The 461,373-nt window shown below is 34.4% G+C and carries 401 protein-coding genes, 5 tRNA genes and 2 riboswitches (2 of these 408 cut by a window edge); of the genes, 263 read left to right on the top strand and 143 right to left on the bottom strand.

The window, feature by feature from the left end; genetic code table 11:
- On the top strand, nt 1–205 hold the 3' portion of the coding sequence (locus CDH49_RS03280; RefSeq protein ID WP_239970562.1) for a YtxH domain-containing protein. The gene continues 182 nt to the left of window position 1, outside the view; 205 of the gene's 387 nt are visible here — the last part of the coding sequence; the start codon falls outside the window, past its left edge; its stop codon occupies nt 203–205.
- A 39-nt stretch (nt 206–244) separates the two neighbouring features.
- Here CDH49_RS03280 and CDH49_RS03285 read toward each other — a convergent pair whose 3' ends face one another.
- The 4 genes from CDH49_RS03285 to CDH49_RS03300 all read right to left on the bottom strand — a co-directional run bounded on the left by CDH49_RS03285 (nt 245) and on the right by CDH49_RS03300 (nt 5,015).
- A complete protein-coding gene (locus tag CDH49_RS03285; protein WP_100613898.1) occupies nt 245–1,264 on the bottom strand; it encodes a carboxypeptidase-like regulatory domain-containing protein in 1,020 nt (339 codons plus the stop codon).
- A gap of 79 nt (nt 1,265–1,343) precedes the next feature.
- The gene (locus tag CDH49_RS03290; protein WP_162296708.1) at nt 1,344–3,173 is read right to left on the bottom strand and encodes a GNAT family N-acyltransferase; all 1,830 of its coding nucleotides are present in this window, start codon (nt 3,171–3,173) and stop codon (nt 1,344–1,346) included.
- Between the two features lie 110 nt (nt 3,174–3,283).
- Nucleotides 3,284–4,534, bottom strand: a complete 1,251-nt coding sequence (locus tag CDH49_RS03295; protein WP_100613900.1) for an aspartate kinase — start codon at nt 4,532–4,534, stop codon at nt 3,284–3,286.
- Nucleotide 4,535: 1 nt separating this feature from the next.
- Entirely contained in the window at nt 4,536–5,015 is a 480-nt protein-coding gene (locus CDH49_RS03300; RefSeq protein WP_100613902.1) for a GNAT family N-acetyltransferase, read from the bottom strand.
- 120 nt (nt 5,016–5,135) lie between these two features.
- Between CDH49_RS03300 and fbp the strand changes: the two genes are divergently transcribed.
- On the top strand, nt 5,136–6,143 hold the full coding sequence (fbp, locus tag CDH49_RS03305) for a class 1 fructose-bisphosphatase (RefSeq protein ID WP_100613904.1): 1,008 nt from the start codon (nt 5,136–5,138) through the stop codon (nt 6,141–6,143).
- Between the two features lie 37 nt (nt 6,144–6,180).
- Here the strand turns inward: fbp and CDH49_RS03310 are convergent, their stop codons facing one another.
- The 6 genes from CDH49_RS03310 to gltB form a co-directional block, all read right to left on the bottom strand.
- Nucleotides 6,181–6,837 (bottom strand): DUF2490 domain-containing protein, encoded by a 657-nt coding sequence (locus tag CDH49_RS03310; RefSeq protein WP_239970563.1) that lies wholly within the window; start codon nt 6,835–6,837, stop codon nt 6,181–6,183.
- Nucleotides 6,838–6,858: 21 nt separating this feature from the next.
- Entirely contained in the window at nt 6,859–7,488 is a 630-nt protein-coding gene (locus CDH49_RS03315) for a carbonic anhydrase family protein (RefSeq protein ID WP_100613906.1), read from the bottom strand.
- Between the two features lie 6 nt (nt 7,489–7,494).
- Complete coding sequence (locus tag CDH49_RS03320) at nt 7,495–9,093, bottom strand: SulP family inorganic anion transporter (protein WP_100613908.1); 1,599 nt, start codon at nt 9,091–9,093, stop codon at nt 7,495–7,497.
- Nucleotides 9,094–9,179: 86 nt separating this feature from the next.
- Nucleotides 9,180–9,422, bottom strand: a complete 243-nt coding sequence (locus CDH49_RS03325) for a hypothetical protein (RefSeq protein ID WP_157805270.1) — start codon at nt 9,420–9,422, stop codon at nt 9,180–9,182.
- Nucleotides 9,423–9,579: 157 nt separating this feature from the next.
- Nucleotides 9,580–11,046 carry a glutamate synthase subunit beta gene (locus CDH49_RS03330; protein ID WP_100613911.1) on the bottom strand — a complete coding sequence of 489 codons (1,467 nt, stop codon included), beginning with the start codon at nt 11,044–11,046 and terminating at the stop codon, nt 9,580–9,582.
- A 5-nt stretch (nt 11,047–11,051) separates the two neighbouring features.
- On the bottom strand, nt 11,052–15,551 hold the full coding sequence (gene gltB, locus CDH49_RS03335; protein ID WP_204524797.1) for a glutamate synthase large subunit: 4,500 nt from the start codon (nt 15,549–15,551) through the stop codon (nt 11,052–11,054).
- A 473-nt stretch (nt 15,552–16,024) separates the two neighbouring features.
- Between gltB and CDH49_RS03340 the strand changes: the two genes are divergently transcribed.
- The 4 genes from CDH49_RS03340 (at nt 16,025) to CDH49_RS03355 (ending at nt 19,422) form a co-directional block, all read left to right on the top strand.
- The gene (locus CDH49_RS03340) at nt 16,025–17,044 is read left to right on the top strand and encodes a porin (RefSeq protein WP_100613913.1); all 1,020 of its coding nucleotides are present in this window, start codon (nt 16,025–16,027) and stop codon (nt 17,042–17,044) included.
- A gap of 298 nt (nt 17,045–17,342) precedes the next feature.
- Nucleotides 17,343–17,681, top strand: a complete 339-nt coding sequence (locus CDH49_RS03345) for a P-II family nitrogen regulator (protein ID WP_100613915.1) — start codon at nt 17,343–17,345, stop codon at nt 17,679–17,681.
- Nucleotides 17,682–17,704: 23 nt separating this feature from the next.
- Nucleotides 17,705–18,937: an ammonium transporter gene (locus CDH49_RS03350; protein WP_100613916.1), complete on the top strand. Its 1,233-nt coding sequence runs from the start codon at nt 17,705–17,707 to the stop codon at nt 18,935–18,937.
- 146 nt (nt 18,938–19,083) lie between these two features.
- On the top strand, nt 19,084–19,422 hold the full coding sequence (locus CDH49_RS03355; protein WP_100613918.1) for a P-II family nitrogen regulator: 339 nt from the start codon (nt 19,084–19,086) through the stop codon (nt 19,420–19,422).
- A 154-nt stretch (nt 19,423–19,576) separates the two neighbouring features.
- On the opposite strand, the gene CDH49_RS03360 is transcribed toward CDH49_RS03355, so the two are convergent.
- Entirely contained in the window at nt 19,577–22,168 is a 2,592-nt protein-coding gene (locus CDH49_RS03360; protein ID WP_100613920.1) for a phosphoenolpyruvate carboxylase, read from the bottom strand.
- 301 nt (nt 22,169–22,469) lie between these two features.
- Here CDH49_RS03360 and CDH49_RS03365 point away from each other — a divergent pair, with 301 nt between their 5' ends.
- The 3 genes from CDH49_RS03365 to nadB all read left to right on the top strand — a co-directional run bounded on the left by CDH49_RS03365 (nt 22,470) and on the right by nadB (nt 26,973).
- Nucleotides 22,470–24,275 (top strand): hypothetical protein, encoded by a 1,806-nt coding sequence (locus tag CDH49_RS03365; RefSeq protein WP_100613922.1) that lies wholly within the window; start codon nt 22,470–22,472, stop codon nt 24,273–24,275.
- A 189-nt stretch (nt 24,276–24,464) separates the two neighbouring features.
- Nucleotides 24,465–25,391, top strand: a complete 927-nt coding sequence (gene nadA, locus CDH49_RS03370) for a quinolinate synthase NadA (RefSeq protein WP_100613923.1) — start codon at nt 24,465–24,467, stop codon at nt 25,389–25,391.
- Nucleotide 25,392: 1 nt separating this feature from the next.
- The gene (gene nadB / locus CDH49_RS03375) at nt 25,393–26,973 is read left to right on the top strand and encodes an L-aspartate oxidase (RefSeq protein WP_100613925.1); all 1,581 of its coding nucleotides are present in this window, start codon (nt 25,393–25,395) and stop codon (nt 26,971–26,973) included.
- Nucleotides 26,974–27,006: 33 nt separating this feature from the next.
- Here nadB and CDH49_RS03380 read toward each other — a convergent pair whose 3' ends face one another.
- On the bottom strand, nt 27,007–27,339 hold the full coding sequence (locus CDH49_RS03380) for a single-stranded DNA-binding protein (protein WP_100613927.1): 333 nt from the start codon (nt 27,337–27,339) through the stop codon (nt 27,007–27,009).
- A gap of 180 nt (nt 27,340–27,519) precedes the next feature.
- On the opposite strand from CDH49_RS03380, the gene CDH49_RS03385 reads away from it, so the two are divergent.
- Nucleotides 27,520–27,870 (top strand): hypothetical protein, encoded by a 351-nt coding sequence (locus tag CDH49_RS03385; RefSeq protein WP_100613929.1) that lies wholly within the window; start codon nt 27,520–27,522, stop codon nt 27,868–27,870.
- 4 nt (nt 27,871–27,874) lie between these two features.
- Here the strand turns inward: CDH49_RS03385 and CDH49_RS03390 are convergent, their stop codons facing one another.
- Nucleotides 27,875–28,342 carry a CBS domain-containing protein gene (locus tag CDH49_RS03390; RefSeq protein ID WP_100613930.1) on the bottom strand — a complete coding sequence of 156 codons (468 nt, stop codon included), beginning with the start codon at nt 28,340–28,342 and terminating at the stop codon, nt 27,875–27,877.
- A 276-nt stretch (nt 28,343–28,618) separates the two neighbouring features.
- On the opposite strand from CDH49_RS03390, the gene CDH49_RS03395 reads away from it, so the two are divergent.
- On the top strand, nt 28,619–29,329 hold the full coding sequence (locus CDH49_RS03395; RefSeq protein WP_100613932.1) for a tetratricopeptide repeat protein: 711 nt from the start codon (nt 28,619–28,621) through the stop codon (nt 29,327–29,329).
- 69 nt (nt 29,330–29,398) lie between these two features.
- Here CDH49_RS03395 and CDH49_RS03400 read toward each other — a convergent pair whose 3' ends face one another.
- Nucleotides 29,399–29,923, bottom strand: coding sequence for a hypothetical protein (locus tag CDH49_RS03400; RefSeq protein WP_100613933.1), 525 nt, complete (start codon nt 29,921–29,923; stop codon nt 29,399–29,401).
- A gap of 105 nt (nt 29,924–30,028) precedes the next feature.
- Here CDH49_RS03400 and CDH49_RS03405 point away from each other — a divergent pair, with 105 nt between their 5' ends.
- The 3 genes from CDH49_RS03405 (at nt 30,029) to CDH49_RS03415 (ending at nt 32,755) form a co-directional block, all read left to right on the top strand.
- The gene (locus tag CDH49_RS03405; RefSeq protein ID WP_100613934.1) at nt 30,029–30,619 is read left to right on the top strand and encodes a HupE/UreJ family protein; all 591 of its coding nucleotides are present in this window, start codon (nt 30,029–30,031) and stop codon (nt 30,617–30,619) included.
- Nucleotides 30,620–30,734: 115 nt separating this feature from the next.
- Nucleotides 30,735–31,166: a deoxycytidylate deaminase gene (locus CDH49_RS03410; RefSeq protein WP_100613936.1), complete on the top strand. Its 432-nt coding sequence runs from the start codon at nt 30,735–30,737 to the stop codon at nt 31,164–31,166.
- Complete coding sequence (locus CDH49_RS03415; protein WP_100613937.1) at nt 31,166–32,755, top strand: S41 family peptidase; 1,590 nt, start codon at nt 31,166–31,168, stop codon at nt 32,753–32,755. Before CDH49_RS03410 ends, CDH49_RS03415 begins: the two co-directional genes overlap by 1 nt.
- Nucleotides 32,756–32,819: 64 nt before the next feature.
- Here CDH49_RS03415 and CDH49_RS03420 read toward each other — a convergent pair whose 3' ends face one another.
- Nucleotides 32,820–33,023, bottom strand: coding sequence for a hypothetical protein (locus CDH49_RS03420; RefSeq protein WP_100613939.1), 204 nt, complete (start codon nt 33,021–33,023; stop codon nt 32,820–32,822).
- Nucleotides 33,024–33,043: 20 nt separating this feature from the next.
- Nucleotides 33,044–33,631 carry a MarC family protein gene (locus CDH49_RS03425; protein WP_100613941.1) on the bottom strand — a complete coding sequence of 196 codons (588 nt, stop codon included), beginning with the start codon at nt 33,629–33,631 and terminating at the stop codon, nt 33,044–33,046.
- A gap of 108 nt (nt 33,632–33,739) precedes the next feature.
- Here CDH49_RS03425 and CDH49_RS03430 point away from each other — a divergent pair, with 108 nt between their 5' ends.
- The 4 genes from CDH49_RS03430 (at nt 33,740) to CDH49_RS03445 (ending at nt 38,955) form a co-directional block, all read left to right on the top strand.
- The gene (locus CDH49_RS03430; protein WP_100613943.1) at nt 33,740–34,306 is read left to right on the top strand and encodes a DUF3109 family protein; all 567 of its coding nucleotides are present in this window, start codon (nt 33,740–33,742) and stop codon (nt 34,304–34,306) included.
- A gap of 304 nt (nt 34,307–34,610) precedes the next feature.
- Nucleotides 34,611–35,591, top strand: a complete 981-nt coding sequence (locus CDH49_RS03435; protein WP_100613945.1) for a ribonucleotide-diphosphate reductase subunit beta — start codon at nt 34,611–34,613, stop codon at nt 35,589–35,591.
- Nucleotides 35,592–35,859: 268 nt separating this feature from the next.
- Entirely contained in the window at nt 35,860–38,331 is a 2,472-nt protein-coding gene (locus tag CDH49_RS03440) for a ribonucleoside-diphosphate reductase subunit alpha (protein ID WP_100613947.1), read from the top strand.
- A 96-nt stretch (nt 38,332–38,427) separates the two neighbouring features.
- Nucleotides 38,428–38,955, top strand: coding sequence for an RDD family protein (locus tag CDH49_RS03445; protein ID WP_157805271.1), 528 nt, complete (start codon nt 38,428–38,430; stop codon nt 38,953–38,955).
- Between the two features lie 11 nt (nt 38,956–38,966).
- Here CDH49_RS03445 and ppnP read toward each other — a convergent pair whose 3' ends face one another.
- The 4 genes from ppnP to CDH49_RS03465 form a co-directional block, all read right to left on the bottom strand.
- A complete protein-coding gene (gene ppnP, locus CDH49_RS03450) occupies nt 38,967–39,248 on the bottom strand; it encodes a pyrimidine/purine nucleoside phosphorylase (RefSeq protein ID WP_100613951.1) in 282 nt (93 codons plus the stop codon).
- Between the two features lie 136 nt (nt 39,249–39,384).
- Entirely contained in the window at nt 39,385–40,218 is an 834-nt protein-coding gene (locus CDH49_RS03455; RefSeq protein ID WP_100613953.1) for an OmpA/MotB family protein, read from the bottom strand.
- A gap of 271 nt (nt 40,219–40,489) precedes the next feature.
- A complete protein-coding gene (gene odhB, locus CDH49_RS03460; protein ID WP_100613955.1) occupies nt 40,490–41,698 on the bottom strand; it encodes a 2-oxoglutarate dehydrogenase complex dihydrolipoyllysine-residue succinyltransferase in 1,209 nt (402 codons plus the stop codon).
- 19 nt (nt 41,699–41,717) lie between these two features.
- Nucleotides 41,718–44,459: a 2-oxoglutarate dehydrogenase E1 component gene (locus tag CDH49_RS03465; RefSeq protein WP_100613956.1), complete on the bottom strand. Its 2,742-nt coding sequence runs from the start codon at nt 44,457–44,459 to the stop codon at nt 41,718–41,720.
- 156 nt (nt 44,460–44,615) lie between these two features.
- Between CDH49_RS03465 and CDH49_RS03470 the strand changes: the two genes are divergently transcribed.
- The 4 genes from CDH49_RS03470 to CDH49_RS03485 all read left to right on the top strand — a co-directional run bounded on the left by CDH49_RS03470 (nt 44,616) and on the right by CDH49_RS03485 (nt 48,267).
- Nucleotides 44,616–45,143, top strand: a complete 528-nt coding sequence (locus CDH49_RS03470; protein WP_100613958.1) for an alpha-ketoglutarate decarboxylase — start codon at nt 44,616–44,618, stop codon at nt 45,141–45,143.
- Nucleotides 45,144–45,327: 184 nt separating this feature from the next.
- The gene (gene nirK, locus CDH49_RS03475) at nt 45,328–46,776 is read left to right on the top strand and encodes a copper-containing nitrite reductase (protein WP_100613960.1); all 1,449 of its coding nucleotides are present in this window, start codon (nt 45,328–45,330) and stop codon (nt 46,774–46,776) included.
- 1 nt (nt 46,777) lies between these two features.
- Entirely contained in the window at nt 46,778–47,557 is a 780-nt protein-coding gene (locus CDH49_RS03480) for a formylglycine-generating enzyme family protein (RefSeq protein WP_100613961.1), read from the top strand.
- Nucleotides 47,554–48,267: an SCO family protein gene (locus CDH49_RS03485; protein WP_100613963.1), complete on the top strand. Its 714-nt coding sequence runs from the start codon at nt 47,554–47,556 to the stop codon at nt 48,265–48,267. Before CDH49_RS03480 ends, CDH49_RS03485 begins: the two co-directional genes overlap by 4 nt.
- A gap of 5 nt (nt 48,268–48,272) precedes the next feature.
- Here CDH49_RS03485 and CDH49_RS03490 read toward each other — a convergent pair whose 3' ends face one another.
- The 6 genes from CDH49_RS03490 to CDH49_RS03515 form a co-directional block, all read right to left on the bottom strand.
- Nucleotides 48,273–48,731 carry a hemerythrin domain-containing protein gene (locus CDH49_RS03490; protein ID WP_100613964.1) on the bottom strand — a complete coding sequence of 153 codons (459 nt, stop codon included), beginning with the start codon at nt 48,729–48,731 and terminating at the stop codon, nt 48,273–48,275.
- Entirely contained in the window at nt 48,712–49,914 is a 1,203-nt protein-coding gene (locus tag CDH49_RS03495; protein WP_100613966.1) for a hypothetical protein, read from the bottom strand. The genes CDH49_RS03490 and CDH49_RS03495 overlap by 20 nt, the downstream gene beginning before the upstream one ends.
- A 116-nt stretch (nt 49,915–50,030) precedes the next feature.
- Nucleotides 50,031–50,762: an iron-sulfur cluster repair di-iron protein gene (gene ric / locus CDH49_RS03500; RefSeq protein WP_100613968.1), complete on the bottom strand. Its 732-nt coding sequence runs from the start codon at nt 50,760–50,762 to the stop codon at nt 50,031–50,033.
- A 47-nt stretch (nt 50,763–50,809) separates the two neighbouring features.
- The gene (locus CDH49_RS03505) at nt 50,810–51,244 is read right to left on the bottom strand and encodes an RrF2 family transcriptional regulator (protein WP_100613969.1); all 435 of its coding nucleotides are present in this window, start codon (nt 51,242–51,244) and stop codon (nt 50,810–50,812) included.
- A gap of 67 nt (nt 51,245–51,311) precedes the next feature.
- A complete protein-coding gene (locus CDH49_RS03510; protein ID WP_100613971.1) occupies nt 51,312–51,662 on the bottom strand; it encodes a hypothetical protein in 351 nt (116 codons plus the stop codon).
- Nucleotides 51,662–52,636, bottom strand: coding sequence for a polyprenyl synthetase family protein (locus tag CDH49_RS03515; protein ID WP_100613973.1), 975 nt, complete (start codon nt 52,634–52,636; stop codon nt 51,662–51,664). The genes CDH49_RS03510 and CDH49_RS03515 overlap by 1 nt, the downstream gene beginning before the upstream one ends.
- Nucleotides 52,637–52,791: 155 nt before the next feature.
- On the opposite strand from CDH49_RS03515, the gene CDH49_RS03520 reads away from it, so the two are divergent.
- The 9 genes from CDH49_RS03520 (at nt 52,792) to CDH49_RS03560 (ending at nt 64,403) form a co-directional block, all read left to right on the top strand.
- Nucleotides 52,792–53,346 (top strand): RNA polymerase sigma factor, encoded by a 555-nt coding sequence (locus CDH49_RS03520; RefSeq protein WP_100614477.1) that lies wholly within the window; start codon nt 52,792–52,794, stop codon nt 53,344–53,346.
- A 10-nt stretch (nt 53,347–53,356) separates the two neighbouring features.
- A complete protein-coding gene (locus tag CDH49_RS03525; protein ID WP_100613975.1) occupies nt 53,357–53,680 on the top strand; it encodes a hypothetical protein in 324 nt (107 codons plus the stop codon).
- Nucleotides 53,681–53,813: 133 nt separating this feature from the next.
- Entirely contained in the window at nt 53,814–54,419 is a 606-nt protein-coding gene (locus tag CDH49_RS03530) for a TetR/AcrR family transcriptional regulator (protein ID WP_100613977.1), read from the top strand.
- Between the two features lie 39 nt (nt 54,420–54,458).
- Nucleotides 54,459–55,766 carry a TolC family protein gene (locus tag CDH49_RS03535; protein ID WP_239970564.1) on the top strand — a complete coding sequence of 436 codons (1,308 nt, stop codon included), beginning with the start codon at nt 54,459–54,461 and terminating at the stop codon, nt 55,764–55,766.
- 20 nt (nt 55,767–55,786) lie between these two features.
- The gene (locus tag CDH49_RS03540; protein WP_100613980.1) at nt 55,787–56,947 is read left to right on the top strand and encodes an efflux RND transporter periplasmic adaptor subunit; all 1,161 of its coding nucleotides are present in this window, start codon (nt 55,787–55,789) and stop codon (nt 56,945–56,947) included.
- 9 nt (nt 56,948–56,956) lie between these two features.
- Entirely contained in the window at nt 56,957–60,469 is a 3,513-nt protein-coding gene (locus tag CDH49_RS03545; RefSeq protein ID WP_100613982.1) for an efflux RND transporter permease subunit, read from the top strand.
- Nucleotides 60,470–60,571: 102 nt separating this feature from the next.
- On the top strand, nt 60,572–62,335 hold the full coding sequence (gene aspS / locus CDH49_RS03550) for an aspartate--tRNA ligase (protein WP_100613984.1): 1,764 nt from the start codon (nt 60,572–60,574) through the stop codon (nt 62,333–62,335).
- 16 nt (nt 62,336–62,351) lie between these two features.
- A complete protein-coding gene (locus tag CDH49_RS03555; RefSeq protein WP_394344560.1) occupies nt 62,352–64,166 on the top strand; it encodes a chloride channel protein in 1,815 nt (604 codons plus the stop codon).
- Between the two features lie 3 nt (nt 64,167–64,169).
- Nucleotides 64,170–64,403, top strand: coding sequence for a hypothetical protein (locus CDH49_RS03560; RefSeq protein WP_100613985.1), 234 nt, complete (start codon nt 64,170–64,172; stop codon nt 64,401–64,403).
- A 94-nt stretch (nt 64,404–64,497) separates the two neighbouring features.
- On the opposite strand, the gene CDH49_RS03565 is transcribed toward CDH49_RS03560, so the two are convergent.
- Nucleotides 64,498–64,947, bottom strand: a complete 450-nt coding sequence (locus CDH49_RS03565; protein WP_100613987.1) for a nucleoside deaminase — start codon at nt 64,945–64,947, stop codon at nt 64,498–64,500.
- 39 nt (nt 64,948–64,986) lie between these two features.
- Between CDH49_RS03565 and dxs the strand changes: the two genes are divergently transcribed.
- A complete protein-coding gene (gene dxs / locus CDH49_RS03570; RefSeq protein WP_100613989.1) occupies nt 64,987–66,756 on the top strand; it encodes a 1-deoxy-D-xylulose-5-phosphate synthase in 1,770 nt (589 codons plus the stop codon).
- Here the strand turns inward: dxs and dgt are convergent.
- Complete coding sequence (gene dgt, locus CDH49_RS03575) at nt 66,753–68,093, bottom strand: dGTP triphosphohydrolase (protein WP_100613991.1); 1,341 nt, start codon at nt 68,091–68,093, stop codon at nt 66,753–66,755. The genes dxs and dgt overlap by 4 nt on opposite strands.
- A gap of 246 nt (nt 68,094–68,339) precedes the next feature.
- Between dgt and CDH49_RS03580 the strand changes: the two genes are divergently transcribed.
- The 4 genes from CDH49_RS03580 (at nt 68,340) to CDH49_RS03595 (ending at nt 73,913) form a co-directional block, all read left to right on the top strand.
- A complete protein-coding gene (locus CDH49_RS03580) occupies nt 68,340–68,729 on the top strand; it encodes a carboxypeptidase-like regulatory domain-containing protein (RefSeq protein WP_100613993.1) in 390 nt (129 codons plus the stop codon).
- A 255-nt stretch (nt 68,730–68,984) separates the two neighbouring features.
- Nucleotides 68,985–71,798 carry a TonB-dependent receptor gene (locus CDH49_RS03585; RefSeq protein ID WP_100613995.1) on the top strand — a complete coding sequence of 938 codons (2,814 nt, stop codon included), beginning with the start codon at nt 68,985–68,987 and terminating at the stop codon, nt 71,796–71,798.
- A 41-nt stretch (nt 71,799–71,839) separates the two neighbouring features.
- Nucleotides 71,840–73,252 (top strand): hypothetical protein, encoded by a 1,413-nt coding sequence (locus CDH49_RS03590; protein ID WP_100613996.1) that lies wholly within the window; start codon nt 71,840–71,842, stop codon nt 73,250–73,252.
- A gap of 67 nt (nt 73,253–73,319) precedes the next feature.
- Nucleotides 73,320–73,913, top strand: a complete 594-nt coding sequence (locus tag CDH49_RS03595) for a hypothetical protein (RefSeq protein ID WP_100613998.1) — start codon at nt 73,320–73,322, stop codon at nt 73,911–73,913.
- Nucleotides 73,914–73,995: 82 nt separating this feature from the next.
- On the opposite strand, the gene CDH49_RS03600 is transcribed toward CDH49_RS03595, so the two are convergent.
- Nucleotides 73,996–74,346 (bottom strand): toxin-antitoxin system YwqK family antitoxin, encoded by a 351-nt coding sequence (locus CDH49_RS03600; RefSeq protein WP_100614479.1) that lies wholly within the window; start codon nt 74,344–74,346, stop codon nt 73,996–73,998.
- A gap of 386 nt (nt 74,347–74,732) precedes the next feature.
- Here CDH49_RS03600 and CDH49_RS03605 point away from each other — a divergent pair, with 386 nt between their 5' ends.
- The 3 genes from CDH49_RS03605 to CDH49_RS03615 all read left to right on the top strand — a co-directional run bounded on the left by CDH49_RS03605 (nt 74,733) and on the right by CDH49_RS03615 (nt 79,369).
- Nucleotides 74,733–75,935 carry a porin gene (locus CDH49_RS03605; RefSeq protein ID WP_100614000.1) on the top strand — a complete coding sequence of 401 codons (1,203 nt, stop codon included), beginning with the start codon at nt 74,733–74,735 and terminating at the stop codon, nt 75,933–75,935.
- A 154-nt stretch (nt 75,936–76,089) separates the two neighbouring features.
- The gene (locus CDH49_RS03610) at nt 76,090–78,375 is read left to right on the top strand and encodes an inorganic phosphate transporter (RefSeq protein WP_100614002.1); all 2,286 of its coding nucleotides are present in this window, start codon (nt 76,090–76,092) and stop codon (nt 78,373–78,375) included.
- An 85-nt stretch (nt 78,376–78,460) separates the two neighbouring features.
- The gene (locus tag CDH49_RS03615; RefSeq protein WP_100614004.1) at nt 78,461–79,369 is read left to right on the top strand and encodes a M28 family peptidase; all 909 of its coding nucleotides are present in this window, start codon (nt 78,461–78,463) and stop codon (nt 79,367–79,369) included.
- A 12-nt stretch (nt 79,370–79,381) separates the two neighbouring features.
- Here CDH49_RS03615 and CDH49_RS03620 read toward each other — a convergent pair whose 3' ends face one another.
- From CDH49_RS03620 to CDH49_RS03635, 4 genes are all read right to left on the bottom strand, one after another.
- Nucleotides 79,382–80,518, bottom strand: coding sequence for an efflux RND transporter periplasmic adaptor subunit (locus CDH49_RS03620; protein ID WP_100614006.1), 1,137 nt, complete (start codon nt 80,516–80,518; stop codon nt 79,382–79,384).
- Nucleotides 80,519–80,521: 3 nt separating this feature from the next.
- On the bottom strand, nt 80,522–84,835 hold the full coding sequence (locus CDH49_RS03625) for a CusA/CzcA family heavy metal efflux RND transporter (RefSeq protein WP_100614008.1): 4,314 nt from the start codon (nt 84,833–84,835) through the stop codon (nt 80,522–80,524).
- 76 nt (nt 84,836–84,911) lie between these two features.
- Nucleotides 84,912–85,304, bottom strand: a complete 393-nt coding sequence (locus CDH49_RS03630; RefSeq protein WP_100614010.1) for a hypothetical protein — start codon at nt 85,302–85,304, stop codon at nt 84,912–84,914.
- A gap of 49 nt (nt 85,305–85,353) precedes the next feature.
- Nucleotides 85,354–88,764: a hypothetical protein gene (locus CDH49_RS03635; RefSeq protein ID WP_100614011.1), complete on the bottom strand. Its 3,411-nt coding sequence runs from the start codon at nt 88,762–88,764 to the stop codon at nt 85,354–85,356.
- A 120-nt stretch (nt 88,765–88,884) separates the two neighbouring features.
- On the opposite strand from CDH49_RS03635, the gene CDH49_RS03640 reads away from it, so the two are divergent.
- The 3 genes from CDH49_RS03640 to CDH49_RS03650 all read left to right on the top strand — a co-directional run bounded on the left by CDH49_RS03640 (nt 88,885) and on the right by CDH49_RS03650 (nt 91,878).
- Nucleotides 88,885–89,649, top strand: coding sequence for an exodeoxyribonuclease III (locus CDH49_RS03640; RefSeq protein WP_100614013.1), 765 nt, complete (start codon nt 88,885–88,887; stop codon nt 89,647–89,649).
- An 81-nt stretch (nt 89,650–89,730) separates the two neighbouring features.
- Nucleotides 89,731–90,690, top strand: coding sequence for an OmpA family protein (locus CDH49_RS03645; RefSeq protein WP_100614480.1), 960 nt, complete (start codon nt 89,731–89,733; stop codon nt 90,688–90,690).
- Between the two features lie 147 nt (nt 90,691–90,837).
- A complete protein-coding gene (locus CDH49_RS03650) occupies nt 90,838–91,878 on the top strand; it encodes an NADP(H)-dependent aldo-keto reductase (RefSeq protein WP_100614014.1) in 1,041 nt (346 codons plus the stop codon).
- Nucleotides 91,879–91,937: 59 nt separating this feature from the next.
- On the opposite strand, the gene CDH49_RS03655 is transcribed toward CDH49_RS03650, so the two are convergent.
- Both CDH49_RS03655 and CDH49_RS03660 read right to left on the bottom strand, forming a co-directional pair.
- Complete coding sequence (locus tag CDH49_RS03655; RefSeq protein WP_100614017.1) at nt 91,938–93,485, bottom strand: Rne/Rng family ribonuclease; 1,548 nt, start codon at nt 93,483–93,485, stop codon at nt 91,938–91,940.
- Nucleotides 93,486–93,880: 395 nt separating this feature from the next.
- Nucleotides 93,881–94,171: an HU family DNA-binding protein gene (locus CDH49_RS03660; RefSeq protein ID WP_100610248.1), complete on the bottom strand. Its 291-nt coding sequence runs from the start codon at nt 94,169–94,171 to the stop codon at nt 93,881–93,883.
- A gap of 137 nt (nt 94,172–94,308) precedes the next feature.
- Between CDH49_RS03660 and mutY the strand changes: the two genes are divergently transcribed.
- The 4 genes from mutY (at nt 94,309) to gldD (ending at nt 97,824) form a co-directional block, all read left to right on the top strand.
- On the top strand, nt 94,309–95,349 hold the full coding sequence (mutY, locus tag CDH49_RS03665) for an A/G-specific adenine glycosylase (RefSeq protein ID WP_100614019.1): 1,041 nt from the start codon (nt 94,309–94,311) through the stop codon (nt 95,347–95,349).
- Nucleotides 95,350–95,439: 90 nt separating this feature from the next.
- Nucleotides 95,440–95,892, top strand: coding sequence for a single-stranded DNA-binding protein (locus CDH49_RS03670; protein WP_100614020.1), 453 nt, complete (start codon nt 95,440–95,442; stop codon nt 95,890–95,892).
- A 44-nt stretch (nt 95,893–95,936) separates the two neighbouring features.
- A complete protein-coding gene (locus tag CDH49_RS03675; RefSeq protein ID WP_100614022.1) occupies nt 95,937–97,247 on the top strand; it encodes a gliding motility-associated protein GldE in 1,311 nt (436 codons plus the stop codon).
- Nucleotides 97,240–97,824, top strand: coding sequence for a gliding motility lipoprotein GldD (gene gldD / locus CDH49_RS03680; RefSeq protein ID WP_100614024.1), 585 nt, complete (start codon nt 97,240–97,242; stop codon nt 97,822–97,824). The genes CDH49_RS03675 and gldD overlap by 8 nt, the downstream gene beginning before the upstream one ends.
- Before the next feature lie 9 nt (nt 97,825–97,833).
- Here gldD and CDH49_RS03685 read toward each other — a convergent pair whose 3' ends face one another.
- Nucleotides 97,834–98,259, bottom strand: a complete 426-nt coding sequence (locus CDH49_RS03685) for a hypothetical protein (RefSeq protein WP_100614026.1) — start codon at nt 98,257–98,259, stop codon at nt 97,834–97,836.
- Nucleotides 98,260–98,442: 183 nt separating this feature from the next.
- Between CDH49_RS03685 and CDH49_RS03690 the strand changes: the two genes are divergently transcribed.
- The 5 genes from CDH49_RS03690 (at nt 98,443) to CDH49_RS03710 (ending at nt 104,131) form a co-directional block, all read left to right on the top strand.
- Complete coding sequence (locus tag CDH49_RS03690; RefSeq protein ID WP_100614028.1) at nt 98,443–98,898, top strand: DUF4199 domain-containing protein; 456 nt, start codon at nt 98,443–98,445, stop codon at nt 98,896–98,898.
- A 98-nt stretch (nt 98,899–98,996) separates the two neighbouring features.
- Nucleotides 98,997–99,662 (top strand): 50S ribosomal protein L21, encoded by a 666-nt coding sequence (gene rplU / locus CDH49_RS03695; RefSeq protein ID WP_100614030.1) that lies wholly within the window; start codon nt 98,997–98,999, stop codon nt 99,660–99,662.
- Between the two features lie 38 nt (nt 99,663–99,700).
- Nucleotides 99,701–99,961, top strand: a complete 261-nt coding sequence (gene rpmA / locus CDH49_RS03700; RefSeq protein WP_100614031.1) for a 50S ribosomal protein L27 — start codon at nt 99,701–99,703, stop codon at nt 99,959–99,961.
- 213 nt (nt 99,962–100,174) lie between these two features.
- Nucleotides 100,175–103,018, top strand: a complete 2,844-nt coding sequence (locus CDH49_RS03705) for a TonB-dependent receptor (protein WP_100614033.1) — start codon at nt 100,175–100,177, stop codon at nt 103,016–103,018.
- An 84-nt stretch (nt 103,019–103,102) separates the two neighbouring features.
- Entirely contained in the window at nt 103,103–104,131 is a 1,029-nt protein-coding gene (locus tag CDH49_RS03710; RefSeq protein ID WP_100614035.1) for a phytase, read from the top strand.
- Here the strand turns inward: CDH49_RS03710 and CDH49_RS03715 are convergent.
- Together CDH49_RS03715 and CDH49_RS03720 are read right to left on the bottom strand one after the other, a co-directional pair.
- Nucleotides 104,098–104,931, bottom strand: a complete 834-nt coding sequence (locus tag CDH49_RS03715; RefSeq protein ID WP_157805272.1) for a hypothetical protein — start codon at nt 104,929–104,931, stop codon at nt 104,098–104,100. The two genes, CDH49_RS03710 and CDH49_RS03715, sit on opposite strands and share 34 nt — an antisense overlap.
- A complete protein-coding gene (locus CDH49_RS03720; protein ID WP_100614039.1) occupies nt 104,912–106,219 on the bottom strand; it encodes a purple acid phosphatase family protein in 1,308 nt (435 codons plus the stop codon). The genes CDH49_RS03715 and CDH49_RS03720 overlap by 20 nt, the downstream gene beginning before the upstream one ends.
- Before the next feature lie 263 nt (nt 106,220–106,482).
- Between CDH49_RS03720 and CDH49_RS03725 the strand changes: the two genes are divergently transcribed.
- A complete protein-coding gene (locus CDH49_RS03725) occupies nt 106,483–106,881 on the top strand; it encodes a Dabb family protein (RefSeq protein WP_100614041.1) in 399 nt (132 codons plus the stop codon).
- 107 nt (nt 106,882–106,988) lie between these two features.
- Nucleotides 106,989–107,258, top strand: a complete 270-nt coding sequence (locus CDH49_RS03730) for a hypothetical protein (RefSeq protein ID WP_100614043.1) — start codon at nt 106,989–106,991, stop codon at nt 107,256–107,258.
- 25 nt (nt 107,259–107,283) lie between these two features.
- On the opposite strand, the gene CDH49_RS03735 is transcribed toward CDH49_RS03730, so the two are convergent.
- Complete coding sequence (locus CDH49_RS03735) at nt 107,284–107,754, bottom strand: very short patch repair endonuclease (protein ID WP_100614045.1); 471 nt, start codon at nt 107,752–107,754, stop codon at nt 107,284–107,286.
- Nucleotides 107,755–107,849: 95 nt separating this feature from the next.
- The gene (gene ahcY / locus CDH49_RS03740) at nt 107,850–109,166 is read right to left on the bottom strand and encodes an adenosylhomocysteinase (protein WP_100614481.1); all 1,317 of its coding nucleotides are present in this window, start codon (nt 109,164–109,166) and stop codon (nt 107,850–107,852) included.
- 128 nt (nt 109,167–109,294) lie between these two features.
- Between ahcY and CDH49_RS03745 the strand changes: the two genes are divergently transcribed.
- From CDH49_RS03745 to CDH49_RS03780, 8 genes are all read left to right on the top strand, one after another.
- On the top strand, nt 109,295–109,921 hold the full coding sequence (locus CDH49_RS03745) for a 4'-phosphopantetheinyl transferase family protein (RefSeq protein WP_100614047.1): 627 nt from the start codon (nt 109,295–109,297) through the stop codon (nt 109,919–109,921).
- A complete protein-coding gene (locus CDH49_RS03750) occupies nt 109,922–110,647 on the top strand; it encodes a geranylgeranylglyceryl/heptaprenylglyceryl phosphate synthase (RefSeq protein WP_100614049.1) in 726 nt (241 codons plus the stop codon).
- A 59-nt stretch (nt 110,648–110,706) separates the two neighbouring features.
- Nucleotides 110,707–110,967, top strand: a complete 261-nt coding sequence (locus tag CDH49_RS03755; protein WP_100614051.1) for a thiamine-binding protein — start codon at nt 110,707–110,709, stop codon at nt 110,965–110,967.
- Nucleotides 110,951–111,583, top strand: coding sequence for a nicotinamide riboside transporter PnuC (pnuC, locus tag CDH49_RS03760; RefSeq protein WP_193434709.1), 633 nt, complete (start codon nt 110,951–110,953; stop codon nt 111,581–111,583). The genes CDH49_RS03755 and pnuC overlap by 17 nt, the downstream gene beginning before the upstream one ends.
- Nucleotides 111,544–112,107, top strand: coding sequence for an AAA family ATPase (locus tag CDH49_RS03765; RefSeq protein WP_100614053.1), 564 nt, complete (start codon nt 111,544–111,546; stop codon nt 112,105–112,107). Before pnuC ends, CDH49_RS03765 begins: the two co-directional genes overlap by 40 nt.
- Nucleotides 112,108–112,113: 6 nt before the next feature.
- The gene (locus tag CDH49_RS03770) at nt 112,114–113,652 is read left to right on the top strand and encodes a DUF4301 family protein (protein ID WP_100614054.1); all 1,539 of its coding nucleotides are present in this window, start codon (nt 112,114–112,116) and stop codon (nt 113,650–113,652) included.
- Between the two features lie 2 nt (nt 113,653–113,654).
- Nucleotides 113,655–114,062: an alternative ribosome rescue aminoacyl-tRNA hydrolase ArfB gene (gene arfB / locus CDH49_RS03775; RefSeq protein ID WP_100614055.1), complete on the top strand. Its 408-nt coding sequence runs from the start codon at nt 113,655–113,657 to the stop codon at nt 114,060–114,062.
- A gap of 268 nt (nt 114,063–114,330) precedes the next feature.
- Nucleotides 114,331–116,580 carry a TonB-dependent receptor gene (locus CDH49_RS03780; protein ID WP_100614056.1) on the top strand — a complete coding sequence of 750 codons (2,250 nt, stop codon included), beginning with the start codon at nt 114,331–114,333 and terminating at the stop codon, nt 116,578–116,580.
- Between the two features lie 41 nt (nt 116,581–116,621).
- Here CDH49_RS03780 and CDH49_RS03785 read toward each other — a convergent pair whose 3' ends face one another.
- Nucleotides 116,622–117,050 carry a Rieske (2Fe-2S) protein gene (locus CDH49_RS03785; protein WP_100614057.1) on the bottom strand — a complete coding sequence of 143 codons (429 nt, stop codon included), beginning with the start codon at nt 117,048–117,050 and terminating at the stop codon, nt 116,622–116,624.
- Nucleotides 117,051–117,303: 253 nt separating this feature from the next.
- Here CDH49_RS03785 and greA point away from each other — a divergent pair, with 253 nt between their 5' ends.
- Together greA and CDH49_RS03795 are read left to right on the top strand one after the other, a co-directional pair.
- A complete protein-coding gene (greA, locus tag CDH49_RS03790; protein WP_100614058.1) occupies nt 117,304–117,777 on the top strand; it encodes a transcription elongation factor GreA in 474 nt (157 codons plus the stop codon).
- A 92-nt stretch (nt 117,778–117,869) separates the two neighbouring features.
- The gene (locus CDH49_RS03795; protein ID WP_100614059.1) at nt 117,870–118,277 is read left to right on the top strand and encodes an HIT family protein; all 408 of its coding nucleotides are present in this window, start codon (nt 117,870–117,872) and stop codon (nt 118,275–118,277) included.
- Here the strand turns inward: CDH49_RS03795 and CDH49_RS03800 are convergent.
- Together CDH49_RS03800 and CDH49_RS03805 are read right to left on the bottom strand one after the other, a co-directional pair.
- Nucleotides 118,260–118,604 (bottom strand): hypothetical protein, encoded by a 345-nt coding sequence (locus CDH49_RS03800; protein ID WP_100614060.1) that lies wholly within the window; start codon nt 118,602–118,604, stop codon nt 118,260–118,262. The two genes, CDH49_RS03795 and CDH49_RS03800, sit on opposite strands and share 18 nt — an antisense overlap.
- A complete protein-coding gene (locus CDH49_RS03805; protein WP_100614061.1) occupies nt 118,597–119,757 on the bottom strand; it encodes a sensor histidine kinase in 1,161 nt (386 codons plus the stop codon). Before CDH49_RS03805 ends, CDH49_RS03800 begins: the two co-directional genes overlap by 8 nt.
- 145 nt (nt 119,758–119,902) lie before the next feature.
- Here CDH49_RS03805 and CDH49_RS03810 point away from each other — a divergent pair, with 145 nt between their 5' ends.
- From CDH49_RS03810 to CDH49_RS03825, 4 genes are all read left to right on the top strand, one after another.
- Entirely contained in the window at nt 119,903–120,280 is a 378-nt protein-coding gene (locus CDH49_RS03810) for a DUF3127 domain-containing protein (RefSeq protein WP_100610221.1), read from the top strand.
- 108 nt (nt 120,281–120,388) lie between these two features.
- The gene (gene aat, locus CDH49_RS03815; RefSeq protein WP_100614062.1) at nt 120,389–121,018 is read left to right on the top strand and encodes a leucyl/phenylalanyl-tRNA--protein transferase; all 630 of its coding nucleotides are present in this window, start codon (nt 120,389–120,391) and stop codon (nt 121,016–121,018) included.
- A 78-nt stretch (nt 121,019–121,096) separates the two neighbouring features.
- Nucleotides 121,097–122,902 (top strand): glycoside hydrolase family 2 protein, encoded by a 1,806-nt coding sequence (locus tag CDH49_RS03820; RefSeq protein ID WP_100614063.1) that lies wholly within the window; start codon nt 121,097–121,099, stop codon nt 122,900–122,902.
- Nucleotides 122,903–123,080: 178 nt separating this feature from the next.
- Nucleotides 123,081–123,716, top strand: coding sequence for an STING domain-containing protein (locus tag CDH49_RS03825; RefSeq protein ID WP_100614064.1), 636 nt, complete (start codon nt 123,081–123,083; stop codon nt 123,714–123,716).
- A 61-nt stretch (nt 123,717–123,777) separates the two neighbouring features.
- Here CDH49_RS03825 and CDH49_RS03830 read toward each other — a convergent pair whose 3' ends face one another.
- A complete protein-coding gene (locus CDH49_RS03830) occupies nt 123,778–124,344 on the bottom strand; it encodes a DNA-3-methyladenine glycosylase I (RefSeq protein WP_100614065.1) in 567 nt (188 codons plus the stop codon).
- A gap of 83 nt (nt 124,345–124,427) precedes the next feature.
- Here CDH49_RS03830 and CDH49_RS03835 point away from each other — a divergent pair, with 83 nt between their 5' ends.
- Nucleotides 124,428–125,057, top strand: coding sequence for a thioredoxin family protein (locus tag CDH49_RS03835; protein ID WP_239970565.1), 630 nt, complete (start codon nt 124,428–124,430; stop codon nt 125,055–125,057).
- On the opposite strand, the gene CDH49_RS03840 is transcribed toward CDH49_RS03835, so the two are convergent.
- From CDH49_RS03840 to CDH49_RS03865, 6 genes are all read right to left on the bottom strand, one after another.
- Nucleotides 125,041–125,769 (bottom strand): hypothetical protein, encoded by a 729-nt coding sequence (locus tag CDH49_RS03840; RefSeq protein ID WP_239970567.1) that lies wholly within the window; start codon nt 125,767–125,769, stop codon nt 125,041–125,043. The two genes, CDH49_RS03835 and CDH49_RS03840, sit on opposite strands and share 17 nt — an antisense overlap.
- A gap of 42 nt (nt 125,770–125,811) precedes the next feature.
- A complete protein-coding gene (gene truB / locus CDH49_RS03845; RefSeq protein WP_100614067.1) occupies nt 125,812–126,501 on the bottom strand; it encodes a tRNA pseudouridine(55) synthase TruB in 690 nt (229 codons plus the stop codon).
- A 1-nt stretch (nt 126,502) separates the two neighbouring features.
- Nucleotides 126,503–127,300: an undecaprenyl-diphosphate phosphatase gene (locus CDH49_RS03850; protein WP_100614068.1), complete on the bottom strand. Its 798-nt coding sequence runs from the start codon at nt 127,298–127,300 to the stop codon at nt 126,503–126,505.
- A gap of 3 nt (nt 127,301–127,303) precedes the next feature.
- The gene (locus CDH49_RS03855) at nt 127,304–127,558 is read right to left on the bottom strand and encodes a DUF3098 domain-containing protein (RefSeq protein ID WP_100614069.1); all 255 of its coding nucleotides are present in this window, start codon (nt 127,556–127,558) and stop codon (nt 127,304–127,306) included.
- Between the two features lie 147 nt (nt 127,559–127,705).
- Nucleotides 127,706–128,584 (bottom strand): cell division protein FtsX, encoded by an 879-nt coding sequence (locus CDH49_RS03860; RefSeq protein WP_100614070.1) that lies wholly within the window; start codon nt 128,582–128,584, stop codon nt 127,706–127,708.
- Between the two features lie 104 nt (nt 128,585–128,688).
- On the bottom strand, nt 128,689–129,594 hold the full coding sequence (locus tag CDH49_RS03865; RefSeq protein WP_100614071.1) for a DMT family transporter: 906 nt from the start codon (nt 129,592–129,594) through the stop codon (nt 128,689–128,691).
- Nucleotides 129,595–129,835: 241 nt separating this feature from the next.
- Between CDH49_RS03865 and CDH49_RS03870 the strand changes: the two genes are divergently transcribed.
- From CDH49_RS03870 to CDH49_RS03895, 6 genes are all read left to right on the top strand, one after another.
- Nucleotides 129,836–132,907: a leucine--tRNA ligase gene (locus CDH49_RS03870; RefSeq protein WP_100614072.1), complete on the top strand. Its 3,072-nt coding sequence runs from the start codon at nt 129,836–129,838 to the stop codon at nt 132,905–132,907.
- Nucleotides 132,908–133,041: 134 nt separating this feature from the next.
- Nucleotides 133,042–133,305, top strand: a complete 264-nt coding sequence (locus CDH49_RS03875) for a SemiSWEET family sugar transporter (protein ID WP_100614073.1) — start codon at nt 133,042–133,044, stop codon at nt 133,303–133,305.
- Nucleotides 133,306–133,452: 147 nt separating this feature from the next.
- Nucleotides 133,453–134,553 (top strand): alanine dehydrogenase, encoded by a 1,101-nt coding sequence (gene ald / locus CDH49_RS03880; protein ID WP_100614074.1) that lies wholly within the window; start codon nt 133,453–133,455, stop codon nt 134,551–134,553.
- Between the two features lie 91 nt (nt 134,554–134,644).
- On the top strand, nt 134,645–135,343 hold the full coding sequence (locus tag CDH49_RS03885; RefSeq protein WP_100614075.1) for a zinc metallopeptidase: 699 nt from the start codon (nt 134,645–134,647) through the stop codon (nt 135,341–135,343).
- Nucleotides 135,344–135,417: 74 nt separating this feature from the next.
- The gene (locus CDH49_RS03890) at nt 135,418–137,190 is read left to right on the top strand and encodes a MutS-related protein (RefSeq protein ID WP_100614076.1); all 1,773 of its coding nucleotides are present in this window, start codon (nt 135,418–135,420) and stop codon (nt 137,188–137,190) included.
- Between the two features lie 24 nt (nt 137,191–137,214).
- Nucleotides 137,215–137,991 (top strand): amidohydrolase, encoded by a 777-nt coding sequence (locus CDH49_RS03895; protein ID WP_100614077.1) that lies wholly within the window; start codon nt 137,215–137,217, stop codon nt 137,989–137,991.
- On the opposite strand, the gene CDH49_RS03900 is transcribed toward CDH49_RS03895, so the two are convergent.
- The gene (locus CDH49_RS03900; protein ID WP_100614078.1) at nt 137,981–139,591 is read right to left on the bottom strand and encodes an Ig-like domain-containing domain; all 1,611 of its coding nucleotides are present in this window, start codon (nt 139,589–139,591) and stop codon (nt 137,981–137,983) included. The genes CDH49_RS03895 and CDH49_RS03900 overlap by 11 nt on opposite strands.
- Before the next feature lie 97 nt (nt 139,592–139,688).
- A complete protein-coding gene (locus tag CDH49_RS03905) occupies nt 139,689–141,830 on the bottom strand; it encodes a CRTAC1 family protein (protein ID WP_162296709.1) in 2,142 nt (713 codons plus the stop codon).
- A gap of 323 nt (nt 141,831–142,153) precedes the next feature.
- Between CDH49_RS03905 and CDH49_RS03910 the strand changes: the two genes are divergently transcribed.
- The 3 genes from CDH49_RS03910 (at nt 142,154) to CDH49_RS03920 (ending at nt 143,329) form a co-directional block, all read left to right on the top strand.
- Nucleotides 142,154–142,492 carry a hypothetical protein gene (locus CDH49_RS03910; RefSeq protein ID WP_100614080.1) on the top strand — a complete coding sequence of 113 codons (339 nt, stop codon included), beginning with the start codon at nt 142,154–142,156 and terminating at the stop codon, nt 142,490–142,492.
- An 88-nt stretch (nt 142,493–142,580) separates the two neighbouring features.
- A complete protein-coding gene (locus CDH49_RS03915; protein WP_100614081.1) occupies nt 142,581–142,916 on the top strand; it encodes a hypothetical protein in 336 nt (111 codons plus the stop codon).
- Nucleotides 142,917–142,984: 68 nt separating this feature from the next.
- Nucleotides 142,985–143,329 carry a hypothetical protein gene (locus tag CDH49_RS03920; protein WP_100614082.1) on the top strand — a complete coding sequence of 115 codons (345 nt, stop codon included), beginning with the start codon at nt 142,985–142,987 and terminating at the stop codon, nt 143,327–143,329.
- A gap of 70 nt (nt 143,330–143,399) precedes the next feature.
- Here CDH49_RS03920 and CDH49_RS03925 read toward each other — a convergent pair whose 3' ends face one another.
- Complete coding sequence (locus tag CDH49_RS03925; RefSeq protein ID WP_100614083.1) at nt 143,400–144,077, bottom strand: ComF family protein; 678 nt, start codon at nt 144,075–144,077, stop codon at nt 143,400–143,402.
- Nucleotides 144,078–144,190: 113 nt separating this feature from the next.
- Between CDH49_RS03925 and CDH49_RS03930 the strand changes: the two genes are divergently transcribed.
- Nucleotides 144,191–145,732 carry a glycine--tRNA ligase gene (locus CDH49_RS03930; RefSeq protein ID WP_100614084.1) on the top strand — a complete coding sequence of 514 codons (1,542 nt, stop codon included), beginning with the start codon at nt 144,191–144,193 and terminating at the stop codon, nt 145,730–145,732.
- A gap of 92 nt (nt 145,733–145,824) precedes the next feature.
- Here CDH49_RS03930 and CDH49_RS03935 read toward each other — a convergent pair whose 3' ends face one another.
- Entirely contained in the window at nt 145,825–146,295 is a 471-nt protein-coding gene (locus CDH49_RS03935; RefSeq protein WP_100614085.1) for an Lrp/AsnC family transcriptional regulator, read from the bottom strand.
- A 146-nt stretch (nt 146,296–146,441) separates the two neighbouring features.
- On the opposite strand from CDH49_RS03935, the gene CDH49_RS03940 reads away from it, so the two are divergent.
- Nucleotides 146,442–146,834 carry a DUF423 domain-containing protein gene (locus CDH49_RS03940; RefSeq protein WP_100614086.1) on the top strand — a complete coding sequence of 131 codons (393 nt, stop codon included), beginning with the start codon at nt 146,442–146,444 and terminating at the stop codon, nt 146,832–146,834.
- A 69-nt stretch (nt 146,835–146,903) separates the two neighbouring features.
- Nucleotides 146,904–148,520: a phosphoenolpyruvate carboxykinase (ATP) gene (gene pckA / locus CDH49_RS03945; RefSeq protein WP_100614087.1), complete on the top strand. Its 1,617-nt coding sequence runs from the start codon at nt 146,904–146,906 to the stop codon at nt 148,518–148,520.
- Nucleotides 148,521–148,593: 73 nt separating this feature from the next.
- Here the strand turns inward: pckA and CDH49_RS03950 are convergent, their stop codons facing one another.
- Together CDH49_RS03950 and CDH49_RS03955 are read right to left on the bottom strand one after the other, a co-directional pair.
- Nucleotides 148,594–149,346, bottom strand: coding sequence for a uroporphyrinogen-III synthase (locus CDH49_RS03950; protein WP_100614088.1), 753 nt, complete (start codon nt 149,344–149,346; stop codon nt 148,594–148,596).
- A 15-nt stretch (nt 149,347–149,361) separates the two neighbouring features.
- Nucleotides 149,362–150,006 carry a DUF4271 domain-containing protein gene (locus CDH49_RS03955; RefSeq protein ID WP_100614089.1) on the bottom strand — a complete coding sequence of 215 codons (645 nt, stop codon included), beginning with the start codon at nt 150,004–150,006 and terminating at the stop codon, nt 149,362–149,364.
- 119 nt (nt 150,007–150,125) lie between these two features.
- Between CDH49_RS03955 and CDH49_RS03960 the strand changes: the two genes are divergently transcribed.
- Genes CDH49_RS03960 through CDH49_RS03970 form a run of 3 tightly spaced genes read left to right on the top strand, consistent with a single transcriptional unit; the run spans nt 150,126 to nt 152,690 of the window.
- Nucleotides 150,126–150,851 carry a polyprenol monophosphomannose synthase gene (locus CDH49_RS03960; RefSeq protein WP_100614090.1) on the top strand — a complete coding sequence of 242 codons (726 nt, stop codon included), beginning with the start codon at nt 150,126–150,128 and terminating at the stop codon, nt 150,849–150,851.
- Between the two features lie 10 nt (nt 150,852–150,861).
- The gene (locus CDH49_RS03965) at nt 150,862–152,202 is read left to right on the top strand and encodes a dihydroorotase (RefSeq protein WP_100614091.1); all 1,341 of its coding nucleotides are present in this window, start codon (nt 150,862–150,864) and stop codon (nt 152,200–152,202) included.
- A complete protein-coding gene (locus CDH49_RS03970) occupies nt 152,202–152,690 on the top strand; it encodes a DUF4296 domain-containing protein (protein WP_100614092.1) in 489 nt (162 codons plus the stop codon). Before CDH49_RS03965 ends, CDH49_RS03970 begins: the two co-directional genes overlap by 1 nt.
- Here CDH49_RS03970 and CDH49_RS03975 read toward each other — a convergent pair.
- The gene (locus tag CDH49_RS03975) at nt 152,662–153,663 is read right to left on the bottom strand and encodes an NAD-dependent epimerase/dehydratase family protein (RefSeq protein WP_100614093.1); all 1,002 of its coding nucleotides are present in this window, start codon (nt 153,661–153,663) and stop codon (nt 152,662–152,664) included. The genes CDH49_RS03970 and CDH49_RS03975 overlap by 29 nt on opposite strands.
- An 87-nt stretch (nt 153,664–153,750) precedes the next feature.
- Between CDH49_RS03975 and tyrS the strand changes: the two genes are divergently transcribed.
- Nucleotides 153,751–155,046: a tyrosine--tRNA ligase gene (tyrS, locus tag CDH49_RS03980; protein ID WP_100614484.1), complete on the top strand. Its 1,296-nt coding sequence runs from the start codon at nt 153,751–153,753 to the stop codon at nt 155,044–155,046.
- Between the two features lie 159 nt (nt 155,047–155,205).
- Here the strand turns inward: tyrS and CDH49_RS03985 are convergent, their stop codons facing one another.
- From CDH49_RS03985 to polA, 4 genes are all read right to left on the bottom strand, one after another.
- Nucleotides 155,206–156,186 (bottom strand): LuxE/PaaK family acyltransferase, encoded by a 981-nt coding sequence (locus CDH49_RS03985; RefSeq protein WP_100614094.1) that lies wholly within the window; start codon nt 156,184–156,186, stop codon nt 155,206–155,208.
- A gap of 194 nt (nt 156,187–156,380) precedes the next feature.
- Nucleotides 156,381–157,277 (bottom strand): alpha/beta hydrolase family protein, encoded by an 897-nt coding sequence (locus CDH49_RS03990; RefSeq protein ID WP_100614095.1) that lies wholly within the window; start codon nt 157,275–157,277, stop codon nt 156,381–156,383.
- Nucleotides 157,278–157,371: 94 nt separating this feature from the next.
- Entirely contained in the window at nt 157,372–158,217 is an 846-nt protein-coding gene (locus tag CDH49_RS03995; protein WP_100614096.1) for a hypothetical protein, read from the bottom strand.
- A 15-nt stretch (nt 158,218–158,232) separates the two neighbouring features.
- A complete protein-coding gene (gene polA / locus CDH49_RS04000; protein ID WP_100614097.1) occupies nt 158,233–161,085 on the bottom strand; it encodes a DNA polymerase I in 2,853 nt (950 codons plus the stop codon).
- A gap of 187 nt (nt 161,086–161,272) precedes the next feature.
- Here polA and CDH49_RS04005 point away from each other — a divergent pair, with 187 nt between their 5' ends.
- Nucleotides 161,273–162,508 carry a metallophosphoesterase gene (locus tag CDH49_RS04005; RefSeq protein WP_100614098.1) on the top strand — a complete coding sequence of 412 codons (1,236 nt, stop codon included), beginning with the start codon at nt 161,273–161,275 and terminating at the stop codon, nt 162,506–162,508.
- Between the two features lie 149 nt (nt 162,509–162,657).
- Entirely contained in the window at nt 162,658–162,954 is a 297-nt protein-coding gene (locus CDH49_RS04010) for a thioredoxin family protein (RefSeq protein ID WP_100610177.1), read from the top strand.
- Here CDH49_RS04010 and CDH49_RS04015 read toward each other — a convergent pair.
- Nucleotides 162,951–163,604 (bottom strand): polysaccharide deacetylase family protein, encoded by a 654-nt coding sequence (locus CDH49_RS04015; RefSeq protein WP_100614099.1) that lies wholly within the window; start codon nt 163,602–163,604, stop codon nt 162,951–162,953. The genes CDH49_RS04010 and CDH49_RS04015 overlap by 4 nt on opposite strands.
- A gap of 13 nt (nt 163,605–163,617) precedes the next feature.
- Nucleotides 163,618–167,043: a glycosyltransferase family 117 protein gene (locus CDH49_RS04020; protein WP_100614100.1), complete on the bottom strand. Its 3,426-nt coding sequence runs from the start codon at nt 167,041–167,043 to the stop codon at nt 163,618–163,620.
- Nucleotides 167,044–167,193: 150 nt separating this feature from the next.
- Here CDH49_RS04020 and CDH49_RS04025 point away from each other — a divergent pair.
- Nucleotides 167,194–167,266 (top strand) — tRNA-Gln (locus CDH49_RS04025).
- 59 nt (nt 167,267–167,325) lie between these two features.
- On the opposite strand, the gene CDH49_RS04030 is transcribed toward CDH49_RS04025, so the two are convergent.
- The gene (locus CDH49_RS04030; protein ID WP_100614101.1) at nt 167,326–168,150 is read right to left on the bottom strand and encodes a universal stress protein; all 825 of its coding nucleotides are present in this window, start codon (nt 168,148–168,150) and stop codon (nt 167,326–167,328) included.
- Between the two features lie 134 nt (nt 168,151–168,284).
- On the opposite strand from CDH49_RS04030, the gene rimP reads away from it, so the two are divergent.
- From rimP to infB, 3 genes are read left to right on the top strand one after another with little or no spacing between them, the layout of a single operon-like run.
- The gene (gene rimP, locus CDH49_RS04035; protein ID WP_100614485.1) at nt 168,285–168,746 is read left to right on the top strand and encodes a ribosome assembly cofactor RimP; all 462 of its coding nucleotides are present in this window, start codon (nt 168,285–168,287) and stop codon (nt 168,744–168,746) included.
- A gap of 12 nt (nt 168,747–168,758) precedes the next feature.
- Nucleotides 168,759–169,991 (top strand): transcription termination factor NusA, encoded by a 1,233-nt coding sequence (gene nusA, locus CDH49_RS04040; protein ID WP_100614102.1) that lies wholly within the window; start codon nt 168,759–168,761, stop codon nt 169,989–169,991.
- Between the two features lie 29 nt (nt 169,992–170,020).
- On the top strand, nt 170,021–172,828 hold the full coding sequence (infB, locus tag CDH49_RS04045) for a translation initiation factor IF-2 (RefSeq protein WP_100614103.1): 2,808 nt from the start codon (nt 170,021–170,023) through the stop codon (nt 172,826–172,828).
- Nucleotides 172,829–172,894: 66 nt separating this feature from the next.
- Here infB and CDH49_RS04050 read toward each other — a convergent pair whose 3' ends face one another.
- On the bottom strand, nt 172,895–173,284 hold the full coding sequence (locus tag CDH49_RS04050) for an SPOR domain-containing protein (RefSeq protein WP_100614104.1): 390 nt from the start codon (nt 173,282–173,284) through the stop codon (nt 172,895–172,897).
- A 210-nt stretch (nt 173,285–173,494) separates the two neighbouring features.
- On the opposite strand from CDH49_RS04050, the gene CDH49_RS04055 reads away from it, so the two are divergent.
- From CDH49_RS04055 to CDH49_RS04155, 21 genes are all read left to right on the top strand, one after another.
- Nucleotides 173,495–174,793: a cytochrome c3 family protein gene (locus CDH49_RS04055; protein WP_100614105.1), complete on the top strand. Its 1,299-nt coding sequence runs from the start codon at nt 173,495–173,497 to the stop codon at nt 174,791–174,793.
- Nucleotides 174,794–174,823: 30 nt separating this feature from the next.
- Nucleotides 174,824–177,940: a TAT-variant-translocated molybdopterin oxidoreductase gene (locus CDH49_RS04060; RefSeq protein WP_100614106.1), complete on the top strand. Its 3,117-nt coding sequence runs from the start codon at nt 174,824–174,826 to the stop codon at nt 177,938–177,940.
- Nucleotides 177,941–177,969: 29 nt separating this feature from the next.
- A complete protein-coding gene (gene nrfD / locus CDH49_RS04065; protein ID WP_100614107.1) occupies nt 177,970–179,427 on the top strand; it encodes an NrfD/PsrC family molybdoenzyme membrane anchor subunit in 1,458 nt (485 codons plus the stop codon).
- Between the two features lie 3 nt (nt 179,428–179,430).
- The gene (locus CDH49_RS04070; RefSeq protein ID WP_100614108.1) at nt 179,431–179,961 is read left to right on the top strand and encodes a DUF3341 domain-containing protein; all 531 of its coding nucleotides are present in this window, start codon (nt 179,431–179,433) and stop codon (nt 179,959–179,961) included.
- 8 nt (nt 179,962–179,969) lie between these two features.
- Entirely contained in the window at nt 179,970–180,527 is a 558-nt protein-coding gene (locus tag CDH49_RS04075) for a c-type cytochrome (RefSeq protein WP_239970568.1), read from the top strand.
- 13 nt (nt 180,528–180,540) lie between these two features.
- Nucleotides 180,541–181,893, top strand: coding sequence for a quinol:cytochrome C oxidoreductase (locus CDH49_RS04080; RefSeq protein ID WP_100614109.1), 1,353 nt, complete (start codon nt 180,541–180,543; stop codon nt 181,891–181,893).
- Nucleotides 181,894–181,921: 28 nt separating this feature from the next.
- On the top strand, nt 181,922–183,052 hold the full coding sequence (locus CDH49_RS04085) for a cytochrome c oxidase subunit II (RefSeq protein WP_100614110.1): 1,131 nt from the start codon (nt 181,922–181,924) through the stop codon (nt 183,050–183,052).
- Nucleotides 183,053–183,086: 34 nt separating this feature from the next.
- Nucleotides 183,087–184,886, top strand: coding sequence for a cytochrome c oxidase subunit I (locus tag CDH49_RS04090; RefSeq protein WP_100614111.1), 1,800 nt, complete (start codon nt 183,087–183,089; stop codon nt 184,884–184,886).
- Nucleotides 184,887–185,118: 232 nt separating this feature from the next.
- Nucleotides 185,119–189,267, top strand: a complete 4,149-nt coding sequence (locus CDH49_RS04095) for a gliding motility-associated C-terminal domain-containing protein (RefSeq protein WP_100614112.1) — start codon at nt 185,119–185,121, stop codon at nt 189,265–189,267.
- 29 nt (nt 189,268–189,296) lie between these two features.
- Nucleotides 189,297–190,253, top strand: a complete 957-nt coding sequence (locus tag CDH49_RS04100) for a PorP/SprF family type IX secretion system membrane protein (protein WP_100614113.1) — start codon at nt 189,297–189,299, stop codon at nt 190,251–190,253.
- Between the two features lie 17 nt (nt 190,254–190,270).
- Nucleotides 190,271–192,157 carry an OmpA family protein gene (locus CDH49_RS04105; RefSeq protein WP_100614114.1) on the top strand — a complete coding sequence of 629 codons (1,887 nt, stop codon included), beginning with the start codon at nt 190,271–190,273 and terminating at the stop codon, nt 192,155–192,157.
- A 141-nt stretch (nt 192,158–192,298) separates the two neighbouring features.
- The gene (ruvB, locus tag CDH49_RS04110; RefSeq protein ID WP_100614115.1) at nt 192,299–193,321 is read left to right on the top strand and encodes a Holliday junction branch migration DNA helicase RuvB; all 1,023 of its coding nucleotides are present in this window, start codon (nt 192,299–192,301) and stop codon (nt 193,319–193,321) included.
- A gap of 80 nt (nt 193,322–193,401) precedes the next feature.
- Nucleotides 193,402–194,499, top strand: coding sequence for a nickel-binding protein (locus tag CDH49_RS04115; RefSeq protein ID WP_100614116.1), 1,098 nt, complete (start codon nt 193,402–193,404; stop codon nt 194,497–194,499).
- 102 nt (nt 194,500–194,601) lie between these two features.
- Nucleotides 194,602–194,976 carry a DUF4242 domain-containing protein gene (locus CDH49_RS04120; RefSeq protein ID WP_100614117.1) on the top strand — a complete coding sequence of 125 codons (375 nt, stop codon included), beginning with the start codon at nt 194,602–194,604 and terminating at the stop codon, nt 194,974–194,976.
- A gap of 66 nt (nt 194,977–195,042) precedes the next feature.
- Nucleotides 195,043–195,966 carry a tRNA epoxyqueuosine(34) reductase QueG gene (gene queG, locus CDH49_RS04125; RefSeq protein ID WP_100614118.1) on the top strand — a complete coding sequence of 308 codons (924 nt, stop codon included), beginning with the start codon at nt 195,043–195,045 and terminating at the stop codon, nt 195,964–195,966.
- A 145-nt stretch (nt 195,967–196,111) separates the two neighbouring features.
- On the top strand, nt 196,112–198,853 hold the full coding sequence (locus CDH49_RS04130) for a substrate-binding domain-containing protein (protein WP_100614119.1): 2,742 nt from the start codon (nt 196,112–196,114) through the stop codon (nt 198,851–198,853).
- Nucleotides 198,854–199,195: 342 nt separating this feature from the next.
- Nucleotides 199,196–200,512 carry a sugar porter family MFS transporter gene (locus tag CDH49_RS04135; protein WP_100614120.1) on the top strand — a complete coding sequence of 439 codons (1,317 nt, stop codon included), beginning with the start codon at nt 199,196–199,198 and terminating at the stop codon, nt 200,510–200,512.
- Nucleotides 200,513–200,522: 10 nt separating this feature from the next.
- The gene (locus CDH49_RS04140; RefSeq protein WP_100614121.1) at nt 200,523–202,139 is read left to right on the top strand and encodes a glycoside hydrolase family 32 protein; all 1,617 of its coding nucleotides are present in this window, start codon (nt 200,523–200,525) and stop codon (nt 202,137–202,139) included.
- Between the two features lie 11 nt (nt 202,140–202,150).
- Nucleotides 202,151–205,306 carry a SusC/RagA family TonB-linked outer membrane protein gene (locus CDH49_RS04145; protein WP_100614122.1) on the top strand — a complete coding sequence of 1,052 codons (3,156 nt, stop codon included), beginning with the start codon at nt 202,151–202,153 and terminating at the stop codon, nt 205,304–205,306.
- A 12-nt stretch (nt 205,307–205,318) separates the two neighbouring features.
- Complete coding sequence (locus CDH49_RS04150; RefSeq protein WP_100614123.1) at nt 205,319–207,067, top strand: RagB/SusD family nutrient uptake outer membrane protein; 1,749 nt, start codon at nt 205,319–205,321, stop codon at nt 207,065–207,067.
- Nucleotides 207,068–207,254: 187 nt separating this feature from the next.
- A complete protein-coding gene (locus CDH49_RS04155; RefSeq protein ID WP_100614124.1) occupies nt 207,255–208,145 on the top strand; it encodes a carbohydrate kinase family protein in 891 nt (296 codons plus the stop codon).
- Between the two features lie 141 nt (nt 208,146–208,286).
- On the opposite strand, the gene CDH49_RS04160 is transcribed toward CDH49_RS04155, so the two are convergent.
- Nucleotides 208,287–210,104, bottom strand: coding sequence for a hypothetical protein (locus CDH49_RS04160; RefSeq protein ID WP_239970569.1), 1,818 nt, complete (start codon nt 210,102–210,104; stop codon nt 208,287–208,289).
- A 363-nt stretch (nt 210,105–210,467) separates the two neighbouring features.
- On the opposite strand from CDH49_RS04160, the gene CDH49_RS04165 reads away from it, so the two are divergent.
- The 22 genes from CDH49_RS04165 (at nt 210,468) to tsaB (ending at nt 237,307) form a co-directional block, all read left to right on the top strand.
- Nucleotides 210,468–212,765, top strand: coding sequence for an NADP-dependent malic enzyme (locus CDH49_RS04165; protein ID WP_100614125.1), 2,298 nt, complete (start codon nt 210,468–210,470; stop codon nt 212,763–212,765).
- 48 nt (nt 212,766–212,813) lie between these two features.
- Nucleotides 212,814–213,395 carry a Holliday junction branch migration protein RuvA gene (ruvA, locus tag CDH49_RS04170; protein ID WP_100614126.1) on the top strand — a complete coding sequence of 194 codons (582 nt, stop codon included), beginning with the start codon at nt 212,814–212,816 and terminating at the stop codon, nt 213,393–213,395.
- 5 nt (nt 213,396–213,400) lie between these two features.
- Nucleotides 213,401–220,597 carry a T9SS outer membrane translocon Sov/SprA gene (gene sov / locus CDH49_RS04175; protein WP_100614127.1) on the top strand — a complete coding sequence of 2,399 codons (7,197 nt, stop codon included), beginning with the start codon at nt 213,401–213,403 and terminating at the stop codon, nt 220,595–220,597.
- Nucleotides 220,598–220,664: 67 nt separating this feature from the next.
- Nucleotides 220,665–221,045 carry a glycine cleavage system protein GcvH gene (gene gcvH / locus CDH49_RS04180; RefSeq protein WP_100614128.1) on the top strand — a complete coding sequence of 127 codons (381 nt, stop codon included), beginning with the start codon at nt 220,665–220,667 and terminating at the stop codon, nt 221,043–221,045.
- A gap of 82 nt (nt 221,046–221,127) precedes the next feature.
- Nucleotides 221,128–221,415 (top strand): VanZ family protein, encoded by a 288-nt coding sequence (locus CDH49_RS04185; protein WP_100614129.1) that lies wholly within the window; start codon nt 221,128–221,130, stop codon nt 221,413–221,415.
- A 61-nt stretch (nt 221,416–221,476) separates the two neighbouring features.
- A complete protein-coding gene (locus CDH49_RS04190; RefSeq protein WP_100614130.1) occupies nt 221,477–222,196 on the top strand; it encodes an energy transducer TonB in 720 nt (239 codons plus the stop codon).
- Nucleotides 222,197–222,309: 113 nt separating this feature from the next.
- Entirely contained in the window at nt 222,310–223,092 is a 783-nt protein-coding gene (locus tag CDH49_RS04195; protein WP_100614131.1) for an energy transducer TonB, read from the top strand.
- Between the two features lie 115 nt (nt 223,093–223,207).
- The gene (locus tag CDH49_RS04200; RefSeq protein ID WP_100614132.1) at nt 223,208–225,304 is read left to right on the top strand and encodes a gliding motility protein RemB; all 2,097 of its coding nucleotides are present in this window, start codon (nt 223,208–223,210) and stop codon (nt 225,302–225,304) included.
- A 103-nt stretch (nt 225,305–225,407) separates the two neighbouring features.
- Nucleotides 225,408–226,301, top strand: a complete 894-nt coding sequence (cyoE, locus tag CDH49_RS04205) for a heme o synthase (RefSeq protein WP_100614133.1) — start codon at nt 225,408–225,410, stop codon at nt 226,299–226,301.
- Nucleotides 226,302–226,303: 2 nt separating this feature from the next.
- Nucleotides 226,304–226,885 (top strand): cytochrome c oxidase subunit 3, encoded by a 582-nt coding sequence (locus CDH49_RS04210; RefSeq protein WP_100614134.1) that lies wholly within the window; start codon nt 226,304–226,306, stop codon nt 226,883–226,885.
- A 49-nt stretch (nt 226,886–226,934) separates the two neighbouring features.
- The gene (locus CDH49_RS04215; protein ID WP_100614135.1) at nt 226,935–227,915 is read left to right on the top strand and encodes a cytochrome c oxidase subunit 3; all 981 of its coding nucleotides are present in this window, start codon (nt 226,935–226,937) and stop codon (nt 227,913–227,915) included.
- Nucleotides 227,916–227,971: 56 nt separating this feature from the next.
- Nucleotides 227,972–228,352 carry a cytochrome C oxidase subunit IV family protein gene (locus tag CDH49_RS04220; RefSeq protein ID WP_100614136.1) on the top strand — a complete coding sequence of 127 codons (381 nt, stop codon included), beginning with the start codon at nt 227,972–227,974 and terminating at the stop codon, nt 228,350–228,352.
- A 93-nt stretch (nt 228,353–228,445) separates the two neighbouring features.
- Nucleotides 228,446–229,168, top strand: coding sequence for a hypothetical protein (locus CDH49_RS04225; RefSeq protein WP_100614137.1), 723 nt, complete (start codon nt 228,446–228,448; stop codon nt 229,166–229,168).
- Nucleotides 229,152–229,895 carry an SCO family protein gene (locus CDH49_RS04230; protein ID WP_100614138.1) on the top strand — a complete coding sequence of 248 codons (744 nt, stop codon included), beginning with the start codon at nt 229,152–229,154 and terminating at the stop codon, nt 229,893–229,895. The genes CDH49_RS04225 and CDH49_RS04230 overlap by 17 nt, the downstream gene beginning before the upstream one ends.
- Entirely contained in the window at nt 229,888–230,424 is a 537-nt protein-coding gene (locus CDH49_RS04235) for a DUF420 domain-containing protein (protein WP_100614139.1), read from the top strand. The genes CDH49_RS04230 and CDH49_RS04235 overlap by 8 nt, the downstream gene beginning before the upstream one ends.
- Nucleotides 230,425–230,455: 31 nt before the next feature.
- Nucleotides 230,456–230,686: a hypothetical protein gene (locus tag CDH49_RS04240; RefSeq protein WP_100614488.1), complete on the top strand. Its 231-nt coding sequence runs from the start codon at nt 230,456–230,458 to the stop codon at nt 230,684–230,686.
- 82 nt (nt 230,687–230,768) lie between these two features.
- Complete coding sequence (locus CDH49_RS04245; RefSeq protein ID WP_100614140.1) at nt 230,769–231,470, top strand: ABC transporter ATP-binding protein; 702 nt, start codon at nt 230,769–230,771, stop codon at nt 231,468–231,470.
- Entirely contained in the window at nt 231,463–232,692 is a 1,230-nt protein-coding gene (locus tag CDH49_RS04250) for an ABC transporter permease (RefSeq protein WP_100614141.1), read from the top strand. Before CDH49_RS04245 ends, CDH49_RS04250 begins: the two co-directional genes overlap by 8 nt.
- 2 nt (nt 232,693–232,694) lie before the next feature.
- Entirely contained in the window at nt 232,695–233,939 is a 1,245-nt protein-coding gene (locus CDH49_RS04255; protein ID WP_100614142.1) for an ABC transporter permease, read from the top strand.
- A gap of 78 nt (nt 233,940–234,017) precedes the next feature.
- Nucleotides 234,018–235,148, top strand: coding sequence for an efflux RND transporter periplasmic adaptor subunit (locus CDH49_RS04260; RefSeq protein WP_100614143.1), 1,131 nt, complete (start codon nt 234,018–234,020; stop codon nt 235,146–235,148).
- A 6-nt stretch (nt 235,149–235,154) separates the two neighbouring features.
- The gene (locus CDH49_RS04265; RefSeq protein WP_100614144.1) at nt 235,155–236,489 is read left to right on the top strand and encodes a TolC family protein; all 1,335 of its coding nucleotides are present in this window, start codon (nt 235,155–235,157) and stop codon (nt 236,487–236,489) included.
- 146 nt (nt 236,490–236,635) lie between these two features.
- The gene (gene tsaB / locus CDH49_RS04270; protein WP_100614145.1) at nt 236,636–237,307 is read left to right on the top strand and encodes a tRNA (adenosine(37)-N6)-threonylcarbamoyltransferase complex dimerization subunit type 1 TsaB; all 672 of its coding nucleotides are present in this window, start codon (nt 236,636–236,638) and stop codon (nt 237,305–237,307) included.
- Here tsaB and CDH49_RS04275 read toward each other — a convergent pair.
- The 5 genes from CDH49_RS04275 to CDH49_RS04295 form a co-directional block, all read right to left on the bottom strand.
- Nucleotides 237,297–238,118 carry a mechanosensitive ion channel family protein gene (locus CDH49_RS04275; protein ID WP_100614489.1) on the bottom strand — a complete coding sequence of 274 codons (822 nt, stop codon included), beginning with the start codon at nt 238,116–238,118 and terminating at the stop codon, nt 237,297–237,299. The genes tsaB and CDH49_RS04275 overlap by 11 nt on opposite strands.
- Nucleotides 238,119–238,185: 67 nt before the next feature.
- Complete coding sequence (locus CDH49_RS04280; protein WP_100614146.1) at nt 238,186–238,548, bottom strand: DUF1304 domain-containing protein; 363 nt, start codon at nt 238,546–238,548, stop codon at nt 238,186–238,188.
- Nucleotides 238,545–240,656: a thioredoxin domain-containing protein gene (locus CDH49_RS04285; protein WP_317044368.1), complete on the bottom strand. Its 2,112-nt coding sequence runs from the start codon at nt 240,654–240,656 to the stop codon at nt 238,545–238,547. The genes CDH49_RS04280 and CDH49_RS04285 overlap by 4 nt, the downstream gene beginning before the upstream one ends.
- Nucleotides 240,657–240,728: 72 nt before the next feature.
- A complete protein-coding gene (locus CDH49_RS04290; RefSeq protein ID WP_100614148.1) occupies nt 240,729–240,929 on the bottom strand; it encodes a dodecin family protein in 201 nt (66 codons plus the stop codon).
- Between the two features lie 52 nt (nt 240,930–240,981).
- On the bottom strand, nt 240,982–241,884 hold the full coding sequence (locus CDH49_RS04295; RefSeq protein ID WP_100614490.1) for a NifU family protein: 903 nt from the start codon (nt 241,882–241,884) through the stop codon (nt 240,982–240,984).
- A gap of 162 nt (nt 241,885–242,046) precedes the next feature.
- Here CDH49_RS04295 and CDH49_RS04300 point away from each other — a divergent pair, with 162 nt between their 5' ends.
- A complete protein-coding gene (locus CDH49_RS04300; protein WP_100614149.1) occupies nt 242,047–243,051 on the top strand; it encodes a PorP/SprF family type IX secretion system membrane protein in 1,005 nt (334 codons plus the stop codon).
- Nucleotides 243,052–243,055: 4 nt separating this feature from the next.
- Here CDH49_RS04300 and CDH49_RS04305 read toward each other — a convergent pair whose 3' ends face one another.
- Nucleotides 243,056–243,484 carry a YybH family protein gene (locus CDH49_RS04305; RefSeq protein ID WP_100614150.1) on the bottom strand — a complete coding sequence of 143 codons (429 nt, stop codon included), beginning with the start codon at nt 243,482–243,484 and terminating at the stop codon, nt 243,056–243,058.
- Between the two features lie 209 nt (nt 243,485–243,693).
- Between CDH49_RS04305 and CDH49_RS04310 the strand changes: the two genes are divergently transcribed.
- Nucleotides 243,694–243,972, top strand: a complete 279-nt coding sequence (locus CDH49_RS04310; protein ID WP_100614491.1) for an STAS domain-containing protein — start codon at nt 243,694–243,696, stop codon at nt 243,970–243,972.
- Here CDH49_RS04310 and CDH49_RS04315 read toward each other — a convergent pair whose 3' ends face one another.
- The 5 genes from CDH49_RS04315 to CDH49_RS04335 form a co-directional block, all read right to left on the bottom strand.
- Entirely contained in the window at nt 243,973–245,073 is a 1,101-nt protein-coding gene (locus tag CDH49_RS04315) for a DUF4407 domain-containing protein (RefSeq protein ID WP_100614151.1), read from the bottom strand. It abuts the gene before it with no gap.
- 119 nt (nt 245,074–245,192) lie between these two features.
- Complete coding sequence (locus tag CDH49_RS04320) at nt 245,193–247,688, bottom strand: M56 family metallopeptidase (protein ID WP_100614152.1); 2,496 nt, start codon at nt 247,686–247,688, stop codon at nt 245,193–245,195.
- 2 nt (nt 247,689–247,690) lie between these two features.
- Complete coding sequence (locus CDH49_RS04325; RefSeq protein WP_100614153.1) at nt 247,691–248,056, bottom strand: BlaI/MecI/CopY family transcriptional regulator; 366 nt, start codon at nt 248,054–248,056, stop codon at nt 247,691–247,693.
- A 241-nt stretch (nt 248,057–248,297) separates the two neighbouring features.
- Nucleotides 248,298–249,161: a DMT family transporter gene (locus tag CDH49_RS04330; protein ID WP_100614154.1), complete on the bottom strand. Its 864-nt coding sequence runs from the start codon at nt 249,159–249,161 to the stop codon at nt 248,298–248,300.
- A 26-nt stretch (nt 249,162–249,187) separates the two neighbouring features.
- A complete protein-coding gene (locus tag CDH49_RS04335) occupies nt 249,188–250,576 on the bottom strand; it encodes a dipeptidase (protein WP_100614155.1) in 1,389 nt (462 codons plus the stop codon).
- A 118-nt stretch (nt 250,577–250,694) separates the two neighbouring features.
- Between CDH49_RS04335 and CDH49_RS04340 the strand changes: the two genes are divergently transcribed.
- From CDH49_RS04340 to CDH49_RS04405, 14 genes are all read left to right on the top strand, one after another.
- A tRNA-Leu gene (locus tag CDH49_RS04340) sits at nt 250,695–250,776 on the top strand.
- Between the two features lie 353 nt (nt 250,777–251,129).
- Nucleotides 251,130–252,299 carry an endo-1,4-beta-xylanase gene (locus tag CDH49_RS04345; protein WP_100614156.1) on the top strand — a complete coding sequence of 390 codons (1,170 nt, stop codon included), beginning with the start codon at nt 251,130–251,132 and terminating at the stop codon, nt 252,297–252,299.
- Nucleotides 252,300–252,319: 20 nt separating this feature from the next.
- Nucleotides 252,320–254,041, top strand: a complete 1,722-nt coding sequence (locus CDH49_RS04350; RefSeq protein ID WP_100614157.1) for an IlvD/Edd family dehydratase — start codon at nt 252,320–252,322, stop codon at nt 254,039–254,041.
- A gap of 40 nt (nt 254,042–254,081) precedes the next feature.
- Nucleotides 254,082–255,431, top strand: coding sequence for a GntP family permease (locus CDH49_RS04355; RefSeq protein WP_100614158.1), 1,350 nt, complete (start codon nt 254,082–254,084; stop codon nt 255,429–255,431).
- Entirely contained in the window at nt 255,432–256,265 is an 834-nt protein-coding gene (locus tag CDH49_RS04360) for a fumarylacetoacetate hydrolase family protein (protein WP_100614159.1), read from the top strand.
- Nucleotides 256,262–257,140, top strand: a complete 879-nt coding sequence (locus CDH49_RS04365) for an alpha/beta hydrolase (protein ID WP_100614160.1) — start codon at nt 256,262–256,264, stop codon at nt 257,138–257,140. The genes CDH49_RS04360 and CDH49_RS04365 overlap by 4 nt, the downstream gene beginning before the upstream one ends.
- A gap of 21 nt (nt 257,141–257,161) precedes the next feature.
- Nucleotides 257,162–258,742 carry an aldehyde dehydrogenase (NADP(+)) gene (locus tag CDH49_RS04370; RefSeq protein WP_100614161.1) on the top strand — a complete coding sequence of 527 codons (1,581 nt, stop codon included), beginning with the start codon at nt 257,162–257,164 and terminating at the stop codon, nt 258,740–258,742.
- Nucleotides 258,743–258,937: 195 nt separating this feature from the next.
- Nucleotides 258,938–259,951, top strand: a complete 1,014-nt coding sequence (locus CDH49_RS04375; protein ID WP_100614162.1) for a zinc-binding alcohol dehydrogenase family protein — start codon at nt 258,938–258,940, stop codon at nt 259,949–259,951.
- A 48-nt stretch (nt 259,952–259,999) separates the two neighbouring features.
- Complete coding sequence (locus CDH49_RS04380) at nt 260,000–260,773, top strand: SDR family NAD(P)-dependent oxidoreductase (protein ID WP_100614163.1); 774 nt, start codon at nt 260,000–260,002, stop codon at nt 260,771–260,773.
- Between the two features lie 54 nt (nt 260,774–260,827).
- The gene (locus CDH49_RS04385) at nt 260,828–261,688 is read left to right on the top strand and encodes a fumarylacetoacetate hydrolase family protein (RefSeq protein WP_100614164.1); all 861 of its coding nucleotides are present in this window, start codon (nt 260,828–260,830) and stop codon (nt 261,686–261,688) included.
- Nucleotides 261,685–262,512 carry an amidohydrolase family protein gene (locus CDH49_RS04390; RefSeq protein WP_100614165.1) on the top strand — a complete coding sequence of 276 codons (828 nt, stop codon included), beginning with the start codon at nt 261,685–261,687 and terminating at the stop codon, nt 262,510–262,512. The genes CDH49_RS04385 and CDH49_RS04390 overlap by 4 nt, the downstream gene beginning before the upstream one ends.
- Nucleotides 262,513–262,517: 5 nt before the next feature.
- Nucleotides 262,518–263,309, top strand: a complete 792-nt coding sequence (locus CDH49_RS04395; RefSeq protein WP_100614166.1) for an SDR family oxidoreductase — start codon at nt 262,518–262,520, stop codon at nt 263,307–263,309.
- A 49-nt stretch (nt 263,310–263,358) separates the two neighbouring features.
- Entirely contained in the window at nt 263,359–264,690 is a 1,332-nt protein-coding gene (fucP, locus tag CDH49_RS04400) for an L-fucose:H+ symporter permease (RefSeq protein WP_100614167.1), read from the top strand.
- Nucleotides 264,680–265,015, top strand: coding sequence for an L-rhamnose mutarotase (locus tag CDH49_RS04405; RefSeq protein ID WP_100614168.1), 336 nt, complete (start codon nt 264,680–264,682; stop codon nt 265,013–265,015). The genes fucP and CDH49_RS04405 overlap by 11 nt, the downstream gene beginning before the upstream one ends.
- Nucleotides 265,016–265,098: 83 nt before the next feature.
- On the opposite strand, the gene CDH49_RS04410 is transcribed toward CDH49_RS04405, so the two are convergent.
- From CDH49_RS04410 to CDH49_RS04430, 5 genes are read right to left on the bottom strand one after another with little or no spacing between them, the layout of a single operon-like run.
- A complete protein-coding gene (locus CDH49_RS04410) occupies nt 265,099–266,664 on the bottom strand; it encodes a solute:sodium symporter family transporter (protein WP_100614169.1) in 1,566 nt (521 codons plus the stop codon).
- Nucleotides 266,665–266,722: 58 nt separating this feature from the next.
- Nucleotides 266,723–267,910 carry an aldose epimerase family protein gene (locus tag CDH49_RS04415; RefSeq protein ID WP_100614170.1) on the bottom strand — a complete coding sequence of 396 codons (1,188 nt, stop codon included), beginning with the start codon at nt 267,908–267,910 and terminating at the stop codon, nt 266,723–266,725.
- A gap of 26 nt (nt 267,911–267,936) precedes the next feature.
- Entirely contained in the window at nt 267,937–269,445 is a 1,509-nt protein-coding gene (gene araA, locus CDH49_RS04420) for an L-arabinose isomerase (protein WP_100614171.1), read from the bottom strand.
- 24 nt (nt 269,446–269,469) lie between these two features.
- A complete protein-coding gene (locus tag CDH49_RS04425) occupies nt 269,470–270,171 on the bottom strand; it encodes an L-ribulose-5-phosphate 4-epimerase (RefSeq protein ID WP_100614172.1) in 702 nt (233 codons plus the stop codon).
- 8 nt (nt 270,172–270,179) lie between these two features.
- Nucleotides 270,180–271,844, bottom strand: coding sequence for a ribulokinase (locus CDH49_RS04430; RefSeq protein ID WP_100614173.1), 1,665 nt, complete (start codon nt 271,842–271,844; stop codon nt 270,180–270,182).
- A gap of 126 nt (nt 271,845–271,970) precedes the next feature.
- Between CDH49_RS04430 and CDH49_RS04435 the strand changes: the two genes are divergently transcribed.
- Nucleotides 271,971–272,660, top strand: coding sequence for an NUDIX hydrolase (locus CDH49_RS04435; RefSeq protein ID WP_100614174.1), 690 nt, complete (start codon nt 271,971–271,973; stop codon nt 272,658–272,660).
- Here the strand turns inward: CDH49_RS04435 and CDH49_RS04440 are convergent, their stop codons facing one another.
- Nucleotides 272,661–274,250: a 4Fe-4S binding protein gene (locus tag CDH49_RS04440; RefSeq protein WP_100614175.1), complete on the bottom strand. Its 1,590-nt coding sequence runs from the start codon at nt 274,248–274,250 to the stop codon at nt 272,661–272,663. It lies immediately after the preceding gene.
- Nucleotides 274,247–275,551 (bottom strand): NAD(P)/FAD-dependent oxidoreductase, encoded by a 1,305-nt coding sequence (locus CDH49_RS04445; RefSeq protein WP_100614176.1) that lies wholly within the window; start codon nt 275,549–275,551, stop codon nt 274,247–274,249. Before CDH49_RS04445 ends, CDH49_RS04440 begins: the two co-directional genes overlap by 4 nt.
- A gap of 92 nt (nt 275,552–275,643) precedes the next feature.
- Here CDH49_RS04445 and CDH49_RS04450 point away from each other — a divergent pair, with 92 nt between their 5' ends.
- Nucleotides 275,644–276,651 carry a glycoside hydrolase family 113 gene (locus CDH49_RS04450; RefSeq protein WP_239970571.1) on the top strand — a complete coding sequence of 336 codons (1,008 nt, stop codon included), beginning with the start codon at nt 275,644–275,646 and terminating at the stop codon, nt 276,649–276,651.
- Between the two features lie 87 nt (nt 276,652–276,738).
- A complete protein-coding gene (locus CDH49_RS04455) occupies nt 276,739–277,470 on the top strand; it encodes a metallophosphoesterase family protein (RefSeq protein WP_100614177.1) in 732 nt (243 codons plus the stop codon).
- On the opposite strand, the gene CDH49_RS04460 is transcribed toward CDH49_RS04455, so the two are convergent.
- The 5 genes from CDH49_RS04460 to CDH49_RS04480 all read right to left on the bottom strand — a co-directional run bounded on the left by CDH49_RS04460 (nt 277,467) and on the right by CDH49_RS04480 (nt 281,437).
- Nucleotides 277,467–278,360, bottom strand: a complete 894-nt coding sequence (locus CDH49_RS04460; RefSeq protein WP_100614178.1) for a sterol desaturase family protein — start codon at nt 278,358–278,360, stop codon at nt 277,467–277,469. The genes CDH49_RS04455 and CDH49_RS04460 overlap by 4 nt on opposite strands.
- A 108-nt stretch (nt 278,361–278,468) precedes the next feature.
- Nucleotides 278,469–279,281 (bottom strand): purine-nucleoside phosphorylase, encoded by an 813-nt coding sequence (locus CDH49_RS04465; protein WP_100614179.1) that lies wholly within the window; start codon nt 279,279–279,281, stop codon nt 278,469–278,471.
- A 3-nt stretch (nt 279,282–279,284) separates the two neighbouring features.
- The gene (locus CDH49_RS04470) at nt 279,285–279,953 is read right to left on the bottom strand and encodes a TIGR04282 family arsenosugar biosynthesis glycosyltransferase (RefSeq protein WP_100614180.1); all 669 of its coding nucleotides are present in this window, start codon (nt 279,951–279,953) and stop codon (nt 279,285–279,287) included.
- Between the two features lie 19 nt (nt 279,954–279,972).
- A complete protein-coding gene (gene arsS, locus CDH49_RS04475) occupies nt 279,973–281,025 on the bottom strand; it encodes an arsenosugar biosynthesis radical SAM (seleno)protein ArsS (protein WP_100614181.1) in 1,053 nt (350 codons plus the stop codon).
- Between the two features lie 76 nt (nt 281,026–281,101).
- The gene (locus tag CDH49_RS04480; protein WP_100614182.1) at nt 281,102–281,437 is read right to left on the bottom strand and encodes an arsenosugar biosynthesis-associated peroxidase-like protein; all 336 of its coding nucleotides are present in this window, start codon (nt 281,435–281,437) and stop codon (nt 281,102–281,104) included.
- Between the two features lie 160 nt (nt 281,438–281,597).
- On the opposite strand from CDH49_RS04480, the gene CDH49_RS04485 reads away from it, so the two are divergent.
- Nucleotides 281,598–282,587 carry a type I phosphomannose isomerase catalytic subunit gene (locus tag CDH49_RS04485; RefSeq protein ID WP_100614183.1) on the top strand — a complete coding sequence of 330 codons (990 nt, stop codon included), beginning with the start codon at nt 281,598–281,600 and terminating at the stop codon, nt 282,585–282,587.
- 37 nt (nt 282,588–282,624) lie between these two features.
- Here CDH49_RS04485 and CDH49_RS04490 read toward each other — a convergent pair.
- Nucleotides 282,625–282,697 (bottom strand) — tRNA-Phe (locus tag CDH49_RS04490).
- Between the two features lie 176 nt (nt 282,698–282,873).
- Between CDH49_RS04490 and CDH49_RS04495 the strand changes: the two genes are divergently transcribed.
- The 7 genes from CDH49_RS04495 (at nt 282,874) to CDH49_RS04525 (ending at nt 290,776) form a co-directional block, all read left to right on the top strand.
- Nucleotides 282,874–283,602 (top strand): type III pantothenate kinase, encoded by a 729-nt coding sequence (locus CDH49_RS04495; RefSeq protein WP_100614493.1) that lies wholly within the window; start codon nt 282,874–282,876, stop codon nt 283,600–283,602.
- Nucleotides 283,602–284,921 carry a hypothetical protein gene (locus tag CDH49_RS04500; RefSeq protein WP_100614184.1) on the top strand — a complete coding sequence of 440 codons (1,320 nt, stop codon included), beginning with the start codon at nt 283,602–283,604 and terminating at the stop codon, nt 284,919–284,921. The genes CDH49_RS04495 and CDH49_RS04500 overlap by 1 nt, the downstream gene beginning before the upstream one ends.
- Before the next feature lie 27 nt (nt 284,922–284,948).
- Complete coding sequence (locus CDH49_RS04505; protein ID WP_100614185.1) at nt 284,949–286,325, top strand: hypothetical protein; 1,377 nt, start codon at nt 284,949–284,951, stop codon at nt 286,323–286,325.
- Nucleotides 286,326–286,880 carry an LPS export ABC transporter periplasmic protein LptC gene (gene lptC, locus CDH49_RS04510; RefSeq protein WP_100614186.1) on the top strand — a complete coding sequence of 185 codons (555 nt, stop codon included), beginning with the start codon at nt 286,326–286,328 and terminating at the stop codon, nt 286,878–286,880.
- A 70-nt stretch (nt 286,881–286,950) separates the two neighbouring features.
- On the top strand, nt 286,951–287,139 hold the full coding sequence (locus CDH49_RS04515; RefSeq protein WP_100614187.1) for a hypothetical protein: 189 nt from the start codon (nt 286,951–286,953) through the stop codon (nt 287,137–287,139).
- On the top strand, nt 287,140–288,432 hold the full coding sequence (locus CDH49_RS04520) for a hemolysin family protein (protein ID WP_100614188.1): 1,293 nt from the start codon (nt 287,140–287,142) through the stop codon (nt 288,430–288,432). It abuts the gene before it with no gap.
- 184 nt (nt 288,433–288,616) lie between these two features.
- Nucleotides 288,617–290,776, top strand: coding sequence for a peptidylprolyl isomerase (locus CDH49_RS04525; RefSeq protein WP_100614189.1), 2,160 nt, complete (start codon nt 288,617–288,619; stop codon nt 290,774–290,776).
- A 49-nt stretch (nt 290,777–290,825) separates the two neighbouring features.
- Here the strand turns inward: CDH49_RS04525 and CDH49_RS04530 are convergent, their stop codons facing one another.
- Entirely contained in the window at nt 290,826–291,749 is a 924-nt protein-coding gene (locus CDH49_RS04530; RefSeq protein ID WP_100614190.1) for a GYDIA family GHMP kinase, read from the bottom strand.
- An 8-nt stretch (nt 291,750–291,757) separates the two neighbouring features.
- Nucleotides 291,758–293,086: a hydroxymethylglutaryl-CoA reductase, degradative gene (locus CDH49_RS04535; RefSeq protein ID WP_100614191.1), complete on the bottom strand. Its 1,329-nt coding sequence runs from the start codon at nt 293,084–293,086 to the stop codon at nt 291,758–291,760.
- Nucleotides 293,087–293,318: 232 nt separating this feature from the next.
- Here CDH49_RS04535 and CDH49_RS04540 point away from each other — a divergent pair, with 232 nt between their 5' ends.
- The 3 genes from CDH49_RS04540 (at nt 293,319) to CDH49_RS04550 (ending at nt 297,717) form a co-directional block, all read left to right on the top strand.
- Nucleotides 293,319–294,857, top strand: coding sequence for a peptide MFS transporter (locus CDH49_RS04540; protein ID WP_100614192.1), 1,539 nt, complete (start codon nt 293,319–293,321; stop codon nt 294,855–294,857).
- 4 nt (nt 294,858–294,861) lie between these two features.
- Nucleotides 294,862–297,075: an oligopeptide:H+ symporter gene (locus tag CDH49_RS04545; protein WP_100614193.1), complete on the top strand. Its 2,214-nt coding sequence runs from the start codon at nt 294,862–294,864 to the stop codon at nt 297,073–297,075.
- An 87-nt stretch (nt 297,076–297,162) separates the two neighbouring features.
- Nucleotides 297,163–297,717, top strand: a complete 555-nt coding sequence (locus CDH49_RS04550; RefSeq protein WP_100614194.1) for a thioredoxin family protein — start codon at nt 297,163–297,165, stop codon at nt 297,715–297,717.
- A 3-nt stretch (nt 297,718–297,720) separates the two neighbouring features.
- Here CDH49_RS04550 and CDH49_RS04555 read toward each other — a convergent pair whose 3' ends face one another.
- From CDH49_RS04555 to surE, 5 genes are read right to left on the bottom strand one after another with little or no spacing between them, the layout of a single operon-like run.
- A complete protein-coding gene (locus CDH49_RS04555) occupies nt 297,721–299,757 on the bottom strand; it encodes a ComEC/Rec2 family competence protein (protein WP_100614195.1) in 2,037 nt (678 codons plus the stop codon).
- A 23-nt stretch (nt 299,758–299,780) separates the two neighbouring features.
- Complete coding sequence (locus CDH49_RS04560) at nt 299,781–300,362, bottom strand: C40 family peptidase (protein WP_100614196.1); 582 nt, start codon at nt 300,360–300,362, stop codon at nt 299,781–299,783.
- Nucleotides 300,363–300,369: 7 nt separating this feature from the next.
- Entirely contained in the window at nt 300,370–301,482 is a 1,113-nt protein-coding gene (gene lpxB / locus CDH49_RS04565) for a lipid-A-disaccharide synthase (protein WP_100614197.1), read from the bottom strand.
- A gap of 11 nt (nt 301,483–301,493) precedes the next feature.
- Entirely contained in the window at nt 301,494–301,778 is a 285-nt protein-coding gene (locus CDH49_RS04570) for a hypothetical protein (protein WP_100614198.1), read from the bottom strand.
- Entirely contained in the window at nt 301,771–302,547 is a 777-nt protein-coding gene (gene surE / locus CDH49_RS04575) for a 5'/3'-nucleotidase SurE (RefSeq protein WP_100614199.1), read from the bottom strand. The genes CDH49_RS04570 and surE overlap by 8 nt, the downstream gene beginning before the upstream one ends.
- 213 nt (nt 302,548–302,760) lie before the next feature.
- Here surE and CDH49_RS04580 point away from each other — a divergent pair, with 213 nt between their 5' ends.
- The 3 genes from CDH49_RS04580 (at nt 302,761) to CDH49_RS04590 (ending at nt 307,538) form a co-directional block, all read left to right on the top strand.
- Nucleotides 302,761–304,917 carry a carboxy terminal-processing peptidase gene (locus CDH49_RS04580; RefSeq protein ID WP_239970573.1) on the top strand — a complete coding sequence of 719 codons (2,157 nt, stop codon included), beginning with the start codon at nt 302,761–302,763 and terminating at the stop codon, nt 304,915–304,917.
- 7 nt (nt 304,918–304,924) lie between these two features.
- Entirely contained in the window at nt 304,925–306,019 is a 1,095-nt protein-coding gene (locus tag CDH49_RS04585; protein WP_100614200.1) for an ABC transporter permease, read from the top strand.
- A 94-nt stretch (nt 306,020–306,113) separates the two neighbouring features.
- On the top strand, nt 306,114–307,538 hold the full coding sequence (locus CDH49_RS04590; RefSeq protein WP_100614201.1) for a carboxylesterase/lipase family protein: 1,425 nt from the start codon (nt 306,114–306,116) through the stop codon (nt 307,536–307,538).
- Nucleotides 307,539–307,614: 76 nt separating this feature from the next.
- Here the strand turns inward: CDH49_RS04590 and yihA are convergent, their stop codons facing one another.
- Nucleotides 307,615–308,220, bottom strand: coding sequence for a ribosome biogenesis GTP-binding protein YihA/YsxC (yihA, locus tag CDH49_RS04595; RefSeq protein WP_100614202.1), 606 nt, complete (start codon nt 308,218–308,220; stop codon nt 307,615–307,617).
- Nucleotides 308,221–308,270: 50 nt separating this feature from the next.
- Nucleotides 308,271–309,035 (bottom strand): alpha/beta fold hydrolase, encoded by a 765-nt coding sequence (locus CDH49_RS04600; RefSeq protein WP_100614203.1) that lies wholly within the window; start codon nt 309,033–309,035, stop codon nt 308,271–308,273.
- A gap of 292 nt (nt 309,036–309,327) precedes the next feature.
- On the opposite strand from CDH49_RS04600, the gene mraZ reads away from it, so the two are divergent.
- From mraZ to CDH49_RS04675, 15 genes are all read left to right on the top strand, one after another.
- A complete protein-coding gene (gene mraZ / locus CDH49_RS04605) occupies nt 309,328–309,798 on the top strand; it encodes a division/cell wall cluster transcriptional repressor MraZ (protein WP_100610063.1) in 471 nt (156 codons plus the stop codon).
- Nucleotides 309,785–310,681 (top strand): 16S rRNA (cytosine(1402)-N(4))-methyltransferase RsmH, encoded by an 897-nt coding sequence (gene rsmH / locus CDH49_RS04610; protein WP_100614204.1) that lies wholly within the window; start codon nt 309,785–309,787, stop codon nt 310,679–310,681. Before mraZ ends, rsmH begins: the two co-directional genes overlap by 14 nt.
- Before the next feature lie 23 nt (nt 310,682–310,704).
- Nucleotides 310,705–311,022 (top strand): FtsL-like putative cell division protein, encoded by a 318-nt coding sequence (locus CDH49_RS04615; RefSeq protein WP_100614205.1) that lies wholly within the window; start codon nt 310,705–310,707, stop codon nt 311,020–311,022.
- Between the two features lie 64 nt (nt 311,023–311,086).
- Nucleotides 311,087–313,042, top strand: a complete 1,956-nt coding sequence (locus CDH49_RS04620; protein WP_100614206.1) for a penicillin-binding protein — start codon at nt 311,087–311,089, stop codon at nt 313,040–313,042.
- Complete coding sequence (locus tag CDH49_RS04625; protein ID WP_100614207.1) at nt 313,039–314,502, top strand: UDP-N-acetylmuramoyl-L-alanyl-D-glutamate--2,6-diaminopimelate ligase; 1,464 nt, start codon at nt 313,039–313,041, stop codon at nt 314,500–314,502. The genes CDH49_RS04620 and CDH49_RS04625 overlap by 4 nt, the downstream gene beginning before the upstream one ends.
- Entirely contained in the window at nt 314,503–315,744 is a 1,242-nt protein-coding gene (gene mraY, locus CDH49_RS04630) for a phospho-N-acetylmuramoyl-pentapeptide-transferase (protein WP_100614208.1), read from the top strand.
- A 63-nt stretch (nt 315,745–315,807) separates the two neighbouring features.
- Nucleotides 315,808–317,145 (top strand): UDP-N-acetylmuramoyl-L-alanine--D-glutamate ligase, encoded by a 1,338-nt coding sequence (gene murD / locus CDH49_RS04635; RefSeq protein WP_100614209.1) that lies wholly within the window; start codon nt 315,808–315,810, stop codon nt 317,143–317,145.
- 3 nt (nt 317,146–317,148) lie between these two features.
- Nucleotides 317,149–318,345, top strand: a complete 1,197-nt coding sequence (locus CDH49_RS04640; protein WP_100614210.1) for an FtsW/RodA/SpoVE family cell cycle protein — start codon at nt 317,149–317,151, stop codon at nt 318,343–318,345.
- 6 nt (nt 318,346–318,351) lie between these two features.
- Nucleotides 318,352–319,461 (top strand): undecaprenyldiphospho-muramoylpentapeptide beta-N-acetylglucosaminyltransferase, encoded by a 1,110-nt coding sequence (gene murG, locus CDH49_RS04645; RefSeq protein WP_100614211.1) that lies wholly within the window; start codon nt 318,352–318,354, stop codon nt 319,459–319,461.
- Nucleotides 319,458–320,810, top strand: a complete 1,353-nt coding sequence (gene murC / locus CDH49_RS04650; protein ID WP_100614212.1) for a UDP-N-acetylmuramate--L-alanine ligase — start codon at nt 319,458–319,460, stop codon at nt 320,808–320,810. Before murG ends, murC begins: the two co-directional genes overlap by 4 nt.
- Before the next feature lie 16 nt (nt 320,811–320,826).
- Nucleotides 320,827–321,519 carry a cell division protein FtsQ/DivIB gene (locus CDH49_RS04655; protein WP_317044370.1) on the top strand — a complete coding sequence of 231 codons (693 nt, stop codon included), beginning with the start codon at nt 320,827–320,829 and terminating at the stop codon, nt 321,517–321,519.
- A gap of 3 nt (nt 321,520–321,522) precedes the next feature.
- Nucleotides 321,523–322,839, top strand: coding sequence for a cell division protein FtsA (ftsA, locus tag CDH49_RS04660; RefSeq protein WP_100614214.1), 1,317 nt, complete (start codon nt 321,523–321,525; stop codon nt 322,837–322,839).
- 55 nt (nt 322,840–322,894) lie between these two features.
- Entirely contained in the window at nt 322,895–324,850 is a 1,956-nt protein-coding gene (gene ftsZ, locus CDH49_RS04665; protein WP_100614215.1) for a cell division protein FtsZ, read from the top strand.
- A gap of 170 nt (nt 324,851–325,020) precedes the next feature.
- A complete protein-coding gene (locus CDH49_RS04670; RefSeq protein WP_100614216.1) occupies nt 325,021–325,470 on the top strand; it encodes a GatB/YqeY domain-containing protein in 450 nt (149 codons plus the stop codon).
- 34 nt (nt 325,471–325,504) lie between these two features.
- Nucleotides 325,505–325,578 (top strand) — tRNA-Arg (locus CDH49_RS04675).
- A 153-nt stretch (nt 325,579–325,731) separates the two neighbouring features.
- On the opposite strand, the gene dgoD is transcribed toward CDH49_RS04675, so the two are convergent.
- Together dgoD and CDH49_RS04685 are read right to left on the bottom strand one after the other, a co-directional pair.
- Nucleotides 325,732–327,030: a galactonate dehydratase gene (gene dgoD, locus CDH49_RS04680; RefSeq protein WP_204524798.1), complete on the bottom strand. Its 1,299-nt coding sequence runs from the start codon at nt 327,028–327,030 to the stop codon at nt 325,732–325,734.
- 44 nt (nt 327,031–327,074) lie between these two features.
- Entirely contained in the window at nt 327,075–328,628 is a 1,554-nt protein-coding gene (locus CDH49_RS04685) for a carboxylesterase/lipase family protein (protein WP_100614217.1), read from the bottom strand.
- Between the two features lie 350 nt (nt 328,629–328,978).
- Between CDH49_RS04685 and CDH49_RS04690 the strand changes: the two genes are divergently transcribed.
- The 3 genes from CDH49_RS04690 to CDH49_RS04700 all read left to right on the top strand — a co-directional run bounded on the left by CDH49_RS04690 (nt 328,979) and on the right by CDH49_RS04700 (nt 330,837).
- Nucleotides 328,979–329,797: a zinc-dependent peptidase gene (locus CDH49_RS04690; protein ID WP_100614218.1), complete on the top strand. Its 819-nt coding sequence runs from the start codon at nt 328,979–328,981 to the stop codon at nt 329,795–329,797.
- A 130-nt stretch (nt 329,798–329,927) separates the two neighbouring features.
- The gene (locus tag CDH49_RS04695) at nt 329,928–330,314 is read left to right on the top strand and encodes a CBS domain-containing protein (RefSeq protein WP_317044378.1); all 387 of its coding nucleotides are present in this window, start codon (nt 329,928–329,930) and stop codon (nt 330,312–330,314) included.
- Nucleotides 330,315–330,414: 100 nt separating this feature from the next.
- Nucleotides 330,415–330,837 (top strand): CBS domain-containing protein, encoded by a 423-nt coding sequence (locus CDH49_RS04700; RefSeq protein WP_100614220.1) that lies wholly within the window; start codon nt 330,415–330,417, stop codon nt 330,835–330,837.
- Here the strand turns inward: CDH49_RS04700 and rpe are convergent.
- From rpe to CDH49_RS04715, 3 genes are all read right to left on the bottom strand, one after another.
- Nucleotides 330,834–331,496 (bottom strand): ribulose-phosphate 3-epimerase, encoded by a 663-nt coding sequence (rpe, locus tag CDH49_RS04705; protein WP_100614221.1) that lies wholly within the window; start codon nt 331,494–331,496, stop codon nt 330,834–330,836. The two genes, CDH49_RS04700 and rpe, sit on opposite strands and share 4 nt — an antisense overlap.
- A gap of 194 nt (nt 331,497–331,690) precedes the next feature.
- Complete coding sequence (locus tag CDH49_RS04710; RefSeq protein WP_100610046.1) at nt 331,691–332,554, bottom strand: sigma-70 family RNA polymerase sigma factor; 864 nt, start codon at nt 332,552–332,554, stop codon at nt 331,691–331,693.
- Between the two features lie 116 nt (nt 332,555–332,670).
- A complete protein-coding gene (locus tag CDH49_RS04715) occupies nt 332,671–333,672 on the bottom strand; it encodes a hypothetical protein (RefSeq protein ID WP_100614222.1) in 1,002 nt (333 codons plus the stop codon).
- Between the two features lie 144 nt (nt 333,673–333,816).
- On the opposite strand from CDH49_RS04715, the gene CDH49_RS04720 reads away from it, so the two are divergent.
- Complete coding sequence (locus CDH49_RS04720) at nt 333,817–334,341, top strand: hypothetical protein (RefSeq protein WP_100614223.1); 525 nt, start codon at nt 333,817–333,819, stop codon at nt 334,339–334,341.
- 164 nt (nt 334,342–334,505) lie between these two features.
- Nucleotides 334,506–334,892 carry an ankyrin repeat domain-containing protein gene (locus CDH49_RS04725; protein WP_100614224.1) on the top strand — a complete coding sequence of 129 codons (387 nt, stop codon included), beginning with the start codon at nt 334,506–334,508 and terminating at the stop codon, nt 334,890–334,892.
- A 45-nt stretch (nt 334,893–334,937) separates the two neighbouring features.
- On the opposite strand, the gene CDH49_RS04730 is transcribed toward CDH49_RS04725, so the two are convergent.
- Complete coding sequence (locus CDH49_RS04730) at nt 334,938–335,723, bottom strand: M48 family metalloprotease (protein ID WP_100614225.1); 786 nt, start codon at nt 335,721–335,723, stop codon at nt 334,938–334,940.
- Nucleotides 335,724–335,753: 30 nt separating this feature from the next.
- Entirely contained in the window at nt 335,754–336,206 is a 453-nt protein-coding gene (locus CDH49_RS04735; RefSeq protein WP_100614226.1) for a GNAT family N-acetyltransferase, read from the bottom strand.
- 163 nt (nt 336,207–336,369) lie between these two features.
- On the opposite strand from CDH49_RS04735, the gene CDH49_RS04740 reads away from it, so the two are divergent.
- A tRNA-Gly gene (locus CDH49_RS04740) sits at nt 336,370–336,442 on the top strand.
- 191 nt (nt 336,443–336,633) lie between these two features.
- On the opposite strand, the gene pepE is transcribed toward CDH49_RS04740, so the two are convergent.
- Nucleotides 336,634–337,341 (bottom strand): dipeptidase PepE, encoded by a 708-nt coding sequence (gene pepE, locus CDH49_RS04745; protein ID WP_100614227.1) that lies wholly within the window; start codon nt 337,339–337,341, stop codon nt 336,634–336,636.
- Nucleotides 337,342–337,461: 120 nt separating this feature from the next.
- Between pepE and CDH49_RS04750 the strand changes: the two genes are divergently transcribed.
- From CDH49_RS04750 to CDH49_RS04780, 7 genes are all read left to right on the top strand, one after another.
- On the top strand, nt 337,462–338,259 hold the full coding sequence (locus tag CDH49_RS04750; RefSeq protein ID WP_100614228.1) for a peptidase associated/transthyretin-like domain-containing protein: 798 nt from the start codon (nt 337,462–337,464) through the stop codon (nt 338,257–338,259).
- Nucleotides 338,246–339,052 (top strand): peptidase associated/transthyretin-like domain-containing protein, encoded by an 807-nt coding sequence (locus CDH49_RS04755; protein WP_100614229.1) that lies wholly within the window; start codon nt 338,246–338,248, stop codon nt 339,050–339,052. Before CDH49_RS04750 ends, CDH49_RS04755 begins: the two co-directional genes overlap by 14 nt.
- 50 nt (nt 339,053–339,102) lie before the next feature.
- Complete coding sequence (locus tag CDH49_RS04760) at nt 339,103–339,912, top strand: peptidase associated/transthyretin-like domain-containing protein (RefSeq protein ID WP_100614230.1); 810 nt, start codon at nt 339,103–339,105, stop codon at nt 339,910–339,912.
- A gap of 60 nt (nt 339,913–339,972) precedes the next feature.
- Nucleotides 339,973–340,476 (top strand): DUF6702 family protein, encoded by a 504-nt coding sequence (locus CDH49_RS04765; protein WP_100614231.1) that lies wholly within the window; start codon nt 339,973–339,975, stop codon nt 340,474–340,476.
- Between the two features lie 110 nt (nt 340,477–340,586).
- The gene (locus tag CDH49_RS04770; RefSeq protein ID WP_100614232.1) at nt 340,587–342,899 is read left to right on the top strand and encodes a M1 family metallopeptidase; all 2,313 of its coding nucleotides are present in this window, start codon (nt 340,587–340,589) and stop codon (nt 342,897–342,899) included.
- Between the two features lie 102 nt (nt 342,900–343,001).
- Complete coding sequence (locus tag CDH49_RS04775; protein WP_100614496.1) at nt 343,002–343,289, top strand: Sec-independent protein translocase subunit TatA/TatB; 288 nt, start codon at nt 343,002–343,004, stop codon at nt 343,287–343,289.
- 135 nt (nt 343,290–343,424) lie between these two features.
- Nucleotides 343,425–345,674 carry a tetratricopeptide repeat-containing hybrid sensor histidine kinase/response regulator gene (locus CDH49_RS04780; protein WP_100614233.1) on the top strand — a complete coding sequence of 750 codons (2,250 nt, stop codon included), beginning with the start codon at nt 343,425–343,427 and terminating at the stop codon, nt 345,672–345,674.
- A gap of 6 nt (nt 345,675–345,680) precedes the next feature.
- On the opposite strand, the gene CDH49_RS04785 is transcribed toward CDH49_RS04780, so the two are convergent.
- Both CDH49_RS04785 and CDH49_RS04790 read right to left on the bottom strand, forming a co-directional pair.
- Nucleotides 345,681–346,328, bottom strand: coding sequence for an O-methyltransferase (locus tag CDH49_RS04785; RefSeq protein ID WP_100614234.1), 648 nt, complete (start codon nt 346,326–346,328; stop codon nt 345,681–345,683).
- Nucleotides 346,329–346,331: 3 nt separating this feature from the next.
- Nucleotides 346,332–347,114 carry an SDR family oxidoreductase gene (locus tag CDH49_RS04790; RefSeq protein WP_100614235.1) on the bottom strand — a complete coding sequence of 261 codons (783 nt, stop codon included), beginning with the start codon at nt 347,112–347,114 and terminating at the stop codon, nt 346,332–346,334.
- A gap of 91 nt (nt 347,115–347,205) precedes the next feature.
- Here CDH49_RS04790 and CDH49_RS04795 point away from each other — a divergent pair, with 91 nt between their 5' ends.
- On the top strand, nt 347,206–347,448 hold the full coding sequence (locus CDH49_RS04795) for a (4Fe-4S)-binding protein (RefSeq protein WP_100614236.1): 243 nt from the start codon (nt 347,206–347,208) through the stop codon (nt 347,446–347,448).
- 172 nt (nt 347,449–347,620) lie between these two features.
- Here CDH49_RS04795 and CDH49_RS04800 read toward each other — a convergent pair whose 3' ends face one another.
- The 4 genes from CDH49_RS04800 to CDH49_RS04815 all read right to left on the bottom strand — a co-directional run bounded on the left by CDH49_RS04800 (nt 347,621) and on the right by CDH49_RS04815 (nt 350,949).
- Nucleotides 347,621–348,289, bottom strand: a complete 669-nt coding sequence (locus tag CDH49_RS04800) for a hypothetical protein (RefSeq protein ID WP_100614237.1) — start codon at nt 348,287–348,289, stop codon at nt 347,621–347,623.
- Between the two features lie 4 nt (nt 348,290–348,293).
- Nucleotides 348,294–348,950 (bottom strand): peptide-methionine (S)-S-oxide reductase MsrA, encoded by a 657-nt coding sequence (gene msrA / locus CDH49_RS04805; RefSeq protein ID WP_100614238.1) that lies wholly within the window; start codon nt 348,948–348,950, stop codon nt 348,294–348,296.
- 124 nt (nt 348,951–349,074) lie between these two features.
- A complete protein-coding gene (locus CDH49_RS04810; RefSeq protein ID WP_100614239.1) occupies nt 349,075–349,851 on the bottom strand; it encodes a zinc ribbon domain-containing protein in 777 nt (258 codons plus the stop codon).
- Nucleotides 349,852–349,854: 3 nt separating this feature from the next.
- Nucleotides 349,855–350,949 (bottom strand): Nif3-like dinuclear metal center hexameric protein, encoded by a 1,095-nt coding sequence (locus CDH49_RS04815; protein WP_100614240.1) that lies wholly within the window; start codon nt 350,947–350,949, stop codon nt 349,855–349,857.
- A 52-nt stretch (nt 350,950–351,001) separates the two neighbouring features.
- On the opposite strand from CDH49_RS04815, the gene lpxK reads away from it, so the two are divergent.
- Nucleotides 351,002–352,015: a tetraacyldisaccharide 4'-kinase gene (gene lpxK, locus CDH49_RS04820; RefSeq protein ID WP_100614241.1), complete on the top strand. Its 1,014-nt coding sequence runs from the start codon at nt 351,002–351,004 to the stop codon at nt 352,013–352,015.
- Here lpxK and CDH49_RS04825 read toward each other — a convergent pair.
- From CDH49_RS04825 to CDH49_RS04855, 7 genes are read right to left on the bottom strand one after another with little or no spacing between them, the layout of a single operon-like run.
- Nucleotides 352,005–354,245, bottom strand: coding sequence for an ATP-binding protein (locus CDH49_RS04825; protein WP_100614242.1), 2,241 nt, complete (start codon nt 354,243–354,245; stop codon nt 352,005–352,007). The genes lpxK and CDH49_RS04825 overlap by 11 nt on opposite strands.
- Nucleotides 354,246–354,273: 28 nt before the next feature.
- Nucleotides 354,274–355,290, bottom strand: a complete 1,017-nt coding sequence (gene gap / locus CDH49_RS04830) for a type I glyceraldehyde-3-phosphate dehydrogenase (protein WP_100614243.1) — start codon at nt 355,288–355,290, stop codon at nt 354,274–354,276.
- 2 nt (nt 355,291–355,292) lie between these two features.
- Nucleotides 355,293–356,174 carry a lipoyl synthase gene (gene lipA, locus CDH49_RS04835; protein WP_100614244.1) on the bottom strand — a complete coding sequence of 294 codons (882 nt, stop codon included), beginning with the start codon at nt 356,172–356,174 and terminating at the stop codon, nt 355,293–355,295.
- 48 nt (nt 356,175–356,222) lie between these two features.
- Nucleotides 356,223–357,437 carry an Nramp family divalent metal transporter gene (locus CDH49_RS04840; protein WP_100614245.1) on the bottom strand — a complete coding sequence of 405 codons (1,215 nt, stop codon included), beginning with the start codon at nt 357,435–357,437 and terminating at the stop codon, nt 356,223–356,225.
- Complete coding sequence (locus CDH49_RS04845; protein WP_100614246.1) at nt 357,434–357,982, bottom strand: RNA polymerase sigma factor; 549 nt, start codon at nt 357,980–357,982, stop codon at nt 357,434–357,436. Before CDH49_RS04845 ends, CDH49_RS04840 begins: the two co-directional genes overlap by 4 nt.
- The gene (locus CDH49_RS04850; RefSeq protein WP_100614247.1) at nt 357,973–359,085 is read right to left on the bottom strand and encodes a glycosyltransferase; all 1,113 of its coding nucleotides are present in this window, start codon (nt 359,083–359,085) and stop codon (nt 357,973–357,975) included. Before CDH49_RS04850 ends, CDH49_RS04845 begins: the two co-directional genes overlap by 10 nt.
- A 3-nt stretch (nt 359,086–359,088) precedes the next feature.
- Nucleotides 359,089–359,295, bottom strand: a complete 207-nt coding sequence (locus CDH49_RS04855; RefSeq protein WP_100614248.1) for a membrane or secreted protein — start codon at nt 359,293–359,295, stop codon at nt 359,089–359,091.
- A gap of 141 nt (nt 359,296–359,436) precedes the next feature.
- On the opposite strand from CDH49_RS04855, the gene aqpZ reads away from it, so the two are divergent.
- The gene (gene aqpZ / locus CDH49_RS04860; protein WP_100614249.1) at nt 359,437–360,123 is read left to right on the top strand and encodes an aquaporin Z; all 687 of its coding nucleotides are present in this window, start codon (nt 359,437–359,439) and stop codon (nt 360,121–360,123) included.
- A 76-nt stretch (nt 360,124–360,199) separates the two neighbouring features.
- On the opposite strand, the gene CDH49_RS04865 is transcribed toward aqpZ, so the two are convergent.
- The 4 genes from CDH49_RS04865 to CDH49_RS04880 all read right to left on the bottom strand — a co-directional run bounded on the left by CDH49_RS04865 (nt 360,200) and on the right by CDH49_RS04880 (nt 363,799).
- On the bottom strand, nt 360,200–360,988 hold the full coding sequence (locus tag CDH49_RS04865; protein WP_100614250.1) for an anti-sigma factor: 789 nt from the start codon (nt 360,986–360,988) through the stop codon (nt 360,200–360,202).
- Between the two features lie 11 nt (nt 360,989–360,999).
- Nucleotides 361,000–361,530, bottom strand: coding sequence for an RNA polymerase sigma factor (locus tag CDH49_RS04870; RefSeq protein ID WP_100614251.1), 531 nt, complete (start codon nt 361,528–361,530; stop codon nt 361,000–361,002).
- Between the two features lie 65 nt (nt 361,531–361,595).
- The gene (murB, locus tag CDH49_RS04875; protein ID WP_100614252.1) at nt 361,596–362,609 is read right to left on the bottom strand and encodes a UDP-N-acetylmuramate dehydrogenase; all 1,014 of its coding nucleotides are present in this window, start codon (nt 362,607–362,609) and stop codon (nt 361,596–361,598) included.
- Entirely contained in the window at nt 362,609–363,799 is a 1,191-nt protein-coding gene (locus CDH49_RS04880) for a pyridoxal phosphate-dependent aminotransferase (protein WP_100614253.1), read from the bottom strand. The genes murB and CDH49_RS04880 overlap by 1 nt, the downstream gene beginning before the upstream one ends.
- 124 nt (nt 363,800–363,923) lie before the next feature.
- Here CDH49_RS04880 and CDH49_RS04885 point away from each other — a divergent pair, with 124 nt between their 5' ends.
- On the top strand, nt 363,924–365,252 hold the full coding sequence (locus CDH49_RS04885; protein WP_100614254.1) for an aspartyl protease family protein: 1,329 nt from the start codon (nt 363,924–363,926) through the stop codon (nt 365,250–365,252).
- A 50-nt stretch (nt 365,253–365,302) separates the two neighbouring features.
- On the opposite strand, the gene CDH49_RS04890 is transcribed toward CDH49_RS04885, so the two are convergent.
- Nucleotides 365,303–365,728 (bottom strand): DUF1573 domain-containing protein, encoded by a 426-nt coding sequence (locus tag CDH49_RS04890; protein WP_100614255.1) that lies wholly within the window; start codon nt 365,726–365,728, stop codon nt 365,303–365,305.
- Nucleotides 365,729–366,016: 288 nt separating this feature from the next.
- Here CDH49_RS04890 and CDH49_RS04895 point away from each other — a divergent pair, with 288 nt between their 5' ends.
- Nucleotides 366,017–368,650, top strand: coding sequence for a valine--tRNA ligase (locus tag CDH49_RS04895; RefSeq protein WP_100614256.1), 2,634 nt, complete (start codon nt 366,017–366,019; stop codon nt 368,648–368,650).
- 21 nt (nt 368,651–368,671) lie between these two features.
- On the opposite strand, the gene CDH49_RS04900 is transcribed toward CDH49_RS04895, so the two are convergent.
- The 7 genes from CDH49_RS04900 to metK form a co-directional block, all read right to left on the bottom strand.
- Nucleotides 368,672–369,067, bottom strand: coding sequence for a hypothetical protein (locus CDH49_RS04900; protein ID WP_100614257.1), 396 nt, complete (start codon nt 369,065–369,067; stop codon nt 368,672–368,674).
- Between the two features lie 311 nt (nt 369,068–369,378).
- Nucleotides 369,379–369,777: a response regulator gene (locus tag CDH49_RS04905; RefSeq protein WP_100614258.1), complete on the bottom strand. Its 399-nt coding sequence runs from the start codon at nt 369,775–369,777 to the stop codon at nt 369,379–369,381.
- On the bottom strand, nt 369,774–371,261 hold the full coding sequence (locus tag CDH49_RS04910; protein ID WP_100614259.1) for a PAS domain-containing sensor histidine kinase: 1,488 nt from the start codon (nt 371,259–371,261) through the stop codon (nt 369,774–369,776). Before CDH49_RS04910 ends, CDH49_RS04905 begins: the two co-directional genes overlap by 4 nt.
- A gap of 537 nt (nt 371,262–371,798) precedes the next feature.
- Nucleotides 371,799–372,593, bottom strand: coding sequence for a tRNA 2-thiocytidine(32) synthetase TtcA (gene ttcA / locus CDH49_RS04915; RefSeq protein ID WP_100614260.1), 795 nt, complete (start codon nt 372,591–372,593; stop codon nt 371,799–371,801).
- A 34-nt stretch (nt 372,594–372,627) separates the two neighbouring features.
- Entirely contained in the window at nt 372,628–373,110 is a 483-nt protein-coding gene (locus CDH49_RS04920) for a CIA30 family protein (RefSeq protein ID WP_100614261.1), read from the bottom strand.
- 37 nt (nt 373,111–373,147) lie between these two features.
- Entirely contained in the window at nt 373,148–375,799 is a 2,652-nt protein-coding gene (locus CDH49_RS04925; RefSeq protein ID WP_100614262.1) for a beta-mannosidase, read from the bottom strand.
- A gap of 147 nt (nt 375,800–375,946) precedes the next feature.
- Nucleotides 375,947–377,200: a methionine adenosyltransferase gene (gene metK / locus CDH49_RS04930; RefSeq protein ID WP_100614263.1), complete on the bottom strand. Its 1,254-nt coding sequence runs from the start codon at nt 377,198–377,200 to the stop codon at nt 375,947–375,949.
- Nucleotides 377,201–377,821: 621 nt separating this feature from the next.
- Between metK and ilvD the strand changes: the two genes are divergently transcribed.
- The 26 genes from ilvD (at nt 377,822) to CDH49_RS05060 (ending at nt 408,103) form a co-directional block, all read left to right on the top strand.
- Entirely contained in the window at nt 377,822–379,507 is a 1,686-nt protein-coding gene (gene ilvD, locus CDH49_RS04935; protein WP_100614497.1) for a dihydroxy-acid dehydratase, read from the top strand.
- A 49-nt stretch (nt 379,508–379,556) separates the two neighbouring features.
- Complete coding sequence (ilvB, locus tag CDH49_RS04940; protein WP_100614264.1) at nt 379,557–381,290, top strand: biosynthetic-type acetolactate synthase large subunit; 1,734 nt, start codon at nt 379,557–379,559, stop codon at nt 381,288–381,290.
- Nucleotides 381,291–381,403: 113 nt separating this feature from the next.
- Nucleotides 381,404–381,940, top strand: a complete 537-nt coding sequence (gene ilvN / locus CDH49_RS04945; RefSeq protein ID WP_100614265.1) for an acetolactate synthase small subunit — start codon at nt 381,404–381,406, stop codon at nt 381,938–381,940.
- Between the two features lie 20 nt (nt 381,941–381,960).
- Complete coding sequence (gene ilvC / locus CDH49_RS04950) at nt 381,961–383,436, top strand: ketol-acid reductoisomerase (RefSeq protein WP_100614266.1); 1,476 nt, start codon at nt 381,961–381,963, stop codon at nt 383,434–383,436.
- Nucleotides 383,437–383,446: 10 nt separating this feature from the next.
- Nucleotides 383,447–384,712, top strand: a complete 1,266-nt coding sequence (ilvA, locus tag CDH49_RS04955; protein ID WP_100614267.1) for a threonine ammonia-lyase IlvA — start codon at nt 383,447–383,449, stop codon at nt 384,710–384,712.
- A gap of 168 nt (nt 384,713–384,880) precedes the next feature.
- Nucleotides 384,881–386,473, top strand: a complete 1,593-nt coding sequence (locus CDH49_RS04960) for an NADP-dependent glyceraldehyde-3-phosphate dehydrogenase (protein ID WP_100614268.1) — start codon at nt 384,881–384,883, stop codon at nt 386,471–386,473.
- 21 nt (nt 386,474–386,494) lie between these two features.
- Nucleotides 386,495–387,028: an azurin gene (azu, locus tag CDH49_RS04965; RefSeq protein ID WP_100614269.1), complete on the top strand. Its 534-nt coding sequence runs from the start codon at nt 386,495–386,497 to the stop codon at nt 387,026–387,028.
- 219 nt (nt 387,029–387,247) lie between these two features.
- Nucleotides 387,248–388,471, top strand: a complete 1,224-nt coding sequence (locus CDH49_RS04970; RefSeq protein ID WP_100614270.1) for an MFS transporter — start codon at nt 387,248–387,250, stop codon at nt 388,469–388,471.
- Between the two features lie 22 nt (nt 388,472–388,493).
- Nucleotides 388,494–389,642: a Gfo/Idh/MocA family protein gene (locus tag CDH49_RS04975; RefSeq protein ID WP_193434710.1), complete on the top strand. Its 1,149-nt coding sequence runs from the start codon at nt 388,494–388,496 to the stop codon at nt 389,640–389,642.
- A 12-nt stretch (nt 389,643–389,654) separates the two neighbouring features.
- The gene (locus tag CDH49_RS04980) at nt 389,655–390,707 is read left to right on the top strand and encodes a sugar phosphate isomerase/epimerase family protein (RefSeq protein ID WP_100614271.1); all 1,053 of its coding nucleotides are present in this window, start codon (nt 389,655–389,657) and stop codon (nt 390,705–390,707) included.
- Nucleotides 390,704–391,474 carry a 3-keto-disaccharide hydrolase gene (locus CDH49_RS04985; protein WP_100614272.1) on the top strand — a complete coding sequence of 257 codons (771 nt, stop codon included), beginning with the start codon at nt 390,704–390,706 and terminating at the stop codon, nt 391,472–391,474. Before CDH49_RS04980 ends, CDH49_RS04985 begins: the two co-directional genes overlap by 4 nt.
- Before the next feature lie 498 nt (nt 391,475–391,972).
- On the top strand, nt 391,973–392,587 hold the full coding sequence (locus CDH49_RS04990) for a GNAT family N-acetyltransferase (RefSeq protein WP_100614499.1): 615 nt from the start codon (nt 391,973–391,975) through the stop codon (nt 392,585–392,587).
- Between the two features lie 94 nt (nt 392,588–392,681).
- Nucleotides 392,682–393,248 carry a GNAT family N-acetyltransferase gene (locus tag CDH49_RS04995; protein ID WP_100614273.1) on the top strand — a complete coding sequence of 189 codons (567 nt, stop codon included), beginning with the start codon at nt 392,682–392,684 and terminating at the stop codon, nt 393,246–393,248.
- A gap of 116 nt (nt 393,249–393,364) precedes the next feature.
- Nucleotides 393,365–394,546, top strand: coding sequence for an argininosuccinate synthase (locus CDH49_RS05000; protein ID WP_100614274.1), 1,182 nt, complete (start codon nt 393,365–393,367; stop codon nt 394,544–394,546).
- Nucleotides 394,543–395,520, top strand: a complete 978-nt coding sequence (argC, locus tag CDH49_RS05005) for an N-acetyl-gamma-glutamyl-phosphate reductase (protein WP_100614275.1) — start codon at nt 394,543–394,545, stop codon at nt 395,518–395,520. Before CDH49_RS05000 ends, argC begins: the two co-directional genes overlap by 4 nt.
- A 147-nt stretch (nt 395,521–395,667) precedes the next feature.
- Complete coding sequence (gene proC, locus CDH49_RS05010) at nt 395,668–396,462, top strand: pyrroline-5-carboxylate reductase (protein WP_100614276.1); 795 nt, start codon at nt 395,668–395,670, stop codon at nt 396,460–396,462.
- 1 nt (nt 396,463) lies between these two features.
- A complete protein-coding gene (locus CDH49_RS05015) occupies nt 396,464–397,624 on the top strand; it encodes an aspartate aminotransferase family protein (RefSeq protein WP_100614500.1) in 1,161 nt (386 codons plus the stop codon).
- Between the two features lie 56 nt (nt 397,625–397,680).
- Nucleotides 397,681–398,877, top strand: coding sequence for a glutamate-5-semialdehyde dehydrogenase (locus CDH49_RS05020; protein ID WP_100614501.1), 1,197 nt, complete (start codon nt 397,681–397,683; stop codon nt 398,875–398,877).
- On the top strand, nt 398,877–399,641 hold the full coding sequence (proB, locus tag CDH49_RS05025; protein ID WP_100614502.1) for a glutamate 5-kinase: 765 nt from the start codon (nt 398,877–398,879) through the stop codon (nt 399,639–399,641). Before CDH49_RS05020 ends, proB begins: the two co-directional genes overlap by 1 nt.
- A gap of 6 nt (nt 399,642–399,647) precedes the next feature.
- Nucleotides 399,648–400,586 carry an N-acetylornithine carbamoyltransferase gene (locus CDH49_RS05030; protein ID WP_100614277.1) on the top strand — a complete coding sequence of 313 codons (939 nt, stop codon included), beginning with the start codon at nt 399,648–399,650 and terminating at the stop codon, nt 400,584–400,586.
- A gap of 48 nt (nt 400,587–400,634) precedes the next feature.
- Nucleotides 400,635–401,411: an acetylglutamate kinase gene (gene argB, locus CDH49_RS05035; protein ID WP_100614278.1), complete on the top strand. Its 777-nt coding sequence runs from the start codon at nt 400,635–400,637 to the stop codon at nt 401,409–401,411.
- Nucleotide 401,412: 1 nt separating this feature from the next.
- Entirely contained in the window at nt 401,413–402,480 is a 1,068-nt protein-coding gene (locus CDH49_RS05040) for a M20 family metallo-hydrolase (RefSeq protein ID WP_100614279.1), read from the top strand.
- Between the two features lie 139 nt (nt 402,481–402,619).
- On the top strand, nt 402,620–403,894 hold the full coding sequence (argH, locus tag CDH49_RS05045; RefSeq protein WP_100614280.1) for an argininosuccinate lyase: 1,275 nt from the start codon (nt 402,620–402,622) through the stop codon (nt 403,892–403,894).
- A 17-nt stretch (nt 403,895–403,911) separates the two neighbouring features.
- Nucleotides 403,912–404,880: a bile acid:sodium symporter family protein gene (locus CDH49_RS05050; RefSeq protein ID WP_100614281.1), complete on the top strand. Its 969-nt coding sequence runs from the start codon at nt 403,912–403,914 to the stop codon at nt 404,878–404,880.
- 97 nt (nt 404,881–404,977) lie between these two features.
- Nucleotides 404,978–407,722: a beta-galactosidase GalB gene (galB, locus tag CDH49_RS05055; protein WP_100614282.1), complete on the top strand. Its 2,745-nt coding sequence runs from the start codon at nt 404,978–404,980 to the stop codon at nt 407,720–407,722.
- A 21-nt stretch (nt 407,723–407,743) separates the two neighbouring features.
- Nucleotides 407,744–408,103 (top strand): SET domain-containing protein, encoded by a 360-nt coding sequence (locus CDH49_RS05060; protein WP_100614283.1) that lies wholly within the window; start codon nt 407,744–407,746, stop codon nt 408,101–408,103.
- A 172-nt stretch (nt 408,104–408,275) separates the two neighbouring features.
- Here CDH49_RS05060 and leuB read toward each other — a convergent pair whose 3' ends face one another.
- Together leuB and CDH49_RS05070 are read right to left on the bottom strand one after the other, a co-directional pair.
- Complete coding sequence (gene leuB, locus CDH49_RS05065; protein ID WP_100614284.1) at nt 408,276–409,394, bottom strand: 3-isopropylmalate dehydrogenase; 1,119 nt, start codon at nt 409,392–409,394, stop codon at nt 408,276–408,278.
- A gap of 89 nt (nt 409,395–409,483) precedes the next feature.
- Nucleotides 409,484–410,656, bottom strand: coding sequence for a 2-isopropylmalate synthase (locus CDH49_RS05070; protein WP_100614285.1), 1,173 nt, complete (start codon nt 410,654–410,656; stop codon nt 409,484–409,486).
- Between the two features lie 149 nt (nt 410,657–410,805).
- Between CDH49_RS05070 and CDH49_RS05075 the strand changes: the two genes are divergently transcribed.
- The 7 genes from CDH49_RS05075 to CDH49_RS05105 all read left to right on the top strand — a co-directional run bounded on the left by CDH49_RS05075 (nt 410,806) and on the right by CDH49_RS05105 (nt 420,058).
- The gene (locus CDH49_RS05075; protein WP_100614286.1) at nt 410,806–412,365 is read left to right on the top strand and encodes a hypothetical protein; all 1,560 of its coding nucleotides are present in this window, start codon (nt 410,806–410,808) and stop codon (nt 412,363–412,365) included.
- Nucleotides 412,366–412,444: 79 nt separating this feature from the next.
- Nucleotides 412,445–412,567: riboswitch (SAM riboswitch) on the top strand.
- A 115-nt stretch (nt 412,568–412,682) separates the two neighbouring features.
- Nucleotides 412,683–413,960, top strand: coding sequence for an O-acetylhomoserine aminocarboxypropyltransferase/cysteine synthase family protein (locus CDH49_RS05080; RefSeq protein WP_100614287.1), 1,278 nt, complete (start codon nt 412,683–412,685; stop codon nt 413,958–413,960).
- An 8-nt stretch (nt 413,961–413,968) separates the two neighbouring features.
- Entirely contained in the window at nt 413,969–417,370 is a 3,402-nt protein-coding gene (thrA, locus tag CDH49_RS05085; protein WP_100614288.1) for a bifunctional aspartate kinase/homoserine dehydrogenase I, read from the top strand.
- A gap of 83 nt (nt 417,371–417,453) precedes the next feature.
- Nucleotides 417,454–418,629, top strand: coding sequence for a trans-sulfuration enzyme family protein (locus tag CDH49_RS05090; protein WP_100614289.1), 1,176 nt, complete (start codon nt 417,454–417,456; stop codon nt 418,627–418,629).
- Nucleotide 418,630: 1 nt separating this feature from the next.
- Nucleotides 418,631–419,428: a PhzF family phenazine biosynthesis protein gene (locus tag CDH49_RS05095; protein ID WP_100614290.1), complete on the top strand. Its 798-nt coding sequence runs from the start codon at nt 418,631–418,633 to the stop codon at nt 419,426–419,428.
- Nucleotides 419,429–419,503: 75 nt separating this feature from the next.
- Nucleotides 419,504–419,746, top strand: a complete 243-nt coding sequence (locus CDH49_RS05100; protein WP_100614291.1) for a hypothetical protein — start codon at nt 419,504–419,506, stop codon at nt 419,744–419,746.
- Between the two features lie 6 nt (nt 419,747–419,752).
- The gene (locus tag CDH49_RS05105) at nt 419,753–420,058 is read left to right on the top strand and encodes a hypothetical protein (RefSeq protein ID WP_100614292.1); all 306 of its coding nucleotides are present in this window, start codon (nt 419,753–419,755) and stop codon (nt 420,056–420,058) included.
- 20 nt (nt 420,059–420,078) lie between these two features.
- On the opposite strand, the gene CDH49_RS05110 is transcribed toward CDH49_RS05105, so the two are convergent.
- Nucleotides 420,079–420,834: an endonuclease NucS domain-containing protein gene (locus CDH49_RS05110; protein WP_100614293.1), complete on the bottom strand. Its 756-nt coding sequence runs from the start codon at nt 420,832–420,834 to the stop codon at nt 420,079–420,081.
- Nucleotides 420,835–420,951: 117 nt separating this feature from the next.
- Here CDH49_RS05110 and CDH49_RS05115 point away from each other — a divergent pair, with 117 nt between their 5' ends.
- From CDH49_RS05115 to CDH49_RS05200, 18 genes are all read left to right on the top strand, one after another.
- Nucleotides 420,952–421,362, top strand: a complete 411-nt coding sequence (locus CDH49_RS05115) for an RrF2 family transcriptional regulator (RefSeq protein WP_100614294.1) — start codon at nt 420,952–420,954, stop codon at nt 421,360–421,362.
- Between the two features lie 94 nt (nt 421,363–421,456).
- Nucleotides 421,457–421,720 carry a DUF2061 domain-containing protein gene (locus CDH49_RS05120; RefSeq protein WP_100614295.1) on the top strand — a complete coding sequence of 88 codons (264 nt, stop codon included), beginning with the start codon at nt 421,457–421,459 and terminating at the stop codon, nt 421,718–421,720.
- Nucleotides 421,721–421,729: 9 nt separating this feature from the next.
- On the top strand, nt 421,730–422,350 hold the full coding sequence (locus CDH49_RS05125; protein WP_100614296.1) for a phosphoadenosine phosphosulfate reductase domain-containing protein: 621 nt from the start codon (nt 421,730–421,732) through the stop codon (nt 422,348–422,350).
- A 114-nt stretch (nt 422,351–422,464) separates the two neighbouring features.
- Nucleotides 422,465–423,370 carry a sulfate adenylyltransferase subunit CysD gene (cysD, locus tag CDH49_RS05130; protein ID WP_100614297.1) on the top strand — a complete coding sequence of 302 codons (906 nt, stop codon included), beginning with the start codon at nt 422,465–422,467 and terminating at the stop codon, nt 423,368–423,370.
- 161 nt (nt 423,371–423,531) lie between these two features.
- Nucleotides 423,532–424,779, top strand: coding sequence for a sulfate adenylyltransferase subunit 1 (locus CDH49_RS05135; RefSeq protein WP_100614298.1), 1,248 nt, complete (start codon nt 423,532–423,534; stop codon nt 424,777–424,779).
- Nucleotides 424,780–424,790: 11 nt separating this feature from the next.
- Nucleotides 424,791–426,893, top strand: coding sequence for a HEPN domain-containing protein (locus CDH49_RS05140; protein WP_100614299.1), 2,103 nt, complete (start codon nt 424,791–424,793; stop codon nt 426,891–426,893).
- A gap of 9 nt (nt 426,894–426,902) precedes the next feature.
- Nucleotides 426,903–427,670, top strand: coding sequence for a uroporphyrinogen-III C-methyltransferase (gene cobA / locus CDH49_RS05145; RefSeq protein WP_100614300.1), 768 nt, complete (start codon nt 426,903–426,905; stop codon nt 427,668–427,670).
- A 1-nt stretch (nt 427,671) separates the two neighbouring features.
- The gene (locus CDH49_RS05150) at nt 427,672–428,265 is read left to right on the top strand and encodes a precorrin-2 dehydrogenase/sirohydrochlorin ferrochelatase family protein (protein WP_100614301.1); all 594 of its coding nucleotides are present in this window, start codon (nt 427,672–427,674) and stop codon (nt 428,263–428,265) included.
- Nucleotides 428,258–429,310: an NAD(P)/FAD-dependent oxidoreductase gene (locus CDH49_RS05155; protein ID WP_100614302.1), complete on the top strand. Its 1,053-nt coding sequence runs from the start codon at nt 428,258–428,260 to the stop codon at nt 429,308–429,310. Before CDH49_RS05150 ends, CDH49_RS05155 begins: the two co-directional genes overlap by 8 nt.
- An 83-nt stretch (nt 429,311–429,393) precedes the next feature.
- Entirely contained in the window at nt 429,394–430,167 is a 774-nt protein-coding gene (gene epsC / locus CDH49_RS05160) for a serine O-acetyltransferase EpsC (RefSeq protein ID WP_317044372.1), read from the top strand.
- Nucleotides 430,154–431,041: a cysteine synthase CysM gene (gene cysM / locus CDH49_RS05165; RefSeq protein ID WP_100614304.1), complete on the top strand. Its 888-nt coding sequence runs from the start codon at nt 430,154–430,156 to the stop codon at nt 431,039–431,041. The genes epsC and cysM overlap by 14 nt, the downstream gene beginning before the upstream one ends.
- Before the next feature lie 82 nt (nt 431,042–431,123).
- Nucleotides 431,124–431,262, top strand: a riboswitch (SAM riboswitch).
- Nucleotides 431,263–431,312: 50 nt separating this feature from the next.
- Nucleotides 431,313–432,329, top strand: coding sequence for a homocysteine S-methyltransferase family protein (locus CDH49_RS05170; RefSeq protein WP_100614305.1), 1,017 nt, complete (start codon nt 431,313–431,315; stop codon nt 432,327–432,329).
- 11 nt (nt 432,330–432,340) lie between these two features.
- Nucleotides 432,341–432,622: an antibiotic biosynthesis monooxygenase family protein gene (locus CDH49_RS05175; RefSeq protein ID WP_100614306.1), complete on the top strand. Its 282-nt coding sequence runs from the start codon at nt 432,341–432,343 to the stop codon at nt 432,620–432,622.
- Nucleotides 432,622–435,297: a methionine synthase gene (gene metH / locus CDH49_RS05180; protein WP_100614307.1), complete on the top strand. Its 2,676-nt coding sequence runs from the start codon at nt 432,622–432,624 to the stop codon at nt 435,295–435,297. Before CDH49_RS05175 ends, metH begins: the two co-directional genes overlap by 1 nt.
- 41 nt (nt 435,298–435,338) lie before the next feature.
- Nucleotides 435,339–435,578 carry a hypothetical protein gene (locus CDH49_RS05185; protein WP_100614308.1) on the top strand — a complete coding sequence of 80 codons (240 nt, stop codon included), beginning with the start codon at nt 435,339–435,341 and terminating at the stop codon, nt 435,576–435,578.
- A 71-nt stretch (nt 435,579–435,649) separates the two neighbouring features.
- A complete protein-coding gene (metF, locus tag CDH49_RS05190) occupies nt 435,650–436,606 on the top strand; it encodes a methylenetetrahydrofolate reductase [NAD(P)H] (protein WP_100614309.1) in 957 nt (318 codons plus the stop codon).
- 34 nt (nt 436,607–436,640) lie between these two features.
- Nucleotides 436,641–437,741: an acyloxyacyl hydrolase gene (locus tag CDH49_RS05195; RefSeq protein ID WP_100614310.1), complete on the top strand. Its 1,101-nt coding sequence runs from the start codon at nt 436,641–436,643 to the stop codon at nt 437,739–437,741.
- A gap of 190 nt (nt 437,742–437,931) precedes the next feature.
- Nucleotides 437,932–438,678, top strand: coding sequence for a head GIN domain-containing protein (locus CDH49_RS05200; RefSeq protein WP_193434711.1), 747 nt, complete (start codon nt 437,932–437,934; stop codon nt 438,676–438,678).
- On the opposite strand, the gene CDH49_RS05205 is transcribed toward CDH49_RS05200, so the two are convergent.
- The 3 genes from CDH49_RS05205 to gldA all read right to left on the bottom strand — a co-directional run bounded on the left by CDH49_RS05205 (nt 438,664) and on the right by gldA (nt 442,947).
- Nucleotides 438,664–439,851 (bottom strand): acetate/propionate family kinase, encoded by a 1,188-nt coding sequence (locus tag CDH49_RS05205; RefSeq protein ID WP_100614311.1) that lies wholly within the window; start codon nt 439,849–439,851, stop codon nt 438,664–438,666. The genes CDH49_RS05200 and CDH49_RS05205 overlap by 15 nt on opposite strands.
- Nucleotides 439,852–439,858: 7 nt before the next feature.
- On the bottom strand, nt 439,859–441,949 hold the full coding sequence (pta, locus tag CDH49_RS05210; RefSeq protein WP_100614312.1) for a phosphate acetyltransferase: 2,091 nt from the start codon (nt 441,947–441,949) through the stop codon (nt 439,859–439,861).
- A gap of 101 nt (nt 441,950–442,050) precedes the next feature.
- Nucleotides 442,051–442,947 carry a gliding motility-associated ABC transporter ATP-binding subunit GldA gene (gldA, locus tag CDH49_RS05215; protein WP_100614313.1) on the bottom strand — a complete coding sequence of 299 codons (897 nt, stop codon included), beginning with the start codon at nt 442,945–442,947 and terminating at the stop codon, nt 442,051–442,053.
- Between the two features lie 301 nt (nt 442,948–443,248).
- On the opposite strand from gldA, the gene CDH49_RS05220 reads away from it, so the two are divergent.
- The 13 genes from CDH49_RS05220 (at nt 443,249) to CDH49_RS05280 (ending at nt 458,143) form a co-directional block, all read left to right on the top strand.
- Nucleotides 443,249–444,076, top strand: a complete 828-nt coding sequence (locus CDH49_RS05220; RefSeq protein WP_100614314.1) for a prephenate dehydratase — start codon at nt 443,249–443,251, stop codon at nt 444,074–444,076.
- A complete protein-coding gene (locus tag CDH49_RS05225; RefSeq protein ID WP_100614315.1) occupies nt 444,073–445,218 on the top strand; it encodes a pyridoxal phosphate-dependent aminotransferase in 1,146 nt (381 codons plus the stop codon). The genes CDH49_RS05220 and CDH49_RS05225 overlap by 4 nt, the downstream gene beginning before the upstream one ends.
- 45 nt (nt 445,219–445,263) lie before the next feature.
- Nucleotides 445,264–446,115 (top strand): prephenate dehydrogenase, encoded by an 852-nt coding sequence (locus tag CDH49_RS05230; protein ID WP_100614316.1) that lies wholly within the window; start codon nt 445,264–445,266, stop codon nt 446,113–446,115.
- A gap of 96 nt (nt 446,116–446,211) precedes the next feature.
- On the top strand, nt 446,212–447,294 hold the full coding sequence (locus tag CDH49_RS05235) for a bifunctional 3-deoxy-7-phosphoheptulonate synthase/chorismate mutase type II (RefSeq protein WP_100614317.1): 1,083 nt from the start codon (nt 446,212–446,214) through the stop codon (nt 447,292–447,294).
- Between the two features lie 111 nt (nt 447,295–447,405).
- Entirely contained in the window at nt 447,406–448,356 is a 951-nt protein-coding gene (gene rsgA, locus CDH49_RS05240; protein ID WP_100614318.1) for a ribosome small subunit-dependent GTPase A, read from the top strand.
- 87 nt (nt 448,357–448,443) lie between these two features.
- Nucleotides 448,444–448,896, top strand: coding sequence for a D-aminoacyl-tRNA deacylase (dtd, locus tag CDH49_RS05245; RefSeq protein WP_100614319.1), 453 nt, complete (start codon nt 448,444–448,446; stop codon nt 448,894–448,896).
- A 172-nt stretch (nt 448,897–449,068) separates the two neighbouring features.
- Nucleotides 449,069–450,982 carry a DUF3857 domain-containing protein gene (locus CDH49_RS05250; RefSeq protein ID WP_100614320.1) on the top strand — a complete coding sequence of 638 codons (1,914 nt, stop codon included), beginning with the start codon at nt 449,069–449,071 and terminating at the stop codon, nt 450,980–450,982.
- A 90-nt stretch (nt 450,983–451,072) separates the two neighbouring features.
- Nucleotides 451,073–453,073, top strand: coding sequence for a DUF3857 domain-containing protein (locus tag CDH49_RS05255; RefSeq protein WP_100614321.1), 2,001 nt, complete (start codon nt 451,073–451,075; stop codon nt 453,071–453,073).
- Nucleotides 453,073–453,399: a nucleotide pyrophosphohydrolase gene (locus CDH49_RS05260; RefSeq protein WP_100614322.1), complete on the top strand. Its 327-nt coding sequence runs from the start codon at nt 453,073–453,075 to the stop codon at nt 453,397–453,399. The genes CDH49_RS05255 and CDH49_RS05260 overlap by 1 nt, the downstream gene beginning before the upstream one ends.
- A 67-nt stretch (nt 453,400–453,466) precedes the next feature.
- The gene (locus CDH49_RS05265) at nt 453,467–454,693 is read left to right on the top strand and encodes a 3-phosphoshikimate 1-carboxyvinyltransferase (protein WP_100614323.1); all 1,227 of its coding nucleotides are present in this window, start codon (nt 453,467–453,469) and stop codon (nt 454,691–454,693) included.
- 212 nt (nt 454,694–454,905) lie between these two features.
- Nucleotides 454,906–455,955, top strand: coding sequence for a tRNA preQ1(34) S-adenosylmethionine ribosyltransferase-isomerase QueA (gene queA, locus CDH49_RS05270; RefSeq protein WP_100614324.1), 1,050 nt, complete (start codon nt 454,906–454,908; stop codon nt 455,953–455,955).
- Between the two features lie 128 nt (nt 455,956–456,083).
- Entirely contained in the window at nt 456,084–457,124 is a 1,041-nt protein-coding gene (gene rlmN / locus CDH49_RS05275) for a 23S rRNA (adenine(2503)-C(2))-methyltransferase RlmN (RefSeq protein ID WP_100614325.1), read from the top strand.
- Nucleotides 457,125–457,165: 41 nt separating this feature from the next.
- Nucleotides 457,166–458,143: a polyprenyl synthetase family protein gene (locus CDH49_RS05280; RefSeq protein ID WP_100614326.1), complete on the top strand. Its 978-nt coding sequence runs from the start codon at nt 457,166–457,168 to the stop codon at nt 458,141–458,143.
- Nucleotides 458,144–458,148: 5 nt separating this feature from the next.
- On the opposite strand, the gene CDH49_RS05285 is transcribed toward CDH49_RS05280, so the two are convergent.
- The 5 genes in view from CDH49_RS05285 to CDH49_RS05305 are tightly spaced (at most 57 nt apart) and all read right to left on the bottom strand, a layout consistent with a single transcriptional unit that may run on beyond the window.
- Complete coding sequence (locus tag CDH49_RS05285; protein WP_100614327.1) at nt 458,149–458,541, bottom strand: DUF1801 domain-containing protein; 393 nt, start codon at nt 458,539–458,541, stop codon at nt 458,149–458,151.
- A 1-nt stretch (nt 458,542) separates the two neighbouring features.
- On the bottom strand, nt 458,543–458,899 hold the full coding sequence (locus tag CDH49_RS05290; protein ID WP_100614328.1) for an iron chaperone: 357 nt from the start codon (nt 458,897–458,899) through the stop codon (nt 458,543–458,545).
- A gap of 57 nt (nt 458,900–458,956) precedes the next feature.
- On the bottom strand, nt 458,957–459,919 hold the full coding sequence (locus CDH49_RS05295; protein WP_100614504.1) for a transglutaminase family protein: 963 nt from the start codon (nt 459,917–459,919) through the stop codon (nt 458,957–458,959).
- An 11-nt stretch (nt 459,920–459,930) separates the two neighbouring features.
- Nucleotides 459,931–460,857, bottom strand: coding sequence for an alpha-E domain-containing protein (locus CDH49_RS05300; protein ID WP_100614329.1), 927 nt, complete (start codon nt 460,855–460,857; stop codon nt 459,931–459,933).
- Nucleotides 460,858–460,876: 19 nt separating this feature from the next.
- A protein-coding gene (locus CDH49_RS05305; RefSeq protein WP_100614330.1) for a circularly permuted type 2 ATP-grasp protein crosses the window boundary here: on the bottom strand, nt 460,877–461,373 show its end. 946 nt of this gene lie beyond the right edge of the window; the window shows 497 of its 1,443 coding nt (coding positions 947–1,443); its start codon lies beyond the right edge, outside the window; it ends in the stop codon at nt 460,877–460,879.

Genomic DNA, 461,373 nt, shown 5'->3' on the forward strand with positions numbered 1-461,373 from the left:
ATCAGCATTTGGGTCGTTTTACATCAGGCAAATGTTAGGTTTTATTATCTTATCCTTTGTAGGCTTTATACCAATTATTGGCTGGGTTTTCTCATTAGTGCTTTTTGTGGCTTGGATAATGAGTTTAGTAACCGCAGCTGGTGGAACCATGAAGCCTTCCTTTTTATTAGGAAATCAGTTCCAAGAGTGGTTTAAGTCCATATAAAGCGGTATTAGTTAGCCATCTAAAAATTTAAACCCCCAATTATTTTTCTAGATTATAATCCAATGGGACTAAGTCGCCAATGCGTTGATTTGCCATATACCCTGCAAACTCAACCTTTGTTGAATTGGAAAAATTCCCATACTTATCTATTAGAATCTCAGAAACATTTAGTTTCATGGTAGAGCGTTCCTTATTATGAAGAATGGTGATTGGCTTTTTTAAAGTAAGTTTTTTTAAATCTGGATGTTCACTTGGAGAAATTATGATGAGGTCACTTGGAGGCACTAGAAATTTTTTATCAAAAATCTGGTAGCCCTTGGTATTTAATTCGTCGTTGTATATGGCTCTTATAAATTCTAGAACAGAGCCTTTATAAGCTTTGTCTCTATTCCTTTTAGCAGTTCGCTCATTGAAATTTTCAAGATTTTTATAAAAAACAGAGCCTTCGTAGATGACGGTCTTTACATCGTAAATTTCATATTCTTCAGTCACTTTCACATTTATAAAATCAATTTCAAACACATTTATATCATAAGACACTTCATATTGCAGACTGTTATTTCGAAAAATAATAGGAGTTTTTGAGCTCACGTTCAATTTTCGCTGATTTTTAAAATATCGTAAAACCAAATCGTCTTCATTTAATATGTTGCAGGAATTTGCAAACGTTGAATTACCTAAAAATTCCCTTCTAAAAATTTTTAGTTTTTGTTCTCTGGTTAATCCGTCGTCAGCACTTATAACGACTTCGTCTAACGAATCAAAAGATTCCTTTAATAAAACAGTGATATTGTTTTGAGATCTATAATTTGAAATAATTTCTTTTTGATAACCTAAATAAGAGATTATTAAGACGGATTGTATGGCATCATTATATGAAATAGTAAACCTGCCTTGGGCATTTGTGGATGTTCCAATAGTTGTATTATCAAAATATATGGAAACAGATTCAAGAGGTTGTTGGGTTTTAAAATCAAGGACGGTACCAGTAACGGTTTGCGAATGGCATAGAAAGACGCTAATTAAAAAGATCAAAAAAGTGAAAACAGAGTGTCTCATTATTAGCTTAAATAAATACCAATATAGTAAAAAAAGAATAATTAAGGGATTTTCTTATAAGTAATGGATGAAGTTGAAATTAACCTTCTGTGTTTTCCACAAACTTACGTTCCAATTCCGCTTGAAATTCTTCCATAACGGGACGTACGGTACTTTCTGGCAAGTCGGCTATTTTAATGTACATTAAGCCATCAACGGCATTATTAAATAAAGGATCGACGTTAAAAGCGACTAAGCGAGCGTTTTGCTTAATGTATTTTTTAAGTAATACTGGTAAGCGCAGTGCGCCTGGTTCTATTTCATCAATAATCTTGTCGAATTTGTTTAAATCGGCTTCGGTTTCATCAAAAACAAAATCCTTATCGGCATCCTTAAGTTTTACTTTAAATTCTTTTTTAGGATGCACATATTGGGCAATATAAGGGTCGTAATAATGAGATTTCATAAACTCAATCATCAACGATTTTGAGAAATTTGAAAATTGATTGCTAATGCTGACTCCGCCAATTAAAAATTTATGTTCTGGATATCTCAACGTAATATGCACAATGCCTTTCCAAAGTAAAAATAAAGGCATGGGTTTTTGTTGGTAATCTTTAATGATAAAAGCACGACCCATTTCTATGGATTGGCTCATCATTTTATAAAGTTCAGGTTCAAACCTAAATAAGTCCTGCAAATAAAAACCATTGATGCCGTAGCGTTCAAAAATTTTAGAACCTAAGCCCATTCTGTAAGCACCCGCGATTAATTTACTATCATTATCCCAAAGGAACATATGGTGATAATAGGTGTCAAATGCATCTAAATCTATGGATTCATTAGTGCCTTCACCCACCTCTCTAAAGGTAATTTCACGTAACCTGCCAATTTCCCTTAAAATATTTGGGATATCGTCGGGTTTGGCAAAAAACACCTCATAGTTTTTACTCTGTAAAAGTCTAGAATCATTTTTGCGTAGACCTTCAACTTCTTTTTCCATAATCTCCACATTTACTGGAGTCACGATTCTTTTCGGAATTTTAGGTGTTTTTAAAGTTGAGGAGATATTGTCTAAAATTTTTGATTTGTCTTCAAAAACATTAGAAAGCATATAGGTTTTTCGTCTTAAAAATTCTGAAAATTCGTCAAGTGACGTGTATTCTTTTTGATCGGCGACCGAGATAGGTTTACCAATTCTAACTTTTATAACCCGACGTTTTTGTGATAATACTTCCGAAGGTAATTTAGCCGTTCGTAAAGTATCACTGATTTTGGAAAGTTTATAAAATAAGCGGCTGTTTTTAGCATGAAAGTAAATAGGAACCACAGGCACTTCGGCTTTTTTTACCAGTTTCATGGCAGCCTCTTCCCAAGGCCTATCAATTACTAATTTGCCATCTCTATAGGTAGATACTTCTCCTGCAGGGAAAAGACCTAGTGGATGTCCATTTTTTAAATGAAGAATAGAGTTTTTAAACCCAGAGATACTTGATTTTGCGTCCTTTCTATCCTCAAAAGGATTTACAGGCATAATATATGGCTTCATCGGCTCTATACGATGCAATAAAAAATTGGCAATGATTTTAAAATCCTTACGCTGTTCTAACATTAATTTTAAAAGCAAAATGCCATCAATGCCACCAAGAGGGTGGTTAGATACCGTGATGTAAGCACCATCTTTTGGTAAGCGCTTTAAATCTTCTTCAGGGATTTCAAATTTAATTTGGAATTCATCTAAAATACTATCCAGAAATTCAACATCTTTAAGATGCATATTTCTTCTGTAGAATTTGTTGATTGTAGATATTTTTAACACCTTCATTAATATCCAACCAATAAACGTTCCTATAAAACCATAGTTATCAACGTTTATGACTTTGGCTATTTCTTTTGCCGAAACTAAACCTATATCTTCTTTTTTAGACATGCCACAAACCTAATCATTTTTTTTCATTTTTCTCACTTTTTGGAGCTGCACTACGTTAGTTTTAATTCTAAAAAACAGTTTATTTTAAGAGTAAAAATCAACAAAAAATTCTATTTAGTAACCATTTGAACCGTGCCTTCGGTTAGTTGTTTTAATAGGATTGTTTTCCCTTTTTCTAATTGATTGATAGCGTTTTCATTATAATGTCTTATGGTATAAAGCGAGACATGTTCATGGCAAGTTACTTTAAATTTAGCTTTTAAATGTTGGAGCAATTTTTCAAGATTATTATAAATATTATCTACACAAACAGAAAAACTGATGGCTGAATTTTGAATAACATCCACTTTCATTTTGTAAGTATGCAACAGACTAAATATTTCACTGATATTTTCCTCAACGATATATGAAAAGTCCAATGATGATAATGAAATTAAAACTTGGTCTTTTTTAACAATAAAGCAGGGGATGTTGGGTTCTAAAATAATTTCTTTTCCAACCATGGTGCCGGGTTCTTCTGGTTTTAGAAACGACTTCACATACAAAGGGATTTCCTTTTGTTGTAAAGGTTGCAATGTTTTTGGGTGGATAACCGAAGCGCCATAAAATGCCAATTCTATGGCTTCCCTATAGGATATTTTATTAAGCAATTGAGCATTCTCAAAATAACGGGGGTCGGCATTTAAAACACCCGGGACATCTTTCCAAATAGTAACGCTTTCGGCATTTAGGCAATAGGCATAAATGGCGGCGGTATAATCGCTGCCTTCTCGTCCCAATGTGGTGGTAAAATTGTTGGCATCGCTACCAATAAACCCTTGAGTAATATTTAAAACAGATTTATTAAAATGTGTTGTAATTAGGGTCTGCGTTTCTTCCCAGTTAACGTTGCCTCTTCTGTAATAATTATCGGTTTTAATATGCTCTCTCGCATCAACCCAATTATTTTTTATCCCTATATGATTGAAATATTCACTTATAATCACTGTAGAAACCAATTCCCCATAACCAATCACTTGGTCGTAAACAAAGTTGTAATCAGGGGATTTATTAACTTCTAAAAAAGTACTTAATTCATCAAATAGAGCTGCTATTTTTTTAAATGAGGCATGTTTTTCATCATCAAATAAATCCAGTAAAATGGCATTATGGTATTTTTTTACATCTTGAATGGCACTTTGAAGCTCTTTTTTATTGTTGAAATAATTATTGATAACAACTTCAAGTGCATTGGTTGTTTTTCCCATAGCAGAAACCACAATCAAGGTGTTTTTATAACCTACTTTGTGTAACACCGAGGCCACATTTTTTACACCACTGGCATCCTTAACAGAAGCACCACCAAACTTAAATACTTGCATATTATAATTTTGAAATATAATCTTTTATACCTTGTTCACTCAATTGCACCACATCCCAATCGCGCATCACTTTAGCGCCTTTTTTTTCGTAAAATGAAATGGCGGGCTCATTCCAATCCAATACTTCCCAATTAATGCGTTTTACACCTAACTGATGTCCGTATTTGATAACTTCATTTAAAAGAGCTGTTCCTAATCCTGTCCCTCTTTTATCTTCTCTTACTATTAAATCCTCAAGATGTAAAGCCCGTCCTTTCCAAGTAGAATATCTATTATAAAATAAGGCAATGCCTTCAATTTTAGAATCTATTTCACCAACAAAACATTCAAATTGAGGCGATAAGCCAAAGCCATCATTTTCTAAATCAGTAATTGTAATTTGTACGGCATCAGGTTCTTTTTCATAAATGGCCAACTCTTTAATAAGTTGAAATACGGCTGCCATATCTTCCTTTTTTGCCTTTCTAATTGTGAAACCCATAATATTTTTCTATTAATTCAAAGATAGTTTAAACTTGAATATGTTAGAGATGAATCTATAGCGAAAACGTTGTAGTTCATAAAGAAATAGTTGATATTTGTAATACTAAAAAACCAATCCATGTCTCAAAAAATACAAACTTTAGGAGAATTTATTATTGAAAACCAAACTTCTTTTAGATATTCTTCAGGCGAATTATCGAGTCTTCTCAATTCCATTAGATTAGCGGCAAAAATAGTAAATCATGATGTAAACAAAGCTGGATTAGTTGATATTATTGGAGCTGCTGGCGATGTGAATATTCAAGGAGAAAATCAACAAAAACTAGATGTTTATGCTAACGAAAAGTTTATTCAAACGCTAATAAAAAGAAACATCGTTTGTGGTATTGCCAGTGAAGAGGAAGACGATTTTATTTCGGTTAATAGCCAAGATGAAAACCATCAAAATAAATATATTGTATTGATAGACCCGTTGGATGGATCTTCTAATATTGATGTTAACGTGTCTGTGGGCACTATTTTTTCCATTTATAGAAGAATCACCCCAGTTGGGACACCAGTAACCCTAGAAGATTTTTTACAGAAAGGCAGCAAACAAGTGGCTGCTGGTTATATTATTTACGGCACATCCACCATGCTTGTTTACACAACGGGCGATGGGGTAAATGGGTTTACTTTAAATCCTGCGATAGGATCCTTTTATTTATCTCATCCTAATATGGAGTTTCCATCGGATGGATATATTTATTCCGTGAATGAAGGAAACTATCTTCAGTTTCCTCAAGGTATAAAAAATTACATTAAATATTGCCAAAGAGAGGAAGATGATAGACCTTACACGTCACGATATATTGGCTCTTTAGTTTCGGATTTTCATAGAAATATGATTAAAGGAGGCATTTATTTGTATCCGCAAGGTTCTAAAAACCCCAATGGGAAATTGCGTTTGTTGTACGAATGTAATCCTATGGCATTTATAGCAGAACAAGCCAAAGGAAAAGCTAGTGATGGTTTTAATAGGATTTTAGATATACAACCAACCGAATTGCATGAACGTGTGCCGTTTATTTGCGGAAGTAAAAATATGGTTGAAAAAGCAGAAACATTTATGCGAGAAGCTCAATAAAAAAAATGCAAACTTTTCAGTTCACATTTTTATCATTTTATAGTGTAACAAAAGCCATAAGATTTAGCTGATCCCTGCCGGAGGTCTCAAAAAACTGATTCATATATCCGGCTTCCAATCTTATGTTATCACTTAATTGATAACCAATGCCGCCATATAATCGGTTTCTATCAAAAATAGCACTTTCGGTATTTAAAAATAGTTCATTGTAAGCGGAAAAATAAAAAGGGCTAGTGCTCTTGAAAGGAATGTTTAAACTTAGGAAATAACGGAAGCGCATTTTAAAATCATCTTCAATAAAGCGTTGTTCAAAACGGTATCTATGGCTTAACTTGACGGAGCCTATATTTTGTGTTGAAATAAATTGCTGAAAAATTCTATGTTCATTAACGCTTAACTTGTCATCAGTATTATTTATGTAATTTTCAGATAGAATATAACCGTATCCCAATAGAACATTATTTTTCCCTTCGTTAAAAGTATATCCTAAACCTGTTCTTAAAAGTAATTGTTCTAAATCGTCTATGGCATTATAGCTGCGATATTGAACTTCATGATGGATATTCCATTTTGCGTCTAATTTTTTATTTCCAAAATAAATTAACCAATTACCAAAATCACTCTCTTGGGCCTTTAAAAAGTTAGGTAGCGTTAAAAATAACATTAACGCTACCATACCTATTTTCTTTTTCATAATATTTAAAATCCTTTTGTCTTATTCAAAGAATGTTACTTCACCGGTATTAATATCATACATAGCACCAATAATTAGGATTTCTCCACTTTTCTCCATTTCAGAAAGGATGGGGCTTTCGGCATGAATTCTATCTATGGTTAATTTAACATTCATGTGTGCTACATTGTCTACAAACTCTGAATTTTTAGAGTTTCTTAAATTAGCATCCGATGGTTCGGTTACAGCATGAACGGCCGGCTTTATTTTACTAAGCATGGCTGTTAAATTACCTAGTTTGGCATCGTCGCAAGCACCTTTTACTGCTCCGCAACTAGTATGTCCCAAAACAACAATTAATTTTGTGCCAGCAAGTTTACTAGCAAATTCCATACTGCCTAAAATATCTTCATTTACAAAGTTCCCAGCTATTCTAACACTAAAAATATCTCCCAGGCCTTGGTCAAAAACCAACTCTGCCGATACTCTCGAGTCTATGCAGCTCAAAATGGTTGCAAAAGGGAATTGACCATCACTTGTGTCATTCACTTGCTCTAATAAATTACGATTGGCTTTTAAATTATTTTGAAATCTTTGATTACCTTCTTTTAAATATTGTAATGATTTTTGAGGCGTCATTGTTGCCTGTGTTTCTCTTGTGTGTGCTTTCATTTTCTATTATGCCTTATATTTTAATTCTTCTAATTTTGGTCTTGTTGTAAAAAATTCTAAATAGCTAGAGGGGTTTTCAACAATTCCACGTTCAGATACTAATTTAACGGTGATGTTTCTTTCTCTTGCTTTAAATGCGAAATCGTCCAATATTTCAATAATATCATAGTCTAAGTATCGTGTTTTTCTAACATCAAGTTCTAAAAAGGAGTTGTTAGGCAGTTTTTCCAATTCTTTAAGTATTGCTCCTTTGTTGATAAATGTAACTTCTTCGGCCAATGTCATTTTTATTCTTCCATCATTCACATCTTCACCTTCTTTATGTAAAAAGTGTGAGTTTTGGTAACTCTTTATTAAAATAACTACAATGCCTACCAAAAGTCCTAAACCTATTCCAACCAGCAAGTCAGTAAAAACAATCCCTATTACGGTTACAAAAAAGGGAATGGATTGTTTCCATCCTAATTTGTACATTTTTTTGAATAATGCTGGGTTAGCAAGTTTGTAGCCAACAATTAATAAAATGGCAGCTAAAACAGATAAAGGTATAAGATTTAATAATTTTGGAATTAAAATCACTGATAGCAATAGTAAAAAACCGTGTATAATAGTGGATAGTTTGCTTCTTCCACCAGATTGAATGTTAGCTGAACTTCTAACAATAACCTGAGTGATAGGTAAACCCCCAATCATTCCCGAAATAATATTTCCTGTGCCTTGAGCCAGCAACTCCCTATTGGTAGGTGTTACATTTTTATGTGGGTCTAATTTATCGGTAGCTTCTACAGACAATAAAGTTTCTAAACTTGCCACAAGAGCAATGGTAAAAGCAACAATCCAAACGTCTGGATTGCCTATAGCTGCGAAGTTTGGCAAACTAAACTGGTTTAAAAAGTCACCCGCACTCTCTGGAATAGGCACAGTAACTAAATGAGATGGGCCAATAGATAAAGTACTATTGGATAGTGTGATTACATAATAAATTATACCAACCACAACTGCTATAAAAGGGCCTTGAATAATCTGGAATATTTTGGCTTTTTTTGCTAAAATTTTATCCCAAAATAATATAATAATTAAACTAATCAAGCCAATTAAAGCAACGCTTGGGGTGATGTTATTTATTACTTTAAAAATCTCAGAAAACGTATTACCTCCATCAATTTCAAAAAACTCAAGATCCCAAGCTGATTCTTCATCATAACCAAAAAAGTTAGGTATTTGTTTTAAAATAATAATAATTCCAATACCTGTTAGCATGCCTTTTATAACCGAAGAAGGGAAGTAGTATCCAATGATACCGGCTTTTAAAATTCCAAATATAATTTGGATGATGCCCCCTAGAACTACAGCAACTAAAAAGTTTTCATAAGTTCCTAAAGTGGCAATAGCAGTTAAAACTATGGCAGCTAAACCGGCAGCTGGACCACTTACACCCAAATTTGAACCACTTAGCGAACCAACCACAACGCCACCAATAATTCCGGCAATGACACCTGAAAATAATGGCGCACCACTAGCTAAAGCAATACCTAGACACAATGGTAAAGCAACGAAAAATACGACTACACTAGCAGGTAGGTCGTTTTTAATATATTTAAACATATTATAATATTATTTTGTCTTGGTTTATATGGCCAAAATTGTTAAACACGATCAACAGACTTTTGATAAATCTGAAAAAAACGAAATTATAATATGTCTTGTTTTGGTGGAGGAGAGATTAGGGAAGGGTGAGGTTTAGGATAGTTTTTAAATTGATAAGTAAATGATTTATAATCATTTAGGTAATAGTGATTATTTAACTCATTTGACATTAAAGAAAATGGTGAAATTAAATTTTTCGATTTGCCATTATCTTCTTCTTCTGCGATAGAATAAAAAATAGATGTATCAATAGAATCGTCTATAGCAATAATTACTGATGGCGCCACAATAAGCGTCGTAAATATTAATGTAAAAAATACTGAAATTACTTTTATATACATCTAAATGAATTACAATACTCAAATATAATATTTAACACTTCAAAAAATGTTAAATATTATCTAAATATGGTTTTGAAAATACTTTAAGGATAATAGAAGTGAATTATACCCTAGGTAAATCGTTGTCGTCTTTTAATGGTAAATCCGAATATCCCATAAGATAAGTATCCACATGGTGAGCCGCTTGCCTGCCTTCAGAAATAGCCCAAACAATTAATGATTGTCCACGTCGCATATCTCCAGCTGCAAAAACACCAGGTACATTAGTGGCGTAATCTTTGGTTGTGGCTTGGATGTTGGTTCTAAAATCCATGTCTATACCAAGCTGTTCTGCTATAGTTTTTTCGGCACCTGTAAAACCTAATGCCAATAAAGCCAATTCGCAATCCCAAGTTTTTTCAGTATTAGGAATTTCTTTTAATTCTGGTCTTTGTCCAGGTTTAAAAACCCATTCCACTTCCGTTGTAACCAAGCCAGTTAGATTACCATCTTTGTCCCCTAAAAACTCTTTAGTAGATATACTAAAAAATCGTTCTACTCCTTCTTTATGGGAAGTGCTGGTTCGTAAACGCATTGGCCAATAAGGCCAAGGTTGATCGGCTGGTCTTCCAGTAGTTGGTTTAGGAAGAATTTCAAAATTCACTACAGATTTTGCGCCATGCCTATTGGAAGTTCCAATACAATCTGAACCGGTATCTCCACCACCAATAACAATAACGTTTTTATCTTTTGCTGTTAAGACTTCATCAAAATCGGTAATTCCATCAACGCGCTTGTTGTTTTGTTTTAAGAAATCCATCGCTTGATGTACGCCTTTTAGGTCAGCCCCTTTAACAGGCATGCCGCGTCTTACAGTGGCGCCACCACAAAGAACAATGGCATCAAATTCTTCTTTTAATGTATTAACATCTATATCTACACCAACATGTGCATTGGTTTTAAAGGTAATACCTTCTTCTTCTAAGACAGCAATCCTTCTATCTATAATATGTTTTTCCAATTTAAAATCTGGAATGCCATAGCGTAATAAACCACCAACTTTAGCATCGCGCTCAAAAACAGTTACTAAATGTCCTGCCCTGTTTAATTGTTGAGCTGCGGACAACCCAGAAGGGCCTGAACCGATAACAGCAACAGATTTTCCTGTTCTGGTTTGAGGTGGTTTTGCTGTAATCCAACCTTCTTTGAAAGCGGTCTCAACGATATTTTTTTCAATATTTTCTATAGTTACAGGGTCTTCATTGATGCCAAGCACACAAGCTTCTTCACAAGGAGCAGGACACAATCTGCCTGTAAATTCAGGAAAATTATTGGTTGAATGCAATATTTTAGCAGCTTCTTTCCATTTGCCTTTGTAAACGTTGTCGTTAAAATCTGGAATTAAATTTCCTAGAGGACAACCGCTATGGCAAAACGGAATACCACAATCCATACAGCGAGCACCTTGGTTTTTCAAGGCTTTTTCGTCCATAGGAATGGTAAATTCCTTATAATTTTTTAGTCTGTTTTCTACAGCATCATACTGTTCAACCTCTCTTTCATATTCCAAAAATCCCGTGATCTTTCCCATTTTTATTAAAGTGTTATAAGGTTTTCTTTTTCTAATCTTATTAAAGCTTGTCTGTATTCTTCTGGAAGCACTTTTATGAATTTTGGCAATTCAGTTTCCCACTTTTCTAGAATGCGTTGTGCTTGAGGACTTAACGTATAATTATAATGATTTTCAATAAGTCCTTTTAATATTGAAATATCAGCTGGTTCAGTAACGGGATCTAAATTTAAACCTTCTAGATTACATTGTTTCTTAAATGTGGTTTTACAATCGTAAATGTAAGCAACACCACCACTCATACCAGCACCAAAGTTTCTTCCAACCTCACCAAGAATGACGGCGACACCTCCCGTCATGTACTCACAACCATGATCGCCAATGCCTTCAACAACTGCTTTCGCGCCTGAGTTTCTTACACAAAAACGTTCACCAGCTTTACCATTTATGTAAATTTCTCCAGATGTTGCTCCGTATAAAGCAACGTTACCAATAATAACGTTTTCTTCTGGTACAATAGTAGCTTCTTCTGGTACTTTAACAATTAGTTTAGCACCAGAGAGTCCTTTACCAAGATAATCGTTTGTATTTCCACTAACAACTAATGTTAATCCATTAGTTGCGAATGCTCCGAAACTTTGACCTGCAGAACCGGTGAAATTAACTTTTAGAGTGTTTTCAGGCAAGCCTTGTGCACCATAAATTTTTGAAATTTCGTTACTCAAAATGGCGCCAAAGGCACGATCCATATTATTGATTTTAGAATCGAGAACGATTTTTTCTTTTCTAAAAATAGCTGGATGTGCTTGGTTTATAATTTTAAAATCTAAAGCTTTCTCTAATTGATGGTCTTGTTGTTCGGTATGATGAAGCACCGTTCCTTTAGCCACAGGTATTTGATAAAGAATAGGTGATAAATCTATTCCTAAAGCTTTGTAGTGATTTATTGTTTTATTTCTGTTAAGTTTTTGTACTTGACCAACCATTTCATTTACGGTTCTAAAGCCAAGCTGAGCCATAATCTCTCTTAATTCTTGGGCCACAAAATACATGAAGTTAACCACATGCTCTGGTTGCCCTTTGAATTTTTTGCGTAATTCCGGATTTTGGGTTGCTATACCAACGGGACATGTATTCAAATGGCAAACACGCATCATAATACAACCAGAAGCCACTAGGGGAGCGGTAGCAAACCCGAATTCTTCAGCACCAAGTAAACAAGCAATCGCAACGTCTCTTCCCGTTTTTAATTGACCGTCGCATTCTACAACAATACGGTTTCTTAAGTTATTCATTACCAACGTTTGTTGCGCTTCGGCAAGTCCTAATTCCCAAGGTAATCCCGCGTGTTTTAAAGATGTTAAAGGTGATGCTCCCGTGCCACCATCGTGTCCAGAAATTAATACCACATCGGCTTTTGCTTTTGCAACACCAGCTGCAACCGTACCGACACCAACTTCCGATACTAATTTCACGTTGATACGAGCTTCTCTATTAGCTGATTTTAAATCATATATCAATTGAGATAAATCCTCAATAGAATAAATATCGTGATGAGGTGGTGGTGAAATTAATCCAACATAAGGGGTTGAATTTCTTGTTTTGGCAATACTAGGGTTTACTTTAGGGCCAGGTAATTGTCCACCTTCTCCAGGTTTAGCTCCTTGAGCCATTTTAATCTGAATTTCAGAGGCGTTGGTAAGGTAATTTGAAGTCACTCCAAATCTACCAGAAGCAACTTGTTTAATAGCACTGTTTTTCCAATCGCCATTGGCATCTTTGTAAAAACGCTCTTCATCTTCGCCGCCTTCACCAGAATTGCTTTTGCCACCAATCCTATTCATGGCAATAGCTAAATTCTCATGTGCTTCTTTACTGATGGAACCATATGACATCGCTCCGGTTTTAAATCGTTTTACGATATTAGTCCAAGGCTCTACTTCATCAATAGAGATTGGGTCGTAATTTGTAAATTCAAACAAACCTCTAATAGTCATTAACTGTTTTGCTTGATTATTTACTAATTCTGAATATTCTTTATAAGAACTAGGTTTGTTATCTCTGACGGATTCTTGAAGTTTAGCAATGGTTAACGGATTAAACATGTGAGCTTCACCATTTCGTCTCCATCTGTATTGTCCACCAACTTCTAAATCTAAGTCGGCAGCAATATCTCTTTCTTTAAAGGCGTTTGAATAACGTTTGTTGATTTCCTTTTCAATTTCATGCAAACCGATACCCTGGATTCTGGTTGCCGTATTTGGGAAATATTTGTTTACAACATTAGTGTTAATTCCGATACATTCGAATAATTGAGAACCTCTGTATGAGTTTAGGGTAGAGATTCCTATTTTATTCATTACTTTTAAAATACCTTTTCCAACGGCTTTATTGTAGTTTTCAACAGCTTTTTCGGCATCTACGGTAGCATCAAATTCACTAATTTTATCTTCTATAATTTCATTAACCATGTATGGGTTAATGGCGCTAGCTCCGTAACCGAATAACAAGGCAAAATGATGAACCTCGCGAGGTTCAGCCGATTCTACAATAATACTTACTCTTGAGCGTTTTCCTAAAGTTCTTAAAGCACTGTTTACAAATGAACAAGCTAATAATGCTGGAATAGGCGCTTTATCTTTATTAACATCCCTATCAGATAAAATCACGATGTTCGTACCTTCATCAATCGCTTTTGATACAGCATCTAAAACATGTTCTAAAGCTTCTTCTAAACCATTATGACCTCTTTTTACATCGTATAGAATAGAGATGGATGTTGCTTTAAACCCGTTTTTGGTAAAGCTTTTTATTTTATCTAAATCCTGCTTAGAAATAACAGGATTCTTGATTTTTAATTTTCTGGCGTGTTTTTCGTTAACATCAAAAATGTTGGTATCGCCACCTAAAGTTAAACTAATATCGGTTATCAACTCTTCCCGGATTCCGTCCAAAGGCGGATTCGTAACTTGAGCAAATAATTGTTTGAAATAGTTGTATATTAATTGAGGTTTTTCAGAAAGAACGGCAATTGGTGTATCTGTACCCATAGAACCAATAGGCTCATAAGCACTTTTTGCCATTGGTAAAATAATGGTATTGATATCTTCTTCAGTATAACCAAAAATAACTTGTCTTTTTGTTAAGTTTTCTTCATTGAAAAATACAGGGCAATCATTATAAGGTATGTTTCTAAGATGCACTAAATTATCGTCCAACCATTTTTTATATGGGTGTTTTGACGCAATATTTTCTTTTATTTCTTCATCATTAACAATGCGGCCTTCGTTCATGTTTACCAAGAACATTTTTCCTGGTTCCAATCTTCCGTGATGTGCTACATTTTTAGGTTCCACTTCAATAACTCCCGTTTCTGATGACATGATAACATAACCATCTTTTGTTACGGTATATCTGGAAGGACGAAGACCATTTCTGTCTAATACAGCTCCAATATAGGTGCCATCGGTAAATGGGATAGATGCAGGGCCATCCCAAGGTTCCATAAGACAAGAGTTAAACTCATAAAATGCTTTTTTAGCATCAGACATGTCTGGATTTTTCTCCCAAGCCTCTGGAACGAGCATCATCATAACTTCTGGCAATGATCGGCCTGTCATTATTAACAATTCCACAACCATATCCATGGAAGCAGAATCAGATTTTCCTGGAAGTACAATAGGTAAAATATTTTTTATTTCACCACCAAACCATTTACTTTCCATAAGTTCTTGACGAGAAAACATTCTGGCAACATTACCTCTTAAGGTATTTATCTCACCATTATGGCACATATATCTAAAAGGTTGCGCTAAATCCCAAGTTGGGAACGTGTTGGTTGAAAAGCGTTGGTGTACCAAAGCTAATCTGGTAACGAACAAAGGATCGTTTAAGTCTTTATAGAAAAGTTTAATATCTTCTGGAACTAACAGTCCTTTATATATAAGGATTTTAGTTGATAAACTTGGTAAGTAAAAATAAGAGCTTTCAGAAAGTTTAGAACTATATATTTCATGCTCTGCTTTTTTTCTAGCAATGAATATTTTTAAGTTAAATTGAAATTCATCTTGGGTATCATCTTCTTTGCCTACAAATACCTGTTTAACAGCAGGTTGTGTCTTTGCTGCAATTTCCCCTAATACAGATTCATCAAGAGGCACATCCCTCCAGCCGATAACTTTTAAGCCTTGTTCTTTTATATGTTTTTCAAGAATACCAATAGAGTACACTTGCTGATTTATTTTTTTTGGCAAAAACACATTACTAACTGCATAGTTGCCAGCTTCAGGAAGTTTGAATTTACAATTTGCAACAAAGAAATCATGAGGAATATCAATTAAAATACCCGCTCCATCACCCGTTCTTCCATCAGCACTTACAGCGCCTCTATGTTCTAATTTTTCAAGAATTTCTAACGCTTTATGTATGATATCATTAGATTTAATTCCTTTAAGACTACAAATAAAACCTGCCCCACAATTATCGTGTTCAAATTCAGGTAAATACATTCCTTGTTTCTTCAGCATAATCAACTAAATATTTGATTTAAAAACTTGACTTAATAAGCGAAGATATGCACTAGATTTTAAATAATAACAATAGCTAAATCATTATTTCGATTTTAGAAGCTATCCTATTATAAAAATAGTATTATATCAATTATTGAGGGATATTTTAATAAATATTCAAACGCTTATAGTTAGTAAAATTAAGGAATTCTGCATTAATATCAACAAAATCGCATGTTAACAAGAAATAATGCAATTAAACACATTAAAAGGTTAGTAATAATTCAAATAATCAATTTGCTAAAAAATCATAAAAATCAAAAATTAACAATATACCTATAAAAAAATAGGGGTAAAATTCAAAAATTGATAAAAGTAACTTGAATACCCCTATTTTTTTTAGGGGTTAAAACTTTTTTATATAGTTTTACGACGTCTTAATGGCAAATTAACTCAAGCTTTAAACATTTAATAACCAAAATTTAAACATTATGAAAAAATTTATTACCCTTTCAATGCTTTTTGTTGCAACGGCTTTATTTGCTCAAGAAGAACCAGCTCCGCCAACATTTACTCTTAGTGGTAGTATAGATGCTTATTATAGAGCTAACTTCACTGCTCCAAATGATGAAAATGCCATTTGGCCTGGAACGTCATTTGCTAATTTGCCTGGTTTTGCTTTAGGTATGGCCAATGTGGTTGCTTCCTACGAAGGTGAGAAAGTTGGTTTTGTTGCCGATTTAGTTTTTGGACCAAGAGGTACTGATGCTATTTTTAATTCTCCAATGTATTCTGCAACAGGAAATATTGTAAACCAATTGTATGCTTACTGGAATGTTAGTCCATCCGTAAAACTTACTATGGGTAACTTTAATACTTTCTTAGGGTACGAGGTTATATCTCCAACGGCTAACTTTAACTATAGTACATCTTATTTGTTCTCTTGGGGGCCTTTTAGCCATACAGGTTTGAAGGCAGATTTTGCTTTATCTGAAGACCTTAGCTTAATGGTGGGTGTTATGAATGGTACCGATTTAACAGAGTTTAACCCAACTGGTGATTATGCCTTTGGTGCTCAATTAGGATATTCAGGACAATTTTTAAATGTATTAGTAGATCCGACTTTCTTTGAAATCGATTATACAGGAGGTTTTAATTTATCTGATTCTTTTTATCTAGGAATTAATGCTGCTTACCTAAGCCTGGATGATGATGCTGGAGGCTTTATGGGTGCTGCCTTATATCCACAATATAATGTAACTGATACATTCACACTTGGTTTAAGAGGTGAGTATTTTGCGGAAGATGGTGACTTTGGTGCTATCGGTAGCGGTTTAGAAGATTCAAGTGTTCTTGCTCTAACTTTAACGGGTAGTTTCGCTATTGACAACTTAACTATCAAACCAGAGATTAGATTAGATAGTGCTTCAGATGATTCATTTATAGATAATGATTTGGCTCCTACAAAAAGCTTAGGTTCATTTGTGTTAGCTGCCATTTACTCTTTCTAGAAATAATAACATTAGATAGTATAAAATTTTTAAAGGGGATAAAGCAGTTTCAAAATAGGATTGCTTTATTCTCTTAACTAAGGCCTAAACCATAAAGACTTTGTCAATTTTACATACTTCGGTATTATATATTTTAACACATTATTATTAAAAAATCACATATTTATATTAATATCCCTAAAATTTAAGGGGGTTGTTTTGTTTTTTTAATATAAATGTTCTTTAAAACCCTTTATAAATAGGCATTATTAATTTTATTTTATATTTTCAAAACTTTAATTAACAAAATAACCATATCATGAAAAAAATCGAAGCAATTATTAGAAAATCCAAATATCGTGTAGTAAAGGATGCTTTACATGCTGTTGGGGTTAACTTCTTTTCTTACTGGGATGTTACCGGTTTAGGAAATGAAAAAGAAGGCCATGTTTACAGAGGGGTGGCTTACAGTACAAGCGACATTCAACGTAGATATTTGTCCATTGTTGTAAACGATGATTTTGTTGAGGCAACAATTAGCGCCATTCTTAGTTCCGCTGGAACAGGAGAGGTTGGCGACGGTAAAATTTTTGTATCAGACATACAAGAATGTTACAGGATCAGAACAGGAGAAAAAGGAGGGGAAACCTTAAAATAATAACCAACAAATAAATTAATATTATGGAATTACTAACAACTAATAATGTATGGATGATGATCTGTACAGCACTTGTTTTCTTTATGCATTTAGGATTTTCATTCCTAGAAATTGGATTAACAAGACAAAAAAACACAATAAACATTTTATTTAAAAATGTTTTTATAATAACCATTGGTTTACTTCTTTACTGTTTTGTTGGCTTTAATTTAATGTATCCAGGAGATTTTAATGGATTTTTAGGATTTGCTGGGTTTGGTTTAAGCTCACCTTTAACGGCAGAAGGTGCTTTGGATTTAACCTATAACGGAGGTTATACTTATTGGACAGATTTCTTATTTCAAGGGATGTTTGCAGCTACAGCGGCAACCATAGTTTCTGGAGCTGTGGCAGAACGTGTAAAAATTGTACCGTTTATGATTTTTACAGTAGTATATGTAGGTCTCGTTTACCCAATCGCCGGTTCTTGGAAATGGGGAGGTGGATTTTTACAATCCATGGAAACACCTTTTTATGATTTTGCAGGTTCTACTTTAGTTCACTCAGTTGGTGGATGGGGAGCCTTAGTTGCTGTTTGGCTACTTGGCGCAAGAATAGGCAAATTTAAAGAAGGTAAACCTCAGGCTATTCCAGGTCATAATTTACCTTTAGCAACAGCGGGTGTATTGATATTATGGTTAGGATGGTTTGGATTTAATGGAGGTTCTGTGCTTTCAGCCGATCCAGCTTTAACATCTTTAACACTTGTAACAACCTGTTTAGCTGCTGCTGCAGGAGGTGTTGCTGCGATGCTAACATCAGCTATTAAAGATAAAAATCTTGATTTAACCATGTTTTTAAATGGTATTCTTGGTGGTTTAGTAGGTATTACTGCTGGGGCAGACCAAATGAGTCCTACTGATGCTCTTTTAATTGGAGCTATTGCAGGGGTGCTTATTGTTATGGCTGTGGCATTCGTTGATAAAATTAAACTTGATGATCCCGTAGGTGCTATTGCAGTACACCTTATTTGTGGTATCTGGGGAACATTAGCTGTTGGTATATTCGGTGCTTTGGCTGGAATGGATCAATTTATTAGCCAGTTAATTGGTGTTGGATCTTATGCGGTATTTTGTATCGTTGCTGCATTCATTATCCTATACATACTTAAGGTTACTACCGGTATTAGAGTATCAGAAAAAGAAGAACTTGAAGGATTGGATGCTCACGAGCATGGTATGGACGCTTATCCAGATTTTAGGTTGAATGAACATTAATATATAAATATTATATATAGTTTTAGAAGAGACGTTTTGTTGTTTGACAAAACGTCTCTTTTTTTATGTAATATAATGTTGATAAATGAAAAAGTACTGCCAATTTTTCTCTAATTTTGATGTTAAACCATTAAAATGAAGTTGTTATGAAAAAAATTGAAGCAATTATTAGAACCTCTAAATATGATCTAGTAAAAAAAGCATTGCACGAAGTTGGAGTAAATTTTTTCTCTTATTGGGATGTTACAGGTATTGGTAATGAAAAGGAAGGACATGTGTATAGAGGAGTATCTTATAGTACCAGCAGTATTCAACGCAGATATTTATCCATTGTTGTAAATGATGATTTTGAAGAAGCTACTATACAGGCAATTCTTAAATCGGCCGCAACTGGCGATGTTGGTGATGGAAAAATATTTGTATCACATATTGAAGAATCTTATAGAATACGAACAGGAGCAAAAGGAGGAGATACTTTAAGATAAGTACTATTGTTGACTTTATAACATACGTAATTAATTAGCTTTAAGGGACATGGGCCACTTAGGGGTGATCTAATTTTATGTTGATGGCGATTAATAAATAAGGCTGCCTTGAGTTATTAGACAGCCTCTATTTATATGTATTTATTCTAGAAATTTATGCTGAATTTCTACTGGCATTAATGTTGCCAAACAAAGAACGCGTTACAATTTTTTCATAAATCTCAATCATTTCCGTGTCTTTAATCTCCTCTTTTTCAAGTTCTTGAATTTTCTTCAAAGCATATTGTTGTATAGTTAGTAAAGGAAGTACAATAGATTCCCTAACTTCAATAGACGCTTTAACACTAGGCTCATTTTCCATTAAAACTTTATAACCGGTTAGTTTTAACAATAACGATTTTGTTGTAAGATACTCGTTGTAAATAATCGTCCAAAAGGCTCCAAATTCTGGATCTTTTGCCATGTACATGGTTAAATCGAAAAACGATTTCGTTAAGGACATCATACTATTTTCTAACAATGTTTTAAAGAATTTAGAATTGTTATAAAGTTGTTCTACTTTATAAAACTCTCCTCTTTCTTCATATGCTTTTAAGGCGGTTCCAACCCCATAAAACCCAGGTACATTTTGTTTTAATTGGCTCCAGGAACCTACAAAAGGTATGGCTCTTAAATCTGAAAACACCAATTTATCTGAACTGCCTCTTTTTGATGGTCTACTGCCAATATTGGTTTTAGCATAATATTTTAGTGTGCTCATACGCTCTAAATACGGAATGAACATGGGATGATTTTTAAAATCCTTGTATGCTTGATAGCTTGTTACGGCCAAATCGTTCATAACAATCCTATCTTCATGAGGCATGGCGTGTTGGTCTTTACCCATTCTATTAAAAATACCTGAACTGATCAATTGCTCTAAATTGTACTGTGATGAATCCAAGGTTCCAAAGTTAGAACTAATAGTTTGCCCTTGAATAGTAAGCTGTACTTCCTTATCTTCAATAGTTGGCCCTAATGATGCATAAAATTGATGCGTTTTTCCGCCACCTCTTGCTGGTGGCCCCCCTCGGCCATCAAAAAATATAGCTGTAATATCATATTTTCTAGAGATTTCAGTAAGCTTTTCTTTAGCGGTATAAATTCCCCAATTGGCCATTAAATAACCACCATCTTTTGTGCCATCAGAAAAACCTAGCATAATGGTTTGCTTGTTTCCACGACTTTTTAAATGGGCTATGTATGCAGGATTGTTATAAAGTTGCTCCATAACAGGTTGTGCGTTTTCCAAATCGGTTATGGTTTCAAAAAGCGGAACTACATCAACCGTTAAATGATCTCTAAATGCCACCATTTTTAGCATAGAAAATAATTGAATTACATTCAGTGCTGTTTGATTATTGCTAATTATATATCTGTTAGCACCCAATTCTCCATTAGATTCTTGAATTTGCTTAATTGCTTTAATGGTTTTCAGCGTATTACTTACCATCTCATCTTCAAAAACATCAATATCAATAAGGTTCGTTGTATCAACGTTTGATAATATGTTGATTTGTTCTTCTTCAGATAAATCATGATAATTCTTCGGAAAAGATGGGTGATCGGTTTTTAATAAATTATCAATAACCGTCGTAAATACATCATGATGAATTCTGCTGTCTTGTCTGATATCAAGCGTTGCAAAATTATAACCAAACAAATGAATCCTATTTATCAAACTGTTTATATCATTAATGTATAATGATTGATGATCATTTACCACAATATCCCTAATTTCGATAAGCTCTTTTTTCAATTCGGGTAATGAAATGGCGTCTTTATAATCTAAATCTATACTATAATTATAAATGGTTTCTTCTAGTTTTATAATGCGATCCTCAACATTTCTAAAAGTTAGTTTTCTGCTTAAAACTTTCAAATCTTTGTGATAACTATTTAAAATAGCTTGTTTTAAACGTTTAGCGACCTTTATTGTTGTTTTTGGCTTTACGAACGGATTTCCATCTCTGTCGCCACCAGGCCAAAACCCAATGTTGATAATTTCATTGTGGGCTTCACTATCACTAAAAATGTTTTGTTGAATGTAATTATAGATTTCACCAAAGGATTTATAAAACACATTTTCCAAATACCAAATTAGGCTAACGGCTTCATCATAAGGTGTTGGTTTTTTATGTTTGAAAAAAGGTGTTTTACCAAGTTGTCCAAATAGATTATTAATATCGTTTAGGTTATTGGTTTTAATAGCTTCAGTTAAATCGGTAATGATTCCTAATACAGATCCAGGGTAAAATTGCGTTGGATGTGCTGTTAATACAATGCGTACTTTAAATTCCTCTAAATAATCCTTTAACTCATCCAATTTATTTTGTGAAATGGTAGATTCCTTAAGGTTTCTTAATGTACCAATACCTTCCATATTATTCACAATTGGAAAAGAAGCATCTTCAATAGCATCAAACAAAACTACCTGTCTTTCAATATATTGAATAAATCTAAAAAGTAAATTTATTTGACTTTCTCTATTGCGCCTAGCTTGGTATTTTTTAAAGAAGGTGTCAACTATGGTTGTAGGGTCATCACCACTGGCAAAACCTTTTTTGCATGTTTCGTGAAATAAGGGAAGTAGTACCCCCGTTTTTGTTATGGCATCAAAAGGGAGTGTCATAAATATACTGTTGTAAATTTGATATTTAGACAGTACGTTTTGTTTGAAACGGGTTAATTTAGGCTCTACAGGCATAATTCTTACAGTTAAATTAGTCATAAATGTACTAAAGCTATAATTAACCTTGGTAGGCTTTCTAAAGATTTATTAATTTTTAGTGTTTGGTGAATTCAAATTGTGAATTATTAAATAAAACAGCCTCTATTGTTGAATCTTTTTAATGGTGATAATCTTTTAAAATACTTATTTTATTTCAATACGGAATAGTATTAATAATTTTCTAAAAAGGATTCCTTTTTTAATATGACATATGTCATATTCTGCAATTATACTACGACATACATTTACAAATTGTTTTAAAAAATAACCTGAATATATGAATAGATTACACGCATTCCACATTCCAGTAATGGGTATTGGATTCACTATAGATACCCCTTTAAAAGTGGCTCAATATGGTATAGATTCAGTGATTTCTTTAGTAGATGATATATTGCTTGAGAAACTCAGAAAAATGTATAGTGACAATTTTGGGGTTCCCTACCAAGAAATTACTGATAAGATGGATGATTTTAGAGCTAAAAGAATTACATCTTATCTAAATTTAATACACGATTTAGTAGAAAAGAAATTCGAAGTATTAAAACAAGTTAGTGCCGAAAAAATGGACGCTATTTATACCTACGTAAATATGCTTCCTGAACATTCATCCATTAAAGCCGATTTTAAAAGAATAACCTCAGACGGACACAATTTTGCTGAAGTAAAAAATTGGGTTAATAAAAATTTGAAGTTAGGAATCATTGATGTTAATATCATGACTAAAGTTGATAAAGACAACTATTTGAAAAATGAAAAATTACCTGTAGAATATAATGATGCCCATGCGGCGTTAAGAGGTTTTGCGAATAGTAAATTAAATTCATCAGTTGTATTGTCCGCGGGGTTAAATCCTCGACTTTATAGTTACATTTCTCAGTTTGAAGATTTCTATCCTAATGAAGATGGAGACTTTAAAAAGAAAATTATTTTAAAGGTAAGCGATTATAGGTCGGCATTAATCCAAGGTAAATTTTTGGCTAAAAAAGGATTATGGGTTTCAGAATTTAGAATTGAATCTGGTCTTAATTGTGGCGGTCATGCTTTTGCAACAGATGGTTATCTTTTAGGACCCGTTTTGGCTGAGTTTAGAGAAAAAAGAGAAGAACTTAAAACAACGCTTCAGGAATTGGTACAGCAAGAATTTTTGAATCAAAATCGTGTTTTTCCAGAGAATTTGTCAATAAAAATATCTGCTCAAGGAGGTGTTGGCACCCATGAAGAGCATGAGTTTTTAATTAAGGAGTACAATTTAGATTCTGTAGGTTGGGGAACGCCTTTTTTATTGGTTCCAGAAGCGACAACTGTTGATGAAAAAACCCTAAATAGATTAGTCAACGCCAAAGAAGAAGATTTATATTTAAGCAACATTTCTCCATTAGGAGTGCCATTTAACAACTTAAGAAATAATACAAAAGATGCTGAAAGAGATGTGTTGATTAATAAAGGAAGGCCAGGAAGTTCTTGCCCTAAAAAATTTGTTGCTTTAAATAAAGAGTTCAAGGAAAATGGTATATGTACAGCCTCAAGGGAGTATCAACATTTAAAAATAAAGGAGTTAAGTGCCATGGGATTACCTTTAAACGACTATGAAATAAAATATAATGAAATAGTTGAAAAATCATGTACTTGCGTAGGCTTAGGTACTTCAGCATTATTAGCTTATAATTTGGATACAAAAATTGAAGGCGAAGGCGTATCTATTTGTCCCGGACCCAATATGGCTTATTATTCTAAGGTCATGAGTTTAAAAAACATCACAGACCATATTTATGGAAGGGATAATATGATAACAAGAACAGACCGTCCTAATATATTTATAAAGGAACTCTATATTTATATTGATTATTTGAAAAATAAACTAGAGAGTTCTAAATTTTCAATGAATAAGAAAGATGAGAAATACTTGTTAACTTTTACTAATAACCTTAGCGAAGGGATTTTATATTATAAGAACTTATTTGAAGAAGCTAAAAATGCTTTTCAAGATATTAAAGAGATTGTTTTAAAAGAATTAGATAAGAGCGAAAAGATTTTAAGCAACATTAATTTAGAAATTCAGAATATGGCAGTTTTAAATTGAAAATGATACAACATATTGTCACTTTATAATTAACTCCTTTTTCTTTATAAAACACCATCGTTTTATATTACATGGTATTTTTTATGATAATCTCATTTCAATAAAATTTTAATTAAGATATTTGTAATTAATAACAAATTTATGTTGGCATAAGTTTTGCTTATTTATTTGTAAAAAATTCTGGTTGAAATGGATTTAGTAAAAGAAATAAAAAGATTAAAGAAAGAAAAAAACGCTGTTATTTTGGCACATTATTATCAAGTTGCCGAAATACAGGATATTGCAGATTATGTGGGCGATAGTTTAGGCTTGTCCCAAAAAGCTGCTGAGACTGATGCCGACATTATTGTGTTTGCAGGGGTACATTTTATGGCAGAAACTGCCAAAATATTAAACCCAACAAAAACCGTCGTACTACCAGATTTAAAAGCGGGTTGCTCGTTGGCAGATTCTTGTCCGCCAGATTTGTTCGAGAAATTCACAAAAGCACATCCAGACCATGTGGTTATTACCTATGTAAACTGTTCGGCAGAAATTAAAGCATTGAGCGATATTGTTTGTACGTCTTCCAATGCCGTTAAAATTGTAGAATCCATTCCAAAAGACACACCAATTATTTTTGCGCCTGATAAAAATCTTGGTAGATATATCATAAAAAAAACGGGGCGAGATATGTTACTTTGGGATGGCAGTTGTATCGTGCATGAAGCCTTTTCAATTGATAAGCTTATAGAATTACACAAAAAATATCCAGATTATAAAATTATTGCGCACCCAGAATCTGAAGAACATATTTTAAATACGGCTACTTATATTGGTTCTACCTCAGGCATGATAAATTATGTAAAAACACATCCAAAGGATAAATTTATTGTAGCTACCGAAGCAGGAATTTTACATAAAATGCAGCAAGAAATGCCAGAAACAGACTTATTACCTGCGCCAGCTGTTGAAGACAATACCTGCGCGTGCAGCGAATGTCATTTCATGAAAATGAACACCCTTCAAAAACTTTACAATTGTTTGCTTAATGAAAGTCCGCAAATTGAAGTGCCAGAACATATCAGAATAAAAGCGTTAGTACCAATTGAACGTATGTTAGAACTATCCAAATAATATGATTTCAACAAACTATTTGGTTATTGGGTCTGGTATTGCCGGACTAACATTTGCTGTTAAAATTGCTGAACAATTTCCTAACAGAAAGATTATTATCATTACTAAAGCCAATGAAGATGAGTCTAATACAAAATATGCTCAAGGAGGCGTTGCTATTGTTTTGGATGATAAAGACTCCTTTAATAAACACGTTCAAGATACACTGATTGCTGGTGATGGGCTTTGCGATGAAGAAGTTGTAAAAATGGTTGTAAAGGAAGGCCCCAAACGACTTGAAGAGCTATTACTTTGGGGTGCCAATTTTGACACCGATGCCAGTGGCGATTTTAATTTAGGTAAAGAAGGCGGACATTCAGAATATAGAATCGTTCACCATAAAGATATTACTGGTTACGAAATAGAACGGGCATTACTTAAAAAAGTGCATGGGCTAAAAAATGTGACATTATGGTCACATCATTTTGCCATAGATTTAATAACCAAGCATCATATTACTGATTCCCAAGCTAAAGAGAACACTTGCTACGGTGCTTATGTTTTTGACCAAAAAAAAGGTACGATATTCACCATTAAAGCAGACAGTACACTATTGGCGGCAGGTGGTATAGGCAAAGTGTATGGGCATACTACCAATCCTGTCATAGCCACGGGAGATGGCATAGCTATGGCTTACAGAGCGAAGGCAAAGATTTCTGATATGGAATTTATCCAATTCCATCCAACGGCACTTTATGATGCCAGAGGCGACCAATCGTCTTTTTTAATTTCCGAAGCAGTAAGAGGCATGGGAGCTTACCTAAGAAACAAAAATGGTCACAGGTTCATGCTTGATTATGATGAACGTGGAGAGTTGGCTTCCCGAGATATTGTATCGCAAAGCATCGATAGTGAATTGAAGAAAACCGGAGATACTAATGTATTTTTAGATTGTACCCATTTAGATATTGAAGAATTTAAAAAGCATTTTCCGAATATTTATAAAAAGTGCAAACAAAACCATATTGATGTTGAAACCGATTGGATTCCAGTGGTACCTGCGTCACATTATTTGTGTGGTGGGATAGATGTAGATATGGATGGCAAAACATCTATTAATAATTTATTTGCTTGTGGCGAATGTACTAGAACCGGTTTGCATGGTGCCAATAGATTAGCCTCAAATTCATTATTGGAAGCTTTGGTTTATGCCCATAATATTTTTAAATATCATTCGGAGCATACTTATGAAACTTTGGATTTAGAAATTCCAGAGTGGAATGATGAAGGAACAAGTGTACCAAGAGAGCATGTTATTATTCAATATAATTTAAAGCAACTACAAGCTTTAATGCGTGATTATGTTGGTATTGTGAGAAGTGATAGTCGATTAACAAAAGCGATTAAACATTTGGATTTAATGTTTGCTGAGGTTGAAGAGTTTTATAAACAAGCCAAAGTGTCCACCTCACTATGTGAATTAAGAAACATGATGAACGTGGCGCATTTGATTATTAATCAATCTATTGCCAGAAAAGAAAATAAAGGGGGTTTTTATAAGCTAGATAATGTAAAAGAAAATGAGACTGAAGCAAAAAGATAAGCTTCAGTCTCATTAAAATAATAGATTGCCTATTTATTTTCCCAACATTAGTAATTCACTACAAACAACTTCTGTTATATAACGTTTTTCGCCTTCTTTGGTTTCGTAGCTTCTAGAGGTTAGTTTTCCTTCAATAGCAACTTCTTTACCTTTTGTTACGTATTTTTCAATGATTTCAGCCGTTTTCCCCCAAGCTACTACATTGTGCCATTGGGTATCCGTTACTCTTTCACCCTTATTGTTTTTATAACTTTCGTTGGTTGCTATGGTGAATTTAGCAAGCATTTTTCCTGATTCTAAATTGATGATTTCTGGATCATTTCCTAAGTTACCAATCAACTGTACTTTGTTTTTAATTGCGCTCATAATTTTAAATTTTTAATGTTAAACAGTTAATACTATCGAGTTCTTATGTTTCGACAGGGCAAAGATGCAACTGCCTTCAAATGTTATTCGGTTGATAAATATTTAAAATCGTTTGTAAATGTTTGTAGTCGTTTGTAAATGGATAATATTTTTATATATTGCATTAAAAAATAGGCAATTATGGCAAAACAATGTTTAGAATGTGGTGATACCATTGTGGGTAGAATTGATAAAAAATTCTGTAGCGATGGCTGTAGAAATGCCTATAATAACAATGTCAATAAGGATAATAAAAACCTTATTCGTAACACAAATAACTGGTTACGAAAAAACCATCGCATTTTAGAAGAGGTTAATCCAGATAAAAAAACCACTATTTCTAGGGCAAAACTTATAGAAAAGGGTTTCGATTTTAATTACTTCACAAGTATTTACACCACAAAAGCAGGAACTATATATTACTTTGTGTACGACCAAGGATACTTGCCTATTGAAGGGGATTATTTTGCTTTGGTAAAACGAGAAAGCTAATCTGTTATTTCCAGTCGTGACCCTTTAAAGCTAGAGCAGCTTTAAGGATATCTTTTTGGCTTATTTGACCAACCAATTTGCCATCTTCAAGAATAGGGAAACGCCGGCGTTTAGACTCCAAAAACTTATTGGCAGCATCAAAAATATTCATATTACCATCTATGGTTTCTACATTTTTTACCATGCATTTTTCAACAATATTGTTAATCATAGGCAAGTTATGATACCTGCTTTCGCTAAGTTGTTTTATACAATCCCCTTCAGATATGATGCCAATTAACTCATTTTTGCTGTTTAATACGGGTCCGCCAGAAATCCGATGCTTAATTAAGGAGTCTATAACGGTTTCAATGGTATCATCAGATTTAAAAGTCACGAGTTTTTTGCTCATATAATCACTAACCTTAAGAGGGACTTCGGTGGTCATCTTATTTTGATTTTTTCGTGCGGCTAAAAAACTTTTAATTCCCATAATGTTAAAATTTTAAGATTACTAAATGTAGCAAATTTTTTCTATTTTTCCTATAATCATATTTTTAATGCTTAAAAAGCACTAAACTTTCTGTATTCTCATATTATTAACAGGATTCTTTATGATACATTCAAATATTTAAAATTTATTGCATAATAGTTATAAGTACATTTATTTTAATAGAAGCATGTTTTTTGAAAGAATTAAGGAAGTTTTAATCTAATAAATCTCAAAATTTTATAGATTTAGCCCGTTAAATAAATTAAACATATAAAAATGAAACAATTATTACTATTGGTTTTATTAGTTAGCGGAATTCAATTAGGTGCGCAGAGCAATTCTGAATTAATAAAACATTTTGAAGCTTACAGTAAGCAAATGAGAGCGCAAGGTGATATACAAGGTATAATTAATGGGATGACACATTTAAATGTCCTGTCACCATCTGTAGCCAGAACAGATACATTGGCTTATATTTACATGACCGAAGGTAAATATGTAGAAGCTTTAAATACTATTGGAGTAGATAAAAAGGTAGACGATTCCGATATTGCCGTTCAAGTAAAAGCAATATCATTAAAATCTGTTAATGAACCAGAATTGGCAGTTATTCAATTTGAGGAACTTTTTAAACGCGAACCAAATCCATCGGTAGCTTACGAATTGGCAGAACTTACTTTACAGTTAAATAAACTAAGTGAAGCAGAAAAACATATTAACTACGGATTGATGAATTCTAAAGATGATATGAAACATACCTATTATGAGCAACAATCACCTTATCAAGTGGCATTAAAAAGTGGGTTTATGTATTTGAATGCTTTGTTGGTTTATAATAAAGACAAAAAAGGTAACATTGATGCTGCTGTTGATATTTTGGACGCCGCTTTAAAAGCATCACCTAATTTTAACTTAACACAGTTAACCAAAAATGAATTGTTAAGGCAAAAACAAGCATTGCAGGCACAGTCAGTTCAAGGAAATTAATATTTGCCGAATAATAAAAAGGGGCTTTTCCATCATGGAAAAGTTCCTTTTTTTATTTTCAACGAATAACTAAATAGGCTTTTCAATTATGTGGGAATCATTTTCTATTTTCTTGTTCAATTGAAAACTTAAGTTGGAAAACGATACCAAAAGTTCTTTTAAAGTGTTTAATAATTCTTGTTTTTTAGTAGTAGAAAGATTCGATAAACTTTCTGTTTTGTAAAGCTTGGTTTCTAATACTGTTATTCTGGCCAAAATAGCAGGTGTATTTATAGTATCTGGAATGGTTTGCCTAATATCACTTAATAAGGTTTTTAAGTTTTTTTTAGCATCACTTTTAAAATAAGATAAATCACCTTTTTTTGTGTTTTCAATAATAGTTTCTAATTGATTGAATTCTTGCCAAGATTCAATAATAGGTTCAACTCTTTCATCTATGGCAAAATCCATGTAATTTAATTTAGAAATGTCTTTTTCGGTGATAGCTTGGCTCTTGTTAGTAACATCTTCAATATTTTCGGTGCTGGTTGGGGTTGTCTTTTTGCAAGACACACCAATTAATAACATACAACCGCATAAAAACTTTATAGTCATTTCATATATTTTAAAAACCTATTGCGCAAATATATGGCAATAGTTTATTTTTTATATCATTTCAAATAATTGTATATATTTGAACCGATCCCTAAAATCTTATTAATGCTTGAAAATATCTGGTTTAACATTCAGTATGGTATCAATCATGTTCTTGATATTAACGCCTACGACCATGTTTTATTTCTAATTGTCCTTACGGTACCCTATGTTTTTAAAGATTGGAAACGGGTATTTTTGTTAGTTACAATGTTTACTTTGGGGCATACATTATCTTTGATTTTGGCAGTTTACAATATTGTTTATGTAAAAGCTTCATTAGTGGAGTTTTTAATTCCCATAACGATTTTAATTGTTGCCATTTTTAATGTGTTTACGGCAGGTAAAGGTCCTCAAAAAGGAAAAGTAGGGGTTTTATTTCTTTCTGCTTTGTTTTTTGGTTTAATACATGGTTTAGGTTTTGCAAGAGAATTTAAAATGTTATTGGGAGATACCGATAATAAATTGATTTTGTTGTTAGAATTTGCTTTAGGCATAGAAATTGCTCAAATCGTTATTGTGTTTATCGTTTTGTTTTTGGGCTATTTGGTTCAAACATTGTTTAGGTTTTCTAAACGCGATTGGGTCTTGGTCATTTCGGCTGTGGTTATTGGTCTTGTAATACCGATGATACTTAAAAGTGATTATTTAGTATAAAATGAAGCCAATCATAATTAACTTTGGTAAAACTTTAACGAACTTGCATTGTAATTAAAATACCAACCATTTATATTCGTTATACATTTTTTAATAGAGCAATTGAATTTCATTAATGTCTGAAACAAAACAATTAAAATACGATAAAGCTTACCTACGAATAGCGCAAGAATGGGGCAAGTTATCATATTGCAAACGCAGACAAGTCGGCGCACTTATCGTTAAAGACCGCATGATAATTTCTGATGGTTATAATGGTACACCATCTGGGTTTGAGAATTTTTGTGAAGATGAAGACGGATATACCAAATGGTATGTGTTACATGCAGAAGCGAACGCTATTTTAAAAGTGGCAGCTTCAACACAATCTTGTAAAGGTGCGACGCTATATATTACTATGTCGCCCTGTAAAGAGTGTAGTAAGCTTATACACCAAGCAGGTATTGTAAAAGTTGTTTATAACCAAGCTTATAAAGATGATTCTGGTTTGCGGTTTTTAGAAAAAGCCGGAATAAAACTTAAATTAATAGAAGATTTGACCCCATAATGCAGTTTCAAAAGAAATATTTGCCCCTTATTTTAGGTGTTGCCATTGCAGCAGGCATCTATATTGGTGGAAAGCTAAATTTTATGGATTCTTCGGATAGGTTATTTTCCAAGAACAGTAAGAAGGATAAAATTAACAGACTTATAGATTATATAGATTACGATTATGTAGATGATATAAATACAGATAGTATAGTAGATGTGACGGTTAATGGGATTTTAGGTAATCTAGATCCGCATTCGGTATATATTCCAAAAGAAGATATGGATCGCGTTACAGAAAATATGAAAGGAGATTTTGTTGGTATTGGCATCAGCTTTTATACATATAAAGATACTATTGTGGTTATTAGACCTATAGAAAATGGTCCAAGTGAGAAAGTGGGTATAAAGGGAGGGGATAGAATCGTTATGGCAAATAATGACTCTTTAACTGGTAAGCGATTACAGGATAGAGAAATTTTAGAGAAACTCAAAGGTGAAATCAATTCCAAAGTAAACCTTAAGGTGTACAGAAAGGGTGAACCCAAGCTTTTAAACTTCATTGTTAAACGCTCCAACATCCCTATAAAAAGTGTTGATGCCGCTTACATGCTGACAGAAAAATTAGGGTATATAAAAGTAAATCGATTTGCTGAAACGACTTACAGGGAATTCAAGATGGGATTAGACAAACTTATTGCTTATGGAGCTACGGAAATCGCTCTTGATTTAAGGGATAATCCTGGTGGATTTCTTGGTATAGCAGAACAAATGGTTGATGAATTCTTAGAAGATGATAAACTTATTTTATTTACTAAAAACAAACGTGGAAATACCGAGAAAAGTTATGCAACAGACAAAGGAGATTTTGAAAATGGTAAAGTGTATGTGCTTATAAATGAAAATTCAGCTTCGGCCAGCGAAATAGTTGCAGGGGCGCTTCAAGATCATGATAAGGGAACTATTGTTGGTCGTCGTTCCTATGGGAAAGGACTCGTACAAAGAGAAATGGATTTGGGTGATGGTAGTGCCGTACGTTTAACCGTCTCACGTTATTATACGCCAACAGGACGTTCTATACAACGGCCTTATAAAAAAGGACATAAAGATTATTACGATGATTATTTTTCTAGGTTGGAAAGCGGTGAATTACTTGACCCAGAAAAAATAAAAGTTCATGACTCTTTAAAGTTTAGGACACCTGGAGGAAAAATTGTTTATGGCGGCGGCGGCATTATTCCAGACGTATTTGTGCCTGTTGATAACAGTATGCAAAACGAAACCTTAACATATATACAACATCGTGGATATATAGCAAACTTTGCTTTTGAAATATTAGATAAAGATAGAAGGGCTTACGAAGGCATGCCAAAACAAGACTTTATAGAAAATTTTGAAGTCACCGACGATATGGTTTTTAAATTCCAAGAGTACTTAAATGTGAAGACGGGTTCAAAAATCACGTTTGTGGCCTACAACGAAGAAGTAAAACAATATATTAAGGCTACTCTGGCCGATCAACTTTATGGTGAAGGGTCCTTTGCTGAAATCATCAATCAAAAAGACATTATGATTGAAGAGGTTATTAAGTTGAGTGAGGGAAATTAGCTTTCTATATTCCTTTAAATACAGGAATATCAACACGATTTTTCACTATTTTAAAGCGTCAATACTAACGTCGTTCTTTCACTTTTTCTTCAATACGCTTAGAAATTCTTAATATAAGCATTAAAAAAATAGCGCAAACTCCTGCCAGAATAGTTATTAAAGCGGTAACGCTTTCGCCTTCAAGAGGGGCATTAAAATCTACTTTAGTAAAATTAAAAACAATTAATACAAAGGCAAGTAAACTGATGACGATTGTTATGATTTTCATATGTAGATGATATTTTGTTTTTATATGATTTCAAATAAAGCTTTAACGTTATGCGCAAATAGTTTAACGGCAATCGCCAACAAAACTACTCCGAACACTTTTCTAACTATGTTGATGCCATTCTGACCCAGAAACCTTTCAATGGATTTGGATGTTTTTAAAACTATAAAAATAACAATAACGTTTAAAATAATGGCGACAATAATGTTTTCCGTTTTAAATTCAGCTCTTAAAGACAATAAGGTTGTTAAGGTTCCAGGGCCAGCAATTAAAGGAAATGCCAATGGAAATACAGAAGCGGTATCGGCCGTGTGTTCTTCTTGTTTATATAGGGTAATGCCTAAAATCATTTCTAAAGCAATAAAAAACAAAATAAAAGAACCTGCAACCGCAAACGAGTTGACATCGATGCCAATAAGATTTAAAATGCTTTTTCCAAGAAATAAAAAAGCGACCATAATGACTCCAGATATAATGGATGCTTTTCTGCTATTTATGTGGCCTACTTTTTTTCGCAAATCTATCACAATGGGAATATTGCCAACAATATCCACTACCGCAAATAAAACCATAAATGCAGTAAATATTTCTCTAAAAACAAGTTGCATAATGCTTCATTTTAAATTTTGATGTAAAGGTCGATAATAATTACAAAACTTAGGGCTTAATAAATTTAAAGTTTATCTATTTTTGTCTCTTCATTTTCACACGTAATTATGTTCCAATTAGGGAAAACAATCGTTTCAGAAGACATTATTAAAAAGGATTTTGTTTGCAATTTATCGGCATGCAAAGGAGCTTGTTGTGTTGACGGCGATGCGGGCGCGCCTTTAGAAGCAGAAGAAACTAAAATTTTACAGGATATTTACCCTAAAGTGAAACCATTTTTGCGTCAGGTAAGCATAGATGCTATTGAAGCCCAAGGTACTTTTATAATATCAGAGGATGGGGATTTTGAAACACCATTGCTTGATGGAGCAGATTGTGCTTATGTTATTTATGATGATAAGAACGTGGCGCTTTGTGCTATTGAAGAAGCTTATAACCAAGGAGAAATTAATTGGAAAAAACCGGTATCATGTCATTTATACCCCATTAGAGTCACAGATTACACAGAATTTTCGGCTGTAAATTATCATAAATGGGACATATGCGATGATGCTTGTACACTTGGGAAAGAGCTTCAAGTACCCGTTTACAAATTTGTAAAACAAGCACTCATTAGAAAATTTGGTGAAGACTGGTATATGGAATTGGAGAATATCGCCAAAAAGTTTGCTTAAAAAAACTTCCAAATTATTTTAACAGCGTTACATTTTTGTATAAAATTTTAATGCGGTTTGTTAAAATTAAGAATCCTTATTTTATGGTACTTAAGAGAGTTTTATAAAATTAAATTGCTGATATTCAACAGTTTAATTTTATGAGATATAACCGTCATTTTATGTGTTAGTGTAAAGATTTGTTAAAAACTTGTTGACAATGTTTATAACTATACCTTTCATTTTAACGCTCTTTTTTGAATCTTTGTTAATCCCAAGTCGGAACTAATTTTCGATTAAATTTTCACAAAAAACACACAAAGGAATGTCGCAGGCTATTGAACCCATTTTACAAGAAAACAAAGATCGTTTCGTTATTTTTCCAATTAAACATCATGATATCTGGGAATGGTATAAAAAACAAGAAGCCAGTATTTGGACAGCTGAAGAGATTGATTTGCACCAAGACCTATCAGATTGGAATACCAAACTAACAGATGATGAGCGTTATTTCATAAAACATGTGTTAGCTTTTTTTGCAGCCAGTGATGGTATTGTAAATGAAAATCTGGCAGAGAATTTTGTGTCTGAAGTACAATATACAGAGGCGAAATTCTTTTATGGCTTTCAAATCATGATGGAAAACATTCACTCAGAAGTATATTCATTGTTGATTGATACCTATGTAAAGGATGATAAAGAAAAAGATGAATTGTTTAAAGCCATTGAAGTGTTTCCAGCTATTAAAGAAAAAGCGGACTGGGCTTTAAAATGGATAGATTCGCCAAGTTTTGCGGAACGTTTAATTGCGTTTGCAGCGGTAGAAGGCATCTTTTTCTCAGGAAGTTTTTGCTCTATTTTTTGGCTTAAAAAGCGAGGTTTGTTACCAGGATTAACATTTTCAAACGAATTGATTTCCAGAGATGAAGGTTTACATTGCGATTTTGCTGTGCATCTTCATAATAACCATATAGTAAATAAAGTTTCGAAAGAACGTATTACAGAAATATTAACAAATGCCTTAGATATTGAGCGCATGTTTATTACCGAATCGCTTCCAGTAAGTTTAATAGGTATGAACGCTAAATTAATGACGCAATATTTAGAATTTGTAACCGATAGATTATTAGGGGAATTTGGTTGTGACAAAGTTTACAACTCCACCAATCCTTTTGATTTTATGGATATGATTTCATTACAAGGGAAAACTAACTTTTTCGAAAAACGAGTGTCTGAATATCAAAAAGCAGGTGTTCTTAATAAAGAAGAAGATAAAGACAAGTTTACCTTTGACGCCGATTTTTAATTGAACTCTATATTTTCAAAAGTTCAATTTTTTGAAAATTCAATTAGAATGATATTTCCATTAACAATGGAAAATTAATTAAGTTTTTATTAAGTATAAGTTTAAAAATAATCTGTTAATCGTTAGGTTTCAGAATTCGCTTTTAAACCTATAAAGTAACCAAAACCAACTAAGTTTTATCTAACTAACCACTAGAGCCCAAACTTGGAATACCTAATTAACCCATTTTCTGAAGGTGTGTCAGAAAACCTAAAAAACGTGTAAAGCAATGTATGTACTAAAAAGAGACGGAAGGAAAGAACAAGTCATGTTCGACAAAATTACAGCAAGAGTTAGAAAACTGTGCTATGGATTAAACGAACTTGTAGACCCATTAAAAGTAGCCATGCGCGTTATTGAAGGGTTATACGATGGTGTAACTACTAGCGAATTGGATAATCTTGCCGCAGAAATTGCTGCAACAATGACTACCGCACATCCAGATTATGCCCGTCTTGCTGCAAGAATTTCAGTTTCTAACTTACATAAAAACACTAAAAAGACTTTTAGTGAAGTGATGCACGATTTATATACCTACATAAATCCAAGAACAGGAAAAGAAGCACCTCTTTTAGCTGATGATGTATATGAAGTGATCATGGCAAACAAAGATGTTTTAGATTCTACCATCATCTACAATCGCGATTTTGGTTATGATTATTTCGGATTTAAAACCTTAGAACGTTCTTATCTTTTAAAATTAAATGGCAAAATTGCTGAACGTCCACAACACATGCTCATGCGTGTTGCTGTTGGGATTCATTTAAATGATATGGAATCGGTTATTGAGACGTATGAGCTCATGTCTAAAAAATACTTTACACACGCTACACCAACACTTTTTAACGCAGGTACACCAAAGCCACAAATGTCGTCTTGTTTCTTATTAACCATGAAAGAAGATAGTATAGATGGTATATACGATACATTAAAACAAACAGCTAAAATATCGCAATCTGCTGGAGGCATTGGGTTGGCAATTCATAATATACGTGCCACAGGAAGTTATATTGGAGGGACCAACGGAACCAGTAATGGTATTGTCCCCATGTTGCAAGTGTTTAACGATACAGCCCGTTATGTAGACCAAGGAGGCGGAAAACGTAAAGGAAGTTTTGCCATTTATATTGAAACTTGGCATGCAGATATTTTTCAGTTTTTAGAGTTGAAGAAAAACCATGGTAAAGAAGAAATGCGTGCACGCGATTTGTTTTACGCCATGTGGATTTCAGATTTATTTATGAAACGTGTGCAGGAAGATGGTCATTGGACCTTAATGTGCCCTAACGAATGCCCAGGTTTAGATGAAGTACATAGTGAAGCTTTTGAAACTTTATATATAAAATACGAAACCGAAGGTAAAGGACGTAAAACCATTAAAGCACGTGAATTGTGGGAGAAAATATTGGAATCCCAAATTGAAACTGGCACACCTTATATGTTGTATAAAGATGCAGCTAACCGTAAATCCAATCAACAGAATTTAGGAACCATTCGTTCGTCAAATTTATGTACAGAGATTTTGGAATACACGTCTCCAGATGAGGTTGCGGTATGTAATTTGGCATCCATTGCATTACCCATGTTTGTGAAAGGTGGTGAGTTTGATCATAAAGAACTGTTCCGCATCACAAAACGTGTTACCAAAAATTTAAATAGGGTTATCGATAGAAATTACTATCCGGTAAAAGAAGCCGAAAACTCCAATATACGCCACAGACCCATCGGTTTGGGTGTGCAGGGATTGGCAGATACGTTTATACAATTACGCATGCCATTTACCAGTGATGAGGCTAAAAAATTAAATCAGGATATTTTTGAGACCCTTTATTTTGCTGCTGTTACCGCAAGTATGGAAGAAGCCAAAGAAGATGGGCCTTACCAAACTTTTAAAGGGTCTCCAATAAGCAAAGGCCAATTCCAACATAATCTGTGGGGTTTAAAAGACGAGGAATTAAGCGGCAATTGGGATTGGGACAAATTACGTAAACAAGTCATGAAACACGGTGTGCGTAACTCGTTATTGGTAGCGCCTATGCCAACAGCCTCAACATCTCAAATTCTTGGAAATAATGAATGTTTTGAACCTTACACATCTAACATCTATACCCGTCGCGTTTTATCTGGCGAATTCATTATTGTTAATAAGCATTTATTGGAAGATTTAGTAGAATTAGGTCTTTGGGATGATAGTTTAAAACAAGAAATTATGCGTGCCAATGGTTCTGTACAAAATGTAGATATCATTCCTCAGCACATTAAAGAATTATATAAAACCGTTTGGGAATTAAGTATGAAAGACATTATTGATATGTCTCGCCAACGCGGTTATTTTATTGATCAATCGCAATCACTTAATTTATTTTTAGAAGGTGCTACCATGGCGAAATTAACGTCTATGCATTTTTATGCTTGGAAGAGCGGCTTAAAAACAGGTATGTACTATTTACGTACTAAGAGCGCTGTGGATGCTATTAAATTCACTTTAGATAAAGCTCAAAAGCTAGAGCCTAATGCCGAAGTAGAAGAAGTGATAGATGAAGCCCATTTAGCGCAACAAAAAAAGTTAGCCGTTAAAGCAGCGACCAAATTTGCCCAACAAAATACAGAAGTAGAACCCATGTCTGCCGAAGAAATGAGAGCCTTAATTGCCCAAGCTAAAGCCGCTGAAGGCGACGATTGCTTAATGTGTGGTTCTTAATTTATATTTAAGTGTTTAAAGTTAAAAAGCATCTCGAAAGGGATGCTTTTTTATTTCAAAAGATTATATTTATTTTTTTAATCTAAATAATATATTGTGGTATTTGAAAATTTTGCAGTAACTCCCGACTTGTATGCAAGTAAAGGAAGTCGGTTTATAAACTATATAATAGACTTAATATTTTTTATGGTGTTTGCCTTTGGAACATTATTCCTTTTAGCAACCTTGTTTTATGCATTTGCTGAAGATACTTCACTTATGGATAATTTTATTACTGGTCTAGAAAACATAAACCCACTATTAGATAGACTATTAACAGCGATGGTTCTGGCACTTCTTTATTTTTCAACTGAGACTTTATTGAAAGGAAGAACATTGGGTAAATACATTACAAAAACTAAAGTTGTACTCATTGATGGCACGAATCCCAATGCTTTGGATTATTTAAAAAGAAGCTTTTCTAGAGTCATACCTTTTGAAGCACTTTCATTTTTAGGCGCAGAAGGAAGAGGCTGGCATGATACCATATCTAAAACGTATGTTGTTGACATTCAAAAATACCAAGCTAAGCTAAAAGCCTACAACAGCTTAGAACAAATTGGTAAAAATGTGGAAAATGAATAGTTAACGGATTATTATTTATACTGGCATAAATAAGACGTTTGTTCAGATACTTTTACCTGAAATTTTTTATTGGCGCCAATTTGGTATGATTCTCCAGCTTTGTATATTGTCCATTCAGTGCTATCAGGTAATTTAACAATCATCTCTCCTTCAATAACAATCATGGTTTCGTGGGTTGAGGTTCCAAATTCATAATCTCCAGCTTCCATAACACCTATAGTAGATTTTCCTATTGAAGACACGTATCCTAAGGATTTAACGTTGCCACCAAAATATTCATTTATTGAAATCATATGTTTTATATTTTTTTTGCGAAAATAGAGAACTTAGCTGAAGTATTAAAAAATGAACGAAAAAATTATTGTTGAATGATATAAATTAAAAGGCACCTTAAGAAGGTGCCTTTTAATTGTATGCATTAATTAATTTTTAATTAGTAGAAGCCATCAAAGCAAAAAATTTGTCAATATTTGGAAGAATAACAATACGTGTTCTTCTGTTTTTCGACATGTTTTCTTTTGAGTCATTCTCAACAAGGGGCTGATAGCTACTTCTTCCCGCAGCAATCATTTTTTCAGGAGATACAGCAAATTTGTCTTGTAGTTTTCTTACCACTGATGTTGCTCTTAAAACACTTAAATCCCAATTGTCCGAAATACTTGCGGTGCTTATGGTTCTAGAATCAGTATGACCTTCAACCATAACTTCTAAACTAGGTTCAGAATTTATAACATCAGCCAATTTTTGAAGAATTGTATCGGCCTTAGAACTCAACTGGTAACTTCCTGTATTAAATAACATATTGTCTGCAATGGAAATCATTACAACTGTTTCATTTATATCAACAGCAATATCTTCATCTTCATTCATATTACTGGCTCTTATTGTTTTACCTAAATTATAGGCAATAGCCAAATTCATGGAATCTTTAAGTGTTTTCGCTTGACTTAATTTATTGGCGTCAACTTTTGTTAATGTTTCTCGCATTATTTTTTTGGAATCGTTCGACATGATTGCTGCATTGTCTCCAACAACTTCATATTTCGAATCGCTTTCTTCTTTTAATGACATAATTTTAGAATTATATTCATCTACACGAGCTTGAATGATATCAAATTTAGCTTCTAAATCTTCTTTAGCAACTCTGGTTTTTTGTAGTTCGCTTTTTATTTCCCCATTTTCTTGTTCCAATGCTACATATTTCTTTTTTGAAACACAAGAGCTTATAATGATTGCAAGTAATAAAATTGAAATTTTTTTCATAATTTTTATTGTTAAATATTAGATTCAATTTATTTACGGATATAAATAAGCTTTAGATGTTAAATTTTTTCAGAATACTTTATTTTATAAATTTTTATTTGGTATTTTGACTATGAAATTTATCGATGAACGGATTAAATAATCTAATAATGAATAACTTAAGGTAAATATTCACAATGACAATTAATTATATAAATCTGTAAATTTTAATTTAAAAAAAAGGGTCAGACTTCAAAGTCTGACCCTTTTTAGTAATTATTTTTATATTTTATTAAAGCTCTAAAGCTTTCTTGACATCATTATTCATCAATAATTCCGCAGGATTTTCTAAAGCTTCTTTAACGGCCACTAAAAAGCCTACACTTTCTTTACCGTCAATTATTCTATGGTCATAAGACAACGCTACGTACATAATTGGTCTTATTTCAACCTTACCATTAATAGCTACAGGTCTTTCAACAATATTGTGCATTCCTAAAATACCACTTTGAGGCGGATTAATAATTGGGGTTGAAAGCATACTACCAAATACCCCACCATTAGTAATAGTAAAAGTACCTCCAGTCATTTCATCAACGGTAATTTGACCATCTCTAGCTCGAAGGGCTAAACGTTTTACTTCAGATTCTACGCCTCTAAAACTTAAGTTTTCTGCATTTCGTATTACAGGTACCATTAATCCTTTTGGCCCTGAAACAGCAATACTGATATCGCAAAAATCATACGTAATCATTTCATTGCCACTAATCATTGAATTTACGGCAGGATACATTTTTAGAGCTCTAACTACAGCTAATGTAAAGAAACTCATGAAACCTAAACCAACATTATGCTTGGTTTTAAATGTTTCTTTATGTTCATCACGTAAAGCAAAAATAGGTGACATATCTACTTCATTGAAAGTAGTTAACATCGCTGTTGTATTTTTTGCTTCAACCAAGCGTTCTGCCACTTTACGACGTAGCATGGACATTTTAGTATTAATTGAGCCTCTGCTTCCTCCCGTAGGTGTTCCCATAGAAGGTACTGCACTAACAGCGTCTTCTTTAGTTACCCTACCATCTTTTCCTGTTCCAGATATGGAAGACGCACTCATGCCTTTTTCAGCTAGTATTTTCTTTGCTGCAGGACTTGCAGAACCTGTTGCATATGTTTTTGTTTCAGTAGCAGCAGGTTTTGGAGTCTCAACTTTTGGCGCTTCTTCTTTCTTTTCAACTTTTGGCGCATCACCTTCAGGTTTTGCGGCACTCGTATCAATTAAGCATACTACGGCGCCAACAGCAACTGCATCACCCTCTTCGGCCTTAAGTGTAATAATTCCACTAGCTTCTGCTGGAAGTTCAAGGGTTGCTTTATCGCTATCTACCTCGGCTATGGCTTGGTCTTTTTCTACATAATCCCCATCTTCTACAAGCCATGTAGCTATTTCCACTTCTTTAATGGATTCACCCGGCGAGGGCACTTTCATTTCTAAAATCATCTTTATAATTTTAATTATTTTACACTATGTCAAAAACAGCATTGATAACTGTTTGTTGTCTTCTTTTATCTCTTGTGCTAGATCCTGGAGCTGGTACTGAGCTATATGCTCTTGCTAAAACATCTAGTTTTACTAAAGTCATACGTTCTACCATATAGCTCCAAGCCCCCATGTTTCTAGGTTCTTCTTGCGCCCAAATGTATTTTTCAACATGAGGATATTTATTAATAACGTTTTGTATTTTATCCAAATGCAATGGAAATAATTGCTCTATTCTTATGAGCGCTATATCATTCCTTTCCAATTTTTCTCGCTGAGCTTCTAAATCATAATAGAATTTACCAGTACAGAACACTAATTTTTTCACATTTTCTGGCTCGATAACGTCATCAATGACTTCTTGAAACCTACCATTTGCCAAGTCATTTAAAGAAGAAACAGCTTTAGGAAGCCTTAATAAACTTTTTGGGGTGAAAACTATTAATGGTTTTCTATAATTGCGTTTCATTTGTCGGCGCAATAGATGGTAAATATTTGCTGGCGTTGTGCAATTTGCCACAAACATATTGTCGTTAGCACACAATTGTAAGTAACGTTCAATTCTGGCAGATGAATGCTCTGAACCCTGGCCTTCATAACCATGCGGTAATAAGACAACAATACCGTTTTGGGTCTTCCATTTGTCTTCTGCTGCCGATAAATATTGGTCGAAAATAATTTGGGCACCATTACTAAAATCACCAAATTGAGCTTCCCAAATGGTTAGCGTATTTGGATTTGCCATAGCATACCCATAATCAAAACCAAGAACAGCATATTCAGATAAAAGTGAATTGTAAATATCCATTTTACCTTTGTTCTGTGGATTGGTATTTAATAAGTTAATACGATCTTCTGATATTTCATCCCGTAAAATAGCATGACGGTGGCTAAACGTGCCACGCTCGACATCTTGTCCAGAAATACGCACATTAAAACCTTCTTCAAGCAAACTGCCATAAGCCAATGTTTCTCCCATACCCCAATCTAAAGTATCGGTTTCAAAAACCATACTCGCTCTCCCCTCTAGGATGCGTTCTGCTTTTTTAACAAATTTAACACCTTCTGGAACGGTTGAAACTACTTTAGCGATATTTTTTAATTTGTCTGCAGAATAGGTAGTGTCTTCACCCTCCAACATGGTAGCTAAACCGCTTCTGGTAAAGCCTTTCCATCGCTCTTGCATGAATTCCCTAACCTTTGAGGCATCTAATTCTTTTGCTTTGGTATACTCAGTTTCTAAGGTATTTTTGAACTCTTCATTGATGGCTTGAACATAAGCTTGATCAATAGTTTTTTCAGCAATTAATTTTGAAGAATATACCGAAAAAGGATCTGGGTGCTTTGCTATGGCTTTATATAAGTTGGGTTGAGTAAATCTAGGCTCGTCTCCTTCATTATGCCCATACTTTCTATAACCTAATAAATCTATATAAACGTCTTTTTTATAACGCATTCTATAGTCTAATGCCAATTCCACTGCATGTACAACGGCTTCAGCATCATCAGAGTTTACGTGTAGTACGGGTGATAGGGTTACTTTAGCAATATCGGTACAATAAGTGCTTGAACGGGCATCTAAATAATTGGTGGTAAAACCAATTTGATTATTTACAACAATGTGTATAGTTCCACCGGTTTTGTAGCCATTTAATTGGCTCATTTGAGCTATTTCATAAACAATTCCTTGTCCAGCAATAGCAGCATCACCATGAACTATAATTGGTAATATTTTAGAATTATCGCCATCATAATCGCTATCAATTTTTGCTCTTGTAATACCTTCGGCCACCGAAGCAACAGTTTCTAAATGCGATGGATTTGGAACCAAATTCATCTTGATGTTTTTTCCGTTTTGGTAGGTTTTATCGAGCGTTAATCCTAAATGGTATTTTACGTCACCATCAATATGCTCATCTTCAAAATCCTTACCATCAAATTCGCTAAAAAGCTCATGGGCAGGTTTTCTAAAAATATTTATGAGGGTGCTTAAACGTCCACGGTGTGCCATACCTAAAACACATTCCTTTACCTGATATTTTTCAACAGCATAAAAAAGTGTATTACTGATAGCTGGAATTAACGATTCGCCGCCTTCTAAAGAAAATCGTTTTTGACCAACATATTTGGTTTGCAAAAAGTTCTCAAAAGTGACTGCTTGGTTTAACTTAGAAAGAATGTATTTTTTCTTTTCTTCAGAAAAATTTGGCTGGTTGTCATTTAAGTTAAGTTTGTCTTGCCACCACTTAATCACATCTGGATTACGAAGGTACATATATTCGATACCTATAGAGCTACAATATATACGCTCTAGGTGATTAACAATTTCACGCAAAGTCTTGGTACCAATACCTAATATTTCTCCTGCATTAAAAGTAGTGTCTAAATCACTTGCTGTAAGTCCAAAGTTTTCAATATCTAACGTTGGTGTGTAGCTCCTTCTGTCACGAACGGGATTGGTTTTAGTGAATAAATGGCCGCGCATTCTGTACCCATCTATAAGTTTAACAACTTTGAATTCCTTTTCAATTTTTTCAGGAATTTGTGTTGATACACCTTCAACTATTTCACCAGTTAAGCCATAACTCTCACTCCCAAAGTCATAGCCTTGAAAAAAGGCTCTCCAACTTGGTTCAACAGAATCAGGGTTTTGTAAATATTGATCATATAAATCGGCAAAATAGGCCGTATGTGCTGCGTTTAGAAATGAAAATTTATCCATTATAATTAATAGTTCCGAAAAGGGTTTTCAAAATTTCGTCAAAAATACAACTTTTGCTAAAAATAGAAGTTTCTTTTAATATATTTATAAGACTTTTAAATTCCTTTTCATCAATAAGTTGACGATTTAGTTAATTTATTAAAAAATTACAATTGAATGAATAAAAAAATAATAATTCACAAAAAAGGAGTCTTTATTATTCTGCTTTTTTTCGGTTTTAATAATTTGGTTCAGTCTCAGCAGTCCAATGATTTTTGGAACCATGTTCGATTTGGAGGAGGTATTGGCTTGGGTTTTGGAGACGGTTTTTTTAGCGGAACCTTGGCCCCAAGCGCCATATATGAATTTAATGAAACCGTTGCTTTAGGTTTGGGATTAAATGGTACCATCAACAATAGAAAAGGCTTTTATAAATCCACAATTTATGGAGGTAGTTTAATTGGCCTTATGAATGTGATTCCAGTATTACAGTTTTCAGCCGAATTTGAAGAACTTAGAGTGAATAGAAAATATGATGCTTCTTTAAATCTTCAAGACGATAATTATTGGTCGCCCGCTTTATTTTTAGGGTTAGGTTATAGGAATGGCAATGTTACTTTTGGTATTAGATATGATGTTTTGTATGATGATGAAAGGAGTATTTATGCCGATCCTTGGATGCCATTTGTGAGGTTTTATTTTTAATTTCTTATTTTTTTGAAATCGTTCAATTCAGATGAATGCCTCCGTTTCAAGTAGATTAAATATGACAATTGTCATATTTAATCTACTTGCTGTTTATTAATTTTGTTACATTAAATAGGATAAAATTGTCTTATTTATAATTAATTGATATTTTATATATTAATACCAAACGAAAGCTAATAAAATGAAACAATCAAATTTTCTATTCGGGTTTTTTATAGCTGCTATGCTATTTTTAACATCTTGTTTCGATAAAAAAGAAACGGTTTCCGATAACGCAGCAGACATTCCTGTTAACAGAGAAATGCTTGCAGAATTAACCTCGCCGCCCCATGTACCAACGCCAGTTGGAAATAGAAAAGCGAAAAAACTCATCGTGAAGATGGAAATACTTGAGCAAGAAAGTGAAATGACCGATGGTGTAAAATATGTCTATTGGACATTTGGAGGTACTGTGCCGGGTAGCTTTATTAGAACCCGTGTAGGGGATGAAGTAGAGTTCCATTTACAAAATCATCCAGATAATAAATTGCCTCACAACATAGATTTACATGCTGTGACCGGTCCAGGTGGTGGTGCTGAGTCTTCCTTTGTTGCACCTGGTCATGAAAAGGTATTTTCGTTTAAAACCTTAAATCCTGGATTGTACGTCTACCATTGTGCTACGGCACCTGTTGGAATGCACATTGCAAACGGTATGTATGGTTTGATTTTAGTTGAGCCTGAAGGTGGTTTGCCACTAGTTGATAAAGAATACTATATCATGCAAGGTGATTTTTATACAAAAGGAGCTAATGGTGAACGCGGGTTGCAACCTTTCGATATGCAAAAAGCTATTGATGAAAAGGCCGATTACGTTGTTTTTAATGGAAAAGTGGGGGCGCTTACTGGAGATAATGCCATAACTGCCAATGTAGGTGAAACAGTTAGACTTTTTGTAGGTAACGGTGGCCCAGGATTGGTATCATCCTTCCATGTTATTGGAGAGATATTCGACAAGGTATATGTAGAAGGCGGGGATTTAATCAACGAAAACGTACAAACGACTTTAATTCCTGCTGGAGGTGCCGCTATCGTAGAATTTCGTGTAGATGTACCGGGAACATTTATTCTAGTGGACCACTCCATTTTTAGGGCATTCAACAAAGGTGCTTTAGGAATGTTGAAAGTAGAAGGAGAAGAAGATAAAAAAATATACTCTGGAGAAATCCGTGACGATATTTATTTACCGGAAGGCCCGGGTATTCAAACGATGCCAACCACAGATGAAATTGTAGCCTCTGAAGTTCCTGCCAAATCTTTTGAAGAACAAATGGAGTTTGGAAAACAAGCCTACATGCAAACCTGTTTTGCTTGTCACCAAGCCGAAGGACAAGGTGTTCCAAATGCCTTTCCGCCACTGGCAAAATCCGATTATTTAAATGCCGATGTGGATAGAGCCATAGGAGTTATACTTAACGGCCTAACAGGTGAAATTACTGTAAATGGACAGAAATACAACAGCGTTATGACGCGGCAATCGTTATCATCCGATGAAATTGCAAATGTATTAACCTATGTGTATAACAGTTGGGGTAACTCCAAAAAAGTGGTTACCAAAGCAATGGTAGATAAAGTGAAAAACAGTAAATAAGATGAAAAACCATGCCTTTAGAATTCTAATAGTTTTGTTAGTGCTTCAGCCTTTGCTTTTCGCACAATCTAAAGGCATGGTTTCTATTAAAGGGAGTCGCTACATACCGTTGTATGGAAGAGATGCTACCGTAGTTGAAGTAAAAGATTTTGAAATGGATATGTATCCTGTTACAAATGCAGACTATGTAAATTTTGTAAAACGATATCCTAAATGGCAAAAATCCAAAGGCATCAAATTGTTTGTGGATGGTAGCTATTTAACCAACTGGAAAAACGATTTAGAACTTAAAGATTCAGAAAAGCCAAATAGCCCTGTTACTTATGTGTCTTGGTTTGCTGCTAAAGATTATTGTGAATGCCAAGGAAAACGTTTGCCAACTGTTGACGAATGGGAATATGTTGCCATGGCAGATGAAACCACCAAAGATGCCCGCGTTAAGCCTTCATATAACGAACAGATTTTAGCTTGGTATGAAGCCCCGAGGTCCAATGAAAACAAAATTGGAATGAACCCAAAAAATGCTTGGGGCGTTTACGATTTGCACGGTTTGGTTTGGGAATGGACTTTAGATTTTAATTCGGTTTTAATAACAGGAGAATCTAGGAAAGACGTTGATAAAGACAGCAGTCTGTTTTGTGGCAGTGCTTCTGTGAATGCTACCGATTTAATGAATTATGCCGCTTTTATGCGTTATGCCATCCGTGGTAGTTTAAAAGCCAAGTATTCCATGAAAAACTTAGGATTTCGTTGTGTAAAAGATATAAATAAATTAAAATGAAAATATTAAAGCATATAGTATTTGTATTGCTAATTTTTGTAGCATTTCAAAGTTGTAATTCAGATAAAAAATCAAAAGAGAATATTACAGAAGTATATCAGTGCCCTATGCAATGTGAAGGCGATAATACGTATAGCGAAAAAGGAAGTTGCCCTGTTTGTAAAATGGACTTGGCTCTTGTTGAAAACAACTCAAAATTAGCTGAGGATGATCGTATTTCGGAAGAATCCATCTTCAATCTAACGTCAACTTGGCATAACGAAGAAGGGGAGGCTATTCAACTTAAAGATTTAAAAGGAAAGACTTTGGTAATGGTGATGATTTACACCTCATGCAAGGCAGCTTGCCCACGATTGGTTGCCGATATGCGGAACATTGAATCTCAAATTCCTGATGAAAAAATAAAAAACATTCAGTTTATTATGGTAAGTATCGATCCGGAAACCGACACCCCAGAAAAACTAAAAGCCTTTGCCAAGGAAAACTTCATGGACGACGCGCATTGGACTTTTTTGCAAGGTAGCGAAAGTGGTGTTCGTGAGTTTGCCAATGTGTTATCGGTTAAATACAAAGAAATTTCACCCATAGATTTTTCACATTCCAATATCATTTCCGTATTCAATCCGCAAGGTGAGTTAAAGCACCAACAAGAAGGGCTAGGGGTTGATAATAAAGAAACCATATCGGCTATTATGGAAGTAACACCTTAAAAGTTTTATTTCCAAAATTCATCATCTATCTTATCTACAAAATCGGTTTCCTGATGAATTTTTTCTATATCAACTAACTGCAATTCGGTTGCCACTTTTTGAATTTCTGGGAACAAAACACGTTCTTCAAATCGGATATGTGCATCCAGCACTTCTTCAATCTTACTTAAAGCCATTTCTATATTGTCATCTGCAAACAAACGCCTTAAAAGTTTATGGTCTGCTAATGCTTTTTTAATAAACTCATTATTTGGATCTAAAACCGAAAAAACATACTGTTCTTCCATTTCAAAATGCGGCGTTAAATGCGTTTTAAAAAACCAATCCGCATACATCTTGATGCGTTCTGGTGCTATATTTTTACTAAATCCAGCTCTAATTTTCCATGATAATAATAAACCATGGTGATGCTCTCTACTTAATGGTTGTAATGCTTTGTGACGTTTAAGTGGTTTTTGGGACATTTTCTTGAGTGTTTAAAATATTATAAATGAGGCATCCAACGCCTAAAGGCAATAACATACTGCATAAAAACAGTATTAAATAATAATTTGGTAGGAGGCCTATTCCAAAGTAAAAAAAGCCTCCTTGAATCAATAAAATAAGTTCTGTTAATACAAAACCTAAGATAAAGGCATACATTCCGAAAGTTAGTGTTTTAGAATGCTTTATCAAGCTGTTTTGTAATAAAAACGCAAATAAAAATCCAGAAATAACACCTAACATGGTTAAATGGATGAACCCAATGACGAAATTTCGATGTTGGTATGCTAAGTTTGAAACTTCAGGAATTAAAGATGCCGATTGCAACACAATCTTAAGGACAAAACAAACCAATGCAAACACATACATATACTTTGTAATAGTTGCTTGCGTTTGAAGCAGCTTTTTTAAAGGAGATTTTGCAATGATTACAAAATAAAATAAGGCTGTTAATTGACAGATCACGCCTATACCGTTAATCCATAATAAAACAGGATGTGGGGCAAACCAGTTTACTGGCATTGCAAAAGTCAGGATGGTTGAAATGATTAAAAATTTAAAAAATAACCTAAACTGTTTGGAATCTTGAAGCTGTAATTTATGAAAAAACACAGCAATAACAGCCAACAAAAACCATCCGTTGAATTGAAAATGTAAAAAGAACTGAATAGCTATTTGATAAAATGCCGATGCTTGCCCAAGCATAGCGACCGCAGGGCCTAAACACCAGACGCCAATAGTGGAAACTAACATGAAAGCTAATGCCATTTTAAGTAAACGACTTGTTCCCTTATGGTTGGTTTTATGGTGTTTGAAAATTAAATAGGCAAAATAGTAACTACAAAAAATATGCAAGGTTGAAAACGAAATGGAAACTGCTGCATACCCTTGAAAAGGAAAACTAATTAACATACCAACAACGGCCAATTGGGTTACCCAAAACAAACGATTATAAATAGGTTTTTTATTAGGGATAAAGTAGTGGACTATCAGCGTAAAAAGCATTAAATACACCCAGCCTAACATGGCAACATGTGAATGCGCATGCGTTAAATAACGATAGTTAAATTCAATTGGTTGAACAAAAACATAACGCAATAGTAACCCAAAAACCGCTGCTATGAAAAAGTTAAGCAAACACACTAAAACAAGTTTTTTAGGCATTCAAATCATTTTAAGTTAAACTTCAATATAACATAAAAATTCCGAAAGACACAAAAAGTAATCTTTCAGAATTTTTTTACTAACATACTAACTATGATAAATTTTGCTTACTATCTTTAATTAAATTGTTGTTCTAACTTGATAGCTTCAGGAAATAAAATATTATTTTCTAAATGAATATGTAAATGCAAGTCTTGCTCAAACTCGTTTAGCATGGCAAAGGTAACTTTATACGTGTTACAACCATCGGCTGGTGGTGTGTAGTTATTGGTTAGCTCTGCTATTTTCCTAAAACGATCTCCTTCATTTTCGTGTTCTTCCATCATCATGGCAATTGGGTTTTCAACTGTCCCAAAGGCTGGCGATGGCACAGCGCTATTTTCTAATTTTGCCTTTACCATTTTTTTAACAAACGGAAAAAGAATTAATTCTTCTTTCTTCATGTGTGACGCAAGTTCACCTGAACAACCTATGAATAACTCATTAATTTCAAATAATTCAGGGTGTCTTTCGCCATGGACTTTACACAACTTATCTAAAAACTGACGTAATATTGGGATTTTTTCTTCCACATATCGATGGTGTTTTTTTTCAATATACTCTGCCAATAAATCCAAAGGCCATGATTTATAATCAATCGCTTGGTCTGTTTTGGTGTTTAAGACGGCATGAAGTTTATCTAATAAATCGTTGGGGTTAATTCCATTTTTATTGCAGACCTCTTCAACGGTTCTGTCTCCTTTACAGCAAAAATCGATACCATAGGTATTAAATACTGCTGCGGTTCTAAAATCTTCGGCAACAAATTGCCCTATTTGTTTTTGGGTGTCTTTATGTAATGTTTGCATAATGTTGTTTATTTCGGATATTTTTATCCTATTTATATTGAAATTTTTTAAGCTTTTAAAAATGAAATACCTGATTTAATATCCATTGCAAGTTCTTCTAAGCTGGTATTTTCTAACATGTGTTTCAATTCGTTTCTTACGTCCTTAAACTTTTCGTGCACAGGGCAGGGGTGGTTTTCATCACATTTTTCTAGTCCTAAGCCGCATCCGTTGTAAATGTTATCACCATCAATCGCTTTTACAATTTGGGAAAGTTTAATGTATTTGAGTTCATTTTTGTTGACCTCAAAACCACCATAAGCACCTTTTACAGAATTAATAACTTTATGTCTTACCAAAGCCTGTAAAATTTTTGCTGTAAATGCCTGTGGGGAATTAATCTCCTTTGCTATTTCTTTTGGGCTAACGCGCTTTCCTTCATACGAATTTATCGCAATGAAAATAGACGCTTTAATACCATATTCGCATGCTTTTGAAAACATATTAATCAATTAATTCGATACAAATATAAGACATATTTTTAAATAGGACAAATTTATCTTATTTAATTTATTTGTACTTATTTTTAAGATAAACCTTTTGCCATTCACGCTTTAAAATTAAAAACGACACATCTTCCGATAGTTTAAGCGTGTCGTTACCATCTAAAGCTTTTATCTGTTTTTCAGACACATCAATAATGTAAAGTAAGTTCAAGTAATCGGTAAATTTTTCTTGTATAAGATTAAAGATGGTTTCGTGAAGTATCAATTTTAAACTTGTTGGCAAAACTTCTTCATGAAAATCTAAATCAATATTAGCTAATTTAAAATCTTTGTTAAGCTGAAAAATCAAGTTTTTGTATAAATTTAATTGATTGGCTTCAATAACCAAATCGTCAAATGTAGATGGCAATTGCATTATATAGTTCTATTCATTAATTGATTGCCAAATGCTTTTAAAAGTTCTTTTTTATCGTTGGAAATATTTAAAACATCTAAAACAGAAAAAGCCTTATTGGTATAATTTTTAATTTCTTTTTGAGTGGCTTCCGCCGATTTTGTTGTTAAAAATAACGTTTTAACCTGCTCAATTTTAAAAAGATTATCTATAGGTTTTTCATTAAATAATTTCAATAAATACTCTTTTTCAATAGTATTGGCAAACTCTAAAGATTTTAGATATAAATACGTTTTTTTATTTTCAATAATATCGCCACCAACTTGTTTACCAAACGTTTTTGGGTCACCAAATGCATCCAGATAATCATCTTGCAACTGAAAAGCAATTCCCAGATTTTTGCCGAATTCATAAATATGATCTTGATCATTTTCCGAAGCATTTGCAACAATTGCGCCCATTTTCATAGCAGCACCTACCAAAACAGCCGTTTTGTATTCAATCATTTTTAAATACTCTGGAATGGAAACATCATTTCTGGTTTCAAAATCCACATCATATTGTTGGCCTTCACAAACCTCTAAAGCTGTTTTTCCGAATAATTTTGCCAAAGCTTGAAATGTTTCTGGCTCATAATTTTCAAATAATTGATACGCCATAATCAACATAGCATCACCAGAAAGAATGCCTGTATTGATGTTCCATTTTTCATGCACTGTTTTTTGTCCGCGACGCAAAGGTGCATCATCCATAATATCATCATGTACCAAAGAGAAATTATGAAAAACCTCAATGCTTAAGGCTGCGCTTAATGCTTTTTTATAATCGCCATTAAAAATATCTGCAGTCATTAAGGTTAAAACTGGGCGTAAACGCTTGCCTCCTAATTGCAAAATGTAGTTTATAGGATTATATAGTGTAGCGGGTTCACGTTTTTTGGTAAAACCTTCTAAATGTGAAGTAAATGCCTCTTGATAAAATGTTACGTTCTGCATTTAGCAAAAATACATGAAAAGCCTTAATAATAGCAACCTAATTATAGTGGGAATAACAAAAATATATGACGACTTGCTTTAATTTTACAAATAATTTAAAGTAAAATACGGTTTCATTCGTCTTATACTACATGAGGCCACCTGAACCCTTTGCTATGTCCAAACAAGAAAAGGAACACATCATTTTGCATACCGTAAACAAGTATGGCGAAAAGCTTATGACTTTTATAAAACCGAAAGTTAAAAGTGCAGAAGATGCAGAGGATATTTTACAAGAAGTTTGGTTTCAACTTAGCAACCTTACCAATATATCGGACATAGTAAATATAAGCAATTGGTTGTTTTCGGTTACACGCAATAAGATAACCGATAACTACAGAAAAAAGAAAACAAAAAACTTGGAAGATTACACTTATGAAGACGACAATGAAACCTTAATTATTAAGGATATTCTGTTAATGGACTCGGAATCTACAGAACTAAAACTTTTTCAGGATGATATTTGGCAAGCGCTTTTAAACGCACTTGACGAACTTCCGGAAAAACAACGGATGGTATATGTTGAAAACGAGTTTAACAACAAAACACTTCAACAAATTGCCGATGACGAAGGAGAAAATATTAAAACCATTATTAGCAGGAAAACCTATGCCGTAAAACATTTACGGTTAAAACTTAAATTATTGTACGAAGACTTAAACAACGATTAAACAAAATATTATGAATCATAAATTCAGATCAAAAAGAAAATTCTTTTTTTTAGTTCCCATAGTCATTCTATTCGGACTCACCTTTATTGTGATGTGGCTTTGGAACGCCATATTGCCCGAAATCATTTATGTGAAACCCATAACCTATTGGCAAGCCATGGGGATTTTGGTATTAAGTAAAATACTATTTGGTGGTTTTTCAAAATGCGGAAATCATACACAAGGTCTACGCAAAATGCAGTTTATAAATAAAATAAAAAACATGTCGCCAGAAGAACGTGCGAAATTTAAAGAAGAGTGGAAATGCCGATTTAACAATAGGAATAAATGCTAAAAAGCACAATATAAAACACCTTAAACCCATTTTAGTTTCTTAAATGAATGTTTCGAAATAGTTATATTTTTTTAAAACTTTGGAAACTTTTTTGGTTTTTAAAGTTTCCTGTTGTAGTTTTGTGCCTTCAAAAATGAGAGAACAAATTATACATACTGCTGCAGAACTCTTTTTAACCCTTGGTTTTAAAAGTGTTACCATGGATGATATTGCCAATGAAATGGGGATATCCAAAAAAACCATTTACGTACATTTTGCTAATAAGACAAAACTTGTTGAGGCCGTAACATTCGAGCTTTTCGGTCGTATATGTGAAGGGATTGATGGTATTTGCAATGCTTCAATAAATCCCATTGAACAATTGTACGATATAAAAATGTTCGTTATGCATCATTTAAAAAACGAAAAATCGTCACCTCAATACCAACTTAAAAAATACTATCCCCAAATATATGAGCTTTTAAAGATTAAGCAGTTTGAGAAAATGCACGATTCTGTAAAACAAAGTTTACAAAATGGTATTGATACAGAGTTATTTAGGACAAATATAAATACAGATTTTATTTCAAGAATGTACTTTAATGGGATGACGGGAATAAAAGATGATACCATTTTCCCCCAAAATATTTTCACCATGGATTATTTAATGGAAAGTTATCTAGAATACCATTTAAGAGCCATTGTGACTGACAAAGGCTTACAAATATTAAACAAGTTTATAACATCAAATCAATCATAAAACATGAAGCAAAAACTAATTTTAATTTTTAGTTTATTAATGTCAACAGTAATAATGGCTCAAGAAAATCCACAAAGTTTTTCTTTGGAAGAAGCTATTAATTACGGTTTGGAACATAATAGAACCATAAAAAACGCCGCCTTGGATATACAGGCTGCAGAAAAACAAAAATGGGAAACCATAGCTACAGGTTTGCCACAAATAAGTGGGAATGCTAGTTATCAAGATTTTTTAAAGCTACAAACGCAAGTGGTGCCTGCCGAGGCATTTGGAGGCCCTGCTGGTGAGTATGCCGCCATTAATTTTGGAATAAAGCAAAACTTTAATGCGACAGCGACATTAGACCAATTGTTGTTTGATGGATCTTATCTCGTTGGCCTACAATCCACAAAAGTTTTTTTGGAAATATCAAAAAACGCCAAAGAGAAAACAGATTTAGAGGTCAGAAAATCCATTATAAATGCGTATGGTAATGTGTTACTCACTATCGAAAGTGAAAACATTTTACAACGAAATGTAGAGGTGTTAAAAAATAACCTCAAAGAGATTACCGCCATTTTTGAAAATGGTTTAGAGGAGGAAGAAAGCGTAGAGCAATTACAAATAACCTTATCTGGTGTAGAAAGTAATTTAAACAATATAAAACGCTTAAAAAGAATAGCTTACCAAATGCTAAATATTGCTTTAGGCTTGGATATTAATTCTCAAATAAACCTGACGGATAATCTAGAAAGTTTAACCCTGAAACACATGAATTTGGACTTATTAAATGCCGAAGAATCTGTCGACAATAATGTGGATTACAAAATTGCTTTGAATGATAAAACATCTAAGGAACTACTTGTGAAATTAGAGAAAAGTAAAGCTCTTCCAACATTAAGCGCTTCACTTTCAGGGGGATATTTATCGTATAGCGATACATTCAGTTTTTTTGACAGTGACCAACCTTACTATGGTTTCGGAGTTTTTGGTCTTAATATGAGCATCCCCATTTTTAGCTCTGGATTAAGAAGTGCTTCCACTCAACGCGCTAAAATAAATCTTGAAAAATCTAAAGAGAATTTAACCCAAACCGAGCAAAATCTAAAACTTGAAATCGCAGCTTCAAAAAGCGATTATCAATTGTCCATTGAAGAATATGAAAACAAAAAAGAAAACTTGCAATTGGCTGAACGTATTGAAAGTAAAAACCAAACCAAATTTTTCGAAGGTGTCACCTCTAGTTTTGATCTCCGACAAGCACAAATTCAACTATACAGTTCTCAACAAGAATATTTACAAGCCATGCTGGATGTCATCAACAAAAAAGCAGAATTAGAAACCGTTTTAAACGCAACAAACAATTAATCAACAATAAAATCACAATCATGAAACATATCATATATATTCTATTGTTTTCTTTAATAATGACCTCTTGTGGTGATAAAAAAGAAACTGCTGCCGACGTCATAGCGACCAATGACGAAGCTAAAATTAAGGCTAAAAGAGAAACTCTTGTAAACGAGCAACACGCTTTGTTACAAGAAATAAAATTGCTTGAAGATAAAATTCACGAGCTAGATCCAGAAAAAAACTTGCCTTTGGTAACGACATTTACTTCAAAAGCAGAACTTTTCGACCATTATTTAGAACTTCAAGGAAATGTAGATACCAAACAAAATATCGTCATATATCCAGAAACACAAGGTATTTTAACTAAAGTCTATGTAAAGGAAGGCGATAAAGTTGCAAAAGGACAATTATTGGCTACCATTGATGATGGCGGATTGAGTCAGCAATTGGCGCAGCTTCAAATTCAATCAGACCTTGCAAAAACAACGTTCGAACGTCAAAAACGTTTATGGGATCAAAAAATCGGTAGTGAAATTCAGTATTTACAAGCGAAATCAAATTACGAATCGCAACAACAAACCGTTAATCAGTTAAAGAGTCAGTTGGCAAAAAACTCTTTAAGAGCTCAGTTTTCTGGAATTGTAGATGATGTGATGATACAACAAGGTAGTGTAGTAGCACCACAATCGCCAGTGATGCGTATGGTGAATTTAGACGATATGTATATTGAAACCGATGTTCCAGAAAGTTATATAAGGGATGTTGTTGTTGGTAAAAACGTTCAAATTGATTTTCCTGTTTTAGGGAAAACCATACAAGGCAAAATCAGGCAAGCAGGGAATTTTATCAATCCAGCCAATAGAACATTTAGAATTGAAGTGGCTGTTCCTAATGCGGATAAGATGATTAAGCCAAATCTTACAGCAAAGCTTAAAATAAATGATTACACAAACCCAAAAGCTATTTTAATACCACAAAACATTATTTCTGAAAATGCAGATGGTGAGCAGTATATCTATGTTGTAAAAGACAAAGATGCTAACAATGCTACCGCACAGAGAGTTATTATAGAAACAGGAAAAACACAAGGCGATTTTATAGAAGTAATTAGTGGCATTGAGGATAATTCAGAAATCATTAAAGAAGGTGCCCGAAGTGTTAAAGATGGCCAAATCGTTAAAATTGCCAATCAATAAGAAAACGCCATGAGTAAACAAAAAAAACAAGTTGATAAAGAATTTAGCATGTCCTCATGGGCAATTCACAATAAAACCTCTATGTATGTGGTGATGGTGGTTATTTTCTTTTTAGGTGTAACAGCCTATTTTAACATGCCAAGGGAAAATTTTCCTGAAGTACACGAAACAAAAATATACATAAGCTCTCTCTATCCTGGTAATACAGCAGAAGATATTGAGAAACTAATCACAGATCCTTTAGAGGAAAAGCTAAAAACAGTGAGTAATGTAGTGGAAATTACCTCTACATCGCAAGAAGATTACTCAATGATTGTTGTAGAATTTGATGAAGGTATTAGCGTTGAACTTGCAAAACAAAAAGTAGAGGATGAAATAAGTACCGAAACATCTAGTGAAGATTGGCCAACATTTAATGGCGCGAAGATTGAACCGAATGTGTTCGAATTAAGTCTATCTGAAGAGATGCCCATATTAAACATCAATATATCTGGAGATTATCCTATAGATAAATTGAAGGAGTATGGAGAGTATCTAGAAGATGAAATTGAAAGTCTTATCGAAATTAAACAAGTTGATATTCGTGGTGCTCAGGAAAAAGAAGTTGAAGTTGCTGTAGATATATATAAGATGATGGCATCACAAGTAAGTTTTGATGATGTTATTGGTGCCATTAATAATGGGAACATGACGATGTCTGCCGGGAATCTTATCGCGAGCGGACAGCGAAGAACCATCAGGATTATTGGGGAAATTGATAAGCCTTCCGACCTTGAAAGCTTTGTTGTGAAGTCTGAAAACGAAAACCCTATTTATTTAACTGATATTGCAAAAGTAACCTTTCAGGATAAAGATAAAACGACCTATGCTAGGGAATATGATGCCTCCATAGGTGAAGGTGCACCCGTTGTGATGTTGGATGTTAAAAAACGTTCGGGTCAAAATGAAGTAGCCGCCGTAGAGCAAATCAGAAAAATTGTTGAAGAAGCCAAAACCAATGTGTTTCCTTCAAACTTAAAAGTGAATATCACTAACGATCAATCCTCTAAAACCTTAGGACAAGTGGACGATTTGGTTAATAATATCATTTTTGGTATTATGTTGGTGGTGGGTGTTTTAATGTTCTTTTTAGGATTTAAAAATGCGCTTTTTGTTGGGTTTGCCATTCCCATGTCTATGTTCATGTCCATAATGATTTTAAATACGTTAGGATACACGATGAATACCATGATTCTTTTCGGATTGATTATGGGACTTGGTATGTTGGTTGATAACGGGATTGTTTTAGTGGAGAACGTATATCGCTTGATGGAAGATGAAGGAATGAACCGTGTAGATGCCGCTAAAAAAGGGATTGGTGAAATAGCCATGCCTATTATTATTTCAACGGCAACAACGGTTGCAGCATTCGTTCCGCTAGGCTTATGGCCCGGACTTATGGGGCAGTTTATGATTTATTTTCCAATTACGCTATCGGTTGTATTGGGTTCTTCCTTAATTGTTGCTATATTTTTCAATTCAGTATTGGTATCTCAATTGATGACTACGGAGGATAAGGCCATGCCAAAAGACCGTATCATTAAAATAACCTCCATAATTTCAGTTATAGGTATTCTCATTTTAATTTTTGGAGGCGCTTATAGAGGTTTAGGAGGCGTTATGGTATTTACGGCAATCATGCTTTGGATTTATAGATTGGTCATTAGAAACATGGCGAATAATTTTCAAGCCAAAACCTTGGTGAGATTAGAGAATGCTTATGAGAAAACGTTGAAAAGCGCTTTAAAAGGTAAACGCCCTTATTTCATATCTATTGGTACATTTTTGCTCCTTATCATTGCTTTTGTAGCTTTTGGAGTGTCTATGGCAACCCAACGGACCAAAGTGGAGTTTTTCCCCGATAACAAGCCCAATCAAATTATAGTTTATATTGAGTATCCAGAAGGAACGGACATCAATAAAACCAACGAGATTACCAAAGACATAGAAAACAAAGTTTATAAGGTAATTAATGAAGGCATGTATATTGAGGATGGCAAAAACTTCATGGTAGAAAGTGCCGTATCCCAAGTGGGTGAAGGTGCTGGGAATCCGCAAACCGATGGAGGTTCTGCGGCTGAAATGCCCCATAAAGCAAAAATTACAGCTTCCATGCGTGAGTATAAATATCGCAATGGCGAGGATAGTGAATTAATGCGTCAAAAAGTGCAACAAGCATTAGTGGGGATTTATCCGGGCGTATTAATTTCTGTTGAAAAAGATGCGGCAGGACCACCAGCAGGGTCACCAATTAATATTGAATTGCAAGGAGACGATTACTCAGAATTAATTGCGAAAGCTGAGCAAATGCGTGACTTTATTAAATCTAAAAACATAGGTGGTATTGATGAATTAAAGATTGATGTTAATAAAGACAAACCAAGTATGCAAGTACTGGTTGACAGGAAAAAAGCGGGTGAGCTAGGCGTGAGTAGCGGACAAGTTGGTCAACAACTTAGAAATTCCATTTTTGGCGCGAAAGCTGGTGTTTATAAAGAAGCCGGTGAAGATTATGATATTTATGTCCGTTTTAATGAAGACAATAGATATAATAAAAGTGCCATTTTCAATCAAAATATTACGTTCAGGGATATGGCTTCTGGCCAAATTAGGGCCATACCCGTTTCAACTGTAGCGAGTCAAAGCAACAATTCTGGTTATAATGCCATTAAGCATAAACAAGCAAAACGTGTAGTAACGTTGTATTCTGCATTGTCTCCAGGCTATACCGATGCGGGTGCCGTGGTACAACAAATTCAAAATGAAATGAAAAATTTTGAAGGTCTGCCAAGCACTATTAAAGTAGATTATACAGGACAGATTGAAGAACAAAATAAAGAACAAGCCTTTTTAATGAGTGCCTTTTTTAAAGGATTGGCATTGATTTTCTTCATTCTTATTTTTCAATTCAATTCGGTTTCAAAACCTGCCATCATTATGTCGGCTGTTTTCTTAAGTCTTATCGGCGTTTTTGGAGGTATTGTAATCACTGGATCGCCATTTGTTATCATGATGACTATGATGGGAATTATTTCCTTAGCTGGTATTGTGGTAAATAATGGCGTGGTGCTACTAGATTATGCCCAATTATTAATAGATAGAAAAAAGTATGAATTGGGTCTAGACGATGACGAATATCTACAAGCAAGCGATTTATTTGATTGTATCGTCGTTGCAGGTAAAGCGCGTTTGCGTCCCGTATTGTTAACGGCCATTACAACTATTTTAGGATTAATTCCGTTGGCTATCGGTTTAAACATTAACTTTTTCACACTGTTTAGTGAGTTCAACCCACATATTTATATTGGTGGTGATAACGTTATTTTCTGGGGGCCTTTGGCATGGACGGTTATTTACGGACTATTTATTGCCACATTCTTAACCCTTGTTGTTGTGCCTATATTATTTTATTTAGTAACCTTATTTAAAATGTGGTTAAAAAGTAAAACAAGTTCCGCGGAGATTAAAGTTCAAGAAATATAGGTATACCTAAATTCGATTGATACTAAAACCCTCAAAATTGTTTGAGGGTTTTTATTTTATAATCACTTAACTTGCTTAAATTTGCACTTCAATTTTCAAACTATGTACAGAAGTCATCATTGTGGCGAATTAAGAGCTGAAAATATTAACGAAACCGTGACACTTTCAGGGTGGGTTCAAAAATCAAGGGACAAAGGTTTTATTGTCTGGGTAGATTTGCGCGATCGTTACGGCATTACCCAATTGGTTTTTGATGAAGAACGTACCTCAAAAGAAATGATGCTGAAAGCCCAAAATTTAGGGCGTGAATTTGTTATTCAAGTAAAAGGAACCGTTATTGAACGTGCTTCCAAAAACCCAAATATCACAACTGGAGACATCGAAATATTGGTTTCAGAATTAACTATTTTGAATGAAGCTTTGTTGCCACCGTTTACTATTGAAGACAAAACCGATGGTGGTGAAGAATTACGCATGAAATACCGCTATTTGGATATTCGTCGTAATCCTGTAAAAAACAGTTTGATTTTTAGGCACAAAGTAGCTCAAGAAGTTCGCAAATATTTATCTAACGAAGGGTTTATTGAAGTGGAAACGCCTTATTTAATAAAATCTACTCCTGAAGGTGCGCGCGATTTTGTGGTACCAAGTAGAATGAATACAGGGCAATTTTATGCACTGCCACAATCACCACAAACCTTCAAACAACTATTGATGGTTGGTGGCATGGATAAATATTTTCAAATCGTTAAATGTTTTAGGGATGAAGATTTACGTGCCGATAGACAACCAGAATTCACACAAATAGATTGTGAAATGGCGTTTGTGGAGCAAGAAGATATTTTAAATGTTTTTGAAGGCCTAACTCGCTATTTACTTAAAGAAGTTAATGGTGTTGAGGTTAAGGAATTTCCAAGAATGTTATACGATGATGCGATGCGTTTATATGGAAATGATAAACCAGATATTCGTTTTGGAATGCAGTTTTGCCCCCTAAGCACCGAAGAAGGAACCTTCGAACCAAAAGGATTCCCTGTTTTTGATAATTCAGAAATGGTGCTAGCCATAAATGTTGAAAATTGTGCTTCTTATACTCGGAAACAATTAGACGAATTAACAGATTGGGTTAAACGTCCTCAAATAGGAGCCAACGGATTGATTTATGTAAGATATAATGAAGATGGCACACTCAAATCTTCAGTAGATAAATTCTTTGATGAAGCTGTTTTAAAAACTTGGGCAGAAAAATGCCATTCGAAACCAGGCGATTTAATGTTGATTCTTTCCGGAGAAACCAATAAAACCAGAACACAACTTTCCGCCTTGCGCATGGAATTGGCAGAACGTTTAGGCTTACGTAAACCAAACGAGTTTGCACCACTTTGGGTATTGGATTTCCCTTTATTGGAATGGGATGAAGAAACCAAACGTTACCATGCGATGCACCATCCGTTCACATCTCCAAAACCAGGACAAATAGAATTATTAAAAACAAATCCTGGGGATGTAAAAGCCAATGCCTACGATTTGGTTCTTAACGGAAATGAAATAGGCGGGGGTTCTATTCGTATTCATGATAAAAAAACGCAAGCTTTAATGTTTGATTATTTAGGTTTTACACCTGAAGAGGCTAAGTCGCAATTCGGGTTTTTAATGGATGCCTTTCAATATGGTGCGCCACCACACGGCGGTTTAGCTTTTGGGTTGGATAGGTTGGTGGCTATTTTAGGCGGACAGGAAACCATTCGCGATTTTATTGCATTCCCGAAAAATAATTCGGGGCGTGATGTGATGATTGATGCGCCGGCACCGCTGGACGATAAGCAATTGGAAGAACTGAGCTTAAAGCTTAATCTAAAAAAATAAAAATCAATCCTGCTTCATGCAGGATTTTTTACTAGATTTAATTATGCCGAAAGAAACCATTTTAAAACACATCCTAATTTGGAGAGCAAAGCACATCTCTCACAGACAGTTTGTATATATTTTAAGTATTGTAGTTGGTTTTACTTCAGGGGTTGGTGCCGTTATATTAAAAAACTTAACCCACTTTTTTCAGCATATTTTAGAAGGGAATCTGGTAAAATATTACCATCATGCCTTTTACTTTTTATTTCCCATCCTGGGACTAACCATTGTTTATCTTGTTATGAAATATGTGATAAGAAACAAAGTCAGCCATGGGATTCCATCAACCCTTTATGCCATTTCCAAACGTAAAGGGATTATGAAGCAACACCAAATGTTTGGTTCTATTTTAACAGCCCCACTTACCGTTGGTTTTGGTGGTTCTGTGGGTCTGGAAGGACCAACAGTTGCCACGGGAGCAGCTATTGGGTCAAACATTTCTAGAATGTTTCATATGAACCAAACGACTAGAAATTTACTAATAGGTTGCGCCGCTGCTGGTGCCATGTCTTCTATTTTTAAAGCCCCCATCGCCGCTATTATTTTTGCTATTGAAGTGTTTAGTTTAGATTTAACCATAGCGTCTTTATTACCATTATTATTAGCATCACTTTCAGCGATATTGACCTCTTATTTTTTCTTTGGTGATGACATCTTATTGCCATTTAAAATTGAAGATAAGTTCGTCATTCAAGATGCGCCTTTTTATATGGTTCTGGGCGTTGCCGCGGCATTTACATCTATTTATTTCGCACAGGTATATGACCGCATTAATAAGTTTTTTGAAAAAATAAAATCGCCTATCAAACGACTGCTTCTCGGCGGTGTCCTTTTGGGTATTTTGATATTTTTTATTCCGCCACTTTATGGTGAAGGTTTTGAGGTTATCAATAACTTAATAGCAGGAAATCCAGAGAAGGCCTTAGAAAACAATTTTTTACAAATGGATTTAACCAATGTATGGATTGTTATTGGTCTGTTAGCTGGATTGGTTTTCTTTAAAATTATAGCCAGTTGTCTCACGTTTGGAGCAGGAGGTGTGGGAGGTATTTTTGCACCTACACTTTTTATGGGCAGTATTATGGGGAATTGCATGGCTAAGATTATTAATAATAGTGGTTTTATAAACACACCAATTTCCGAAAGTAATTTTACTTTGGTTGGCATGGCAGGTTTATTGGCGGGCGTTTTACATGCACCACTAACGGCCATCTTCTTAATTGCAGAGCTTACCAGTGGTTATGAATTGTTTATTCCTTTAATGTTGACAGCTACGATTTCGTTTATTATCACAAAATATTTCAGTCCGCATTCTGTTTATAATATGGAGCTTGGCAGAAAAGGAGAACTTATCACACACGATAAAGATCATGCGGTATTATCGTTTATGGATATCGATAAAGTGATTGAAACCAATTTTGTGAGTATCACATCCAATATGAATTTAGGGGAAATAGTCCATACGGCTGTCATTAAATCCAATAGAAATATATTTCCCGTCATTGATGCTAAAACAAAACAATTGGTGGGTATTATTCTTTTAGATGATTTAAGACCGATTATGTTTGATCAAGATTTATATACGGAAATCAGAGCACATGAAATCATGCAACCCGCTCCAGAAATAATTGATATGGATAAAGATAAAATGACCGATATTATGAAGAAATTCCAAGATAGCAGTGCTTGGAATCTCCCAGTTGTAAAAGGAGATGTGTATGTTGGTTTCATTTCAAAATCCAAACTATTAACGGCTTACAGAAGACAACTTATTAATTTTACGAATTAAAACATGAAATACTTTATCATCTTTTTATTTATAGCAACTTTAGGAAGTATCGTTACTGGATTTATTATTGAATCCGAATATTCGCAAAAATTCATTGGTTTTGGTGTTTTAGGACTGTTTTTTGTAGCTTTTCCAGTATTTGCCTATTACCGTTGGAAAGATAAAGACATTAAGGATTACATGCTCACCAAGGAAAATTTAGATAAAATGCGGGAGCGACGGGATAAAGAAAAGTAATAGTAAACAAGCGTTATTATCAGCTTGTTTAGAATCGCACATCTTACTTCTGTATTGAATGAGACCCTGAAACAAGTTCAGGGTGACAAAGAAATTAATTCAAATTTCGCCGTTCAATAAAAAACCGTTTCAAAAGCTCTGACGCTTCGGCTTCCATAATACCCCCTTTAATAGTTGTTTTTGGGTGAAGTTTCGTGTTTAAATGAATGCAACCACGTTCCATGTCCCTAGCGCCGTAAACGATATGGGAGATCTGACTCCAATACAAGGCACCAGCACACATTTGGCAAGGCTCTAAAGTGACATATAACGTGCATTTTTGAAGATATTTACCTCCTAAAAAATTAGCCGCGGCAGTAATGGCTTGCATTTCTGCATGCGCTGTGACATCGGTTAAGGTTTCGGTGAGGTTATGGCCTCGGGCAATCACTTTATTATCAATAACAATCACGGCACCTACAGGAACCTCACCTTTATTATAAGCAACTTCAGCTTCCTGAAATGCTTTTTTCATAAAATAGATGTCGTCAAAAGGTTCTATCATAATAACAAAAATACAAATTCATTCTTGTACTTTTGCCAAGTGCAAAATTCAATTTTAGACCATATTAATTCGCCAACCGAACTTCGTCTTTTAAACCAAAAAGACTTGCCTCAACTTGCCCAAGAATTACGGGAGTTTATCATCAATATTGTAGCTACCAAAGAAGGGCATTTAGGCGCGAGTTTGGGTGTGATAGAACTAACCATTGCCTTGCATTATGTGTTTAATACCCCCGACGATTTACTTATTTGGGATGTGGGCCATCAAGCATACGGTCATAAAATTTTAACAGGTAGAAAAGACAGCTTTCACACCAACAGACAGCTTGATGGTGTTAGTGGATTTCCAAAACGAAGCGAAAGTGTGTATGATGCGTTTGGTGTTGGGCATGCCTCAACCTCTATTTCGGCAGCTTTGGGCATGGCGATTGCTTCCCAATTACATGGCGATTTAGAAAAGCAACACATCGCAGTGATTGGAGATGCTTCCATCGCTAGCGGCATGGCTTTTGAAGGCTTGAATCATGCAGGCGTTACCGATGCGAATGTGTTGGTTATTTTAAATGATAATGCCATCGGCATCGACCCAAGCGTTGGTGCTTTGAAGCAGTATTTAACCAATGTTAAGAAAGGCATTCAGAAAAAAAATAACATCATTAAAGCCTTGAATTTTGATTATTCAGGACCCATTGACGGCCATGATATTGATAAAATTATTTCAGAATTAAAGCGTTTAAAAACGATTAAAGGTCCGAAGTTTTTACACATCATTACCACTAAAGGCAAAGGTTTAAAACAAGCGGAAGAAAATCAAGTAAAATACCACGCGCCAGGAAGGTTTGATGCTGTAACGGGTGATTTAATTTCGAAATCCACTTCTGAACAACCACCTAAATATCAAGATGTGTTTGGTTATACCATCGTGGAACTTGCAAAGGCCAACAGCAAGATTGTTGGGATTACACCTGCGATGCCAACGGGAAGTTCGTTAAAATATATGATGGATGTTTTTCCAGACCGTGCGTTTGATGTGGGCATAGCCGAACAACATGCCGTAACTTTAGCAGCGGGTATGGCGACCCAAGGATTGATACCGTTTTGTAATATCTATTCCACGTTTTTGCAGCGTGCTTACGACCAGATTATCCATGATGTGGCTTTACAACAATTGCCTGTTATTTTTTGTTTGGATCGTGCCGGATTGGTGGGTGAAGATGGCGCCACGCATCATGGCGTTTTTGACATGTCGTATTTAAGGTGTATTCCCAATCTCATCATTTTTGCACCTAGAAATGAGGTGGAGTTACGCAACATCATGTACACCGCACAACTTGGTTTGCAACAGCCTATTGCCATAAGATATCCCAGAGGACAAGGCATTACTTTAGATTGGAAACAACCATTTTCTAAAATAGAGATTGGTAAAGGCATTCAACTAAAAGATGGTAAAAAAATAGCGGTTTTAAGTATAGGAACAATTACTAAGAATGTCAGCGATGCTATTGAAAAAACGGAGAATCCTGATGATATCGCACATTACGATATGCGTTTTGTAAAACCTCTGGATGAGGTATTATTGCACACTATTTTAAAAACGTTCGATACTATTTTCACTATTGAAGACAATAGCATTAAAGGTGGTTTTGGAAGTGCTGTTTTAGAGTTTGCATCAACACATAATTATAAAAAAAATATTAAGCTTTTGGGTATTCCAGACATGTTTATTGAACATGGTACTGTTACCGAACTTCACAAAAGTATTGGGTTGGATTCAGAAAGTATAGCCAAGTTTTTAAATTCGTTTTCTTAAAACTCAAACCCCTTTATTTTTCTATATTCTAAAATAGCTTTACTATCTGAAAGCAAAGACACGTAAAAACACACATTAGACAAACGTTTGTACAAACTTGAATTTTCGATGTTTATGGTTTTTGGAAGACTTTTAAAGATAAGCTTGTCGTAATTGGAAGCCGTGCCATCAAACATATTATTTATGGCATTGGTATAGGTCGCTAAAAGCGTATTTAAAACGCCATAACCAGCGATTTCTTTATCAACTACCTCGGTAGATTGATAAATATTTTCAACACTGATTTTAATAATATCCTTTATCTGCGCATCATATTTGCTTTTGTCTAGCAAAGCACAATCGAAGTCCCCATTTAAAATGGCATCTTCATATTTCATAAAAATGTCCACCGCTTCATTTATTAAAGACCCAATGGCAAGTGCACGTAAATAGCCTATTCTGTCTTCTTTAGTCGAAAGGGCATAATAATTCTCTGGTTTAATATTATCTCGTATAATTTTTGATAGATATTCCAAAGCAAATTCTTCTTGAATGAGTCCTAGGTTGATACCATCTTCAAAATCGATGATGGTATAGCAAATATCATCGGCAGCTTCTACTAAAAAGGCTAACGGATGGCGCGAAAAACTCAAGTCTTCATTACTGCGTTTTACCAAACCCAATTCGGATGCGATATCTACAAAAGCCTCTTTATCGCTTTGAAAAAAACCATATTTTTTATCGGCAATATGAGTGGTTGGTTTTTTAGGAAGCGACTCTTTAGGGTATTTTGTAAAAGCGCCCAGGGTGGCATAACTTAAACGTAATCCGCCACTTCTTCCTGCTCGGCTTTCAGTTAAAATTTTAAATCCGTTAGCATTTCCCTCAAAATCACATAAATCTTGGTATTCTTTTGTGGTGAGTTGGCTTTTGTATTTACTTCCTTCTCCAGTTTTAAAAAATTCGCCAATCGCTTTTTCACCAGAATGTCCGAATGGCGGATTTCCAATATCGTGCGCCAAAGCTGCTGCCGCTACAATAGCACCAAAATCGTTTGCTTGATAACCATGAACGTTTTGTAAATGAGGGTGCTTTTCCAATAATTTTTTACCAACCAATCGTCCTAAAGAACGCCCTACCACACTCACTTCCAAACTGTGCGTTAAACGGGTGTGAACAAAGTCGGTTTGTGATAAGGGAATTACCTGTGTTTTATCTTGCAAGCTTCTAAATTCTGAAGAGAAAATCACGCGATCATAATCTACTTCAAACCCCAAACGGGTTTCATCTTGTTCTTTTCTAATGCGTTTATTGGTATCGCCAAAGCGCTTTAAGGATAATAATTGTTCCCAGTTCATGGTATGGATTTAAGTAAGGCAAGATAAAGAAATTCAGTTAAAATAAAACCTGACTTTCATGTGTTGATATTATTTGTTTTTTAAAGGTCTCATGCAATCGCTAAATCCACATCGGTGTTTTATGCTTCTAAATCATAGCGATTTGGTAACATTAAACTAACATTTTAATGACCGTTGCTTAATATTTAGGTAACATTCTCTTGGTGATAAAGCTTTTTATTTGCACTGTTATTATTTGTCTATTTTATGAAAAGTCTTTTTTACTTATTTATGATGTTATTTGCCACGGTTAACTATGCCCAGAATACAGGCTTAATCGTTGGTAAAGTAATGGACAATGAACTAGATAATACGCCTTTAGTATTTGCAAATGTTTCCCTTAAGGGTAATTCAACAGAAGCTCAAACAGACTTAACAGGCTTGTTCCTTATTGAAAATTTAGAAGCTGGTGATTACACCTTGGTTTTTAGTTTTCCGGGTTACGAAACCCAGGAAATTAAAGTTCATGTAGATGGTCTACAGCCAATTGAATTACAAGTGTCTTTAGCAGCAAGTACCATTTCTTTATCAGAACTAGTTTCTTTAGCTAGCACTTCAAAAAAGGAAGACACTACTTTTAAGGCTTCCAATAACTAAACTAAGTTACTTTCAAAAAGTAGGGTTAAGCAGTTTTTCATATTCTTTTTTTGTTTCAAAGTTACCATGTTTAACTATCATGTTGCATTATTTTGCAACCTGTTTTTCAATGTTAACTTAACGTTTCTTTTTTTAAAAAAACACCCTTTTTCATAACATACTAGTAACTGTTTTTTGAAGTAGGTTTAACTTTTACATAACCTCATCTTTACATAGTGGCGGTTTCTTTGCATCAAAATATTTAGATACCAACACATGAAAAAACTATTATTTTATTTAACCCTGTTTACAACATCCCTTATTTATTCTCAAACAGGTTCAGGTTCTATAGCTGGAAAAATTACTGATAAAGATTATAACAATGAACCGCTTGCATTTGCAACCATCGTAATTAAAAACACATCCATAGGAGCTATTTCTGATATAGATGGAAACTACTCGGTAAAAAACCTAGATCCAGGAGTTTACACCGTAGTAGTAAGTTTCGTGGGGTATGAAACCATTGAAGTACCAAATGTTAAAGTTGAAAATAAGAAAGTAACCCAAGTTAATATACCAATCGCTGCTGGAACTGTAAGCTTAGACGACGTAGTTATTAGTGCTCCAAGACGAAGTAACACAGAAAGCGCTGTGTTAATTGAAATGCAGCAAGCAAAACAAATTATCAATGCCATCTCATCGGAACAAATCACAAGAGGAACTGATGGAAATGCTGCTGAGGCTGTACAACGTGTTCCAGGTGTTACCATAGTAGATGGGAAATTTGTAATGATTAGAGGATTGAATGAGCGTTATAATAATGTGCTCATTAATAATTCTATTGCGCCAAGCACGGAAGTGGATAAACGTACGTTCTCGTTTGATTTAATCCCGACAGATGCTATTGATAAAATATTAATATACAAAACTGCTTCTGCTGATAAACCTGGAGATTTTTCAGGGGGTGTTATCAGCTTGACGACTTCAGAAATCATTACAGATTTCACAAGAGTCAATATAGGCGTTGGCTACAGAAACAATAGTACTTTTGAAGATTATTTTCAAAGTAGAGGTTCTGCTACGGATGGTCTTGGATTTGACCGAAATTTTAGAGCATTGCCAAGAGGGTTTCCGAGTAAATCACAGATAAATGATTTGCCAGGAGTTAATACGGCAGCCAATCAATTGCTTCAAAATAATTTTAATCCTACAGAATCCATGGCCTGGTTAGACCATAGCCTTGGATTAAGTTTTGGAAGAGTCAAGAATTTTGAAAACGGCGTAAGGTTATCATCTATCAATAGTATAAACCATTCTAACGGGTATCAATATTTTTCAAGACAGTTTAATCGTTACACAACATTAAATCCAGGCGAAACCAGACCGCCGCAATGGTTAAATTATATTGATGACACTTATAAAAATGAAACAAAAATCACAGCATTATCAAACTGGATTTTAAGATTGAACGAAAATAATACGCTTAAATTTAAAAATCTATTCAATCAAATAGGTGAGAATGAAACCATACTTCGTACAGGGAATAACTTTCTTCAAAGGGGGAATGATTTATTTAAAAACTATTTGTTAGGTTATAAAGCAAGAACCATATATGTGGGTCAGTTTGAAGGAGAACACAAATTATCGCCTTCTAACAAAATTGATTGGGTTTTGGGAGGCAATTACATTTATGAATCTGAACCAGACTTAAGGCGTTTTAGAACTATACAAGCTGCAGATACTCCAAATGCACCTTTTGAAATGATTGACCCAGCATCCTCCAATTTATTTGATACGGGTAGATATTTTGGACAATTGGAAGAATATGCATTTAACAACGCTGCAAACTTCACGCATACATTTAATAACATAGAAGATGAAGATGCTGGTAGCAGCGCTATATTAAAAGCAGGTTATTTGGTTGACTACAGAAAAAGAAATTTTGACGCTCGCTATTTTTCGTACTTGTTACCGGGTTATGTTACAGACAATAGAAATGAATTAAAACAACTGCCATTAACAGATATTTTTAATGCTGTCAATGTAAATCCAAATGACGGTTGGATACTTAGTGAAGGTACAAGACCTATCGACTCTTATGAAGCAAGTAACTTTTTAACAGCAGGTTACCTATATGCACAAGTGCCATTGAATAAGTTTGATATTTCAGGTGGTGTGCGTGTAGAGCACAACATTCAACAGTTAAACAGTAGCACAGATACCGAACCAGTAGAGGTTGATAATCCTATTACATCTGTATTGCCATCATTTAACGTGTCTTACAACTTAAGTGATCGTTCCATATTGAGATTGGCTTATGGCAAAACAGTTAACAGGCCTGAGTTTAGGGAAATTGCACCGTTCGTGTTTTATGATTACAAAAATGAAGCAGGGAGACGTGGTAATTCTGATCTTGAAACAGCAGAGATTGATAATATAGATTTACGATACGAGTTTTATCCTAACATGGGAGAAACCATGAGTTTGGGATTATTCTATAAAAATTTCAAAAATCCTATTGAAAATGTTACGGAGATTACAACAGAACAGCCTCAATTCTTGTATGATAATGCAGAAAGCGCATATAATTATGGTGTTGAAATAGAAATTCGTAAATCATTTAAAGATATTTCAGATAATCCATTTATTAGTAAATTATCTACAAACATCAATGCATCATACATCGTATCAGAGGTTGACTTAGGGAGCAATGTAACCTCACAAGATCAAAAGAGAGCATTACAAGGACAATCACCTTACATTATAAATGCGGCATTAGGATATGAGGATGAAAATGGATTTTCGGCCAATTTAATTTATAACCGTTTTGGTGATCGAATCTTCTCTGTTGGAGATAATAACTTCCCAACAATATATGAGCTTTCAAGAGATAATATCGATTTCACTATTTCTAAAAAATTCAAAAATGTCACCTATAAATTAGGTATTCAAGATTTATTGAATGCTAAATATCAATTCTTTGAAGATTCAAACAGAGATGAACAAATCAGAAAGAATATTGATAACGCTACTTCTGTTTTCAAAAGAGGAACGCTGTTCACATTTAATGTTACTTATAATCTTAATTAAAAAAACAAATACTAATACACAATTAATTTAAACTGATAATCATGAAAAAAAATCTAATTTACTTTGCTAGCATCCTTTTTTCAATGCTCGCTATAATGTCTTGTAGTGTTAATGATACCCCACCTATTACTATTATTGTTGAAAATCCTGGTGGTGGTGGAGTTCCAGAAGAAGAATATGTTGAGTTACAAGGAAACCTAGAAACACAAACACTTACAAATGACAACAAATACTTACTTATTGGTCAGGTATTTGTTAGAGAAAATCAAATATTAACGATTGAGCCAGGAACTGTTATTTTTGGTGATAAAGGTTCAAAAGGAACCTTAATAATTGATAGAGGTGGTATGATAATGGCTGAAGGAACTGCTAATGAGCCTATTGTATTTACATCAGCTTTAGCTCCGGGTTCAAGAGACAGAGGCGATTGGGGTGGAATTGTTATATTAGGTTATGCACCTAACAATCAAGCAAATCCTGTTATTGAAGGTATTACGCCATCTGTTAATTTTGGTGGTACTGATGACGCTGATAACTCTGGTATTTTAAAATATGTACGTGTAGAATTTGCTGGTATTGAATTAACACCAAATAATGAAACCAACTCGATTACTTTAGGTAGTGTTGGTAGTGGCACGCAAATGGATTATTGCCAAGTTTCTTGGGGTGGTGATGATGGTTTTGAATGGTTTGGAGGTTCTGTAAATTCAAAACACCTTATTGCTTTTGGAATGTGGGATGATTGTTTTGACGTAGATTTTGGGTTTACTGGTAAAGTACAGTTTGGTTTATCTGTGAGATATGGTAGTTATGCAGATCAATCTGGTTCTAATATTTTTGAAACTGATAATGGTCCAAACGACAACTTAACTACTTTATTAACAACAGGTGTGTTTTCTAACGTTACTGGTATTGGTCCAAGATTAACAAATAGCCAATCAATCAATGGTAATTACCAACACGCTTTAGACTTAAGAAGGAGAACAGCACTTACTATTGCTAACTCAGTATTTGTTGGTATGCCAAGAGGTATCCGTATGAACCAACAATCGGTTTACGATAATTATAACACTAATACTGGTGCATTGTTGAACAATATTATGGTTGCCCCTGCAACTACTTATTCTGTTGGTTCTGGTATGACTGCTACAGCTGCAAATGTGCAAACCTTATGGGAAGCAACGAACACTATGATTACAGATACAGACTTTAATGCTGTTTATGCTGCTTTAGGTTTAAACCAAAATATTTTCTTTGGAGCTAATACAAGTACTGGTTATTCAAATAGCGCGACATTTACTGTAACTTCAGGAACATTAGCTACTGGTGCTGATTTTACTAACGCAAAATTAACAGATGCATTCTTTACGCCTACAACTTACAGAGGTGCTTTTGGTGCAACTGATTGGACTGATGGTTGGGCTGAGTTTAACCCTATCCAAAAAGCTTACTAAAAATTAATTTTTTTATATTTGAAAGAGCTTAATCTATCGGGTTAAGCTCTTTTTTATAATATCACTTATGAAATATCTTGTTTTAATATTACTTTTTATTCCCTTGGTATCCTGTCAAAATAAAGAATTTGACATAAATCCGAAAATATATCTTACCGCAGATGAAGAAGAAGCGTTCAAATATGCCATTATTAGGTATGTGGATAGACTAGCGCCAAAAGCATCACATGAAACCAAGTTTGATAAGCAATTTGATTCTAATTATCAATCACAGGCTAAGCAAGTAGATCTATTGTTTTATTATGAAGATAAAGGGGATATTTACTTCGCCATTACTAAGATTGCACCAAGTTTAAAATTGAAAAAAGTGGCAACAGTTGGAAAGTTAACAATGGATAAGGATAAAATTATCACTCATTATGAAGAAATTTTCCGAACCTATAAAATGGAAGAAGAGCCATTAAAACAAAAAACGGCGTTGATGTTTAAGGATGTTATCCAGAAAAATGATATTCAGAAATATGAATTTAAAAACTCTAAACCGGAGGAATATATTGAATTTCCTGATGCCAATACGTATTACGATACTGAACAACGCCAGTGGATTTCAACATTAGAAAATCCTTACGAGTCTTTAAAGAAAGCATCTCAAAATCAATAGTGACCTTATATGTAATAACAAAGCACAAAAAAGGGTTTCAATCTAATTGAAACCCTTTTCTAATTGCCTTGGTTAATAAAATCTAAAATTCTGAATTAGAATTTCTATCCGATTCTTTTAAACTAGCAATTACATTGTCTTTGTAATCAACTTCTTTTATAGTTTCATTGGTGTAATAAAACCACTTGCCGACTTTTTTACCATTATCATAATTTCCAGAAACAACTTTTTTGCCTGCTGTATCAAAACTTAACCACTCACCTTGTAATTTACCATCTGCAGTGAAAGTCCCTGTTTGACTTACCACTCCATTGTCATGATAATAAACTGCTTCAATTAAATTAGTGTCAGTGTTATGTTTTAAATCTTTCTTTTGTTGTCCAAAAGAAACCACAGTAATTAAAAGGGCAAAAAACAAAATACATTTCTTCATAATTATGGGGGTTTTTAACATTATACAACAAATATAGCTATTTGGTAACATTAAAACAACATTTAAATAACATTAAATTAACTTTAAGCTTTTAATTAACTGTATTTCAATTATTTAAATGTGTAAAATTTAACATTGGAATATTAATAATTAGTTAATGTTAATATTACAATTAGCTAAACTTAAAGAATGACATTAGCAAAGTCTTAAGACACAATAATTAGTTTTTCATATAATCAATTAGTTTTTGTCGACTACATTATCATGATTCCTAATGAGCTGCCTTAGGCCAAGGCAGCTTTTTTTTGTTGTTAACTTAATTATTAGGAAACATTTAATTAACATTGGCTTTGGTTATTTGCACCGACAAAAACTAAAAATTACCAATGAAAAAACTCCTAGTAGTAATTACTATTGTGCACTGTTGTTCATTAATTTCTTTTGCGCAAAATAATTTAGTATCTAATGATACAATTGATAAAGAATGGTACCAAGAAATAAATTTAAGGGGCTATGCCCAATTAAGATATAACGGACTCATTCAAACAAACCCAGATTTAACCTGCGAACAATGCGATAAATCTTGGGGAGGCGATAGTGATTTCTTTTTTAGACGTATCCGATTAGTATTTTACGGACAAATTCATCCAAGAGTTTACTTTTATATACAGCCCGATTTTGCAAGTGCTTCTGGCTCTAATCAACATTTCGGACAAATTCGCGATGCTTATGTTGATGTTGGTTTAGACTCAAAAAATGAGTTTCGTTTTAGAGTAGGACAAAGTAAAGTGCCTTTTGGTTTTGAAAACATGCAATCTAGTCAAAATAGGTTAACGTTAGATCGTAACGATGGTTTAAATAGTGCTGTAAGAAACGAACGTGATTTGGGTATATTTTTCTATTGGGCTCCAAAAAAAATCCGTGAGCGTTTCTCAATGTTGGTAAAAGATGGGTATAAAGGTTCGGGCGATTACGGTGTTTTGGGCTTGGGTGTTTACAACGGACAAACGGCAAATTTAGAAGAACTGAACAATAAAAAGCACATTGTTGCTCGCTTAGCATATCCTTTTGAAATTGGTACGCAAATTTTTGAGGCTGGAATTCAAGCTTATACTGGTGACTATACTATTGATAGCAAACAAATATCGGAAGGGGTTCAGCATAGAGAAGACAATACTTACATAGACCAACGTTTTGCCGTATCTGCTATATTATACCCAAAACCTTTTGGTATTCAAGCCGAGTATAATTTTGGTAAAGGCCCCGAGTTTAATAAAGTTAGTAATAGTATAGAAGTTCAAAACCTACATGGGGGTTATCTTACATTAAATGCCATGTTGCCAATCAATAAACAATTAATATATCCATTTGCTAAAGTACAGTATTACAATGGAGGCAAAAAGCATGAACTTGATGCCAGAAGCTATGAGGTAAAAGAACTTGAATTGGGGGTAGAGTGGCAACCTTATAAAAGTATAGAGCTTGTTGCCATGTACACGTTCTCCGATAGAAGATATGAGGATTTCATAAATCCAGATAATCACCAAGTAGGAAGCTTATTGCGCTTACAGTTTCAAGTAAACTTTTAAAGATTCCAATTATATATAGCAGTTAATTAATTCGTTTGTTTTAATGTCCTAGCTTAATAATTAATTTCAAATTGAATTAAGCAATAAAAAATAACAATTGCGTAACTTAGCTTATTGAAATACATAAGATATTTGCAAACTTATTTGTTAAATTATGGAAAACATTTACTTGTACATGATTATTGCCCTGGGCATTTTAGCAGTTGCTGATTTGGTAGTAGGAGTAAGCAATGATGCTGTAAATTTTTTAAATTCTGCGATAGGTTCAAAAGCTGTACCTGTTAAAATCATCATGATTGTAGCCTCTGTTGGCCTCATTCTTGGAGCCGTATTTTCAAACGGTATGATGGAAATTGCACGTGAAGGGATTTTGAATCCTTCCATGTTTAGTTTCAACGAAATCATGATTATTTTCATGGCCGTTATGATAGCCGACATATTGCTATTGGATTTTTTCAATAGTTTAGGTTTGCCAACATCAACAACGGTTTCTATTGTATTCGATTTATTGGGAGCTTCCGTAGCCATGGCGCTTATAAAAGTGTACGGTATTGATGGAACTTTTACAGACATCTATAATTATATTAATACAGATAAGGCAACAGAAATTATATATGGTATTCTGCTTTCTGTGGTTATTGCATTTTCTGTGGGTTCTTTTGTTCAATATGTCGCAAGAGCCTTTTTGTCGTTCAAGTTTCAACATCATGGCAATTGGGTTAATGTTTTAATGGGTGGTATTGCGGCATCTGCTATTACCTATTTTATCATCATAAAGGGACTTAAAAGCACATCTTTTATAGATGCAGATACCTTAAATTATATCAAAAATAATACATTGACCATTTTAGCTGTCAATTTTGCGTTTTGGATTGCTTTCAGTGCCATATTAACCAGTATTTTTAAAGTCAATATTTATAAATTCATTATTCTTATTGGAACCTTTGCCCTGGCATTAGCCTTTGCTGGGAATGATTTGGTAAACTTTGTTGGTGTTCCAATTACCGCATGGCAATCCTTTGAATTATGGCAAGCATCTGGTGTTTCTGATACCTTGTATAACATGAGTAGTCTTAAAGGAGATGCCAGCACACCTACTTTTCTATTGGTTATTTCAGGGATTATAATGGTAGTGACGCTTTGGCTTTCCAAAAAGTCAAGATATGTTACACAAACTGAATTAAATCTTTCTCGTGAGGGGGATGCCAAAGAGCGTTTTGAACCCAATTATTTATCGCGTGCCATAGTACGTTCTTCAGTGGCATTATCTAACGGTTATAGATACATTTTACCAAATTCGATACATGAAAAGATAAACAAGCGCTTTGAAAAAGAGAATACTAATGTATCTGCGAAAGACAATGCCGACTTGCCTGCATTTGACCTAGTGAGAGCCTCCATAAACTTAATTGTATCTAGTATTTTAATAGCGGCGGCAACGTCCATGAAATTACCATTATCAACCACGTATGTGACGTTTATGGTAGCCATGGGTACATCTTTAGCTGATAGAGCCTGGAATAACGAAACGGCCGTTTACCGTGTTGCTGGTGTGCTTAATGTGATAGCTGGATGGTTCTTAACCGCAGTAATTGCTTTTGTGGTTGCAGGAACTTTGGCCTATCTTATGTATATTGGCGGACCAATTGCAATAGGTGTTTTATTCCTAATAGCTGGTTTTCTTATCGTTAAAAGCTCCATTAGCTTTACTAAAAAAATGAATTCCGACAAAACATCAGACCGTTTGCATTCTTCTGAAAGCAGCTCCATACAAGGTGTTATTCATGAAAGTGCCGATAACATTGCCAATGTAGTTAAACGTGGAAATAAAATCTACACAAATGCTATAAATGGATTGGCTCTACAGGATTTATCATTATTAAAAAAGAATGATAAACAAATTGCAAAATTATCTGCTGAGGTTGATGAATTGCGCGATAACATCTTCTATTTTATCAAAAACTTAGATGAGTCCAGTGTTGCGGCTAGTAATTTTTACATCCATATTTTAGCATATTTACAAGATATTGTACAGTCTTTAGAATACATATCTAAAGTGAGTTATAAGCATGTTAATAACAATCATAAAAAATTAAAGTTCAATCAAATAAAAGAATTAAAGGAAATTGACACCCGATTCGACACTTTTTTTAATAATACGCAAAATGCTTTTGAGTCAAGATCTTTTGAGCAAATTGGGGTTATTTTAGGAAGAAAAGAAGAGATTTTAGGGTTGGTAACATCCAAAATTCAAAAACAGGTCAACCGTACCCGTTCTGAAGAGACAAGCCCAAAGAACACAACCTTATATTTTAGTCTTTTGTTAGAAACCAAGGATTTATTGAACGCAACTATGAATCTTTTAGAAGAATACCATAAATCACATGATGCTTCTGTAAAACCAGCAAAAAAAGTAGCTTCATCGGAAGAAGAGGAATAGAACTGTTTTTTCATATAATATAAATCCAAAGTAATATGAATTGCTTTGGATTTTTTATTTAGATTTGGTCATCCTATAAAAGTCTATGAACTTAAAAACATTTTTTTACTGTCTTTTTTCTTTTGCCCTACTTCATGTTTTAAATGCACAAAAAGATAGTCTTGCCTTTAATGAAGACTTATTGTTAATGCATTTAAAAACCTTGTCGTCTGACTCTTTTGAAGGAAGAAGAACAGGGTCTGATGGCGGCATTAAAACCAAAAAATACATTATTAATCAGTTTCATAGTTTTGGATTATCGCCTTTAAGCAAAACATTTGAACAATCGTTTTCTTTTGTAAACCAAAAAAAAGACTATCAAGCCACCAATGTAATAGGGTGGATTCGAGGTTCCGAAAAACCAGATAGTTATATGGTGATTAGTGCCCATTACGACCATGAGGGGATTAAGAATGGTAGTGTATATAACGGTGCCGATGATAATGCCTCTGGAGTATGTGCGCTATTTACTTTTGCCGAATATTTTAAAAATAACCCACCAAAGCATTCGGTTATTTTAGCCGCTTTTGATGCAGAGGAGTTGGGGCTTTGCGGGTCTAAATACTATGTGGAGAATTCGATTATCCCTTTACATAAAATTAAGTTAAACTTAAACATGGACATGATAAGCCGAAGCGATGATAACGAATTGTTTGTTGTTGGTACACGCTACAATGAAAATTTGAAACGATTGATTTTAAATTTTAAAACGATTGGAGATATAAAACTTATTGCTGGGCATGATGGGGAAGACCAAAAGGAAAATTGGACGTATTCTTCAGACCATGCATCATTTTACAGAAAGAACATTCCGTTTTTGTATTTTGGAGTGGCAGACCATAAAGACTACCACCAACCTACGGATGATTTTGAGAATATCCAACCAAAATTTTATATGGAAGCCGTAAATACCATCATATCGGTTTTTAAGGAAATAGATAGGGTAGGGCTATAAAATCTTTTTTGGTTATTCACTACCTTCATTAAGTAACATATAAATCCCTTTTGTTAAAATCTCTTTATTCAACAAAGCCTCAGGATTTGTTATGGCGGTATATGTTTCATTTTGTATTCCAATATCGAGTTTAATTTTTTCAAAGTGAAAACCATCATTGGTTTTATTAGTTAGCGCCAGTATAAAATAATCAGAATCAACCTTGGCAATAGCATCATTGGGTAAAGCAAAATAGCTGGTAGCTTGGTTTATTATCGTTGCCTCTACAAACATGCCAACAATAAAATGAGTTTTGGTCTCGTCTTTAATATGTCCGTGAACATTAACAATTCTATTCTTTTCATCTATAACAGTACCTACTAAGTGTACTGTGGCTTCAAAAGTGTCTTGAGAGGCTTCGGGTATTTTAAATAGTATTTTTTGGTCTTTTTTTACTTTCAAAATATCTTTTTCAAAAACCGCTAATTCTAAGTGAATATGTTCTGTATTGACAATTTCCATGATAATATCCGATGGCGACACATATGAGCCATTACTAACATTTACTTTTGTTACATAGCCATCGATGGGCGCGTATAAGTTGACTGTTGAGGTTATTTGTCCCTGTTCTACAGATGTTGGATTAATACGCATCATGCTTAATTTTTTCCTTAAGCCATTATATTGTGCTAGACTGCTTTTATAGCTACTTTCAGCTTTTAGAAAGTTTTTTTGTGATGTGATTTTTTCATCATAAAGTGTTTTTTGACGGTCGAATTCCGATTTTAAGTAATTAAGCTGCTCTGAAAGTTCTAAATACTGTTGCTGAATTTCAACATAATCAGGGTTTTCAAGAGTTACTAACAATTGTCCTTTTTTTACCCTATCACCAATTAATAATGGGGTTTTGGTAATATACCCACCCATGAAAGTACTAATGCTTGCTTTATTTTGCGGAGGAACATCAATCATGCCGCTGGTTTTAATCGTCTCATCAAAAGATGTTTCCTCCAGTTTACCCAACTGCATTTGTTCGCTTGTAAATTGCGATTTAGTGATTACAACTTGGTTGGTGTTTGATGGTTCTGAAATGGCTGTTTGATTGTTTTTATCTGAATTTCCACAAGCTATTAAAACAAGTGCAAAAAGTATGGTATATGTCTGTTTCATCCTTTATAATATTAAATAATTGATAGCAATAATAGTTTGGTTATAGGCATTGATAGTCTCTAAATAGGTTAATTCAATCTCGGTTGCTGTTTCCATACTTTGTATGTATTGAAAGAAATCAATCTCTCCTTCTTTTAGAGTACGCTCGGCGGTTTTTATAATTTCCTCTGAGAGTGTTTTGCCTTGTGTTTCATAATACAGGATGGCTTCATTATATTGTTGAAGTTTTGCTAGTAGCATTTGATATTCGGCATCTAGCTTAACCTTATAATCTTGTTTTTCACTCTCGGCAACTTCTTGGGCGATCTTAGATGCTTTTATTTTTGAAGCATTACCACTAAAGAGTAAAGGAATTTTCAATCCAAACTGATAGCCTTGTACATTATTTAAATTACTATTGGAGCCTTGAAAATACTCAACACTTAAATCGGGTAACAGGCTTTGTTTTTCTTGCTGATTTAAAGCCTTGTAATAGTGTTTAGCTTCTTCATAATATAGAAGTCCCATATTGCTATCAACAGAAATAGTTTCTAATTCAAGCTTTTTTAAAGGAGCATCTACGATTGTTAAACTATCTACTTGCACCAATTTTTTTAATTCCTCTTTGGCTAAAACAACATCTTGTAACGATTTTTTATAAGCAGTTTCTAATAACTTTCTTTTGGATTTTGCATGTATCATTTCCAAATAATTAGTTTCACCCAATTCAAAACGACGTTCGGCTGCGCTAGCAAAATTTTGATACAAACTATCTAAATATTTATAAGTTTGAGCTTTATGTTTATTATAACTCAAATTATAATATGCCAAATAGATATCACGCTTTAAAGTCTGCAATCTAATATTAAGAGAGGATTCTTGAAGATTCGATTTTACCTTATTCACCTTTTTGTCTGCAAAATAAACCGTTGGAAATTTAAAATCTTGTGAAACCCCAAAAACCCTTAAAGGCAAACCATTGATGGCTATATTGTTTTCGTCGTAGTTATAATATACCGCTGTTTTCTCAAAGTCGAATGCACTGCCAATTAAGGCTTTTGTTTCATCAGCCTTTAATGAATATGCTTTTAAATCGGCATTATTTTCAATAGCCAAAGTTAAAGTTTCATCAATAGTTAATGGTTTGTTTTGTGCATCGATATTAATAGCAAAAAGCATGATGACTATAGATATAATGACTTTTTTATTCATTTTAATTATGGCTTTTTCTTCGAACCAAGCGTATAAAACAGGTAAAACAATAAGGGTAAGAATCGTTGCGCTCACTAAACCACCAATAACAACGGTAGCTAGTGGTCGTTGCACCTCGGCGCCAGCATTTGTGGAAATTGCCATTGGCAAAAACCCTAAAGCAGCTGCCGCTGCTGTTAGCAGAACAGGTCTTAATCGTTCGCTAGTACCTCTTTTTATGCGTTCTTCTATATTCGTAACGCCTTCCTCTTTGAGTTCTTTAAAATGTTCAATTAAAACAATCCCATTCAGTACAGCTATACCAAAAAGCGCTATAAAGCCAACACCTGCTGAAATACTAAAAGGCATGTCCCTTATCCACAGCAATAATATTCCGCCAACAGCTGAAAGTGGTATGGCTGAATATACCATAGCAGCCTCTTTTAAAGAACCAAAAGCAAAGTAAAGCAAAATGAAAATAAGCACAAGTGCAATAGGCACAGCAATCATCAATCGCGCTTTGGCACTTTGTAAGTTTTCAAATTGACCACCATAACTAACACTGTAACCCGTGGGTAGTTTTACGTTGCTTTCAATAATGTCTCTTACATCGTCTACAACCGATTGTAAATCCCGGTTTCTAACATTAATGCCCACTACAATGCGTCGCTTTGTATCGTCTCTTGAAATTTTAGCAGGTCCTGTGTTATATTTTATGTCTGCCAGTTCACTTAAAGGAATCTTTAATCCGCTGGGTGTGTCAACATATAAATTTTCTAGATTTTCTATATTTGTGCGGTGCGCTTCATCTAAGCGGATTACCATATCAAATCGTTTTTCGCCTTCAAAAACAGTCCCAACGGTTTTGCCCGCAAATCCCATGGAGATTAATTCGTTTATATCCGAGATATTCAAACCATATCTGGCAATTTTACTTCGGTTAAACGTAACGGTCATTTGCGGTAAGCCCTCTACTTTTTCAATGATTATGTCTGATGCGCCTTCCACATTCTGAATAAGCATTTTAATTTCATTGGCTTTATTTGCTAAAACAGATAAATCTTCTCCAAAAATTTTAATGGCCACGTCAGCTCTTACACCAGTAATCAACTCATTAAAGCGCATTTCTATAGGCTGTGTAAATTCAACTTCCATACCTGGAATAATAGCGAGTGCTTCTTTAAATTTATCGGCCAATTCATCCTTGCTTTCGGCAGAAACCCATTCATCTTTTGGTTTTAGTTTAATAATAACATCACTTTCTTCCATACTCATGGGGTCTGTAGGCACTTCAGCAGCGCCAATTCTGCTAACTACTTGATCGACTTCTGGGAAGTTATCTAATAGGATTTGCTCAATTTTAGTAGTAATTTCAATGGTTTTGCTTAAAGAGGTCCCTGTTTTTAAAACGGGTTGAATCACGAAATCGCCTTCATCTAACGTAGGAACGAATTCCCCTCCCATGGTACTGAAAATCCAAATACTTACTGCCAGTAAAAGCCCTGCAAGGGAGACGATTATTTTTTTATTTTCCAATGCCCAATGAATAGATGGTTTATATAGTTTGGTTAAAAACCTCATTATTCTAACCGAAATATTTTTATCACTTTGTTTGTTCGGTTTTAAAAACATTGAAGAAATTACAGGAACATAGGTTAAACAAAAAATCATGGCGCCAATCAATGCGAAACTGAACGTTAGTGCCATAGGTTTAAACATTTTTCCTTCTACACCACTCAATGATAAAATGGGGATAAATACGATGAGGATGATAAGTTGGCCGAAAATTGCAGAGTTCATCATTTTAGCGGCACTTTTATGGGTAATGGCATCAATGGTTGATTGCTGATCAGAATACGATAGGGCTTTGATTTTTCCGCTTTGCGATGTAATTTGAAAAGCAATATATTCTACTATAATAACAGCGCCATCAATGATGATTCCGAAGTCGATCGCTCCTAGACTCATTAAATTGGCATCAATGCCGAAGACGTTCATTAAGGTAATGGCAAATAATAATGATAAGGGAATTACCGATGCCACAACCAATCCAGACCTTAAATTTCCTAAGAGTAAAACCACAACAAAAATGACGATGAGCGAACCGAGGATTAAGTTTTCAGCAACAGTAAATGTTGTTTTTCCAATAAGTTCGCTTCGTTCCAAAAAACCATTAATATACACGCCTTCAGGAAGGGACTTTTGAATGGAAGCGACACGCTCTTTAACGGCATCAATAACTTTTTTTGAATTACCGTCTTTTAACATCATAACTTGACCTAGCACTTTTTCGCCTTCACCGTTGCCTGTTATGGCACCAAAACGAGTAGCGCTACCAAAACCTACGTTAGCAATATCTTTTATATAAATCGGGAAGCCATCATCATTTTTTATAACACTGTTTTCAATGTCTTCTAAAGAGGTTACTAACCCTTCACCACGAATAAAAAAAGCTTCATTGGTTTTTTCAATATAACCACCACCTGCAATGCTATTATTTTTTTCTAAAGCATTAAAAACAGCCATGTAATCAATATTCATAGCCTTAAGCTTTTGAGGATTTAAGGCAATTTCATATTGTTTTAAATGTCCGCCCCAAGTGTTCACTTCAACAACCCCAGGAATACCAGAAAGTTGTCGTTTCACAATCCAATCTTGAATAGTTCTTAATTCTGTGGTGCCGTAGTGATTCTTAAATTCGGGTTTAACATCTAAAATATATTGAAAAATTTCACCTAAGCCCGTAGTAATCGGCCCCATTTCCGGTGACCCAAAACCTTCAGGGATTTTTTCGCTGGCAGATTTTATTTTTTCGGCAATCAGTTGTCGAGGCAGATAAGTACCCATATCATCTTCGAAAACAATAGTTACTACAGATAGACCAAATTTAGAAACCGAGCGAATTTCTTCAACACCTGGTAAATTTGCCATTTCAAGTTCAATGGGATACGTAATAAATTGCTCGATGTCTTGAGTAGATAAATTTCTAGATGTAGTGATTACCTGTACTTGGTTATTGGTAATATCGGGCACAGCACCAATGGGGATTTTGGTTAAGGACAAAATACCAGAACCAATAACAAGGGCAATAAATAGTAGGACAATAAGCTTATTCTTTAAGCTGAATTTTATAATGCTTTCTAACATAATTCATTTAACAGAAATTAATAAAAGCTATTCAATATGTACTATTTTGAATAGTTTAAAAAAATATAAAAAGGAATTAGGCTAGTTTGGGCGGTTGAAAAATAGAGGGTTTTTCAAAAGAAGAAAAAGATTCTTTGTATAAAAAAATTACAGGTTTTTCTGTGAATTCCTGAAAGTTTACAATATAGGTTATTTGTGGTGTAAGTATGAAAGAGGAGCTTAAATGGCAAAGGATATGGTGGTGGTCTTTAAAGGGTAAATCCTCGTGTTCACTATGTTTATCTTCATGTGACACCATGTCATTGCCATAATGTTCAGATAAAAATTCAAAAAACGTATCACCATACATCTCTTTATGGAATTTAGCATGTTCCAAAAGGGCATTGAACTTTGAAATATCTTCAATGTTAATGTTGAAACTTTGTACAAGGATCAAAAAAGAATAAAGGATGACAACTAGCTTACCCATACTAGAAGTAATATTACAAAAAAATGCTTGATTATTTCTTATAAAGCTTTTAAAAATAAGCCTTTAATTGTATGCTCCCTGTGTGGATGGTTTTACTGGTTTCGGTTTTTCTGCCATAATAACTCAAATTGACATCTAAAAAATCAGTTAGTTTTTTTTGTGCTAACAAAGTCCACGTAAAATTTTTGCCAGGTTGGAGTCCTTCAAGCATTTGGTAAGCAACTGGTGTATTGGGGTTTCCCTCAAACGTATTTGAAAAATAATTTAATTCGCCATTTATAGCGCCTTTTTCGTTGTTGGCAAAGGTAAATGAGGTGCCATATTTTTGTTGTTTTAAGGACTCAAAATCGCCAATAGTATTGTCTTTGGAAGCATATTGGTAAAACAAATCGAAACGTGTATTATCACCCAGTAAATAGGAAATTTTAGGATTAAAACGGTTTTGGTTAAAATTATAATTTTTACTGGCGAAGTTTTCACTTATGCTTTCATTAGTTTCAAAAGCGGTTAAAAAATTCAGCAACCAACTTTCCTCTATTTTATGAATGATATTCAATTGATGACTTTTCAAACTGTTTTCAATAAACCCAATGGATAATGTGTTTGTTGATTTATTGGACAGATAGGTGTAAGACGTTGTATAATGCTGTTTGCCACGATTAAAGAACAACATATTTCTAAAATTTAATTGCAAGCCCAACTGATTATTAACATCGTTTTCAAAAGGATTTAAATTAAAATTATTGCCATCACGCCTTATTTTTCTATCGATTAAATAACTGGTTTGATTGTAAAAATGTGACCAAAATTTTTCGGTTTTATCTTCTGAAACGGCCCATTGCGACGGATTGAACGTTACCGTTTGGCTAAACCGATTTTGGTGGGTTTTTACAAAAACCCGGTTTGGCAATAGCACCCGAATGTATTTTCCTTGGTCTTGAAATTGCGTAATTTCAAATTCCTCTAACTCTTGTATGCCATTATTGTTATAGTCAATCCACGTGTAAGTGCCTTGCCCTGGTTCTACTTCTACGTATGTGAAATCTTGTTGAGGAAAGGCACCCGAATTGGTTTCAAACAAGGTATTCCATAGCAAAAGTTGTTTAAAAAGATTTTGATTGTACTGAATTCTGGAATTGATGGAACGTTCGTCTTCAATGGTTTCATCTTCGTTTTTAAGCGTTCTGTAATTGGCGTAAAGCGCCAGATTGGTGTTATTGTTTTGTATGAGTTTCGACTTTAAGTAAAATGTATTCGAGCTATTTACTTTTTGTAACTGATTGTTTCTAATACTGTCGTTCACCCTGAATTTATAACCTATTTCAGCAAAAACCTTTAAACTATCGCCAACACCCGTAAAGATTTCGTAGGATTTGAACTTTTGACTTAATGGCGTTAATTGTAATGTTGATATATTGGTTTGTTCATTATCCTCAATGGCGAGTTTGGTGCCAACCCAATTGTTTTTCATGTTGTAAGTTATCCTGTTGAATGACCTTAAAAACGTTGAGGTGTTTATACTTGATTCAGCATTTAGAAAACTAGAATATGATGTGATTTGGAATTTATTCAAAAATAAATTGGCATTAAAAACATGTCGGTTTCCATTAAAGTTTTCAGAGAATTCCAAATGCTCAAAATGGTAATTGGCGTTCCCTTTTTCCTGATGAAATAAATTTAATCCCGTTATAATTAATTGTTGGTTTCCCAGAGGCGTATCAATATTCCAATCACGGGAAAATTCGGCATTGTATAAGCGTTGAATGGTTTTAAAATTCTTCTGGATATAATCAGCATCCGCAAAAGCATCTAAAGTCCACAGACTATCTTTTTTAAAAATGGTTTGGGTTATTTTTAGTTTTCCTGCAAAGCCATCATTATTGGCATCATCTTCAGTTGAAAATAAATTCAAATCGTTTTTACTTCCAGCAGCTTCAAAACGAATGTTGGTTTTTTCGGTCGGATTGTATTGCCCGTTTAAAACAGCAATTTGAAGTTTTGTTGGCGCCACCAATTGAACAATAGGGTTGAAGTTTCCTTGCGGAATGCCAGCAACTGGGGCTACATACTCATAAATATTGTTGATGGCATTAATGCTGCTTAGCACATAATTCCCTTGATTTGGTCCGACTTGAGAGAATGTTACCCGATACAATTCATCCTCTGGATTATTGGAAAACACATAGGCTTCAACACCGCTAATAAACTCCTTTTTGTATAGAATTCGGTTTTCGTTATAAGGCTCCAAAACACCAGAAGGGGCTACCATGAGCGATTTATCATCTCCAGCATTTGCAAGTATTTGAACTTGCTCTTCCGATAGGTTTTGCTGAAGCGGTTGGTTTTTAGAATCACTTTCTGAATACACCGAAACGCCAAAACTCAGTTTTTCACTTTCATGACGTCCTCCACCATACGCCACCAAACGTGAATAATTGCGTTCGCTAAATTGGTAATCCACCGTAATACGCATTTCAGAAGTGATAGGAAATGTGGAATTGAAAATAATTTCCCCGGCATTATAATCGATGATATAATCTTTATTTTCACCACGTTGCACTACCACGCCATTGACGTAAACCGTTTCACTTCCAGAGACGATAAGCACAAACAATTCTCCATTTTGCCCTTGTAATTTATAAGGCCCTTGATTGCCTTCCTGTGCCGTAAATTGGCTTCTTGTAAACTGCCCTCGCACTAATGCGCCAGCAGCAAATACATTGGTTTGCGAATCTTCATTGCCAAATTTAGTATTTACAAACAAGCCTTGCACACGCTTAGAAAAATTGGCAAAATAAGAGTTGGCATTTTGTAAATCGATATCACCAGCGCGAATGCTCCATGTATCGCTAAACAATTCAATAAACACTTGATCGAATTCATCCAAACGTTGCGAATAACCGCTTTGCTGCAATGGTATATTGGCATCTTGAATAGATGCTCTTAACGACACTTTATCATTTAGTTTTCCGCTTATTTGTAAGTCGAGTTCGCTTCTTAAAACCGAGTTTTGATTATTACCAACAGTCACGCCACGTAAAATACTTCCTGAAGTCGTTAGCCCATCAAAAGGAATAAAGTTTTTAGCCTCATTAGGTTGCGACAGTTTATAGAGTTTTTGTTGGTTACTGGTATTTTCAACAATAATATTTTCATCAAGTTGTTTGTAGGTTTTGGTCAAAAAATCCGGGAATCTTAAATAATCGATGGTGATAGAATCGGTTTCCAAAGGTTTTTTCAGAATTAAAATAGCTTTAGGAAAATTAATGGTATAAAATGTAGAATCTACCAATACATTATTTTTATCTTTTATTGAAAACAAATTAGGATTGATGCTCACACTATCAATAACAACAGTATCATTTACAGCAACTTTTTTAGTTCTATAGTTAGAAAGTTGATTTTGCGAAAAGCCACAAAAACCAATTAAAAAAATAAGAATTGCTGCAATTTGCTTCATTGATACTTAAACTGCCATTAGTTTAAAATATTTTGTTGATAGATTTTGATAAATCCAAAACAAAATAATAGCGTAAAAGTAACGCATTATTTATTTTAGCTGAAAATCTTATTTTAACAAATGAAAATTATATCCTATAACGTGAATGGTATTCGGTCTGCCATTAATAAAGGTTTTATGGGTTGGTTACAAAGTGCCAATCCAGATGTTATTTGTTTACAAGAAATAAAAGCGTTGAAAGAACAATTGGTTTTAGACATTTTTGAAGAAGCAGGATACCCATATCATTATTGGTTTAGTGCACAAAAAAAGGGTTATAGTGGGGTTGCTATTTTAAGTAAAATAAAACCCAATCATGTTGAATATGGCACAGGAATTGCTTCGATGGATTTCGAAGGTAGAAATTTAAGGGTCGATTTTGATGGGTTTTCGGTTATGAGTTTATACTTGCCTTCTGGAACCAACGATGCCCGTTTAGGACATAAATTAGAATACATGGATATGTTTCATGATTATATAAATACGCTTAAACAAGTCATTCCCAATCTTATTATTTGTGGAGATTATAATATTTGCCATGAAGAAATTGATATCCATAATCCAAAAGGTTTGAGTAATGTATCTGGTTTTTTGCCTGTAGAACGTATGTGGATTGGTAATTTTATTAATAACGGATTCATTGATTCTTTTCGGCATCTCAATAAAGAACCACATAATTACACTTGGTGGAGTTACCGAGCTAATTCTAGAGCTAATAACAAAGGCTGGAGAATAGATTACGCCATGATTACAAAGCCATTACAAGAAAAATTAAAAAGAGCCGTTATATTGTCGGACGCCGTTCACAGCGACCATTGTCCCATTTTAATTGAAATAGAAGAATAGTAAACAGTTTGCAGTTGCAGTTAACAGATGTTGAAACTGAATACTGAGACTGACGACTTTATAATTAAAACCAAATTAAACATGAAAAAACAGATTTTACTTTTATTATTTGCAACTTTAATTTTAACAAATTGTGTATCGCCAAAAGTATATAAAGATTTGGAAGCCAAGTACGCCGATTTAAAATCTGAAAACAGAAAACTTTCAGACGATAATGAAACACTTTTAAGCGCAAAAACAGCCGCTGAAAATGAATTGAAAAAATTACAATCCGCTTACGATGCTGCTCTAGCCGAACGTGACAGATTGCAAAGTGATTACAACGCGACTAAATCAAATTATGATGCTTTAAAAGCATCGTATGATGCCTTAGAAACAAATAGCTCGGCAGCTATTGCTTCAAACACAAAAAAGAACAGGGAGTTACTTGCGGAACTTGAGGCTAAAGAACAAGCGCTTGCTGCTGAAAATGCCCGGTTGGAAGCCCTTAAAAGAGAATTGGCAGACCGTTCCAATCGAGTAGCTGAATTAGAAAAAGTCATTTCAGATAAGGATGCAGCCATGACGGCTTTAAAAAATGCGATTTCCAGAGCCTTAACCGATTTTGAAGGCAAAGGATTAACCGTTGAGCAAAGAGATGGTAAGGTGTATGTGTCTATGGAAAATAAACTACTTTTCGATTCTGGTAGTTGGGCAGTTGGTACGGAAGGTAGAAGAGCTGTGCAACAATTAGGCGGTGTATTAGGCGAGAATCCAGACATAGCTGTTTTAATCGAAGGCCATACCGATAATGTGCCTTATCAAGGTAGTGGACAATTAACAAGCAACTGGGATTTATCGACCAAACGTGCAACGTCTATCGTTAATATTTTAAGGGAAAATGCTTCTATAAATCCCGAAAACTTAACTGCTGCGGGTCGTGGGGAGTATGCGCCAATTGCAACTAATAGCACGCCAGAAGGTAAAGCAAAAAACAGACGTATAGAAGTTATTTTAACACCTAAATTGGATGAGCTTTCTAAGTTATTAAGCGAGAATTAAATTTACTCCTATTATAATTTTAAAACCTTTCAGAACTAAAAGCACTGAAAGGTTTTTTTATCTTTACCAATTGTCTAACCAGTCTAACCAGTCTAACCGTCCAAACTGTCTAACCATCTAAATGCAAAGCATTCTAATAATCTGAAAATGGAATATACAACACTACCTCATACCAATATAAGAATCAGTAAAATTTGTTTAGGCACCATGACTTGGGGCAATCAAAATACAGAAACCGAAGGCCATGCCCAATTAGATTATGCTTTAGAGCAAGGTGTAAATTTCATTGATACTGCCGAAATGTATCCAGTACCAGCAACTCCCGAAACGCAAGGAAGAACCAGTAAAACAATAGGCACATGGTTAAAAAAAACAGGAAATCGAGATAAGGTTATTTTAGCAAGTAAAATTGTAGGTCGCTCAAGCGATTATACAGCACATATTAGAACCACGGGAATTAATTCAGTTTCTATAAAAGAAGCCATCGATAACGAGTTAACACGTTTACAAACCGATTACATAGATTTATACCAAATACATTGGCCAGAACGCGACACTAATACGTTTGGGATTCGTGATTATAAACACAACCCCGACGATAGTTGGACAGATAATTTTAATGAGGTTCTACAAGCACTTGAAGCCCAAATTAAAATGGGTAAAATCAGGTATATTGGGATGTCTAACGAAAAAGCTTGGGGAACGATGCGCTTTTTAGAAGAAGCCAAAGCAAACAGTTTGCCACGAATGATTACGATACAAAATGCCTATTCGTTAATAAACCGCATTTTTGAAGGCGATATGGCAGAAATATCAATGCGTGAAAATTTAGGCTTGTTAGCGTATTCACCAATGGCTTTTGGAGTGCTTTCTGGTAAGTACATAAAAGGAACAGCGGCTGATAATGCCCGATTGAAATTATTCCCAAGGTTCGCTAGATACAGTAGCGAACAATGTACCGAAGCCACAAAAAAATATTTAAAAATTGCCGAGACCCATAACATGACCTTGGCACAAATGAGTTTAGCTTTTGTCAACCAACAACCGTTTGTAACCAGCAATATTATTGGGGCAACCAATTTAGAACAGCTTAAAGAAAATATAGAAAGTATTCATGTAACCTTAAGTGAAGATGTTTTAAAACAGATTAATGAGGTACATGTTATGATTCCTAATCCTGCGACTTGATAACGTAACGTTTTTAAAAACAAAAAACCCTTACTAAACAAATAGTAAGGGTTTTTAAGTTATTTAATTTGATTACCATTTTTATCAAAAAAGTGGTATTCTAAATATGTGTAAGCGTCTCTTGGTAAAACTTTAACCCATTTTTTGTGTTCAAAAAACCATTTTGAACGTATTGATGGAAAACCTTTTGTTAAAAAGGCTGCTATAAAAGGATGTGTGTTTAAAGTCAGCTTTTTATAGTCTTTTTTTAATAATTGCTCTAGGTCTTGCGTTATTTTTGACACAATTCCTATAGGAGCTTCAACTTCCGCACCATTAATGACTCCGTCCGGATTCTCCTCGCGGGTTTCAATGTTCATTTCTGGTCGAACGCGTTGTCTTGTAATTTGTATCAAACCAAATTTGCTAGGAGGCAATATTTTGTGTTTAGCTCTATCATCTTTCATTTCATCACGAAGGTGATTAAAGAGTTGTTGCCTGTTATCAGCATTGGTCATATCTATAAAATCGATTACAATAATACCTCCCATATCACGCAAGCGCAATTGTCTGGCTATTTCTGTAGCAGCGATTATATTAACTTCTAGTGCTGTATCCTCCTGGTTATTGGCTTTGTTAGATCTGTTGCCACTATTTACATCTATAACGTGTAGTGCTTCGGTGTGCTCTATAATTAAATAGGCGCCTTTTGCCATAGATACGGTTTTACCGAAAGAGGTTTTTATTTGTCTTTCAATCCCGAATTTTTCGAATATTGGAACGTTTGCTTGATACAATTTTACTATTGATTCTTTGTTTGGTGCAATTTCTTGCACATAATCTTTTACTTGATAAAAAAGCTCTTCATCATCAACATGAATGCTTGTAAAGGTATCATTAAATATGTCTCGTAAAATGGACGAGGCTTTATTCATTTCTCCCAATACTTTACTTGGATGATGGGCTTTAATAAGTTTTTTACACATTGCGGTCCAACGACTTAGCAAGTTTTGTAAATCTTTGTCTAGTTCGGCTACTTTTTTGCCTTGTGCTACAGTGCGTACAATAATGCCAAACCCTGGTGGCGTTATGCTTTTTACCAATCGTTTTAATCGGTCTTTTTCTTCTTTGTCTTCTATTTTTTGTGAAATGGAAATACGGTTGGAAAAAGGCACTAAAACAATATACCTTCCAGCGATAGAAAGCTCGGAGCTTATTCTAGGGCCTTTGGTTGATATGGGTTCTTTTACTATTTGTACCAATAGCGATTGATTTGATTTTAAGACATCGGCAATTTTGCCGTCTTTATCAATATCTTTTTCAAATGGGAAATTTTTTAAAGAGAAATCTTTTTGTTTACCTGCGCTTACATTTTTTGTGAATTTTAAAAGGGAAGGGAGCTTTGGCCCTAAATCATGATAGTGCAAAAAAGCATCTTTATCATAACCTACATTAACAAATGCAGCATTTAAACCAGGAACAGATTTTCTAATTTTGGCTATAAACACATCACCAACAGAAAAGTTGTTACCTCCTTCTTCTTTTTGTAATTCAATAAGTTTTCCATCTTTTAATAAGGCAAAATCAACATGCTCAGAACTAGATCTAATGATCAATTCTTTATCCATTGAGTTAATTTTTATCCATACTTTCAGATTTAAGTTAAAAGTTAAAAGTTAAAAGTTAAAAAGTTTTAAGGCTTTATAACCCAGAACCCAGAACCCAGAACTCAGAACCAAACGGTACAGATGGATTATACATTATTTTTTCACAGGATTTTTTAAGTCCGTGGAGATCAATTCACGTAAAAGTTTAATACGTTTCAAAACCTCATTTCAAAGAGCGTTTTTTAAAATCGAAAAAAGTAGTTTATTATAACTACTTCTTCGAATTATTTTTTCTTTTTGTGACGATTAGCGCGTCTACGTTTTTTACGCTTGTGCGTTGCAACCTTATGTCTTTTACGTTTTTTACCACTTGGCATAAATAGTATATTTTTTGATTAATAATTTATTTTAATGCGTTATTTTACTTCAACACTACCTTTAACACCTTCAACAAAAACTTTTGCAGGTTTAAATGCAGGGATATTATGTGCAGGAATTTTAATAGTGGTATTTTTAGAAATATTTCTACCTGTTTTTTCTGCTCTTGTTTTAATAATGAAACTACCAAAACCTCTTAGGTAAACATTATCTCCACTTTCTAAAGAAGTTTTTACTTCTTCCATAAATGTCTCAACAGTTGCTTGAACATCTCCTTTTTCAATTCCTAATTTCTCAGAAATTTTTGCTACTATATCAGCCTTCGTCATTTTTAATATTTTATTTTAGTTATTATATATTTAAAAGGGATGCAAATATAGGAATTAAAAATTCAATATTTCAAACCTAATTCATTAAAATTTAAGATTATAAACGTTTATTTTTGTTTGCTTCATATAATGAGTCCATGACATTTTCAAAAACTTTAATTAGTTGGTATTCAAACAGTAAACGAGAACTTCCTTGGAGGCAAACCACTAACCCATATTACATTTGGTTGTCAGAAATTATTTTACAACAAACCCAAATTGTACAAGGGCAACCTTATTATGAGGCATTTTTAAAAGAGTTTCCATCTATTTTTAGCCTGGCTAATGCCCAAGAAAGTCAAGTTTTAAAATTATGGCAAGGATTGGGGTATTATTCCCGGGCAAGAAATTTACATGCTACAGCAAAGTATATCGTTAATGAGCTTAACGGTGTTTTCCCAAACACTTACCTAGAGTTATTAAAATTAAAAGGTGTGGGCGATTATACCGCAAGTGCCATTGCTTCTATTTGTTTTAATGAACCCACAGCTGTTGTTGATGGTAATGTATACAGAGTATTGTCTCGTTATTTTGGCATTGATACTCCAATAAACTCTAGCAACGGAACCAAGGAGTTTAAGCAATTGGCGCAACAACTTATAGACAAAAATAATCCTGCAGAATTTAATCAAGCCATTATGGAATTTGGTGCCGTGCAATGTAAACCCCAAAACCCCAATTGTAGTGTTTGTCCTTTTCAAGAAAGTTGTGCCGCTCTACAAAACAATCGAGTTTCAGAATTACCGGTTAAGATTAAAGCAGCCAAAGCCAAAAAGAAATATTTTAATTTTTTGGTTTTAGTTTCAGAAGATAATAAGACTATTTTAGAAAAAAGAAAGGAGAAAGGTATATGGCAGAACTTGTATCAATTTCCCTTAGTTGAAACACTGCAAGAAAATGATTATGATAATTTTTTACCGCTAATTAAAAACCATCATTTATTAAAAGGAATAGCTTTTGAACTCACACAATATAATAAGGACACTATAATCCACAAACTGTCACACCAACATTTGTATACTAAATTTTGGATTGTAAATATGAATGCACCCTTAGCCAATGGTATTCCCGTAAGCGAAGTTCGTAATTATGCCGTACCTATTGTCATAGGGAATTTTATAGAAGTCTTTAATTTTTAATAGAATCCTATTGGCTATCATAATTTTTTACTAATTTTAAAAAAATGATGTGCAATTGAGTAATTTTGCTATTCTATAAATAAAACGATTATGTCTGGTACATTAAATAAAGTGATGCTAATTGGGCATTTAGGCGATGAAGTGAAAATGCATTATTTTGAAGGCGGTGGTTGTGTTGGTCGTTTTCCATTGGCGACAAATGAAACCTACACAAGCAAACAAACCAATGAGCGTATTACAAATACCGAGTGGCACAACATTGTGGTAAGAAATAAAGGTGCTGAAATATGTGAAAAGTATTTAAGCAAAGGCGATAAGGTTTATATTGAAGGCCGGTTAAAAACCAGAAAATGGCAAGATGAAAGTGGGCAAGATCGTTATTCTACCGAAATTCAATGTACGGATTTCACGTTTTTAACAACTAAAAAAGAAAGTGAAGGTACTGCATCATCAGGTGCTGCAACGGTGCCAAAACCTGAACCAATAAAACATAAGGTTAATGAGCCACCCATTGAAGATGAAGAAGATGATCTTCCTTTTTAATTATATTTGAATTGCTTTTATTTGTTTAACTAATACCAAAGTATTTGGACCCCGACCCCCCGAGTTTTAATTTATTAATGATGGCAGTTGATTTTTCAATTGTTGCTGGTTTTGTTTTAATGTTTGTGTTGTTAGCGTGTTCTGCACTTATTTCTGGTGCCGAAGTGGCTATGTTTTCTCTTACCAAAACAGATATTGAAGATGGTCTCGATAAGAAATCAAAACCCATTCAAATTATATCCAAACTTTTAGAACGCCCAAAGAAATTATCGGCTACCATTCTAGTAGCCAATATTTTTATAAATATGAGTATCGTTATTTTATTTGCTTATTTGGGAGGTTTTTTATTTAAAGATATGGTATCACCCACTTTAAGATTATTTATAGAAGTTGTTATTATTGCCTTTTTAATCTTGTTGTTTGGGGAAATTTTACCAAAAATGTATGCCAGCAGAAACAAATTAAAATTTGTAACGTTTATGGCCTATCCACTAAGTGTTTTAGATGTGGTTTTCTCGCCTTTAAGTCTGCCCATGCGACGTTTCACAATAGCAATCCATAATAAATTAGGGAAGCAAAAAGCCAATTTAAATGTCGATCAACTATCGGAGGCCCTGAAATTAACGAGCGAACACGATACGACCAAGGAGGAACAAAAAATATTGCAAGGCATTGTGTCTTTTGGAAATACAGACACCAAACAGGTTATGCGACCTAGAATAGACATTTTTGCGCTTAATATCGACCAAGAATATTCGGAGGTCATGGCAGAAATCATCGAAAACGGTTACTCAAGAATCCCTGTTTATAAAGATAATATTGATCAAATTGTTGGCATTCTTTATGTAAAAGATTTATTGCCATATATAGATAGAAAAGAATTTGATTGGACAAGCTTAATGCGGGATCCATTTTTTGTTCCTGAAAAGAAAAAGTTAGACGATTTAATGGCGGAATTTCAGCATAAAAAAGTACATCTAGCTGTTGTGGTTGATGAGTACGGAGGCACATCTGGATTGGTTTCTTTAGAAGATATTATTGAGGAAATAGTTGGAGATATTAGCGATGAATTTGATGAGGAAGATATAACCTATTCAAAATTAGATGAAAACAATTATATTTTTGATGGAAAAACAGCGTTAAAGGATTTTTATAAAATTTTAAAGATTGAAGAAACCAATGTTTTTGAAAACCACAAAGGTGAGGCAGAAACCGTTGCGGGGTTTGTTCTGGAAATATTAGGAAGTTTCCCAAAGCAGGGCACAAAAACAAATTTTAAAAATTACGTTTTTACTATTGAAGCTTTAGATAAAAAGCGAATAAAGCTTGTTAAATTAACGATACTTAATGACTAAAACTTTTTATTTCTTATTGTTGGTTGCTATATGTTTTTCTTGTGGCGACCATGTTGTGCCAAAACCCAATGCCTATTTAAGGTTAGAGTATCCAGAGGCAGAATATGTGGAATCTCAAGGCGAAGCGCCATTCTCATTTGAAGTGAATCAATTGGCCACTAAAATAACAGCAAAAGCTATAGAAAGTACTACAGAAAGTTATGGCGTTAATATTGAATACCCAACATTAAAAGGCACCATATTTTTAACGTATAAATCTATAGATAACAATCCAGATAATTTAATGGATTTTTTGCGCGATGCTCAAAAATTCACAACAGAACATATGATTAAAGCAGATGAAATCCCTGTTTACCCTTATGAAAATAAAGAGAAAAAAGTATATGGCATGTTTTCAGAATTAAAAGGCGATGTAGCATCACAAGCACAGTTTTATGTAACCGATAGTATAAATCATTTTTTAACGGGCTCGCTTTATTTTTATGCCAAACCCAATTATGATTCTATTTTGCCCGCAGCAAATTATTTAGGAAAAGATATTAAGCACATTATGGAAACGGTCAAGTGGAAAGAATAAATGCCTGATTTATTTTAAAAGTTCTTGAGCATTTTTGATACTTGAATTCATTTTATCCCGTAGTGCTTTTACTTTAGCTTCTTCTTCATCTAAAAACCTTTGCTTTTCGTCTGTCAAAGGCTTTCCTTTCAAAATTTCATCAGAATCAAAACGTTCACCAAAGCCTTTCATCCAATCCATCATTCCCTTATGGGAATCTTTTAAATCTTGGTTAGCATTCACAAGAGTTTCCGTAGAATCGGTTTCTTTTATTTTTTCATCAATTTGACTTATTAAATTACCAATGGTTCCCATTTTTGGCATGACTTCGTCATGAACTGCCAAAACCTCTTGCATTTGGGATTTTTCATTAGTTGATTCTTTGTTTTCATTTTTACAGCTAGTTGCTATAAATAACACAAACATGGTGATAATTGTAAATTTTAATTGTTTCATTTTATTGAAATTTAGTGCAAACAAAGTTAAGAAATAAAGCAAATACACTTATTGCTTTGCTTGTTTATGTTTTTACTTCAACCGGCAAATGCTTTATTATTATACATTTAATACCTAAAAATTATTATAAGACATATTTTTTTACGAACTTTAGTAGATTAGTAATTATCAAAATTTAGCATTATGAAATCTTCTGCATCCGTAGCACTTAAATATGGGGTTTTTACAGCACTTATATTAATCATATATTTTTTAGCCTTAAAAGTTGTAGGTCTTCATAATAACCCATGGTTTAGAATTTTTAACGGACCTATAATGGCTTATGCCATTTATGTGGCTATTAAAAATTATAAGATTGCCAGTGGTGATGAATTTGATTATGGTAGTGGTTTTAAAACTGGGCTTTCAACCGGATTTATAGCAACCGTTTTATTTGCTGGATTTATGTGCATTTATATGTTTTACTTAGATACTGCATTTACCAATAATTTACTTAGAAATTGGTTCTCTGATTTTGATTATGGAAGTGGTATTTTAGTTTTCATAATTATAATAGAAGGACTGGCATCTACAGTTGTTTTAACACTTACCTGCATGCAACTTTTTAAAAATAGCAGAAATATTCTTCAAAACAAATAAAACATTTGCAGTTTAATTAATTAGCAGTATATTTGCACCCGCCTTTGCCTACGGGCAGGCTCATTTTTGAACAAAATTAATTAATAAAACGTTACGCTATGTACGCAATTGTAGAGATAGCAGGGCAACAATTTAAAGTTGTAAAAGACCAAAAAGTTTTTGTTCACCGTTTACAAACAGAAGAAGGAAAGCAAGTCGCTTTTGATAATGTTCTTCTTATTGGTGATGGTGACAATGTAACTGTAGGCGCCCCAGCTATAGACGGAGCTCAAGTAGGAGCAAAAGTCATAAAGCACCTTAAAGGTGATAAAGTCATTGTTTTCAAAAAGAAAAGACGTAAAGGTTACCGTGTTAAAAACGGTCACCGTCAATCTTTAACTGAAATCATCATTGAAAGCATTGCTGCTTCAGGAGCTAAAAAAGCTGCTAAAGCTGAAAAAGTTGCACCAGCAAAAGTTGAAGCTGCTGCACCAAAAACAGAAGCTAAACCAGCTGCTAAAAAAGCTACGTCATCTAAAGCAGATGATTTGAAAAAAGTGGAAGGTATTGGTCCTAAAATAGCTGAAACATTAGCAGAAGCAGGAATCACTACGTTTGCTGAATTAGCAAAAACAGATGCTGCTAAGATTGCTGAAATTATTTCAGATGTTCGTGGAAACCACGTAACAGATACTTGGCCAGCACAAGCACAATTAGCTGCTGATGGTAAGTGGGACGAGCTAAAAAAATGGCAAGACGAATTAAATGGCGGGAAAGCTGAATAAGCTAACCGATAAGTTTAACAATATAAAAGCTTAAGACAATGGCACATAAAAAAGGAGTCGGAAGTTCTAAAAACGGTAGAGAATCAGAATCAAAACGCTTAGGTGTTAAGATTTTTGGTGGTCAAGCTGCACTAGCTGGAAACATTATCGTAAGACAAAGAGGAAATACACATCACCCAGGCGAGAATGTATATTCATCAAAAGATCACACATTACACGCTTATGTTGATGGCGTTGTAAAATTTTCAAAGAAAAAGGATAACAAATCTTATGTTTCTATCGAGCCTTTTGAGGTTTAAGAAATAATTTTCTTTTTAAAGAAAAAGCCCTTTCTGTTTTCAGAAAGGGCTTTTTTATTTCAAACATCTTTTCCTGAATATGTATTAAATGTTAAATAATTGCAAAATAGGGTGCTTTTTCCTTGATAATTTAACAGTAACATAAAAATCGTTTAAAATGCTTTATTGAGCTATTTTGTTATTTCGCCTAAATAACTAATCAAAAAAGCAATCATGAAAAAACACTACGTATTATTATGTATTACGTTACTATGTTCGTTAACCATTTTAGCTCAAAATGGAAATATTAAAGGGGTTATAGCAGATGAAAACGGTATGACTGTACCTGGGGCAACTGTAGTCATAGAAGAACTAAAAAAAGGAACTGTTTCAGACTTTGATGGAAATTTTACCATAGTGAATATTCCGCAAGGTACCTATCATTTGACAATTAAATATTTAGGATATTCAGATTTTAAGCAAGAGGCGGTTGTATCCGATTCAGAAACAATTAGTATCAACGTAATTTTAAAGTCTAGAGACACCGAATTAGATGAAGTTGAAATTACAGGGTATTCTTTAGGTGGACAGGCACGAGCTTTAAACATTCAAAAAAATAAACAAAACATCACCAATATTGTTTCAACGGAGCAAATTGGTAAATTTCCAGATGCCAATATTGGCGATGCCGTAAAACGTATTCCCGGTATTACGATGCAAGTAGACCAAGGTGAGGCTCGTAACATTATTATTCGTGGTTTATCGCCACAATTAAATTCCGTAACATTAAATGGTAGTCGTATCCCTTCTGCTGAAGGTGATAACAGAAATGTTCAAATGGATTTAATTCCAGCAGATATGATTCAAACCATAGAAGTAAGTAAAGCTGTAACACCAGATATGGATGCCGATGCATTAGGAGGTTCTGTAAACTTAATAACAAGAACATCGCCTCAAGGTTTTCGTTTATCTGCAACAGCGGGTTCTGGAGTAAGTTATATTACTAATAAAAGAATACTTAATGGCTCATTTTTATTAGGTGACAAGTCTAACGACGGCAAATTCGGCTACATGCTTTCAGCGTCATTCAATGATACTGATTTTGGCAGTGATAACGTTGAAGCAGAATGGGAAGACGAATTTGAATATAATGCATTTGATGATGAAGATAATTTACAAGAAGTAGAGGTAACCCCGTATGCTAAAGTATCTGAGATTCGAGAGTATTTAGTGCAACGTATTCGTCGTAGTTTTTCAGCAAATTTTGATTATAAACTAAATGACAATAATAACATCTATTTTAAATCCATTTACAATTGGAGAGATGATCGTGAAAATAGATTCGCTTTATCGCAAGAAATTTTGGATGGTGAAGATATTGCTCCAGGCGACTTTACAGTAGATGGAAGTGGTTATTTAACATCGTTTCCCGTAGAAGTGAAGAGACAATCCAAAGGAGGCATTAATAACAGCCGAAATAAAAACAGACGTTTAGAAGACCAACGTATGTTTAACTTTAGTTTAGGTGGGGAGCATTTGGCCAATGCTTTGCAAATAGATTGGATGGCTTCGTTCTCTAAAGCATCGGAAGAGCGTTTAAACGAGCGCTATTTGGAATATGAAGGTGAGTACAACATCATATTTAATAACAGTCAACGCAAACCATTATTTACGCCATTAAATATGGATGATACTGATTTAAATAATTTTGAATTTGGTGAGTTAACAGAAGAAAATCAATATACAGAAGAAAAAGATTTTAATTTGTTTACCAACTTTAAATTACCATTAAACCTATTCCAGCAAGAAGATGGCTTTTTAAAGTTTGGAGTAAGAGCTAGATTAAAAAACAAAAATCGAGATAACGATTTTACCGAATATAGTCCTGAAAGTGCAGGTTTTGAATTTTTAGGTGGTGTGCCAACACGTGATTATTCGGATATTAATTTTTTAGCAGGAAGGCAATATGCTACTGGCGCATTTGCAACTCCTGAGTTTTTAGGAGGGTTAAATTTAAATGATGCCGCTCAATTTGAAGCAGAAGGTTTGCCAGAAGAATATTTAACAGCAAATTTTGATGTAGATGAAAACGTATACGCTGGTTACGCTATGACTAGTCAAAAGCTATCCAATAATTTAAGTATGTTGGTTGGTTTAAGGTTAGAACACACCAGAATCAATAGTATAGGAAACGAATTGATTTTTGATGTGGATGGCGATTTCGCAGGAACTAATCCCTTGGAAGATGAAAGTTCATACACTAATATTTTACCAGGTATTCATTTAAAATATGATGCAACAGATAATACGGTTTTCCGTTTTGCGTGGACAAACACCTTAGCAAGACCAAATTATGTTGATCTAGTACCTTTTAGGGAAATTAACAATGAAGATGAAGAAATTTATTTAGGTAATTCTGAGTTAGATCCAACAACCTCCATGAATTTTGATGTGATGGCAGAACATTATTTTAAATCGGTGGGAATCCTGTCGGCAGGGGTATTCTATAAAGACATTAAAGATTTTGTATACACAAGTCAGTCAGAAGACACCAACGGTTACGAAGTATATCAACCATTAAACGGTGAGGGCGCTACTGTGCTTGGGGCAGAATTTTCATTACAACGTCAGTTGGATTTTTTACCGGGTTTTGCAAAAAACTTTAGTATTTATTTAAACTACACCTATTTAACCTCTGATGCCAAAGGCATTAAAAATGAAGACGGTGAAGAACGTAGTGATTTGGACTTGCCACAAACGGCTCCAAATATGTTTAATGCCTCTTTAGGTTACGCTAGTAAAAACTTAAGCTTGCGTTTATCTGGAAATTATTCAGATTCTTACATAGATGAAATTGGTGGTCGTGCTTTTGAAGACAGGTATTATGATGAACAGTTCTTTTTAGACTTCAATGCCAATATTTCAATAAATAAAAATTTAAGTTTATATGTAGATTTAAATAATATCACCAATCAGCCTTTGCGCTATTTCCAAGGTGAGAAATCTAGAACTATGCAAATGGAATATTATGGGAGACGCTTAACCTTTGGTTTAAAATACGATTTGTTTAAATTATAATTGATAAAAAAGGGCATATTTCACGGTTGAGATTGCCCTTTTTTTATTTTTACTACTAACCTAAACACTATAATAATTCAAATCATGATAAACCATTCCTTAAAGCCATTCCTGATTTTCACTTTAATAAGCCTTGTTTTTTCTTGTAACACCAATAAGCTACTAGAAATATATCCCGATATTATTAGTGAAAAATCACTGCACGATACTGATGATCCAGCCATATGGGTTAACTACGAAAATCCAGAACAAAGCATCGTTTTCGGCACCGATAAGGATACCGATGGCGCCATTTACGCCTACGATTTAAATGGTAAAATTATCGAAAGTAAAACCATAAGAGGCTTAAAAAGACCCAACAATGTTGATATTAGGCAAGGGTTTAAAATCAATGATTCTGTAACTATGGATATCATGTCGTTTACAGAAAGAGAACGTGGGCAAATACGACTATTCTCAGTACCAGATATGCGTGAGTTAGATAATGGGGGATTTCCAGTTTTTGAGGATGAAACCAATCAGCTCTATCGACTACCAATGGGCATAAGTTTGTACAAGTCGCCAAAAGATGGGTCGCTTTACGCTATTGTGGGTAGAAAAGACGGGCCAAGCGAAGGGTACTTGTATCAGTACAAAATTGAATATGCCGATGACAAAGTAGCTTTAACCTTTATAAGAAAATTTGGTAAGTACAGTGGTAAGAAAGAAATTGAAGCTATTGCTGTAGATGATGCTCTTGGATATGTTTACTATTCCGATGAAACTTTTGGTATCAGGAAATATTATGCAGAGCCAGCAATGGGCAACGAAGAAATCAGTGTTTTTGGTGGTGATACCTTTAAACGCGATAACGAAGGTATAGCCATTGTTGCTTTAGAAGGAAAAAAAGGCTACATTATTGTCTCTAATCAACAAGCCGAAACTTTTAATATTTTTTCAAGAGAAACCAACGCTTTTATCAAACAAATAAATCTTACCACCAAGCAAACCGATGGCTGTGATGTGGTTGCTACTCCATTAAATGACACCTTTAAAAGCGGTTTGTTTGTAGCTATGAATGAGGAGCAAAACTTCTATTTTTACGATTTAGGCAAACTTGGGCTGGAAGAATAATTTTCAGCTTTATTTTTTTGATTCCAAAAAATAAGCAACACAAGCGGTAATCCAACATGTGGAACTCTGATTAAAAATTCGGAGTAGTTTAAAATACTGGCATCAACAATTCTAAATAATGAGGTTAGGAAACCCCAAAAAATCAACCAGTATATTAGGGCTTTAAAAGGTTTAAACAGGACTAAAATAGCTGCAAGTATATCTATAATTCCTATGATAATCAATAATTGTTCTGCTTGTTTTTGTTTCAAGGTAATGGAAGTATAATCACCAAAAAATCCTAAGATGTAATCAATATATAAAGCGTTTTTTGAAAAGCAGCCTATGCCATGAGCCATAAAAATTAAAAAAATGGATAACTGAACAGCTAATAAAAACAACGGACTAAAATTGGGTTTTTGTTTATAATCGCAACTCAAGGCATGCAAAGTTAGGATTGGTAACCACCATTTTGAAATTGCAGAAATTAATGTTAATTCCAAAAGAGACTTGCCGCCATTAAAATAGTTTAGCAAGGCATAGCCTATAAGAAAAAGGGTGATGGCCCATAAGCACAGTTTATAGGTAGCTTTAAAAAATATTCCTATCAAACAAAAAATCAGAACAATTGCCAGGCTCTTTTCTGTCCAAAATGAAAACGATTCGCTAAAACCATTGTCAACCACAAGAATAGAACTTATAACGGCACCTTTAATTAACTGTAAGCAAAAAGCAATTACATAGATTAAGAGGGTGAATTTTAAGACTTGTACTATACTTGTAACACCTTTTAAACTAATGTTAGTTATCAATACTCTCAACTAAAAATGGTTTAGCATGGATATTAAAGGTGTGTAGTGTATCCTGTTCTATTCCAAATGCAGTAACATTGGCGATAGAATCATAAACAGAAACTTTCCATAAATGGTGTTTGCTCTCTACAATACTTTCTTTTCCAAAATACCATCTACTTGGGTCTGGATCCCGTTGCGGAACACCTAAGCCGCCTTCGCCGACGTAAATGATACCATTTTTGTCAACTTTACCATTTAAGATGGGCATTGTTTTTTTAAGCGCATGTCCATCAGATTCTAAGGCCAAACTAATTTTATATTTTTCAAACAATGGCACCCAATATTTGCGAACGTGGTAGAAATCTTCACTGTCGTAATCTTTTACGGCAGGATAGGCTGGTTTGTGATATTGAACAAACATCCAATTATTTTTTGCACGATGTCCTTCCAAAACCTCTTCAAGAAATTCTAATTGATCGCCAGCCATACTGGTTTCTGTATTGAGTGTAATCAACGCTGAACTTGGTGTGATTTGAGTCATGAAAAAATAACCATCACTGTACTCATTGCTTATTTCGCCTAACCAAAAATTTTCCAGAAATCCTATTTCATGTTCATGATTACCTCTTGTGATGATCAATGGGAGAATACGGTTGTCCTTCGTAATGGTTAAAGCATGGTCTTCAAACCAATAATATAAATGCCGCCAATCTGCGGTAGTGCAATAGTCGCCACCGTGTGCAAATGCCATGATTGAAGCATCTTCTTCAGTCATTTTGGCAATCATTTTGTTTATTTTTTTTCTTTCAACTAAGGGTGTTCTTCCTGCAAATCGCGGTTTTTCACCACCCAAACGGGAATCACCACCAGATATAAATGCATAAGGTTGTTCTTTATCTGGAGCTGTGATAAAATTATAAATTTCGGAGCAGCTATTATCAGTACAATTTTTAAAATAATATGTTGTGGATGGTTTTAGGTTATTTAATTCTGCGTGATGATAAAATGCTTCAGGAACACCTTCGTCGTAATCCATTTTCCTCATGAATATTTTCCCGTCTTTTGAACTATTCAATTTAAAAGCAGAATCGTTATTTAAATTGGCAACTGTATCATACAAAACATAATTGTCTTTACCTAAAAGTGTACTGGTCCAAGATATAATAGCGTGTTCAGAAGGCTTTTCTGTCCAGATCACACGTGGATGCATTACTTGAAGTTTTATATCATCACTTTGGCTTGGTTTCTCTTTTTTACAAGAGTACAGACTTAGTAAACAACAGAAAACTAAAATAAATTTGGATTGGATTTTCATAATGGTTTTTGTTTAATAGGGAATCAATTCAGTACCTCAAATATCTAATATTTAAACTCAATTTTTAGACAACTGGATTTATCAAATTGTTAAGTATCGCTAAGTTTAAACCCGATTTTTTAGTAGAGTAAAACCATTTTATTAAATATCCTAAGGCCCATTCGGAAAAAAGAAAGGTTTTTTAGTTTTTAATCCATAGACCTATTTTTACTAGGTTCAAAATTAAATTGTTGTATTTTTGAATAAATCGAAAAGCAATGATTATGAAATATATTTTAAAAGCTAGTTTAATATTTTTATTTGTTATGAATTTATCTGAAATACAAGCACAAGAACCAAACCCCGAATTCGACCATCATTTTACCCATGTTGTTTATTTTTGGCTTAAAAATCCGGATAGCGCAGATGACAAAAAAGCGTTTTTAACATCGCTTAAAAATTTCATGACAAAAAGTGAGTATGCCAAAACCAAGTTTATTGGCGAGCCAGCAGGCACATCCCGAGATGTTGTAGATGGTAGTTTCACATATTCATTGATACTCACGTTTCCATCAAAAGATATTCAAGATAAATACCAGAAAGAACCATCACACTTAAAATTTGTTGAAGAATCCCAACATCTTTGGGAACGAGTTGTAGTTTATGATTCGGTAGGCTTATAATAAAGGTCAAGTTCTTTTAAATTAAGAATCTTTTAATTGATTTTCATTCAATAAATTAGTAACTTAGGCTATTAAAAAACAATATTTTTAATAAAATTAATAGCTATATGGAACCTTTCAGATCAGAAATTAGAAATACCCCAAGCGAACAAACCATCAAAATTTATTTAAGTGATGAGTCTTTAGATATGAAAATCAAACATCATTTAGAAAGTTTTAATGAGATTGATTTTATTGAAATTAGCGAAACCATTGCCCAAAACAGAAGCGATGAAAACCTGACTGTTTTTTTAAAAGAGGGTATAGATATCAATAAAATGAAAGCCAGTATTGACTCAAGTTTGTGGTGGTATTTTGAAGAGGATTTAGTGGATTGATTTGATTTTGTATATAATTTGAGAATCAATTAATATTCCCAGTATTTATATAAACCAAAACATCATTAATGCATTTGTCCAATTCGTTTTGTATGTCCTTGCTCCAAAATCTGAAAACCATATAACCCATATCTTGTAGTTCTCGATTCACTTCCTTATCGCGTTGCATATTGCGTTCTATTTTTGGAATCCAAAAGCCACGATTGTTTTTTATGGTTTCTCTTCGTTCATCCCAATTGTAACCATGCCAGAACTCACCATCAATAAAAATAATTAATTTGTATTTTTTTATGGAGATATCGGGTTTCCCAGGAAGTGTTTTATTATTGATTCGATAACGAATCCCTTTTGCCCACAAGGCTTTACGAAACAATAATTCTGGCTTGGAGTTTTTACCTTTTATCTTGCTCATTATTTTAGAGCGTTTTTTAGTAGTATAAAAACCAGAAGCTTCGTTAAAACGCGGGACAATTATTTTAGGTTCTTTGTATTCCATAATCTCTATGGAATTTAAGGATATTTATTGAAATGAAAAAACCCTCACATGGTTGCAAGGGTTTCTAATATCTAAAAGCGCAGCGTTCTAACTGTCTAATATCTATAATACTCAGGTTTAAAAGGTCCTTGAACGTCAACACCTATATAATCTGCTTGGTCTTTACGAAGTTCTGTAAGCTCAACGCCAATTTTAGCTAAGTGCAATCTTGCTACTTTTTCATCAAGATGTTTAGGTAACATATACACATCATTTCCGTAAGCATCACTATTTGTCCAAAGTTCAATTTGAGCTAAGGTTTGGTTTGTAAATGAGTTGCTCATTACAAAACTTGGGTGGCCAGTAGCACAACCTAAATTCACCAAACGGCCTTCAGCCAAAATGATAATATCTTTACCGTTAATGGTGTACTTGTCAACCTGAGGTTTAATGGTATTTTTAGTATGACCGTGATTTTTATTCAACCAAGCCATATCGATTTCATTATCAAAATGCCCGATGTTACAAATAATGGTTTTGTCCTTAACAGCTTCAAAATGTTCGCTACGCACAATATCTTTATTTCCTGTAGTAGTAATAATAATATCGGCAGTGGCAATAACGGTTTCTAATTTTTTAACCTCAAAACCATCCATAGCTGCTTGTAAGGCACAAATGGGGTCAATTTCAGTAACCGTTACAATACTTCCTGCTCCTTTAAAAGAAGCAGCGGTGCCTTTACCAACATCGCCATAACCGCAAACAATCACTCGCTTACCTGCCAACATAATATCGGTAGCACGACGAACAGCATCTACAGCACTTTCTTTACAACCGTATTTATTGTCGAATTTAGATTTTGTAACACTATCGTTTACGTTAATAGCAGGCATTGGTAACGTGCCATTTTTTACACGTTCGTAAAGTCTGTGAACACCTGTGGTGGTTTCTTCACTCAATCCTTTTATACCAGCAATCAATTCTGGATAACGGTCTAAAACCATGTTTGTTAAATCGCCACCATCATCAAGAATCATGTTTAATGGTTTTCTGTCATCACCAAAAAACAAGGTTTGTTCAATACACCAATCAAATTCTTCTTCGGTCATGTCTTTCCAAGCGTAAACCGATGTTCCAACGGCGGCAATAGCTGCAGCAGCTTGATCTTGAGTCGAGAAAATGTTGCAAGAACTCCAAGTTACTTCAGCGCCCAGAGCTTGTAATGTTTCAATTAAAACTGCAGTTTGAATGGTCATGTGCAAGCAACCTGCAATTCTAGCACCTTTAAGTGGTTGAGAATTGCCATATTCTTCGCGAAGACTCATAAGTCCAGGCATTTCAGCTTCCGCCAATTCTATTTCTTTTCTACCCCAAGCTGCAAGCGATATATCCTTCACTTTATTAGCTACGTAAGGAATTGTTTTTGTACTCATATCAATTTTTCTTTTTCTTTTAAAACCAAACATTCTTGAGATTAGAACTTAAATAGTTAAATTCGCTTATCAAAAATGATCATCAATTAAGACTGTGCAAAGATAACTAATAACTTTCAGAATATTAAATGCCTCTTTATAAAACCATTACTCCAAATTCAAAAACAATTGTTAAAATCTGGAAGATTGAGGAATCTTTTGAAGCCTTGTTTCAAACCGTTAACTTAAAACCGGAAAGTGTAAGGCGTGTTTTAGGAATGAAGAGCGAGCTGCATCAATGCGGGTTTTTAAGTGTTAGAAAGCTTTTGGCTGAATTCGGATATTCAGATTTTGATTTGTTTTATGATGCCTTCGGAAAACCGCATTTAAAGGATGGGAAACAAATTTCAATTACCCACTCATTTAATTTTGCGGGAGTGATAGTTAGTGATGGTAGTATTGGGATTGATATTGAAAAACAACGAGATAAAATAGCTGTTATTGCTCATAAATTTATTGGTTACGAAGCGGAATATTTGCATGAAAACGATGAGAATTACATTAAAAAATTAACTGCCATTTGGTGTGTAAAAGAAGCCTTATATAAACTTTTTGCAACACCATTCTTAAGTTTTAAAAAGCATTGCTTGGTTATTCCAGTTTCGGATAATGAAACGGAAACGGTAGCTTGGATTGATTATGAAAATAAAAAGGTTAGATACCATATCCAGTTTCTAGAATTTGAAGGTTTTACTTGTGCTTATGCCATTCCCTAAATGAATAGTATTTATAGAAACATAGAATATTCAATAAAAAATGGCGAGAAACTATTGGCAGTTTTAATAGATCCTGATAAATTTTTTATTGAAAAAGTTTCTGAATTTATTGAAAAAATAAACAAATCTCTGGCGACACACATTTTTGTTGGTGGCAGCACCGTAAATGAACACGATACTGAGTTTTTAGTAATAGAAATTAAAAAGCATACTAAGCTTCCTGTTATATTATTTCCAGGTGATGTTACCCAAATCACAAACAAAGCCCATGCATTATTATTTTTAAGTTTAATTTCTGGAAGAAACCCAGAATACTTAATAGGGAAGCATGTAAACGCTATTTCAAAACTAAAAAATACAAATTTAGAAGTCATTCCAACAGGTTATATCTTGATTGAAAATGGAAAAGAAACGGCTGTTGAAAAGGTGACTAAAACAAAACCGATACCTAGAAAAAGTATCGAGGAAATTGTTAACACTGCCAAAGCAGGCGAGCTCTTAGGAATGAAACTTATATATTTGGAAGCTGGTAGTGGTGCTAAAACTCCCGTTACAAGCCAAATAATTAGTTCGGTAAAGCAGGAATTGGAAATTCCATTAATTGTTGGCGGTGGTATTAGAAATAGAGAACAATTGGAAAATGCTTATAATTCTGGAGCGGATTTAGTAGTCATAGGTACCGCTTTTGAAGAAGATGAATCTTTCTTTAATGAGTTGAAAGGATAAAAATCCAGATGATTGAATGCTCTTATATCTCATTTCTATTGTCTATAATCTTAAAAAACATGAAAATATCAGTAGAATTAACGTTAACACCATTGCAAGATACTTATGAGCCTGCCATCATTCATTTTATTAAAAAACTAAGGGCTTCTAATTTAAAAGTTTTGGAAAATCCTTTAAGTACTCAAGTTTATGGAGATTATGATGATGTGATGCGGGTGCTTACAACCGAAATAAAAGAAGCTTTTGAACTTGTAGAACGTGGTTTGTTGTATATGAAAATTGTAAAATCAGACAGACACGATTATGAACCCCATTTTTGATTTTTTTTTAAAAGCTTATCAAGATAAAAGCACTTTTGTAATTATTCTGGAAGCAGTTGTTTTGGTTACTGGAATTGCAAGTGTTTGGTATGCTAAAAAAGAAAATATCTTAGTTTACCCCACAGGATTAATTGCAACTGTAATTTCAGTTTATCTTTTATTATTAGATAAATTATATGGAGATATGATGATAAATTTTTATTTTTCCATAATGAGTATTTATGGTTGGTGGAATTGGTCACGAACTGAGAACAATCAAAAAGTAGTCAAAATTTCAAGAACAAACACTAAGGAAAAAATGATTGGTTTGGGTTTGTTTTTTTTAACGGTAGCTTTTACATATGTGGTTTACAGCATTTTTGGTAATGAAATAACAATATCAAATTATGTTGATATGGTTACTTCTGGCATGTTTTTTACTGCTATGTGGTATATGGCAAAAAAGAAAATTGAAAACTGGATGCTTTGGATTATAGCAGATATAATGACTGTTCCGCTATATGCTTATAGAGGGTTGGGGATACTGTCGTTTCAATATATAATTTTCACAATTTTGGCGATACAGGCCTATTTTTTATGGAAGAAAAGTTTAAACAACAACCAGCTAATTGTATAAAAGTAGTTTTGTTTGGTCCAGAATCTACTGGAAAAACAACATTGTCATTACAGCTAGCGAGATATTATAATTCTGTTTGGGTGCCAGAGTATGCGCGGGAATATCTTCAAGACAAATGGAACAACGAACGTAAAACTTGTGAACCACAGGACTTATTACCCATAGCTGAAGGTCAAATGAATTTAGAGAATAAGCTTGCTCAAAAAACCAATACCATTTTAATTTGCGATACGGATTTGTTAGAAACCAAAGTATATTCAGAAGCTTATTATTTAGGTTATTGTGATCCAATTCTTGAAAAATATGCTTTAGAGAATACATATGATTTATATTTTTTGACTTATATTGACACCCCTTGGGAAGCGGATGATTTAAGAGACAAACCAGACCATAGGGAGGCTATGTTTAAGGCCTTTGAAAACGCATTGATTGATAACAATCGCCCGTATGTTTTATTAAAAGGAAATAAAAAAGAACGCTTGGAAACAGCTGTAAAGTATATAGATAAGCTATTAAAAAAATAACATGTTATGTTTACAGAAAAGGATATACAACAAATTAATAATTACGGCTTAACGGTAGAAAAAGTTAATTCTCAAATACAAACCATTAAGTCGGGAATGACATATTCCCATTTAATTGAACCCGCAGGCATTGGTAACGGTATATTAAGAGTTCAAACGAAATTTGAATATTATTTAAATGAATTCGATAGTAAACGCAACAATTTATCTATCGTAAAATTTGTGCCAGCTTCTGGAGCCGCTTCACGTATGTTCAAATTTTTGTTTCAGTTTTTAAATGAATTCGATCCAAATAAAGAAAGCATAGAAGACTATACAAAAAAGAACAAAGAGATTTCAGTATTTGTAAATGGTCTTGAAAAGTTGCCTTTTTATGATATTGTTAGAAATAAAGCCATGGAGGAAACCCCTAATTTCGACCATTTATCTTTAGGTGAACAATGTGTTTTATTTGTAAAAGCCATGCTCGACGCCAGCCAATTAAATTATAGTTTTTATCCAAAAGGGCTGTTACCGTTTCATAAATATAAAACACATTTTTCCACAGCATTTAAAGAACATTTGCTAGAAGCAACGTTGTGCGCTTCATCAAACAACAAAGCTAATTTGCATTTTACGGTTTCCGAAGCGCATACTGAGATGTTTAATAATGAATTGGAAAGTATCAAAGGGGATTTAGAAAAGGAGACCAACACCACATTTAATGTGTCATTTTCTTATCAAAGCAAATCTACCGACACCATCGCCATAACGGCAAACGATGAACTTTACAGAAATGCAGATGGCAGTTTATTGTTTAGGCCATCTGGTCATGGTGCTTTAATAGAAAATCTTAACACGCTTGATTACGATTTAATTTTCATAAAAAATATTGATAATATTGTAGTTTTTGAACAAAACAAATCCTTATCCGATTATAAAAAATTGGTAGCTGGCGTATTATTGAAAATTCAAGAACAGGCTTTCAAATACATGCATAAATTTGATGAAGACGAGATATTAGAAGATGAAATTTATAACATTGAATTGTTCGTCATAAACAGGCTTAATGTAGATTTGGGTGAGGCATATAAAGAATTAAGCCCAGAAGAAAAAATAGGGTATTTACGGGATAAATTAAACAAACCCATACGCGTTTGTGGCATGGTTAAAAATGAAGGTGAACCTGGTGGAGGCCCTTTTTGGGTAAAAGATGAAAATGGTAATCTTTCATTGGAAATTATTGAGTTTGCCCAAATAGACTTTGATAATAGTGAACAAAAAGATATCGCAAACAGTGCCACTCATTTTAACCCAACCGACTTAGTTTGTGGAGTAAGGGATTATAAAGGCAATAAATTTAATTTAACTGATTTTGTTGATCCTAAAGCAGCGTTTATTACCATGAAATCCCAAGGCGGTGTTGATATTAAAGCTTATGAATTGCCAGGGTTATGGAATGGAAGTATGGCGCATTGGAATTCCATTTTTGTTGAAATTCCAGTAAGCACCTTTAACCCCGTAAAAACGGTAAACGATTTGTTAAAACCTGCCCATCAAGTTTAGTGATGTTCGATAGTGATGGTTTATTACAAGAGTTAACATTTAAAGCAATACGAAGTTCGGGTGCTGGTGGACAACACGTAAATAAGGTATCGTCAAAGGTTGAATTGATTTTTAATTTACTGGAATCTTCCGTTTTTAATGAAGAGCAAAAGGAACGGCTTCAAAATAAACTTCAAAACAGATTAACAAAAGAAGGTGTTCTTATGTTGCAATGCGACGAAAGTCGAAGTCAGCATAAAAACAAAGAACTCGCTATTAAACGTTTTTTAGAGCTCATTGAAAAGAGCTTAATCATTCCTAAAAAGCGTGTTCCAACAAAAATCCCTAGGGCAGTTATAAAAAAACGTTTAAAAAGTAAACGTAACCTATCTGATAAAAAGGCATATAGAAAAAAACCAGATATTGATTAAAAAAAATCGTAAATCATAAATCGTAAATTGAAATTCTAATATATCTTTGCATCGTTCTCATAAAGGGGTGCCTATATCGGCTGAGATCATACCCAATGAACCTAGAACAGGTAATGCTGTTTAGGGAATCGATAAAATAGCTATTTAGATATATTTTCAAGTGATATGAGCACTTACAGATATTTTTTAAATATTTATTTATCAAAAAATTAATTATTAACAACAAAGAATAATTACCTCTTTTTATTCGATTATTAACGTAATCGTAATGAAATCTACTATTCTTAAAAATGTATTCAAACTTTTGTCATTCCTGCGAAGGCAGGAATCTCATCAAGGGAAACTATCTGTTTTCTTTTTTTTCTTAATTATTTTTAGTGCCAGTGCACAAACCAATCAAATGCAACAAGATTCAACAAAAATTGAATCACTCGACGAAGTTCTGGTAAACGCCGTTCGTGTAAATGCCACATCACCTATTACGCATTCAAACATTACTAAAAAAGAGTTGGAAAAACGTAATTTAGGTCAAGATTTGCCCATTTTATTAAATTACCTACCATCAGTGGTTACTACTTCCGATGCAGGTGCTGGTGTTGGATATACCGGGATTCGGGTGCGTGGTGTTAGTTCACAATCTACGAACGTTACTATAAATGGTATTCCTTATAACGATAGTGAGTCGTTAGGAACGTTTTGGGTTAATCTGGGAGATTTTACATCATCGGTCGAAAGCTTGCAATTGCAACGAGGTGTCGGCACCAGTACGAATGGTTCAGGAGCGTTTGGAGCCAGTATTAATGTGCTTACTCAGGCAGTTTCTAATGAGGCCAATGCTGAAATTTCCAATAGTTTTGGAAGTTTCAATACCAGAAGGCACAATGTGAAATTTAGTACAGGTTTAATCAATGATTACTTTGAATTGTCAGGGCGATTATCCCAAATTAATTCAGGTGGGTATGTAGATAGAGCTGCTTCCGATTTAAAATCATATTTCCTTCAAGGGACATACAAAGATGATAATACCTTGATTAAGGCCTTGGCTTTTGGTGGCGCTGAAGTTACTTACCAAGCATGGAATGGTATCGATGCGGAAACTTTGGCGACTGACAGAACATTTAATCCGTCAGGCATGTACACAGACGAAAATGGTTTTACCAGATTTCATGATAATGAGGTAGATGATTATAAACAAGATCATTATCAGTTACATTGGAATGAACGCCATAACAATAATTGGTCAACTAATTTAGGATTGAATTATACTTACGGTCGTGGCTTTTTTGAGCAATATAAAGAAGATGAAGATTTTGCGGATTACAGTTTAACCGAAATAACCGTTGGAGGCGAAACCATTAATACAACCGATTTAATTCGTCGCCGTTGGCTAGATAACGATTTTTATGTAGTTACTGCCAGTGCCAATTATAAAAATAATAATCTAGATATGTCTTTTGGAACATCCTACACTAATTATGTTGGTAAGCATTTTGGTGAAATTATCTGGGCAAGATACGCAAGTGATTCTGAAATAGGCGACCACTATTATGATGGCGTTGGAAAGAAAAAAGACTTTAGCATATTTACTAAAGCTACCTATAAACTAAATGATAAACTGAGTTTGTATGGCGATTTACAGATGCGTTTCGTTGATTATAAAACAACGGGATTAAGCTCAGACGTGGTGCCCTTTAATATTGATGAAAACTATGGTTTTTTCAATCCAAAAGCAGGTATTACTTATGAATTAGATGTTAACAATAACATTTATGCGTCATATGCTCGAGCCAACAGGGAACCAAGTAGAAGTGATTTTGAAAGCAATCCAAATATTAAACCAGAGCAGTTAAATGATTTTGAGTTAGGTTGGAGACACACCAACAATAACTTCAGGATAAATACCAATGCGTATTATATGTTGTATAATGAGCAATTGGTATTATCGGGTGCACTTGATAATACTGGGTCACCAATAAGGACCAATAGTGGTGCCAGTTATAGATTAGGCTTGGAGGTTGATGCAGCAATCCAAATCTCTAAGAAATTTGCCATTCAACCAAACTTCACCATAAGTTCGAATAAAAACAAAGAAACCATTATTTCACAAGATGGTGCGCTTGTTGATTTAGGAAAAACAAACATTTCATTTTCACCAGATTTTGTTGCAGCAAATGCATTGGTTTTTCAGCCAACAACGAACTTTCAAATGTCATTTTTAAGTAAGTATGTTGGTGAGCAGTTTATGGGAAATACCGATTCTGAAGCATCAAAATTAGAGAGTTATTTTGTGAATGATTTTAATATCACTTATGAAATAAACCCGAAAGCCATTTTTAAATCCATTGTGTTCTCTGGATTGGTGAACAATATTTTTGGAGAAAAATATGTGTCTAATGGGTATTACTTCACTTATGATGATGATTTTTCAAATCCAGGAACCGTTACAACCATTGAAGGCGCCGGTTATTATCCGCAAGCAACTACAAATTTCTTAATTGGAATGACATTAAAATTCTAAAGAAGCCTCTTAATCCCCTCCTTTGGAGGGGTTAGGGGAGGCTAATTATAAATCAAAAGACTATTGCCATTTTGTTCAACCCTATAATTTTTTAATGGGCATTGTAAATCGCCATTACCTATGGCTTGGCCAGTTACCAAGCTATATGTGTTTTCATCACCACAGCCACAAGTGGCATTTAGCCCAGAAACTGTGAGTGTAGAACAAGAACTTGGTGAATGGTTTGGGTCGCCAGCATCCCAAGCAAGGTAGCCGGAACCTGTATTTGTAACGATGATACCCGCATTGCCAGCATTAGGAACATATACAGAATTACTTATAAATTGTAGCTGACTGTATTGCGGTAAATTCATGTTTACACTCACATTAACGCCAACATTTAAAAGGAATCTACAATTTCTATTATCAACTGAGTCCCCACTACAAGATAAAAGAATAACAAGCAATAATAGATAGAAGAAAGATTTCATTTGCCGCTAATTTTTTAAAACGCAAGTTACAACAAAAAGCAAATTGACATATTATTTTGTATATTTCCTCTTAATATTTCTATTTTTCTTTTGTTAAGAAGGAAAGTGCTTTTTAGAGTATTCATTAATATATCACTAAAATTTTGTACTTTTGTTATTCAATCTCGTGTAAACGGGATTTTTTTATTCCGAACTCTTGCACTATTTATGTAAGCGTGGTTCGGAATCTTTTTATTAAGTAAACGATGAAGTTATGAGTAAAGTATCTTACTATACACCTGAAGGATTAAAAAAATTAAGAGACGAATTACAACAATTGAAAGATGTTGAACGTGTAAAAGCATCAAAAGCAATTGCTGAGGCTAGAGATAAAGGCGATTTAAGTGAAAATGCAGAATATGATGCGGCTAAAGAGGCGCAAGGCATGTTGGAAATGCGTATTTCTAAGCTAGAAGAATCTTTAGCAGGTGCTCGTCTGATAGATGAATCGCAAATGGACACTTCTAAAATATTGGTATTGTCTAAAGTGAAAATAAAAAACCAAACCAATGGTATGGAAATGACCTATACGTTGGTAGCGGATGGTGAAGCCAATTTAGCAGCAGGAAAAATTTCTGTAAATTCTCCTATTGGTAAAGGTTTATTAGGTAAATCTGTTGGTGATGTTGCCGAAATTCAAGTGCCAAATGGCGTTATGAAATTCGATATTATTGAAATTTCAAGATAAATAATTAAAAAATTAATGACTTTAAAAAGATTCCTGATTATCTTAATCAGGAATCTTTTTATATTTACAAAACACTCTCAAACCTCGATTTTATGGCTTCAATTTTCACTAAAATAGTTAATGGCGAGATTCCATGTTATAAAATAGCTGAAACCGACGATTTTTTAGCGTTTTTGGATGTAAACCCTAATAGCAAAGGGCACACACTTTGTATTCCTAAAATGGAAGTTGATAAGATTTTTGATTTAGATGAAAACACATATAACGGCTTAATGACTTTTTCACGAAAAGTTGCCATTGCCATAAAAAAAGCAATTCCGTGTAAACGTATTGGAATGACAGTAATCGGGTTGGAAGTGCCACACGCCCACGTGCATTTAATTCCTTTAAACACGATGGAAGATGTTCGTTTTATTCAAAAAACAAAAATGACTTCAGAAGAATTGATTGAGACTGCCAATGTTATAAAAGCAGAATTCGATTTAGATAATAACAACTAGTAAAACAATTGCTAGTACAATTATAAAAGCTAGGGTAATAATAATCCAAGACATTTTTTTCACATAAGTAGAAGCCGACATTGGTGTAAAGGCTTTTTGCTGGTATTCAACAATACGCTCAATGTCATCTGTCCATCGTTCAGGATAAATAATATTATTGCATTTGTTACAATGAATGTCTTCTTCAATTTCAGATGTAATGGATTTATACAATTGGTTTTCAATAACTTTTTGCTTAAAAGTTAGCATTAGTCCTCCTTTTCCGTAACATTCAGGGCAGTTGTTATTTAAGGAGACTTCTTTAACTGTTATAAGATTTTCATGCATAATATGCTCTTTTTAATGCAATTTGTATGGTGGTTCCTTTACCTATTTCAGATTGTAAGACTTTAATTTTCCCAAAATGGAAATCCTCAATAATACGCTTTGTGAGCGATAAACCCAATCCCCATCCTCGTTTTTTGGTTGTAAAACCAGGGTCAAAAATCTTTTTAAATAATTTCTTTGGGATACCTTTTCCGGTATCGGTAACGCTTACTTTCACGTCATCTTCAAGTTGTGATATTTCAATGGTAAGTTTGCCTCGCCCTTTCATGGCATCAATAGCGTTTTTAACCAAGTTTTCTATCACCCAACTGTATAATTGCTTGTTTAAGTTTACAGGAATATCACCTTCTGGAGTAATGATTTCAAATTCTACAAGTTTAGAGGATCGGGATTTTAAATAATCATAAGAATCAATGGTTTCTTTAATGATATCAACCATTTCTAAAGTGGGTACAGAGCCTATTTTACTAAAGCGTTCGGTAATGGTTTGTAGCCTGTCAATATCTTTTTCAATTTCCAGTATGTAATCTGGATTTAAGTTTTCGCTTTTTAAAATTTCCGTCCAGCCAATTAAAGATGAAAGCGGTGTACCGATTTGATGTGCCGTTTCTTTTGCCATACCCGACCATAATTTGTTTTGAGTAGCATTTTTGTTGCTTTTATAAAAAAAGAATATAACTGCTGAGAACAGAAAAATAATGAGTAATAATGCTAGCGGGTAATATTTTAATTTGTTCAAAAGAGGTGAATTGCCGTAATAAATTTTTTGTGCGATCTTGCCTTCTATTTCTACAGGAATGGGTCTGTTTTCAGATTCAAATTGTGCTATTAATTTTTGGACATATGCCGAGTCACTTATTTTATTTTCATCAATATTAATATAGTCGTATACACTGCCATCAGCTTTAATTACTAACATAGGTGTGGTTTTATTACCTCTTAAAATTTTCAAGGTAAGTTCATCTAAACTAGAATCTGGATTACTCGTTATAAAATCTGTTTGGGCGAACGAATAGTGTTCCATTTTGGTGCGTTCTTCATCTTTAAAATATTGGAAAAACTCATAAGTTTTCCACAATATAAGGGAGACAATAGCAAATGAAGCTACAATCATTATCCACCGCACCGTGTTCCTATAATCTGTAAAAATCACTAATAGATAGTTTTAATTATGAAATATAATGCAATTCTGTTAATATTATTGTTCAACTTGTTAGTAAATCGGTTTTTAGTTGAAAGATAGAATGGCTATATTTGTTATAACGAATATAATTGTAAAAAGATATAAATAAGAATCAATGGAAGTTCAAGGAAGAATAAAAATGATTGGCGAAACTCAAACAGTAGGGAGTGGCGGATTTAGAAAAAGAGAATTAGTAGTCACAACAGATGAGCAATATCCACAGCATATTTTAGTTGAGTTTGTACAGGATAAAACAGATTTGCTGAATAATTATAAAGTTGGGCAACAAGTAAAAGTTAGTATCAACTTACGTGGAAGAGAATGGGTGAATCCACAAGGAGAAACTAAATATTTCAATGCCATTCAAGGCTGGAGAGTTGAAGCTTTACAAGCAGCAAGTTCTGATGGCAATTTACCACCAGTTCCACCGATGGATGCGTTTGAACCTGCTGGTGATTTAAATGAAGACGATCACGACGATTTACCGTTTTAATTATAAAATGAAATAATGTCACCCTGAGCGCAGTCGAAGGGTCTTTAAAAAAAAACCTCGATGTTCATCATAACCTCGAGGTTTTTTAATTTTACATAATTACTCTCAATGCATTTCCTAACCAAAGACATAAAATTTCCAGATGTAAACGAAGCTACACGAGACGGCTTGCTTGCCATTGGAGGCGATTTATCCGTAGAACGTTTGCTATATGCTTATAAGCAAGGCATTTTTCCTTGGTTTAGCGAAGGTGAACCTATTTTGTGGTGGTCACCAAACCCGCGTTTTGTGCTGTTTCCAGAAAAGCTGAAAATGTCTAAAAGCATGAAACAATTATTAAGGAATAATGATTTTACAGTGACGGTTAATCAAGCTTTTAAAGAGGTTATGACTGCCTGTTCTAAGGTAAAGCGTAACGGACAAGGAGATACTTGGATAACAAAGGATATGATTGAAGCTTATGTGAAATTACATGAATTAGGTTATGCAACTTCTGTTGAGGTTTGGAAAAACAATGAATTAGTTGGCGGTTTATATGGCGTAGATTTAAATAACGGTGTGTTTTGTGGCGAAAGCATGTTTTCCAAAGAAAGTAATGCCAGTAAAGTGGCATTTATTACATTTATTCAAAGCACAAATTATAAGTTGATTGATTGCCAGGTGTACACCAAGCATTTAGAAAGTTTAGGAGCTGAAGAAATTCCTAGAGACCTTTTTTTGGATTTTTTAAATAGATGATTTTAAACGCAAACAATTAGTATCTTTAACCTTAGCGGTTTTTAAATCAGAATCATAAACTTTAATACAAGAATAAAAATGAAACAAATCGGATTTTTTTTAATTGTAATAGCATTAGGTTTTAATTCAATACTTAATGCACAGGAAGCAGAATTTTCTAATTTGTTGCAAAATATTGACTCTAGGAAAAAAGTGTCCTTGAACGGTTTGTGGGACATCATTATCGATCCACTTGAAAATGGGTATTACAGTCACCGTATGCAACCAAAAGACGATGGTTATTTCCGTAATGCAAAAATGAAATCTCCATCCGATTTAATAGAATATAATTTTGATACAAGTCTTCAATTAATGGTTCCGGGAGATTGGAATATGCAAATGGAAAAATTGTATTATTATGAAGGTACTGTTTGGTATAAAAAAGATTTTAAGCATACTGTTAAACAGGATGAATTAGTCTATTTATATTTTGAAGCTGTTAACTATGAAGCCATTGTTTATCTTAATGGAGAGCTTGTTGGTTCGCACATTGGGGGTTACACACCTTTTCAATTTGATGTTACAAATAAATTAAAGGAAGGTGATAATTTTGTGATTGTAAAAGTAGATAATAAACGCAAAGCAGAAAATGTACCTACCGTAAACCAAGATTGGTGGAATTATGGTGGCATCACAAGATCGGTGCATTTAATTTCTACGCCAGTATCGCATATTTCAGATTATTCAATTCAATTATCCAAAGGTTCAACAAACACCATTTCAGGATGGGTAAAGGTTAATAATGCCACAGAAGGTGAGACAGTAACCATTAGTATTCCTGAACTCAAAAAAAATGTGAATGCTAAGGTTCAAAGTGGAAAGGCTACATTTTCCATAAATGCAAAACCCATACTTTGGGAGCCTAAAAACCCCAAGTTATATGAAGTTATTATTAAAACCAATTCCGATAAATTAACGGATAGTATCGGATTTAGAACTATTGAAACAAACGGCTCTAAAATTGTATTGAATGGTAAAGACATCTTTTTAAAAGGTATTTGCATTCATGAAGAAGCACCGTTTAAATCAGGGCGCGTAACTTCTGTAGAAGAATGCAAAATACTATTAAACTGGGCAAAAGATTTAGGCTGTAATTTTGTTCGTTTAGCGCATTATCCACATAGTGAAGCCATGGTTAAGGAAGCAGAAAAAATGGGTTTTATGGTTTGGTCTGAAATACCAGTGTATTGGACCATTCAATTTGAAAATCCTGACACCTATGCCAATGCAGAAAATCAACTAACAGAAATGATTTCTCGTGATAAAAATAGAGCAGGCGTTGTCTTATGGTCTGTTGCCAATGAAACACCTGAAGGGGTAGCTCGATTGTCATTTTTAACGAATCTGGCGGAGCATGCTCGAAAATTGGACAACACGCGTTTAATCACAGCTGCTTTAGACACACAATCGCAAGATAATGAAGGACGGTTAATAGAAGATCCTTTAGGAAAAGCTGTGGATGTGATAGGTATAAACAATTACTGCGGATGGTATTACGGGGCGCCAGAATCTTGTTCAGAAATTAAATGGAAAAGCGCCTATAACAAACCCATGATTATGAGTGAAGTTGGTGGTGGCGCCTTGTTTGGTTTACATGGTGAAAAAAATGAACGTTGGACAGAAGAATACCAATCCGAGGTTTACAAAAACAATATTGAAATGATGAGAAACATTGATTTCTTGTCTGGATTGTCGCCTTGGATTTTAATGGATTTTCGTTCTTCCAGACGTCCTTTGAAAAGAATACAAGAGGATTTTAATAGAAAAGGCTTGATATCAGAGAAAGGGATGAAAAAGCAATCCTTTTTTATTCTTCGTGATTATTATCTTAAAGAAAATAATTAGTTTTCTTTTGAATTATAAGTATTATAGAGAAGATTAGCCTATTTTACATTAAATCCAGAGCGATTGAAAAAGGTTGGTTGTGTAAAAAAAATTGCTAAATTCGATTTATGATTCTTATTAAAAACGAGTATCAGCATTAAAAGGTTTTGGGTTAAACCTTGGCAATAATTTATTAAAAATGAGCAATATTTTATCCATAATAAAGGACATTATTATCTCGGCAATCATTGCAATTTTGACTTCTGGATTTTTTGGAGTTTCTAATATGATTTATCAATCAATAATTACGATACTCATTCTAGTGATAATTTTTTTAATATTAAGAGGCATCGATAAAAAGGCAAAGCGTCTTGAAATTTTATCTATTTTATACGTTGAGCAGTTTATAGCCCCTTTAATGGATTCAATACACAGTAATCAAAACTTAAATTTAGGAGGTGTGAGTTTTGATAAAGTAAAAATTTTGGTAGTACTTCCGCAAAGTTTGGCAGAATTAAACGAAACTAGGGATAACCTTGCTAAGTTAGAGCGTTTTGAAATAGAATTGTCTAACTCAGGGAATCGTAAAATTTTTGCTCAGGGCAAACAGATTGGTAAAAATCAACTCATTCTTTTTGATACACCTGTATCTTGGATAGCAAGTTTAAGTTATTTAACCAAGGCTGAAGGATTTAGCGAAAAGAAAGTATCGCAGTTGCTTCATATAATGACTGAGGATATTAAATCGTATGTTAATAAGGCATATAAGCAATCACAATTTAAGGGCCATTTAATGTTCATTCCATTTTCAGATTTTCAGAGTTATTATGCTTAACCGTAACGGACAACCTACAAACTCTAAACTAAGGTATTTTATTTGTCAATATTATTTTCGACTAAACTTCCTTATACCTAAAACACCCGACTTCATGGTCATTAACCATGCCAGTGGCTTGCATATGGGCATACACAACCGTAGACCCTACAAATTTAAAACCTCGTTTTTTGAGGTCTTTGCTTAATGCGTCACTAATGGTAGTTGTAGGTTGAGCTTCTTTGTAGTTTTTAAGTTTATTGATAATAGGTTTGCCGTCAACAAATCCCCAAATATAATTACTGAAACTTCCAAACTCATCCTGAATTTTCATAAAAGCTTGGGCGTTGGTAACGGTGGCATTAATTTTTAATCTATTTCTAATGATGCCAGCATCCAGTAATAGGCTATCCATTTTAGCTTGATTGTAGGTGGCTATTTTCTTGTAATCAAAATTATCAAAAGCCTTTCTGAAATTTTCACGTTTACGCAATATGGTTATCCAGCTTAAACCCGCTTGAAACGTTTCTAAAATTAAAAATTCAAAAATGGTTTCATCATCATAAACAGGCACGCCCCATTCTTCATCATGGTATGTTTCATAAAGCGCATCACCAAGGCACCAACCACATCTATGTTTTTCAATCATATTATTTTTGTGAGTTATTAAAATAAAGCATGATAAAAGTCATCTTTAAAGTAACACCAAGGTACTAATTTTGTTTTTATTAAATGAAGAAAATAATGGATGCAATTATTGAAAATGGTTTGCATAACAGTATGTCTTACCAAGATTATAGAGATTTAGTAAAAAAATTATCAGAACAAAACTCTACAACAGGACATGTAAAAACTGAAAAATTAGCAAATTATACCATACTTAATAATAGTAGAATGAAGCGCTGGGACAAAACCATTGTAGTGCCTAAAGATATTGAAAAGAAGATAAAATCGTTTAAAGAACAGGTAACTTGGTTGGTTATAATAGAAAGCTGGTGTGGCGATGGCGCCCATGTTTTGCCTGTTCTTAACAAATTATCCGAGTTAAATAATCATATTGATTTAAAAGTAGTGCTTCGGGATGACAATCCAGAATTGATGGATGCTTTTTTAACTGAGGGAACGAAATCCATTCCTAAATTGATTATGATTGACACAAAATCTGGCAACGTTATACATACGTATGGCCCCAGACCTAGTGAAGCCGCAGCTTATGTTAACAGATTTAAGGCGAAGTATGGTAAATTAACGCCCGAATTTAAAGAAGATTTACAACATTGGTATAACACCAATAAAGGCTTGAATGTAATGGAAGATGTTGTTGAAGCACTTTGCAGATTAGAGCCTAATTTTTGCCAATAAAATAAAAAGTAATAGATCCTACCTGCGTTTTTTTGGAAGGATCGGCACTAAATTGAGAGTTTTTAGCGTATTCAAGCGCATGACCAATTAAACAATCATTGTTTGATGTAGATGAGTTGTTTAAATAGGTGTCAATAACATTTCCCTTGTCGTTTACGGTAATATTAATCACTATTTTTCCATCAACTTCACAAAGGTACACGGGTATTGGAATGTAAACTTTTTTTCTATCGACCAATGAAAAGCTAATGGTGCTTTTGGTATTTACACTTTCGGCTTGCTGTTTTTTCAATAAATCATTTACTTTACTGAATGACGATAATTCTTCTTTATTAACAGCAGGCTTAAGCGGTTTTTGTTCACTTACAGCACTCGAATTATCACCATCGCCTTCATCATTATCCTCACTAGGTTTTTTATATTCATAATCTTCTGGCGGTGCAATGGTTTTGTATGCTTGCGCGAATTGTTTGTTATCGGCAGTTTCATTAAAAGCACTATTCGTCTCGGCTTTAGTGTTGTTTAATTTTTCTAAAGCCTCAAGGATTTTAACGTCTTCTTCAGTCAATTCTTTTTCTGGTTCCATTTCGTAGTAACTTTCAGAAGCTAATTCACCACGTTGTTTTAAGTCGAAAATGAAAGCAGAAAACACCACAGTTCCAGAAAGGAAAAAGGTTATAAGTAGGGCTTTATGTTGATTTGTTAGGTTCAAATCTATTGAAATGTTTATCGAATATACGTAAAATTAAATAACTTAGTCGTTGAGTGACGTAATAAAATCGACAACGGTAATAGCATCAGCTACATTAAAGTCACCAATTTTTGTTCTTCTTAAGGCCGATAAGTGCGCACCAGAATGCAAAGCTTTACCAAAATCATGTGCCAAAGAACGGATGTAAGTACCTTTGCTACAAACCACTCTGAAGTCAATATTTAGGGCATCTATGTTTGTAATTTCAAATTCCTGTATTGAAATACTTCTTGCTTTAATCTCAACATCTTCACCAGCTCTAGCAAATTCATACAGGCGTTTTCCATCTTTTTTTATGGCTGAAAACACGGGAGGATATTGTTGTATATCGCCAATAAACTGTTTTGTGGTTTCTTCAATTAATTTATTGGTAATATGCTCAGTTGAAAAGGTTTCGTTGATGTCTGTTTCCAAATCATAAGAAGGTGTGGTGCTTCCTAAAACAAAAGTGCATGTATATTCTTTTATTTGTGCTTGAAATGTATCAATCTGCTTGGTCATTTTACCAGTGCAAATGATTAAAAGTCCCGTTGCCAAGGGGTCTAAAGTGCCAGCATGGCCAACTTTAATGTTTTTAATTTTAAAGGTTTGCTTTAATTCCCAACGTAATTTATTGACGACTTGAAAGGAGGTCCAATGTAATGGTTTGTCTATGAGTAAAATTTGACCCGATTGATAGTCTTCCGCAGTCATTTTAAGTGTTTAATAAAGAAAATATAATGGCAATTAACCCAACAATGGTGCAGTAGATAGCAAAGTACGAGAGTTTACTTTTTTTGACTAAAGATATCATCCAAGTACAAGCAAATAATCCCGCAACAAACGCAGCTATAAAACCAATGGAAAGTGAGGCAAAATTTCCGCTGTCGTAAGTAAGGTCACCACTTAAAATGTCTTTAGCTATTTTTCCGAAAATTAAAGGCACTACCATTAAAAATGAAAAGCGGGCTGCTTTTGTTTTATCGTTACCAAGTAATACAGATGTTGATATGGTAGCTCCAGAACGTGATATGCCTGGAAGCATAGCAATAGCTTGGGAAACACCTATAACAAAGGCGTTTTTGAATGATACTTTTTTGTCGGTATCTTTAGCTTTATCGGCAAGAAATAATAGAATCGCTGTAACCAATAGCATGCAACCTACTAATAAAATATTGCCGCCAAATAATGATTCCAATTGTTCTTCGAAAAATAATCCAACAATAACAGCAGGAATCATTGAAATAGCAATTTTTAAAATAAACTGTAAATCGTCATTCCATTCAAACTTTAAAGCTCCTTTTACAATACTTAATATGTCTTTTCTAAAAATAACCATCGTACTTAAAGCGGTTGCAAAATGCAAAACGACTGTAAAAAGGAGGCTTTCTTCAGGGACTGATTGGTCACCAAGAATGGCTTTCCCTATTTCTAAATGTCCACTTGAAGATACTGGTAAAAATTCGGTAAGCCCTTGTATGATACCAAGGATAATAGCATCTATAATTTCCATTATTTATTCCTTGTCCGGATTCAACAAAATGGCATACACTTGAATACCAAAACCAATTAAGATTAAAGTTGGTGCTAAGCGAATGCGTCTCCAACTAAAAATATCTGGATTAAAAACATTGGGGTCGTCACTACCGCCACCAGCCATTAATACATATCCCAAAGCGATGCAAGCCAATCCTATAAACATGAATTTGTAGTTTTTCTTCCCAAATACAAATCCACCTCTAGAGTCTTCTTTACGTTTTTTATCTCCCATAATTATCTTTCTCAAAAGATTTTAGTGCAAATTAACAGATTTATTTAAAACAATAGCGTTAATGGAAATCTAATTTATGAATTTTAAAATCCAATCCCGATAGCTATTGGGACCAAAACCTAGAACCCAACACCCAGAACCCAAGACCTAATAATATAGATCGTCCGTCTTTAAATTTAAAAAGCGTTGTGTGGCAATATGTGTGCTTATCCAAGTGATCACGATTCCCAAGGCAAAAACGCCAACAAATAAAAGTGTAACCAACACAGGGTTGCTAAGCAGTTGCAGCTCACTAAAGGTTTTGTTTAAATAATAGAGAACGATTGCCATGCCTATTAAAGCTACAACGGCACCAATAATGCCTAAACGCACACTTTGCCAAACAAAAGGGCGTCTAATAAATTGCTTGGTAGCGCCTACCATTTGCATGGTTTTTATGGTAAATCGTTTAGAATATACCGCCAATCTGATGGAACTATTTATTAGTAATACCGCTATGAGGGTAAAAATACCACTGATAACCAATACCCAAAAACTGATTTTTTTAACGTTATCGTTCATCAAGTTCACCAAATCGTTATCGTAAGTCACTTCATCCACAAAGTTTTTAGAAGTCGCTTCTTCAGAAATTTTTTCAAGTTGTTCAGAAGTTACAAAATCTGCTTTTAAATGCACATCAATACTATTTTGTAACGGATTGTACCCAACAAAATCCATAAAATCTTCACCGTTTTCGGCCTTCATAATCTCGGCAGCCTGTTCTTTGGAAACATATTCAATAGACTTTACATATTCAGACAACGCCAAACTTTTCTCAAGTTGTTTGGTTTCAACTTCTTTTGCCGATTCTTTCAAGTAAATAGTAAGTACTACCTGTTCTTTAAAATGATCAGATACTTTTTTGGCGTTAAGCACCAACATGCCTAATAATCCTAATAAAAAAAGTACCAAAGCAATACTTAATACCACTGAGAAATAAGAAGAAATTAATCGGCGTTTTTGGTCTTTTTCAAATCTTGAACTCATACATCATGTAGTTGAAGTTGTAAAAATAATAAAGAAATCTTATTACTTATGGTTTACTAGGTTTAAACTTTAAATATTGTTTTTTATTGCCTCTTGATTACTCGCTATTTTTGTGGTTTGCTAACCAAATAGACGCCTACAACTACCAGCAAACAACTTAATATTTTTACCAAATTAATATCTTTGGAATAGGTGTCATCCATGAATGTATAAGCCAAAATGCTTACCATGATAAAACTCACCGCTGGCTGAAAATAAATATAACTACTATTTATGGAAGGCGATACATGATTAAGAGCATAAATATTTAAAAGATAAGCCAGAAAGGTGGTGAATAATACCATATAGCCCGCTATTAAATAAGAATTTAAAGTAAAAGCTTCAAAATTTGTTTCTAATACATTATCAATTCCAAACGGAAAAACGATGATAAATCCAATTAAAAACATCCAACTAATAACGGTTATGGGATGGTATTTTTTCATCAAGTTTTTTGCCAAAACAAGAAAAAGTCCGTAAAAGCAGGCATTTAAAAAAATAAACAAATTGCCAAGGAACGAACTGGTTCCAACAGCCGTATTGCCATATATAATGAGTGTAATGGCGCCGATACCACCAATGGCAATGCCTAATAGTTTGTTTTTTGTAATGCATTCTTTTAAAATAAACAAACTAAAAACCAAAACAACCACAGGTGTCAGGGTCATAATTATGGATGCATCAATGGGCGATGTTAAACTAATACCATGAAAAAATAACAACTGACTGGCTGCACCACCAAACAGGCCACACATAAAAAACATGAGCACATCTTTTTTCTCAATATGTTCTCTAGTAAGCGAGAATTTAATCAGCCAAAATAAAAGTGTGCAAACACCAAGACGGATAACGACCATCGCAGTGGGATCGATTTTTTCAGGCATGATGCCTTTTGCTATGATATAACTAGCACCATAAATGGTATTGGCTCCTAATAAAGCGAGATGGGCTTTGGTTGAATTGCTTATCAAAAAAGGAAGAGTTATTAAAACGGCAAAATTACAAATTGCATTTTAAAGACATATTAATGTTAGATATTAATTTGCTATGAAAATGGCATGGATTAATTAGTTGTAAACCTTTACTGTTTTCTATTTAAAATGTAAATTTGCGCTTTTAATGAAGGCTCGCAAAGTCGCAAAGCCGCAAAGTTTTCCCTAATAGTTAAAGATTTCTTTGCGACTTCGCGTCTTTGCGAGAAAAAATTGATATATGATATACAATTTCAACGAGATAGAAGCCAAATGGCAAAAATATTGGGCCGATAACCAAACGTTTAAAGCTGAAAACACATCGGATAAACCCAAATTTTACGTGTTAGATATGTTTCCGTACCCCAGTGGTGCGGGCTTACATGTGGGTCATCCGTTAGGCTATATCGCTACCGATATTTATGCACGTTACAAACGCCATAAAGGCTTTAATGTATTGCATCCGCAAGGGTACGATAGTTTTGGTTTGCCTGCCGAACAATATGCCATTCAAACAGGGCAACATCCGGCATTGACAACCGAAGAAAACATTAAAACGTATCGTCGTCAATTAGACCAAATCGGATTTTCATTCGATTGGTCTCGTGAAGTGCGAACATCCGACCCAAGTTATTACAAATGGACACAATGGATTTTCATCCAATTATTCAATTCTTGGTATAATAACGATAGTGATAAAGCGGAAGACATTTCAGAACTTGAAAAAATCTTTGCTTCGGAAGGAAATTCAAAAGTAAATGCTGTTTGTGATGATAATATACAACCTTTTTCTGCGGAAGATTGGAATGCTTTTGATACCGTCAAACAACAACAAATTTTATTACAATATAGACTCACATATTTAGCTGAAACCGAAGTGAACTGGTGCCCTGCATTGGGAACGGTTTTGGCAAATGATGAAATAGTCAATGGCGTTTCCGAACGTGGTGGCCATCCCGTTATCCGTAAAAAAATGACCCAATGGAGCATGCGTATTTCTGCTTATGCCGAACGTTTGCTTCAAGGATTGGAAACTATCGATTGGACAGAATCCTTAAAAGAAACCCAACGTAACTGGATTGGAAAATCGGTTGGAGCGAGTGTGTCGTTCAACGTCATTGCGAACGGAGTGAAGCAATCTCATGTTATAGACGTATTCACCACTAGACCCGACACCATTTTCGGTGTTTCATTCATGACGCTTGCTCCAGAACACGAATTAGTATCTCAAATAACAACACCAGCACAAAAATCTGAGGTTGAAAATTATATAGAAGCCACCGCCAAACGTAGCGAACGCGATCGGATGTCCGATGTAAAAACCATTTCAGGAGCATTTACGGGTGCATATGTAGAACATCCGTTTACCAAAGAACCCATTCCGGTGTGGATTGGCGATTATGTGTTAGCTGGCTACGGAACAGGTGCCGTAATGTCTGTGCCATGTGGCGACCAACGTGATTACGATTTTGCAAAACATTTTAATATTCCTATTCCCAATATTTTTCAGGGCGCAGATATTTCAAAAGAAGCTTTTGTAGATAAGGACAAAACCATTATTGCCAATAGCGATTTCTTAAACGGATTAAGCTATAAAGAAGCAACTCAAAAAGTCATTGCTGAACTTGAAAAATTAGGACAAGGACAAGGTAAAACCAATTACCGTTTGCGCGATGCCGTATTTAGTCGCCAGCGATATTGGGGCGAACCTTTCCCAGTGTATTATGTAGATGGGATGCCGCAAATGATTGATGCCAAACATTTGCCCATAAAATTACCCGAAGTTGAAAAATATTTACCAACCGAAACGGGCGAGCCACCATTAGGAAACGCTAAAAAATGGTATTGGTTGCAATACGGTGATAAAGCTGATATTGTCTCTAAAGATGAGTTTGAGAATTCCTCACCTTCGGGGAGGTTAGGTGGGGCTTTAGAGCTAAATACCATGCCTGGTTGGGCAGGCAGTTCTTGGTATTTTAATCGCTATATGGATGCGCATAACGAAAACGAATTTGCCAGTAAAGAAGCCTTAAACTATTGGAAAGATGTCGATTTATACATCGGCGGCAGCGAACACGCCACAGGCCATTTATTATACTCCCGTTTTTGGCAAAAATTCTTGTTCGATAAAGGCTTTGTGCCTGTGGATGAATATGCTAAAAAGCTGATTAACCAAGGGATGATTTTGGGAACGAGTGCTTTTGTCCATAAAATTAAAGAAACTGGATATTATTTACATAATGAAGAAATTCCTGAGGATGAGATGAGAGAAAGGGACGAATTGTTTGATTCCATTTTTAGTGATTTGTTGGCAAATGCTGTTATCTCATATGATTTAATTGACGGAAATAAAGAATATGATGCGATTTTAGGGCCTAAATATAATTTAGGAAAAGTTGTTAAAGAATTAAATCTTGAATTATCAGATTTCGAGAATAATGGATTTGACTTGAATAAAATCTCATTTATAACTTACTCAAGTCATAGTCCTTTGGAATGTGTAAATCTTCAAGATGAACTTGATTTTAATGACTACAATAATTGGTTGAGGGAAGAAAATATTAAGAGACCAGTTACTAATTCTAAAGCGAAAATAAAAGTTTCAAGAGAAGTTGAAAAAATGTCCAAATCCAAATACAACGTGGTCAATCCAGACCAAATATGTGTTGATTATGGTGCCGACAGTTTACGACTTTACGAAATGTTTTTAGGGCCATTAGAGCAATACAAACCTTGGAATACCGCTGGTATTACCGGTGTGCATGGGTTTCTTAAAAAACTATGGAGATTATATCATCAAGGAGAAAATGAAACTTTTTACGTTTCTGATTCCCCTCCTTCGGAGGGGCTAGGGGAGGCTCTTAAAACCCTCCACAAAACCATCAAAAAAGTACAGGAAGATATCGAGAATTTCTCGTTTAATACGTCTGTATCAACATTTATGATTGCCGTGAATGAGTTTACATTACAAGAATGTAAAAGCAGAGCAATATTAGAACCCTTTTTAATTTTATTGTCACCATATGCACCTCATATCGCAGAAGAATTATGGGAAAAGTTGGGACATGACGAATCCATTTCCACAGCACCATTCCCCATATTTGATGCCAGTCATTTGGTAGAAAGCAGTAAAAATTACCCGATTTCATTCAATGGCAAAATGCGTTTCACCTTAGAATTACCCATGGATTTTAATGCACAACAAATTGAAGACGCGGTCATGGCACACGAAAAAACACAAGAACAATTACAAGGCCGTGCTCCTAAAAAAGTGATTATAGTTCCCGGAAAAATAGTAAATATTGTAGGCTAACGTCATTGCGAGGAGGTACGACGAAGCAATCTGTTTAATCTTAGGTACACATCATGAGATTGCTTCGTTCCTCGCAATGACGGGTTTTTATTTCTGCCTTCGCAGGAATCCATTTAAATAGATTATCAAATAGTATGGACATTATAGAAATTATCGGTTTTGTAGCAGCGTTTTTAACAACCGCCGCTTTTTTGCCACAAGTGTATAAAACATGGAAAACCAAGGACGTTTCCGCATTGTCGTTGCCCATGCTTCTCATGTTTTTTGTTGGGGTTTTTATTTGGCTGGTATATGGGTTCTATAAAAACAGTCCGTCCATGATTATGGCAAATGCCATTACCTTATGTTCCGCCTTTTTACTCATTTATTTCAAGATTAAATACACCAAAAATCCTTGAAAAGCGAACTCGAATTATTGTTTTTTCAGTAAATCAATCATTTCGTCTAAAAAAGTTCAAGAAACTTCACATATAATTCATTATTCTCAATCTATTATTTTAATTTTGCAATTGAAGTGACTATTCAAAAAAAATTAAATAATACATATGAAAATTGGCGTTCCCATTGAAATTAAAAATAATGAAAACAGGGTAGGCATGACGCCTTCTGGCGTTTTTGAACTAACTAAGAGAAACCACACCGTTTACGTGCAAAAAAATGCAGGTTTTGGGAGTGGTTTTTTTGATAAAGATTACACCAAGGCAGGTGCTACGATTCTTGATACAATTGATGAGGTTTATGCTGCGGCAGATATGATTGTTAAGGTTAAAGAACCTATTGAAAAGGAATATAACTTAATTAAACCGCATCATGTGGTGTTTACTTATTTTCATTTTGCTTCCAGTGAACCGCTCACCAAAGCGATGATTAAAACTAAAGCGGTTTGTATTGCTTACGAGACTGTTGAAGACCACGATGGTACTTTACCCTTGTTAATTCCTATGTCGGAAGTAGCTGGTAGAATGTCCATTCAACAAGGTGCCAAATATCTTGAAAAACCCATTAAAGGACGAGGCGTTTTATTGGGCGGTGTACCAGGTGTGCCTCCAGGAAAAGTGTTGGTTTTAGGCGCAGGTATTGTGGGAATTCAAGCAGCTAAAATGGCAGCGGGTTTAGGAGCAAACGTTATTATTATGGATGTAAACATGAAACAATTAAGGCACGTTTGTGATATCATGCCTAAGAATGTGACAACCGAATTTTCTAACGAATACAATATTAGAAAGCATATTAAGGATTCCGATTTAATCATTGGAGGTGTATTAATTAAAGGTGCAAAAGCGCCTAAGTTAATTACCAGAGATATGCTTAAAGACATGCGCCCCGGAACCGTTATTGTAGATGTGGCGGTTGATCAAGGTGGCTGTTTTGAAACTACCAAAGCAACCACGCATGAAGAACCTACGTATATTATTGATGATGTGGTGCATTACTGTGTTGCCAATATGCCCGGAGCTGTACCTTATACGTCTACAGTAGCATTAACCAATGTCACCTTGCCTTACGTTATTAAATTAGCAAACGAAGGTTGGGAACAGGCTTGCCAAAATAGTGCACCCTTGAATAAAGGATTAAATATTGTGAATGGTAACATTGTATACAGAGAAATAGCTGAAGCGTTTAATTTGGAATTCTCGGCATCCTAACTATTTTTATCTGACAAAATTTCATATTGTATAATTGGCGTTATTATTGCTATATTTATTTCGTAAATTAAATTTTTAAAATAAAAAACAAATGATTGGATATTATATATTAATAGGTGCTATTGCTCTTGTAAGCTGGTTAGTTAGTAGTACGCTTAAACGTAAGTTTGAAAAATACTCTAAAGTGCAATTGCGTAATGGCATGAGCGGTAAAGAGATTGCCGAAAAAATGCTGGCAGACCATGGTATTTATGACGTTGAAGTTATTTCAACACCGGGTCAATTAACAGACCATTACAATCCGAAAAACAAAACGGTAAACTTAAGTGAATCAGTTTATAACCACCGTAATGCGGCAGCGGCAGCAGTGGCGGCTCACGAATGTGGTCATGCGGTACAACATGCCAAAGCATACGAATGGTTAAAAATGCGTTCTGCTTTAGTGCCAATTGTAAGTGTCACCTCTGGGATGTCGCAATGGGTTGTTTTTGGTGGATTGATGTTAGGTGCAGCAGCTGGTCTTGGTTTGGGATATTGGGTTGCCGTTGCAGGTTTAGTGATGATGGGGTTTGCAACTTTATTTAGCTTTATAACATTACCAGTAGAATACGATGCGAGTAACCGTGCATTGGCTTGGTTAAAAAACAAAAATATGGTATCTCAACAAGAATACGCGGGTTCTGAAGATGCACTTAAATGGGCGGCTAGAACCTATTTGGTGGCTGCTATTGGCGCATTGGCTAACCTAGTATATTGGGGATTACAAGTATTTGGAGGCTCAAGAGATTAAAAATAATAAAAGATTACAAAGCCCTGAATTTTTCGGGGCTTTTTTATTTTTATGATTCACATTAAAAGTTAAGAATGAATAATCCTTTAGAATATTACCAAAAGCATTTAGAAAGTTACAAGGCAGAGGTAAGCAAACTTTATAAAAAAATGACCGCTTTAAGTTTGTACCGGCTTTTGGTTTTTGTTTTAACGGTTTTTGGTATTTATCTTGTGTTCGGGCAATGGCAAGTTGCTGTTATTATTGCAGTGATTGGAATTGGGATATTTCTTTATTTGTTATCGAAATACAATGATATAAAAGCCGAAAAGCTTTTTAATGAAGCCTTGGTAAAAATTAACGAAGAAGAAATCAGTATCGCTTCGGGCGATTTTCATAATAGGAATGATGGTTTGCAATTTCAAGACCCCTCCCATTTTTATAGTTTGGATATTGATTTGTTTGGGCGCGGTTCTTTTTTTCAATTTATAAATAGAACCACCATAAAAGAAGGTTCTGAAGAGTTAGCAAATGCTTTAAAAGCAAATAATACAGAAGACATTGTTTCTAGACAACAAGCCATAAAGGAACTCAGTTCTAAACCAGAATGGCGACAGTTTTATGCTGCAAAGTCAAGTTTTGTTTATGTTGAAACGCCTGCAATACAAATTATAACATGGTTAAAAAATCATCGATCATTTTTGCCAAAATTCGCGAATTGGCTTCCTATGATTTTCTCTATAGCATCACTAATTATTCTTGGATTGATATTCTTTAATATCATAACGAATCAAGCCATTATTGGCTATTGGTTGCTTTTAGGATTAGGTATTAGTAGTATGTATGTAAAAAAAATAAATGCATTATCCTCTAATACAGATAAGGTTAAAGACACCTTTAGGCAATATGCTTTGCTTTTGGATTTGATTGAGGATGAATCATTTTCTTCTGAGTTATTACAACAAAAGCAACAACAAATTCAGCAAGAAGGGAAAAAAGCTTCGGTTATTTTTACTGAACTTTCAAAGGCATTGGACGCTTTAGATAACAGAAATAATTTAATTTCGGCCATTTTTGGAAACGGACTTTTCCTGTCGGATATAAAAAACAGTTTTCATATTGAGCAATGGATTAAAGAACATGCTGATAAAGTGACGGATTGGTTCGAAGTGGTATCTTTCTTTGATGCATACAACTCTTTAGGAAACTTTGTTTTTAATCACCCCGATTTTGTGTTCCCAGAAATAATAGAGAAGGGAACGGTTATAGAAGCAGAACATTTAGGACATCCCTTGCTTAAAAAAGAAAAAAGGGTAGATAGTGATGTCACCATAAATAACGAACAGTTTTTTATAGTAACAGGAGCTAACATGGCGGGTAAAAGCACCTTTTTAAGAACGGTGTCATTGCACATCGTTATGGCAAATGTTGGATTGCCGGTTTGTGCCAAGTCGAGTCGCTATTCGCCAGTAAAACTAATTACAAGTATGCGAACCACGGATTCCTTAACCGATGATAGTTCGTATTTCTTTTCAGAATTAACACGCTTAAAATATATAGTGGATGCCATTCAAATAGAACCCTATTTTATTGTTCTGGATGAAATTTTAAAAGGTACCAATAGCACTGATAAGGCGATTGGTTCGCGCAAATTTGTTGAAAAGTTAGTCGCCTCACATGCTACGGGTATTATTGCAACACACGATTTAAGTTTATGCGCTATTGAAAAAGAACTTGATGAAGTTAAAAACTACTATTTTGATGCTGAAATTATTAACGATGAACTTTATTTCGACTATAAATTGAAAGAAGGCATTTGTAAAAACATGAATGCCTCATTTTTATTGAAAAAGATGAATATTGTTTAGGCAAAAATTAGTTACATTTAACCTATGCAAGACAAACTTAAAGTAGCCATAATACAATCTAATTTGGTTTGGGAAAACCCAAAAAAGAATAGAGAAAATTTTTCTGAAAAAATAGAAACCATACATGATAATCTAGATGTTATTGTGCTTCCAGAAATGTTCACCACGGGATTTACAATGAATGCCTCTTTAATAGCAGAAACCATGGAAGGGGAAACGGTAGCGTGGTTGCAAAAAACAGCTTCTGAAACCAATGCCGCTATCTTAGGAAGTTTAATTATTTCTGAAAATAATAAATTTTATAACCGATTGCTGTTTGTAGAACCATCTGGAGCCATAACCCATTATGATAAACGCCATACCTTTACCCTTGCCGGCGAAGGTAAAGTATATGCTTCTGGCACAAGTAAGCTGGTAATAGACTATAAGGGTTGGAAGATTTGTCCGTTAATTTGTTACGATCTACGTTTCCCAGTTTGGGCAAGAAATACAGAGAATTACGATGTGCTAATCTATGTTGCCAACTGGCCAAAGCCTAGAATTTTAGCTTGGGATACCTTGTTAAAAGCTCGTGCTATTGAAAATATGAGTTATTGTATTGGGGTGAATAGGGTTGGAGAAGATAAAGATCATAACGAATATTGTGGGCATTCTGCAGTGTATGATGTGTTAGGGAATAACATCACACCCATAAAGCCAAATAAGGAGCATATTGAAATAGCTACTTTAGATAAAAACCAAATTAATTTTTATAGAAATAAACTGAGGTTTTTGGATGATAGGGATATGTTTACTGTTTGATTAATTCAAGAGGATGTATGTCATCCCAATCTGCTCTAACAGGCTCGTTAATTTCAAAATAGCTAGAATTTTCGGGCTGAATTTTTTTGAGATAATTTCCAGTATCGTATTTCTTGTTGCCATTAACGTCATTTATAACCCTGACCTGATATTTACTCGGAACTAAATTCAAGAAATCCAAATCCTCTTGTTTTGTAGAATATTTTTCGTATTTAACCTCGCCTTTATCATTGGTTAATTGAACGATAACAGGGTATGTAGCATTTATTAATTTTAATCTCCAAGAGCCAAAAGTATTCTTTTTGGGAGACACTAATTTATAATTTAATGAGTCATTTGTGTTTCCAAAAATATCCGTAAAAGTTTCAGGCAACACACTTATATTATAAGTATTCTCTTCGGTTTTTTTAAAATTTAATGACAATGCGTTTGTAATGGTGTCAAATGTTGAAGTAAACGTAACGTTGGTAGTATCTTTATCTATGATGGCTATTTTAGAAGTATCGAACGATTTAAACGGTGTTGTGCCAGAAATTTTAAAATCCTCCTCATATCCAATCGTACCACGAGGGTTTGTATTAATAAGTAATGTGTCTCTTTTATTATTTTTCAGCCTTACAACAAAATCTTGTTTAAAATCATTTTTAGACACATTAAAAACCAAAGAGTCTAACTCTAATTTTGGTTGATACCAATAATAAAGGGTATCAGCTTCTGCATCTTTAGTAATTCTGGATGTAAAACTTTCGGGCACTTCAGATATTAAAGTAATTTGCATGTCTTTATAATCACCCTCATAGCCAAAAGCAATTTTTTCACCCGAAACTAATTGTGGCCTAACCGCATTGAAATCAGTAGCTTCTTTGAATAGTTTTAAGGTATATAGCGAATCCGTTGGAACATCTATGAAGCTTTTGTGAAAGGCTATTTTATCTGTTTTTTGTTGAAATTTATTATCATTATTCTCATCCTTCAAGGCAACCAACATATATTTTCCTGCTTTTACATTGTCTATTGAAAATGTAGTAACACTATCTAATGTATTGGTTATGTATTTAGGTGGTTTTTTGTATATAACGGAATCAGTAAATGTAGAATCTACTTCATATAACATCACAGAGACAAACGTATCTGGAGCTAGTTTCTCAGCATCCAATATAGTTCCCTTAACCGAAAGAGAATCTATATAATCACCTGTAGAAAATACATATTTGTAATAAGGGTAAGGATTCCCTTCGTTATTATCGGTTATACTATTTCCAAAATTGAAGGCATATGTAGTTTTAGGCTGTAGCGTGTCATAAATTTTAATGCTAATATATTTACTGGCGTTGCCCAAAGGTATTATTTCTGGTTGCGTGTTCATTGGGGGCGAAATAATGAGCTGCTTTTGTATATCCTTTATTTTAATATATTCATTAAAATAAATTTTTATTTCTTTACCATTAAATTGAATGGAATAATTTTCTGGTTCTGTGTTTACAATTTTGGGAGGCTCAAGGTCTTTTGGGCCACCTTCAGGATTACCACGATTAGCACAGTTAATAAAAAAAGCGCCTATAAAAACTATTAAGATAAAATTTGAAAGTGTCTTATTCATTACCAAATGAAACTTTTGCACAAACCTACATAATTTTAGAGATATAATGTAAGCGTTAAGTTTGTTTTGTAGAACGTATGAAATATTAATAAATTTTCTAGATATCTAAAGGTTTTAAATTAATATGTTGAGCTTGGGGATTTCCTTCCACAATTTTATAAAAAGAATTTAATTTAATGTTTTTAAATACTTGTTGCTTGCCGCTACCCGCCCAAATTATTTTTAATTCAATTATTTCTGAAGCTTTTCCTAAACCAATTTCAGCCCTTAAAGTGGAGCAGCCAAAACTACCTCCAGAACTTATGGTATTATAGATTTTACGTTGTTTTCCATTTTCCATAGTGGTCAATTCTAATTTACTTCCAATTGCCGAACGATTTGCTTTGGTGCCTTCTAACCTAAACGACACCCAATTATTCTCATTCTGATAGGGGTTTTTTAATACAGAATTAAAAAAAACATCACTTTCAAATGCTCCTCCCATAACAGTGTGTATGTCTTGGTCGCCATCATTATCAATATCAGAAAAAGATACACCATGCCCTTTTTGTATATTTCCAAAACCACCTGCGGTTGTTACATCTTGAAACGATTCTGCACCATTGTTTCTAAATACTCTAGAGGGGATAATAGATTGAAAGTTTGGCTCTCCAGTATTGAGAAAAATGTCTAAATAGCCATCATTATCCAAATCTCCAAAATTGGCTCCCATAGCATATCCTATTTTGTTCAATCCTACTTCTTTGGAAACATCTACAAAAACACCGCCGTTATTTTTGTAAAGGTGCATGGTTTCTGCTAAAAAGGGTTCGCCCAAAAGTTCACGTACAATTTCGCCTGTAATAGGGATAGTCGTTAGGGGTCTGTAACCAGACACAAAAATATCTGCCCATCCATCGTTATTATAATCAAATGACCAAGTAGGGAACGTTGAAATTTCTTCTCCTAAACCAATGCTTTCCCCAATTTCATCAAATGTTAAATTCCCTAATTTATCTACTCCTTTATTCATGTATAAAAGATTTTTACTGCCAGGAAAAAGTGTGGATATGTATATATCCATCCAACCATCATTATTAAAGTCGATAGCGGTAGAACCCTTAACAAAATAGGGCTTGCTAGCAGTGGTTATGGTAAGCCCTGCGCTAATAGTATTGTTCGTGAAAGTGCCATCTCCATTGTTTAAATAAAATTCGGATTCATTTATATTTTCTGAATCAGCTTCATTTCCCACAAACAAATCTAACCATCCATCATTGTTAAAATCGGCCCATGTAGCTGTTTGTGTAGGATTAAAAGAAAGTAAACCAGCTTCTATGGTGACATCGGTAAATGTATCATCTCCATTATTGCGCAACAAAGAATTAGGTTGTTTACCATAAGCTCCCATCCATGCTCCCCTTAAAATGAAAACATCTAAAAAGCCATCATTATTATAATCAGCTTGTACTATATTCAATCCACCACCCATTTCCATGATACCTGCTGTTTCAGATTTTTCCGTAAAAGTACCATCTCCATTATTTACAAAATATCTTAGGTGATGCGAAGGAAACCAACTAGAAACCATAACATCCAACAGATTATCATTATTGAAATCATCTACAATGCCGCCACCAGATAGCTCATTAACATTTAAACCCAACTTAGGAGCAACATCATCGAATTTTTTTAACGGGTATTCTGATTCAAAAACGTTTTCTGGGATAAGCCATTTTTCTGGGACACCCGATGGGTATTCTCCTAAAGTCATGTAGGCAACATTTAATAACCACCTACTCGTATAATCTTGTGAGTCCAGTTCTAAGAATTGCTCAAATAATGCTATAGCTTTTCTTGACCCCTCTGGCATGTGATGATAACCTTTTGGTTGTATAGGAACAATACATGAAGCAGAGGCGTCGTGGTGATGTATGCAGTTTTCCTGTTCTCCTAATCTCATATAAGCAATTGCTAACAAAATGCTTATTTTTTTTTCATCATCATAGTTTAAAGTATATCTCAACAAGCCTTTTTTGCTTTTTTCCAATAAAAGTTCCAAGGCCTTAATGGCGTCTTTTGACTTTCCGGCATATAAAAGCGACTCAGCCCTCATTAAATTATAGCTGTCTTTTTGGTCTTCAGAAGCTAATTTAATAACGCTATCAAGGTAAGTAACCCTAGCTGATGCTCCATAATAATTTGGATGTGCAAAAAACTGTTCTTTTGCTGTTTTTTTAATAAGTTCTGCGATGGTCATTTCTTTTTTGGCGCAGGAAGTTATTATTAAGAAAAGCAATAAAATTTTTAGTAAACACTTTGGGATTCTAAGCATTTTTATGAAAAATTAATGATTAATTTCATTACCGAATGAACTTTACACAAACCTACATAATTTTAGATATATAATATCAAGGATGAAAAGTCTGTTGATTAGGATTTTTTATTATCTTAATTGAATAATTAAAAAATGAATTATATGATATTGTGAATTAAACCATTATAGATTAATTCAGTCTAATGAAAGATTGAAAAAATCTTATAAAAAACAAATTCATTTTAGCAACAATTAAACTCAAAATTATGACAAAAAAAATTTTTATCCTATTATTCTTTTTAGGAAGTGTTGCCACTTTTGCACAAAGCAAAATTGATGGCAAATGGAAAGGTACTCGTGAAGGACAAAATGGTACCGTAGAATTAAATTACACGTTTAAGGTTGAAGGAGACAAACTTACTGGTACTTCTACAACCCCTCGTGGTGAAAATCCAATTGAGAACGGGAAAGTTGACGGTAAAAAATTCTCATACACGATGTCATTTGGAGAGATGACCATAGAGAACAACGGAGAATTAGTAAGCGATAACGAAATCGTTATTAAAACCCAAAGAGGAGAAATGAAACTTACAAGAGTGGAATAATTCTAAACCTTATTTACAGCCTCAAATAGGAACTTCTTATTTGAGGCTGTTTTTTTAAATCACAAACAAACTAAATGCAATTATTATTATGAAAAATCTATTTACATTATTATTTTTTGTGGGATGCTTTTCCACATTTGCGCAGAGCAAAATAGACGGCAACTGGAAAGGTAGTCGTGAAACACCAAACGGAACATTCGAACTAAATTACACTTTTAAAGTTGAAGGTGATAAACTAACAGGAATCTGGAAAACGGAATTTGGTGAGTCTCCATTAGAAAACGGAAAAGTTGATGGTAACAAATTTTCGTACAGTATTTCTTTTAATGAAATGACTATTGAAAACAATGCCGAACTTGTTAGCGATGATGAAATAGTCATTAAAAGTGAAAGAGGTGATATGAAACTTACTCGAGTGAAATAAATTTGGTTAAGTATATTAGAATCGGAATTTATTTGATAAATTTCAAAACAAATTAAACTATAACTATTATGACAAAACAAATTTTTATTTTATTATTTCTTGCTGGGTGCTTCACCACGTTTGCCCAAAGTAAGATTGATGGAGACTGGAAAGGTACTGCAGAATCTCCAAACGGTGTATTTGAATTGGCTTATACTTTTAAAGTTGAAGGCGATAAACTTACCGGAGCTTTGAAAACCGAATTTGGCGACACACCTATTGAAAATGGAAAAGTTGACGGCAAAAAGTTTTCTTATACACTCTCTTTCAATGGTGACATGGTAATAAATGTTACAGGAGAACTTGTTACAGATGACGAAATTTCAACTAAAACGGATATGGGTGAAACAAAACTTAACAGAGTAAAATCTTAAGTTTATATGTTTTAAATAATAAAAAACAGCAATAGGCTTCAAGCCTATTGCTGTTTTTTTTATGGCTAAATTATGCTATGGCCATACAAGCCACACTTACTTTAATATTTTTTGCTTGATTTAAAACCGAAATACATGCCTCTAAAGTAGCACCCGTGGTAATAATATCGTCTACCAACAGAATATGTTTGTTTTCAATGGAGGTGGAGTTTTGTATAATAAATAATTCACTCGTTTGGTTCCAACGTGCAAATCGTTTTTTGCTCGTTTGTGATGCTGTATTGGTTATTTTTAAAAGCACATCATCTTTATATGCTACATTAAGGGATTCTGCTATTTGCTTTCCAAATCCCGCAACTTGGTTATAGCCTCTGCTTTTTAATTTCTTCCTATGCAGCGGAACCGGTATTACCATATCAATGTCTTTGTAATTATTTAGAGTTTTTAATTCACCTCCCAACCAATCACCCAATAAAGGACTTATTTTCTCGTAACCTTTATATTTTAGTCCATGTATAAGTTGTTGCACAAGGCTTTTTTTCTCAAACCTAAATAGAGCAGTAGCATTTTCAACTTTAGCACGACCATAAAATATTTTTAAAATAGTATCGTCATTATTAAAATGGAAATTGGTAACTGGTAAGTTGTGTCGGCAGGAAATACAAATAGTATCTTCATTATCATTTAAGTAATTCAGGCATGCATAGCACACTTTTGGAAAAAATATATCAATCAACGATTTTAACATACACTATTGTAAGAATTACCCTTTTGTAAACTTAACTAAAAAATAAATGAATCAAACACATAATTTTTAACAAACAATCTCATTTGTTTGGATCGCTTTTTTATTTTTGCAGCATGGTAAATCAAGAGGATAAATTTAAGAAGGTAATATCACATGCTAAGGAATACGGATACGTGTTTCAAAGCAGTGAAATATACGATGGGTTAAGTGCTGTATACGACTATGCCCAAAATGGCGCTGAATTAAAGAAAAACATACGCGACTACTGGTGGAAAGCCATGGTACAAATGCATGATAACATTGTTGGTATTGATGCCGCTATTTTTATGCACCCAACCACATGGAAAGCTTCAGGTCACGTGGATGCATTTAACGATCCATTGATTGATAATAAAGATTCTAAAAAGCGTTACAGAGCCGATGTACTTATTGAAGAATATTGCGCTAAAATTGAAGCTAAAATAGAGAAAGAAGTCGAAAAGGCGGAAAAACGTTTTGGTGATGCTTTTGACAAACCTCAGTTTTTAGCAACCAACCAACGTGTTGTTGAATACCAAGAAAAAATAAATGCTACGCTTTCGCGGATGGCAAAATCTTTGGAGAACGAAGATTTGGCTGATGTAAAGGCGCTTATTGAAGAATTGGAAATTGCAGATCCATTAACTGGAAGCAGAAATTGGACTGAAGTCAAACAATTCAATTTAATGTTTGGTACCAAAATAGGTGCATCAGCAGAAAATTCGATGGATTTATATTTACGTCCAGAAACTGCTCAGGGTATTTTTGTCAACTTTTTAAACGTTCAGAAATCAGGTCGTTTAAAAATCCCATTCGGAATTGCCCAAACAGGTAAAGCTTTTAGAAATGAAATCGTTGCAAGACAATTTATTTTTAGAATGCGTGAGTTCGAACAAATGGAAATGCAGTTTTTTATAAAACCAGGAACACAAGTAGAATGGTATAATCACTGGAAAGAGACCCGATTAAAATGGCATTTGTCATTAGGAATGGGCGGTGAAAATTACCGTTTCCATGACCATGAAAAATTAGCGCATTACGCGGATGCCGCGTGTGACATTGAGTTTAAATTCCCATTCGGTTTCAAAGAATTGGAAGGGATTCATTCTAGAACGGATTTCGATTTATCCCAACACGAAAAATTCTCAGGTAAAAAATTACAATATTTCGATCCAGAAGAAAATAAAAGCTATGTGCCTTACGTGTTAGAAACCTCTATTGGTTTAGATCGTATGTTCTTGGCAGTATTTTCAAATTCCTTAGTTGAAGAAGAACTGGAAAATGGAACAACAAGAACGGTTTTAAAATTACCAAGTGTTTTGGCGCCTGTAAAAGCAGCTATTTTACCGTTGGTAAAGAAGGATGGCTTGCCAGAAATAGCAAAGCAAATTGTGGACGATTTAAAATGGGATTTTAATGTTGATTATGATGAGAAGGATGCTGTTGGAAGACGTTACAGAAGGCAAGATGCCAACGGAACACCATTTTGTATTACGGTAGACCACGATACTTTAAACGATAATACCGTAACCATTCGCCATAGAGATTCTATGAAGCAACAACGCGTAAAAATAGAGGATTTAAGAAATATTATTAAGCAAGAAGTCGATGTGCGTTCTTGGTTGATGAAAATGTGATGAACTTGTTCATCATGCTGTCCCGATAGCTATCGGGATTGTTTCAGCATCTCATCTATAAACAAAGCCCAAACATCATGTTTGGGCTTTGTTTATATCTGTATTTGCCTATCAATCTGTTGATCTAACGACACAAAGGTTTCGGTTCTTAGTATACCCGAAATAGTTAAAATATCCTCATTTAAAATATGCATTAAATGGGCATTATTTTTACTTACCACTTTAATAAATAAACTCCATTGTCCAGAAGTAAAGTGGCATTCCAAAACTTCAGGAATTCGTTTAAGAAGTTTTACTGCATCTAAATGACTCATGGTTTTATCTAAATAAACACCCACAAAAGCCAGTGTGTTGTAACCTAAAACTTTATGGTCGATAATGCATTGGGAACCAGAAATCAATCCAGATTTCTCTAATTTCTTTAATCGTTGATGTATGGCAGCTCCTGAAATACCTACTAATCTCGCAATTTCAAGAATAGGCGTTCGTGCATCTTCCATTAGTTTGCGGAGGATTTTTTTATCAGTACCATCAATGGTTATGCTTAGATTTTTTGCTTTCATCTAACTTGTTTCAATTTAAAACTTAAAAATAAGGATTTGGTTTTAAATTGAAATCATTTTAAATCAGTCTTTACTTTAGAAAGATTGATAGCATGTTGTTTTGTTAACTAACTTTGCATTCTCACGGGATTTTATAGATTATAAATATGAACAAGAAAATACTAATTACAGCATCCATTTTAGGAATTATAAGCATTATTTTAGGAGCCTTTGGAGCACATGCATTAAAAGCATTAATCTCCACAGACATGCAACAAACATTTGAAACGGGCGTACGCTATCAAATGTATCATGCACTTTTTTTACTGTTTGTTGGTACAACGTCATTAATTTCAGAAAAAGCTAAAAAAATTATCTACTATTTAGTTATTTCTGGAGTTGTTTTATTCTCAGGATCCATTTACGGTTTAGCTACCAATAACTTAACAAGTTTTGATTTTAAAAGTATTGGTTTTATAACACCAATTGGCGGATTGTGCTTTATCATTTCTTGGGGTATTTTATTTCTGAATTTGATAAAAACCAAATCAAACTATTAGATTTTTTTTAACTAAATACTCTTATATAAAGCCTTAGTTTTGCATAATAATTCAATTTTTGGAAAAATTATGGCAAACTACGACCAATTTACGAAAACGATTTCGTTGGAAAAGTATGGAATTAAAAATGCAACAATAAACTATCAATTATCACCACAGGAACTTCATAACATCGTCATTGAAAAGGGGCAAGGCGTAGAGACTTCCTCTGGAGCATTGGCTATTAACACAGGCGAATTTACAGGCAGGTCACCAAAAGACAGGTTTATTGTAAAAGACGATGTTACCAAAGACCGCGTTTGGTGGGGTCCGGTAAATATTCCATTTGATCCCGAGGCATTTGAAAAGCTTTATAACAAGGTTTCAAACTATTTGTCAAGTAAAGAGCTTTATGTAAGGGACTGCTATGGTTGTGCTGACAAAGATTATCAAACAAACATTCGGGTCATAACCGAGTATGCTTGGAGCAACCAGTTTGCTTATAATATGTTTTTACGCCCAACAGAAGAGGAATTGGAGCATTTCACTCCTGAGTGGACGGTTATAAATGCGCCAGGATTTAAAGCAAATCCTCAAGAAGACGGGACAAGGCAACATAATTTTGCCATTTTAGATTTTACAAGAAAAATAGCTTTAATTGGAGGTACTGGATATACTGGTGAAATTAAAAAAGGGATTTTTTCAGCATTAAATTTTATGCTACCCGTCTTTAAAGAAACTTTACCGATGCACTGTAGTGCTAATGTGGGGAAAGACGGTGATACGGCTATTTTCTTCGGATTGTCTGGAACAGGAAAAACAACGTTATCCACAGACCCAAATAGAAGCTTGATTGGAGATGATGAACATGGTTGGACAAAAGACAATAAAGTATTTAATTTTGAAGGTGGCTGTTACGCCAAAGTGATTGATTTATCTCGAGAGCATGAGCCAGAGATTTATGACGCCATAAAAAAAGGCGCTATTTTAGAAAATGTTATATTGGATGCGGCAGGACATGTAGATTTTGCAGACACCTCAATAACTGAAAATACGAGGGTAAGTTACCCAATCGATCATATTGAGAATATCCAGTTGCCTTCCATTGGTAAAGATGTTAAGAATGTGTTCTTTTTAACGGCGGATGCTTTTGGGGTACTGCCTCCAATTTCAAAACTGACTCCAAGTCAGGCTGCCTATCATTTCATTTCTGGATATACAGCAAAAGTTGCTGGAACCGAAGCAGGGGTTATAGAACCAGAACCGTCATTTTCAGCATGTTTCGGCGCACCTTTTATGCCATTACACCCAGCTAAATATGCTGAGATGTTAAGTGAAAAAATGATTACCTCAGGTGTAAATGTTTGGTTGGTTAATACGGGTTGGACAGGTGGGCCTTATGGTGTTGGAACGCGTATGAAATTAAAGTACACAAGAGCTATGATTAACGCTGCTTTAAATGGTGATTTAGGATTATATACCTATGATAAGTACCACATCCATTCCGTATTTGGCGTGGCTCAACCAAGGGAATGTCCTGGAGTACCTAGCAGTGTTTTAAGTCCTAGAACTACATGGAATAATGACGAATCTTATTACACCACAGCTTTTAAACTAACCAATGCCTTTAGGGAGAATTTCAAGAAATTTGAAGCGCATTGCAGTGAGGAAATCAGACGAGGTGGCCCACAACGCTATGCATTTTGATACTAATAAACAATAAAAAAAAGAGCGATTTCAAATAGAAATCGCTCTTTTTTTTATTGTTATCACAGGATGCCTACTTACTTCCTTTATTCGCTTTTTCAATATACTTTTCCAAAGCCATAGTCATGGATGGGGTGTCTGGCGTAGGTGCGGGAATATCAATTCTTAAACCTTTATCTTCAACAGCCTTGATGGTGGTAGATCCAAAGGCAGCTATGCGTGTTTCGTTTTGTTTGAAATCTGGGAAATTATGAAATAAAGAATCTATTCCCGATGGGCTAAAAAACACTAAAATATCATAATAAACATCAGCTAAATCAGTGAGGTCACTAATAACTGTTTTATAGAAAATAGCCTGTTTCCAATTAACGCCCAAAGCATTTAAAGTATCTGGAACTTCAGGTTTAACTTTATCAGTGTTTGGCAATAAAAATTTCTCATCCTTATATTTTTTTATAAGTGGAGACAATTCCGAAAAGGAACTTTTACCAACATATATCTTACGCTTTCTATACACCACGTATTTCTGTAAATAAAAGGCAACCGCTTCCGATTGGCAGAAATATTTTAAAGTATCAGGAATTTTAAAGCGCATTTCTTCAGCAACTCTAAAAAAATGGTCAACCGCATTACGGCTTGTTAATATAATCGCAGTATAATTATTTAAATCAACTTTTTGCTGTCTAACATCTTTAGCAGAAACACCCTCAACATGGATAAAAGGTCTAAAATCTATTTTTACTTTTTGTTTTTCCTGAAGATCGAAATATGGCGAATTCTCTATTTTCGGTTCTGGTTGAGATACCAAAATGGTTTTCACTTTCATGGGCGCAAGTAGTTTTTAAGCATTAAATACTTTGTATAAAATGATATAAGGTGCAATTTCAAGTGTGCAAAGATACAAAATAAAATAAAAGAAGTTTCGTTTTAGTAAACTTTGATGGGCTTTAAATGTTGTAATTACCCCAATTATATTAATAATTAACAATAAAATAATGATGGTGTAAAGAATTTTTAAAGTAGGACTGAAACTAAATAGCAGTAGTGCATTTATGGGTAATAGCAAGATGCCCATATAATTTTTGTAGGTTATTTTTTGAAAAAGATAATCATCTATTAGTTTGTCTATTTCAAAAAGGCTTGCAATTAAACGTTCCAAAAGGACTTTAATCAAAATAAAAACACCAATGCCTACCGTGAATTTAAACATGATATTAGTTGAAGGTTCCGTGTGTTTAATGGTTAAATCGTAAAGCAAGAAACCAAAAATTGAGGCTGAGAAGACTAAGTTAATAAAAAGAAAGGCATCAAATTTATCGAAAAACCTTTGCTCTTTTATATATATTTTTAGGTATTTAGAATTTCCTATAACGAGCATAAAATCGTCAAAACGCTTAGGTGAAATTAACTTAGCTATGGCAATAAAAACCAAGCCAATAACCATTAGAACGGTAAACAATTCGTATGAAGTAACCTCTCGAAGCATGCCATAAAATTATTATAATTATTCACACATTGTATATAATTATTAAGGAATATTTAAAAAAAAGAGTCTTATAAAAGATGTACATTTGCTAAAAAAGTAGGTTTTATTTACATTACTATATGCAGGACGCTATTGTCATCATTCCAACTTACAATGAAATTGAGAATATTGAAGCTATTATTAAAGCAGTTTTTTCGCAATCACATGATATTCATATACTTATAATTGATGATAATTCCCCAGATTTAACAGCCTACAAGGTCAAGGAACTTCAAAATGAGTTTCAAGGTAAACTATTTTTAATTTCAAGAAACGATAAACAAGGTCTGGGAACCGCCTATATTTATGGCTTTAAATGGTGTTTGGCTAGAACCTATAAATATATCTTTGAAATGGATGCCGATTTTTCTCATGATCCCAAAGATTTAATAAAATTATATGATGCCTGTGCTTTACATGACGCAGATATGTCTATTGGTTCCAGATATGTAACAGGCGTTAATGTTGTTAATTGGCCTATGGGTAGAGTGCTTATGTCTTATTTGGCATCCAAATATGTGAGGGTTATTACGGGAATGAAAATCAACGATACCACAGCAGGATTTGTATGTTATAAGCGAGAAACTTTAGAGGCTATAGATTTGAATAAAATCAAGTTTATCGGATATGCCTTTCAAATAGAGATGAAGTTTAAAACCTATCTTAAAAAATTTAAAATAATTGAAGTTCCTGTTATCTTTACCGACAGAACTAGAGGGGAATCCAAGTTGAGTAAGGGCATTATTTCTGAAGCTATTTTCGGGGTTATATCCATGAAACTCAGAAGTATTTTTAAAAAGTACTAAGACTATGAAGATGAAAACCATACTTATAAAAAATGCCCATATTGTTAATGAAGGAACAATACTAAAAGGCGATATTTTAATTGAAGGAGACTATATAAAGGAAATAAACGATTCCATAAGCGCCAAATCTGCCGATGTAATTGTTTTTGATGCAGAAGGTAAATATGTGTTACCGGGCGTCATAGACGACCAAGTACATTTTAGGGAGCCAGGGTTAACAAATAAAGCAACTATAGAAACAGAATCTAAAGCAGCCATAGCAGGGGGCATTACGTCTTTTATAGAAATGCCTAATACCAATCCTCAAACAACTACCTTAGAGGAATTAGAAAAAAAGTTTGAAATAGCCTCTAAAACATCTTCGGCAAACTATTCATTCATGTTTGGTGGCACCAACGATAATTTGGATGAAATTTTAAAAGTGGACCCCAAAAAGGTCGCGGCGTTAAAATTGTTTTTGGGCTCATCAACAGGAAATATGTTGGTAGACGACCCTACGGTTTTGGAGAACATTTTTTCAAAAACCAAATTGCTAATTGCTGTACATTGTGAGGATGAAGCGACCATAAAAGCAAATTTTGAAATTTATAAAGAGAAGTTTGGTGATGATATTCCTATAAAGTACCATCCAGAAATAAGAAGTGCAGAAGCTTGCTATCTATCATCATCAAAAGCTATTGAATTAGCAAAAAAAACAGGCGCTAGATTGCATGTTTTTCATTTGTCAACTGGCATCGAAACCGATTTATTCAACAATAAAGTACCGTTAAAAGACAAGAAGATTACGGCTGAGGTTTGCATTCATCATTTATGGTTTACTGATAAGGATTATGACACCAAAGGCACGTTTATAAAGTGGAATCCAGCTGTTAAAACCGAAGACGATAGAGAACAATTGTGGGAAGCTTTACTAGATGATAGAATTGACGTGATTGCAACAGACCATGCGCCACATACTATGGAGGAGAAGAAAAACGTTTACAGTAAAGCACCTTCTGGTGGACCATTGGTTCAACATGCGCTTCCTGCCATGTTAGAAATGTATCATAAAGAAAAAATTTCTCTTGAAAAGGTGGTGGAAAAAATGTGCCATAATCCAGCTATATTATTTCAAATTGAGAAAAGAGGATTTATTAAAGAAGGCTATTTTGCAGATTTGGTTGTGGTAGATTTGAATAATCCTTGGACGGTTAAAAAAGATAACATTTTGTACAAATGTGGTTGGTCTCCATTTGAAGGGACTACGTTTAAATCTAGAATTACACAAACGTTTATAAACGGAAGTTTGGTTTATAATAATTCTAAATTTAGTGATGTAAAAGCAGCCAAACGATTAACTTTTAATAGATAATGTTGAAAAAATTTATTCCATATACTATTGTTTTATTGTTTGTGGTTTCTTGCTATAAATTTAAAGAACCTGAAAAGCCTAAGAACTTAATTTCTAAGGCAGATATGGTTAATATTTTAATAGATTTAAAGCTCATAGCATCTGTAACAGCAGGAGATGATATAAAAGTTTTGGATAGCAGTAATATTCAATCAGAAAAGTATATTTACAAAAAGTATAACATAGATAGTACACAGTTTGCCTTAAGTAATAATTATTATGCCTTTCATCTTAAAGATTATGAAGAAATCTATACTAAAGTAAAAGATAGTTTAGAAGCTCTTAGTAGTTTTTATGAAGCTTTAGAGTTAAAGGAATTAGAAGAACAAAGAAAAAATGATTCCTTAAAATTGTTAGTAAATAAGGATTCCATTAAAGATATTAGTACAAAAGATGATATAGAAGGAGGGTTGATTACGCCTATTTCGCATATAGATTCCCAACCCTAAAAAGAGTTTGATCTATAGATTCGAACTCAAAATTCAAAGCAGATTTTATTTTATCGCTACTATAATACGTTTCCGAAGATAAAGAGTTGCATAATTGCTTGGTTAATTTTCTTGGCTTACCGGTTAGAGAATATTTTAACCAATCTAATCTCCACATAATTTGTAAAAGCCATGCCGGGGCTAATTTTTTTGGCGGAGTTTTGTTTACTGATGTTGCTAACATCTGTAAAAACCTTTTGAAAGTCCAATTTTCTGCTACTAACACAAACCGTTCGTTTTTGATATTGCTTTTTAAAAGCGCGATCATAATTAAAACGACATCTTCAACAGACACTAAAGCAACAGTTCCTTTAGAGTAATATTTAATGCCTTTGTCGGCTTTTTTAAATAAACGTCCACTTCCGGCATTCCAAATTCCAGCACCCAAAATAACACCCGGATTTACAATAACAGCATCCAATCCTTCTTGTGTGGCCCGCCAAACTTCCATTTCGGCGCCATACTTGGTGATGGCGTATACATTGTTATCGGACTCGGGATTCCAAATGGTTTCTTCAGTAATGGGTTCTTTACTCAGCGTGTGTCCTAATGTTGCAATAGAACTAACATAACACAATTTTTTAATGTTATATGAAATACAAAAGTTCACAATATTGGCTGTGCCTTCGATATTAACCTTTCTTAAAGCATGGTATTTATTGGGTTCAAAAGACACCAAAGCAGCACAGTGATACACATAAGTAACACCTTTAAAAGCTTCGGTTAAAGAAGGAACATCTAAGATGTCAGCTTTAACCCATTCAATAGATTCAAAAAGAATTTTATAGTCTTCGGTATAACATGAAAACACATTTTTCACATGCTCAAGTTTTTGCTCATCCCTAAAGATAGCCCTTACTTTTTCCTTGGTGCTTACAAGCTTATAAAGTAAATGCGAACCAACTAAACCAGTACCTCCTGTTACTAAAATCATGCAACTAAATTAAAGAATTATTCATAATACATGAGTAATTATGCATTGATTTTTATCTTTGCCCAAGTTTACTAAAACATGGAATTAATGATTAAGAATTTTGTTAAAGAATTAACATGGAGAGGCATGATACAAGATAGTATGCCAGGAGCTGAGGAACATTTATTAGAAGCCATGCGTTCTGCGTATGTTGGGATAGATCCTACAGCCGATTCGTTGCATATTGGGCACTTGGTAGGCGTTATGGGTCTTAAGCATTTTCAATTGTCAGGTCATAAACCTATAGCGTTAGTAGGTGGAGCAACAGGTATGATAGGGGATCCTTCCGGAAAATCGAATGAACGTAATTTGCTTAACGAAGAAACACTTATACATAATCAAAATGCTATAAAAGAACAATTGTCACGTTTTCTGGATTTTGATAGTGAAGCTAAAAATGCTGCGGTTATGGTGAATAATTACGATTGGATGAAAAGTTTTTCATTTCTTGAATTTATTCGCGATGTGGGTAAACATATTACGGTAAATTATATGATGGCTAAAGATTCGGTAAAAAAACGTTTGTCATCTGATTCATCAGTGGGGATGAGCTTTACAGAGTTTACCTATCAATTGGTGCAAGGTTACGATTTTTTACACTTATATCGCGATAAACAATGCACACTTCAAATGGGTGGTAGTGACCAATGGGGGAATATCACCACGGGAACTGAATTAATTAGACGTATAGATGGAGGAAAAGGATTTGCCTTAACTTGGCCTTTAATAACCAAAGCCGATGGTACCAAATTCGGAAAAACCGAAGGTGGTAATATTTGGTTGGATGCCAATAGAACATCGCCTTATAAATTTTACCAATATTGGTTGAATACCAGTGATATTGATGCTGAAAAATATATTAAAATATTCACTTTTTTGTCGGAATCTGAAATTAATGCTTTAATAAAGGAACATCAAGAAGCCCCACATTTAAGGGTGTTGCAAAAACGTCTCGCAGAAGAAATTACCATGATGGTACATTCTAAAGATGATTTAGAAAATGCCATAAAAGCCAGCGATATCCTGTTTGGAAATTCAACAAGTAATGATTTAAAACAACTTAACGAGCAAACCTTTTTAGATGTATTTGATGGCGTTCCACAAACTGAAATTTCAAAATCAGACATAGAAAACGGTTTGGATATCATCGCTGCTTTAGCTGAAAAAGGGGGATTTTTAAAATCTAATGGAGAAGCCAGAAGAGCGCTAAAGGAGAATTCAATTTCTGTGAATAAAGAAAAAGTAGCTGAAGATTATACCATCACTTCAAAAGATTTGATAAACAATAAGTTTGTATTGCTTCAACGTGGTAAGAAAAACTATTTTGTACTGTGTTTAAAATAAAAAAAACCTGATGGGGAACATCAGGTTTTTTCAACTAACCAACCAAACTAAACTATAAATTAAGAAAATCTTTCTTTTTCATAGCTCTAGTTCTGTCGATAGATTTTTGTAAAACTTACATATGGACTAATTTATTTTTGATTAATATGTTGATTGATATTAAATCACCATAAGATTACAACCGCGGATATCCGAATCATCAAAGCGTCCAATAACTTCAAATGAACCATCTTTATAAACTTTTCCTAAATCTTGCGTAGCAATAAAGGAACAAGAGTTGATATTTGCCAAATCAATAATGTTAATGCCTCCCGTTTTTTCAATAGGTAGAATACTCAAAGCATCTTCGGTATCTCTAGTTAATAGGCGCATCCATTTTGGACAATGAAAAACACCGTTTCCTTTCGAATATGCTTGACTCAATAATTCCGTCATGCCATATTCACTATGGATGGTTTCAACGCCAAAGCCTGCTTTCAATTTTTTGTGAAGTTCGTCTCTTATCAGTTCTTTTCGTCTGCCTTTCATGCCGCCAGTTTCCATAATAATGGTATTTTTTAAATGGAATTGAAAGGTTTCAACCAAATCCAATAAAGCGAAAGACACGCCAATAAGAAGCACTTTTCGTCCTTGAGAATCTAAACCTGTCAAGGTGTCTTTTAGTTCCGAAATATTATTGAGATAGAATCCACTTTCTTTATACTTAGACTGAGAAATCATGTCTTCAACCATATAAATTAAGGAAGAACCTTCACGCTCTAAATAAGAAGGTAATATTGCCAAAATAGTATAATCTTGAATGTTTCCATAGAACGATTCAAATCCTTTGGAAAAACTTGTTTTATAGATATCTAAATCGGTTACATGATGCTTGCTGGTTATACTTCCAGTAGTTCCAGAACTTGTAAAAGTGGCTTCAACAGGATTATTAGAACTAACAACATTATGTGTTTTAAAAAACTGAATGGGCAGAAATGGAATTTGGTGTATGTTTTTTACATCACTATAATGAATATATAGCAAGTCGCAAAAAGAGCGATATACTCTATTGTTTTCAAACTGAAATTTGAAAATCTTCAGTGCTAAATCTTCAAATTCTACTTGGCTACTTATATTAAAAATGGATGTATGGTCTATCATATATTTTATTAGAACAAAAATACGAGTAGTCCTAAAATAAATTTGACAGTTTTTAATAAAATTAAAAAAACCAGGAAATTTAATCTCTCTGGTTTTTTTATATAGTATTAAAAGTTAGTCTTCACACAAGACTTAAAACAGTCATTTTTCGAATTTAAGATTCACTAAATGAACTTTTAATATTCAAAATCTTGTTATGGCATATTCTTTTTATCGACTTTCCAAATAGGGGAATTAGACAAGCCACTAGGCTGCCCTTTGAACATTTTCGCAGCTTCTTCGTCCCCTTTTAATTGCCATTGGTACCAAGCAGTGGCAACTTTAGAAAATTCGCCACCATGTGGTTTGCTATAAGTTCCGCCATGTCCTACGTCCATATTAGCAACAAATACAGGCACGTGGTCAATACGTTTAAAATCGTCCATACCATTATTATAAGCAATGTCCGTTTCGCCACCCAAAACATAAAGGGTAGGTGTATGCAGTTTTTTTAAATCGTCTTTTATAAGTGGTGGCATACCTGGCATACCACCACTTGCACCTAAAATGCCACTATTATAAATTACCGCTGTGGTCACTCTTGGGTCTGGAGCCATTTCCAAAGTTTGCAGACCACCACAAGACATACCACTAACCGCTATTTTAGTGATATCAATTTTATTGAAATAAGGGCTGGAGTTATCACTATTTTGAGCAATCGCCCAATCAACCGCATCTATAAGTTGTTTGGATTCAGAACGGCCGCTACCACGCTCTCCTTCTTGTGGCATAGGGCCAATGGCAATCACTAAAAAACCATAGGATGAAACTTCCGAAAGAAAATTGATATGTTCCCAAGGCGAATTTGCACAGGCACCATTGCCCCAAGCAATAATGGGCAGTTTGTTGGTGTCGCCAATCTTACTAAGATCTTGTGGTCTAAAAACGGTATGCGTAGGCAATGTTTTTTCTGAAATCATAATAGCACTAAAAGGGCCGGTGCCACCATCTTCAACAATTCTAGAAGTTTGGTTGTTTTGTGCAAAAACAGAATGAATAGGATTTAATGAAACAACACTAAGAAAAGCTAATAAAGCATAAATTTTTTTCATAATAGTTAATTTAAAAGCAAAACAATTTAATTGGTTTAGTAGCACCTAATGTAAGTATTATTGTGCATATTTTCAACCATAATCCATTAAGATTTTAAATGGAATAAAGATTAAAAAATTGTTCAGCATCTTTAATATCCTGTACTCCCAAAATCCAACAAACTTCCGATAGATCGGAGAAATCCAAACCACCCGCCGCGATGGCTTCATTAAGGTAACGCCCTTCTTTTCCGTTATATTCGTTTGATATATCTATGGCCATCTGCCAAATTTCGATTAACTTTGGGTTCTTCATTTTATCTTTCCAATGGGTATAATCAGCAGATCGGAATCCAGGAGTTCCATTGCCAACTGAATTCCCGTCAGGAATTTTATGATAATCAGCATGATTTTTTACAAATTCTAAGTTTTCGGGAGCGGCAGATTGTTCATTCCATTCACTATGTTGAACGACATGAATGCGTTCAGAAATTATTATTTTAGGTAAATCCGCTTGTATTGCTTTAATGAGTTCAGCAGTAAAATCGGACTGTCCTGCTTCAGCAATCCAAATATCACCTTGGTTTTCAAGGGTTGCTTTTATTTTAGCTTTTACTTGTTGAACAGCTGGTTTTAAATTTTCATGAGCATCTGTCCAATTATCTCCGAATGCCAGATTAAACAAAGTATTGGGTGGGACATAAAGGCCCTCTTGAATACCATAAGTACCAGCGACTGCATGAAAATTTATTTTTGAAAAATTTGGGTGAGACAAAATGGTCATTAAAGCTGCAACAGTATGTAGGTCGTCTACATCAGTTTTACAATCAAATTGGACTAATAACAGGTCTTTTTCTATATTGAATTTAATTGCCTGTGAAGGCTTCGTGTTTGTTGCATGGCTTTCAAACAACATGGAAAAAGTTGCTATCACAAGTAAAATAAATTTTTTTGATTTCATTTTAATATTTTTAGTTTAATGTGCTTCCAACCAATCATTTCCAACACCCAAATCTACATCAAGTGGAACGTCCAGTTTATAGGCGTTTTCCATTTCGGTTTTTACAAGAATTTTAATGTTTTCCAATTCAGGTTTAAAAACATCAAAAACCAATTCGTCATGTACTTGCAAAAGCATTTTTGTTTTGTAGTTACCAGCTTCTAGCTTATCGTATATATTTATCATGGCTATTTTAATAATATCGGCAGCACTACCTTGTATGGGTGCGTTAACCGCATTTCGCTCAGCCGCTCCTCTAACAACCGCGTTTCTAGAATTAATGTCTTTTAAATAACGGCGTCGACCCAAAACCGTTTGCACATAGCCATTATCACGAGCAAAATCAATTTGTTCACCTATAAAACTTCTTAGTTTTGGGTAGGTAGCATAATAGGTATCAATAAGTTCTTTAGCTTCACTGCGCGATAAATTGGTTTGATTGCTTAAGCCAAAAGCCGAAACACCATATATAATACCAAAATTCACGGTTTTGGCATTGCTTCGTTGTTCTCGGGTCACGTCGTTTAAAGGCACATTAAATACTTTTGATGCGGTTGAGGCATGAATATCTTCACCCTTTTTAAATGCATTAATCATGGTTTCTTCTTTGCTTAATGCTGCGATGATACGGAGTTCTATCTGACTATAATCGGCTGATAGTAAAACATACTCTTCGTTTCTTGGAATAAATGCTTTTCTCACTTCCCTGCCACGTTCCGTGCGAATGGGAATGTTTTGAAGATTCGGATTGTTACTACTTAAACGCCCAGTTGCAGCAACGGTTTGCATATAATCGGTGTGTACTCTACCCGTGATTTTTAATACCTGATTGGGCAAGGCATCCACATAAGTGCTTTTTAATTTTGATAAGCCTCTGTAATCTAAAATATGTTGAATGATTTCATGATCTTTAGCCAAATAACTCAATATATCTTCGGAAGTGGCGTATTGTCCTGTCTTGGTTTTTTTGGGTTTGTCAATCAACTTCATTTTATCAAACAAAATTTCGCCCAATTGTTTTGGTGAAGCGATGTTAAAGGTTTCTCCCGCGTCTTTATAGATGTTTTGTTCTAATGTTTTGATGTCGTTATCTAATTTGACAGATAATGATTTTAAAAAGTTTTCATCTAAATTGATTCCCTCCAATTCCATAGCGGCTAAAACTCTTAATAGCGGAATTTCAATGTCGTCGAATAAGGTTTGGGTATTGGCTTCGCCCAATTCCTTTTCAAAATGTTCTTTAAGTTGAAGGGTGATATCGGCATCTTCAACAGCGTATTCCGTTTGTTTTTCAAGCGGAACGTCTCTCATGGAGAGTTGGTTTTTGCCAGTTTTTCCAATCAGTTCGGTGATGGAAATGGGCGTATAGTTCAAATAGGTTTCTGCCAAAACATCCATATTATGGCGCATATCGGGGTTGATAAGGTAATGTGCCAACATGGTATCAAACAATTTCCCTTTTACTTTGATGTTGTATTTATGAAGTACTTTGATGTCGTACTTTAAATTCTGACCGATTTTTTGAATAGATTCATCTTCAAAAAACGGCCGCAATTGTTCAATAAGCTCTTGTGCTTCCTGTTGATTTTCTGGAAATGGCAAATAAAACCCTTTACCTGTTTCCCAAGAAAAGGCAATGCCCACCAATTCGGCAATAATGGGATCAATGTTTGTGGTTTCCGTATCAAAACAAACACTTTTTTGACTTAATAAATTTTTTATAAAAAGTTTGGTTCCCATTCCCGAAGCGACACTTTGGTAAAAATGGGATGTTGTCGTAGCGGTGTTTCTTGAGCTATAATTTGTTATAACTTCTTCGTCTCCATCACCGCCAAATAATGAGAATTGACCAGCACCAGCATTACTTTTTTGTTGCTTTATTTCTTTTGGTTTTTCTTCCGAAGACGTTTCAGTATTTTGGTTGTCTAATGAAGATTCTTGGGTTTCAACAGAAAATGTTTTTACAAAATTGGCTAATAATTGTCGGAATTCTAATTCTTCAAATATTTCAGTTACTTTTTGAATATCGGGTTGGTCCAGTTCAAAATCCTTCGCATTAAAATCAACAGGAACATCCAACATGATAGTCGCTAGTTTTTTTGATAATATCCCCAATTCTTTGGCATTTTCTATGTTTTCCCTCATTTTTCCTTTTAGCTCATGTGTATTTGCCAAAAGGTTTTCCATACTACCGTATTCTGCTAATAGTTTTTTTGCCGTTTTTTCTCCAATACCGGGTAATCCAGGGATGTTATCGCTAGAGTCACCCATCATTCCCAAAAAGTCAATAACCTGTAAAGGGTGTGTGACCTCAAATTTTTTCTTCACTTCTTCAATGCCCCAAGTTTCGTACCCACCACCAAAAACAGGGCGATACATGAAAATATTTTCAGAAACCAATTGCGCAAAGTCTTTATCGGGCGTTACCATAAAGATTTTATAACCTTCTTTTTCGGCTTGTTTAGAAAGGGTTCCAATAACATCATCAGCTTCATAACCGTCTTTCACCATAATAGGAATATGCATGGCTTTTAAAATCTCACAGATATAGGGAATGGCAATTTTAATAGCTTCTGGCGTCACATCTCTATTGGCTTTATAGGCTTCAAACATTTCCACGCGATCCACACTGCCGCCTTTATCAAAACAAACAGCTAAATGGTCTGGTCTTTCTCTTTTTATAACATCTAAAAGGGAGTTCATAAAGCCCATAATGGCTGAGGTGTCCGTGCCTTTAGAATTGATTCTGGGGTTTTTAATAAATGCATAATAGCCACGAAAAATGAGGGCATAGGCATCAACTAGGAAAAGACGTTTTTGATTTGACATTGGTTTTTTTTGATAGAAAATCAAAACTACAAAAAGTTATCTTTAAAACGTAAATTAATGAGTAAGCTATTTTTTGTACATTTTAGCATCAAGTGCGTAAGGGTTAAAATCTTAACTAATAGTTAAATAAAAATTTACTTATTGTCTATTCATTTAGAATACCATTATCTTTGAAAAAAATAAATTTATGCTTCGTTGGACTATCTTTCTAATTGTTTTTGGAATTTTAGATTTTTATGCTTTTCAGGCATTAAAAACGGTTGTTAAGAACAATTGGTTTTTAGCTTTATATTGGGTTATTACCTTTTTGGTTGTAGGGAACTTTGTTTACAGTTATTATGGTTTTAGTAGAAGTAATGGGTTTTCTCATGCTAATGCATACGCTATCGGGTTTCTTATAGCCATTATAGTTCCTAAAATGGTTTTACTACTATTTATGTTTGGAGAAGATATATTTAGGATACCACAGGCCATTTATAGATATTTTACCGAAGGCAATTCAGCTAAAGGCGATTATTTTCCTGCAAGGCGACAGTTTATAAGCAAAATAGCCTTAGGCTTGGCAGCAATCCCTTTTGCATCTGTTATTTATGGAATTTATAAAGGGCGTTATAATTATAAAGTTCTAAAATATACATTACACTTTGAAGATTTGCCAAAAGCATTTGATGGTTATAAAATTACTCAAATAAGCGATATTCATTCAGGTAGTTTCGATAATGTAGAGAAAGTACGTTATGCTGTTAACCTAATAAACGAGCAAGAAAGCGATGTGATATTATTTACGGGAGATATGGTAAATAATAAGGCTGAAGAAATGCATCCTTATATGGACATTTTTGGAGAGCTTAAAGCTAAAGACGGAAAATTTTCGGTATTAGGAAACCATGATTATGGAGATTATGTGTCTTGGGAATCAGATAATGCAAAACACAAAAATTTAGAGGATTTAAAAACAATTCAAGAACAATTAGGGTTTGATTTGCTACTTAATGAGAGTAGATATCTTGAAAAAGACGGTGATAGAATTGCGTTACTTGGAGTTGAAAACTGGGGTGCTGGAGGATTTAAAAAGGCCGGAGATTTGAAAAAAGCCTCAACGCATATTGATGAAAAAGATTTTAAGATATTATTGAGTCACGACCCATCGCATTGGGAAAATGAAGTCATTCAAGACCCCTATCATTATCATTTAACATTAAGTGGCCATACCCATGGTATGCAATTTGGGATTGAAATTCCTGGCTGGATTAAATGGAGCCCTTCTAAATGGCGCTATAAATATTGGGCAGGTATTTATAAAGAAATGGGGCAATACATTAATGTAAATAGAGGTTTTGGATATTTGGCTTTTCCAGGGCGTGTAGGTATTTGGCCAGAAATTACGGTGATTGAACTTAAAAAGGGTACTAGTGTATCTTAATTGCCTTAGAAATTACCGTACATATAAAGAATTTATGTATTTTTATGTTAATCCATTGAGAAATGTATTTTTGAATACTTGCAATTATTTGTAATATGAAAAAAATATGTAGGTTTGTATAAGTGTATTTGACTAATAAACAATAAAGTATGTCAAAATTTGGGGAACTTATTGATGTTGATATTCCTGTTTTGTTAGATTTTTTTACAGAATGGAATGAACAGTCTACAGCTATGCACGCTGTGCTAAGAGATGTTGCCGCGGCTTTAGGAGATAAAGCTAAGGTTATTAAAATTGATGTTGAAAAGAATGAAGAATTAGCTGAAGCGCTCCGTGTAAAAGGATTGCCAACATTAATCATCTACAAAAATGGTGAAATGAAATGGCGACAAAGTGGAGAGCAAGATGCCAATACACTTATAGGCATCATTCAGCAATATATTTAAAAAATTAAAGGGTTAAAATTATAACCTTTTTCACTAAAGTGTTTTAATACTTTAGGCAATATGTATTGCATATTTTTTGATGCTTTTATACTATCATGAAAAACAATAATACTTCCATTAGTAGATTTTGCTGTAACATTATTTAAGCAGGTTTCCATAGTTACAGTCTTATCCCAATCAAAAGATATGACATCCCACATGATTATTTTATATCCTAGTTTCATCAATTCTTTTCCTTGTTTAGGCGTTATTTGGCCATAAGGCGGACGAAAGAGATTCATGTTTGAAGACGAAAAATCCATCATTTGAGAACTAATTATGCTTTGCGTTTTATCAATCTCAAATAAATAATCCTTAGTTTTTGTTTTCCAACCTTTTACATGATTATAGGTGTGATTTCCAATAGCATGACCATCATTTAAAATATTTTGAAAGATGTCCCGGTGCGTTTCAATATTTTTTCCTATACAAAAAAAAGTCGCTTTTGCATTGAAGGATTTTAAAGTGTTTAGTACCCAATTTGTAATTTCGGGTGTTGGGCCATCATCAAAGGTAAGATAGAGGGTTTTGTCATCAGTTGGGATGTCCCAAACATAGTTTGGGAACATCTTTTTCGCAACTAATGGTGTTTTAATGGGTGTTAAGGTCATAACCTTAAAAAAACTATTCGTTAACGGGTTCTATACTTTCAGAACTGTCAATTAGGATATCTATATCTTGTGGTTGTTCATCAGTATCTGACTCTTCTTCACCATAAAAATGCTTGAATAAATTTAAATTATTATTAAAAATATCACTTTCCTTTTCAGCAAATTCAGGATCGTATTTAATTAAAACATCCACTAAACCTTTATAACGCTGAATGTCGGTATAAATCTCTTCAAATAGTTTTTCTTGATTTTTTACTTTTAAGCTGCTGTAGTATTTTAAGTTTTCTTGATATTTTCTAGCGACTTGTTTGAATAGTTTTTGAGCTTTTTCTTTATTTCCTATTTCATAATAAGCACTAATATAAGGTTCTAAAAGTGTGTAATATCCAAAATAATCAACAGGCATGTTAGTCATAGCTATGTCTGCTATTTCTTCAGCTTTATCTAGTTTATTCTCATTTATGAGCTGTTCAATTAGCCTAGCCAAATTACCTCTATAAGAGATGGAATTTTTACGGGTTTCTGGGTCGTGGTAAATATCACCACCACTATTTCCCCAATCCCATTTTTTAACTTTGCTGTACATTAGGTCACTATCAACACGTCCCATATCGAAAGGATTGGCTTCATTAACAGGCGTTTTAATAGGGACTAGTTTATAACACATCCCATCTAATTGTAAATAATCTTTCATCCAGATATAGTCATCATCACCAAAGCTACCACCTGTAAAATAAATAGGTCGTTTCCAATCGTTATTGGCAACAATATCCAGCATGAGCAATCTGTTTTTTAATAAAGCACCGGTTGTTAGATGAATATCAATATAAGGCACTATTTTGTCGGCATCTTTAGGCTTTACAATCCCATATTTTAAAGCATTTTCTTTATTTACGGGAATCCTCAAATATTCCGTTGGGACATAATTGGCGTTTAAATCTTGACTTCTAAATTGTTTTAAATCTGACGCATCATAACCTTTTTGTTCAAGTACAAACCTATATTTTGTTTTAGGGTTATTACTTTGTACAATATCCAATAATTGTTTTACCTGTAATGTGTCACTGATCATATTTTCAATCTGAAGAAATTCATTAGTCCCAAATTTATAATCGTTATGAGTGAGTTGGGAAGGAATGGGGTCGCTTTCATATGCTTTTCGCTTCATTTGGTCTATATACCAATCGGTTTGGAACAAACTGGTATTAATAATACGAACATCCGTTCTATAGCCTTCGATTTCCTGGGCGTACCAAAGCGCAAATGTGTCATTATCACCAATGGTGAATAAAATACCATTTTCTGCACACGAGTCCAAATACATTTTAGCCATGGAATTAGCCGTGTATTTATCAGATCTATCATGATCATCCCAATTTTCAGAGGCTAAAATACCGGGCACTAAAACTAAGCAGACAGCTGTAACTAATGGAGCAGTTATATTGGAGGGCACATATTTTTTCAAGGCTTCATACAAGGCATATACACCAAAACCAATCCAAAGCGCAAACACATAAAAAGATCCAACTACGGAATAATCACGTTCCCTCGGTTCAAAAGGGCGTACATTGGTATAAAACTGAATGGCTATTCCCGTAAAGAGGAAAAATACTAGCATAACCCAGAACAGCTTTTTGTCTTTGTTGAACAAAAAGAAAAAACCAATTAAACCCAGAATAAAAGGCAATAAGTAATAGGTATTTCTGCCTTTATTATTTTTAACATCACTTGGTAAGTTGTCTTGAGACAAGCCTAAAAGCCATTCGTCAACCACTTTAATCCCAGTAATCCAATTGCCATGATTGTCATACCTACCTTGTATGTCATCTTGTTTTCCTGAAAAATTCCACATAAAGTAACGCCAGTACATATACCCCAGCTGGTATTGAAACATGTAGATTATATTCGAAAATAAAGAGGGTTTTTCAACATTAATGTTGTTTTTTTCCTTTTTCAAAAAGTTATTATAATCTTCATAATCAACATTGCCTTTAGCTACCTCATTTTTAAAATTACTTATTTTTGTTTTATAGCTTGTTACTTGGTTTAATGCATACGTTGTTGCTTGTTCTTCAGAAGCTCCGGCATTCATGGCATTTCTATAAAAATCATTTTGTAAACTTGGTTTAACATTGAAATCTAGGAAACCTGAAAACATCATATAGTTGTCGGCATGCTCTGGACTCCACATTCTTGGGAGTATAGCAGCATGTTTGGAATTGAAATTTTGTTTGGCATTTTTGTAATCGTTTACAATCACATATTTACCTAGGGCTTCATCCTTCTCGTATTTTGGTTTTTCATCTGAATACGGATTGCTGTCATCTAGATAAGCATATTGGTCCGTAAACAAAGGGCCATAAAACAAATGGGTTTCTGGGTATTGTTCTAAATTATAATAGGCTAATAATTCTCTAGCGCTGGACGGATCATTTTCATTAACAACAACATTGGCATTCGCCCGAATAGGAAGCATCAACCATGTTGAAAACCCAATAATGATAAAGGTTAAACATAAAATACCAGTATTTAAATTTTTGTAATTTTTCTCTTTGGTGTATTTTAATCCGTAATAAATGATGACAACCAATAAGATGCCCGCTATTATAGAGCCTGAATTAAAAGGAAGTCCAATACTATTTACAAAAAATATTTCAAGGGCACTAAAGATTTTAAGAATGTTGGGTGCCAATAATTTAAAGATGAATAGTAGGATTGCCACCGAAACCAAATTGGCAATAATGAAATTTTTTATGGTAACCGTTTTGTAGTTTTTGAAATAATACACCAGACCAATAGCAGGAATGGTCAATAATCCCATAAAATGCACCCCAAAAGAGAGTCCGATAATAAATGAAATTAAAATAAGCCATTTGCTGGCTCTAGGCTTATCCATATCTTCTTCCCAACGAAGTCCAAGCCAAAACAATGCGGCCATGATTAGGGTTGCCATGGCGTAAACCTCAGTTTCAACAGCATTAAACCAAAAAGAATCCGTGAATGTAAATGCTAAACTCCCTACTAAACCACTTCCTAAAATAGCGATGTATTGTTGTTTGGTTAAAGAAATTTCAGTTGAATCATTATCAATATTTTCTTTATTAGAATTTGAATAAATAACCAATTTTTTAAGAAGTATGGTAATGGTCCAAAACATGAACAGAATAGTAAAAGCACTAGACACAGCACTCATCATATTCATCATCCAGCCAATTTGCGAAGGTTCTAAGGCAAAAATAGAGAAAAAGGCTCCCAGCATTTGAAATAAAGGTGCTCCAGGTGGATGGCCAACTTGTAATTTTGATGCCGTTAAAATATACTCACCAGCATCCCAATAGCTTACGGTAGGCTCAACAGTTAAGCTGTACGTTATTAATGCTATTAAAAAAGCGAACCAGCCTGTTATGGTGTTCCATTTTTTAAAGTTAAATTGTGTCATGAAGATGTTTGTTTTTTACTACGGCGAATTTAGTAATAAATATGCAATCGCATAATGCTTTTAAGTAAACGTTAAGTATTCGAGATTATTTTTTAAAAAATGCTTGTTCAAATAAAACTTTGTGCTAAATTTGCACCCTCAATTACACATTGGCTTATGGTGTAACTGGCAACACGTCTGGTTTTGGTCCAGAAGAGTCTAGGTTCGAGCCCTAGTAAGCCAACATAATTGTAAATCCTGATTCTATACTGAGTCAGGATTTTTTGTTTTTATTCAAAACATTTAAATTTTAAATGTCATAACAGGTCTTTTAGCATGGTTCACTAAATCTTCACTAATGCTGCCATTAAAGAAATGCGAGAGGCCTTGTCTGCCGTGGGTACTCATGCCAATTAAATCGGCATTGATGGATTGTGCATAATTCATAATGCCGCTTTCAATGGTTTCATCATTATATATGTTTATGCTGAAATTTTTAAAATCAACATGTTTGGTAAAGTTTAGCATGCGTTCTTCCGCTTCAAAAGTTGTCATGAATTTATTGGGCGTATTTACCAATAATAGGTGTATTTTAGCCTTTAAAAGTTTAGCAAAGTCAGTAGCTTTTGTAAAAGGTATTTTACTTTCATCATTAAAATCTGACGCAAATACAAAGTTATCTATTTTAAAAGTTTCATGTTCTTTTTTAACTACTAAAACAGGAACTACAGAAGTACGAACTACTTTCTCGGTGTTTGAGCCAATAAGCATCTCGGTTAGTCCGCTAGTTCCTTTAGAACCCATGATAATTAAATCAATATTATGCTTTTCACACACATGAAAAACACTTTTAAAGATATCATTAAACTCCACATGTTGGTGAATGGTTATGTCTTTTAGATAGTCGTTTTTAAGTAGTGTTTCAAAATGTTTGCTAGTCAATTTCATAAAAAAAATAGCCTCTGGCAAATCGTTATTAGCAAGTATAGGGTCTACTTTTTGAAGTGGCAATTCAATAATATGAAGTAAGTGAATGGCACAACGGTGTTTTTTTGCTAGTTGAGCGGCTACTTTTAATGCGTTTTCGGCTTGAGGGGAAAAATCGGTTGGGACAAGTATTTTTTTCATGTTTAATGGTGGTATGATTCGTATAAATTTATAAATTATTACTTTAAAAATCAATTATAATATTATATATTTGCGCCGTTGTTAGGAAAAATAGATATATGAGGGGACAAGAAGTCCCCTCTTTTTATAATAAAATGTTTAAGAGTAAGGTTGAGAATTTATTGGATAATGCCCTGTTGGAACGAAGTGATTTGTTTCTTATCGATTTTTCTATTCAGGGAGATAATCACATAAAAGTTGTTATTGATGGCGACCAAGGTGTTTCTGTAGAAGACTGTATGTTTGTAAGTCGTGCTATTGAACACAATCTAGATAGAGAGGAAGAAGATTTTTCTTTGGAAGTCATGTCTGCAGGAGCCACATCTCCGTTAGTGAATAAAAGACAGTACAAAAAAAACATGTCTAGAGAGCTCAAGGTAAAAACAACTTCGGAAGTTATAGAAGGCGTTTTGGTTAATGCAACCGAAAACGAGATCACCCTAGAGTGGAAAGCTAAAGAGCCTAAACTTGTGGGTAAAGGAAAAGTAGTAGTGAAGAAACAAGCTAATATCGCTTTCCAAGATATTGTGGAAGCAAAAGTGATGATTAAATTTTAATTCAAAAGGAGTATGGAAAATATTGCGTTAATTGAATCTTTTTCAGAATTTAAAGACGACAAGTTAATTGATCGTGTAACGTTAATGGCTATTTTAGAGGATGTTTTTAGAAACGCACTAAAGAAGAAATTTGGAGATGATGACAATTTTGATATTATTGTTAACCCAGACAAAGGGGACTTAGAAATCTGGAGAAATAGAGTTGTGGTTGCAGATGGAGAGGTTGTAGAACCTAACCAAGAAATTTCATTGTCTGAAGCACGTAAAATTGAACCCGATTTTGAAGTAGGTGAAGATGTGTCCGAAGAAGTAAAGTTAGTAGATTTAGGTAGAAGGGCTATTTTAGCATTGCGCCAAAATTTAATTTCTAAAATTCACGAGCACGATAATACCATCATCTATAAGCAATTTAAAGATTTAATTGGTGAAATTTATACGGCTGAGGTACATCATATTCGTCACAGAGCTGTGATTTTATTGGATGATGAAGGTAATGAAATTGTATTGCCAAAAGAAAAACAAATCCCTTCAGATTTTTTTAGAAAAGGAGACAATGTAAGAGGTGTTATTGATAGTGTTGAGCTTAAAGGAGCAAAACCTACCATTATTATGTCTAGAAGCTCGCCAGCATTTTTGGAAAAATTGTTTGAACAAGAAATACCTGAGGTTTTTGACGGACTTATAACCATTAAAAATGTGGTAAGGATTCCTGGAGAAAAAGCTAAAGTAGCTGTAGATTCCTATGATGATAGAATCGATCCTGTTGGAGCATGTGTCGGTATGAAAGGGTCTAGAATTCATGGTATTGTTCGCGAATTAGGAAATGAGAATATCGACGTTATCAATTATACAAACAATTTACAACTATATATTACTAGAGCTTTAAGCCCAGCAAGGGTTACTTCCATCAAAATAAACGAAGAAACAAAACGTGCTGAGGTGATATTAAAACCAGAAGAAGTCAGTAAAGCAATTGGTAGAGGCGGGCATAATATTCGTTTAGCGGGTCAATTAACTGGCTATGAGATAGATGTGTTTAGAGAAGGAGCGGAAGAGGATGTGGAATTATCTGAGTTCTCCGATGAAATTGAAGCATGGATTATTAAAGAATTTAGTAAAGCTGGACTTGATACTGCTAAAAGTATCCTTGAGCAAGATGTTCAAGATTTAGTAAAAAGAACAGACTTAGAAGAAGAAACAATTAATGACGTTATTAGGATTCTTAGAGAAGAATTTGAAGAATAACATATATTTGAGTATTTTAAAGGCAATTTATGGCTGAAACAGTAAGATTAAATAAAGTGTTAAGGGAACTCAATATTTCCATTGATCGCGCAACGGAGTTTTTAAAGGACAAAGGCGTAGAGATAGAAAAGAGCCCTAACACCAAAATATCAGAGGAAATTCACACACTTCTTTCCAATGAATTTCAAGTAGATGCAAACAAAAAAGTGGCATCTATAGAAGTCAGTGAGGCAAAACTTAAAGAAAAGGAAGTGTTGCGTGAACAACGTGAGCGTGAAATTGAAGAAAGACAAAAAGAAGCCGCTAAAAGAGAAGAAATTTATAAAGCTACTAGAACGCTTTCTGGTCCTAAACAAGTTGGTAAAATAGATTTAGAGCCACAAAAGAAGGAAGTTAAACCTGAGCCTGTAAAAGAGGAAGTTGTTAAAGAAGAAGTTGTTAAGCAGGTTGAACCTATAAAAGAAGAGGTTAAAGAAACGAAAGAGGTAAAAGTTGAAACTGTTGAACCTGAGGTTAAAAAGCCAGAACCTATTGCACCAAAAACAGATATTGTTAAGCCGGTTGTTGTTAAAGAAGAGGTAAAAGCTGATGCTGTTGAGCCTGAAGAAGAAACATTAGTAACAAAATACCAAAAGCTTACAGGGCCAAAAATATCTGGTGATAAAATAGATTTAAGTCAGTTTAATAAGCCAAAAAAGAAGAAGGAAGATAAAAAACCCGAAACTAAGCCGAATGATGCTAATGCCGCCAATAAGAAAAAGCGTCGTAGAATTAGTAAAGTGGGAGGGCCTCAAGCAGGTAATAATACTACTCAAGCACGACCAACAGATGCCTCGGCTAGACCTAGTTCGGGTCCAAATGATAGAAACGATAGATTTAAAGGTAATAATAAACCTGGTCAAGCAAGAAGACCTATTCTTAAAGAAGAGCCTAGTGATGAAGATGTAAAAAAACAAGTAAGAGAAACGCTTGAAAAATTACAAGGAAAAGGATCCAAAGGAAAAGGAGCTAAATATAGAAGAGAGAAAAGAGACTACCATAGAGACCAAACTGAAAGGAATCTTGAGTTAGAAGCAGCAGAAAGCAAAATACTTAAAGTTACCGAATTTGTTACGGCAAGCGAAGTTGCTACCATGATGGATGTACCAGTAACCCAAATTATTTCTGCATGTATGTCACTTGGAATGATGGTTACAATGAATCAGCGTTTAGATGCTGAAACCTTATCTATCGTTGCCGATGAATTTGGTTATAAAGTAGAATTTGTAACTGCCGATATAGAAGAATCCATAGAGGTTAAGGAAGATTCAGAAGAAGATTTATTACCTAGAGCACCTATTGTAACCGTAATGGGTCACGTAGACCATGGTAAAACATCCTTACTGGATTATATCCGTAAGGAAAATGTAATTGCGGGAGAATCAGGAGGTATTACCCAACATATTGGTGCTTATGGCGTGGTGTTGGAAGGTGGTCAAAAGATAGCTTTTTTGGATACTCCGGGTCACGAAGCATTTACCGCCATGCGTGCACGTGGAGCACAAGTAACAGATTTAGCTATTATTGTTGTAGCGGCGGATGATGATATTATGCCACAAACCAAAGAAGCTATTGCGCATGCACAAGCTGCCAGTGTGCCTATTGTTTTTGCCATCAATAAAATTGATAAACCAGATGCAAATCCTGAAAAGATTAAGGAAGGATTAGCTCAAATGAACTTATTGGTTGAAGATTGGGGTGGAAAAATCCAATCGCATGATATTTCAGCTAAAAAGGGAACTGGGGTTAAAGAATTATTAGAAAAAGTATTACTTGAAGCCGAGTTATTGGAGCTTAGGGCAAATCCGAATAAAAATGCCACTGGAACCGTTGTGGAAGCTTTCCTTGATAAAGGACGTGGGTATGTGTCAACTATATTGGTACAAGCAGGAACTTTACGCGTTGGCGATTATGTATTAGCAGGGAAAAATAGTGGTAAGGTAAAAGCCATGCATGATGAGCGTGGAAATGATGTTACTGCTGCTGGACCATCAACACCCGTTTCTATTTTAGGATTGGATGGAGCGCCACAAGCTGGAGATAAATTTAATGTATTTGATGATGAGCGTGAGGCCAAACAAATAGCTTCCAAACGTGCTCAATTACAACGAGAACAATCAGTTAGAACACAACGTCACATTACCCTTGATGAAATTGGTCGTCGTATTGCTTTAGGGGATTTCCAAGAATTGAACATTATCCTTAAAGGGGATGTGGATGGTTCTGTAGAAGCATTAACAGATTCGTTCCAAAAATTATCTACAGAAGAGATTCAAATTAACATTTTACATAAAGGTGTTGGAGCCATCACAGAAAGCGATGTGTTATTAGCCTCTGCATCTGATGCTATTATAGTAGGCTTTAATGTGCGTCCTGTTGGGAATGCAAGATCGATTGCCGATAAAGAAGAAATAGATATCAGAACTTACTCTATCATTTACGATGCTATAAATGACCTTAAAGATGCTATGGAAGGTATGTTGTCTCCTGAGCTAAAAGAGGAAATTACTGGTACTGCTGAAATTAGAGAGATATTTAAAGTCACTAAAATTGGAAGTATTGCAGGCTGTATGGTTACCAATGGTAAAATATTTAGAAACTCAAGCATTCGTTTAATTAGAGATGGTGTTGTTGTTCACACAGGTGAGTTAACATCATTAAAACGATTTAAAGACGATGCTAAAGAGGTTACTAAAGGATTTGACTGTGGTATGCAAATAAAAAATTATAATGATATTAACGAAGGAGATATTATTGAAGCATTCCATGAAGTTGAAGTTAAAAAGAAACTTAAGTAAAAGCTTATCTTAAGTCATATCATAAAAAAAGGGACCCTGCAGGAGTCCCTTTTTTTATATGTATTTTTACTTCTTAGGTTTTAAAATAAAAGCACTTGAAAACTTTTGCTTTATTTCTTTTAAAGCCCTGTCGGCCTCTATCTTGGTTCTAAAATTCCCTGCCCAAGTTTTAAAATTTGGCGGTTCATAAAGAATTGTTGGTTCCCATTTATCAAACTTTGAATTAAATTCTTCTAGAGCGGCAGAAGCACCAGCTCTGTTGCCATTATAAATTTGAATTTTATAGCGATCGGAATCACTATCATTCTTATTCATATCTTTTCTTAAATCTAATAAAGTGGCTATTTTTTTATCCTGATTTACAGAAACCGATCCTTGTTGAGCATTGCAAAAGTTTGATGCTGAAATAAAACTAAAAATGGCTAATACTGTTAATCTCAAATTCAATGTTTTCATTTTCAAATATATTAATACAAATGTATACGTTGCAAACTTAATTTTGGCTCATTTTATTATTTAGAATCCCTCTAAATTACCAATTCCGCTTACCTAGCGTTTCTAAAATCGACTTTTAATATTACTTTTGCCTGAGTTTTATAACTGCGTTTTTTCTGTTACTGAAAGAAAAAATCATACCAAAGTTTAGAAGTTAATTTAACCAATAATATGAAACAGGTGATTCACCGTAAGTTAAGTAAAAGCATTCTTCGTTTAGGCTTAATTATTTTATTAGCGTTTACAACCTCGCTTTCTGCCCAAGAAGGAGATCCAGTAAAAGGAAAATCATTGTTCAATGCCAATTGTGCCGCGTGTCATCAATTAGATAAAAAAATGACAGGGCCTGCTCTACGTAATTTTGAAACACGTTTGGCCGAAGAACAAGGCTTGGACAGAAAATGGATTACTGATTGGATTCACAATAGCTCAGGTATGATTAAGGCTGGCGATGCCTATGCCAATAAAATTTACAACGAATACAATAAAACGGCTATGACTGCATTTCCGCAGTTGTCTGACCAAGATATTAGTGATATTTTAGCTTATACAGCAGAAGAAAAACCGGTGCCTGCCGCTTCAGAATCAGGTACTGGCTCAAGTGCTCAAGCAAATACAAATACAGGAGGTGGTATTTCAAATAATATCATCTTAGGGGCGTTAGCAATCCTATTTATATTATTGGCTGCCGGACTATATGTAGTAAACAAAACATTACGTCGTTTTGCTGCTGCTCAAAACATAGAATTACCAGAAGAAACAAAAAGAACGCCTTTATGGAAAGCCTTTGTTAAGAACCAATTCTTAATGTTGGTAGTTGCTATATTCTTTTTATTAACAAGTGCCTTTTTTGTATATGGTTATTTTATGCAAATTGGTATAGATCAAGGTTACCAACCAGTACAGCCTATTCATTTTTCACATAAAATCCATGCTGGAGATAATGGTATAGATTGTAAATATTGTCACTCTTCAGCTAGGGTAAGTAAACATTCTGGAATTCCATCATTGAATGTGTGTATGAATTGTCATAAATCCATTTATGAGTATAACGGTGAAACGTCACCAGAATATTCTAAAGAGTTTTATGATGGCGAAATTAAAAAACTATATGCTGCTGCAGGATGGGATGATGCTGCGCAAAGTTATACAGGTAATTCGCAACCAGTGAAGTGGGTACGTATACATAATCTGCCAGATTTCGTATATTTTAATCACTCACAACACGTTACTGTCGCTGGATTGGAATGCCAAACATGTCATGGTCCAATTCAAGAAATGGAAATTGTTGAACAATTTTCACCATTAACTATGGGTTGGTGTATTGATTGCCATAGAACAACCAATGTGAATGTAAAAGACAATGCTTATTACACCAAAATACATGAGGAATTATCCAAAAAATATGGTGTAGAAGAATTGACAGCTGCGCAAATGGGTGGTTTGGAATGTGGTAAGTGTCATTATTAATTTATTAAAGAAGTAATTCAATTATATAATATGTCATCAAACAAGAAATACTGGAAAAGTGTTGAAGAGCTAAACGAAAATAGCTCTATTGTTGAGACGCTAAAACAAAACGAGTTTGTAGAACCAATACCTACAGATGAATTTTTAGGCGATAAAAATTTATTGGATGCAACATCTACAACCCGTCGCGATTTCTTAAAATTTGTAGGTTTTAGTACTGCTGCAGCGTCGCTTGCTGCTTGTGAAGGGCCTGTGGTTAAATCGATTCCTTATGTAGTTCAGCCGGAAGAAATTATCCCAGGAGTAGCTAATTATTATGCAACTACTATTGCTGATGGATTTGATTTTGCAAGTGTTTTGGTAAAAACTCGTGAGGGTCGTCCAATTAAAATAGAAAATAATACTATGGCAACTACCAAGGGTGGTGCGAATGCCAGAGTCAATGCTTCGGTTTTAGGATTGTATGACAGTTTAAGAGTTCAAGGGCCTACTAAAGATGGGAAATCCATTTCTTGGAGTGCTTTTGATAAAGACACCAATCAAAAATTAACTGATTTAAAAGTTGCTGGAAAAGAGATTGTATTATTAACACAAACTTTTGCTAGTCCATCTACAAGTAAGTTAATTTCTGAGTTCAAAGAAAAATATGGTAATGTTCGTCATGTCGTCTACGATGCTGTTTCGGAATCTGCTGCACTTGATGCTTACCAAGCTAAATATGGAGAACGCGGATTAGCTAATTACGATTTCTCTAAAGTCATGACCATTGTATCAATTGGTGCAGATTTCTTAGGAGGTTGGCAAGGTGGCGGTTTTGATTCTGGATATTCAAAAAACAGAATTCCTCAAAACGGAAAAATGTCACGTCACATTCAGTTTGAGTCTAATATGTCTTTAACTGGAGCTAATGCAGATAAACGCGTGCCTCTAACACCAAGCCAACAAAAATTAGCCTTAGCTAAATTATATAGTTATGTTGTGGGTGGCTCCATTTCTGGAAGTTTGCCAGAAGCTATAGACAAAGCTGTGAAAAGTGCTGCTAACCAGTTGAAAAAAGCTGGTAGTGATGGTGTTGTGGTTACAGGAATTCAAGATGTCAATGCGCAAACCGTAGCTTTAGAAATCAATGCGTTTTTAAGCAGTAAAGCATTTGATGCTTCTGCACCTATAAAAACCCGACAGGGTAATGATAAAGAAGTGATGACTTTAATTGCTGATATGAAAGCAGGTAAGGTTGGAGCTATCATTATGAGTGGTGTGAATCCATTATATACATTACCAAATGCTTCAGATTTTGCTGAAGGATTGAAAAAAACAGAATTATCTATTGCGTTTTCCCTTAAAGCAGATGAAACCGCATCAGAAACACAATATATTGCTGCAGCACCTCACTATTTAGAATCTTGGGGCGATGTAGAAATTAAAAAAGGACATTATGCGTTGATACAACCAACTATTCGTCCGTTATTCAATACAAGACAATTTCAAGAGGCTTTATTAAAATGGAATGGTAATGACTTGTCTTACCATGATTATATTAAAGACGCTTGGGGGTCTAGTATTTTAGGAGGAAGTTCTTTTAACCAAGCATTACACGATGGTATTTTTGTTGGAACCATTGCTACTGAAACAGTAGATACAACCGCTTCTAATACAACAGTAGAAGAAACCGTTGAAACATCTGTGGGCGATGCAGCAAATACCTTAGCTTCTTCGGCTAAAAGTAATGGCTTTGAATTAACATTATATACCAAAGTAGGTATGGGAGATGGGCAACAAGCCAATAACCCATGGTTACAAGAGTTTCCAGACCCAATTACAAGAGCGTCATGGGATAATTATTTAACCATTTCAAAAGCTGACGCTGACGCATTAGGATTGCAAAACATCCATGTTGCCAATGGTGCTTTAAATGGTAGTTATGCCAAAGTTACCGTTAATGGAACTTCCTTAACTGCTCCAGTAATGATTCAACCAGGGCAAGCAAAAGGCTCTGTTGGTTTGGCACTTGGTTATGGAAAAACAAAAGGTTTAAAAGAAGAAATGCAAACAGGTGTTAACGCCTATGCATTATATCATAATTTTAATAGTGTACAAAATGTAACTATTGAAAAAGTTGCTGGTGAACATGAGTTTGCATCGGTTCAGTTGCACAATACATTAATGGGTCGTGGTGATATTATTAAAGAAACGTCTTTAATGATTTTCAGTACTTATGACAAAGAAGATGAAGAACATGGATGGAATAAAATCCCAAAGGTATCTTTAAATCATCAGGAAACACCAGTAACGTCGCCAGATGTTGATTTATGGGATGAATTTGATCGTTCTATTGGACATCATTTCAACTTATCAATAGATTTAAATGCTTGTACTGGTTGTGGGGCTTGTGTTATAGCTTGTCACGCAGAAAATAACGTACCAGTAGTTGGTAAAACAGAAGTTCGTCGTAGCCGTGATATGCATTGGTTACGTATTGACCGATATTATTCTTCAGAAACATCTTTTGAAGGTGATAACACTAAAAAAGAAGATATTTCTGGTTTAGGAAGTTCATTAAGCGAGTTTGGTGAAATGGAAAATGCGTCTGAAAACCCGCAAGTAGCGTTCCAGCCAATCATGTGTCAGCATTGTAATCATGCACCTTGCGAAACTGTTTGTCCAGTTGCTGCGACGTCTCATGGTCGTCAAGGTCAAAACCACATGGCTTACAACCGTTGTGTTGGTACTAGATATTGCGCAAACAACTGTCCATATAAAGTACGTCGTTTTAACTGGTTTTTATATGCTGGTAATGATGAGTTCGATTATCACATGAATGATGATTTAGGGCGTATGGTTTTAAATCCAGATGTGGTAGTACGTTCTCGTGGTGTTATGGAAAAATGTTCTATGTGTATCCAAATAACACAAAAAACAATCCTTGATGCGAAACGTGACGGACGAGAAATTAAAGATGGAGAACTTCATACAGCTTGTTCTGCAGCTTGTAATAATGGAGCCATGGTTTTTGGAGACATTAATGATAAGAGCAGTAAAGTTGCAAAATTGAAAGAAGACAATCGTATGTATCACTTGTTAGAAAGCGTTGGAACAAAACCAAACGTGATGTATCAAACCAAAGTGAGAAATACAACAGAAGCATAAATTAATTAAGAAACACTTATAAAAGGATTATGGCGTCTCATTACGAAGCACCTATTAGAAGACCTTTAGTTACAGGCGAAAAATCATACCACGATGTTACCGTGGATGTAGCTAGGCCTATAGAAGGACAAGCCAATAAACAGTGGTGGATAGTTTTTTCTATTGCACTAGCCGCTTTTCTTTGGGGAATTGGATGTATTATTTATACAATATCTACAGGTATTGGAACTTGGGGTTTAAACAAAACCGTAGGTTGGGCTTGGGATATTACTAACTTCGTTTGGTGGGTTGGTATTGGTCACGCAGGGACACTTATTTCTGCAGTACTATTATTATTCCGTCAAAAATGGAGAATGGCGATTAACCGTTCTGCAGAAGCGATGACCATTTTCTCTGTAGTTCAGGCAGGTTTGTTTCCAATCATTCACATGGGTCGTCCATGGTTAGGGTATTGGGTATTACCAATTCCAAATCAATTTGGTTCACTTTGGGTAAACTTTAACTCACCGTTACTTTGGGACGTATTTGCAATCTCAACTTACTTATCAGTGTCTTTGGTATTCTGGTGGACAGGTTTATTGCCTGACTTCGCTATGATACGTGACAGAGCAGTGAAACCTTTTCAAAAGAAAATCTATTCCTTGTTAAGTTTTGGATGGTCTGGAAGAGCAAAAGATTGGCAACGTTTTGAGGAAGTGTCTTTAGTACTTGCTGGTTTGGCAACGCCTTTAGTGCTTTCTGTACATACCATTGTATCATTTGACTTTGCTACATCGGTGATTCCTGGTTGGCATACAACCATTTTCCCTCCTTACTTTGTTGCTGGAGCGGTATTCTCAGGATTTGCCATGGTAAACACGCTGCTTATCATTATGAGAAAAGTGTGTAATCTAGAAGATTATATTACAGTACAGCACATTGAATTAATGAACATCGTTATCATGATTACGGGTTCTATTGTAGGTGTGGCATATATTACAGAGTTATTTATTGCTTGGTATTCTGGTGTTGAGTACGAACAATACGCCTTTTTAAATAGAGCCACAGGACCTTATTGGTGGGCATATTGGTCTATGATGATTTGTAATGTATTCTCTCCACAATTTATGTGGTTTAAAAAATTAAGAACTAGCATTATGTTTTCATTCTTCATATCTATAGTTGTAAATATTGGGATGTGGTTTGAGCGTTTTGTAATTATCGTAACATCATTACATAGGGATTACTTACCATCTTCTTGGACAATGTTTTCCCCAACATTTGTTGATATAGGCATATTTATTGGTACTATTGGATTCTTCTTTGTATTGTTTTTACTTTACTCAAGAACATTCCCAGTAATTGCTCAAGCAGAGGTTAAAACAATTTTAAAATCTTCAGGAGAACGCTATAAAAAGATTAGAGAAGCAGGTGGTAGTTTAGTAGGAACTGGTGCTGATGCAAGAACATCTGGAGATACTAATAAAGAATTTAATAATAACAAGTAGCATATGGAAGCTTCAAAAGTAATTCACGCTATTTATACGGATGATGATGTTTTAATGTCGGCTGTTAAAAAAGTTAAGGCAGAGAGATATCACATAGAAGAAATTTATACACCATTTCCAGTTCACGGGCTAGACAAGGCTATGGGATTAGCTCCAACACGAATTGCCATTGCATCATTTATGTATGGTCTTGTTGGTCTAACTGTGTCTATTGTTATGATGAACTATATAATGATAGAAGATTGGCCACAAAATATTGGTGGAAAACCAAGTTTTAGTTATATAGAAAATATGCCAGCCTTTGTGCCAATTATGTTTGAGCTAACAGTATTTTTTGCAGCGCATTTAATGGTAATTACATTTTATTTACGAAGTAGGATGTGGCCATTTAAAAAAGCGGAAAATCCAGATCCAAGAACTACAGATGATCATTTCTTAATGGAAATTGCTGTTGATGGAAACGAAGAACAACTTGAAAGTTTGCTTAAGGAAACTGGCGCAGTAGAAATTAATATAGTTGATAAAGCCCATTAATAATACAGATGAAAAGCTTAATTAAAATAACAACAATAGTCATAGTTTTAGTAGCTATTGTATCGTGTAAAAAAGATACCAGGCCTAATTATCAGTTTATGCCTAATATGTATGAATCAGTTGGGTATGAGACTTATAATGAAAATCCCATGTTTGAAAATGGTATGGCTTCCAGAACACCAGCAGACGGTTCAGTTCCTAGAGGATTCGTGCCATTTGATATAGACAATACCTTAGAAGGATATGATTTAGCTAAAGCTACTTTAAAAACTCCGCTTGATTCAACTCAAGTAGATTTGGCTAGAGGTAAAGTATTATATGATATTTACTGTGGCATTTGCCATGGAAATCAAGGTGATGGACAAGGAAATTTGGTAAAAAGAGAAAAGATATTAGGAATTCCATCATATGATGATGCGGGTAGAGCTATTACAGAAGGCAGTATTTATCATACCATTCACTACGGTAAAAATACTATGGGTTCTTATGCGAATCAACTCAGTATTGAAGAGCGTTGGCAAGTAGTAGCCTATGTGTTACAGTTAAAAGCAGATTTAGAAAAGTAAGATTATATAAGATATGTACACATTTTCAAATAAGTTAAAGACATTTTCTTTCATTCTAATAATTCTTGGAGTATTAGGTGTGGGGTATGGTTTTATGACGTCTCATAAATCTTTAGAAGAAGTTAAAACCATGCTTGCAGAAGAGGCATCAGCCCATCATGGAGAAGGTCACGCAGAGGAAGCTTCTCATGCTGTGGTAGAGAGTCATGGAACTCATGAAGAAGGAAATCATGCGTCTGCTGATGTCCATCATGAGGACGAACATGCAGAACATGTTATGCACCAAATTAGTAACAGACCTTGGGCAGCACTTTATGTAGCCGCATTTTTCTTTATGATGATTGCCTTAGGTATTTTAGCATTTTATGCGATACAATTTGCATCTCAAGCTGGATGGTCTATAGTGTTGTTTAGAGTAATGGAAGGTATTACAGCCTATGTATTACCTGGAGCTTTAATTGTTTTGGCCATTGCGTTAGCATCTGGAACTATTGGACACTACAATTTATTTGTATGGATGGATCCTGAAGTTGTTGCACATGATAAATTAATTCAAGGAAAATCTGGATTTTTAAATATAGGTTGGTTTGCTGTTAGAGGGATTATATTTATAGCTGGATGGAGTTTATATAGACATTTTGCTCGTAAATTTTCTATCGCTCAAGATAGTGCTGACAACATTAGTAACTTTAAGAAAACATTTCGTATTTCTGCTGCATTCTTAGTGTTCTTTATTTATACGGAATCCATGATGTCATGGGATTGGATCATGAGTGTAGACCCGCATTGGTTTAGTACACTTTTTGGTTGGTATGTTTTTGCATCTATGTTTGTGAGCGGTATTACAGTCCTTGCTTTGATGATTATTTATTTAAAGTCTAGAAATTATTTAGAGTTTGTCAATGAAAACCATTTACATGATGTCGCTAAATTTATGTTTGCATTCAGTATTTTCTGGACATATTTATGGTTCTCACAGTTCATGCTTATTTGGTATTCAAATATACCGGAAGAGGTAACTTATTTTGTAACACGTTTTGAGGATTATCAATTACCATTTTTAGGTATGGTGGTTATGAATTTTGTTTTCCCGATATTAATGTTGATGAATGCCGATTATAAACGTATTCCTTGGTTTGTTGTGATGGCTGGATTAGTAATCCTTGCAGGACATTATATAGATATTTTCGTGATGATTATGCCAGCAACAGTAGGTGATAGATGGTTTATAGGTATTCCTGAAATAAGTTCCATTTTATTGTTTGCCGGACTGTTTATATTTATAGTGTTTACAGCTTTAACAAAAGCACCGTTGCTAGCAAAAGGGAACCCACTTATAAAAGAAAGCAAAGATTTCCATTATTAATAGATATAAATAAAGAAGAGAGAGAACGATGACTACTTTTTTAACAATTATAGTTTTAATATTCATTTTAGTTGCTATATGGCAAATGGTGAAGATATTCGATTTGGCTCAAGCTAAAAGTGAAAATTCTCAAGTAGCAACAGATAAGGATAACACAATCAATGCATATTTAATGATGGGCTTTTTAGCTTTCATCTACATAATTACCATAGTGTGTTTTGTTAAATGGGGCGATTTGCCATTAATGTCGAATTCTGCTTCAGAACATGGACCCAAAATAGATAATTTGATGATTATCTCCATGGTGCTTATATTTTTTGTGCAAACAGTTACCCAATTCTTACTACACTATTTTGCTTATAAATATAAAGGTGAAAAAGGTAAAAAAGCATTGTTTTTTGCTGATAACAACAAGTTGGAATTTATTTGGACCATCATCCCAGTAATTGTTTTGGCAGGATTGATTATATATGGCTTGAATACTTGGATTAATATCATGGGAGTAGATGAAAGTGAAGATCCATTAATCGTAGAATTATATGCGCAACAATTTAACTGGAAGGCGAGATATGGTGGAGAGGATAATACATTAGGTAAAGCCAATGTAAGATTGATTGATATAGATCGCGCTAATATATTAGGTTTAGATGAAGGAGACCCTAATGCACAAGATGATATTATTACAACAGAATTGCATTTACCAGTTGGAAGACCTGTATTATTTAAAATGCGTTCTCAAGATGTATTACATTCTGCTTACATGCCTCACTTTAGAGCACAAATGAACTGTGTACCTGGTATGATAACTCAATTTGGTTTTACACCAACTGTTACAACGGCTGAGATGAGACAAACTCCTGATATGTTAGATAAAGTTGCAAATATTAATAAAATCAGGGTTGAGAAAAGCAAAGATTTAATTGCTAATGGAGAAGAGGCATTAACGCCTTATGAGTTTGATTATTTATTATTATGTAATAAGATTTGTGGTAAATCCCATTATAACATGCAAATGAAAATAGTTGTTGAAACTCAAGAAGAATATGATGCTTGGATCAAAGAACAAAAAACGTTTAAAGCTTCCATGACAACAGAAATTGAAGTGGAAACTCCAACTGAAGTGACAACCCCCGAGGTTGCAGAAATAGTAACTGAATAGAAACTAATTAAAAAGAAAAATACTATATAAGATTATGTCAGCACACGAAGATAATCACGCTCACGAAGCTCATGACGACCACGGACATCATCATAAAGAAACGTTTGTAACTAAATATATATTTAGCCAAGACCATAAAATGATTGCTAAACAGTATCTAATTACAGGTACTATAATGGGAGTTATTGGCGTTTTAATGTCATTAATGTTTCGTATGCAAATTGCATGGCCAGAAGAACCTAATGTGCTTTTTGAGGCCTTATTAGGCAAATGGGCACCAGAAGGTGTCATGGATGCTGATATTTATTTGGCATTGGTTACCATTCACGGTACCATTATGGTATTCTTCGTATTAACTGCTGGATTGAGTGGTACATTTAGTAACTTGCTTATTCCGTTGCAAATTGGTGCCAGAGATATGGCATCAGGTTTCCTAAACATGGTATCATATTGGTTATTCTTCTTATCAAGTGTGATCATGGTGATTTCTTTATTCGTGGAAGCTGGACCAGCAGCAGCAGGTTGGACAATTTATCCACCATTAAGTGCTTTACCAATGGCGCAAGGTGGTTCTGGTATGGGTATGACTTTATGGCTTGTATCAATGGCTATATTTATTGCTTCTTCGTTGTTAGGATCTTTAAATTACATAGTAACTGTTATTAATTTGCGTACCAAAGGAATGTCTATGACAAGACTTCCATTAACCATATGGGCTTTCTTTGTTACTGCTATTATCGGGGTTATATCATTCCCAGTATTATTATCTGCTGCATTATTATTAATAATGGATAGAAGTTTTGGTACCTCATTCTTCTTATCTGATATTTTTATTCAAGGCGAAGTGTTGCATTACCAAGGAGGTTCACCAGTATTATTTGAACATTTATTTTGGTTCTTAGGTCACCCTGAGGTATATATTGTTATTTTACCAGCTATGGGTCTTGTTTCCGAAATTATGGCATCTAACTCACGTAAACCTATTTTTGGTTATCGTGCCATGATTGCTTCTATACTTGCTATTGCATTTTTATCAACCATTGTTTGGGGTCACCATATGTTTATTTCTGGTATGAATCCATTCCTTGGTTCCGTTTTTACCTTTACAACTTTATTGATTGCAATTCCATCAGCTGTAAAAGCCTTCAATTGGATTACCACCCTTTGGAAAGGTAATTTGCAAATGAATCCTGCTATGTTATTCTCAATAGGTTTTGTATCTACTTTCATTACTGGAGGTTTAACAGGAATTATTTTGGGTGATAGTGCTTTAGATATTAATGTACATGATACTTACTTCGTAGTCGCACATTTCCATTTAGTAATGGGTATTTCTGCATTGTATGGTATGTTTGCTGGTATTTATCATTGGTATCCTAAAATGTTTGGTAGAATGCTTAATAAGAATTTGGGTTATATACATTTTTGGATTACCGCAGTGTGTGCCTATGGTGTATTCTTCCCAATGCATTTTATAGGTATGGCAGGATTGCCTCGAAGATACTATACCAATAGTAACTTTCCTTTATTCGATGATTTAGCCAATGTAAATGTTATAATAACCATATTTGCGTTAGTGGGTGGTGTTGTACAAATAATCTATTTATATAATTTCTTTAGTAGTATTTTCTATGGAAAGAAAGCTGTTCAGAATCCTTGGAAATCTACTACATTAGAGTGGACTACACCGGTGGAGCACATGCATGGTAACTGGCCAGGAGATATACCTCATGTATACCGATGGGCATACGATTACAGTAAACCAGGACATGATATTGACTTTGTTCCACAAAACATTCCATTAAAGGAAGGTGAAGAAGAACTTCAGCATTAAAACATATGTTTTATTTTAAACGAAAAAACTCATCCTCAAAAAGGATGAGTTTTTTCGTTTAAAAGCTTTTTTTTTCGATAAAAAGCAAAATACTCTAACAAATTTCGTTAAAATACAAAAAAATACGTTAAATTGCACAGCTATTAAGAATTTTATATGGATTTCTTAAAGAAATTAAATATAGTCTTTTAGTGTAAATGTCTATTAACTCAAATCTATAACTAACCGACTTATGAAAACAAACTACTTGTTTGGATACGTAAAGTTTTTTACTATCTATACTTTGGTATTCCTTTGGGCTGCTTTTAAAGTTAATGCCCAGTGTCCAACTGTTAACGATACATCTCCATTAATTTTAGATGCGTCAGGATATACTTTTGCAGACCTAAGTGCCGACTTTGTAATTGATAATGGTGGTGGGATATCATGGTACAGTAATTCCACGGGAGGGATTCTTTTTAATCCTACACAATTAGTTTCAGAAGGAACATATTATGCTGATGATAATTCAGGGTCATGTGGTTCAAGAACTTCTGTTATTGTGGATTTTCAAGTTAATAGATCAGGTCAACCATTAGATGGAATTTATTGTAGTAATGAAAATCCAACAGTTCAAACTTATATTGATGATGTCTTGGAGCCAAATAAACCATCTGGAGGTTCAATAGAGGTCTATAATGATTACGAATTAACCGATTTAGCCAATCCTGCCGATCTACTTTCTGGATTTTATACTTATTACATAATTTTTATTGATGGTTTAGGAAAAAGTCAAATCGAATTCGGAGATATTATCGTTGTAGATTCACCATCAAATCCAACTCCTTCTGGTTCTCAAATTTTCTGTTCTGATACCAATCCAACTATTTCTAATTTAGATCCTGGTACTATATTAACATTTAAATGGTATCAAGGATTAGATGGATTTGGAAACCCTATTCTTCCAGCTTTATCACCATCAACCGCATTAGTAAATGGCCATACCTATTATGTAGTATCTGATAGTTTTTGTGATAGTGACCCCGTTTCTGTATTAGTCACTTTAAATCCGCCAGTTGATGCGGGAACTTCCACAGCTTTAGAATATTGTGATGATAGTATTTCAACTACTCCCAGCTTTGATTTGTTTAATGAACTTGGTGGCACACCAGATACAAACGGAACATGGTCGGGACCTTTGCCAACCACAAACGGGAATCTAGGTACAGTTGATATTTCAACACTTACAGCTGGAATTTATACCTTTATATATACTGTACCAAGCAATGGTGCTTGTCCACCAGACTCAGCCAATATAACTATTACAGTATATGAAACATTCACTTCAGGTACAGTTTCACCAACAAATCCAGCCACGTTTTGTGAATCTACAGCACCAACGGCATTCGACTTATTTTCTCTTTTAGATAATGAAGACTTAAATGGACAATGGACACAAGGTACTTTAAGTACTGATCCAGTGGTGACTTCATTATTTGATTTAACAACATTAACACCTGCAACCTATAATTTTACATATACGCAAAATATATCTATACCATGTCCAGAAGAATCAACTACGGTTCAAGTAATAATTTTGCCAGACCCAAATGCTGGGAATGCAATAAGCCAAACGTTTTGCGAAAATGATTTAGTTGCAAATTCACCGTTTAATTTATTTGATGCTTTGGATAGCTCTCAAGATAGCAACAGTGGTACATGGACAGATGCAAGTAATGCAACCATATCGAATTTAATTGATATCACAGGTTTTACTGTAGCAGGAAGTCCTTATTCATTCAATTATACTATTGATAATGGAACATGTTCAAATACAGAAACCATAACAATAACAGTACAACCAGCACCTGAGTCTGGAATAGCAAATGCACCTGAAGTATTTTGTGAAGGTGACGTACCTGCAAATTTTAATTTATTTGATTTGCTTACAGATGAAGACCAAACCGGAACTTGGTATGTTGGAACAGACAATTTAGGAGCCATAATTGCTAATCCAGTTGACTTATCGGCTTACACGGCTAACACCTATAATTTCACTTATGATGTAGATGCTATAGGAAGTTGTGATGATATATTGGTTACTGTTTCAGTTATTATTAATCCATTGCCAAATACAGGGACTCCCATTGCAGCCGTATTTTGCGAAAATGATTTAACGGCTAATTCACCTCTCGATTTATTCGGACAATTAACTGGTGAAGATTTAGGAGGAACTTGGACAGATGATGATACAACAGGAGCTTTAAGCGGAAGTAATGTCGATTTAACCTTGCTAACCATAGGCTCATATAATTTCACATATACAATTGTAGATCCAAATAATTGTACAAATAGTTCAACGGTATCTGTTACAGTTGAAGATGCTCCAGAATCTGGAACAGCAAATACGCCAGTTGAATTTTGTTTAGCTGCTATAACTACAGGACAAACTTTTAATTTATTTGATTTACTAACAGGCGAAGACCAAACAGGAACTTGGAGTGACGATGATGCAACAGGATTGCTAACTGGAAATATGGTAACACTGGATGGTTTAGCTCAAGGCACTTATAATTTCACTTATGATGTCGCTGCCATTGGAACATGTGATGATATAAACATAACAGTTTCAATAATTATAAACGATACACCTGCGCCAACAGCATTAGCAACTCAAGAGTTTTGCGATACAGCAACAGTCGCAGATTTGGTAGCAACAGGTACAACCATTCAATGGTATGGCAATGCTACTGGCGGAACACCTTTAGTAGGAACTACCGCTTTAGTTGATGGGGAAGATTACTTCGCTAGCCAAACCAATGCCATTACTGGATGCGAATCTTCAGTAAGAACAGCAGTAATTACAACAATTTATCAATCACCAAATGCAGGAAATCCAGCAACGCCAATCATTGCTTGTAGTACGGATACCAATGTAGATTTAAATACAGGTTTAGATGGTACTCAAGATTTAGGTGGTGTTTGGCAGGATACTGACGGAACAGGCGCATTAACGGGTAATATATTTGATGCTACTCAAGTGACACCAGGAACTTATCAATTCACTTATAATGTAACAGCTTCAGCACCTTGTGTTGATGATAACACGGTTATAACAATAACTGTTGAAGCACCTTTAAGTGCGGGAACAGATGGTGTTTTGGATGTTTGTAACAATAATGGCACAACAGATTTATTTACACTTATTGGAAGTGCAGATGTTGGAGGGTCTTGGTCACCGGCGCTAGCTAGTGGCACAGGCGTATTCGACCCATTAGTGGATGCTCCTGGAACTTATACATATTCATTAAACAATGCATGTGGTACTGTTTCTAGCGATGTTGTTGTTACCGTAACACAAGCCCCAAATGCTGGAACAGATAATACAGCAAACATTTGCGTAATAAATGGCGTTACTGATTTATTTCAATTCTTAGGAAGTTCAGCACAAACAGGAGGCACTTGGTCACCAGCTTTAACAAGTGGTACAGGAGCCTTTAACCCATTGGTTGATACTGCAGGTGTCTATACTTATACGGTTACGGCAATTGCTCCATGTTTGGTAGACTCAAGTGCGCAAATAATGGTTACTATTAGTGATAGTCCTGCCCCCATCGTTTTAGATGCCAATCCAGAATTTTGTTTGGCTGATAATCCAACGGTTTCAGATTTAAATAGCGCCATTAGGGTATCAGGGACTATTAGTTGGTATGCAGATGCCACGTTAGCAACACCTTTAAATACAACAGATGCTTTAGTTAATGGTGAAGATTATTTTGCCAGACAGACCACAGGTTCTGGTTGTGAATCATCTCAAGGTGTGGAAATAACGGCAACAGTTAACAACGTTGCTACGCCAACCTTAATCAATTCTAATTTAGAATTATGTATTAATGATGGTCCTACCATCTCAGAGTTAACCGAAAACATTTCAGAATATGATTCAAGTTTAGATAATGTTATTTGGTACGATGCTGCAACAGGTGGTTCGTCATTTACTAATAGCGATTTATTAAGCTATGGTGTTACTTATTATGCAGCATTATATGATGCAACAACGGCTTGTGAAAGTAGTGTGCGTTTAGCGTATGAGCCAGACTTAACTTCTTGTGGAGAGTTGGTATTGCCAGATGGTTTCTCACCAAATGGAGATGGTACTAATGATACGTTCGATTATAACAATCTAGATATTCTACATCCGAATTTTAGTATTGAAATTTTCAATAGATACGGAACGGTTGTTTACAAAGGAAATGCCAGTACACCACGTTTTGATGGAACGGCAAATCAATCAGGAGCCATCGGAAGCAAACAGTTGCCAGTAGGTGTTTATTTCTACATCTTTAACTTCAACGATGGTACAAATAAACCAAAACAAGGCCGCTTATACTTAAGCAGATAATTTTTAGATAAATCAAAAATTTAGAAACGATGAAAAATTTAAATATATATCATAAAATAGCTGCTCTAATAAGTTTGGCATTCTTATCACTACAAAGCTTTGCGCAGCAAGACCCACAATTCACTCAATATATGTACAACATGAGTGTTATCAATCCCGCTTATGCAACGGCCGATGAAGGCATTTTAAACTTGGGTGGATTATACAGAACGCAGTGGGTAGGCTTTGAAGGTGCTCCAAAAACAGGAACCTTTTTTGCCCATACACCAGTTAATGATAAAATTGAGTTGGGCATATCTTTCACCAACGATAATATTGGTGATATTGTCAATGAAAATAATATCTATGCAGATTTTGCTTATGTATTGCCAGTTGGTTTAAAGAGCAAATTGTCTTTTGGTTTAAAAGCTGGATTTACCATCTTTGATACTAATTTCGACGGAATTAATTTACAATCTGGTAGCCCAGGAACGGATATTGCTTTCAACGAAAACATGAGTAGAACATTCCCTAATTTAGGAATTGGTGCTTTTTACTTTTCAGATAACTATTATATAGGTTTGTCAGCTCCAAACATGTTATCTACGAAACATTTGGAAAATGAAAATGGCATTAAAGCTACAGGGGTTGAAAGTGTGCATTATTTCTTAACGGGAGGTTATGTGTTTGATATCAATGAAAACTTAAAGTTTAAACCTGCCTTCATGGCAAAAGGAGTGAGTGGCGCCCCCATTTCAATGGATTTAACTGCGAATGTATTAATTCAAGAACGGCTCGAAGCTGGTTTAGGTTACAGGTTGGGCGATGCCGTAAGTGCATTGGTTAATTTTAAAGTAACCCCACAGCTTAGAATTGGTTATGCTTACGATTATACAACAAGTAACTTAAGTAACTATAATTCAGGCTCACACGAAATATTCATTTTATTTGATATTGATTTATTCGGACTTAAAGGCGGTTATGATCGTTCACCTAGATTCTTCTAAAATTAAAGACATTACAGATGAAAACAAATACATACATACTTGCAAGCTTTTTATTAGTTAGTGGAATGTCATTAGCTCAAAAAGGTGATTTGAAACGCGTAGATAAGCTTTTTGAAATGAGAGCTTATAACGAAGCTGCCGAAATCTATGAAACCAAAGAACGCACACAACAAGTCCTTCAAAACTTAGCCGATAGTTATTATTATAATGCCAATCTACAAAAGGCCGTGAAAACCTACAGAGAGCTATTTGTTACTTATGGAGATTCTATGGATTTAGACTATTATTTTAGATATGGTCAAGCTTTAAAAGGCATTCAAAATTATGATGAAGCAGATAAATATTTAAAGATTTATTATAATAAAGATTTGAATACTGCGGCTTTTATTGAAAATAATACCAAAACAACACCACATAATTTCAGTCTTAAACAAGTTGAAGCCGAAAACTCATATAGCGATTTTGGATTGTCTTTTTATGGTGAAGATAAAGTAGCTTTTGCTTCAACAAGAAATACGGAAAGTCCTAACTATGTATGGAATGATTTACCTTATTTAGATTTATATAGCGGCACACTTTCAACTAATGGGACTTTAGAAAATGTAGTGCCATTTTCAGAAGCGATTAATACACGTTCCCACGAAAGTAATGCCGTTTTCACAAAAGATGGTAAAACCATGTATTTCAACAGAACAAATGCAACCCGAAAAAAGGGTGAAGAAGATAAAATAGCGCATGTTAAAATTTACAAAGCTGAATTGGTTGATGGAAACTGGACAAACGTTACGGCATTGCCTTTCACATCTAATGCTTACAGTACGGAACATCCTGCTTTAAGTGCTGATGAAAAAACGCTTTATTTTGCTAGTGATATGCCAGGCACGATTGGGAATTTTGATATTTATAAGGTGGCCATTAAGGAAGATGGCACTTATGGAGAGCCAGAAAATTTAGGACCAACCGTAAACACAAAGCAAAGAGAACAGTTTCCTTTTGTGAGTGATTATGATGTGCTATATTTTTCATCCATCGGGCATGAAGGTTTTGGTGGATTGGATGTTTTTAGAAGCAATATGGTAAACGGCACCTTTGATACACCTGTTAATTTAGGAAGCACCATAAATAGTAATTTAGATGATTTTGCTTATGTTATTCGAGAAAAAGATAACAAAGGATTTGTATCATCAAACAGGTCAGGTTTCGATAGATTGTTTACCTTGACTAGGGAAGAAAACATGTTAACCAAATACCAAGTTGAAGGCATTGTTCAAGATAAAAACAGTAAAGAATTATTGGTAGGTGCTTCGGTAATTTTATTTGATGAAGCGGGAACTGTCATTCAAGATTCTATAGTTGGTGAAAAAGCCAATTATTTATTCAAAATTGAACCTAATAAAAAGTATAAAGTTAGAGGCACATTCAAAGCCTATATTCCTCATGATGTTGAGTTTTCAACCAATAGTGAAGGCAAAGTTCAACATAATATTTACTTGACTTTAGAATCTTTTGCCGATGCGGAAGCACGTGTTAAAAAAGATGAAAAAGGAGAATTAAAAGTTGAGTTGGATAAAATTTACTTCGATTCCAATAAATCTAAAATACGTGATGATGCTGCCACAACTTTAAATGTGTTGGTTGATTTGATGAAAAAATATCCAACTATGGAAGTAGAAGTATCTGCGCACACAGATGCTTATGGAAAAGACAACTATAATTTAAAATTGTCTGAGCGGCGTGCAGCTTCAACTTTAGAATATTTGGTAAGTCAAGGTATTGATAGAAACCGATTAAAAAGTGTAGGATACGGTGAAACGCAACCACTAAATAATTGTACGGAAGAAGGTATTTGTAAAGCAGAAGAATATGACGTTAACAGACGTTGTGAATTCAAAATTTTGAATTAGAATAATTACTTATAATATTGAAAAGCCTTTCTAGAAATAGAAAGGCTTTTTCTTTATATTTGCTTTTGTCATTCCCGTGAAGACGGGAATCCACATGTATAATTTACATTAAAAAGATTCCTGCCTTCGCAGGAACTAACGATGAACGAAAACCTAGACCCAACAAAAAATAGTTTTTCTCCCGAAGAATTGGATGTAGAAAAAAAGTTAAGACCCTTAACTTTTGAGGATTTTACTGGTCAGGACCAAGTGTTGGAGAATCTTCAAATTTTTGTTCAAGCGGCCAATTTACGTAGTGAAGCTTTGGACCATACCTTATTTCACGGCCCTCCGGGATTGGGAAAAACAACCTTGGCTCATATTCTAGCAAACGAATTGAATGTAGGTATTAAAGTAACTTCTGGCCCTGTTTTAGATAAGCCAGGGGATTTGGCAGGATTACTCACCAATCTTGAAGAACGCGATGTATTATTTATTGATGAAATTCATCGTTTAAGCCCCATCGTTGAAGAATATCTATATTCCGCGATGGAAGATTACAAAATAGATATCATGATAGAATCGGGGCCTAATGCGCGTTCGGTTCAAATAAATTTGAATCCGTTTACGTTGGTTGGCGCCACAACACGTTCAGGATTGTTAACAGCACCTATGCGTGCCCGATTTGGAATTCAAAGCAGATTACAGTATTATAACACGGAACTTTTAACCACGATTGTGCAACGAAGTGCCACTATTTTAAATGTGCCCATTTCTATGGAAGCAGCTATTGAAATTGCAGGTAGAAGTAGGGGGACACCACGAATTGCGAATGCGTTATTACGTCGAGTTCGTGATTTTGCACAGATAAAAGGCAACGGAAGCATCGATATTAAAATTGCTAGATATGGTTTGGAAGCTTTAAATGTGGATGCTTTTGGTTTGGATGAAATGGATAATAAAATTTTATCAACCATCATCGACAAGTTTAAAGGTGGGCCCGTTGGTATTTCTACCATTGCAACCGCTGTTAGTGAAAGTACCGAAACCATTGAAGAAGTTTATGAGCCGTTTTTAATTCAGCAAGGTTTCATCATGCGAACACCTCGGGGACGTGAAGTCACCGAATTAGCTTATAAACATTTAGGCAAAATAAAAGGAAATATTCAAGGAGGGTTGTTTTAACTTACGCTGAAAGTTTACACAAATAGCTATAAATTAACCTTGTCTATTTTTTAAATATTTATGCTTTAAAATATAGGAGGATGCCTGTTTTTATGGATTTACATAGTGTTCCTGGAATAACTGCAAAAGATGCGGCTCTAGCTCATTATGAAGATTTAAAAGTGCAAGATCAGTATGGATGTAAGTGTATGACTTATTGGGTAGATGAAAAGCGAGATTCGGCATTTTGCCTTATTGAAGCACCAGATAAAGAAGCTGTAATTAAAATGCATGGTGTAGCTCATGGCTTAATTCCGCATGAAATCATTCAAGTTGACAGCAATATTGTGCAAGCCTTTTTAGGACGTATCCATGATCCTGCTTTTTTTTCAGAATTAACCAATCCTGATGTAAAAATTTTTAATGATCCTGCATTTCGAATTATTTTGATATGCAAAACAATGGATATGCAAATTGTTTATTCAAAAATAAGAAACGATAAGGCTAGACAAATAGTAGATGAGTTTAAAAACATCTTTAAAACAGAAGTAGAGTCATGTAATGGTACAGAAGTCAAATTTAGAAATGACATTAATCTAGCCTCTTTTGTTTCTGTTTCGCAGGCATTAAACTGTGCTATAAGCCTAAATAGAAATATAAAACAGTCAAAAGATTTGTTGGATTTTAAGATTACACTCCACGCGGGTACACCTGTAGAAGAAAGTGATTCTATTTTTGGGAGTACTATTCAATTTGCAGAAGATTTGTGTTTTGTGGCCTCCAACTCCAAAGTTATTTTGTCGCCTTTAATTAAAGACTTATGCATAGATACCAATAATGCAACTTATCATAAGGAGAATGAACTTAAATGCATTACTAATGAAGAAGAGCAAACGTTAAAATCGCTTATGAAAGTGTTGAGAAGCTCTTATTTGAATCCTAATTTTGATGGAACATTTTTCAGTGAAAGTATAGGTATGAGCAAATCAAACCTCTATAGAAAATGTGTATCACTTACTGGATTTTCGCCAAACAACTTAATTAGAAACTATAGGCTTATACAATCCATTTTTTTATTGAATAAAGGGTGTAGCATTTCCCAAACAGCATTTGATAGTGGATTTAGTTCACCCTCATATTTTAGTAAATGTTTTCAAAAAAGATTTGGAATTCAACCTTATAATTTCAAAAATCTATAACTTGATTTTGGTCAATTTGTATTAATTAATGGTTTATTTGTTATCTGTTTTTTTAGTTTAAACTTTTAATATTGAATGTATTAATCTTTAAACAATCAAACTATGAAAACAATTATCAAACATCTTTTAGTTATAATTTTATTTACAAATTATGCTATAGCTCAAGAAAAGAAGACAGAACAAATTGAATCAAAACCTTTAAAAACGTATGTTATTGAGAGAGAGATTCCAAATGCGGGCCTTTTAAGTGCGGCTGAATTAAAAGGAATATCTCAAACGTCTTCTAATGTAATAGATGATATGGGAAATGCAAAAATTCAATGGCTGCATAGTTATGTAACTGATGATAAGGTGTTTTGTGTTTACAAAGCTGTGGATAAAGATGCGATTAATGAACATGCTAAAAAAGGAGGGTTTCCTGTAAATGCCATTAGGGAGCTATCAGCAGTGATCAACCCAGAAACAGCAAAACAATAGTTTTATTTTTTTTAAACGTGCTATAATAATTGCTAATTAAGATGTATTTTTAGTCATTTAAAATCATTGACAAACTCTGCATCAACATATTCAACATTAATAAAGACCGAAGCTAAACGCCTCGGTTTTTTATCTTGTGGGATTAGCAAAGCTGGTTTTTTAGAAGCAGAAGCACCGCGATTAGAAAGGTGGTTAAACAACAATATGCATGGACAAATGCAGTATATGGAAAACCATTTTGATAAACGCTTGGATCCAACAAAACTTGTTGAGGATTCCAAAAGTGTAATTTCATTATTACTCAATTATTATCCAAGCCAAGAGCAAACAGCCAATAGCTACAAACTATCAAAATATGCCTATGGAACCGATTATCACTTCGTGATAAAAGACAAATTAAAATCACTTTTAAATTTTATCCAAGAAGAAATTGGTGATGTGCATGGGCGAGCTTTTGTCGATTCGGCACCTGTTTTGGATAAAGCTTGGGCAGCAAAATCTGGTTTGGGTTGGATTGGAAAGCACAGCAATTTATTAACCCAACAAGTCGGTTCATTCTATTTTATTGCTGAATTAATAGTTGATTTGGAATTGGATTATGATTCGATTACTACAGACCATTGTGGCACCTGCACTGCTTGTATTGATGCTTGCCCCACACAAGCCATTACAGAACCTTATGTGGTGGATGGCAGTAAATGTATTTCCTATTTCACCATAGAATTAAAAGAAAACATTCCAACCGAATTTAAAGGAAAAATGGATGATTGGATGTTTGGTTGCGATGTGTGCCAAGATGTTTGTCCATGGAACCGGTTTTCAAAATCCCACAACGAACCGTTATTTAATCCGCATCCAGAATTATTATCACTGACCAAAAAAGATTGGGAGGATATCACGGAAGATGTTTTTAAAAAAGTATTCAAAGATTCAGCAGTAAAAAGAACTAAGTTTTCTGGTTTAAAGAGAAATATTGAATTTTTAAAATAAAGACATTATAAAGTTATTAATATCCTTTTGCTATATTTATTAAAAAAAGCGCTAATACATTTAAATAAGCACTAAGTAAATTGTTATTAGAGAAATCATTACCTTCAAAATCATTTCTAAAGTATTAAGACTATCATATTTTTTAATGAAAACTAGACGTTTCCATATTTTTTTCAGATTTTTTTCAGTGTTCATTCTTTTGTTTTCTTTCTCATGTAGTAATCCTGAAACCAAAGAATATACTATTGGATTCGCTCAAACAGGTGTTAATGATGAGTGGCGAAGAGCAATGAATCAATCTATGAAAATACAAACGTCCCTGTATTCAAATGTGGAACTTATTATTTTGGATGGCGAAGATAATATTGAAAACCAAATACAGGACATTGAAGAGTTAATAGCTAAGGATGTGGATGTTTTGATTGTTTCTCCCGTTAAATCTCAACCAATAACCCCAATTGTTGAAAAGGCATTTAATAAGGGAATCCCTGTTTTGATTGTTGACAGAAAAACGGAAGGACAAAATTATACTGCATATTTAGGAGGTGACAACTACCAAGTAGGTGTAGATGCCGCAAATTATTTAGCATCGCTATCAAACGAAAGGAAAAAAGTGGTAGAAATTCGTGGTTTATCTGGTTCTTCACCTGCTTTAGAAAGGAGTATGGGGTTTAAGAATACCATAGAAAAAAATGATAATCTAGAAATTGTTAAATCTATTGAGGGCAACTGGGAGAGTTATTCCATTAAAGATAGTTTAGGTAAAGTGTTAAATGAAATAGAGGATATAGATTATGTATTTGCACACAATGATAGAATGGTACTTGGAGCGTGGGAAGTTGCTAAAGAAAAAAACTTACACAACAAAATAGGATTTGTTGGAGTTGATGGACTGCCCGGGGAAAATGGAGGGATTAAGTTAGTGCAGGATAATGTGTTGCTGGCTACCATATTATATCCTACAGGGGGAGATGAAGCTATAAGATTAGCCATGAAAATTTTAAACGGTGAAAGTGTTCCAAAAAACAATCTTTTGGAAACAACCGTCATAGATTTTCGTAATGCTGATATTATGTGGAATCAGTTCAATAAAATAAACCAACAACAGCAAGATATTTTAAAACAACAAAGTACCATAGATAAACAAGAGGAAACGTATAGTTCGCAAACTAACATCTTAAAGTTGCTTTTAGGACTATTAATTACTAGTATCCTTTTGGGAGCCTACAGCATATATTCGGGGTATAATATTAAAAAGCAAAAACGCGCATTAGAACTGCAAAACAAAAAAATTACGATCCAAAGAAATCAAATAAAAAAAATAGCCGAGAAAGTTAAAATCAGTAATGAAGCTAAGGTGAACTTTTTCACAGGATTATCACACGAATTTAAAACGCCTATTACACTAATTCTATCATCCGTTGAGTCTTTATCCGATAATAAATTAATTAGGGACAACAAATTAGTTCAAGAAGTAGGTTTAATCTATAACAATTCCAAACGGTTATTACGTTTGATTAATCAATTACTTGATTTTAGAAAAATTGAAGACAGAAAGTTTGTTTTAAAAGCCTCTGAAACCAATCTTTTCGATTTTTCAAACATTGTTTTCAAAGATTTTGAGAGAGAAGCGCAAAAGCGAAACATTAGTTTTTCCATTAATTGCAATAACAAAAACTTAAAAGTTTATTTAGATAGAAATTTAATGGACAAAGTTTATTTCAATCTATTATCAAACGCCTTTAAGTTTACCCCCAATAATGGTTCAATATCCATTGATATTAAAGATGATTTTGAAAGTAATTATGTAACCATACATTTTAAAGATTCAGGCATAGGTATACCAAATCAAGAAATAAATAATGTTTTTAAAGCATTTTATCAGGGCACGAATAACAATAAATCGAGTTCTGGTATTGGATTGCATTTATCAAAAGAATTTATAGATCTGCATAAGGGTACTATTGAGGTGTTTTCAAAACATGGAGCAGAATTTGTTTTAACACTTTATAAAGGAAATGCACATTTAAGTTCAGACGAAATTATTTATCTGCCCGATGTTGTTGATAGTGCAGTGTTGAGTTTTAATGTGGATTATGAGGAAGATATATTTAATCAAGATGCAGTTTTAAATGATGATGAACGCTATTCAATTTTAATTATTGAAGACAATCCAGATTTGGTTAAATACTTAAAAGGCAAATTAACACAAGAGTACAGCGTGCATGTTTCCAATGGCAGCAACGGTGTAGAAATGGCTTTAGGGCTTATTCCAGATATTATTATTTGCGATGTAAACCTACCCGATAAAACAGGTTTTGAAATATGCGACATTTTAAAGAAAGATTTAAGGACATCCCATATCCCTACCATTATACTAACGGCTTTAAATGACAAAGAATCTTATATTAAGGGACTGGAATCTGGTGCCGATTTATATTTAACCAAGCCATTTAGTTTTGCCATTTTATCACAATCTATAAAAACACTTATTTATAATAGGGAAAAACTTCGCTATTATTTTGTTAACAATGTGCATAACATGGATGTAAGTAGCAATTTTGGTACGATTGAACAAGAATTTATTTCTAAGGTGAACAAAATAATCAATGATAATATAGATAATGCTAAATTCTCTGTTGAAAATTTAGCAAGCCACCTAAATGTATCTCGAATTCAGCTTTACAGAAAAATGAAGGCCATTATGGATGTAAATGTTAGTGATTATATTCAGAACATACGATTAGAAAAAGCAAAAAATATGCTACAGGATACAACATTAACGATATCTGAAATCGCTTATGCTACAGGGTTTTCCTCACCAAATTATTTTTCTACAAGTTTCAAAAATAAATTTAACAAATCTCCAAAAGCTTTTAGAGAATAATAGTTTAAGCTTTATCTTTTTTTGTGTTTTTACTAGTATAACAACACTGTGTTTTTATTTTACTACCCAAAGAACAGTTTAATTGTTATTATGAAATGATACTTTTTAAAATTAATACATTTTTTTGAATATAGGCATGTAACAATTTTAAAAGGAAGATGTAACAATATTAAACATCAAAAGTTTATATAAAAAAAATATTTTATTTAATTCGCTGGTAATTAGTTGTTTATATAATTTTTAACGATTCCTTAACAATTTCAGAATGTTTTGATACATATCTGAAATATGGCATCAGTCTTTAAAAGTATCTTGTGAACACTAAACTAAATACACCACGCAATGAACAGAAAGATATTAATCTGGTCTATTACTGCAGCACTTGCAGGTTTCTTATTTGGGTTTGACACCGTAGTTATCTCGGGCGCTGAAAAAAAACTACAACTGTTATGGGGTTCTTCCGATGTTTTCCATGGCATAGTTGTAATAGGTATGGCATTATGGGGTACCGTTGTAGGAGCCTTTTTTGGTGGAATTCCCACTAATAGAATAGGACGCAAAAATACCTTGATATGGATAGGCGTATTGTATACCATATCCGCAATAGGATCTGCTTTGGCCAATGACCCCATAACATTTGCGGCCTTTAGGTTTATTGGAGGACTGGGCGTAGGCGCATCAACCATTGCGGCACCAGCATATATTTCAGAAATAGCTCCCGCTAAAGACCGGGGTAAACTGGTAGGTCTATACCAGTTCAATATTGTACTCGGTATTCTTGTTGCATTTTTATCCAACTACCTATTAAATAATATTGGAGACAACGCATGGCGTTGGATGCTAGGCGTTGAAGCATTTCCTGCCGCTATTTACACCCTATTTGCATTAACAATTCCAAAAAGCCCAAGATGGTTGCTTACTAAGTTTAGAAACAGTGAAGCAAAGAGCGTCCTTCAAATCATCAATCCAGATCAAGACCCAGAAAAACTGATGTTAGAGATAAAGGATGAGATGGATAATACAGTGCCCAACGAGAACATTTTTTTAAAGAAGTATAGGTTTCCGTTAATCTTAGCATTCTTAATAGCTTTTTTTAATCAGTTGTCTGGAATCAATGCATTGCTTTATTATGCACCCAGAATTTTAACGGAAGCAGGTCTTGAAGAAAGTTCCGCACTTTTAAGCAGTATAGGGGTAGGGGTTACCAACTTGATATTTACACTTTTAGGTATTTTTTTAATAGATAGATTAGGAAGGAAACAATTGATGTTTATCTGTTCTATTGGTTACATTATATCTTTATCATTGGTCTCAATGGCATTTTTCTTTCATTGGGAAGGTAATTTTGTCCCCATCTTTTTGTTCATGTTCATAGCGGCACATGCCATTGGCCAGGGTACCGTAATTTGGGTGTTTATTTCAGAAATATTCCCTAATCATTTAAGGGGCTCTGGGCAATCATTTGGCAGTTCGGTCCATTGGGTTTTAGCCGCCATAGTGCCTTCTTTGGTTCCCGTTTTGTTTTCTACAATAGGCGCAGGCATGGTTTTTCTATTCTTTGCCTTTATGATGGGGCTCCAATTGCTGTTTGTGATTTTTATGATGCCAGAAACCAAAGGTATATCCTTAGAAGTGTTAAGTAAAAAACTAATTAAATAAGATAAATAAAATGAAAACCTTAAGAAAAACGAGTCTAGTTTCAATGCTTATAGCTTTATCCTTTCTGATTGGTTGCAAGGATAAAGTCCAAAGCAATCAAGATGTTGATGAATCTGTAAATGTATCTTATACGGAAGAAGACCTATACCGTCCGAGCCTTCATTTTACTCCTAAAGAGGCATGGATGAATGATCCTAATGGTATGTTTTACTATAACGGTTATTACCATTTATATTTTCAACATTACCCTGATGGAAATGTTTGGGGACCCATGCATTGGGGGCATGCTATTAGTACAGATATGGTCACTTGGAAAGAAATGCCCATAGCCATATTCCCAGATGAAAAAGGCTATATTTTTTCGGGAAGTGCCGTGGTAGATGTTAACAATACCTCAGGATTTGGTAAAGGTGGGGGACAACCTATAATTGCCATGTTTACTTACCATGATGTGGAGGGAGAAAAAGCAGGTAAAACAAATTATCAATCTCAGGCCATAGCATACTCCTTAGATGAAGGTCAAACCTTTACCAAATATTCTGGTAATCCGGTCATTAAAAACCCAGACATTAAAGATTTTAGAGACCCAAAAATTGTTTGGGATTCCATACACGAAAAATGGCTCATGGTATTGGCGGCTGGTCAAAAAATTATGTTCTATAGTTCATCAAACTTAAAAGATTGGAAATTGGAATCCGATTTTGGAGATGGTATAGGTGCACATGGAGGTGTTTGGGAATGTCCGGATTTTTTTCCAATGGTAGTTCAAGGAACAGATGAAATAAAATGGGTGTTGTTGGTTAGTATCAATCCAGGTGGCCCAAATGGAGGTAGCGCTACTCAATATTTTGTGGGCGATTTTGATGGTAAACAATTTACAATTGACCCATCATTTGAAAAAGATTTAAATAGTTCTGAACACAAATCGATATGGATTGATTACGGAAGAGATAATTATGCGGGAGTAACTTGGGCAAATATACCAGATACCGATGGCAGAAAACTATTCATGGGATGGATGTCTAATTGGCATTATGCACAAGATGTTCCCACCGAAACATGGAGAAGTGCCATGACGGTTGCAAGAGAAGTTGAACTTAAAAAAAATGAGACTGGTTATAGATTGTTATCTAAACCAATAAAAGAACTAACCAATTATAGAAGCACAAAATATAAAAAGGAAAATGTTGCTATTAAAGGTGATACAAAAATTATAGCTTCTGATGATATTGATTTAGCAAGCGCTGAAGTAAATTTTAATATTTCAGATTTAAAAGATAAAGGCTTCACTTTTAAACTCACCAATAAAGAAGGCGACACTTTAGCTTTTGGATATAATAACAGCGATGAAAGCTTTTTTGTAGACAGAAGGAAATCCGGCAAAACAGATTTTTCCGAAAAGTTTGCTAGCCATGTTTCCAAGGCTAAAAGAACTTCATTAAATCCAGATTTAACGGGAACCATTATTCTCGATAAAACATCCATAGAGCTATTTTTTGACAATGGCGAAACAGTCATGACAGAAATATTTTTCCCGAACTCACCATTCGATAAACTAAGTATTGAACCTAATGACCAAGAATTTGTTCTTGGCAACATTGAAATCCACAAACTAAATATTAACTAAATTGATTTATTATGAAATTAAAAAAACTTTTATTTCTGCCCGTATTTGCTTTCATAAGCATCTGGGCACAAGCACAGGTAAGTGGTACTGTTACCTCCCAAGAAGATGGGATGCCTTTACCCGGTGTGTCGGTAATCGTATCGGGAACAACTCAAGGTACCGCTACAGATTTTGATGGAAATTATGTGCTTGAAAATGTTGATGAAAATGCAACATTAGTTTTTAGTTACGTAGGTTTCCAAACGCAACTAATAGAAATTAGTGGACGTTCTGTAATAAACGTTGTGATGTTAGTAGATGCTGCAGCACTAGATGAAATTATTGTTACCGGATATTCCAGAGAAAGAAAAGTAGACGTAACGGGGGCAATTACGGTTGTAGAGTTAGGTCCAGCTGAAGGTGCTACTTTAAGTTCAGGTAGTGCTATACAAGGATTACAAGGTCGGGTGCCAGGGTTGTTTATTGAAAAGAGTGGAGACCCAACAGGAACTAGTAATAGAATTTTAATTCGTGGAGCCACAACTTTGGGTAACAACGATCCGCTTTATGTAATAGACGGCGTACCAACTGTAAGACAAGAGGTTTTTTCGAGTATAAATCCTAGTGCCATAGAATCTGTTCAAGTATTAAAAGATGCTTCTGCTTCCTCATTGTATGGAGCACGAGCAGGCAATGGTGTTATTATTGTCACTACAAAAAATAGTGCAAAAGCAGCAGGAGGAGAAAAATTTAATGTCGCTATAAATTCCAACGTGTCAATGCTATCAGAGAAAAAACAGCGCTATGATATGTTAAATGCACAACAAAGAGGTCAAGCCATTTGGCAAGCATCAGTTAACGATGGAGCAGATCCTAATGCGGGTTATGGAGAGATTTATAATTTTGATTGGAATGGCGATTTTAATAATCCAGTCTTAAATAGTGTTTCCGTTCAACCTTTTGTGGGTGGCGATTCAACTGTGCCCGTTGGAGACACCGATTGGCAAGATGAACTTTATCAAACAGGCTATGTTTCTAATAATGAAATCTCAATTTCTGGTGGTACCGATAATTCATTTCATTTATTAAATATCGGGCATTTAAAAAATACAGGTATTTTAAAATTCACAGGATATGAAAGGATTACAGCAAAATTAAATTCTAATTTTAATTTATTTGATAATAGACTGAGAATAGGTGTAAATACACAATTTTCAACTTCCGATGAAACGTTAGCATCTCGAGATGTTGGTAGTGCGCCTACCCCAGGTCTGGGCATTACTTTGGCACCTACTATACCAGTATATGATGCTAATGGAAATTATGCAGGGCCATTAGGAGCCGGTTACTCTGATAGAAATAATCCAGTTTTGATGCAGGATTTAAATAAGTGGGACAATACGGATAGAACAAACATCTTTGGTAATATCTATGCAGAGTTTGACATCATTGAAAACTTAACGTTTAGAACAAGTTTAGGTCTTGATTTCGGCGATTATAAAAAAAGAGATATTGAGCGAAGAGTCAGCAATGGGTTTATAACACGAGGTGATAATAGACTTATAGAAAACACTAATAAATTTACAAGTTTTGTATTTACTAATACATTGAACTATCAATTAGAACTTGGTGATGACCATAAAATAGGTGTTTTATTAGGTGCAGAATCAATAAAAGATGATTTTGCAAGTGTTAATGCCTCAGCAAATACTTTTGCAGTGGAAACAGAATCTTTTTTCCAGTTAAATGCTGCAACAGGGGCACGTACAAATAGTGGGTCATCAACCGGAAGTAGATTGTTGTCACAGTTTGGTAAATTAAACTATGCATTTCAAGACAGGTATTTAGCATCTTTAACACTACGTAGAGATGGGTCATCAAGATTTGGTGCAGATAATAGATATGGGATTTTTCCAGCGGTTACAGTTGGTTGGAGAATTGATAATGAAGAGTTTTGGAAAGATAATGATATTGTAAGCTCATTAAAATTTAGAGCGGGTTACGGAGAAGTAGGTAACCAATCAATTGGAGATGTAGCTCGTTTTGGTTTATTTGAATCTAGATATGGACCAAACCAAAATCAATTCGTTCCAGACTTTTTTAATATCTATTATAATGTAGGAACTGCTTATGATTTGTCTGGTATCAATACAGGTAACTTACCTTCTGGCTTTGTTTCTATACAGGCAGCAAATTCGGCATTAAAATGGGAAACCACAAAGGAATTGAATCTTGGTGTTGATTTTACGTTATTTAATAATAATGTGGTAGGGTCTTTTGATTATTTTACGAGAGAAACTAGTGATATCTTAACAACGCCACCAATTGCATCAGTAGTTGGTGAAGGGCAACAAAGAGTATTAAATGGAGCCACAACAGAAACCAAAGGTTGGGAATTATCTTTAGGATATTCTAAAACGTTCAATAACGGTCTGTCCATGACGGTATCTACTAATTTCGGCGCTTTTAAAGACGAGATTACTCAATTACCAGAAGAGGTAGTATCATCTTATCCTGGTACTGTAGATAATTCTATTATTGGTCATTCTCAATTCTCAATTTTCGGTTATAGAACAGCAGGGTTATTTCAAAGTCAAGCAGATATCGATGCAAGTCCCACACAAATTGCTGCTAGACCTGGAGGTTTAAAATTCCAAGATTTAGATGGTAATGGTAGCATAGGTCCAGAAGATAGAGACTTTTTAGGAACAACGTTGCCAGACTTAGAGTATGGTATTCGTATTGATTTAAACTACAAGAACTTTGATCTTTCTGTATTTGGGTCAGGGGTAGCTGGAAGAATAGGACAAGACCCTTACATATTCTGGAATAATTTTGTACAAGGTAGAGAGAATGCTGGACTTGGCGTGTTAGATGCATGGACCCCTAACAACACAGGGTCTTCAATTCCATCTTTGTCATTAGCGTTTAATGATTTAAGGACTTCCGATTATTTATTCAGAAAAAATTCTTATTTCAAAATTAGAAACTTACAATTAGGTTATTCGTTCCCCGAAGAAATGATAAGCAAATGGGCTGGAATGACAGGATTGAGACTTTACTTTCAAGGTGAAAACTTATTTTGGTTTACACCAAAAGATTATATAGGTGCAGACCCAGAGCGAACTAATGTAGATAATATTCCTGTTCCAACAACACTGTCACTTGGGCTAAACATAAACTTTTAAAAATTGAAAAACATGAAAAATATAAAAACATTTTTATTTGGAATTATGGCAGCGTTTGTTGTTGTAAGTTGTTCCAAAGATTTTTTAGAATACGAACCAGAAGGGGTATTGTCTAATGAAAACGTGGCAACTGCAGAAAATGCTGAAGCACTTGTGGTAGCTGCTTATGCTGGTATTGCTAACGATGAAATGGTTGGTCCATTAACGCATATGTGGGTATTTGGAAGTGTACGATCTGATGACGCCTATAAAGGTGGTGGTGGTCGCGGAGACGTTGATATTATTGATCGTTACGAACAATACAACTTAACTATTGCAGACGATCCATCAGACTGGATGGGGCCAAGAACTTGGACAAACTATTACAAAGCCATATCTAGAGCTAATTTTGCATTATCAGTAATCAATGAGATTCCTGATGCAGATTATGCAGACAAAACTTTAAGACAAGCTGAACTACGTTTTTTAAGAGCACATTCTCATTTCATACTTAAATTGTTATTCAAAAAAATACCTTACATAACCGAAGGTTTGTCTCAAGAAGAACTTTTACAAATTTCGAATGATGTTGAGAATGATGCTTTATGGAATACCATTGCTGATGATTTCTTATTTGCATACAACAATTTACCACAAGCTCAAGATCAAGTTGGTAGAGCCGATAAAAATGCAGCAGCAGCTTATTTAGCCAAGTTGCGTTTGTATCAAGCTTATGAGCAAAACGATACACATCAGGTAACTAATATCAATGCAATAAGATTACAAGAAGTGATTGATTATGCCGATGACGTTACAGGAGCTTTAGAAGCAGACTATGGAAATAATTTTTTAGATGGATTTGATAATGGTTCAGAATCTATTTGGGCTGCACAGTTTTCAATAAACGACGGAACAGTAGTAAGTAGGGTAAGTTTTGTTACAGGATTAAATTCGCCTCACGGAACTGGGTTATATGGTTGCTGTGGTTTTCACTTAGCGAGTCATAATATGGTAAATGCATTCAAAACCGATATTATTACTGGGTTGCCTTTATTAGATACGTTTAATAATAGCAATATTTTTAATGTTGTTGATGGCAATGGTGAAACACCTTTAGCGCCTGGAATTACTTTAGATCCAAGAATTGATCATACCGTTGGAATACCTGGTCGTCCGTTTAAATACCGAAATACAGTAAATACATCAGGAGATATGATTTACAATTTCACTTGGGCAAGAGACCCAGGGGTGTATGGTTATTTTGGGAATATGAAAGAGCAACAAGCACCAGATTGTTCATGCTACGTAAAAGAAGGCCCCTTTGTAGGCACTTCTAAAAATGTTGATTTTATACGTTATGCCGATGTGTTATTGTTTAAAGCAGAAGCATTAATTCAATTAAATCAAGTTGATGCTGGTGTCACAATTATTAATCAAATTAGAACACGTGCAGCAGCAAGTACTCAAAGACAAATTGATGCAGGGGCTTCAAATGTATATAATGTTGGGATGTACCCCATGGGAATGTCTAAAGCAGATGCGTTTAAAGCGTTAATGTTTGAAAGAAGATTGGAGTTTGGTATGGAAGGACCAAGATTCTTTGATTTAGTAAGATGGGGCATGGCAGAGCCTGTACTTAATGCATATTTGTCAGTTGAAAAAACAAGAAAAGATTTTCTTGCTAATGCTCAGTTTACTGCAGGACGCGATGAGTATTACCCAATTCCACAAAGAGAGATTGATTTTACAGGAGGCTTATATAAGCAAAACCCTGGATATTAATTTTAATTATAAAATTTTTTTAGTTTTTTGAGTTGGTTTTTTTTAAATTAAGAGGGTGTTTAATTAAACACCCTCTTAAACTTTCAAATGAAACACCCAAGAGGATAGTATTCGCACATACGAGAATGATTGTTAAGGGTGTTCTATCTGTCAATTAAAAACAAGAATAATAAACAGATGAAATAATATGTCTAAAATAACGTGTTTTGGAGAAGTGTTGTGGGATGTATTTCCTACTCATAAAAAAATAGGTGGAGCGCCTTTAAATGTTGCTAATAGATTGCAAGCATTAGGGAATAATGTTACAATGATTAGCGCTATAGGTCAAGGTAAAAGTGGCGCTGAATTGCTTCAATATATTAAGGATGTAGGCATTGATGCCAGTTGTATTCAAGTACATAATGAGTACAAAACAGGTAAAGTAAAAGTCATGCTGAATGAAAAAGGGTCAGCTTCTTATGATATTAAATATCCAAGGGCTTGGGATAAAATAAGGTTAACAGAAATAAACAAAGCCGCTGTTAAAAATTCGGATGCTTTTGTTTTTGGAAGCCTTGCAGCAAGGGACGAAAGTTCCAGAGGCACATTGTACAAGCTCATAGAACTTGCCAAATACAAAATTTTTGACCTTAATTTAAGGTCGCCATACTACACTAAAGAGGTGTTGGTTCATTTAATGAACAACGCAGATTTTATAAAATTCAATGATGATGAACTTTATGAAGTGAGCAAGGTAATGGGGTCTAAGTATAATTCATTAGAGCAAAACTTAATGTACATTTCTAACAAAACAAATACGAAACATATTTGTGTGACTAAAGGACACCACGGAGCGGTGTTATTATACAATGATAAACTTTATTACAATAGTGGCTTTTTAATAAAAGTAATTGATACTGTAGGTGCTGGTGATTCTTTTTTAGGTGCTTTAATAAGTCAACTGCTTAATAAGGTGAACCCCCAAGAGGCCATAGATTTTGCTTGTGCCGTTGGGGCAATGGTCGCTCAAAATGAAGGAGCTAATCCTGTGTTGTTAAAGTCGGATATTGATGCATTTATAAATCCATATCAAGTATAAAGTTATTAAAAATAAAATTCGCTAATAATTTATAGTGGTTTTTTGCTTGGTTCAATAGAAAAACCAAACATCATCATCAAATACTCAAAATAGACTTCAGAGATTAAAAAGAAACATCAATTTTGTTAAAAAAATAGTATTTTATCTATACCACAGGGTGCTTGGTTTTCCCACTTCTATTTGTTGAAAGCCAAAATCATTACTTTCGAAAGCATTCGTCTTGAATACACCCCCACTGGCGTTAGGTGTTACTGGGTAATAGGATAGAGATAGTTGAAAGGAACTGAAAACCAAATAATCATTTCTAATAATAAATCCAACGCCAATTGCAGAGTAAAGTTTACTATCAAAAAGAGATTCATCGGCGTCACCTAAAATTCCTCCAGTAATATTTAAATACGGATTTAATCTAAACCCTAAAATATTCCAAGGAGAATAGAACTGAGTTTGAAATGACAAAATGGCTTTTTGAGTGCCATAAATATTGGCATTGAAGCCGGGAATGCCAGATCTTGTATAGTTTTTAAATTCATTTCGGTCATAGCCATAGGCATAGTAGTTTTCATTTAAATTCAGGCGATCTGCAATTGTGTTTTTTCGATTATAACCTAAAAGTATTTGAGGTTTTATAAATTGTCTCATCTTCCATTTACTTCCTAAAGAAATAAGGTTTGTAAAATAATTTAGCTCCAAAGACAAAGCGGTTTGTTCCTTTTTATTATCGCTTATAAAAGTTCCGTAGCCTAAATTAGCATTAAAGTAACCCCATTTAAAATAATCGGCAAATGCTATAGTACCTCCAACATAATAGCGATTTACATCATTTTTTATTTGATAACCAGGTGTAAATGAAATAGCAAAACCAATGGGAACATCTTCAATAATACCATCTCTAAAAATATAATAATCTTCAACAAATTGCCTTGATGCCAATCCAATAGTTCCTAAATAAAACTGCTCTTTTGAAAAGAAATTGATGGAGTCGAATGCCATTTCGGGCGATTCTTTATAAGCAACATTGGCAAATCGAAACGAGGTGATGAGGTTTGTGGTACGTCCTTCAAGTGAATTATTTGCTAAAATTTTAAAAGCGTGCCCTATCCATAAATCTTGTGTTTGAAACTTAAATGTTTTATTTTGTAAAAAATTTTGAAAATCTGGTAGTGAATCTAATTTAACTTGTTTGTCTAAATAAATCCCACCAGCCCATCGCGTTAATGGGGAAATAAAACTTCTATCTATGCTTAAGATTTTTTTTAAATCCCCCTCTAAAGTTTCTTCATAAATTAATCTGGTATTTATGTAGGTGTTTTTAATATTTGGAATGACATATTCTATCCTGTGCGCCGTGCTTTTATCTTCGAATTTCTGATCAAATCTATTATTAAATTCATGGCCCAAGCCAAAAAAATTGCGTTGCTCTAATGCTATATTCATTTTAGACGTTGAAATTGATCCTTTTGGAATCAAACTCCAAGAGTCTAGCACTCGAACTGTAACATCCACCGAATCTGTTTCAGTTCCTACTCTATCTATATCTATTTTTACACTTCTAATAAACTTTTGTGAGCGCAACAAACGTTTTGATTCAGAAATTTTGAAAGTGTCGAGCGATGCACCTTGTTTAAAAAGTAATAAATTCCGAATAGCAAATTCCTTAGATTTGAGATGGAGGTGGTTGCCCGTTCTCTCAAGCCAATTATGGGGTGTTTTATTGGTGTCGTCTATTGAATAACCAAAAGGATCCAAGGTTTCTATAAAAATATTTCTGATAGGTTTTCCTTGAAAAGGGTCATATGTTTGTGTAGCAACTTTTTTTCGGTTGTTTTTTGTTTTGTCGTTGGTAGATCTAAAAATTAATTCATGAAGGGCTCTTGTAAACTTACGTCGTTTGGAATAATCCTCAATTTTTTTATATACTTCCGTTGAATCATTACCAGATGTTTGTCTTTGAGCCATAATAACATTGCTAAGCAGACATAAAGCAATCGAGAGAAAGATTTTTTTTAAATTCATTTATTAAATAAACTAGGGGTGTCTCCAAAAAAAATCAAATATAGATATTTAGTTAGTGATGTTACATTTTAGAATTAAAGTGTTTAATAAATATGAGATTTCCACACAATTTTAATCTTTGTTTAATATATTAATAAATCCTAATAAAGAAACTCAGAAAGAAACATCAATTTCTTGAAAGAATAGCGGTTTAAAGTATAGGATTATTATATTTGTCACTTAAACGATATCCTTATAGTACATACACTCAAGGATTGTTTAACAGCTAAGTTTCTCAATTTTGACAACCACTATAACTAAAACCCTATGAGCAAAGAAAGTAAACGCAGAGAAGCGCTTATATACCACGCAAAACCAACTCCAGGAAAAATTCAAGTTGTACCAACAAAAAAATATGCAACCCAAAGAGATTTGTCCTTGGCATATTCTCCAGGTGTTGCCGAACCGTGTTTGGAAATAGCAAAAAATGTAAAAAACGTTTATAAATACACGGCTAAAGGGAATTTGGTTGCTGTTATTTCAAATGGAACAGCCGTTTTAGGTTTAGGCAATATAGGTCCAGAAGCATCAAAACCTGTTATGGAAGGTAAAGGGTTGCTTTTTAAAATTTTTGCAGACATAGATGTATTCGATATAGAAGTCAACACAGAGAATGTTGAAGAATTTATTCAAACCGTAAAAATGATTGCTCCCACTTTTGGAGGCATAAATTTAGAAGATATTAAAGCACCTGAGGCTTTTGAAATTGAAAGACGCTTAAAAGAAGAACTGGATATTCCAGTCATGCACGATGATCAACACGGAACGGCTATCATATCGGCAGCCGCTTTGATAAATGCTTTGGAAATTACAAAAAAGAAAATCGGAGACGTAAAAATCGTCATCAGTGGCGCTGGAGCCGCTGCTATTTCCTGTTCTCGTTTATATCAAGCTTGTGGAGCAAAACGCGAAAACATGGTCATGCTTGATAGTAAAGGCGTTATAAGAAATGATAGGGAAAATTTATCGAGTGAAAAAGCTGAATTTTCCACCCATCGAAAAATTGATACTTTGGATGAGGCCATGGTTGATGCCGATGTTTTTATTGGCTTATCAACTGCAAATATTGTTAGCCCACAAATGTTATTGTCCATGGCTAAAAATCCAATTGTATTTGCCATGTCAAATCCTAATCCAGAAATAGAATACCAACTTGCTGTAGATACAAGAAAGGATATTATTATGGCAACCGGTCGTTCAGACCATCCTAACCAAGTAAATAATGTATTAGGATTTCCTTTTATTTTTAGAGGAGCCTTAGATGTTCGTGCGACAAAAATTAATGAAGCCATGAAAATGGCCGCTGTTAAAGCTTTGGCAAAATTGGCTAAAGAACCCGTTCCTGAGCAGGTTAATATTGCCTATGGCGAAACTAGGTTAACATTTGGTAAAGACTACATTATTCCAAAACCGTTCGATCCTCGTTTAATTGCCGAAGTGCCTCCAGCCGTAGCCAAGGCTGCTATGGAAAGTGGTGTTGCTACGCATCCTATTGAAAACTGGGAAAAATATAAAGATGAATTATTGGAACGATTGGGGTCTGATAATAAAATGATTAGATTACTTACCAACAGAGCTAAAATGGATCCTAAGCGTGTGGTGTATGCGGAAGCAGATCATTTGGATGTTTTGAAGGCAGCCCAAATTGCATATGATGAAGGTATTGCTATCCCCATATTACTAGGTAGAAGGGAAACGATTCAAAAGTTAATGGCTGAAATCGAATTTGATGCAGATATTCAAATCATCGATCCAAAATCTGATGAAGAAGAAGCCCGAAAAAATAAGTATGCCAAAGTGTATTGGGAGCAAAGAAAACGTAAAGGTGTTACACTTTATTCAGCGCAGCGAATCATGCGAGAACGTAATTACTTTGCGGCGATGATGGTTAATGAGGGAGATGCCGATGCCATTATTTCTGGATACTCACTTAGTTATCCATCGGTTGTAAAACCTATGATGGAGTTAATTGGTTTGGCAAAAGGAGCAAAAAGAGTTGCCACAACAAATATCATGATGACACAACGCGGTCCATTATTTTTAAGTGATACCTCTATCAATATTGATCCCCCTGCTGAAGATTTGGTTAAAATTGCTCAAATGACAGCAAGAATTGTACGAATGTTTGGTCTGGAGCCTGTTATGGCCATGACGACATTTTCCAATTTTGGGTCATCTCCAAGTCCTAGAACAACAAAAGTTCGGGATGCCGTAGCCATTCTACATGAAACCAATCCAGAATTATTGGTAGATGGAGAATTGCAAATCGATTTCGCCTTAAATAGCGATATGCTTGAAAAATCATTCCCGTTTTCAAAATTAGTAGGTCAAAAAGTAAATACCCTTATTTTTCCAAATTTAGAATCGGCAAACATTACGTATAAACTTCTTAAAGAATTGAATAAAGCTGAATCGATTGGCCCTATAATGATGGGTATGCGTAAGCCAGTTCACATTTTACAATTAGGGGCTAGTGTAGATGAGATTGTTAATATGACTGCAATCTCTGTTATAGATGCGCAGCAGAAAGAAAAATGGGAAAAAGAAAAGGGAAATGTAAAATAAACAAGAGTAAATAAATTCATTACATTTGGCAGGATAACCTAAAGTTAAATGATAACTCATATTCAAGGAAAATTAGTTGAGAAAACCCCAACAGATGTTGTAATAGAATGTAATGGCGTTGGATATGCCATCAATATATCATTACATACATACTCTCAAATACCTGATAAAGAATATTTAAAATTATACACACATTTACAAATTAAAGAAGATTCCCATACGTTGTATGGGTTTTCTTCGTTATCGGAAAGGGATATTTTTAGGTTATTGATTTCTGTTAACGGTATTGGAGCCAATATTGCAAGAACCATGCTTTCATCTTTAACCCCTATACAAATAAAAGAGGGTATTGCAAAAGAAGATGTTGTATTGATACAATCCATAAAAGGCATTGGCACCAAGACGGCACAACGGGTTATCATTGACTTGAAAGATAAAATCTTAAAGATTTATGATATGGATGAAGTTTTGGTTTCCAAAGACAATACCAATAAAAATGAAGCGTTATCTGCATTGGAGGTGCTTGGTTTTGTTAAAAAGCAAGCAGAGCGTGTTGTGGATAAAATTCTGATATTGCAACCAGATGCCAATGTGGAAACCATTATAAAACAGGCCTTAAAAAATTTATAATAGATTTGAATACAACTAATGATATTTTTTATAGAATAATTAAAAAATACTTTGTTTTAGTTTTTGTTCTTTTATTCTCTCTCATGGCTCGGGCCCAAGAACCCGAACAGGATTCCATAATATCTGGCTTTAATTTAGGCAACATTAAAACACCAAACCCTAATAGTATTGAGTCTAAATACACGTATGACCCTATTACTGATAGGTATATTTATACCGAAAAAATTGGAACTTACAATATAAACTACCCCATTATCTTAACACCTAAAGAATATCAGGATTTGGTGGCTAGGGAAAATTTAAAATCCTATTACAAAGAAAAAATTGATGCTTTTGATGGTAAAAAGAGTGGGGCAAAAGATGGCCAAAAAAACTTATTGCCAGATTTTTTTAAAGGAGATTTTTTTAGGTCCATTTTTGGTAGTGATTCCATTCAAGTAGTACCGCAAGGATCAGTAGAAATGGATATGGGTATTCTTTTTTCTAGACAAGACAACCCATCTTTTTCACCTAGAAATCGGAGTAATTTCACGTTTGATTTTGACCAACGTATTAGTCTGAGTTTACTTGGGAAAGTTGGAACGAGACTTCAAGTAAGTGCTCAGTATGATACACAATCCACGTTTGATTTCCAAAATCTTATCAAATTAGAATATACGCCAACCGAAGACGACATCATTCAAAAAATAGAAGTAGGTAATGTTAGCATGCCTTTAAACAGTTCCTTAATAACAGGTGCGCAAAGTTTATTTGGTGTTAAGACTCAATTACAATTTGGAAAAACAACTGTTACGGGTGTTTTTTCTGAACAAAAATCACAGGCAACATCAGTAGTGGCTCAAGGTGGTGGAACTGTTGAGGATTTTGAATTGTTTGTCAGGGATTATGATGAGAATAGGCACTTTTATTTGTCTCAATATTTTAGGGATACCTATGACCAATCATTACAAACCTATCCTTTTTTGAATAATAGAGGAGTACAAATCACAAGAATAGAAGTTTGGATTACTAATCGTAGCAATAGAACCGAGAACGTTAGAAATATTGTAGCCCTTCAAGATCTTGGGGAAAATGAAAAAATTGGTAATGCTGGCGTTGCTGTTTTTGCTGGACCCGGTGCTTTTCCAAATAATCAAAATAATGGGTTAGACCCAACTAATATTGGTGGAGCAGGCTCGCAGTTAACAAATGCCATTAGAGATATTGCTAGTGTGCAGTCTGGTATATTAGTTCCAAATTCACGAGAAGGTTTTGATTATGCCAAATTGGAAAATGCCCGAAAATTAGTTGAAGGTCAAGAATATATCCTAAATAAAGATTTAGGATATGTCTCTTTAAATCAACGCCTAAATAATGATGAGGTTTTGGCAGTAGCATTTCAGTATACTGTGGGAGGCCAAGTGTATCAAGTAGGTGAATTTGCCAATGATGGTGTAGATGCCACCAGCGTTACTACGAATGGTTCTGGACAAGTTACTAATGTTGTAAATTCAAACCTTGTTTTAAAAATGCTAAAAAGTAGTATTACAAACGTCACTCAACCAGTATGGGATTTGATGATGAAAAACATTTATGATACTGGGGCTTATAACTTAAGTCAAGATGATTTTAAACTGAACATTTTTTATACCGAAGCATCTCCTTTAAACTATATCACACCAGTTGGTTCAACACCGTTTCCTACCCCTATTGGTAACGATAAACCAATTCAGGAATCTCCCTTGCTAAGGATTTTCAATTTGGATAAATTAAATTTTAACAACGATCCACAAACGAATGGCGATGGGTTTTTTGACTTTGTTCCCGGGATAACGGTTTTGACACAAAATGGGAAAATTATTTTCCCAAATGCAGAGCCTTTTGGGGAATATTTGTTCAATAGATTATCAAATAATGTGGCAGAAGATTACGATGATCCTGGATCATACAACGAAAACCAAGCCAAGTATGTGTATGATGTACTTTATAAAAGTACCAAGACCGCCGCTTTAGAAGCAATTGAAAAAAACAAGTTTCAAATAAAAGGAAGGTATAAATCAACAGGAGGTGATGGTATTTCCATTGGGGCTTTTAATGTGCCAAGAGGTTCTGTAAAAGTAACTGCTGGTGGTCGTGTTTTGGTTGAAGGTGTTGATTATGTGGTCAATTATGAATTAGGGCGCGTACAAATACTAGATGAAGCTTTAAAAGCATCCAATACGCCTATTAATATTTCTACGGAAAACAATGCAGTGTTTGGTCAACAAACCAGAAGATTTACGGGTCTTAATATTGAACATAAATTCAATGAAAATTTTGTTTTAGGTGGTACACTTTTAAACCTAAACGAACGCCCCATAACTCAAAAAGCTAATTATGGCACCGAGCCCATTAATAATACCATCTTTGGAATTAATGGAAATTACGCCACTAAAGTGCCATTTTTAACCCGTTTGGTAAATATGTTGCCTAATATAGATACCGATGTGGAATCTAATTTGTCATTAAGAGGCGAGTTTGCTTATTTGGCACCGGGAGCTCCCAAAGGAACCAATCTTAATGGCGAAGCTACCTCGTATGTTGATGATTTTGAAGGGACTCAAAATGCCATCGATTTAAAATCACAGTTATCATGGTTTTTATCCAGTCGGCCTTTAGATTTAACTGGGTCGCCGGGTGATGATAATAATGGTATTCAAAATGGTTACGGTCGAGCCATGTTAAACTGGTACACCATCGATCCTATTTTTTACACCGGCCAAAAACCTAATGGTATATCAGATGACGATCTATCCAGTTTATATACCAGCCGGGTTTTTATAAATGAGCTCTTTCCAGACAGAGAATTGGTGCAAGGTCAGAATTCGGTATTATTCACTTTAGATTTAGCGTATTATCCAACCGAAAGAGGTCCTTATAATTTTGATCCAAATACGGTTAACGACTTTATAAGCAATCCTACAGAATCTTGGGCGGGTATTACACGACAATTAACATCAACCGATTTAGAACAGGCTAATGTTGAGTATATTGAATTTTGGTTGCAAGACCCATTTCAGGAAAACCCAACAAATCCCGGAGGTAAATTGGTTTTTAACTTAGGAAATATATCAGAGGACATTATTAAAGATGGTCGTAAATTATATGAAAACGGTTTGCCAAAAAATGGCGATGTCAGTTTATTGCCTCCTACAGCCTGGGGTACTGTTGTGCCCCAAAATCAATCATTAGTGTATGCGTTTGATAGTACAGGAGAGGAGCGAGCCAATCAGGATGTTGGGTATGATGGTTACAGCGATGCCGAAGAGATTGCCGTATTTGGCGCTGAGTTTGGTCCAGACCCATCAAAAGATAATTATACCTACTTTTTAAACACAGATGGCAATATTTTCGATAGGTACAAAGGATTTAATGGTGTAGAAGGTAATACCCCAGACTCCTTTAGTAATACAGACAGAGGAGCCAACACCCAACCCGATGTTGAAGATATTAATCGGGATAATACCATGAACACGATTGATAGTTATTTTGAGTATGAACTTGATATTACTAGGCAAAATTTACCAGAAGATCAATTGGGGTTTGATAATATGCCCGATACGAATCCTTTAAAAGAATTTTTAAGGGATTATAAAGAAAGACCTCGTGAACTTGCTAATGGGGATAGTCAAAATGTGAGATGGTATCTACTTAGAGTTCCGGTTCAAGGAAGCCACGTGACTGCTGTGGGTGGTATTACTGATTTAAGATCGGTACGTTTTGCCCGTATGTTTCTTAAAGAATTTTCAGAAACCACCATATTTCGTTTTGGAACTTTAGATTTAGTAAGAAGTGATTGGAGACGTTATACTCAGCCTTTAGATAGAAATGATGCCACACCAGAAGATGTACAAACCGATTTTTCGGTAGGTGTTATTGGTACGCTTGAAAATGAAGGAAGTTATAGTAGTCCTCCAGGAATTGAACCAGAACAACTTTTTAATAATAATACGGTCATACCACAAAATGAACAATCACTAGTGGTTAATGTTTGTAATTTAGAATCCGAAGATTCCAGAGGGGTGTTTAAAAACATTAGTATTGACATGCGTCAATTTAACCGCTTAAGAATGTTTTTACATGCTGAGCAAGGTGATTCAGGATCTTTAACAGATAATGATTTAGTTGGTTTCATAAGAATGGGTAACGATTTAACCCAGAATTTTTACCAAATAGAGATTCCTTTACAAGTATCTACATCTAATTCAAGAGCAGGTCTTTGGCCAGAAGACAACGAGATTAATTTGGCTCTAAAACTTTTAGGTCAAATTAAATCCAATGGCATTTCAGATGGAACGTTAACAAATGAAGACCCAACTTTTTATGATGTTGTAAATGGTGAATTAGTTGCTGTAGTAGATCCGTTTTCTGGCTATATTGCCGGACAGCATCGTATAGGTATAAAAGGAAATCCAAATTTTGGTGATATTAGGACCCTTATGGTTGGGGTTAAAAATGCAACTAGCAGTGATGATATTTGTGGAGAAATTTGGTTTAATGAACTTCGCTTATCCGATATGGAAAACGAAGGAGGTTGGGCCGCTGTAGTAAGTATGGACAGCAATTTCGCAGATTTTATGAATGTTAGTGCTACAGCAAGACAAAGCACCTCTGGTTTTGGTAGTTTGGACCAAGGGCCAAGTCAGCGAAGCCTTGAAGACGTCAAGCAATACGATGTGGTTGCCAATGTAAACGCAGGGCAGTTATTGCCAAAAAAATGGGGGATCCAAATCCCTTTTAATTATGGACAAAGTGAAGAACTCTTTACGCCAAAATATGACAAGTTTTATCAAGATTTAACCTTGCAATCTAGATTAAATGCTGCCAATTCTGGTGATGAAAGGGAAACTATAAGACAGCAATCTGAAGATTATACTAAACGGCAAAGCATTAATTTTATAGGCATAAGAAAAACAAGGACAACCGATGCCACACCTCGTTTTTATGATGTTGAGAATTTAACCTTAAACTATTCTTATAACGATGTGGAGCATCGTGATTTTGAAATTGAAAATTCCGAAAACAAAACAGTGAGGGTTGGTGCTAATTATGCTTTTAACTTTAATCCAATCACCATTGAGCCTTTTAAAAAGAATGATTCCTTGTTTACTGGAAAGTACTGGAAAATACTAAAGGATTTCAATGTGAATTTACTGCCAACAAGTTTTACCATCAATACAGATATTAACAGGCAATTCAATAAACAAAAATTTAGGGATATCGATCTTGGTGGAGGCAATATTGGCATAGAAGAGTTATTCCGAAGAAATTACACCTTCGATTTTCAATACACTATTAATTATGCTCTAACTAATTCTTTACAATTGAACTTTACGGCAGCTAACAATAATATAGTACGTAATTATTTTAAAGATGATATTCTTAATGGAGAACAAGACCCCAATTTGGATGTTTGGGATGGTTTTCTGGATTTTGGAGACCCCAATAGACAATACCAAAGGTTAGGTCTTACTTACAAATTGCCACTTGATAAAATACCGACTTTAAGTTTTGTTAACGCAACTTATGATTATGGTGGCGATTTTCAATGGCAAAAAGGCTCCGATTTATTTGGTAATTTGGAACTCGATGGCGCGACCTATGATTTAGGTAATAATATTCAAAATGCCAATACGCATAGGCTTAATTCGTCGCTCGACATGAACAAGCTTTATAGATATGTTGGGTTGGTTAAAAAACCTATTTCGCGAGCTAGTACTACAAATACCAGTAGAGGCGGGCCTCCTGGTGTAGGACAAAATAATCCTGTTCAAGCAAATACAAAAAGCCAAGGAACTACTAAAGTATTAAATGCAGGTGTGGATATATTAACCAGCATAAAAAGAATTCAATTTAATTATACAGAAAACAATGGAACTTTTCTACCAGGCTATCTACAAACCCCTGGTTTTATAGGGACCCTTAAACCAACTTTAGGATATACGTTTGGTAGCCAAAGCGATATTAGATATTTAGCAGCCAGTCGTGGTTGGTTAACGTTGTATCCAGAATTTAACCAACAGTATACAGAAACACATACCAAACAATTGGATGTTTCTGCAAGTCTACAGCCCGTAACTGATTTACAAATAGATGTAATAGGTAACAGAATGTATTACGAAAACTATACTGAAAATTTTAGGGTTAATAATAATGGAGGAGATTTACAGTACGAATCGTTGACTCCAAATACGTTTGGGAATTTTAATATTTCAACGCTTTTAATTAAGACGGCATTTGGTGTAAGTGATGAAAATGTTTCGGATGCATTTAATGATTTTAGAGAAAACCGCCTTATAATTGCCAGAAGATTGGCTTCTGAAAGGGGCGCAGATGTTAATGATGTGGACGCAGATGGCTATCCCAATGGGTTTGGTAAAAATAGTCAAGCCGTATTATTGCCGGCTTTTTTGGCAGCTTATACAGGCCAAGATGCTAGTAAAGTAAAATTGGGAGCATTTAGGAATGTGCCTATTCCTAATTGGGATTTAAAATACACTGGCTTTATGAAGTTCGCTTGGTTTAAAAAGAATTTCAGGCGTTTTTCAGTAAACCATGGCTATCGTTCTACGTATACCATTAATCAATTTAGGTCTAATTTAGATTTTAATGGTATCGATTATGGCTTGGATTATGCATCGCAACCAAATGACGATTTAGACCAATCTGGGAATTTTAAAAACCAAATCTTATACAGCAACATCAATTTAGCAGAAATGTTTAGCCCGCTTATTAGAATAGATATGGAAATGCAAAACTCTATTAAGATTTTGGCTGAAATTAAAAAGGATAGATTGTTATCACTCAGTTTCGATAATAATTTGTTGACTGAAATTCAAGGAAATGAATATATTTTAGGATTGGGCTATAGGATAAAAGATTTGCGTATCCGCTCAAATTTAGCAGGGCCAAGCCAACGTATAGTGAGCGACTTAAATATGAAGGCAGATATTTCCATCAGGGATAATAAAACCATCATCAGGTATTTGGATTTAGAAAATAATCAAATAACCTCCGGACAAACTATTTGGATGTTAAAATACTCGGCGGATTATGCGTTTAGTAAGAATCTAACAGCCTTGTTTTATTTTGATTATTCGTTTTCAGAATATGCCATTTCAACAGCATTTCCACAAACAACCATCCGCTCTGGATTTACGCTGAGATATAATTTCGGAAATTAAAAATATATCTGTTTGAATTTAAAGTTCGAATAGATACATTTGCCCATATTTAACTTAAAACAATTACATGAATATTCCATCAGAATTAAAATATACAAAAGACCACGAGTGGGTTAAAATTGAAGGCGATATTGCCATTGTTGGCATTACGGATTTTGCGCAAAGTGAATTGGGCGATATTGTATATGTTGAGGTTGAAACCTTGGATGAAACACTTGCTGCTGACGAAATTTTTGGAACGGTTGAGGCCGTAAAAACGGTTTCAGATTTGTTTTTGCCCCTATCAGGTGACATTATTGAATTTAATAATGCCTTAGAAGATGAACCTGAAAAGGTTAATAAGGATCCTTATGGTGATGGTTGGATGATAAAAATAAAATATTCCAACCTTAGTGAAATAGATGGTTTATTGTCTTCTGAAGAATACAAAAATCTTATTGGTGCTTAAAAAGTATCTATTTTTAATAACGATTCTTTACTCTTTAGCATTGGTGTTGGTTTGTTTATTGCCAATTAAAAACTTGCCAAGCATGGGAGTGTCATTTAGCGACAAACTCTTTCACTCATTAACATATGCTATTTTAGCTTTTTTATGGTTTAATACATTTTTTTTCCAATTCAAAAAAAATAAAAAAGTAGCCATCATCTATGCGTCTATCATAGCAATTATTTTTGGTATAATTATTGAGGTATTACAAGGAGCGTTTACAGCAACAAGACAAGCTGATGTGTTTGATGTGCTAGCAAATTCCTTGGGAGTATTATTCACTGTATCTTTATTATTGTTAAAAAATAGAAATACAGTTAAAAAATTATAAATGCTTGCAATTTTGATAAATAAATAGTTATTTTACCATCCTTACAAAAACAGTTTAAATTATGGAACCTAAAAAAAATCCTAAAGCTAATGTTGGACGTAACAGTTCACTTTACTTTGCAATTGGTTTAATGCTTATGTTATTTTTAACCAATTATGCCATTAATTATAAAACCTATGATAAATCTAATATCGATATAGGTCAATTAAATTTAGATGATGAATTAGATGAAGAAATTCCAATAACAGAACAATTAGTAACGCCACCACCACCACCACCACCACCAGCTCCTACAGAAGTTATTGAGGTTGTTGAGGATGAGGAAGAGGTTGAGGAAACTATAATTCAATCAACTGAAACTAGTCAAACAGAGAAAATTGTTGAAGTGCAACAAATTGTAATGGAACAAGTAGAGGAAGAGACTGAGGTGCCATTTGCCGTTATTGAGAATGTTCCGACTTTCCCAGGTTGTGAAAAAGGTGATAATAATGCTAAGAGAAAATGTATGTCTGAGAAGATACAAGAATTTGTTGGAAAAAAATTCAATACAGACTTGGCAAGTGACTTAGGATTATCTGGAAGACAACGTATCACTGTTATGTTTAAAATTGATAAAACAGGTGCCGTAACTGGTGTTCAGTCTAGAGCTCCACATCCAGGTTTGGAAAAAGAAGCTGCTAGGGTTATCAATTTATTGCCAAAAATGTTACCAGGAAAACAACGTGGTAAAGCTGTTACAGTTCCATATTCATTGCCCATCGTTTTTGTAGTTCAAGAGTAAATTTTTAAATTTTACCTAATATAAAATCCCGTTACAAAATTTTGTAACGGGATTTCTTTTTTGGTATGCTTATTGTGATTTTATCATAATATTAACATTTAAATTATTACATTATGAAAACTCCAAAAAAGACTCTAGACCTCATTCGGCAAAATGGGAAGGTCGAGAAAAAATCACAAAAGCATGATGCAAATTTACAAAAAAACTCTGTTCTGTTTTTTCAGGTAGGGTTAATTGTATGCTTACTAGCAGCCTATGGCTTGCTTGAAATGAAGTTTGATTATAATGAACCAAAGGTTGTTGATTTAGTTCCTCCAGATAATCCAGAGGAGTTTGTTATTGATATTTCGTTCGTACCTGAAATTCCTAAAAAATTGGAGCCTTTGCAGAAAAAAAAGGTTAGTAAATCTCTAGAACCGGAGGCTTTGCCTGATGATGTTCCAATAACACCTTTTGATGATTTTGTTGATCCTCTGGTTACAAATAGACCAATTTCACCTGATGATGTAAAAGGTGTTGATGTGCCAGAAGATATTCTAATACCTATAGATTTTATAGAACAAGTACCAATATATCCAGGCTGTGAAAAAGAAGAAAGCAATGATGCTAAACGCAAATGTATGTCCGAAAAAATAACCAAATTGGTACAAAAGCAGTTTGACACTAATTTAGCCCATGGGTTAGGTTTAACAGGAAAACAAATTATTAGAACCCATTTTAAAATTGATAAAACGGGGCATGTGTCAGATATTCAAGTACAAGCTTTTCATCCAAAATTAAAGGAAGAAGCAGAACGCGTAATCAATAAAATTCCCGAAATGACCCCAGGAAGACAACAAAATAAAAATGTGGGTGTTATTTATTCCCTACCAATTGTGTTTCAAGTTCAAAATTAATAATGTAGAATTTTATTATTAAAACCGTTATCATAACAGTGATAGCGGTTTTTTAATGGCGTGTTATTAAAAATATACTATCTTTCAACTCTAAATCAATTCTTTTTTAATTCTCATGAAGCGATTCATTGTTCTACTATTACTTTTAGTTCAATATACCCTCTATTCTCAAGTTAGCTCTTATAACGAAAGACCTCCCGTTTTTTTCAACTGTGACTCTATATCAATTGAGGCACAACAACAGTGTTTTAATAGTCAAGTGCACCAATTTATTTATGATAATTTTAAAGTTCCTCAAAAGATTTTAGACCAAAATTTTAAAGGTGAGGTGTCGGTTATTTTTGAAGTAAATACGGAAGGACAATTTAAGGTTGTTTATACAGATGCCATGTACGATGAGCTAAAGGAAGAAACGACACGTGTTTTTGGCTTGTTTCCAACAATAAAACCGGGCACTTATAATGGCAATCCTACGTTTAAGCAATATTCAATAGCTATTAAGATTCCATTGGTTAATAAGGAAATTCCGAGAGATAATACTTCAAAATCAAATGAAGTAACTCAATTGCAAGAAAAAGCTCAAAGAGAATTTGATAGTATAAACCAAAATCTAACCGCGTTTACCAATAAAGTATATTCCAGTCAATTAAATATTCCCTTTACCCATAGTGATTATGCTAGATTTGATAGCCACATGAATATGATTGGCACTAACAGCCATACGGCAGCTAAACCTTTTATTTATGAGGATGTTTCTAGATATTATGACATTGAAAAAGAAAAAGAAGCACTAAAAAGAGAGGCTAGAACTTGGGTAGAAAAAAAACTTTGGAACGAGCATTTGGTTGAATTACAAGGTAAAGATTATTGGTTTACCATTGACCCTATTTTAGATTTGCAAGTAGGTAGAGATACAGAAGCCGATTTTGGTTCAACCTATAATAATACCCGAGGGTTTTTGGTTCAAGGTGGCTTAGGTAAAAAGTTTAATTTTTATACGTCGGTTTTTGAAAGTCAAGGTCGATTTGCAAACTATGTAAACACATATGCTGAAAGTTTAAAAGCATTTGGGCCAGACCCGGCCATTATTCCGGGGCGTGGCATTGCAAAACGTTTTAAAACCAACGGGTATGATTATCCGGTGGCAGAGGCTTATTTATCATATTCCCCAGTAAGGTTTTTGAATGTTCAATTTGGACATGGCAAAAATTTTATAGGTGATGGGTATCGGTCTTTGCTTGTGAGCGATGTAGCCAGTCCGCATCCTTTTTTAAAGCTAAATACCACGTTTTGGAAAATAAAATATACCAATACATGGATGTGGTTAAAAGATGTGAGGCCCGAATTTACTCAAGATAAGGCTTTTTTAACCAAATATATGGCAACACATTATTTGAGCTGGAATGTGTCTAAACGATTTAATTTGGGATTATTTGAATCTGTTTTATGGACCAACAGTAACGATAGAGGTTTTGATGTAAACTATTTGAATCCGATAATATTTTACAGAGCTATAGAATTTGAAACAGGTCAAGGCGCGGGCAATGCTGTTTTAGGGGCTTCAGCAAAATATAAATGGAACAATAGCATAAATTTATACAGCCAATTTATTTTAGATGAATTTTCACTTAGTGATGTGAAAGGCGGGGAAAGAAGCTGGAAAAATAAATTCGGATATCAACTTGGGGTTAAATATTACAATGCATTTAAAGTTGATAATTTATTATTGCAATTTGAATATAATAGAATAAGGCCATATACTTATTCGCATAACACAGTATTGAATTATGGACATAATAACCAATCTATGGCACATTTGTGGGGAGCTAATTTTAGTGAAGTTATTCTCATTGGACGGTACCATTATAAACGATGGTTTGCCGATGCCAAACTTATTTTTGGCGTAAGAGGGTTGGATTTTAATGATGGTACTGATAGTTTTAGTTATGGTGGGGATATTTATAGGGACTATAGTGACAGACCTTTTGATACGGGCGTTGAAGTTGGCCAAGGCATAAAAACTAATACGTTTAATGGCAATATTCAGGCAGGTTATCTCATTAATCCGGCATCAAACCTAAAAATATTTACTGATATTACATTTAGAAACTTTAACCCTGAAGCCGAAACTACCACTGTATTTAATAGCAATACCGTATGGTTTAACTTGGGTATTAGAACCGATTTGTTTAATTGGTATTTTGATTTTTAATTTATAAAATGAGTTCTTTTTTTTCTATTTAAAAGCATTGCTCAAAATGCATTAATAAAGTATCTTTGCACTCGCATTATTAAAGAGACTTACAAATAAAACGTTGAGCGCTACAAATTCTTCATTAACAACATATTCTGTTATTTCAGATTTTAAGGAAATCACTAAAATGCGATTGGCAATAAGTGTGGTTTTTTCATCGCTCGCTGGTTATTTGTTAGGTGTAGATGTCGTAGATTTTAAAGTTTTGGTTTTATTAGCGTTTGGTGGATATTTTATGGTTGGGGCTTCAAATGCTTTTAATCAAATTATTGAAAAGGACTTAGATGCCCTAATGGATCGTACCAAAAACCGACCCATACCTGCGGGTCGTATGTCTGTTAACACTGCCTTTATTATTGCTTCTATTTTTACCTTGTTGGGAATGATTATTTTATATACCATCAACAAGCAAACCGCCATGTTTGGTGCTATTTCTATTTTTATATATACCTGTGTTTACACACCGCTAAAAACAAAAACACCATTGTCGGTTTTTGTAGGTGCTATTCCTGGAGCCATTCCATTTATGTTGGGTTGGGTCGCCGCTACAGATAATTTTGGTATAGAACCTGGCACCTTATTCGCTTTACAGTTTTTTTGGCAATTCCCTCATTTTTGGGCTATTGGCTGGTTTTTATTTGAAGATTATAAGAAAGGCGGTTTTTTTATGTTGCCAACCGGTAAACAAGATAGAGGTACAGCGGTACAAACCATTATGTACACTATTTGGACACTAATAGTTTCAATTATTCCTGTTTTTGGTTTCACGGGTAAGTTGCAATTGTCTATAATAGCAGCCATTATAGTGTTCATTTTAGGGCTCGGAATGCTTTATTATGCCATTGAATTATTCAAAAAAATGACGGTACAAGCAGCGAAACAATTGATGTTGGCAAGTGTATCATACATAACATTGGTTCAAATTGTTTACGTTATCGATAAATTTATAAGATAAATATGGATTTAACTCAAGGAACTTTAGAAGAGAAAAATGGTAGAGCAAAAAAAATGATGCTTTGGTTTGGTATTGTTTCGCTTATTATGTCGTTTGCTGGGTGGACTAGTGCCTTTGTGGTAAGCAGTTCTCGGCCAGATTGGTTAAAAGATTTTCAATTGCCAAACGCCTTTATTGTGAGCACTGTGGTTATTATATTAAGCAGTGGCTCCTTTTTTTTAGCAAAGCAAGCATTAAAGAAAGATAAAAAGCAATTAACTACTTTGTGGTTATTTGTAACGCTTATCTTGGGATGTATTTTTATTTTTAATCAATTTTCAGGCTTTCAGCAAATCATTGATTTAGGGTATAATTTTACGGGTCCTACCAGTAATGTAACCATGTCTTACATCTATTTGATAGCATTAGTGCATATTTTGCACGTGGTTGTTGGGTTAATTTGTTTGTTAGTGGTAATTTATAATCATTTTAAACAAAAGTATAATGCTTCGAAAATGCTTGGTTTTGAACTAGCATCCACCTTTTGGCACTTTATAGATATACTTTGGGTGTATCTCTTTTTGTTTTTATATTTTATTAGATAAATAAATTGATTATTTTTGTGCAACTTTTTTTTAAAAACAACCAATATATATGAGTAATACAGTTGTAGCTACTGAAATTGAAGGTAAAGCTTGGGGAGGTGGTAACGAGCCATTAAAAGCAAGTTATGGTAAAATGATGATGTGGTTTTTCATCGTGTCTGATGCCTTAACATTCTCTGGGTTTTTAGCAGCCTATGGATTTTCAAGATTTAAGTTTATAGATTATTGGCCTATTGCCGACGAAGTCTTTACTCACGTACCTTTTTTACATGGTCAGGAGTTACCCATGATTTATGTAGCGTTTATGACGTTTGTGCTTATCATGTCGTCTGTAACTATGGTATTGGCTGTTGATGCAGGTCATCATTTAAATAAAGGAAAAGTGACTATTTACATGTTTTTAACCATCATTGGGGGGTTAATATTCGTGGGTTCTCAAGCTTGGGAATGGGCCACATTTATTAAAGGGGATTTTGGTGCTGTACAAACAAAAGGAGGTAATATTTTACAGTTTGTAGATACTGATGGACATAGAGTCGCTTTAAGGGATTTTGTTGTGGCGGAACACAAAGATAGAACTGCCCACGAAAGAAAAAATGGTCTTTGGTTTGTTCAAGAAGGTACATTGCCAACCTACACCGTAGAAGAAGTCGTTGATGGTTTAGAAGCTCATGATAATATATTGGTAAGGACACAGTTGCTTGATGAGAATGGTCAAAAAACAATACTTTCAAGATCAGAATCATTAAAACAATTAAAAAACAACGGCACCCATGTTGTTGAAGGTGCTAACTTGAAAGAAAACGAATATGGTTCTCCATTATTTGCCGATTTCTTTTTCTTCATTACAGGGTTTCACGGGTTTCACGTATTTTCTGGAGTCATCATTAATATCATTATTTTCTTTAATGTTATTTTAGGTACTTATGAAAAACGGAAAAACTATGAAATGGTTGAAAAAGTGGGACTATATTGGCACTTTGTGGATTTAGTTTGGGTATTCGTATTTACGTTCTTCTACCTTGTTTAATAAATAAAAAATATTTGTTATTTCCTTGAAGAAGGAAATCTTTAAATCATATAAAAATGGCACACGCACATAAATTAGAAATATTTAGAGGCTTAGTTAAGTTTAAATCCAATACCCAAAAAATATGGGGAGTTTTAATCTTTTTAACTATAGTAACAGCTGTTGAGGTTGTATTAGGTATTTACAAACCAGAATCTTTAATGGCGAAGTTTATAGGAATGAAAATTCTAAACTGGATCTTCATCATATTAACTTTGGTAAAAGCCTATTACATCACTTGGGATTTCATGCACATGCGTGATGAGGTTAAAGCATTAAGACGTATGGTGGTATGGACAGCTATATTCTTAATTTTATATTTAATTTTCATTCTTTTGCAAGAAGGAGGGTATATTGAAAGCATATATACTACAGGATATATTAAAACGGATTTTTAATTCATATTAAATTGTTAAAAGATAAATTCAAGGTGGTTATTTAAACCACCTTTTTTATTTTTGCAAATCGGTTTATAATAACAGAATACTTCAATGGATTATAAAAAAGTTGCTCGCTATGTAGTTTTAGGAATTCTGTTTTTTCTTCCTGTTACGTTTTTATTGTTTTTATATCCAGCAACACATAATTACACGCCATTAGATATTGTTAATGAATCTGTTATGGATTTAAACGGATTTACTTCAGATTCCAATGAAGAGATTGTTTTAAATGATCATATTACCGTGTTGGGTTTTTTAGGAAACCATCCTCTGGAAAAATCGATTGCAGCGTCCAATTTAAAAGAATTGGTATATGATAAATTTAAAGGATTCAAACGTTTTCAAGTAGTTATTGTAGTTCCAAAAGGAACCGAAGCAGAAGTTGAATCTTTAAAGAAGGAAATTAATTCTTATGAAGACCTCAGATTTTGGCATTTTGTTTTTGGAGAACCTGAAACCATTCAGAAACTATTTAAAAGTTTAAAAAGTAACCTCATGTTAAATACCAATTTAGCAACCGATAATGTGTTTATAATAGACAACGATTTAAACCAAAGAGGACGATTGGATGCTAGGGAAGATAATGAAATCACTAAGGAAAAGCCCGTTTACGGTTTGTATTCCTATAATTGTATTGAGGTAGCCGAAATCAAGAATAAAATGAGTGAAGATATGCGGATCTTGTTTACCGAGTACCGACAAAAAAGAAAAGGAGATTTTGATTCTACAACCAGAAGGGCAAACGATTTAAAAGAAGATGATAAAGAAAACTAATTATTCGTACATAGGTATCGCCTTTGTTATTTTGGTGTTTGGTATTTACTTTATTCCAAGAATTGTTGATAGAATTACAAATGGTGATGTCTCTAGGAAAGAAAGCAGAAGTGACCAAAACTTGGAAGAAAAATCTAAATCAGATTTAGTATTTATTGAAATTAACAATGAGCCAAAAAAAGTTCCTGTATTTTCTTTTCTAAATCAAGAAGGCAAGATGATATCAAATAAAGATTATGAAGGAAAGGTATATGTTGTTGAATTCTTTTTTACAACCTGTCCAACCATTTGTCCAAGAATGAATTCAAATTTAGTGCAAATTCAAAATGAGTTCAAAGATTTTGAAAATTTTGGAGTGGCATCATTTACTATTAATCCTGAATACGATTCACCCGAAGTATTAAAAGAATATGCTGATAAATATGGTATTACCAATCCAAACTGGCATTTAATGACTGGCGATAAGAATACAATTTATAAACTATCCAACGAAGGTTTTAATTTATATACAGCCGAGGAAGAAGATGCTTTGGGTGGATTCGAACATTCTGGGAATTTTGCTTTAATCGACAAGAATGGCTTTATTCGCTCTAGAAAAGATGAATTTGGTAATCCAATAATTTATTACAAAGGCATTGTTTCCGAAGAAGAAAAGGTAGATGACGATGGCTCAAAAGAGGAAATTAGTGCATTAAAAGAAGATATAAAAAAATTGCTTAATGAATGATCCTGAGAAAATATTAGACGATAAAAAGTACAACAAATTAATTGTCATACTTTCAGTAGCTATTCCTATAGTTGTAGCCATCTTATTTGGGGTAAAAATACCCAATGTAGAACCACTTTCTTTTTTGCCTCCTATTTATGCAACAATAAATGGATTAACAGCTATTATTTTAATTTTCGCTCTAATAGCTATTAAAAACAAGAATTTAGTGCTTCATGAAAATTTAATGACCACTGCTATTTGGTGTTCTGTGGTATTTTTAGTTATGTATGTAGCTTACCACATGACAAGCGATTCTACGAAATTTGGTGGTGAAGGTGTTGTGAAATATATTTATTATTTTATACTGATTACACATATATTATTGTCAATCATTGTTATTCCATTTGTGCTCATTACTTATGTAAGGGCTATAACCAATAATATAGAAAAACATAAAAAAATAGCTAAAATAACATTTCCGCTTTGGTTTTATGTAGCGGTAACAGGTGTTATTATTTATATCATGATTTCTCCATATTATGTCTAGCATCATTGCGAGGAACGAAGCAATCTGTAAAATGAAAACTAAAATAGTCTTTTGTCTTTTGTCTTTTGTCTCTTGTTTAAAGACAAATGCCCAATGCGCCATGTGTAGAGCTGTTTTGGAAAGTGAAGAAGGACAAACCGCGGCGCAAGGTATTAATGACGGCATTGTTTACCTTATGGCTATTCCTTATATCTTGGTAGCGGGAATAAGTTATTTTATATATAGAAAATTTTATAAAGTGGATTCTAAGTTAAAAAAATAATATTTTTTTTAAATCCCATGTAACTTTTCTTAATAATATAAGTCTAACGTATAAATCTGTAAGGCTCATTAATCAATCAAAGATGTTACAAATTAAAAAACTACACAAATCCTATCCCATAGGAAATTCCAGTTTACATGTTTTAAAAGGTATTGACTTATCAGTAGAAGAAGGTGAAATGGTTGCTATCATGGGGTCTTCAGGTTCGGGAAAATCCACATTATTGAATATTATTGGGATGCTAGATGAAGCCGATTCTGGTGAATACATTCTTGACGGACTCCTTATAAAAAACCTAACAGAAAAAAAAGCGGCTGTTTACAGAAATAAGTTTTTAGGTTTTATTTTTCAATCTTTTAACCTGATTAATTATAAAAATGCACTTGAAAATGTAGCGCTACCTTTATATTATCAAGGGTTAAAACGTAAAGAGCGCCAAGAATTGGCTATGTTCCATTTAGGAAAAGTAGGATTGACTAATTGGGCACACCATTTACCCAAAGAACTTTCTGGTGGACAAAAACAACGTGTAGCCATCGCTAGGGCATTGGCTGCAAATCCAAAGTTGTTATTGGCTGATGAGCCTACGGGAGCTTTAGATACAACGACTTCCAATGAAATTATGGCATTTATCCAACAATTAAATGATGAAGGCAAAACTATTTTAATGGTAACTCACGAAGAAGATATTGCAAATATGTGCAAACGCATTGTCCGTTTACGTGATGGTGTGATTATAGAAGATAAAAAGGTAAACCAAGTAAGAGTAGAGCAATATGTTTGATTTAGATCTCTGGAGAGAAATTTTTCAAAGTATCAATAAAAACAGAACTAGAAGTTTGCTTTCTGGCTTTACTGTGGCATTTGCTATTTTGCTATTTACCATTCTTTTTGGTATTGCCAACGGCTTGCAAAATACGTTTGAACAAGAGTTTGTAGATACGGCGTCAAATTCCATTTTCATTATGTCTGGGCAAACAAGTATGGCTAATGAAGGTCTTCAGGCTGGAAGGAAAATTCAATTTAAGAATGAAGATTACGATTATATAAAGGAAGAATTTAGCGATAAAGTTGAATTTATAACCTCAAGGGTTTTCAAAAGCGTAAATGCCTCCTATAAAACCGAAAAAAATAATTACAGTTTAATTGCCGTACACCCAGATTACCAATTTGTAGAAAAAAACATTATAAAAGAAGGGCGCTACATTAACCAAAATGATCTGGAAAACAGAACAAAGAACATAGTTATTGGAAGGTTAGTTGAGGAAGATTTATTTATAAAAGAATCGGCCATAGGTAAATACGTTAATCTTAATGGCATACAATTTAAAGTAGTCGGGGTTTTTACAGATGAAGGCGGTGATGACGAGGAGCGGATCATTTATATGCCACTTGCCACAGCACAACACCTTTATGGAAATAATGATTATATCGATCAAATGAACTTAACTTATAGTCCCGAACTGAATTACGAACAGGCATTAGGTTTTAGTAACTTGCTTACTAGAAAGTTAAAGAGTCGGTTTTCTGTTGCCAGTGACGATCAAAGGGGTATCAGGGTGTTTAATATGGCAGAAGCAACCCAGCAAGTGGATCAAATGACCTTGGGACTTACCGTTATCATTTTAGTTATTGGTTTTGGAACACTTATAGCAGGAATTGTAGGGATCAGTAACATAATGATTTTTATTGTAAAAGAACGCACCAAAGAAATAGGTATTAGAAAAGCCTTAGGAGCTACTCCAAAATCAATCATATCCATTATATTAATTGAATCCATCCTTATAACAGCTATTGCTGGTTATGTTGGACTCTTAATTGGGGTTGGTGTTTTAGAATTGATTGGATCCAGTTTAGAAGTTTATTTTATTACAAATCCAGGTGTTAATAATAGTCTCGTTTTTGGAGCAACTATAACACTGGTATTCGCAGGTGCCCTAGCAGGATATTTGCCAGCGCAAAAAGCCTCTAGAATTAAACCCATTGTTGCCTTAAGAAATGATTAAGTATGTTTAGATTTTTATTTGATAGAGATACATGGCAGGAAGTTTTTGATAGCTTTAATAAGAACAAATTAAGGTCTATACTTACTATGGTAGGCGTTTGGTGGGGTATTCTATTGTTGATAGGATTGTTGGGTTCGGCAAGAGGTCTGGAAAATTCATTCAATCGTTTATTTGGAAATTTTGCTACAAACAGTGTTTTTATTTGGGGGCAAACAACCAGTAAGCCTTTTAAAGGATTTCAAGAAGGCAGACAAGTTAGACTATCATTAACAGATGCCAAAAAGGTGGAAGAAAATGTAGAAGGTATTGAGTTCTTAGTGCCTAGAAACCAAAACCAAGCAACAGTAATAAGAAACTTTCTTTCAGGAACGGCTCAAATTTCAGGAGATTACCCTTTGTTAGACAAAGTTCAAAAGAAAAAGCTAATAAATGGTCGCTTTTTAAATCAAGCTGATATAGATGAAAAGAAGAAGGTAGCCGTTATTTCTGAGGATACTTACAAACAACTATTTGAAAAAGATGTAAATCCCATAGGGGAATATATCCAAATTAATGATATTAATTTTAAGGTTATTGGTATGTATGAAGTAGGTGCTATAAATATCGGTTCTTCAACAGAAATAAATATACCGTTTACCACTTTTCAGCAAATATATAATCAAGGTGATAAAATTGGCTATATGATGATTACTGGAAAACCAGAGTACGACATAAGCCAAATAGAACAAGACGCTAAACTGTTGCTGAAAAACTTGAACAATATCCATCCCGATGATAAAAGAGGTCTTGCTAGTAGAAACTTAGGTACTGATTTTGCTAGAGTAACTGGTTTTTTAACTGGCATGCAATTTTTAACATGGTTTGTGGGTGTTGCAACGCTAATAGCAGGCGTATTTGCGATAGGTAATATTTTGTTGATCACCGTGCGCGAACGTACTAAAGAAATTGGTGTACGCCGTGCATTGGGCGCCACGCCATTTGAAATAAAAAGGCAAATAGTTGTAGAAGCTGTATTTTTAACCCTTGTAGCAGGATTATTTGGAATCATTTCTGGAGGATGGATTTTAATAGGATTGGATTCCGCATTTGGTCAAGGTGATGAAGCCGTTATTGTAAACGCATCGGTATCTATAGCCGTTGTATTTGTAGCCCTTACCTTATTAGTAATATTAGGAACATTAATAGGCTTAATTCCAGCATTTAAAGCCACAAGCATAAAACCAATTGAAGCATTAAGAGAAGAATAAACAATCAAAAAAAATGAACCTTCTATAACGCAAATGTATAATCAGCATTTGAAGCATTAGAAACAATAAGAACAACCAATGAACAAAACAGTAAAAATTATTTTAGTATTAGTTGCAGTCATATTATTAATAATTGTGCTTAAGTATTTTATGGACTCCAACTCAAAAACCGTTGAGGATTTCAAAGTTGAGGAACCTTTTAACACAACTATCAACACAAAAGCTGTAGCAACTGGGAAATTAAATCCAGAGGAAGAAATTGAGTTAAAACCTCAAATTTCTGGAATTGTTGACGAAATTTTTGTTGATGAAGGAGATATCGTTAAAAAAGGAGATTTAATAGCGTCAATTCGCGTAGTGCCTAACGAGCAAACCTTGGTACAAGCACAAAGTAGAATTAAAACATCTCAATTAGCTTTTGACAATGCCAAAATTCAATATGATAGAAATAAGTCGTTATTTGAAAAAGGCGTTATTTCTAAACAAGATTTTGAGAATGCCGAATTGACATTTAATCAAGCAAAAGAGACATTATCTCAGTCACAGAATGATTACCAAATCACCAAAAAAGGTTCCATTTCTGGTGGTAGTGGGGCCAATACCAGTATTACGGCTCAAATAGCCGGAACCATTTTGGAGATTCCTGTTAGAGCAGGAGACCAAGTTATTGAAAGTAATAACTTTAATGATGGAACAACCATTGCTACCATTGCAGACATGAGCAAGATGATTTTTGAAGGAAAAGTTGATGAAGCTGAAGTTGGCAAGTTAAAAGCAGGTAAAGAAATCAAAATAGTTCTTGGAGCCATCCAAGATAAAAATTTCCCTGGCAAATTAACATTTGTGGCACCTAAGGGTATTGAAGAAAATGGTGCCGTTCAATTTACCATTAAAGCGGATGTAACTATCGATTCGAACATTAGTATAAGGGCTGGTTACAGTGCCAATGCTGAAATAGATTTAGAAGGTAAAGACAGTGTTTTTAGTATTCGCGAGGCCTTACTTCAATATGATAGAATTACAGATAAACCCTTTGTGGAAATACAAACAGGAGAAGGAAAATTTGAAAGGAAGGATGTAAAGATAGGAATATCAGATGGTATTAATGTTGAAATTTTGGATGGTGTAAAGAAGGGAGATAAAATTAAAGTCTGGAATAAAGCTTCTAAAGATAACAACGAAGAAGAACAAAGAAGAAGAAATAACTAATTGATTATGAAACAGACAAAAAACAGCATTATAATTAGTGTTTTCTTTATAAGTGCATTATGTTTTTCTCAAAAAAAGTGGACATTGCAAGAATGTGTGGCGTATGCTCTTGAAAATAATATTTCAGTAAAGCAGTCAGGATTAGATTTACAAACGGCTGAAATAAGCAAAAAAGATGCTATTGGAAATTTTTTACCGAGTTTAAGCGCATCCTCTTCCTATTCTTGGAGTATTGGTCTAACTCAAAATCCAGTAACGTTTGATGCAGTTACTGCAACATCTAACACATTATCTGGTAATGTAAATTCAAATATTACCATTTATGATGGTTTAAGAAATTTGAATCAGTTGTACCGTTCTAGATTAGAAATTGTAGCAAGTCAATACCAACTTGATAAAATGAAAGATGATATTTCACTTATGGTAGCGAATTCATTCTTGCAAATTCTTTTTAATAAGGAACAATTAAAAGTGTTACAAGCGCAGCAAGCCGTGTCGTTACAACAATTAGAACGAACCCAAAATTTAGTTGATAATGGCTCATTACCAAGAGGAGATTTACTTGAGGTTCAAGCTACCATTGCATCGCAAGAGCAACAAATAGTAAATGCCGAAAACGCCATTTTATTGTCAAGGGTAAGTTTGGCACAAACTTTATTAATTAAAGATTACCAAGATTTTGATACTGCCGATATTAATTATGATGTGCCAGTGACTAATATTTTAAATGAAACTCCAGAAACTATTATTAGTAAAGCTAAGGAAGAACGTTATGAAATTAAAATAGCGGATGCCAATTCTAGATTAGCTGAATATGATTTAAAAATAGCAAAAGGGGGTTTACAGCCAACAATAAGTGGTTTTTATAGTTTTGGAACTAATTATTTTACTTCAGAATTGTTTGATACACAACCCTTTGATGTTCAAGTTTCTAATAACAAGCGTCATAATTTTGGACTTCAATTAAGCATTCCAATATTCAATCGTTTTGCGGCCAGTAATAGTGTTAGTAGAAGTCGTGTGAATTTTGAACGATCAAAATTTCAATTAGAGCAAGCTAATCTAGATTTGGAAACGACCGTTTACCAAGCATTTAATGATGCCAAAGGCGCCATGAAAGCTTATGAGGCAGCCCAAAAAACGGTGACAGCGCGCCAAGAAGCCTATAATTATTCGAGAGAGCGTTACAATGTTGGCTTGTTAAATGCATTCGACTTTAGTCAATCACAAAATCAACTTGAGGCAGCACAAAGTGATGTAATTAGAACCAAGTATGACTATATATTCAAATTAAAAGTGTTAGAGTTTTATTTTGGAATTCCAATATCGGAATTGGATTAACATAAAATAAATATCATTCGTTATCTATAATTGCTTTATTCTTGGAGGATAAAGCAATTATAGTTTAAGAGAGTTAGATACAATTTTTGTTTTTACGATAAAAGTTTTGGACTTTTACATGGTAAAAACTATAACAACAGAATACTTTGGCTTTAATACTTAATATTGAAACAGCAACGACCAATTGTTCGGTTTCTATTTCCGAAGAAGATAAAACCGTATTCTTAAAAGAAGACAACAATAAAAATTATTCGCATGCCGAAAGTTTGCACGTTTTTATTGATGCGGTTTTAAAAGAATCAAAAACGGCTTTAACAGATATTGACGCCATAGCGGTAAGCAAAGGGCCTGGGTCTTACACGGGGCTTAGAATTGGCGTTTCAGCTGCTAAAGGGCTTTGTTTCGCTTTAAACGTACCATTGATTTCAGTTCCAACACTTGAAGCTTTAGTTTATCAAGTAAAAATGGATGAGGGGATTATAATTCCTATGCTAGATGCTAGACGTATGGAGGTTTATTCGGCTATTTTTAATTCAGACTATAGCCAAATCAGGGAAACAGAAGCACAGATTTTAGATGAACATGCTTTTGCTGAATATTTAGAAAAAGGTAAAGTCCACTTTATTGGTAATGGTGTTGAAAAAGCCAAAGGCATCATAACGCACCCAAATGCTGTTTTTATAAATGATAAATTACCTTCTGCAAACGAAATGGGCTTGTTGGCTCATGATAAATATAAAATAAGCGACTTTGAAGATGTCGCTTATTTTGAGCCTTATTACTTAAAAGACTTTGTAGCTTTAAAAGCTAAATTTTAGCTCCCTTTTTTACTTCAACTTGATGTGGATATGGTATTTCTATACCTGCAGCATCTAGAGCTTCTTTAACGCTTTCCGTTATTTCAAAATAAACGGCCCAATAGTCCCCTGAGTTGCACCACGGCCTAACGGCAAAATTAATAGAGCTATCTGCTAATTCTAAAACGTTTACAGTCGGTTCTGGAGTCTCTAAAACTTTAGGATTTTGTTTTAAAACCGTCATTAAAACGTCTTTTGTTTTTTTTATATCGGACTCATAACCAACCCCAAAAACCAAGTCAACACGTCTAGTGCCCTCTGTCGTGTAATTAATAATATTACCATTTGATAAAGCACCATTAGGAATGATTATTTCCTTATTGGAAAGCCCAATTAATTTTGTGGTGAATATTTCAATTTGTTTCACCGTACCAAGCTCACCTTGAGCTTCTATGAGATCTCCTATTTTAAATGGTTTGAAAATCATTATCAATACCCCACCAGCAAAATTCCCTAAAGACCCTTGAAGGGCTAAACCAATGGCTAAACCTGCAGCAGCAATAACAGCGGCAAATGAGGTTGTGGAAACACCTAAGGTTCCCAAAAGGGTGATAATAAGAAGTGCTTTTAATGACCAATTTAATAAGTTTATCAAAAACTTTTGCAGACTCACATCATAGTTACTGGTAGCCATTACTTTACGGCTGGCTTTAAGAATTTTTTTAATTACCCATGAGCCAACAATCCATATGATAATGGCACCAATAATCTTTAAGCCATATTCTGTAGCTAATACAATCCATTTTTCTGTTTCAATACTTTCTAAATCCATAAATGTTTGTTTTAAAATAGATGAATACATAATACAATTTTCTTCTTAAAAAAGGGAATCCAAAAGGTTAAAAAATGTTAACACATAGGGAAATTATAGCAAGAATTGCTGGTATGGATTGAAAATAAAATAGTTTGATTTGTTTGGTGGAATAGGCACCATAAATACCAGCAATGGTAACACAACAAAGAAAAAATAAAGCGATGTTAATATCGTTTTCTAAGATTGAAAAAACTAATCCGGCTGATAAAAACCCATTATACAATCCTTGGTTTGCAGCCAATACTTTGGTGTCTTCAGCAAATTGTTTAGACTTTAATCCAAACGTTTTTATTCCTTTTGGTTTAGTCCAAAGAAACATTTCCAATATCAAAAAATAGAGATGTTCAAAAGCAACAAAGCAAATTAAAAAAATACTTAAAAAACTCATTCTTTTAAAAACTCTAAAGCTTTGCTAACTTCTTTAACGGGTAATTTACAGGCTTTGTTTACGCAAACGTAAATGAATGTTTCTTGGGGGTTATATCTGCTTTCCAATAAAGGTAAATTATTTTCCGTAGTACTTGCCGCAATTAATTTATTTGGAACGTAATGTTTATTTAATTCCGCTATTTTTTGTTTGGCATCTTTACCTACTATGGCTACTTCATAATACGGATGGGCATAATTCAACATTAAATCCAGCCAATTGGAATAACCAGATGGGTATTCTTTCATTTCAGGTTTCACATTGTTTAGCATGGTCATAGCTGTTTTTGAGAAATGCTCATTATCAAAGTAGTGAGATAGTTTAAACAGGTTTTTAGCCATGATAGAATTACTTGCAGGAATTACATTATCTCTATATTCAATACTTCTGGATACTAAGGATGCGTCGCTATTAGATGTGAAATAAAACATTTTGCTGTTTTCATCAAAAAAGTGATCGAAACTATAATTGGCTAAATCCCTTGCTGTTGTTAAATATGTTTCATTTAAAGTATTTTCATAAAGCGCAATGAACGCTTCGATAGTGGCTGAATAATCTTCAAGATAACCGTTTATGGTGCTTTTACCATCTTTATAGTTGTGGTTTAAACCGCCATCTTTACGAAGTTGGTTGCTTATTATAAATTTGGCATTTTTTTCAGCAGCTTCCAAATAACTTTTATCGTCCAAAACTCTATAAGCATCTACATATCCTTTAAGCATCAAGGCATTCCAGGAGGTTAAAGTTTTATCATCCAAACGTGGTTTATCCCGTTTGTTGCGAACCGTTAAAAGAACCGTTTTCCATTGATTCTTTTTTTCTGCTAACTGGATTTCGTTCAATTGATATTTCTTCATAATGGAAACATCATCATCTTTACGGATTAACACATAATTATCATGTTCCCAAAGACCATAATCGTTGATGTTATAATACTCTGAAAACAAATCAAAATCGTCTTTAAGAAGCGTTTTTAGTTCTTCTGGTGTCCAAACATAAAAAGCACCTTCTTCCAGTTTTCCTTGCGGTGTATTACTATCTGCATCCAATGAAGAATAGAACGCACCATTGTTTGCGGTCATGTCTTTTTTAATATATTCTAATGTCTCTGTAATGACATTTTTGTAAAGTGGATTTTTTGTTATCAGATAAGCATCGGCATATAGACTAACCAACAGGGCATTATCATATAACATTTTTTCAAAATGGGGAACATGCCATTTTTCATCAACCGAATATCTTGAAAAACCACCACCAATATGATCATAAACACCACCGTAAGCTATTTGGGTAAGTGTTTTGTTTACATACTCTTGTAGCTCTTTATTGTTATTTTGATAGGCCTCTCTTAAGAGAAAATGATAATTGCTCGGCATCATAAATTTTGGAGCTTGATCCAAGCCCCCATAAGTGTGGTCGAAATTTTTTGACCAATTTTTTAATGCATCATTTATAAAAGCAGTTTCAAAAACGGGCTCATCGGTATTTAAACTAACAACGTCCAGCGACTTTATCCCCTGAGAAAGTTTATCAGCATATTCATAAAGCTTGTCTGGATTTTCAGCATACAGTTTGGTAATCTGGTTTAAAATATCAATCCATTGTTCTTTTTTAAAATAAGTACCTCCCCAAACCGGTCGGCCGTCAGGTAATGCAATTACGTTTAAAGGCCACCCACCACTGCCAGTCATAAGCTGTACGGCACTCATATATATTTGGTCAACATCAGGGCGCTCTTCCCGGTCTACTTTTATATTTATAAAATCTTTGTTCATGACTTGTGCCACCAAACTATCTTCAAAACTTTCGTGCTCCATAACATGGCACCAATGGCATGCGGCATAACCAACGCTGATCAATATGAGTTTTTTTTCAGATTTTGCTTTAGCTAATGTTTTGTCATTCCATGCATTCCAATTTACAGGATTGTGTGCGTGCTGTAATAAGTACGGGCTCGTTTCATGTATTAGGTCGTTTGTATATGGATGTGTCATGTCTTTTGAAGTTTCACTTTTACAACTGAAAAGCATAATGGGCAATAGTAACAATAGGGTAATGGTTTTTCTCATTTTAAAAATTGATATTGAAAAAAAAGCGTTCAAACATGAACGCTAAGGTTTTGTTTTTGAAATGGTTGAGGGTTATTCAACTTCAAAAGTGATTTTTACATTGACTCTAAATTCTGTGATGTTTCCATTTGCAACGCTGGCACTTTGATCTTGAACATATACAGAACGTATGTTTTTAACACTTTTAGCGGCGTGGGTTACAGCTTTTCTGGCAGCATCTTCCCAACTTTTTTCTGAATTCGATAATACTTCAATAACTTTTAATACTGACATAGTTTAGTTTTTTTAAAAATTAATAACACTAAATATAAGAAATTAAACTGAGTTAACCGTTTATGGCTTCAACAGTTTCAACTTTGTCCTTAAGCATTTCTTTCAGCATGTTTTCAATACCACTTTTTAAAGTGTATGTTGAAGATGGACAACCACTACAGGCGCCTTGAAGCAGCACGCTTACTTTTTTGGTAATGGCATCATAAGAAATAAACTGAATATTTCCACCATCACTAGCCACGGCAGGTTTTACATATTCTTCAAGAATATTTATAATTTCTTTGGAGGTATCATCAAGCGATTCAAAATAGGTATCTATTTGTTTGGTTGATTTCTGTAAACTTTCGGCAGCTCCAGGCAACACAATGTCTTTGCCGTTTTCAATATAACTTCTTATGAATTCGCGTAATTGCACTGTAATGTCTAACCATTCAGCGATGTCATATTTGGTGATCGATATATAATTTTCATCAAGGAACACATTTTTCACAAATGGAAAATGGAACAATTCTGTAGCTAACGGAGACAATTTTGCTTCATCAATAGACGTGAACTCAAATAAGGCTGTTACTAATTTTTTATTGGCAACAAACTTCATAACTGAAGGGTTCGGCGTGCTTTCCGCATACACCGTAACAGGAACTTTTTTAGAAACAGCGGTTTCTTCAATAATAATGCCTCCATCATTTAAATAATCGCTTATTTGTTCTGCTATTTCATCCTGCACATCTTCCCATTCTACAATATTGTAGCGCTCTACAGCAATAAAATTACTAGAGATATACACCTTTTTTACAAAGGGCAAATAAAATAATTGCTGTGCTAATGGTGACGGTTTCGCTTCATCTATATTGTTGAATTCAAAACTTTGGTTTTTGGTAATGAATTGATTAAGTTCAAATTTGATGATAGCTTTATTGGAAGTTTCTTGTATTGAAACGGTAAAAGTATTCATTTTAGCTTTTTTTTGTAAAAATACTAAAAGAAAACTATAGTTATGTATATATTTGGGTTTTGTTGCTCTTTTGAAGGCATGAATAATAGTTAGATTTTTATGTTTTAATTTATTGATAATCAAAACATTGATATCTATATAAAACCTACTTAATAATAGTTTATGAAGTCTACATATTGTTTCGTTGTAATAATAATCCTTTTAGGAACGCTTAAAATCCAAGCCCAAGAAGGGTTGCCTATTTATGCAGACTATTTAACTGATAATTATTATTTAATCCATCCATCCATGGCTGGGGCGGCTAATTGTGCAAAGGTGCGTTTAACAGGTCGCCAACAATGGTTTGGACATGAAGATGCGCCCAAACTTTTAACCTTAAGTATGAATGGTAGAATAGGGGATACACCATCTGCTATTGGAGGTATTTTGTACACAGATAAAAACGGATACCATTCACAAACCGGAGCCTATGTAACATATGCGCATCATCTGATGTTTTCCAGGAATGAAGTAGATTTAAATCAGTTGTCATTCGGTTTAAGTGTTGGTTTTATTCAATACAAATTAGATGAAACATCATTTCCTCAAGATGGTTTCGATCCTATAATTGATGGCGTTGTACAAAGTGAAACAAATCTTAACATGGATTTTGGTTTTTCGTATAATTATTTAGATTTCTATGCGCACGGAACCGTTAAAAATCTATTGAAAAACTCAGGGATTAATAACGATATTGAGATCACCAGTAATTTAAGACGCTATTTACTATCTGCCGGATATGTTTTTGGAAAGTATGGAAGCGATTGGACGTATGAACCATCTTTAATGTTTCAATATAAAGAAGGTACACAAGAATCTTCTATAGATATAAACGCCAAAGCTTATAAAACTACGCAATTTGGAAGTCTTTGGGGAGGTTTATCTTATCGTCAAAGTTTAGATGGCGCTCAATATTTAACAAATTCTGGAGCTATTGCTAGCCAAAAATTGCAGAATATAACCCCTATTATTGGAGTGAATTACGATCAGTTTATGTTTGCTTACAATTATACATACCAAACCAATTCGGTAGTGTTCACAAATGGCGGCTTTCATCAAATAACCCTTGGGTATAACTTTAATTGTAAAAAGGTGCGATACGATTGTAATTGTCCTGCAGTGAATTAAAAGTCTAATAGGAGGTATCTACAATAATTTTCCAGTCATTATCAATTTTCCTAAAAAGAAGCATAAAAAAGCCATCAGCATTTCCCACGTTTCGCTTTAAATGGTATTCCCCCAAAACGTAATAATTATTGTCACTAATTTTAGAAATGTCATTGATTTTATAACTTAAAGTCCCAGTGTGATCTATATCTGGATAGCTTCTTCTATACCGCTCATAAGTATTGTTCCAGCCATATATAATACCATTTGCTCCATAAAACTTAAGGGAATCATTTTTCCAATAGCCTTCCATATAGCCTTCTATATCATCTTTAGACCAAGCCAATCTTTGGTCTTTAAGAACAGCAAGTATGTCCTTTTTATCTTTCTCTTCCGTTTGGGCAGTAATACTGTAACATGATAAAATAAATAATACTAGTAAAATTTTTTTCATACCTAACTTTAATTTATGATAGTAAAAATAGCAAAATCAAACTTTTAAAGTGGTTGTACATCGATTTATTTGACCGGTTTAATTTTTTCAACTAAAGTAGTTTTGGCTTCATCGATTAAATAGTTTTAAGTTTATTTTTAAATATACATTTATATGAAAATCAATTAATTAATAGTCCCGAGTTTATTGTTTAACCTAAAAAAATGTATATGGATTTAAAAATTACTAACTACAACAATTTCTATAGTTTGAAAGGAATTTTAAACAGAAATAATATTCACATATTTCAAAATGAATTTAAGTACATCTTTGACAAAGCAAATGACATTATAATAAATATTGAAGGTGTCGAATTTATTGATCGACATGGCGTAAATGCTTTTGTGAAATTGCACAACGACTCGATTTTAAAAAATAAAAAACTGGCCATAATAGGTTTGGGTTGTAAAGATTTATACGATCATTTTAAATCGGAAACAGCCGCTTAGTTACAAAACATTTTTTTGTTGTTTGAAGAACGCATCGGCTTGAAGCTGCATAAGTTCCCTAGCTTTTTTACGCTTGTAAGTATATAATTCGTCTTCGTTTTCTATATCGGAGTAAATACGGTCGTTGATAGCGAAATCGGTTTTAAGCATCGCTTCTCTTTGGTTTTTGTTTTGAAGCACATTTGATTTAATGGCAGTTTCTTGGTCTTCCAATTTAAAATCGTAAGCACTTTTAGGCGATAAAAGTTTTGCGAAAATAGGAGACGTCTCAATGGCTAAAAACAATAGAAATATAAAGAATGATGGCAACCAAGGCAATTCTCCAAGTGCGTTTACACGAGCCATTAAACCATCAAAATTATTGATGATGGGTTGTGTGTTTTGTACTTCGGTGTCATAAGTGTTTTTTAAATCAGCTTTTTGAGCTTCAAAAGCTTCCATTTTTAATTTATTATCTGCTTTTAATTGCTGTAATTCTGCTAATAAGGCATCATGTTTGTCTCTTTTTTCTTGATAAACAGGTCCTTTGCCCAATCTTTTGGTACCTGCGGTTCCTTCGGCTTCGGTAATATAGGTGTTGTACAAGGCGTTCACTTCCGCTTCTTTCGTGGCAATCTCTTGTTGAAGGGATTTAATAGTGTTGTCTAAACCCGAAATGGTTGGCGTGAATTGTTCGGCAATTTGGTTTTTATTGGCGAGTGTTAAATCGTTTTTTTGTTCTAATAAAACCTGGTTGATTTCCTTTTCAAAAATTTTAAGTTCCAAAGGTTTTGAAATCACCACAGCAATAATCACAGCCAATATAATTCGAGGTGTGGCTTGAATGAATTCGTCCATAAAGTTCCCCGTTTTTTTAATGGTAGACACAATAAATCGGTCTAAATTAAAAATGAGAAATCCCCAAATAAGTCCGAAAAACACAGAAGAATACAGATTATCAAAAACCGTGTAAAGCGCATAACTAGCAGCTATAAAAGCCATAACGGCCGTGAAGAACACGGTTGCGCCAATGCCGGCATATTTATTTTGTTCGCCTTTAGAACAGCTTTCTAAAATATCGGTATCTGCCCCCGAGCAAATAATGAAGAATTGCTTTAACATAACGTTTGTGATTTGATTGATTGGTTATTAGAACGTTATCTTAATGATTTTGTTACATAGATTGATAAAAAAAACAGCCAAGTTTAAATTTGGCTGTTTTTAATTGTTATATGTTTTGTTTATTTTTTTGCTGGAGGTGGTGGAGGTGGTGTTGTCATTACGTTTTCTTTTTCTGCAAGTTTTGTATATGTATTATATAATTCCATAACCTCTTTGTATTGTATTTTTAAATCATCAAGATTTCCTTTTTTTTCTTTAAGATAAACCTGCATCGCAGCGCCATAAGCATTTCCTTCATCCCAATATTTTTTCTTAGCCTCTAATAATTCTTTTGAAGGATTTTGAGACAAACCTGATACTGGTGGAGGTGGAGGTGGTGGAGGAAGTAATTTTTTATCTTCTTCGGTCAATTCACTATATTTTTTATACTCTATTTTTCCATCTCTCATTAGTTCAGCATATGGTAAAATAGGATGTTCAGGTCTTGAAACAAGTTGTTTATTGTTACTTGACATCTTAATATACATACCATTTAAATTAAAATATAAGGTTTTCATTTTATCTTGTTCTGTTTTTGTTTTGTAAACATAATGAGGAGGTGTTTTTTTAAGTACTTCTAATTCATTGTATTTTTTCTTATATTCTTCTACAATGTCTTGATTGTCCTTTTGTCGGTTTTTTGACCCATACTCTTTTTTTACAAGTTTTCCGTTTACTAAATTGTACTGTTTTGGGTCTGGTGGAGGCGGTAACATTACATAAGCTTTTTGCTTTTCACTATCAGATAATTTAGAATAAGTTACAACCATGGTATTGTATAAAATATTGAACTCTTTTTGTTCAGATTCTGATAATTCTAAATAATTATTAGGATATCCTATCTCACTGTTTTTTGCAAATCCAATCAAATTAGTTCTTTGGGCATTATAAATTTCTAAATTTTTTGAACTTGATTGTATGTTAAGGAATTCGTTGCTTTGAGTCATTTCAACATCTTCATTAATTCTCGTAATAATTCTTACTTTAGGTTTCAAGCCATCATTTAAGCATAATTTATTGTATTCTTCATAAAGATTTTCAATAAGTTGAAATTGCTTTTTGTCTCTATTAGTTTGTTCTTTACTGTAATATCCTGCGGGTCTATTTAAAATACGATTTTTGTATTTTTCTGCTTCATCAATGTAATTTAAATAAGCTTTTTCGTGCTTATCTTGACTATTATCAGAAATTGCTTTTTGTGGGGTTTTAGAATTTTCTGCTTCTAATTCTTTTTTAATTTGGTCTAAAGCAGAATTATCTTTTTTTGAATTAGTAAATGTAGTTTCAAATCCTTTTTGAGTATATAAATGATTTTGATAAGGCTGCGGGAATTTGTCGCTTCTCGCATTATTGTAAACAAAGCTCGATGTGAAATACATAATATCAGAAGCTTTGTAATTATTCAGTTCTAAATTTTTCACATGGGTTACGTCAATCCAAATCGCGAATTTGTTGGGGTCTTTCCAAGAATTGAATTCTGCTTCAGTAGGCGTTTTTGGTTTTACATTTGAGAAATCGGAAACGATATCTTTCGGGTATTTTTTTACTGAATTACGTTGCTCCTCAGTCATTAAATCATAAATGGCTACCGCTCTTAAATATTTAGGATAAATTATCCTGTTTGAACTTTCAAAGTCATTGATGAAGTCTCGATACTCTTTCATCATGGTTTCTGTTACACCATTGGCTAATGTGTTTTGTTGAACAACAAATGGTTTTTCAACAATCTGCTTTTCACTAAAACTGTAAATCAATAGAGCTAGTAAGGGCAATAAAATTAAACTACGAAGCCAAAAGGCTTGTTTGGATGTTTGTGTGTTCATAACTGTAAATCGTTTTTTGATGGATGAATAATTGATGGCGTTTGCCAATAGTGGTTCTGAGGCAATTGATGAGAATGCCAATAATAAACTTTGATATTTTAAAGGTTCGGCGCCTTTACTTAAAACGGCCTGATCGGCCAAAAACTCGTGATTTAATTTAATGCTATGTTTGAAAAAGTAGATGATGGGATTGAACCAAAATAGTATTTGTAATATTTCTATAAACAACACATCTAAACTGTGTTTTTGTTTGGCATGAGTTTCTTCGTGAAGCAATACTTCTTTAGGAATTTGATGCGTTTCAAACTTGTGTTTATTTAAAAATATGTAATTTAAAAAAGTATGCGGAATGACTAAATCTTGCAGCAACACATTAATGAAACTTTGGTTTTTAAACTTTGGGTTTCGTTTTATTCTATAAATGATTCCAGATAAATTTTTTAAGAATTTAAAACTAAAAAGCAAAACACCAAAACCATATATACTCCATAAAATAATGGGCATATAGTTTATAGGTTCGGCTTCTATTACAGTATGGGTTATGGATGATTCAGGAAAAAATAAAGGCACTTCTTGTGGAATAACTTCTATATATTCTGTAAAAGTTATTAACGGAATAACGAATGCTAAAACTGCCGAAACCAATAAATAGAAACGTTTGAAAACATGAAAGCTTTCTTTTTCCAATACCAGCTTATAAAAGCCATAAAAGATTGCTAAACAGATACCCGATTTTAAAATATAGAATTCCATATCTATTTGTTTTTGAGTTCTTTATCTATAAGCGTTTTTAAATCTTCCAATTCTTCTTTGGTTAAATTGGTTTCTTTGGTAAAAAACGAGGCGAATTGAGAGGCGCTATCGTTAAAAAAGGTCTTTATAAGGCCGTTTACATGTTTAGAGAAATAATCTTTCTTTTTAACCAACGGATAATATTCCCTAGAGTTTCCATATAGATTGTAATCAATAAACCCTTTGTCGGTCATGCGTTTTAAAAGCGTTGCCACGGTGGTGCTTGCAGGTTTGGGTTCTGGATAAGCCTCAAGCAAGTCTTTCATAAACGCTTTTTCTAGCTTCCAGAGGTAATTCATTAATTCTTCTTCGGTTTTTGATAATTGCATTATTCTACAAAATTAGATTATGTTCTACAAACATAGAATAAATATTTTAATTCTACAAGTGTAGAGTAGAAATAATTTTGATTTTTAAAAAGAACTAAATGTCAATTCGAGTGAATTTTACACATTTTTATGTGTGAAATTTGTATCGAGAATCGATTTAATGCTTTAATGAAACAGTTCTCGATACAATTCGCTTTTTGGCGAATCACTCGAACCGACAGAGTTTGTTTAATTTTTTTTTTTAAGATTTATTTCGCGAACGAATACTCTCAATAACTACCGTTGCTAATATCAACGAACCACCAATAAATGTATTCAGGTTGGGGGTTTCGTTTAAAAAAATAAAGGCTAAGATAATTCCAAAAATGGGCGTAATACTGGTAATAATACTCGCTGTACTTACCGAGAAGTGTTTAAAGCTGCTTACAATCATAGTATGACCAATAGCCGTTGTTAACAATCCTAACATGACTAAAGAAGGAATTTGGTTTGTGATATTTGATATATCCATGAAAAATAACGATGGAAGCAATAATACACTTAATATGGAAATTTGATAAAGCATAATACTAGAGCCAGAATAACGGCTGGTTAATTTTTTAGAAATAATATTTCTAATGGAATATAAGAGTGCAGATAATACACCAAACAAAATAGCACCAATATGAGCATTTTCAAGATTAAATTCAGGAGCTAAAATATAGAGGCCAAGCAGTACCATAAGACTCAAAACAATATACATAGGGTCGAATTTCACCTTAATAAAAAGAGGTTCAATTAAAGCGGTAATCATGGGGTAGGTGAATAACGAGAGCATCCCAATAGCAACATTCGATAATTTAAGAGCGTAGAAATAGGTAATCCAATGGGCGCCAAAAAATAAGGCACTGACCAGGATGATTAAAAAATCACGTTTCGAATAAATTTTTAGATTAACTTTTTTAAAGTAACAAAAAGCATATAAAAACAAACCGCCCAAAATACACCGACACCAAATACTAACCGGCGGCGGTAAGTCTATAAATTTACCTAGAGGACCAGAAGTACTTCCGAAAAGCGTGGCAATTAAAAGGAAAATAAGGTTTTTGGTATGTTGGTTTTTCATCTATATGTTTAGCTACAAACCAAAATTTATTTAGAAAGCGCTGTAAAATATTTATAAAACAATGGAATGGTTTCAATGCCTTTTAAATAATTAAAAATCCCGAAATGTTCGTTTGGTGAGTGTATGGCATCGCTATCCAGTCCAAAGCCCATTAAAATGGTTTTGCTTTTTAATTCTTGTTCAAAAAGTGATACAATAGGAATGCTACCGCCACTGCGTTGTGGAATAGGCGTTTTACCAAAAGTATCTTGATATGCTTTGCTTGCCGCTTGATAGCCAATACTATCAATAGGCGTGACATAGCCTTGTCCGCCATGATGTGGTTTTACATTCACCTTCACGCCTTTTGGAGCAATGCTGGTGAAATGTTTGGTAAATAATTCGGTGATTTCTAGCCAATCTTGATGTGGTACCAAGCGCATGGATATTTTGGCATACGCCTTACTGGCAATAACGGTTTTCGCACCTTCTCCTGTGTAACCGCCCCAAATACCATTCACATCTAAAGTAGGTCTGATAGAATTTCGTTCATTGGTAGTATAACCAGTTTCTCCATAAACGGCTTCAATATCCAAGGCTTTTTTATAGTTTTCTAAATTGAAAGGAGCTTTTGCCATGTCTGCACGCTCTTCTTTTGAAAGTTCTTCTACCTTATCATAAAACCCAGGAATAGTGATGTGATTATCCTCATCATGAAGCGAAGCAATCATTTTTGTTATAATGTTGATGGGATTTGCTACAGCACCACCGTATAAACCAGAATGTAAATCACGGTTTGGCCCTGTAACTTCTACTTCTACATAACTTAGTCCGCGTAAACCTGTAGTGATAGACGGAATGTCATTGGCAATCATGCCCGTATCGGAAATGAGAATCACATCGTTCTTTAATTTTTCTTGATTATTTTTAACAAAAATGGCCAAATTCGGACTTCCCACTTCTTCTTCACCTTCAATCATAAATTTCACATTGCAAGGTAATTGGTTGGTTTTTACCATGAATTCCAACGCCTTTACATGCATGTACATTTGACCTTTGTCATCACAGGAACCTCTACCAAAAATAGCACCATCGGGATGTAAATCGGTTTTCTTGATGATGGGTTCAAAAGGAGGCGAATCCCATAAATCTAATGGGTCTGCCGGTTGTACATCATAATGACCATAAACTAAAACAGTTGGTAAATTTTTATCAATAATTTTTTCACCATATACAATGGGATTGCCATCTGTTTTGCATAATTCAACCTTATCGCAACCTGCTTTTTCTAAACTTAACTTTACTGCTTCGGCAGTTTTTAATAAATCGCTTTTATAAGCAGTATCTGCACTTATCGATGGTATTTTTAAAAGGTCAAAAAGTTCATTGAAAAATCGGTCTTTGTGTTCGTTTATATAAGATTGAATTTGGTTCATAGCGTATTTAAAAAATGATTTTTTCAAAAGTATAAAAAAAGAATGTTTTTTAATCTTAGAAGTTTGCCATTTAAAAATCTTGACTATATTTGCATCCCGATAATTATCGGGACTACCTGCGGGCGTGGTGGAATTGGTAGACACGCTAGACTTAGGATCTAGTGCCGCGAGGTGTGGGAGTTCGAGTCTCCCCGCCCGTACAAAACAGAAGCTTCTTGGAAACAAGGAGCTTTTTTCGTTTTAGGTATTTCTGTGAAATGAAAAAGGGGAGACAAGAAGTTTATGCTGAGCGTAGCCGAAGTGAGTCTCTCGGCCCGAACTTAAAAAGCTTTTCTCCTGATAACTATCGGGTTTAAAAGTTTTTTTTTGTTTAATCCAATAGCGACCTTACATTTAATTAAACGTTTCTAGTATAAAAAATTCACATAATTTTAAGAGGTTTCTAACTAAAAGAACGTTTATTTGGGTCTTGAACTGAGAATGGTTAAACTTCTTTTGATTGATTTTAAATTTTATATATTTACGCAAAATCTATTCTGATAATTCATTTAATATGAAAATCGCTATATCCTTTTTAAGAATTTGTCTGTCCTTTTTCATTTTAACCAGTTGTTCTAAAACTGGAAACAAAGAAGAGGTTGAGTTAACATTGAAAGATCTAAAAGAGGCTTATAAAGATGCTTTTTTAATAGGATCTGCTGTGAACTTGGAGGTGTCTTCGGGGATTGATTCTGTTTCCCAAAACATTATAATACAGCAATTTAACAGCATTACTCCTGAAAACGTTATGAAGGCTGAGGTCGTAAATCCAGAACGTGGTGTGTACGACTTTAAAGCTGCTGATGATTTTGTGGCGTTTGGACAAAAACACAACTTGTTTATTGTTGCACATACCTTGATTTGGCACAATCAAACACCTGCTTGGTTTTTTCAGGATGAAGCGGGAAACCCTAACACGCCAGAGGCTCAAATAGAACAAATGCGTAAGCATATAGAAACTGTAGCTGGTAGATATGCTGGTAAAGTACAGGCTTGGGATGTTGTAAATGAAGTTATTGATAATGATGGCTCTTACAGAAGTGAAACGGCTTGGGTAAAAAGTATAGGAAATGGTGATGATTTGGTAAAACATGCTTTTAAATTTGCTAGTGAATATGCCCCTGATACCGAGTTGTATTATAATGATTTCAATGCTTGGCGACCAGAAAAGAGAGATGGTATTATGCGTATGGTCAGACTTCTTCAAAAAGAGAACATTCGAATAGATGGCATAGGGATTCAAGGGCATTGGGGCCTTAACTACCCAAAAACAGAATATATTGAAGCTGCCATCGATTCTTTCGCTTCACTTGGGGTAAAGGTGATGATAACCGAATTGGATGTTGATGTGTTGCCATTAACTAAGGAAGGACAAATTATTGGTACAGGCTTGTTGCATCCACAATATGAGTTAGAGGAATTCAAAACATTTTTAGATCCTTACAAGCATGGGCTTCCATTAGCGGAAGAAGAAGCTTTAGCTAAAAGATATGCTGAATTGTTTGGGATTTTTTACAGAAAAAGGGATAAAATAGATAGGGTTACAGTATGGGGCTTGCATGACGGTATGTCTTGGAAAAACGATTATCCCCTGTTTGGTAGAACCAACTATCCTCTTTTATATGATAGAAACAAACAACCTAAACTAGCTTTAGAAGCTATTTTAAACGTTCCAAATAAATAATAGTTCAGTTATACAACACTATGAGTGAAGATAAAAAATTAAGAAGTCAAGAGTGGTTTGGTGGTAATGATAAAATGGGCTTTGTACACCGTTCGTGGTTAAGAAACCAAGGGTATCCAAATGATTATTTTGAAGGTAAACCTGTCATAGGTATTTGTAATACGTGGTCAGATTTAACACCTTGTAATGGTCATTTACGTGATGTTGCCGAAGTTGTAAAACGTGGTATACTTGAAGCTGGAGGTTTTCCTTTGGAGTTCCCAGTGATGTCTTTGGGTGAAACCATCATGCGACCAACCACCATGTTGTTTCGCAATTTAGCCAGTATGGATACCGAAGAATCCATTAGGGCAAATCCGTTAGATGGTATCGTGCTTTTAACGGGATGTGATAAAACAACGCCGTCAACCGTTATGGGCGCTTGTAGTGTGGATTTACCAACTATTGTGGTGCCTGGTGGGCCTATGTTAAATGGCCGATTTAGAGGTGAAACCATTGGTTCTGGTTCTTTTAATTGGATGATTAAAGAAAAACAAAAGACACAAGATTTTGATGCTGAAGCGATGCAAGAAGCAGAAATTTGTGCCGCTAGAAGTATAGGGCATTGCAACACGATGGGAACTGCTTCAACCATGGGAACCATGTGTGAAGCTTTAGGTTTAACACTTCCTGGGTTTTCATCCATTCCAGCTGCAGATTCCCGTAAAAAAGTCATGCAACAATTGTCTGGTCGTCGTATCGTGGAGATGGTGAAAGAAGATTTAACCTTGTCTAAAATCCTTACCAGAAAAGCATTTGAAAATGCCATTGTAACCAATGCAGCTGTTGGTGGCTCCACCAATTTAATCATTCATTTAATTGCAATTGCACGCCGTATTGGTGTCGATTTGAAATTAGAAGATTTTGATAGTGTGGGGAGTCAAATCCCATTATTGGTTAATTTGATGCCTTCAGGAAAATATTTGATGGAAGATTTCTTTTATGCCGGAGGCTTACCTGTGGTTATGAAAGAATTGGGCGATTTATTGCATCAAGACATCATCACAGCAAACGGAAAAACATTCAGGGAAAATTATGCGAAAGCTACGTGCTATAATGATGAGATTATTGCCAAAATAGATAAACCGTTGCAAGAGCATGCTGGTATTGCTGTTTTAAAAGGAAATTTATGTGAAAATGGTGCCGTCATTAAACCTTCGGCAGCTACAAAACGTCTCATGAATCATACTGGGAAAGCGGTTGTTTTTGAAAGTATGGAAGATTATCACCATCGCATTGATGATCCGAATTTAGAGATTGATGAAGATAGTGTTATAGTACTTAAAGGAGTAGGTCCAAAAGGTTATCCAGGCATGCCTGAAGTGGGGAATGTTGATTTGCCTTCCAAATTGATAATGAAAGGAGTAAAGGATATGATTCGAATTTCTGATGGGCGCATGAGTGGAACCGCTTACGGAACCGTCGTGTTGCACGTATCTCCAGAATCAACCATTGGTGGCACATTGGCCATTGTTCAAAATGGCGATATGATAACTTTAGATGTAGAAAAGAGATTATTACAGCTTAATATTTCTGATGAAGAGATAGCAAAACGAAAAGCTGAGTGGAAAGTTCCAGAACCTATGGCAACAAGAGGCTATGTGCGTATTTATTTGGATCATGTTGAGGGTGCCGAATTAGGGGCTGATTTAGATATTCTTGTGGGTGGTTCGGGTTCTAAAGTGGATAGAGATTTGCATTAATACAATATACACCAACTAACAAACTAATTAAACCAACTAAATGGTAGTTATCTATTTAGTAATTAGCGTTTTGCTAATTATTTTCCTGACTTCTAAACTTAAAGTACACCCGTTTGTAGTGTTGCTCTTAGTCGCTATTCTTTATGGAATTGTTTCAGGAATGCCATTAAATCAGATTATTACTTCTGTTAATACAGGCTTCGGAAATACCTTAGGCGGTATTGGAATGATTATCATTCTTGGCGTTATTATTGGTGCTTTTCTAGAAAATTCGGGAGGTGCTTATGCACTTGCAGAAAAAGTATTGAAGTTTACAGGAAAGAAAAAAATTCCATTTGCGATGGGAATCATAGGGTGGTTTGTTTCCATTCCTGTTTTTGCAGATAGTGGATTTATGTTGTTAGCACCATTAAATAAAAGTTTATCAAAAAAAGCAGGTATTTCCTTATCGGGAACCGCCATTGCCTTGGCTCTTGGTTTAACGGCATCGCACACATTGGTGCCTCCCACTCCAGGGCCCATAGCAGCAGCTCATTATTTAAATGCTGATTTGGGTTTGGTTATGCTATTCGGAATCCCTATTAGTTTAGCCGCTTTGGCCATATCATTTGTTTTTATTCAGAAATATGTTGCCAAAACTTATATAGATCCTAATCCGGAAATTTCTGAAGAGGAATTGAACGAGCGTTTAAAATCAAAACCAAGTGCGCTTAAATCAGTCATTCCCATTTTTGTTCCTATTATTTTAATCGTTATTAAATCCTTATTGACATCGGTTTTTGGTTATAAAACGGAAGGTTATGATACTTTTCCAATATTCATTAAAATTTTATTATTTTTAGGTGAGCCCTTTATGGCTTTATTGATAGGTGGCTTTTTATCATTAACACTTCCAAAGAAATTGAATACAAATATGTTTTCAACCGATGGATGGATTGGCAAAGCATTAGTTGCAGCATCTTCAATCTTATTGATTACCGGTGCAGGAGGTATTTTTGGTCAGGTATTACGCGATTCGGGAATTGCTGTCACTTTAGGTGAAACATTATCTAATGTGAATATAAGTATTTGGTTGCCATTTTTATTGGCGGCCGCTATAAAAACAGCCCAAGGGTCTTCTACAGTTGCTTTAGTAACAACCGCATCTATTTTAGCACCTATGATGGCGACTTTAGGTTTTGAAACCGAATTACAGAAAGCCATGGTAGTTATTGCCATTGGCGCAGGATCGGCGGTAGTTTCTCATGCTAACGATAGTTTCTTTTGGGTGGTTACCCAATTATCGGGCATGGATGTGAAAATGGGTTACCGTTTTCATACATTGGGAACAGCTGTTTTAGGAACATCATCAGCGATTTTATTATTTTTAACTTACTTAATATTAACTTAAATGAAAATTTACAACACTACGAAAGGGATCTTAGTTCAATCCGACAAATCATTTTACTTAGTAAATGAAAATTGGGATGATTTTTTTAATAATGATAATTTGTACGACAAAGTTCAAGACATTGTTAAACAAAATTCAGCAATTGATAACGCAGAAGACATCATAGCAAACCATTTATTGGTGCCAATGAAAAGCCAAGAATTATGGGCAAGTGGCGTTACCTATTTCAATAGCAAATTAGGAAGACAAGAGGAAAGTAAAAGTGCTGGTGGCGGCGATTATTACGAACGTGTTTACAATGCCGACAGACCAGAATTATTTTTTAAAGCTACTGTAAATAGAGCCGTACCATCTGGTGGGAAAGTAAACATTAGAAAAGATTCTACTTGGGATGTACCAGAACCAGAATTAACATTAGCTATCACATCTTCTGGAAAGATAATAGGTTACACTATTGGTAATGATATGAGTTCTAGAAGTATTGAAGGTGAAAATCCTTTATACCTTCCACAAGCTAAAACATACGATGCGTGTGCTGGTTTAGGACCATGTGTTTATTTAACAAAAGAAGCCCTTCCTACAGATACTAAAATTGCTATGAAAATCAACAGAAATGGACAAACCGTTTTTGAAGATTCTATCGAAATAAACAAGATTAAACGTAAGTTCGAAGATTTGGTTCATTACCTATATAAAGAATGTTCTTTTGCTTACGGAAGTTTCTTAATGACAGGCACTGGTATCGTGCCAACAACTGCCTTTACATTACAAAGTGGCGATGAAGTTAAAATTACCATCGACAACATAGGTACTTTAATAAATTATATAAGATGAAATCAATAAAAACTGTATTTGCTTTTTTGCTCCTTATGACTTTAAAACTAAGTTTCGGACAAGAAAGTGAATACAGTTTTAATGAAGATTCTAAACGACATGATGGTGTTCCGAAAGGCATGATAACAAAACATGTCTGGAAGAGCACCATTTTTGATGGTACCATAAGGGAGTATTATGTGTATGTTCCTGCACAATATAACCCCAATGAATCTGCTGCTTTAATGGTTTTTCAAGATGGCCATGCTTATGTAAATGAAGAAGGTGATTTTAGAGTGCCAATCGTGTTTGACAATCTTATTCATAAAAAAGACATGCCAGTGACTATTGGGTTGTTTATAAACCCTGGTCACAAAAGTTCAGAATTGCCTGAAAATCCTTTTAGGGCTAGTAACCGAAGTATTGAGTATGATAGTCTGAATGATGCATATGCGCGGTTTCTTATAGAAGAATTAATACCTGAAATGAGCAAAACATATAATATCACCAACAATCCACAAATGAGAGCCATTTGCGGATTGTCTTCTGGTGGTATTTGTGCCTTTACAGCAGCGTGGGAACGACCGGATTATTTTAGTAAAGTCATGAGCCATTTTGGAAGTTTTACAAACATCCGTGGCGGCCATAATTATGAGGCCATGATTAGAAAAACACCTAAAAAAAGCATTAAGGTGTATCTGCAAGATGGTTCTAACGATTTAAATAATGAGCATGGAAATTGGTGGCTTGCCAATCAACAAATGGCATCATCATTAGAATATAAATCATATGATTATACATTTGTAACTGGAACAGGTGCCCACAACGGAAAGCATGGAGGAAGCGTACTTCCGGAAGCGTTGAAATGGTTGTGGTCTGATGTTAAGCCAGAATAAAAATCAAATAAAGAATTGCAAATGACACTAACAGGAAAAAATTATATAGCTGGACTAGTTTCATCGAATGGTAGAATTACATTTAAAGGTGTAAACCCTTCTGATGCTTCTGAATTGTCAACAACATTTTATGAAGCAACCACAGATGAGGTGAATGAAGCAGCATCAAAAGCTCATGAAGCATTTGCTACATATCGGAAAAAAAGTGGAAAAGAAAAGGCATTCTTCTTAGATACGATTGCGGATGAAATTTTAAATCTTGGAGATGCTTTGATAGAACGTTGTTCTGCTGAAACAGGTTTGCCTTCAGGCAGAATAATCAGCGAACGTGCCAGAACTATGGGGCAATTAAAATTATTTGCCACTGTTTTACGTGAAGGCTCTTGGGTTGATGCTAGAATTGATACAGCTTTGCCAGATAGAGAACCATTACCAAGATCCGACATTCGTTATATGCAAAAACCTTTAGGGGCGGTTGGTGTTTTTGGGGCAAGTAATTTTCCGTTGGCATTTTCGGTTGCTGGAGGTGATACAGCATCTGCTTTAGCAAGTGGCTGTCCGGTTGTTGTTAAAGGTCATCCGTCTCATCCAGGAACTTGCGAGTTGGTAGCTATAGCAATTAACAAAGCTATTGAAAAGACAAACATGCCAAAAGGTGTTTTTTCATTGGTTCACGGAGCTTCAGTTGAGGTCGGGATGGCCATTGTAATGCATCCAAACATTAAAGCCATCGGATTTACAGGTTCTACTAGAGGAGGCATGGCTATTTTTCAAGCGGCTAATAACCGAGCAGAGCCTATTCCGGTCTATTCTGAAATGGGAAGCACCAATCCAGTTTTTATTTTACCTGAAGCATTGAAAGAGCGTTCTCAGGAAATTGCGAAAGAGTTAGCAGATTCCGTAACCCTTGGGGCAGGACAGTTTTGTACAAATCCTGGTTTGGTTTTTTTGAATAATGATGAAAATTTGCAAAAATTTCAAAAGCAGACGGCAAAACACTTTGAAGAAACTGAAGCAAAAGCCATGTTGAATAAAGGTATTAAATCGGCATTCGATAATGGGATTGAGCATTTGGCTAATAATAAACTTGAAGTAAAATTATTAGCTAAGGGCAAATCCAGTATAGAAGGATTTAAAGGAAGTGCACATTTATTTGAAACAACAGCTAAAAGTTTTATTTTAAGAGATTATTTAGAAGAAGAAAACTTCGGGCCATCAACCATTAGTGTGATTGCAGATTCTAAAGAAGAATTGTTGGCTTCGGCAAGAAAAATGAAAGGTCATTTAACCGCAACACTTTTTGGAACTGAAAACGATTTAAATAATTATACCGATTTAATCGAAATATTAGAGCAGAAGGTTGGTAGATTGATTGTGAATAATTTCCCTACGGGGGTTGAAGTATGTCATGCTATGGTGCATGGGGGACCATTTCCAGCAACGTCCAATAGTCGATCCACATCCGTTGGAACGGCTGCTATATATCGTTTTACACGCCCGGTGTGTTATCAAAATTTTCCTGAACATTTATTGCCAGAGGAATTGAAAACCGATAATCCTTTAGGAATTATGAGGTTATTTAATGGAGATCATAAAAGGTAGAATAAAAATAGAAATCAATTTTTTGAATTAAAAATTAAAGGGTTCCAAGTACATCTAGATTTATCTGAAACATACTTCCTAATTGGAATATTTCATTAATTTAGGACTTTATATTAGTTATGAATTAAGGAGGAAACAATCCAGAAAACGGTTGATTTGTTCAACCAATTAATAAAATTAAAATAGTAGTTATTTATGAAATACATTGTTTGTGAAGAACCAAACAAATTCGCCTTAAAAGAAAAGGAAATCCCTGTAAAAGAAGATAATCAAGCCCTTGTAAAAATACATAGAGTTGGTATTTGTGGCACAGATTTACATGCCTATGCTGGCAACCAAGCGTTTTTTACGTACCCAAGAATATTGGGTCATGAATTAGCTGGTGAAATATTGGAAATTGGCGCAAATCCTAAAAATTTGAAAGTAGGTGATAATGTTATAGTGATGCCTTATGTGAGTTGCGGAACCTGTGTTGCCTGTCGACAAGGAAAAAGCAATTGTTGCACCAACATCAGGGTTTTGGGTGTGCATACCGATGGTGGCATGCAAGAAAAAGTGGCTATAAGAACCGATTTATTGATTCTTGCCAATCATCTTTCTTATGAAGAAATGGCTATTGTAGAACCATTGGCCATTGGTGCACATGCCTTACGAAGAGCCAATGTACTTAAAGGTGAAACCATTGTTGTTATTGGTTGCGGCCCAATTGGTATTGGTTTAATGAAATTAGCACAGATTAAAGGTGCAGAAGTGATTGCTTTAGATGTTGATGAGGCGAGATTGGAATTTGTAAAAAATGAAATCGGCGTAAAACATACCGTTAAGGTTTCTGAAACAGCAGTTGAAGAAATCTCAAAAATTACCAATGGCGATTTAGCCGCAGCAGTTTTTGATGCCACAGGAAATAAAAGAGCTTTGGAAGGCGGTATTAGTTATATGTCGCATGGCGGAAGGTATGTTTTGGTAGGCTTATCAAAAGGGGAATTAACGTTTAGCCATCCAGCCATTCATGCCAAAGAATCAACCATCATGTGTAGTAGAAATGCTACTTTAGAGGATTTTGATTTTGTAATAGATAATCTCGATGCCTTTCCCACGAAAGCTTTTGTAACCCATCAAGTCAGTTTTACCGATATGATTACCAACTTCGATTCTTGGTTAGACCCAAAAACCAAAGTAATTAAAGCGATGGTGAATTTTAATAGTTAGTAAAGTGTATATTGGACAACTACTCATTTTAAATATAGAATTACCAACATGAAATTTAGCCTTAAAAATAAAGTGGCCATTGTTACAGGTGGTGGTAGTGGAATCGGCAAAGCCATTTCAAAGACTTTGGCAGAACAAGGAGCGTATGTTTACATTTTGGAACTGAATGCCGAGAATGGAAAAATCACTAAAAATGAAATTGAAAGTGCTGGCGGTTCAGCTGAAATCCATGCATGTAATGTGGCAAACCAACAAGACGTCATTAGTGTTATTAATAAGATTTCCGAAAAGCACATCATCAATATTTTAATAAACAGTGCTGGCGTAGCACATATTGGAAATATAGAAAAAACATCAGAAGCAGATTTCGACAGAGTCTATAATGTGAATGTTAAAGGTGTTTATAACTGTGTTTTTAGTGTCATTCCACACATGAAAAAACAGGGTGGCGTTATCATAAATATGGCATCGGTAGCTGGCTCAGTAGCGGTGTCAGATAGATTTGCCTATTCCATGTCTAAAGGCGCTACACTTACCATGACCTATTCCGTGGCGAAAGATTATATTGGTTACGGTATTCGATGTAATTCTATTTCCCCAGCTAGAATTCATACACCTTTTGTTGATGGATTTTTAAAAAACAATTATCCCGGAAAGGAAACTGAGATGTTTGAAAAACTATCTAAAGCGCAACCTATCGGACGAATGGGTGTTCCGCAAGAAGTCGCAGATTTAGCTTTGTATTTATGCTCTGATGAAGCCTCTTTTATTACAGGAACCGATTTCCCAATTGATGGCGGATTTATAAAACTAAACGGATAAATATATATATGATTTTAGATATACTTATGACGATTAACGATTAAACAATAAAACATGAAACTAATAAGATTTGGAGACGTTGGTAAAGAAAAACCAGGAATTCAGTTAGCAAATGGGACTAAAATAGATGTATCCAATTTTGGAGAAGATTATAACGAAACTTTTTTTGAAACCAATGGTATTGAAAGATTAAAAAACTGGTTAAAGGATAACGAGAGTAAATGTCCTTCAATTTCTGAAGGAACACGTTTAGGTTCTCCCATTTGTCGGCCATCAAAACTTCTTTGTATCGGTTTAAATTATGCAAAACATGCTGCCGAAGCAGGTATGAAAATTCCAAGTGAACCGGTGTTGTTTTTCAAATCGACCACAGCTATTGTTGGACCTTATGATGACGTCATTATTCCAAAGGGAAGTGAAAAAACAGATTGGGAAGTAGAATTAGCAGTCGTTATTGGCAAAAAAGCGTCCTATATTTCAAAAGAAGAGGTGATTGATCATATCGCAGGATATGTATTACATAATGATATTAGTGAGCGCGCTTTTCAAATTGAAAGAGAAGGACAATGGTGTAAAGGTAAAGGATGCGATACATTTGCGCCTTTAGGACCATTTTTGGCAACAACAGACGAAATAAAAGACCCAAATAACTTGAATCTGTGGTTAAAGCTAAACGGCAAAACCATGCAAGATAGCTCGACATCCGATTTTATATTTAACATTCAAGAATCCATTAGTTATATCAGTCAGTTTATGACCTTATTGCCAGGTGATGTTATTTCAACAGGCACCCCATTTGGTGTGGGTTTGGGTTTAAATCCACAAATGTTTTTAAAACCGGGGGATGTTATGGAATTAGGTATTGAAGGTTTGGGTGTTTCAAAACAAAATGTAAAAGCGTATCAAGGAAAATGATTATAGATAGTCATCAACATTTTTGGCATTACGAGCCTGTAAAACATGCATGGATAGATGATGATATGGCTACCATTCGGAAGGATTTCATGCCATCAGATTTGGAAGTGGTTTATAAGGAACATGGCGTTGATGGTTGTGTGGCCGTTCAAGCAGATCAAACGCTTTCTGAAACGGATTTTCTATTGAAATTAGCCTCCGAACACGATTTTATTAAAGGTGTTGTTGGTTGGGTAGATTTAAGAAACAGCGATATAGAAACCACTTTAGAGACTTATTCTCAGCATAAAAAACTTAAAGGATTTCGGCATGTAGTTCAAGGTGAATCAGATCATAATTTTTTACTTCGTCCTCAATTTTTGATAGGTATGTCCTTGTTGAAAAAGTTTAATTTCACCTATGATATATTAATTTTTCCACACCAACTTGGAGCCACTTTAGAGTTTGTAAAGCAATTCCCAAATCAGAAATTTGTGATAGATCATGTCGCAAAACCCTATATAAAAGATGGGTTTTATGATGGTTGGGCTACTTTAATGATGGAAGTTGCGAGATATGAAAATGTGACTTGCAAACTTTCCGGGATGATTACTGAAGCCGATTATAAGCTATGGACACCAGAACAAATCAAACCATACATGGCATTGGTTTTAGAAGCTTTTGGTGCAGAACGATTGATGTTTGGCTCCGATTGGCCTGTATGTTTGGTAGCAGGAAACTATTCAAAAGTAAAAAAGTTGGTAACCGATTTTGTATCAACATTAAGTTCCAATGAACAGGCACAAATCATGGGAACCAATGCCATAAATTTTTATAATCTCTAAATGATATGGATTTACATTTAAAAAATAAAGTAGTCGTTGTAACAGGCGCAGCAGGAATAAAAGGTAGTATAGGCGAAACGATTGTACAATCCTTGGCAGATGAAGGTGCTATTCCAGTCATTGTTTGTAGAAATGACCGTGGTTATGCTTATGAAAAAGAACTGAAAGATAAAGGTGTTGATGCGCTTTTTGTTAAAACAGATTTAAAAAATCCACAAGAGATTGAAAGGGCGGCAAAAATTATAGGCGAAAAATACGGACGCATTGATGCCTTAATTAATAATGTTGGTGTTAATGATGGTGCTGGATTGGATGCATCGATTCAGGAGTTTATGGATTCCTTACAGCTTAACCTTGTTAGTTTTTTTGCCATGACAAAATATTGTTTGCCATATATTAAAATATCAAAAGGAAATATATTAAACATAGGTTCTAAGGTGGCACTTACAGGACAAGGAAGAACGTCCGGATACGCTGCATCTAAAGGCGGTGTTTTAGGTTTAACAAGAGAATGGGCGGTTGATTTGATTAAAGAAGGTATTCGTGTAAATGCCATCATTATTGCCGAAAGTTGGACACCAGCTTATGATACATGGATTCAAACCTTGGAAAATGGTCAAGAAAAATTACAATCGATTGTCAAAAAAATTCCATTGGAAAACAGAATGACCACACCACAAGAAATAGCCGACACTTGTTTATTTGCGATTTCAGATAGGTCATCACATACCACAGGACAATTTATAACGGTTGATGGAGGCTATGTCCATTTAGATAGATCGTTATTAACAGAATAACTTTAATTGAATCAAATTAAACCAACACCACTAAACCAATTAAACTAATATGAATAAAACCACCAAAATTCCAGTTGTTGCTAAATCGGTTATCCTGCCGTTTATTTTAATCACCTCACTTTTTGCACTTTGGGGATTTGCAAATGATATTACAAATCCGATGGTTTCAGCTTTTAAAAAAGTGTTGGAACTGGATAATTTTCAAGCGTCTTTGGTTCAATTGGCTTTTTATGGCGGCTATTTCACCATGGCGTTACCAGCGGCCATTTTTGTAAACAAATATTCTTATAAAAAAGGCGTTTTGCTGGGGTTAGCCTTGTATGCTATTGGCGCGTTACTTTTTTATCCTGCTGCAAAATTGGAAGCCTTTGGTTTTTTCTTGGCAGCATTGTACATATTAACATTCGGATTGGCATTTTTGGAAACCACAGCAAATCCTTATATTTTGTCCATGGGCAATGAAGCTACGGCAACACAACGTCTTAATTTGGCGCAAGCATTCAACCCCATTGGAGCTTTGGGAGGATTGATAATCGCTCAAAAATTTATCTTAGGATTTTTACAATCGGATGATTTAAATGCCGATGGAACATCTGTTTACGAAACATTAAGTGAAACAGCAAAAGCAACGGTGCGGACTTCAGATTTACTGGTAATTCGTAATCCGTATGTCATATTAGGATTGGTAGTTATCGGCTTTTTAGTGTTAATTGCCTTAATAAAAATGCCACAAAATAAAGAACAAGAAGCCAAAGTTCATATAGGGCAATCTATAGGTAGACTGTTTAAGTCTAAAAAATTTGTTTGGGGCGTTATTGCACAGGCATTTTATGTGGGAGCACAAATTATGTGTTGGACGTACTTATATCAATACGCTGAGTCTATTGGAATTGATAATCAATCGGCGGTCACCTATGGCATTGCTGCTTTAGTCATTTTTCTAGCTGGTAGATGGATAGGTACTGCTTTATTAAAATATATTAATAGTGGTAAATTATTGTTTTATTTTTCCATTGGCGCTTTAGTATGTACTGTGGCAACCATTTTTATTGCCGGAATGATTGGGTTATATGCCTTGGTTGGTATATCTTTTTTTATGTCTATCATGTTTCCAACTATTTATGGTATTGCTTTAGAAGGGCAAGGGGAAGATGCCAAATTTGGTGCCGCATTCTTAGTCATGGCTATTGTTGGAGGCGCCCTTATGCCAACCTTACAGGGACTCATATTAGATATAGGTGGTATAGGTTATACAGATACACTGATTTTAGGAGTTCCAGAAGTCAATTTCTCATTTTTACTGCCTGCTATTTGTTTCTTGGTTGTTGGATATTATGGTATGATGGTTTATAAGAATATATTTAAAAGTCATGGAAACTAAAACACATTATCTATTTTGTGATTTAAAGGACGATGACCATTTAATTGCTGAATACAAAGCCTATCATCAAAATGTATGGCCAGAGATCCTAAAGAGTATTAAAGATTCTGGTATAGTGAATATGGAAATCTATAATAAAGGCAATAGATTATTTATGGTTATGGAAGTGATGAATGGTTTTTCGTTTGAAAGGAAGGCGGACATGGATGCGAATAACCCTAAAGTACAAGAATGGGAAATCCTTATGTGGTCCTATCAGCAAAAAGTGCCTATGGCAAAAGAAGGAGAAAAATGGCTTCTTTTAGATAGGATTTTTAAGTTATAACGGAATAAGTTTGAAATAAAAAAAAGCCTTTAATGTAACATTAAAGGCTTTTTTTATGCCGAATATTTTATTAAATAATATTTTTATGAAAGATATATATAAAGCAAAATAACAAGCGCGCAAACAGTATAGCCAACAGGTTTTAAATATTTCCAAGGCGAAATATCTACTTGTTTCGTGTATTCATCAAAGAAATCAGTTTCTCTTGGTTTAAAGTAACTAATGATGTACATCAGCGCTATGGTTAAAACAAATAAGATCCCCATAAGATGCAAGAAGCTGATGTCTGGCTTAATCACATATAAGGTGATTAAATAAGTAACGGCACTAAATACAATAGCCCAGTTTGCTGCTTTTCCAGTAACTCTCTTTGAAAAAATACCAACGATTACAATGGCTAAAATCGGCACGCTATGCGTTCCATTTAATTGTTGAAGATACGTGAAAACACCACCTTGTACACCATATAGCAGAGGCGCAATGGTCATAGAGAAAATACCTAAAACCGCTCCGAATATTTTACCAGCTTTTACTGTTTGTCTTTCAGAAGCATCTTTATTGATGTATTCTTTATAAAAATCAAGTCCGAACAACGTTACAGAACTATTCAAAGCACTGTTGAAAGAACTTAAAATAGCTCCAAAAAGAACCGCAGCAAAGAAACCTATAAAGGCTGCTGGAAGCACTTTTTTAACCAACATGGGGTAGGCTTCATCGGCATTTGGGATATCACCATTAAAAATATAAAAGGCGATGATACCTGGCAATACCACTATAAAAGGACCTAATATTTTAATAAAAGCGGCAAATAACAATCCTTTTTGACCTTCTTTTAAGTTTTTAGCTCCCAATGCTCTTTGAATAATCGCTTGATTGGTTCCCCAATAATAAAAGTTTACTATAATCATACCTGTAAATAATGTCCAAAAAGGGACATCAGAATCAGGTCCTCCAATAATATCAAATTTTTCAGGTAAAGCAGTGGTTAATGTGTCTAATCCCGTAAATACATTGCCATCGCCAATATACATCAACCCGAAAATAGGAATTAATGAACCACCTATAATTAAACCTATAGCGTTTATGGAATCGGATACAGCAACGGCTTTCAATCCCCCAAAAATAGCATAAATAGCACCAATGATACCAATTGCCCAAACAGTAACCCAAAGCGCAGGAATGGGTTCCATGCCTAACATTTCAGGAACATCAAACATACTATTAATTGCCAATGCTCCAGAATATAAGACCGTTGGAAGCATAGAAATGGCATATCCTAATAAGAATAATAATGATACAATGGTTTTGGTAGTTTTACCATATCTTTTTTCAAGAAACTGAGGGATGGTGGCTATACCTACTTTTAGGTATTTTGGAAGTAATACAAAAGCCGTAAAAACCATGGCTATGGCAGCAACGACTTCGTACGCCATAATGGGTAAGCCATCTCGAAATGACACACCATTCATGCCCACAATTTGTTCGGTAGATAAGTTGGTAAGTAATAAAGAACCAGCGATGACAGGTCCTGTTAAACTTCGTCCTCCTAAAAAGTAACCATCTGAGGTATTCTCATCCGTTTTTCGAGTCGACCACCATGCAATAATAGCAACTATCAGAGTGAAACCAACAAAAGATATAATTCCCATAATTTATTTAATTTATTTATTAGTTGAAGTGGTCGGCAATATACGTCCTTATTCTTTTTTATTTTACAGAAAATTTAAAAGATGTTTTAGAGATGTAATTTTCTCCCGGACTTAAAATTACCGATGGGAAATCTTTTTGGTTTGGTGAATCTGGATAATGTTGGGTTTCTAAACAAAAGCCTGTTCTGTGCGCATACGTTCCACCTTGTTTGCTTGGTAATGTACCATCTAAGAAATTACCAGTATAAAGTTGTATGCCTGGTTCGTCAGTCAATACTTCCATTACTCGACCGCTTTCTGGATGATATGCTGTCGCAGCCAATCTCATGCCTTCGTTTTGATTATTAAGTGCCCAACAATGATCATATCCACCGCCTCTTTTTAATTGTTCATCTTTAACGTCGATATCTTTTCCAATGGTTTTGGCTTGTCTGAAATCAAAAGGTGTATTGGTCACGTCTGTTAATTGTCCTGTTGGAATTAAAGTAGCATCAACAGGAACCAATTTATCTGCATTAATTGTAACCTCGTGGTCTAAAATAGGTTTAGAGAAATCACCAGATAAGTTAAAATAAGAATGTTGCGTCAGGTTTACAACGGTTTTTTTATCGGTGGTTGCTTCATAAACAACATCTAAATTATTATCATTGTTAAGTGTATAAGTAACTTTAGTCTCTAAATTACCTGGGTAACCTTCTTCCATATCTTTACTTAAATATGTTAGAACTAAAGACGCTGTGCTGTCTGTTAAAACTTCACTTGCTGTCCAAACCACTTTATCAAATCCTTTAACACCACCATGTAAATGGTTTTTACCATCGTTTGCTGCTAACGTGTATTCGGTGCCGTCCAATGAAAACTTAGCGTTTGCAATTCTGTTACCGAATCTACCAATTAAAGCTCCAAAATACGGCACACCCGGCATTTGATATTTTTGTATGCTGTCAAAACCTAAAACGATGTCCTTATATTCACCATTTTTATCTGGCGCAGTCCAAGATGTTATGATACCTCCATAGGTGATAACACTTATTTCCATACCTTTTTCATTTTTTAAAATGAATTTATCTACAGGGATGCTATCTGATGTTGTTCCAAAAGATTCTTTTGTAATGGTGACAAGGTTTTTCATTTCTTCGACAGTTATAATATTAGTGTCCGCTTTTTTTTCATTTTTACATTGAATGCTTAATAAGGCGAAACCTACTAAGGTCATTACATAAAAACTACGCTTTAATGTGTTCATTTGTTTGTGGTGTTTTAGTTAAACATTTATAAACGATGCTGAAACATATTGTAATAGGCTTCGTTGGCATTGATTTTATCTTTAAATTCCCTTACGGAGGTATTGTTGTCGATAACCAATAATTCTACACCAGCAATATCGGCAAAATCTTCCATATATTCTGTTGTGATGGCTTGACTGTAAACGGTATGATGTGCGCCACCTGCTAAAATCCAAGCCGTAGCTGCTACTTCTAAATTAGGTTTTGCATCCCATAATACTCTGGCAACAGGAAGTTTTGGTAAATCTGCCATAGGTTTTACAGCTTCCACTTCATTAACAATCAATCTAAATCTATTGCCCATATCTACTAATGATACATTAATAGCATCTCCTGCAGGTGAATTAAACACCAATCTCACAGGATCTTCTTTGCCTCCAATTCCTAAAGGATGTACTTCACAAGATGTTTTTCCATCGGTAATAGATGGACAAATTTCTAACATGTGAGAACCCAATACATACGATTTTTCAGGAGTGAAATGATAGGTGTAATCTTCCATGAAAGACGTACCACCTTCCAAACCATAGTTCATCACTTTTAAAGCTCTAACCATGGCAGCTGTTTTCCAGTCGCCTTCGCCAGCAAAACCATAACCATCAGCCATCAAGCGTTGTGCGGCGATGCCCGGTAATTGTTTTAGCACGCCAAGATTTTCAAAAGTGTCTGTGAATGCTTTAAAACCACCTTCATCTAAAAAGGAACGTAAGCCTAATTCAATTTTAGCAGCTTCAATTAATGATTGTCTTTTGTCTCCGCCTTTTTTAAGTGATGGTGTTAAGTCGTATGAAGATTCATAAACATCCAATAATTTGTTTAAATCGCTTTCTGAAACTTTATCGATATGCTTTACAATATCTGAAGAATCATAACCATTAACCGACATACCAAAACGAATTTGCGCTTCTACTTTGTCGCCATCAGTTACTGCAACTTCACGCATGTTATCTCCAAATCTAGCGACTTTCAAATTCTGTAAATCATCCCAACCTAATACCACACGAGACCAAATTCCTAATTTTTTCTGAACGCGTTCGCTTTGCCAATGGCCAACAACCACTTTACGTTTTTTGCGCATTCTAGACATGATATATCCAAATTCCCTATCACCGTGAGCGGATTGATTTAGATTCATAAAATCCATATCAATAGTACTCCAAGGAATTTCAGCATTAAATTGTGTATGTAAGTGGCAAATAGGTTTGTTTAAAATATTTAAACCAACAATCCACATTTTTGCAGGAGAAAAGGTGTGCATCCAAGTAATCAAACCGATACAGTTTTTTTCGGCATTCGCTTCTTGGCATATATTTGTTATTTCATCTGGCGTTTTTACGGTAGGCTTAAAAACAATGTTTACAGGAATATGGGAAGTTCCATTTAAACCTTTAACAATCTCTTGAGAGTTTAAAGCCACTTGTTTTAAGGTTTCTTCTCCGTATAAATGTTGGCTTCCTGTAACGAACCAAATTTCTTTTTTTGAAATATCTATCATGTTGATTAATTGAATTTATAGTTATTATTGACCGTAATAGGAATTTTTACCGTGTTTACGTTCGTAATGTTTTTTGATTAATGAATCTTTAAGTCGTGGGGCACTCGGATTTATTTGTCTGGTTAGATAAGCCATTTCTGCAACGACTTCCAAAACCTTACTGTTATAAACGGCTTTAGCAGCGTTTTTTCCCCAAGCAAATGGGCCGTGGTTTCCAATCAGAATCATTTCGACTTCTTGATAAGAAAGACCTTTATTTTTAAAACAATCTAGAATTTGAATACCCGTGTTATGCTCATAATTTCCTTGTATAAGATCGTCGCTCATGGGCGGTGCACAAGGAATGTCGGAGGTTAAATGGTCGGCGTGGGTCGTTCCAAAAATAGGAATATCTAATTGCGATTGTGCCCAAGCGCAAGAATATGTAGCGTGGGTATGTGCAATGCCGCCTATCTCTTCCCAATGTTTATAAAGGTAGGAATGTGTTTTAGTATCCGATGAAGGTCTCATGGTGCCTTCAATGATATTGTTATCAAAATCAAGAATGACAATATCTTCAGGTTTTAAAACCTCGTAAGGGACGCCACTTGGTTTGATGGCAAACACGCCATTTTTTCTATCTACGGCACTGACGTTTCCAAAGGTATAAACTACCAAACCCAAGGCATCCAATTGCATATTGGCTTCGTAGCATTCCTGTTTTAAATCTTTATATTTTGAACTCATGTTTGATATTAGTTTACGGATTCAATAAAAGCACTTAATTCTGAATAAGAATCCATGAGTAGTTTATAATCTTCAATTTTATCGTTTTCAGGTAAATATTCTGCTTCAAAATCGCTTCCCATGTGTTTGCTTGCTTCAATGACATTCGGATAAATGCCTGCCGCCACGGCTGCATAAATCGCAGCTCCCAAAGCGGGTGCTTGATCCGATTCCGCTACTTTAATGGGTTTATTTAAAACATTCGCCAAGGTTTGCATGATGAAAGGCGATTTTCTTGCCACGCCACCAATACCAATAACGGTATCGATACGCACGCCTTCTTCTTCAAATCTATCCACAATTTTTTTAGAGCCAAAACAAATCGCATTGATTAAGGCTTTAAACATATGAGGTGCTCTGGTGCCTAATGATAAATTGGACATCGCTGCTTTTAGTTCCTGATTGGCATCAGGTGTTCTACGCCCGTTAATCCAATCTAAAGCGGTTGGAATACTTTCCGATAACGGAATGGCTGCTGCTTGTTCACTTAATTTTTTAATGAAGTTTGCATCAATTTCTTCTTTTAAGTCTTCTTTTTGTACCGGACTCAATATGTTTGATGATAATACCAAATAATCAACAGGCCAATATAAGACATCTTTAAACCAAGCCAATACATCCCCAAAAGCGGATTGACCAGCTTCCAAACCAATGAGGCCAGGAATGACCGAACCATCTACTTGTCCGCAAATACCAGGAACGGTTTTAGTGCCAATAGTTTCTTTTGGTGACACCATAATATCACAGGTGGAGGTTCCCATAACTCTAACCAAGGTGTTTTCATCTATTTTCGCACCAACGGCTCCAGAATGCGCATCAAAAGTACCAACGGCAACGACTGTATTTGTTGATAAACCTAATTTATCAGCCCATTCTTGGCTCAGATTACCAGCAACTTCATCAGAAGTGTAGGTGTTTGTGTAGAGGTTTCTTTTAAGTTTTGATAAATAGGGATCTAACTGATTTAAAAAGGCATCATCGGGTAAACCGCCCCAGCTTTCATGCCACATGGCTTTATGCCCAGCGGCACATCGGCTTCTTTTAAATGATTTTAAATCCTTGTTATCAATCAGCAAATACGTCATTAAATCGCAATGTTCCATCCAAGTGAACGCAGCATTTTTAACAGCTTCATCTTCACGGATGACATGCAATATTTTTGCCCAAAACCATTCAGATGAATAAATACCACCTTCATATTTTGTAAAATCCTCACCGCCCCAATTGGCTGCTAAGTTGTTAATTTCATTGGCTTCACCAATCGCAGTATGGTCTTTCCATAAAACCATCATGGCATTCGGGTTTTCTTCAAAACCTTTCACCAAAGCCAATGGCGTACCATCTTCTGTTACTGGAACAGGAGAAGACCCTGTTGTATCAATACAAATAGCTTTTATAGATTCTGCATCTACTTTGCTTTTTAACACAATTGATTTGATGGTTGTTTCCAAACCTTCAATATGGTCTAAGGGATGTTGTCTAAATTGATTTATGGAGGCATTACAATAAGCTCCTTTTTTCCATCGAGAGTACCATTGTACTTCTGAGGCTATTTCGTTTCCATTTTCAGCGTCAATTAGTACGGCACGAACGGAATCCGACCCGTAATCTAATCCTATCACATAACTTTTCATTGTAACATCTTTAAGTATAGCAACAAATGTAACATAAAATTATATAAGTGTAAAAAAAACACTTTACAATAATTTTTATTAAATTGGCTTTTACAATGATTTTCTTAAATTGCTTCAAAATAATATATGGCGTTAAATAAATATAGTAATGCAGACAAAATCCTCTTAGCTGTTGATTGTATTATTTTTGGTTTTGACAAAGGGGGATTAAAAATTTTATTGATTAAAAGGGATTTTGAGCCTGAACAAGGGAAGTGGTCCTTAATGGGGGGGTTCTTAAAGGAGGATGAGAATTTAGATGAAGCAGCTATTCGTATTTTACAGCATCTTACGGGTTTGCGAACCATATATATGGAACAGCTTTATACGTTTAGTAAAGTAGACAGGGATCCTGTTGAACGCACCTTATCGGTAGCTTATTATGCGTTGATTGATATCGCTATGCACGATCAGGAGTTAGTTAACACGTCTGCACAATGGTTTAGTTTAGATAAAGCACCCCATTTGATTTTTGACCACAGTCAAATGGTTGAAAAAGCGATTGCACGATTAAAGCGAAGGGCGTTGAGTAAGCCCATTGGTTTTGAGCTTTTGCCTCCAAAATTTACCATGCGTCAATTGCAGAAATTATATGAATCTATTCTTGATAAAAAATTAGATAAACGAAACTTTATTAATAAAATAAACTCCTTTGGCATATTGGTTAGATTGGATGAAAAAGATACTAACGCATCAAAAAAGGGCGCTTATTTATATACTTTTGATAAGGTGAAGTATGATGAAAAAGTGTTAGAAGGCTTTAATTTTAAAATCTAATTATTTCTGATTTACCAAATCCATTAAATTCACATCATTACCCAATAAAATTTCAGTAGGATTGATGCGCCCTTTCATCGAATCATTTTCTAATTTTAAGACACCTCTTGGGCAAACCGCGCTACAAATGCCACAACCTACACAGCTGCTCCTTACAATGTTTTCGCCTTTTTGGGCATACGCGCGCACATCAATACCCATTTCGCAATAGGTAGAGCAATTACCGCATGAAATGCACTGTCCACCATTTGTAGTAATCCTAAATTTAGAAAATAAGCGTTGCTGGAAACCAAGAATGGCAGCCATGGGGCAACCAAATCGGCACCATACGCGACTTCCAAAAATGGGATAGAAACCCGTGCCAATAACGCCGGAAAAAATAGAACCGATTAAAAATGCATAGGTGGTTCTTAAGGTTTCTGATTTAAATAAAAAAAGCGTGGTGTTCGTGCTAAAATAATGCAATCCAATAAGAAAAATGATGATTACAAAATAACCAATCGCTCCATAACGGGCATCCTTCCCAAGTTCTTGTCGTTTGAAAATCATGGTTAAAGCAAAAACGAGTGTTAAAATTGCCGTTACCAAACCTAAAAACAATTTTCTAGTCAGCCAGTATTTACTAGAGTCGTTTCCTAAATAAGAACAAACTACTGCCGTAGTCATCAACACCACGAATACCAAAACGCTATGCACTACCCATCGTTCTATTTTCCAAGCGATTTGACGTTTATCACTTAAATGTCTGAAAGGGTCACCAACCGTTTCTGCCAATGCACCACAACCACAAACCCAAGAACAATACCAACGTTTTCCATATTTATAAGTGAGGATTGGAGTGATTATTAAAATTGAAACAATACCAAAAATCAATAAACCCAAACCAACATCGCCCGCATCTATAAATTGATTTACTCTGTAACGTTCAAAATTATAATAGTTTAAGGGCCAAATGCTTTTTAAATCATAATAAGGCAAATCCGAATTTAAGCGATACATCAATTCCGGAATTAAAAAAGCAAAAGCCAGTTGAAAAAACATCACAGAAACAGTTCGCAATTTTTCATGTTTGTTATCACGATATTTCAACATGAACTTATAGCCAAAAACGAGAATGGCAAGGGTATAAAGCGTTCCATAAACAAACCATTGGCTTGCTGGTCTACCGCTTAATAATTGACTTAATGGATCGAATAGCGCAATTAATCCAGTGTTATTTTGTCCGTCAGAAGCTAGCCCTAAATATTGTGGATAAAAATAAAGTACAATATAAAAAAGTGTTAAAAATATTCCTGTAAGCCATCCTAAAATACCTCTTGATGAAATAGATTTAAACCAAACGCCGTCATTTTTTATGCCTTTGGATGTATTTAAATAAGCATCATTGGAAAAAATAACTGTACCAACTGTAATTAGAACGGTGGAGAGCGTTAAAAACAAGCCTTTATTTGAAAAATTCGTATTGAAAAGCGCAAGCACTAAAATGAAACATCCAGTAAAACCAATAGCTAATGCTATTTTTTGTTTTACGGAAAGGTCTTGAGCATCTGGTTTTGCTAAAGACATACTTTGATTCGGTTTATGGCTCATACAATCTGTAATTGGTTTTTATAAGCATTTTGAATGGCTTGCTCATAGTGCTTGTAAAATTCTGGGTCGAAATTAGCCTCCGATAAATGATTAATAACATAATCCACATCTCGTTTTTCCGTCAGCCACCTATCAAAAACTTCGTGACGCATTCTGATGCCAAAAGTATTAATCCCTAAAAATTCATTGGTGTTTCTATTAAAAGCGATCGTAATACATTTGGTGTCGTCATCATGTTTCCAATGCACATGTTCCTCATAATCTGGTTTTCCTTTTGAACCATGAACCCAACCATAGGTTTGATATTCAATATCAAAAAACTTGGCAGAATTAAACCAATGTCCGGGATTATAGGGCATTTTGTTGCTACAAATAGTTTGTGCCACAACTTCACCCATGATACGGCCTGTGTACCAAACGGCTTCAATGGATTTTCTTTTTCCAATGGCTTCACGTTGTTCGGCACAATCGCCAATGGCATATACATTTGGGATATTGGTTTCTAAAAACCGATTTACTAAAACACCTTTGTTGGTTTCTATATCAGACAGTTTTATAAAATCTATATTAGGAGAAACGCCCGCCGTTAAACCTACAAAATCACAAGCAATTTCCTCGCCAGTCTCTTCAATAATTACAGATTTTACTTTGCCCTGTTCACCCGAAACAATCTCTTTTAAATTGGATGATAATCGTAAATCAATATGATGATTTTTAATATGTCTGTTAATCATATCGCTTTCGCCATCAGGTAAAACGCCATTCCAAAAACTACTTTCACGAACTAAAAACGTGACTGGAATTTTTCTAGAATTGAGCATTTCAGCCAATTCAATACCAATCAAACCACCACCAATAATCACGGCACGTTTGCAAATGGTGTTGTTTGGTGCATGTACTTCTAAATTTTCTAAATCTTGTTTACTGTAAAGCCCTTGCACCCCTTTTAAATCCTGACCTTTCCATCCAAATGTATTGGGTTTGCTGCCAGTGGCAATAATCAATTTGTCGTAATCTAGTTTATCACCATTTGAAAAATGAAGGATTTTTGTCGCTGTGTCAAGGGTTTCTATAAATCCTTTTTTAAGGTTGATTCGGTTTTTCTCCCAAAACCAATCTTCGTAAGGTTTGGTATGTTCGAATTTCATGTGCCCCATATACACATACATCAATGCTGTTCGGGAAAAGAAGTACTCAGATTCACCTGAAATGATAGTGATTTTTTTATTGGAAAGCTTTCTAATATGTCGGGCAGCCGTCACGCCAGAAATACCATTACCAATAATAACAACGTGTTCCATGAAATGTGATTAGTATCAGGTTTGTCGATGGGTTTGTTAAAAACTTATGTTATAAATTCATTTTGTTTAAATTTAAACATTAAATTTTAGGTATGAGAAAATTTTTTGGGCTGTTTGCCATTTTTTTAATGAGTGCTTGCGCGATGGCTCCCGCCAAGCCAGAAAAAATCAATGGGGTTAGTTTTGTATCGTCCAGAGATACTATTAACGCGACGCATATAGACCCCGTTGTTAATATTCATGCCAATTATGCCTCCATCATGCCTTTTGCATTTATTAGGGATATTATTAATCCTGAGATTCATTATAATAGGAATAATCAATGGTTTGGAGAATCTAAAAGAGGTGTCAGGCAATACATTGAAAGCTTGAATGCACGTGGTATAAAAATTATGCTGAAACCTCAAATTTGGGTGGCTAGAGGTACATTTACAGGCTTGATTAAAATGGAAACTGAAGAAACTTGGTTGCAATTGGAACAGTCGTATTCCAACTATATTTTAGATTTTGCAGCCGTAGCTGAAGAGGTTCAAGTCGATATTTTTTGCATTGGAACAGAATTGGAAAGTTTTATAGACCACCGTCCAGAGTATTGGAAACAGCTAATAACAGAGATTAAAAAAGTATATAAAGGAAAACTAACGTATGCCGCTAATTGGAATGAATATGATAGAACACCTTTTTGGGAACAACTTGATTATATTGGCATTGATGCTTATTTTCCAGTGAGCGATTTGCAAACCCCTACTTTAGAAGATTGTAGATTGGGTTGGTTACAACATAAAGACACCATTCATGCCTTTTCTAAAAAATACAATAAGCCTATTTTATTTACCGAATATGGTTATAGAAGCGTCGATTTTGCTGGAAAACAGCCTTGGCGAAGCGATAGAGACATGAATCAAGTGAATTTTGAAGCTCAAAAAAATGCGACGCAAGCACTATTGGAAACCTTTTGGGGCGAAGAGTGGTTTGCTGGCGGCTTTGTCTGGAAGTGGTTTCATAATGCTGAACGTACAGGAGGTGAGGATGCTTCTCAATTTTCACCACAAAACAAACCTGCGGAAGCTATTTTAAGAGATTGGTATTCTAAATATTGAGTTTATAAATCTTCTTTTTTTAATATAAACTTAACCACATAATTTATCATTCTCAAGGAGAACTCTTAGTTTTGCAAAAAAGATTTTATGAGGACGTTTGTTATTGGTGACATTCATGGCGGATTTAAAGCATTGATTCAAGTATTGAATCAACTTGAAATACAAGATGAAGACACACTTATTTTTTTGGGTGATTATGTAGATGGTTGGAGTGAATCGGCTCAAGTGATTCAGTTTTTAATAGAACTTTCAGAGAAAATACATTGCATTTTTATTAAAGGCAATCATGATGTTTGGTGCGAGGAGTGGTTGAAATCAGATAAGGTTAACCCAACTTGGTATATCCATGGTGGCAAAGAAACTATGGAAAGTTATATTGGTTTTTCTAAAGAAAACAAAGAATTGCATTTCCAATTTTTTCAAAATATGCCACTTTATCATATAGATGATAAAAACAGACTATTCATTCATGCCGGATTTACATCGATGCATGGTGTAGAGAAAGAAGTTTTTAAAGAGACGTTTTATTTTGATAGAACGCTTTGGGAAATGGCCTTGTCTTTAGATAAAAATCTAGATGTGAATTCCGAATTATACCCCAACCGATTAAAACATTACAGCGAAATTTTTATTGGGCACACCCCAACCATCAATTTTAATTCTTACGAACCCATGCACGCTGCCAACGTTTGGAACATCGATACAGGTGCTACATTTTATGGTAAACTAACGGGCATGAACATTGATACCAAAGTCTTTTTTCAAAGTGATGTGGTAAAAACATTATACCCAAATGAGATGGGAAGAAATAAATTTTAATGACTGTTTTTTTTATTAAGTGGATATAGTTCCTGGTTAATAAAATCTTTCGGAAAATCCTCATCACCATCAAAACCCAATTCAATATCACGACCATCAAGAGGTACATGGCTTGTTTTAAAAAGGTAATCCCAAATACTTAAAGTGAGTCCGTAGTTAACCCCATATTTGGCATGTTTTGGAAGCTCTTTGGCATGGTGCCAAATATGCATTTTCGGGTTATTGAAAATGTATTTGAAAACACCGTAATTCCAACCCAAATTGGCGTGATTTAAATGCCCAATCACAATATTAAAAAAATGGACAATAGCTACATCTTGCGCATTGAATCCGCCAATAATGGCAAGTGGAATATAACGTAACGAATTATATACCACTGGTTCCATCCAATGGTAACGCAAATGGGCAGCAAATCCCATTTCCTTAACGCTGTGGTGCACTTTATGAAAGTTCCATAAAAAAGGAACTCTGTGCAGTAAACGATGGGTGTTCCATTGAACAAAATCGTTCACTACAAAAAAAATAAACAAACCTAGCCATTTGGGCCATTGGTTGGAATCAAATATTTGGAAGCTTGATATGGATAATCCTACGGTTTTTAAAATGTCATTAAAAATAGCTTCAGCCGTATTTGAAAGCGCAATAAGTACAATGAGATTAAGTAAAAAGAAATTAAAAAACATATAAAAGGTGTCTAGCCAAAAATCTTTCCTAAAAATAGATTGGTTTTTTCGCCAAGGAAAGAAAATCTCAAGAAGCCAAACTACTAATGAAATAACAATTAAACCATAAAAATAATTGTCCCAATGGTTAATGGAAATCAACTCATGCTTGAGGTAATTCCAGTAACCGGAATAGGCGTTTTTTATGATGTCTAGGTATTTTTCCATAAATTTCCTGCGAAGGCAGGAATCTGTTTTTACGTTAAGATGTTGCTCATTTTTAGTTAAGTCATTGCACGGATATGATGAGATTCCTTCATTATATTCGGAATGACGTTATATCGTTTTAATAAGCTCTTTAAAAAGTATAATCATATCTGGTTCTGCTTTTTCAGCCATGCCAACAATTTCCGTAATATTCACTGGTTTAAGATTATCGGGGTCGCATTCATCCGTTAAAACAGAAACGGCGGCCACTTTTAATTTTAAATGATTGGCAACAATAATCTCTGGGACGGTACTCATACCCACGGCATCGGCGCCTAAAATTTTTAACATGCGGTATTCTGCTCTGGTTTCCAATTGTGGTCCCACCACACTGGCGTAGACACCTTCATGTAATTTTATATTATTTGCTTTCGCAATGTTTTTGAATTTCGAATTAATGGCTGCATCATACGGCGCGCTCATGTCTGCAAATCGTTCGCCTAAATGTTCCACGCCTTTAAAAGCTAACGGGGAATTTCCCTGAAGGTTGATGTGATCTTCAATAAGCATGAGTTCGCCCTTTTTAAAATTAAGATTGATGGCACCCGCAGCATTGGAAACCAATAAGGTTTTTATACCCAATTTTTCCATAATACGAACGGGATACGTCACGTCTTGTAGCGAATAGCCCTCGTAAAAATGAAAACGTCCTTGCATAACGATGACTTTTTTACCTTCTAAAATGCCATAAATAAGTTTGCCTTTGTGAAACTCTACGGTAGCTGTTGGAAAGTTTGGAATGTGATTATAACTGGCTTCTTTTAATATTTCTATTTCATTCACCAATTGCCCAAGACCAGTGCCTAGAATAATTCCAATTTCAGGATTTTCAAAACCTTTACCGTGAAGATAATCAACGGTTTCTTTTATATCATTAATCATTAATTATTGATTTTTATTGTAACTAGATTCCATTAAATCGTCATAGGTGTCTATGTCGCTTAATGTCTCTAAAGTAGTGAATTTGATGTTGTTTTCCATTAACTCATCCAAGGTTTCTTCCAATAAATTTGATGAGCTCCATGGTTTGTTTTTAAAAAGTGTGTTGTTCATTTGGGAAAGTCCCAATAAATAGTAACCACCATCTTTTGCAGGACCTATAACTACTTTGTGAGTATTTAAATTTTGATAAGCGGAATTGATATGAAGTGGTTTCAAATCGAATAAATCGCTACCAATAATGACTACTTTTTCATAACCCAATTGAAATAATTCTAAAAAAGCAGTTTCCATTTTTTCTCCTAAGTCCCCTTCAGATTGTAATTTTTTTCTAAAAATAGCATCTTCCCAAAGATCATTTTTTTGAATGGTTTCAGAATAAAAAACAAATCTATCTGCCACAATACTTTTAGCAACATTGGACGTGTGAAATAGTAACTGTTTGTATATTTCTAATGCGGCTTCATCACCTATGGTTTCGGCAAGCCGTGTTTTACATTTGCCTAGTTCTGGATTTCTGACAAATATTATTAAGGCGTTTTTTGATGTTGGAAAATGAAAATCGTCCATCATGTCTTGATCGTCATCACTATCCTTATTCCTTAAAATGCCCATTTATTTTTTAAATTTTTTGTTAAGCCACGCTACCTTGGCAACTGCTTCCGGCACCAGCAGTACAGCCATAACAATGTTGGGAAATAACAATATCGCGCCCTATCAACAAATCTTCATTATATTCCGAAATATGCTTTGCTTTACTGTTTATTGGTAAACTCAGCATTTGGTTAAAATCACAGTCGTATAAATATCCATCCCAACTTACGGATAGCGTATTGGTACACATCACCTTTGCTACGGCTGCCGGGTTGTAAGCTTCTACCAATGCATACATATAATCTTCGTAATTATCGGATGCTATCAAATAGTCTAAAAAACGGCTGATTGGTAAATTCGTAATGGCAAACAGATTGTTGAATTGGATATTAAAATCAGCGTTCAAAGCCTTTTTAAAATCTTTTTCCAATGACGATTGATTGCCAGGTAAAAACGCACCAGTCGGATTGTAAACCAAATCTAATCTTAAATTACTGTCTGGCATACCATAACCAATAGCATTTAACATTTTTAATGCTGTAATAGAAGCATCAAAAACACCGTTACCACGTTGCTTATCTGTTTTTCCTTTGGTCCAATGTGGCATCGAACTTACAATATGTATGTTGTGCTTTTTAAAAAATTCAGGCAAATCATGATGCTTTTTATTGGAGGTAATAATAGTTAGGTTGGAGCGGACAATAAAATCCTTGATGCCAACTTTACTTGCTTCTTCTACAAACCATCTAAAATTAGGATTCATTTCTGGTGCGCCCCCTGTTAAATCTAGAGTATGTGCGCCAGTTTGGTTTATAATCTCCAAAATGTGTTGCATAGTATCACGAGTCATGATTTCCTTGCGGTCTGGGCCTGCATCTACATGGCAATGCTCGCAAACTTGGTTGCACATATATCCCACATTTATTTGAAGGATTTCAAGTTTTTTTGCTTTTAACGGAAATTGATTTGTTTCTGAAATTTTATCTTTAAAAGTCGGTAAGTCACCACTTTTAAAAATACCATTAGATAATATTTCTAACTGTCTTTTTGAATTAGCAAGTTCGCTGTGGCGTTTATGTAACGATTTTAACATGAAATGGTTTTTGGTCTAAGGTATTGGGTCTAGGGTCTCTGGTCTTCTATCTGTTGTCTTCAGTCTTCAATCCCAATTACATGTCTAACTTATTCACCTTATTCATCATTTGCACACCATGCACCAACGATGCGCCGCCTCTTATGGCTGCGGCCACATGCAAGGCTTCCATCATTTCTTCTTTTGTAATGCCACGTTGCAAGCCATCTCCGGTATAAGCATCAATACAATAGGGGCATTGAATGGTATGGGATACAGCTAAGGCAATCAAGGATTTTTCACGCTCAGTAAGTGCGCCTTCTTCAAATACTTTTCCATAGTAATCAAAGAATTTTGTGCCCAATTCTTCATTCCATTCAGAGATTTTGCCAAATTTTTTTAAATCGGCTGGGTCATAGTAGGTTTTTTGCATGATGTCTATTTTTTGTTCTAAAGATAAAAATCTATTTGCTTAGGTCGAAAAAAAGAAACCGACTTAACATAAAAGATTGTTTTTATTTGTCATCCAATTAGGATTAAACCTATGTCTATGGTATTTTTGCATTTTAAATAAATGAATAAATTATCCCGTCATGTTATTAGATGCTACACTGTTATACCCCTTAAAATTTCAACCCATTTACACGTACCGCATTTGGGGAGGAGATAAGTTGAAAACGGTTCTTAATAAAGAGTATGACGAAGATTTTATTGGAGAATCATGGGAAATTTCGGATGTTGAAGATAATGAAACAAAAGTTTCTGGAGGGGTATTAGAAGGTAAAACCTTAAGAGATTTAATAAAAGTATATAAAGAAGCATTTGTTGGCAACAAAGTTTATGAAGCTTTTGGTGATGAGTTTCCGTTGCTGATTAAATTTTTGGATGCTAAAACACCCTTGTCCATTCAAGTACATCCAAGTAACGAATTAGCTAAGGAACGCCATAATTCTTTCGGAAAAAATGAAATGTGGTACATTATGCAAGCCGATGAAGCCGCTGAAATAATTGTAGGGTTTAATAAGCAAGTTGAAAAAGAAGATTATGTTAAGCATGTTGAAAACTCTACGGTGACCGATATTCTGAATATTGAAAAAGTAACTAAAGGCGATGCATTTTATATTCCAACAGGTCGTGTTCACGCTATTGGTGCTGGTGTGTTGTTGGCTGAAATTCAGCAAACATCAAACATAACCTATAGAATTTATGATTATGATAGGGTTGAAGCTAAAACAGGAGAAAAAAGAGAACTACATACCGCATTAGCCGTAGATGCTATTGATTATGCTTTTTACGACACATATAAAACCCATTATAAGGCTGAATTAAACACATCTTGTGAATTGGTGCATTCCCCATATTTTAAAACTAATATTATTGAAATAGAAGGGGGGATGAAAATAGATTATTCGAATCTCGATTCTTTTGTTATATATATGTGCGTTGAGGGCAATGCTGTTTTAGAATACGCTAATGTGACTTTTAGTTTAAATAAAGGGGAAACCATTTTATTGCCAGCGGCTATTGATTATGTTAAGCTTAAAGCCGAAAAGAAATCACGGATATTAGAAGTGTCGTTATAAAAAAAATCCCGTAACAATTAAGTTTCGGGATTTTTTGTGGTACCTCCAGGAATCGAACCAGGGACACAAGGATTTTCAGTCCTTTGCTCTACCAACTGAGCTAAGGTACCTCGCCAAAGCGGATGCAAATATAGATTCATTTTTATTATTCCCAAAGGAAAATTTATAAAAATTGGTTTCGTTTGTAAATTTGTTTGACCGCCGTAATTCGTTAGCTGAATAATATTTTAATTAAAGGTAATTTATTGTTTGATCGTTTTGTAATTTTATGGCTTTACTTTTAAAAATGAATTTGATTATTGATATTGGTAATTCTTTTGTTAAACTAGCTGTTTTTCAAGACACTGAGTTGGTGTTTAAAAAAGATATTAAGCTAGATGTTATTGTAAAACATATAGATATTTTAAGGAAAGAATACACACCCATTGAGAAAGCTATCATTGCTTCAGTTGCTAAATTAAAAGAAAGAGATCTGGAGTATATTAGAAAAAACTTTGATTTAGTGGAGTTAAATTATAAAACAGCAGTCCCTTTTATTAATCTTTATGAAACCCCAAGCACCTTAGGTTTGGATAGAATAGCTTTGGTTTCTGCTTCAATTATGCATTTTCCCTATAATAATGTACTTATTATAGATGCCGGCACTTGTATAACTTACGATTTTGTGAATGCTAAAAACGACTATTTAGGAGGAGCCATTTCCCCAGGAATTTCTATGCGCTATAAATCGTTACATAATTTAACGGCCAATTTACCGTTGTTAGAGAAAGAAATGCCCGAAAACATTATTGGAACTTCAACAAATGGTTCAATACATTCAGGGGTTATTAATGGTATTTTAAAGGAAATTGATGGAAATATTGAAACGTATCAAAAAAAATATTCAGATTTAACAGTTATTTTAACAGGTGGTGATGCTAATTTCTTGTCTAAACAATTAAAAAGTAGCATATTTGCCAACTCCAATTTTCTTTTGGAGGGACTGAACTATATTTTACAATTTAATTCAAACTAATGATTAAAAAACTGGTATTAGTTTTTATTGCGATTTTAACATTACAATCTTATGCGCAACAGCGCGGTACGGCATCACCATATTCTTTTTATGGAATTGGCAGTTTAAAGTTTAAAGGTACCGTAGAAAACCGAAGTATGGGCGGGTTAAGTATTTATACAGACAGTATTCATTTAAATTTAAGAAATCCGGCATCCAATGCGACAGATAATTTAGGGATTTATGGTGGCGAAAACAGACCAGTAAAATATTCTATTGGAGGAGGCCATTCCAGCGTTGGATTAAAGAGCAGTAATGGTAGTGATAATTCGTCAAGCACTTCTTTTGATTATATTGCCTTATCCCTTCCTATGGGGAAATTTGGGTTAGGCTTTGGTCTTTTGCCATATACTTCTGTGGGTTACAGATTAGAATCTGTAAATGAAAATGGTGATATTTCAAATAGATTTAACGGACAGGGTGGTTTAAATAAGGTGTATTTCGGTTTGGGATATTTAATTAAGAAAGGACTAAGCGTGGGTATTGACGCCAATTATAATTTTGGTAGTATTCAAAATAGTGCTATTGAGTTTCTTTATGATACTGATGGCGTTCCATTGCTAATTCAATCCCGAGAAAATAATAGATCAGATTTAAGTGGTTTAAATATTAATTTAGGGCTTTCATACAAAACCATGCTAAATAAAAAATTAGAACTGGTTACAGGAATAACGTTTACTCCAGAAAGCAATTTGACTTCAAATAATGAACGGTCTTTTTCAACAATTACAGTATCGTCTGAAGGTTTGGAATCTGTTAATAGTACCATTGATTACGATTTAGATGCCATCGGTCTTAAGGAAACAGATTTAGTGCTGCCCTCTAAGTTTTCAATAGGTGTAGGTATTGGGGAAGTTAGAAAATGGTTTGTAGGCGCAGAATTTGCATCGCAAAGCACAAATAAATTTTATAATGCATTATATAGTAATAATGGTACAACTTACGAGAATGGCTATTCTTATTCTTTGGGTGGTTTTTATATACCAGATTATGATTCTTATGAAACTTCCCTATCGAGTTATTTTAAGCGATGGGTTTACAGGGGTGGTTTGCATTACGAAAAAACAGGTTTAAATATAAATAACGAATCAATTAATGAGTTTGGCATATCTTTTGGAGTAGGCATACCACTAGGTAGTATGTTCTCTAATGCTAACTTGGGTTTTGAAATTGGTAAACGCGGTACAACTAATAGTAATTTAATACAAGAGAATTTTATAAACTTTCAAATAAGTTTATCTTTAAATGATAGATGGTTTGAAAAAAGCAAATACAACTAACAAATAATTAAGTTTAAATTTAATATCATGAAACAGAACATTACATTATTATTCACACTACTCTTCATAGGTTTGAATATGGGTTTTTCTCAGGACAATGAAGAAGATATGGTTACCATGTCTTTAATCAATGACTATGCTAAAGCAAAGAATTATGATGCAGCATACAAACCTTTTATGGAGTTAAGACAACGAAATCCAAAATATAACAGAGCCATTTTTGTTTATGGAGAAAGTATTCTTCTTGATAAAATTGAAAAATCTTCAGGAGCTGAAAAAGTAGCTTTTATAAATGATCTCGTAAAAATGTGGGATGAAAGAGCTGTACATTTTCCTGGTAATAATACAGCACAGGGTACACCAAAAGGTCAATTTCTTGCCAAAGGGTGCCAGTTAATGTACGATCACAAAGATATATTAGGTAAAACCGATCTCGAATTGTATGATTGTTTTGATGCGGCTTATAATGCTGATAAAGAAACATTTACCGACCCTAAAGCTTTATACACATACTTCTCATTAATGGTTGATTTGTATGATGCAAAGGCGAAACCAGCTGAAGATTTATTTAATAAATATGATGATATCGTTGAAAAAATCGAAGTAGAGGTTAAAGACTCTTCCGAAAAATTAAATGTCCTTATTGAAAAAGAAGCAGCAGGTACAGCATTAGCAGGTAGAGAAGGACAATTTAAAGATTTCTATGAACGTAATCTAGCCAATTATGATTTAATTTCTGCTGGAATTGATCAAAAATTAGGGGAAAGAGCCAATTGCGAAAATTTAGTCCCTTTGTATGAGAAAGGCTTTGAACAAAATAAAGGAAATGCCCTTTGGTTACAAAGAGCAGCTGGTAAAATGTCTGAAAAAGAATGTACTGATAGCCCTTTATACTTTAAAATAGTTAATGCGTACCATGAGTTAAGTCCGTCGGCTAGATCCGCTTATTTCTTGGGCATATTAAAAGATAAGGAGAATAAACCTAATGAGGCCATTGAATTTTATGAACAAGCCATTAGTTTACAAACAGATAATTTTGAAAAAGCCAAATTATATAGCTTAATAGGTTCAAAACTAAAAGCTAAAGGCAGATATGCACAAGCAAGAGGGTATTACAGAAATGCTTTGAAATTTAACCCTTCAAACTTAAACCCTCATCTATTGATTGCCGCTATGTATGCAGCAAGTGCCAATGATTGTGGTGATAGCCTATTCAATAAAAAAGCAGTGTATTGGTTAGCTGCAGAGGAAGCTAGAAAAGCAGGTGGTGCAGGTGCGAAATATGTAGATAGTTATTTAGATAGAGCGCCTTCAAAACCAGAGATATTTTCCGCTAGTAATGAAGGTCAGACTATTAATATTGGTTGTTGGATTGGAGCTTCGGTTACAGTACCAAAACTTTAAATGCATTTTTTAAAAAAACATACTATTCTAAACATAGTCACAGTCATTACTGTGACTATGTTTTTTTCATGTAAGGACAACTTTAAGGAAGTCCAAAAAATTGGTATTTCAGAAAATGAGCCTATTGGTGTTGCAGATACCATTAATTTAAAATACACCGATTCGGGCAGGGTAAAGGCCATTCTTATTAGCTCAAAAATGCTTGACTATGGCAATAGGGATTTTCCCTTTACTGAGTTTCCCGAAGGCATTTATTTGGAAGTTTTTGACGAAGATAATAACAAAAGTGTTGTGGTGGCAGATTACGCCATTTCATACTCACAAACAGATATCTTAGATTTACAGGGTAATGTTAAGCTTTCAACTTCAAAAAAAGACACCTTATTCGCAGAACAATTGTATTACGACCAACGCCAAGAATGGTTGTTTACCAATAAGCCTGTAACTTTTAAAATTGGATTTGATAAAATAAATGGCACAGGGTTCAATTCTAATTCTAAATTCACCAATGCCGAAGTTCTGGAAGTAAATGGCATTATTACTGTTGATGAATAATTGTAGATTTCGTTAGGCACCCTCTAGAACATACTTTTTCATTATCTTTACACTACAAAAATTTTTATTTATGCAATTCACCAAGTTTTTTCAATATGCCTATTTAGTTTTTGCGGGTCTGTTTTTATATGACGCCATTATTAATTGGGGCCATAATAAATCTTATGTCTCGTTAGCCTTGGCGGGATTAGCTGTTTTTATTTTTTTCTTCAGGAGACGATTCAATAAAAAATATGATAATAAAAACGATTCAAAATAAATGGGGACTTATGTTTTAATTGTCATTATCACATTAATTCTGTCCGCTTTTTTTTCGGGCTTAGAGATTGCCTATATATCCTCAAATAAAATTCATCTAGAAATTGAAAAAAAGCAAGAAGGTATTTTAGCAAAAATATTAACCAAACTAACCGCTAAACCTTCAAAATTCATTACAACCATGCTTATTGGCAATACTCTCGCATTGGTTATGTATGGTTTTTTTATGGGAGATTTGCTGGTAAGTTGGTTTCAATCCATGCTGCCAACATCTTCTTCGTTTTTAAATTATATGCTAAATGATTTAAGTTTATTAACGCAAGTCGTCTTATCCTCCTTACTTATTTTGATCACCTCTGAATTTTTGCCTAAAGTATTTTTTCAAATTTATTCGAATTTGTTGCTTAAAGTATTGGCGGTTCCTGCTTATATATTTTATGTGTTATTTACATTTTTATCGGACTTTATCATTTGGATATCAGACGTTGTTTTGAAGTATATATTTAAAGGAGAAGGCGATCAAATACAGTTTGCATTTACAAAAGTAGAATTGGGCAATTACATAAGCGAGCAAATGGAGTTTGTTGAAGAGCATGAAGATGTAGATACCGAGATTCAAATATTTCAAAATGCCTTAGAGTTCTCAGAGTTAAAAGCAAGAGATATTATGGTGCCCAGAACCGAGATTGTTGCGCTAGAAATTAATGAAAGTATAAACACATTAAATGCTTTGTTTACAGAAACTGGCTATACAAAAATATTGGTTTATAAAGATACTATTGATGATATTTTAGGGTATGTACATTCTTTTGAATTGTTTAAAAAACCAAAAACAATAAAATCGGTATTGCTTCCGGTAGAGTTTGTGCCAGGAACGGTTTTTATTCACGAAGTGCTTAATATTTTAATAAAAAAACACAAAAGTATTGCTGTGGTTTTAGATGAATATGGAGGAACTTCAGGAATTATGACGGTGGAAGATATTGTGGAAGAATTATTTGGTGAAATTGAAGATGAACATGATAGTATCGACTTAATTGAAGAAAAAATAGAAGCTCATTTGTATAAGTTTTCAGCACGTTTGGAAGTTGATTACATCAATGAAACCTATAAAATAGATTTGCCCGAAAGTGAAAATTATGATACCATTGGAGGATTGATTGTTGATGAGACCGAAGAGATACCTTTGCAAGGCGAGATAATTGTTGTAAACGATGTGTTTCAGTTTACGATTTTAGAAGCATCAAACACTAAAATTGATTTGGTAGAACTGAAAATTTTAGAGGAAGATTGATTTCCAAAAACATTACATAATTAATGCGCCTTTCTGCTTTTATTATTAAATAGAAAATAGTATTTTCGCGCACTATATTTTTTTCTCACGAGAAGGGATTATTAAAATATTTATATAATTTTTCAACTTAATTGATTTTAACAAGTTAAATCCAAAGAGGATTTTTAAAAAATTTAAATGACAAATGGCAGTTTTAAATAAAATCAGACAACGTTCACTTTTCTTAATAATTATTATAGCATTAGCATTATTTGCTTTTGTTTTAGATGGCGTCATTAGAAACATAGGTACGCCTTCAGCTAAATCACAAAATACAGTTGGTGTTGTAAATGGTAAAGATATTACGAGAGATGATTTTTTACAAAAAGTTGAGGTTGCCCAAAGACAAGCTGGAGCAAGTGCAACCAACAACCAAGTGATAAATAGTATTTGGGATCAAGAAGTGAGAAAAGCCATTATGGAAACTCAGTTTGAAAAATTGGGAATGACCGTTGAAAAAGACCAAATGCGTGATGTTTTAAGAACAGCTTTAGGTGGTAGTGCCGAGTTTTTAAATGAAGCAGGATTATTTGATGAGAATAAACTGAACGAATTTATAGCAAACTTAAAAGAAATATCTCCTAACCCTGGATATATTAGCGGACAGCCTATAACGTATTCAGATTGGGTAAATTATGAAAAATCGTTAGCGTCTAGCGCTTTACAGCAAAACTATTTTAATATGGTTAAAGCAGGTTTAACGGGCACACTTGCTGAAGGTGAATTGGAACATAAGTTGGAAGGTAACAAAGTGGATTTAAAATATGTTCAAATTCCATATTCATCTATTGTTGATAGTACTGTTGTTGTTTCAAAATCTGAAATTTCAGATTACATAAAAAAACATGAAAAACAATACCAAGTTGAAGCTTCTACAGATATTAAATATGTTGAGTTTAAAGAAGAAGCTAGTGTAGAGGACGAAAATGTTCTTAAAGAAGAGCTTAACGCCTTGTTAAACGACAGAGAAGAATATAACGAAGGTCTTAAAACCAGTGAAACGGTAACAGGATTTTTAAATACAGCTGATAATGCTGATTATGTAAATGCCAATTCCGATATTAAATTCGATGATCGTTTTATATTTAAATCTTCATTACCAACAGTAGCGGCAGATAGTATTTTTAATTTAAGTATAGGACAAGTTTACGGCCCATATAAAGATAATGGCAATTTTAAAATATCTAAATTAATTGCAGTTAAGCAAGTTCCGGATTCTGCGAAAGTAAGACATATATTAATTCCGTTTTTAGGTTCTGCAAGTGCTGATCCAAGTACGACAAAAACCGAAGAGCAAGCCAAGATTTTTGCCGATAGCCTACTGTCTGTTGTTAAAAAAGATCGTTCTAAATTTCCTGAATTTGTAAAAGATTATTCTGCTGATACTGGAAGTATTGAAAATGGGGGTGAGTACGATTGGCACCCATATAATACGATACCAGTTCCTGAATTTAATGATTTTGAGTTTGAAGGAAAAACAGGAGACTTAGGGGTAGTGAAAACCGTTATGGGTTTTCATATTATGGAAGTTTTAGGTCAAAAAGGTCAAAGCAAAGTAGCTCAAGTGGCAACAATTGCAAAAAAAATAGAGCCTTCAGAAGAAACCATATCTACAGTATTTAGAAATGCATCAAATTTTGAAATAGCTATTGGAAACAAAGATTTTGACGCTGTAGCCACAGAGAGTAAATATACTGTGCGTCCTGTAAATGGTATTAAAGTATTAGATGAAAATATTCCTGGAATTGGCAGCCAAAGGCCTATAGTGCGTTGGGCTTTTAGTGATGAAGCTAAAATAGGAGATGTTAAAAGATTTAGTATCCCTAATGGTTATGCTATTGCACAATTAGTTGCAAAACATGAAGAAGGACTCATGAGTGTTGACGAAGCTACCGCTACAGTTTTGCCAATTATAAGAAAAGAGAAAAAAGCCAAAATTATTAGAGATAGAGTAAAAGCTACAAATTTGGAGGCTTTAGCAACAGCTGAAAATACAACGGTAAAAACGGCATCTGCTATTAATATGAAAAATCCAACTATTTCTGGAGCAGGAAGAGAGCCATTGGTTGTAGGCGCAGCATTTGGCTTAAAAGAAGGGCAAACTTCTAAATTAATTGATGGGGCATTTGGTGTTTATATGGTTCAAGTAGCTAAAGTAGAGCCAGCTGTTAAGTTAGATTCATATCAGGCTGCAGCTAATAGAGTGGAGCAAGAAAAAGTAAATGTGGTATCTTCAAAATTATACGATGCATTAAAAGAAGCATCAGAAATCGAAGATAACAGAGCTAAAACACAAATTCAATAAAGGTTAAAAACATATTCCATAAAAAAGCCTCATACTAATTGAGGCTTTTTTATGGAATATGTTTTAGTACCAAATCATCATAGGGGATAACAGTCTCAAATCCTTTGCCCTTAAAATAGGCTGTTGGATTGGTTTTGCAGGTAGCCATAACAAAATCACCTCCCCAAGCACCAAGACTTTTTATGTGTCCGTTAAAATCATCAAATAAAACGGTTTTCACAGGTTGGTGTTTTATAATATTTGAAATAATATGTTCGTGTTTAAGGATCAAGCTATCAAAATCCTCTAACGATTTACAAGACACCATTTGCGTTGTTATCTTATTAATATCAATAATAGATGACTTTATACTTTTTCTATTCTCTTTATATTTTGAAATCCCATCTCTGCTATTTTGTTTTTTATTCAAATACACAAAATAAAGATGTTCTTTAAATGAAGGATTGAATTCAACTATTTCAACTAATGGTTTGCCATTTTCTAACTGATAACAAATAGGGTGATTATGTTGCGCGCAAGCAATATCGTAACCACTACCACCAAAGGTTTTTTCTAAGAGCATATAAGCGTCTATACGTGCCCACAGTGCTATATTATTTATCAATGTAGATGAAGTGCCCAGTCCCCAATTTTTAGGAAATGTAAGAGATGTGGTAATTTTAAATCCACCATTCGTATTTAAAAAATCAGGATTGAGTTGTTTAGCTATATTTAATATTTGAAAAAGCCTTTTTGAAATGTCATTGCGAGGAGTCACCGACGAAGCAATCGGTTCAATTAAAAATTCATCTTCAAACCAACTATTTCCAGTTTCATCCAAACTGTTCCAAATAATTTTTTGGTCAGTGATAGTTTCAATTGATAAGGATTGTCCGTATTTCGTCGGAATCGCTAATGAAATAGCACCGTCAAGCACAAGATATTCACCCGAGATTAAAAGTTTTCCGTTACTGTAATAAGATTCATTTTTCATATAGAAAATTAATCATCAATGCACATTCTTAAATTTGCCAGAGTGTCAGAAACAGCACTGAAACTAACGGTATTTGTTTTAAAATGTTCAATCAAAATAACTTTTTCGGCATCATTGGCATTAAATTGATTTAAAATGTTCATTAAATGCATTTTCATGTGACCTTGTTGAATACCCGTAGTTGTAAGTGAACGTAAAGCCGCAAAATTTTGTGCCAATCCAGCCACAGCAACAATTTCCATGAGTTCTTTGGCGGTTGGTTTACCTAGCATTTCCAAAGCCAATTTAACCAAAGGATGTAATCCGGTAAGGCCACCAACGGTACCTAGCGCCAGCGGTATTTCCAACCAAAATGTAAAAATGCCATTTTCAATTTTTGCATGTGTTAAACTACTATAACTGCCGTTTCTGGATGCATACGCATGAACGCCAGCTTCCACCGCCCTAAAATCGTTTCCAGTAGCCAAAACAACGGCATCAATACCATTCATGATTCCTTTATTATGGGTTACGGCACGATAGGGTTCTACTTCAGCAATTTTTATAGCTTGAAGAAATCTGTTGGCAAATGCTTCTCCTGAAAAATCAATATCATCACTTAACTCTTCAACCTTACAGCTTACTTCAGCGCGTACCAAACAATCTGGAACATAATTGGATAAGATACTCATCACGATGTCTATTTGCTTTTCCTTTTCAGTGAAACCATCAAAAAGTAAAGCTTCACGTTTAAAGGTTTTTGCAAATTGCTCTAAACAGGAGTTAATAAAATTGGCGCCCATGGCATCTAAGGTTTCAAAAGACGCATGGATTTGATAATAACCTCCAATGTTGGTGGTTTTATCCCGTAATTCCATATCAATAATACCGCCACCACGTAATTCCATGTTTTTGGTAATGGGCTTACAGTCTTCGATAAGTTTCTGTTTTATACTGATAAAAAAGGCCTTTAATATTTCTGTTCTACCATGATACATAAAATGTACCTGACCAATTTTGGTGGTAGAAATAACCTGTGTTTTAAAACCACCTCTGTCCATCCAAAATTTAGCAGCTTTACTGGCTGCTGCCACCACCGAACTTTCTTCGATGGCCATAGGAATGGTGTAAAGCCTATTATTAATTAAAAAATTAGGAGCGACCCCAAAGGGCAGATAATAGTTGGATATGGTGTTTTCAATAAACTCATCATGAAGCTGTTGCAATTTGTCGTCAGAGTTCCAATATTGCTTTAAAATGTGTTCAGCATTACTAGAGTTTGAAAAATAAGTATCAACAATCCAATCTATTTTTTTGGATTTAGAAAGTTTAGAAAAACCAGAAATAGTTTTGCCCATAGTAGCATTATTACACGGCAAAGATACTATTCTTGAGGTGAAATTGGAATATCTTGTTTTTACAGACTTATTTGTCTTGTAAAATTGCCTTTTTTTGCATAATTTTTAGTAAACTTGAAAACTTTTATTAATACATCAATGATTATTTGAAATTGACGAGATTATTCTAATGTTAAAATTGTAAATGCCATAGTATTACGAATAAATATTCATAAATTATCACAACTATTTTATGACAGAAACCCCAGTAAAACCTTCCGAAAAAGAATTGTTTGGACATCCAAAAGGACTGTTTATTCTCTTTTTTACAGAAATGTGGGAACGTTTTTCATTTTATGGAATGAAAGCCCTCTTGATTTTTTACCTTACAAAATACCATTTGTTTTCTGATATTAGCGGCAATTTGTTAATAGGAAGTTACGCAGCATTGGTGTATGCTGTACCAGTTGTAGGAGGTTTTATTGCAGATAAATATTTAGGTTTTAGAAAGGCTATAGTTTTTGGAGGCATCATGCTTGTTTTGGGTCATGCTGGTATGGCATATGAAGGTAATGCTGCCACACAAAGCTTAACAGGAGAAATTGTAAGAGATGATTTTGCGCTTCAAATATTTTATTTGTCATTAGCTTTTATCATTTTAGGAGTTGGATTTTTAAAAGCTAATATTTCTTCTTTGGTAGGAGAGTTGTATCATGAAGGGGATAAACGTAGAGATTCAGGGTTTACCATATTTTACATGGGAATTAATTTAGGATCCTTTTTAGCAACCATTATATGTGTTTGGCTAGGGGAAACGTATGGTTGGAGCTATGGGTTTGGAGCTGCTGGTGTTGGTATGTTTTTTGGACTTGTAACATTTATTTCTGGAAAAAAATATCTGTTAGGTAAAGGAGAATCAAATGCAATAGAATGGTTATCTAAAAAAACCATGGGTATTAGAAACGAATCGCTCATTTATATTTTAAGTGTATTGTCTACCTTATTGTTATGGCAAATGGTGCAAAGTCACAGCGTGGTTCAAAATTTGTTGATAATAGCTGGTTCTGTATCATTTATTTATATAGTTTATTATGCCGTAACACAATTAGATAAAACAGCAAGAGAGCGCCTTATAGCTCTAACTATATTGATTATTTTTACAATAATTTTTTGGGCATTATTCGAGCAAGCTTATACTTCTATGAATTTATTTGCAGACAGAATTTTAGATAGGGGCAATATTGCTGCAGGTACATTTCTAAGTTTGAATGCTCTTTTTATTATATTGCTCGCCCCGATTTTTGCATGGTTATGGGTAAAACTTGGCAATTACAATCCGAACACTGCGGTAAAATTTTCGTTGGCATTAATGCTGGTTGGATTGGGTTTTGGCGCATTGGTGATGGGAATTAATGCTTCAGAAATGGGTAAAGTAGCCATTTTTTGGTTGGTAATAACCTATTTTTTACATACGTGTGGTGAGTTGTGTTTGTCCCCAGTTGGATTATCTGCAGTTACAAAATTGTCACCCTTAAAAATTGTTGGGTTTATGATGGGCGTATGGTTTTTGGCAACAGCAAGTTCCGAATTTATTGCATCCCTTCTAGCAAATATAGCTTCTGTTGATACTGCCAATGGTACTGCTCCAGACTTAAATCTAGCAAAACAGAGCTATTTGAAACTTTTTGAATATTTATTTTATACAGGATTAGGTTTTGGAGGATTGCTTTTATTGCTCTCACCCATCATCAAAAAGTTAATGCACGGAGTTGATAAAGAATTAAATAACTAAAGATATGAGTGAAAATTCAACAGACCAATTTTTTAAAAGTACGGTTTTAGGGCATCCATCTGGATTATTCGTTTTATTTTTTACCGAAATGTGGGAGCGTTTTTCTTATTACGGAATGCGAGCGCTTTTGGTTTTATTTTTTACGGCGTCACTACTAGATGAAGGATGGGGTTGGCCAAAGGAACATGCTCTAGCTATTTTCGGAACCTACACATCGTTGGTATATTTATCAACCATGCTTGGAGGCTATTTCGCTGATAAAATTATAGGGTTTAGATGGGCCGTTGTTGTGGGTGCATTATTAATGACCATAGGACATGCTTGTATGGCTTTGGAAACATCATTTTTTATTTATTTAGGACTTACTTTTTTAGTGTTTGGTAGTGGGTTTTTTAAGCCGAACATGACCTCTATAATCTCCGAAATTTATAAAGATAGACCAGGGAAAAAGGATGGGGCCTATACTATATTTTATATGGGTGTGAATGCAGGCGCTTTTTTCGGAATTATGCTTTGTGGCTATTTGGGCGAGAAAGTAGGCTGGAGTTGGGGGTTTGGTATTGCAGGAATATTTATGTTTTTTGGGTTGCTTCAATTCTGGAAGGCACAAGATATATTTGGAGATATTGGTTTAAAACCAAAAGTAAAAACGGATAATGAAAATGAATTGTCAATAACTGAAGAGAATGGAGGGAAACTTAATCCATTTACAAAATTACAGTTATCCATTATAGCCGTGTCTTCATTTTTAGGATTAACTTGGGTGCTTAACGACCCCATTTCAAAAATTACTGAAGGAGCCACAAATCTTTATAGCTTCGATATCAATGGCTTTGATGGTAATAATGTGGTCATATTAACAGCTTTAGGCCTTTTTGTCTTGCTTTTGTTTTTAAGAATACCAAAGTATATTCCTGTTGTAAGGGACAGAATGTTGGCAATTGTTTTTTTTGCCTTTATTACCATGTTTTTCTGGGCAATCTTTGAGCAATCTCCAGGATCTTTAACATTATTTGCTAGAGATTATACTCAAAGAATTCTTGAAGGAAATACGGGGTTGATTTTTAAAATTGTCGATTCTTTAATGACGATTGTTCCATTAGGTATTATTACGTATGTATTGATTTTATTGTTTAAACAAACTTTTAAAAGGTTTGCTTTGGCAAATATTATTTTAGCTTTTAGTTTTATTATAGTTTGGGGAATTGCGCTTTGGAAAGTTTCTAATGATTTTAAATCCTCATCATATGTTGTCGAGTATGTTAATAATAATGGAGATACGGAAACAGCAAAAGTGGTCACTTCCAAATCATTTAATGAAGGAGAGTCATTGCCGATTATTGATAATGAATCCATTTCTTTATACGATCCAATTGCAGAAAGCAATAAAGATAAAGTTGTAAAAAATAATGTGCTTTTTGATTCCAATGATGTAGAAATGGGAGAAGTATTCTCGGCTAAAATCGCAAGGGTTTTTAAAGAAGATAAAATAGGAGCAGGGGTTCAAATTAATAAAGCTGAAGTTGTTTTTTACAATTCTAAAGGAGAGAAAAAAAGTAAAATTATAAAGCTTAGTAAGGATGATTTGCAGAAATATGGAGAAGGTTCAGATTTACAATTATTCATAACACATAATATAGGATATGATATTAAAGAATCCAATAAAAATCAAGCAGTAGTTACAGCAAAAGAAAGTGCTGTTGAAATTGGTGCTACCTGGTTTTCTATATTAAATTCTTTATTCATTATTGCATTAGCACCATTATTTTCAAGATGGTGGGAAAGTAAATATAATCCTAGTGCTAATGGAAAATATGCTATAGGCATGTTATTGTTGGGATTAGGAATGGCGGCTGTAGCTATAGGGGCTAGCGGCATTGCACCTGGAGCAAAAACCGCATCAGTTAGCATTATTTGGCTCATATTGGTTTATTTATTTCATACTATGGGCGAATTATGCATATCTCCAGTAGCCTTGTCTTATGTAAGTAAATTGGTTCCAGGAAGAATGATCGCCATGATGTTTGGTATTTGGTATTTAGCTGTTGCCATCGGGATGAAATTAGCAGGGATGTTTGGTGAGTACTCCGAAACCATAGCTGCAGAGAAGGGTTTAAGCACATTTTTCTGGATATTAACTATTATTTCTCTTGTACTAAGTGGGGTTGCGTTATTAACAACACCATTATTTAAAAAGCTAATGCATGGTATCCGTTAATCGAAAAAATAGTTAAAATAAAATCAAAAACCCCTATAATAGGGGTTTTTTTGTAATTTTGAACCAAGTTTTGTAATTAAGACCATTATGAAAAATATAAAATATATATGCCTTTTGACAGTTTTAATGTCAGTTAAAGGTTTTACACAAGAAATTAAATGGATGACGCTTCAACAAGCGGTAGCCCTTCAAAAGACACATCCGAAAAAAATTATGATGGATGTTTATACCAATTGGTGTGGGCCTTGCAAGATGTTGGATAAAAATACATTTCAAAACAAAGATGTAGCGAATTATGTAAATAAAAACTATTATGCCGTTAAATTTAATGGAGAAGGTAATGACGTTATTAATTTTAATGGCAATACATTTAAAAACCCTAATTACGATGCGTCAAGGGCCAATACTCGTAATTCGGCCCACCAATTAGCAAGTTATCTTCAAATTAGTGCTTATCCTACCATTGTTTTTTTTGATGAAAAAGGGAATGTTATAGCGCCGATACGAGGTTATCAAACACCGCCCCAATTGGAACTATACTTAAAAATGTTTAAACAAGATGACCATAAAAGCATTGATACCCAAGATAAATTCAATGCATATTACAAAGCATTTACACCTCAATTCGTTGTGAGCCAATAACACTTAATAATCTATAATGAAAGCTCCCTTTTTGCTGGTTTGGTGAAAAGGGAGTTTTCTTTTTTTGCATACAGCTTCCCATTGTTCTAAATACGATTTATAGTTGCTGCCATCGGCAATAATATATTTTGGTTTTATTGAATCTATCAACCTGTTCAAATTTAATTGTGGTGATTGCCTTAACAATACATAATCTGGTTGAAATGTTTTAATATTATAAACGCCTAAGCTATCAATGACCAAAAGTGTTTTGTTATTTAATAGGTAGATGGGGTTGATAGTGTTAGTTTGAATGGTTTTAATATGGTTGCCGACAACAAAATCTTTGATTATTCTATCTTTTGACAGCGTTAAACTATCAAAATCGGTAGCAACATGAATAGTATTAGTAGTTACATTCCCAACCAAGGTAAATTTACTTTTATGAAATATTACAAATTGGTTTTCTTGACTATTGTATTTTGTATATATGAAAACACATTGTATCGCCAAAATGGCAATCAGTAATAAGCTGTAATTTTTATAATGTTTCTTTTTCCAAAATTGTATTAGTGCAATAATCAAGAAGTAAGAGGCAAAAACATATAAAAGACTAAATGCGATATCTTTAAATAAAAATGACTCTTGTTCAGAAATCCAACCTACAAAACGGTTCATTAAGCTTATTGTGTATCCATAAATTTTCGCTATAAAAACAGGCAATATATTTAATAAAGCTAAGAGAATTATAAGAATTCCAAAACCTAAAATAATCCCTAGAACTGGTATAATGACTAGATTGGAAATAAAAAACAAACCAGGTAGTTGATGGAAATAATATAAACTTATTGGTATAATCCCAAATTGGGCAGAAACAGTAACCGTTAACGTATGCCAATAAAAATCTATAATTTTATTTTTTGGCTTCCATAAATGATACAGTAAAGGGTCGATAATTACGATGGATAAAACAGCTAAATAACTTAATTGAAAACCAACATCGAACAAAAACATGGGTTTTATAAGAAGCAATACAAACATGGATATTGCCAGAGTGTTGAAAATGCTCGTGGGTCTTTTTAAATTCATGGCGATTGCCACAATACTAAACATGGTAACGGCTCTAGTTACGGAGGCAGAGAGACCAGCAATGATGGCAAACCCCCATAACATGACAATAAGCAACATGATTTTTATAAGTTTACCATGTTTAAATGTTTCTAGTGGCTTTAATATAAAACTTAAGATTAATAGAATAATACCAATATGTAATCCGGAAACAGCTAAAATATGTATGGCGCCCGCGTTGGTATAGTTGGAATAAACTTCTTCGCTGATGTCTTGCCGTTGTCCCAATAAAAGAGCATTGATAATGGCAAGTTCATCTGGATCAAATGGATAGGTTTTTAGCTTAATATTGATATGGTTTCTAATGTTATTCGCTATGCCAAGAAGGGTGTTTTTTTCAGATGCAACTTTTAAAAGCGATTTCTTGTTGGTAAAGAGTTGATGGTAAATGTATTTTTTCTCTAGAAATTTTTTATAGTCAAATTGATGGGGATTTAAGGGCGGAAGAATCTCCTTTAAAACAGTTTTTGTAATAAGAATGTCATCCACTTTTAATGGAGTTAGAGTGGAATCTTTTTGAATGTTGAGCAGTGAATTTCCGCAAACACTTAAATCATCAATTTTTAGAAGATCTACAATATATTTATCATAATACATATTCGATTTTAAAACCTCTTTAACCCTAAAAGTGATGGTTTTTAAAGAATCGTTTTCAGAAGTAAAATGCTTGTAATGATTTGAAAAATTCTTTTCATTATGCACATTTATGGTCAATATGCCTATAAAAATCATGGTCAAAAAAGCTAAAAGACCAAACCAAATGGTTTTTAAAAATTGCTTTTTCGAAATTATAAAAGACAGAAATAAAAATATTAAAAGCCCAATGATAATGTACGAAGTCCATATCAAAGGCCACTCAAAAAAGTAGCCAACAAGAATGCCTATAATAAGGCAAATTGTTAGTTTTATTATGGCGAAATTAAGTAGCTTCATGTCGCCGAAAGATATAAAATTTCTTATAAAATCCTTCGTGCTTCTACAAATGCCTTATTCCAGTAAGCTTCGGTAATTGAAGATACAATGACGCCTGCACTTGTGGTTGAGTGGATAAATTCTATATTTCCACTATCCATAGACGAGACAACCAATCCAACATGGCTAATATCATTTCGCCTGTTACCTGTTTTAAAGAATACTAAATCGCCGATGCCCACATTATTTAATGGGATTTTTTCACCATTTTTTGCCATATCCCTTGAAATTCTTGGAAGAATAATATCGTGGGCTCTAAAAGATTCAAATACGAGACCAGAACAATCCATTCCCGATTTTGTGGCGCCACCAAATCTGTATCGAACACCTTTAAATTGTTTGGCGTACTCTACAATACTAAAAGCTTTAGAACCTGAGAAATTGGAACCTGAATTGGAATTAATATCTTCTGTTGTAATGGTTTTATTGGCATAAATTTCATCATTGGGATTTGTTCCAATAATAATTTTCGAAGCCCTTGGGTTTTCGTTTTTGGTGTGTTTAGCAGATTTACAACTACTGAAACTAAAAAAAATAATACTTAAAAAAAACAGGAGTTTCTTCATACTAAAATTAGGCTTGTATAGATTTGAAAATTAAATGAGCTGTTTTTGCACTGGCCCCTTTTCCGCCAAGTTTTTTCTCTAAATCGTAATAATTAATAAAGAATTTAGTGCGTTCATTAGGGTCAAGAATGATGTCTAATTCCTTTTTAAGGTTTTCTGAATTAAATTCGTCTTGAATAAGTTCTTTTACCACTTCTTTATCCATTATCAAATTTACTAACGAAATATACTTAAGAGTTATTATTCTTTTTGCAATTTGATAAGAGATATTACTGCCTTTATAGCAAACTACTTGAGGCACTTTAAATAAGGCGGTTTCTAAGGTAGCCGTGCCAGACGTTACCAAAGCAGCCACTGATACACTTAATAAATCGTAGGTTTTATTAGCTATAAATTTCACATTTGAGGCCTTGATAAATGTTGTATAAAAATCGAAATCTTGGCTAGGTGCACCCGCAATAACAAATTGATAATTTGGGTATGCATCAGTCAAGCTTAGCATTACAGAAAGCATATTTTTTATTTCTTGTTTACGGCTTCCGGGTAAAAGAGCAATGATGGGTTTTTCGTTTAATTCATGTGTAGCCCTAAATTCATATTCGTCAACTTGAGTTCTATCAGCAATAGCATCAATTAATGGATGTCCAACAAAGGTTACATTGTAATTATGTTTTTTGTAGAAAGCTTCAACAAAAGGCAAAATAACGTACATGGCATCTATATCGCGTTTTATAGCTTTTACTCTACTGGCTCGAGACGCCCAAACTTGTGGGGAAATGTAATAATTGGTTCTATATTTTTGTTGTTTTGCCCATTTCGCAATGCGAAGATTAAATCCGGAATTATCAATAAAAATAATAACATCGGGATTGTAATTTTTTATATCTGTTTTACAGAACGATATATCTTTATATATTTTAGGAAGGTTTTTTATAACTTCGGCAAAACCCATAAAAGCACGTTCTTTGTAATGTTTAACCAAAGTGCCGCCAACGCGTTGCATAAGGTCGCCACCCCAAAACCTAAAATCAGCATTCACATCTTCTTTTAGTAATGCTTTCATAAGGTAAGAGCCATGTAAATCGCCCGACGCTTCTCCTGCAATAATATAATACTTCATTAACTAAATAATTATAGCATTTTAAAAAAAAAGGTAAAAATAGCAACTAAAATGGTTATTAATAAAACGCCCCTAGCCTTATAATCTTGTTTTTTTCTGATAAAAATAAAGAAAGCTACTAAATTTAAAATAGCGCCCAAGCTAATTAGTTTTCCTAAAAAACCTTCTTTAGCGGCATTTTTAATAACAGTTAAAAAATCATCGCCTTGTCCTAATAGTGTCGATACAATAATCAACCCAATGGCATTGGCAATCAAACCCACTAACACTCCAATAAAAATATTTTTTTTAATCATTTAATTCCCATGAGTTTAAATTTTGTATAAAATGATAAGCTGTTAAATCAAACTGGATAGGTACCACAGATACATAACCATTTTCTAAAGCCCATTCATCGGTATCTTCACCGCCATCCAAATTTACAAACTTTCCTGAAAGCCAATAGTAATCCTTTCCTTGAGGGTTTTTACGCTTATCAAATTCTTCTACCCAATTAGCCTTAGCTTGTCGGCAAACCTTAATGCCTTTAATTTGTTTCTCAGGAAGATTTGGTATATTTACATTTAACACCACCCCTTTAGGTAAACCATGTTTTAATGCATTTTTTGTTATGGTTTTCACATGGTTTTTGCAAGCCTCAAAATTGGCACTCCACGCATAATCCAATAATGAAAACCCAATGGCGGGAATCCCTTCTATGCCAGCTTCAATAGCCGCACTCATCGTACCAGAATATATCACATTGATAGAGGAATTGGAGCCATGGTTAATACCAGAAACACACAAATCGGGCCGTCTGTCTAAAATCTCTCTAATGGCTAGTTTTACACAATCAGCGGGTGTTCCAGAGCAACTGTATTCTTTTTGTGGGCCATCATCAAGGGTTACGCGCTCCGCATAAAGCATTGAATCCAATGTTATGGCATGCCCCATGCCACTTTGCGGACTGTCTGGAGCTACAACAACTACATCTCCTATCATATTCATAACCTTTATTAAAGTTCTTAGTCCAGGTGCGCTAATGCCATCATCATTTGTGACTAAAATAAGCGGTTTTTTTGCCATGAGGGGTATTTGTTTTTAGTGTTGCTAAAATACATAAAATCCGATTAACGTTTCAATTTGTTTAGTTTAACAAAAAATTAGTAGCGTATCAGTTTATTGGCATGGTTTTTTCTTTAATTTAGTGAAAAATATAATATGTATTTTTGTAAAAACTAAAATTAGATTCTTTACGTTTTAATCTAAATAATACGTTTTTTATAAAAAAAACATAGAATGAAAATTATGAAAAATATGTTGAAAAGGAATTATAAAGCCTTGGTATTGTTGTTATTGCTAGCATTTGCATCATGCAGTTTTACAACAAAAACGTTTAGTGATCCAGATAAAGATAAATTGCTTGTACAGGTAATTACGTTTGTATTGCAGCAGGGACATTTTGATCCTATTGCCATGGACGATGCGTTTTCTGAAGAATTGTTTTCAAATTTTTTAGAAAGTTTAGATCCTACTAAACGATACTTCTATGAGTCTGATTATAAGGATTTTGAAAAGTTTAAAACTACTATTGATGATCAATTAAAAGTATCAGATATTACTTTTTTCAATATTACCCATGAGCGTTTAATGCAACGTATTTCAGAAGCCAAAATAATGTATCGCGAAGTGTTATCGGAGCCATTTGACTATTCTGAGGAAGAAATATTTGATACAGATTATGAAAATATTCCATTCGCGAAGAATAAGAAAGAGTTGAAAGAGCGTTGGAGACAACAGCTTAAATTCTCTGCATTATCCTTTTATGATGATATTTATACAGAAGAAAAGCAGAAAAAAGAAAAGGATGCATCTTATGTCATGAAAACCGAAAGCCAAATTGAGCAAGACGCTCGTGAGGCAACATTAAAATCCATGGACATTTATTTTAATGACAATTTAGAAGATGTAAAACGAGAAGAGTGGTTTGCCATATACATTGATGCCATTGTTGGAGAGTTCGATCCTCATACCTATTATCTAGCGCCTAAGAACAAAGAAGATTTTGATGAACGTATGTCTGGTAAATTGGAAGGTATTGGAGCCCAATTACAAAAGCGTATGGACTATATTAAAATTACAGGTTTAATTTCTGGTGGCCCAGCTTGGCGAAGTAAAGAATTAGAAGTAGAGGATGTTATTTTAAAAGTAAAACAAGAAAATGAAGAATTCCCTGTAGATATAGTTGGTATGCGTATTAATGATGCTATTAAATATATTAAGGGGCCAAAAGATACCAAAGTAACATTAACTATCAAAAAAGTTGATGGCACCATTAAAGATGTTACTTTAGTTAGAGATGTGGTAGAAATAAACGAAACCTATGCCAAAGCTTCAGTAGTTAAAAAGGATGGCGTTAAGTTTGGTGTTATAAATCTGCCATCATTTTATGTTGATTTTGAAGATTACAAAAAATTAAATGCCGCTGCCGATGTAAAACGTGAAATCGAGAATTTAAAAGCAGAAGGCATGGAAGGACTCATATTGGATTTGCGCGATAACGGCGGAGGTTCATTGCCAACGGTGGTAGATATGGCAGGATTATTTATTAAAGATGGCCCTATTGTGCAGGTACGTTCCACAGGCGAACCCAAAGAGGTTTTAAGAGACAGAGATAAATCAATTACTTGGGATGGCCCTTTGGTGATTTTAGTAAATGAATTGTCGGCTTCTGCTTCGGAAATTTTGGCAGCTGCCATGCAAGATTACAAACGAGCCATTATTATTGGTAGTAAACAAACTTATGGAAAAGGCACTGTTCAAAATGTGCTTAACCTCAATAATTTGATAAGAAATAATACTAGTGGTGATTTAGGGGCTTTGGCATTGACTACTCAAAAATATTATAGAATTAGTGGTGGTTCGGTTCAGTTAGAAGGTGTTAAAAGTGATGTACAAGTTCCTGATAAATTCAGTTTTATTGAGGTTGGTGAAAAAGATAAATCAAATGCCTTACCTTGGGATGAAATAGATTCAGCTGAGTATACTACATGGGATAATCATTTTGATTACCAAGAAACCATTAAAAGAAGTAACGAGCGCATGGCTAAAAATACACAATTAAAACTTATTGAAGACAACGCTAGATGGGTGAAAAGTCAAATTGATGAAACCGTTTATCCTTTGAATTATACCAAGTATAAAGAGAAATTAACTTTAAGGGATGAGGAATCAAAACGTTTTGATGAGATGACCAAGTATCAAACTAATTTAACGTTTGAATCCCCAGCTTATGAAAAAGAATTATTTAATAATGATATAAATAGCCTAAAAGAATTACGTGACAGATGGCACGCTAATTTAAGTCAAGATGTGTATATTGAAGAGGCTTTAAACGTACTTCAAGACTTGAAAACATCATATAATATCAAAAAAGTAGCTAAAGTACAAGAATAGCTAAAACATGAGTCATACATCTCACTCATTAAAACAATTAGCGCTCCAAAAGTTTAAAAAAAACTTTTGGGGCGTTTTTAGTTTTTACTTTATTGTTTTGATTGGTCTGGTTTCTATATTTGCGTATGTGATGGCTCCAGATAATTCGCAATATGCCAATCAAATGCATTTGTCTATTCATTCCAAAAAACCTGGGTTCGCAGTCTCTATGCTCACGATTCCTTCTGGAATGGATTTGAACCAAAATATTTTTGATAAGATTTTTTTCGGAAAAAAAAATACAGATACAGAAATTCCTATTACAAGTTTTATAATTACTAAAGATACTTTAACTTATACTGAATATGCATCCGATGGTTTAGAAGGTGTTGAAAAAAACATGTCTTTAAGTGCTTTTTTAAACAATAATCCCCAAGATTTCATAAAACAAAAAACATTTCTTTTTGGTACAGACAAATATGGAAGAGACCTATTAAGTAGAGTACTTGTTGGTGCCAGGATTTCCTTTTTTATTGGGTTTGTAGCCGTATTTATATCTTTAGTAATCGGCATTTTTATGGGGAGTGTTGCTGGATATTTTGGTGGTAAAATTGATGCTTTTATTATGTGGATAATAAATGTTACTTGGTCCATCCCAACGTTGCTATTGGTTATTGCCATAACATTAGCATTGGGTAAAGGTTTTTGGCAAGTATTTATAGCTGTGGGGCTGACCATGTGGGTTGAAGTAGCAAGAGTGGTTAGAGGCCAAATAATTAGCGTCAAAGAAATGCAATATGTAACGGCTGCAAGGGCTTTAGGCTTTAACGATTTTAGAATTATAACCAAGCATATATTGCCTAATATCATGGCACCAGTCATCGTTATTTCAGCAGCTAATTTTGCCTCCGCTATTCTGGTGGAAAGCGGATTGAGTTTTTTAGGCATTGGGGCACAACCCCCAATGGCAAGTTGGGGCGCTATGATTAAAGATCATTATAATTATATCATTTTAGGAAAGCCTTTTTTGGCTATTATACCAGGACTATGCATTATGAGTTTGGTAATGGCATTTATGCTGATTGGTAATGCACTTCGTGATGCATTGGATGTGAAAGGGTAAGGCTCTAGTATTATTTACATGATGCCAAATAATTGGTATTCTTTTGTTTATTATTATATTTGATTGACCACAATTTTAAACTAATCTAACTATTATGAAAAAATCAGTGTTCCTTTTTTTAACAGTTTTATCATTGGCATTTGTTTCATGCAAGGAAAAAACTGATCCAAATCCTGTATTAACTATTGAAGGCGGTCAAATTCAAGGCGTGCCAACACCAACCGAAGGTATTGTTGCCTACAAGGGAATTCCGTTTGCTGCGCCCCCAGTAGGTGATTTGCGTTGGAAAGAACCTCAACCTATTCTTCCATGGGAGGGCGTGAAAGTAGCAGATGCTTATGGCGATGCCGCTTCACAACTCACATGGGATCCTGAAAGTTTTTATGGCAAAGAATGGCAAGCTAGCGGTTCTGTGCCATTTAGTGAGGATTGTCTTTATCTAAATGTTTGGACACCAGCTGCAGGTAAATTGGATGAGAAACTTCCGGTGGCGATGTGGATACATGGCGGTGGATACCGTGAAGGTTTTGCTTTTGAACCAGAAATGGATGGAGGCGAAGACTGGGCATCTCGTGGTGTAATTCTAGTAACTGTTACGTATCGTCTTGGTGTTATGGGATTTTTTTCGCATCCACTTTTATCGGCTGAAAGTCCGAATGGGGTATCTGGCAATTATGGACTTATGGATCAGGCTGCGGCATTAAAATGGATTAATAAAAATATTGCACAGTTTGGCGGCGATCCAAATAACATAACCATATTTGGTCAGAGTGCAGGTGCAGGAAGTGTACAGTCGTTATGTGCGTCACCTCAGTCTAAAAACTTAATAAGTAAAGCGATTAGTATGAGTGGTGGTGGTTTAGGTTCTAGACCAGGTACGCCTCTTGATACAGCTCAAGTGAATAACAAAAAATTAATGGACTTTTTTGAAAAAACAACGTTGGACGACATGCGTAAGTTGTCTTTTGATGAACTTATAGAAATGTCGCAAAAATATGCTGATACCACAAAAACCCGTGTTGGTTGGAGCCCCGTTATTGATGGCTATTTCTTAAATAATACATTTTCTGATGAAGCATTGGCTAAAAATATACCAGACATCCCTTATATGATTGGTTTTACTTCTAATGATTTAAGCGATATGACCAAGCCAGTAAATGATTTTGCTGCTTTAAGAGCAGAACAAAGTAGCAAACCTACTTATGCTTATTTATTTCAACGCCAATTACCGGGAGACGAAAGTGGCGCTTTCCACTCAGCCGATTTATGGTATGTATTCCATTCTTTAAAGCACAGTTGGAGACCTTTTACTGCAGGCGATGAGGCATTAAGTAATCAAATAGTAGATTACTGGACTAATTTTGCCAAGTTTGGAGACCCAAATGGTAAAGACAGTGGAGCATGGAAACCTTATACCAAAGAAAATCCTGAATTTATGATATTGGATGCAAATAGTGATAAAGCGGACTTAAAAATGTCAGCGACTCCAGAATTTAAAGGAAATAAGTTAAGAAGGTAATATAATTAATAAAAAAAAGAATGAAGGTTATACCCACAAAAAGTATCACCTTCATTTATTTTAAGTAATTCAAAATTTAATGGAGTTTCATATTTCCATTCAGCGAATCAATATAATTTAAAACAGCATCTTTGCCTATATCATTCGTTGCGGAGGTTATAAAGTAATTGGGCATGTCTTCCCAAGTTTCCAATAAAATCGTTTTATAGGCGACTACATGGTTTTCAATTGCTTGTGGTTTTAGTTTGTCGGCTTTAGTGAAAATAATAGAAAATGGAACACCGTTTTCGCCAAGCCATTGCATAAATTCTAAATCAATTGTTTGGGGCTCGTGCCTGATATCAACCAAGACAAAGGCAGATACCAATTGTTCCCGCAAACCAAAATATTGGGTAATAAATTTTTGAAATGTTTTTTTAGACGACTTGGAAACACGCGCATAACCATAGCCAGGTAAGTCAACCAAATGCCAGTTTTTATTAATTAAAAAGTGATTTATTAATTGTGTTTTTCCGGGTCTGCCAGACGTTTTTGCTAAACTCTTTTTGTTGGTAAGCATGTTTATTAGCGACGATTTGCCCACATTACTTCTGCCAATAAATGCGTATTCGGGCAGCAACGCCTTTGGGCATTTGGCAACATCAGAGTTGCTAATAACAAATTCAGCAGATTTAATATCCATGATTATATAATTTGTGTTTGGTAGTTGAGGTTATCTAAATTTTAGATTTTTTAATACCCTCTTTTTTGCAACCAACCATCAAGAATTTGGTTAAATTCATCAGGATGTTCCATCATGGCGGCATGCCCACATTTGTCTATCCAAAATAAGTCCGAATCTGGTAACAAACCGTGAAATTCTTCGGCAACTTCAGGAGGTGTTACATTATCATTTTTCCCCCAAATGATACAGGTGGGAATTGTCATTTTGGGTAAATCTTTAGCCATATTATGCCTTATGGCACTTTTGGCAATGGCTAAAGTTTTGATCAATTTATTTCTGTCATTTACGGTTTCGTAAACTTCATCAACAATTTCTTTTGTGGCTATAGCAGGATCATAAAAGACATTTTGGGCTTTCTTTTTTATAACCTCATAATCGCTTCTTTTAGTATAGCCACCACCCATTGCGCTTTCGTAAAGCCCTGAACTTCCTGTGATTATAAGAGCTTTTACTTTTTCTGGATATAATTTTGTATGATATAGTCCAATGTGGCCTCCTAATGAATTCCCTAATAAAATGACTTTGTTGAATCCTTTGAATTCAATAAAGTCATGTAAGTATTTGGCAAAGCTTTTTACATTGGTTTTTAGCAAAGATTGAGTATAAATAGGCAATTCGGGTATAATAACTTGATAGCCTTTTGTGCTAAAAAATTTTATAACAGAATCAAAATTACTTAAACCACCCATAAGGCCGTGTAAAACAATTATGGGAGTGCCTTCTCCAGCTTCAATATAGCTGTAATTTTTTTCTTTTTTTAAACGATGCGTCAAAATATTTAGTCCTTTTCGTTAAAAAACAAATATAGTTATTTCATTCATATTTCAACAAGTTTAATTGATTCTCAAAAAAATACTTCAAAGAGATATTAACAATTGATTTCAGTAAAAAAAATTAATAATCTAATAAATTGACACTAAAGAGCATAGTGGTGTTTTGGGCTTATTTATATCGGTAAAAAGAAGGTTAACATAAAAATTATTAACAAAGTGGGGTAAAGTGGTAAAATGTGGTAAAATTTTCGATATATTTGAAACTTAAACCCTAAAAAGGAAAAGAAACGGTTTGAATTCATTAATAGGTACATACGATTGTAAAGTAGATATCAAAGGGCGACTTATGTTGCCTTCTGGCATTAAAAAGCAATTGTCGTCTATTTTAGAAAACGGATTTGTACTTAGGCGGTCGGTTTTTCAGCCGTGTTTAGAGTTGTATCCCATGGAAGAATGGCAACTTTTAATGCAGAAAATGAACAAGCTGAACAAGTTTAAAAAAAAGAACAACGATTTTATCCGTCGATTCAGTGCTGGTGCTAAAATTGTTGAGATTGATGCGAATGGGCGTTTGCTCATCCCTAAAGACCTAACGGTTTTCGCTGGTATAACAAAAGATGTTGTGATTTCACCTTCAATAAACATTATTGAGATTTGGGATAAAGACAAGTATGAACAAGCTATTGACGATGCGACTGGAGATTTCGCTGATTTAGCTGAAGAAGTAATGGGACAAGATGATGACGATCATGGAATATCATAACCCTGTTTTACTTAAAGAAACCGTTGATGGGTTAAACATTAAAGAAGATGGTATCTATGTAGATGTCACTTTTGGTGGTGGCGGACATAGCAAGGAAATATTAAAACGGCTTGGCGAGCATGGACGATTATTTGCTTTTGATCAAGACGAAGACGCTCTTAAAAATACGATAGACGACAGTAGATTTAAACTGATACATGAAAATTTTAGATACATAAAACGGTTTCTGAAGTTTTATAGAGTCAATAAAGTGGATGGTATTTTAGCTGATTTTGGGGTTTCATCTCATCAATTTGATGTGGCGGAACGCGGATTTTCAACCCGTTTTGAAGCAGATTTAGATATGAGGATGAATCAAAAAAACACGTTGTCAGCTTATAATGTGATCAATGATTACGAAGAGCAGAAGCTGAAACAAGTTTTTTGGCAATATGGTGAGTTAAGAGCTGCGCCCGCTATGGCAAAACTTATTGTGGAACATAGAACTACGGAAAAAATAGTAACGAGTACCCAACTTAAAGACGTTCTTAAAAAGTTTTTACCGCCAAAAAATGAGAATAAAGTGTTGGCTCAAATTTATCAGGCGATTAGAATTGAGGTAAATCAGGAAATAGAGGCTTTAAAAGAGTTTTTAGAACAAACGCCAGACTTGTTAAATCCTGGAGGACGGTTAAGTCTTATTTCTTACCACTCTTTAGAAGATAGATTGGTAAAACGGTTTATAAGAAACGGCTTGTTTGAAGGAGAGCCAGATCGTGATGTATTTGGGAAATTTGAAGTGCCATTAAAAAAAATAAATTGCTTAATGGTGCCCTCAAAAGAAGAAATAAAAAATAATAACAGAGCTAGAAGTGCCAAACTTCGTATTGCTGAAAAATTATAATACGTCTAAGTTTTATAGTGCGAATGAAAAAAAACATCTATAGCATATTAAAAGGAACATTTCTAGTTAATGATGACTCTTTTAAGAATTGGCGTTTTATCATTTTTATTTCGGGTTTAGCACTAATTATGATTGCAAGTTCCCACAGTGCTGATAAAAAGGTGTATAAGATTGCTCGGTTGAACAATGAAGCAAAAGAAATGCGTTCGGCTTTTGTAGATGGCAGGTCGAAATTGATGCGGTTGAAAATGGAGTCAGAGATCGCTAATAAAATGAAAGAAAAAGGCCTATCTCAATCTGTGATTCCACCAAAAAAAATAAAAGTTAAATCCCAAAATTAAAGTTCAAAAGTTGGCAATAAACGAAAAGAACATATTAAACCGATTGTATTTTATAGCAGGATGTATGTTCATCTTCGGACTTGGTGTTGTTTTTAAATTAGTAAACATTCAATTTGTCGATGGTGATAAATATAGGGCATTGGCCAGTCAGCGCATCGTAAAGGATTTTGTGATTCCATCGAACAGAGGGAATTTATATTCAGTGGACGGGAATTTGCTGGCAACCTCAATTCCTAAGTACGACATCCGTTTTGATGCTATAACGCCATCTGCTAAAAATTTCGAAACCTATTTGAATCCATTAAGCGATTCGCTTTCTAAATATTCAGGCAAGCCTTCAGCATATTATAAAAATGAACTTAGAAAAGCTAGAGCCAATAAGAGTAGGTATTTTTTATTAGCTAGAAATATTAGTTATTCAGATTATATCCGTATCAGAAATTTTCCATTATTAAACCTTGGTGCGTTTAGAGGTGGTCTAGTTGTAGAGCAAACCACAAAACGAGAACATCCTATGGGTGGTATTGCACAGCGTTCTATTGGCTATGAACGGTTTGATGATGAAGGAAATGTAACTAGGGCAGGGATAGATGGTGCTTATGGCGTACAATATTTAAGAGGGAAAGATGGACGCAGAGCTAAACAACAAATTGGTAAAGGCCAATGGAAGCCTATTAGTGATGCTAACGAAATTGAGCCACAAGATGGCTATGATGTATATACTACCATAAACATAAACATACAAGACATTGCGCATCATGCACTTTTGGAACAATTAGAAAAGTATAAAGCAGATCATGGTTGCGTGGTGGTTATGGAAACCAAAACAGGGGAAATTCGGGCCATTTCAAATTTAGGGAGAAATAGTGATGGCTATTATTATGAACGGCGGAATTATGCCATAGGCGAAAGCCACGAATCGGGTTCTACATTCAAACTTATGGCACTTACGGCGGCTTTAGAAGATAAAGTAGTAGATACCAGTGATGTGGTTGATACCGAGAAAGGAACTGTTTATTATTATGGATATCCTGTTAATGATTCAAATAACCGTGGCTATGGTAAAATCACTCTCTCTGAAGCTTTCGAATTGTCATCCAACACAGGAATTGTAAAAGCCATTGATAAAGCATACCGAAATCAACCTGCAAAATTTGTTGACAGACTATATGCCATGAATTTAAATAATAGTTTAGGTATCCCTTTTATAGGAGAGCCTAAACCAATCATTCCAGATCCAAGGATTAAAAATGGACGTTGGAGTGGTATTGCACTGCAATGGATGGCTTATGGTTATGGAGTATCATTTACTCCTTTGCAAACATTAACCTTTTACAATGCCATTGCTAATGGAGGTGAAATGGTAAGGCCACAATTTTTAAAGGAAGTTAAGGAGTTCGATAAAACCATAGTGCCATTTAAAAAAGAGGTTATCAATAAACAAATTTGTTCTGAGGAAACTGTTGCAAAAGTGACACAATTACTTAAAAATGTCGTTGAAAAAGACCATGGAACAGGGCATCGATTGTATTCAGAGAATTTTTCTATGGCCGGTAAAACAGGAACTTGCCAAAAAGATTATGCGAAGAAGGATAAGTTAAGTTATATCTCATCTTTTGCTGGGTTCTTTCCTGCTGACAATCCCAAATATTCTTGCATTGTAGTCATTCATGAACCAGATAAAAGTATTGGCTATTATGGAGCTGATGTGTCTGGGCCCGTATTCAAAAAAATAGCTCAAAAAATATTTATAGATACGCCTATTGTTGATGAGGTGGAATCTTTGGAGGTGAAAAATGCCTCTGTGGAAGATGAATTTGAAAACTATTATGCAGCGGCACAAACATATAAAACCATCATGCCAAATGTGGTTGGTTTGCCAGCAATGGATGCCATTTCATTATTGGAAAACATGGGGCTTAAAGTACAGTTAACTGGTTCTGGAATTGTTAAAAAGCAGTCACTTACATCAGGGCAAAAAGTAAATAAAAATCAAACCGTTGTTTTAGAGGTATCATGATAGCACTAAAAGACATCTTATATAAAGTCACTCTAAACGCTGTGGTAGGTAACACAAGCGTTGAGATTCGTACTATTGATTTCAACTCAAAAAATATAGCTGAAAATGATGTGTTTGTTGCGATTAAAGGTAGTGTTGCTGACGGACATAAGTATATCGATTCAGCCATTAAGCAAGGTGCGGTAGCTGTGATCTGTGAAAACTTGCCAGACGAATTAGTAAATGGTGTTACCTATGTGGAAGTTGATAGTTCCAGTAAAGCTTTGGCTATTATGGCTTCAAATTTTTATGAAGAACCATCAGGGAATTTAAAATTGGTAGGTGTTACTGGTACGAATGGTAAAACAACCATAGCAACCTTGTTATACCAATTATTTAAAAATGCTGGATATAAAGTAGGCTTGCTTTCAACAGTAAAAATATTAGTAGATAACAAAGAATATAAAGCAACTCATACCACGCCAGATTCTTTAACGATTAATAAGTATTTACAGGAAATGAATGAGGCAGGTGTGGAATTTTGTTTTATGGAAGTCAGTTCACACGGTATCCATCAACACCGAACTGAAGGGTTGCATTTTGAAGGCGGCATTTTTACCAACTTAACCCACGATCATTTGGATTATCACAACACATTTGCTGAATACAGAGACGTTAAAAAATCGTTTTTTGATGTACTTCCTGCTAAAGCGTTTGCGCTTGTAAATATTGATGATAAAAATGGCTTGGTCATGCTTCAAAACACCAAAGCTAGAAAATACACCTATGCCTTAAAAAGCTATGCGGATTATAAAGCTCAAATTTTAGAGAATCAATTAGGCGGTTTATTGCTGAAGTTGAATGAAAGTGAAGTTTGGACTCGCCTTATCGGCAACTTTAATGCTTACAATGTGTTGGCTATATATGCGACAGCTGAATTATTGGGACTTGAAAAAGTTGAAATTCTTCGGTTAATAAGTGGTTTGGAAAGTGTTAGTGGGCGGTTTCAATATTTTATTTCAGGTGAAAAAATAACAGCTATTGTCGATTACGCCCATACGCCTGATGCCTTAAAAAATGTATTGGAAACGATTAACAGCATTCGCACGAATAACGAAGAATTAATAACGGTTGTTGGTTGTGGTGGCGATAGGGATAAAACCAAACGTCCTATTATGGGGCAAATAGCTTCGGCATTAAGCACCAAGGTCATTTTCACTAGTGATAATCCAAGAAGTGAAGAACCAGAGGCCATCATTAAAGAGATAGAACAAGGAGTAGAGCCACAACATTTTAAGAAAGCCCTTTCCATTACAGATAGAAGTCAGGCCATTAAAACAGCCTGTCAAATGGCGCAGCCTAACGATATTATATTAATTGCGGGCAAAGGCCATGAAACCTATCAAGAAATTAAAGGCGAGCGTTTCGATTTTGATGATTATAAAACCGTGCAAGAATTTTTAAAACAATTACAAAAATAAATGCTGTATTACTTATTTGATTATTTAGAAAAGCAATTCCAGGTACCTGGAGCAACGCTTTTTGGTTATTTAACCTTTAGGGCGGCGCTTGCTATGATTTTATCATTGCTTATTTCTACTATTTATGGTAAACGGATTATTAATTTTTTACAAAGAAAACAATTGGGTGAAACCATTAGGGATTTAGGTCTTGAAGGTCAAAAAGAAAAGGCGGGAACACCAACAATGGGTGGTATTATCATCATTTTATCCACGCTAATTCCTGTGTTTTTGTTAGCAAAATTAGACAACACGTATATCATTTTGTTGGTAGTTACAACGCTTTGGATGGGAACTATTGGTTTTATAGATGATTATATTAAAAAATTTAAAAACGATAAAGAAGGATTAAAAGGGAAGTTCAAAATATTAGGACAAGTAGGCTTGGGAATTATTGTGGGAGCAACCTTGTATTTTAATCCCAATGTCACCATTAAAGAGAAATTGCCTGTTGAGGTACAACGGCAAATACTTGCGGCAAACCCAAATGTCTCGGCTTCTGAATTCTTTGAAGTAGAAGAAAAGTCAACTAAAACAACCATTCCATTTGTTAAAGGAAATGAATTTGATTATGCCGATATCATCACTTGGATAAGCCCGAGATTAGATGATTATGGCTGGGTCATATTCATTATCATCTCCATTTTCATTATTACGGCTGTATCAAACGGAGCAAACCTAACAGATGGTATTGATGGCTTGGCCGCAGGAACATCAGCCATCATAGTGCTCACTTTGGGAATTTTTGCCTGGGTATCGGGTAACATTATTTTTTCCGATTATTTGAATATCATGTACATCCCAAGAGTAGAGGAAATAACCATTTACATAGCAGCTTTTGTGGGTGCACTTATTGGCTTTCTATGGTATAACGCTTATCCTGCGCAAGTGTTTATGGGAGATACAGGGAGTTTAACCATTGGTGGTATCATTGCAGTTATAGCTATTGCTGTTAGAAAAGAATGGCTGATTCCTGTACTGTGCGGTATTTTTTTAGCAGAAAATCTATCGGTGGTTATGCAAGTAAGCTATTTTAAATACACCAAAAGAAAATTTGGAGAAGGGCGACGCATTTTTAAAATGTCACCGTTGCACCATCACTATCAAAAATCAGGATATCATGAAAGTAAAATAGTCACTCGTTTTTGGATTGTCGGTATTTTACTAGCTATTATATCTATTGTGACATTGAAAATTAGATAAAGTTTTGTCGTTCCTGCGAAAGCAGGAATCTATAAAAGCAGATAAAAAAAAATTGGTGAATTCGTGGCAAAACAAAGATTAGTCATATTAGGAGGAGGCGAAAGCGGTGTTGGAACAGCACTTTTGGGAAAGGAAAAAGGCTTTGACGTTTTTGTGTCCGATAAGGGAAAAATTAAAGAAAAATATAAAGAAGTTCTTATACATAATGAGATTGAATGGGAAGAAGAAAAGCATTCTGAAGGAAAAATACTGAATGCAAACATCGTTATGAAAAGCCCAGGAATTCCTGATAAAGCACCTTTGGTAAAGACCATTCGTGAAAAAGGGATTCTTGTGGTTTCTGAAATTGAATTTGCAGCAAAATATACCAATGCAACAATTATAGGCATAACGGGAAGCAATGGTAAAACAACTACAGCAACCCTGACGCACCATATTTTAAAGCAAGAGTTGGAAGTAGGTTTGGCAGGTAATATTGGCGACAGTTTTGCAAAACAGATTCTGGAGAACGATTATCCAAACTATGTGTTGGAGATTAGCAGCTTTCAGTTAGATGATATTGTGGATTTTAAACCACACATCGCAGTAATAACTAATATAACACCCGATCATTTAGATAGATATGATTATAAGTTCGAGAATTATATAGCTTCTAAATTCAGGATAATCATGAATCAAACCAAAGATGATTACTTGATTTATGATGCTGATGATGAAATCATAAACAATCATTTAAAAGAACACCCAATTCAATCAAAATTATTGCCTTTTTCATTAACAAAGACTATTGAAAATGGCGCGTATTTAAAAGATAATAACATAATAATAACAATAGACAATAACCAAATAATTATGTCAACAACAAACCTAGCATTAGAGGGTAAGCACAATATTAAAAACGCCATGGCTGCATCAACAGCTGCACATTTATTGAAAATAAGAAAACAAACCATTCGGGAATGTTTGGAAAATTTTCAAGGTGTAGAGCATCGGTTGGAACATGTGTTGAAAATTAATAAAGTGCAATACATCAACGATTCTAAAGCTACCAATGTTAATTCTACTTACTATGCTTTAGAAAGTATGGATTCACCGACGGTTTGGATTGTTGGAGGTGTTGATAAAGGTAATAATTATGAAGAATTGTTCCCGTTTGTTAATGAAAAAGTAAAAGCCATCATTTGTTTGGGTGTTGATAATGAAAAGCTTTTTAACACTTTTGGCAATATGGTTGATATTATTGTGGAAACACAATTTATGAGTGAAGCTGTAAAAATAGCATACAAAATAGCCGAGGCTGGCGATACCGTTTTGTTATCGCCAGCTTGTGCCAGTTTCGATTTGTTTGAAAATTACGAAGATAGAGGACGTCAATTTAAAAACGCCGTTAGAAATTTATAAAAAATGTTAAAAGCACTATTTGAAAATATAAAAGGAGACAGGCTTATTTGGGCCATCGTTGCTTTGTTGGCAATTTTATCCTTTTTACCTGTTTACAGTGCTTCAAGTGACTTGGCTTACGATAGAGGGGAAGGCAATACGTTTGTCTTTTTTGTAAAACATTTTATGCATCTTTTTTTAGGATTCGGGATTATGTATGGTGTTCATAAAATTCCCTATCGATATTTTAGAGGGTTATCTTTGGTTATGATGCCAGTTGTGTTGGTTTTACTAGTTATTACAATGATGCAAGGAACTGTCATGGGGGGTGCGAGTGCCAGTAGATGGATTCAAATACCAATTGTTGGTATGTCGTTTCAAACATCCACGTTTGCATTGGTAGTTCTTATGGTGTATGTAGCGCGTTATATGTCTAAAATAAAGGACAAGGAAATAACTTTTAAGTCAACGATCATTCCGCTTTGGACTCCCGTTTTTTTAGTGTTAGCATTGATATTGCCATCTAACTTTTCTACAGCAGCTATTATATTTTTAATGGTATCAATATTGGTGTTTATTGGAGGCTACCCCATCCGTTATTTAGGAATTATTATAGGTTCTGGAATGGTTGCTTTAGTAATCTTTATTATGGCGGCTAAATTAACAACAGGGCCGCTAAACGTTAAAGTAACAACTTGGGAAAATAGGATTTTAAACTATGCTAATGATGAAGTCACCGAAGCCGATTATCAAATTGAAAAAGCAAAAATAGCCATTGCTTCAGGAGGTATTCAAGGGTTGGGGCCCGGGAAAAGTATTCAGAAGAATTTTTTGCCACAATCGTCATCCGATTTCATTTTCGCAATCATCATTGAAGAATATGGATTAATTGGGGGTGTTGGTTTAGTAGTGTTATATCTGTGGTTATTGTTCAGAATAGTTATTGTGGCACAAAAATCTGATACGGTATTTGGCAAACTTTTAGTTTTAGGGGTAGGCTTACCCATTATTTTTCAAGCATTAATAAATATGGGAGTTGCGGTAGAGTTATTTCCTGTAACAGGACAAACGCTTCCATTGATAAGTAGTGGAGGAACATCCATTTGGATGACTTGTTTGGCAATAGGCATCATTCTAAGTGTAAGTGCAAAAAGAGAAGAAATTAAGGAACAAGAATATATGGAAGAGAATCCGTTGGAAATTCTATCGGAAACAATTTAATAATACATGACAAAGAACAAAACATATAAAATTATTCTCTCAGGAGGCGGTACTGGTGGTCACATATACCCAGCCATTGCCATTGCTAACGAATTAAAATCTCGTTTTCCTAATGCAGAGTTTTTATTTGTTGGCGCCCAAGATAGAATGGAAATGGAAAAAGTGCCACACGCGGGTTATAACATTAAAGGGCTGTGGATATCGGGCATTCAGCGAAAGCTAACGATTAAAAATCTGATTTTTCCTTTCAAATTGATTAGTAGTTTAGTTAAAGCTAGAAGTATAATAAATGAGTTTAAGCCAGATGTGGTTATTGGAACAGGTGGTTTTGCTAGTGGACCATTATTAAATGTTGCAGCTTCCAAAAAAATACCAACGCTTATTCAAGAGCAAAATTCATACCCAGGAATCACCAATAAACTATTAGGAAAAAAAGTGAATAAAATATGTGTGGCATATGAAGGACTGGAGCGTTTTTTCCCGAAAGATAAAATCATAATAACTGGTAATCCTTTGCGTAAAGGATTATTGGATGTGGATTCTAAAACAGTGGAAGCTAAAAACTTTTTCAATTTAAAGCATGGTAAATATACCCTTTTGGTTCTAGGGGGAAGTTTAGGTGCCAGACGAATCAATCAATTGATAGAAAGTAAATTGGATTTTTTAAGCACGCAAAATGTTCAGGTTATTTGGCAATGTGGTAAGCTTTATTATCAACAATATAAAATTTATAGCCATACCAAAGATGTTCAGGTATATGAATTTTTAAATAATATGGATTTCGCTTATGCTGCGGCAGATATCGTGATTTCTAGAGCGGGAGCTATTTCGGTATCAGAATTATGTGTGGTGGGTAAGCCAGTCATATTCATACCATCCCCGAATGTTGCTGAAGACCATCAAACAAAAAATGCCATGGCCATTGTAGATAAGAATGCAGCCATGATTATTAAAGAAGAAGATTTAGATGCCGATTTTGAAAATAAATTTTCTCAGCTTATAGCATCTGCAGAGAAGCAAAAGCAATTAGGGGCCAATATAAAAAAGTTAGCATTGGTAAATTCAACAAATGAAATTGCAGATGAGGTTGTAAAGTTACTAGAAGGACAGAAATGAATTTAAACAACATACATAGCGTTTATTTTATAGGCATAGGCGGCATAGGCATGAGTGCGCTTGCTAGATATTTTAAAGCGAATAATAAACAAGTTGGTGGTTATGATAAAACACCAACGGATATTACAAATGATTTAACAGATTTAGGTATCCAAATTCATTTTGAAGATGCTGTTGAAGCTATTGAATTATCATTTTTAAATCCAGAGACCACTTTAGTGGTTTATACACCCGCCATTCCTAAAGGCCATTCAGAATTAAACTATTTTATAAATAACGGTTTTCATGTTTTAAAACGGTCCCAAATATTAGGGTTAATCACCGAAAACACATTTTGTTTAGCCGTTGCTGGCACACATGGTAAAACAACTACAACAAGTATTCTTGGGCATTTAATGAAGGAATGTAATGTGCCGCTAACTGCTTTTTTAGGAGGCATCAGTGAAAATTATAATTCCAATTTAATTTTGAATGGCACAGAGGTTTCGGTTGTTGAAGCAGATGAATTTGATCGTTCGTTTTTAACCTTGTCGCCCAATATGGCGTGCATCACATCGATGGATGCCGATCATTTGGATATTTATGGAAATGCTGAAGCCTTAAAGGAATCGTTCGTTGCTTTTTCAAAACGAGTTAAGGAACATGGAAAATTATTTGTTAAAAACGGATTGCCCATAAAAGGAATTACGTATGGTATTGAAGACGATTCAGATTATACCATTCAAAATATAAAAATAGAAAATGGCACGTATGTTTTTGATGTGAAGACACCAAAATCTGTGCTTGAAAATTTAAAATTTAACCTGCCCGGTAGGCATAATTTGTCGAATGCATTAATAGCCTTGGCGATGTCGTTAGAATATGGTTGCCCACACCAACAACTCATCAAAGCTTTAGTATCTTATAAAGGGGTTAAAAGACGATTTACATATCAAATAAAAACAGAAAATCTGGTTTATATTGATGATTATGCGCATCATCCAGAGGAAATTAATGCTGTACACCAAGCGGTTAGGGAAATGTATCCTAATAAAAAAGTTGTAGCCATTTTTCAACCACATTTATACAGTAGAACGAGGGATTTTATTGATGATTTTGCCAAAAGCCTATCCCAGTTTGATGAGGTCTTGTTATTGGATATTTATCCCGCTAGAGAACTTCCAATTGAAGGTGTAACCTCGGCATGGTTATTAAGCAAAATAGAAAATAAAAATAAAAAATTAGTAAGTAAAGCTGAACTAATTTCTAAAATAAAGGAAAGTAATGCCCAAGTGATTTTAACTATTGGAGCAGGTGATATCGGCGAAGAAGTAAAACAAATTAAAAAAGAATTAAGCGTTGCGAGTTAATTGGAATTACATAAAAATGATAGTGCTGCTAGGTTTAGTGGTTTTCTTGTATGCCTTTGCATCCAGTAGAAATGCCGTTAGAAAAGTATCACAACCTAACATACAATTTGTTGGGGATAACAATCTTTTTATCACCTACGAAACTGTTAGTAAATTGTTAATACAAAATTATGGCGATGTAAAAAATATGCCTAAAGAAACTTTAGATTTGAATGTATTAGAGCGCGCCCTGAATTCTAACCCAATGATTAAATCGGCTGAAGTGTATGTTGCTGTAAATGGTACACTTACCGCTGAAATCGAACAAAAAAGACCAATTGCTAGAGTGAGTACGAATGCGTCGTATTATATTGATGACGAAGGTTTTTATATGCCATTGTCATCAAATTATTCGTCCAGAGTGCCCCTTGTTACAGGATATGTTGAAAAAAATAATTTAAAAAATGTATTTACTGTTGCAAGTAAAATTGAAAGTGACGAGTTTTTAAAAAAGAATGTTGTTGAAATTCATCAAGATGAGAATAAAGTTATTTATTTAAAATTAAGGCAATGCCATTTTTTAGTTCAATTGGGCAGTGTTGATTTTCTGGATAAAAAAGTAAATAACCTAAAAGCATTTTACCAAAAGAGTTTAAAAGAAAAAACACTTAATAATTACAGTAAAGTTAATTTACAATTTGATAATCAGGTAGTATGTACCAAAACGTAGACTATGGATCATAATATAGCAGTAGGATTAGACATAGGAACCACAAAAATTGTGGCAATGATTGGTCGTAAGAATGAATACGGCAAGCTTGAAATTTTAGGTATAGGCAAATCTAAAAGTTTGGGTGTACACCGTGGCGTGGTTAATAACATTACTCAAACCATTCAATCCATACAGCAAGCTATTCAAGAAGCTGAAGCTTCTGCCGAAATGAAGATTGAAGGTGTTACAGTTGGTATTGCGGGACAACACATACGTAGTTTACAACATAGTGATTATATAACTAGGCCTAATTCAGATTTGGTTATTGATGAAGAGGATATTGACAGACTTATCAATCAGGTACATAAACTAGTGATGTTGCCTGGTGAAGAGATTATTCATGTATTGCCGCAAGAATATAAAATAGATGGACAGGCTGAAATTAAAGAGCCTATTGGCATGTATGGTGGTAGGTTGGAAGCTAATTTCCATGTAGTGGTTGGGCAGGTATCTTCCATCAGAAACGTTGGGCGTTGCGTGCAAAGTTCTGGATTGAATTTAGAAGGCATTACCTTAGAGCCACTGGCATCAGCAAATGCGGTGTTAAGTCAAGAAGAAAAAGAAGCCGGTGTAGCATTAATAGATATAGGAGGTGGAACCACCGATTTAGCCATTTTTCGAGATGGTATCATTCGGCATACAGCCGTGATTCCGTTTGGGGGAAATGTTATTACAGAAGACATTAAAGAAGGCTGCTCCATCATAGAAAAGCAAGCCGAATTATTAAAAATAAAATTTGGGTCTGCTTGGCCCGGAGAAAACAAAGAGAACGAGATTGTTTCCATTCCAGGACTCAGAGGAAGAGAACCAAAAGAAATTACCTTAAAAAATCTGTCCAAAATAATTCATGCACGTGTTGTAGAAATTATTGAACAAGTGTACGTGGAGATTAAAAATTATGGGCATGAAGAGCAAAAGAAAAAGCTAATAGCCGGTATTGTTTTAACAGGTGGAGGTGCTCAATTAAAGCATCTTAAACAATTAGTAGAGTATATTACCGGTATGGATACCAGAATAGGGTATCCTAACGAGCATTTGGCAGGTGATAGTGATGAGGAAATAACAAGTCCTTTATTTGCAACAGCTGTTGGTTTGGTTTTAGATGGTATCAAACGCAACGAAAGAAAGAAAATAGAATTAAAAGAAAAATTGGCCCCTAAAGCAGCTGAACAAGAAAAGCAAGAAGAAAAACCTGTTGAAAAACCAGCCAAAGAACGACGTTCGTTTCTAGATAAGTTAACCGAAAGAGTTAAAGATTTTTTAGATAACGCAGAATAATAAATCCATTGAATTAAAAAAATATAAAGTATCAAACCCCAGTAAAACAGAATTTATGAGCAGCAAAAAAGAATTCGAAAGTATCGCATTTGATTTACCAAAAAATCAATCAAATGTCATTAAAGTTATTGGTGTTGGCGGTGGCGGTAGCAATGCTATCAACCACATGTTCCAGCAAGGCATTAAAGGCGTAGACTTTTACATTTGTAATACAGATGCGCAAGCACTTCAAAACAGTGGTGTCCCAAATAAAATCCAATTAGGTCTTAACTTAACCGAAGGGTTAGGTGCAGGAGCAAATCCACATATAGGTGAGCAGTCTGCTGTTGAGAGTTATGAGGATATTTCTAATATGTTGGATTCAAACACCAAAATGGTTTTTATTACCGCAGGAATGGGGGGTGGTACAGGTACTGGAGCGGCGCCTATTATTGCTAAAATGGCTAAGGATTTAGATATTTTAACAGTAGGGATTGTTACGATGCCTTTTCAGTTTGAGGGTAAAATGCGTATTGAGCAATCTCAAATAGGCATTGAAAAATTAAGAAGTGTGGTAGATTCTTTAATTGTGATTAACAATAACAAACTTCGTGAAGTGTATGGGAATTTGGGCTTTAAGGCTGGATTCTCCAAGGCAGATGAAGTGCTATCTACTGCTGCTCGTGGTATAGCCGAAGTTATTACGCACCATTACACGCAAAATATCGATTTACGTGATGCTAAAACAGTATTAAGCAATAGTGGTACCGCTATTATGGGATCTGCATTAGCATCAGGTCAAAACCGTGCACAAGAAGCTATTAGAAAAGCACTTGATTCACCATTGTTAAATGACAACAAAATTACTGGAGCCAAAAATGTATTGCTGCTTATTGTTTCTGGTACTCATGAAATAACCATTGATGAAATTGGAGAAATTAACGACCATATTCAAAATGAAGCAGGTCATGGGGCTAATATTATTATGGGAGTTGGTGAAGACGAAAAGCTAGAAGAATCGATTGGTGTTACTATCATTGCCACAGGATTTAATGTAGAGCAACAAGATGAAATTTCTAATAGTGAAACCAAAAGAGTGATTCATTCTTTAGTTGATGAAAGGGAGTTAAGCCCAAAAGTAAAGGAACCTGTCATTATCGCGCCAGTAATAGAACTAGAAACCAAAAAAGAAACCCCTCAAGTTCGCCACACCTTGGATATTGAAGTTGACGAAGAGTTGGTTCAACCTGAAACTAAAAAACAAGAGATCAACCCAAAGCAAGAATATTTTTTAAAAGATATCAATTTAATTCCGACTACTGATATCATAAAAAATATCAAAGTTGTTTACGAAGAAATAAAGGCTACTATCAAAGAAGACGATGACTTCATCATTAAGCCAGTTACTAAAATGTCAAATAAAGTAAAGGAGGTTGAGGTTGAGGAAGAGCAACAAATTACATTGACGTTCGATTTGCCCCTTACTAATACTAGTACTGTTGCAGAGGATGATGTGATGTCTTATGATGCAAGTGAGGAAGTTAAAAAAATACCCGTTAATGACTATGTAGAACTTATCACGGTAACCGAATCTAATAAAGAAGGTGATATTCGCTATACTTTGGAAGATTGTATAGAGGTAGAATCTTCTATGAATAAAAAGCAAGTATCAATTAAAGATATTGCCGAAGAAGAAGATTATAATGTAGTTTTTGAAAAGAAGATTTTACAAAAAGAAGCTATTGAAGACATTTGTGAAGAGGTAGACCCTATGAATAGTCCTATTTCAGATATGCTAAAAGAACGTGCCCAAGAGCGAAGACGTAAAATGAAGGATTTTAATTATAAATTCAATAGTTCAAAAATTGATGATTTTGAAAAAGTGCCAGCTTATAAGCGTCAAGGTGTAAATCTTGAAGAAGCTAAACATTCATCAGAAACTGATATGTCTAGAACTAGTATTGGTGTAGATGATAATGATGATATTCAATTAAGAACAAACAATTCTTTTTTACACGATAACGTAGATTAAAATATATGCTAACCTAACTTAGTTATGAACCCGAAAAGAACCTCTCAGCTTTTCGGGTTTTTTATTTCCTCAATGACAAAAATCTCAATAATATTAATCAAAAGCCGTTGATAAAATTCTAATCAAATAAGATTCTATTTTTTATCTTCGCATTCTAAATACAATTTACAATGAGTTTACAAGAGGGTATCATGTCGGCATTAAAAGACGCCATGAAAGCAAAAGATCAAACAGCTTTAACTGCATTAAGAGCGGTAAAATCAGCTATTTTATTGGCTCAAACAGAAGAAGGCGCCCAAGCGGAATTAAGTGAAGATCAAGAACTTAAAATACTTCAAAAACAAGTTAAGCAACGTAAAGATAGTGCTGCCATTTATTTGGCGCAAGGTCGCGAGGATTTAGCAGCACCAGAATTGGCTGAAGCAGAGATCATCAGTCAATTTTTGCCGGTAGCATTAAGCGATGCGGATGTTGAAAAAGTAGTTGTAAATATTATTAATCAAGTTGGCGCCCAAGGCATGAAAGATATGGGGAAAGTTATGGGCCTTGTAAGTAAGGAATTGGCAGGTCAAGCAGATGGTAAAACCATTTCCAGCATAGTAAAAGCCAAGCTGTCGTAAAAATATAAAAAGATTCCCGCCTGCGCGGGAATTCGGCTGCGTAGTTCAATTGGATAGAATATCAGATTTCGGCTCTGAGGGTTGGGGGTTCGAACCCCTCCGCGGTCACTAAAAACCATGTAATTAGAAAATTACATGGTTTTTTGGTTTCTAGAAGTTTGCTAATTTGTATTCTAGGTTTAAATGGTCGTTATCAGTTTCTTTCTAAATTGTGTATATATAGCTATAATAAAACAAGGGTAAATATTGCCTACAAAAACTTTAATGGTCTTTTACAGACCCATCAGTATCCCACATTTCAGGAAATTCCCATTCTGGAACGTTTTTTTCGTTTTCAATAATGTTTTCGTCCAGAGAGATTCCTAATCCAGGGCCGTCAAAATTACCTGCTACCATGATTTCACTATTTTTCATGATCAAAGGTTTTGTTATATAACTTTTACCCAGATAACTTCGTTCCACACCGTCATTTGGGGCGGCTTGTAGACTAGGAAGTTCATGAGAAACAAAATTAGGGATAGTAGCGGCAACGTGCATGGAAGCCACAGCACCAATCATACCTTCTTTAGCATGTGGCAACATACCAGCATAATGGGCCTCAGCCAAATTAGCAATAGCTTTCATTTCGGTAATACCGCCACAATGTGTAATGTCAGGTTGCAATAATGATGCAGCTTTAAGTTCTAATAAATCACGAAATTGCCATTTCGTAACCATACGTTCTCCAGTAGCAAATGGGATATGTGTTTTTTTTGCCATTTCAGCCATTAGTGGTAAATTTTGAAATTGTATAGGTTCTTCGTAGAACCATGGTTGAAATTTTTCTAATGCCTTTATTAAAATCATTGATGTTTGTGGTTCATGATCACCATGAAGCTCGATACCCATATCTACTTTCGGACCTATAATGTCACGTATGGCTTGAACATTTTCAACAACTCCTTGAACAAAATCAGGGTTTTCCACATACCGGGATAAACGCCCACGACTTGAAGTTACGCCAACTTTCATTGATGTATAACCTTCTGCCATAATTTTTTTAGCTTCTTCGGGTGTTTGAGCTTGGCCGTAAACACGTATGCGGTCGCGGGTAAGTCCGCCCAACAATTCATAAATGGGAACACCCAAGGCTTTGCCTTTTATATCCCACATAGCTATATCAACAGCTGAAAGAGCCGAGGTTAGAACAATGCCACCTCGATAGAAAGCGTGGCGATAAATGGCCTGCCAATGATGAGCTACCAACCTTGGATCTTTGCCTATGAGATAATTTTCTAACTCTTTTATTGCAGCTATAGTCGTATTTATCCGGCCTTCTACAGTACCCTCTCCTAACCCTATAATACCAGCATTTGTATGCAGTTTTATAAAAATAGTACGAAGTGTATGTACAGGGATAATCTCTAGCTTTGTAATTTTTAAATCATCCTTTGGATTTATAAGAGCAGTTGTATAATTGATTTTTTCACCACTTTTGGCGGTTGCCCGTTCATGTACCATAAGGCCAGCAACACCCATGGAGATGCCTTTAAGCCAATGACGGCGAGTTAAGTTTTTCATATCCATACGATTAGTTTAGTGGTTCGTTTTTTTGATGTTTAAATTTATTTAGCCCAAGCTTCACCTTCTGGGGTTCGTCGCCATTCAAAATAATCATCCAATACCTCAAGGGACTCAGCACTTGGTACAGGTCCAAGATGTGGTGTTGGACCCAAATACATCACTTCGGGATTGGCATCGCTAAAAGCTGGCCATTCATGAACATTCTCGCCATTCGGATTCCCATATTTAGCGAAGTTTGTCCAATAGGTGCCTATTGCTTCAGAAAGTTCAAGATCGGTTTTAGTGGTTTCAGGATTAGAGGCATCTAAATTCATAAACACATAGGCAACATCTTGCCCGTGTGGCGAACCATAACCATAACGAGGAGAATCTTTAGGATAATGAGGATGTTGGTCGAAATAATAAAAATAGGCTTTATGTTGTCCCTTTTTGGCTTGTAACCTTGCCCAACTCCACGTATGCCATCCAAAGGCAGCGTCACGGGATAAGTCGCGTGCCGTTTTAGGAACCGTGCTGTCGGTAACAGGATACGCTTTTATCAAATCGTCTGCAAAGTCGCCATACCGTTCTTTCACGCTTGCAATGTATTCTTTTGGGTCTTTTGTACGGGTAAAACTGGCTCCTTCATCCGAATTATAGCCAACTAAAATAGGGGTATCATTAAACTTCCCAGCTTCATATAGGGTATATTGATCATCTGGAATCACGTGGCCATCAATTATAGGCCATCCTCTGCCACTTGGAAGGCTATCGGCTACAATCCCCCTTAGTTCAGCTATTGAAGAAACGCCTGCGGTTTCAGCATATAACACACCATCTTTTTCGGCATCTTGTAATGTTTTTTGATTTTCCCCCGGATATGTGGTTGGACGGGAAGGTCCAAACGACCCGCCACTTTGTGAAATAGCACCATGGAATAAGCCTTTCGCCAATGGAGAAGCGCTTAGCATGCTTACGGCAATACCTCCAGCCGATTCACCAAAAATGGTGACTTTGTTGGGGTCTCCTCCAAATGCAGCGATATTTTTTTGTATCCATTCCAGTCCAGCAATCATATCTAGCAGCCCATAATTTCCAGAAACCTTGTTTGGATTTTCGGCACTCAATTCTGGGTGAGCCATAAATCCAAGTATGCCAACCCGATATGCTATACTAACAAGCACAACGCCTTTTTTAGCTAGTTTTTCACCATTATAAACCGTTTCAGATGTGGCGCCGGCACCAAAGCCTCCACCATAAATCCATACAAGCACGGGAATTTTTTCATCAGCTTTTTGGGCAGGTGTCCAAATGTTTAGGTATAGACAATCTTCGCTTTTTCCTGAAGGCGGATTTCCGCCTTGCATTGGTCCAGGTGCAAATTCTGTTGTTTGTTTTATGCCTTCCCATTTTTCAACGGGTTGGGGAGCTTTCCAACGTAACTCCCCATTGGGTGGTGCAGCAAAAGGGATGCCTTTAAAAATGGTTAAACTGTCTTGAATGGTTCCTTGCACCCATCCATCTTCGGTTTTAACTTGTCCAGGTTCGGGTTTGGAACAAGACATAGTGGAAAACATCATAGATAGAGCCACTAAATAAGGTGTGATTTTTTTCATAATTAGTAAATTGTTTAGTTTTTGGTTTTTTATCAAGAATAATCTTTAGTTTTTTGTGGTAACAATAAAAGTTTAAACGAGTTCATTGTGAAATTACAAGGTATTGTGTTAACATCCTTTCCCATAAACAATAAATTTAATAATTCATAAAGATTATTTGCTTTTAAAGATACATTTTTAACATGAAAATGTTTTTATTTCACGGGTAAACGAATCAATTTAAGTAAGATGGTATTAGTAGAAGTTTATTGCTAATAAAATTAAAAAGAGGTTTTACGGTTATGTTTTTGTAATTTTAATTTTGGTAAATCGTTATTTAGGGTGTACAAAACATCTCAAGGCAGAATTTTATGGGGAGTAATACAATTATAGGAGTTTTTATTGCGGTATGTGTGTATTTGATTTTTCATTTTGCTATAAAAATGATTGAAGTCGCTTATGTGTTAAAATACAGAAGGCCCTTTTATATTCATTTTTATCCTTTTTTAAGAAAACTTAATCGGCAACAAAAGCATATCCTAACAAATAATTTTCACTTTTATAATAAACTCTCCACCAAACAAAAATCTTATTTTGAACATCGAGTAGCTTCATTTATTAAGGATAAAGACTTTATAGGTAGAGATAATCTTGTTATAACAGACGAAGTAAAGGTTTTAATATCTGCTACCGCGGCCATGCTCACTTTTGGTTTTAGGGATTTTTATATTGCCCTTATTTCAAAAATAGTGGTGTATCCAAATAAATTTTATTCAAATACTAACAAGACGTATCATAAAGGAGAATTTAATCCAAAATTTCAAACCTTAGTGTTATCCTGGGAAGATTTTAAACAGGGATTTGATAAAAAAAATGATAATTTAAATTTAGGCATACATGAATTTACACATGCCATACATTTAAACAGCATTAAAGAACGCGATATTAGTTCTACTATTTTTAGTGATTCGTTTAATGAACTTTCACAGTTATTGGCTGTGGAAGAAGATTTGAGAAATAGATTGATGGCATCAAAATACTTTAGAAAATATGCCTTTACCAACCAATTTGAGTTTTTGGCCGTCGCTATAGAAAATTTTATAGAAACACCTCAGGATTTTAAGTCCGAGTTCCCAGAAATCTATGGAAAGGTAAGGCAAATGCTCAACTTTAATATTTCTGGTTATTAATCTCTTTTTTAATGGTTTTTATTTTTTAGTACATGACTTAAGTCATGATTTATTCCCTTTGTTGGTATTAATTTTAATGTATAATTAAAATCTAATAATCATGATAGGGAAAACTCCAGTTTCAGAAATAATGTCAAAAAATATTATTGCTTTAACTAGGTCTGAAGACTTAACTAGAGCCGAAATGCTTTTTAAGAAGCATAAAATAAGACATATTCCAATAGTTAAAGGAGAATCTATCATAGGTATGCTAAGCTATGCGGATTTACTTAAAATTAGCTATGCTGATACGACAAATGATGAGCATGGTATAGAGACTGTTGTTTATAATTCTTTTACCATAGAACAAGTCATGACTAAGGATGTTTTGTGTATTGACAGTAATACAACCATACAAGAAGCTACCGAAATTTTAGCGAAACGCGAGTTTCACGCATTGCCTGTTGTAGATGAATCTATTCTGGTGGGAATTGTAACAAGTACAGACCTATTAAATTATTTTTTAAAGCAATTTTAAATTAGAAGTATTTTAGTAATGGTAGTGAGTATGATTTTTATCATACTTCCTCAAAGTTTATATGCTTATATTTATAGTCAGCATTAAACTAAAAAGCATCATGATACGCAAGGTTCCAGTTTCTACAATAATGACACATAGTGTTATTTGTCTGAAAAAAGAAGACAATCTTGAAGATGCAAAATACTTATTCAAGATTCACCATATAAGGCATATACCCATTGTATATGATAGATCCATTATAGGAATGCTTAGTAAAACGGATTTGCAACGTATTGGTTTGTGGGATGATGATGAATTTGATAATAATGATTCAATACACACAGTGGTTAGGTCTAAAACAACCATAGAGGAAGTAATGACCAAAAAATTAACATGTGTTTCATCATCAACTTCGGTTAAAAAAGTAGCTGAGATTTTAGCTAAGGAAGAATTTCATGCGTTACCCATTGTTGATAATAATATTTTGATAGGCATTGTAACAACAACCGATTTAATAAATTTCCTATTGAAACAATTTTAGTAATTCGTTATCGCTTTTAATTCCTTGATGGTTTCAAGAGGATGCTCGCTTTTAAAAACAAAACTACCGGCAACTAAGATATCTGCGCCGGCATCAACAAGCATTTTTGCATTAGTGGCACTTACGCCACCATCTATTTCAATAAGTGTTGAGGCGCCTTTACGTGTAATTAAAGCTTTAAGTGTTTTTATTTTATCATATGTATTTTCAATGAAAATCTGTCCTCCAAAACCAGGGTTAACACTCATGATAAGCACAATATCTATATCGTTAATAAGATCTTCTAAAAGGTTTATGTTCGTATGCGGATTTAATGCCACACCAGCTTTCATGCCTTCAGCTTTTATGGCTTGTAACGTTCTATGCAAATGCGTACATGCTTCGTAATGAACCGTTAAATTATCAGCTCCTAATTTTTTGAAAGTGCTTATGTATTTATCTGGTTCAACTATCATTAAATGAACATCAACCGTTTTTTTTGTATGCTTGGTAATCGACTCAAGAACTGGCATGCCATAAGAGATATTAGGCACAAATACACCGTCCATCACATCAATATGAAACCAATCGGCCTCACTTTGGTTTACCATTTCTATGTCGCGTTGAAGATTGGCAAAATCTGCTGCAAGTAATGAAGGTGCGATTAGTTTAGAGCCCATTATTTAGAATTATTGGATTGTTTCTGCAAATATAGAAACTCTTTTTTGAAGTCTCTCACCTTTGGGGAGGGATTTAGGGTGGGGCTAAAAAGCGAACCCACGGTAATCAGCCGTGGGTTCTTTCATCAATCAAAAAACGAACAGTTATGTTGTAACTGTTTGTAACTATAATTTAGTCGTAATTTATGAAATTACTAACCTAAATATGTTTTTAATATTTTACTTCTAGATGTATGTTTTAATCTGCGAATTGCTTTTTCTTTAATTTGACGTACGCGTTCACGAGTTAAATCAAATGTTTCACCAATTTCCTCTAAAGTCATTGGGTGCTGGTTTCCTAAACCAAAATATAAACGAATTACGTCAGCTTCACGAGGTGTTAAAGTTTCTAAAGCACGCTCAATTTCTGTGCGTAACGATTCATGTAATAATTCTCTATCTGGGTTTGGTGATTCACCACTATTTAATACATCATATAAGTTGGAATCTTCACCTTCTACCAAAGGGGCATCCATACTTACGTGGCGACCAGAGTTTTTCATAGACTCTTTAACATCGTTAATGGTCATATCCAACTCTTTTGCAATTTCTTCAGCACTTGGCGGACGCTCATGGCTTTGCTCTAAAAACGCAAATGTTTTATTGATTTTATTGATGGAACCAATTTTGTTTAAAGGTAAACGTACTATACGTGATTGTTCAGCCAGCGCTTGAAGAATCGATTGACGAATCCACCAAACAGCATACGATATAAATTTAAAACCACGAGTTTCATCAAAACGTTGGGCCGCCTTAATTAAACCTAAATTACCTTCATTAATTAAATCGGGTAATGTTAAACCTTGGTTTTGATATTGCTTAGCTACCGATACAACGAAACGTAAATTAGCCTTAGTCAACTTTTCTAAAGCCGCTTGATCGCCAGCTTTAATGCGTTGTGCCAATTCTACTTCTTCGTCTGCGGTAATTAAGTCAACTTTTCCAATTTCTTGAAGATATTTATCTAGCGATGCGGTTTCTCTATTAGTAACCTGTTTGGTAATTTTAAGTTGTCTCATCTAAAGTTCTCCTGTATTTTTAATGAATACTATTATTCAGTGGTTATACGTATAAATAACAGATAATGTTACAGGAAATTAAATATTAATTAATTTTTGCAAGTTACGTGCTTGAATCATTCAAAATCAAAAGCATCATTATCAATAATAATGCGTTCTCGCAATCTATTTATTTTTTGAATCATACGGTTAAAAAATAAAGATCTGTCTTTTTCCCCTGCATTTACCAAAAGCTTAGAAATGCTCATTTGTTTTTCAAAAAACTCATACATGAGCTCACAGGTGGGTTGATGTTCTATTTTGAAATAGCTTATTACTGTAAACGGTGTGAAAAACACTTTTTGAAAAGGTGTTTTCACCATGATAGTGTTGCTCATGGTATGAATATCGTTAATATATAAGTTGTAGATGGCTTTATTTTCAGAACCAACTAAAGATTGCTGAATGGCTTGTTTTTCAATAAGGCGAACCACATCTTCAATGTCATTACATATTGTTAAGGCTAATTCTTTAGAGAGTGATCCAGATTCAAAGTAATAAAGTACCTGCTGTAACGATCCATTAATGGTAGTGTTGTTCCAAATTTCAGTTATATTAATGTCTTTATAAACTTGACCTAATTTAAAAGCACTTTCAAGTAAAGATTGGGGAATGTTTTTTATAAAATCCTCAAAACTGATTTTGTCTCTAGTCATGTTAGAATCTACATCCTTTAACCAAACATACATTTTATACCGAGATAAAAAAGAATCCTTTAGCGTATGAAAAAGCGGGATGTCTTTAGCTGAATAAATTATAGAAGCGCTTTTTAGTTTAGTTAAAGGATAAACACTGTTGTAAGATTGATTTAACCATACTTCTAGACCTTTAATATCATGTATCGGGGGAGACAAATCAGCAACAATAGTATTTTGGTTACCAACTTCAAATAATTGATTCAATGACATCTTATAGTGTCTGGCAAGTTTAACCCCTTCTTCTAAAGTTAAACTTGTTTTCGAATTAATGCGCCTGTAAGCCGCGTCATTACCGATATCTAATATACCTGCAATTTCATCAACAAACGACGTGTTGTTAAGTGCTTTCGACTTCAAATATTGAATAAACTGCTCTTGCATTTTTTGAAAAATTACAAGTAGGTTTTGGAAGACTTTGTGAAATTTAAGAAAAATAATCCTGATTATTAGTGTTTTATATAAAAGGTTATTAAATATTGCAAATTACATTTACAACACTAACCTATAATAATTAAACATAAAATTATGAAAGCACTAATGAAAACAATTAAACAACAAATCAGAATAACGGCATTATTATTTTTTTTTATGTCAAATATCAGTGTCAGCGCTCAAAAAGAAATAAAAAAACACAATATCTTTATTAGAGTATATAATTTGGATGGTAAAATGATCAGTAAAGGACGTATTGCTTTTCTTAATGATTCTTTTATTGGACTCAAAAAAAATAAAAATATTGAAATAAGTATACATGATATAGGGTTTATAAAAACGAAACAATCCCCTGGTAATAATATTATTATTGGAGCTGCTACGGGTGCTGCTCTAGGAGCTGTTTTAATTGCTTCTTCATCCAGCCCAAACGACTGGATTTTTCCCTATACGCCAGCTGAAGGCGGTTTAATAGGTGGGTTTTCTGGCGCCTTGGTTGGGGGAGCGTTAGGTGGAATTACGATACTTTTTAAACATTCCTCTACCTATATAATAAATGGAGATTTAGAAAAATGGCAAGTTTTTAAATCAATGATTGAAAAGCAAATTTTCAAATAATTGGTTATTTAGTTTTTTTCTTTGATGTTATAACACATTAATAATCTGTAAATTAAATGTTAAAAATGTGTTATAATTTTTTTTTGATGTAACAGGTTTTAAATTTTGTCGTCTCTTAACTATATCAATAAACAATCACTAAAATCAATTTAAAATCATTCATCATGAAAAAAACAATCATTATTTCTGCATTGGCATTATGTTTTTCTGTAGTAACATTACATGCCGAAACATCCATTAAAGCTCCAAACAGTTATCAATCATCTTCAAAAGTAAAAGTTAGCCCTTTTTGTGTTTCAATAGCTAAAGGCGATTTTGAAACTGTAAAAAAATTGGTAGAACTTGGTACCGATGTTAATCAAAAATCTGAAGGTATGACACCAGTTATGTATGCTGCTAAATACAATAGAACAGATATTTTAAAACTTTTAATAGCCAATGGAGCGGATTTAAAAGCAAAATCGGATAAAGGTATGACAGCTATGAAATATGCCGAATTACACAAAGCTGACGATGCTAAAGCTATTTTAGAAGAAGCCATGAAAAAATAAATAATTTATAATACGCATATATAAATTATTTGAGTTAGTCACTCCTTACAAACCCTGAATTTCAGGGTTTTTTTTGTATTTATCAATAGCCTCTTTAATTTTTTCTATTCTATTCTCGGGGTCGGGATGTGTGCTTTTGAATTCTGGCAACCTATTAGGTCCCGCAGCGGCTTTTAGTATTTCCATAACATCAATCATTTCTTCAGGATTGTAGCCAGATTTCAACATAAACAAAACACCTAAATCATCACTCTCCAATTCATCATCCCTTCCGTTAGTGAGAAGCGTATTTTGTCCAATACCACCAATCACATTTCCTATATCAGCTCCAACATTGCCAGCGGTAATTAAACCTTGCCAATATTCACTTTCTGCAATACGTTCGGCACTATGGCGCCCAATAACATGTCCAATTTCATGGCCTAAAACACCAGCAAGTTGACCTTCATTTTCTAATTTAGAGAATAGGGCATAGGTTATGAAAATTTGTCCGCCAGGAAGTGCAAATGCGTTAATAGTGTTGGGATCTGATAATAAATGAAATTCGTATTTATAAGGGGTGTCTCTTGCAACACTATTATTAACTAATTTATTGCCTACATTATCAACGAAAGCTTGGTATTCATTGTTAGGATACAAACCGCCATATTCTTGAGCTATTTGAGGAGCACTTTGTAAACCAATGGCAATTTCTTTATCCGCAGTCATGGATATAGTTTGCGTTCTTCCTGTATATGGGTTCACTTCTTGTTGACTACATCTTTTAAACACAAAAAATAAAGCAATGGCAACGCCGATTAATAACCTGACTTTAAAATTTCTACTTCTCATTTAATAAAAGTACAATTTTTTATGATTGGTTTATAAAGTTTTACCCATAACATAATGAATCCCAATGTCAGGAATAATAAACGAGTCTCCTTTTATGGTATAATGGTTCCTTTGATAAAAATTAACAGCAATTTTTCTGGCATTGCACCAAATCATTTTTACGCCTTGTTTTATTAAAATGGATTCTCCAAATTTTAAAATATGGTGGCCATAGCCTTGACCTTGAAATTCCTTTAGTACAGCCATGCCGCGCAATTGAAACTGATTTTTTTCTAAAAACAGGACATTGGGATTCTTCATAAATGTGGCAACCGCAATTAAGGTTTTATCAACAAATAAACCGACATGAAATGTGGTTTCAAAATCGTCCCCATCAAAAATACAAGCTTCTATTGGCTTTCCTTCACGTAAAACAGGCTGTCTTATAGACCAAGCTTCTTTTGAGGTTATTAGCCCAATTCTATAATTTGAATTTTCTAGCATTTATAATAGATAAAATGATTTTTCAAACTTAAACAAAATAAGAATGAGGTGGTGTTTTTTATGTGTTTATAAAATACTGAACTATTTAAAAAATCATTTTTCAAGAAGTTATGTTTTTTTGTTGCAAATGAAAGTGTAGTTTATATATATTTGCGGTGGAATTGCGGGAGTAGCTCAGTTGGTAGAGCGTCAGCCTTCCAAGCTGAATGTCGCCGGTTCGAACCCGGTCTCCCGCTCTAAAAGCTTCACTCAAACAGTGGGGCTTTTTTTATGTTTAATTTTGACAGTCAATAAAATTTCAGAGGGAGAAGTTTATCTTGAGCATTACTGAAAAACAAAATATATTTTGTTTTGAAAGTAGCAAACGAAGTTTGTCGAAGTGAGCCCGGTCTCCCGCTGGAAGCTTCACTTAAATGGTGAGGTTTTTTTATTTTAAGGTATTCAATTCCGTTCCAGAGACCACTTCATATGCCGTTTTATTTTGTTCAAATATTCTTGCGGTTAAATCGCCTTTTAAAATGATGGACTTGTTTTTTACATGAAGCCAACTGCCTTCCCGCAAGCCTATGACAGGTTGTGTGTTAAAATGATGGAATTCCTGTATTCTTGTTTCTCTGGTTTCGCCCATGTGCTTGCTATTGGCATCGGGGTCTAAATAATGTGGGTTGATATTAAATGGAACTAAACCAATAGCATTAAAACTTGGAGGATATACAATAGGCATGTCGTTAGTGGTTTTTATAGTTAACCCACAAATATTGCTTCCGGCACTTGTGCCTAAATAAGGGATTCCGCTAACAACGGTTTCTTTTAAGACAGGTATTAAATTATTTTTATACAATTGATGAAGTAAAACAAAGGTATTCCCACCACCCACAAAAATAGCTTCAGCATTTTTAATAGCAGTTACAGGATTTTCAAACGTGTGGATGCCTTTCACTTGTTTCTTGATTTTAAAAAAAGCTTCCGAAACTTTTTCAGTATAATCATCATGAGATATACCACTTGGTCTTGCGTAAGGAATAAATATAATTTCAGAAGCATCTTTAAACAGGGATGCTAAATCATCCAAAAGATATTCTAAATAACCGCTTCCGTGTAAAGTAGAAGTGCTGGCAATGATCATGTTTTTCATATCAATATCATGTTTTATGTAAAACTAAACAAATGTTCACTTTAACAAAAATTTATAGACAAGTTACATTTTATTTAAGATTTGAAAAACGTTCTTTATCTTTAGGAATAAATCAAAAGCTTGAAACAAAAACTACTTCTTATTTTATGTTTATTATCATCTAAATTTTTAATTGGTCAAACAATTAACAGGGTAGAAGTTCATGGGTTTATGTATGCAAATGCTAATGATATTGAAGCTGTTGCCATTTATAATAAATCTTCCAATATAGGGACTATAACAAACGAAAAAGGAGAATTTCTTTTAGAAGTTGCAGAAAACGATGTTGTTGAAATTTCTGCATTACAGTTTGAGCCCCAAAAAGTTAGTATAACAAAAGACGTTATTGAGTCTCGTGTCTTAAAAATCTATTTAGTTGAATATGTCAATCAACTAAGCGCAGTTTTATTAAGGCATGGTTTATCAGGAAGCTTAGCGGTTGATGTAGAAAATGTTGAAATCCCTCCTAAAATTGATATTGATTTAAGAAACATGCATGATCTGGAAATGTATGACGAAATGGGTCATAATGATTTTAAGGTTAAAAAAGATTTAAATGCAGTAATGAATAATCATGAATTTTATAATGGGGTTGATTTTGTAAAAATAGCGAACATGCTTTTTAAACCTAAAAAAAACGCTCACATAGAAGATAAACCCAAATTTGAAAGGCCTAAATTATTGGTAGATGTGTATTCCCGGAAATTCATTAATGACACATTTAATATTCCCATAGAGAGGATAGAGGAGTTTATTGCTTTTGTTGAAAATAATGGCTTATCTCAAGAACTATTGAATGATAAACAAGAATTTGAAAGGATTGATTTTTTGGTAAAGCAAAGTGAATTGTTCTTAAAGCAACACCATGTTAAAGAATAAACATGCTGCACTGCTTTTAATATTGCTATCCCTTCAAATAGGAATGTCACAAACTGTAGAAATTAAGGGAACTGTAGAAAGTGCTATTGGAATCGAGAATATTAATATTATAAACAAAACCACTTATAATTATGCCATAACAAATGCCAATGGTGAGTTTACAATTATGGCAAAACTTAATGACACCTTGCAATTTTCTTCCATGCTACATAAAACTAAATATGTAGTTGTAGATAAAAATTTGCTACTATTAAAAACAGTTAAGGTTGCTTTAGATGAGCATATTAACGAACTTAGAGAAGTAACTGTAGGTAATAGGCTTAGCGGAGATTTACTTAAAGACATTAAAAATATTGAAGGGAATGCACCCATTAATTTTTATGATGTTGGTGTACCAGGTTATACAGGTAAAGTGGCGACTCAAAGTGAAAGACGATTAAGCGAAGCCTCAGAATTTAGTCCAAAAGCGGGGGGATCTTTAGGAGGCGTAGGTGGGTCAATATCTGCGACAGCTCTTATAAATGCTATTTCAGGAAGAACCAAAATGCTAAAAAACAGAGTAAAACTTGAAGAAAGGGAAGCGCTCATGCAAAGCATTAAAGGGCAATTTGCTAAAGATTTTTTTGCCTCAAATCCTTTGGAAGACGATTTAAAAATGGAATTTTTTTATTTCTGTGCCGATGATGAAAATTTTATTGAGAAGTGTAAAAATGAAACTGATTTTGAAATACTGGAATTTTTAAGTATGAAATATAAACAATACTTGGATAATCTTAGTGAAAGTAAAAACTAGCATATTGTAAATGTTGGTAAAATCAATCAAATTATTCTTAGGGAATTACAATGCCAAAAAGTAAACACATTGGACAACTTTTAATATTATTATCGTTCCAAATAGGAATGTCACAATCTGTTGAAATTAAAGGAACTGTAGAAAGCACTACTGGAATTGAGAATATTAATATTATAAACAAAACCACCTATAATTATGCCATAACAAATGCTAATGGTGAGTTTGCAATTATGGCAAAACTTAATGACACTTTACAATTTTCGTCCATGTTGCACAAAACAAAATATGTGGTTATAGATAATAATATGCTATTATTAAAAACAATTAAGGTTGTTTTAGATGAACATATTAATGAGCTTAGAGAAGTGACTTTAGGTAATAGACTTAGTGGTGATTTACTAAAGGATATTAATAATATTGAAGGCGAGCCACCTATTAATTTTTATGATTTGGGTATACCGGGTTATACAGGTAAAATAGCAACGCAAAGTGAACGTGTAATGAACGAGGCTACAACAGGTCCTGGTGGTCAAAAGTTAAAATGGTATTCACCTTTAACAGGAACAATACCTTTAAACCCAATAATAAATGGACTTTCTGGTAGAACCAAGATTCTAAAAAACAGAGTAAAACTTGAAGAGAGAGAAACCTTGATGCAAAATATAAAAGGGAGATTGGGTAAAGATTTTTTTGCATCTAATCCTTTGGATGAGCACTTAAGAATGGAGTTTTTTTATTTCTGTGCAGATGATGAAAATTTTATTGATGTATGTATAAATCAAAATGATTTTGAGATTTTAAAATTTTTAAAAATGAAATACAAACAGTATCTTGAGAATAAAAGTGGCACAGAAGATTAATAGTTTTGTATAATTTTTAGGAACGTTGAAAAGAAGTAAATTTGCAAATAATTTATAAAGATGAAGTTTGTAAAAATCTCAATTTTGCTGCTTATTTTATCCGTTTCTGCATTTACTACGATTCATAAATTTTATGTAAGTGTGACACAAATAGAATATATAAAAGAGAAACAATCGGTTCAGATAATCTCAAGGATTTTTATGGATGATTTTGAAAATCTGTTAAGACAACGCTATGATAAAACTATAGACTTAAATGATGCTGATAACGCTATGGTTAATGATGCTTACATTAAAAAATATTTAGCCGAAAAGATTAAAATTAAAATCAACGGAAAGGATGTAGATTTTAATTTCATTGGAAAAGAAACTGATTTAGATGTAGTAAAGGTTTATTTGGAAATAGAAGGAATAAAAGATATCCATTCTTTTCAAATTACCAATAAGGTTTTATTCGATTTATTTGATGAACAACAGAATATGGTTAAGCTAAAAATAAATGCGTTGTTTAAGAATTATCTATTAACCTCCCAAAATGATAATGCCATGTTAAATTTCAATTAATTGGTTGGAAGATTTTTTTAAAATTATTACTTTGCCTGACTTTTAACTAATAATAATTCAACCAATTTGCTTAAATGCAAATTATTCATCAATATTAAATTTAGACCATAATGAAAAAATTGCTGTATTATACTTCAATACTGTTCTTTATAGCGACTGGTATTTTTGCCCAAGAACAACGGAAAACCGAACGAAAACCCGGACATACAAATACAAATAAGTTTCGGCAGTTAGATGAAGAATTTGCGTCTCCAAATCAATTCAGAACGGCATCAGGGGCGCCAGGCCCTGCATATTACCAACAACAGGCCGACTATAAAATGGATATTGTTTTAGACGATAAAAATACTAAACTATCAGGTTTTGAAACTATTACCTATACAAATAATTCCCCCGACGAACTGAAATATCTTTGGGTTCAATTAGACCAAAATAAGAGGTCAAAAAACTCTCAAACCCCTTTAATTGAATCAACTGGCTTCGATCCTTATATTTTTCCAGACAAATTTGTTGAAAATTATTTGAAAGATCCGTTTGATGGCGGCTTTAATATTGAAGAGGTTAAAGATACTAATGGAACAGCTTTAAAATATATGGTAAATAATACCATGATGCGAGTTGAATTGCCCAAACCTATGAAAACCGGGGATAAATTTTCATTTAATGTGAAATGGTGGTATAACATAAATGATCATGTGCCTTTAAGAGACCGTTCGGGCTATGAATACTTTCCAAAAGATGGTAATAGGGTTTATGTAATAGGTCAGTTTTATCCAAGAATGGCAGTATATAACGATGTTGAAGGTTGGCAAAACATGCAGTTTTTTGGTAATGATGAATTTGCTTTGCCTTTTGGGAATTTTGAGGTAAACATTACGGTGCCTGCCGACCATATTTTGGACGGTACAGGGGTATTGATGAATAGAAAGGATGTCTTTTCTAAAACCATGATGGAGCGTTACGAGCAAGCTAAGAAATCTTATGATGAACCTATTTTAATTGTCACTCAAAAAGAAGCTGAAGCAGCTGAAAAAAGTTTTTCTACAGAAACAAAAACATGGAAATTATATGCAGAAAATGTTCGTGATTTTGCCTTTGCTACTTCTAGAAAATTTGTTTACGATATGATGGCCGTTAAAATAGGAGATAAAGATGTCATGGCGGTATCCATGTACCCGAAAGAAGGTAATCCTCTTTGGGGAGATTGGTCAACCAAGGTTGTGGCCAGTACTTTAAAGACTTATTCTAATATGACGTTTGATTACCCATACCACAAGGCGATATCGGTGCATGCCCATAACCAAGGCATGGAGTATCCCATGATTTGTTGGAACCATGGTAGACCAAATGAAGACGGTACCTATAGCGACCGTGTGAAGTATGGTATGTTTGGGGTCATTGTACATGAAATTGGCCATAATTTTTTCCCTATGATTGTTAATAGTGATGAGCGAAGATGGGCTTGGATGGATGAAGGACTTAATACCTTTCTTGAATATCTGGCCCAACAGGAGTTTGGGAAAAATTATCCTTCCGCCCTGTCGCCCCAACACAAAAATTTCCCTTCAGATGCTGGTCCGGCACCTTTAATTATTCCTTATATGTCTGGAGACCAAGATTTCATAAATCCAATTATGTCTAAGGGGCAGAATATAGCAACAAGAGAACTCGGTAATAATGCTTATTATAAGCCAGCAACCGCTCTTAACATTTTAAGGGAAACGGTTATGGGACACGAACTTTTTGATTATGCTTTTAAGGAATATGCCAATCGATGGAAATTTAAACACCCAACTCCAGAAGATTTTTTCCGTACTATGGAAGATGCTTCTGCCCTAGATTTAGATTGGTACTGGCGTGGTTGGTTCTACACAACCGATTGGGTAGATATTGGCATAAAAGATGTGAAAAAATATTATGTGTCCTCAAAACCTAATAAGTATATGAGGGATTATATGAAAGAAAGAGGTCTTTTAGAAAGTGATTTACGCCCTCTGGTCTATTTGGTTGAAGAAGGAAGCGAAGATTATACTGATGCTCTTAAAAATGGTTCTCTAACCGATAATTCAAAGGCACTTAATGATTATTTAACAAATAATTTTACTCGAGAAGAACTCAGCAAGTTAAAAGCACCTAAATATTTTTATAATGTAACTTTTGAGAAACCTGGAGGTTTGGTGATGCCTATTATTGTTGAGTATAAATATGTTGATGGAACTTCAAAAATGGAAACCTATCCTGCTGAAGTTTGGAGACTCAATGATAAAGAAGTTAATAAAGCAATAGCATCCGATAAAGAAATTATTAGCATTATTATAGATCCCAATTTAGAAACCGCTGATATTGATACGTCAAACAATTCATGGCCCAAACAGGTCCAAGAAAGTGATTTCGATGCATTTAAAGAGAAGGTAGGAAGTTAGTTTTGTATTACCTATTTATTTTATAAAATCTTGTTTGTTAATGTTTTTATTAATAAACAAGATTTTTTTTATTGTGTTGTTGCAACTTCATATATTTGTAACGTGATATTACAACCTACATTATTATTTATTAGCGGTGGCGAAATAGCATTTATACTATTTATCGCCATTATGGTTTTTGGTGCCGATAAGTTACCTGAAATCGCGCGAGGTCTTGGTAAAGGCATGCGTGTTCTTAAAGACGCTACCAACGACATTAAACATGAAATAACCAAAACCGCTGAAAGAAATGGTATTGATACCAATATCACTACCGATATCACCAAAGAGCTTAATGAAGCTAAAGAGAATCTAGATGATTTTACAGGTTCAGTAAAGCGAAAGCTTTAAATTAGTTTTATTTTTCTTCCCATTTATAGCGCCGTTCATCTATTAAACTTTTTTAAGGGACGTTTTAACGACTTTTTTTAAACCTGTTTGTAAAATAAAATACTTTGGTAATCCCAAATCTAATTTTGCAAATAAATGAAAACTAATCTACTAATCTGTTTTCTATCCATTACTTCGTTGACCTTTGGTCAAAGGGATAGAGAAATTATCAAACAAATTGATAGTATAAACTCCACTGCTTTAATTTATTACGATAATAATGATATTGTAAAATCTTTTAATGGTTTTAATAAAGCAAAAGCTTTATCAGAAACCATTAAGGATGATTATGGGAATGCCATTGCAAATTATAGTTTGGGCAATATTTATATTTTGATGCAAAATGATAATGCAGCAGAAAATTGCTATAAGGCTATGTTGAAATCTGCAAAGTATGCCAAGGATGATCATTTAATTGCTAATGCTTACATAAGTTTAGGGAAGCTGTATAAAAGTAATAACGCATTTGAAAATGCTATTTCATACTTTGAAAATGCATTAAAATATGGTTTAAATATTGTTAACGACAATGAAAAGCAACAAATACAAGCTTTTTTATTTGATGTTAGAATCAATTTAAGTGAGGCATATATAAATAATAATCAGTTAGCACAAGCATTGATTAGTTTGCTGAAGATTGAAGAGAATTTAAAAAGCAATACAGCAAGCACTTATTCTAATGGGTATTTCAATTACATATACGGACTTTATTTTGTTAAGCAAGATTTATATAATAATGCAAATTCAAGATTTAAAGAAGCCATAACGTTTTTGGAAGAAGACAATAAAAATCTAAAACTTTTAAGTAAAGCCTACGAGGAGTTGTCTTTGTCGTCAGCTAAATCGGGAAATAATGAAGATGCTTACATAGCTTTATTAAAACATAATAATTATAGAGATAGGTTTTTAAACGAAGAGGAATTAAAAAAAGATTTAGTTACTAAATCCAAATTTCTTATTGAAGATTATAAAAACAATGCGCATCTTGCTAATATTGAAAAATTAGAGCAACAACAAGCAAATAATAAGATTAAAATGGTAAACCTTATTATTTCCATAACATTATTATTGTTGTTCGCTTCATTAATTACATTATATGTAAGTTACACTTCCAAAAGAAAACTAAGCAAAACTCTGGAGATACGTAATATGGAGTTGGAAAGAACCAAAGAACAAGCTCTGAAATCCTCTGAATTGAAATCAAAATTTATTTCTAATGTATCACACGAATTAAGAACCCCTCTGTACGGTGTCGTGGGCATCACATCACTTTTGCTTAGCAATAATAATTTAAGTTATAGAGATACTAAATTGTTGAAATCTTTAAAATATTCGGGGGACTATCTTTTAAATCTAATAAACGATATTTTACAAGTAAGTAAAATGGAAAACCAAAAAGTAGAATTGAAAAATATATCCGTCAATGTAAAAGATCTGTTGGAAAGTATAGCGAATACGTTTGAATACAGGCTTCAAGAAACCAATAACAAAATTAAAATCTACATTGATAGCTATGTGCCAGAATATATTAAATGTGACAGTGTTAGGTTATCCCAGGTTTTAATTAATTTAATTGGTAACAGCGTAAAATTTACCGAAAGTGGCACTATTAATTTAAGAGCGAGATTAATGAGTTTGGATAATAACCAGGTTGGATTGCGTTTTGAAGTAGAAGATGATGGTATAGGCATACCTGAAGAAAAGTTTAAAACCATATTTAATAACTTCTCACAATTGGAAGACGAAAGCAATTTTAATTATCAAGGTACTGGTCTTGGGCTTTCCATAACGAAAAAATTAATTGAATTGTTTGAAAGTAAAATTGAACTTGAAAGTGAGGTGGGTAAAGGATCGAAATTTAGCTTTAACGTGAATTTTGAAATAGATAATAGTAGAACAAATGCTATTTCTGATTCTGATAATAAACAAAACAACATCATTTCTGGAAGTAAAAAGTACAGAATTTTAGTTGCAGAAGACAATAAAATAAACCAGATTGTAACAAAAAACTTGCTAAATAAAGAGGGCTATTTATGTACCATAGCTAATAATGGACTGGAAGCCATTGAGCAAATAAAAAATAATAATTTCGACCTTATTTTAATGGACATCAATATGCCTTTAATGAATGGAAATGAGGCTACTATGGCCATTAGAAAATTTAATGATACCATCCCTGTTATCGCGTTAACGGCCGCAGACATTGAAGAGGTGAAAGAAGATCATAAAAATATAGGTTATGATGATATAATTACCAAGCCATTTGATAATTATGAGTTTTATCAAATTATTTCAGCCAATATTAATAAACAGAGAGACATTACTAAATTTATCAAGGCTTCTTAAAAGGTGTTATAGCGTTACTTTCCTACTTATGGTTAAACCATCTCTTATAGGCAAAATAACCGTTTCTATACGTTTGTCTTCTTTTAAAAGTGTATTGTATTCTAATAACGCTTTGGTTGATGTGTCATCTTTTTTAATAGGTTCAATGACTTTGCCGCTCCATAAAACATTATCAGATAATAATATGCCTCCAATGTTCAGTTTGTCAATAATGACATTAAAATAGTTTGGGTAATTGTCCTTGTCGGCATCAATAAAAATCAAATCAAATGTTTTATTCAATTTTGGTATAATTTCCAAGGCGTTTCCTAAATGCTGAAAAATTTGTTTTCCGTAATTGGATTTATCAAAATATTTCCTTTGAAAATCAATTAACTCTTCATTAATATCTATAGTATGTAATTCTCCTGAAGTTTGTATGCCCTCAGCTAAACATAAAGCGGAATAACCCGTATAAGTGCCAATTTCTAAAATGTTTTTCGGATTTACCAATTTAGAAATGATACTAAGCAATCTCCCTTGATAATGCCCACTTAGCATGCGTGGTTGCAATATTTTTTGATAGGTTTCCCTACTAAGTTGTTGTAATAGTTCTGGTTCGTCTTCAGAATGTTTTACAACATAATCATCTAATGCTTCTGGGATGAAATACATATTTTAAAGACTTTTTGTTCTGCCGCCATCAACAGGCAAGTTAATACCGTTTATGTAATTGGCGGCTTCACTTGCTAAAAAAACAACAGCATTTGCAATTTCTTCAGGTGTTGCAAATCGTTTTGCTGGCGAGTAGTTTTTCATTGCTGTAGTCATTTCTTCAATGGAAATGCCTTCATTTTTTGCCTTTATTTTTATTATTTCAGCAATGCGTTCGGTATCGGTAAAACCAGGAAGCACATTGTTTACCGTAATTCCCAAAGCTCCAACTTCACTAGATAGGGTTTTACTCCAATTACCAACGGCTGCTCTTATAGTATTGCTAACACCAAGTCCGGGAATGGGTTCCTTAACAGAAGTTGAAATGATATTTATGATTCTGCCAAAGCCTTCCGTTTTCATAAAAGGTATAAGTGCTTGAGCCAATAAATGGTTGCACTTTATATGTTGAGTAAAGGCATTTTCAAATTCTGAAATCGAAGCATCCAAAATAGCACCACTTTTAGGGCCACCGGTATTATTGACTAAAATATGAAATCCATGGTTTTTTTGAATGAATGAAACCACTTTGGAATGTAAATCTTCCGGATTTGAAAAGTCTGCTACAATATAAGTATGATTTTCTGGATTCGGCAATTCCGATAAAACTTGCTTTAATTTTTCTTCATTTCGAGCTGCCAAAGTAACATGGACACCTTCAAAAGCTAATGCTATTGCTGTAGCTTTTCCGATGCCTTGTGTGCTTCCGCAAACTAAAGCATACTTATTTTTTAAGTTTAAATTCATAATTTTGTTTACAACAAAAATAAGAAATGGTCAGTAGAATTTACCTTTACTTCCATATTCATTTTTTGTATATTTATTTAAATTTTTAAAAATGGACAAAATCAAAGAATACTCAAACGGGGAAGTTACCATAACTTGGGAGCCAGAGAAATGTATACATTCTGCAATTTGTGCCAAAGGATTACCAATGGTATTTAAACCTAGGGAACGCCCTTGGATTACTATAGATGCTGCGTCAACCGAAGCCTTGGTGAATCAAATAAAGCTATGCCCTTCTGGTGCGTTGGGTTATTATATGAATGGAGAAGTTCATAAAGAAGCGGAGCATTTGTAATCAGATTAGAGTATTGGAAATGGTGCTTAAATGATTTAAAACAAGCTTTAGTGCGATATTTATAGGTTGAAAAAGAAAAGCTCTTTAACTATAGGTTAAAGAGCTTTTAAATATATATAGACGCTTAAAGCGGGATATTTTACTTCATATACGATTGAAGTTTAAATTTGGATTATTTTACTGTTACTTTTATATTAGTGAAGTTAATATTCATACCATTAGCCATTTTATGTTCAGTCGCTAATTTAAGGCCGTTATAAACTTGGTATGTTTCAAAGGTATTTGCTAATGATGGGTTTTCGTCATTCCCTCTTCTAAAAACCCATTCATTTATTAGGAAATCGTCTCCATAATATAAATCGTAAGCATCACCAGGAGTGTAGCCACCACCATCATTTGGATACGTTAATGTAATTTTATTCATTTGTGTTTTGCTTATAGGTGCTTCGGTTTTAATGGGCTCAGAAATGGTTGTGTTTTTGTCCCATACCAATTGGAATGGTATGAGCAGCCAAAACTTATCATTAATAAAGCTTTTATCTAGATTTATTTTTGTTGAATCTATTTTGGTTCTGTTATAATTGACAATGGAATCTTTATCTGCTAAAAAAGATATGTTATTCCTTTTTGGTTCCCAAATCCATGAGCGTTCGGTATGGCTACTGTCTTTATCTACATTAAAAGTAAACTCGATTTTTGAAACGTTTTTCCAATGTACGTAACCATGCGCATTAGCAATTTTTTCAGCTATGGTCAATTCTTTGGTTTCACTTACGTTTTTTTGGTTTTTGTTACAAGAAACGCATAGTATTGTTAAGATAATTAGAATAGCATTTTTCATTGATTTAGTGATTTTCTTTTAGTAATTCTTTTGGGAAATTAGCTTGAAAACGTTTCAATCTGGGAATAGACACGTTTCTTATATAACTATTATTTGGGTGAAGCTTTTCATAATTTTGATGGTAATCTTCAGCAATCCAAAACTTCTGGAAAGGGTAAACCTCGGCAGCAATTTTTGCATTTAATTTTTTAGCTAAGGCTTCTTTCTTTTTTAAAATGATTTGTTTTTGCTCCTCGTTTTGATAAAAAATAATAGAGCGATATTGCGAACCATTATCGGGGCCTTGTCCATTAACCTGTGTTGGGTTTTGAGAGGCAAAGTAGGCATCTACCAAGGTTTCAAAACTTACTATTTTTGGGTCGTAAATAACTTCTACGCTTTCTGCGTGTCCGGTTCTTCCTGTATTGCTGCTTTCATATGTTGGATTATTGGTATGGCCGCCGGAGTATCCGCTTATAGACTCTTCAACACCTTTTATACTTTCGTATACAGCTTCTACACACCAAAAACAGCCACTAGCAAAATAGGCTCGTGCTTTGCCATTTTGAATAGGCACTTGAACTGGTTTAGAGTCTGTAACTTTTTGACTTTGGGTGTTTTGGGCCTTGTTTTGGCAACTGAATAAAATAGTTAGCGCTATAGCTGAAATAATATTTTTCATAAATAAGTTTTATTATCTAGTCGTATAAAGTTAGAAAACCTTTTTATTTTTAATTGTGAAAGTTTTCACAAATAAAAAAGCCTTCATAATTTATGAAGGCTTTAAGTATATCGTTTTTAACGGATTAAAATTTTGAAAACAATTTTGCCATTTTTTCTTTTTGTTCTTCTGCTAATACAGCGTCAACCAAAATCCGACCACTATGCTCATCTGTAATTACTTTTTTACGAGAAGCAATTTCTACTTGTATTTGTGGTGGAATGGTAAAAAACGAACCTCCAGAAGCACCTCTTTCAATAGCTACTACTGCTAAACCGTTTTTTACATTTTTACGAATTCTATCGTAAGCAGCAACTAAACGCTCTTCAATTTGTTCTTTGTAATCTTGAGATTTTTCAATTAAAGCTTGTTCTTCTTTTTCGGTTTCAGCTAGAATAGCATCAAGCTCACTTTTTTTGTGTTTAAGGTGATTCTCACGCTCTTTTAGGCGTTCTTTCGTTTCGGAAATAACCTCTTTTTTCTGCTCGATTTGAGACTTATATTCTTTAATATGTTTTTCTGCTAATTGAATTTCCAATTCCTGAAACTCGATTTCTTTAGTAAGCGAGTTAAACTCTCTGTTATTTCTAACATTTTTCTGTTGCTCAGCATACTTTTTCATTAAAGATTTAGATTCTTCGATAAGGTTCTTTTTAGAAACAATATCATTATCTATAACTTGTAAACTAGATACAAGTTTTTCTAATCTTATATTTAGTCCAGCAACTTCATCTTCTAAATCACGAACTTCTAATGGAAGTTCTCCACGAACATTTCTTATTTCATCAATACGTGAATCGATGAGTTGTAAATCGTATAAAGCTCTTAGGCGCTCTTCAACAGTTTGTTCTTTTTTAGCCATACTTTAAAAATACTTAACAGGATTGGTAATTGTCTTTGATAAAACGACTGCAAAATTAGTGATTTTTTTTGTAAGATATGCAACTAATATATTTTTTGTGAATTGCTCACTTTCATAATGTCCAATATCCACTAAAAGAATCCTATTTTCAGCCATAAAAAAATCATGATATTTTAAATCTGCTGTTATAAATGCATCAACATCAGAGTCTTTAGCTGCTTCTATGGCAAAACTTCCCGAACCGCCCAAAACAGCTACTTTCTTAATCTTTTTATTTAAAAATTGGGAATGCCTAATATGTGTGGTATTCATTTTAACTTTTACATAGTTCAAGAAGTCTTTTTCGTCGATGGCTTCTTTTAAATCCCCAATCATGCCCATGCCGATATGCTGATTTTTGTTTTCTAAAGTTGTTATTTCATAGGAGACTTCTTCATAGGAATGTGTTTTAAAAAGTGTTTGAAGAATATGTGATTCTAAATGTTTGGCATAGGTAACGGTTATTTGAGTTTCTTTTTCAGAATGAACTTGTCCTTTTTTGCCTTTTGTTGGGTTGGAATTGTCATTGCCGTTAAATGTGCCAATCCCTTCTACATTAAAACTACAATCATTATAATTACCAATACTGCCTGCTCCCGCTTGAAATAAAGCATTTCGTAACTGTTCGGCTTCTTTAGTTGGAACAAAAGTGGTCAGTTTTTTTATGGTTTGGTTTTGTGGAATTAATATACGCTTATTTGTTAACTCCAACTGATTGCAAATCATATCATTTACACCTTGAAAAGCATTGTCTAAAGCAGTGTGCATGCTGTAAATAGCAATGTCATATTTTATGGCTTTCATTACCACACGTTCTACATAGGTTTTGCCAGTTAACTTTTTCAAACCTTTAAATATAATAGGGTGGAAGCTAACAATGAGATTGCATTTTGTTTCTATGGCTTCATCTATAACTGTTTCAAGCGTGTCTAGTGTTACAAGAATTCCTGTAATGGGCATATTTTTATGGCCTACCAAAAGCCCAACATTATCAAAATCTTCTGCATAGGCTAAAGGAGATAATGCTTCTAAATGTTTCATGACATCTTGAACAATCATAAAAATGCTATTTTTTATTATTAAACAAAGATAAAATATTTACTTTGTTGTAATGAAATTGATTAGAAAGATAACGTTTCCGTTTGTGCCTATTTATTATGTGGTTACAAGTTTGCGCAATACATTATACGATTTGGGTATTAAAAAATCGGTTTCTTATGATTTCCCAATAATATGTGTTGGAAACTTAAGTGTAGGTGGTACAGGTAAAACACCTATGATTGAGTATTTAACTAAACTGCTTAAGTATGATTATAGAGTAGCAACTTTAAGCCGTGGTTATAAACGTAAAACAAAAGGATTTCAATTAGGCAATGAAACATCATCAGTAGATACTTTAGGAGATGAGCCGTTTCAGTTTTATAGTAAATTTAAGAATGATGTTTTAGTTGCTGTTGATTCAGATAGAAATAATGGCATTAAAAAATTAGGATTACTTCAAAACAAACCCGAAGTCATCCTATTAGACGATGCCTTTCAGCACAGAAAAGTAAAAGCAGGATTTAATATTTTACTGACTGCCTATAATAATTTGTATACAGAGGATTTTATTTTGCCAACGGGTAATTTGAGAGAGCCCAAAATTGGTGCGAAAAGGGCTAATGTAATTGTTGTAACTAAATGCCCAATGAATTTGGCCGAAAATGATAAAACAAGCATCATTAAAAAATTAAGTATAGAGCCTTACCAACATGTTTTTTTTAGTTTTATAAATTATGCTGAAAACGTGATCTCTGTTGAAAGAAATATAAAACTGAATGATTTAAAACATTTTACTTTAGTAACGGGTATTGCGAATGCAAGCACGTTAGTTCAGTTTTTAGAAGAGAAAGATTTGAGATTTGAGCATTTAAATTATAACGATCACCATGATTTCTCTGCAACCGACATTAAGGAACTCGAAACAAAACAATTGATTATTACTACCGAAAAAGATTTTATGAGGTTAAAACAATTTGCATCTTTAAAAAGCAAATTGTTTTATTTGCCTATAAACATTGTTTTAGATAATGAACCAAAATTCAATGCCTTAATAAAGGATTTTTGTGAAAAGTTTAAGCGGTAGCTGATTTATCTTTATTTGCTGCCAATGCGTTGTAGAGTTTTTTCTCAAACTCTTCTTGTTTAAAGGGTTTTGGTATAATATCCGTAAAACCTGCTTCTTCAAACTCATGCATTTTGTCTTCAATAGTAACAGCAGTAAGTGCAAAAATGGTCAGTTCCTTATCAAAAGTCCTCACAATTTTAGTGGCTTCGATACCGCTAATTCCAGGCATGTGGATATCCATTAAAATAATATCAAATTTATTTGCTTTAATCATTTCTACGGCAGCTTCGCCATTATCGACAATATCACATTTAAGATTCATTTTTGTTAGAATCTTTTTAGTAATCATCTGATTGATTTTGTTGTCCTCAACCACTAAAATTCTAACACTTGTTAAGTCCAAATCTTCTGCATTTTCAAATAGATTAGATTTAACTTCCTGTGTGTTTTTCTCTTTTTGAATGGTATATTCAAGCGGAATTTCAAAATAAAATGTAGTGCCTTTTCCAAGTTCACTTTTAACGAATATTTTTCCTTTTAAAATATCTATCAACCCTTTTACAATAGAAAGGCCAAGTCCGGTACCACCATATTTTCTGTTTATTTGAATGGATCCTTGAGAGAAACTTTCAAACATGTTTTGTTGTTTTTCTTCGCTTATACCAATACCGTTATCTTCAATTTCAAAACGTAAGGTGTACATGTTGTCATTTTGCTCCGTTTTGTAAACTCTAATCCAAATATCACCATCTTTAGTAAACTTAATGGAGTTGCCAATTAAGTTTATTAGTATTTGCGAGATTTTTAATTGATCAGCAATGAAGTTTTCTGGTAAATGCTTATCGTATTCAAAATGTATTTTAACATTATTGTCTTGCGCCGAGTTATTTAATGCTAAAACGATATTGTTTATTTTCTTTTTCAGGTTAAACGATTCTGGATCTATGTCAACTTTATTAGCTTCAATTTTATTTATTTGAAGGATGTCGTTTATAAATGTTAAAAGATAATCGCCCGAGAATTTCAATGATTTTAAATGTTGTACTTGCTCTGGCCTTGGATTTTCTTCTAATAACATATTACTTAAACCTGTAACAGCATACAATGGTGTTCGGAGCTCGTGTGTTACTGTTGATAAGAAATTAGCTTTGGTTTTGGATGCTAATTCAGCTTTTTCCTTGGCTATAATAAGTTCTGCATTTTTTTTATGCAGCATGTTATTTGTTTTTAGCCTGATGTTATTGTTTTTGTAAAGTGAAAGCGTTAATAATGATAAGATTGTTATAAGTGCAACACTTAAAATAGAAATTAAAGTGCCCAAGTCATTTCTACTATTAGCTACAACTAATTCTTCTTCTGTTTTTTTGTTTTTTTCAATTTGATCGTTCATTAAGGATTGATATCTCTTTTCAGGCGATAAATTGGCTTTTTTAACCAACCCAATAGAATCGGATAAATTTATATAGGCTTTTAAATAAAAATTTGAAGCTTTATAGTTTTCAATATTTTGATTGATGTCACTTAAAGTAGAGTAAGCATCACTAAGAACATCTGGGAAATTATTGTTCTTAGCTAATTGTAAACCTTCATTGGCTATTGTTAATGCTCTTTCATTATCTCCTAAAGCGGCATAAATCTTACCTTGGTTTACTAAGGCTGTACTTTCAATTTTTGCTAGATTTTCTTTTTTTGCTAGGGCAATAGATTGTTCAAACAAAACTCTGGCTTGTTTGTAATTTTCTAGATTAAGATATGTTTTCCCTTCCAAAAAAAGTGTTTCAGACAAATTTTTGTTTAATCCTTCTTGTTCAAAGAGACTCTTAGACGAAATGAAATAGTCTAAAGCTTGGGTGTAATTTTTTTTGCCTAAATATACTTCTCCTAATGTTTTATAGGAACTTGCGAGGTTGATATTGTCTTTTGAAAAACGTTGTACTTCAATAGCTTTGTTTAGGGACTTTAATGCTTCGTCTAGTTCTTCTATAATAAGTTGTAATTTACCTTTTTTGGAGTAAATAATGCCGAGGCTTTTATTGTTTTCAGCTTTAATAGCTAATCCTAAAGCATCATCTAGTTTTTTCTGAGCTTCAAAGTAATTGTAATTTTCAATATCAATTTCAGCTTGCGAAATACGATAATCTATATTGTTTTGTAATATTTCAGGATCGTCGTCAATCGTTTTTTGCGACCACATACTGATGCTCGATAGCATGATTACAATATATAAGTATCTTTTAATTTGAGGCATATCAATCAACTATAATGAACAAATATAATTATTTTACCGATAAAGAATCATTTTTTTCCGATAAATTGCACAATAAATCAATAATTCTTTTAGAGTACCCAGTTTCATTATCATACCAACCAATTATCTTAACCATGCTCCCTATTACAGATGTCATTTGAGAATCAAAAATGCAGGAGTGTGTATTTCCAACGATATCTATGGAAACAATTGGGTCTTCTGTATATTCCAATATGTTTTTATATTGATGTAAGGATGCTTCTTTAAAAGCATTGTTTATATCTTCAATGGTAACGGTTTTTTTTACATTAAAAGTAATATCGGTTAAAGATCCGTTTGCAACTGGGACTCTAATGCCGCAGCCTCCAATAACATTTGAAAGTTCTGGAAATATTTTTGTCAGTGCTTTTGCCGCGCCAGTTGTTGTTGGAACTATGGATTGTCCAGCAGCTCTAGCTCTCCGTAAATCGCTATGCGGTTGATCGTGCAGGCTTTGGTCTGTTGTGTAGGAGTGAATCGTTGTTATGTAAGCCTGATTGATGCCGCATAGCTTGTTGATAATATCAATCATGGGAGCGGCATTGTTAGTGGTGCAAGAAGCATTTGAAACAATGGCTTCGCTACCATTCAAAGTATCATCGTTAACGCCCATTATAATGGTTTTGATGTTATCGTCTGTTGGAGGCACACTTAAAATAACTTTTTTAGCGCCATTGTTTATATGAAATTGTAAATCTTTTGAAGTTTTAAATTTACCAGTTGATTCAATAACAAAATCTATCTCATAGGGTTTCCAATCGATATTTTTTGGATGATTGGCATTTATCAAAGTAACTTTTTTATGGTTTGCAATGATATGTTGATCATCATGTGAAATGGTTCCATTAAAAATACCATGGATACTGTCATACTTGAGTAAATGGCTAAGGGTTTTGGAATCCGCTAAATCATTTATTGCAATAACCTCAATGTTATTGTAATCTTGAAGTAACCTAAAAACACGTCTGCCAATTCGTCCAAAGCCGTTAATAGCTACACGTACCATAGTTATTCTATATGCTTTTGGGCTCTGTAAGATGAGCGTACAAGGGCACTACTTTCTACATGGCGAAATCCCAAGCTTAAACCAATGGTTTCGTATTCCTTAAATTGGTCTGGATTTATAAATTCTTTTACAGGCAAGTGTTTTTTACTTGGTTGTAAATATTGGCCAATAGTTACTACATCAACATCATTTTCTTTCAAATCATGAAGGGTTTCAATAACTTCTTCCCTGGTTTCACCCAATCCAAGCATAATGCCCGATTTTGTTCTTCGTTGTCCTTGTTGTTTTAAATATTTTAAAACCCCTAAGCTTCTTTCATATTTTGCTTGAATGCGAACTTCTCTTGTTAAACGCTTCACAGTTTCAATGTTATGAGAAACCACTTCGGGCGCAACATCAATGATTCTATCTATATGCTGTTCTATACCTTGAAAATCAGGAATAAGGGTTTCAAGGGTGGTTTCAGGATTCATACGTCTAACCGCTTTAATCGTTTCTGCCCACATAATACTTCCCATATCCTTTAAATCATCTCTATCAACACTTGTTAAAACAGCGTGCTTAATTTTCATAATTTTTATGGAACGAGCTACTTTTTCGGGTTCGTCCCAATCTACGGTTTCGGGACGTCCAGTTTTTACACCACAAAATCCACAAGAGCGTGTGCAAATATTGCCTAAAATCATGAATGTAGCGGTGCCTTCACCCCAACATTCTCCCATATTCGGACAACTTCCTGAGGTGCAAATAGTGTTTAATTTGTATTTATCAACTAAGCCTCTTAACTCCGTATATTTTTTTCCTGTCGGAAGTTTTACGCGCAACCATTTAGGTTTTGGTAACCTTTCCTCAGGTAAAATGCTTGAAATAGTTTCGGTATTCATACTTTAAAATAAAGTCACAAAGATACGAAGTATTCTATTAAAAAGAGACTATAAAGTGCTAAGATACCAAAGACTAAAACCTATTAAAAAGAGGATTCCTAACCAACTTAAAATGTGCAGTTTTACAGATGGATGCCATTCTTTTGGTGTGTGCTTGCTTGATATTAAAACGTAATTTATAATGGCAAAAAAAGGAGCTGTCATGAAAGAGAGTATGGTTGCAATTTTTATTAATAAACCCATACCAGATGCTAAAAACAGTAAAATAATAATGGTTCCTATGGCTAATAAAATAATCCAAAAAGTATAACTAAAAATAGAGGTTTTTTTGAAGAGTAATTCTGTAGTTCTTGCCATTGCTCTGGGAGATGCATCCAAAGTAGTTAATGTAGTGCTGAACATGGTTGTAAAAGCGGCAATGCCAATAATTACATAAGCCCAACTTCCTAAATTAATGGTGTACATATTTATCAGCTGATTGGCAAACTTTCCAGCAGAATCGCTAAACGTTTCTCCACTATGAAACATAACATAAGCTCCTAGTAATACAAATCCAATACCAATGAAAATGGTGCTTATGTAGCCTATATTGAAATCAAATAAAGCAGACTTAGGTGTATATTTTTTGGTGTCGTTGTTTTTTTCAATACACCATAAAGATTGCCAAACAGACACATCTAAAGGGGCGGGCATCCAACCCATAAAGGCAATTAAAAAAGCGATGTCAATAGTGTTTTTTGGAAGTATTTGTGTTAAAGATAATTTCCCAGAATGATTGATATACGCTATAATGACAGCTATGATGGTGCTTATTGTTAGAGTAACAACAATAATTTTCATTAATCTATCAAGGAGTTTATATTTTCCTAAAATCAATAAACAAAAACAAATCGTGAGAATAACGATGGACCATGTTTCTACACTAATAAAATTTCCAAATAGACTTGATGCTAAGCCCGCAGTTACAATTGTTACGGCCGTTTGAATAGTAAACATCGTAGCAAAGGCTATAATGTAATAGCTAATTAAAACCCATGTGCCTAATTTTTTGTAACCATCCAATAAGCTTTCATTTGTAGCAGTTGAATATCTAGGGCCAAACTGAAAAAAAGGATATTTACATATGTTTACTAAAAGCAATGCCCAAATTAAACCCAAGCCAAAATCGGCTCCCGCACGTGTAGATTGTACTAAATGAGAGACGCCAATTGCTGCGCCAGCAAATAATAAGCCGGGTCCAAGGTTTTTAAACTTGGTTATCATTGATTATCTTGAATAACATCAGCCAATAATTTTTTAGCTCTCAAGAGTTTTACTTTCACATTATTTATGGGTTCTTTAAGCTGTTCTGATATTTCTTTATAGCTTAACTCTTGAAAATAGCGCAAGTTAATAATTTCCTGATAATGAGGCTTTAGCTTTTTAATGTCGCGAAGTAATTTTGCTAAATGCTGCTCGGTAATGAGTTCATCTTCGGGTGAAGGCGATTCATCTAAAATTTGATAAACCGATTTATCATCATTGGAAGTGAATTGCGAAATGGAATTTTTTTCCTTCCGAAGCAAATCAATATGGATGTTTTTTGAAATGGTTATTAGCCATGTCTTAAACTTATATGAATCATCAAACGTATTAATTTTATCAAAAGCGCGAGAAAATGTTTGGATGGTTATATCCTCGGCGTCATTTTCGTTTTCAATACGTTTTAACTGAAACCCATAAACGTCATCCCAAAAAGTATCAAGCAGAAAATTAAATGCTTTCTGGTCGTTTTTTTTAGCGCGAACAATGGCTTCTTCTATTTCCAATGGTTTGGTTTTGAAATAAGATTATTTATAAAGATAGCTAATTGAAATGCAATTAAAAAGATTTCTAAAAACGGAATTAACAATAAAAGATCGTTTTCATTTAGTTTTTTTGCCGAAGTTCCAATAATGGTATACTGAAATATAAGTTTTATTAAAAAGAACGCAAGAACAATTGGCCAATAGTGCAATGTAACTAAAAGCAAAAAAGCTAAAAACCAAAATAACAAGTTGGTCATATAAATAATTGCCAATGAAATTTTATGCTTTCGTTTATAGTAATTTGCCGTTGAAATGTGTCGTCTTTTTTGATTGAACCAATCTTTGAATGTGGTTTCCGGAACCGATTCCGTAAAGCTTTCGTTAGAAACACAAATAGCTGTATTGGTTTTTGATGCTATTTGATTGATAAATAAATCGTCATCTCCAGAACGTACTTTAATATGCGAAATAAATCCGTTTGCTTTAAAGAACTCATCTTTTGTATAAGCTAAATTTCTTCCAACACCCATATAAGGCAACCCTTGATTTGCAAACGAAAAATAATGAATAGCCGTAGTTAACGTTTCAAAACGAATGAGTTTGTTTAAAATGGATTTTTTGATTTTAGAATAAGCACCATACCCTAAAACAATGCTTTTTTCGTTGTTAAAATGAGCACTCATTTCTTTAATCCAGTTTTTAGAAACAGGCTTACAATCGGCATCGGTAAATAAAAGATAATTGTATTTTGATGCTTTTATGCCAAGGGTTAAGGCGTATTTTTTATTGCCCCAAAAGGCCTCAGTATTTTTTACATCAACAATTTTTATGTTTGAATGTTTTCCTGAAAAAGCTTCCATAACCTCCAAGGTATCGTCATATGAAGCATCATTGATGAGTACAATTTCAAAATTAGGATAATCTTGTGAAATGATTGAAGGTAGAAAGTTCTTTAAGTTTTCAGCTTCGTTTTTTGCACATATAATAACGGAGATTTCAATATCATTAGGTCTTTTCTTTATTGGTTTAAGAAAAGCAAATTTTCCAAAGAAGAATATGTAAAATATGACTTGAATAAAAACTACTACAGTAAATGCGTAGAATACAACATCAAGAAAAGCCATAAATTATTTGGAATGTTTAGGTTCGTTGCAATCGCTAAATTGGTCGGGTGTCTTCCCGCAAAACCCACAAGCTTCACCATTTTTATTTAGCATGGGATTTTGACTTGCGCAAGTACCAGAAAATTTTCCATCTTTCTTAGCCCAAATTTTTATTGCTATACCTGCTATTCCCAATCCTAACAATAGGAATGTTATCAAAAGAAGTTTCATTATATAAATTTTTGCAAAGATAATGCTTTTAATAATAAATCGATAAAGTGTTTTAATTATCATTATTGAGGCATCATTTTTTTGATGTACGACGCATAATTATTCGTACATTTATTATACTAACTACTAAACATTCATTCTATGAAAAAATTATTTGCAGAATTTTTTGGAACATTTTGGCTTGTTTTCGGTGGCTGTGGAAGTGCTATTTTTGCAGCTGGTTTTCCAGATCTTGGTATTGGATTTGCAGGCGTTGCCCTTGCTTTTGGTCTAACCGTATTAACAATGGCTTATGCTGTTGGACATATTTCAGGCGGACATTTTAACCCCGCTGTTTCGTTTGGTTTGTGGGCGGGTGGAAAATTTCCTGCTAAAGATTTATTAAGCTACATCATAGCCCAATTAATTGGAGCAATTGCTGCAGCCGGTTGCTTGTATTTAATTTTATCTGGTAAGTCAGATTTTGTTGATGTTGGAGGTTTTGCTGCCAACGGTTATGGCGATTTATCTCCCGATGGCTATTCTATGACGTCTGCATTAATAGCTGAGTTTGTATTGACGGCTTTTTTCTTATTGGTTATTTTAGGAAGTACTAACGAAAGAGCCCCTAAAGGTTTTGCGCCTATTGCCATTGGCTTGGCTTTGACATTAATTCATTTAATTAGCATTCCCATTACCAATACATCGGTTAACCCTGCACGTTCTACAAGTCAGGCATTGTTTGCCGGTGGAGATTTTACAGGACAACTTTGGTTGTTTTGGCTAGCGCCTATTGTTGGTGCTATTGTGGCAGGGTTTATACATAAAACCTTATTCGATAAAGAATAAAGAGAAAGTATATAGCATAAAAAAGCCTCATTTATTTAATTAAATGAGGCTTTTACTGAGGGATTTTAATACTAATTTATTGTAAAGTAATTTCGGCTACCGAGTTTTGTAAAGAAGCAACGGTGTTTCCTCCTTTAGGTTCAATGGTAATATTTAATCCAAGCGCATTTTCAGTATAAGGAATGGTTTTCAATTGTCTATCTGTTTCGCTTAAAATACCCAAACTTACCATTTTACCTTGTAATTCTGCCCATATTTGGTAACATTGTTCCTCAGGTAATTTAGGAAGTGACACCACGTCAATCATTGACGTTTTATCTTTAGCATTAATATATGCCACGGTTTTTAAGTTTTTTGCACGACTGTTTCCTTCAATAATATACTTGTAAGTCTCAGGATCATTAAGCTGTTTGAATTGGCGCATGATTTCGTCCAGCTTTTTGTTGTTCATTTCTATGTCGCTTCTTAAATCAAAAATTTCATCAACAACTACCTGATTTTCTTCAGATAATTTTTCTTTTTGATCGTAAAGAGAAAAGGACCACCCAGCAAAAATTAGAGCGGCAATACTCGCTGCAACACCAAGTTTGTGCCAAGTTTTGTACTTTTTGTAAGTATTCAAATTGATAACAGGTGTTTCGTCAATTTCATCTAAAATAGCATCTAAGATGTGTTTGGGGGCATCAACAGCATTACTTTTAGCAACCACTTCTAGGTTAAATTGTAATGTATTGTAGGCATTCTGTACCTCAGGATATTTTGAAAGATAGGTTTCTACTGTTTGAGTTTCGGCAGAAGTAGTCTCTCCCAATAGATATTTATCTAATAGGCCAGAATTTAAAAAAGTAGTTATTTTTGCATTCATGACATTTTAAGTTAATGGCTGTAAATTTTTTTCAGTTCACGTAAGCCGATTTTTAATCTCGATTTTATAGTACCCAGCGGAATATCAAGTTCTTCACTGGCTTCTTGCTGTGTCATGCCCTCAAAAAAGAGCGCATGAAGCACAATTTGGTATTTTTCATCAAGCGTATCTAAATGTTTCTTAATATCTAGAACATCTTGATTTAACTCGTTCGACGTTATCTTATATACGGATGAAGTTTCAATTTGGACTTCGTTATCGATTTTGGTTTTTAGAGATCTAACTTTGTCAATAGCTGTGTTGTATGCAATTCTATAAAGCCAAGTAAATAATTTAGCTTTTGTGGCATCATATTTTTTAGAGTATCGCCATATTTTAACAAAGCTTTCTTGAAGTACATCCTGGGCCGTATCGTCATCAGTTATTATTTTTTTAATAACACCATACAAAGCATCTGCGTAGTTTTCATACAACAAATGAATGGCCTTTTTGTCCCCGCGTTCTAGTAAACTAACTATTTCTTTTTCAATGGTTGATATCAAGATACATGTATTTTATGGATAATTCAAAACGATGCAAATTAAGTAAATTTAGAATTTTTTTTGAATTATAAAATATTTACTTCAGCTTCAATTGAAATATCAAAAAGGCCTTTAATGGTTTTTTGAATTAATTCTGCCAATTTTAATATGTCTTCGCCTTTGGCATTTCCATAGTTAACCAGAACTAAGGCTTGGTGTTTATGCACACCATAATCTCCAAAACGCTTTCCTTTAAAACCTGCTTTTTCAATAAGCCAACCAGCGGGCACTTTAACTTCATCATTAGAAACTGCATAACTTGGCATATCTTCAAAATTCTCTAATAACGATATATAATGTGATTTTGTTATAATTGGGTTCTTAAAAAAACTTCCACTGTTGCCAATGTCTTTTGGATTAGGAAGTTTTTGTGTTCTTATAGAAATGACGGCTTTTGAAATATCCTGTATAGTAGGGTTGCTAATGTTCATATCTTCAAGCTGAGTCGAAATAGTCCCATAATTTATGTGAAGCTTATGATTGTTCTTGCTAAGTTTAAAAGTAACACTGCTAATAATATATTTACCTTTTGCGTGTTGCTTGAAAATTGAGTTTCTGTAATCGAAATGACAATCTTCTTTTGTAAAAGTTTCAATCTTTTTGGTTTCTAAAGAGATGGCTTCACAAGAAAAAAAAGTGTCTTTTAATTCCACACCATAAGCCCCGATATTTTGAATGGGAGCCGAACCAACATTGCCTGGTATTAATGACAGGTTTTCAATGCCTCCAAAGTCTTTGTTTATACACCACAAAACAAACTCGTGCCAATTTTCGCCGGCGTTTGCTTTAACCAAAACAGTGTCACTATCTTCCGAAACTACAGAAATACCTTTTATATTGATGTGAACAACAAGTAAGTCTTGATTTTTAGTAAGTAACATATTGCTACCTCCACCCAAAATTAATTTTTCAGGGTATTCAGTAAGTTCTAAAACCTTTATTAATTCATCCATAGTTGACACAGAAACAAAGTGTTTTGCTTTGGCGTCAATACCAAATGTGTTGTATGGTTTTAAAGATATGTTGTGGGTTATTTGCACTAATCGTTATATACTTTTAAGGCCTCTTTTATAATATTTACAGCTTTTATTAAGCTTTCTTTGTTCAATACGTAAGCAATTCTTATTTGGTTCAAGCCAAGACCAGGAGTGGAATAAAAACCACCTGCAGGCGCCACCATAACTGTTTCGCCATTCACATCAAAATGCTCCAAAAGCCATTGGGCAAAATGGTCGGAGTTTTTTATTGGTAATTCTGCTACACAATAAAAAGCACCTTTAGGTTTGGTTACTTTAATACCTTCTATTTTTTGCAATTCTGCAATCAACGTGTCTCTGCGTTCAATATATTCGGCAATCACATCATCAAAGTAACTTTGTGGCGTGTCTAGTGCCGCTTCACTAGCGATTTGTGCATATGTTGGTGGACTTAAACGCGCCTGCGCAAATTTTATAACGGTTTGTATGACGCTTTTATTTTTAGAAACTAAGCAGCCCACACGAGCGCCACACATGCTGTAGCGTTTAGAAACAGAATCAATCATAATGGCATGCTCGTCTAATCCTTCTTCATGCATGATGGAATAATGTTCGTTGCCATCATATATAAATTCACGATACACTTCATCTGCAATTAAAAACAAATCATGTTTTTTAACAATCGCTGTCAATTTTTGTATCTCTTCTTTTGAATACAAATAACCTGTCGGGTTGCCCGGATTACAAATTAAAATGGCCTTTGTTTTTGGAGTAATAAGTTTTTCAAATGCTTCAATGGAAGGTAATGCGAAATTATCCTCAATTTTTGAAACTATAGGAACGACATGAACACCAGAGGCCACTGAAAATGCTATATAATTCGCATAAAAAGGTTCGCAAACTATCACTTCATCATCAGGATCCATAATGCTTCCAAATACAAATAGCAATGCTTCGCTGGCGCCAGTGGTAACTACAATATCTTTTTCTGACACATATATGTCATGTTTTTCATAATACGCCGCGATTTTTTGTCTGTATACTTCAGAGCCTTCAGATTTTGAATATGATAAAATTTCAACTGTATTTTCTCTAACGGCTTTTAGGGCAACTTCAGGGGTTTTAATATCTGGTTGTCCAATATTTAAATAGTAAATAGATTTCCCATCCTTTACTGCTTGTTCTGCATAAGGCACCAATTTTCGGATAGGTGATTGGGGCATAAGCTCCCCTTTTCTGGATATAGTTGGCATTAAAAAAATTTTAGGGTGCAAAGTTGAGAAAATTATCTTAAAGTTTTTTTAAAAATTAATTCTAAATCAACAACGCAAAGTAAAGATTTGTAAATTGATAGATTAAAATCTGTATTCTTGTTTTATGAAGAAATTCCTGTGCATTATTGTGGGTTTTTTATGCTTTGTTAACTATTCGCAAAACACGTTTAGTGTTCAAAATAAACATAGGTCTGATAAAATAGAATTCAGTTTAATAAATAACGTTATTATAATTCCAGTTGAAATTAATGGGGTAACTCTGTCATTTTTATTGGATAGTGGTGTAAGCAAACCCATCATTTTTAATTTTTTAAATGTTTCCGATACTTTAAAAATAAAGAATACCGAAACCATTTTTTTAAAGGGGTTGGGAGGGGGAGATTCCGTTGAGGCCCTAAAATCCACAAATAATGTTTTAAGAATCGGTGATGCTATCAAGCTCAATCAAGATTTGTATGCTGTTTTTAATGATAACTTGAATTTTACACCAAAGCTAGGGATTCCAGTTCATGGTATTATTGGTTACGATATTTTTAAAGACCTTATTGTAGAAATAAATTATTCAAATAAATTTTTAAAATTAACCGAACCAAGTGCTTATAAATATAAAATTTGTAATAAGTGTGAAACATTTGATCTTGAATTTTATAACAATAAACCCTATTTAAATGCTAAAGTGACCATAAATACTAAAACCATTCCTGTAAAACTTCTTATAGATTCAGGAGGGAGCGATTCGCTGTGGCTATTTGAAAATGATTCATTAGGAATTGTAACAACTGGAAAATATTTTGAGGATTTTTTAGGACATGGACTTAGTGGAAGTGTTTATGGAAAGCGATCAAAAATAGAAGCGTTTTCTTTGAATCGTTTTGAATTTAAACACGCAAATGTGGCGTTTCCAGATGCTGCCTCCATTTCTATAGCTACACAATTTAAAGATAGGAATGGAAGTGTTTCTGGTAATATTTTGAAACGATTTAATTTAATTATGGATTATAGGAACAGTAAAATAACCCTTAAAAAGAATGCTAATTATAATGCTAAATTTACTTACAATAGAAGTGGTATTGAATTGGTTCACGATGGTGTCAGGTTTGTAAAAGAAATTGATGATAATTATTTAAAAGACAATAAAATTGGAAATGACGCATCCAACGAGAACCGGTTGATATTCGATCCCGAATATAAAATATCATTAAAGCCATCATATTCCATTGTAGAGTTAAGAAAAGGGTCTCCAGCTGATCGAGCGGGACTAATGGTTGGCGATATTATTTTAAATATTAATGGCAAACCTACCCATAATTTTTCATTACAGGATTTAACCCATATGTTTTATGATGCCATTGGTAAACGTATAAAATTAAAAATTGATAGAAATGGTATGGAAAAGCTGTATGAATTTAATTTGGAAGACGTATTCAAATAAAAAAAGCCTAAACATGTGTTTAGGCTTTTCTGTTTTATAAAAATAAGCGATTATTGTTGTACAACGCTTTTATCTTTTTTCTCTAGAACACTACTATCTTTAGCATCTACTACATCTCCTTTAATTTTTAATGCTACAGTAGGGGTATCTGCATTAGAGATAACAGTTATTGTTTTTCTAATTGGGTTTACTCTATTAGTATCGTATTTAACCTCAATTTTCCCTGTTTCTTTTGGCATGATAGGTACTTTGGTCCAACTTGGCACAGTACATCCGCAGGTAGATGTCACATTAGAAATAATTAATGGCGCATTACCTGTATTTGTGAATTCAAAAACGCGAACACCGTTAGAGCCTTTTTCAATGGTTCCGTAGTCGATGGTATCTGTTTTAAATTCGATTTTTGCTACTTTATCTTGAGCGTTTACGGATAAACTGATTAATCCGATAAATAAAATTGTAATTAATTGTTTCATGGGTTTAGTTTTATAATTTTTTTATTTGCATCGTCAAAAAATCTTTTTTTAATCAATCTTTTGAGCGTAATTATGTTCTTTCATTTATTTAATACAATGTAAACATACTTTGTTTTTCTGCAAAACGCAAAAAAAATAGATGAAATACATTTTAATCGTTCACTTGTACAATTCAGAAATCAAACTTTCATTAAAAGTATAATTTCAATTCAATACCAATCATCTGCTTTCACAAGAAAGTAAATATAAGTATTTTTGCAAATCAATATTCAAAAACTGTTCCAAAGTATGCAAATGCCTTCAAAATATGATGCAAATCAGGTAGAAACCAAATGGTATAACTACTGGATGAAACATAATTATTTTCATTCAGAACCAGACGAAAGAGAACCTTATACTATTGTTATTCCGCCACCAAACGTCACGGGAGTTTTGCACATGGGACATATGCTAAATAATACCATTCAAGATGTTTTGATTCGTCGTGCACGTTTACAAGGTAAAAATGCGTGTTGGGTTCCTGGAACAGACCATGCTTCGATAGCAACCGAAGCTAAAGTTGTAGCCAAGCTTAAAGAACAGGGTATCGATAAAAACGATTTATCTCGCGAAGAATTTTTAAAACACGCTTGGGAATGGACCCATGAATACGGCGGCGTTATTCTAGAACAACTTAAAAAATTAGGATGTTCTTGTGATTGGGATAGAACCAAATTCACGATGGATGACGATATGAGTGAAGCGGTTATTAAAGTATTTGTTGATTTATTTAATAAAGGATTGATTTACAGAGGTTACCGTATGGTTAATTGGGACCCAGAAGCGAAAACCACGTTGTCTGATGAAGAAGTCATCTATGAAGAACGCCAAGGGAATTTATATTATCTAAAATATAAGATTGAAGGTAGCAGTGAATCGCTGACCATTGCCACCACAAGACCTGAAACCATCTTTGGTGATACCGCCATTTGTATCAACCCCAATGATGAACGATTTATACATTTAAAAGGTAAAAAAGCCATTGTGCCCATTTGTAATCGTGTCATCCCCATTATTGAAGACGATTATGTAGATATGGAATTTGGTACGGGATGTCTAAAAGTAACTCCAGCGCATGATGAAAATGATAAAAACCTAGGAGATAAGCATAATCTAGACGTTGTTGATATTTTTAATGATGATGCGTCTCTTAATAGTTTCGGATTGCATTACCAAGGGAAGGACCGATTTGTAGTTAGAAAAGAGATTACCAAAGAATTGGAAGATAAAGGCTTTTTGGTTAAAACGGAAAGTCATATTAATAAAGTAGGAACTTCTGAAAGAACAAAAGCAGTCATAGAACCGAGATTGTCAGATCAGTGGTTTTTGAAAATGGAAGATTTGGTAAAACCTGCCATAAAAGCAGTTTTAGGTGAAGAGGCTGAAATTAAATTATTTCCTAAGAAATTTGAAAATACTTACCGTCATTGGATGGAAAATATCCGCGATTGGAATATTTCTCGTCAGTTATTGTGGGGACAACAAATTCCAGCCTATTATTATGGCGATGGAAAAGAAGATTTTGTAGTAGCCGAAACTATAGAGGACGCTTTAAAATTAGCAAAACAAAAAACAAAAAACCAACAACTAACAACAAACAACTTAACACAGGATACCGATGCCTTAGATACTTGGTTTAGTTCATGGCTATGGCCGATTAGTGTGTTTGATGGCATTAGACATCCAGAAAATAAAGACATAAAATATTACTATCCCACTAACGATTTAGTGACTGGTCCCGATATTTTATTCTTTTGGGTCGCTCGTATGATAATTGCTGGCTACGAATATAAAGGTGAAAAACCTTTTGAAAACGTCTATTTAACAGGATTGGTTCGTGATAAGCAACGTCGGAAAATGAGTAAATCGCTTGGCAATTCGCCTGATGCTTTAAAACTCATTGAAGAATACAGTGCCGATGGCGTTCGTGTGGGATTGCTATTAAGTTCTGCTGCGGGTAACGATTTATTGTTTGACGAATCGCTTTGCCAGCAAGGTAAAGGCTTTGGAAATAAAGTATGGAACGCCTACCGTTTGGTTGATGGTTGGGAAATTGATGACGCCATTCCGCAACCAAATTCCAGCAAGATAGCGATTGATTGGTACGAATCTAAGTTCCAAAAAGCATTATTAGAGATAGAAGACCACTTTAGTAAATACAGATTGAGCGATGCGTTAATGGCCATTTACAAATTGATTTTTGATGATTTTTGTGGTTGGTTTTTAGAAATGATAAAACCAGAATACCAAAAGCCAATAGATGCCAAAACATTTAAAAGTGCCATTGCTATTTTTGAAAACAACTTAAAATTAATGCATCCATTTATGCCATTTTTAACGGAAGATATTTGGCATTATATTTCTGAAAGAACCCCAGAAGAGGCTTTGATTATTTCAAAATGGCCAGCGCCAAAATCGATAAATGAGACCATTATTGCCGAATTTGAATTTTCTTCGGAAGTGATATCAGGCATTCGAAATATTAGAAAACAAAAAAACATAGCTTTCAAAGATGCTATCGCTTTTTCAGTCATTAATAATGAAAAAGCCCATACAACTTTTGACGATGTTATTATTAAGCTCGGAAATCTAGAAGCTATAAACTATGTTTCAGAAGCTGTTGATGGCGCTTTAACCTTTAGGGTGAAATCCAATGAATATTTTGTGCCTATGGGTTCTGTAAATGTGGAAGAAGAAATTAAAAAACTAACGGACGAGTTAAATTACACCGAAGGTTTTTTAAAATCGGTGCAAAATAAACTATCGAACGAGCGTTTTGTTGCAGGCGCACCAGAACAGGTTATTGCCAACGAACGCAAAAAAGAAGCTGATGCCTTAGCTAAAATTGAAACTTTGAAAACAAGCTTGGCAAGTTTAGAATAAGTTTTTCAGATACTAAGTGTTTTAAATTCTAGTTCTAGAAACTTCTGTTCCAGTAGGATATTTTAAATCACCTTGGTTTTCAACAGTTATGAATAATTCTTTAAAGTCGAATGGTGTTACCGTTTTTAAAGTTGATTTCTCAGCATTATCAATTATTAACTGACCAACGTTTTTAATACCGTGTTCCTCTGTAACAATCCAAACACTGTAATTATTTCCAGATGGCTTTAATCTGTCTGGACTTGCTAAGTTTTTAGCTGTTATTTCAAGTGTGATATTTTTATTGCTATCCGTTTTTTTCTTCGCAGAAATATCGGCAGCTGGTACTAAGTTTGAGATTGGGAATGTTGCACTTGTAGCACAAGAATTGAGAACTAAAATAGATACTACTATTAGTAAAGTTTTTATTGTATTCATGTTTTCTTAATTTTTAAAATTTCTTACTCTTAATGTTTTTCAGATGACACACCTTTAAAATGCCAGGTCATTTTTTACTATTTGCTACAACTATAATGATATGAAATCGGTTGAATGATTTATGCGGAGAGAAATGATTCCGATAGTTATTGGAACAACAAATGTAAACCAAATTATTAGTCTTTTAGGATAAAGGCAAACAATTAAAAAATAATCAACAATTGATGGTTTAATCTTTGTGAAAAACAAATTTTTAACGAGCTTTTATCAACTAACTCTAATCCATTTTTTTTTATTATCGCGCTGTTTTTCTATAGCGTTTTAATCAAATCTATTAACTTATCCTTAGTAATAGGTTTAATGATATAATCAGAAACTTCATTAATTGATTTTGCTCGTGTAATGTCATCGTGGGAAATAGATGAAGAGCAGATGTAAATAGTAATCTTTTTTCCTATTAAAGGGTTAAGTTTTGTGAATTCCTCAAGAAACTGCCAACCGTTCATAATGGGCATGCTAAGGTCTAAAAGAATAATTTCAGGTAATGCATCAACATTATCTTTGTTTTCCTTTATAAAATTTATAGCATCCAAACCATTCCCAAAAACCTTTATAAGGTCAACTAGGTTAGTTTGCTCGACAACTTTTTTTGTTAAAAAGACGAAAATGTTATCATCATCAATGAGTGTTAGGGTCTTTATTGGGTTCATGTGTTTTGGGGTTTAAATTCTACAAAAAAAGTACTGCCTTGTTCGGGTTGGCTCTCCGCCCAAATTTTTCCATTCATAGCTTCAACTTGGGTTTTTGTCATAAACAAACCAAATCCTTTGGCATCTGGATGTCTGTGAAATGTTTTACGGATTTTAAAAATTTGATCTTTGTGTAATACCAAATCAATCCCCAATCCATTATCGGCTACCGATAAAATAACAGCATTATTTGCTTCCTTTTTAGTTGCTATTTTAATTATCGGTTTCCTGTCTGGGGATTTATACTTAAGCGCGTTACTGATTAAATTTGTTAAAATGCTTTCCATATATTTTTGAGGAAAATAAATTGTAGAAGCTTGATTTAAGTCAATTTGAATATCGGCATCATATTCTTGGATTTGTGTTTCGAAGCCAATCAAAACCTTTTCTAAACAATCTTTCAAAATTATATGGTCTGATTTCATTTCAGTGTCTTGTTTCACTTGTATCGACTCTACCAATTCATTGAAAACATCCATTAAATGATTTACAACTGGTTTTATTTTGCCTAACACTTCATTGCGTTCATCCTCATCCTGGCTTTGTTCTACATAATCAACTAACATGGATATATTTACCAATGGCGCTCTTAAATTATGGGAAACAATATTGCAGAAATCAACAAGTTGTGTATTTTTTAATTCCAATATATGGGCGTGTTCAATCGCTTTTTCGTTACTCTTCTTGATTTGTTCCTCGCCTTTTTTTCTTTCTGTAATATCCGATCTAATTGCAACATATTGGTAAGGTTTGCCAGCATGATTTAAAAAAGGGACTATGGTAGTATCTACCCAATAGGTAGAACCGTCTTTCGCTCTGTTTTTAAGTTCGCCCTTCCACACACGGCCCTTCGCTATGGTTGTCCAAAGTTCCTTTATAAATTCTTTCGAGTGATATCCCGAATTTATAATACGATGGTCTTGTCCAATTAATTCTTTGGTGGAATATTTTGAGATTTTGCAAAAGTTATCATTTACGTGCGTAATAATGCCTTTTTGGTCGGTAATCGCAACAATAGCTGATTCGTCAAGCGCATACTTATAATCCGAAATTTCCTTTAATATCTTTTTAAGTTCTTCTTCTCCTTTTTTTCTATCTGTTATGTCAGAACGAATGGCAACGTATTGGTATGGTTTATTATTCTCATTTAAAAACGGTACAATCGTGGTGTCCACCCAATAAACAGTACCATCTTTTGCCTTATTTTTCAGTTCGCCTTTCCATACTTTACCGTTGGCAATCGTCGTCCAAAGTTCCTTAATAAACGCTTTGGAATGATATCCGGAATTTATAATTCGATGGTCTTGCCCTATTAACTCTTCGGCAGTGTACTTTGATATATTACAGAAATTATCATTTACATAGTTGATGATTCCTTTTTGATCCGTAATTGCTACGATAGATGATTCATCGAGAGCATATTTGTAATCTGTTATTTTCTCCATGATCCATTAAATTTAGTGTTGGTTTGTTTTAGGTAAGGCAAAATAGATCTAAAGTATCAACTAAGCGTCAGCTAATATTATAATTAGACATAAAACGAAGTTATGATTTTTTTCTGACAAATTCAACAATAAAAGAAAACAGACGGGTTAAATTTCACCGAAAGGTTTTTAAAATTGGTGCAAAATAAACAGATGAAATAAGGATGAATAATTTATAACTAACCTAAAATGAATACGATAACTTCATTAAAATTGCTATGGTTAAATTGTAATTTGACTGGTATTTATTAAGGTTTTGGAAGGTTTATTTAACGTGTTTTTTGTAAAAAATGTAACTTTTACAAAACTTTTACTCATAAGATTAACGCTTAGCTCTACATAGTGGGATTGTGGAGTTAAATCAAATATTTGGTTTTGGAGTTTTAGAAATTGAAAGATTTCATTGCTAAAGCATTTAATGTCTTATTTTAATTATCAATAATTTGAGTTTAGATAGGGTATAAATTACTATAAAATAAAACTTTCCAGAAGAAACAATTAAATTAAAATGTCTTCAACAATCTTACTTTCAAGCGTATTGAAATCATAAAGATTACGATCTAGCAAATGAGACGGATACACGTTTTGCAACGCATGCATCATAATGGTGCTTCGGTCTGGGAATTCGGTTTCCCAATCGGCTATCATTTGCTTTACTTTTTTACGTTGTAAATTTTCTTGTGAACCACACAAATTACATGGTATTATAGGGAAATTCATGACATTGGCATACGCTTCAATATCACTTTCGTTACAAAATGCCAAAGGCCTAAGAATGATTAAATCGCCTGCATCATTCTTAAATTTAGGCGGCATGGTTTCCATTTTTCCAGCAAAGAAGAAGTTGAGGAAAAAGGTTTCCAATATATCATTTTTGTGATGTCCAAGTGCCAACTTATTGCATTTCAAATCCCGAGCGGCTTCATAAAGTGTACCGCGACGTAATCTGGAACATAAACTGCAAGTGGTTTTGCCTTCTGGCGTTTTCTCCATCACAATTTTATAGGTATTTTTCTCTATAATTTTATAGTTTACACCTAAGGCATTCAGGTAACTTGGTAATACTTCTACAGGAAATCCAGGTTGCTTTTGATCTAAATTAACAGCTATAATGTCAAAAGAAATAGGAGCGACCTTTTGGAAATAAAGCATCATGTGCAATAACGTATAGCTGTCTTTTCCTCCAGAAAGGCATACCATAATGCGGTCGCCTTCTTCAATCATCGAGAATTGCGCAATGGCTTCAGCGGTGGCACGTTGTATTTTTTTTGTAACCTGTTTTGTAGCTTCCATGGTTGCAAAAATAATATTTAGATGGTTAAGTTTATTATTTTAACCCTATATAATCAATTTCAAGTTTAAAAGATTCTTCTTTTTTGTTGCCAATTAAAAAAGCAATAAGGGCCATTTGTTTTCCCGGATAATTTTCTATGTCTAATTTTTTACCACGAAAGGCAGGACGCATCATTGAAAAAGGAATGGTTATATTTTCCCAATCTCCAGAAGTTTTAAAGGGAAAGATGTAAGCATGTTTATCGTTTAAATGTGTTTTAATCCGGAATTGATATGTTTTACCATCACCCCTTAATTTTATAGTTGTTTCAGTAAAAGCCTCCACCATAATAGTGTCAAATTTATACTGAACCATGGCAAAACCACCATTATTTTTCAAGGACACATCACCTTTAAAAACGCCTGTTTCAGAATCACTTTTGTTGATACTGGCATTAGAAACGCCACCCATAACCATATCGTTTACAATCTTCCAATTAGAAATATCACTTTCAGAATTAAAATTAAATAAAGTCATAACTGTTTTGATATTTTAATCGAAGGTGAAAAATATATTAATGACTACCAAAAGCCGTTTTAAGCCTATTGGTAAATTGTTTTAATAATGATATTCCAGAATCATTATAAGTATCAACCAAGGTAATTACTTTTATTTTTGCATCAAACGCTTCCAAAGTTTCTGATTCTGTTTTTTTAATGCTGACTGTTTTTTCGGTATTTGGTAACATATCAAAATAATTATCAGAAAAATTATGACTTGAACCAGAAGCTAAAAAAACATTTTTGGCCAGTTTTTTGGTTTTTAAGGTAACTATAAAGTAATCGTTAGCTTCTGTTGTAGAATATGTTAATTCGGGTTTTGGCAGGTTTAGGTTTTTAAATGCCGATAAATACACTATGTTTTCTGTAATTATCGTATTGTCCTCAGTATTCAATAATTCCGCTTTCAGCAACACCTTGGTAGAATCTACAGCGGTTAAAAAATTGTTCTTTAATAAGCTGATATATTTTTTCGATTGATTTTCTTTAACTTCAATAGTTTCTTGCTGTTGCTTCAAAAGATTGCCTTCAAAATCAATGGCACTGATTTTTAATGTAGCGCTAATGGGCTTTAGCGAATCTGAAACTACGAATACATCAAGATGTTCCCCTTTATCTTCAAAACTGATTAAAAAGTTTTCAAAGGATTTTTTTGCGGTGTAATGCAAGGCTTTCCATTTGCCATAATAATCGATGCTAGACCATGATGCCACAGGCCAGCAGTCGTTAATCTGCCAGTACAAACTGCCCATGCAACGGTCTCTGTTCCTTCTGTGCGCTTCAATACCAACTTGTACACCGTAGGATTGCAACAACTGACTTACATACAGAAAACTCGCAAAATCCTTAGGGCTTTTGTAGTAACGAAGCATATAATCTTCAATAGTTTCATTGCCAATGCTTGAGCGTTGGTGCGATTTCATAACATCGGAATAAATATTGTGGTCTTCTGGAATGGTATATTTTTCTACCGACGAAAATTCAGGAAACGACTGAAAACCGTATTCAGACATAAAACGGGGTATGGCCGTGTTGTATTTTTCAAAAGGTTCTTTGCCCCACCAAACCATCCAATAATGTGCGTCTCCTTTGTCATGCGATTCTTTTCCACCAATATCACTGCCCGGCGACGATGGCCAATAAGGACGCGCCGAATCATAATCAGTAACTACTTCTGACAATATTTTGTGGAAAATAGTTTCGTACGTATTCCAAATGGTATTAGCGATGTCTTTGGATTGTTCTCTGGTTATTTTATCTTTCCAACCCCAACTTTCCCAAGCGATGAGTGCTTCATTATTCCCGCACCAAAGCGCAATAGACGTGTGGTTTCTTAGCCTTTTAACATTATCTATGGCCTCTTTTTTTACATTTTCTAAAAATTGTGAGTCGTCAGGGTACATAGAACAAGCGAACATGAAATCTTGCCAAACCAAGAGTCCCATCTCGTCGCAGAGTTCGTAAAACGCATCATTCTCATAAATACCACCGCCCCAAACGCGTATCATATTCATATTGGCAGCTTTCGCAGAAGATAGGATATGTTCGTAATTCTCTTTTTTGGCTCGGGTTAGAAATACATCTTGAGGAATATAATTGGCACCTTTCATAAACACAGGATGACCATTGACTTTAAAGTAAAACGAGGTGCCAAATGCATCGGGTTCCCTAATTAATTCGATGGTTCTTAATCCTATTTTATGCGATTTGGAATCTTCATAGTCGTTGGAAGTCAGTTTTACTTCAACAGTGTATAAATTTTGCTCGCCCATGCCGTTGGGCCACCATAATTGCGGGTTTTCAATCTCAAAAGGAATGCTGAGATTATTTTTGCCATTGGTTAATTCTAAATTAACCGTTTTTATGGACTCGCCATTTATGAATATTTCCGCTTTTGCCTTATTGCTCTTGCCTGTAGCATCGACTTCAACAACAGCGGTCATGTTGGCTTTTTCAGCAATATTATTTTGTTGGATAAAAACGTCTTCAATTTTAAGATGGTTCCAACTTCTTAATGTTATGGGTTTCCAAATACCCGATGTCACCAGTCGAGGGCCCCAATCCCATCCAAAATGATAGCCTGCTTTTCTGGTAAACGGACTGACATGTTTTTCGCCTTGCACTTGTCCTATTTTAGCAAGGTCGTTATCAGATAAAGGAAGTTTATAACCCAAAGCATCATGTTTTTCAACACCTTTATTGATTGGAGATTCAAAATGGATTTGTAATAGATTGTCTCCTTCCTTTAGAAATGGCTTGGCATCAACGCTGTAATGGAGAAACATATTATCTGTTTCAAGGAATAAAGAATCATTTAAATATATTTTGCTATACGTGTCGAGTCCCGAAAAATCTAATTCAATATGTTGTTTTGAAATATCTTTTTTACTTAGATTGAACGTGGTTTGGTAATGCCAATCGGTTTTATCTATCCATTGTAAATCATGCTCATTTAGGCGATAGTATGGGTCTTCTATTTTTTCGAGAGAAAGTAAATCTGTATGAACCGTGCCGGGAACGTTTGCTTGATTCCATAAGGTATCTTGGGAATTTTTAAAACTCCAATCCTTATCTAATTTAATCTCTGAAACCGAAGAAACTTTACAACTCAATATGCATAGGATGATTAAAAGTGAAAGTAGTCCATAATTTATGAATTTATGCATTGCATAATTTTTTAATGCCCATGTGGTTAGTTTTAGATGGTTTTATATAAGCAGGCAAACGAAAGTAATTGAAAATTTGTTCAAATTCAAATAAACAAAAAAGACTGCGTATTATGGCAGTCTTAATTACATTTTTAAAAGTTGTTTTTATAAACCAAAAGCGGCTTTTACTTTATCTACATAATCTAATTTTTCCCAGGTGAACAATTCTACCTCTAAAGTTATAGATTCGCCAGTAGGTTGTGTGAATGTTTTGGTAACAGTTTCATTTTTACGTCCCATGTGTCCGTAAGCAGCGGTTTCACTATATATTGGAGAACGTAGTTTTAAACGTTCTTCAATAGCAAATGGACGCATATCAAATATTTTGGAAACGATTTTCGCAATTTCCCCATCGGTCATGTTAAATGGACAAGTGCCGTATGTATTAATAAAAATTCCCATAGGCTCTACCACGCCAATGGCATAACTTACTTGCACTAAAATTTCATCGGCAACACCAGCGGCAACCAAGTTTTTAGCAATATGACGAGTGGCATACGCTGCACTTCTATCCACTTTACTTGGGTCTTTTCCAGAAAACGCACCTCCGCCATGAGCACCTTTTCCACCATAAGTATCCACAATAATTTTACGACCAGTTAAACCTGTATCGCCATGAGGCCCACCAATCACAAACTTTCCGGTTGGGTTTATGTGATAAGTTATGTGGTCATTAAATAAGTCTTGGAGATTTTGCGGTAATTTAGTTTTTACCCGTGGAATTAAAATACCAACAATATCTTTTCTAATTTTTGCAAGCATGGTATCATCATCTGCAAAATCGTCGTGTTGTGTTGATAAAACAATCGCATCTATACGTTGCGGAATATTATCATCACTGTATTCAATAGTTACCTGACTTTTGGAATCCGGTCTTAAATAAGTAATCTCTTTATTTTCTCTGCGCAATGCGGCAAGTTCAATCAATATTCTGTGTGATAGATCCAATGCCAAAGGCATATAGTTTTCAGTTTCGCTGGTGGCATAACCAAACATCATTCCTTGATCTCCCGCACCTTGTTGCTCTTTAGTAGCTCTATCAACACCACGATTGATATCGTCAGATTGCTCATGTATTGCTGAAAACACACCACAAGAATTACCATCAAACATGTATTCGCCTTTTGTATAACCAATCTTGTTAATGGTATCTCTAGCGATTTTTTGAACATCTAAATAGGTATGGGATTTTACCTCGCCAGCAAGCACTACTTGCCCAGTGGTTACTAAAGTTTCGCAAGCTACTTTTGAGTCTTTGTCGAACGCCAAAAAATTATCGATTAAAGCATCACTAATCTGATCTGCTACCTTATCTGGATGTCCTTCAGATACACTTTCCGAAGTAAATAAATATGCCATTTATTATATATTATAAGGAGATTTGACGATAACGTCGAAGGGAGTTTTCACTGCCTTTAGCATTTTTGATTGTGCTGAACTTGTTTCAGTATCTCTGGAATTAAATTCAGATCAAAAGAGGTTGCAATCAGTCAAATCTTTCCTCTGTGATTTATGTTTGCAAAAGTAAAAAAATAAAAGGAAAAGCAAATTGATTTTGATTTTTTATAAAAAAGATTAGGTTATTTATTTTTAAATTGAAATCTTTGTTCAACAAAATGAAAAAACAAATTTTAAATATAGTTTATGTCATCGTCATTGTGATTATTTCACAACGATAGGGAGCGTATTTAATAAAGATATAAATTAACGGCCTTCCCTAAAACGGAAGGTTTTTTTATGAAGAATTTTTTAAGATTGGACATCATAAAAAAATTGAACTAAAAACTTGATTGTAAATGTTTTAAATGGTTTTTAATAGCTGTGAATTTAACCGAGTATCGTTGTGAATCATTATATTGCAGCTGTAAAGATTTAATTTTGGAACTCATTTTAAATGATTATTGAATTTTTAAATAAATTCTTAAAAAATTAGCATATTAGTAATTAACCAATTATAGAGCTTAAATGTCTATAAATTATATGAAAGAACTTAATAAACATAGTAAAAGATTAACACAAGATGAGTCTCAACCAGCATCCCAAGCCATGTTATATGCTGTGGGTTTGTCAGATGAGGATATGCATAAAGCTCAAGTGGGCATTGCCAGTACGGGATATGATGGAAATCCGTGCAATATGCACTTAAATGGTTTGGCAGCTGAAGTCAAAATCGAGTGTAAAATAGCTGGTTTAGTTGGGTTAGGATTTAATACTATTGGTGTTAGTGATGGCATTTCTATGGGAACTTCTGGGATGAATTATTCTTTAGTTTCTAGAGATATTATTGCAGACTCCATTGAAACAGTTATGAATGCCCAAAGTTATGATGCGTTAATATCTGTGGTAGGTTGCGATAAAAATATGCCAGGAGCAGTTATGGCTATGTTGCGTTTAAATCGACCTTCCATAATGATGTACGGTGGCACCATCGCTTCAGGTAAATATAAAGGGAGAAAATTAAATATCGTTTCAGCTTTTGAGGCTTTAGGACAAAAAGTAGCAGGTGAAATTGGTGAAGAAGAGTATAAAGAAATTATAAAAAGTGCCATTCCTGGTGCGGGAGCATGCGGCGGTATGTACACGGCTAATACCATGGCATCTGCGATAGAATGTATGGGTTTTGCATTGCCATATAATTCGTCTATTCCTGCTGAAAATCCGAATAAACTATCAGAAAGCGAAAGAACGGCCATCGCTATTAAAAATCTTTTGGAATTGGATTTAAAACCATTGGATATCATTTCTAAAAAATCCATTGAAAATGCCATAGCACTTGTAAACGCTCTTGGTGGATCTACAAATGCCGTGTTGCATTTCTTAGCGATTGCTCATGCTGCGGATATTGAGTTTACATTAGAGGATTTTCAACGTGTTAGCGATAGAACGCCTTTGATAGCGGATTTAAAACCTAGCGGAAAATATTTAATGGAAGATGTTCACGGTATTGGTGGAACACCTGCCGTCATGAAATATTTACTGGACAATGGTTATTTACATAGTGATTGTATGACCGTGACAGGAAAAACATTGGCTGAAAACTTAAAAGACGTGGAGCCGCTGAAGTTTGAAAATGATCAAGATGTTATTTACCCAAAAGATAGAGCCTTAAAATCCTCAGGAAACTTACAAATTCTTTACGGTAATTTAGCGACTGAAGGTGCGGTTGCAAAAATATCAGGAAACGAAGGATTGGTGTTTGAAGGAAAAGCGGTTGTTTATGATGGAGAACAAGCTGCCAATACAGGGATTTCAAATGGTGAAGTGGAAAAAGGAGATGTCGTCGTCATTAGATATGTTGGACCAAAAGGTGGTCCTGGGATGCCAGAAATGTTAAAACCAACGTCACTCATTATGGGTGCAGGTTTAGGAAAGTCGGTTGCCTTAATAACTGATGGCCGTTTTTCTGGTGGTACACACGGTTTTGTAGTGGGGCATATCACTCCTGAAGCACAGTCTGGTGGAGCCATAGCATTGCTAAAAACGGGCGATAAAATTAAAATTAGCGCAGAAGATAATTCAATCAACGTATTGATTTCTGAAGAGGAATTAGCTGAAAGAAAAGCTAAATGGGTGGAGCCAGCGTTAAAGCATAATAAAGGGATATTGTATAAGTATGCAAAATCAGTAGCATCCGCTTCAAAAGGTTGTGTAACTGATGCATTCTAAATAGAAATTTTTTCATTTCCGCAAAGGTGGAAATCTCAATATAATGAGTATGAAAACAGAAACAGCAAATAAAACACAAAACGTGACTGAAAAAACAGAACGAATCACAGGTAGTGAAGCTATTATTAGATGTTTAATAGCAGAAGGTGTTGATATCCTTTATGGGTATCCCGGCGGTGCTATCATGCCAGTGTATGATGAACTATACAAGTTCAAAGATCAAATAAGCCATATTTTAACACGTCACGAGCAAGGTGCGGCACATGCCGCGCAAGGTTATGCACGTATTTCTGGTAGAGTAGGTGTTGCTATGGCGACATCGGGTCCTGGGGCTACCAATTTAGTAACGGGCATTGCCGATGCGCAGATAGATTCCACGCCTTTGGTTTGTATTACAGGTCAAGTAGCGTCCCATTTACTAGGAAGTGATGCTTTTCAGGAAACGGATATTGTGGGTATTTCTACGCCAGTTACAAAATGGAACTGTCAAGTCACTAAGGCTTCAGAAATACCGGAAGTTATAGCTAAAGCTTTCTACATCGCAAAAAGCGGAAGACCAGGGCCTGTTTTGATAGATATTACTAAAGATGCCCAATTTGGGGAACTGGATTTTAAATATGAAAAATGCAAAGGTGTAAGAAGTTATAAGCCGGTTCCAGATACAGATTTAGAGGCCGTCGCTAAAGCAGCAGAGTTAATTAACAATGCAAAAAAACCATTTATTGTTTGGGGTCAAGGTATTATATTAGGTAAAGCTGAAGAGCAATTAAAAGCTGTTGTCGAAAAAACGGGTATTCCATCTGCATGGACAATTCTTGGTGCTTCGGCAATACCAACATCACATCCTTTAAATGTAGGAATGGTTGGTATGCATGGTAATTATGCGCCAAATGTATTAACTAATGAATGTGATGTGCTCATTGCTATTGGTATGCGTTTTGACGACCGTGTTACTGGGAATTTAAATACCTACGCAAAACAAGCTAAGGTTATCCATTTTGAAATTGATCCAGCAGAGGTTGATAAAAATGTAAAAACGGATGTGGCTGTTTTGGGTGATGCTAAATTAAGTCTTACAGCATTGTTGCCTTTGTTGAATACAAATACACATAGTGAATGGCATCAAAAATTTAAGGATTTATACGCCATTGAATTTGAAAAAATCATAAAAGATGATATTTCTCCAACAAAAGATGGTCTAACCATGGGAGAAGTATTAAAAGAGATAAATATAAATACGAAAGGAAATGCCGCTATTGTGTCTGATGTTGGTCAACATCAAATGATTGCGTGCCGTTATTCGGAATTCAATATCACTAAAAGTAATATCACTTCTGGCGGATTAGGAACCATGGGATTTGCGCTTCCTGCGGCAATTGGTGCTAAAATGGCTGCACCAGATAGGGAAGTGGTTGCCATAATAGGAGACGGTGGTTATCAAATGACCATTCAAGAACTTGGAACCATTTTCCAGAATAAAGTACCGGTAAAAATCGTAGTTTTGAACAATGAATTTTTAGGGATGGTACGTCAATGGCAACAGTTGTTTTTTGATAAAAGATATGCGTCGACAGAAATGACAAATCCAGATTTTGTGACCATTGCTAAAGGCTATTATATTGAAGGTAAACGCGTCACAAAAAGAGACGAATTGGCTGCTGCCGTAAAAGAAATGATTGCATCAAAAGATGCATATTTCCTAGAGGTTTGTGTAGAGAAGGAAGACAATGTGTTTCCAATGATACCATCGGGAGCCTCTGTTTCAGACATCCGTTTAAGCTAAATGAAGAAACAAGAGTAGAGATAAAAGAATATAGTAAAACGAGAATGTATAAGTATTAAAATAAGATTATAAAAGTCTTTTTTCTTGTATCTATTCTCTAACATCTTTTCAAAATGAACGAAGAAATTAAATCATTCACCATTTCGGTTTATACCGAAAACAATATTGGGTTGCTTAATCGCATATCTGCTATTTTTCAACGTAGACATATCAATATTGAAAGCTTAACAACGTCCCAATCTGAAATCGAAAGCGTCAATAGATTTGTTATCGTTGTAAATATCACAGAAAGTCAAGCGATAAAAGTGGTTAAGCAAATAGAGAAGCAAGTGGAAGCCTTGAAAGCTTATTATCATACAGATGAAGATACTATTTATACCGAATCGTGTATGTTTAAAATAAAATCCGATTTATTGTTTGAAGAACCACAAATTCAGAACATTATAAAAGACAGTAACGCCAGAATCGTAACGGTTAACAAAAAGTTTTTTGTACTTGAAAAATCGGGCAGACGTCATGAAATTGAATTATTACGAAGAGAACTTAATGTTTTTGGAATCATGCAATTTGTGCGTTCAGGACGTATTGCCGTGACTAAAGAAGAAATGAAAATAAGTGAAATGCTATCAGCATTCAACAACCAATTATAACATAAAAACAACATTTAAGAATGGGAAATTATTTTAATACATTGTCGTTAAGAGATAAATTAAATCAATTGTCGAAGTGTAGATTTATGGAAACTGCAGAATTTGCAGATGGCGTAGAAGTTTTAAAAGGTAAAAAAATTGTCATCGTAGGATGTGGTGCGCAAGGCTTAAACCAAGGATTGAATATGAGGGATTCTGGATTGGATATTTCTTACACCTTACGTGCCGAAGCTATCAAAGAAAAACGCAAATCTTATTTGAATGCTACTGAAAACGGGTTTAAAGTTGGGACTTATGAAGAATTGATTCCGACTGCCGATTTAGTTTTAAACTTAACTCCAGATAAGCAACATACAAGTGTTATTAAAGCGGTTATGCCCTTAATGAAAAAAGGCGCAACTTTATCATATTCCCACGGGTTTAACATTGTTGAAGAAGGCACGCAAATCCGTAAAGACTTAACCGTTATTATGGTGGCTCCTAAATGTCCTGGTACAGAAGTAAGGGAAGAATATAAAAGAGGTTTTGGTGTACCAACGTTAATCGCTGTACACGAAGAAAACGATCCAGAAGGTAAAGGTTGGGCGCAAGCAAAAGCTTATGCAGCTGCTACTGGTGGTGATAGAGCAGGTGTTTTGGCATCGTCCTTTGTGGCTGAGGTAAAATCAGATTTAATGGGCGAACAAACGATTCTTTGTGGATTGTTACAAACAGGTTCTATCCTTTGTTTTGATAAAATGATTGAGAAAGGAATTGATGCTGGCTATGCTTCAAAATTAATTCAATATGGTTGGGAAACTGTAACAGAAGGTCTTAAATATGGCGGTATTACCAATATGATGGACAGACTTTCAAATCCTGCTAAAATAAAAGCGTTTGAATTATCGGAAGAATTAAAAGATATCATGCGTCCGTTATTCCAAAAACACATGGACGATATTATGGAGGGTCGTTTCTCAAGTGGTATGATGGCAGATTGGGCTAATAATGATAAAGATTTATTAGGATGGAGAGCTGCTACAGCAGAAACAGCATTTGAAAAAACACCAGCTGGAAATGTTACCATTACAGAACAAGAATATTATGATAATGGTGTGTTAATGGTGGCGATGGTTAGAGCAGGAGTAGAATTAGCTTTTGAAGCTATGACCGATTCTGGAATTATTGATGCCTCTGCATACTACGAATCTTTACACGAAACACCACTTATTGCAAATACCATTGCAAGACGTAAATTGTATGAAATGAACAGCGTTATATCTGACACAGCAGAATATGGTTGTTATTTATTTGATCATGCTTGTAAACCTTTATTGGCTGATTTCATGAAGAAAATCGATACAGACGTTATTGGAAAACCTTATGCTAAAGATAATGGTAAAGGGGTAGATAATGCTAAATTAATAGAGGTAAATGCCGCTTTAAGAAACCATCCAGTTGAGAAAATAGGAACCTTCTTAAGAGCTTCCATGAAAGCTATGAAACCAATAGTTTAATACATCATTTATGAATAAGGAAAAAACCGTATATTTTCCTAGCATTAAAAAGATTAAAGTAGCTGCCGATACCATTAAGAAGGTATCGGCAGTTACGCCTTTAAGCCCTAGCGAAAGATATTCAAAAGAGTTTGGAGCAAACATTTTGTTGAAACGCGAAGATCTTCAGCAAGTACGTTCCTATAAAATCAGAGGGGCTTACAACAAAATAAGTTCACTAACAGCAGCTGAATCTAAAAACGGTGTCGTTTGTGCAAGTGCAGGCAATCATGCTCAAGGTGTTGCTTTATCTTGTAAATTATTGAAGATTAAAGGAACCATTTACATGCCCACACCAACGCCAAATCAAAAAATCGAACAGGTTAAAATGTTTGGTGAGGATTTTATAGACATCAAGATGGTTGGCGATACCTATGATGATGCTTATCATGCATCTATGTTAGAATGTAAAGAACTTAATAAAACATTCATTCATCCTTTTGATGATGAAAAAGTTATTGAAGGCCAAGCAACCATTGGTCTAGAAATTCTAGAACAAACTAAAGAACCTATTGATTATGTTTTTATAGCTGTTGGTGGCGGTGGTTTAGCGGCAGGATTATCATCTGTTTTCAAAGAATTATCACCTAGCACAAAAATCATAGGATGTGAGCCTGAAGGCGCACCTTCGATGTCTTTATCCATAAAAAACAATAAAAATACAGAACTTCAGCATATTGAAAGATTTGTTGATGGCGCTGCTGTAAAACGTGTTGGCGACTTAACATTTCCTATTTGTAAAGAGAATTTACATGATATGATAACCGTGCCGGAAGGCAAAGTGTGCCAAACTATTTTAGAACTTTATAATAAAGATGCTATTGTTGTGGAGCCAGCAGGTGCTTTAAGTATTTCCGCATTAGATTTTTACGCTGAAGTTATAAAAGGCAAGAATGTAGTTTGTGTGATCAGTGGCGGCAATAATGACATTACCAGAACAGCCGAAATAAAGGAACGTGCTTTATTGTTCGCCAATTTAAAACATTATTTTATTGTGAAATTCCCGCAGCGTGCTGGAGCTTTGAAAGAATTTGTGGTTGATATTCTTGGGCCAACGGATGACATCACGCATTTCGAATACACAAAAAAAACAAACCGCGAAAATGGCGCAGCATTGGTTGGGATTGAATTAAAATCCGCCAACGATTTAGAGCCATTAATCACAAAAATGAAACAGCATAACTTTTTTGGAGACTATCTTAACGATAAACCAGACTTATTTCAGTTTTTAGTCTGATTTTAGTCATCAAAATATTCGCGAAATCGATTTCGGTTTATACATTTTATATACAATTAAGCTAAGTGCTAAGAATATGCTATTTTTTAATAGATGTCCTTTTTTAGAAGGCTCATAATTAAAAATATAGGTATCTTAGCAATACCTTTTTATATATAAAATTTCGTCATGACTACAACATTTTCAGAAATACCAGAAGCATATAAAATCAATTCTCTTTTGCATCAAAAATCATATTTGGTTGCAGGTGAGCTTAAACAATGGAATGGAACTACTTCCGAAGTATATTCTACTATTTCTTCAACCGAAGACTATAAACCAACTTTATTGGGTACTGTTCCAGAACTCGGTGCCAAAGAGGCTTTAGATGCTCTAAATGCGGCACAGGAAGCTTATGAAAATGGACAAGGTTTGTGGCCAACCATGAAGGTTGTAGACCGCATTGCTTGTATGGAGACTTTTGTGAAGCTAATGAAAACCAAAAGAGCAGAAGTTGTTAAACTTTTAATGTGGGAAATAGGGAAAAATCTGCCTGATTCCGAAAAGGAATTTGATAGAACGGTTGATTATATATATGATACTATTGAAGCTTACAAACAAATAGATAGGGATTCTGCTAAGTTTGAAAAGAATGATGGCGTATATGCCCACATCCGTAGAGGGCCACTTGGTGTTGTTTTATGTTTAGGGCCTTATAATTACCCGCTTAACGAAACCTTTACCTTGCTTATTCCTGCATTGATTATGGGGAATACGGTTATTTTTAAACCAGCTAAATTGGGAGTGCTTTTAATTTATCCATTACTTGAGGCATTTCAAAAAAGTTTCCCAAAAGGTGTTGTAAACATTATTTATGGTCGAGGTCGCGTCTTGGCTGCCCCCATTATGGAATCTGGGAAAGTTGATGTGTTGGCATTGATTGGGAACAGCAAATCTGCCAATATACTTCAAGAGAAGCATCCAAAAAAGAACAGATTGCGTCTGGTATTGGGCTTAGAGGCTAAAAATCCTGCCATTGTATTGCCCGATGCCGATTTAGATTTAGCTGTAGATGAATGTATTACGGGAACCTTATCTTTTAATGGTCAGCGTTGTACGGCACTGAAGATCTTATATGTTCATGAATCTGTTGTTGAGGAATTTAACAGGCGTTTTTCATATAAAGTGGATTCGTTGAAATTTGGAAACCCGTGGGAGCCTGGAGTAAAGTTAACACCGCTTCCAGAAGTTGATAAACCAGCTTACATACAAGGATTAATTGATGATGCTATCAGTAAAGGAGCCAAAATTATTAACAAAAAAGGAGGCGAAACATCTGAGAACTTTATTTATCCTGCTGTGTTATATCCTGTTAAAAAAGATATGAGAGTGTTCAATGAAGAACAGTTTGGGCCAGTAATTCCAGTGGTTTCTTTCTCAGATATAGATGAGCCTTTGGATGATATGGCAGAATCAAATTATGGTCAGCAAGTTAGTTTGTTCGGAAAAAATGTTAATACACTATCACCATTAATAGATACTTTAGTAAATTTGGTGTGTCGAGTAAATTTGAACAGTTCTTGTCAACGTGGACCAGATGTATATCCATTCACAGGTAGAAAAGATTCAGCAGTCAGTACCTTGAGTGTGCATGATGCGTTAAGGTCTTTCTCTATCAGAACATTTGTAGCATCAAAAGATAATGAGTATAATAATGCTATTTTGAATGAGTTGTTAAACAAGAAAACGTCAAATTTTATAAGCACAGATTATATTTTATAAAACAAAAACTAAATTTAAAGCATGAACAAGAGACACATTAATTATGTATTGGTAACTATTTTTTCACTAGTCATTTTCACAAGCTGCGGTGGAGAAAAGAAAGAAGAACAACAAAAAGAAACTATTAAATTAGGGGTTCAAAAAGAAGAGGAAGAACCAAAAGCTGATGTTAATAGTAACGTTACTGAGATTGTTATAACCGGCGATGATATGATGAAATTTGATTTATCTGAAATCAAAGTGAAAGCAGGTCAGAAAGTAAAAATAACATTAAGGCACAAAGGCAAAATGGATGTTAATGTTATGGGACACAATTTTGTAATACTTAAACAAGGTGTTGATGTGGCTGAATTTGGAGCAAAAGCCGCAGTTGCTAGAGATACCAAATACATTCCTGCAGGTTCAGAAAAGGATATTGTAGCACATACCGATTTAATTGGAGGAGGACAAACATCATCTATTGAGTTTGATGCTCCTGAAGCTGGAACTTATGATTTCTTATGTAGCTTCCCAGGACATTACGCTCTGATGAAAGGTAAGTTTATTGTTGAATAACGATTTTGATTAAGTAATTTTTACTTTTAGAAAAAGCCCATTTAGGGCTTTTTTTATCTCTATTATTTCCTTTGTTTTATTATAACCAAATTTTAAAAAATATGTTAAAAAAGGTGTTTTGAATTTATTTAATACTACGAGTTTAATAAATATATTTATTTTTATTGAAGAAATTGCTATTTTACATGGCGATTACCAAACCAACTAAACCAAATAATTATGAATGAAGTAAATAAAAACAAAATTTTCTTAGCTGCTTGTGTTTCACTTGTAGTAACCTCTATGACATTTGCTATTAGAGCAGGAATCTTAACCCAATTGGGGACTGATTTTGAAATTTCAAATGAAAAATTAGGATGGATTAATAGTATGGCATTTTTAGGGTTTCCTCTAGCAATGATTATTGGAGGTCTGTTGTATAATTCTATAGGTGCAAAAAAATTGATGACCGTTGCTTTTGTATGTCATATTTTAGGGCTAATCCTAACTATTTATGCCGGCGGATTTTGGATGCTAATTATTTCAACGTTCTTCATCGGTTTTGCTAATGGCTCCGTTGAAGCAGCTTGTAACCCAATGATTGCTGATATGTATACAAATAACAGAACAGCCATGCTAAACAAATTCCATGTTTGGTTTCCTGGAGGTCTTGTTATAGGTGCCTTGGTATCACAATTCATGTCAAGTAACGGCATGGGTTGGCAAATGCAAATTGCGGTCATGTTAATTCCAACATTGATTTATGGATATTTGGTGTTTTCCCAGAAATTCCCAGAAGGAGACAATATTGAATCCAACACCTCACAAAATATAAAAGCATTAGCAAATCCTTTATATATTTTTATTTTATTATGCATGTCATTAACAGCTGTATCAGAATTCATTCCGCAACAATGGGTAGAAAAAATATTAGGTAGTTCTGGTGCAAGTCCTATGCTGGTATTGGCTTTAGTAACAGGAATTATGGCTTTGGGACGTTTCTTCGCAGGGCCGATTGTGCATAAATTAAATCCCATAGGCGTATTATGGATGTCTGCCATTACGACAACGGTAGCCATTTATTTAATGAGTATTGCTGATGGTGCTTTGATTTACGCCGCGGCAGCTTTATTTGCACTTGGGGTTTGTTATTTCTGGCCAACAATGATTGGTTTTATTTCTGAATACACTTCAAAAACGGGTGCTTTAGGAATGTCGTTAGTAGGCGGTATGGGTATGTTTGCGACCTCCATTTGGAATCCCATTATTGGTTCTATGCTAGATACAGAAAAACAAAATGCTATGGCATCAGGATTAGTAGGTGCAGCCGCTGATATTGTAGCAGGTAAATCCATATTAGGATTTATGGTTTACTTCCCTTTAACATTAGTGGTATTATTTGGAATATTATTTTTCATGCGTAAAAAAATCGAGGAAAAAAGAATTCCACAAACAGGACATTAAATTATTTTAAGATTTAAAAAAAATGAGTAAAAAATTAAGAATGGGAATGATTGGTGGTGGCACAGGGTCATTCATTGGTGATGTACACAGAAAAGCGGCTTCCATTGATGGATTAATTGAATTGGTATGTGGGGCTTTCAGTAGTAATTCAGAAAAATCAATTCAATCAGGTAAAAATTTATTTCTTCCAGAAAACAGATGTTACGGAAGTTATGAAGAAATGATTTTGAAAGAAAAAGAATTGCCAGAAGATGTTAGAATGGATTTTGTTGCCATCGTAACACCTAATCACATGCATTTTCCACCAGCAAAGTTCGCTTTGGAACATGGATTCCACGTGGTTTGCGATAAACCCGTTACGCTTACTTTAGATGAAGCTACAGAACTTCAAAAAGTAATTGAAAAAAGCAACAAATTATTTGCATTAACGCACAACTATACTGGAAATGCTATGGTTAAGCAGGCTAAGGCAATGGTTGATAGTGGTGATTTAGGAAACATCAGAAAAATACAAGTGCAGTATTTACAAGGATGGTTATCTACCGCTGTTGAAAGTACAGATAATAAACAAGCGTCGTGGCGCGTGGACCCAAAACGTTCTGGCATTGGCGGTGCATTGGGCGATATTGGAACGCATGCTGAAAATTTAGTTGAATATATTACTGGTTTAAAAATTAAAGAATTAGCGGCCGATCTTGGAAGATTTGGTAAAGGTAGAACTTTGGATGACGATGGAAATTTATTGCTTCGTATGGAAAACGGTGCTAAAGGAACCATGTCGATTTCCCAAATAGCTTTAGGTGAGGAAAATAACTTGGCTATTAGAGTGTATGGTGAAAAGGGAAGTATTGAGTGGCATCAAGAAAATCCGAACGAATTAATCACCCGTTGGTTAGACAAGCCAAAACAAATTTTCACGCCTAACGGCAATGGTTTGTATCCAGAATCAACGTCTGTTACTAGAATTCCGGCAGGACATCCTGAGGGTTATTTAGAGGCCTTTGCAACCATTTATAAAAACTTTGCAATGCATTTGATGGCTCTTAAAGATGGAAAAAACATTAAAAAACCAGATTATCCAACCGTAGAAGATGGTATAAGAGGCATGAAGTTCATTTACGCTTCTGTAGAAAGTGATAAAAATAATGCCGCTTGGGTAAAACTAAATTAAAATAATAAAGAGATGAAGACATTAAAAGGACCTGCTGTTTTCTTAGCGCAATTCGCAGGAAGTGAAGCACCATTCAACAGTTTGGATGGCATGTGCCAATGGGCAGCAGATTTAGGATATAAAGGCATACAAATCCCAACTTGGGAAACAAATTTAATAGATGTTGAAAAGGCGGCTGAAAGCCAAACCTATTGCGACGAGTTAAAAGGAAAAATCAATTCGTATGGTTTGGAAATCACCGAATTATCGACACATTTACAAGGGCAATTGGTAGCTGTTCATCCAGCTTATGATACTATGTTCGATGGTTTTGCACCAGAGAAATTCAGAAACAATCCAAAAGCCAGAACGGAATGGGCGATTGATTTTGTGAAAAAATCTGGAACTGCTAGTGGACGATTAGGTTTAAAAGCGCATGCGACGTTTTCTGGCGGATTTTTATGGCATACCGTTTATCCTTGGCCACAACGTCCAAAAGGATTGGTTGACATGGGATTTGAAGAATTGGCTAAACGTTGGCTACCCATTTTAAATCATTTTGATGAACATGGGGTTGATGTTTGTTATGAAATCCATCCCGGTGAAGATTTACATGATGGGATTTCTTTTGAGCGTTTCTTAAAAGCAACGGGTAATCATAAACGCGCCAATATTCTTTATGATCCAAGTCATTACATCCTTCAGCAATTGGATTATTTAACGTTTATTGATTATTACCACGAACGTATTAAAGCATTCCATGTAAAGGATGCCGAATTTAACCCTACAGGAAAGCAAGGTGTTTATGGTGGGTATTCTGATTGGGCAGACCGTGCGGGACGCTTTCGTTCTTTAGGGGATGGGCAAGTGGATTTTAAAAGTATTTTTTCAAAATTAACTAAGTACAAATGTGATGTTTGGGCCGTCATGGAATGGGAATGTTGTATCAAATCTTCTGAGCAAGGTGCGAGGGAAGGAGCTCCTTTCATTCAAAGTCATATTATTGAAGCTGCGGAAAGAAGTTTTGACGATTTTGCCGGAGGTGAAGTAGATAAAGATCATTTAAAGAAAATTCTAGGATTATGATTAGAAGAATAAGTTTATCACTTTTAATCACGGTACTATATGCGACAAGCTGGTCGCAAGAAAAAAGTAATGAAAATTACATCGAACCCACCAAACCAGAAGCCACCGAAATTTGGGAGCCTAAGCCGCCAACAGTAACTCCAGGAAAAAATGGTGCACCTCCAAGTGATGCCATCGTCTTATTTGATGGAACTAATTTTAGTGAATGGACAAGCCCTAGAGATTCTTCTGAGGTTAAATGGACACTCAATAAAGATGGTAGTATGACGGTAAAATTGGGTAGAGGCATAGGCGACATACAAACCAAACGTAACTTTGGAGATATACAACTTCATTTAGAATGGAAATCACCAGAAAAAATTGTGGGTGACGGACAAAATAGAGGTAATAGTGGTGTTATCATTCAAAAATTATATGAAGTACAGGTTTTAGACAATAATGATAACGAAACCTATGTAAACGGACAAGTGGGGTCTGTTTACAAACAATCCATTCCTTTAGCCAAAGCATCCGTTCCAACAGGGGAGTGGAATACGTATGACATCATATATCATGCGCCAGTGTTCGGCTTGTATGGAGACGTTGTTAAAAAGGCAACGATGACCGTGTTGCATAATGGAGTGCTTATTCAAGATCATTTTGAATTAATTGGTCCCATGACCTTCATTGGGTGGCCTAAATATAAACCGCATGGAAAAGCGCCCATACTATTACAAAATCACAATAGTGAAGTAAGTTATCGAAACATTTGGGTTAGAGAGCTTTAATATAAAAGAATTTACAAATACTAAACAACAAGAGCGCATACAATTGGTACGCGCTTTTTGTTTTTATAACCATTATAAAATGGGTTTAATGTTGAATAATTAAAAACAAAACCCAGAAAAAGGAGAGATATTAATAATTTTTATAAAAAAAAAGATAATTTTAACAGACGTAATAAATAAAATCATAATTTTACACTATGAATACATTAAAAAATAAAATACGTCCTTCATCCCCCGGTTTCCGCGCGAGTATTTCTCGTCGCAGCTTCTAGTCATTCAATGACCCAAAACCGAAACGTAATTTTAATTTTTTTTTATAGTGTATAAAATTTCATCCATAACATTTCAAAGTTTATTTAATATAGTAATTAACCCATATTTTATGTGCGTTATTTATCCGCGCCGCCCTTAGGTTATTTGCCGTTTTTGAATTAGGTGAGTCCAGTTCAGTACATTGAAAAATTAGCCTTAATCTTTAACTCTTATTATAAATTATTAATGGAAGTTATAATTGCCAATGAATCACATTCTAAATACGCAGAAATTATTTGCGAAACTATTGCAGAGTCTGCTGCGGTTAGAGGCACGGGTATTGCGAGGCGTACACCCGAATACATCACAAAGAAAATGGTTAATGGAAATGCTGTTATTGCTTTAGATGGTGATAAATTTGCTGGATTTTGTTATATAGAACTTTGGGGTCATGGTAAGTTTGTAGCCAATTCAGGATTAATAGTGCATCCAGACTATCGAGGAGCAGGGTTAGCAAAAAAAATAAAACACAAGGTATTTAAACATTCTAGAACTAAGTTTCCAGATGCTAAAGTATTTAGTATTACAACGGGTTTAGCGGTTATGAAGATGAACACGGATTTAGGTTATAAACCTGTGCCATTTTCAGAATTAACCGATGATCCAACGTTTTGGGATGGCTGCCAAACATGTAAAAATTATGATGTTTTAACGCGTACCAATAGAAAAATGTGCTTGTGTACTGGGATGTTATATGATCCAAATGACAAAAGCAAAGAGCCAATTAAAATTAAAGAAAAAGTTTTCAATAGATTGAAACAAATCAAAGAGACCATGTTTTTAAAAAAAGATAAAAAATAATGTCAATAAAAATTAGTAAGGCATGTGGTGGCAGTATTGAGGCATCTAAATGCGCCATAGGATTATCAAATGAATTTAAGACACATACATTAATATGAATACAATATTGGATATAGAAATTAATAGTGCTATAGAAAGTGCTGAACGTTTTTGTGAAGAATCAGGCATGGAAATACAGCTCGTTTATAGGCTTTCAAATAAAGCATTAGAAGTGATTTCTGAAAGATCGAAAGTACTTCCTACGTTGTATTACGTCAGTGTCGACATGTTAAGAAAACGTGCTGAAAATGGTTGCTTTATATTAAAAAAAGACGGTGAAATTTATGGGCATATTTTTGTTCACGAACATGTTGTTAAAGGCCATTTTGTATACGAACGTTCGTCATTGTGGGTGGATGATCAATTTCGTAATTATAATCTTGGTTTGTTATTAATGGCTAAAATGACAGAATTATTTAGTGATACATTTCTTATTTCGATTGCGCAAACGCCTAAAGTTCATCATTATAACGAAATACTGGGGATGACTCATGTGACACTATCTAAAATGTCTGTCGTATTAGTTCAAGAACTTGAGAAATTAGGAAAGCTTCGTGATGAACTTAATTTTAAGTATTATGTTAATGCATGTTTCGAGTCTGAAATTAGAGAATTAAAATAAAAAATAAGTTATATAAAAATAATAGCATGAAACGAGCTTGTTCAAAATTTTTATTCCTTCGGAGAATGATTAATAGCGAAAAGCATGTGACCATTGAAAACAATTAATATAAACACATGAAAAAATTAGTGATAGCATACAGTGGCGGTTTAGATACGTCCTACTGTGCGGTAAGTTTGTCGAAAGAATTTGATGTGCATGCGGTTAGCGTCAATACAGGTGGATTTACCAAAGCCGAAATCGATCATATTGAAAGTAATGCCTATAAAATGGGTGTTACTACGTATAAAAATATCGATGCCGTAGCCACATTTTACCAAAAGGTGGTTAAGTATTTGATTTTTGGAAATGTATTAAAAAATAATACGTATCCCTTATCTGTAAGTGCAGAGCGAATCATACAAGCTATTGAAATTGTTGAGTATGCTAAGAGTATAGATGCAGAATATATAGCTCACGGAAGCACAGGCGCTGGAAATGATCAAGTACGTTTCGATATGATTTTCCAAACATTGGCGCCAGAAATTCAAATCGTTACACCTATTAGGGATAAAAAGCTAAGCAGACAAGAGGAAATAGATTATTTAAAAGCTAATGGTATTGACATGTCTTGGGAAAAAGCGAAGTATTCAGTAAACAAAGGACTTTGGGGAACTAGTGTTGGTGGTTCGGAAACCTTGACATCTGATAAGCCTTTACCTGAAGAAGCATATCCATCACAGTTAAAACACGCAGAGCCTGAAAAAGTAAAACTGACTTTTATGAAAGGGGAGTTAATAGCTATAAATGGCATAGAAAATGACCCAGAAATCAATATTGAAGTATTAAACAATCTGGCGAAAGCTTATGCTATTGGTAGAGATATTCATGTGGGAGATACGATTGTGGGTATAAAAGGTAGGGTTGGTTTTGAAGCCGCGGCGGCATTGATAACTATTAAAGCCCATCATTTATTGGAAAAACATACACTTACCAAATGGCAATTACAACATAAAGAATATTTAGCTAGTTTTTATGGCATGCATTTGCACGAAGGTCAGTATTTAGATCCCGTTATGAGAAATATTGAAGCATTTTTAGAAAGCAGTCAAGATAAAGTCAGTGGCGATGTGGTAGTCACTTTAAAACCATATCATTTTACGTTGGATGGGATTTCATCTAAACACGATTTAATGAATGCGAAGTTTGGAAGTTATGGCGAAGAAAATAAAGGATGGACTCCAGAAGAAGCAAAAGGTTTTATTAAAATTTTCGGCAATCAGAACAAAATATATCAACAAGTAAATTCCGGATCATGATTCAAGTAGGCATTATAGGTGGCGCAGGTTACACGGCAGGAGAATTGATACGATTACTTATCAATCATCCTGAAACCGAGATTAATTTTGTGTATAGCACATCTAATGCTGGCAATAAAATTAGTAGTGTTCACCAAGATTTGTTGGGCGATTTAGACCTTAAGTTTACAGATACTATCAATCCGAATGTAGATGTATTATTTTTATGTTTGGGACATGGGAATTCTGTGAAGTTTTTATCAGCTAATGCGTTTTCAGATACTACTAAAATTATTGACTTAGGAAACGATTTCAGATTAGAAAAAGATAAACAATTCCATGGAAAATCGTTTGTCTATGGTTTACCAGAATTACAAAAAGAAACCATTAAAAAAGCGGATTATATAGCCAATCCAGGATGTTTTGCAACAGCAATCCAATTGGCATTATTACCATTGGCACAGCAAAATGTGTTAAGTGATGATGTGCATGTGAATGCGGTTACAGGTGCTACGGGAGCGGGAACATCGTTATCGGAAACCTCCCATTTTCCGTGGAGGGATAACAACTTTTCGTATTATAAACCCTTTACGCACCAACATTTAGGGGAGATTAATCAGTCGGTTAAGCTATTGCAAAACAGCTTTTCTTCTGAAATTCTTTTTATGCCAAACAGAGGAAATTTTTCAAGAGGTATTTTTGCAACGGTTTACACCAACTTTGAAGGTACATTAGAAGATGCTAAAGATTTGTTCAAAGCGTTTTATAAAGATGCTAAGTTTACGTTCGTTTCAGATGACGTGTTGCATTTAAAGCAAGTGGTAAACACCAATAAATGTTTGATTCATTTGCATAAACACAATAATAAATTATTGGTGACGAGTATTATAGATAACCTTTTAAAGGGAGCATCCGGACAAGCAATTCAGAATATGAATTTAATGTTTGGTTTAGAAGAAACAACAGGATTGCAATTAAAAGCAACGTATTTTTAAAGCCCCACCTAACCTCCCCAAAGGGGAGGAATGATTTGTGGTAATTTTAAAAATTATAAATAAACAGGAATGATTAAAAACAAGCCATTAATAAACAAATAATTAGACAACTTAATTAGTGAATTGGTGGCAATTAAAGGGTTAAAAATGAAAATAGCTATCATCGGAACAGGAAATTTAGGAAGCTCCATAGCCAAAGGACTTATTAAAAACAAAACGTTTACGTCGTTATACTTAAGTGATAAGAATACGACGGCTGTAAATAGTTTTAATTCGGTTGAAAACGTCACTATTACCAATGACAATATGTTGGCAGTAGAGCAATCGGATATGGTTATTTTCGCTTTGCAACCGAAACATATCAATGCTGTTTTGGAAAGTGTTGCTTCTAAGATTACCGCTAACCATGTGGTTATTTCTGTTGCTGCTGGTGTTGACATTGCCAGGATTGAAGGTATTATTGGGAAGGATAAAAATATCATTCGTGTGATGCCCAATACAGCTATTTCCATTGGAAAATCCATGACTTGCATTGCCGCCAACGAAAAAGCCCAAGATAAAGTGGCTTTAGCGCAAAATATATTTAACCAATTAGGAACAACCATGGTCATTCCTGAGGATTTGGTACAAGCCGCCACCGTTATTTGTGCGAGCGGTATCGCGTTTTGGATGCGCCTTGTGCGTGCTACAACGCAAGGTGCCATACAATTAGGTTTTGAAGCAGAACAGGCACATGAATTAGCTACGCAAACGTGTTTTGGAGCAGCCAGTTTGTTACTGGAATCCGGGAGACATCCTGAGCAGGAAATAGACCGCGTTACAACCCCAAGTGGTTGTACCATTGAAGGTTTAAATGCGATGGAACACCAAGGGTTGAGTTCGGCTTTAATACAAGGTATCGTGGCGTCGTTTGAGAAAATTAACCAAATTAAAAAGAATTAAAATGCCATTATTTGACGTTTATCCATTATATAATGTCACTCCAATATCTGGAAAAGATATGTACGTTTACGACGAAAAAGGAGTTGAATACTTAGACCTCTACGGAGGTCATGCCGTGATTTCTATTGGGCATTCGCATCCCAAATATGTAGAAGCTGTTATCAATCAAGTATCTAAACTTGGATTCTATTCCAATGCGATTCAAAATCCGTTACAGGTTGAATTAGCTGATAAAATAGAAACATTATCAGGTTGTAAAGGTTACGAATTGTTTTTATGCAATTCTGGTGCCGAAGCCAACGAAAATGCACTAAAATTAGCATCATTTAAAACAGGAAAAGCACGTGTTATTGCTTTTGATAATGCCTTTCACGGACGTACATCAGCAGCAGTCGCGGTAACCGATAATAAAAATATTGTAGCACCCATCAATGCGCAACAACAAGTCACTTTTTTAGCGTTAAATGATATTGAAGGCGTTAAAAGAGAATTGGAAAAAGGGGATGTTTGTGCCGTTATTGTTGAGTTTATTCAAGGTGTTGGCGGATTAGACCAAGGAACTGCCGAGTTTTTCGAACAAGTGGATGCCCTTTGTAAAGCCAATAATACCTATTTTATTGCTGATGAGGTGCAATCGGGTTACGGACGTTCAGGTAAATTCTTTGCGTTTCAGTATTACAACGTGACACCAGAAGTTATTTCCATTGCGAAAGGTATGGGGAACGGATTTCCAATCGGTGGTATTTTAATCCACCCAAGTATTGAAGCCAAGCATGGAATGTTGGGTACTACGTTTGGCGGCAATCATTTGGCGTGTGCTGCTGGATTGGCTGTTTTGAATACCATTGAAGAAGAGAAATTGATGGATAATGTTAATGTTGTTTCAGATTATTTTATTTCTGTAGCTAAATCAATTCCGCAAATAAAAACGATTAAAGGTAGAGGATTAATGATTGGTTTGGAATTCGACTTTGAAGTCGGCGACCTCAGAAAAAAGCTTATTTATGAGCATCATATTTTTACTGGTGGCGCTTCCAATAAAAAGTTAATTAGAATTTTACCACCATTAACCATTCAGACAAACCATGTTGATGATTTTTTTAATGCCCTAAAAAAGGCATTGGTCAACGTTGAAAATAAAGAACTAGAAGTTCAAGGTTAGTATAAAGTTTGTTGAAATTCAGAAGCCTAAAACTTCAAAAATTAAAAACAAAAAAAATGAATACATTATTAAACATAGAAACAAGAAATGCCGTATTACTTAAAATGGCTGAACTTTTGGAAAAAGAAAGAGCTGCTATCATTAAGATTAACAAAGCCGATTTAGAGGCTTATAAAGGTGAAGATATTTCTATGTACGATCGTTTAAAAGTAGATGATTCCAAAGTAGATGATATGATGGCCTCGGTAACGCATTTAGCATCCCAAGACGATCCTGTGGGTGTTGAGCGTTTCGCTTTCAAACATGAGAATGGTATGCAGGTTTATAATAAAACAGCCTCATTTGGAACGGTGTTGATTATTTATGAATCACGTCCGGATGTGACGGTGGAAGCTGCCGGCATTGCTTTTAAATCCGGAAATAAAATATTACTTAAAGGCGGAAAAGAGTCATTGAAATCGAATTTAAAGATTGTTGAACTGTGGCATCAGGCTTTAAAAGCAAACGATGCTTCAACCGATTGGGTAGAATATTTACAATTCGATAGAACGGAAACCCAAGCGTTTTTAGAAAAGCCGACTCAAAAAGTGGATTTAATTGTCCCTCGTGGAGGCGAAAAACTGATTGCTTTTGTGAAAGAACATGCAACCTGTCCTGTGATTATTAGTGGTCGTGGTAACAATTTTGTGTATGTGCACAAGGAAGCCGATTTACAAATAGCCATGGATGTGATTATCAATGCGAAAACCACAAAAATTTCAGCGTGTAACGCTTTGGATAAAGTGTTGATTGATAAAAATTTACCAAATAAAGAAGTGTTTGTAAAAGACCTGATTTCAAAATTAAAAGAGTCTAAAGTCGCCATTTTGGGTGATGAAATCATGTCTGAATATGACCATGTTGAAGCTATTCCTTCAAACGATATTTGGTCTGAAGAATTTTTAGATTATAAAATTGTGATTGGTGAAATTGAGTCGACTCAAGATGCTGTTGCTATGATTAATGCCTATTCTGGCGGACATTCTTCTTCCATAATTACGAAGAATGAGATTGAAGCCCAAACATTCATGGCAAATGTTGATAATGCAGCTGTATATCATAATGTGTCAACAAGGTTTACCGATGGTTTTCAATTAGGTTTAGGTGGCGAATTAGCTATCAGTACCGATAAATTACACCAAAGAGGGCCGATAGGTTTACAACATTTAGTAACCAATAAATGGTATGTTCATGGGAATGGACAAATAAGATAATGCAGAAAAAGAAAAGAATATTACTTAAAGTAGGTTCTAATACACTTACCAAAGAAACCAATAATATTTCTAGAGGTAAGATTGAGGATATGGCGAATCAAATCGCTTATTTAAAAGATAGTTGCGAATTTATTATTGTGAGTTCTGGTGCTATTGCCGCAGCAAAGCAACTTGTAAAGCTAGAGAGTAAAGGCAAGGAAATTACAGTAAAACAGGCGTTAGCATCTATCGGACAGCCCCACTTGATTCATATTTATCAAGAAATTTTTAGGGAAGCAGGGTTATTAACATCGCAGTGTTTGTTGTCTTATTCCGATTTTGAAAGAGAGCAAAGTCGGACGAACATCATGAATACCATCAATGTTTTGGTAGATAATAATTACATCCCCATTATCAATGAAAATGATACTGTGGCAACGGATGAGATTAAGTTCGGGGACAACGATAAATTAGGAGCCCTAACAGCGTCGCTTTTAGAAGTGGATTTATTTATCATTGCAACCAACACAAACGGTATTTATACCAAAGAATCTATGGAAAATGGGTCGCCAAAAACCATAGAGTTAGTGGAAGATTTTGAGGAGTTATTAAAACAAGTGGTGAGTTCGAAATCGTCTCATGGAAGTGGTGGTATGCAATCGAAGATTGAAGCGGCTGCCGTAACTAAAAAAGCAAATATAGAAACTTGGATTGTAAACGGATTGGAAGATAATTTCATGATTAATGCTTTCAATAATAAAGTACCGTTTACCAAAATAAAATAATTTACAATGAAGCATTATACCTCTATAAACGACATTGATAACATCCAATCATGGATTGAGGAAGCGAAAGCTTTAAAGGCTAATCCGTTAAAACATATAACGCTTGGTCAGCATAAAACCATTGGCTTGTTGTTTTTTAATTCCAGTTTACGCACCCGTTTAAGCACTCAAAAAGCTGCTTTAAATTTGGGCATGGATCCTATTGTGATGAATGTTTCCGGTGATGCTTGGGGCATCGAGTTTGGAGATGGTACCATCATGAACGGCAACACGGCTGAACACATCAAAGAAGCCGCAGCTGTTGTGTCCCAATATTGCAATATCATTGCGGTTAGAGCATTTCCAACGTTGACTGATAAAGCTTTGGATGAAAGTGAACAAGTTATCAATGCATTTATGAAATATGCTTCGGTGCCTATTGTGAATATGGAAAGTGCTACGGGTCACCCGCTTCAAGGTTTGACGGATGCTATTACCATTTCAGAATATGCCAATAAACCAAGACCGAAAGTCGTTTTAAGTTGGGCACCTCATGTAAAAGCCTTACCACACGCAGTCGCCAATAGTTTTGTGCAAGCGATGCAAAAAATGGACGTTGAGTTTGTGATCACCAATCCGGAAGGGTATAATTTAAATCCAGAAATAACTGCTAATACGCCAATAACCCATAATCAAAATGAAGCCTTTAAAAACGCCGATTTTATATATGTGAAAAACTGGAGTAGTTACAACGATTATGGAAAAATAATGAACACCGACCCTCATTGGATGATTACAAAAGAAAAATTAGGTGATGCAAAATTCATGCATTGTTTGCCAGTGAGACGTAACGTTATTGTTGAAGATGCCGTTTTAGATAGTGACAGTTCTATTGTAATTCAACAAGCCAATAACAGAACGTATGCCGCGCAATTGGTATTGAAAAAATTGCTTGAAAATTTATAAACGAATTGTCAGGTTGAGCGCAGTCGAAACCTATTCAAAGTTGATATAATGGAAACATTAAAAATTGTAAAAATAGGAGGAAATATTATTGAGGACGATGGCTCTTTAAAAGCATTTCTAAAGCTATTTGCTAACTTAAAAGGAAAGAAAATCTTAGTGCATGGCGGTGGAAAGCGTGCAACAAATATAGCATCGAAATTAGGTATTGAATCTAAAATGGTCAATGGCAGGCGTATTACCGATGCTGAAACTTTGGAAGTGATTACCATGGTTTATGGCGGATTGGTGAATAAGAATATCGTAGCGCAATTGCAAGCCTTGCAAGTGGATGCGATTGGTTTAACGGGTGCCGATGTGAATAGTATTTCATCAGAAAAAAGACCGGTGAAGGAAGTTGATTTTGGTTTTGTGGGCGATGTTAAAAAAGTGGCCCACAAATCCATAGATAAATTAATCCAAGCGGATTTCACTCCTGTATTTTGCGCGATTACGCATGACGGTAAAGGACAACTATTAAACACGAATGCCGATACCATTACATCGCAATTGGCTGTTGGCATGAGCGAACTTTACGAAACATCCATTTATTATTGCTTTGAGTTGAATGGTGTTTTAAAAGATATTAATGATAAAACCTCCGTCATAAAACACATCGATTCTAATACATACAATGAATTATTAGAACAAGGAATCATAGCCGATGGGATGTTGCCAAAACTTGAAAACTGTTTCGATGCTTTAAAAAATGGTGTAAAAACCATAAATATGGGAAACACCCATATGTTAACCCAAGAAAATGATAATTTTACAAGAATAACTTTATAATATGCCTATTCAACAATTAACAAACGATGCCATATCATTATTAAAACAGTTGATAGAAACGCCGTCTTTTTCATCAGAAGAAGACCAAACCGCATCGCACATTGAAGCTTGGATGCAACGCCATAACATTGATTATAAAAGAACCCAAAACAACATTTGGGCGGTCAATAAATACTTTGATGCCAGTAAGCCAAATATGTTATTGAATTCACATCACGATACCGTAAAACCCAATACGGCCTATACAAAAGACCCATTTAAAGCCATTGTTGAAGATGGGAAATTATACGGTTTGGGCAGTAATGATGCCGGTGGTTGTTTGGTGTCATTAATAGCAACATTCACCCATTTTTACAATCATACAGATTTAAAATATAATTTGATTTTGGTCGCTTCCGCGGAAGAAGAAAGCAGCGGGCCGAACGGATTAAACAGCATGTTGAAAATTATTCCAAGGATTGATGTTGCCATTGTAGGCGAACCAACCTTAATGAATTTAGCAGTTGCCGAAAAAGGTTTGGTGGTTTTTGATGCGAAAGTAAAGGGAACGGCAAGTCATGCAGCACATCCAAATGATGATAATCCCATTTATAAAATGATAGAAACCTTGCAATGGTTTAAGGATTTAAAATTTGAAAAAAGCACGAAAGCTTTGGGCGATGTGAAATTAACCGTAACACAAATTAATGCTGGAAAGCAACACAATGTCGTGCCAGCTGAAGTGGATTTGGTTATTGACGTTCGAGTAAACGATGCCTATACCAATACGGAAATTGCTGAGTTTTTACAAAAAAATGCACCATGCACCAGTATAGTTCCGCGTAGTTTACACTTAAATTCATCATCCATTCCTGTAGAACACCCATTGGTGCAAGCAGGCATTGCGTTGGGTAGAACAACTTACGGCTCACCAACATTATCAGATCAAGCGTGGTTATCATGTAAATCATTGAAATTAGGGCCTGGTGATAGTCCGCGCTCCCATTCAGCAGACGAATATATTTATCTGCATGAAATAGAAGAAGGCATTAAAATTTATGTTGAATTGTTGAATAGGGTAATTGTGTAACGTCATAACGAGGAGCAAAGCGACGTAGTTATCTCTTGATTTGAAATACTAATAAACAGATTGCTTCACTTTGTTCGCAATGACGAAATCAGAATTAACGACTAAACAAATCAACGCATAAACAAATAAACATCAAGAAATGAAACTCTGGGACAAAGGCATATCAATCGATAAAAAAATAGAGCAATTCACTGTTGGAAACGACCGGGAAATTGATGTTCATATAGCAAAGTACGATGTGATTGCATCAAGAGCTCATGCTAAAATGCTTCAAAAAATAGGCATTCTTACGACTAATGAGTTGATTGAATTATTAGGTGGTTTAAAAAAGATTGAAACGCAGATTGATAACGGCACGTTTGTTATCGAGCCACAATTTGAAGATGTACATTCTAAAATCGAGTTTGAATTAACAAAAACACTAGGTGAGGTTGGTAAAAAAATCCACACGGCACGTTCCAGAAACGATCAGGTTTTAGTGGCATTGCAGTTATATTACAAAGAAAATTTAGGTATTGTAAAACAAAAGACAGAAATCCTTTTCGAAACCCTTTTAGGTTTAGCAGATACATATAAAAATAAAGTGCTCCCAGGCTATACCCATTTGCAAGTGGCTATGCCATCATCGTTTGGGTTATGGTTTTCTGCCTATGCAGAGGTCTTAATTGACGATGTCTATTTACTAAACGCCGCCTTAAAAACCGTCGACCAAAATCCGTTGGGTTCTGCTGCTGGTTATGGTAGTTCATTTCCAATAGATAGAGAATTCACAACTAAAGAAATGGATTTTGCCACCCTTAAATACAACGTCGTTGCGGCTCAAATGAGCAGAGGAAAAAGTGAACGTACCATTGCGGCCAGTTTAGGCAGTTTGTGTAATACGATGGGTCGTTTCGCCATGGATGTGTGTTTGTATATGAGTCAGAATTTCGGATTTATTTCTTTTCCAGACGCATTAACAACGGGTAGTAGCATCATGCCACATAAAAAAAATCCAGATGTGTTTGAATTAATCAGGGGAAAATGCAATAAAATACAGGCTTTACAAACCGAAATGCTTTTAATAACCAATAATTTACCAAGTGGTTATCATAGGGATTTTCAGTTGCTAAAAGAAAACATGATTGCCGCTTTTGAAGACGTCAAAGATATTTTGGATATATTCAATTACTCCATTCAACAGATTATCGTGAAAGATATTAATGTTCACAGCGATTTGTATAAATATTTATTCACAGTCGACAATATCAATACCTTAGTTGTTGAAGGACAAAGTTTTAGGGAAGCTTATCAAAAAATTGGCGGTCAAGTACAAGATGGCACCTATAAACCAGACACTTCTAAAAAACATACACATGTTGGGAGTATTCACAATTTGTGTTTAGATAAGATTCGGGCAAAGTTTCCTAAATAGGTTTTTACTATTGATTTATGAAAATGAAGATTGATAAGTTCGTCATTGCCATTATCATAGTAATAGGCATTGCTTATCTTTTTCCGCAATGGGGCGTGGCAGGAAGTCCAGTGCCTCTTGATACGATTAGCAGTATCGGAATTTCATTAATTTTCTTTTTTTACGGACTTAAACTAAGTCCGGAGAAATTAAAAGCAGGACTTAAAAACTGGAAATTGCATATTTTGGTTCAAGTCTCTACCTTTTTAATTTTTCCACTGCTCGTTTTGGTTTTTCATTCATTTTTACAAACCGAAGAGCAACACACCATGTGGTTGGGGTTCTTTTTTTTAGCCGCATTGCCATCAACGGTATCTTCCTCAGTGGTTATGGTGTCTATGGCTAAAGGAAACATACCAGCCGCCATTTTTAATGCCAGTATTTCTGGAATTATTGGTATTGCTCTAACGCCGTTATGGATGGGATTGTTTGTAAATCAGGCACAAACGGATTTCGATTTTACCGAAATATACACAAAACTCATTTTACAAATTATTTTGCCCGTTGTTTTAGGAATCATGTTGCAACGTTTTCTAGGAGCTTTTGCTCTGAAAAACAGTGCTAAACTGACCTTGTTTGATAAGACCATCATCTTACTAATCATTTACAAGAGTTTTGCCGAATCGTTTGAAGAGAACATATTTAGTTCAGTTTCTATTTTAGATTTGTTATCAATCTTTATAGGTGTCATATTATTATTTCTCATAGCCTTTTTCTTGACTGGTTTTGTGGCCAAAAAGTTAGATTTCAATAAAGAAGACCAAATCACTGCGCAGTTTTGTGGCACCAAAAAATCCTTGGTACACGGCACCGTTTTTTCTAAAATATTGTTTGGAAATATGGCTTTCATTGGAATCATTCTGTTACCACTTATGCTATTTCATGCTATTCAAATATTGATTATTAGTGTGATTGCTTCAAAATTGGCGAGACGACAATATCCATAAAGCAAACTTCAATGGAATTTATCCAAGATTTCTTATCTTGAACACGTTTAAAACAGAATATCATTCTTTTTTAGACTCCAACTACTAAAATAATTATATGTATAAATTGATTTCCTCTCGAGTTTTTGGTTTGATTCTATTGTTATGTTTTACCATTCAAATATCTTGTAAATCATCAACAACTCAAGATGAAACTCCAAGGGAACGCATTTCCATAAATGACGGTTGGAAGTTTATGAAATACGCCTCTTTACAAGACGCAGATGATCTGTTTTATGATGTTCGTCCAGAAGTGGGGAATGCAAATGATGCAAAAGATGCCGATACTCCTGCAACAGAAGCTGAAAAATTGGAGGCTTCTAAAAAAGCATTAAAGCCATATATTTTACCAACGGCTAATCCGTTTATAAAGGATGTATCTAAGCATCATAAACGTCCAGAAGGACATCCGGGAAACGATTTCCCATTTGTTCAAACAGCATTTGATGATACTACTTGGGAGGAAGTAAACTTACCACACGATTGGGCGATAAAAGGGCCGTTTCAGGAAGGTTCGAATGCTGAAGTCGGTGGTGGCATGGGACGTTTGCCTAGTAATGGTATTGCTTGGTACAGAAGAAAAATTGATGTTACGGAAGCAGATAAAAACAAATCCATTTATTTGGATATTGACGGCGCCATGTCGTATGCCATCGTTTGGTTAAATGGGAACTTGGTAGGCGGATGGCCTTACGGATATAATTCATTCCAATTGGATTTAACGCCCTACATTAATTTTGAAGGCGAGAATCAATTGGCGATACGATTGGACAACCCCAATCACTCCGCACGTTGGTATCCCGGTGGTGGCATCTATCGTAATGTGTGGTTGACCAAAACCAATAAAGTGCATGTGTCCCATTGGGGAACGACGGTTATAACTTCAAATGTTTCCAAAGAATCTGCACATGTTGATTTTGATGTTACGGTTGAAAATAATTCTGATTCAGATTCAGAGATTGAAACCATCACAAAAATTTACACATTCGGGAACGATAATGTCGGAGCAAATGTCGCCACGATTGAAAAGACTACAACTAAAATTTCAGCAGGAAATAGTGAAACCATAAAGGGTTCGGTAACTATAGAAAATCCGCAACTTTGGGGGCCTCCACCAACACAAACGCCAAACCTATATAAAGCAATCAGTTCTATTTTTATTAAAGACGTTTTAATAGATGAATATGAAACAATATTTGGTATTAAGGATATTCAGCTAGACCCAAATCAAGGCATATTGGTAAATGGCGAATTAATAAAAATACAAGGTGTTAATGAGCATCACGATTTGGGTGCTATTGGCGCGGCATTTAATGTGCGAGCAGCTGAGCGTAAATTAGAAATTTTACGGAAAATGGGCGTGAATGCTATTAGAATGTCACATAATCCGCCTGCTCCAGAATTATTAGAACTCACCGATAAAATGGGTTTTTTGGTCATTGATGAAGTGTTCGATTCTTGGGAACGGAAGAAAACACCCCATGATTTTCATTTGATTTTTCCAGATTGGCATGAAGCTGACATTAGAGCGATGGTACGCAGGGATAAAAACCATCCTTCCATTATAATGTGGAGTTACGGCAATGAAGTTGGTGAGCAATATACTGACGAGGAAGGGGCAGCGATAGGGAAAAGGTTGTCTGATATCGTGAAAGAAGAAGACCCAACCAGACCTACTACCAGTGCGATGAATTGGGCAAAATCTGATATGCCTTTTTCAAACGCCATGGATGTGATAAGCTTTAACTATCAAGGAGAAGGCATTCGTCAAGACCCTATTTTTGATAACGTTACCGATAGAATTAAAACAATACCACAATACGAACCGTATCACAAAAAGTTTCCAAACAAAGTGATTCTTAGTAGCGAAACGGCCTCGGCTGCCAGTAGTCGTGGTGTGTATTTGTTCCCAGTATCAGATTTAATAAGTTCACCCATTCGCGATGGCATGGGCGGTGATTCTAAAATAAAACAAGTGAGTGCTTATGAGCTGTATGCTGTTGATTTTGGATCTAGTGCCGATAAGGTTTTTGCGTCGTTAGACAAGCATCCCTATTCCGCTGGAGAGTTTGTGTGGACGGGGTTTGATTACCTAGGCGAACCAACGCCTTATTATGATGCCAGAAGTTCTTATAACGGCATTATTGATTTAGCTGGATTCCCCAAAGACCGTTTTTATTTGTACCAATCGAGATGGCGACCAGATTTACCAATGGTTCATATATTGCCCCATTGGAATTGGCCAGAACGTATTGGCAAAATCACTCCCGTGCATGTATTTACATCGGGTGATGAAGTTGAATTGTTTCTTAACGGAAAATCGCTAGGAAAAAAGAAAAAGGGTGCCTATGAATACCGTTTGCGTTGGGATGATGTGATGTATCAACCTGGAGAATTAAAAGCTGTTGCTTATAAAAACGGAAAAGTTTGGGCAGAGAAAACCGTAAAAACGACTGAGGAAGCTTCTAAATTAATGGCAAAGGCAGATAGAACTACGATTGATGCCGATGGTAAAGATCTATCGTTTATAACCATTGAAGTAAATGATAAAAATGGATTGATAGTTCCAACCGCTAATAATTCAATAGAATTTGAAATAGAAGGACCTGGAGATATTTTAGCGACAGATAACGGCGATGCATCTGACTTAACAGCATTTGGTTCAAAAAAGCGTAACGCTTTTAACGGACTGGCTTTGGTTATTGTGCGGTCTAAAAAAGGAGAAACGGGTAACATAAAAATCACCGCCAAATCTAATGGTTTAGAAACAGCTATTGTTGAAATTAAAGCATTTACGCCATAAGTGTAAAATCACCAGAAAAAAATGAGTACTCTATTAAAAATAAAACAATCGCCATTACACGGAAAAGGTGTTTTTGCAACGCGAAACATTACAAGAGGTGAACTATTAGTTACGAGTCACATGGTATTGGTTCACGTAAATGAAAACTTGCCGGAGGTTTTGGCAACCCTTCAATTTCCCTGGACAGAGGAATATGACGCCATTTGCATAAGTGATGCGGGGAGTTTTTTTAATCATAGTAGTCAGCCAAATGCCAAAGTTGACGAGCGTGATTTTGAAAACCTAATTCAAACATTTGTGGCTAAAACGGATATTGTAAAGGGAACTGAAATTACAATTTACTATAATGATGCTTTTGAAGATTTTGTTAATAATTTCTAAACTCTTGGTTAAACTTTAAGGCTTGTAAAATCTGATTCTTCATTGAGATGGCAAAACTGTTTTTTAAAGGAATAAGCCATTATTTATAATATTTGTAAAATAAAAAAAGCGCACTTCTAAAAGTGCGCTTCAAAGATCCCAATAATTATAATTTGGTGACTAACTCAAATAATTAAATAATTGTGGATTGTCCTAAATGAATGTTGGTAAAGTTAAGATTGGTTTCGTCAGGATTATTAATAAAATCCTCTATGAAGTCCCCAACCTTGATTGTGGTGATATGTTGGTATTTAGTATTTAAATCTGGTGTGGTAATATGAAGCTTTAATGATTTATCAACGCCTTCCCTTACTATAGAAGCTTCATCATATAATTCAAAATGATCTAATAACATGGCTGCCGATAAAATAGCTGCAATGGGGTTTGCAATGCCTTGGTTAGAGGCTTTGTTGTAAGCACCGTGAATGGGTTGGAACATGGCTTTTTTGTCGCTAAAAGATGCCGAAGCCAATAAACCAATAGAGCCTACAATGACGCCAGCAAGTTCCGATAGAATATCACCAAACATGTTTTCGGTTAAAATAACATCAAACTGTCTGGGGTTAATGGCCAATTCCATAGCCGCTTTATCGATATACATATAACTAACCGCAACATCTGGATAGTGAGGTGCCATCTCTTGAATGACTTTACGCCATAATTTGGAGCTTGCCAAAACATTGGCTTTGTCAACCAAGGTTAATTTGCGTTTTCTTTTTTGTGCGGCTATAAATGCTAAATGTGCAATGCGTTCTATTTGAAAACGCGTATACTGACAAGTGTCTGTAGCCGTGTTGCCATCGTCACTAAAAATTTTATCACCAAAATAAATACCGCCAGTAAGTTCTCGGTAAATAAGAATATCGGTGTCCTTAATTTGTTTCTTTTTTAAAGACGACTTGTCTAAAATATCTTCATAAGCGATGACGGGTCTCACATCCGCATATAAATCGAATGTTTTGCGCAAACCCAACAGACCTTGTTCAGGTCTTATTTTCGCCATAGGATCCATATCGTATACCGCATTCCCAATGGCACCAAATAGAATGGCATCTGCTTTTTCGCAAAGCGCAATCGTTTCTTGTGGTAAGGCAACGCCTGTTTTTTCTATGGCAGAGGCACCAACCACTCCGTAATCAAAAGTAAAAATATGATTGAATTCCATAGCAATAGCTTTCAAGACCTTAACGGCTTGTGCTGTAACTTCTGGACCAATACCATCGCCTGGTAAAACGGCAATATTTAACTTCATATACTAAACTTTTTTTTCATTCTCGCGAAATCGAATGATTCATGAATTCATTATTATAAAATATTAAATAATGAATAAGGCGAGAATCTCTAAGACGAAATCTCGTTGTAAACTTTACTTTTTTCTATAATTTGATGAATGTCATCATCATCCACTTGTTTCTTAGTATCGGCAAAGTCTAAAAAGCTAGTATAGATTTCATCTAACTGTAGCTTAGTTAATTCGTAGCCTATATTTTTTGCTCTGTATGCCAAAGCCGCTCTACCGCTCCTAGCAGTAAGTACAATAGCCGATTCAGTTACGCCTACATCTTTAGGGTCTATAATTTCGTAAGTTTCACGTTGTTTTATAACCCCATCTTGATGAATACCAGAACTGTGCGCAAAGGCATTAGCACCTACTATCGCTTTGTTTGGCTGCGTGTAAATACCCATGCTGTCAGATACTAATTGACTGATGCCATAAAGCATTTCTGTTTTAATTCTAGTATCTAAATTAAGGTATGGATGTTGTTTTAAAATCATCACCACTTCTTCTAAAGCCGTATTTCCAGCACGTTCACCAATACCATTAATGGTACATTCAATTTGTCTGGCACCGTTAATAACGCCTTCAATGGAATTGGCCGTAGCCAAACCTAAATCATTATGGCAATGGCAAGACAAAATAGCTTTATCTATACCTTTTACATTTTCCTTTAGGTATTTAATTTTGGCACCGTATTCACTTGGTAAACAATATCCTGTGGTATCTGGAATGTTTAAAACGGTAGCGCCAGCTTTAATAACAGCTTCACACACACGAGCTAAATAGTCGTTATCAGTTCTACCAGCATCTTCCGCATAAAACTCTACATCCTCAACAAAAGATTTGGCATAACTAACGGCTCTTACGGCACGTTCAATAATGTCTTCTCTATTAGAGTTGAATTTGAATTTTATGTGAGAGTCCGATGTACCAATACCCGTATGTATTCTTGCGCGTTTAGCATATTTTAATGCTTCGGCAGCTACTTTTATATCATTTTCAACAGCACGCGTTAATCCGCAAACTGTAGCATTTTTTATTATTTTTGAAATGGCTTCAACCGATTTAAAATCGCCTGGGCTAGACACAGGGAAACCAGCTTCAATAACATCTACTCCTAAAATATCAAGTTGTTCTGCAATAATAAGTTTCTGTTCTGTGTTTAATTTACAGCCAGGAACTTGCTCACCATCACGAAGGGTAGTATCAAAAATTTGAACGTTGTTATTCGACATTTATTAAAATATATTTTCGTATTCTTACTACGAATTTATATTTTGGTTTGTCAAAATCAGTATTCATCAGCTAACTTTTACGATGTTTAACACTTGTATAATTGATTTAACTATTTGTATATCATATATTTAATATTGTTTTTACAACTATGACAAAGGAGCAAAAAGATAATTTGTTTGTACTAATAAAATCGTTATCTAAATCAGAGAAGAGGCAGTTTAAGCTATATGTGGGGCGTTTAGGCGTCAATGAAGACTCCAAATTTTTAACACTTTTCGACATTCTTGAAAAACTATCGGTTTATGATGAATTGGCCATATTAAAGAAAGGGATTGTAAAAAAGCAACAATTATCAAATCTTAAGGCGCATTTATACAAACAGATTTTAATAAGTTTGAGGTTGAATCCGTCGCATCAAGATATCAGGATTCAAATTCGTGAGCAATTGGATTTTGCTACGATTCTATATCATAAAGGGTTATATAAGCAAAGTCTAAAAATTTTAGAAAAAGCCAAATCAATGGCAATTTCACATGAAGAAAAAAATGTGGCTTACGAAATTGTTGAACTTGAAAAAGTTATAGAATCCCAATACATTACCAGAAGTTTAAGCACTCGAGCCGATGAGCTTTCCATACAAGCCAAAGAATTAAGTCAGCAAAATGTGCTGGCAAGTAAATTATCTAATTTATCCCTTCAATTATATGGTCTTTTCTTAAAAACAGGCTATGTTAAAAATGATAAGGAAACAAAGCGTATCGTAAAATATTTTGAAGCTAGAATGCCAAAATATGATATTAACGAACTTGGTTTTAGGGAAAAACTATGGCTTTACAAAGCCTATTTATGGTATAGTTTTTTAACACACGATTTTTTGGCATGTTATAAATATGCCACCAAATGGGTCAATCTGTTTTATGAAAATAAGGACATGATTATTTTAAATCCCGTATTCTTTTTACGGGGGAATCATTATTTGCTTGAAGCCTTATTTTATTTAAGACATTATGAAAAGTTTAAAGAATCCCTTATCAGGTTGGAAACTATCACTAAAGAAACGTGGTTTCCGGTAGATGATAATTTGGAAGGTTTAGGATTTTTATACATTTATAATAATAGGTTTAACCTACATTTTATGGAAGGTACTTTTGAAGAAGGATTACCTTTAATTGATGAGGTTGTATTTAAATTAAAAGATTTTCACGACCGAATAGACGAGCACCATATTATGGTATTTTATTATAAAATTGCCAGTATGTACTTTGGTGCGGGAGAAAACAAAAAATGCATCTATTATTTAGAAAAAATAATTGCCAACAAGTCATTGCAAATGCGGGAGGATTTATTGTGTTTTACTCGAATATTGAATTTGGTAGCACATTATGAATCTGGCTTAGATTACCATTTAGACGTACTTATAAAAAGCACTTATAAATTCTTAATTAAAATGGAAGATTTATATGAAGTGCAAAAGGAGTTTATTAAATTTTTAAGAGGTTTGGGCGATATTTATCCGCATGAAGTTAGAAACGAATTCATCAAGCTCCATAAAAAACTAAAAGAATTTGAGGATGACCCATATCAAAGCAGAGCGTTTCTATATTTGGATATTATCTCGTGGTTGGAATCCAAAATACAGAATAGACCAATAGGACTTGTTATTAGAAATAAATTCCATGATAATTTGGGAAAACATAAAAGTCATTAAAAAAATTTATTGAAAAAATTAGGATTTTAAATTTTTCTGACTGAATATTTGCATTCACAAAGTTCAAAAACGTATTGAAATGTTATCAAGAAAGGCGGAGGGATTAGACCCTGTGAAGCCTTAGCAACCCTTTACCTGTAAAGAAGGTGCTAAATTCTACCCACTTCTGAATCATTTTTCGGAATTAATGGATAGATAACCAAACGAAATTGCTCACTGTAATTTCCTATTTCTTTTTAACATTTTTCTATTAAGTACATCAAATTTGATGCATTTGACTTTTGGTTCGTTTAATTATTAACTAAAAAATTAGAAAAATGAGTACATTAAAATTAGCAACTAACGCATTACATGCTGGGCATGATGTAAAGGCAAACGCAGGAACTAGAGCGGTTCCAATCTATCAAACAACATCGTATGTTTTTAATAATTCCGATCATGCGGCGAATCTGTTTTCGTTAAAGGAATTAGGATTTATTTACACCAGACTTAACAACCCAACAAACCAAATTCTGCAAGAGCGTTTAGCGGCTGTGGAAGGTGGTATTGGAGCTGTGGTTTTTGCTTCGGGAACGGCAGCGATTTCAACAGGTTTGTTAACCTTGTTAAAAGCGGGCGACCATATTGTAGCGTCAAGCAGTTTATATGGTGGTACGTATAATTTATTAAAAGTAACCTTACCACGATTGGGCATTACTACCACGTTTGTTGATGCTGACAATCCAGATAATTTTAAACATGCAGTTCAGGATAATACCAGAGCTTTTTTTGTGGAATCATTAGGAAATCCGAAATTAGATGTATTGGATTTAGAAGCGATTGCTGTACATTCAAAAGCAGCAGGCGTACCGTTTATTGTAGATAATACAGTAGCATCTCCAGTTTTATTGAATCCTATAAAACATGGAGCAAACATTGTAATTCATTCATTAACCAAGTACATTGGCGGCCAGGGAACATCTTTAGGCGGTGCTATCATTGATGCTGGGACTTTTGATTGGTCTAACGGAAAATTCCCGGAATTCACGCAACCTTCAGCTGGGTATCATGGTTTGGTATATCATGAAGCCTTGGGTGCTGCGGCATATACGTTCAAATTGATTTTGGAAGGCTTACGGGATTTTGGTGGTGCTTTAAGTCCGTTTAATGCCTTTCAAATCATTCAAGGCTTGGAAACATTACCAGTTAGAATAAAACAACACAGCGAAAATGCTTTGGAGCTAGCCAAATGGTTAGAACAGCAAGATGAAGTCGCTTGGGTAAATTATCCGGGATTGGCTTCGAGTAAATATAAAGCGTTGTCAGATAAATATTTACCAAAAGGACAAAGTGGAATTGTTACCTTTGGGGCAAAAGGGGGCTATGAGGCTGCTAAAGCCATTGTAGATAATTCGAAATTATTTTCATTATTGGCTAATATCGGTGATACAAAATCATTAATCATCCATCCAGCAAGTACAACGCATCAACAATTAACCGAAGCTGAGCAAGCATCGGCTGGAGCTCCAGGAGATTTAATCCGTTTGTCTGTTGGTCTTGAAGATATAGACGATTTAAAAGCGGATTTAACAGAAGCTTTTAAAACCATTAAATAATTTTTCAGTTGAAAGAATCATTGCAACATATCATCATCACAGATTATATTACAGAAAACAACGTGCCTATTTCTGAAATCAAATTAAGCTATCAGCTATTTGGTAAAGATTTAGGTACGGCACCTGTGGTATTGGTCAATCATGCCTTAACAGGAAATAGTAACGTTGCTGGAGAAAATGGGTGGTGGACCGATTTGGTGGGCGATGATAAAGTCATCGATACCAAACTCTACACCGTTCTGGCATTTAATATTCCAGGCAATGGGTTTGATGGTTTTGTGATTGAAAACTATAAGGATTTTGTAGCTAGGGATATCGCCAAATTATTTTTAATTGGTTTAAAAGAACTCAAAGTAGATAAACTTTTTGCATTAATTGGCGGCTCATTAGGTGGTGGTATTGCTTGGGAAATGGCTGTTTTAAATCCAGATATTACCGAGAATTTAATACCTGTGGCAACCGACTGGAAATCGACCGATTGGTTAATTGCCAATTGCCAGATTCAAGAGCAGTTTTTATTGAATTCCAGAAATCCTGTGCACGATGCCAGAATGCACGCCATGTTATGTTACAGAACACCAGAATCTTTTAACGCACGTTTCCACCGTTCTAAAAATGAGGAGTTGGAAATTTTTAATGTAGAAAGTTGGTTGTTGCACCACGGGAAAAAATTGCAGGAACGTTTTCAGTTGTCTGCATATAAATTAATGAACCAGCTTTTAAAAACCATTGATGTTACTAAAAACAGACCAAACGATTTTAATGTTTTGGAAAGCATTCATGGGAATATTTACATTATAGGCGTGGATTCCGATTTGTTTTTTACGGCTGAAGAAAACAGGCAAACCCACAAACAATTGGCGTTGACAAACCCCAATGTCACTTATAATGAGATTAATTCAGTGCACGGACATGATGCATTTTTAATGGAATACGAGCAATTAGAAAAAATAATAGAAGGCATATTTGTGCCAAATTCTAAAAAGAGACGCATGAAAGTATTAAAGTTTGGAGGCAAATCGTTGGCAAATGGCGAAGGGTTAAATACCGTTATTTCAATCATTGAAAATAAAGTGAAAGAAGGCGAAAAAATAACGGTGGTAGTTTCTGCCAGAAGTTCTGCTACAGATGATTTAGAAAACTTATTAAATAAGGCATCTAAAGGCCATCCGTATAAAGAAGTGTTGCAGGTTTTTAAAGATTATCAAACGGAACCTTTAAAGGATATTGATTTTTCTAAAGAATTCTCCATTTTAGATAAATTGTTTGAAGGCGTCAGCTTATTAGGTGACTACAGTAATAAAACCAAAGATGAAATTTTAGCGCAAGGCGAATTGCTTTCCGTGAAACTTATTTCCGCTTTGCTTAATAAAAAAGGTATCAAAGCGTCGGCAGTTGATTCAAGAGAACTCATTAAAACCGATGGATCTTTTGGGAATGCGCAACCAATTGTGCAATTATCGAAAGAGAACGTTAAGACCTTTTATAAAAACAGCGGTAAAGATGTTGTGAATATTGTGACAGGATTCATTGCTTCAAACGCTAAAAACGAAACCACAACCTTGGGTAGAAACGGCAGTAATTATACGGCTGCTTTGTTGGCTAATTATTTAGATGCAGAAGAATTGCAAAATTACACGCATGTCAATGGTATTTATACGGCTAACCCAGATTTAGTTGAAGATGCTAAAAAAATCAGGGAATTATCATTTAGTGAAGCCAATGAATTAGCCAACTTTGGAACTACTGTTTTACACGCCAAAACCATCATTCCGTTGGTTGAAAAAAACATCAACCTTCGTATTTTAAATACCTTTAATCCAGATGATGAAGGGACGTTGATTACAGCGAAACCAAATTCTAAAGAAGTCACCTCATTATCGGTTTTAGATAATGTATCTTTATTGAATTTAGAAGGACGCGGCTTATTAGGAAAAAGTGGTGTAGATGCCCGGATTTTTGGAGCATTGGCAAATCATAATATTAGTGTCAGTATCATTTCACAAGGATCATCAGAAAGAGGAATTGGTTTGGTTATTAATTCTGACCAAGCAACCCAAGCGGTTATCGCTTTAGAGCGTGAGTTTGAAAACGATTTTTATTCCCAAGATGTCAATAAAATTGGTGTGGTTGATGATGTGTCGGTGCTTTCTATTATTGGTATTGAATTAAGTTCATTCCATAAACCGTTCAATGCGCTTATAAAAAACCAAATAACACCGTTGTTATTCAATAATACGGTGACTGGTAAAAATGTGAGTTTGGTTGTTAAAAAGGACCAACTTCATAAAGCTATGAACGTCATTCATGGTGAGATTTTCGGAATTTCAAAGAAAATAAATATCGCCATTTTTGGACATGGTGGCGTTGGTGGGGCTCTAATAAATCAGATTTTAAAATCTAAGGATGATATTGAAAAACGAAAAGTCATCAACTTGAATGTATTTGCTATTGCGAATTCCAAGAAACTGCTTTTAAATAAAAGAGGGGTGGATTTGAATTGGAAAGATGTGATTAAATCCGCATCGTTAGAAAATTCCATTCAAGATATCATTGCGTTTGCAAACACGCATCATTTGGAAAATTTAATCGCCGTAGATAATACAGCAAGTCCTCATTTTTATAAAAATTACATCCCGTTGATTGAAGCTGGTTTCGACTTGGTGTCATCAAACAAAATTGCCAATACCATTTCACATCAGTTTTACACAGATTTACGTGTAAAATTAAAAGAAAACAATAAGCAGTATTTATACGAAACCACCGTTGGCGCTGGTTTACCATTGATAGATACCATTAAATTATTACACGAATCCGGTGAAAATATTACCAGAATACGAGGTGTGTTCTCAGGGACTTTAAGTTATTTATTCAATAATTTCTCGGTGCAGGACAAACCGTTTAGTGTGATTGTTCAAGAAACGATTGATAAAGGATTTACCGAACCAGATCCAAGGGAAGATTTCTCTGGAAATGATGTCGCTAGAAAATTATTGATTTTAGCAAGGGAGTTGGATTTGCAAAACGAGTTTGAAGATGTATCAGTTCAAAATTTAATTCCAGAAGCATACAGAGATATTTCGGTACCCGAATTTTTAAAGCAGTTGCATGTGTTGGATGATGAATTTCAGAAGATAAAAGAAAATCAAAAACCAGGTTATGTATTGCGATATGTAGGTGATTTGTCGGGCGATTTATCAAAAGATAAAGGCAATTTAGAAGTCAAATTAGTGTCCATTCCAGGAGATAGCACGCTTGGACAAATTAAAGGAAGTGATGCCATTTTTGAAATATTTACAGAATCGTATGGCGAACAACCCATCGTTATCCAAGGCGCAGGTGCAGGGGCTCAAGTGACTGCCAGAGGCGTTTTCGGAGATATTTTAAGATTATCAAAACATATAAACTAGTTTGTCATTCCTGCGAAGGCAGGAATCCATAAAAATATAAACTGTCAGGTTGAGCGCAGTCGAAACCCAAAAAGAAAAGAAACATGAGTGAAGAAAGAAAGCAATTTGAAACAGAAGCCATTCGCACGCAAATAGAACGTAGCGAATTTTTAGAACATACAAGCCCCATATACTTAACATCCAGTTTTGTGTTTGAAGATGCCGAAGATATGCGCGCCTCTTTTACAGAAGAAAAAGAACGTAATATTTACAGTCGTTTTTCAAATCCGAATACCACCGAGTTTGTAGATAAAATATGTAAGATGGAAGAAGCCGAAAGTGGGTACGCTTTTGCAACGGGTATGGCTGCTGTGTTTTCAACGTTTGCGGCTTTATTGAAAAGTGGTGATCATATTGTATCGGCACGTTCGGTATTTGGTTCTACGCATGCGTTGTTCATGAATTACTTTCCAAAATGGAACATTACAACCAGTTATTTCGATGTCAACAAACCTGAAACTATTGAAAGTTTCATTACGCCAAATACGAAGATTCTGTATGCTGAAACACCGACCAATCCCGCAGTCGATATCATCGATTTGGAATTGCTTGGAAACATTGCCAAAAAACATAATTTAATTTTAGTTATTGATAATTGTTTTGCCACGCCTTATTTGCAACAGCCTATAAAGTTTGGTGCACATTTGGTGATCCATTCTGCTACAAAATTAATCGACGGACAAGGGCGTGTATTGGGTGGTATTACGGTTGGAAATGCCGATTTAATTCGGGAAATCTATCTATTTTCCAGAAATACAGGGCCCGCTTTATCGCCGTTTAACGCGTGGATATTGTCAAAAAGTTTAGAAACATTAGCGGTTAGAGTCGATAAACATTGTGACAATGCTTTAAAAGTCGCTGAGTTTTTAGAAAGTCATTCCAACGTGAATTGGGTAAAATACCCATTTTTAAAATCGCATCCGCAATACGAAGTTGCTAAAAAACAAATGAAATTAGGCGGAAACATTGTGGCTTTTGAAGTGAAAGGCGGTATTGATGGTGGTCGTAAATTTTTGAATGCCATTAAAATGTGTTCTTTGGCGGCAAACTTGGGTGACACGAGAACCATAGTCACACATCCATCTTCTACAACGCATAGTAAACTATCCGAAGCGGATAGATTGCAAGTGAGTATTACCGATGGTTTGGTTAGAATTTCTGTTGGTTTGGAACATATAGATGATATTATTGCAGATTTAAAACAAGCTTTAGAACATTGATATGAGATTATTTACCGTTGATGCTTTTACAAACGTCCCTTTTAAAGGAAATCCTGCGGCCGTTTGTGTTTTAGATAAACCACTTACTGAAGCCGCTTATATTGATATCGCACAGGAGATGAATCTTTCTGAAACGGCTTTTTTGTATGAAGAAGATGGGCGTTACCGACTTAGGTGGTTCACGCCAACCCTAGAAATAGATCTTTGTGGACATGCGACATTGGCAACGGCTAAAATTCTTTTTGAGAAATTTAATGTCACTAAAGACATTCTGGAATTCAACACCCGAAGTGGACTTTTAACCGTGAAAAAGAAGGGCAATCAATTGGAAATGGATTTTCCAATTGGTAAAACACAACCAGAAAATCCGAACGATGCCATATTAGAAGCATTTTTAGGCGAAAAGCCCATAAACGTTCATAGTGATAAGGATTGGTGTTTGGTGGAAGTCAGCCACAGTGATTTGATTAGGCATTTAAAACCTCAATTTGAATTGTTAAAGAAGCATTCTAAAAAGAAATTCATCATCACAGCGAAATCTTCTGATAAAGACTATGATTTTGTTTCTAGAATGTTCGCACCCGATTTTGGCATTGACGAAGATCCAGTAACCGGTTCAGCGCATTGTTATTTGGCTAATTATTGGAGTGAAAAACTGTCTAAAAATTCACTTATTGGTTATCAAGCTTCAAAACGTGGCGGCGTGGTAGTCTGCGAAGTCTTAAATAATGGCAGGGTACTTTTAAGTGGTGATTGTGTTATTATGGCTGAACTTTTGGTGGAGTGGGATTGGAATTAGGTTTGATATATATTTGAAAGCTTTATTTATTATTGCAAAGTAAAAAACGTATATTTGGTTTATATTCATTGTATTATGGGAGCATTAGAATTAAGAGAAAAATGGAAAAAGTCAATAACTAAGGTTGATGAACGCTTCCTGCGTATGGTAGATGCCTTATATGAAAGTTACACCCAAGATAAGTTGAATGACTACGATAATTTACCAGAAACCGCCAAAAAGTTAATTAATCAAGGTTTAGAAGATATTAACGAAGGACGTGTTCATTCTCATGAAGACGTGATGTCTGAATTCAGAAAGAAATACAATCTTGGTTAAAACTTCATGGATGTTTTTTGGACTGAAACTGCTAAACTGAGTTTTTCTGAGGAATTAGATTTTATTCATAGAAAATGGGGTAACAAAGAAGTAGAAAAATTCATTTTACTTTCCGAAGAATTTATTGAAATATTAAAGTCGGGACATCTTGAGGGCAAACCAACCGATAAAAAAGATGTGAAACTTTATGTAATATCCAAACAAACGACGCTCGTTTACAAACTAAATAACTCACAAAAACGTATTGAATTGATTCTTTTTTGGAACAATCTTAAAAACCCAAAAGAGTTTGAAAAGTTGGTTAATAGGTAGGGTTGTATAATTTAAGGGGTTTATAATTCATTGTTTAGTTCCAATTTCATTTTATAAGTTTTCAGTCCAATTATATCAGTTGTTTTAATTGCGTTTCTTAAACTTTTGTCAATTTCTCCTGCGATAATAAAACCTCTGATTTTTCTTTCTGGAAATTTATCTATGAGTAAACCAATATACATTGAAATTTGTCCAAAAACTTTATAGTCAGCAATTCCAGATTTTAATTCAATTACTAGTAAATCTCCATTTTGTTTCTCTAGGAGTATGTCTATTCTTTTTCCTCCAATTAGATATTCAACACCTTCATTATTTTCTCCGATAATTTTATATTCAGGGAATAGCTCATTTATTTGTAAAACCATTGAATTTTTTAAATCTCTTTCATAACTGAAGTTAGTCCATGTTTCTAAGTTGTCTATTTCCTCTTCAAGGGATTGCTTGATATCAAAAGATTTAGTTGAATTCTCACCAGGTTCAAAATTCGAACTTCTGTAAGACATATATAATTTCACTGCTTGTTTTAGAGTCGCAGAACCAGTTCTTACATTTCCGTTTATTGGAATTTTATGACTAGCTGGTAAATCATTCCTTTGGTCTTCTGTAGAATAAGTTAATCTTTCTAAAAGTGAATACCCATTGTCTTTAGCATAATGTTCGTCTAAATCACCTTCGTAATTTTCGACGGTTCTACAATTAGAAATTCGACTTTGGATAGTTCTAAAATCACTTCCATTTTCTTCATCCAACCAAATTTTAAATCTTTCTAAATTCATTTTTCATATTGATTAATTTATTATGACCCACTCATAAAATTTTAACTAAAATACTCATTATCCATTTATCTTTTCAGCATACGAATAACATTTTGTTAAAATACTTATATTCGCAGCATGCTATCTAAAAAAACAAAATACGGTTTAAAGGCACTCACTTACATCGCCAGAAAAGGTAATAACGAGCCTGTTCAAATTGGTGAGATTGCCAAAAACGAACATATTTCCCAAAAATTTTTAGAGAGTATTTTGCTTACGTTAAGAAAATCTGGGTTTTTGGGCTCAAAAAAAGGGAAACACGGTGGTTATTATTTGATTAAAAAACCGTCTGAGATTTTAATGACCGATGTGATGCGTGTTTTAGAAGGGCCCATTGCGTTGGTATCTTGCGTGAGTTTAAATTTTTATGAAAAATGCGATGATTGCCCAGACGAAGCCAGTTGCAGTGTCCATAAATTAATGATTCAAGTGCGTGATAGTACGCTAAATGTGTTTAAAAATAATACACTAGAGGATATATCTAAATAGCCTAAAAAAAGTATAAATTTATTTTGTGGTATAGCAAAAAGTGTTATTTTTGCAATCTCTATTAAATCGATAGGAATAATATAATACGAATAAAATGATTGATCAAGTGCTAACAAATCCAAGTCAAACTGAGAAAGCGACCTATAAAACGGATGTGGCAAAAGAGAAGCCGATTAGAAGTATAGCAAAATCTATTAGTTGGAGAATAGTAGGAACGATAGATACCATGATCATTTCTTGGATTGTTACTGGTCACTTAAATACAGCACTTTTAATTGGGGGTGTTGAAGTAGTCACAAAAATGGTATTGTACTTTTTTCACGAACGTATATGGAACTCAGTTAAATGGGGTAAATAAGAGATTACAATGATAACGGAAAATCAAATAAAAGAATTGAACGACGCTTATAAAAGTGCAAAGCCCTCTGAAATCATACAGAAGGCTTTTGAGCTTAGTAAAGAAGCGGTAGTAACAACAAATTTCAGGCCGTATGAAGCAGCTATTTTACATGCTGTAAATACTGTTGAGGCCAATGTGCCAGTGGTTTGGTGCGATACAGGTTACAATACACCACAAACCTATAGGCACGCTGAAAAAGTCATTAAAGATTTAAATCTAAACGTGTTTTTGTATGTGCCTAAACAAACATCGGCACACAGAGATGTGGTTATGGGTATTCCAAGTGTGGATGCGCCAGAACATGCTCTTTTTACGGAACAAGTAAAGTTAGAACCTTTCAGACGTGCTATGGAAGAACACAAACCAAAAGTTTGGTTCACCAATTTGCGTCAAGGCCAAACAGCATTTAGGGATAGTATTGGTATTTTCAGCGTTAGCAAAGATGGTGTTTTAAAGGTAAGTCCGTTCTATTATTGGTCTGATGCCGATTTAGATACATACTTAGCAGAACACCATTTACCAAATGAATTTAAATATTTCGACCCAACAAAAGCATTAGAAAATAGAGAGTGTGGTTTACATGCTTGAAATAGTGAAAAGTGGATAGTTAAAAGTAAAAAGGAGTAAAATTAAAATAACAAATATTCTTATTTCACCCGAGTAAGAATTCCTCCCCTTCGGGGAGGTTAGGAGGGGCTCATTATGAATAAAGACACATCACATATAAATTCGCTAGAAAACGAAGCTATTTACATTTTAAGGGAAGTAGCGGCACAGTTTGAAAAACCTGTATTGTTGTTTTCTGGTGGAAAAGATTCCATTACCTTGGTAAGATTGGCCGTAAAAGCATTTTATCCAGCAAAAATTCCGTTTCCTTTAATGCATATCGACACGGGGCATAATTTCCCGGAAACCATAGAATTTAGAGATAAATTGGTTAAGGAATTAGGATTGGAACTGATTGTTAGAAACGTTCAAGATTCCATTGATGAAGGAAAAGTAAAAGAGGAATCTGGAAGGTATGCTAGTAGAAATCAATTGCAAACTACCACACTTTTAGACGCCATTGAAGAATTTAAATTTGATGCGTGTATCGGTGGTGCACGTCGTGATGAAGAAAAAGCACGAGCTAAAGAGCGTATTTTTTCGGTTCGTGACGATTTTGGTCAGTGGGACGAAAAAAACCAACGTCCGGAGTTGTTCGATATGTTAAACGGACAAATTAATTTAGGTCAAAATGTACGCGTGTTCCCAATTTCAAACTGGACAGAATTGGATGTTTGGTCCTATATTGAACAAGAGAATATTGAAATTCCATCCATTTATTTTGCACACAAACGTAAAGTATTTTTAAGGGATGGCATGATTTGGTCAGCCGAAGATGAAGTGGTTTATAGAGATGATCATGAGGAAGTGATTGAAGAATTGGTACGTTTTAGAACCGTAGGCGATATGAGTTGCACGGCAGCTGTGTTGTCTGATGCGACGACCATTTCAAAAGTGGTTGCTGAAATCAGGGAATCAACCATTTCAGAACGTGGTGCGCGTATAGACGATAAACGCTCTGAAGCTGCGATGGAAAAACGTAAACAACAGGGGTATTTTTAAAGGCCCCCTAACCCCCAAAGGGGGAACTCGCACGTTTGCGAATATAAAGCCTGCATTATTTTATATTCTTGTAGGTATAGAAAAAGTAAATGAATAAAAAATAAATTTAAAATATAACCCGAACAAACACCCTCTCCTTTGGAGAGGGCTGGGGAGAGGCTATGGAAGTAATAAAAATTGCAACAGCAGGAAGTGTAGATGACGGAAAAAGTACCTTGATAGGGCGCATACTTTACGATACAAAATCATTAACGACTGATAAGTTAGAAGCTATAGAAAAAACCAGTAAACAAAGAGGATACGATTATCTGGATTTTTCTTTGGCTACAGATGGTTTGGTTGCTGAAAGAGAGCAAGGTATCACCATTGATGTGGCCCATATCTATTTTTCAACAGCGAAAAAAAGTTACATCATTGCCGATACTCCTGGGCATGTGGAATATACTAGAAACATGGTTACTGGCGCTTCTACATCACAAGCCTCTATCATTTTAATTGATGCTAGAAAAGGTGTGATTGAGCAAACCAATAGACACTTCTTCATCAATAATTTATTAAGAATTAAAGATGTGGTAGTTGCTATTAATAAAATGGATTTGGTGGATTATTCTGAAGACATCTATAATAAAATCAAAGCTGATTTTTCAGAATTGATGAGTAAAAGGGATTATCAGGATCAAAAAATAACATTCATTCCAGTAAGTGCTTTAAAAGGTGATAATGTGGTGAATAGATCACAAAGAATGCCTTGGTATACTGGTCAGTCGTTGTTAGAGCATTTTGAGAAATTAGATAAAGCTGATATTTTTAATGTAGGTACGCCACGTTTTCCTGTGCAATATGTCATCCGACCAAAAACTGAAGATTTTCATGATTTCAGAGGGTATGCAGGTAAAGTATATGGTGGCGAGTTAAGTGTTGGTGATGATATTTTGGTGTTGCCTTCAAAAACAAGATCAAAAATTAAGGACATTTATTTTTACGATCAAAAATACCAAACGGCTTCCAGACGTTCTTCGGTAACGATCACTTTGGAAAACGACATTAATGTAAGTCGTGGTGATATGATTGTTAAAGATGGTGATTTACCAACTATTGATAAAGAATTCACGGCCAACGTATGTTGGATGGATTCAAAACAATTGGTGCCGGGCGCTAAATACGTTGTGCAGCACGGTATTAATAAAGTTTTAGGTAAGGTTGAGAGAATCAACCATAAGATACATCCAGATTATTCTGGTATAGAAAAAAATGTTACGGAATTAGGGGTAAACGATATCGCTTCGGTAACATTTAAATTAAATAAGCCTATTTTTTATGATCAATTTAAAAACCATAGAACCAACGGTTCGTTCATTTTAATTGATACACAATCCAACAATACGGTCGGAGCTGGCTTCATTCAATAAAAAAAAAGATTATGCAAACTTTTAGAACAGAAATAGAAAATCAAGTTGTCGAAAAGGATATTATCGATTTAGCTAAAAGAATTGAACTTTTTCAAACTGGAAAGTTAGACGAAGAAAAATTTAGAAGTCTTCGTTTAGCTCGTGGTATCTACGGTCAACGTCAAGAAGGCGTACAAATGATTCGTATTAAATTGCCTTACGGAAAGGTAAAGAGCAATCAATTACGTCGGATTTCTGATGTGTCAGATGAATATTCTCGTGGACGATTACATATCACCACGCGTCAAGATATTCAGATTCATTATGTTGATATCAACAGAACACCAGAACTTTGGTCGCAATTGGATAAAGACGACGTGACCATTAGGGAAGCTTGTGGTAACACTGTTCGAAATATCACCGCTTCTGAACTTGCAGGCATTGATGTTAACGAACCATTTGATGTGTCGCCTTATGCCGATGCCATGTTTCGTTTCTTTTTAAGAAACCCGATTTGTCAAGAAATGGGACGAAAATTCAAGGTGTCATTTTCATCTTCTGATGAAGATACGGGATTATCATACATGCATGATTTAGGTTTTATAGCCAAGATTGAAAATGGTGAGCGTGGATTTAAGGTAATGATTGGTGGCGGATTAGGATCTCAACCTCGTGAAGCCGATGTGCTTTATGAATTTTTGCCAACAGACAAAATCATTCCAACCATGGAAGGTGTTGTACGTGTGTTTGACCGTTACGGCGAACGTAAAAGTCGTGCCAAAGCGCGTATGAAATTCTTAATTAAAGATATTGGGTTGGATGCTTTCATTAAATTGGTTGAAGAAGAGCAAGAAGCTATTGAGCATAAATCTGTTGTGATTGATGCCAGTGCTTACCCAGTTTTGAGGCCAGTGTCTGTTGAAGCACCTCAAGTAGCCATTAACGACCAAAAAGCCTTCGATTTATGGAAATCTACGAACCTCATTCCTCAAAAACAGGAAGGTTATGTAGCCATCGGAATCAAAGTGTTATTAGGTGATTTTTATACAGATAAAGCCCGTTTATTAGCGGATTTAGTTGAAAAATATGCTGCTGGAGAAATACGTTTGTCATTACGTCAAAATATCGTGATTCCTTTTGTTAAGGAAGATTTAGTGCCGTTTTTCTACACCGAATTGGAAAAATTAGGTTTTGTGGAGGCAGGTTATAATAAAGCAGTCGATATTACCGCTTGTCCTGGAACGGATACCTGTAATTTAGGAATTGCAAGTAGTACAGGAATCGCAGATGAGTTGGAACGTGTTATAAAAACCGAATATCCACAATACTTAACTAAAGACGATTTAGTAATAAAAATTAGTGGTTGTATGAATGCGTGTGGACAGCACAATATGGCGAATATTGGTTTCCAAGGGATGTCTGTTCGTACACCAGATAAATTGGTGGCACCTGCTTTACAAGTGTTATTAGGTGGTGAAAATTTAAAAAATGGTAAAGGAGCTTTTGCAGATAAAGTAGTAAAAGTGCCAAGTAAAAGGGGCCCTGAAGCGTTGCGTAGAATATTAAATGATTTTGAAGCCAATGCCAACGGAAAAACATTTTATGAGTATTACCAAGTAACAGGGGAGCGTTATTTTTATGATTTATTGAATGACCTTCAAGATGTTACCAATTTAACGCAAGACGATTTTATTGATTGGGGAACCAACGAAGATTACGTTAAGGAAATTGGTATTGGCGAATGTGCTGGCGTGGTCATTGATTTAATTGCAACCTTGTTTTTTGAAAGTGAAGAGAAAATAGAAAATGCTAAAATATCATTTGATAACAAAGTGTATTCTAGCGCTATTTACCATGCCTATAGTTCTATGGTAAATTCTGCGAAAGCATTGCTTATAGCAGAAAATAAAAGCACAAACACCCATGCGGGCATCATCAGTCAGTTTGATGAAATGTTTGTGGAAAGTGGGAAAATAAATTTAGGTGTTTCATTTTCTGAATTGATTTATCAAATTAATAAAAATGCACCAACCGAAGCTTTTGCATCGAAATACATTGAAAGTGCCAATCTGTTTTTAGATAAGGTAAGGACGTATAGAGAAGAAGAAAACAAGCTTGAGAAAGCGGCTGTTTAAAAGATAGAAATGAACATAAAAACTCCAAAATTAACAGTTGTAGGCGCAGGGCCTGGGGATGTAGATTTAATTACCATTAAAGCAATTAAAGCGATTGAATCTGCCGATGTGATACTGTATGATGCGCTTATTAATGAGGAGTTGCTAAAATATGCTTCAAAAGACGCTGAGATTATTTTTGTGGGCAAACGCAAAGGATGTTATGCCTTTCAGCAAGAACAAATTAATGAACTCATCGTTGCCAAAGCTCATGAAAAAGGGCATGTTGTGAGATTAAAGGGAGGCGACCCATTCATTTTTGGAAGAGGCGCGGAGGAGATTGATTATGTACAACCTTTTGGGTTGGAAACCTATGTGGTGCCTGGGATATCCTCTATAAGTGCTGTACCAGGGTATCAAGGAATTCCTTTAACGAAAAGACATGCTGCCGAAAGTTTTTGGGTGATTACGGGAACAACGAAAAATCATCAGTTATCTGAAGATGTTGCTATTGCAGCAAAATCGACTGCAACCATTGTCATTCTCATGGGAATGGCTAAGTTGGAAGAGATTGTAAAGGTTTTTTCAGCTGAAAACAAACAAGATACGGCTGTAGCGATTATTCAAGAAGGCACAACGATTAATGAAAAAGTAGGGATTGGAACAATTAGCACCATCCAGCAAGTTGTTGAAGAAAAACAATTGTCTTCTCCTGCAATTATTGTTATCGGCGATGTGGTGAAAGAGCGTGTTCAACTTTCATCTTTAGTTGAGAATTTGAATGAGAATTTAGGTTAACATGGAAGAAAGAAACAATCTATATCCCATTTTTTTAAAACTAAGTAACCTTAAAGTGCTCATCGTTGGTGGTGGAAATGTTGCTGAAGAAAAATTGTCATTTATATTGAAGTCCAGTCCAGATGCTTGTGTAACAATGGTGTCACCTATGTTTCGGGAAGGTACTTTATCTTTGGCGGAACAAGGCAATGTCAAGTTAATAAAGAATAGATACAGCAAACGTTTCTTAAAAGGGAAACATATTGTGATTGCAACTACCGATGTGCCCGCTATAAATGTAAAAGTTTACAAGCATTGCAGAAAACGTAGCATTTTGGTCAATGTCGCCGATAATCCACCGTATTGCGATTTTTATATGGGTGGTATCGTAACTAAAGGCAATGTGAAAGTGGCGATTTCCACGAATGGAAAATCACCTACAACAGCCAAACGTTTACGTCAGTTTTTCGAGGATGTTATTCCAGAAAATGTAGATGACTTGGTTAAAAATTTGAATGAATATAGAAAAACAATAAAAGGTGATTTTCAAGAAAAAGTGGAAACACTCAACGAATTTACCAAAGGATTAATTGAAAAAAAAGTGCAAAATGATTAAAACAGATATACTCATTATAGGTGCAGGGCCAACAGGATTATTCACGGTTTTTGAGGCAGGATTATTGAAATTAAAATGTCATTTAATTGATGCATTGCCACAACCAGGTGGTCAATGTTCAGAAATATATCCTAAAAAACCTATTTATGATATTCCAGGTTTCCCTGAAATATTGGCGGGCGATTTAACCAGAAACCTATTAGAACAAGGTAAACAGTTTGAGCCTGGTTTTACATTAGGTGAACGTGCAGAAACTATAGAAAAACAAGATGATGGGTCGTTTATTGTGACTACCAATAAAGGCACAAAACACCAAGCGCCCGTAGTTGCTATTGCAGGTGGTTTAGGGTCTTTCGAACCTAGAAAACCAGCGTTGGATAATCTGGAAATTTATGAAGATAATGGGTTGGAATATTTCATCAAAGACCCAGAAGTATATAGAAATAAAAGAGTGGTTATTTCTGGAGGTGGTGATTCTGCTTTAGATTGGAGTATCTTTTTGGCCGATGTAGCCTCAGAAGTGACATTAATACACAGAAGAAACGAATTCAGAGGTGCTCTTGATTCCGTTGAAAAAGTAAGTGAATTAAAAGAGCTAGGGAAAATCAATTTAGTAACGCCTGCCGAAGTTGTTGAGCTCCATGGTAACGGTAAAATTGAAGCGGTTACAGTAAATATAGATGGAGAGTTGAGCCAAATTGAAACCGATCATTTTATTCCATTATTCGGGTTGTCTCCTAAATTAGGACCTATTGCAGATTGGGGATTGGAAATTGAAAAAAATGCTATAAAAGTTGATAATTCCCTAAACTATCAAACTAATATTCCTGGTATTTTCGCTATTGGCGACGTCAACACTTATCCAGAAAAATTAAAATTAATTCTTTGTGGATTCCATGAAGCAACTTTAATGTGTCAGGCAGCCTACAGAATTATCAATCCAGGTAAAAAGTATGTGTTAAAATATACAACTGTTAGTGGTATTGATGGTTTTGATGGTACACGTAAAGAAGCCCCAAAAGCAGTTGTGCAATCCATTCAATAAAAAGATTTTTTATCTAAATCTATATTGTTGTAAATTTCAGGATTGAATAACGACAACAAGTTAGATAATTAAAAATAGTTTATATGATGGATCCGTGCGAAGAATTGAACGAGAAGTTGATTCAAAAAAAATATAATGTGCGTTTAAAAGATGTTGTGAAAACATTTACGAAACGATTATTCTATTATATTTTTGATGAACATAACAATGAACTTCAATCTTTAAAAAAGACCTTTTTAGATATTACCGATAATTTAAACATCGAAAATAACGAGGCTGTTTGGGATGAATTTAAAGGTGAGTTCTCTGCTATTAGAGCAAAACTGGATTTAGATGCCATTGCGGTTGTAAATTTCGACCCAGCCACCAAAAGCTTAGAGGAAGTTTACATGGCATGTCCAGGATTTTATGCTATTTCCATTTATCGATTAAGTCATCAATTATATGTGCAAAAAGTGCCCATTCTACCAAGAATGATGAGCGAATATGTGCATGGTATTACGGGTATTGATATTCATCCGGGAGCAACCATTGGCGAATCGTTTTTTGTTGACCACGGCACAGGAATCGTTATTGGGGAAACATCTATCATCAAAAATAATGTCAAGATTTTTCAAGGTGTTACTTTAGGAGGTATTCAAGTGAAGAAAAGCATGGAATCTACGAAGCGTCATCCAACTATAGAAGATAATGTGACTATTTATGCCAATGCAACTATTTTAGGTGGTGATATTGTCATAGGAGCAAACAGCACTATTGGTGCAAACGTTTGGATAACTCAATCGGTTCCAGAAAACTCATTGGTGACGTATCAAACGGAAATTAAAATCAGACCAAAGAAAAATGGCATACGCTAGTATTACAGACCGAATAGGCAATACACCGCTGGTAGAAGCCAGTTATTTAATTCAAAATAAAAAAGTGACCCTTTTATTGAAGCTTGAAGGCGATAATCCCGGGGGAAGTGTTAAAGATCGTGCTGCTTTTAACATGATTTCTGAAGCTCTAAAGCGTGGAGAGATAAAGCAAGGTGGTACTTTAGTGGAAGCTACAAGCGGAAATACAGGCATTGCATTGGCATTTATTGCTAACTTATTAGGTTTGAAGATGGTGTTGGTGATGCCCGACAACTCAACCGAGGAACGTGTTAAAACCATGCGGGCTTATGGTGCTGAGGTTATCTTAACACCTGCAGATATAGGCATCGAAGGCTCCAGAGATGTTGCTTTTCAATTGCGTGACGAAAAAGGCTACATGCTTTTAAATCAGTTTGAGAACGATGACAACTGGAAAGCACATTATAAAACCACGGGGCCTGAAATTTGGAGAGACACACAAGGTGAAGTGACACACTTTGTGTCGGCCATGGGAACCACGGGGACTATTATGGGTGTGTCAACCTATTTAAAAGAGAAAAATAAAAACATCACCATCGTTGGTGCACAACCAGCAGATGGGGCTAAAATTCCGGGTATTAGAAAATGGTCACCAGAATATGTGCCTAAATTTTTTGATAGGTCGAAAGTGGATGTAGTGATTGATGTCAGTGAAGAAGATGCCAAAGCGATGACTCAAAGATTGGCTAAAGAAGAAGGAGTTTTTGCAGGCATGAGTAGCGGCGGTTCTGTTTTTACGGCTTTGAAATTAGCGGACACTTTAGAAAGTGGTGTCATTGTTGCCATTATTTGTGATAGGGGAGACCGGTATTTGTCTTCAACATTATTTGAATAAAAGCAGCCAATATTTATGAATTTAGTATGAATTTAAAAAAATGTGTGGTACTTTTACCCATTAGTTCATAAACGTATTAATTATGTTATCAAGAAAGGTAGAGGGAATAGACCCGTTGAAGCCTTGGCAACCCTTTTTTCGATGGCTATCGGGATAAAGAAGGTGCTACGTTCTACTGCTGGTCCGGAATTTATTTCAGGAACTATGCGGAAAGATAACGAAAAGTGTTTCTTTTACTTTTCTTGATGACATGCAGATATAAATTATCATAATGTCAAACATACAACAAGCTTTACAACAACGTATTTTAGTGCTCGATGGCGCTATGGGAACCATGCTTCAGCAATATAAATTTACTGAAGACGACTTTAGGGGTGAGCGCTTTAAGGATTATCCCACACCATTGCAGGGCAATAACGATTTGCTTTCCATTACACAGCCAGAAGCGATTAAAACCATTCATGCCAAATATTTTGAGGCAGGGGCAGATATTGTTGAAACCAATACATTTTCTGGTACAACCATCGCTATGGCCGATTATCAAATGGAAGATTTGGTGTATGAACTCAATTATCAATCGGCTAAAATAGCCAGAGAAGTAGCGGATGAATTTACAGCTAAAGAACCAAACAAACCCCGTTTTGTGGCAGGTTCTATCGGACCAACAAACCGAACCGCTAGTATGTCGCCCGACGTTAATGATCCTGGTTACAGAGCCGTGACTTTTGATGAATTACGCATTGCCTATAAACAGCAAGTGGAAGCGTTAATTGATGGTGGTGTTGATTTGCTTTTGGTTGAAACGGTATTTGATACCCTAAATGCCAAAGCAGCACTATTTGCTATTGAAGAAGTTAAGGAAGAACGCAACATTGATATTCCAATCATGTTAAGCGGTACCATTACCGATGCATCTGGTAGAACCTTATCTGGACAAACAGCAGAAGCTTTTTTAATTTCGGTATCGCATATTCCATTATTATCCATTGGATTTAATTGTGCTTTAGGAGCTAATTTATTACAGCCACATTTAGAGGCGATTGCCAATAAAACAGATTTTGCTATTTCTGCGCATCCTAATGCAGGATTACCAAATGCTTTTGGTGAATACGATGAATCTCCAGAAGAAATGGGTGAACAAATAGAAGAATATTTAAAGAAGAATTTAATTAATATTATTGGTGGTTGTTGTGGAACAACGCCCGAGCATATAAAAGTGATTTCCAATATTGCCGCAAAATATAAACCAAGAGAGTTTATCATTCCTGCTGAGGCTGGAATCCAATAAAAGAACAAATTATGATTCTAGAAGTTGCTGTTTTAAATATAAAAAAGGGACTTTCAAAAGACTTTGAAAAAAGTTTTCATGAAGCACAAAAAATAATTTCATCAATGAAAGGATATATATCCCATGAATTGAAGAAATCATTGGAACATGAAGATAAATATATATTATTAGTGAGTTGGGAAACCATTGAAGACCATGAAGAAGGATTTCGAAAATCGGAAGCATATCAAGAGTGGAAAAAATTATTGCATCATTTTTATGAACCCTTTCCCATTGTAGAGCATTATAGATAATGAAAATTAAACAAACAAAATACATGCGTTTATCAGGATTAGAACCACTAATCCTAAACGAAGACAGCAATTTTATAAACGTTGGTGAACGTACTAACGTTGCGGGGTCGCGTATGTTTTTACGATTAATCAAAGAAGAAAAATTTGATGAAGCTTTAGCAGTTGCGCGACATCAAGTAGATGGTGGTGCACAGATTATTGATATTAATATGGACGATGGTCTTATTGATGGCAAAGAATCGATGGTGCGTTTCCTAAATTTGATTGCTTCAGAACCTGATATTTCCAGAGTACCTATCATGATAGATAGTTCGAAATGGGAAATCATTGAAGCTGGTTTAAAAGTGGTACAAGGTAAATGCGTGGTCAATTCCATTTCTTTAAAAGAGGGTGAAGATAAATTTATTTGGGAAGCGAAACAGATAAAACGTTACGGTGCTGCGGTTGTGGTTATGGCCTTTGATGAGGTGGGACAAGCCGATAATTATGAACGTCGATTGGAAATATCAAAACGGTCTTATGATATTTTAGTAAATAAAGTAGGCTTTCCTTCCGAAGATATTATTTTCGACTTAAACATATTTCCCGTAGCAACAGGAATGGATGAGCACAAAAGAAATGCCATCGATTTTATTGAAGCCACACGATGGGTACGTCAAAATTTACCAAATGTCAGTGTGAGTGGTGGTGTGAGTAACGTATCGTTTTCATTCAGAGGAAATGATGGTGTGCGTGAAGCGATGCACTCCGTGTTTTTATACCATGCCATTCAAGCGGGTATGAATATGGGAATTGTAAATCCGTCACTTTTAGAAGTCTATGATGATATTCCAAAAGATTTATTAGAACGTGTTGAAGATGTTATTTTAGACAGAAGGGACGATGCTACCGAGCGTTTGTTGGATTTTGCTGAAACGGTTAAAGGCTCTAAAAAAGAAGCGGGCGTTGATTTATCCTGGCGGGAAAATCCTGTTCAAGATAGAATTACCCATGCGCTTGTAAAAGGAATTGACGCCTTTATTATTGAGGATGTGGAGACTGCTAGATTGGAAGCCGAAAAACCTATTGATGTTATTGAAGGTCATTTGATGATAGGCATGAACGTTGTAGGCGATTTATTTGGCGCTGGAAAAATGTTCTTGCCGCAGGTTGTTAAGTCGGCCAGGGTTATGAAAAAAGCGGTGGGGTATTTAAATCCGTTTATAGAAGCTGAAAAAGGCGATTTGCAAGAACCAGTTGGGAAAGTATTGATGGCAACCGTAAAAGGCGATGTACATGATATTGGTAAAAATATTGTGAGTGTGGTGTTGGCTTGTAATAATTACGAAATAGTCGATTTGGGTGTGATGGTGCCACCAGAACGCATTATTTCTGAAGCCAAATTACATAATGTCGATGCTATTGGATTATCTGGACTCATCACGCCATCACTTGATGAAATGGTGTATTTAGCCAAAGAAATGGAACGTCAGAATTTCAGTATTCCATTACTTATTGGTGGCGCAACGACTTCAAAAGCACATACAGCGGTAAAAATTGATCCTCAATATAAAAATGCCGTGGTTCATGTCAACGATGCATCTAGAGCCGTTACGGTTGTGGGCGATTTGTTGAACAAAAAAACAGTCAATGAATATGTAGCCAATTTAAAAAAGGATTATGATGAGTTTCGTACCAAGTTTTTAAAGCGAGGCAAAGAGAAATCATATATTTCCATTAATGAATCTAGGAAAAGAAAGTTTAAAATTGATTGGGAAACTTCTGAAATTGTAAAGCCTAAGGAACTCGGAATTCAAGTTTTAAAGCAGTTAAGTCTAAAAGAATTAGTGCCATTTATAGATTGGAGTCCGTTTTTTAGAAGTTGGGATTTACATGGTAAATATCCAGATATTTTAACTGATGAGATGGTTGGTGAGCAAGCAACAATTATGTTTAAGGAAGCTCAAAAAATGATTGAAGAAATCATTGCAAAGCAGTTATTAAAGCCAAGAGCAGTTTTCGGATTGTTTGAAGCGAATACCATTCATCATGATGATATTTCTGTTCAGAAAAAAGGAAAAGAAATCGTGGTTTTTAGAACCTTACGTCAGCAATTAAGCAAGCGTGAAGGCATTCCAAACATTGCTTTAGCCGATTTTATTGCGCCAAAGGAAACCGGGAAAACCGATTATATGGGAGCCTTTTGTGTCGCTATTTTTGGAGCACAAGAATTGGCAGATAGTTATAGAAAAAAAGAGGACGATTATAACGCTATTATGGCGCAAGCGATTGCTGATAGGTTTGCAGAAGCTTTAGCGGAATATTTACATAAGCAAGTTCGAACCAAACATTGGGGTTATGCTGAAAATGAGGATTTAACCAACGATGATTTAATACAGGAAAGTTATAAGGGCATTCGTCCAGCACCCGGTTATCCAGCGTGTCCAGACCATTTGGAAAAAGAAACTATTTGGGAGTTATTAGAAGTCGAAAAAATTATTGGTGTGACCTTAACTGAAAGTTTAGCCATGTGGCCAGCAGCAGCCGTTTCTGGATATTATTTTGGAAATCCTGAAGCCAAGTATTTTGGTTTGGGAAAAATTACCGATGATCAAGTAACCGATTACGCTGTTAGAAAAGGTATCACAAAGGAAAAAGCTAGAAAATGGTTGCATCCAACGATTGCAGATGAATAGGCCCCACCCAGTCTCCCCGAAGGGGAGGAAAAATATATAAAATGAAAGACAAATTTATAGAATTAACATTAGGCAGTTACATCATTTCCCATGGATATAATTCCAAAAATAAAGAAATGATGGAGCCCATTTCTTCAGATAATTTCTCGAAGAAAATCATTCCAGTTTTCAGAATAAAATCTGTTAGTGAAAAATATATCTTGACCGATTATGTAGATGGACGATGGATTTATTGGGAATATCAAGAAGACTATGAAGCCGTTAAAAAGTTATTGCTTTAATTTGCGTTAATAAAAAATTAATAAATTAAGACCACGTAATCCCCCTCCTTTGGAGGGGTTAGGGGAGGCCTATGAAAGTAACAGATCACATAAAAAAAGCTAACGGAAAAACATTGTTTTCTTTTGAAGTGATTCCACCTCAAAAAGGAAAAAACATTCAGGAATTATATGATAATATAGACCCGTTAATGGAGTTTAAACCACCTTTTATTGATGTAACGACATCAAGGGAAGAATATGTTTATATAGACAAAGGCAACGGACTTTTAGATAAGCGCATTACCCGTATGCGCCCCGGAACCGTTGGTATTTGTGCGTCCATTATGCACAAGTATGGAGCTGATGCGATACCGCATTTGCTTTGTGGTGGCTTCACCAAAGAAGAAACCGAATATGTATTGGTCGATTGCCATTATTTAGGCATTGATAATGTGATGGCATTACGTGGCGATTCCATGAAAGATGAACCCTATTTTAAACCTATAGAAGGAGGGAATGCATATGCTAGTGAGTTGGTTGAACAAATAGCCAATTTAAATCGTGGTAAGTATTTGCATGATGATGTTATTGTTGAACATAATGCTGATTTTTGTATTGGTGTTGCTGGTTACCCAGAAAAACATATGGAAGCACCTTCTTTGGTAACCGATTTAAAGCGCTTGAAAGCCAAAGTGGATGCTGGTGCCGATTATGTGGTAACACAAATGTTTTTTGATAATAATAAGTTTTTTGAGTTTGTTGAAAAAGCAAAAGCAGCAGGTATTACCGTGCCTATTATTCCGGGTATTAAACCCATTGCCGTAAAACGTCATTTACAATTATTGCCACAGGTTTTTAAAATTGATATACCTCAAGATTTAATTGATGCTGTTGAAGCTTGTAAAGATAATCATGCGGTAAGGCAAGTGGGCATTGAGTTCGCCATACAGCAATCTAAAGAGTTAAGGGATTTTGGTGTGCCTGTATTACATTATTATTCTATGGGCAAAAGTGACAATATAAAAGCGATAGCCTCTGCTTTGTTTTAAATATGGTACATTTACCAAATAAGCAGATGCTTTAATGAAACCATTTTTAACCTACACCTTTATTCTAATTTCAATCTTTGGTTTTTCACAAGACAAAGAACATACCTCTTATTTTGATGTCAATTATTTTAAGGGAAACATAGCACTTCATAATAATGATATTCTTCATTTAATAAAAGGACATCCTGAAGGTGTTATTTTAAGTTGGAATAAAAAATCCTACGGATTTAACGATTGGGAACAACGCTACAACTATCCAGATTATGGAGCTTCGTTTATTTATCAGAATTTAAAGAATGATGTTTTAGGAGATAATTATGCACTATACGCACATTATAATTTTTATTTTCTCAAACGGAATGTAATGATGCGTATCGGTCAAGGTTTGGCTTTAACCACAAATCCCTACGACAAAGAAACAAACTATAGAAATAATGCTTTCGGCTCTAAATTGTTAAGCAGTACGTATGTGATGCTTAATTATAAAACAGAACGTATTGTAGATAATTTTGGTTTGCAAGTGGGCTTGTCTTTAATTCATTATTCCAATGCAAACCTGAAAGCACCCAACACAAGTATTAATTCCATTACCTTAAACTTAGGGGTTACTTATAATTTAGATGCAGAAGAACCAGAATATGTTACAACATTATCCCAACAAGGAAAGGAAAAATTCACCCAACCATTAAAGTACAATCTGGTTTTTAGAACAGGGATTAATGAAAGTGATGTTGTTGATAGCGGACAATTTCCATTTTATATTTTTTCTGGTTATGTAGATAAACGTATCAATGTAAAAAGCGCTTTTCAATTAGGAGCTGATGTGTTTTTTTCTAATTTTTTAAAAGAATATATTTATTATAGATCGGTGTCTTATCCAGAAGAGCCTGCCACTGGGAATGAAGATCATAAACGTGTTGGTGTTTTTGTTGGCCACGAGTTGTTTGTAAACAGAACATCATTGATAACACAATTAGGATATTATGCTTATTATCCGTTTGATTTTGAAGGAAGAACCTATTTTAGGGTTGGATTAAAACGTTATATTAATGACAAATGGTTTGGGGCTTTAACCTTAAAATCGCATGGGGCAAAAGCAGAAGCCGTTGAATTTGGAGTAGGAGTTAGATTATGATTTCAAACATAAGTTTCAGATTAAAATAATTTTAATTTGAATATATTTCTTGTCTTAACTTGTAATTATTTGCACGCAAAGGCGCAAAGTTTTTATAATTGGGTTTTTGATCTAGCGTCTTGGCGACTTTGCGAGAGATTCAAAGCCAAGTGAGATTTTTTTTTGAAAAATTTTGGATAATTTGAATTGAATGAAAAAAACATTATACATACTAGTTTCTATATTATTGATGGCTTGCAATAGCGAAGATGCGGGAGATTGCTTTCAAACAACGGGAGCCATTATTCAGGAAGAAATAATACTTTCTGATTTTGATAAAATATTAGTCAATCGTGATATTGAATTAGTTGTAAAAGAAGGTCCAGAGCAAAAAGTAATCATTGAAACTGGTAAGAATTTATTAAATGATGTTGAAGCGGTTGTAGCCGATGGGAGACTTACTCTAACCGATAACAACAGTTGTAATTATGTTCGGGATTATGGCATTACAAAGGTGTATATAACGTCTCCAAACATTACTGAAATTAGAAGTTCAACACAGTATAACATAAGTTCGGATGGCGTATTAACCTATCCTATTTTAACCATTTTATCCGAAGATTTTAGTGCACCAGATAGTTTTACTATTGGGAATTTTTATTTGCAATTAAATAATGATGCATTTACTATCGTATTTAATAATATATCGAATTGTTTTGTTTCGGGTACTACCAATAACTTAAATATTACTTTTGCATCTGGAGGATCAAGGTTTGAAGGCGAAAATCTTATCGCTCAAAACGTGACCTTTTGGAATAGAAGTTCAAACGATATGATTTTAAATCCGCAACAATCTATAATAGGAAAAATCTCGGGAACAGGAGACGTGATTTGCTTAAACCAACCACCTATTGTTGATGTTGTTGAACAATATAAAGGGCGATTAATTTTTAAATAAATTTACCGACTGTTTAGCGATTTCCAATTCTTCATTAGTTGGAACCACCAAGATTTTTGCTTTTGAATCTTCTTTGTTGATAGCGCGAATGGTTCTTAAATCAGAATTATTTCTCTTAGTATCCAAATTAATGCCCAAAAATTCTAAATCTTCACAAATTAGTTGGCGCATATATTTTGAATTTTCACCAATACCACCTGTAAATACAATAGCATCAAGTCCGTTTAGTGCTACAGCATAACTACCTATATATTTTTTTATCCGATAAGCGTTCATCTGTAAAGCCAATAAACAATCGGTATTACCTTTTGAAGCCATGGCTTCAATATCTCTTAAATCGCTATAACCTGTAAGGCCAAGCATACCACTCTTTTTATTCAATAAGGCATTTATGTCCTTTAAATTGAATTTTAGTTTGTCTTTTAAATGAAAAATGATGGAAGGGTCAATGTCGCCCGATCTTGTTCCCATAATTAAACCGCCCAGAGGCGAAAAGCCTAAAGAATGATCGATGCTTTTGCCATTTTTTACAGCTGTCATACTGCAACCATTTCCTAAATGAATAGTAATTATTTTAGACTCTTTTTTGCCTAAAAACAAAATAGCTTTTTCTGAAACATATTTATGGCTTGTTCCATGGAAACCATATAAACGGATATTATGTTCGGTTAAAAATTCATTAGGAATCGCATATTTATAAGCATATTCGGGTATACTTTGATGAAAAGCGGTATCGAAAACAGCCACTTGTTTAGCATTGGGAAAAATATCTTCTGCCACTTCTATGCCTTCTAAATTTGGAGGATTATGAAGCGGTGCTAAAGAGGATAAAAACCTTATTTTTTCTTTTACAGCTTTTGTTATTTCAGTAGTGTCGCTAAAATAACTTCCGCCATGAACGACCCTATGACCTACAATAGAAATATCTTCTGGGGCCTGTATAACTCCTGAATCATTATCTAATAAATATTGGGATACTAATTTTAAAGCGGCTTTATGACTTAATATTTGAGTTTCAAAATCAATGGTTTCCTTTTGGGTTTTGAATTTAAAATTAGCATCATTAAAACCAATACGATCAATTAATCCAGAGCAAAGAATAGTTTCATCTGGCATGGAGAATAATTGAAATTTTAAAGAGGAGCTTCCTGAGTTTAAAACGAGTACCTGCATATATTTATTAAAGTTCTTGAGCTTGAATAGCGGTTATAATGACGGTGCTGTAAATATCATCTACTGTACACCCTCTACTTAGGTCGTTAACGGGTTTGTTTAGTCCTTGTAAAACGGGACCAATGGCCAACGCGCCTGTTTCACGTTGCACGGCTTTGTACGTATTGTTGCCAGTATTTAAATCTGGAAAAATGAGTACACTGGCATGTCCCGCTACTTCAGAATCTGGCATTTTGCTTTTTCCAATACGCATATCTACAGCGGCATCATATTGAATAGGGCCTTCTATTTTTATGTCTGGGGCTTGTATCTTAACAATTTCTGTGGCTTCCCTTACTTTTTCAACATCAGCGCCCTTTCCTGAAGCACCGGAAGAATAAGATAACATGGCCACTTTGGGTTCAATACCAAAATCCTTAGCTGTTTGGGCAGATGAAATAGCAATTTCTGCTAACTCAGCAGCATTTGGATTTGGATTTATGGCGCAGTCACCAAAAACAGAAATCCTGTCTTCTAAACACATAAAGAATATAGACGATACAATATTAACGCCAGGTTTGGTTTTGATGAATTGCAAAGCTGGTAACAAGGTATGCTGGGTGGTGTGCACTGCTCCAGAAACCATGCCATCGGCGTGGCCTTTGTAAATCATCATGGTTCCAAAATAAGATACATCTGCCATCGCATCTCTAGCCATGGCTAAATTAACGTTTTTGTGTTTTCTTAATTCATAAAGGGTGTTAACATAGTCTTCAAAATAAGGTGATTTTGTAGGATATACAATGTTTACCTTTTTTAAATCCAACGGAATATCAAATTTTTCAACAAGTTCTTTAATCTTGTCTTCGTTACCTATAAGCGTTAATTTTACAACTTGTGCATTTATCAAACGAGCGGCTGCACGTAGTACGCGTTCATCATAACCTTCAGGCAATACAATATGTTTTTTATTTTTTAAGGCACGTTGCAATAAATTATATTGAAACATTCTTGGGGTAAATATATCGGATTCGAAGGTTATTAATTTATCGGCTAGTTTATCAGTATCCACATGCTTTTCAAATGTGGCGATGGCTGTTGTGATTTTTTCGGTATTATCGGCGTATATTCTTGGTTTAATAGTACCAATACTATTGGTGACGGAATAGGTTCCTCCCTTAACACTAATGATAGGAACAATACTTGAAAGGCCTTCAATAAGTTTTAGTATGGATTCTTCAGGAATAAGTCCGCCTGTTAATATAATACCAGAAATTTTGGGATAGTTTTTCGAGATATTGGCTTGTAACGCACCAAGAATAATATCGGCGCGATCTCCTGGAGTAATTACCAAAGCATTGTCTTTTAAATGCGTTAAATAATTACGTAATTGCATGGCGCCAACACTAAAATTTTCAGAAAGATTGTGTAACATATCGTCTCCAAAAAGAACCGTTCCGTGTAATGATTTTACTATTTCTTTAATGGTAGGGCTTGATAAACTATGGATTAACGGGATAACGGTAATATCGGTATCATTGGTTATACGTTCTTTTAATAAATGCTTTAATTCCTTAAGATTATTTGGATGCACTTTATTGGTCATGATGGAAAGTACATCCGCTTCTTTTTTAAAGATGTCATAAGCCAATTGCACATTATCAACAATGTCCTTTAAATCATTTTTATCACCTCTGGTGACGATGATTACGGGAAGTCCCAAATTTTTTGAAATTAGCATATTGATATCTAATTCCAGATTTGAGTTTTCATGCGAAAAATCAGTTCCCTCTACTAAAACAATATCAAATTGGTCTTCAAGATGTTTGTATTTCGTAATAATGACATCAATAACATCTCCAGATTTTCCTTGATTATACAGGTTAAGAACTTCGTTTCTAGTAAAAGCGAAGCATTTTTTGTAATCAATATTAATTTCAAAATATGTCAATACCGTGTTGATATGGTTGTCCATGTCACCTTCATCAATGTCATCAATAATGGGTCTAAAATAGCCTACTCTTGCGGTTTTACCCAGCAGCATACGCATAAGCCCCAACACAACAACCGATTTGCCACTACTTGGTTCAATGGCTGCAACATAAATTCCTTTACTCATAATTAGCTTGTTTTTAAAATATATGCAAAATTAATGTCTTCATATATTTGTAAAACTGATTTATATCATACCTCTCCAAAATTACGGAAGAAAGTATGCTGTTATTTTGAAGTCAAATCTCTAAAAAGAGATTCTAAACTGGCATTTTTTTGGTTAAGCTGTAAAATTTTCAATTGATTATCATGTGCAAAATCAAACACATAAGCGCGCATATCTTCTGAAGTTGAAAAGGTTATCTCATATACAAAATCGTGTGTATTTATAACGTTTTTTGCTTTTGGTAATTTTAATAAAAAAGCATCTTCAACTCTATAGTCAAATTCCACTACAACAACTTGTTCTTTACTATCACGAAGTTCCTGCAGTTTTTTATCAGCAACAATTTGTCCTTTATTTATAATGATAACACGGTCGCACATTGCTTCAACTTCTTGCATAATGTGTGTCGAGAGAAACACCGTTTTTTTCTTGCCAATGGTTTTAATCAAATATCTAATATCAACTAATTGGTTGGGGTCTAAACCTGTTGTAGGTTCATCAAGAATCAATACCTCAGGGTCATGCAATAAAGCATTGGCCAAACCTACACGTTGGCGATAGCCTTTGGAAAGTTGCCCTATTTTTTTATGCGATTCTGGAGTTAAACCCGTTTGTTCAATAACCTCATTAATTCTGTCCTTCGAAACATGATAGATATCCGCATTAAAGGACAGATATTCTTTAACGTACATATCTAAATACAGCGGATTATTTTCAGGTAAATACCCAACACTTTTTTGAACGCCTTCAACATTACCATTAATATCATGTCCGTTAACCTTGGCATTGCCACCATCACTTTTAATAAACGTGGTTAAAATTTTCATCATAGTCGATTTTCCGGCGCCATTAGGCCCCAAAAAACCAACTATTTCTGGGTTGTTTATTTTAAACGATACATTATTTAAAGCTTTTTGGTTTCCGTAAAGTTTAGAAACACCTTCAACCTCTATTGACATATTTAAATAGTTTGTTCAAAAATAATGATTATATCGTGTAATGTAAGATTTGATGTTAAATCTTTAAAACTTTTGATAAAAATGAAAAAAAATAAATATTCGATTTTGATATATTAAAATATTAATTACTTTAGCGGCGTAATTGGGAAAATAATAAACTCCCCCATATGAAAAGAACATATTATACATATTTTAGCAACTTTTATTTCTTTTTTAGCAAAAGGATCGAGGCGTTGTATGTATAATTTATAAACTATAAATTTAATATAAGTCTCGATGAAAATCGGGACTTTTTTTATGTATGATAAAAACGGTTGCCATACAAGGAATTAGAGGATCTTTTCACCATATTGTTTCATTACAATATTTTGAAAAACCGGTTCGCGTTATAGAATGTATGACGTTTGATGGGGTTGTGGAATCCTTAGTGACCAATGAAAGTGATGCTGTTATTATGGCGTTAGAAAATTCCATTGCAGGATCCATTTTGCCTAATTATGCTTTGATAAATAAACATGATTTGCATATTGTAGGCGAACATTATTTGGATATTCAGCATAATTTGATGGCGTTGCCTAATCAAACTATTGAGGATATTAAGGAAGTGTATTCTCATCCCATGGCGTTGTTGCAATGTAAAGAGTTTTTTAAAAACTATCCGCATATTAAACTTGTTGAAGATAAAGACACTGCTGAGGTTTCAGAGCGCATTCACATACATCAACTTAAAAATGTAGGTGCTATTGCAAGTGTTATGGCTGCTGACATTTTTGAATTGGATATTTTGGCACATAGCATTCAAACCATAAAGCATAATGAAACCAGATTTGCCATTGTTAAAAGAGTGAATTCGGAAGTGCCTGAAAATGAAATAAATAAGGCTTCCTTAAGATTTGAAGCTGATCATAAACGTGGAAGTTTAGCAACCATATTAAATGTGATGAGCGATTGCAAATTGAATTTAACTAAGATTCAATCCATGCCCATTATAGAAACACCTTGGAAATATGCTTTTTTTGTTGATGTTACTTTTGAAACGTATGCCGATTTTAAAAAAGCAAAATCCATTATAGACATTATGGCCATTAATTTTAGAGTATTGGGCGAATATAAAAATGCTAAATTATGATAGAAGTAGCAGATAGATTAAATACCGTTGAAGAATACTACTTCTCAAAAAAATTAAGAGAGGTAAATTTGCTTATCGCTAATGGAAAACCTGTTATTAATTTAGGTATTGGGAGCCCAGATATGCGACCGCCACAAAAAGTTATAGACGCCATAGTGGAAAGTTTACAAGACGCTAATGCACATAAATACCAGAGTTACCAGGGGCTTCCAGCGTTAAGGGAAGGGATGGCCGGATTTTATAAAGAACATTTTAATGTGTCTTTAAATCCGAATACCGAGATATTGCCTTTAATGGGAAGCAAGGAAGGCATCATGCACATTTCTATGGCTTTTTTGAATGAAGGTGATGGTGTTTTAATTCCGAATCCGGGATATCCAACGTATCAATCGGTGTCAAATTTAGTCGGAGCCAAAACGGTTCTTTATGAACTTGATGAAGCGAACCATTGGTTTCCGGATTTTAAAGCCATTGAAAAAAACGATTTAAGTAAGGTGAAGTTAATGTGGGTAAATTATCCACACATGCCAACAGGAGCAGGCGCCACAGATGAGCTATTTAAAGATTTAATCGCTTTTGCTAAAAAACATAATATATTGATTATTAATGATAATCCGTATAGTTTTGTGCTGAATGATTCGCCTAAAAGTATTATGAGCATTGCTGGAGCAAAAGAGGTTTGCTTAGAACTTAATTCGCTTAGTAAAACCTTTAACATGGCAGGCTGGCGTGTCGGTATGGTTGTGGGCGATAGCAATTATATTAACCATATTTTAAAGGTTAAAAGCAATATGGATTCTGGTATGTTTTATGGTATTCAAAAAGGCGCTATTGAGGCTTTAAAATGTTCGAGCATGTGGTTTGTTACATTAAATAGTGTTTACAGAAAACGGAGAGAGTTGGTATGGAAATTAGCAAAAGCATTAAACTGTAAATATGATGAAAATGCAACTGGACTTTTTGTTTGGGCAAAATTACCTCCAAACGTAAAATCGGAGGCATTTATAGATACAATATTAAATAACAATTATATATTCATAACGCCAGGAACCATTTTTGGTAGTAAAGGTGAAGGATATATACGGTTTTCTTTATGTGCTTCGGAAGAAGAATTGGTGGAAGCCATTTCAAGAGTAATATAAGTTTAAATTTTAAAAGCTCTTTCTTTAGAGAGGGTTGAAAGAGGAATGAAAAATATATACATCATAGGTGTCGGATTAATAGGCGGGAGTTTAGCTTTAGAAATAAAAAGGCTCGACCCTACCGTAACCATTTATGGCATCAGTAGAAAGGAAGCTACGCTTGATGAAGCTATGTCATTAAATTTAATTGATAGAAAAGCAACTATAGACGATATTGTCAATGCCGATTTGGTAATTCTATCCATTCCAGTTGATGCCTCGGTTGCCTTATTGCCAACTCTTTTAGATAAAATTTCAGAAACTGGATTGGTCATTGATGTAGGATCAACCAAAGAGGCTATCTGCAAAGTGGTTGAAAATCATCCAAAAAGAAAGCAATTTTTGGCCATGCATCCTATAGCAGGAACTGAGTATTCTGGCCCTAAAGCCGCGATATATGATTTGTTTCAAAATAAAACGAATATTATTTGTGAAGAGGATAAAACCGATGAGGCTCTTAAGAATAAAGTGTTGGATTTTTTTATCGCCATTGGTATGAAGCTAAGACGTATGAATCCAGAGTCACATGACAAACACATTGCGTATGTTTCACATTTATCGCATATCAGTTCATTCATGTTGGGTAAGACCGTTATTGAAAAGGAAAAAAATGAACGTGATATTTTTGATATGGCGGGGAGTGGATTTGCTTCAACGGTACGACTAGCAAAAAGTTCGCCTGAAATGTGGACTCCCATTTTCAAGCAGAATAAAGTTAATGTTATTGAAACATTAGAAGAATATATTACAAACCTCACTCATTTTAGGGATATGATGAAAGAAGATGACTTTGAAGCCATTTATAATGAGATGAAAAATACCAATCATATAAAAGACATTTTAAAAGGAATTATTTAAAAACAAACACCAAAAACAAAATTTTCAAAATCCAATTTAGAAAAAACACAATGATTTGGAATTTGGAATTTAATTTTTGAAATTTTATTAAAGATTATGGAAAACAAGAAGGAATTAAGAGGCTGGTTAGATGATTTAAAATTAGATCATCCTTTGGTTATCGCAGGACCATGCAGTGCAGAAACAGAAGAACAAGTATTAAGAATAGCTCACGAGCTAAAAGATACAGATGTCAACTATTACAGGGCAGGTATTTGGAAACCAAGAACACGACCAGGCATGTTTGAAGGTGTTGGTGCTTTAGGTTTAAAATGGTTACAAAAAGTAAAAGCTGAAACTGGTATGAAAACAGCAACTGAAGTTGCTAATGCAGCCCATGTAAAATTAGCTTTAGAACATGATATCGATTTGTTATGGATTGGCGCACGCTCCACGGTGAGTCCATTTATTGTTCAGGAAATTGCTGATGCCTTACATGGGACCGATAAAATTATATTGGTAAAAAACCCAGTAAATCCAGATTTACCTTTGTGGTTAGGTGCTATTGAGCGTTTAGCAACGGCGAATATTAAAAAATTAGGGGTTATCCATAGAGGGTTTTCAACATACGAAAAAACAAAATATAGAAATAATCCAGAATGGCAATTGGCGATTGAGTTACAAACCAAATTTCCAGATTTACCAATAATTAATGATCCATCACATATTACTGGAAAACGTGATATGATTTTTGATGTGTCTCAAACAGCTTTGGATTTGAATTTTGATGGATTAATGATTGAAACGCATTTTGATCCTGATAATGCTTGGAGTGATGCATCTCAGCAAGTAACCCCAAAAGTGTTGATTCAGATTATGAAAGATTTGAAAATAAAAAAAGAGACCGATCCTGAAGCGGACTACAATAAGAATCTTGATAATTTAAGAGCTCAAATTGATATTGTAGATAATCAAATTATAGAATTATTAGGAAAGAGAATGAAAGCGGCCGATAGCATTGGAGCACTTAAAAAGCAAAAGAATGTTGCCGTTTTGCAGTCTAAACGTTGGAACGAAATTTTAGGTAAAATGGTTCTTGAAGGCGAATCTAAAGGATTAAGCGAAGAGTTTGTTTTAAAAATGTTTAAAGCGATTCATCAAGAGTCTATTAACCATCAAGAGAAGATTATAAATGGTTAAAAAAAAGCCTCACGATTGTGAGGCTTTTTTTATTCTCATAATTTATGGTTTTATCCCACGGCATATTATTTCTAAATGTTGTTAATTTGTATAAGTATTATTCAATCTTTAATGACAGGACTTGTTTATAAATCTACAGGTAGTTGGTACACCGTTAAAACCGATTTAGGCGACACTTATGAGTGCCGTATTAAAGGTAAATTCCGAATGAAAGGCATTAAAAGTACCAATCCCATTTCAGTAGGCGATGTTGTGGATTTCGAATTGGAGACGGATAATAATCAAGTTTCTGGAATTATCAATAATATTCACGACAGGAAAAATTACATCATCAGAAAATCGGTCAATTTATCAAAGCAAACCCATATTATTGCAGCTAACATCGATCAGGTTTTTTTGTTGATTACTATTAACAATCCTCCCACATTAACCAGTTTTATCGATAGGTTTTTGGTCACTGCCAATGCCTACCAAATAAAAACCATTTTGCTTTTCAATAAAATAGACGCCTACGATGAGGAGACCTTAAATGAAGTAAAATTTCTGGCTCATGTGTACAGAAAGATTGGCTATGAATGTATTGGGGTTTCGGCCAAAACTGGTAAAAATGTTGAAAAAGTCAAATCCATCATGCAGGGTAAAGTCAATATGTTTTCCGGTCATTCAGGGGTAGGAAAATCGACGCTTGTTAATACCATTGAGCCAACTTTAGATATTAAAACCAAGGAAATTTCAACCTTACACATGCAAGGCCAACATACAACAACCTTTGCAGAAATGTTCGATTTAAGTTTTAATGCCAAGATTATTGATACGCCCGGAATTAAAGGTTTTGGAGTTGTAGATATGGATAAAGAAGAGGTTGGCGATTATTTCCCCGAATTTTTCGCTCTTAAGCAAAACTGTAAATTCCATAATTGTTTGCACGTGCAAGAACCTAAATGTGCTGTTAAAGCAGCTTTAGAAGCTGATGAGATTGCCTATTCACGCTACCGTAGTTATCTGCAAATACTCGAAGGCGATGATGAACATTACCGAACAGAAGATTGGGAACGCGAGTAATTAGTTTACAGTCCCATTAATCAAACTTTTAAAATTTAAATAGTTTAATAAATATAGTGAAAGTCCTCTTTGAGGATTTATGGGTATATGAAAGTAGTTATTCAAAGAGTATCAAAAGCAAGTGTAATAATTGAAGATAAAATAGTAGCTTCCATTGAAAATGGCCTTTTAATCCTTTTGGGAATCGTTGATGAAGATACCCAAGAAGATATAGAATGGCTTACTAATAAAACTGCCAACCTCCGGATTTTTGGTGATGAAAACGGCGTGATGAATAAATCCATTTTAGAAATACATGGCGATGTTATTGTTGTTAGCCAGTTTACGTTACATGCTTTAACCAAAAAAGGCAATCGCCCAAGTTATATAAAAGCAGCAAAGCCAGATGTCGCCATTCCGTTGTATGAAGCCTTTGTAAAGCAATTGGAAATAGATTTAAATAGAAAAATTCAGATAGGAGAATTTGGCGCCGATATGAAAGTGGAGCTTATAAACGATGGTCCTGTAACTATTATAATTGATTCAAAAAATAAAGAGTAAACACAATTATAATTTATTAAACTTCACAGGTCCTTCCTTGTTTGATTATTTAAAATGTAAGTTTTAGCTTATTAACCAAAAGGTGTGTATTACAACGAAATATGATTTTTCTCATGTTATTGTTAGCTTAAAAATAATATATTTAAAGCTTTAATCATATTTAGCACAATAAATGAATGTAAAAAGCATAGCGATTATTTTTATTTTATTCTCATCAACATATCTTTTTTCACAAGAAAATTTATATTCTTCAGCTTCAATTCCAGAAAATCTTACACAAAATGCTAATGCTGTCGTTAGGCTGCATCAAGTAAATGTTTCGTTGAATGCTATTAACAATATGGATGTTTCTGAAAAACGGATTATAACCGTTTTAAACAAACAAGGGAACGAGAATATTAATGCGTATCTGCATTATGATAACAACGTAAAAATAAAAGAATTAGAAGTTAGGGTTTTTAATCAGTTGGGTAATGAAATAATAAAAGTCAAAAAGAGCGATTTTAAAGATGTCAGTGCGGTAGACGGAGGCACATTATATTCTGATTCCAGAGTTAAATACTTAGAATATACACCCATTTCCTATCCTTATACGGTTGAATTTAATTACTCGTTAAATACTAGCAATACGGCATTTATTGTTCCATTCATGCCTATTGATGGTTATTTTTTAAGTGTTCAAAATAGTTCATATACTATAAATTTTCTCAGTGATCTAACCATAAGAACCAAGGAAATTAATTTAGAAGGTATCGATGTTACAAAAGAAGAACTCTCAAATAAAATTAGCTATAGTGTTAAAAACTTAGAGGCTATGAAGCCAGAAGATTATAGTCCTACTTTGGTAGATATGTCCCCCAAAGTATTATTTGCTTCAAAAAAATTTACATTGGAGGGTGTGCCTGGCGAAGTGGAAAACTGGTATGATTTTGGAAAATGGATTTACGATGATTTACTGAAAGGAACAAACGATTTATCAGCCGAAACGGTGTCTTACATTCAAAATTTGGTTAAAGACGAGAAAAATAATATTGATAAGGCAAAAAAAATATATCAATATGTACAGGACAAATCCAGATATATTAGTGTGCAAGTTGGTATTGGCGGATGGAAACCTTTTAATGCTTCAGAAGTTGATAGGTTAAGCTATGGGGATTGCAAAGGCTTAACAAATTACACCATGTCTTTACTTAAGGTTGCTAATATTGAATCGAATTACACTGTTTTGTACGCGGGTGAGAATCAAAGAAATATGGATCCATATTTTGCTTCCATGCAGGGTAACCATGCTATTTTATCTATACCCACAGAAAATGATACACTTTGGCTGGAATGCACCAATCAAAAAGTGCCTTTTGCTTTTATTGGCGATTTTACCGATGATAGAGATGTACTGGTTGTAACACCAGAAGGAGGTAAAATACAACGCACCAAAAAATATACAACAGAAGAAAATAGCCAAGATTTAAAAGGACATTATACCGTATCAAGTACTGGTGATATTCATGTAAAGGTAAATGTGAGTTCTAAAGGGATTCAGTACGATAATAAATATGTATATGAAACCCAAACCAAAAGAGATTTGGATACCTATTACAAAAACAGATGGGATTATGTAAACGGTATTACCATTAATAACATGCAAATTACCAACGATAAAGATCGTGTAGCATTTATTGAAGATATTAGTTTTGTTGCCAGTAATTACTCCAAGATAGCTGGAGATAGAATGTTAATTACATTGAATGCATTAAACAGGCAGACAGAAATTCCGAACCGTTATCGAGATAGAAAATTCCCGCTTAAAATTAAAAGAGGTTTTAAAGATGTAGATGAAGTCGAAATTGTATTGCCATCAGATTATAAAATTGAAGCCATGCCTAATAATGTTTCCATAGTAAATAAATTTGGAAGCTATCATATTGAAATTGAGAAAAAAGATGATTACACACTCCTTTACAAACGTCAGTTTATTGTAAATGATGGGGAGTTTCCTAAAGAAGACTATGAAGCTTTCAGGGAATTTAACATGGAAGTATCAAAACAAGACAATACAAAAGTAGTACTAATTAAAAACCAACCATAAATGAAATGAGTATAACCTAAAATTGGTCACAGATACTGATTACGGTATACAAATAACATATGACAAATAAAAAACAATAAATATCTACATATGAAAACCACCACACTATTGCTAAGCTTGTGTTTTTCAATATCAGCATTAGCTCAAAATTATGATTTTGGAAAAGTTTCAAAAGAAGAACTGGAGGAGAAATTCAATCCATTAGACACTTCGGCAAATGCAACCTATTTATATAAAAATCGAAGAGCATACCTCAAGTATGATCAGAATTTAGGATTTCAATTAATAACCGATATCCACGAACGTATAAAAATATACAATCAAGACGGGTTTGATTATGCTACTAGTCAAGTAGAACTATATAAGAGCGGAAGTGATCAAGAAAAATTATCAAGCCTAAAGGCCAATACCTATAATTTGATTGATGGTAAGATAGAAGAAACAAAACTAGATAAAAATGGCATTTTTAAAACAGAGCTCTCTAAATATTATAATGAAACTAAATTTACAATGCCAAATATAAAAGAGGGAAGTGTTATTGAATATAAGTATACTATTGCATCTCCTTTTTACTGGAATGTTGATGATTTTGTGTTTCAACATGCCATTCCAGTAAGAAAACTAGAAGCTTCCTTTGAAACACCGGAATATTTTAATTTTAAATTAAACACGAAAGGGTATTTAATGGTAACCCCAAAAGTAGAAGCTAAAAGTGATAAAATCACTTTTACTAGCACTGGATATGGTGGTATTGGAGGAGCTAAAACCAGTAGTACATCTAATTTAGACTATATTAAAACGATAACATCTTATAATCTTTCAGATATTCCAGCATTAAAAGATGAACCTTATGTAAATAATATTGGTAATTACCGTTCGGCAATTCAATACGAATTATCATATACAAAGTTTCCTGATTCCCCCATAAAATATTATTCAACACAATGGGAAGATGTGGTTAAAACAATATATGAAAGTTCCAGTTTTGGAACAGAATTAGATAAAACAGGTTATTTTGAAAGTGATATAGATGCTTTGATAAGTAGTGTTTCCGAACCTATAACAAGGGCATCGCTCATCTTCAACTTTGTGAAAACCAAGGTTAAATGGAATAACTATATTGGAAAATATACAGATGGAGGTGTAAGAAAGGCTTATAAAGACCAAGTAGGGAATGTAGCTGAAATAAACCTCATGCTAACAGCAATGTTGCGATATGCTGGCTTGAATGCGAATCCTGTTTTGGTTAGTACAAGACAAAATGGTATTCCATTATTCCCAACATTAGATGGATATAATTATGTAATATCTGGTATAGAAACAGAACAAGGAGTCGTTTTATTGGATGCTAGTAACAAGTATTCCTTGCCAAATATTTTACCATCCAGGGTTTTAAATTGGGAAGGGCGAATCATAAGGAAGGATAAAAGTTCTTCCACAATCAGTTTATATCCCAACCAACCTTCCAAAAATACCATAGCGATGATGGCTAATTTAGACGGGAATGGTAATTTAGAAGGTAATTATAGGTCTGTAAAAACGAATCATGATGCCATGATATACCGAGAAAATTACTTGGAAATTGATAAAACCCAATTTTTGGAAAACCTTGAAAACAAATATAAAGGCATGGAAATTTCAGATTATGAAGTTAAAAATGACTATGATTTATCAGAACCTATAACAGAAACCTATAAATTTTCATTAGAAAGTCAAGCGGATGTCATAGGGGATAAGCTGTACTTTTCACCCATGCTCTTTTTAAAAACAAATGAAAATCCTTTTAAACTAGAAAAGAGAGAGTTCCCTGTAGATTTTGGGTCTCCACATGAAACATCATATAGAATAATAATTAATTTGCCAGAAGGATATAAAATTGAGAGTATGCCAGAAGCCAGTGCATTAATGATGCCCGATAATTTAGCGGAATTTAAATATTATCTTTCTGGAAATGAAAAAAGTATTCAAGTTATAGTTTCAACCAAAATAAATGAGTCTATTATTTCTCCTATGTATTATGATAGTTTAAAGGAATATTTTAATAAATTTATTGAAAAAGAAGCAGAGCAAATTATTCTTACCAAAATATAATGGACATTAAAAACGCACAAATAACTGTAGACAACTGGATAAAAGATCATGGTGTTCGTTATTTTAACGAACTAACAAATATGGCACAACTTACCGAAGAAGTAGGCGAGGTAGCAAGAATTATTGCACGGCGCTATGGTGAACAAAGTGAAAAAGAAAGTGATAAGGATAAAGATTTGGGAGAGGAATTAGCCGATGTTTTATTTGTGGTATTATGTTTGGCAAACCAAACGGGTGTCAATTTGCAAGAAGCTTTTAATAAGCGTATGGACAAGAAAGCAAAACGAGACCATGATAGACATCATAATAATGAAAAATTAAAATAATTTATAAGTATCTTTGAACGCTTCAATCTCGATAGCTATCGGGAGAAGCGTTTTTTAATACATTATAATGGATATTACACTTCATAAATCACAAATAGAAAATAAAAATCACAAAATCACTATAACGGGCTCTAAAAGTGAATCTAATAGGTTACTCTTATTAAAAGCTTTGTATCCAGAATTTACTTTGGATAACATTTCAAATTCTGATGATAGTAATTTAATGACCCAGGCATTAATCTCAGATTCTGATATCATCGATATTCATCATGCAGGGACTGCCATGCGTTTTTTAACAGCTTTTTTGTCTATGCAAGAAGGAAAAGAAGTCATTATTACAGGCTCTCAACGCATGAAAGAACGTCCGATTAAAATTTTGGTTGATGCATTAAATGAACTTGGTGCAGAGATTAGTTATACTGAAAATGAAGGCTTTCCACCCTTAAGGATAAAAGGAAAAAAGCTAACAAATAATAGAGTGTCGCTTCAAGCAAACGTAAGCAGTCAATATATTTCGGCATTATTATTAATAGCATCAAGACTTGAAAACGGACTGGAATTAACACTCGAAGGCGCCATTACATCCATTCCCTACATAAAAATGACATTGGCACTTTTGGATGAAATCGGAGTTGCAACATCATTCGTTGGAAATACTATCAATGTTAAACCTAGTGCCCTGAACCCAAAACCCAAAACCTTAACAGTAGAATCCGATTGGTCTTCAGCATCTTATTACTTTAGCATTGTTGCGTTATGTGATGTTGGTACAGAAATCACATTATCTTCATATAAAGAGCATTCATTGCAAGGAGATTCTGTGTTGGTAGATATTTACAAACATTTTGGAGTTGTTTCAACTTTTAAAAACAACGAAGTTATTTTAAGAAAAGAAACTTTTAACGTTCAACCTTTGACTTTAAATCTTCAGAATGCGCCAGATATTGCTCAAACCATTGCCGTAACATGTTTTGGATTGGGAATAGCGTGCGATTTAACAGGACTTCATACCTTAAAGATTAAAGAAACGGACAGATTGGTAGCTTTAAAAACTGAAATAGAAAAGTTGGGCGGGGAGGTTGAAATAACCGACGAATCTTTACATCTATCACCTTCTGAAAAAATAAATAAAAATATTCCCATTGCCACGTATCACGACCATAGAATGGCGATGTCATTTGCACCCTTAGCTTTAAAAACAGATATAATAATTGAAGATGCCAATGTGGTTTCAAAATCATATCCAACCTTTTGGGAAGACCTAGAATCTATCGGTTTTAAAATAACAAAATAATAATCACTCATTTACTTGACAAGGCCTATCTCACAATTGTATATTTGCAGCCTGATTTTTAAAAGCTGAAGCAAAAACTTTAAACTTTTAAACTCTTAAACTTTTAAACATTATTTTAAATGAACCATTCAATAATTCTATAGTTTGTTTTTCTCTTGATTAAACTATTGAATGCGCCATTTGACAATTAAAAAAACAATAAAAACGAACAAATGAAATTATCACACTTCGGATTCAATTTACCAGACGAATTATTAGCAGAATATCCAGCAGAGAACAGAGATGAATCTCGTTTAATGGTTTTAAACAGAAAAACGCAAACTATAGAGCATAAGTTGTTTAAAGACATTATGGATTATTTTGATGAAGGAGATGTCATGATTATAAACAACACCAAGGTATTTCCAGCAAGATTGTATGGGAACAAAGAAAAAACAGGCGCTAGAATTGAAGTGTTTTTGTTAAGGGAATTAAATGAAGAACAACGCCTTTGGGATGTTTTGGTAGATCCTGCTAGGAAAATAAGAATAGGTAATAAATTATATTTTGGCGATGATGATACACTTGTTGCAGAGGTTATAGACAATACAACATCACGTGGACGTACTTTACGTTTTTTATATGATGGTTCTTACAGGGAATTCAGGAGTAAACTTACGGAATTGGGAGAGACACCACTTCCTAAATATATAAAAAGAGAAGTACAACCGGAAGATGAAGAACGTTATCAAACGATTTTCGCCAAAAATGAAGGTGCTGTTGCGGCACCTACGGCTGGACTTCACTTCTCAAAGCATCTTTTAAAAAGATTAGAAATTAAAGGTGTTAATTTTGCTGAAGTCACTTTGCATGTTGGTTTAGGAACTTTCAACCCAGTTGAGGTAGAAGATTTATCTAAACATAAAATGGATAGTGAAGAATTAATTATTGATTCTAAAGCAGTCGACATCGTTAATAAAGGTATTAAAAACAAAAAACGTATTTGCGCCGTTGGTACCACAGCAATGCGCGCTATAGAAAGCTCGGTATCCTCAAACGGCATGCTAAACGAAATGGAAGGTTGGACCAACAAGTTCATTTTCCCTCCATACGATTTTAGTATTGCAAATTGCATGATTACTAATTTCCATACACCAAAATCAACATTGTTAATGATGGCATCAGCATTTGGTGGTGTAGATTTCGTTAAAAAAGCATACCAAGAAGCCATTAAAGAAAAATACAAATTCTATAGCTATGGTGATGCCATGTTAATCATATAAATTTTAGAAGCCTTGTTTAACAAGGCTTTTTTTTGCATTCATCTATTTTTAAAACAGTAGTTTTCAGATATGAGTTTCTCTCCTTTGGAGGGATTAAGGGAGGCTATTTTTCATTATTTTTGCATCTTATGACAGTAACTAAAAAAGACATTCGAGCATTATCAAAAGAAGACCTAAGGGATTTCTTTGTAAAACAAGGTGATAAAGCATTTAGAGGTAATCAGGTTTACGAATGGCTTTGGCAAAAAGCGGCTCATTCTTTTGATGGGATGACCAACCTTTCAAAAGAAACCAGGGATCTTTTAGAGCATCATTTTGTTATCAATCACATTCAGGTCGATACCATGCAACGTAGTAAAGATGGTACGGTAAAAAATGCCGTAAAATTGCATGATGGTTTGATTGTAGAATCTGTTTTAATACCTACCGCTACCAGAACAACCGCCTGTGTGTCTAGTCAGGTAGGTTGTAGTTTGGACTGTAAATTTTGTGCTACCGCAAGATTAAAACGCATGCGTAATTTAAATCCTGACGAAATTTACGATCAAGTAGTTGCCATAGACCAAGAAAGCAAATTATATTTTAACAGACCGCTTAGTAATATTGTTTTTATGGGCATGGGCGAACCGCTTATGAACTATAATAATGTGATAAAAGCCATTGATAAAATAACGTCTCCAGAAGGCTTGGGAATGTCTCCAAAACGGATTACGGTGTCGACCTCTGGTGTCCCAAAAATGATTAAGAAAATGGCAGATGATGATGTTAAATTTAATCTAGCGGTGTCGTTACATTCCGCTATTGATGAGGTAAGAACATCCATTATGCCATTTAATGAAACCTTTCCGTTAGCAGATTTAAAAGAGGCTTTGGAATATTGGTACATGAAAACCAATCGGAAAATCAGTTACGAATATGTGGTTTGGAAAGGTATTAATGATACCCAAAAAGATATTGATGCATTTGTGAAATTCTGTAAATATGTGCCTTGTAAAGTCAATATCATAGAATATAATCCCATTGATGATGGTGACTTCCAGCAAGCAAGCAGTGAAGCTATAGATAATTATATTTATCATCTTGAGAAACATAGAATTGTAGTGAATGTTCGCCGAAGCCGAGGAAAAGATATTGATGCTGCTTGCGGACAATTAGCTAATAAATCTTAAAATGTATTTTTATCATTTGAAATAGTATATTTAAAACTTAAATGAAAATAGTAGAGCAAATAAAACAACCTATAGTCTATGAAATGGAACTTTTCGAGCAAAAGTTCCTGTTATCCATGTCTAGTAAAGTGGCTTTGCTCAATAGGATTACGACCTACATTGTAAATAGGAAAGGCAAACAAATGCGCCCCATGTTTGTGTTTTTGGTTGCTAAAATGGTATCTAATGGTGAAGTTAGTGAGCGAACCTATCGAGGCGCTTCGGTTATCGAATTGATTCATACCGCCACATTGGTGCACGATGATGTGGTAGATGATAGTAATCGTAGACGCGGTTTTTTTTCAGTCAATGCACTTTGGAAAAACAAAATAGCTGTTTTAATAGGGGATTATTTATTATCAAAAGGCTTATTGCTTTCCATTGATAATAATGATTTTGATTTGCTTAAAATCATTTCCATTGCCGTTCGCGAAATGAGTGAGGGCGAATTGCTTCAGATAGAAAAAGCTAGGAAACTAGATATTACCGAAGACATTTATTATGAAATCATTCGTCAAAAAACCGCTACGCTTATTGCGGCTTGCTGTAGTTTGGGCGCGGCTTCGGTAAAACCTGAATCAGAGCATGTGGAAACCATGCGCAAGTTTGGTGAATTGATAGGCATGGCATTTCAAATTAAAGATGATTTGTTCGATTATGGGGATGCACAAATTGGTAAACCAACGGGCATCGACATTAAGGAACAAAAAATGACCTTGCCATTAATTTATGTACTTAATCAAGCATCTGAAAAAGATAAGAATTGGTTAATTAATTCCATCAAAAATCATAATAAAGATAGTAAGCGCGTTAAAGAAGTCATTGCTTTTGTGAAAGACAATGGAGGTCTGGATTATGCTATTAATAAAATGAATTTATTTCAGGAAGACGCTTTAAAACTGCTTGAAATCTATCCAGAATCAGACTATAAAAAATCACTGGAGTTAATGGTGAATTATGTTATTGATAGAAAAAAATAAATAGTTTATTTTAACCTTTCCAAGATTCCTTTTCGCTTTACTACGTTTTTATAATCCCATTGAATATCTTGTGCTTTTTGAATCCAACGTTCTAAATCCATACTATTTATTTGTTCTACAGATGTGTAAAGTATGGAAGCATCTTTAAATTTTCCAGAGCCTAATTTTAATGTATCTTCGTCAAAACTGGCGCCACTCCAAAACATCAAGCGAATGCCACTTTTTAATTTGCTATAACCCACAATAGGATTTCCATCTAAAAACCAAACGGGATGTCTGTGCCAAATTTTGCTTTCCACTTCTGGTAAGTGCCTGTATATAAAAACAGCTAAAAAATCGCATATTTGCCGTTCCTCAAATTCCAGTTGGTCATTGTAAGCAGCGATGTCTTGATTCATCTCAGGGTTTTGTGTTTTCGTTTACTCTAAAAACAACCATATCAGCGATTAAGCTAATAGGAAGTTCGTCATTTAAAGGAAACTGCACCGAGCCTTTTCCTTGTTTATATTTTGAAAGTTGGAATTCGAACTTTTGGTGTCCGGTAGGCGTTGCATAAAACCCAATATGTTTAGTAAATCCGCCAAAATAGACAAGCGGTTTTTTATTCAATTTATAGGCGGGCATGCCATAAGAAATACTTTCTATAGCATTTGGAGCATTCTTTAAAATAGTATTACGAACTAATTTCAATTTATTCTGTACGTCTGTAGGAAATTCAGCTATATAGTCTTCAACAGTATTTATTTCTTTTTTCATGATCAATAAAAAAACAATAACTAAAGTAATAAAATTTCACAAAGGGTGATAGGCTCTTTATTGTTGCTGCTGTTGCTGTTGATGCTGAATCATTTCTAAATTTTGAAAATAGCGATTGTTTGTAGATAACGGCACAAAATTTTTTGTATTGCCATGATCTAGATGATTATTTTTTGTTGTACTAACATCTACTTTAACAAGCAACTTGGCTTCAATATTTCCTTTAAAAACACCTTTAACAGGAGAACAGTCATCATAATGTCTTCCAACAGCTAAACGCACATGGTTTTCGTTGGCAATGGCATTATTTGTTGGGTCTACACCAAACCAACCATAAAAGGGGATGTACGCTTCAATCCATGCATGGGTGGCGCCTTCGCCTCTTGTAATAGTTTCATTAGGGCATATATAACCACTCACATAGCGTGCAGGAATTCCAATCATTCTAACGAGTTGTAATAATACATTGGTGAAATCTTGACAAACCCCTGCTTTTAAATTCCATACTTCCTCTGGGGTTGAGTTTACAGTAGTGATTCCTTGTATGTAATTAAAATTTTTATAAACATATTCGCAAAGTTGTAAAACAACTTTATATGGTGAATAGGTATTTATATCAATACTTTCAATTAAACTTAAAACACCTGGGGTGTTTGCAAAGACTTTGCTATAGGATGTGAAATCTATATAATCTATATTTTTTTGAAGGGATTTTATCTCCGCCCACTGTTCGTTATTTGCAACGCTATCATCGGGAAAAATTTTATCAAAAGTAATGACTTCGACTACAGATTCTATGGATAACTCTTTATGGGGTTCTGTAATCATAAAGGTACCAAATGTGTTATTGTAGAAATCCTTAAACGTTTGAATATAGGCATTGTTAGTAACAGCAATGGTATGGGATAACACTTTTTGGTGATCGTCATTTATAGGATGTAGCCTAATTAAATTAGCAGCATCAATCACTGTATTGCTATAGGTGTATTTTGTAAGATGTTTAATGTAGAATTTTGCCATGATTTTTTGAATCAATTATTTTGTGAAAAGTACACCGCATTAATAGTTAATGATATATTACGAATGTCGGTTTTAATATCATTAATAAAGTTTTGTAGACCTTGTTTGTTGATATTTTCAATAGTAGTGTATTTAATGGTGCTTTCCAATTTTCCAAGTAAAAATTCAATATTGTTTTTTTCCAGCTCACCACTATCAATAAGTTGGTTAATATGTCGGTTTAATTTATTCACACAATAATATACCGATCTTGGAAACAATTTATCTTGAAAGACCATTCTTATAACGTGGTCTTCGTTAAAAGTGGATTTGTGGGTTTTTAAATATAATTGATAACCACCAATGGATAATAATAAATTCTTCCAATAAAAACTCTGTTCTAGATTATCGGAAGTTTTTCCGATTTCTACAAGCTTAATGGCGGTAAAATCTGAAATTTGAATGACACGTTCTAAATATTTACCGACATTCATAAAATAGTAAGAAGCCCCTCGCTCTTGGGTAATGTCAGCAGTTCCATTAAATATTAAATGATAATTTCTAAGATCTTCCAAAAATTGTATGGGATCATCTTCCCGAAGTCTTTTTGGCAAATCCCTATTGGTAAGATACAGGTAGTAATTATTTACACAAAGCCATAATTCCCTAGAAATATGTTCTTGTACACTTCTTGCATTTTCTCTGGCCTTGGTAACAATGTTTATAATGGAATTTGAGTTTTCGTAACTAAACACCATGAATTCAATACATTCTATGGCATCTTCGGTATAAAATTTATTGTCTGAGGTTGTAAAATTTTTAATGATTGGTGTCCAAGGAAAGAGTTCAGGAGAATCTTGATTGGCAGAAAAATTTACTTTAAGTAAATTTAAAATTCCGCTTCCACGTTCCATATACCTATCTAACCAAATGAGATTATTTGCTACTCTACTTAACATACGTCTGTTCTTCTATTTTTTATTGTATTACCCATGTATCTTTACTTCCTCCCCCTTGAGAACTGTTTACTACCAAAGAGCCTTTTTTTAAGGCGACTCTGGTAAGGCCACCCGGACAAATATCTATGCCATCACGACCTGAAAGCGCAAAAGGTCTTAAATCAATACAGCGAGGGGATAATTGACCGTTTATATAGCATGGTGCTGTGGATAATCTTAAAATAGGTTGCGCTATAAAATTTTCGGGTTTTTTCTTGACGTTATCTATATAGTCCTTTATTTCTTCATCAGTCGCTTCGTGACCCATTAGCATGCCATAACCACCACTACCATCAGTTTTTTTAATAACCATCTCTCTAATGTTTTTTACAACATATTCAAGTTCGTCGGGTCTTCCTAATTGATAAGTTTTAATATTTTTTAAAATGGGTTCTTCACCTAAATAATACTTAATCATGTCGGGCACGTAAATATAGATGGCTTTATCATCTGCTATTCCCGTTCCAGGAGCGTTCA

This window comes from Confluentibacter citreus (genome assembly GCF_002807055.1).
Taxonomy (GTDB): domain Bacteria; phylum Bacteroidota; class Bacteroidia; order Flavobacteriales; family Flavobacteriaceae; genus Confluentibacter; species Confluentibacter citreus.

Bases quoted from the DNA above. Each gene is read 5' to 3' on its own strand.
- CDH49_RS03285 (WP_100613898.1), bottom strand. From the start codon at position 1,264: ATGAGACACTCTGTTTTCACTTTTTTGATCTTTTTAATTAGCGTCTTT.
- CDH49_RS03290 (WP_162296708.1), bottom strand. From the start codon at position 3,173: ATGTCTAAAAAAGAAGATATAGGTTTAGTTTCGGCAAAAGAAATAGCC.
- CDH49_RS03295 (WP_100613900.1), bottom strand. From the start codon at position 4,534: ATGCAAGTATTTAAGTTTGGTGGTGCTTCTGTTAAGGATGCCAGTGGT.
- CDH49_RS03300 (WP_100613902.1), bottom strand. From the start codon at position 5,015: ATGGGTTTCACAATTAGAAAGGCAAAAAAGGAAGATATGGCAGCCGTA.
- fbp (WP_100613904.1), top strand. From the start codon at position 5,136: ATGTCTCAAAAAATACAAACTTTAGGAGAATTTATTATTGAAAACCAA.
- CDH49_RS03310 (WP_239970563.1), bottom strand. From the start codon at position 6,837: ATGAAAAAGAAAATAGGTATGGTAGCGTTAATGTTATTTTTAACGCTA.
- CDH49_RS03315 (WP_100613906.1), bottom strand. From the start codon at position 7,488: ATGAAAGCACACACAAGAGAAACACAGGCAACAATGACGCCTCAAAAA.
- CDH49_RS03320 (WP_100613908.1), bottom strand. From the start codon at position 9,093: ATGTTTAAATATATTAAAAACGACCTACCTGCTAGTGTAGTCGTATTT.
- CDH49_RS03330 (WP_100613911.1), bottom strand. From the start codon at position 11,046: ATGGGAAAGATCACGGGATTTTTGGAATATGAAAGAGAGGTTGAACAG.
- gltB (WP_204524797.1), bottom strand. From the start codon at position 15,551: ATGCTGAAGAAACAAGGAATGTATTTACCTGAATTTGAACACGATAAT.
- CDH49_RS03340 (WP_100613913.1), top strand. From the start codon at position 16,025: ATGAAAAAATTTATTACCCTTTCAATGCTTTTTGTTGCAACGGCTTTA.
- CDH49_RS03345 (WP_100613915.1), top strand. From the start codon at position 17,343: ATGAAAAAAATCGAAGCAATTATTAGAAAATCCAAATATCGTGTAGTA.
- CDH49_RS03350 (WP_100613916.1), top strand. From the start codon at position 17,705: ATGGAATTACTAACAACTAATAATGTATGGATGATGATCTGTACAGCA.
- CDH49_RS03355 (WP_100613918.1), top strand. From the start codon at position 19,084: ATGAAAAAAATTGAAGCAATTATTAGAACCTCTAAATATGATCTAGTA.
- CDH49_RS03360 (WP_100613920.1), bottom strand. From the start codon at position 22,168: ATGCCTGTAGAGCCTAAATTAACCCGTTTCAAACAAAACGTACTGTCT.
- CDH49_RS03365 (WP_100613922.1), top strand. From the start codon at position 22,470: ATGAATAGATTACACGCATTCCACATTCCAGTAATGGGTATTGGATTC.
- nadA (WP_100613923.1), top strand. From the start codon at position 24,465: ATGGATTTAGTAAAAGAAATAAAAAGATTAAAGAAAGAAAAAAACGCT.
- nadB (WP_100613925.1), top strand. From the start codon at position 25,393: ATGATTTCAACAAACTATTTGGTTATTGGGTCTGGTATTGCCGGACTA.
- CDH49_RS03380 (WP_100613927.1), bottom strand. From the start codon at position 27,339: ATGAGCGCAATTAAAAACAAAGTACAGTTGATTGGTAACTTAGGAAAT.
- CDH49_RS03385 (WP_100613929.1), top strand. From the start codon at position 27,520: ATGGCAAAACAATGTTTAGAATGTGGTGATACCATTGTGGGTAGAATT.
- CDH49_RS03390 (WP_100613930.1), bottom strand. From the start codon at position 28,342: ATGGGAATTAAAAGTTTTTTAGCCGCACGAAAAAATCAAAATAAGATG.
- CDH49_RS03395 (WP_100613932.1), top strand. From the start codon at position 28,619: ATGAAACAATTATTACTATTGGTTTTATTAGTTAGCGGAATTCAATTA.
- CDH49_RS03400 (WP_100613933.1), bottom strand. From the start codon at position 29,923: ATGACTATAAAGTTTTTATGCGGTTGTATGTTATTAATTGGTGTGTCT.
- CDH49_RS03405 (WP_100613934.1), top strand. From the start codon at position 30,029: ATGCTTGAAAATATCTGGTTTAACATTCAGTATGGTATCAATCATGTT.
- CDH49_RS03410 (WP_100613936.1), top strand. From the start codon at position 30,735: ATGTCTGAAACAAAACAATTAAAATACGATAAAGCTTACCTACGAATA.
- CDH49_RS03415 (WP_100613937.1), top strand. From the start codon at position 31,166: ATGCAGTTTCAAAAGAAATATTTGCCCCTTATTTTAGGTGTTGCCATT.
- CDH49_RS03420 (WP_100613939.1), bottom strand. From the start codon at position 33,023: ATGAAAATCATAACAATCGTCATCAGTTTACTTGCCTTTGTATTAATT.
- CDH49_RS03425 (WP_100613941.1), bottom strand. From the start codon at position 33,631: ATGCAACTTGTTTTTAGAGAAATATTTACTGCATTTATGGTTTTATTT.
- CDH49_RS03430 (WP_100613943.1), top strand. From the start codon at position 33,740: ATGTTCCAATTAGGGAAAACAATCGTTTCAGAAGACATTATTAAAAAG.
- CDH49_RS03435 (WP_100613945.1), top strand. From the start codon at position 34,611: ATGTCGCAGGCTATTGAACCCATTTTACAAGAAAACAAAGATCGTTTC.
- CDH49_RS03440 (WP_100613947.1), top strand. From the start codon at position 35,860: ATGTATGTACTAAAAAGAGACGGAAGGAAAGAACAAGTCATGTTCGAC.
- ppnP (WP_100613951.1), bottom strand. From the start codon at position 39,248: ATGATTTCAATAAATGAATATTTTGGTGGCAACGTTAAATCCTTAGGA.
- CDH49_RS03455 (WP_100613953.1), bottom strand. From the start codon at position 40,218: ATGAAAAAAATTTCAATTTTATTACTTGCAATCATTATAAGCTCTTGT.
- odhB (WP_100613955.1), bottom strand. From the start codon at position 41,698: ATGATTTTAGAAATGAAAGTGCCCTCGCCGGGTGAATCCATTAAAGAA.
- CDH49_RS03465 (WP_100613956.1), bottom strand. From the start codon at position 44,459: ATGGATAAATTTTCATTTCTAAACGCAGCACATACGGCCTATTTTGCC.
- CDH49_RS03470 (WP_100613958.1), top strand. From the start codon at position 44,616: ATGAATAAAAAAATAATAATTCACAAAAAAGGAGTCTTTATTATTCTG.
- nirK (WP_100613960.1), top strand. From the start codon at position 45,328: ATGAAACAATCAAATTTTCTATTCGGGTTTTTTATAGCTGCTATGCTA.
- CDH49_RS03480 (WP_100613961.1), top strand. From the start codon at position 46,778: ATGAAAAACCATGCCTTTAGAATTCTAATAGTTTTGTTAGTGCTTCAG.
- CDH49_RS03485 (WP_100613963.1), top strand. From the start codon at position 47,554: ATGAAAATATTAAAGCATATAGTATTTGTATTGCTAATTTTTGTAGCA.
- CDH49_RS03490 (WP_100613964.1), bottom strand. From the start codon at position 48,731: ATGTCCCAAAAACCACTTAAACGTCACAAAGCATTACAACCATTAAGT.
- CDH49_RS03495 (WP_100613966.1), bottom strand. From the start codon at position 49,914: ATGCCTAAAAAACTTGTTTTAGTGTGTTTGCTTAACTTTTTCATAGCA.
- ric (WP_100613968.1), bottom strand. From the start codon at position 50,762: ATGCAAACATTACATAAAGACACCCAAAAACAAATAGGGCAATTTGTT.
- CDH49_RS03505 (WP_100613969.1), bottom strand. From the start codon at position 51,244: ATGTTTTCAAAAGCATGCGAATATGGTATTAAAGCGTCTATTTTCATT.
- CDH49_RS03510 (WP_100613971.1), bottom strand. From the start codon at position 51,662: ATGCAATTGCCATCTACATTTGACGATTTGGTTATTGAAGCCAATCAA.
- CDH49_RS03515 (WP_100613973.1), bottom strand. From the start codon at position 52,636: ATGCAGAACGTAACATTTTATCAAGAGGCATTTACTTCACATTTAGAA.
- CDH49_RS03520 (WP_100614477.1), top strand. From the start codon at position 52,792: ATGTCCAAACAAGAAAAGGAACACATCATTTTGCATACCGTAAACAAG.
- CDH49_RS03525 (WP_100613975.1), top strand. From the start codon at position 53,357: ATGAATCATAAATTCAGATCAAAAAGAAAATTCTTTTTTTTAGTTCCC.
- CDH49_RS03530 (WP_100613977.1), top strand. From the start codon at position 53,814: ATGAGAGAACAAATTATACATACTGCTGCAGAACTCTTTTTAACCCTT.
- CDH49_RS03535 (WP_239970564.1), top strand. From the start codon at position 54,459: ATGTCAACAGTAATAATGGCTCAAGAAAATCCACAAAGTTTTTCTTTG.
- CDH49_RS03540 (WP_100613980.1), top strand. From the start codon at position 55,787: ATGAAACATATCATATATATTCTATTGTTTTCTTTAATAATGACCTCT.
- CDH49_RS03545 (WP_100613982.1), top strand. From the start codon at position 56,957: ATGAGTAAACAAAAAAAACAAGTTGATAAAGAATTTAGCATGTCCTCA.
- aspS (WP_100613984.1), top strand. From the start codon at position 60,572: ATGTACAGAAGTCATCATTGTGGCGAATTAAGAGCTGAAAATATTAAC.
- CDH49_RS03555 (WP_394344560.1), top strand. From the start codon at position 62,352: ATGCAGGATTTTTTACTAGATTTAATTATGCCGAAAGAAACCATTTTA.
- CDH49_RS03560 (WP_100613985.1), top strand. From the start codon at position 64,170: ATGAAATACTTTATCATCTTTTTATTTATAGCAACTTTAGGAAGTATC.
- CDH49_RS03565 (WP_100613987.1), bottom strand. From the start codon at position 64,947: ATGATAGAACCTTTTGACGACATCTATTTTATGAAAAAAGCATTTCAG.
- dgt (WP_100613991.1), bottom strand. From the start codon at position 68,093: ATGAACTGGGAACAATTATTATCCTTAAAGCGCTTTGGCGATACCAAT.
- CDH49_RS03580 (WP_100613993.1), top strand. From the start codon at position 68,340: ATGAAAAGTCTTTTTTACTTATTTATGATGTTATTTGCCACGGTTAAC.
- CDH49_RS03585 (WP_100613995.1), top strand. From the start codon at position 68,985: ATGAAAAAACTATTATTTTATTTAACCCTGTTTACAACATCCCTTATT.
- CDH49_RS03590 (WP_100613996.1), top strand. From the start codon at position 71,840: ATGAAAAAAAATCTAATTTACTTTGCTAGCATCCTTTTTTCAATGCTC.
- CDH49_RS03595 (WP_100613998.1), top strand. From the start codon at position 73,320: ATGAAATATCTTGTTTTAATATTACTTTTTATTCCCTTGGTATCCTGT.
- CDH49_RS03600 (WP_100614479.1), bottom strand. From the start codon at position 74,346: ATGAAGAAATGTATTTTGTTTTTTGCCCTTTTAATTACTGTGGTTTCT.
- CDH49_RS03605 (WP_100614000.1), top strand. From the start codon at position 74,733: ATGAAAAAACTCCTAGTAGTAATTACTATTGTGCACTGTTGTTCATTA.
- CDH49_RS03610 (WP_100614002.1), top strand. From the start codon at position 76,090: ATGGAAAACATTTACTTGTACATGATTATTGCCCTGGGCATTTTAGCA.
- CDH49_RS03615 (WP_100614004.1), top strand. From the start codon at position 78,461: ATGAACTTAAAAACATTTTTTTACTGTCTTTTTTCTTTTGCCCTACTT.
- CDH49_RS03620 (WP_100614006.1), bottom strand. From the start codon at position 80,518: ATGAAACAGACATATACCATACTTTTTGCACTTGTTTTAATAGCTTGT.
- CDH49_RS03625 (WP_100614008.1), bottom strand. From the start codon at position 84,835: ATGTTAGAAAGCATTATAAAATTCAGCTTAAAGAATAAGCTTATTGTC.
- CDH49_RS03630 (WP_100614010.1), bottom strand. From the start codon at position 85,304: ATGGGTAAGCTAGTTGTCATCCTTTATTCTTTTTTGATCCTTGTACAA.
- CDH49_RS03635 (WP_100614011.1), bottom strand. From the start codon at position 88,764: ATGAAGCAAATTGCAGCAATTCTTATTTTTTTAATTGGTTTTTGTGGC.
- CDH49_RS03640 (WP_100614013.1), top strand. From the start codon at position 88,885: ATGAAAATTATATCCTATAACGTGAATGGTATTCGGTCTGCCATTAAT.
- CDH49_RS03645 (WP_100614480.1), top strand. From the start codon at position 89,731: ATGAAAAAACAGATTTTACTTTTATTATTTGCAACTTTAATTTTAACA.
- CDH49_RS03650 (WP_100614014.1), top strand. From the start codon at position 90,838: ATGGAATATACAACACTACCTCATACCAATATAAGAATCAGTAAAATT.
- CDH49_RS03655 (WP_100614017.1), bottom strand. From the start codon at position 93,485: ATGGATAAAGAATTGATCATTAGATCTAGTTCTGAGCATGTTGATTTT.
- CDH49_RS03660 (WP_100610248.1), bottom strand. From the start codon at position 94,171: ATGACGAAGGCTGATATAGTAGCAAAAATTTCTGAGAAATTAGGAATT.
- mutY (WP_100614019.1), top strand. From the start codon at position 94,309: ATGACATTTTCAAAAACTTTAATTAGTTGGTATTCAAACAGTAAACGA.
- CDH49_RS03670 (WP_100614020.1), top strand. From the start codon at position 95,440: ATGTCTGGTACATTAAATAAAGTGATGCTAATTGGGCATTTAGGCGAT.
- gldD (WP_100614024.1), top strand. From the start codon at position 97,240: ATGACTAAAACTTTTTATTTCTTATTGTTGGTTGCTATATGTTTTTCT.
- CDH49_RS03685 (WP_100614026.1), bottom strand. From the start codon at position 98,259: ATGAAACAATTAAAATTTACAATTATCACCATGTTTGTGTTATTTATA.
- CDH49_RS03690 (WP_100614028.1), top strand. From the start codon at position 98,443: ATGAAATCTTCTGCATCCGTAGCACTTAAATATGGGGTTTTTACAGCA.
- rplU (WP_100614030.1), top strand. From the start codon at position 98,997: ATGTACGCAATTGTAGAGATAGCAGGGCAACAATTTAAAGTTGTAAAA.
- rpmA (WP_100614031.1), top strand. From the start codon at position 99,701: ATGGCACATAAAAAAGGAGTCGGAAGTTCTAAAAACGGTAGAGAATCA.
- CDH49_RS03705 (WP_100614033.1), top strand. From the start codon at position 100,175: ATGAAAAAACACTACGTATTATTATGTATTACGTTACTATGTTCGTTA.
- CDH49_RS03710 (WP_100614035.1), top strand. From the start codon at position 103,103: ATGATAAACCATTCCTTAAAGCCATTCCTGATTTTCACTTTAATAAGC.
- CDH49_RS03720 (WP_100614039.1), bottom strand. From the start codon at position 106,219: ATGAAAATCCAATCCAAATTTATTTTAGTTTTCTGTTGTTTACTAAGT.
- CDH49_RS03725 (WP_100614041.1), top strand. From the start codon at position 106,483: ATGAAATATATTTTAAAAGCTAGTTTAATATTTTTATTTGTTATGAAT.
- CDH49_RS03730 (WP_100614043.1), top strand. From the start codon at position 106,989: ATGGAACCTTTCAGATCAGAAATTAGAAATACCCCAAGCGAACAAACC.
- CDH49_RS03735 (WP_100614045.1), bottom strand. From the start codon at position 107,754: ATGGAATACAAAGAACCTAAAATAATTGTCCCGCGTTTTAACGAAGCT.
- ahcY (WP_100614481.1), bottom strand. From the start codon at position 109,166: ATGAGTACAAAAACAATTCCTTACGTAGCTAATAAAGTGAAGGATATA.
- CDH49_RS03745 (WP_100614047.1), top strand. From the start codon at position 109,295: ATGCCTCTTTATAAAACCATTACTCCAAATTCAAAAACAATTGTTAAA.
- CDH49_RS03750 (WP_100614049.1), top strand. From the start codon at position 109,922: ATGAATAGTATTTATAGAAACATAGAATATTCAATAAAAAATGGCGAG.
- CDH49_RS03755 (WP_100614051.1), top strand. From the start codon at position 110,707: ATGAAAATATCAGTAGAATTAACGTTAACACCATTGCAAGATACTTAT.
- pnuC (WP_193434709.1), top strand. From the start codon at position 110,951: ATGAACCCCATTTTTGATTTTTTTTTAAAAGCTTATCAAGATAAAAGC.
- CDH49_RS03765 (WP_100614053.1), top strand. From the start codon at position 111,544: ATGGAAGAAAAGTTTAAACAACAACCAGCTAATTGTATAAAAGTAGTT.
- CDH49_RS03770 (WP_100614054.1), top strand. From the start codon at position 112,114: ATGTTTACAGAAAAGGATATACAACAAATTAATAATTACGGCTTAACG.
- arfB (WP_100614055.1), top strand. From the start codon at position 113,655: ATGTTCGATAGTGATGGTTTATTACAAGAGTTAACATTTAAAGCAATA.
- CDH49_RS03780 (WP_100614056.1), top strand. From the start codon at position 114,331: ATGAAATCTACTATTCTTAAAAATGTATTCAAACTTTTGTCATTCCTG.
- CDH49_RS03785 (WP_100614057.1), bottom strand. From the start codon at position 117,050: ATGAAATCTTTCTTCTATCTATTATTGCTTGTTATTCTTTTATCTTGT.
- greA (WP_100614058.1), top strand. From the start codon at position 117,304: ATGAGTAAAGTATCTTACTATACACCTGAAGGATTAAAAAAATTAAGA.
- CDH49_RS03795 (WP_100614059.1), top strand. From the start codon at position 117,870: ATGGCTTCAATTTTCACTAAAATAGTTAATGGCGAGATTCCATGTTAT.
- CDH49_RS03800 (WP_100614060.1), bottom strand. From the start codon at position 118,604: ATGCATGAAAATCTTATAACAGTTAAAGAAGTCTCCTTAAATAACAAC.
- CDH49_RS03810 (WP_100610221.1), top strand. From the start codon at position 119,903: ATGGAAGTTCAAGGAAGAATAAAAATGATTGGCGAAACTCAAACAGTA.
- aat (WP_100614062.1), top strand. From the start codon at position 120,389: ATGCATTTCCTAACCAAAGACATAAAATTTCCAGATGTAAACGAAGCT.
- CDH49_RS03820 (WP_100614063.1), top strand. From the start codon at position 121,097: ATGAAACAAATCGGATTTTTTTTAATTGTAATAGCATTAGGTTTTAAT.
- CDH49_RS03825 (WP_100614064.1), top strand. From the start codon at position 123,081: ATGAGCAATATTTTATCCATAATAAAGGACATTATTATCTCGGCAATC.
- CDH49_RS03830 (WP_100614065.1), bottom strand. From the start codon at position 124,344: ATGATTGAAAAACATAGATGTGGTTGGTGCCTTGGTGATGCGCTTTAT.
- CDH49_RS03835 (WP_239970565.1), top strand. From the start codon at position 124,428: ATGAAGAAAATAATGGATGCAATTATTGAAAATGGTTTGCATAACAGT.
- truB (WP_100614067.1), bottom strand. From the start codon at position 126,501: ATGACTGCGGAAGACTATCAATCGGGTCAAATTTTACTCATAGACAAA.
- CDH49_RS03850 (WP_100614068.1), bottom strand. From the start codon at position 127,300: ATGGAAATTATAGATGCTATTATCCTTGGTATCATACAAGGGCTTACC.
- CDH49_RS03855 (WP_100614069.1), bottom strand. From the start codon at position 127,558: ATGGGAGATAAAAAACGTAAAGAAGACTCTAGAGGTGGATTTGTATTT.
- CDH49_RS03860 (WP_100614070.1), bottom strand. From the start codon at position 128,584: ATGAGTTCAAGATTTGAAAAAGACCAAAAACGCCGATTAATTTCTTCT.
- CDH49_RS03870 (WP_100614072.1), top strand. From the start codon at position 129,836: ATGATATACAATTTCAACGAGATAGAAGCCAAATGGCAAAAATATTGG.
- CDH49_RS03875 (WP_100614073.1), top strand. From the start codon at position 133,042: ATGGACATTATAGAAATTATCGGTTTTGTAGCAGCGTTTTTAACAACC.
- ald (WP_100614074.1), top strand. From the start codon at position 133,453: ATGAAAATTGGCGTTCCCATTGAAATTAAAAATAATGAAAACAGGGTA.
- CDH49_RS03885 (WP_100614075.1), top strand. From the start codon at position 134,645: ATGATTGGATATTATATATTAATAGGTGCTATTGCTCTTGTAAGCTGG.
- CDH49_RS03890 (WP_100614076.1), top strand. From the start codon at position 135,418: ATGAATAATCCTTTAGAATATTACCAAAAGCATTTAGAAAGTTACAAG.
- CDH49_RS03895 (WP_100614077.1), top strand. From the start codon at position 137,215: ATGCAAGACAAACTTAAAGTAGCCATAATACAATCTAATTTGGTTTGG.
- CDH49_RS03900 (WP_100614078.1), bottom strand. From the start codon at position 139,591: ATGAATAAGACACTTTCAAATTTTATCTTAATAGTTTTTATAGGCGCT.
- CDH49_RS03905 (WP_162296709.1), bottom strand. From the start codon at position 141,830: ATGACCATCGCAGAACTTATTAAAAAAACAGCAAAAGAACAGTTTTTT.
- CDH49_RS03910 (WP_100614080.1), top strand. From the start codon at position 142,154: ATGACAAAAAAAATTTTTATCCTATTATTCTTTTTAGGAAGTGTTGCC.
- CDH49_RS03915 (WP_100614081.1), top strand. From the start codon at position 142,581: ATGAAAAATCTATTTACATTATTATTTTTTGTGGGATGCTTTTCCACA.
- CDH49_RS03920 (WP_100614082.1), top strand. From the start codon at position 142,985: ATGACAAAACAAATTTTTATTTTATTATTTCTTGCTGGGTGCTTCACC.
- CDH49_RS03925 (WP_100614083.1), bottom strand. From the start codon at position 144,077: ATGTTAAAATCGTTGATTGATATATTTTTTCCAAAAGTGTGCTATGCA.
- CDH49_RS03930 (WP_100614084.1), top strand. From the start codon at position 144,191: ATGGTAAATCAAGAGGATAAATTTAAGAAGGTAATATCACATGCTAAG.
- CDH49_RS03935 (WP_100614085.1), bottom strand. From the start codon at position 146,295: ATGAAAGCAAAAAATCTAAGCATAACCATTGATGGTACTGATAAAAAA.
- CDH49_RS03940 (WP_100614086.1), top strand. From the start codon at position 146,442: ATGAACAAGAAAATACTAATTACAGCATCCATTTTAGGAATTATAAGC.
- pckA (WP_100614087.1), top strand. From the start codon at position 146,904: ATGGCAAACTACGACCAATTTACGAAAACGATTTCGTTGGAAAAGTAT.
- CDH49_RS03950 (WP_100614088.1), bottom strand. From the start codon at position 149,346: ATGAAAGTGAAAACCATTTTGGTATCTCAACCAGAACCGAAAATAGAG.
- CDH49_RS03955 (WP_100614089.1), bottom strand. From the start codon at position 150,006: ATGCTTCGAGAGGTTACTTCATACGAATTGTTTACCGTTCTAATGGTT.
- CDH49_RS03960 (WP_100614090.1), top strand. From the start codon at position 150,126: ATGCAGGACGCTATTGTCATCATTCCAACTTACAATGAAATTGAGAAT.
- CDH49_RS03965 (WP_100614091.1), top strand. From the start codon at position 150,862: ATGAAAACCATACTTATAAAAAATGCCCATATTGTTAATGAAGGAACA.
- CDH49_RS03970 (WP_100614092.1), top strand. From the start codon at position 152,202: ATGTTGAAAAAATTTATTCCATATACTATTGTTTTATTGTTTGTGGTT.
- CDH49_RS03975 (WP_100614093.1), bottom strand. From the start codon at position 153,663: ATGATTTTAGTAACAGGAGGTACTGGTTTAGTTGGTTCGCATTTACTT.
- tyrS (WP_100614484.1), top strand. From the start codon at position 153,751: ATGATTAAGAATTTTGTTAAAGAATTAACATGGAGAGGCATGATACAA.
- CDH49_RS03985 (WP_100614094.1), bottom strand. From the start codon at position 156,186: ATGATAGACCATACATCCATTTTTAATATAAGTAGCCAAGTAGAATTT.
- CDH49_RS03990 (WP_100614095.1), bottom strand. From the start codon at position 157,277: ATGAAAAAAATTTATGCTTTATTAGCTTTTCTTAGTGTTGTTTCATTA.
- CDH49_RS03995 (WP_100614096.1), bottom strand. From the start codon at position 158,217: ATGAAATCAAAAAAATTTATTTTACTTGTGATAGCAACTTTTTCCATG.
- polA (WP_100614097.1), bottom strand. From the start codon at position 161,085: ATGTCAAATCAAAAACGTCTTTTCCTAGTTGATGCCTATGCCCTCATT.
- CDH49_RS04005 (WP_100614098.1), top strand. From the start codon at position 161,273: ATGCTTCGTTGGACTATCTTTCTAATTGTTTTTGGAATTTTAGATTTT.
- CDH49_RS04010 (WP_100610177.1), top strand. From the start codon at position 162,658: ATGTCAAAATTTGGGGAACTTATTGATGTTGATATTCCTGTTTTGTTA.
- CDH49_RS04015 (WP_100614099.1), bottom strand. From the start codon at position 163,604: ATGACCTTAACACCCATTAAAACACCATTAGTTGCGAAAAAGATGTTC.
- CDH49_RS04020 (WP_100614100.1), bottom strand. From the start codon at position 167,043: ATGACACAATTTAACTTTAAAAAATGGAACACCATAACAGGCTGGTTC.
- CDH49_RS04030 (WP_100614101.1), bottom strand. From the start codon at position 168,150: ATGAAAAAAATACTTGTCCCAACCGATTTTTCCCCTCAAGCCGAAAAC.
- rimP (WP_100614485.1), top strand. From the start codon at position 168,285: ATGTTTAAGAGTAAGGTTGAGAATTTATTGGATAATGCCCTGTTGGAA.
- nusA (WP_100614102.1), top strand. From the start codon at position 168,759: ATGGAAAATATTGCGTTAATTGAATCTTTTTCAGAATTTAAAGACGAC.
- infB (WP_100614103.1), top strand. From the start codon at position 170,021: ATGGCTGAAACAGTAAGATTAAATAAAGTGTTAAGGGAACTCAATATT.
- CDH49_RS04050 (WP_100614104.1), bottom strand. From the start codon at position 173,284: ATGAAAACATTGAATTTGAGATTAACAGTATTAGCCATTTTTAGTTTT.
- CDH49_RS04055 (WP_100614105.1), top strand. From the start codon at position 173,495: ATGAAACAGGTGATTCACCGTAAGTTAAGTAAAAGCATTCTTCGTTTA.
- CDH49_RS04060 (WP_100614106.1), top strand. From the start codon at position 174,824: ATGTCATCAAACAAGAAATACTGGAAAAGTGTTGAAGAGCTAAACGAA.
- nrfD (WP_100614107.1), top strand. From the start codon at position 177,970: ATGGCGTCTCATTACGAAGCACCTATTAGAAGACCTTTAGTTACAGGC.
- CDH49_RS04070 (WP_100614108.1), top strand. From the start codon at position 179,431: ATGGAAGCTTCAAAAGTAATTCACGCTATTTATACGGATGATGATGTT.
- CDH49_RS04075 (WP_239970568.1), top strand. From the start codon at position 179,970: ATGAAAAGCTTAATTAAAATAACAACAATAGTCATAGTTTTAGTAGCT.
- CDH49_RS04080 (WP_100614109.1), top strand. From the start codon at position 180,541: ATGTACACATTTTCAAATAAGTTAAAGACATTTTCTTTCATTCTAATA.
- CDH49_RS04085 (WP_100614110.1), top strand. From the start codon at position 181,922: ATGACTACTTTTTTAACAATTATAGTTTTAATATTCATTTTAGTTGCT.
- CDH49_RS04090 (WP_100614111.1), top strand. From the start codon at position 183,087: ATGTCAGCACACGAAGATAATCACGCTCACGAAGCTCATGACGACCAC.
- CDH49_RS04095 (WP_100614112.1), top strand. From the start codon at position 185,119: ATGAAAACAAACTACTTGTTTGGATACGTAAAGTTTTTTACTATCTAT.
- CDH49_RS04100 (WP_100614113.1), top strand. From the start codon at position 189,297: ATGAAAAATTTAAATATATATCATAAAATAGCTGCTCTAATAAGTTTG.
- CDH49_RS04105 (WP_100614114.1), top strand. From the start codon at position 190,271: ATGAAAACAAATACATACATACTTGCAAGCTTTTTATTAGTTAGTGGA.
- ruvB (WP_100614115.1), top strand. From the start codon at position 192,299: ATGAACGAAAACCTAGACCCAACAAAAAATAGTTTTTCTCCCGAAGAA.
- CDH49_RS04115 (WP_100614116.1), top strand. From the start codon at position 193,402: ATGCCTGTTTTTATGGATTTACATAGTGTTCCTGGAATAACTGCAAAA.
- CDH49_RS04120 (WP_100614117.1), top strand. From the start codon at position 194,602: ATGAAAACAATTATCAAACATCTTTTAGTTATAATTTTATTTACAAAT.
- CDH49_RS04130 (WP_100614119.1), top strand. From the start codon at position 196,112: ATGAAAACTAGACGTTTCCATATTTTTTTCAGATTTTTTTCAGTGTTC.
- CDH49_RS04135 (WP_100614120.1), top strand. From the start codon at position 199,196: ATGAACAGAAAGATATTAATCTGGTCTATTACTGCAGCACTTGCAGGT.
- CDH49_RS04140 (WP_100614121.1), top strand. From the start codon at position 200,523: ATGAAAACCTTAAGAAAAACGAGTCTAGTTTCAATGCTTATAGCTTTA.
- CDH49_RS04145 (WP_100614122.1), top strand. From the start codon at position 202,151: ATGAAATTAAAAAAACTTTTATTTCTGCCCGTATTTGCTTTCATAAGC.
- CDH49_RS04150 (WP_100614123.1), top strand. From the start codon at position 205,319: ATGAAAAATATAAAAACATTTTTATTTGGAATTATGGCAGCGTTTGTT.
- CDH49_RS04155 (WP_100614124.1), top strand. From the start codon at position 207,255: ATGTCTAAAATAACGTGTTTTGGAGAAGTGTTGTGGGATGTATTTCCT.
- CDH49_RS04160 (WP_239970569.1), bottom strand. From the start codon at position 210,104: ATGGCTCAAAGACAAACATCTGGTAATGATTCAACGGAAGTATATAAA.
- CDH49_RS04165 (WP_100614125.1), top strand. From the start codon at position 210,468: ATGAGCAAAGAAAGTAAACGCAGAGAAGCGCTTATATACCACGCAAAA.
- ruvA (WP_100614126.1), top strand. From the start codon at position 212,814: ATGATAACTCATATTCAAGGAAAATTAGTTGAGAAAACCCCAACAGAT.
- gcvH (WP_100614128.1), top strand. From the start codon at position 220,665: ATGAATATTCCATCAGAATTAAAATATACAAAAGACCACGAGTGGGTT.
- CDH49_RS04185 (WP_100614129.1), top strand. From the start codon at position 221,128: ATGGGAGTGTCATTTAGCGACAAACTCTTTCACTCATTAACATATGCT.
- CDH49_RS04190 (WP_100614130.1), top strand. From the start codon at position 221,477: ATGGAACCTAAAAAAAATCCTAAAGCTAATGTTGGACGTAACAGTTCA.
- CDH49_RS04195 (WP_100614131.1), top strand. From the start codon at position 222,310: ATGAAAACTCCAAAAAAGACTCTAGACCTCATTCGGCAAAATGGGAAG.
- CDH49_RS04200 (WP_100614132.1), top strand. From the start codon at position 223,208: ATGAAGCGATTCATTGTTCTACTATTACTTTTAGTTCAATATACCCTC.
- CDH49_RS04210 (WP_100614134.1), top strand. From the start codon at position 226,304: ATGGATTTAACTCAAGGAACTTTAGAAGAGAAAAATGGTAGAGCAAAA.
- CDH49_RS04215 (WP_100614135.1), top strand. From the start codon at position 226,935: ATGAGTAATACAGTTGTAGCTACTGAAATTGAAGGTAAAGCTTGGGGA.
- CDH49_RS04220 (WP_100614136.1), top strand. From the start codon at position 227,972: ATGGCACACGCACATAAATTAGAAATATTTAGAGGCTTAGTTAAGTTT.
- CDH49_RS04225 (WP_100614137.1), top strand. From the start codon at position 228,446: ATGGATTATAAAAAAGTTGCTCGCTATGTAGTTTTAGGAATTCTGTTT.
- CDH49_RS04230 (WP_100614138.1), top strand. From the start codon at position 229,152: ATGATAAAGAAAACTAATTATTCGTACATAGGTATCGCCTTTGTTATT.
- CDH49_RS04235 (WP_100614139.1), top strand. From the start codon at position 229,888: ATGAATGATCCTGAGAAAATATTAGACGATAAAAAGTACAACAAATTA.
- CDH49_RS04240 (WP_100614488.1), top strand. From the start codon at position 230,456: ATGAAAACTAAAATAGTCTTTTGTCTTTTGTCTTTTGTCTCTTGTTTA.
- CDH49_RS04245 (WP_100614140.1), top strand. From the start codon at position 230,769: ATGTTACAAATTAAAAAACTACACAAATCCTATCCCATAGGAAATTCC.
- CDH49_RS04250 (WP_100614141.1), top strand. From the start codon at position 231,463: ATGTTTGATTTAGATCTCTGGAGAGAAATTTTTCAAAGTATCAATAAA.
- CDH49_RS04255 (WP_100614142.1), top strand. From the start codon at position 232,695: ATGTTTAGATTTTTATTTGATAGAGATACATGGCAGGAAGTTTTTGAT.
- CDH49_RS04260 (WP_100614143.1), top strand. From the start codon at position 234,018: ATGAACAAAACAGTAAAAATTATTTTAGTATTAGTTGCAGTCATATTA.
- CDH49_RS04265 (WP_100614144.1), top strand. From the start codon at position 235,155: ATGAAACAGACAAAAAACAGCATTATAATTAGTGTTTTCTTTATAAGT.
- CDH49_RS04275 (WP_100614489.1), bottom strand. From the start codon at position 238,118: ATGGATTTAGAAAGTATTGAAACAGAAAAATGGATTGTATTAGCTACA.
- CDH49_RS04280 (WP_100614146.1), bottom strand. From the start codon at position 238,548: ATGAGTTTTTTAAGTATTTTTTTAATTTGCTTTGTTGCTTTTGAACAT.
- CDH49_RS04285 (WP_317044368.1), bottom strand. From the start codon at position 240,656: ATGAGAAAAACCATTACCCTATTGTTACTATTGCCCATTATGCTTTTC.
- CDH49_RS04290 (WP_100614148.1), bottom strand. From the start codon at position 240,929: ATGTCAGTATTAAAAGTTATTGAAGTATTATCGAATTCAGAAAAAAGT.
- CDH49_RS04295 (WP_100614490.1), bottom strand. From the start codon at position 241,884: ATGAATACTTTTACCGTTTCAATACAAGAAACTTCCAATAAAGCTATC.
- CDH49_RS04300 (WP_100614149.1), top strand. From the start codon at position 242,047: ATGAAGTCTACATATTGTTTCGTTGTAATAATAATCCTTTTAGGAACG.
- CDH49_RS04305 (WP_100614150.1), bottom strand. From the start codon at position 243,484: ATGAAAAAAATTTTACTAGTATTATTTATTTTATCATGTTACAGTATT.
- CDH49_RS04310 (WP_100614491.1), top strand. From the start codon at position 243,694: ATGGATTTAAAAATTACTAACTACAACAATTTCTATAGTTTGAAAGGA.
- CDH49_RS04315 (WP_100614151.1), bottom strand. From the start codon at position 245,073: ATGTTAAAGCAATTCTTCATTATTTGCTCGGGGGCAGATACCGATATT.
- CDH49_RS04320 (WP_100614152.1), bottom strand. From the start codon at position 247,688: ATGGAATTCTATATTTTAAAATCGGGTATCTGTTTAGCAATCTTTTAT.
- CDH49_RS04325 (WP_100614153.1), bottom strand. From the start codon at position 248,056: ATGCAATTATCAAAAACCGAAGAAGAATTAATGAATTACCTCTGGAAG.
- CDH49_RS04330 (WP_100614154.1), bottom strand. From the start codon at position 249,161: ATGAAAAACCAACATACCAAAAACCTTATTTTCCTTTTAATTGCCACG.
- CDH49_RS04335 (WP_100614155.1), bottom strand. From the start codon at position 250,576: ATGAACCAAATTCAATCTTATATAAACGAACACAAAGACCGATTTTTC.
- CDH49_RS04345 (WP_100614156.1), top strand. From the start codon at position 251,130: ATGAAAATCGCTATATCCTTTTTAAGAATTTGTCTGTCCTTTTTCATT.
- CDH49_RS04350 (WP_100614157.1), top strand. From the start codon at position 252,320: ATGAGTGAAGATAAAAAATTAAGAAGTCAAGAGTGGTTTGGTGGTAAT.
- CDH49_RS04355 (WP_100614158.1), top strand. From the start codon at position 254,082: ATGGTAGTTATCTATTTAGTAATTAGCGTTTTGCTAATTATTTTCCTG.
- CDH49_RS04360 (WP_100614159.1), top strand. From the start codon at position 255,432: ATGAAAATTTACAACACTACGAAAGGGATCTTAGTTCAATCCGACAAA.
- CDH49_RS04365 (WP_100614160.1), top strand. From the start codon at position 256,262: ATGAAATCAATAAAAACTGTATTTGCTTTTTTGCTCCTTATGACTTTA.
- CDH49_RS04370 (WP_100614161.1), top strand. From the start codon at position 257,162: ATGACACTAACAGGAAAAAATTATATAGCTGGACTAGTTTCATCGAAT.
- CDH49_RS04375 (WP_100614162.1), top strand. From the start codon at position 258,938: ATGAAATACATTGTTTGTGAAGAACCAAACAAATTCGCCTTAAAAGAA.
- CDH49_RS04380 (WP_100614163.1), top strand. From the start codon at position 260,000: ATGAAATTTAGCCTTAAAAATAAAGTGGCCATTGTTACAGGTGGTGGT.
- CDH49_RS04385 (WP_100614164.1), top strand. From the start codon at position 260,828: ATGAAACTAATAAGATTTGGAGACGTTGGTAAAGAAAAACCAGGAATT.
- CDH49_RS04390 (WP_100614165.1), top strand. From the start codon at position 261,685: ATGATTATAGATAGTCATCAACATTTTTGGCATTACGAGCCTGTAAAA.
- CDH49_RS04395 (WP_100614166.1), top strand. From the start codon at position 262,518: ATGGATTTACATTTAAAAAATAAAGTAGTCGTTGTAACAGGCGCAGCA.
- fucP (WP_100614167.1), top strand. From the start codon at position 263,359: ATGAATAAAACCACCAAAATTCCAGTTGTTGCTAAATCGGTTATCCTG.
- CDH49_RS04405 (WP_100614168.1), top strand. From the start codon at position 264,680: ATGGAAACTAAAACACATTATCTATTTTGTGATTTAAAGGACGATGAC.
- CDH49_RS04410 (WP_100614169.1), bottom strand. From the start codon at position 266,664: ATGGGAATTATATCTTTTGTTGGTTTCACTCTGATAGTTGCTATTATT.
- CDH49_RS04415 (WP_100614170.1), bottom strand. From the start codon at position 267,910: ATGAACACATTAAAGCGTAGTTTTTATGTAATGACCTTAGTAGGTTTC.
- araA (WP_100614171.1), bottom strand. From the start codon at position 269,445: ATGATAGATATTTCAAAAAAAGAAATTTGGTTCGTTACAGGAAGCCAA.
- CDH49_RS04425 (WP_100614172.1), bottom strand. From the start codon at position 270,171: ATGAGTTCAAAATATAAAGATTTAAAACAGGAATGCTACGAAGCCAAT.
- CDH49_RS04430 (WP_100614173.1), bottom strand. From the start codon at position 271,844: ATGAAAAGTTATGTGATAGGATTAGATTACGGGTCGGATTCCGTTCGT.
- CDH49_RS04435 (WP_100614174.1), top strand. From the start codon at position 271,971: ATGGCGTTAAATAAATATAGTAATGCAGACAAAATCCTCTTAGCTGTT.
- CDH49_RS04440 (WP_100614175.1), bottom strand. From the start codon at position 274,250: ATGAGCCATAAACCGAATCAAAGTATGTCTTTAGCAAAACCAGATGCT.
- CDH49_RS04445 (WP_100614176.1), bottom strand. From the start codon at position 275,551: ATGGAACACGTTGTTATTATTGGTAATGGTATTTCTGGCGTGACGGCT.
- CDH49_RS04450 (WP_239970571.1), top strand. From the start codon at position 275,644: ATGAGAAAATTTTTTGGGCTGTTTGCCATTTTTTTAATGAGTGCTTGC.
- CDH49_RS04455 (WP_100614177.1), top strand. From the start codon at position 276,739: ATGAGGACGTTTGTTATTGGTGACATTCATGGCGGATTTAAAGCATTG.
- CDH49_RS04460 (WP_100614178.1), bottom strand. From the start codon at position 278,360: ATGGAAAAATACCTAGACATCATAAAAAACGCCTATTCCGGTTACTGG.
- CDH49_RS04465 (WP_100614179.1), bottom strand. From the start codon at position 279,281: ATGATTAATGATATAAAAGAAACCGTTGATTATCTTCACGGTAAAGGT.
- CDH49_RS04470 (WP_100614180.1), bottom strand. From the start codon at position 279,953: ATGGGCATTTTAAGGAATAAGGATAGTGATGACGATCAAGACATGATG.
- arsS (WP_100614181.1), bottom strand. From the start codon at position 281,025: ATGTTAAAATCGTTACATAAACGCCACAGCGAACTTGCTAATTCAAAA.
- CDH49_RS04480 (WP_100614182.1), bottom strand. From the start codon at position 281,437: ATGCAAAAAACCTACTATGACCCAGCCGATTTAAAAAAATTTGGCAAA.
- CDH49_RS04485 (WP_100614183.1), top strand. From the start codon at position 281,598: ATGTTATTAGATGCTACACTGTTATACCCCTTAAAATTTCAACCCATT.
- CDH49_RS04495 (WP_100614493.1), top strand. From the start codon at position 282,874: ATGAATTTGATTATTGATATTGGTAATTCTTTTGTTAAACTAGCTGTT.
- CDH49_RS04500 (WP_100614184.1), top strand. From the start codon at position 283,602: ATGATTAAAAAACTGGTATTAGTTTTTATTGCGATTTTAACATTACAA.
- CDH49_RS04505 (WP_100614185.1), top strand. From the start codon at position 284,949: ATGAAACAGAACATTACATTATTATTCACACTACTCTTCATAGGTTTG.
- lptC (WP_100614186.1), top strand. From the start codon at position 286,326: ATGCATTTTTTAAAAAAACATACTATTCTAAACATAGTCACAGTCATT.
- CDH49_RS04515 (WP_100614187.1), top strand. From the start codon at position 286,951: ATGCAATTCACCAAGTTTTTTCAATATGCCTATTTAGTTTTTGCGGGT.
- CDH49_RS04520 (WP_100614188.1), top strand. From the start codon at position 287,140: ATGGGGACTTATGTTTTAATTGTCATTATCACATTAATTCTGTCCGCT.
- CDH49_RS04525 (WP_100614189.1), top strand. From the start codon at position 288,617: ATGGCAGTTTTAAATAAAATCAGACAACGTTCACTTTTCTTAATAATT.
- CDH49_RS04530 (WP_100614190.1), bottom strand. From the start codon at position 291,749: ATGAAAAATGAATCTTATTACAGTAACGGAAAACTTTTAATCTCGGGT.
- CDH49_RS04535 (WP_100614191.1), bottom strand. From the start codon at position 293,086: ATGGGCAAAACTATTTCTGGTTTTTCTAAACTTTCTAAATCCAAAAAA.
- CDH49_RS04540 (WP_100614192.1), top strand. From the start codon at position 293,319: ATGACAGAAACCCCAGTAAAACCTTCCGAAAAAGAATTGTTTGGACAT.
- CDH49_RS04545 (WP_100614193.1), top strand. From the start codon at position 294,862: ATGAGTGAAAATTCAACAGACCAATTTTTTAAAAGTACGGTTTTAGGG.
- CDH49_RS04550 (WP_100614194.1), top strand. From the start codon at position 297,163: ATGAAAAATATAAAATATATATGCCTTTTGACAGTTTTAATGTCAGTT.
- CDH49_RS04555 (WP_100614195.1), bottom strand. From the start codon at position 299,757: ATGAAGCTACTTAATTTCGCCATAATAAAACTAACAATTTGCCTTATT.
- CDH49_RS04560 (WP_100614196.1), bottom strand. From the start codon at position 300,362: ATGAAGAAACTCCTGTTTTTTTTAAGTATTATTTTTTTTAGTTTCAGT.
- lpxB (WP_100614197.1), bottom strand. From the start codon at position 301,482: ATGAAGTATTATATTATTGCAGGAGAAGCGTCGGGCGATTTACATGGC.
- CDH49_RS04570 (WP_100614198.1), bottom strand. From the start codon at position 301,778: ATGATTAAAAAAAATATTTTTATTGGAGTGTTAGTGGGTTTGATTGCC.
- surE (WP_100614199.1), bottom strand. From the start codon at position 302,547: ATGGCAAAAAAACCGCTTATTTTAGTCACAAATGATGATGGCATTAGC.
- CDH49_RS04580 (WP_239970573.1), top strand. From the start codon at position 302,761: ATGAAAATTATGAAAAATATGTTGAAAAGGAATTATAAAGCCTTGGTA.
- CDH49_RS04585 (WP_100614200.1), top strand. From the start codon at position 304,925: ATGAGTCATACATCTCACTCATTAAAACAATTAGCGCTCCAAAAGTTT.
- CDH49_RS04590 (WP_100614201.1), top strand. From the start codon at position 306,114: ATGAAAAAATCAGTGTTCCTTTTTTTAACAGTTTTATCATTGGCATTT.
- yihA (WP_100614202.1), bottom strand. From the start codon at position 308,220: ATGGATATTAAATCTGCTGAATTTGTTATTAGCAACTCTGATGTTGCC.
- rsmH (WP_100614204.1), top strand. From the start codon at position 309,785: ATGGAATATCATAACCCTGTTTTACTTAAAGAAACCGTTGATGGGTTA.
- CDH49_RS04615 (WP_100614205.1), top strand. From the start codon at position 310,705: ATGAAAAAAAACATCTATAGCATATTAAAAGGAACATTTCTAGTTAAT.
- CDH49_RS04620 (WP_100614206.1), top strand. From the start codon at position 311,087: ATGTTCATCTTCGGACTTGGTGTTGTTTTTAAATTAGTAAACATTCAA.
- CDH49_RS04625 (WP_100614207.1), top strand. From the start codon at position 313,039: ATGATAGCACTAAAAGACATCTTATATAAAGTCACTCTAAACGCTGTG.
- mraY (WP_100614208.1), top strand. From the start codon at position 314,503: ATGCTGTATTACTTATTTGATTATTTAGAAAAGCAATTCCAGGTACCT.
- CDH49_RS04640 (WP_100614210.1), top strand. From the start codon at position 317,149: ATGTTAAAAGCACTATTTGAAAATATAAAAGGAGACAGGCTTATTTGG.
- murG (WP_100614211.1), top strand. From the start codon at position 318,352: ATGACAAAGAACAAAACATATAAAATTATTCTCTCAGGAGGCGGTACT.
- murC (WP_100614212.1), top strand. From the start codon at position 319,458: ATGAATTTAAACAACATACATAGCGTTTATTTTATAGGCATAGGCGGC.
- CDH49_RS04655 (WP_317044370.1), top strand. From the start codon at position 320,827: ATGATAGTGCTGCTAGGTTTAGTGGTTTTCTTGTATGCCTTTGCATCC.
- ftsA (WP_100614214.1), top strand. From the start codon at position 321,523: ATGGATCATAATATAGCAGTAGGATTAGACATAGGAACCACAAAAATT.
- ftsZ (WP_100614215.1), top strand. From the start codon at position 322,895: ATGAGCAGCAAAAAAGAATTCGAAAGTATCGCATTTGATTTACCAAAA.
- CDH49_RS04670 (WP_100614216.1), top strand. From the start codon at position 325,021: ATGAGTTTACAAGAGGGTATCATGTCGGCATTAAAAGACGCCATGAAA.
- dgoD (WP_204524798.1), bottom strand. From the start codon at position 327,030: ATGAAAAACTTAACTCGCCGTCATTGGCTTAAAGGCATCTCCATGGGT.
- CDH49_RS04685 (WP_100614217.1), bottom strand. From the start codon at position 328,628: ATGAAAAAAATCACACCTTATTTAGTGGCTCTATCTATGATGTTTTCC.
- CDH49_RS04690 (WP_100614218.1), top strand. From the start codon at position 328,979: ATGGGGAGTAATACAATTATAGGAGTTTTTATTGCGGTATGTGTGTAT.
- CDH49_RS04695 (WP_317044378.1), top strand. From the start codon at position 329,928: ATGTCAAAAAATATTATTGCTTTAACTAGGTCTGAAGACTTAACTAGA.
- CDH49_RS04700 (WP_100614220.1), top strand. From the start codon at position 330,415: ATGATACGCAAGGTTCCAGTTTCTACAATAATGACACATAGTGTTATT.
- rpe (WP_100614221.1), bottom strand. From the start codon at position 331,496: ATGGGCTCTAAACTAATCGCACCTTCATTACTTGCAGCAGATTTTGCC.
- CDH49_RS04710 (WP_100610046.1), bottom strand. From the start codon at position 332,554: ATGAGACAACTTAAAATTACCAAACAGGTTACTAATAGAGAAACCGCA.
- CDH49_RS04715 (WP_100614222.1), bottom strand. From the start codon at position 333,672: ATGCAAGAGCAGTTTATTCAATATTTGAAGTCGAAAGCACTTAACAAC.
- CDH49_RS04720 (WP_100614223.1), top strand. From the start codon at position 333,817: ATGAAAGCACTAATGAAAACAATTAAACAACAAATCAGAATAACGGCA.
- CDH49_RS04725 (WP_100614224.1), top strand. From the start codon at position 334,506: ATGAAAAAAACAATCATTATTTCTGCATTGGCATTATGTTTTTCTGTA.
- CDH49_RS04730 (WP_100614225.1), bottom strand. From the start codon at position 335,723: ATGAGAAGTAGAAATTTTAAAGTCAGGTTATTAATCGGCGTTGCCATT.
- CDH49_RS04735 (WP_100614226.1), bottom strand. From the start codon at position 336,206: ATGCTAGAAAATTCAAATTATAGAATTGGGCTAATAACCTCAAAAGAA.
- pepE (WP_100614227.1), bottom strand. From the start codon at position 337,341: ATGAAAAACATGATCATTGCCAGCACTTCTACTTTACACGGAAGCGGT.
- CDH49_RS04755 (WP_100614229.1), top strand. From the start codon at position 338,246: ATGTTAAAGAATAAACATGCTGCACTGCTTTTAATATTGCTATCCCTT.
- CDH49_RS04760 (WP_100614230.1), top strand. From the start codon at position 339,103: ATGCCAAAAAGTAAACACATTGGACAACTTTTAATATTATTATCGTTC.
- CDH49_RS04765 (WP_100614231.1), top strand. From the start codon at position 339,973: ATGAAGTTTGTAAAAATCTCAATTTTGCTGCTTATTTTATCCGTTTCT.
- CDH49_RS04770 (WP_100614232.1), top strand. From the start codon at position 340,587: ATGAAAAAATTGCTGTATTATACTTCAATACTGTTCTTTATAGCGACT.
- CDH49_RS04780 (WP_100614233.1), top strand. From the start codon at position 343,425: ATGAAAACTAATCTACTAATCTGTTTTCTATCCATTACTTCGTTGACC.
- CDH49_RS04785 (WP_100614234.1), bottom strand. From the start codon at position 346,328: ATGTATTTCATCCCAGAAGCATTAGATGATTATGTTGTAAAACATTCT.
- CDH49_RS04790 (WP_100614235.1), bottom strand. From the start codon at position 347,114: ATGAATTTAAACTTAAAAAATAAGTATGCTTTAGTTTGCGGAAGCACA.
- CDH49_RS04795 (WP_100614236.1), top strand. From the start codon at position 347,206: ATGGACAAAATCAAAGAATACTCAAACGGGGAAGTTACCATAACTTGG.
- CDH49_RS04800 (WP_100614237.1), bottom strand. From the start codon at position 348,289: ATGAAAAATGCTATTCTAATTATCTTAACAATACTATGCGTTTCTTGT.
- msrA (WP_100614238.1), bottom strand. From the start codon at position 348,950: ATGAAAAATATTATTTCAGCTATAGCGCTAACTATTTTATTCAGTTGC.
- CDH49_RS04810 (WP_100614239.1), bottom strand. From the start codon at position 349,851: ATGGCTAAAAAAGAACAAACTGTTGAAGAGCGCCTAAGAGCTTTATAC.
- CDH49_RS04815 (WP_100614240.1), bottom strand. From the start codon at position 350,949: ATGATTGTTCAAGATGTCATGAAACATTTAGAAGCATTATCTCCTTTA.
- lpxK (WP_100614241.1), top strand. From the start codon at position 351,002: ATGAAATTGATTAGAAAGATAACGTTTCCGTTTGTGCCTATTTATTAT.
- CDH49_RS04825 (WP_100614242.1), bottom strand. From the start codon at position 354,245: ATGCCTCAAATTAAAAGATACTTATATATTGTAATCATGCTATCGAGC.
- gap (WP_100614243.1), bottom strand. From the start codon at position 355,290: ATGGTACGTGTAGCTATTAACGGCTTTGGACGAATTGGCAGACGTGTT.
- lipA (WP_100614244.1), bottom strand. From the start codon at position 356,174: ATGAATACCGAAACTATTTCAAGCATTTTACCTGAGGAAAGGTTACCA.
- CDH49_RS04840 (WP_100614245.1), bottom strand. From the start codon at position 357,437: ATGATAACCAAGTTTAAAAACCTTGGACCCGGCTTATTATTTGCTGGC.
- CDH49_RS04850 (WP_100614247.1), bottom strand. From the start codon at position 359,085: ATGGCTTTTCTTGATGTTGTATTCTACGCATTTACTGTAGTAGTTTTT.
- CDH49_RS04855 (WP_100614248.1), bottom strand. From the start codon at position 359,295: ATGAAACTTCTTTTGATAACATTCCTATTGTTAGGATTGGGAATAGCA.
- aqpZ (WP_100614249.1), top strand. From the start codon at position 359,437: ATGAAAAAATTATTTGCAGAATTTTTTGGAACATTTTGGCTTGTTTTC.
- CDH49_RS04865 (WP_100614250.1), bottom strand. From the start codon at position 360,988: ATGAATGCAAAAATAACTACTTTTTTAAATTCTGGCCTATTAGATAAA.
- CDH49_RS04880 (WP_100614253.1), bottom strand. From the start codon at position 363,799: ATGCCAACTATATCCAGAAAAGGGGAGCTTATGCCCCAATCACCTATC.
- CDH49_RS04885 (WP_100614254.1), top strand. From the start codon at position 363,924: ATGAAGAAATTCCTGTGCATTATTGTGGGTTTTTTATGCTTTGTTAAC.
- CDH49_RS04890 (WP_100614255.1), bottom strand. From the start codon at position 365,728: ATGAAACAATTAATTACAATTTTATTTATCGGATTAATCAGTTTATCC.
- CDH49_RS04895 (WP_100614256.1), top strand. From the start codon at position 366,017: ATGCAAATGCCTTCAAAATATGATGCAAATCAGGTAGAAACCAAATGG.
- CDH49_RS04900 (WP_100614257.1), bottom strand. From the start codon at position 369,067: ATGAATACAATAAAAACTTTACTAATAGTAGTATCTATTTTAGTTCTC.
- CDH49_RS04905 (WP_100614258.1), bottom strand. From the start codon at position 369,777: ATGAACCCAATAAAGACCCTAACACTCATTGATGATGATAACATTTTC.
- CDH49_RS04910 (WP_100614259.1), bottom strand. From the start codon at position 371,261: ATGGAGAAAATAACAGATTACAAATATGCTCTCGATGAATCATCTATC.
- ttcA (WP_100614260.1), bottom strand. From the start codon at position 372,593: ATGGAAGCTACAAAACAGGTTACAAAAAAAATACAACGTGCCACCGCT.
- CDH49_RS04920 (WP_100614261.1), bottom strand. From the start codon at position 373,110: ATGACTTTATTTAATTTTAATTCTGAAAGTGATATTTCTAATTGGAAG.
- CDH49_RS04925 (WP_100614262.1), bottom strand. From the start codon at position 375,799: ATGCATAAATTCATAAATTATGGACTACTTTCACTTTTAATCATCCTA.
- metK (WP_100614263.1), bottom strand. From the start codon at position 377,200: ATGGCATATTTATTTACTTCGGAAAGTGTATCTGAAGGACATCCAGAT.
- ilvD (WP_100614497.1), top strand. From the start codon at position 377,822: ATGAAAGAACTTAATAAACATAGTAAAAGATTAACACAAGATGAGTCT.
- ilvB (WP_100614264.1), top strand. From the start codon at position 379,557: ATGAAAACAGAAACAGCAAATAAAACACAAAACGTGACTGAAAAAACA.
- ilvN (WP_100614265.1), top strand. From the start codon at position 381,404: ATGAACGAAGAAATTAAATCATTCACCATTTCGGTTTATACCGAAAAC.
- ilvC (WP_100614266.1), top strand. From the start codon at position 381,961: ATGGGAAATTATTTTAATACATTGTCGTTAAGAGATAAATTAAATCAA.
- ilvA (WP_100614267.1), top strand. From the start codon at position 383,447: ATGAATAAGGAAAAAACCGTATATTTTCCTAGCATTAAAAAGATTAAA.
- CDH49_RS04960 (WP_100614268.1), top strand. From the start codon at position 384,881: ATGACTACAACATTTTCAGAAATACCAGAAGCATATAAAATCAATTCT.
- azu (WP_100614269.1), top strand. From the start codon at position 386,495: ATGAACAAGAGACACATTAATTATGTATTGGTAACTATTTTTTCACTA.
- CDH49_RS04970 (WP_100614270.1), top strand. From the start codon at position 387,248: ATGAATGAAGTAAATAAAAACAAAATTTTCTTAGCTGCTTGTGTTTCA.
- CDH49_RS04975 (WP_193434710.1), top strand. From the start codon at position 388,494: ATGAGTAAAAAATTAAGAATGGGAATGATTGGTGGTGGCACAGGGTCA.
- CDH49_RS04980 (WP_100614271.1), top strand. From the start codon at position 389,655: ATGAAGACATTAAAAGGACCTGCTGTTTTCTTAGCGCAATTCGCAGGA.
- CDH49_RS04985 (WP_100614272.1), top strand. From the start codon at position 390,704: ATGATTAGAAGAATAAGTTTATCACTTTTAATCACGGTACTATATGCG.
- CDH49_RS04990 (WP_100614499.1), top strand. From the start codon at position 391,973: ATGGAAGTTATAATTGCCAATGAATCACATTCTAAATACGCAGAAATT.
- CDH49_RS04995 (WP_100614273.1), top strand. From the start codon at position 392,682: ATGAATACAATATTGGATATAGAAATTAATAGTGCTATAGAAAGTGCT.
- CDH49_RS05000 (WP_100614274.1), top strand. From the start codon at position 393,365: ATGAAAAAATTAGTGATAGCATACAGTGGCGGTTTAGATACGTCCTAC.
- argC (WP_100614275.1), top strand. From the start codon at position 394,543: ATGATTCAAGTAGGCATTATAGGTGGCGCAGGTTACACGGCAGGAGAA.
- proC (WP_100614276.1), top strand. From the start codon at position 395,668: ATGAAAATAGCTATCATCGGAACAGGAAATTTAGGAAGCTCCATAGCC.
- CDH49_RS05015 (WP_100614500.1), top strand. From the start codon at position 396,464: ATGCCATTATTTGACGTTTATCCATTATATAATGTCACTCCAATATCT.
- CDH49_RS05020 (WP_100614501.1), top strand. From the start codon at position 397,681: ATGAATACATTATTAAACATAGAAACAAGAAATGCCGTATTACTTAAA.
- proB (WP_100614502.1), top strand. From the start codon at position 398,877: ATGCAGAAAAAGAAAAGAATATTACTTAAAGTAGGTTCTAATACACTT.
- CDH49_RS05030 (WP_100614277.1), top strand. From the start codon at position 399,648: ATGAAGCATTATACCTCTATAAACGACATTGATAACATCCAATCATGG.
- argB (WP_100614278.1), top strand. From the start codon at position 400,635: ATGGAAACATTAAAAATTGTAAAAATAGGAGGAAATATTATTGAGGAC.
- CDH49_RS05040 (WP_100614279.1), top strand. From the start codon at position 401,413: ATGCCTATTCAACAATTAACAAACGATGCCATATCATTATTAAAACAG.
- argH (WP_100614280.1), top strand. From the start codon at position 402,620: ATGAAACTCTGGGACAAAGGCATATCAATCGATAAAAAAATAGAGCAA.
- CDH49_RS05050 (WP_100614281.1), top strand. From the start codon at position 403,912: ATGAAAATGAAGATTGATAAGTTCGTCATTGCCATTATCATAGTAATA.
- galB (WP_100614282.1), top strand. From the start codon at position 404,978: ATGTATAAATTGATTTCCTCTCGAGTTTTTGGTTTGATTCTATTGTTA.
- CDH49_RS05060 (WP_100614283.1), top strand. From the start codon at position 407,744: ATGAGTACTCTATTAAAAATAAAACAATCGCCATTACACGGAAAAGGT.
- leuB (WP_100614284.1), bottom strand. From the start codon at position 409,394: ATGAAGTTAAATATTGCCGTTTTACCAGGCGATGGTATTGGTCCAGAA.
- CDH49_RS05070 (WP_100614285.1), bottom strand. From the start codon at position 410,656: ATGTCGAATAACAACGTTCAAATTTTTGATACTACCCTTCGTGATGGT.
- CDH49_RS05075 (WP_100614286.1), top strand. From the start codon at position 410,806: ATGACAAAGGAGCAAAAAGATAATTTGTTTGTACTAATAAAATCGTTA.
- CDH49_RS05080 (WP_100614287.1), top strand. From the start codon at position 412,683: ATGAGTACATTAAAATTAGCAACTAACGCATTACATGCTGGGCATGAT.
- CDH49_RS05090 (WP_100614289.1), top strand. From the start codon at position 417,454: ATGAGTGAAGAAAGAAAGCAATTTGAAACAGAAGCCATTCGCACGCAA.
- CDH49_RS05095 (WP_100614290.1), top strand. From the start codon at position 418,631: ATGAGATTATTTACCGTTGATGCTTTTACAAACGTCCCTTTTAAAGGA.
- CDH49_RS05100 (WP_100614291.1), top strand. From the start codon at position 419,504: ATGGGAGCATTAGAATTAAGAGAAAAATGGAAAAAGTCAATAACTAAG.
- CDH49_RS05105 (WP_100614292.1), top strand. From the start codon at position 419,753: ATGGATGTTTTTTGGACTGAAACTGCTAAACTGAGTTTTTCTGAGGAA.
- CDH49_RS05110 (WP_100614293.1), bottom strand. From the start codon at position 420,834: ATGAATTTAGAAAGATTTAAAATTTGGTTGGATGAAGAAAATGGAAGT.
- CDH49_RS05115 (WP_100614294.1), top strand. From the start codon at position 420,952: ATGCTATCTAAAAAAACAAAATACGGTTTAAAGGCACTCACTTACATC.
- CDH49_RS05120 (WP_100614295.1), top strand. From the start codon at position 421,457: ATGATTGATCAAGTGCTAACAAATCCAAGTCAAACTGAGAAAGCGACC.
- CDH49_RS05125 (WP_100614296.1), top strand. From the start codon at position 421,730: ATGATAACGGAAAATCAAATAAAAGAATTGAACGACGCTTATAAAAGT.
- cysD (WP_100614297.1), top strand. From the start codon at position 422,465: ATGAATAAAGACACATCACATATAAATTCGCTAGAAAACGAAGCTATT.
- CDH49_RS05135 (WP_100614298.1), top strand. From the start codon at position 423,532: ATGGAAGTAATAAAAATTGCAACAGCAGGAAGTGTAGATGACGGAAAA.
- CDH49_RS05140 (WP_100614299.1), top strand. From the start codon at position 424,791: ATGCAAACTTTTAGAACAGAAATAGAAAATCAAGTTGTCGAAAAGGAT.
- cobA (WP_100614300.1), top strand. From the start codon at position 426,903: ATGAACATAAAAACTCCAAAATTAACAGTTGTAGGCGCAGGGCCTGGG.
- CDH49_RS05150 (WP_100614301.1), top strand. From the start codon at position 427,672: ATGGAAGAAAGAAACAATCTATATCCCATTTTTTTAAAACTAAGTAAC.
- CDH49_RS05155 (WP_100614302.1), top strand. From the start codon at position 428,258: ATGATTAAAACAGATATACTCATTATAGGTGCAGGGCCAACAGGATTA.
- epsC (WP_317044372.1), top strand. From the start codon at position 429,394: ATGATGGATCCGTGCGAAGAATTGAACGAGAAGTTGATTCAAAAAAAA.
- cysM (WP_100614304.1), top strand. From the start codon at position 430,154: ATGGCATACGCTAGTATTACAGACCGAATAGGCAATACACCGCTGGTA.
- CDH49_RS05170 (WP_100614305.1), top strand. From the start codon at position 431,313: ATGTCAAACATACAACAAGCTTTACAACAACGTATTTTAGTGCTCGAT.
- CDH49_RS05175 (WP_100614306.1), top strand. From the start codon at position 432,341: ATGATTCTAGAAGTTGCTGTTTTAAATATAAAAAAGGGACTTTCAAAA.
- metH (WP_100614307.1), top strand. From the start codon at position 432,622: ATGAAAATTAAACAAACAAAATACATGCGTTTATCAGGATTAGAACCA.
- CDH49_RS05185 (WP_100614308.1), top strand. From the start codon at position 435,339: ATGAAAGACAAATTTATAGAATTAACATTAGGCAGTTACATCATTTCC.
- metF (WP_100614309.1), top strand. From the start codon at position 435,650: ATGAAAGTAACAGATCACATAAAAAAAGCTAACGGAAAAACATTGTTT.
- CDH49_RS05195 (WP_100614310.1), top strand. From the start codon at position 436,641: ATGAAACCATTTTTAACCTACACCTTTATTCTAATTTCAATCTTTGGT.
- CDH49_RS05200 (WP_193434711.1), top strand. From the start codon at position 437,932: ATGAAAAAAACATTATACATACTAGTTTCTATATTATTGATGGCTTGC.
- CDH49_RS05205 (WP_100614311.1), bottom strand. From the start codon at position 439,851: ATGCAGGTACTCGTTTTAAACTCAGGAAGCTCCTCTTTAAAATTTCAA.
- pta (WP_100614312.1), bottom strand. From the start codon at position 441,949: ATGAGTAAAGGAATTTATGTTGCAGCCATTGAACCAAGTAGTGGCAAA.
- gldA (WP_100614313.1), bottom strand. From the start codon at position 442,947: ATGTCAATAGAGGTTGAAGGTGTTTCTAAACTTTACGGAAACCAAAAA.
- CDH49_RS05220 (WP_100614314.1), top strand. From the start codon at position 443,249: ATGATAAAAACGGTTGCCATACAAGGAATTAGAGGATCTTTTCACCAT.
- CDH49_RS05225 (WP_100614315.1), top strand. From the start codon at position 444,073: ATGATAGAAGTAGCAGATAGATTAAATACCGTTGAAGAATACTACTTC.
- CDH49_RS05230 (WP_100614316.1), top strand. From the start codon at position 445,264: ATGAAAAATATATACATCATAGGTGTCGGATTAATAGGCGGGAGTTTA.
- CDH49_RS05235 (WP_100614317.1), top strand. From the start codon at position 446,212: ATGGAAAACAAGAAGGAATTAAGAGGCTGGTTAGATGATTTAAAATTA.
- rsgA (WP_100614318.1), top strand. From the start codon at position 447,406: ATGACAGGACTTGTTTATAAATCTACAGGTAGTTGGTACACCGTTAAA.
- dtd (WP_100614319.1), top strand. From the start codon at position 448,444: ATGAAAGTAGTTATTCAAAGAGTATCAAAAGCAAGTGTAATAATTGAA.
- CDH49_RS05250 (WP_100614320.1), top strand. From the start codon at position 449,069: ATGAATGTAAAAAGCATAGCGATTATTTTTATTTTATTCTCATCAACA.
- CDH49_RS05255 (WP_100614321.1), top strand. From the start codon at position 451,073: ATGAAAACCACCACACTATTGCTAAGCTTGTGTTTTTCAATATCAGCA.
- CDH49_RS05260 (WP_100614322.1), top strand. From the start codon at position 453,073: ATGGACATTAAAAACGCACAAATAACTGTAGACAACTGGATAAAAGAT.
- CDH49_RS05265 (WP_100614323.1), top strand. From the start codon at position 453,467: ATGGATATTACACTTCATAAATCACAAATAGAAAATAAAAATCACAAA.
- queA (WP_100614324.1), top strand. From the start codon at position 454,906: ATGAAATTATCACACTTCGGATTCAATTTACCAGACGAATTATTAGCA.
- rlmN (WP_100614325.1), top strand. From the start codon at position 456,084: ATGACAGTAACTAAAAAAGACATTCGAGCATTATCAAAAGAAGACCTA.
- CDH49_RS05280 (WP_100614326.1), top strand. From the start codon at position 457,166: ATGAAAATAGTAGAGCAAATAAAACAACCTATAGTCTATGAAATGGAA.
- CDH49_RS05285 (WP_100614327.1), bottom strand. From the start codon at position 458,541: ATGAATCAAGACATCGCTGCTTACAATGACCAACTGGAATTTGAGGAA.
- CDH49_RS05290 (WP_100614328.1), bottom strand. From the start codon at position 458,899: ATGAAAAAAGAAATAAATACTGTTGAAGACTATATAGCTGAATTTCCT.
- CDH49_RS05295 (WP_100614504.1), bottom strand. From the start codon at position 459,919: ATGGCAAAATTCTACATTAAACATCTTACAAAATACACCTATAGCAAT.
- CDH49_RS05300 (WP_100614329.1), bottom strand. From the start codon at position 460,857: ATGTTAAGTAGAGTAGCAAATAATCTCATTTGGTTAGATAGGTATATG.